This is a genomic window from Bacteroides sp. QWL-09 (assembly GCF_058683585.1).
Genome location: NZ_CM178748.1, coordinates 1,211,102 through 1,672,474, shown reverse-complemented (window position 1 = coordinate 1,672,474; position 461,373 = coordinate 1,211,102). Strand labels below are relative to the sequence as shown.

Genomic DNA, 461,373 nt, shown 5'->3' with positions numbered 1-461,373 from the left:
TCGGCTTCTGAAAGTACCGATGAGTGTCGTGAACCGTTCCGGGCGCGTTCCACAATGATCGGGCCGGATTTTCGTTGAAAGTCGGACGTGGGACGGAACTTGACTTTATTGAATGTGATCGACGGAGAACGAATCTCTTTGGGATTAGTGATCGGACGCGAGGTTAGGGAGGTGGAGAAGAAACCGATGTGTCCGAATTCAACATGATATCCTTCTTCTAAATAAAAGGTGATTTTGTCTTCAAAAGCCTTCAACATCCCTTCAAGATCGGCCGGGGTAAAGGTTGACGCTTCTGAAATCTCACGAATGATTTGTTTGTTTGAGATGGTTCCTTTCGATACCACACGTGGGAAAAGGCGTTTTTCTTTTTTCTCTCCCATTTTTGAGGGCATTTCTCTGAATTCATATTCTGCTGCCATAAGTTATGATTTAAAAATTAAACGTTGAAAAATTTCCTGATACGTTTTCTTTAAGTCTTTTTGCGGCAGGTGTAGAGAACAGGTGACTGGCACTAACCGTTGAGAAAGGCTACGGAGTTGAGCCTTCGTTCGAAGGCTCTTCGGCCCTCGAACGAAAACCCATGAGCCCTCGAACGAGGGCTGAAGAGCCCACTTTCGAGGGCTCAACAAATCGTCCCATAAAGATAATTAATTTGGCTGTGATAACCAAAAAATGTACGGATGTTTTAGGTTAATTGCAGTGTGGTTTTGAAGTGATTTATTGGGTGATCAAACTTATTTTACCTCCACTGATTTCTTTATCGTCGGTATAGAGTTCAAAGGACAACTCAGAGCGGTTATTTCCGGTACAATGGTTAGGTATTTCGACTTTAAAGGCAAGCTCTTTGTTTAAAATTCGTGCGCTTTCCGATAGAGAGAGCTTTTCACCATCGAGTTGAAGCTCTACTTTATCGACGGTTATGGTTGCTCCTGATTTTAACATGGAGAACTTGAGACCTTTAGCTTTGATCAGGTCTTTCAAAGCGACGTTTACGGTCTTTCTTGAGAACCCTTGGGTGAAGTCTGAACTGGTCCATCCTCCAATAACTGTTTCGTTGGTTCTTGAATTGATATGGATGGATTTCGCTTTATCGATAAGTTCAATGGCTCGGTCGACCCAGTCGGATGGAATGTTGACCGAACTCAGTCCTTTTTGCTCTTCGACCCATTTCCTTTCCCAAGTCGCAAAATCGAACGATTTTCCGCTACGTTTTTGTTCAAAGTAGTGTTCCCAACGCGGGAGATAATAGTCTCTAATGAGTCCTGACCAGATACGTGCGGCATAATCATCAACCGGTGGTCCCCATATGGTTACAATTCTTCGGGCATTGCGTTCGTAATAATCGGCAAGTTCTTTCGATGGATAACCTTTTTGTCGTGCGTAGTTGAGCCAAGTCGCCAGGTCTTTTACCGGGTGAGTGGCCAATAATTGATCTGCTCCTTTCATCAGTTCAATAAATTGTTCTTCTAGCTGATAAGCACGATTCTTTTCTCCATAAAGATAGGCTTCTTCGATTTGCTGAGAAAGTAGTTCTATTTTTCCGCCTAAATAGGCAACCGTCCATTCTCTGAAATCGTCTACAAATAGGGGACTTTTTTTCAGTCGATGGGCTGCTTCTGCCAATCGTTCGATGCCTTCATAGAACGCTTTATTTGCGTTAATGCTGCCTTGTCGAACCAGTCCGGGACGAAATTGCCAATTGTAACGTGGGTGGTCGATAAAGGAGCCATAAACCGATTGTTGCATTTTCTTCCAGAAATCATCCAACTCTTGCGGGTAATCGCCATATCGCGATAGGGAATAATTCTTTAACCAGGCATTTAAGTCTATTTCTTTTTGGGACCAACCTGCATCGGCAATCAACTCGTAGATGACTTCGTTATTTTCAATGCCTTCAGGAGCCATCCCATAACCTATGAGCTGACCTCTATTCTCTGATCGCAAGGCTTTTAGATAGGCGTTGGCGTAAAATGAGAGTATGCCTGTCATTCCGGATTTGCCACCCATATTGGGAATGAAACTATAGATCCAAGGTTTGTGATAATATCCTTTATAGAAGTCCCAGTTTGTCCCATTGTGCCAAAAGCACTCGTTATAGTCGACCGCTAGATCGAGTAATAGCATCTTCTCATCGGGCACACGGCTAACTAGGGCTTCTAATGTTTTGTAGTCCCAAATGTGGCGCTGATACCCAAACATCCAACCTTGCATGACCCAGACGGCCTCTTTATTGCCGTCTTTTATGGATCGGTAAACGGCATCACCATACTCAGACAATAGTTCATATCGTTTCGGGTCGTCTTTAGGCGGAAAAGGAATTTCCAACTCATTAAAACTGTCTACCAGATAATAACCGTTTTTGCCAAATTCTTTTTCCCACTCTTGAATAAACATTTTCCCTATTTCATGGAATAGTGGTTCTTTGGGCGAAAGCATCCAGTTGTGGAAAGCTCCTCCCCATGACGTTTCTATAATTTCTATTTTGGGGAAAATACGTTTCATTTCTTTCGGTACAAAACCGGCAAACCCCGGGCATATCGGTTTCATCCCGAGTGAACGCATACGGTTTAAAATTTGATGTTGTAATTTAATCTGATCTTTATGCCACTCTTTAGGCATTGGACCGTCTATCTTACTTATATTTCCCATGCGCATCCAAGGTAGATGTGCCGGTCCGACAAAATAGTTCGCTATTTCAGAGTCACTTAATCCCAATTTCTTGAAGACGCGTGCCGATATCGCTTCATTAGCCACTAAAGCTAGAGGCATATCGATACCGTGTAGTGCCATCCAATCAATTTCTTTTTCCCAACGGTTCCAATTCCAATAAGGCATTGAATAGCCATAAGTCACGACATTTAAATAGTAGTGATGTTGGTAGGGTGACACAACCTTTCTTGTTGTTCCGCTTTCCCAATTTTTAGGAAGATCACATCTGTTGCCTGTCCAACTGGAAATGCCATAACCATTCTGACGGATGAAATCATAATATCCGCGAACTAGTGCTACACTACTGCTTCCTTTAATGAGCAGTTTGTTCCCTTTTATCTCTTGTTCAAAAACATCGCATTTATCGGCTTTAGGTATGGGCTTAAAGAGTAATCTTGTTGACAATGCCGGATGATTACGTTGAACTAGTTTTTGAACTTCTCTGATGTTTATTTCTTGAGCCTGAGATAGTAGTGTGTGACTCAGAATGAAAAATGATAGTAATAAATGAATGTTTCGTTTCATGTTTTCTTAAGGTTTGTTTTTCTGATTTAAAAGAGAGGCAACTTTCATAAAAGCAAAAATAATAAGAAAAAAACAAAAGGAAGTCTTTTGTCATGAAATGCTTTGTATTATAAAAAAATCAAAGCAGTTTGCGAAAATCTCAAGATGCGGGATCGGTCTTTTCGTCGCTAGTCGGGGTACTGAAACAGTTGATGTACCAGTTTGGTGGACTATGCTCAATTTTATGTTCAAGTGCTATCGTTTTTGCTTATGGATAATTTTGTTGGTTGGATGCTGAAGAAAAATTCTGCCCAATAAACGCCGTTAAAATTCCGACACTCGCCTCTTTTTGAATAACTTTTAGGTTTATTATCGTACTGATTTACCTCAAGAAGAGTCTCATTAAAATGGGAAATCATCAGATTGTGGTGCTTGGTCCTCCAAGCGAAGTTTTGAAGGTTATTTGTATTTTTGTTACATTTGCAACTAATTTTAATATGACTTACTATAAACTTATTTTTATGAATTTAATTTTTATTGTTTTTGCTTGTTTCTTTTTACTTCGATTAATTTCATTGGGCATCTCTATTAAAAACGAAAAACGGCTGATTAGGGAGGGGGCTGTACAGCATGGCAGAAAAGTGTCTCTGTTACTCACTTTAGTTCATATCGCTTATTATTTTTCTGCGCTTTATGAGGCCTATTCTGGAGAAATCTCGTTTAATGTGTACTCGTATTGGGGCGTTGGTATTATGTTTTTTGCTTATGTCATGTTGTTTTATGTCATTTATAAACTGCGTGATGTGTGGACCGTAAAGATTTATATTGCACCGAATCATCGAATAGACCGGAGTTTTTTGTTTCGTACCATCAAACATCCCAATTATTTTTTAAATATTGTCCCTGAACTGATTGGAGTAGCATTTCTTTGTAATGCATGGTATACGTTATTGATAGGTTTCCCAATATATGTTGTCTGTTTGGGCGTTCGAATTGCTCAAGAGGAAAGAGTTATGAGCGAAATTTGATTCTTATTTTAAATATTTAATATCTTTGTAGTCGTAAGAGATATTGGGATTAAGAAATATCATTCGCCTTTTAATCTAGTGTTCTGTGAACCATGAATGATATTTGATTCTATTTTTATGCATATATGGCTTGTGATATAAATAAACTGATTACTCGTTTACACGACTTTTACGATTTTAGAGATAAAACGATCCTTTCGGTAGGTGCCGGGGGTGGACAACTCATTGAATATGCTCGATTTGCTAAGAAAATTTGGGCGATTGATGTGGATCGAGTGGCTCTTGATCATCTCAAAACACGGGTGGATGAGAAGGGATGGTTTCATAAATATGAATTGATCTATGGCGATTTTTTAGATTTTCAACAACAAGCAGATGTTGTCTTATTCGAGTTTTGTCTTCATGAAATGCCATTCCCTGCTAAGGCTGTCGAGCATGCGTTGTCATTAGCTCCGGATGTGTTAGCTTGTGATCATATGCCCAATTCAGACTGGGCGTATGCGGTTGATGAGACAGAGAAAGCAACACAAAGCTGGGACGCTTTGACTTCTTTTAGTTTTAGAAAGCAGGAAGAGTTTGATGATAGGCAGCTTTTCGACAATTATGAGGAGTTATATCATAAAGTTGCTGTACAAGGGGAACGAGCCATTGAGCGAATTCAAAGGTATAAAGATCAGAAACCAATCTCTATTTCAATGAAGTATGGATTTGTGTTGGTTTGATGCTCGTTGATTGAATGGATTGGATAGTTTGGATTTATTGATAGGTATTTAAATGATTAATAATATGGATGCTTTTAATGCGATAGGCGAAGAGTTGGATTTATATCGATTGATTTTTAAAAATGTGTCTTATTATGCTCTTTTGGTAGATTCGTCTTTTAAGGTCACTTTTACTAATTATTACGACATTAATTCTCAAATACCTAAAACCGAAACCATCGTTTTGGGAAATATTCTTCGTTGTAGGAATGCAAGTGATGCCGGTGAGTGTGGCAAACATCAAAATTGTACGAAATGTGTTGTTCGGGAAAGTGTTACTAAAGCCTTTCGTACGGAGAGTAACTTTAGTGACATCGAGACTCAAATGAAGCTTTATGATGAATTCCTAAATGTTATTGATGTGGATGTTGCGGTTAACGGTACCTTGATTTCCTGGAAAGGTGAACCGCATTTGTTGGTTTGTGTACGCGATATTACAGCTCAAAAGGCTCTACAACGTCGCTTTTTACAGAAAGAATACCTTCTTAATAAATATAAACGCGAAAATAAAGTTTATCAACGGTTCATTCATGAGTATTCTGCCAATATGGAAGATGCCTTGCAAGATATTCAGAACTGTCATCCTCATGAAGAGGAGAAAATATTGGAAGAAACGATAACAGGGTGTTCTTATTTGCCAACTATCTTAGTTGTTTCGACTGATACTTCATTTTTGCGCTTATTAAAAAACTTTATTGGACGTCAGTATGTCTTGAAAGTAGCACAAACGCTTGAAGAGGCCTTAACGTTGTATATTAACATTAAGGTAGATGCAATCCTTATTGATGCTTCTTTTAATCGAGGTGATACTCTTCTACTGATCGATGGGATTCATGGTTCCGGAGGAAAAATGCCAATTCTTAAAGTCGTTTTACCGGGTGAAACCTTTGTAGGTGATTGTGATCGGGTGTTGAATATGCCTCTGACACAACAAATGCTCGAAGAGACCTTAGAACAACTAAGAGTCTAAAGATCGTTTCCCGATCTATTTCTTAGATTGGGAAGTTTGATCGTTTTTATGCTCAGTATTTGCCTGCTTCTTCTTGCCATGCTTTTTTGTTTTTTCCCATGCAGCCTTTCGTTCAGCATATTTTTCTAGTTGCTTTTCTAAATAATTATCAGCCATTTTCTCGTTTTTTTATCGGATCACTCTGATCTGTACCACAAAGATAGTACATTTGTTGGGGAATTTGAAATCTTTTATGGTCTTGTTTTTATTGTAATAGCTTATGATGCAGCAAAAAAAACCAATGGAAATCTATCGTAAGAATATTGAAGCCGCACAAGCGGAGTGGCTTGGAGTTAAGAAGCGGATTTATCGGATTAGTTTGATACGTGTGCTTTTGTTTGGACTTGGATTGATTGGAGTCATTCACTTCTTTTCTCAAGGATGGGAAGTTGTGGTTTTAATCGGGGTGAGTACTCTTCTCCCTTTTTTAGCCTTAATGAAATGGCACAATCGGTTGTTTCATAGAAAAGAATATATTGAAAAGAAGATAGAGGTTAATCAACAGGAGTTAGAGGCTATGGAGTATCGATTCTCAGCATTCGATTCGGGAGAGGAATATGTTGATCCCAAACATGTGTACTCGTACGACTTGGACCTTTTTGGCGAAAATTCATTGTTCCAATCGATCAACCGTACATCGACGTTCTTTGGTAAACGGTGTCTGGCTTCTTGGTTTAATCATCACTTAACGGATCAAGAGGAGATTGTAAAACGGCAGCAGGGAGTTCGAGAGTTAGCTTTAGAATGGAAGTTCTGGCAGCATTTGCGAATCTTGGGATTATTGTCCAAAAGTAAAACAGATGATCAGAGCCGATTGGACTATTGGATGAAGTCAAAAATGTTGTTTCGACAGTCGCGCTTTTATAGATGGCTTCCGAATGCAATACTTGGGATTAACGTATTGATGTTGCTTCTCGTGTTACTCGGTTGGACAACATGGAGTCTGTTTGGACTCTTATGGGTTTGTTTTGTGATTTATAGTATCAACTTTTCTAAGAAGATTACTCAGTTACAGACGGTTTATCAAGATCATCTAAAGATCTTGTCTACTTATGCCGAGATGATGGCATGGATCGAGGAGAGAAAATTTAATCACGAAACTTTGCAAACGGTTCAACATAAACTTTTTGGATCTGAAGGAGTTGCTTCGGTGGCTGTTGCTCGGTTAGCCAAGTTGATGAATAGCCTTGATCAGAGAAATAATGTCTTGGTGACTGTACTATTAAATGGCTTGTCGTTTTGGGAGATGCGTCAAGTTCTTCAGATCGAGGCCTGGAAGAGTGAATATGCCGATCGGCTCATGGGATGGTTAGAGGCAATGGGTGAGATGGAGGCCTTTTGTTCACTGTCTGCTTTTGCTTTTAATCATCAGGAGTATACTTATCCGACGTTGTGCTCTGATACTTTTCGATTTCATGGGAAGGGATTAGGACATCCGCTTCTTCATCGCGATCTCTGTGTGAAGAATCCTGTAAATATGATCGGTGAGCCCTTTTTTGTGATTGTCACCGGAGCGAATATGGCGGGTAAGAGCACTTACTTACGAACGATTGGGGTGAATTATCTTCTGGCTTGTATCGGTGCACCGGTTTGTGCCGATGAATTGGAAGTGTATCCGGCTCAACTAGTGACGAGCTTACGAACGACCGACTCGTTGTGTGATCATGAATCTTATTTCTTTGCAGAGTTAAAGCGATTAAAGATGATTATCGATCGCTTGAACAGCGGGGAGAAGTTATTTATTGTCTTGGATGAAATTCTGAAAGGAACAAACTCTTTGGATAAGCAGAAGGGATCATTAGCTTTGATCAAACAGTTCGTTGCACTAAAGGCTAATGGGATTATCGCGACACACGACTTATTGTTAGGTACGTTGGCTGACATTTTCCCGGATTACATCTCAAATTATTGCTTTGAGGCAGAAATTAGAAATGAAGAATTGGTGTTTGCTTATTTGTTGAAAACAGGGATTGCTCAGAATATGAATGCGTGCTTCTTAATGAAGAAGATGGGTATCGCCGTCGTTGATGAGGAATGAACTGACAGAAGCCATTTATACCCTTCTTTTTGAATGCTGTATAAATGGCTTCTCGTTTATTGTTTTGAATCTCTTAAATTCTTATAAATGGCGTTCCGGATAAAGTTCGTTCCACCACTGTGGGCGATCTTTTAAGAATCTCTCAAACCAAGCCATAATTGAATTTTGCCACTTCACTTTCTTTTCATAATCGAGAACAAAGTGGTTTTCCCCTTCTACTGTTATAAACTCAACGGTCTTGCCTAATATTTTTAAGGCATTGAACAGTTGAATGCTTTCTCCAATGGGTACATTGGTGTCGACTGTACCGTGAAGTAATAAGAGTGGGGTGTTGATCTTATCCGCATGAAACAGTGAACCTTGTTGAGTGAATAGTTCAGGATTATTCCAAGGATAGCTGTCGGCTGCTGCTACACTATTATAGGAGTATCCCCAGAATCCTTCTCCCCAATAACTGGTCACATTGCTAATGCCGGCATGAGAGACCGCTGCAGCAAATAGATCGGTTTGGGTTTGTAGGTATTGAGTCATGAAACCGCCGTATGAAGCGCCTAAACATCCGATACGTTTGCTGTCGACAAAAGGATGGGCAGCACAAAAGGCCTTGGTACCTTCGATGATATCTTGGGCTGTACGTTTTCCCCAGGCGTTGACGTGACGTGCAGAGAATTCCTGACCAAAGCCGATAGTGCCGCTTGGCTGAATGACATAAACCACATAGTCGCGCGATGCAAACAGTTGGGCTCCATAAGGGCTCGTTATTCCACGGGAGGTTGGAGTGGTTCCGCCGTAATAATAGACGATGAGAGGATATTTCTTAGCCGGGTCAAAATTGGGAGGTAGACAGATTTTACCGGTTATGGTCGTTCCATCTGATGATTTAAAGTTCCATTCGTCGGTTTTTCCGAGTTCGATTTGACTAAGTATGGGTTGCATAGGGTCGGCTAATAAACGCGACTCTTTCTTCTTCTGGTCGTAAAGATAAGCTACGCCACAGTTGTGATCGCTTTGACCGGTATACGCTGCTACCGAAGGATTGGTTAACGACAATGAGAACTGATTGGTAATATCGGTCTTTAAGGGAAGCTTCTCAAACGATTTGCTCTTAGGAGAGTAGCGATAGATCGTTTTGCAGTCCCCATCGGTCGTGCTAAAATAGATGCATCCGTCGCCATGATTCCATTGCAAGAAGCTGACAGTTGGGTCAAAATCCTTCGTGATGGGTGTGATATGGCGAGTGGATAAATCCATGATGAACGCTTGGGTGTCGAAATCATTTGCTATAGGTTGATTACCACAGTTTTTTCCGATGCCACCAAATGCTTCAGGACTAGCAGTCAGAAGAAGTTGTTTGCCGTCTGGTGAATAGCTTGCTCCGCCTAAAAAGGGTTGATCAAAGAAGAGCGTATCGACCTTCATGGTTTCGAGGTTGATCTCAAATAGAGAAGAGACATCGAAAGGACGTACGGTAATATTTTGTTTGGAACTTCCGTAGAGTAATCGTTTCCCATCTGCAGAGATGTCTTGTAGATAGGTGTTATGGTAGCCGTAGGTTAGGCGTTCGGTTGTTCCACTATTGATGTGGTAGATGGCTAAGAAATAACGATCACGGTGACCGGGAATACGATCATCGGGGTTAACGATTCGTTTTAATGGGCCACTTTCTTTTACTCCCTCTTCTTTAGGGTAATAAATAAGGTATTGCTCGTTGGGTGACCAGGTGAAATTCTCTTCCGGAATGTTATATAGAAGAGTTTGTTCTTTCAGAGTTTCCGGATTGAGAGTCACCACATTGTGCCCGTATTCTCCTTTTACAGTGTAATAAAGAAGATCGCTTTTAGGCATCCACCGCATGTTTTCTGTCGCATTGGCAAGAATGATTTTTCCACTTTTGACCACCGATAACTCGTACTGAGTGTATGAGCGTTTAGAGGAATAGGTATGCTGATATCTGGTCAAGACATATTTTCCACTTGGAGAGATGGAAACCGAACTAACACGGTCGCCATACATCGTGTCATCAAGGGTGAATCGTTTTTTGCTTTCTAGATCAGTATAACAAGCGACTGTTTCGTAGGTCGGATCTTTTAGAAGCTGACAATTTAAAGTCGGGGCAGCTTTGTCGGCAGCCGTAGAGAGTAATTTAATGGTCACATCATAATCTTTTTCCGGATCGAGTTGAATGGCGATTTCTCTTGAGGATCCTGTTGACAAACTATCTTCTGCACTGTCTTTAACTGATTTTGAAGCGCCATCAATGAATAGTTCCCAACGTACGGGAGAGGTGATTTTTAGTTTGCCTTTTAGAAAATGTTCGGCGCGTAGGCGGGTGTGAATCACATAAAGTTGGTTTTCTTTGTCCGCCTTACTTAACTTTAAGGATCCTGCCGTGTCGGTCGTCATGATTTGGACTTGTTCGTTTGGCAAGTGGAGTACAACGGGACTTTGCAATAACGCTTTAGTGCTGTATTTCTCGCCTTTGAGATTAATACTGTCGTTCATGATAGGAGTGCGTACAGTAATAGCTTCTCGCACTTTGTACTTTGTGATCTTCTCCTGGGCATGCATCGTGACGCCAAGTGAGAGACAAAGGCCTAAAAGAAATGTAATTTTTTTCATAAATCGGATTTATTTAGTGAGTTTCTAGTAGCTTATTTTGTCGAGTATCTTATTTAAATAGGCAATAGCAACACCATAATTGGTCATTGGTATGGTTTGTGATGAAGCTTGTTTGATTCGGCTCAGTACATATTTACGATTGAACATGCAAGCCCCACAGTGAATCACTAGATCGTATTTTGATAAATCGTCAGGAAAATCGGTGCCGGCTACCAAGTCGATGGTTAGGGCTTGGCCGACCTTTTGACGAAGTAATCTTGGGAGTTTCACGCGACCGATATCTTCTTCCAGTGGAGCATGCGTACAAGCTTCTGCAATTAATACTTTCGATTGCTCGGTCAAGCGATCGATCGCTGCAGCACTCTCTACATAATAATCAATATCACCTTTATGTGCTGCAAATAGAACAGAGAAAGAGGTGAGCAGGCTTTCCGCCGGCTTTTGCTCGTACACCGTTTTAAAGACTTGCGAATCGGTGATAATCAGTTTGGGAGCTCTGGATAAGGCTTGCAAGGTCTCTTGGAGTTTATCCGTAGTACAACTCATCACCAAACATTTTTTATCGAGCAACTCTCTTAACGTTTGCACTTGAGGAAGAATCAACCGCCCTTTGGGAGCTTGTATATCTTGTGGCATGACGAGAAGTACTAAATCGCCTTCGGAAACCAATTGTCCGGTGATACTCTGTTGGTCAAAATCCTCCGGCAGTTTCTCTAGGATGGACTTCCGAATGTTTTCAATACCCATAAAAGTCTTGGCACTGATCAACAAAGGAGACAGTCCACATTCTTGTTCTATTGCAGAAGCTAATGACGCGACGTTTGGACGGTTATCGATCTTATTTAAGATTAAGATCACCGGAATGTGCTTTTTTCTTAACCGATCGATCCACTGTTTTTCTTCCGATAAGTCGACGATTCCGTCATTTAATGGGCCGTCACCACAAAGGAGTAGGGCAACATCTGTTTTCTCGATCGCTTTAAGTGTACGTTCTACCCGCATCTGTCCCAGTTCGCCTTCATCATCGAACCCCGGGGTATCAATGAATAGACAAGGCCCTATGCCATAGATTTCCATGGCTTTCAATACGGGATCGGTCGTTGTTCCCGGTGTATCGGATACGATTGACGTATCTTGTCCGGTCAGAGCGTTGACCAGAGATGATTTACCACTATTTCGTCGCCCAAGCAAGGCAATGTGTAGACGATTGGCCGAAGGTGTATTGGTTAACCCCATAGGTTTGTATTGTTCATTTAAAATCGGAAATCACGTTTACCTGTTTGAATGGCTTGTAAGTTCCTGATTGTTATTTCTTTGATTTTAGGATTAGGAATCTTCTCTAATTCCTGTTCAATCAACTTTAATCCTTTCTCTTTTGTGTCTGTCGATGCGTAATCTTCTAAATACTCCATGAGTGTCATGAGAGCATTAGGACCACAACAGTTGCCGATCTGTCCCGATTTTACTAATGCCATAAAGCGATCTCCCGTGCGACCTTCGCGATAGCAAGCAGTACAAAAGCTTGGAATATGGCCTAAGTCGACTAGCCAATTGACGATCTCATCTAAGGTACGTTTATCGCTAATGTCGAATTGTACCGATTGGTGGTCGGGTGTGCGATGTTCGGAATATCCTCCGACGCTGGTGCATGATCCCCCGCTTATTTGTGAAATACCTAGTTCGAGTACTTTCTCACGCGACTTTTGCGATTCTCTAGTTGATATAATCATTCCGGTGTAGGGCACAGCGATACGGATAACCGCTACAATACGCTGGAACATTTCATCGGGAATGGCATCTGTAAATGATTCAGCCTCAATATCGTCCGCAGGGCAGATGCGAGGAACACTGATGGTGTGCGGTCCTACTCCGAAAGCAGCTTCAAGATGCTCGGCATGCATGAGTAATCCTACGAAGTCGTAAAGATAAGTATTTAATCCGAACAAAACGCCTAATCCGACATCATCTATTCCGGCTTCCATGGCGCGATCCATAGCTTCGGTATGATAGGTGTAATTGCTTTTTGGACCTCTGGGGTGTAATTCTTCGTACTTTTCTTTATGATAAGTTTCTTGAAAGAGAATATAAGTCCCGATACCGGCTTCCTTTAGTAGACGGTAGTTTTCAACTGTTGTAGCAGCAATGTTGACATTAACTCGACGGATGGCTCCATTCTTATGCTTAAGGCTATAAATCGTCTTTATAGATTCCAAAATATAGTCGATAGGAGCGTGCTTAGGATCCTCGCCGGCCTCTAAAGCCAAACGTTTATGTCCCATATCTTGAAGAGCAATCACTTCCTGTTTGATCTCCTCTTGAGTTAACTTTTTCCGTGGAATGGTTTTGTTTTTGACATGAAACGGACAATAGGTACAACTGTTGACACAATAATTGGATAGATATAATGGGGCGAACATCACGATACGCGATCCATATAGCTTTTGTTTGATTTGTTTGGCTAGATGAAAGATCTTGTCCAACAAATCTTGGTCTTCACATTCCAATAATAAAGCAGCTTCACGATGGCTTAACCCTTTCCCTAAGGTTGCTTTCGTAATGATCTGCTCAATTAAGGTACGATTATTTTTGTGAGTCTGAACATAATCTAACGTGGCGATAATTTCGTCATGATTAATGAATTCTTCTGCTTTTGACGAGGTTGCATTATAGGTCATAACTTTGAATAGTTTAATTTAGTCTTTATAATCCCCTCTGTTGAAAGAAATCTGATAACCGATGGCATCCAATTGCTTTTGTAAGAGGGCTAATCCTTCGGCGGCTTCTGCGCCGAGTGAAGCTTTGTTGTTGTATAATGCGTATTTGTGACGTGTAGTTGTAGGCGATAAATTGGGCATTACGACATTGGCACCGGCCAATATCCCTTTAATGCGTCCATCGGGACTTAAGCTTGCTAAAGCAGTTGTAGAGGGAATTAAAGCTTTAGGGTGAATTAAGCGAAAGATGGATAAAAGAAGTAGGGTTAGCTCTAAAGACCCTGGTGGTGAAGCGGCGAACGGCGTATCTTGATGAGGTAAAAATGGACCCATACCAATCATTTGAGGTTTAAATTCCTCAATGAAACGAATGTCAGCGATTAAATGTTCGATGGTTTGTCCGGGGCTACCGACCATGATCCCTGTTCCAGTTTGAAAACCAATGGTTTTGAGGTTTCTGAGGCATTGAATACGGTTTTCTCCCGACATTTCTTTCGGGTGTAGCTGTTGGTAATGATCTAAATCGTAAGTTTCGTGCCTTAATAGATACCTATTGGCTCCTGCCTTATAGAAGCGTTCGTAAGTCTCGTATGACTTTTCTCCCAACGATAGCGTGATCGCACAGTCGGGATAGCGAATTCTGATTTCTTTAATAATCTGTTCAATCTTATCATTTGTCATTACAGGGTCTTCACCACCCTGTAATACAAATGTGCGAAAGCCGAGATCGTATCCTTGAGAACAGCAGTCTAATATGTCTTCCAAATTCAGACGGTAGCGTTTAGCTAAGGGGTTTCCTTTACGAATGCCACAGTAATAGCAGTTGTTCCGACAATAATTACTCACTTCGATAAGTCCCCGTATATAGATATTATGTCCAAACTGCTCTAAGCTAACAGATTGAGCCTGTTGATTGGCATAGTCTAACGTTTCTTTATCAAAGTTAGTGAGTAAAGTCCGATATTCTTCGTCTTTTAGATGATGTTCCCGTTTTAATTTATCGATCCATTGTTTCATAAGATTCTTTGCGCTTAATCAAGGCTTGAGCTAACTGACGACGACCTGATATGATATCATTATGCGTGCTTGGACCGGTGATGCATCCACCTTCACAAGCCATCACCTCGATGAATTGTCCTGCAGATTTTCCGGTTTTTGCACAAGCTTTTAGTAACGCAATATTCTTTTTATTGAAATCGGATAATTGGATGGCATTGATTTTCTCAGCTTCATCTTTCAAATAAGCTTTTACAGCTCCCATCACGCCTCCGGCTTGAGCAAATCCGTGAGCTTCACGTACAGAAGTATGAAGAATAGAGAATGGTTGAGCGTTCTCTAGTTCAATGTCCATACCGGAAAGTATAGAACCTAACTCTTCAAATGTCAAGATGTAATCTACGGCTTCATCGCGTTGAACTTCTCTGCGTTTGGCTACACACGGGCCAACAAAGACGATTTTAGCATCAGGATGTTTCTCTTTCGCTATTCTAGCTGTATAATACATCGGAGAACCTGTTGAAGAAACATATTTCTTCATATCCGGGATATGTTTATCCACTAATTCGATGTAAGAAGGGCAGCAAGAGGTGGTCATGAACTTTTGACCCTCTTCTAACTTCTCTAAAAGTTCTTCTGCTTCATGACTTGTCGTTGACATTGCCCCTTCGGCAACTTCGATGATATCAGTGAAGCCGATTTGTTTGAACGCACCATACACCTGCTCAATAGAGGTGTTGAACTGACCCAATATAGCGGGAGCAACGATAGCGACCATTTTTTGTCCTTTGCGAATGTTTTCTAAGACATCAAAGGTCTGGGAGATTTCAAATATCGCTCCAAACGGACAGGCATTCATACATTTTCCGCAATAGATACATTTATCTTCGTCGATATGCTCTTTCCCATTTTCGTCTTTACTGATCGCTTTTACCGGGCAAGACTCTTCACAAGGGATAGGGATATAAACAATAGCGTGGTAAGGGCAACTCTTATGACAGATACCGCAACTTACACAAGCATCATGGTCGATCATGGCTTTACCGTCGCTTTTAAAACGAATTGCATTTTTGGGGCAATTCATGAAACAACTTCTAGCGACACATCCACGACAAAGATTGGTGACTTCATAGTTGATTTGTACACACGATGAACAAGCTTCATCTATGACGCACAAAATGTTTCTCTTAATAGGTTCTATGCGATCTAAAGCTTTCCGAGCATATTCAGACAGAGGAGTTAGCTCATCAGTTTCGTCACTCATATCGAAACCTAATAAAGGGAAGGATTTATATTTCCATACTGCTCGCTCCTTATGAACACAGCAACGTCCCAAAACTTTGGAATCGCGAGGGCTTAGTTTGATGGGAAGACGATCGATTTCTTCGATTAATTGTTCTTCTTTCCAAAGACGAACTAGGTCCGCTAATAATTTGTGACGGACAATCATTATGTTATTTGTAAATGCCATATGGTTTGTTTAGGGTTATTAAGGTCTGCAAAGATAGAAATATGTTTGCAAAAACTCACTGCAAGCCTTAAAAAATCGTATATTAAATGTTTATATATAAGCTTTTGTTGTCTGTTTTTTGTTAAAAAGTCAAAGTGTTAAAAGAGTTGATCTGTTTTTAATGGTTTTGCAATATTTTTGTTGCATGTTTATGGTAGTTTTGCGATAAGAACAAAACAAAATGTCTATGAGAACTGAATTTTATTTAGAACAAAATGGTAAGTTTAATATAATTGTTATTCTTATGACTCTTATCGGAGTTTTCTTTTTGGCTGGCTTATTCTATTCGCTCATTCATTCGACTCAAATCTATTGAACGTTCCAATTGGGCATTTGAACTTTATTGTATATTAAAGGGCCAATGATATACTAGTCGGTTGAGGATGGTTAAGGAATGAACTATTTGCTAAATAGTTCTTGTTATTAGCATATATAAATAATACACTTCCTTCTTTGATAGTATCAATGATCGGTTTAGTTATCGATTGAGGAAGAGCCGGACAACCAAAACTACGTCCTAATCGTCCAATTGATTTGGCTACAGAAGGATTGGCGTATGTTGCACCATGGACTACGATGGCACGCTGTTTGGCATGATCGTTAATGCCTTTTTCCAATCCATTTAAGATTAAAGAATAGCCATTTCGTCCTTGGTATGTATTCTCGGTCAAGTAAAATCCCAATGAACTTTGATAAGATCCATCTTTATTGGAGAATGACGTGGCATAATTTTCGCCACTGTTCTTTCCATGTGATACCACAGAGGAGTAAAGTAATTCTTTCTTTTCTATATCAAACACAAAAAGCCTTTTTTCGGTCGATGGTTTTGAGAAATCAATCAGCGTTAGGATTGGTTTATGTTTTTGCTCAATGCACTTGTATCCTGCAATTGCTTTTTGGAATGCAACAAAATTAACGACACCTGCTAGATTCATCTCTTCAAATAAACATTCGCCCGATAATTCAGACAATGACGATGAAGACGGCTGTTCGCTAGATAGAGTCTTATCATGGGGTAAATGATAAGAAGGAAGGAAAATAAAAGACAGTAATATAAATTTCTTTAGCATACGATAATAAATACGTTGCAAAGATACTATTTTTATTCTAAAACGAAAATAATCGTCTCATTTACAGGAGCCCACGAGAAAATAAATTTTGCGTGGGAGGTTGCGTTTCTAACACACATGTGCGAGCGGGGAGTGGTACCTAGCGAATAACTATATTCTATGGGGGACTTATTTGGAACATTTACCGGTATGCCGTGAATATAGGCCCCGTCTGTAAAACGATTAGCGAATGGAGCATATCCTCCGGTTTCTTTCGATCCATCCTTTAAGAAAACCATTTTGATTTTTTTTTCTTGCAGGACGTACATTCCTAATGGAGTCTCTTGAGCGTATGGGGGGCGACGTCTTCCTGTAGTAGCAGGATTCATACTACGAATCATCCAACAGCCGGCTTCTTTTCTTTCCAACGTGATAATGTTTTGGTTGTTTCGGTCTATTACAATGGCTTTATTGAAGAATATACTATCAGAAATCTCCTTGACATATTTTAGGGGGATCCTCCATTTTTCACCTATATATATCGGGGTTGCAGTTACGAAATCTCCTGTCTTTTCAAAAAGCTGTGTCAAATCGCCGTCCTGTGCATACCGTTCGGGCGTGATGGTATCATCGAGTAGGTATAGAGGAATCGATTGGTAGCGTTCTGTGCCAAGAGTATCGGCGATGCGTCGATAACTATTTCTCTTGAACTTCTTGACTAGGGGAGCTTCGCCATTCCTGTTTTTGTAGTTCTGAAGTATGCCCCACTGATGAGGCTCCTGCTGTATATTTTCCAATAGAGCCAATCGCTCTTTTATCTTTTGCCATTGAAAACACCGGGTCGTGTCTTTATAAGGGTAGATGCTGTCTAATGTGTACTTATCATACAATAAATCGTGCGTTAATTGAATGTCAGATGAAAGATAAACTTTAATTCGCTCGTTGTCATTCTTCTCTTTTGTAATGGGATCTGTGGACCATTGAACCGAATCGGTGTCTGTAACCGAAGTTGATGATCTCGAAGGTGTGCTCCATTGACACGAGTGGAGAGATAAGCCAGTGAGGATTATGATTATAAAAAGGTATCTATCAATCAGTCGCATATCAATATCAGTCTTATTGAATGATGAATTTTAGCAAATATATACTTTATTAATTAGTTTAATTGCGTTTTGTTTTATAAACAGTGCAAAATTGTTGTCCTTTCTCAGTAAAATGGATGACTGACGAATTGACAGCCCTCGACTGACAAACAAACAGACTTATGCTTTGGCACAGTTTTAGTATCTACTTATCCGTCTTTGAAATCGCAAGGACGTAAAACTATATCCATTTAAGTATAATAAATTAAAAATAAAAGAAACTATGAACATTAAACCATTAGCAGACAGAGTACTTATCCTCCCTGCGCCTGCAGAAGAAAAAACAATTGGTGGTATCATCATTCCAGATACTGCGAAAGAAAAGCCTTTGAAGGGTGAAGTTGTGGCAGTTGGTCACGGCACTAAAGATGAAGAAATGGTATTGAACGTAGGAGACGCAGTTCTTTATGGTAAGTATGCCGGAACTGAACTTGAAATGGACGGTGTTAAGTATCTTATCATGCGTCAAAGCGATGTTCTTGCCGTTTTAGGATAATTCGGAATGCTTTCTTTTAATTCGTATATTTAAAATAATAGAAAAAAATAGTAAACTATGGCAAAAGAAATATTATTCAATATTGATGCTCGTGATCAGTTGAAAAAAGGTGTAGATGCTTTGGCTAATGCTGTTAAAATCACACTTGGCCCGAAAGGACGTAATGTTATTATCGAAAAGAAATTTGGTGCTCCTCACATTACTAAAGATGGTGTGACAGTAGCTAAAGAAATCGAATTAACAGATGCTTTCCAGAATACAGGTGCACAACTTGTTAAGGAAGTGGCTTCTAAAACAGGTGATGATGCTGGTGATGGAACAACAACAGCAACTGTTTTGGCGCAAGCTATTGTTGCTGAAGGTTTGAAGAACGTTACTGCAGGGGCCAGCCCAATGGATATCAAACGTGGTATTGATAAAGCTGTGGTTAAAGTTGTAGAATCGATCAAAGCTCAAGCTGAAAAAGTGGGCGACAACTACGACAAGATCGAACAAGTGGCTTCAATCTCGGCCAATAATGATCCGGTGATTGGTAAACTGATTGCAGATGCGATGCGTAAAGTATCGAAAGATGGTGTGATCACTATTGAAGAAGCTAAGGGTACTGACACAACTATCGGTGTGGTAGAAGGTATGCAGTTTGACCGTGGTTATCTATCAGCTTATTTCGTAACCAATACAGAAAAGATGGAATGTGAGATGGAGAAACCTTACATCCTGATCTACGATAAGAAAATCTCTAACTTGAAAGAATTCTTACCAATTCTTGAACCGGCTGTACAAAGCGGTCGTCCATTGTTGGTTATTGCTGAAGATGTAGATAGCGAAGCTTTAACGACTTTAGTGGTTAACCGTCTACGCTCTCAATTGAAGATTTGTGCGGTTAAAGCTCCCGGATTTGGTGACCGTCGTAAAGAGATGTTGGAAGACATCGCCATCTTGACCGGTGGTATGGTGATCAGCGAAGAGAAGGGATTGAAGTTAGAACAAGCGACTCTTGAAATGCTTGGTACTGCTGATAAGATCACCGTATCTAAAGACAATACAACAATTGTTAATGGTGCAGGTGAAAAAGCAAATATCAAAGAACGTTGCGATCAAATTAAGGCACAGATTGCTGCAACTAAATCGGACTACGATCGTGAGAAATTGCAAGAACGTTTGGCTAAATTGTCTGGTGGAGTTGCTGTACTTTATGTTGGTGCTGCATCGGAAGTTGAGATGAAAGAGAAAAAAGATCGCGTAGACGATGCTTTACGTGCCACTCGCGCAGCTATCGAAGAAGGTATTGTTCCTGGTGGTGGCGTAACTTACATTCGTGCAATCGATGCATTGGAAGGCTTACAAGGTGATAACAGCGATGAAACAACCGGTGTAGATATCATTAAACGTGCTATCGAAGAACCTCTTCGTCAGATCGTTGCTAACGCCGGTAAAGAAGGTGCAGTAGTTGTTCAGAAAGTACGTGAAGGTAAAGGCGACTTTGGATACAATGCTCGTCTTGACATCTACGAAAACTTATATGCAGCAGGTGTTGTTGATCCGGCTAAGGTGACTCGTGTTGCTTTGGAAAATGCAGCTTCTATTGCAGGTATGTTCTTAACAACAGAATGTGTTGTTGTAGAAAAGAAAGAAGATAAACCGGAAATGCCAATGGGAGCTCCAGGCATGGGCGGTATGGGTGGAATGATGTAATCAAGAACACCTCTTAAATAATATGATGAAGAAGGCATCCTTTTAGGGTGCCTTCTTTTGTAATAGATATAGCTGTAAGTCTGATCGATAGTATTGTCGCTAATATCTTGTCTTGAAAGCCCTATTCTGGCAGGTTTTGAACGCCTTTTTATGTCGTTTTGGCAGAATATATGCCATCTGTGGGATTGTTTTCTTTTGGCATACCATTTGCTTTTTTATCAGTGCTTACCTAGAATATAAACTGGAGTAAGCACCTAAATTAATAAATAGAATAATAAATAAAAATAATAATAATCATGGGAAAAATTATTGGAATTGACTTAGGAACAACAAACTCTTGTGTTTCTGTATTTGAGGGAAACGAACCGGTTGTAATTGCAAATAGCGAGGGAAAGCGTACAACACCTTCTATCGTTGCTTTTGTTGATGGTGGTGAACGTAAAGTAGGTGATCCTGCTAAACGTCAGGCGATTACAAACCCAAAACGTACTATTTTCTCTATCAAACGTTTCATGGGAGAAAATTGGGATCAAGTTCAGAAAGAAATTAACCGCGTACCTTATCAAGTGGCAAAGGGTGAGAATAACACCCCACGTGTTGATATCGACGGACGTTTATATACTCCACAAGAGATCTCTGCAATGATTCTTCAGAAAATGAAGAAAACAGCTGAAGATTATCTTGGACAAGAAGTAACAGAAGCGGTGATCACTGTTCCGGCTTACTTCTCAGATTCACAACGTCAAGCTACAAAAGAAGCCGGACAAATCGCTGGATTGGAAGTCAAACGTATCGTTAACGAACCAACAGCAGCTGCTTTGGCTTATGGTCTTGATAAGGCACACAAAGATATGAAAATTGCTGTATTCGACTTAGGTGGTGGTACATTCGATATCTCTATCCTTGAGTTCGGTGGCGGTGTATTTGAAGTACTTTCTACAAACGGTGATACTCACCTTGGTGGTGATGACTTCGACCAAGTGATTATCGATTGGTTGGTTCAAGAGTTTAAGAACGATGAGGGTGCTGATTTATCAGCTGATCCAATGGCTTTGCAACGTTTGAAAGAAGCTGCAGAAAAGGCAAAAATCGAATTGTCATCTTCTACAACAACAGAAATCAACTTGCCATATATCATGCCGGTAGGTGGTGTGCCTAAGCACTTAGTAAAAACATTGAGCCGTGCTAAATTCGAATCATTAGCTCACGGATTGATTCAAGCTTGTCTTGAACCTTGTAAGAAAGCAATGAACGATGCCGGTTTGAGTAACTCAGATATCGACGAAGTGATCTTGGTAGGTGGTTCATCACGTATCCCTTCTATTCAGAAATTGGTAGAAGACTTCTTCGGAAAAGTTCCTTCTAAGGGTGTTAATCCTGATGAGGTAGTTGCAGTAGGTGCAGCAGTTCAAGGTGCGGTGTTAACGGACGAAATTAAAGGTGTAGTCTTGTTGGATGTTACTCCATTGTCAGTAGGTATCGAAACTTTAGGTGGTGTAATGACCAAATTGATCGATGCTAATACAACAATCCCTTGCAAGAAGAGCGAAACATTCTCTACAGCAGCTGATAACCAAACAGAGGTAACCATCCACGTCTTGCAAGGCGAACGTCCGATGGCTAGCCAAAACAAATCTATTGGTCAGTTTAACTTGACAGGTATTGCTCCTGCACGTCGCGGTGTTCCTCAGATTGAAGTCGCTTTCGATATTGATGCTAATGGTATCTTGAAGGTTTCTGCTAAAGATAAGGCAACCGGAAAAGAACAAACCATCAGAATTGAAGCTTCAAGTGGTTTGAGCAAAGAAGAGATCGATCGTATGAAGGCTGAGGCTGAAGCTAATGCAGATGCTGACCAAAAAGAACGTGAGAAGATCGACAAGATGAACCAAGCAGACAGTATGATTTTCCAAACAGAAAATCAGTTGAAAGAATTGGGTGATAAACTTTCTGCAGATAAGAAAGCTCCAATCGAAAGTGCTTTGCAGAAACTTAAAGATGCTCACAAGGCTCAAGATGTAGCTGCTATTGATGCTGCAATGGCTGAGTTGAACACAGCATTCCAAGCTGCTAGTGCAGAGATGTACGCACAAAGCGGTGCACAGCCAGGTGCTCAAGCAGGTCCTGACATGAATGCCGGCCAACAAGAAAGCGCTGACAAACATGGTGATAATGTTCAAGATGCTGACTTCGAAGAAGTGAAATAAGATTGAAAATTATCAATAGGTAATAGTTTATATAATTAAAAAGAACGGGGTGTGACTCAGTGGGTTGCACTCCGTTTTTTAGTTCTGTCAGATTCTTGCTCTCTTTATGGCATTTCTTAATATTGAAGCGCTCTGTTTATTTCCATATTTTATTAACATTTCCATTCCATATCTTAAAACGTGTTATAAAACATGGTTTTTTCTTTGGAAAATTTGCGGATTTCCATAAAACCAGTACCTTTGTACTGTGTTTTTCATAGTATTAGATTTAAGGTTAACAAAGGTTGGAGTACAGCGGTACTCCTTTTTTTTTGCCCTAAACTTTCGTTTGTTACACGCTCGACGTATCTCTTCTATAGATGAGCTTTTCTCTTCCTTAAAAGAACCTCTATTCATGCATATATAATCTTGCTTCCAATCCTCTTCTTCCTCTAAGGTTGTTTTTTTGATTTTATCTGCCATCTGCCACCAAATGACTCTTAATCTGTTGAAATTTAAATATTTGTATCTGTTGCAGATCGTGTTGCAGATAGGTGCAAGATCAACGATCTGTCACCTTTTAGATGTGTCTTTTCCGACTATCATTTATGTTTTGTTTGCCTCTTTTTAGGACTAAAATTTAGGTTTTAATGCTATACTGCAAGTTTCAAAGCTTGGCAATCTAGTTTCCTCTTTTGGAAATTTATTTTCATAGGTTGCCACTTTTGTTTCGTCAGTATGAAACCGGAGGCTCCGCCGTATAAAAATTAGAAGGCTGTGTAAGTCAAACTAAGTCTTTTATTTAGCAGTTGCGCTTCCCTGTCTGAATTAAATAATCTTAGGAAGTGATACAACGTTATTCTATTTTTCAAGTGGTTAAATAAACCCATGTTTAAGGTGTTGCAGATCGTTGATCTTACACCCCATCTGCAACACGATCTGCAACAGTGACAAATGTTTAAATGTCAGTGGTTTAATAGCCGTTTGGTGACAGATGACAGATCATCTTGAAAAAATAATTATAGGAGAGGAGGCTTATAAAGTTATTGGCGTTCGATAATAATTGATAAGTATAATAAACCATTGTTTGTCTACCATTGCTTCAAACTCCCGAATCAGAATGCCAACACAGTTATTATAACAGATAGAAAAGGACAAATCATGCCATGATCATAAAAAGCCGGTTTTATTTAAGGCTCTTCTTTAATTTAACAACCTGTAATAGATCAGCTAGTTGCTCTTCTTGAGAGATTTTAAAAATCATAGGAAGCAATTTACCAATAGGTTTCGTTTGAAGAAAGTCGTTCTTAATTTTTTCATTAATGTCCAATGTGGCGATTGCTTCGATGTGCTTTTCGGTGAAATAGAATCCGATCTGGATATAACCTTTCCATGCTGAAAGCCAAAATACCGTTTTCTTTTTATGACTGACTTTACATAGCCATGATTTCCCATCATTATAAAATCGCCATTCATGGGTCAATCCATATTCCGTTTGGGTGATGGTGTTCATTAATGTGACGTAGATTGAATAAACATCGTTAAGTGCATTGTTTAATACCGTTCTAGTAGGAAAAAGAGCTTGGTCTCTTAATAATTGGACTTCCAATGATTGTCCTTCCGATAATCGATCTTTAGCCAACGGTTCTCGTTTCCCTATTGACAGATCCTTTTCAGCTGGCTTCTTTAATGAACCGTTTCTCGATGGCTGCTTACTTGTCGATTGCTCTACTGCCGACTGTTTCTTAAGCGATTGTTTTTCCAATTCTTTTATTGTTATGTGTTTTAGACTTTTAGGTTTTACAAAGATAACATTTTGATGATGAATTTGTTTTTTAATAGAGGCTGTCTGTTTCTTTATCTAGGGTGAAATAACTGTTTGATTTGACTTGATTGACTGTTTTTTTGAGTCAACTGAAAAAAAAGAGGAGAAAAGGATAGGGTATTGACTCGATGATCACTCATAGGTATAGAAACGCAAATTTTAACCCTTAAAAATATACCGATATGAAGACTCTATTATTTACTAAGACGATGCTTTGCTGGCTGATTGCATTATTGATAGGTGTTTCGCCTGTTTTTAGCCAGGATAGTGCTAGTGACAGTTTTATTACTGTTAGTGGTATTGTGAAAGATAAACGTACAAAGAAAACGTTGGAGAATGTGAACATCAATTTGCCGGGCAGTAATATTGGTACGGTGACCAATGCGGACGGTGAATTTACATTGAAAGTTAAGGCGGAACAAGCCTTTCAGCAATTGGAAGTTTCTCACATCGGCTATGCGAACCAGAAGGTGGCATTCGATCGGGAGAATATCTCTGGACTGTTGATTTGGATGGTGCCAAATGCTAATATGCTCACGGAGATCACGGTCTTCGGTAATAATCCTCGGGTCATTGTGGAGGCAGCTATCGATAAGATCGGGAAGAACTACAGTTCCAAAAGTAATATGTTGACGGGCTTCTATCGCGAGACGGTTCAGAAAAGACGTCGTTATATTAGTATTGCTGAAGCGGTTGTCGACATCTATAAGACCCCTTATAAGGATCGTGATATTACCGGTGATCGGGTTCAGATCTTGAAGGGACGTCGTTTGTTGAGTCAAAAGGCGAGTGATACATTGGCTGTTAAATTGGTGGGAGGACCGAACTTGTCGATTTATTTGGATATTGTGAAGAATCCGGAGGCTTTGTTGAGTAAGGAAGATCTTGGTAACTACGATTTCTGGATGGATGAGCCGGTTAATATTGATAATCGAGTACAGTATGTCATTGGGTTCAAACCTCGACTCATTCAGATGTATGCGCTGTTCTATGGTAAATTGTATATCGATAGAGAACGGTTGTCAATCACCCGTGGAGAGTTTAATTTGGATATGAGTAATAAGTCGAAGGCGATTGAAGCTATTCTTCAAAAGAAACCGTTCGGATTGAGATTTAAACCTCAGGAGATGTCTTTCTTGGTGACTTATAAGGAGAAAAACGGAACGACTTATCTGAATTATATCCGTAACGATATTCGCTTCAAATGTGATTGGAAGAGAAGACTTTTCTCAACCGGATATATCGTGCTCTCGGAAATGGTGGTGACCGATCGGAAAGAAGATCAGTTGACTAAGATTACCAATAAGATGTCTTTCAATCCAAAAGAATCGTTCTATGACAAGGTGACCGAATATTGGAATAAGGATTTCTGGGGTACGTACAACATTATCGAGCCTACAGAATCGTTAGAGAATGCGGTTAATAAATTGAAGAAGCAATCGCGCTAGATATCAAATAGTTTTGATTATATTTGGCTCTACGATAGAATAAGGACTGATCGATATGCTTGACGATTTCTTTTTAGTGAAGAAAATAAAAGAGGGTGATATAAAAGCTTTTGAAACCTTGTTTCGAAGATATTATTCCCCTCTTTGCTGGTATGCTGCAAGCATCACCGGAGAGCTCGTTGTGGGCGAAGAGATTGTCGAGGAATTGTTTTACGTCTTATGGAGGGATCGGGCTGAGTGGTCTGTTTTATGTTCGGTGAAGAGTTATCTATATCGTGCCGTGCGTAATGAGTCGCTTCAGTTTTGTGCTCATCAACAAGTGCGTGATCGGTATCGTGAGCAGATCTTATCGTCCGATCATGATGATGACGTCGTCGGTCCACAAGAAGAGATGGAATATCAGGAGTTACAGCAACTCATTGATACGACTTTAAAGAAGTTGCCGGATAGGAGATTGAGAATTTTTAAGATGCATCGCATGGAGGGCAAGACTTACGCGGAGATTGCGACCTTGCTTTCTTTATCAGTGAAGACCATCGAAGCGGAGATGAGTAAGGCCTTGCAAGCTTTACGTAAAGAGATTGAACATTATATTCAACCGATATGATTGATAAACAAAAATATGAGAATAGAACTGACCGGGGATGGGAACGACTTCATCATCGTTTGGTGGAGGACCGTTTGATCGAAGATCGATTGGCCAGTGAAGTTGAGATGAAGGTTACCGATCATCGACGGAAGATGATTCCCATGGTGAGTTGGAGTATTGCTGCTGTGGTGGCTATACTCTTTGGATTGGGTGTTTATACTCTATATTTCTCTCATAATGAGGTGGAAAAGATGAACTATATTACTCAACAAAACGTAGATCCTTATCAGTTGGTCGAGACGTTGCAGGATGGGTCGATCGTTTATCTGGCGAAGGCGTCGACATTGAGTTATCCGGAAACTTTTGCTGCCGATAAAAGAGAGGTTAGCCTGGTTGGAGAAGCGTATTTTGATATCACCAAAAATCAAGCTCGTCCATTTTATATCCAAACAGGACAGGTTAAGATTAAGGTCTTAGGTACAGCTTTTAATGTGAAGAGTGAGACAGCTGATGATTTTAAACTGGATGTGGAACGGGGGATTGTAAAGGTGTCGTTGGGAGGATCTTCTCAGGCGGTTTATGTGAAGGCGGGGCAGTCGGCTACGTTGATCAATAAGCGATTGTATCTGAGCCCGACAGCCGATGTCACGGTCTTCGATCATCATAAGAATAATATTCGTTTCAAGGATGAAACATTGGCTGATATTCTTCGTATCGTCAATATGAATGCTGGTGAAGGAATGATTCATCTGGATTCGGAGACGTTGACGAATCGGAAGATGACAGTTGTGTTTTCCGATATTTCGCCTCAAACGGTGGTTCCTTTACTCTGTGCAGCATTGAACTTGACGTCTAGAAGTGATGGTCATCAGTTTTATTTATCGGAATCTGTGGTTGGCGAATGAATAGGGACTGATGATTGAATTTGATCATTGGGTGTGTTGCATCGTATTGATTTGAGTGTGTTTAATTGGATTTTCTCTCGTATGATAATATTTCGTATGATCTTGTCTGGTTTAGAATGGTTTCATCGTTTGGCTCGTCGTTTGGCTTTGCCTGCTTTGATTGGCTTCCTATTGGTGACGCTGACTCCTGTTTTTGCACAAAAACAACCCTCGGATGGCTATTCGCTCGATCGTACAGTTTACTTTTCAAAAGGTAAAGCATCGGTATATGCTTTACTTGGTGAGATTACCGAACAGACGGGCTTATTGTTTATTTACGATAGTAATGCCGTATCGAACGATAAGGAGGTAAAGATCAAGAAGGGGCGCCGTTCGGTTAGAGAGGCGATTCGTGAGATTGTAGGAGGAGATGATCTGGATATACAACTCATTAATCAGCATATTCTCATTCGTCGTTCGTTGAAAACCACTCAGACTAGAAGGCAGAAAGTGGCCGTGCGTGACTCTTCTTTAACCATTTTCGGACGATTGCTCGATAAACATACGGGAGAGGCGATTCCCAATGCGACGGTTGCTATCCGACGCCAATCGGTGGGGGTGGTGACTAACCAAGAGGGCTTTTTTAAACTTTCTCTTTCCGATTCGCTTCGAAAAGAACGTCTTTATTTTTCTCACATTGGTTATATCGGACAGGAGATTGAGGCTTCATGGCTGATGGGGAAGAATAGTGTGGTGAGCTTAGAACCTAAGGTGATTCCTCTGCAAGAAGTGGTGATTCGCATGGTCAATCCCCATAAGTTGCTGCGGGAGATGCTGGAGGCTAAAGATAAGAATTATGCTCAAAAACCGACCTACTTCACCACCTTCTATCGTGAAGGCGTGCAGTTTAAGAACCGGTTGCAGAGCTTGACGGAAGGGGTCTTTAAGATTTATAAAGCCCCTACAGATGGGGGATATGCTTCCGATCAAGTTAAGCTGTTGAAGATGAAGCGTATGCTGAACAAGGACAGTCAGGATAGCTTATTGGCAAAGATTGGTGCGGGTATCGATGCGTGTTTGCAACTCGATCTTATGAAGAATCTACCGGAGTTTTTCGATCAGTCGGTGATGAGTGATTATTACACTTATTCCTCAGGTGGAGTGGCTTTTTGGGATAACCGTTGGGTAAATGTGATTCATTTTAAACCGCGTGAGAGTATTACGTACCCATTATACTGCGGCGAACTTTATATTGATTCCGAGACGAATGCCTTGGTGGAAGCGCATATTGAGATCAATCCTAAATATGTTAAGAAAATGACAAATGCATTGGTGCATGGTCAGGCGAAATATTATAAGTTTATTGCCCATAAGGTTTACTATACGCTATCGTATAAACCGTACAATGGTGTGTATTATCTTTATCATGTAAGAGGGGACTTGGTGTTTAAGACTAGACGTCGAAAGCTTTTCTCCGCTTATTCAACGTTGCATACTTGGTTTGAAATGGTGAACTGCAGGGTGGAGACCGAGAAGGTGGAACACTTTAAGCGAGTAGAGAGAATCCCTTTGAAAACGGTCCTATCGGAGGTCGAGTTTAACTATGATGCTGACTTCTGGAAAGATTTTAATGTGATTCCGTTGGAGAGCGAATGGGCAAAGTTGATAGATAGCGTCAATATGAAGATTGAAAAAACAATAGAGTAATTATAACGTGACTTTGTTTTTTCGTTGTACCTTTGCATTCCAAAATTGAATATGGAATGATGATGGAAATGCCTACAGACCCAATGATGCTATATAGTTTTGTCAACATGAAACTTCGAGATGTCTATGCCTCACTCGATGAGTTATGTGATGATCTGGATGTGGATAAGCAAAAACTAACGGCCACTTTAGAAGCGGCCGGTTTTGAATATAGTTCAGAACATAACAAGTTTTGGTGAGCCATTATCGGCAGCTTATCCCTCCCGAGTTGCTTTCTCTTATTCTTCTAGTTCGTTTTCCAGATAAGAACTTGGGGTACACCCGTAATATTTCTTGAATGCGGTACTGAAGTATTTCGCATTGGGATACCCCGTTAGATAGGCTATTTCGCCAATGGAATATTTTTGTTCGCAGATCAATCGGGCGGCTTTTTTCATTTTTAAATCGCGAATAAACTCTTGCGGATTTTGTCCGGTAAGCGATTTAATCTTTTTGTAGAACACCGAACGGCTCATGGCCATCTCTAAGGCTAAGGTGTCGATAGAAAATTCTTCGTTCGACATTTGATCTTCAATATACTCTACAATTCTCGACATGAACTTTTTATCCATCTCGCTGATGAGGTTCGACTCGTCGGTAAAGGCGGACTTATCAATATACTTTTTGCGAAAGAGGGTTCTGTTTTTCAGAATGGCTTGTATCTTGCTATCGAGCACCGATAAGTCGAATGGCTTGGTGATGTAATCATCGGCTCCGGCATTAAATCCTTCGATGATATTCTCTCGTTCGGCCAATGAGGTGAGAAGGATAACGGGGATGTGACAGGTCTCGATGTTTGTCTTTAACTCTTTGCACAATTCAAGCCCGGACATCTCGGGCATGAGGATGTCCGAAAGAACAAAATCGGGTGAGTTCTTCTTGATGCTTTCGAGTGCAAGGACTCCGTTCGGCGCTTCTGTGATGGCATAATGTTTTTGTAAATATCGGGATAGATAGTTTCTCAGTTCTTCGTTGTCCTCAACGAGCAAGAGTTTGATTTTATGTTTCTCACTCTCTTCTTGGTGGTTGACAAGGTGTAGATCGGGGATTTCTTTTTCTATGATCTCTGAACTCTGATAAGCCGATTTGTTGAGGGGGATGGTAATGTGAAAAGAGGTACCGACTCCTTCATGACTGGAGAATGAGATGTGTCCTTTGTGTAGTAGAACCATACGTTTGGTGAGGAGCAGACCGATTCCACTTCCTGTTTCATTGGAATTGGCGGCATTCTCTGCCCGATAGAAGCGGTTGAATAACTTTTTCTGCGCTTTCATAGGAATACCTATTCCGTCGTCTGTAATGGTCAGATCGAGATTGTTTTGTTGGTATGCCACTCTGACTACTATATTCCCATATTGATGGGTGTATTTAATGGCATTCGAAATGAGATTGTCTAAGATGATGGTTAGCTTTCGACGATCGAGCCATCCTTGATGTTCTTCTTCGGGTTGCTCAATCGATAACTTGATCTGTTTCTCTTTGGCTAACAACTGGAAGTTGCTGATGCAACCTTCGATAAATGTGTGGATCTGCGTCTCTTCTATTTGCAGGCTCATGGCTTCTCGTTCGATCTTTTGGAAGTCGAGCAATTGAGAAACCATATTAAGTAGCTTTTCGATGTTCTTCTTAGCCAATTTTAAGGCTAGTGATCCGTTCTCCGAGAGTTCTTCTTGTTCGATCTCGTTGAGCGGTGCTTTGATCAAGGTAAGCGGGGTACGAATATCGTGTGCAATATTGACAAAGAAGCGTATCTTCTGATCAGAGTCTTTGGCTTCTAAACGGTCTTTATAGATTCTCATGATGAAATAGCTCACCACTCCCAAGAGGATGACATAAAGTAATATGGCCCATTGGGTGGCCCAAAAAGGAGGAGCGATAACTAGATCTATTTGGCGAACGGTCGACAAATTGGGGTTGTCGGCGCGGTAGGCTTTGACGATGAAGGTGTAGGAGCCGGGAGTGATATTGGTATAGGTTGCTTTATGTTCTTTTGATGGCACCGACCATTGTTCATCGAATCCGTCTAATTTCCAGGTGTATAGGATCTGGGAATTGTTGAAGTATGAGACATTAATGAAATCGAAGGTGAACGAGTGTTGTTTGTGCGACAACTCGATTTGATCTGTCTGATCAATGGTCTGTTTTAACGGAGAATGTGGGGTGTTGGGCGTAATATTGCTGTAAAAAAGAGAGAACGATTCGAATTTCAGGTTGAACGATTCGTTCTTCTTCTCGTCGTATTTCTCTGGATTGATTTCTATCGCCCCCGAAGGTGTACCAAATAGGATATTTCCATTGTCGCGTTTGGTATAAGCCAAGAAATTGAAGGAGTTGTTGGGTAATCCGTCTATCTCATAGAAGATCTCAAATTGCGATTTGGCGCGAATAAAACAGTTTATTCCGTATTCGGTACTGATCCATAAACGCCCTAGCTGATCGAATTGAATGCCACAAACATTATTGGACGATAATCCGTCTTTGGTGGTGTAGTGTTTAATTGAACTTTGATTGATTGAATAGCGATAAATACCGTCACCTTCGGTCGAAATCCAAACGGTGTTTCTATCGTTTGGGTCTAGGCTGATGCTGTTGATGAACGGATAGGAGTGGAGAGGCTTATCGCCTTTCATTTGTTTAAGGTTCAGAAAATGGTTACCCCCGGTCTTCATGTTGAAGAAGATGAGCCCGTGATTGGTGGCTAGTAATAGTGAATCGGCGTTGTAGCGGATGATCTTATTGATCCCTTTGATGTTGTATTCTTTAAATGTTTTACTTTTAGGATTATAACAAGTCAGGTTGTTGATGATTCCGCCAAACCACATATTATGGTCTTGATCTTCAAAGATACTGTAAACATAGTTTTTCTTACGGTTAGCTAGCTCTATCGTTTCGACCTTGTTATGCACCGGATCGATACAGCTCAAGTCGCTGGCATAACCGCCGGCCCATATTTTGTTGTTACGATCTTCATAGAGACATAGAATGACGGAGTGTCCCGTATGATTTTTCTCTAGAAAGTGTTTCCAAGTGTTCGTGCTCTCATTGTACATGCTAATGCCTTTATCTGTGCCAAACCATAGGTTTCCTCGGCGGTCTTCAAGTATGGCATTAACTTGATTATTTGTGAGTCCGCTTAGACTATTTTCGGTGTAGGTGTAGACCTTGTCGACTATTTGTTTCTTATTGTAGATAAAGATCCCGGAGGTGTAGGTACAGATCCAAACATGGGTGTTATCATTCAATAGATCGTAGATGCCATTGGCTTTGATTTGGTTTAGTCCTTTTGAGGATTGCGAATATTCCCGTTGCTCTTCGACCGAAAATCGGTTGTATTCGCGTATTCCTGCTCCGTCGGTTCCTACCCATATCTTGTTATTAGTGATGGGGACTATTTTACGTATAGGGAAACCGAGATGAAATGTTGGGGATGAAACCCATTTTTGGTTCTCGGTGTTATAGATTTTTAGCCCCTCGGAGAATGTGCCTATCCATAGGTTTTTGCTTAATGGGTCAAAATATAGACTCTGAATTCGACTTTTATTGAGCGAAGTTAAACGAGGTTCTTGCTGTATGGTATAATTGCCCGACGAAGTCTGAAGTAATTTGAAAACACCTTGAGAGGTTCCAACCCACAAATTGTCTTTGTCGGTGGTGATGCAGTATATGGCATAAGTCTTCTTTAGGGGGATGTTCTTTATTGTCAGCTGAGGCGATAAGATATAAATCTTCTTAGTTGTTCCGATAAGAAGATTATTGCTGTTTGTAGCAAACAGAGCGGTAATGGTTTCCGAGGGTTCGTGATTGAATTCTTTCATCAACTTAAAACAATCGCTATTCTCATCGAAATAGTAGATGTTTTTATCACTGAAAGCGTAAATGCTTCCGGTATTATTGCTGATCAGTCCCTTAGGAAATTCATTTTCCCGGGTGTCGGTTTGTGGAAGTTCATAGAATTTAAATGAATCACCATTATAGCGTTCGATGCCCGAATGAGTGACGAACCATAGATAACCACTATTGTCTTTCGTTACGGCATAGACTTTTCGATTGCTTAAGCCATCTTTTATGGAGAGCTCCTTGAATAGAGATGCATGTATATCTTGTGAACAAAATGCGAAGCATAAGGTTACGATATAAAAAACGATAAAGTTTTTCATTGTTTCTTCATTTATATGATCGTTACAAAAATAAATAATTTCATCGATTCAAGTTCCTTTTTTATTAAGGTCTATTGGAATAAAACAAAAAAGGAACTTGTTTGGTTAGAAAACAAACCTTTTGCAGTTTCTAATGTCTTACTTTTGCATCTGTTCGTTTATAATTAACAATGACACATATACTTTAATAATCTACTATTAATGAAACAAAGTTTATTTTTATCCGGTTTAATCATGGCATCGTCGTATTCTGCTGTTCAAGCTGAAGAGGTAGGGCAGGCTAAGAATCCACGTAAGAACGTCTTGTTCATTGCCGTTGACGATTTAAAACCGCTCTTGGGCTGTTATGGCGATGGAGTAGCGGTTACGCCTAATATCGATCGTTTGGCTCAGCAAGGATCATTGTTCACTCAAGCTTATTGTCAACAGGCTGTCTCCGGGCCGAGTCGTGCGAGTTTGCTCACTGGTATGAAACCTGACCGCACTAAGGTGTGGGACTTGAAAACTCTTATTCGTGCAAATAATCCTGAGGTGGTTACTCTTCCGGAACATTTCAAAAATAATGGTTATGTGGTGGCGGGTATTGGTAAGATATACGATCCGCGTTCGGTCGATAAACAACAAGATAAACGATCTTGGTCGTTACCTTATATCAGTCAAGAAGATTATTTGAATCCGGAGTTTGGTAGACCGGTGATGGCGCATTATCAGAGTGAAACGACTAAACGTCTATATGAGACTTACCGGGAAGAAGCCCAAGCTAAGGGGTTGAAAAATCGCAAAATAGAGAATTATGTTCAGAAATTCCTAAAACCGTCGACTGAGTGTGTCGATGTGCCGGATGATGCTTATTTGGATGGGGGGACGTTAAAGGGAGCGGTTCGCTTCATTAAGGAGTATAATAGCGATAAACCCTTCTTCTTTGCGGTTGGATTTAAGAAGCCTCATTTGCCTTTTTGTGCACCGGAAAAGTATTGGAAGTTGTACGATAGAAGCAAGATGCCTTTGGCTGAATATCGTAAAAAGGCTGTCGATAGCCCGGATTTCGCCTATCATAATTCCGGAGAATTGAGGAGCTATTCCGATATTCCTCCGTTGGCAAGCTTTTCTGATATTGAAAACCTGCAAATTCCTGATGATAAAGCTCGTGAACTGATTCATGGCTATTATGCTTGTGTCTCATATGTCGATGCTTTGATTGGTGAGTTGGTCGCAACACTACAGCAAAAGGGGGTTAGCCAGAATACAATTATTGTGCTTTGGGGCGATCATGGATGGCATCTTGGTGATCATGGATTATGGAATAAACACTCGAACTTTGAGCAAGCCACTCATGTGCCTTTGTTGATCATTGATCCTTCTGCCAAACCTCAAAAAGTTGAGACTCCGGTCGGCTTTATCGATATCTATCCTACGCTGTGCGACTTAACCGGTATTGATCAGCCTGCACATCTTGAAGGACAGAGCTTGAGTCATATCATAAAAAATAAAAAAAATAGTAAAGGCATTAAACCTTATGCGGTTAGTCAGTATCCAAGAGTAAAGAAAATGGGATATTCGTTTAGAGATTCCAGATATAGATATACGGTTTGGGTGAAATGGGAGAATAAGCAAACAGATATCAAAACCGTGTATGCAGAAGAACTTTATGACTATGTGAAAGATCCCAATGAAACGGTTAATGTGGCCGGACGGACTGAATATAGTCAAGAACTAGCTCGCATGAAGGGCTATTGGAAGAACTATTGTGAGGAGAACTTTTGAAACTTAATTTTAGCATATTCATATCATGAAAAGAATGAAAACAGCGTGCGGAATGCTTGCCGCTCTAGGTACAACGGCGATTCCTTTCGCTGACACTTTTGCACAGGATGTCGATCAACCCAACGTCTTAATGATTGTGGTCGACGATTGGGGAGCGCATGACTTATCGTTTGCCGGGTCAAAGTTTTATGAAACTCATCATATTGATCAACTAACGAAAGAATCGACCACTTTCTCACAAGCTTATGTGGCCTATCCTAGAAGCGTCCCTTCGCGTTACTCTCTGATTACGGGGCGTCACTGTGCACGTCCGCAGAAAGGAGCTAAGAGCGACGACCGCAAGGTGGATGCGGAGAGCTATTGTATTGCTCAGCCTTTTAAGGCTGCTGGCTATTCTACATTCATTATTGGCAAATGGCATTTGAGTGATCAAGAGACCGGTCCGGAGGATAAGGGATTTGATATCAATATTGGAGCTGGACATGCCGGAGCTACCGGGTCGTATTTTGCGCCGTTCAATAAAAAAGGTGATAGTAATGCCGACCGATTGATCTATGGAATGGAGGATGCTGCTCCTGGTGAGTATCTTACTGATTATATGGTACGGAAGACGGTCGCTTATATTAAGCAAGATCATAAAAATCCGTTTTTTGCGGTTTGTAGTTTCTATGCGGTACATACCCCTTTGCAAGCTAAGCCCGAGATGATTAAAAAGTATCAGATTAAAAAGGAAAAGATGCGATTGAGTGATGATCCTTTGATGAAAGAAGAGGCTGGGTTTGGTAAAACACAACAAGATCACCCTGTGTATGCGGCAATGATTGAATCGGTTGACCAAGGTGTTGGTCGTATGGTAGAGGCTTTGAAAGCTAGTGGACAGTATGATAATACGGTGATTGTGATTATCTCTGATCATGGCGGCCTGTCGAATAGAGGGGAGAAATATAGGGAATTGGCAACTACTAATGCACCGTTTAGAGCTGGTAAGGGCCATCTTTATGAGGGGGGACTTCGGGTTCCATTATTGATTCATTTACCTAGACAGAAAAAAGCTGCTGTTAAAGAGGAATGTGTGGTAAGCTATGATTTACTGCCGACTTTGGCCGATTTATGTGAAGCCCCTGTTTCTAAAACGGCACAATTGGACGGGATGAGTTTAAAACCGTTATTGAAAGCTGATCGGAATAAGAGCTTTGGAACGCGCGATTTATTTTGGCACAAGGCAGCTGAACGACCCAATTCAACGGGCGATTATGTTTCGACGGCCGTTCGTTCCGGCGATTATAAATTGATCGATTTCTACCAACAAGGACGTATCGAGTTATATGATTTGAAGAATGATCCGGGTGAGACACATAACTTAAAGGATGAAAAACCGGAACTGACCACTCAACTAATGGATAAGATCAAGACTTGGCGTGAAGAGTATCAGGTTTACATGTTTGGTGATAAAATGAAAAAGAGTGAGAAAGGGAATAAGAATAAGGAAAAGATAAAAAATAAGCATAATAAATTAGAGAATGATTTTTAAAGTTTTGTTTTCGTAGCTGGTTAGAAATAGGTAAAAGGATTGAATGGATAACAAAAGGGTATGTCTGGATGATAGGCATACCTTTTTTAGTCTCAGACTGTTTTGTAAGGCATAAGGTGTTGATTGTCTTTGAAAAAACAGATATGAAACGTTAGTGAATAATATTCAAACCTTTTGGCTTTGGTTTGTTTTTATATTTGTATCAGGTTAAACTATAACGCTTTGAATATATGAAAAACTATTTTTGGATAAGATTTTTTTGTTTGTGTTACTTGACTCTGATTTCTTGCACGGACTCTGTAAATGGACAGAAGCATTCGCCTTTTACGGATGGAGAAATGCAACGTTTAATGAATTTACCCATTCGTGAGATCGTGGAGAAGTATGGTAATCATCATTTTTATATTGGTACGGCCAATCATGCAAAGCTGATTGGACAATTGTCGACTGAGATTGCTGATCGGGAATTCTCTTACATTACTCCTTCTAATGATTTTAAACAGAGTTACATTCACCCGACTTTCGATCGTTGGCGTTGGGAATATCCTGATGCATATGTTGATCATGCCACTGCGCAGCGACAAGTACTACGCATTCATGGTCCTATAAGCCCTCAATGTTCACCATGGGTCAGAGAGGATGAACGTACTCCGGAGGAGCTGAGCCGGATGTTGGATGAATATATGACAGCCCTTTGTCTGCGATACAACCAGACACCGCAAGTGCTTTGGATGGATGTGGTGAACGAAACGATCTGTCCGGAGAAGGTTAAAGGCGGTGGAGAAGGGTTTAATGATTGTGAACCTGGTGATTGGTTTTCGCCGCGTAAGGGTACTGATAAATGGGAAAATCCATGGACGATTATTGGGTTTGATGAACAGAGTGAGCTTAAAGTTCCTCTTTATATCGATCGAGCGTTTGAACTAGCCAATCAGTATGCTCCAAACTTGAAACAAATCATCAATCAACATGGGCGCTTTGAGGAGATTGTGTGGGAGAAGATGAAAAACTTAGTGAAGTATCTGCGTGAGGTGAAGCATCGGCGGGTGGATGGATTAGGTTGGCAGGCACATATTGATAGCGGATGGGAAAAAATTCCCGGAAACTTAGAGCGACTCGATGCATTCATTAAATGGTGTCATACCAATGCTTTGGAGTTTCATGTCACTGAGATGAATGTTTGGATGAAAGATCCTGCTCATCTTGATGAAGAAGCACAAGCAGATACTTTTGCTGCTGTTCTTAATGTGCTGTTGAAAAATAAGGAAAATGGAGTTGTTGGCCTAAATTTCTGGAATGTACGCGATGAAGATACAGCTAACCCGGATTGGAACGGTACTTTGTGGAGAAACGACGGCACTCCCCGAAAGGCTTATTTCCGCATTAAAAAAGAACTGATTAACGCTATTAAAATCTAATGACTATGAATCTTTTAAAAACATCGTTGTTTGCTTGTTTGTGTGCGAATGCTTGTCATGAAGCAATAGCAGCCGAGAATCATCCTAATATTATTCTGATCATGACCGATCAGCAATCATTCAATATGATTAGTGCCTATCGTCAGCTTTATGACGGGGGGTATTCACAGACCCCTAATATTGATCGCTTGGTAAAGGATGGGGTGTCGTTCACACAAACGTATTGTTCTAATCCGGTTTCGGTACCTTCACGGTTCTCATTGTTTACAGGTAAATATGGTGGAGCTTATGGCATTCGTGAGAACCGATGTCGTGGTGTTGAGGAAAGTTCTGTTCGTCCGATGCTGGAAACTAACGGCATGGGAAATGTGTTTACTAAAGGTGGGTACGAAACGGTTTATGGCGGAAAGGTGCATTTGCCTTTCTCCGGGCGTGCCGGAAATAGTAAGTTTGCTGCTCCTGCGGGTTATGGATTTCAAACGTATCTTACTAAAGATGAACGTGAGGAATTGAGTCGTGTGACGGCCGACTTTATTGCTCATCGTAAGTCGACCGATAAACCGTTACTTCTTGTTTCATCGTTTTTGAACCCACATGATATTTGTTTGGAAAGCAGTACGAATCTTTCGACGGTTATCAAGGGGGATAAAGCTGATAAGATAAAAACAGTACAGATGCTTCGTGAACGAGCGGCGACTTATGATTCCTTGCTGTTCTATCGAGATATCGTACCTGATTTGCCTTTTAACTTTGCTCAAACGGTAGGATATCCTGATACGAAACTTACGCGTAAGCGTTTCTTGGATTTTCCGGATTGGTATTGGAAAAAGTATAGGTGGACTTATGCGGAATTGGTGTCGATAGTTGATGCGCATATCGGACGGATATTGGACGCTTTGGATGCCAATCCTGAATTGAAAAAGAATACTATTGTTGTGTTTACATCCGATCATGGTGAGATGCAGGCTGCACATCATAGCGTTACAAAGAGTTTGCCGTATGAGGAGTGCCAACGCGTGCCATTGATCTTTTCCGGTAAGGGTATTCCATTGTATAAGTTTGACGACAGCTTAGTGTGCAATGGTATTGATCTAATGCCGACGTTGTGTGATCTAGCCGGTATAGAGAAACCTGCTGAATTGGATGGGGTCTCTTTGATCGATCGGATAAAAGGAAAGGATATCCCGTTGTACCGTCAGTCCGTTTTTGTAGAATCGGAGTGGTTTGTCTCTCAGATCACGGGACATTATAAATATACTCTTTTTGATAAAGATGGTGATCATGAAGTGCTGATTGATTTATCGAATGATCCCGGTGAGATGAAGAATGTATTGGAATCGTCGGGTGATGCTCAAAAACAGTTGGATTCTTTTCGTCTGGAAATGAAGAAACATATAGAGAATTATCCAACAGTTCTCGTAAAAGCTCCGAAAAAGAAGAAAAAATGAAAATGAAACCTTGAAAAACGGCTTTCAAACCTTGGTCTAAATGGACTAGGATACATTTGGGGCATCATTTTTCGATTTCTATTTTTTATTTTAAAACTAATGACTTATGAAAAGCAAATTTGTCTTTTTGTTATTTTTATCATTTATGAGTCTTTATGCTCATGCCATTAAAGTCGAAGGTACTGTTGTGGATGAGCGGAAAGAGCTTGTGATAGGTGCTACCGTCCAGCTTAAGGGGGCTAGCGGGGTCGGTACGATTACGGATTTCGACGGTAAGTTTTCGTTGAACGTTCCAAATGTTAAGGATGGAATATTGGTGGTGTCTTATGTCGGTTATAAGACTAAGCACGTACCTTTGAAAGGCCGAACAATTCTGACTATTGAGATAGAACCGGATGTTACTGAACTGGATGAGATTGTTGTGGTAGGCTACGGTAGTGTGAGAAAAAGTGATTTGACAGGATCGGTTTCATCGATTAAAACGTCTGATGAAGAGGCAGCAAGGGCGACTTCGTTCGATAAAATGCTTCAAGGTAAAGCTGCGGGTATTACTGTTTCTACGGGTAGTGCAGCTCCTGGTGGATCGGTTAATGTGCGCATCCGAGGTACGAGCTCTTTGCGTGGTAATAATTCTCCGCTTTATGTGATCGATGGTAATATTGTGAGCGGCTTAGGGGATACGATGAATCCAATGTCTGCGGGACAAGGAGGGGGTAATTCTCGTGCTGAAGAACAAAATCCACTAGCGTCTATCAGTCCGCAGGATATTGAGAGTATTGAAGTTTTAAAAGATGCTTCGGCAACCGCTATTTATGGTTCCCAAGGGGCTAATGGGGTAATATTAATTACAACTAAACGTGGAAATACAGGTAAGCCTAATGTGATGGTAAGTGCAAATACGACGTTCTCCACTCTGGCTCGTGAGATCCCAATGCTCGACTCTTATGACTATCTTGATTTTCGTAATGCTCCGGAATTTATTGGTGAAGATGGCGTGAAAATGACTATGGACGGCTATACGCCTATTAATTGGCAAAAAGCCTCTACACGTTTAGCCGTGTCACAAAACTATAGAGCGAGTGTCAGCGGCAAGAGCCAGAAAACTGTTTATTATTTAGCTGCCGGATATTCCGACCAACAAGGGGTGATCCGTAAAACTGGAGTGGACAAGTATGACTTCCGTTTTAACTTGGAGCAGGAGATTAACGACTTTATTACCTTAAAAAGTAATTCTGCGTTTGCTACTGTCAATACTTCCATGACTTCGGGTACCGATAAATTGGCCAATACACGGACTAGTATTGTTCGCCACATGATTTCGTTTAAACCACTTAAAGGAACCGGGCAAGATGAGTATACAGAGTATGATGAGGATGTCACTTCTCCTGAAGCTTGGTTTACCGATTATGATGATGATAGTGAGGAAAATACGTTTAATACAAATCTAGCTTTCGATATTAAACCTTTAAAATGGTTGACTATCCGTTTGAAGGGAGGTATGATTTATCGTCGTAAAGAACGTTCCATGTGGTTCGGAAAAATGACGTCTATTGGTGCTCAAACCAATGGTAAAGCTGGTCTTGCTGAGTTGACTAGCCGTTCATATAATACGGAAGCTCTGTTGATGTTTAATCATAAGTTCGCTAAGAAGCATAACATCAATGGAACGGTTGGTGTGGTATATGATAAGAAAAATCTGAAACAAACGAGTATGACCGGAGAAGATTTCTTTACGGGTGATCTTCGTTATGATGGCATTACTCAAGCAGCCAAACCTTATCCGTTTCTTTATATTAAAACAGGCGAGCAACTATTCTCTGTCTTGGGACGTGCTATTTATAATTATGACGAACGTTATGTGCTGACTGCAACGTTCCGTGCGGATGGATCAAGTAAGTTTGATAAAAAACATCGTTTTAGTTATTTCCCTTCTTTTGCATTGGCTTGGCGTGTTAATCAAGAGAAATGGATGAGTCAATTTGATAAGATCTCTAATTTGAAATTAAGATTAGGTTGGGGACAGGTTGGAAATCAAGCCATTGCTCCTTATCAAACGCTGCCAAGTTATAATAACGTGATTGCTGCTAAACCTGATGGAACAGGTGAACCCGGATTAGTCCCGGCACTTATTCCTAATCCTAATCTGAAATGGGAAACGTCCGAACAATACAATGTCGGTTTTGATTTAGGTTTGTTTCATCAACGATTAACTTTTACTGTTGATGCTTACATTAAGCATACTAAGGATCTTTTGCAACAAATCGCTTTGCCGAGTTCTTCCGGTTACAAAACAATGTGGATTAATAATGGTAAGATCGAGAATAAGGGACTTGAACTTTCTGTTGAAGCGATCCCATTTACCAATAAACAGTGGAATTGGACTGTAGGTGGTAATATCGCATTGGCTAAAAATACGATTAAAGAACTTGGAATGGCTCCTGCTGACTTTGGTGTCTTGAAAAATGAGAGAGGCTATTGGGGAGAGAATGTCGGTAATAATACCTACACTAAATTCCCGGGTAATGTGTTCCTCGTAGGGCGTTCTATCGGTTTGTTTATGGGATATCAGACTAATGGCATTATGCAGGAGGCAGAATATAACTCTCCGGAATACCAAGCTAATCCTCTGGTCATTAATGGAATGCCAATTGTTGCCGGGGATGTGAAATATGTAGATCAAAATGGTGATTATGTGATTGACGATAAAGATCGTGTGGTCTTAGGTAATCCTAATCCGAAGTTTACTTATGCGTTTAATACTTCTCTCTCATATAAGAATTGGACGCTTGACTTGAACTTCAATGGGGTTTATGGTAATGATATTATCAATGCTAACCTTATTGATGAAACAGATGTAAAGAATGCCAACTTAAATGTGCGCAAAGAGGCTTTCTATCAAGCTTGGACTTCGGAAAATATGAGCAATACGTATCCGCGTTTGGCATACGAACCTAAGGGCGTGTTGAGCGATCGTGTTATTGAAAAAGGCAGTTATCTCAAATTGTCTCAGATTTCATTATCGTATCTTATGAAATTTAAGAAGTCTAAAGCTATTCAATCGCTGACTTTCAATGCGACTGTAGGCAATGTCTTTACATGGACTTCTTATAGTGGGTTCGATCCTGATGTGAATACGTTTGGTAGTGATGTTGATCGTATGGGAATTGATTTAACATCTTATCCTTCTGCACGAAACTTCACTTTTGGAGTAATTGCAAATTTCTAATTTAATACGGAAAAACAAAATGAAACGAATTAAATATACATTATTATCGTTTTGCGCTTTGGCGATGACATCGTGTAGTAATTTTTTAAATGAAGAGCCTATTACTTCGGTGGCTAAAGAAGGCGTATACAATTCTTTGAGTTCTGCTAAGGCTTCTTTGGCCGGATGCTATGCTATGATGGCTGGGTATGATGGTTATGCTTTTAACTATTTTCATGTCTTGAGTACTTCTTCAGGGATGGGAGTGAGCCTTAAGACCAATGATGTAAATCTGACAACGATGAATGTGTTGCCTTCGGATGTGAATATGACGAAGATGTACGACGGACTTTATCAGACCATTAATTCGGCCAATGACATTATCGATGGTATGCAAACTAGTACAATCGAACTATCGGAACGTAATCGGATCAGTGGGGAAGCTTATTTTATTCGTGCTGTCTCTTACTTTAACCTGGTTCGTTTGTTTGGTAAAGTTTGTTTGGTTACTAAACCGGTCACTTCGTATGCCGAGGCACAAAGTCCTCGTAGTGAAGTTAGTCTAGTTTATGAAACGATTGTTAGTGATTTACAGAAAGGATACGATTTATTACCATTGCCAACTAATAAGGTAGAAGGTCACCCTCATAAATATGCTGCTCAGGCATTATTGGCAAAGGTGTATCTGACTATGGCCGGCAATGAAGAATCTTCTGAATATTGGCAAAAAGCTTATGACGCGGCGAAAGATGTGCACGATAATGGAGGATATCAATTGGTTCGTCCTTATGCTAATCTGTTTGGTAGTCCGAATAAGAATAATGCAGAATCGATCTTTGAGATTCAGTTTTCATCGGCCATCAATAGCGGACGTCTGACTGAAACCACATTTCCGGTGGGACACGATTTAATGTCGAATGTCGCTGCATTAGGTAAGACTTGGGGAAAGACAAGACCGACACAGTTGGCTTTCAATCAGTTCGATGAAGCGGATCCTCGTCGTGAGGCCTCTTTTGTGTATGGCCAATATAAGAACATTTTTGCACCTGCTAAGAATGTGATGTTATTCCCAACTAAAAAGGCGGATATCAATAAATTGAAATTGGTTTATAAACAAGCGGATTCGGAATATGCAGCTTGGAAGAAGTATTATGATCCGACCATGACTGCATCGGCTTCAAGTGCCAACTTTGTCTACTATCGTTATGCCGATTTATTATTGGTATTGGCTGAAGCTGCCAATGAAATAGGTTCGGCAGATGCAGCTGACTATTTGAATGAAGTACTCGATCGAGCGCGCGATGCAAATGGAGATGGAACGATTTCGACCGAAGAGGTTTATCCGCTTGCTGTAACTGATCTGGAGAAGGCAGATAAGGCATTGTTCCGTGAGCGTGTCTTCCGTGAACGTCTAAAAGAACTGACTGGTGAGTGTGACGAATGGTATACAATACGTCGCAGAGGAACTGAGTCTTTACGAAGAATGATGGAAGAGCATAATACTTTTGTTGGCAGTTGGTATGCTTCTCAGAATCTGAATCCTTCAAATGTGAAATTTGTTTATACTTATGAGATTACTGATGAGTCGGTACGTAAGAATTTATTGCTTCCGTTCCCAGCCGATGAAATTTCACGTAATGAACAGATTTCTCAAGATGAACAAAACTATGGTTATTAATTTATAAAAGAATTGCTTCATGTTTTTCAATAGGAAATATATCGGATTAGCACTTTCTGCCTTTGGAACAACCTCTGCTTTTGCTCAATCAGAGGAGATCACTGAAAAAAAGAATGTCTTGTTTCTGATTATTGACGATTTGCGTCCGGAACTTAACTGTTACGGTGCTGATTATATGAAAACTCCTTGTATCGACTCGTTGGCTTCGGTGGGAGTAATGTTTCAGAATGCTTATTGCAATGTCCCTGTTTCAGGGGCATCGCGGGCTTCTATCTTTTCAGGTCTGCGTCCGGGCAAAACTCGTTTTTGGGATGTTAATTCTGAAATAGATGAGGATGCACCGGACAATGTGACGTTGCCTCAGTATTTTCAGGAAAATGGTTATACAACGATCTCAAACAGTAAAGTAATTCATGGAAAAAATGATGCTGCTAAACGATCGTGGAGTAAACGATGGATGCCTAAAGGTCCATCGAAGACGTGGCGTGATTACTTGGGAGATGAGAACTTATCTGTGGAGAAAAAGAAGGGTGGTCCTACGGCTTATGAGTGTTTGGACGTTCCGGATGAGGCCTATTTTGATGGCAAAACAACTGAAAAAGCCATCAAGGATTTACGGTCGTTGAAGAAGAAAAATCAACCGTTCTTTTTGGCAGTGGGATTGTTGAAACCACATTTGCCATTCAATGCTCCGAAGCGTTATTGGGATCTTTATGATCGGAAAAATATTAGCTTGCCGGAAACTTTTAAGTTTGATCGGAAGGGATTCCCTAAAGAAGCTTTTCATGCTTATAATGAGATACGTTATTACAAAGGGATACCGACTCAAGGAGATATCTCTCCTGAGGAGGCATTAACCTTGATTCATGGGTATCGGGCTTGTGTGAGCTACACGGATGCACAAGTGGGCAAAATCATGGCAGAACTTCGGCGTTTAGAGCTTGACAAGAACACAGTTGTGGTTTTATTGGGCGATCATGGTTGGAGTTTGGGCGATCATAATCAATGGTGTAAGCATTCTAATTTTAATATCGTCAATAACGCGCCACTTATTGTCCTCGATCCGGATAATGCCAAGAAGGGTAAGGAGGAAAAGGTGGTTGAGTTTGTCGACCTCTATCCGACATTGTGCGAAGCTGTTGGTCTTCCTATTCCTCAACATACTGAAGGAGAAAGCTTCATGAAGCTTCTGCATGGAGAGGACAAGACTTGGAAAGATTGTGCAATTATCAAGTGGCACAACGGGCTGACCTATTTCGACCGTCATTATGGCTATACAGAGTGGTATGATAAGAAAGATCAATTCTTAACGAATATGCTTTTCTTGTATAACCATGATCGAATGGAGACCAAGAATGTCGCTAAACATCCTGAAAACAAAGCGTTGATTCAGAAACTGCAACAAGAACTTTTGAAACGTCGCGGAAAAGATTTTATGATTAAATAAAAGATATACAATGAACACAAATCGTATTCTTTCTTTATGCGGATGTGGCTTGGCTGCTTTATCGGCTTGGGCATCTGGCGCAAAGAAACAAGAGACTACTCGTCCGAATATTATTTTTATTCTATCGGACGACCATGCACGCACGGCTATTAGTGCATATGGTGGAATTAATGCTGAACTAGCACCTACACCGAATATTGATGCGATCGGGAACGAGGGCGCTATCATGCGTAATATGTTATGTACCAATTCAATTTCCGGACCGAGTCGGGCTTGTCTGCTTACCGGTAAATATAGTACGTCACATGGATTTTATCAGAATGAGGGCGGAATTGTATTCGATAACACCCAACAACAGTATCAGAAGATATTACGCGAGAACGGGTATACGACTGCTCTTTTCGGAAAGTGGCACTTGTTCTCTGATCCTGCTGGATTTGATTACTATAAGATTCATGCAAATGCTAGTCAGCAGGGAACGTATTGGGACCCAATTTACAGCACTAATGGTAAAAAGAAAAAAGAAAAAGGCTATGCGACTCGTCTGACTGCTGATGCGGCTTTGAACTGGATCGATCAGCAACGCGACAAGGAGAAGCCATTTTGCATGATGCTACATTTTAAAGCGCCGCATCGTCCATGGGAACCTGACTCTTGCTATCAGCATTTGTTTGATGATGTGGAATTTCCTTACCCTGCGACATTCGACGATACTTATGCCGGACGCGAGAAGACTTTAGGGGAAAATATGGCTAGTATCGAAAATCACTTGTCACGTGGCGATTTAAAACAAACGCCTCCCGAAGGTTTGACCCCTCAAGAACGGAATAAATGGCTTTGGTGGGGTGGTTCTGGAAAGAACCAATATTGGAGTCCGAACGAGACGCTGAAAGGTGAAGCGTTGAAAAAATGGAAGTTTCAAATCTACTTAAAGAACTATTTGCGTGTGATTCGTTCGGTGGACGATCAAGTGGGACGTCTAGTGAAATATTTGAAAGAGCATGATCTCTATGAGAATACGATTATCGTTTATATGGGCGATCAAGGCTTCTTCTTGGGTGAACATGGATTGTACGACAAACGCTGGATGTATGAAGAAGCACTTCAGATGCCTTGTTTGATTAGTTATCCTAAAGCGATTAAGAAGGGGCAAAACTTGAGTAAGTTAGCTTTGAATATTGATATTGCTCCTACATTATTGGATTATGCCGGCGTGAAGATTCCTAAAGATATTCAAGGTGAAAGTCTTAAACCATTATTAGCAAAGGGCGATCAGGGGGTTAAAAGCTGGCGTAAATCGGCTTATTACCAATATTTTGAATATCCAAAATGGCATAATGTACAACCGCATTATGGAGTACGTACCGATCGCTTTAAGTTGATACACTTCTATTATAATGTTGATGTGTGGGAACTTTACGACTTAAAAAATGATCCGAATGAGGTGAACAATCTTTATGGTGATCGGAAATACGAAGCGACGGTTAAGGAGTTGAAGGGTGAGATTACTCGTTTGCAGAAGAAGTATGATGATGCTCAAACGCTCACAGAGAGAAGAAAAATGACAGATAAATATATGCTTAGATACGAAGAATAAGGTTATGAATATAAGATTAAAGACTCTTCTAGCGGGTGTAGTGACCCTGCCTATGATGGCTTTCTCGGGTGGAGGAGAGGCGCATAAAGCGAATACACCTTTATATAAAGATCCGACACAATCGGTAGAAAAACGTGTGGCCGACTTGATGCAACGTATGACGCTCGAGGAGAAGGTGGCACAACTTTGTCAGTATGTTGGCCCGGGACATATTCGGGAGACTCAAGCAAAGTTTAAAGGTCAGAAGGTCGCTAAGGGTGATGATGCACATGGCTTTTATCCGGATTTAAGTATTAACGACCTTTTGGAGTTGACTAAAAAAGGAATGGTCGGTTCTTTTCTTCATGTGGTAACCCCTGAAGAGAGCAATGAACTTCAGAAGCTAGCCATGCAGAGTCGTCTGCAAATTCCCTTAATCGTAGGTATTGATGCGATTCATGGTAATGCTTTGGTGAGTGGAACGACGGTTTATCCGACACCTATTGGACAAGCTGCAAGTTTTGATACGGATTTGGTGGAGAAGATGAGTCGTGAATCAGCTCTTGAGGTTCGAGCTGCTGGTGCGCATTGGACCTTTACTCCTAATATCGACGTGGCTCGTGACGCGCGTTGGGGGCGCGTTGGCGAAACATTTGGTGAAGATCCTTATCTTGTGACTCGTATGGGAGTAGCTACGATAAAAGGGTATCAAGGTGCTGATTTCATGGGACAAGACAAGGTTATTGCTTGTGCTAAGCATTTGATCGCCGGTAGTGAACCGTCTAATGGAACCAATGCTGCACCGATGGATGTATCCGAACGTACGTTACGTGAGGTTTATTTGCCTCCGTATAAAGCAGCTGTGGAAGAAGCGAAGGTTTTTACGGTGATGGCCGCTCATAATGAATTGAATGGCATTCCTTGTCACGCCGATAAATGGATGATGACTGATATTATTCGTGATGAGTATAAGTTTAATGGTTTTATTGTGAGCGATTGGATGGATGTGGAGCGTATTTATGATTTACATCATTATGCTCCAACCATGAAGGATGCTTACTATGAAGCGGTTAATGCGGGATTGGATATGCATATGCACGGCCCTGGATTTGCGGAAGGGTTGATTGAATTGGTGAAGGAAGGACGTCTTTCTGAAGCTCAGATTGATCGAGGTTGTCGGGCAATTCTTGAAGCCAAGTTTAAATTAGGTTTGTTTGAACACCCTTATGTGGATTTAAAAAACTATAAGAAAACGGTTTTTAATGCCCAACATCGCCAGACGGCTTTGGAAGCTGCTGAGAAATCAATTGTCTTATTGAAGAACGATGGATTGTTGCCATTGGATTTATCTAAGTATAAAAACATTTTGGTAACCGGACCAAACGCTAATAATCATACGATTCTAGGTGACTGGACATTACAACAGCCGGAAGAAAATGTGGTGACTGTACTTGAAGGTCTTCAAATGGCTGCGGGTAAGGATAAAGTGAAGTTCTACGATTATGGTGACGATGTGAAACAACGTTCGCCGGAAAAGGTGAAAGCTGCGGCCGAGCTGGCTAAAAAATCAGATTTAGCGATTGTGGTAGTGGGTGAGAACCCGTTGCGTTATCAGAAAACCAAAACTTGTGGTGAAAATGTCGATCGCATGGGTCTTGATCTGTTAGGAACTCAAAGAGAGTTGATTCAAGCCATTCATCGGACAGGTGTACCAACGATTGTAGTACTCGTTGGCGGACGTCCTTTGAGTGTGAACTGGACCGCTCAAAATGTGCCGGCATTGATTCAAGCTTTCGAACCGGGATCTTTTGGAGGAACAGCTTTGGCGAATATCTTAATCGGAAAAACAAATCCTTCTGCTAAATTACCGGTTTCTATTCCTCGTCATGCCGGTCAGATTCAGATGATCTATAACCATAAGCCATCGCAGTACTTCCATCCTTATAAAGATGGAGCCATTACTCCGCTTTATCCTTTTGGTTTTGGCTTGTCTTATTCTAAATTTGTGATCGATGCTCCAACTGTTTCGAAAAATAAGATCTCTGATAAAGAGACGTTCGAAGTGCGAGTTAAGGTGATGAACCAGAGTGGTCGTGAGGGTACTGAAGTCGTTCAACTTTATATACGCGATTTATATAGTTCTGCTACCCGTCCGGTGAAAGAATTGAAAGATTTCAAACGGGTAAACTTAAAAGTTGGTGAAACTAAAGAAGTGATCTTTACGGTTACTCCGGATAAACTCGCATTTTTTAATCGAGAGATGAAATATGCGGTAGAGAAAGGAGTCTTTGAAGTCATGGTCGGATCTTCATCGGTCGATAAAGATTTAAAGAAAGTTGTAGTTGAAGTTATGTAAGTATGATGAATGTGACAAAATCTACCGTGTTTGTTACAGTGTCTTCAGCATTGGCATGTTCTTATGCCAGTGCTGATACTGTAAATAGACCTTTGCTTCAGAAACCAAATTTTCTGATTGTTGTTTGTGAAGACATTAGTCCTTATTTGGGCTGCTATGGCGATGATGTAGCGATAACGCCTAACTTAGATGCATTCTCTGATGAAAGTATTTTGCATACAAATATGTATACTTGTGTCGGTGTTTCGTCTCCAAGTCGCTACGCGTTGATTACCGGACGCTATGCTTCGACCGATGGTGCAAATTATATGAGAGCGAACTATTTCAATAAGTCGTTTGAGGTTATTCCACCTGATGGAGTGAGATGTTACACTGAACTCTTGCGTCGAGAAGGATATTACTGTACTAATAATGCCAAAACGGATTATCAGTTTAATCATCCTCAATCGGCATGGGACGAACAAGGAAATGCGGCGCATTGGAAACATACACCTGCCGATCGCCCGTTTTTGGCAACGTTTAATTTGAATGTGACACACGAATCGTTTATTTGGAAGAATACCGATAAGCCGCTGGTTGTCCATCCCGATAGCGTCCTTTTACCGCCTTATTATCCCGATAATCAAGTCGTTCGTCATGATATGGCAGTGTTGTATAGCAATATTGCAAAAATGGATCAGCAGTTTGCCCAGTTAATTCAAGAACTTGAGGCTTCTGATCGAGCGAAAAATACCATTGTCATTTTTTATTCCGATAATGGTGGTCCGTTGCCCCGCGCTAAACGTGAACTTATGGACTCAGGGACACGTGTACCTTTTATGATTCGTTTTCCTGATGGTTGGAATGCCGGAATGAAGAACGAAGCCATGAATATGTTTGTAGATATTCCTGCAACGATCTTGTCTTTAGCGCACATTAAACGCCCTTCTTATATGCATGGACAAGCAATGTATGGGGAGTATGCGGCGGAGCATGAGCGTCGATATGTGTTTGGGGCAACCGATCGATTTGACGAGCAGGTGGAAAAACGGGCTTCGATACGTTCCGATCACTATTTATACCTCTACAATTATATGCCGGAAAGTTCTATTTATAAACCGAATGCTTTTAGATTACAGATGCCCATGATGCGCAATATGGTCGAACTTTATGAGGCGGGAAAGTTGAATGCTGTGCAGAGCCGTTGGTTTGAAGCGCCTGCTGATCGGGAAGAATTATACGACTGTCGGAAGGATCCTCATCAGATTCATAACTTAGCTAATGATCCTAATTATAAAAAGGTACTTGAAGAGATGCGTTTAGCTTTTAAGAAGGAGTGGATTGAGGCTTATAATGCAGATTGGGTCTTGTTTACCGAAGATGATTTTATTCACAGAATGTGGCCCGAGAAAAAGAAGCCTCAGGCTAGTTCTCCTCGTCTGAAGGAGATTGATGGTAAAATCATGATTGTTAATGCTTGCGATCGACTTTCAATGTCTTATCAAATCAATGGGAAAGGATTGAATGGAAACCCAGCTCATTGGAGGCTTTATACTGCTCCTATTGAGCTGTTGCCTGGTGATGAGTTGACGGTGAAAGCCGAGCGCATAGGTTATGCACCTTCTTCTGTTGTACGTTTTATGAAGCGTTGATGGTGGCTTTTGCTTATCTTTAAACGAATTGAGCCTTCAACTCTATATAAAAGAGTTGAAGGCTCAATTCGTTTAATATTATTCTTGACTTATAAATGATTGACCCTTCTAATCTTAGCCTATTGAAGGGATCGTTGGTTAAAACTCGATCACTTTGTCGATTTCTAAGATTTTACAGGCCTCTCCACGTTTAAGTTTGTATTGAATTTGACGCATTTTCCCAGTTTTTTTGAAGTTGTTATCTTCTTTCTCGAAGATAGGGAATCGACGGATTAAGTTATTCTCTACCATGGCATATTCATCTTCACCTCTGTATCCGTTCAATATTGTATCGTTTTCAGCTATTGGAGTAAGGCTAACTTCGCTAAGTGATTTGCCGTTGTTTGTAGAGTATCCTACCACGGTCAAGCCATTGTTTACCGATTTTACGTAGAAAAAGAGTTCCGGTGAGTTGTCGCCATCTATATCACCAATTTCAGCACTTTTGACATCCTCTTTCAGCTCGCGAACGACTTCACGGTTATCTTTAGTTAATCCTACCGGACGAATGGTTAGTTTACCTTCTTTTTGATTGGTGAAAAACATCAATTGATCATAACCGAAAGAAGCTTTAAAAACGGTTTTGTCAATTTGAGTCTGATCTAGATCTCCGTTGATTTTTACATAAGTCCCAGCTACTGTTGCCCCTCCAGAACAGAAGTAATAAAGCTGGTTTTCGGCTTCTTGATCACGTCCTTTTATGATTAGAGAATCATTCTTAAATAGATATAAGATGCTTTTTCCTTCGTATATACTTTCTAGAGAATCTTTCCCGATTAGTTTAGCTTCTGCGTCAAAAGTGCAAGTTGGTTTCTTTTGATCTGCTCGTGATCGAATAGATATTTGTGCCGTGCTGTCGCTACTTGCATCAATACTAACGCCAACCCAATCATACCCTTCATTTCGTTGTTCATAACCGTCGCTGACATAATGTCCTGCATAAGTGGTCATATTGATGACATCTTGATCGGATGTCTTTGGAGTCGATTGACAACTAGTTAACCCTAGAATGATGGCTCCTAATAAATACGTGTTTTTTTTCATAACTGATTAATTTTATATTAAACCATGTGGTTTACATTAAACTTCTTAAGTATGCAATCTCTTCCGACCATTTATTTTCATCGGGAGTCTCTAAGATGAGAGGCATTTCTTCGAAGCGTGGATCTTTCATCAATCGTTCAAAGAAAGGACCACCGATGTAGCCCTGTCCAATGTTATCGTGACGGTCCACTCGCGTAGCAACTCCTTTTTTAGAATCATTGATATGCATGGCTCGTAGATAGTTGAAACCTACAATCTCTTCAAAGCGGTTGAATACGTAATCATACTCATTTACCAAGTCATAGCCGGCAGTGAAGGTGTGACAAGTGTCTAGACAAACTCCAACACGACTTTTATCGTCTACACGGTCAATGATGTATTTTAAATGTTCGAACTCATACCCTAGATTACTACCTTGTCCGGCTGTGTTCTCTATCACCGCTGTCACCTCGTCGGTTTCTGCTAAAGCGAGATTAATGCTTTCGGCAATGCGACTTAGACATTCGTCTGTGCTGATCTTATTGAGGTGACTGCCGGGATGAAAGTTAAGTAGCTTTAATCCAAGTTGTTCACACCGTTTCATCTCGTCAAGAAAAGCTGCGCGACTTTTTTCTAACCCTTCTTTCTCAGGATGCCCGAGGTTGATGAGGTAACTATCGTGCGGTAAGATATGCTCTGGTCGAAAGCCATAACGTGTACAGTTAGCCTTGAAGGCTTCTACATTTTTATCTGTTAACGGTTTGCTCACCCATTGACGTTGGTTTTTTGTAAATAAAGCGAAAGCGTTGGCTTCAATTTCATGGGCATTGATAGGTGCAAATTCTACGCCCCCCGAGGCACTCACGTGGGCTCCAATGTATTTCATATAATTATATTTTTTTTGATGTTTCTATGCAAATATACAATTAATCGCCTATTTTGTTCTATTTATTGGTTTGAATTGAATAAAATGGAAGAAAGAGACGATCGGAAATGCCATTTTCGTTAAAATTAGCTCTTATCAGTCTTTTTTCTCTATTGATTATATCTTTCGAAAATAAGACTGTATCTTGAAGAAAAAGCATCGTACCTTGTTGCTAAAAGTACTGCATCTCGGAACACGGACGACCGTATCTAGTGAGGATGGACACTCCTCCTAAAATAGAACCAGTCGCAAAACCTGAATAATCGGTTTTACGACTGGCAAAAGTCATATAAATAGGATGCGATTAACCTAGAACTTCCATTAGATTTCGAATGGTGGGAGGTAGTCGCTTAATGCACGTTTTACTTTTTTCCCTTTTACGCGATCGGTGATGATTGTTTTTCCGTTATCACGGCTTTCATCGTAACGTAAGGTCACCTTTTCTGCTGGATTGGAAATTTCAAATGCAGCGCAACCGATTGCCTTTAGGTTACAACGGATCATCCAACTTCCTACCATAAAGGTGTCACCATGGCGAATAATAGGCATCGACTCGCGATTATTTCCGTGGGTGTCGATGATGGTGAGGAAACGTGCGGTGAGGCATTTTTGAGTTTTTGCCGAGAAATGCCAGTGATTAGGGTATTTCACCGTCTCACCTTTGGCATTAGTCACATTTTTCCAATTGCTTGGGGCGCAGAAGAAGGTGTCGATTACACTGGTCTCTACTTTTTCCGAAGCGTATAGATGGGCGATGGATTGACCGCCGGCTTTATTTTGACCGATCACGGTTGTTTCGTCGCCTTTTGTATTGACGGTCATTGGGAGTTCGGTCGTATGAAGTAGATAACTCCAAGTCACGGGAACTTTACCCTCTAATTCATCGTAAATAACGAAAAGACCGGTACGTCCCAACTGTACGATGTGACGGCGATAGCGGTTGAGCTTATTCTCGTCCCATCCTTTTTCCGGAGTGTACTGAGTGTCGGATAATTCTCCGCGTTTTAACCATAACGGAGAGGTGATTTTACCATAGGCGTTTGAAGCATCGCCCACCATATAAGAGAGTTGTTCGCCTTCGTACCAACGGGGCATCCAACCGTATCCTTCTGTGCCGATGATCTGTGTCATTCCGTCGACTAAGATGGTGTTGTGTGCACGACTATTACGATAAGCGTACATGCAATGGTCGTCTGTGAATCCCGTACGGTGCCCACTGCTATAGAAAATTTCTTTTCCGCCATAGAAAGTGTTGAAAGCATTCTGATTGGCTAAGGCGTGTGAGGTTGATCCGTATGGACTAGATCGGAACGATAGCATGGCATTACTTTCTACATCTCCTAATTGGCTATGCATGGTGGCAACCCCTGTCTCATTGAAGATTTTTGCCATAGGGAGCTCATTGAGTTGATGTTGATCTTTCGGATAAACCTTTGTGGTGATACAACGATACCAAGTTAGGTCGCCAGACTTACCCAGAAAGCCGCTTTTTAGAATATCTGGGTCGCGCTCCATGATGGCGTTGACATACGCTGCTGCCCAAACATTACCGCATTCACGTGCTAAGGCATCGGCATAACCCACACGTACGCCGTTGGGTTGTTTTTTACTTTCGTGAGAATTTCCATGTCCCGCCGATTTAGAGAAAGGTGGTTGATGGTAGATTACGTATAAGGCATTGTTGTTATACCATGGATCCGCAAAAAAGTTGAATCCGCTAATGCGAGAATAGAATTCGGGTACTTCGATGAGCGTACGGATATTGACTTGGAAATAAGAATCTCCATTGTGCCATGCTCCGTCGGTATTGAGTCCAGGCAAGCGTGAAACCCATTCGTTGTAACAATAGTCCACCCAAGTTGAGGCTTCCGGCAATTCTCCATAAGTGGCAAAGGCTGCCATATTGAGAATACGAAATGTCATCTGCCAAACATGGTTGTCGGCAATGCGATTTTCTAGATGGTTCACATATTCATGGAAGAATTTCTTTCCGTTATCGCGAATACATCTTAAAAGGATCTTTTTCTCTCCGGGAGTTAAGAGGTCATACCAAGCGTCATAAGCTGAAGTACTCATGGACAAGATTGTCGAACGATTGAAATCGCCCGCGAAATATTTACTGTTTTTCCAAGAGAGGATCTCGATGAGACGTTTGATACCTTCGCGATAATAGGTCTCGTCTTTCGTAAGGAGATAAGCGCGTACGATGGCTTCAAGATTGGCTTCTTCACGATCGACGATCTTGCGACTTTCGCGAATTAGGGCTGAACGGTATTGTACAATGTTGGTCAGCTTAACCACTTGTGTGGTATCAATCTCTTCTGCCAAATGTTTGAGCGGACGCTTTAGGCATTTATTGGCTTTGGCAATATAGGCCAAAGCTTCTGGGTTAGTCTTATTGCCTTCGATGATGGTATTCCAACTCGTCTTATCTAACAACACACGAGGGTGAGTCGTTGGCAGTTTGTTCAAAACGTCGGTTAGTGAAGGCGGGTTGAACAACCGTTCTTTACCGGTGATGTAAAAACGATAAATGGGCGACCATTCTTCTTGACCTTCCGGAGTCACGTAGGCGTGTTGCCAGTACCATGTTCCTTTGTCGAGTTTCTGGAATGGGTTGTAGAAAGCCCATTTCCGTTCTGCTGTTAGGACTTCTTTTTTGAACTTCGGGTCGCGTGATAGGCGAACACGATAAGTGACTTCGGGTTTGAAGTCTTGTTCATCCACGCCATCGAGCACAGCACCAAGATGCGGGTATTTATCGGGCCACATCAAGCGTGGCGGGTTAACGCTCAACTGCTCGCCGTCTGCCGGAGAGGGCGTTTCGCGTACTTCATGCATCAGTGTTGATTGATTCAGACGAAGAATGCTCTTTTGAGCATATCCGTTTGAAAGGCAACTGAGTATGAGTAAAAAAAAGGGGATATAACGTTTCATGTGTATTCTTTTTCTATGAATAATTGGTGACGGAAAGTCGATTATTGACCTTTTCGGGTAAAAAGTTCTTTCAGAGGGATGACTTTGTTGTTAATTAATGGCTTGGCCCAAAAACCAATAAAGGTGATGTAGCCAACGAAGACAATAATGGAGAGCATACCAACACGCAACGAAGTTAGATCGGCAATCGCACTGACAATAAGAGGTCCTCCGGCTCCTCCAACAATGGCCGAACAGAGAATACCTGCAAATGAGCCATGATGCTGTGAGGCCGAGTTGAGTGCTAATGAGAACACGATTGAAAACATCATGGAGATGCTAAATCCAATGGTTGGGAAAGCCATTATGGAGATCGTACGGCTTCCATAAAGAGCTAAGAGTAGCAAGATAATGGTGGTGATGCCGGAGAATTGCAATAACCGTTTACTGTCGATCAGTTTTAATAGGATCATACCTACCACGCAACCGGCGGTCATCAGTCCCCAGAAATAGCTAACGACTTGTGCTCCGGTCGTTTGTGGATCTACGCCGTGGTATTTCTCCAGAAAAGTACTCATAAAGATGGAAGTACCCTGTTCGGTGCTGACATAACAGAAGATCCCTAGGAAAAACAACCAGACGTACTTCTGTTTAAAAAGCTTGAAATAAGAGTCCGCCGATCCGCTTTTCTCATCTTCTTTTAAAGTGATCTTGGGAAAGTGAGACAGAGTTACGGCAACTAGCATGATCAGCAGTAGGGCAGAGAATACCCAATAGAGAGAAACCCATGGCATCTCTTTTGGGGTTAGTCCGGCTAAAAGATCAATCAGTCCGTTTTTTCCTGCGACATAGTGATCAGCATTGAGATTCTGAATCAGGTAAGTGTAAACCAATGGACTCAGAAAAGAAGCAATGCCAAACATGAACTGTGCCAGTTCGGCTACAAAGGCGTAGTTCTCTTCACCACCGACGGTACGTTGCAGAGGGTTGAGAACGGTTTGTAACATGGCCATTCCTAATCCGATGATAAACGATGAAGTAAGCAACATCGGGTAGGTTGGAAAGTTCGCAAACAGTAAGGTGCCGATTAGAGGCATAAGAAAGCCACACCATAATACCGGTTTTTCTCCAAAACGATCGATTAGCAATCCTGCCGGTATCGACATGATGGCATAGGCTAGAAAGAAAGAAGTGGGGATAAACCCTGCCATAGCCAAATCGCTTAATTGAAAATTATGGATAATATCGGGGATGAGTGGCCCTAAGATATTGGTAATAAAAGAGATCGTAAACCAGAACGCCATAATGAGCGTTAGCATGCCTAAGTGTTTTTTCATCGTATTAGTCTTTTAGTGAGAAGATAAGGGATGCAGCACCAATACTTCCGGCTTTATTTCCCAAAGATGCAGCCATAATGTGGGTGTTGACGGCACAGTCCGGGATGGCGTAGCGTTGGGCGTTGTCGGTTATCTTTTCGATATAAAATTCTCCGGCTTCGGAGAGTCCGCCGCCGATTACTATTTTTTCGGGGCTAAAGATATTAATAAATCCGGCAATTCCATGGCCTAGGAAGTCGCAATGTTCGTTTAGGGCTTCTTGAGCGATCGGATCGTTCTCCATGTAGCGTGCAACAATGTACTCTCCATTGATTTCGGTGGAATCGTTTTGTGTCGTTGGATCGTTCGGTGTCGTTGAAGCGGCTAAACGTTGTTTGTAGCGTCGGATTAAAGCGGAAGTTGAGGCGTAATGTTCTAAACAGCCTACCGATCCGCAAGCACAGGGCTCTCCGTTGGCAATAAGTGGCACATGCCCTAGTTCCGTTCCACGGTTGGCAAATCCGTTAAAGAGTTTTCCGTCGATCACGACTGCTCCTCCGATACCGGTACCGACGGTGATAAAGACCACGTGTGTGGCTCCTTTTCCAGCACCGTATAAAGTCTCACCGAGGCCCATCAGATTGGCATCATTGCCGAGTTGGGTGGGGAGTTGGGCGATGGCTTCGATACGATCGGCTAAGAGAATGTTAGTCCAGCCAACAATATTTTCAGCACCACCAAGAACAATGCGATTAGTAGCATCGACGATCCCAGGTGTGCCGATTCCAATCCCTTCAATTGTGAAATTTTGAGTTGCGGCAAATGCTTTAACTTCTTGAATGGCGGTGAGTAGCTGACCGATTACGGCTTCGGCCGATTGATCAGCTTTCGACGGTAATTTCCCTTCAAAATGAAATACGCCTTCATCATCGATGAGTGCGTATTTCACTGAGGTACCGCCAAGATCTATTCCTATGGCGTATTTTTTTCTCATACTCTTTCTGCCCAAATTGGTGAACTCCAAGCCCATTGGCCGTCACGTTGACGGACGCGGACATAATAATAGTCGGTTTCTTTTTGCGGCTCTTTGTCTTCTAAATAGTGTTCTACCGTGAAGCAACTTTCCGGCATCGCCCGATTGAACAGAATAGCTTCGCTTAGCCAACCGATCATGAAGTGTGAACGTGATCCTTCGAGTAGTTCTCCTAGGGTGTGCTCGAACTTCTTGCCATTAAACTCGGCACTGATCTTTCCGTCTTTTGGCATTTCGACTTCCAAGATGACGGCTTGCATAGCGGCCGTTGTGGTGTTCGGGTTTTTAGAACTATAGAGGTCGAGTTCTGTTGAAGTCTGGTCGACCGATACCACACGGTTGATGTTTGTGTGGAATTCGGTTTCACCTTCTTGGGGAGAGGTGAAAGCAGCTCCGCGGAAACAAGGGGTAACGTTTACAAGTTTTCCCTTGTCGAGAGAAAGTTTACCTTGCCAATGGACGTAATGTTCTTCGCGGTTCCATCCGAAGTCGATCTTCACTTTACAACGTATGGTATCGCCTTCCGGTGCTATCGGAGTTAACGGACCACTCATACGGGCAAGAGTCTGACCGTTTTTAACGAGGTCAACATAGTCGATACAACTTTCTCCGGTGACATTTAAATAGATGCGGCGGCTGTTACCACGAACTACATCACCCATAAAGGCGTCGTTTAAGCGGAAATCGATTAAGATCTTATCGCCGGTTGCTGCACAGACGTGACGAGTACGAAGAGCCTCCCAAATGGCCTCACGACTTAATGAAGGAGCTAACACGCCGATTCGACCGTCACCATAACTTCCGGGGTAACCCGAGTGTTGGTCGGTCGACGCCATGAGTCCGAATTTATGACCTTGATCCAATCCGTATTGGATAGTACCTTCCCACTGACGAGGTCCCATATCGTGTAGATAAGGGTAATCGCCTTGATCGCTTTCGGCCAAGCCGTGGCGTGAATACATTTCGACGAATGGGGTTTGGTCGCCTTCGGTAAAGCAGTTCCAGTTGTATCCACGATAACCACCTTGATATCCCATGTGATGTGGGGTGATGAATACTTTATGTCCTTTGGCTTTCTGTTTCCAATCTTCGATAGAAGTACACTCAACGAGTGGAGCATCAAGATCATAATTCAAGGCCACATGATCGCCATGCTCCATGCTGTGCGCTTCATAACCGATGAAAGTTAAAAATTCACCTTCTTTGTTATATTCGTTGGTCATCCTCACATACTTCTCGTAACCTCCTTCGCGTAGACGTTTGAAAGCTCCCGTGTGATAGTCAATGACCCATTTCAGACGAGGATCGTTTGCTCCCGGAATATCCGGCCACATGGCATGAGGAGTCACACTTACGAAATCTAATTGTCCTTTAGCAGCTTCGAAGGCATCGCGCATATCGCCATGTCCGTAGGTGAGGTTGCAATGATTGTGAAGGTCGCCCCAATACATTTTAAGGTCCGACGCCTTAGGCATGATTTTTTTAGCCTCTTTACTTCCCGGTGTGCATGACTGAAGTAGGCTGCCTGATGCGGCCAATCCGAGGAATGACCATCCGGTATGTTTTAAGAATTTTCTTCTATCCATGGTTTATAGTGGTATTATAGTTTATTATCTATTTTTCATGAAACGGCGATCACCTTTGAATAAGACGTTGACTTTTTCATCAGGATCGGTATCTTTATAGCGTTGTTGGGTCTCTTTTAATAGCTGCATGAGTTCTTTTTGCTGATGCGCATATTCCGGTTGCCCAAAGATATTATTCATCTCTTTCGGATCGACTTTTAAATCGTACATTTCCCATTCATCAATATCGTTATAAAAATGGATGAGTTTGAACTGTTGGGTTCGGATACCGTAATGACGTTTTACGGCATGTTCGGCAGGATATTCGTAATAGTGATAATAAGCCGCTTTACGCCAGTCGCCCGGTGTCTGCCCTTCATTTTCGAGTATCGGTTTAAGTGAAGTCCCTTGAATATCGTTAGGAATAGTTACCCCGGCAAAATCGAGGAAGGTTGGTGCAAAATCGACATTCATGCTGATGGCACTGCTGATGCTTCCGGCTTTAATCGCTTTAGGATAGCGGATGATAAGTGGCATGCGTTGGCATTCTTCGTACATGAACCGTTTGTCGAACCATCCATGTTCACCCAAGAAGAAACCTTGGTCGGACGTATAGACAATGATGGTGTTATCCAACTCACCGATCTTTTCCAGATAGTTGAGTAAACGCCCGATATTTTCATCCACGGCGAGTACAGTTGCTAAATAGTCACGCATGTATTGTTGATATTTCCAGCTGATAAGCGCCTTGCCTTTGAGGTTGCCTTTTCGGTATTCTGCAATGCGTTGTGCATAAACTGAATCCCATTTATCTTGCACCTTAGCCGGCATGCGTTTGTAGACTTGATAAAGTCTATTGGTAGTATCTTTCAACATTTCCTCTCTGGTGAGAAGTTTTAAATCCCAATCGTTTCTGAGCGTGTGCTCAATCGACATATCTTGTTGATGAGCTGCTGTTCCTCGACCTTCATAATCGTCGAAGAGTGAAGCAGGCTCTGGAAAAGTGGTATTGTTGAATATACCTAGATGACGTGGAGCCGGCATCCAATTACGGTGAGGCGCTTTCTGATGATACATCATGCAGAAAGGTTTGCTTTTATCTCTTAGTTCGAGAAAATGAATGGCTTTGTCTGTGATAATATCCGTTGCATAACCATCTTCTGCAATATGTTTCCCATTTTCCCAGAAATCCGGTTGGTAGTAATCGCCTTGTTCGTGTTGTCCGCTTAGGATGCTCCAATAGTCGAATCCTTGTGGCTCGCTAATCAAGTGCCATTTACCAACAATTGCCGTTTGATACCCGGCTTGTTGTAGAAGTTTAGGAAAGGTCTGCTGATCGCCATTAAACGTACTTGCATTGTCGGTAAACCCATTTTCGTGGCTGAACTTTCCGGTAAGGATGCAAGCACGTGATGGACCGGAGAGTGCATTCACGGCATAGCAGTTGTCGAAACGTACCCCTTCATTGGCGATACGATCCATGTTGGGTGTTTGTATCAGATTGCCTCCATAGCAGGATATCGCTTGCGTGGTATGGTCGTCTGTCATCATAAAGATGATATTCGGACGTTTGGTTTCTTTAGGGGCACTACCACACGACGACAACACAACAGCAGTGGTAGCCAGAGGAATGTAAATTGCTTTAGAACGGTATTTCATAACATCTATTATACAGCAAAGTGAACGATAAACGATTCGGTCTGTTGGGTAGGGACCTCTTTCGTCTATCATTCACTTCTGATCTTATAAATTATAGTTTAATGTCTGTTTCTTGCCATCAACTTTGACTTCAACTTCTAGATGCTTGGCATCAAAAGCTTTGTTTTTGAATTTGGCTGAAAGTTGAGGCGCTTTATCCTGATCTTTAATCGGGTAGATAATGGTAATGTAACGTACAGCCTCTTCATCGTTTTTGTTGACGTTGAAGGAAACATGCATACGTTTTGCACGTTTTCTGTATTCTGTAGAGGTCCATCCTTCTTCTTTCTTCATATCCATCTGCTCCGGACCGAAGCATTGTAGTTTCAGATTACTTTCACCTTCAAATTGTGTTTGTAATGTTTTAGCTTCTTTGTCGTTCTCGATCTTGCCTTTTGGCATTTGATAGTTCAAGTTGATGGTACCTTTAGCTTCGCCATAAGCTTCGTCCACAATCACTACATAAGTGCCGTCTACGAAAAAGACTGAACGACGATGAGTTAATCCTTTATAGCCTGAGTTTTCAGTCACCAACACTTGCTGCTTTCCTTCCGGTTGCCACAATTTGGTGGTCGATTGAGTTGTTTCCAGATTCTTATAGTCGAACGTCAGTGTATTGTGTACAGCAGTCTGACGGAACCAGTTGCGTAACTGCATCACTTCTCCTTCTCCAGCATAGACATACGAGCCTGAATCAGGGAATAGGTTTTTTCCATTAAACCAGAGTTCGAAAGTGCCATTGTCCGGTTGGCAATGCCAGAATGCTTTTGGCCCGGCTTTAACGACCATCTGAAGAGCATCTGCTCCCCAAGAATTACGAAAAACAAAGAATCCTGATTGAGTGAATCCTTTTGACAAGTAATGAGGCAACGCCCCTTCTTTTCCCTCAGTTGCAAAATAAAGGATGGTTTTATTATCTGGGAATAGCTTGTGCCATTCACGATAATTTTTGATCATCTCTTTTTTGTTAGTTTGTTTGGCATCGCTGAAACAAGGATTGGTGTAGTCCGGGTAGCAGATATTCAAATAGAACATAACCATGCTCTCGATCGTATCCATGTAACTTTGTGGAAATTCCGAACGGAATCCGTTCACGTCGGCCATGCGCAAGGCTTTGCAGAAGATATTGATCGCAGCTAAATGATAATGAGGATCTAACTCAAACTGAGCCCCGTCTTTATAAACTTGTACGTTAATCTCACGATTTAAAATCTCAATACCACTTTTACGCCAAGTTTGAGCCTCCTTAAATTCCGGGAAGAAGGTTCCGGCATAGATCATGCGTTGAGCTTCGAATAAAAGGTGATTACCTTGGTCGGAATAATTTCCAAGGATATGAATGGCATGCTTATGATAGTTGACTAAAAACTCCGTTAAGAATTCTGCAGTAAAAGCAGGAGAGGGAATGAACAATTGGAATTGTAGAGTCTGATCTTGTAAACGGTTGCTGACTTCCAATGGACGCCAAGCAAAGCGTACGTTTTCTTGTGCACCTTTGATCTCGCCGTTGCTGACCATCTCATATTCTTCCTTGTTCATCTTAACCAATGGGTTTTTTTTGATCCAGTCGATGTATTGATTCACCCATTCTTTGGCATATTTCTCGTCATTAGAAAGACGGTAAGCCTTTCCCATAGGAGTGAACCATTTGTGACGATGTAATTGCCAACGAAGTTCGTTGTCTTTAACCGGCCAATATTCCCAATTGATATCTTTGCCATAGTTATAAGAAGGTTGATACCCTTTGTGTACAAAGAAGGTATGTTCTAAGCCATCATCTGCCCATTTTTGTTCTTCCTTGCTGATAGAAAGTTTCTTTAGGTTGAGGTCGGGTGTTTTAACCGTTGTGCGCGATTTATAATAGGCCAATAATGCTTTTGCTGCTTCTTGGTCTTGTCCTTGTTGATGTAAAGCCTTTACTTTCTCTAACCCTGGATAATCCAAATTGAGAAGAGAAAATACTTCACTCTTAAGTTCTTGAGCGGAGCTCATACTCGGCAAACAAATCATGACGAGTAAAAGTAGATAAGTCAATCTATGTTTCATGTTGAAAAAGATTAGAGTAGATTACAAATTTTTATAATCGAGACCTTTCAGAGCCATGTATCTCTTTAAGGCTTCCATGTAGTAATAATCGGCATAGTTCAATGGCACATCGATCTCTGAACCATTGGGTAGAGAACCTGTAGAGTGCATCAAGATGAACCCTTGGTTGGCACCAACTTTGGCTAGATAATTTTCGCTAGAAAGTGATTTCAAAATTTTCTCAGCATACGACAAGTAGGTGTCGCCTTGTTCCGACATGGTACTCAGTTCGATCAAAGCCGAAGCGGTGATGGATGCGGCCGAAGCGTCACGTGGAGTTTCCTTGCTGTTTGGTGCATCGTAATCCCACAATGGAACAGCGTCATCTGTTTTAACACGTGTCATGATCATGTTGGCAATCTTTTCAGCGAAGTGTAGGTAAGTGGTATCTTTAGTTTCCCGATAACATGCGGTATAACCATAGACAGCCCATGCTTGACCACGTGCCCATGAAGAATCATCATTCTTCCCTTGATGGGTTTGTTTACGTTCTACACTTCCGTCGTTATTGTAGCTAATGACATGATAGCAGGTATAATCCGGACGGAAATGATGTTTCATGGTTGTATTGGCATGTGTAATGGCAATCTGCTTATACTTCTCGTTACCGGTCATCTTGCTGACTGTAAATAATAAATCCAAGTTCATCATATTATCGATGATAACCGGGAAGTTCCAAGTTCCGAAGTCCCATGAACGGATACAACCGATTTGCTTATTAAAGCGTCCGCATAGGTTGTCGGCTGTTTCTGTCATCACCTTGATGATCGAGTCGTTTGGCGCTAAGCGTTCGGCATTGCCAAAACTACAATTAATCATAAACCCTAAGTCGTGTGTTCCTTTATAATAACGCACCGGATTAAGTAAATTGGTGTAAGTTGTGGCTTGTGTCTTTAATTGTTCGTCATGCGTTAACTCATAAGCAAACCATAACGATCCGGGGAAGAAACCACTGGTCCAATCGTATACTCCGCAAAGGCGACGTTGTCCCAACATCTCTGCTGAAGGACGAGCACGAAGAGAATCCTTAAAGAGAAGCGAATCTTTTTCTAGTTGTTGAGAAAGGAAAGCCATATCATAGCCTCTATGAATAGAACGGGGTAGTTTACCGGTACCGTTTACTTCCTCTGCTGTAAGTTTGAGTTGTTCTGAAGCAACGTTTAATCCTTTTTTTACCCAACCATAATCTGTTTTAGGGGCCGTTTGGCACGACGCAAAAGCGAAAGCTATGGAAGCTAATAGAACGAAATTCTTTTTCATTTTATTCATTAATTTATGCTTGTTTTTTTTCTTTGTTTTTGTTTTTACGGTTGATACAAAAGTAGGTCTTCTCTTTTAATTTAGATGGAACGAATGTTCAAAAGCCTTTATAGAAAGGTGTTGGAACTATTAGTTTTGTTGAAAAAAGTATCAAATTTGTCAATCAACTCCTTTAGAGCGGAATTTAACGATCTTTGGACTTAAAAAGACAATGTTTTACATCTCCCTCTTTTAAGAGTCAAAGTTTGCTTTTTATTTCCATAAACAATTAAAATGTTTTGATCATAGTCGCTAACAAATGTGGCTGTTTGAAGTGAACCTTCTTCCCATTTCAAGTCGACTGTCACCCCGCCTCTTGCACGCAATCCAGTCATTTGTCCTTTTTCCCATTTTGTTGGTAAGGCTGGTAATAAATGAATTTCATTTTGATGACTTTGAAGAAGCATTTCAGCTATACCTGCAGTTACTCCAAAGTTTCCATCAATTTGAAATGGCAGTGCATTTAACAAGTTTCTATAAAGTCCGCCTCTGTTCTCTCCTTTTTGGTTAGGATCAATATAAGTCATTAAGTTCACTAAAGCATCATATGCATTTTCGGCATCAAGTAAGCGCGACCACAAAGAAATTTTCCAAGCCATGCTCCAACCAGTTGTTTTATTTCCTCGTTTGGTTAAGGTAGTACGTGCTGCATCAAAAAGTAAAGGCGTATCAGGCGTGATATCACATCCTGGATATAATCCAAAAAGATGAGAAACGTGACGATGATGAGGTTCACTTTCTTGATAAGCTTTATCCCATTCTAATAATTGTCCCTTATCTCCTATTTGATAACCTTTTAATCCTTTTAGCTTAGTTTCTAGTTCAGCACAGAAACGCTGGTCTGTTTTGAGAAGTTTAGCTGCCTTGATTGTGCGATCGAATAAGTGACGAATAAGACTTAAATCCATGGTGCTACCTTCACAAACAGATGCTGGTCGATTATTAGTTAAGAAAAATGAATTCTCGGGTGAAGTACTTATAGGAGTAACCCATTCGCCTTTGGTGTTTTGAATCAGCCATTTGTTGCAGAACGTAGCAGAGCCCTTTAAGATTGGATAGTAGCGCTTAAGAAAAACTAAGTCTTTAGTGAATAAATAATGTTCCCAAATATGTTGGCATAACCATGGACCAGACATGTTCCAAAAGAACCAATAAACAAATCCATCTGATGGATACGTTTCTTGCCAGATGGAAACGTTGTGGTGAATGGCCCAACCGTCTAAATGATACATGTCTTTAGCCAATGATTCACCTCGTTTGGCTATACTATCGAGAAAGTCGAATAAGGGTTGGTGGCATTCTGAAAGATTCGTGACTTCGGCTGGCCAGTAATTCATTTCCAGATTAATATTGAGTGTATAGCCAGAATTCCATGGTGGAAGTATTTTGTCGTTCCAAAGACCTTGCAGATTGAGAGGCTGTCCGTTGCCACGTGATCCTGCAATCATTAAGTAACGGCCAAATTGAAAAAGTTGAGTAATTAATTCCTGATCTTCTTTTTCTGCGAACTTTTTTAAACGTTGATCGGTAGACATAGCGCGTTGTTCCTCGGTCGACGGTAGTCTAAACATTACACGGTTGAATAAGGCTTGATAATCTTGGATATGCTGATTCAATAGCGACTCATAAGTTTTGCTTTTATTGGCTGCGTAGGTTTTGAGGATTGATTTATGTGGATCTTTCCCATCTTTACTTGGGCTTTTATTAGGTCCGTTATAGCTGGTTTCCGCATAAATCATCAAAACAACTTCGCGGCAATTCTTGGCTTCAATTCCTTGCTGTGTTATATTAAGTTCTCCATCTAGGTGTGTAGACGATAAAGCTGCTTCAAATCGCATTCCCTTGCCGTCCATTTCATCTCCATAAATTACTTGTTTTCGACGGATTATTGTCCCTTTTTTATCAAAAAATTCAGGATGCAAATGCTCTGTTTGAGCTTCTTGGATAGAGCGGATTGTTCGCCTTTGAGCATGTGCAGGAGCCTGCCCTTTCAGTAAAAGCAAACCTTGATTGATCGAATTAGAATAGGGGTGAGGTGAAGTAAATTGAGCTTTAAAACTTATAATAGGTTGGTTTGCCATGAGCCGTATGACAATGGCTTGACTTGGATAAGAAGCAAATACTTCACGCTTGATTGCACAGCCGTTTTGGGTATAAGTTGTTGTTACTATTGCTCGTTTCAGATCTAGCGTATGTTTATAGTTACTAATTTCTTGATTGACACCGAAATCAAGTATTAAATCGCCAAAAGGTTGATAAGCTTCATTTAGGCGGCCGATCCATTCTTTTTGCATAATAGCCTCTGCTTCATCATTCTTTCCTTCACTGAGAAGTTGCTTGATGATGGGCAATTGGGCATATACTTTAATTCCTTTTCCAGTTTCCGGTTCACCGCTATATAAGGTGTTTTCGTTAAATTGGATTCTTTCTTTGTGGGGATCACCAAAAACCATAGCTCCTAATCGGCCGTTCCCTATAGGTAAAGCTTCCTCCCAGTGTTTGGCCGGAGAGCTATACCATAAAGTTAATTCTTCTTGAGCATAGAGTGAAGTTGATGTAAGGAGTAATCCCAATAATGACAATGAAACTCTATTTTTCATGTTTATTGTTTTTGTGGAGTAATAAACTATAGTTTTCACCGCGAATAGTCGAGATTTGCACCGTGGTCTCGTTACGTTGCTTATCGTAGCTAAACTTGATCGCTTGTTGTTTGCACGTTACTGTAAAATCGCCTTGAAGGGTTAGTTTTGTTTCAAAGGATCTCTCTTGATCGATCACATCCGTTTCGGTAAGTAACCCCATGTGCTTTTGTGAGGCACGACGCATATTCGGTTCACAGATTGATAATGCGTAAGTTCCTTTATTCCGCTCTTCTAACACATAAGCTAGGGGAATGTTGACCTTCTGAAGAACTAGGTTGTTGTAGATCATTTGAGCATCATACAAAGCTGCATAAATGATCTTTCTGTTTTCGTGCCGGACAATGTGCGCATGACAATCTTGTCTCACAATTGTAACCGGACCATTTTCGTTTAAAAGTTTTTCTCCTAGTGTTTTGTTTTTTTCTTTTAGAATGAAATAAGCATATTTTTCAGCTTTGGGCTGTGTACCATGTGAGAGATAGACTGTGCAATGATCTTTTTCTTTATCCACTTTTACCATACCATCTTTGACCGCATAGAGGCACGATTGATCTTCGAAGATGGAGGATGATAGTTGATCAGATTGATTGCCAAAAGATTGAAAAAGAGTTGTGACAGTAGGGTGTTCTTGGTCTGAGTTTTGAATATCTGATCCTAAACAAAGTAATCCTTCTGGCAGAATGAATACAGATTTATTCGCTCGGAAAGAGCTATCGTAAGTGATGTCGTGCAATTTAAAAGCAAACAGACCGATTTCTTCTGAGGCATGAACACCGGCAAGGAACGTTTCATCGGAAAAATTTCGATGTCCCGAATCGCTTCCTCCTTTATCTTGCAACACTTTCTCAGGCAAAACTTTGGTTGTAGCCCCCGGAATATAATTCCAATTGAATGTTTCTAAATCTGGTCTAAAGGACTTGTTTTTTTGTTTGAAATCGAAATACTCTATTTGTCCATAAGCTAAATACCGTCCTTTTAAGTTTTCAGTGTCTGACGACTCAAAGTCCCATATATAGCGACTAAATCCTTTCATATTGAACTGAAAATTTTCATCTTTCGAAATCATTACCCCTGAGTAAGGCATGAATAGGTTTCCTTTAACTTCAACCTCTTCGGCAATGGCTGTAGCCGATAACTCATTCATTAGTTCTATTTCACCTATGCTAGCTGTGTATGTTAAATTAGAGTCTACTGTTTTGATATAATTGCTTAATGTTTCTTGGTTGTAGGTTAGCAAACGTTTGAATGCTGCCGTAAGTTCCTTGTCGGGTGTTTCTGAGGAGAGAGCGACATAAGCAAAAGCCGGTAAAATTGTTTGTACGATTTCTTGATTTTTTGGAAAGCGTCCTACCGTACCTGCCGGAACATTTAATTCGGCAGAGAAGAAGCGAAACGTTAATAATCCTTGCTTTAGATGGTGCATGGTTTGTTCAGACAAAGCATAAGGGGTGCCATGAAGTAGGTAAGCTACCAATGAAGCTGCATAAAGAGCATGTGGGTAGTAAGCGCTATGGTAAGGACCACGGTGATGATAACCTGAATAATCTGGCTTTATTGTACCATAAAATCCAGGGGCGATACCTAACGCATTATCCATGTAGTTCTTATAGGCCGTAAGAGCAATCTGACGTTCTTTTTCATTGGTTAGAGATAACGCATAAATCAGTTTCGGAAGAGCCAATGCTCTGAGGTTATCGGCTACTTCACCCGTATGTGTGGGGTTTTGATAACAGACGCCAAACATCGTATACCAATTAAGCGTATTTAATTCTCGTTCAAGTTGTGTTTTCGATAACTTATCTTTAAGTAAGAAAAATGAATGAAAATAGCCTGAGCTACGAAGTTTTTCAAAACAAAGGGTGCCTAATCCGCTACCATCAGCCCAGCCTTGGTCGTAAAACCAATCGTAAATGTACCGTGCTTTGTTTAAACTCTCCTTGTTATTGTTTTTTCTGTAATCCAAAGCTAACGGCAATAGCATCTTCTCGTTTATAGTTCGGAAATACATCACTTTGTTTTGATCTATCACCTTAGGAAAAGCCATTGGGTAAAGTGCATTGCCTACGGCTATCCCATCTTTGTCATATTTGATTTTTATTTTTTTTGCTTCGCTAACTCCCTCTTTTATAAAACGATGTTCGCTATTTAGACGCATTTGTCTCCATGGATCAGTTGATACTTTGTCCGAGAATCCTAGGTACCAATTTTCTAATCGTTTACTGATAAGTTCTATTTCACTTTTCTTACCTGTAATGAGCCTATTCACTTGAGGCAAAGTTTTTCGATAGCTTAAAAAGTTTGGAATTAAACTGAAATCTTTTTGGTTGACGAAATACTGAGTATCCGACATTTTTTGCCAAGATACTTTAGGGGTAAATTCAAGTGCATCAAGGTATAATATTCCCGTTTGTTGAGTCTTAGGAAATGTTATTTCTAAAGTTTGTATTTGACTTTTGATTGGCATATTCATATCTTCCTTGAACTTAGCCCATAAACAACGCCATCCTTTGAAATTAAGCTGGAAATTAAGATGACACAGTTCTTGATGGTTGACGTCTAAGAATGCTAATCGGATAGAATCAGTTGTCAGAAGTGTATTATAGAACCATGCATTGATGCCCCCGTTAGAGCTTTGAGAGGCTTTTTCTATTCCCAATGGTTGAGAAATAGTTAGTTTGTCTCCAGCTTTCCATTGAATCTGCAAGGCTTGATGTCCAAGCTTGTATTTTGAAGATGAAATAGAAAGTATTCCTTTTTCCAAATTCCAATTTAAAGGAATTTCTGAATTTTCGAACGAATAAATTTGTGCTTGACAAGATAAAGCATACATGGAAGTCAAGCCTATGAGTAGTTTTTTTAAAAGTGGTTTCATTTAGAACATGGTTTGTTGAGGTTGAGAGGTTATCATTAAAAATCGCTCTTGAATACTTCTCTATATGTATACAAGAGCGATTTTAATGATTAAGTATTGTACTGTCTAAAATACTAGTTCCAACCAGGATTCTGTTTAATCTGAGGCATTAAGTCACATTCACGTTGTGGGATAGGCAACAATTCATGTTTGTTCTTTTTAGTGTATTCGGCAGCTGTGTAGTAAGCGCTTGAATACCAGTCAACTAATGTTTGTGCAGTAGAAATGACTGTTTCGTAATAATTACCCCAACGCATCAAATCTGTGCGACGATGCCCTTCAAAAGCTAATTCATAAGCACGTTCTTTGTGAATGGCTGTTCTGAATTCTTCTTGTGTCATGTCTGCAGATAAGTCAGAAATCGAATTGGTCATGGTGATAGGAAATCCAAATCCACGGCGGCGTACCATATTTACTGCCGTATATGCATCTTGAGTCGGCCCGTTTTGCCATTCATTCAGAGCTTCTGCATAAATTAGCAAGACCTCTGCATAACGTAAAATATACCAATTGATGTTTGATTTATCTTGATTGATTAAAATATTATTGGGCAAAACATACTTTTCGGTATCCCATTTAGCTGGTGTCATGTTTTGCCAATTCTTGCCATCTTCGTCAGGGGTCTTATTAGAAAGTGGCGTTTTGACGGTGTTGACATACTTATAATCGGCTATAGAGAGATTTCGTCGTAAATCAAGATCGCCTTTGTCCCAATCGCGGTAAAAGGTATAGACTACTCTGACGTTTCCGGCATTACGTCCCCTCAAACCGGTAATTTCATTGGCCACAACACCGTTCCATTTTCCAATACGTCCGCATGGATCTTCCGAAGCAGACCCTGTTACAGTTGGAGCATAAAAACTAACTTCGATTAAACTTTCCTTCGGATCCCAAATTGAATTACACGTATTTCTCCAGAGTTGTTCATAATTATCTAATAAGGCGTGCTTGCCAGATTCGATAAGAATTTTAGCTGTACGTGCGGCCTGTTCCCACTTGCTTGTATCTTGGATAGGATAGCCGGCCCATGTTGCATAAACCTTAGCTAGTAATCCCAATGCTGCACCACGAGAGAAACGAAAACTGTTGTCCGGACGAATGTCATCGTCTATGGCATAAGGTAAATTTTCAATGGCATATTTCAGATCCTCTTCGATGAACTGATAGACCTCTTTGGGGTCAGCTTGAGCAAAAACAGAAGGTTGTTTGTTGGAATCAGCTGTCGTTTTCATTAAAATAATATTCCCCCAATACCGTACCAATTCAAAATAATACATGGCACGTAAAGCTTTTGCTTCAGCAATGTAAATGGTTGCTTTCTTTTTATCGTTAGCACTGAAGTATTCATAGCGGGTAGCGATAGTCTCTAAAAAATCATTAGCATTATAGATGCCTTCATAAAGCGCTTTCCACGTATCCTTTACGCTTGATTCACTTGTTGTGAGCGCATTTGATGGTATCTGTCTAAAGCTATTTGTGCCGCTTGTGCATTGAGCAATATCAGTTGACAACGGGAATAACAAAGAAAGATTGTATCCATAAGTCTGATCGGTTACCATTGAACGATAAACCCCTAACAATACCGGTTCCGCTTCTTTGGCATTATTGATAAATTTCGTTTTATCAATTTGTGACTGTGCTTCTTCTTGAAGCATATCCGAGCAAGAAGTACATGCGAAACTTCCGCCCATGACTAACATTAAAATGATATATTTTTTCATTGTTCTTTCGTATTAAAATTCAATGTCTACCCCAAACGTAAAGATTCTACTTTTTGGGTAAGCTCCCCAGTCTAAGCCTGGAGTCATAGGGCTATTGCTTGACATACTAACCTCTGGATCATATCCGCTATATCCGCTTAAGCAAAAGAGATTTTGAGCAGAACCATAAACACGTATTTTGGAAATGTAGGCTTTGCGAGTAAGCTTATTAGGCAAAGTATATCCTAATGTAATGTTTTTTAAACGCAAAAATGATCCGTCTTCAATAAAACGAGAGTATAGCTCATTATTTACATATCCATTAGCTGATGGCACACGATTAGAAGCATGTGTTGGTGTCCAACGATCGGTTACCTCGCTTAACAAATTTGTGCGTTCTTTTCTACTTTGTGTCGTGTAGATACGCGTAGCATTAAAGATATCGTTGCCATATGAAAATTGGAACATGAAGTTAAAATCGAAATTGGCGTAGTTGAAGCTATTTGTGAATCCACCAAAAAAATCGGGTATAGCATTACCAATGACAGTTCGGTCTTCGGTAGTCGCCAATCCGTCTCCATTTTGATCTTTATATTTTACGACGCCAGGAGTGACATTTCCATCATTATAACGCATGTTGCGCGTCACATTAGGTTTCAACTCAAGTTTACCTGATGGAGTAGCATAAAAATCAGAACTCTGGTAGACACCATCGAATTCATAACCGTACATTAAACCTAACGAAGAGCCAACTTTTGCAATATAGTCATAATCTGGGAAGTCGCTGTTGAACCCTGTACGGGCATACATAGCATTGACACCCGATTGCAATGCTTTCAATTCATTTTTGATGAATGAAATATTCAAATCTGTTTTCCATAAAAGTTTGCGTGATTGAATATTAACAGTGCTCAATGATAATTCTAATCCTCGATTTTGAATTTTACCGACATTTTGCATCTGTGATTCAAAACCGGTTACATTAGCTAAACTTTGTGCAATTAATAAATCTTTGGTGTTTTTTATAAAATAATCGGCAGTTAAATTTACGCGGTTATTAAATAGACCTAAATCTAGACCAATATTAGTTGTTGTAGAGCCTTCCCATTTTAAATTTGAATTTTTAAGTTGCTTAGGCGTCAATACCGTTACCAGATTGTTTCCCAATCCATATTTGCTCCTGTCATATATATCCATTGACAAATAATTGGATACGCGATCATTACCAACAGTACCCCATCCTAAACGTAATTTTAAATTTGATACGGCAGTCATGTCTTTCATGAATTTTTCTTCATTAATACGCCATGCAGCAGAAAAAGCAGGGAAATATCCCCATTTGTTTTTAGCTGCAAATACGGTTGATCCATCGGCGCGAATCGTTGCCGTTACTAAGTAGCGATCTTTATAATTGTAGTTTGCTCTAGCAAAGAATGAAAGTAGTGTCTTGTCGTAAAGAGAGGTTTCTATTTTACTTGGTGTAGCTCCTAGGCCTAAGTTGTTATTACCTAAGTTGTCGAAAGGGAAATCCTTTGCTTGTCCTAATAAATATTCATCGCTATTATAACTAATTTCATGTCCCACCATCACGTCCATGGTGTGTCTTTTAATCTTCTTTTTGTATGTCAAATAGTTGAAGTTAGTCCATCGTACCGATTTTGCCATTTGGGTTTCTCCGTACGGTTTGTTTCCGTTACGATAGGCCTCTTTTGAACCGTCATTGTAGAATACATCGTTGCGTGTATTTGTTGTGCCGTATGTGCCGGCTGTTTTAAACGTTAGGTTTTTCATTAGCTCAATGGTTAGTGTACCATTGGCTGACCACATTTCGGAATTTTTCTTTTTATGCACCGATTCTGCTTGGTTTACAGGATTCACTTGTGCTAAACTTTCACTCATTTCCAATTCCAAAGGGTCAATTGCTGAGGCTAATAATTCCTCGTCAGTCATGCTTAATCCACCGGTAGGGCGGGCACTTAAAACTTGAGCAAGCACATTAAAACGTCCAGATCCACTTGAAGTTCCATTTCCCATTTGTGTAGAATTGGCATAAGTCACATTGGCATCAAGGGTAATCTTTTTAGTTATTTTCTGATTGATGCGCATTTTTGCGGTTGTTTTTTTAAACGAACTATTCTTAAAAACTCCATCTTCATCGAAGTGAGAGAAAGAAAATGCGTATTTTGTTTCTTTGCTACCTCCGGTAACTCCAAGGCTGTGGTTACTAGACCAAGTAGGCTTAAGCACTTCGTCTTGCCAATTAATACCATCTACGTTTTTGTAATCCTCGAGCGATTGATAACGGTATGGTATTCCATTTTCATCTTCTCCAGCCTTATAGTACGTATTAGCATATTTATCTGGATAAAGGTCCATTTGCAGTTTAACAAACTCGTATGGATCGAGCATGTCTAATTTTTTGGCTACTTTGCGATAGCTGGCAGAACCATTGTAACTGATGTGTGGCGCGCCACTCTTACCTGATTTAGTTGTTACTAAAACGACTCCATTTGCTGCACGCGCACCGTAGATTGCTGCTGAAGAGGCATCCTTAAGAACATCCACCGATTCAATATCGGAGTTTGATAAATAATTGATGTTATCTACTTGAAACCCATCAACAATGTAAAGTGGTGAGGCATCTCCCGTTACTGTACCAATACCGCGAATTTTTACATCAAATCCAGATCCGGGTGTACCATCTGTTTGTGTAATTTGAACACCTGAAATTTGTCCGCCTAAAGCTTCCATGACCGAACTTGACTTATAGCCTTCAATTGCTTTTGATGAAACGGATGACACTGAGCCGGTTAAATCTCCGCGTTTAATACCTGCATATCCTACTACCACGACGTCGTCAAGCATTTGTGCATCTGGTTGTAGCTGGATCACAAGTCTTTGATTATCTTTAATCTTGATATCTTGCGGTTTATAACCAATATAAGAGATTGAAATGAGTGCACCTTTAGCTACTCTAACAGTAAAGTTACCATCAAAATCGGTTACTGTACCGGTCGTACTTCCTTTTACTAAGACTGTAGCTCCGATGAGAGGCATATTCGTCTCATCATTAACGATTCCTTTTACCGTGAGCTGTTGTGCTGATACTGTTAATGTTAAGATTAAGGCCAGTAGAGTGCTAAACACTCTACTATAGCCACTTGTTCTATTTTTTAGTTGCATAGTATTCAATTATTTAGATTCAAAAGCTTCATCGAACCAGATAAAGATCGGAAAGATCTGATTCTTAGAATTACCTAGTCCACCGATATTACCATCTGTAATGAAGGTCATTTGTCCGATCATAGCCCCATTGGCCGGTATGCCATCCAATCCGATGTATTGGTTTGGATTAATTCTTAAAGCATTATTATTAGCTGCATCAACGTATCCCAATGCCATAGCTAATGTTCGACCATTAACTCCATTATTAGAGAAATAAGACATTGGATCTTTAGAACCGGTATTAATCGTTGCTGATCCGATCGTTTCATAATATTTTTTCCAAACCTGATTCATCAGTGAGTTTGTCACACTAGGTTGTCCATCCCCATGTGCGTCTGGTCCGTTAAAGTTATAGAAGTTAAACGAACGTCGATAATCAATTGCAAATTGAGTTAAATCACTCATTCCCTCAATTGTAGGTATAGCCGATGTTCCTCCTGTCTTTGGATTAACTTGAAAGACGAACGGTGAATAAAGTACTTTTATGCCAGCTACAGCTGAGGCAAAATTGAAGAATACCGGAACGGTCATGCTGACTTCAGCCGGAGTCCCTTTTCCTGTTGTTGCAGTAACCATAATTAAACCGCTATTGGCATCCTTCCAACCACTTGTGGTAAAGTTTAGTTTACCATTTGCATCGATTGTTGTTCCAGACATTTGCGCTTTTGTTTTTACACTCCATTCTACCTCTACGCCAGCTTTGATATCTGTTGTCGGTGTCAGTGACAAATTTTGCAACTCATCAGCAGAGAAGACTCTGAATTGGTTAGCATAGTTTGTTGCAGGTGTCAAACCTAAGTTATTGCCATAGCGGATATGAGTAAAGTAATAAGGATTCTCTTTTACGGTTAAAGTTAAGTTCGCTGTAGCTTCACTTTTCACATTTTTTGCTTTTACGGTAACTGTATGAGTTCCCAATGGAATGGTGTGACCTTTCACGGCCGAGATTTCCCCTGTTTGTGGATCGATAGTAATTTGTCCATTTAGGTCGTTAATCAATGAGAATGTGATAGCATCGCCAATTAATCCGCTAGTTGGAGACGTTTCAAACTTAACCGCTTGCATAGCGTCTTTAACGGTATAAGAGAAGTTTGAGATTGGCTTAATGAATGCAACAACATTTAGAGTATATGCCTTTTCAAAGTTAGTACTGCCATAGGTGTTACTAACCATAATGTCTAAATCAAACTTATCACCAATTTTTAGCGTATTGTTTGGATCGATAGATAATATGCCCGTTTTCGGATCTATTTTAATCTGGTTAGTAGCCGGAGTCATATTTTTAATTTCATAGGTCAACTCTTCTAAAGATCCTTTGACTATAGGCTGTGATGATACAAAGCCGTTGCCGATTTCCAAAGCTCCCTCTGATGGTGTATAAGTAAGGGATAATGGTTTAGAAGTAATATTAAATTCTACTGCATTTTCAAAAATACAATCCCCTGCATTAGTGGTTAATTTCAAAGAAACTTGGTGAATGCCTGGAGGTATTTCCCCTTTAAAGTTTGGATTGATTGAAATTTTACCCGATTGTGATACCGTAAAGTATTCTTTTCCTTCCTCTTGAATCACACTATAAGCCGTGATTGAAACATGGTGCCCATCGGTCGTTATTTGTGAAGTTGCTTTAGACGTTTGTACTTCTGTGTAATCAATGGTGATCACTGATGGAACGGCTTCTACTCCTTCGGGTACTGCCGGTAACATATTGACTTCAATAGCATCATTAAAAGTATAGGTTTTCCCGCCAGCCATACAGGAAATAGAGATCTTATACATTCCCACTCCTAATTCCGCACTATTGCTGATGGTGATAACGCCTGTATTTTCGTCGATAGTGAAGCTTCTAGCATCAATATCTTCGTCTTTATAAATCACTTTAGTAATCGTAAACGAACTAGGTGTTGGGCCGATATACGTTGGCGTACCTGAATTGTAGGTCATTGATGGACCAATATCGGTAACTCCCGAGTAATATAGTGCAAAATTTCTGGAATCCGTCGTCTCTGTATCCGTACAAGAGACCACTGTAAACATAAGCAACCATAAGGTAGCCCATGATAACAGGTTGTGGTTAATTCTCGTTTTCATTATGATATTGTTTTGTATTAATTCAAAGTGTAGCTAAGAGAATACTCTTTGCCGTTGATTGTTACTTTTACAGCAGTTCCGTTGGCATGGTATTCTCCGTCAGTAAAGACAGCAGAGATTGTATTAGTCGGTGTTGCACTATTCATCGGTACTAATACGGTGATAAAGCGTGCAGTTTCATCAGTCGCTTTGGTTAAGTTTACCTCATACGATTTTCGATCATTGGCTTGATCGATGTTATAAGAAACCTTCCCGGCAAATCCTGCTGTAGAGAGATTGCTGTTACTGAATGTACGACAGATCATATTATTATTATCGGCGAAAGCGGTGTGAGCACCATTTTCGTTCAAATCATACACCACTTCACTATCAGAACCTTCACACAGATGGAAGTTGAGACTTACTTTTCCTGTAGCTGTACCGATACCTTCGTCCACTATAACAAAGAAAGATTTGTCGACAAAGAAGATCGCGCGACGATGTTTTAAATCAGAATAACTCTGATTTTCTGTGACTAATACATCTGTATTACTAATGGTTTGCAACTGAAGGTATTTACCATTTCTATTAGTATCTCTGATTGGTTTATCGTTCAGTGTCATCGTATTGTGTTGTTTCGCACTCCTAAACCACTCGCGTGTGCTTCCGTTGTTATAAGTAAAACACCCTGAATCCGGGAAAAAATGACGACCATTGTGGTAAAGTGCGAATGTCCCATTATCTCCTTGATTATGCCATGCAGCAGTTGGATTATTGGTATGGATAAGCATTGTTGATGACGTTTCCCATCCATTACGAAGCACATAATAGCCCGAAGTTGTAAAAGCTTTAGTCAGGTGAGATGGTTTGATTCCTTGTTTGCCATTGTAAGCCATCCACTTCATCTGTTCATTTTCAGGAAACATTTCAACGTATTTTTTCAGATTTTTAGTGATGACACTTTTTGTCCATGAAACAGGGCGTGTATCATTGAATGCTTCTACAGAATAATCCGGATACATTAAATTCATTAATAATTCGGTTGCTTTGCGCATACTTTCAATATAAGTGGTTGGCAACAAATCTTCTTTATGATTAGCCTTGGCTAAAATAATCGCATCATAGAAAGTCGCTACTTCGCCAATGTGATAGCTTAAGTCGACTTCAAACTGCATTCCATCTTCCAGAAACTGGTTAGAAACTTCTTGTCCAAGAATATCTGTTCCATTTTTCACCCATGTTGTTGCCTCTTTAAATTCAGGGAAAAGCATAGCAGCTTTAGTCACAGAAAAAGCTTGTGCAATATAAATGTTATTACCGGCATTATAATAATGAGTTTTAATATACTCTACTTGTTCAGATAGGGAAACCAAGAATGAGGATAAGAATGAAGCTGTGAAGTTCGGTGATTGGATAAAGTAGAAAAAAACATCTGTGGCATTAGATACTCGCTCTGATACAGGCAGTGGGCCATAAATGCCGTAATGATCATATTCTTCAGATGTCGGAATTGGATTTTGTTTCATGAAATCCCCATACACTTCCATCCATGACTTGGTATAAGCCTCATTGCCGGTTGCTCTATAAGCTTTACCTTGAGCCGGAAACCATTCTAAACGATACAATTGACTGCGAAATTCTCCATCGGTATTGGGTTGGTAGCTCCAATCTATTAAACCTTCTTCATTTTTGGGGAATTGATAAGAGTCGCCGTTTGCATCTGTATAGTTTTTGATATAAAACTTATATTGCAAGGCATCATCTGCCATTTTCTGTTCGCCTGAAGGAACGCTGATATTGATCAGTGATATTAATGGATTTACCACATCTTGGCGTAAACGGTAATAGTTTAATAGAGCTTGAGAAGCTAAATAGAATTCTCCATTTTCATAGTGTGTTTTCACTTTTTCAAGTCCTGGATAATCTAGGTTGAGACACTCAAAGACCTTTAGGTCGATTGATTTGTTTTGCTCTTCAGTTCCAGTTATTGAAGAACCCTGTCCGTTAGGAGACCAGGTTAGTTCTTGATCTGAGCATCCTGCAAAACAATAGGAGCAGACCAGTAACATCAGGTAACAAAGTTTAATGTAATTCATAAGTTGCTATAAGATATTATAATAAAATGATTATTGTTTTTACAAAGATAAAGGGAATGGCATAGAACGATTATTGCTGTCGTACACACTTTGTTTAAAATGGTTCTTTTGCTGCTATTTTTGTTGAATGAAATGCCATTTTTGTTCAAAAGGCTGTTTAGGAGTGCTTTATAGTCGTTTGTTATACCTTCTGATCCCCAGTCTATTCCGACTTTCTTATAGTAGGTTTCTCGTTACATTAGAAGCTTTAGTGATGAGAGCAGATAAAAAAAAAGATCCCAGATTCTATGTTGAACAAGAATATGGAATCTTTTTATGAGAAATAGTTTTTTTATCCGTTATGATGTTTCTTGATATATTCTGTTGGCAGACAACCGAAGTATTTCTTGAAGCTCGTTGCAAAATAAGATGGCGTATTAAAGCCCACCATGGTGCTCACTTCGGCCACAGTATAACGTCCGTCCTTCAATAATTTGCAGGCTTCGTTGAACCGGATCTTACGGATAAAGTCGATGGTCGGTTCACCGGTTATGGCTTTCAATTTCAAGTGCAAGTTTGAACGACTCATGTTCATCTCGCGTGCAAACTCATCGGTTGAGAACTCCACATTATCCATATTCTTTTCGACGATACTCACTGCGCGTTTGAGTAAAGCCTCATCCATGGCATTGAAGGTGATCTTTTCCGGTTCTACCTCGAGCGATTTAGAATAGCGCTCCAACATGCGGTAACGTGTACGCAGCATGTTTTGAATCTTAGTGATCATGATCGAGAGCGAGAACGGTTTAGGGATGTAATCGTCGGCACCAACCTGCAATCCTTCCATCTGATCTTTGATGTCAGTCTTCGCCGAAAGCATGATGACCGGGATGTGGCATGTCCGGATGTTCTGCTTAACCAGCTTACAGAACTTCACTCCGTCCATCACCGGCATCATCACATCCGTAATGATTAAATCGATCTCTTGATCTTTCAATAGTTCGGCAGCTACTTCACCATTTTCGGCTTCCAACGTGTTGAACGAGCGCGACAAACCATGGCTCAGATACTGTCTGATCTCTTGATTATCTTCCACGATCAAGATCGTACCCCGTTTCTTCTCTTCGGTTACCGTGTCCGGTTCCTCTGCTTTCTCGGTATCGATGAAATACATCTCTTTCGAATTGGTCGAGTAGGCGGAAGACTCCTCTTCGGTCTGTTCGCTTGTCGCCATTTCCGACGCTTGGTAGGCCGATTCCTGTTGAGGGAGATAAACCGTAAACGAACTACCTTCACCCTCTTTGCTCTCTAGTTCGATGCGCCCATGATGAAGTTCCACTAAACGTTGCACCAACGATAAGCCGATGCCGCTACCCACATGTTCACTCTCTACCTGATAGAAGCGTTCGAAGATCTTGCCTTGCTTGTTGATCGGAATACCGATGCCGGTATCAGTGACTTGCAGCACAAGCTCTTGATTCTCCTCCTTTAAACTTACGGTAATGGTCTGACCACTCTCCGTATACTTGAAAGCATTCGATAGCAAGTTGTTGATGATCAGTTCCAGATAGTTTGCATCGAACCACATCGGTCGGTCGTTCAGTTCCGATTGTAGGGTGTAACCGATCTTTTTGTGGCGTGCCAGCTTCTCGTAGAACAAAAAGTTTTCTTCAACCAACCGGTGGGCATTATCTTGCTTCACTTTAAGTTCGAAGACTCCCAGCTCTGCACGGCGATAATCCATCAACTGGTTGACCAGATGAAGCAAACGGTTGGCATTCCGTTGGATATACTCCAACTGATTACGCGTCCAGCGATCGCTGATTCGGTTGATAATCTCTTGAAGCGGCGCCAAGATTAGAGTTAGCGGTGTGCGTAGCTCATGCGAGATATTGATAAAGAACCGCATCTTCATCTGGTTGATCTCTTCTTGATGGGCTTTATCGCGTCGTTCCATCTCCAACTCAGCCGCCATACTCTTTCTCATCCAGAAAAAGCGGAAGACGAAGATCACGAGTCCTGCAAATGCCGCTAAGAAGAGGAGCATAGCCCACCACGTCTTATACCACACCGGGAGTATCACAATCTTCAGCGCTGTAGGCTGGTTGTTCCATTTCCCATCGCTGTTGGCCGCCTTCACCAAAAAGGTATATTCGCCATGAGGTAAGTTCGAGTACGACACCGTTCGTTTGTCTGTGAGGTCATACCATTCTTTATCGTATCCCTCTAGTTTATAAGCGAACGTGTTATGCTGTCCCGAGATGTAATTAGAGACCACAAACTCCAACGAAAATGCTGTTTGCCACGATTGCAACGTGATGCTCTCCGTGGTGTTGATGTTTTGCGACAGAATGCCCGTCTCGTCATCGGGACGTACCGTCTTATTGAACAATTGCAACTTGGTGATCACCACCGGTGGGGTATAGGGATTGTCGATCAATAACTCCGGATAGAACCCGGTGATCCCATTAATACCGCCAAAAAGCATTTCACCCGCTTTCGTGCGACAGTAAGCTGCGGTATTGAACTGATTACTTTGTAACCCGTCCGTCTCGGTGAAATTACGGAACTTCCTAGTCGACGGATTGAAACAACTCAATCCTCTATTCGAACTCATCCAGAGTCGTCCGTAACTATCTTCCAAGACGCCATAGACCACATTATTGGGTAGTCCGTTCGACGTGTGATAGTGTGTGACTTGTTTGTTTTGTTCGTTAAACAGGTAGACTCCTTCACGCGTACCGATGCAAAAGATCCCTTTCGATGTCTCAAAGATACAGTTGATAAACGCTTGAGTCATCTCCGACGATGGAAGAATCTTGATCGGCTCGATGTGGTCGGTATAAACCATTAACCCGTTCTCACCACCGATCCATAAGCGCCTTTTTGAATCTCTAAAGAGCGTTGTAATCTGTCTCTGAGTAAACGGGCGACCGTTCTTCTCATGCGTTACCGTTGTAAATGTTTTGTTGCCGGGATGATACTTTACCAATCCGCTTAGCGTGCCTAGCCAGATATTACCGTCGTTCGATGGTAAGATGGCATACACATTATCGTTGAGCAGCGAACTGTTTTTCTGATTAAAATGCTCCATCCGCCCGCTTCCTCGGTGCAGGATGTTTAGTCCCCCGGCATGCGTGCCGATATAGACCAGATCGTTCTTTTCGTCGACCCATACCGCTTTAATGTTGTTCGACCCGATGCCTTGTTCGCGTTCGGCCTCTTGCAGCGTATAGTGCGTATATTTCTTCGTCGTTGTGTTATATAAGTTCAATCCCCCGTCGTTCGTTCCAATCCAGAGATTCTTGTTCCGATCTTCCACCATACAACTCACCACATTATCGTTGAGTGAGTTCTTATAGGGAATACGTCGGAAGTTCTTGAACCGGTTCTTTAACGGGTGATAATAGTTCAGTCCCCCGAAATAAGTACCCAACCACATTCCGCCTTGAGCATCCATAAAGATGCTTCTTACCGAGCGTTGCGACAAACTGCCCGATTCTACCGAGTCACTGCTGTACGATACAAACGAGTCGGTGCTTTCGTGATAGATATTCAAATCGTTGAACGTTCCGATCCACAATTGATTTTGTGCATCCAAGGCTAACGAACGGATATAATTCGAACTGATGCTTCCCCCGTTGCCTGCGGTATGACGGTAATTCTTTACCGCTCCGGTCTTAGGGTTGATCAGAAAGAGTCCTGCTCCCTCGGTGGCCACCCATAAGCGAGTTGGCGATTGCTGTAAGACTGCTTGAATCTGTTTGTTGTCGAGTGCAAGGGTGAGTTTCTCTAATTTTCGGCCGGCAATGAGGTAGCGATACAACCCCTCGTTGGTGGTTCCAATATAGATCACCCCGTCTTTACGATAAAGTGTTGAAGCAATCAGGCGACGTAAAGAGGCATCCGGAGCTTCGCTAAACGTGCCACTTGGAATATCGAAGACCAACAATCCTTCACCGGTGCTGACCAACAGACGTTCGGGCGACAATTCAGCAATGCCATTGATCTGCAAATGCTTCCCGTCTTTCGAATGGAAGTAGTTTTTAAATCGGTCTTTTCTTTCGTCGTAACACGAAAGTCCATCTCTTGTGCCAATCCACACCCGGCCTTGGCTATCGGTCTTGATCACCCGAGCAATATCATTAGCTATACTATTCGGATCGGACGTGTCGTGTTGATAGACCGTGAACGCATAACCATCGTATTTGTTTACCCCATCGTAAGTCGCAAACCACATATTCCCTTTCTTGTCTTGATCGATAGAGAATACCGTGCTTTGTGATAATCCTTCGTGAATCGAGATATATGAGAATTTAATTTGTTCGGGAGTGCTGGCCTGTAGCGTGGTGATGAACGCTCCTAAGATGAGGCAGAAGAATAATCCTTTTAATTTGCTCATTATTTATAGATCGTAAGATTAATTGAACTGCAAAGATAAGAAGAACTTTGAAATTATGATTTCAAATCAGACTCTTATTTGAAATCTGTCTTTTTTTAAATAAGGTTGACTCCTAACATGATTGATTATGAAAATTGAAGATTATTTGAAGGCCCCCACTTGGGCCCCAAAGATTCCTGAGATTTATCGCCTTCGTATGGTTGATGGTCTGTTAATTTCTGAGATTATGCAAAAAATGGAGTGCAGTCGTACGTCGATTTATCGAGCTTTAAGTATCTTTGAGTCAGACAACCCTCAAATCGCCGAAATGATGAAAAAAGAAGGCAAATCTGTAATCCCAGAAGATTACAAACGACTCTTATCAGAGATCACCAAACTAAAGAAGGAACTCGCTCAAGAGCGTCTACGTGGTGATTTCTATGCAGAGATGGTTGAATTGGGCAAAGACGTTTATGGTCTTGACTTAAAAAAAGCTGGCACCAAGTAGCCTATAGACTTCACACACGGGATGAAAAGCGTTATCGTATTCTTCCCATGTGTCGCCTACTTGGTGTAACCAAGCAAGCCTATTACAAGCATGAGAATACGCTACTCTCTACTCTTGCTCGAGAAGCCTTTGTCGTTGAGTTTATCAAAGAAATTCGAGTCAAAGATCCTGGAATTGGAGGCAGCAAACTTTGGTTGATGTATCGTACGAGGTTTGGAGAAAAGAACAGCGTGGGCTATAATCGCTTCTATGATATTATAGAACGCTATGGTTTGAAAGTCCGCAAGCGTAAGCGTCGCGTTCTTACCACAGACTCTAGGCATCATTTCCCGATTTATCCCAATCTTATCAAAGACTTCATACCGGATGCTGCTTGCCAGCTCATGGTTAGCGATATAACCTATCTGCCTCTGTGGATAAATGAGCAAGGTGAATATACCTTCTGCTATCTATCTTTGGTTACTGACTATTACAGCAAAGAAATCATCGGATATAGTGTTGGGAAAACTTTAGAGACTAAATATACGTTAGAAGCTTTAAAAATGGCTCTAAAGCATTATAGCAAAAAAGGATTTGATCATCTTGTTCATCATTCGGATCGTGGGGTACAATATGCAAGTTATGTTTATACCAACCTGTTAAAGACACACGGTATAGTTATAAGTATGACTGAAAGTGGTAATCCCAAAGATAACGCTGTGGCCGAACGCATAAATAATACCATAAAGAATGAACTGCTTAAAGGAATGGAGTTTTATACCATAAATGATTTGAAAAAAGCTTTGCATTTGGCCATAGAATTCTATAACAACGAACGCCCACATTGGAGCTTAGAAGGCATGACGCCTAAACAAGCTGCTCAATGCACAGGGGAATTAAAGAAGAAATGGACTAGTTATAGAGAAATTGCCATTAAAAGGAAGTATGCATAAAAAATAGAATAACTTTGCATGACTTCTTAATATTATCTGAGCAGAAAAGCGCAACTGCTAAATAAATGATTTACTTGACTTTTTATTATTTGATATCAGTGTAGTCAACTCATCTTATCAATAAAAAGAAAAGTAGTCAACGTGATTTATTAATAAGTTTAACTAGGGTCAACTCATCTTATCAATAAAAAAAGAAAGAGTCAACCTGAATTAAAAGTAAGTTTAATCAGAGTCAACCGACATGGTGAATAAGGCAAAAAACGGTCAACTAAAATGGTTAACTGACAATCAGACCCTTTTCGTGGTTGAGTGAAAAAGGTGTGTCTTTTTTTAATACGGTCGTTTTTGTCGTGAAGTACGGTTGTTATGACGCTGAGGTACGGTGCTTGTGGCTGCGACATACGGTCCTCATCGTTCTGAGATACGGTGCTTGTGGTTCTGAGATACGGTGCATTTTTGATCCTTCCATTTTCGTCTCATCTCTCCTAGAGGAAATATTTTGTGTTTATCACACACCTCTATCACTCTTTTGTACTTAAACAACGATGGATAAGGGATTCTGGTGTGGTGTGGGATAAATAAAAATTGGTTTTTATCCCACACTTTGTCGTTTGTCTCTCACTATGTCTCACTCATTTGGCAAATAGATTTTGTTTTACTCTCTTCTTGAACTTTTGAATTGTGATCCGATGCTTTTCGTATCGTTTGGGTAATGACTAACGATGTGATGTCGCAAAAGAATAGCGCAAAAGCATCGCACCATTTTCCTAGCGCATTGTGCTAGAAAAATGGTGCAATGTCGTAATATAATAGCGCGATGTCGTAGAAAAATGGTGCAATGTCGTATTAAAATGGTGCAATGCCGTATTGTCGTTCAGCATGCTTAGCATCAGCAAACAGGATGGCAATCAATGTCATGGCGTTTGATCTAAAATCAAAATGAACTTCGATATGTCTTCCAACAATCGTCTGGTCTAGGTTATGAGCTGATCCTTCAACTCTCCGGAGGTTTGCACGAATTGCATGTCTTGACCATGAAGAACATCAAGCTCAAGTTGTTCCGTCTTACGCTTCACCTTTACAACTTGAGCTTCCTTATTCAAGTCATTCGCTTATTCAAGTCATTCGCTTGGAAATTTAGTGTGCGAAATCGATCGATGGTACATTTTGCGAAAGGATGGATAAACCATCTCAATGTCAAATGGAGATCGGAATTAAAAATCGGTGCAATAACGAGGCCAACCGGTCGGCGAAGTGTGGGATAAAGCAAAAAGTGTGGGATGATTCTATAAAGTGTGGGATGATTGACCTTGATTGCTTATCCCACACTGGCTCAAAACCCTTTGTTGATAGACGTTTTGGAGAATTTAGTGTGGGTGGTGTGGGATAAATGAACATTTTAATCTTATGGGAGGGGGCGACTTTACGATAACTGTAAATGATCTCTTTCTAATTGGGACCATTTACAGTAGCCCCGTGGAAATGCAATCCACGACTTGCTGTTTTAGTTCCCTTTCAAATTGGGATCATTTACAGTAGAAAAATGGACAATACACATACATACTATGTTGTAGTTCCCTTTCAAATTGGGATCATTTACAGTCCACAATTCGTGGTAAGGGATCGGAGACTTGTTGTAGTTCCCTTTCAAATTGGGATCATTTACAGTACGAAGATCTGCATCGTCACGGGGAGGTCGTTGTAGTTCCCTTTCAAATTGGGATCATTTACAGTATGATCTCTGTATTTTGTTAATATTCAAATATATACATAGCTTTCTGGCTTCAAAAATACAACATTTTTTGTAACCAGAAAGCATAATCAGGTGATTTTTTTAATCCTATGCCTTATTTTTATAAGTCAATAACTGTTTAGATAGCTCGCAAAATTCTTTAGGCACTTGTTTTGTCGATATCGTTTTCTTGAAGTGTTGAATTTCTTTGGGTGTGACGCTAACGATTTCTATTTTATGATCCTCTTCATTAATCCGAAGTCGAAGAACCATACCATTTTGGTCGAAGACATTAATAATCGACTTAGTAATTGCATTTTTTAATTTACGGTCATAAGCCATCAGTTCGCGCAATCCCTCTATTAGCTCAATGATTGACTTTTCAGCGGATTTTGTAATGTAGTTATTATGGGCAATAAAATTTCTGGTCTCTTTGTAAAGCACGGATTTTTCGAGTTTACAAGGAATTCCATCCTTGTTTTTATAGTTGTAAATATTGTGAGAAACGTCTTTAAAGTCTCTATCCCATATTGATACAAAACGTGACATACGACTTAAAAGTTGAATCATCAAATTGTGCAGACGTTTCACGTGAACCATGTGGAGCTTGTTGTTTAGCCAATTGTATCGATCAATGCTTTCACACTTGTCTTGATACTCTTTACCCTCCCTCTCTATAAAAGCCTTTCTTGCTTCATCGTTCGATATTTTTAGCCATTCACAATGCAGTTGATCTCGTCTTTCGATCAATTTAGCTATTTTAGTCAGCGAGTTCTCTGCGTCTTTCTTTAAATATTTCTGGTACTTTTTGTATTCTTCTCCGGTGACCTTCCCGCTTTCTCCAACGATATTTTTCAATAACTCTAGTGTACAATATTTTCGAGTGATCTCTATTGGAGCAAAGATGATGGCACTATCTTCTCCGTTTTGCGTATAAAACTGTTTGAAGAGTTTTTCGCCTTGATCGCCGCTTATAATAAAATCTTTTAAATCAACGTTTAAACTTTCTTCTATGAGGCTCTCTTGGCTGATTCTGTCGCCCGATAGTAAGCAAAGTTCGATGATCGCAATGATGGGTTGATAGTCGAATGATGTGGATTCCTGAGTGGATTCTTGAGTGGGGTTCGATTCGCGATACTTAATCCATTCGTTGCGTAGGTCACTAAGATGATTGTTGTCGAGTAGTTTACAGAAGGTATAGAAAGCAATGTGTTCGGGATTTTCCGGTGTGATTCCGCCACAGTCGACCTTGATCTTTAAGGTCGATTCATACTCTTGGTTCGTCACCTTTTTGTCTCGTTCGTCTTGGTTGGGGCGTTTGATAAAGTCGATGGGCAACGCATCAAGATAAGTGTCGAAACCTTTGGCAAAGACGTAGTTGATAAATTGTTGAGTATAGAAATGTGTATTGTCATCTTCTTTTCCTTTCACACTTTGCTCGTTGATCACTTTAGCGTGAAGATAACCCATGTACGTTTTTACGGTTTGATCGGATTTCATCTCCTCAATACCGTTATAAGCATATTTTTGCTTCCCATTTTTTTCTTTATTCTCTTTTTCTGCGCGTTCTTTGCTATCTTTCAAAACTTGATGAACGGCTTCTCTGAAAGCTTTATCGTTTTCAACAAACCATTTGGTGAAGGTGTGAGTGTAGATGAGCTTCAAAAGGAAACGGAAAGCCGGATAAGCGGGCGACTGAGTGGTTTGTTTCTTTTTTCCTTCGGTCATGAGGTAGTGTGTCACGTTGAAGGTTGGATTTCCTTCTTGCAGACCTAGACCGGCATTGAATATGCTTTTGAATCCCGGTGCAAACGGTACTGCACTTCTACAAAGGTTAAGCGTGATCCGATCAAACAAGGTGTTAAGGTCGGCCGACTGGTAGTAATGCAAAAGATCGTTTGATCGGAATTGCTCGATAAATAGACTATCGACTGCTTTCAGTTCGTTGGACAAGGCTTGTTTAAATGGGGTGGTGCTATAACAAAGGTTTTCACTTTTTTCTTTAATTCTGTTCCAATACTCGAATTCTTTTATTTGGAAGATTGTTTCGGATGCATTGCTCTCGTAGTGAGTAATATTATTCCGGATGGCTTGCACTGATCCACGCAACGCCCAAATTGTCTTTTCATCATCGTCATACGGTAGTTGAAAGAAGTCGTAAAAGAGTTCTTTGTTAAAGTTTTTAAGCCCTTCGTTTAAACTCTTTTTTAAGTCTCGTTGTCCTAATATATCTTCTTCTTGTTCAATATCAATAATATTTCGCAAGTTGTTTGAAGCAAAGGTGCACATCTCCACTAGATTGAGCACAAAGAACTCGTTGCGTTTTATCTTTGAAAGGGTTGCGCTACTGATCTCCGATTCTTTAGAATGACGGGAGAGTTTTTCCTTTTGCAGCATCTGAGAGCGGATGGCGTTTTCTAGTTGATCGGTAATGCGCTGTCTGATGGTTTCGACTTTCAGATAGTATTGTGCTTCTTTCAGTGTGATTAATTTCTTAGTACGTTTGATAGGGAAGTAATGCTCGAAATACTTTACGACTTCCAGTTGGTAGGTCACTAGTAGAACGTCTTTTTTATTGGCTTCTCTGGTTGCCTCGTCTTTGGCTTCTCTGCCAAAAAGAGAGGATTGGTGCTTTTTGAGCGCATCTTTGACTTTAAAATTGAAACTCTTGTCGACCAGATCGACTGTGTTATCCGGATTGACTGTCTTGTTCGAATCGGCTTCTTCTCGACTGTTCTTGTCTTCGGTTCTTTGGCCTTTAGGGGTCTGACCGTTGTTGTTTTTATCTTTGTGGTGCTTGTCTTTTTGTTTCTTGTCTTCGTAAAGATAGTCGCCCGGAAGAGGCAGTGACTGTACGAGCTCTTCGATTTTAAATTGTTGGTGAAACGCCTTCAGTTCTAACTTTGAAGTGGCTTCGTATTCTTTTTCCCAAACGGCTAGAGCTTGTTTCCTTGGGCTCAGATTTTCCAGATTGTCGTTGGAGTAATCCACCACAATGCGATTGTTGGAAATTGATTTCTGAATGTTGGCTTTCTTTTGTTTAATATGAAATGTCAGCCAATCGTATATGGGGTTGAGGTCTTTGAGGTTATGATGCTCGGCGTAGGTTATTAACGTCTCCGGTAAGTTGAGAGTCTTCAAGTTATAACCACTCTTGCTGGTCTCATCTTTCACGCGATAGGTGATGGGTTGGTGAAACTTTTGCTTTAAAGCTTTGGTCAGAGTCTTTTTGTCATTATCGTTTAAGAAGAGTCTTCCAACAGTGAAGGATCTTTGGTCTAGGGCGGCTTCTATCATCGGTATGATGAGACTCCGAATCTTTTTGTACAATGTTTTGGTGAGTCGCTCTTCTATGATCTTTTTTTCTAGACTGAGTTGGAAACTATCGTTTTTCAATCGGGCGATGATACGATCGGTTTGATCTTCGGGGTGGTCGGTTGGCGTGGATAGATTATCGAGGATGAGGGTGCCTTTTTCAGCTTTTCGGTGCATGAGCACCATTTTATTTTCTTTTTTAGAAGACCCTTCGTCTTTAACGTTGACTTTTACTTTTGTGATTCTCATGGGATGATTTTTTTTTATGAAAACAATGTACAAAGCGAAAGTAATATTTTTTTCTTAAAATAGGCTATGAAAAACAGAATGCTTTCCTTTAAATTTAAAAAGACGGTTAAGTGAATTTTAAATCATTCTTAACCGTCTTTTTGTTTGGTCTACTTTTCTTTAATCAATTGTCTTTTTTTAATCGCCCCTTTTTAGTTGTTCTCTTCCGGAGCGAGTTGTATCTTTTGACTCGACTCGGAGCTTAATGAAACGATACCTAGTCCGCCATTGACATTGGTTTCGAAAATGACAGGCTCGCTAAAATCCTCTCCATAAATATCGGAATCGATCGTATTTAGGGTTTTGATATACTGATATTCCTCTTTTGAGATTCGTAAGAGTCTGATCACGGCATGATCGGTATCCATTCTTGGAATGGATATCGTTAGGGTATAGGATTTGTCCTTAAAGAATTTATTATTGAAGATGCCATAATGGTTATAGGTGGTTGATATAGCTGTTTCTTGACCGTCATTCGATTTAATCGGGTTACCATCCATCAACGCGAAGTCATTATCGATATAGGCTCCCATACGTTTCTCATAGGTGTAATAGACCTCCTGTGTATAATCCGGTTCGTCTTTCCATCTCCATCGCTGGTATTTGATATAGCGTTCGGGAATGAGTCGGTAATAATAATCTTCTCCTTGTGAATGGTCGTTTACCGTGATTTTGAGTTCATAATGAAACTTGGTATTTAAGATTGGTTTGGCATATTCTTTGGGTGAGGCTTCAATCTTTTCTATGGGAGTTTTGGGGAGTACTTTCACTTCGGCCCACGCATGCTTGTTCTGATCTTTAGTCGTCACGTCGATTTTTACGAGGTCATTGAGCTGAAAGGGACCATGAATGCGGTATCGTGCGCCGACGTTATCTTTGGTCTCTTCCGACTGGTCGACGGTCTCTTTTAAGATGTTGTTGACGTAAACTCTCACAATCGCATCGTGTGCGGCGGTAGCTCCATAGGCTCCACTGTAGCTGACGTAGACTTCATTGTTGATCGAATCGGCATTCATTAAAGCGTTAATGACTAGCTTGGATTCTTTGGTACCGAAATTAAACTCGAGTTTGTTTTCACACGAGGTTAGCACATGCATTAGGGCTACGGCAAGCGTTAGGACGAATATTATTGTTTTCTTCATGATCGTTAAAATTTATACGTGTAAGTGATGGATGGGATGCAGGGTAAAGCGGTTATCTTGTTGATATAAGGCTTTCTGACCTCTTTACCATCGATGTTTACGGTTTGATATTGTTTGAGGATGAAAGTGGGATTCATCGCGTTGTAAACATTATATATGCTGATGTTCCAAGTGCGCATGCCGTGTTTAGTCTTCTTATGAAAATTGATGCCCAGATTCAAGTAATGAGTGGCCGGTAGGCGATAGTTGCATTTCTTGGTCACGTGATTTTCTGAGGTGATAGAAGGTTGTACTTCATCCGGATAAGTCTCGTCTATCTTATGATAAGGTCTGATTACGGCAAACTCTTCCTCGGCAATGGTGGCGCATCCTCCACTATAATAAGTCCAAGACGAACAAATATCTATTTTGTTAGAGAATTTATGATTGAAGACGATGTTGATGTTGTGGCGTCTATCGTATTTATAAGGGAACCGGAGTCCTTTGTTTATTCCTTTATCGGGGAAGATCCGGTCGCTTTTCGACAGGGTATAGGCAATCCATCCGGTCGATCTGCCTGTGGTTTTTTGAGCGAGAAACTCGATGCCGTACGAACGTCCTTTGCCCATTTCTACGTTTTCTTCCCATCCGGTGGATATGCCGACGAAGTTTGAACCATCTTTATAATCGAGAACGTTGTTCATGTTCTTATAATAAGTCTCGACCGAAAATTCCCAATCTTTAAGACCTTCATAATACGCTCCAAGGCTGTATTGATTGGCACTCATCGGTTTGATATTTTTGGTGATGGGTACCCATAAGTCGGTGGGCAATGAGAGTGAAGACGAGGTGAGTAAGTGGATATATTGACAAGTACGGCTATAGGATGCCTTTAATGCAAAATCTTTAGACCACTCATATCGAGCCGAGAAGCGAGGCTGTATAGCATAATAGCTTTTCTGTTGCACGAAGAAACTAGAGAGGTTGACGCCGGCATTTAAACTGAGTTTCCGACCAATATTAAAATCATCTTCGAGGTAGGCTGAGACTTCGTGGGCGAAGATGGTGGGGTTGTCGCGAGTAGTGTACGACTCTTGATTGATTGCACCGTTGATATCTTCTTTAGAAGCATTGGTCATCACTTCCGGACGGAATTGATGATAGAGGTAGTTTGCTCCAAATCGGATGTGATGTGAAGGAAGGGGACGGTAATCGAAATCTAAGTTGTACGATAGGTCTTTGATGCCCGACTGGTATTTCGAATCGTAACGTGTTGATTGATTGTTTTGATCGTTTTTCGTACTTTCAATGTTGATATTCTTGAGGTTGAATTGGTATTTATTGTACGACACGGTGGTGTTACTAAATAGCTGATTGTTGAAGATGTAGTTCCATCGAGCTGCTGCAATGGTATTGCCCCAATAAAACGACATATTATTTAGGTCGCTGTTTTCAGGAGATATTGGTGAGCGCTCCTTTTCTTCACTACTAAACTGATCTTTGCCATGGTAGAGACTGATGAATAATCGGCTCTTGTCGGAGAAACGATGGTTGATCTTGGCATTGATATCATAAAAGTAATAAGCTATTTTTTCGTCTTTCTTCATGAACGGATTCGCTAATAGGTCGAAGTAGCTACGGCGAGCCGAAAGATTAAAAGAGGTCTTATTCTTCATGATCGGGCCTTCGATGTTTAGCTTACTGGAAAGCAATCCGATGCTGAACGAACCGTGATAGTGATTCATGTCGCCGTCGTTGGTCCGGATGTCGATGACCGATGATAATCGACCGCCGAATCGTGCCGGGAAGCTGCTCTTGAATAGGCTGACTTTTTTCACGGCTTCTGGAGTGAAGACAGAAAAGAAGCCGAAGAGGTGGTCGACGTTGTACACGGGCACTCCATCGAGCAAGATCAAGTTTTGGTCGGGACTACCTCCACGGACGTAAATACCGGCACTACCTTCTGCTCCGGCTTGTACCCCCGGCATGAGTTGCAAGGTTTTCATCACATCGGCTTCACCAAGTAGCGTTGGGGTATTCTTGATGTGCTCCATGGGGATATCCATGGCTCCCATTTGAGTTGCTTTAAGTCCGGTCTCTTGTTTGCTCGACAGGATGGTGACTTCTTGCAGTAAGGTATTACTTTTTAAGGCGAGGTTGATCGTGGTGTCTTTATGGAGTTCCAGTTGTCGATGCTCCGATTGGTATCCGATATAGGAAAACGTCAGATTCTTTTTTCCTTCGGGAATGGTGATGCTGTAAAAACCATAAGCGTTGGTGGAAGTTCCTTCTTGGTGGTTGGTCTCAAAGATGTTGGCTCCGATCAAGGTCTCTTGTGAAGTCTCATCATTGATATATCCACTGATGGTGAAACGACGGGAGGGGCGTTTGATGGCTTTTCTTTTTAAGATGATGTGTTGCCCGTTGATTTGGTAAGCAATAGGTTGGTCTTTAAAGAGGGCATCCAAAAGTTTTTCAATACTTCTTTCATGGAGTTGTCGGGTGATGGTTTTTGTGAGTTTGATCTCCTCTCCAAAGATAAAAGAATAAGAACTTTGTTGTTCTATGGCGGCTGTAATATCTTTGAGATTCGCCTGTTTTAACGTCAAGTTGTATCCTTTTGAGGAGGTGACTTGTGCTTGTAGGGATACGGTGATCAGTAAGATGAAACTCAATAAGCATAATCTGCTGATTGGTTTTTTTTGAATGAAAGTTGTGGTCATACGTTTTTGTTTAATCAATATGTTAAGGTTTAATGTCTTGTTTTAGTATTTGGCTTTGCTTTGATCCGGATCATGTTATTGTCTACCGTGTAATCAAAATAGCCGGCCGATTGTAGTAAGTCCAGTATTTCGGTCAAGGTCTCATGATGTTCAAAACGGGCCGATAGCTTATACTCCTTAAGTTTGGAGTCGCTCACTTTAATCGGAGTGTTGAATGTTTGAGAAAGTTCGTTCATGATTTCACCAATCGACGTTTCTGTGAAAATCAGTTTGTTATCTTGCCAAGCGGTTTCATCTTTAGCTTGTAGACCGAGTGAGTGACAAACTAATCCGTCGTTTTGGCTATAGGTGGCGCATTCGTTGGGTTTTAGTAGGGCTTCAACGTTCCTTTCACGGTTATACACTTTGACTGAGCCTTCGAGCAAGGTGGTTTTTGTTATTGGACTATTGGGGTAGGCATCTACATTGAAGTGGGTGCCTAATACTTGTACGTTGATCTCTTTGGTCTGTACAATAAAGGGATGTTGAGCATCTTTGGCGACTTCAAAATAGGCTTCACCTTTGAGGGTGACCATTCTCTTTTCGCCTTTAAATGATTCGGGAAAGGTGAGTGATGAATATCGGTTTAGTCGAATGAGTGTTCCGTCCGATAGGGTGACAGATTTTGTTTCTGCCAAGGTTTTAATGGTCATGATCTCCACAGAGGAGTTCACGTCATTCCAAGTTAATAGACAGATCAAAGCGATGGCTGCAGCCGATGAGAGTGTTTTGAAGAGTATTGTCCGATAAAAGGGACGGTGAGGGAGATGTGAGGCTAACTTCTTAAAACTGTTTTCGGCCGAAAAATCTCCGCTCGGAGAATGGGTGACTGAAGTGAGTTGTTCTAAAAGATGCTCTAAATCGTCTTCTTTATAGGGTGTGTTGGGCATGTCTTTATTTCCTTTTTTGTGTTCTGATCATAAAGACAGGGCGATGAGACAAATTCCCTATTCGTGAGGGTGAAAATATTTTTTTATTTTCTCTTTAAGACGTAGAGTGGCCTTCTGTACTTGTGCGTCTACGGTTTTCCGACTGATTTGATAGGTCTCTGCAACTTGTGCATAGGTCTGTTTGTCTTCTTTTATGGCTAAATAGACTGCTCTGCATTTGGTTGGAAGTTCTAGTAGGGTTTGCTCATAAAGCTTGAAGAGTTCTTCATCAAGTAGATCTTGTTCGGGAGAGTCTTGAGAAACTCCATGGTCGATAAATTCGTTGGTCAAGATCTCTTTTTCGCGCTGTTTTTTTTCTAAAAGGTTTAGAGAGGCATTTTTAATGGCTATGAAACAGTAGTTATCCCATTCCTTTATTTCATTGAGCGTTTTTCTTCGCTGCCATAGCGTTAAGAAAAAATCTAAAACGACTTCTTGAGCCCATTCGTCTTGCTTTAGATAATAATAGGCTATGCGAAAAAGACGATTATAGAAGAGGTTGTAAAGCTCTCGGAAAGCAGATTGAGAATCGTGATTTTTTATGTTGTGAATTAATCGGTTTAAGTTTTCGTCCATCAGTTTGTCGTAAATGGCGACAAAAGTAATGTTTTTTCTTTAAATTATATCAAATATAGAGGGGGAAGGAGAAAAAAGGAGTGAATGTACGTCAAGAGACTATTCCTGGACATAATGTGCATGTTATTTTGATGAAAACACCTTTTATTTGTATCTGAAAATATAAAATTAAGAATTACCTACTCTAAAAATGAAAGACATGATGAAGTATCAACTCTATGTTTTACTCTGCTTTGTTTTATTCAAAAGTCCTGTATTTGCACAGAAGATTGAAAATCTGAAAGAACTGAAACTAGAATCAAAGAACGAACTGTTTCATCGATTGGGGAAAGCCCCTCTTACACCTGCCTTTGAGTCGGAAGGTTACTGGGCTTGGGGAAGCTCTGTTGTAAAGGGGGAAGACGGAAAATACCACATGTTTGTGTCTCGTTTCCCAAAATCACTCCCTTTTCACCCGGGGTGGATGGTTGCCTCAGAGATCGTACATGCCGTATCCGATACACCGGCAGGCCCTTATCAGTTTAGTGAGGTTTCTCTTCCTGCTCGAGGGGCACAATACTGGGATGGACGATCCACGCATAATCCTCGTATTTTGAAATATAACCATAAATACTATCTGATCTATATGGGCTCTACCCATCCTTTTACAGAGCCGACTTATGACGAATTGACTTTAAGCAGTCCATGGTGTATTGTAGGCCGTTCTAATAAACGAATCGGCCTGGCGGTTGCTGATAGCCCTTATGGTCCATGGAAGCGTTTTGACGAACCCATTTTAAAAACGAAGGCCAATACTTTCTATAGTTTTCTAACGTCCAACCCTTCTCCCATCTTGCAGGAAGACGGTTCTGTACTCATGATCTTTAAAGGACGTGCTCATACTGAAAATGGAAAATATTCAAAAATGTCATTAGGTATTGCTTATGCTCCTTCTATTGAAGGTCCTTATATTGTTTTGAATAATGACCGTTCTATTTTTGAGGTCAATGGGCAAGGAGAGGCTGAAGATCCATTTTTGTGGAAAGATAAGCGAGGATATCATGCCATTTTCAAAGATCACGTTTCTAAATTTACCGGAGAAAGAGGCGGCGGCGTAATGGCGCATTCTACAGATGGAATTCATTGGACGATAGATAAGGATCCGAAAGCGTACTCACGTACAGTAGAATGGGAAGACGGAACAGTTGAGATGCAGGGGCAGTTGGAGCGTCCGTTCTTGCTGATTGAGGATGGAAAGGTAACTCATGCCTTCTTTGCTACGATGAATGGTCCCGGAGGTTTCGAGAATGCCACTAAGTCATGGAACATGGTTATCCCACTTCGATAAATTGATTGATAAAGCAAAGAGGATGTATCAAGACGATACATCCTCTTTGTCTTTTTATTGAGAGAAAGGGTTAAGCCAATGGCTCTATTTCACTCAAATTCTTTTCAATCTCATCATCGCTAAGTGAATAGTTGACGAGATCACCTGAGAGGTATTTATCGTATGAAGCCATATCGATCAAACCATGACCGGATAGGTTGAATAGGATAACCTTTTCTTCACCGCTTTCGGTGCATTTATGGGCTTCTCTGATCGCAGCAGCAATAGCGTGACACGATTCCGGAGCAGGAATGATACCCTCAACTTGTGCAAACAAGCAACCGGCTTCGAACGACTCCAACTGTTTGATGTCGACCGCTTCCATCAATCCGTCTTTTAATAATTGCGAAACAATAACTCCTGCGCCGTGGTAGCGAAGTCCCCCGGCGTGAATATTGGCTGGAGCGAAATTGTGACCTAAGGTGAACATTGGAAGGAGCGGAGTGTATCCGGCTTCATCACCAAAATCGTATTGAAACTTACCGCGAGTGAGTTTTGGACAAGAGGCTGGCTCGGCTGCAATGAAGCGAGTGGTCTTTCCTTCAAGAATGTTGTGACGCATGAAAGGAAACGAGATGCCTCCGAAGTTTGATCCACCGCCAAAACAACCAATCACCATATCAGGGTATTCACCGGTCATCTCCATTTGTTTCTCCGCTTCCAATCCGATGATGGTTTGGTGAAGGGTGACATGGCTCAATACCGATCCAAGCGTGTATTTACAGTTGGGAGTAGCTTGTGCTAGCTCGATGGCTTCTGAGATGGCTGTTCCCAATGAGCCTTGATGGTTCGGGTGAGCGGTCAGGATATCTTTCCCGGCACGTGTCGACATTGACGGTGAAGGGGTGACTTGTGCACCAAAGGTTTGCATGATGCTTCTGCGGTAAGGCTTTTGTTCGTAGCTGATTTTAACCTGATATACTGCAGCATCTAGTCCAAAGAGTTTGGCTGCATAAGACAAAGAGGCTCCCCATTGTCCTGCACCGGTTTCGGTGGTTACATTGGTTACGCCTTCTTCTTTGCAGTAGTAGGCTTGTGGAATAGCCGAGTTTAATTTATGCGATCCCATAGGACTCACACTTTCGTTCTTGAAATAAATATGTGCAGGTGTATTGAGCGCTTTTTCCAATCCATATGCACGAACGAGTGGGGTACTACGGTAATATTTGTACATCTCACGTACTTCTTCGGGAATTTCGATCCATGCATCGGTCTGGTTTAACTCTTGATGGCAGAGTTCTTTGGCAAAGATCGGATACATGTCTTCCGCTTTTAAGGGTTGTTTTGTGCCCGGATGAAGTGGAGGTAGCGGTTTATTGACCATATCGGCCTGTATGTTGTACCAGTAACGAGGTATATCTTCCTCCGACAATAGGAATCGTTTTTGTTTGTTGCTCATAATCTGTCGTTTTTGTGATTTTGGGAGCCAAATGTAGATATTATTTTTTGTATTTGACTTAAAAAACTGACAAAGAATCGGTAAAAACCATTTTTTTGATTATGTTTGTAAGGATCTATTTTTTGATGAAATGAAAACTTATCATAAATTCTTTTTATATCAGAATAAACTGTTAAGACCTTATTTACGACTGTTGCTTAATGGGGTGACAGCTCTTAGTTATCTGGCCTCTATCTTATTTATCGTTGGGATTGTTTATGAGTACGGATTCCCACTTACAGAGGTTGAACAGACTAAGATCAATACGCTCTATCACGTGGTTTGGCTTTTCTTCTTGATGGATGTGAGCACACATTTGTTGTTGGATTATCAAGAGACAAAAAAGACGTACCGACGATTTGCTTGGGTGTTGAGTTGGCTGCTCTATCTGAGTCTGGTTCCAGTCATCTTTCATCGTCCGGAGGTCGATGGAATGGTTCTGAATATCTGGGAATTTCTCAATGGTAAACTTTATCATACCGTTCTTTTATTTCTATTCTCTTTTTTAAGCTTATCGAACGGTATTGTGAGGTTATTGGGAAGGCGTACTAACCCTTCGCTAATTTTAGCCATCGGATTTTTAGTGATCATTATTGTGGGTACGGGGCTTTTGATGTTGCCTAGGTGTACGGTAAACGGTATTTCTTGGGTAAATGCGCTGTTCACTGCCACAAGTGCCGTGTGTGTCACAGGATTGGTTCCGATTGATGTCTCGACGACATTTACTACGTCAGGACTAGTGGTTGTGATTTTATTGATTCAGATTGGCGGATTGGGAGTGATGACCCTCACAAGTTTCTTTGCGATGTTCTTTATGGGAAATACGTCACTGTATAATCAGTTGGTGGTTAGGGATATGATTAGTTCCAACTCTTTGAATTCTCTTTTATCGACATTGCTTTATATCCTGGGTTTTACTTTGATTATAGAAAGTACGGGAGTTTTACTTCTTTGGTGGGATATCCATGGGACGTTGGGGATGACTTTGGAGGAGGAGATCGGACATGCTGTTTTCCATTCCATTTCGGCGTTCTGTAATGCCGGATTTTCTACCTTTTCTAATAATCTCGGGTATGCTCCTTTGATGACGGGGCATAATAGTTTTTATTTGACTATCTCGGTATTGGTTATTTTGGGTGGAATCGGTTTCCCAATATTGGTAAATTTCAAGAATATAGCTTTTATTCATTTACGTCGTCTTTGGACATTTTTAAGAACACGTCAGGTGGAACGAATCAGAGTGAGGCATTTATATAATCTGAATACCAAGATTGTTTTAATGGCGACCTTCATTTTATTGGTTTTAGGAACATTGTCTTTATTGCTTTTGGAATGGGATAAGGGCTTTGCCGGTATGAGTGTAGCCGATAAGTGGACCCAGGCTTTTTTTAATGCCGTTTGTCCGAGAACAGCCGGTTTTAGTAGTGTTAATTTGGCGACTTTCAGCATACAGTCTATTCTGATTTATATGGTTTTGATGTGGATTGGAGGAGCCGCACAGTCTACGGCCGGTGGAATCAAGGTAAATGCGTTTGCCGTGGCCTGGCTGAATTTAATGGCGGTATTACGCGGAACAGATCGCGTAGAGGCTTTCGGTCGAGAACTGTCACCCGATTCTATTCGAAGATCGAATGCAACGGTGGTGATGTCGTTGGGGATGATCTTTATCTTTATTTTTCTAATTAGTCTATTCGACCCTCAGGCTTCGCTGATGTCTATTGCATTTGAATGTTTTTCAGCTTTAGGAACGGTAGGTGCCAGCTTGGGGTTGACTCCTTTGCTTAGTGATGAGAGTAAATTGCTGATTTCAGTATTGATGTTTGTGGGCAGAGTTGGTCTAATCACTTTAATGTTGGGCATCGTTCGCCAAAAGAAGCATACGAAATATCGCTATCCAAGCGATAACATTATTATAAACTGATATTAAATAGTTTACTTATGAGATATATTGTCATAGGACTTGGTAATTATGGGCATGTCTTGGCTGAGGAACTTTCGGCTTTAGGCAATGAAGTGATCGGAGTTGATTCGGATCCGAATAAAGTGGACACCATAAAGGATAAGGTGACGACAGCGTTTGTGATTGATGCAACAGACGAACACTCATTGGATGTGTTGCCATTGGAGAATGTAGATGTGGTGATTGTGGCTATCGGTAGTAATTTTGGAGCTTCTGTTCGGGCAGTGGCTTTGCTCAAACAAAAAAAGGTTGAGCAGATTTATGCGAGAGCTATTGATTCTGTACACCGCTCTGTGCTTGAGGCTTTTGGCCTAACTCGAATTTTAACTCCTGAATATGATGCTGCTTTAAACTTAGTGCAGTTGCTCGACTTCGGAACCGCAGTGGAGGCTTTTCGTGTGGATGCGGACTATTATGTGGTGAAGTGTCCGATACCTAAACGTTTAGTCGGGTTTAAACTGAATGAGTTAGGCTTGGATAAGGAGTTTAACCTAAAGTTAATCGGTCTTATTCGGCATGAGAAGATCACGAACTGTTTGGGAATAGGAGTGATGGAAGAGCATGTGAATAATAGTTTGCCGGTGGATGAAGTTATACTTGAACATGATAGATTAGTCTGTTATGCCAGATATCGTGATTTTCAATCGTTTTGGAAGGCTTTCTGATTTGATTGATAAGAAAAATGCAGAGGCTCTTAAACCTTTTATTCCTTTTTTAGTCCTATATTCAGTTGCAACAAGATAATTCAATATTAAATTAAAACTGAAAAATGATGAAAAAGATAAGTTATTTATTCGTACTACTGATGATGGTAGGTAGTGTTGCTTTTGCACAAAAAGATCAGAAAACTCCAAGAGCAAAGAAAGTGGATCCAAAAGTTCGTGTGGAACGCATGACGGAACGCATGGCAAAAGAATACGCGCTTACAGATAAGCAAAAGGAACAACTCTTTGAAGCCAATCGGGCTTTGGTTGAAAAAATGGATCAATATCAGGTTAGTTCAAGAATGCATAAGAAAGGTGCAGGTCTTCAAGGTAAGGATTCTATTGCTGCTAAGAAACAAATGTGTTGCAAGGCAAAAAGATTGTCCAAAGAGGAACGCGTGAAAAGACGCGAGGAACTTAAAAAGGTTCATGAAGCGTATGATGCTCAATTGAAGTCGATTATGACTAAAGATCAATATGAAGCATTAACAAAGAAACAGGCGGAACGTCGAGAAGAAAACAGAAAGCGTTAAATACGTTTTTAGAGGTAATATTTGTAAATATCCCTCCCTTTTTGTTCCTTTGTTCAGTAATAATAAACAGATAATTCAATGATGAAGATACTGAATACTTTTATTGCGACACTAGTGATTGTCTTAATTAGTGCGTGCGGTGGAAAAAGTTCTGATAAGGCTGGGAATGGCGAACAGGAAATATCTCTTAAGGATAGTATTGATGCTCGCGGTGTGCAATCGATGCAGGAGTCGAAGAGTGAAATGGCAATCGAATTTAAAGGCAAGTCTTATTCTTCGATGGTATATCGTTGTCCGGATGAAAGTTTGCCTCATGTGAAGAATGATATGGGGGATACCTATATGGATAATAAGATTTCGGTGCGTCTAATGAGCGGAACAACAGAGATTTTCAATAGGACTTTTACTAAAAATGATTTTTCCGCTGTAGTCGATTCTGATTTCTTAAGCAAGTCAATTTTGGAGGGTATTGTTTTCGATAAGACTTCGCCAGACGGATTTGTCTTTGCTGCAAGTGTTTGTTATCCTCAAACGGACTTATACATGCCATTGTCCATCACAGTCACAAAAGAAGGTAAAATGACTATTCGAAAGGTGGATATGCTCGAAGATAACCTTTCTGAACAGACCTCTGAGTAAACAAATCTTGTTCGTCGAATATTATACAAATATGATAGTTTTTGAAACAAATGAAAGGCAGTCATTCGACTGCCTTTTTTATTTTCGCACTCATTATTTAACTAACATAAAACTTAATGAAAAAGAACATCTTCTTATTTTTACTTGCAACTATTGGGGGAGCTTACACCTTTGCTCAGAGTCAACCCTCTCTTGTGCCATTGAAGGAACGCGTAAATGTTCAAACGGATTCTGCTCGGGTTAATCAAATTATTGACGGACAATGGGTGGCGGTTGGAACTAAAAAGTCTCATGCTATACAACGTGATTCCCAATTAAAATTTAATGGTGTGCCTTCTTATCGATTTGAGTTGAGAGAAGACGATAACACTTTAGAGGGTTACGCTAAGGGAGAAACAAAAGGGCGTGCCGAATTTTCTTATTGTTATGCTACAGCCGAGGATTTTAAAGAAGCATCGGCCGATGTTTACGAAAAGGCTCAGATTGCTAAAACTGTTTATCATCATGGTAAGGGCTTTTGTGGTCAAGGGAGTTCACGCGATTATCAGTTTTCTATTTATATTCCTTCATCTTTAAGTCCGGAGGTATCGACTATCTTTGCACAGTGGCATGGTATGCCCGACCGGACATTAGTACAAACGCCTGACGGAGAGATCAAAAAGCTAACGATTGAGGAATTTATGAAAATCGATGAGTGTACGATCTTTAAAAAAGATATCGGTCATGAGAAGCTGATCAAGAAAGATAAAGATGGTAATTCTATAAAGGATAAAAAGGGAAACATTGTATATAAAACCGGTAAAAAGAATGGTTGGTTGGTCGAACAAGGTGGGTATCCGCCTCTTGCTTTCGGCTTTTCTAACGGATGGTTTTATATTAAGGCAAACTCTGACCGTAAATGGTTGAGCGATAAAACCGATCGTTGTAACGTTAACCCCGAAAAGGCGGAAGTAATGAAACCATTGAAGTCTGAATATAAGGCGTCGACCATTGCGTATAAATTGCCGTTTGCCGATTTTCCAAAAGATTGTTGGGTGACTTTTACGATTCATATTGATTGGACAGTTTATGGAAAAGAGGCCGAAACGATTGTGAAACCAGGGTTACTTGACGTAAAGATGGCTCATCAGTCGGGACAGAAAAAAATAGAACGTGCGATTGTTGATCGTCAACCGATTTTGATTGGTCGGAATGATGAGGATGGTTACTATTTCAAATTTGGTATTTATCGAGTAGGGAACAGTACGATACCGGTATGTTATAACTTAGCCGGCTATTCTGAGAAATAGAATGAGCTGAAATACAAGGTCTGCTGGTTGTGTGAGATATGACGATTAGTATAGAGATCATTGATTAGAGACGCCCCTTGTTGAAAAAGTATTCTACATTTGAATACCTATTCAACAAGGGGCGTTTATATACGAAATTAGGCCATTATCCTTCGATAATAGTTATTCATCTACATTTGCTGATAATCTTTAGCCAATCCTCCTTCACTTGTTTCTTTATAAAGCGAAGGTAAGTCGTGTCCGGTTTGCTTCATGACTTGTACGACTTTATCGAACGAGACCCGATGGATACCGTCAGTAAAGGTGGAATAGATATTGGCATCGAGTGCACGGGCAGCGGCGTAAGCATTGCGTTCGATACAAGGAATTTGTACCAGACCGCAAACAGGATCGCAAGTCATGCCCAAGTGATGCTCAAGTCCCATTTCTGCTGCATATTCGATCTGCGCGGGACTGCCTCCAAAGAGTTGATTGGCTGCCGCAGAAGCCATGGCACAGGCCACGCCAACTTCACCTTGACAACCGACTTCTGCTCCTGAAATAGAGGCATTATGTTTGACGATATTTCCCACTAATCCTGCAGTAGCTAAGGCTCTGAGGATGCGCACGTCACTAAAGTCTCTACTTTTCTGAAGATGATAAAGCACTGAAGGGACAACACCGCATGATCCACAAGTTGGAGCGGTAACAATCTTTCCACCGGAAGCGTTTTCTTCGCTGACGGCTAGAGCATAAGCGAATACGAGTCCACGTGATTGCATCGATTGTTTAAATCCTTTAGCTCGGATATAGTAAGTTGAAGCTTTACGACGCAGGTTGAGTGGCCCAGGCAGTACGCCTTCGGTATCTAGTCCTCTTTCGATCGCTTCTTTCATGGTTTTCCAAACCTCTTCTAGGTAGTCCCAAATATCCGAATCCTCGCACTCTTTGACATATTCCCAATAGCTTTTTCCGGTATGTTCGCACCAATCGAGTATTTCAGTCATGCTGTTCATAGCATAGACTTCCGGACTCTCATTGTCGGCACTACTACTGTTTTGCTCGGCCAAAGCTCCTCCACCAATGCTGTAAACAGTCCAGTTTTCTTTTGGGCGTTTATCTCCATTGTAGGCGCAAAAGGTCATGGCATTGGGATGGAACGGCAGAAAGACTTTAGGCTGCCATACAATCTCGGTTGGCGCAATGGGCTGTAAGATGTCTAAGATCGCTACATCGGTCATGTGTCCTTTTCCGGTAGCCGCTAAGCTTCCGTATAAGGTTACTCTAAATGAGGAGGCATCAGGATGTCTTTCGGCAAATTGTTCTGCCGCTTTTCGCGGTCCCATAGTATGACTACTCGAAGGTCCGACCCCAATTCGAAATAACTCTTTGATCGATTTCATTTTACACGTACGAAGTTTTGATTAATACCACTTTTTCCTTTTGAAATACAAATATACGATAATACCGATAACTACCATGAGTACCCACGCAAATAAATAGCCGTATTTCCATCCTAGTTCAGGCATCTGGTGGAAGTTCATTCCCCAAACGCCGGCGAGGAAAGTGAGAGGAATAAAGATGGTAGAAACCACAGTGAGACGTTTCATGATCTCATTCATTCGTAAGTCGTTGTTGGAAATATAGAGGTCGACTAATGAAGAAAGGGTTTCGCGACAGATCTCTATGGTTTGAAGAACCAACTGTAGATGGTCGTTGGTGTCGTTAAAAAAGGCTCGATTGGTTTTGTGAATCAGAGGGTTTTCAGATCTTAAAAGTCTGGTATATTGCTCTTTTAAGGGTTGAACAGCTTTTTTGATCAATAGATATTGGCGTCTGAGGTTTTGAATTTCAATGCCGATATCGTTGCGGTGGGTGATGACCAGCATTTTTTCTTCAAGATCTTCCAAGCGTTCTTCAATGCTAGTGATTGAATTGATGTAATTGCCTATGATACTATTGAATAAAACACTCATCAGATAATCGGATGTTCGGTTTCTGATTTTGAGAATGTTCTTCTTGATAGCCTCAATGATGTCGTCAAAAAAGATGGATTCGGCTTCCTGAAAGCTGAGAACGTAGTTTTCACCTAAAATTAGGCAAACTTGTTGCTGAGTGAGTTCGTCTTCTTCTTTATTAGACTGAAAGAGTTTGAGTATCAAGATGATGTGATGATCGAATTCTTCAACTTTTGTGGGGTGCTTCACATTTAAGATATCTTGAAGAGTCAGAAAATCGATCTGAAAATGGTTACAGATCTCTCGAATAGTCTCAGTGTCTTTCATTCCCTGTACTTGCAACCAGTTGATGCGATTGGGTAATAAAGAGTCTTTGATGACCGTAAATGAGGAGTCGGAGACCTCGGATAAGCTGGTTGCATCATACTGACAAAGGTGCAGATGCGTTGGGGTTTGACTATGGCCCGTATAAACCAGTTTTTCAGTTAAAAGATTATTTTTCATGCTTACAACTTCATTTAAAAAACGATTAGGAAAACAGAAAATAAGGACAATATAGCACTCGATGAAAACAAACGTACATAAAATTCTTTAAGTTTCATGACGATTGAGCCTAAATTCTTTATGACTAGGTGCGACTTGTGATTCTTAAATCAATAAATCAAAATTAATATTTTCTAAATGAAGTTGTTGCGGTTACTTGTTTGTTTTATCAACTGAGATCGACTACGGTAATGCCCGATCCACCAAATTGTACATGCTCGTCAGCGAAATGACCGACACCGGGCACTGTTTCGAGATATTGACGAATCAGACTACGCAAAATTCCTGTTCCGGTACCGTGTAAGATGCGGACACGACTCATGCCGACCAATATGGCGTCGTCTATGAAATAGGTTACGGCTTGCAGAGCTTCATCTCCTCGCATGCCTCGAACATCAATGTCTTGCTTGAAGTTTAGCTTCTTTTCGTACATCTGATCGTGTGTTTGCGTGCTGACAAAAGTACTTTTGGCCGCTTCATTGGGCTTGGGAGCCGATGAGGAACGTTCCAATCGTTCTAGCTTAACGGTTGTTTTGATGCTTCCAAAAGCAATCACGGCATTTTTTCCGTTAATGTCTAAGATCTCGCCGATACTCGTTTGCCCCTTGATGCGCACATATTCTCCAACGGTTAATGGTTGGGATTTTGTGACTGAAGAAGGTGCTGGCTTGAGGTTGTTCTTCGGCTCGTCCTTCTTATTCTTTTTACGCTCCTGTTTCTCGCGTAGTTTTTCCATCTGACGAGCGATCTTCAGCTCTTGTTGTTCTGCAGTACGTTGGTCGATTGACGATTTAAATGCTTCAAACTCTTTTCTGATCGTGCGGGTTTTTTCTTTTTCGGCTTGCGCTTCTTTGATTTCACGTATCGTGTTTTCGATCTTGGCATTCGATTCTTTGAGAAGAGCTTCAGCTTCTTCTTTGGCCTTCCGAATAATGTCTTTACGAGATTTTTGAACCTCTTCCATTTCTGTTTGATAACGGGCTAAGGTTTCTTCTAACTGTTTCTCGCGTTGGCGGATATTCTGGCGTTTGTTCTCCCAATAACGTTTGTCTCGTACAATGTCTTGTAGGTATTTATCGGCATTGATATATTCACTTCCTACGATCTCTGAAGCGTCGGCAATGACCTCTTCAGGTAAACCGATTTTGCGAGCGATCTCGACAGCAAATGAGCTCCCCGGATTTCCGATCTGTAATTGGAATAACGCTTGCATTTGGTGACGATCGTACAACATGGCACCGTTGACTACGCCTTCATGGTCTTCGGCAAAATGTTTTAGATTCTGATAGTGGGTCGTAATGACACCGAATGTTTGCTTGTCGTTGAATCGTTTTAAGACCGATTCGGCAATGGCGCCGCCAATTTGAGGTTCTGTTCCTCCTCCAAACTCGTCGATCAGGATGAGGCTCTTTTCGTTGCAGAATTTCATCATGTTCTTCATGTTAGTGAGGTGAGAAGAATATGTACTCAAATCATCTTCGATCGATTGCTCGTCGCCGATATCAATAAAGATGCTACTAAAGATGCCGGCGTGACTGCGTTCGTGCATTGGAATCAGTAATCCACATTGTAGCATATATTGTAATAGGCCGACCGTTTTGAGGCAGACTGATTTTCCACCGGCATTTGGTCCGGAGATGATAAGGATGCGTTGTTGCCGATTGAGTTCGAGGTCTAGTGGAATAACTTTTTTCCCATGTTTGGCTAACGACATTTGGAGTAAAGGATGAATAGCCATGGTCCAGTCAATCACTAGCTCTTCTTCTAATGCCGGTTTGATGCTCTTCGTTTCGATAGCAAATAAGCTCTTGGCACGGATGAAGTCAATTTCGGCTAGGAAAGCGTAGGATTGGAGAATCTCGGGAATCGATGGGCGGACGATGCTGGAGAATTCCGTGAGGATACGAATGATTTCACGTCGCTCGTCAGCTTCAAGTTCGCGGATGCGATTGTTGGCTTCGACCACTTCGGCCGGTTCGATGAAGACGGTCTTTCCACTAGCCGACTCATCGTGAACGATACCTTTGATCTTACGTTTGAGTCCCGGAGCAACGGGGATCACTAGGCGACCGTCGCGCATGGTGGGGGTGACATCTTTATCGACAAATCCTTCCGATTGAGCATTCCGTAGGATGCTATTGAGCGAACGAGAAATATTGCTCATGGTGACATTCAATTCGCGGCGGATGCGTGCCAATTCTTGTGAGGCATTATCTTTAATCTTACCATATTTGTTGAGGATGCTATCAATCTTTCCGATAAGTTGTGGAAAGACCATCACATCACCTGCTAATGTGGAAAGATTAGGGTAGGGGGATTGCCCTTCTTCGTCTTCATGATGGTGCAAGAAGCGAACAATATTGTTGATGGTTTCTAGTGATCGTCTCAGATCGAACAATTCTTGTTCGTCAAGATACATCCCTTCAATTTTGATACGCATCAACGATTGGCGTACATCAAAGAAATATTGATCGGGAAACTGATCTTCTTCTTGAATAATGCGGATAAACTCTGTAATGAGGTTTAGTTGGCTTTCTACTACGGTAAACTCGTCGGAGAAAGTCATTTCGTGTACCCGTTCTTCGCCTAACGAACTGATGCATTTGTTGACTAGTAATGTTCTAATCTGGTCGAAACCTATTTTGTGCTCAAAGTTTTGAGGATAAATCATATCTGTATTGCTTGTTACTCGGTGCAAAAATACGATTATTTACTGAAAAGGAGAAGAAGCTGTTATGAAATGGTTGCACTTGAGATAAGCGATTTAGAGAATAAAGGCTTGAATCATCAGCGAATCTTCAATGAATGGTTAAAGAATCATCAACGAATCATCAACGGATGGTTAAAGAATGGTTAGAAAATGATTTAGTGATAAACGAGATAAAAACAGTCTAAAGTTGTCGGTTTGTTATGAAAAAGCCCCGATTGATCGTTATTTGGTCTTGTTTTGTTGATTTTTTCTTGTTTTTGTTATTTGAATTTCTAACTTTGTTTTTCTCATCAAATAAATCTGTCGATGGCATCAATAGAACATTTCTTTCAACAACTGAGCACATGGCTATGGGGATGGCCAATGATTATCTTACTATTGGGTACCCATTTGTTTTTAACGATTGTCTTACGCTTTCCACAACGTAAAATACTAACGGCTATCCGTTTATCGGTTACGAAAGATAAAGGGGTTTCGGGTGATGTGAGTCAGTTTGGGGCTTTAGCCACTTCTTTAGCGGCTACTATTGGAACTGGAAATATTATTGGGGTAGCAACTGCTGTGGCCTTGGGTGGTCCGGGTGCTGTGCTCTGGTGTTGGTTAACCGGAGTTTTAGGTATTTCGACTAAATATGTTGAAGGTTTACTCGCTATAAAATATAGAGTACGTAGCTCGACTGGTGAGATGCTTGGTGGTCCGATGTATGCGTTGGATCGTGGATTAAAAATGCGTTGGTTAGGAATTTTATTTTCTATTTTTACTGCTTTAGCAGCCTTTGGAATTGGAAATACGGTTCAAGCTAATTCTATAGCGTTATTATTAACAGAGAGTTATGGCATATCTTCTTACCTGACTGGTGGGGTGATTTGCTTGATGGTGGCTCTTGTCATTCTTTTTGGGGTAAAGGGTATCGCTAGAGTTTGTGCCAAGTTAGTTCCTTTTATGGCTTTGTTCTATGTGTTAGGTTGTCTTTATATTCTATATGTGAATGCTGCTTATTTGCAAGAAACTTGTTCTTTAATTATTCATTCAGCCTTTACCCCGCAAGCTGCAGGGGGAGGATTTGTAGGAACAACACTGATGATGGCAGCTCGTTATGGTATTGCTCGTGGACTATTCTCTAATGAATCCGGCTTGGGTTCTGCGCCAATTGTGGCAGCAGCGGCACAAACCCGTAATCCTGTACGCCAAGCTTTAGTTTCTTCCACCGGAACGTTTTGGGATACCGTGGTGATTTGTGCGTTGACCGGTTTGGTATTAGTCAGTAGTATTATTGCTTATCCCGATATTGATCATACTCAAGGTGGGGCATTAACTAAAGCTGCCTTTAGTAAGATACCGGTATTTGGAACAACTATTTTATCTGTTGGTATTGTGACTTTTGCCTTTTCTACGATTCTTGGTTGGAGCTATTATGCTGAAAAGGCCGTAGAGTATTTGGGAGGGCGTCGTTGGATTAGGATCTATCGTGTCTTCTGGATTATAGCGATCTATATCGGTTCGATTATGAATCTTTCGTTAGTCTGGAATATTTCCGACACGATGAATGCTTTAATGGCTATACCTAACTTGATTTCACTGATTCTTTTATGGAAAGTGGTTGCTCGAGAAACGCGGAAATACTTATGGAATGGGCGACTTGATGAATATGACCGCTCAGAGTAGTCTGAAGAGGGGGGATTAAACGAAAATATTTTTTTTAGTGAAAAAAGTTTTCGAAATGTTTGTGAATTCCAAAAAGAGTCGTACCTTTGCATCGCTTTTAGAGAGAAGCACTTCTGAAAATGAAGTTCTGGAGAGGTGGCAGAGTGGTCGATTGCGGCGGTCTTGAAAACCGTTGTACCGCGAGGTACCCGGGGTTCGAATCCCTGTCTCTCCGCTGAAAGGTCTGGACAAAAACAGACAGTAACAGTACAAAAACCTACAAGTCAACAACTTGTAGGTTTTTTTTGTTTCCATCTGCCCGTCACAAAAGGGGGATCATACCGGATCATACGGTAATGTTCGGGTAATGTTCAGGTAATGTTCAGAAAAGTGTGTATGTTTTATTTCTTAGGCATAAATATTTCTCAAAAATATAATTATTCTGTTTTGATAAAAAGCTTTGATTCAAGAAAGTTGTAAATTGGATATTTGATAAAAACTTCGCAAAAGGTACTACATCACCCGCAATACTTCCTTTTTCGAGAGTTATCATATATTCATTCCGTTTTTTACCGGTATAAAATCATCCAGTTATATCCGCCCGATGTCAATATGGTATTTACACGACCGTTCAAATCCATATACGATAAAGACAAAGTGCCTTAATACAACTCGTACGCTTGCTTCCGATTTTTCTTTCAATAGTTCAAACAATGTTGTCACTGCTTTCTCTTTTGCTAAGGATAGGATTTATAGTCTTTTCAAGCTCAATATGTAAAAAATGTTCATTACATGAAAAAAAAACCACCGAAAGATTTGATATTCTTTGATTTTATTGCGACTTTTGTCATGCCAGAGTAATTTTATTTTAAGTTTTTGGTCGCATTAAAAGTATGGAATGTAAGTATATTTATCTCAGTAATCTTTCTGATTCGATTGGATTTTATAGTGGGTATTAATGAGGTGTACTATAGATTGATTTAAAAGTAAATATTTATGAGAAAATTTGTTGTGCTAGTTTTGTTTTTAACAACAACTGTTATGGTTGCTCAAAACAGTCCTACATTATGTGAGACAAAAATAGAAAAGAAAATATGGGAGGATATTGTAAAAGAGAACGAGGGTAATAATTTATTGGTAAAGGAAATAACTGTGACTCCTGGAAATATAAAAAAATCAATGTCATTTCAGGAAATGCAGGAAGTAACGGCTTTAAAAATAAATGGATATCTTTATCGTTCCGATTTTGATTTATCTTACTTATTCCCTAAACTTAAACATTTAAATATAAGTAATTTGAAATTTATGCAAGGGAAAGAGGTGTCTCAATACTTTTCCATTAATAATTATGTGAATAACTTAGAATCTTTAATAGTTCCTCATGTAAAAAAAGTTTGTGTAGATTTCCCATATACTACTGCAGTTTGTTATAATTCTGATATAGAAGAATTATCTGTTAATGTTCAAATATCTAAAAATCTAGATTTTAGTTTTATGAAGAATTTAAAAAAGTTCAGATTACAATCAAACTCTTGCGAATCTTTGATATTACCTGAATCTCTAAAATCGTTTGAATTTGTTTCGAACCGAGGTAATATAAAAATTATTCATGCTAAAATGAAAGAAGTCATTGATAATGAATATGGTTTTTTATCTGTGGATTTTAAGAACTGCATATTATATGTACCTAAAGGTTCTGTAGCTAATTATAGAGAAAAATTGGGATGGAGGAATTTTTATAATATTATAGAAGAATAATTATAACTTTTGAATTAAAAGTATTACAATAGCCCCCCCAAAAAAAAGTAAGCATTCGGGAGTATGTGCGAAAACTACTTTTAGGACACCATCCAATAAATTTTGTCGGATTTGCCACCTCATCTTTGTTCAAACAAATCTAGTTCCATAAATACCTATTTTTAATATATCTTACTTCATAATTCCACTGGTATTTTCCAAACACCTGCTGTTCTTGCGTTATACATACGAATAGGGCATTTAAATTTTTTCTCTATATTCTTAATATGTGCGTAGTCACTATCAGAATACACACCAATGTAAATACTACGAAGTCTGTCTGATATAGGTTGCTGCGCAGCTTTATTGATAGCATCAATAATATGGGTATCATTATCTCCAAAATTAAATCCAAATGTTATCAAAGTACCCGTTATTGAAGATAATGCGTCATAGCAAAAAGAAAGGTATCTGTTATGCACTATGTGTGTCAGTTTTTCTGTAGCATTGCCTGCGGTTACGAAAATAGGATACTCTTGCTTTTCCATTCTTGCTTTGATATTATCCAATAGGTAATCACCATCATATTCTTCCTTAATTATATCTATACCTGCATCAAATAACGGGAGCGCCCCATGTAAGTAGAATACAGATTGACTGTCTTTATGTTTTCCCCAACGGAGTTCTGAATATTCAGGTTCATAATCGCGTATAAATTCTCCATCTTCTAATGGATTTTCAACTTCTCGGCCAAAACCATCTCCAGCATTTTTGGACGTATTGCGCATTAAAACCCAATAAAGTAGCAAGTCGTAGTTTGAAGAAAAAACATATCCATCATTTGCTAAATAATCTTCTAAAAAAGCACAACAAGCAATACTTCTTTCTTCTGGTATTTTAAAAACATGCTCAGGATGCATTACCTGAACTGCATCAATCAAACTGTTTTTTAGTTTTTCGCTTGTTTGCTTAATTTCGTCAATAAAAGATTTTTCGGCTTTGAAAACTTTTGCAACATCAGCAAAAAGATCCAATTGTTGCATGATTACTTCAAAATTCTTTGTGTTAATGCTCTTGAACAGTTCTTTCAATAATTCATTTTCGGAATTTGCTATAAACGTACTTAGCGCGTTGTATGAAAATATTTTGGCATCATACGCCATACTAAACCCGTTGCCCAACAGTAAATGTTTAGTCCGTTTTTGTTTGTTGAGATATTTGATAATATCTTGGTATGTTTTCAGGCTATCTACACTCATCGTTTTATATCTTTTCCCACCATTGTACCATATCTGTGTCTCCAAATACATGTTCACTTGATCCTTTTTTGCTCTTGGCAATACCGTATGTTTTCATATCGGAACTAAGTTGTTTTGCTATTTGTGCATGTACCGTTTTGAAAGCTTCTCTACCCTTATAGAGTACAAGCATATCAATATATTCCGATTCATACTTTTTTGAGAATTTCTCAATAAAGTCGTGAGAACTAAAATCGTTTGGCAAATCTGAAATAATGTTTTTTATTTCAGATACATGTCCTTTCATAAAACTGCTGATACTCATAATGTCAATTATTTATATATAATATTTAAATGCTAATGGTGGTGCTTTTATATCTGTACTGGCAGTCAATATTTCACCAATTTTATCTGCAAACCTTAGCGTGACAGGAACACCATCTGCATAGATACAGGCGTTGTAGTTTAATTTTGTCAGAGCTAAAATATCCTTTAGAACTTGTGTTATATCAGCTTCGCCTTTATTTATCTCAATAAAAATTGGATTTGGGACTTCCATTGATAATGCGGTCTGAATTTTAGGAACATGTCCGACTGTCCATAGAAAAGCACTTTTATCATTTACAACAAATGCGTTACCTCTTAATATTGCAAAATCGCCCTCCGTTTTATAAAGTTTCAAGGGCTTTGTTTTTGTTATTGTAACACCCACAAGGTTTGTTTCCTTTGGTGTAACCTCCTTGAAGGCTTCCCATTCTTCAATATTGAATCTTGTCTTGGCATGAATGAACACTTCTTTGGGATCTTCCCCGTTTTGTTCTTTGTACGATTCTAAGGCTTGGGTAAGCAAAGCCTTTGCTTCTTTGGTTTTTAAATGAAATTCTCCCTTCTCGGGATTATACCAAGGGCCAATCTCGCCTTTAAATACAGTACCATCTCCATTGTCTAAGAACATTTGAGCCGCACAACAGGCATTTTTAGGGTTTTTGCTTTTTTCAATTTGTTTATATACCAACCCAAGATAACAGACCCCACTTCTAATATCAGATAATTTCCACGGTTTCCCTCCGGCTTTATAATAAACGGCGGTTGATACCGTCCAGGCCAAATGTCCTTCAATTTTTGTGAAATCTCTAATTGGTGCACCGAATTTATTGGTTATCTTTCGCCATGCCAAGGTACTTTCTCTGAGAATCTGAGTTGGTATGGTGTGTAATAGCAACCTCGCCTTTAATTGGTCATGAAATTGAGCATCATAATTATATACTTTCGCCTCTTGCTCCTGCGCTTTTAGCTCAACATTAAATTCTTCGAATAATGTAGGTACATATTGGAAATTCTTTGCTTTAGATTTAGAAATAAGTGCTTTTGTTTGAATTAAATCTTTTGGCAGAATAGAATTAGGACGACAATACTTATATATTTCATCTGGAACAATAACAAACCAAACATCAACTTTTCCCTCATCGTTTTTATTCGCAGCAATGATTTTGTTTATAAACAAGGTTACTAAATCATACGTCCGTTTATGCGTACTGTCATTATACATAGATTGACCAATTTCTTCATTAGTCACTTCTTTGAATACAACGCTTTTAGATTCCCATTTACATCCAAAAACAGCCTCGAAACCCGGAAACATCGGGCGAGTAACATTATTTGTATTGTAAATTGGTTTTTGGATTTGATTTAGGTACTCTTTAAAAATATCCAATCCCTCTTTTGTGGCAACAACTCCGCTTTTAATCCCATATAAAGAAGTTAAGGGACCAAAAAGACTAAGCCCATCTCTTACATCCGTACATTTCTGTCCATGCGCAAACAATACATTTGGTTCTTCTATGTAAATAAGTTCCTTCATTCTCCGGTTACCTCCATTTCTTCTTCATCAAAATTATCCAATCCATTCAAATCATCCAATTCAACTTCTTCTTCCAGATTTTTGTCATTTGGAATATTATAACTTACCTGTCCGACAAATTGTAGCGGGGTATTTGAGACATGTACTTTTTCTTCACTGCCCATCTCTAAGTAAAATGAGATGTTGTCATCCGAGAGATATTTTATGAATGCAAGCAGCCGTTTACGCCAAGCATCATTCCACCAATTTTTTCCTTGTTTTCTTCGAGCAGCATGTTGTTTACTTTTGGAATCAATTAATGTCTGTCCATCTTGCGTGAAGAAAATATGTGATGAAATCATTAATACATGATAAGGATATAACTTGGCTAAACTGGAAATCCCAAAGTGCCAATTTTTGTCCTTTTGTGTTCCTACTAATTGAACTTTTTCAAACTTGTCTTTTTCAAGTATGCCTTTTTTTATCCAATAACCCATTTTGTTTGACATTGGATATTCAGAGACTCCTTTATCTTTCATCCTTAATTCAAAAGCTTTGTTGACTAATTGAATTATTAGCCTTTGACATTCAGCATTACTAATGAATGGACTGGTATATTCTCCTGATAGGATTTGCGGGGTCGGTATTCTAATTGTTTGCTTGTTATCGTAAGTCTCCGTTTTGGGCAAATGATGCGTGAAATCATATTCCCAAGCAAAAGTACAGAGGTACTTTTTATATCGAATGGCAGGAAATGTCAATCTTCTAACATCAAAATCATTAGGTAAACGCCAATCATAGTTGTGAAACCTTAACTCGTCAGGGAAAGAGATTATAGGAAACCAATTTGAATCATAAATTTCCTCCTTTTCAATGACATGCTTATCCTGCAAGAATATTTGCTGATAGAGTAAATTGCTTTTATTGGGATCTGGATTATTTTTAGGAACATTTTGTTTTTCCAATGCATCAAGTAAATCTTGAAGTCCTTTTGCCCATGAACATTTGAAATCAATAGCATTTAATCGAACCAATTCAATATTAATGTCATCATAGGATAATTTGTTGTCAATGGCCAATGGAATAATAAACAAATCGTCCGTTAATAGTTTCTTTATTTTGGTTGCGACAGCTAATTCTTTCAAAACACCTTCACGTTGATTGGATACTTTTGATAAAACAATTAAGAATTTACATGTATTTTCTCGAATTTCTTTTTCAATACTACTCCAAAAATCTACTCCCTTTTGTAATTCCAGAATATCGCACCAAACATCATAGCCTAAACTAATAAGTTTTAAAGATAGCCATTTCGTAAAATCGTTATCGTCAGGCGTTGCGTGGCTTATAAATACTTTATTACGCATTTAATCATCTACTTTATTGTTGAAACAAGTAAATTTTTCACATCAACCTTAAGCGTTTTGGCAATCTTTACCAATGTTTCAAGAGAAGGTTGCGCTTCGTTAGTACACCAACGAGAAACAGTGGCTTCATTCTTCCTCAACGTTTCCGCCAACCACTTTCCTGTTTTATTCTGTTCTACAAGTACGATTTTTAGCCTATTATCTTTCTCATCAGTCAAATTATTGATGTGTTTTGCAAATATAATGATTTGCATTATGCAATATACCTTTAGTCCTCAATATTTTATGTAAATAAAGATTGGGAATAGAAAATGCAACTATTTCTCAAGTCTCAACAAATGTAAGAAAGCCTTATTCACTTCAATTAGCTCCAGTTCTTCTTTCGCAACCCTGAGACTTTCTACTTAGTTGGTTTGTGCTTTAGATTAATTATGCTGTTCAATAGGCTCATCAAACTTATCGGACACTCGTTCGACAAACAGAAGCAGATAGCAGAAAAAAACGAAAAACTAATATATAGCGAAAAGTAAAAATATCTACTTTGCCATTCTCTTAATATTAAAGTCATTTCTCCACTAATTTTTAGGCAAAGATACAGGAAATCACTCACAAGTAGCAAGGTCAGGCACTGCGTGTTTGCACTGGCAATCTCCACACCTGCGGGTAGTATTCCCTCTGAAAACCTTGCATGAAGTGAATGAATTTCCTGTGAACGTGAAAGCAAAAAATTAATGTTTCATTTTAAATTTTGCTTGTCATGAAAATAGATTATTTCAAGATTCCAGAAATCAAAGTGTCCTATAAGGATAATGTGAAAACAACCGAACGTTTCCAAGTTAAATGTTCTGAAGATACAGTACAAATTTTCAAGATTGCATTCGGGGAATGTATGCAACACCATGAAGAGGCCTATGTTATTTTCATGAACCGTTCTAACCGGGTATTGGGGATTTCCAATATTTCAAAATGTGGTGTGGCCAGTACATTGGTTGATATTAAAATCATTATGCAAACGGCATTGAAAGTACATGCTTCTGCAATCATCTTTTCACATAATCATCCGTCGTCCATTCTGCGACCAAGCCAGGAAGATATTCGGTTAACAAAAAAGCTAAAGGAAGCTTGTGAGCTTCTGGATATTTCTTTTCTGGATCATATCATTATGACCGAAGAAGATCATTACAGCTTTGCTAATGAAGGGCTTTTATAGCCCTTTTTTTGTCGAAATCAGATCTTATCCTGCTTCTTTTATGGTAAAACCCTCCCATAGGCAGTCATTCCACTAGGGCGGTTGATCATTTCCATTTCTATATGCAAAAGTATTTGCGGCTTCTTAACCTCTTTGAAAGTTCAAGCCCTAAAGGGTTTGATGCAAAAATCTTCCTGCTGCGCTTCGCTTGAGAGTATTTTTCCACAAAAACTTGCAAAGACTAAAGCATACACTTTCAGGTATATATGAAACGAAAACGACCGACCCGACGGAAAGACGCATATAAAAAAAGTCGGATTTACGAGAAGCAGGAAAAAAGGTTATGAAACTCAACTCTCTCACCTCAAGAATCCGCATAAACATTAAAAAATCAGAAGTCATGGGAGCAACAAGTTTAAGCGAAGCAAGAATTTATGTAGGTACATACGCAAAGTACAACGATGGCTCAATCGAGGGCAAGTGGTTTGACCTTTCCGACTTTTTGGACAAAGCCGAATTTTACGAAGCTTGTAAGAAGTTACACGCAGACGAAGAAGACCCGGAATATATGTTTCAGGACTGGGAAAATATACCGGATGAATTAATCGGCGAAAGTTGGTTGTTAGAAAATTTCTTCGACATCCGGGATGCAATGGACGATTTAAGCGAAGACGAGGAGGAGGCATTTTTAGTGTGGTGTAATCACGGTTCGCACGACCTTTCAACCGAAGATGCAAACGACCTTATTTCATCATTCAGGGACGATTTTCAAGGCAAATATAAGGATGAAGAAGATTACGCCTATGATATTGTAGAAGAGTGCTACGAACTGCCAGAGTTCGCAAAAACATACTTCGATTACGAAAAGTTTGCCCGTGACCTATTTATGGGTGATTATTGGTTTGAAGATAGTTTTGTTTTTCGGGCTTCCTGATTATTCACCGGGCGGGGACACCCGCCCACAAAACACATTACAATGAAAACAAGCAGTTTATTCAGGTTATTGTTCCGGGTGGGGTTGCTGGTTTCAGTAATTTATTTTCTGTCCACTTCGGCGGGTATATGGGCGGTATTGATAATTGCGTTTTTCGTTATCCGCTTTATCCTGCGGCTATTTGTATCTATATTGTGTAGCCTTTTGATAGCTGCGATTTTCATCGCTTTATTACTAACTTTATTATTGTAAATATATGGAATCACTAAATAAAAACGGAGTGTCCACGACCCAAGAGCTGGGACAAGAAAAATATGTAACGTTCATTGCGGGAGCGTTCAGGGGAACAGAATATTTTCAATATGATTATCGCCATACGGATGGAGAACTTTTCTCTACGGTAGCGAAAACGCTGGAAGAGTGCCGGAAACGGCGGGATGAATGGCTTGTTAAGAAATAGATAAATGGCGGACGGTAAACTTCTGCCCGCTACTTTTTCCATGAGCTGCTGCGGAAAAAAAGTAGCAAAAAGCCGAGAAATAAACCTTATTGCCTATGATAAACTTGAATTTTATTGCTCCGTAATATTAATAAATAATTATCTACATTGTAATCACCCCCTTCTCCATTTTTGATAATCGCAGAATAACTTTCCTCTGTTAGAATGGAGTAATCTATGCGTCCTTTGCATTTGTTGAAAATCTTTTTAATGAAACTCTTATTCTCAACATTTCCAATTAGATACAAAGTTTCATTTCCTGAATTGACCTTGCTAATATTGTTAATGTATACTTTTTCTCCCTGTGCAGATACTTTATATTGTTTTCCAATTATCCTTATGGCAAATTTGCAGTAAGTTCCGGTGAAATCACTAATAGAGTCTTCCCTGAATTTTCTGTTAGCATAGTTGTTTAGGTAATAAATCAACTGCTTAACTTCCTCATATATAACATTTTCATCTCTTTTTCGATTGAAAACCTTTTCTCCAAGAAATGTGAGTTCCTGTACTAAAATAGGATAGAATATTCCGGCTTTGTTAATATCATCATATATTTCGAATAAGTCTGCGATTTTATCATTGTCCATTTTTTCTTTCATGAAATCTTGAACGAATTGGTCTAGTATCTCTGATTTTTCACTTTTCAACAAATCGTAGCAGGCATAAATATCTAAAGACTCTCGTTGGTATTTTGCAATATATGACTTTGCTTTCTTTAAAAAAGCATTTGAAATAAAAACCATTGATGCGTTTACAATGTTTTTGTTCTGATTGTCGCTTTTGTGTAGTCTTATAATCAATTCGCCATCTTTGATATAGCTCTCAGGAGTTATGTTTTCGACATCAATCCATTGTATGTTAACTTTATTTACATTTAAATGTTTGACTTTTTTTGCAACCTTTTTTACGTAACTATTAATTTTCCCTTGCAAGTCATATTTGATATATGTCTTATCGAATTTATGAGTTATGTAGTTGAAAAATTTTGCTACTAAAGCAACAAGTTTCTCGAATTTTTCAGGATTTTTCAAATAATATACGAATAACCCAGCAAGAGTTATTGTAGATACAGTCCAAATTGAAATATTGAAATTTATATTCAAATTCTCAAACAAGTTAAATTTTGCGTTCATGAACATATTCAGTAAAAAGTTTTATTGCATCTGGAATATCACACACTAATTTTATATCTCCTGATTCAGGAAAGATTGAGTATAGGTTATCAAAGGTAATCGTTGTTCCTGTAAACTTACATTTGAGCCTCCCTTGATTAAGCTTTTCTAATAATCCTAATTTTTCGATAAGCAATCGTAGCTCATCATCATGTACTGTGTTTAAAGTATATTTGCTCATATTACTTCATTTTGAGAAATGATATTTTCTGCAAAAATACCCATAAAAAAACACCTGACAAAATTCTTATCAGGTGTTTTTCAACAGGTTGGCTAAAGTCGCTTACTCTTTCTGCTCTTCTTTCTCATTCTCATTATTAAAAGCAAATGTTAGCTGTACCACCTGCCCGAAGCTGTCTTCAATATATATGTCAATTTGTTGCTGGTCGGTGGAAGCGGAAGTATAGTACAGGCGGAACGTTTCGCTCGGAAGTGGGTATAAATCATTTGGAAGAAAAACCGTTTCGTCTGCCATCCGCAGCGTTCCTTTCCCATCCGGCTGGAAATACCTGATGAAATACTTTGTTTCTTGGTAATAGCCTTCCCTTTGAAGTTGAAAACGTATTTCTGCTGTTTCGCCCATCTTAATCCGTTTCTGTACGGGCATCGTTGTTACTGTGAACGGGTAAACCTGCTGAATATCCAGCTTATCATTACAAGAAAACACCAGCAGCATTGCTCCCAGCAAGTACATCCCCATTAATATGTTTCTGATTATCTTTTTCATATCGCATTAATTTATTATGAATTTAAAACCGACCCCGAACTGTGTGTGGAACTTCCCGATGGAAGAACCGAACAACCCACGTTCACGGGTATTGATTAAGAACACTACCCTGTCTGTCAGGTATGTTTCCAGTTCCAACGTAGCAGCCCCACCATAAATAAAGGCATCCTTATTTGTAAGGGTAGAGCCATCGTATAATTCCTTATCTCCCCAGTTGCTTATTTCGTATCCGGCAAGAGCTGACAGCCCGAAGGACAGGAAGAAGGTTTTCCGGCGGTCGGAAAGGAGTTTGATATAATACCCGCCTTCGCCTGTAAACTGGCTTACCGGAACGGTTACATCCTTATATTCATACTCCTTATTGAAGTATTCCGCACCGACCACTCAACGGTTTCCGTTTTTGGTATAAGTGACAAGCGCAGCACCGAAATAGTAAGCCGATTCCGGTTTACCGGGCTTCTTAAAGCCGTCTGCCATTCCGCCCGTGAGTTGGATTCCCTTTTGTCCGGGCAGGTAGCGTTGTGCGTGTGCCAGGTTAAAAGTCTGGCACAAACACACCATTACTATAACACAGATTAATTTTTTGTGTAAATTTCTTCCGTTCGGCAGAACACAAAACAAGTTTTGCTTCTGCTCTCTCTTACTCGAAATTTTCATTTTACTTGATTTTAAGTTCGTTAATCACTCTGGCGTTCACAATATCTTCGTTCTCCACACGGATGGTCTGATGTCGCCCGCCGTTCTTTTCGTAGAGTTCCACCAGCAGAATTTTATCGTCAGGAATGGTAAACTTCGGAAGAGCGTACACCGTGCGGACGGTTGATTTGCCGCCAATCTCCACTACCTCCTTGTAGCTGCGTACCGCATCTAATACCGTTTCCTGAATCGCTGTGCGCTTTGCCACTTTCTTGTCGATTATCTTAAACTTGATAAAGTCCGTATCGAAAGGCACGTTGGAACTGTTTTTGGTCTGCGTATGCACGTACAGAATCCCGTTGTAGGTATAAATCCCCTTGACAACGAACTGAATACCGAACCGTTTGCTACCCAAATGGCGAATCTTGCGGTCGTTATTATTGTAGATGCTCTGCATTATCAGTTTCACCAATAGCGGGCTTTCGTTCCCCAGTTCCCGAAAGTAGATATTCATGCGGGTGTGCGAGAAGTCGGTACAATCTTCGTTCTCCAAAAAGTCTTTCATCTCGATGTTCAGTAGCTCCGGTTCACGGGCATACTTCGCATTGAAACTGAAAAAACTACCATCTTCACAAATTACGCTGAAATTGGTTTCACCGGGAAATCCCTCTGTGGTGGCTTTCACACGGATTACGTTTTCCGCTCCATCCGCTTTTCCGGCAATAATGTGGTTACTCCCCAAATCCACATAGCGGACGGCGGAGGGGAAAATAATATGCACCGTTTTGGCAAACGTAACCTGCACGCCGTAGGGCGTTACCATTTGGCGGTACGGGAGTTTGCGGGTGATACCCTGATACAAATCGTTACCGGAGACATTGCGCACTGTGTCGTTTACCTGTGTCTGAACAGATCCACGCCCAGCATAAGGGCGAACATAACAAATAACTTTTTCATTTTAATTGGAATTTTGGTGTTTATAAATTAGTTCTGTTTTGCTTATAGCACGACTTTTTAGGCCGCTTTTAGGTGGACTTTCATTGTGCGGAATTTCTTGGAGAGATAGTTGATAAGGCTTTTCAAGTAGAGCAAATTGTTCATCTGTTGTATTTGGCGCCTTGTTTTCTTTTTCTTACAGCCTGTTTTCTAGTTTTTCGATTTTAAATTCATCGGCTTAGTTTCTTGAACAAAGGAGTGCTTTGGGGTAGTTTCATATTTAATAGAATTACCTTTCTAAGCTATGCATTTAATCCATTGATCTCTTTTTGAAGGAGATCCAAAAAAAAGGATGCGTGAGCACCGTCCATTTGCACATGATGAAATTGTAAAGATACGGTGAGTGTTGTTTTGAAGAAATGACGTTTGTATTTTCCCCAAATCAGGAATGGGTTGTTGAAAATACCACTATACATACCTACCACACCGTCTATTTCATACTGTGCAAGTGCAGAAGTCCCAATAATCATGCTTGTTATCAAATCATGGTTGATGCAACTTTCGCTTACTTGTTTTGTGAGTTGTAGATAAGAGGCATTGAATCTGGATAAATCATTTGTGAATGGTATATCGCATGAGCTAACTTCTCCTTTTTTGTTGGTTACAATCGTGTTGACTGCCATATTATCGTATTGCATCAACTTGCGTCCTACTGGTAGCAGGTAAAATTCTTCAATGTTGCTTGCTGCTTTGCCAATGCAGTAACACATAAGCATGTTGAACTTCAATCTTTTCTTTTTACTCATTCTGACTAGATGCGATACGTTTAACGTTTTGAAAAAGGTTACCATTGGCATCGGTGATTCCATCCACATTTCAAAGGCATATGCTCGTTTGGTGTCATTGGGGAGTACTTCTTTCATATTCAATATTGTTTTATTTATAAATCGATGACAAAAGTATTGGAACCGTTCGAGTTTGAATAGAACAAATGAGACATTATATTGGATTAGTGAATAGATCAGAATAAGGGTTGCACTCTTTTAGCAAGGATGTCGGCGTGTACCCACTAATTTTTTTGAACTCTCTTATAAAATGTGATTGATCGGCATAACCACTTAGATAGGCTATTTGAGTCTGAGTTATTTCATCTGAATGGTTTTGCATAAGCTCTAATGCTTTCTGGAAACGGACAATTAAAGTGTATTCTTTGGGATTTATTCCGACCAGGGAGTTGAATAATCGCTCAAATTGTTTTTTACTTAGACAAGATATAGAAGACAGCTCGGTGACAGAGGCTTTTGGGGCGAGATTTATTTTTTTTATGACGGTAGCCATCCTTTTTAGGTTTTGTTCTATTGCACTATATCTTTTAGTACGGGAAGAATGAAGCAAGTTAATCGTGATTTGTGATAGTAACCATTGCTCTATTAGTCCTATACAATATCTATTATTTTCACATTCAAATATTTGTTCAGCCAATTCGGTCAGGGATCTGTTATCGAGATTGTACCCTGAAACTTCTTGATTATAGAATAGAGAGGTTGGCACATTTAGAAACGCACTCATCGTATGGGGGTGAAATACGATCACGATCATTTCGGTGTTTCCGTTGGAGTACAAGTGTGATGAGAAATTTACTTGACCACTAATTGTTAACGTGTCTTGAGTCGTTTTTAACTCAGGAATATAAAGTGGAGATTTTTTATGAAAAATGAGTTGCGGACAACCTATGGGGAAAGTGAGGGTATTCATCGGCTGATTATTTTTGAATATCCAATAATACCTTATATACGGTTGTAGTGGCTCACAAGGTTTGTAAAATATAAATTCCTCTTGAATCATTTTACAAAGTTATAACTTTTTTAGGTGTCACATCATTCTATAAAAAAAATATAGATTTTGGAAGAGGTGCAATGATATGAGTCCTAGATTTGTTTTTACACTAGTCATTCGTCATTTTTTGTGATTATGATACACCAATTTTGTGATTGTGAAACATCACTTTATGAAACATCAGCTTACTTTGCCGTACTAAAATGATTTAATCAAAGAATTAATGAATCTCTCAAATAGTTATAGCATGATGAAAAAAATAAGTTTCTTCTGTGTATTGGTTGTATCAATCTTTGGTTTAGCCTCTTGTGGCTCTGACACCGAAGAGCCTGTGGTGAATCCTTTTGATACAACAACTGCAAGTCTTAATGATAAACGTGATAAGATCGTTGTCATAAGCGATTTGCATTTGGGTAATGATTTGTCGTACTCCGAGAATGTGAAACATTTGAAACGGTTGGAGCAATTCCTTAATGAAGTACGCTCGTCGGCTACCGTTAAAGAATTGGTTCTAGGGGGTGATATTCTTGATGAATGGTATATCCCAACGCGAACGGACACTTATGGTGGAGGCTCTCAAGCCGATTTTGTTAGAAAATCGGTGGCAGCCAATCAATCTATTTTCGATGTTTTGAATGGTATCATTAAAGATGGAAAGATTAAGCTGACTTATGTACCGGGTAATCATGATATGGGTTTCAAGCCTGAAAATATCAATATTGCTCTTCCGGGAGTAAACCAAGCCCGTGATAGTGGTGAGAAGTTTGGTGTGGGTACCTACCATCCTGATGGTTATCCACAAATAGCCATTGAACATGGTCATCGGTACGATTTCTTCTGTGCGATGACTCCGGGAGCTAATGAGAGTGAGGCACCGGGTGCAACCTTACCTCCGGGTTATTTCTTTGCTCGTATCGCTGCCAATTCGTTTACTGATCCAACAACTAAAGAAGCGGCAACTAAAGTGCCTAATGTGATAAAGAATGGGACAGGGGATGCCGAACAACAGAGCAAATTCATCTACTATACGTTGTGGAAAACGGTGATAGAGAACATTATTTATGTGAAAGATCAGTTTGACGATCCTATTATTAAGACGAATGTGGGAAATTATACAAAGACGTATTCGATTAATGATATTTTACCTCAAAACAGTGCGATAGATGGTCGTATTCAGATGAAACTATACAATGGTTTGTTTACTCAAACGAACTGGGATGCCCGCCAGAAATACAATAATGTTAATGCCATGACGGAGATTGATAAAGCTATCGTTGGTAGTCTGGAAACCACGTTTATTGATGAACAAGCCAATGTTCAGTATTTTGAAGATGAGTCGTTGGATATTCGCATTGTGGTTTTTGGGCATACGCATGAACCGATGATCAAGACTTACACGAGTTCTTCGAATGGAAAGAAATATGTTTATGTTAATTCAGGTACGTGGGAGGATCAGAAGACACGTGATAAAAATGCCGTGATTGATCAAGATGGATTAAAAATGAACTTTGTGGTGATTTATCCGATTCAATCTAATAAAGATAAATTGCAAGTTGGTCTCTATCAATATCGTTACGGAAAACACGAATTGGTGGGCAACCAAGAGGTCAACCTATAGAACCTTGGTTTTTATAATATAGATATAGCGTTTATCATTTTTGTCTTGAAAGGTTAGGGTAAGATTTTGTGATAAACTAAGAAGTCTCACCATTTTTTAATATCGTGAGACTTCTTTTGTAATGTTATTTGTGGATGTTAAGCGACTCATATTTTGTAGTCGCTTACTTCTGTTGTTGAAGTGCGTTATTTTAATCGATCGATGGCTTTTAACATTTCCGAACGTACTTTCTTATCTTTCTCGTTTTGATAGGCGATCTTTAAATCTGAAAGATAATAATGGTACATGCCCTTTCTTATGGTTAGCGTGGCTTGTAGACGGACGGCTTTATCACTGTCGAAAAGGAGACCTTGGAGCCAGCGTTTTCCATCCCATGAGAGTACTTCTTCAATCCATTGGATCGCTTCTGTTTTACTTTTTGAATCGCCGTAGAGTAATGTTTTGAAGAGTTCGTTTTCTGTTTTACGACGTTCAGCTGTCATCAAAATCTCTTTTTCAAAAAGGGTGGGGTTGATCCATTTAGAGGCAATCATGGCCGGATGATTTTTTTCTGGAGCAACAACGGTATGTACCATTTTGGCAATCATCCATTGCATACCTGGTGTGGCCTCCGGGTGTCCAACCACGGAAAATACTTTTCCTTTTTCATAGGAAGTGAGATAAAAGAATGGCCGGTTATTGGTCATGTTAGATGGTGCGTTACCTTCGACATGAACATCACTTTGCATGGTGGCTAGGCTTGCGTATTGATAAGGGGAGCTTTTTTCAGGCACGATGACCGGACCTTCGTAATACATCAAATAAAGGGTGTCTCTATTGGCCACCTCCGAAAAGATCTTTTTCCCTTCGTCGTTTAGCGTGACTTTCACGACTCCACGACCTCTATTATCGTGCTCGATATCAATAGCTTTGCCGCCACTCATCTTCAGGCAACTATAACCGGGGGTATTCGAAGTGAGGTAAGCACCGGCACAGATACCAATGAGACCACCTCCGTTCTTTACAAAGTTTTTGATACGTTTATGGTTTTCTCCACCCATATTGAGGTATTCTCGGCTTCCTCCACCACCCGGAATGATAAGAACATCAAGTGTCGTTAGTTTTCCTGAAGCTAAATCTTTGGTGGTTACAATCTGAGTCTCTAACGAGCGGTCGGTATGACAAGCCGATACGGTTTCCCACACGCAGGTCTCGGAAGCGCCGTTACCTTGAAAAACGCCGACTTGTATTTTGTTTTGAGCTATTGCTTGTATGGTACAAAGAGTGGCGATGATAAAAAGAATTCTTATTTTTTTCATAGCGATGAATTAGATGTTACTTATTTAGTCATGAATCATGTTGTCTGTTTGTGTGACTTAGATCGTAAACAGATTTTACAAAGATAGTTTATCTAAATAAAAAACAAAGGGGAAGGGGACTTTTAAATGAGTTTGGTTTTGCGTGAATCGTTCTATTGGTGACTGTCATTAATTATAAAGCTGCCAGTATTAGCCTTTTGAGCTTTATACTGACAGCTTCCCCCTAAATAATTATCGCACGACTCTAGAGTATCCTACGCCGTTGTGACCTTCAGATTTTCTATGAACTTATTGTTTTTTAAAACAGTTTTTTACCGGACGATTACTCATGATGAAATGTAAGGTCGCTCCGTCTTTAATATCATCGTAATGAATAAAAGGGGTTTGCAAACGTTTACCGTTTAGACGCACCTCTTTTAAATAAACGTGGTCATCAGACCAGTTGCTTGTAGTTACTTTTATCTCTTTTCCATTACTTAAACGAGTAGTCATTGTTTCCAAACAAGGAGAACCTATGCTATAGATATTACTGCTTGGGGCTACCGGATAAAATCCCATACAAGAGAAAATATACCAGGCTGACATTTGTCCGCAGTCATCGTTTCCACTTAAAGAGTTCGGTTCATCGCCGTAAAACCTCTTAACGATTTCTCGAATCCATTTTTGACATTTCCAAGGTTCGCCCAATTGATTGTATAAATAGGCAATATGGTGACAAGGTTCGTTGCCATGCCAATAAGCGCCGATACGGCCTTGTATGTCATGTGCGCCAGGAATATCTTGTCCCATTTCGGTAGTAAATAGTCTATCAAGTTGTTTTAATAAGAATGCTTTACCAGCGATGTCGATATAACCTTGAAAGTCATGTGGAACATACCAGCTGTATTGCATAGTGAATCCTTCTGTGATGTCACCCCAACCGTGTATTGAACCCGGGCCTTGATATGCTGTTGGGGTGAATGGTGTGCGCCAGTTGCCTTGCGAGTCACGGCCTCTCATATATTTTGTTTCAGGGTCTATCAGGTTCTTGTAACTCATAGCACGGTGCATGAAGTACTGGTAGTCGGACTCTTTGCCTAAAACTTTGGCGGCACGAGCAATGCAATAATCATCGTAAGCATATTCCAAAGTTTTAGAGACGGATTCTGCCTCTTTGTCGAAAGGAACATATCCTAATTGGGTGTATTCAGGAAGGCAATCGTAATGTTGGTTCATCGCTGTGGCTTTCATGGCTTTGAATGCGCGTTCATAATCGAATCCTTTCACGCCTTTCACGATCATGTCTGCAAGAACTGAGACAGCATGATAACCAATCATACACCAAGTTTCATTACCATAGAAGGACCAGATCGGGAGCATTTGTTCTACGCTCTTGTCGAAATGTACTAGCATCGAATTGGCAATGTCGGCATTTAATGGCTGGTTGACGAGGTTGAGTAGGGGATGAAACGCGCGATAGGTGTCCCAAAGTGAGAATACGGTATAATTGGTGAAACTATCTGCGACGCCTATATTTTTGTCTAACTCACGGTATTTTCCATCGTTATCTTGGTAAATAAACGGATGTAGTGCCGTGTGATAGACATTACTGTAAAAGGTTTGTTTAGTCTTCAGATCTCCTTTGATCTGATATTTTCCTAGTTCTTTTTCCCATAATCGGTTTGCGTCCTCTTTAACTTGATCAAAAGTCGATTCATTCACCTCCTTTAGATTCAATAAAGCTCCATCGGTACTGACTCCGGATATGGCTGTCTTGACATAAACTTCTTCACCTTTTTTTGCTTTGAAGCGGATGCATGCCATGAGTTTTTCCCCCCATGCTTCTTTATGACTTCTGAATCGTTTGGTGTTGTAAACGACCGGATTACCATTCTGAAGGATGGAGAAATCTTGTAGTTTACAAGAGAAAGTGGCTGCGAAGTAAATATGCCGTTCTGGTCCCCAGCCCTTTACTAGTTTGTATCCAACAATTGTGGAGTCATTCATTTGGCGCAGATTAGACCATGGGCAACTTTGCCATAAGGTGTGATTCAAATCAATTAGGATGAAAGCGTTATCGGTTTTTGGATAGGTAAAGCGAAAAATACCACTTCGGATAGCCGAGGTCATTTCGGCTTTCACATCATAATCCGATAGGATAACGCCATAATATCCTGGAGATGCCCATTCTTGATGATGTGAATAGCGAGAGCGATATCCCTCTTCAGGATGTTCATGAGTGCCTGGAGTTGGCTTTATGTCACCTGTTCCGGGTACGAATAAGAAGTCTCCTAAATCCGGAATCCCCGTTCCACTAAGATGGCTGAGGCTGAACCCCATGATAGTGGGTTGAGAATATTTGTAGCCCGATGCCGCATCATAAAAATGGTCATCAGTATCCGGACTGATCTGTATTCCTCCAAACGGAAGTTGAGCACCCGGATAAACATTTCCGTAGCCGTCGGTACCGACAAAGGGATTTACATAACTGGTTAGATATTCTTCTTGTGCTTCTGCTGCAAAGACAAAAGCACAAGAAAAAATAAGATTTAGTATTCTTTTCATTCTTTTATATCTCCCATGTTAACTTGATATTCGTGCCATAATTCGTCTATGCTATATTGTTGGCCTAAAGCATATTTAATGGCAGCATCGAACGACCAAGGTACGATCTCGAGTGTACTGTGATTGAACTTACGTAGGAAATTTGAATCTTTATGGTCTCTCAACCATACGAAAAAGTAACCGGCGTGTCTGTAACCATTCATATAGTTACCACCTTTAGGACGATCGGTCTCACCGTGAAACCCTCCATTGGCTATACGAACAGCATCGGCCATTCCTTCAATAAATGCCCAAAAGACTTTATTGGTACCATAAGATCCAATGCCTTGAGGCTCTAATTGATAGGCATGTGTGAGCTCGTGTAATAATACGCCACGAGTTTCGAAGAGTACGTTGCCTGCGTCTTTATCCACATAGGAATTAGCAATATGGCGTGTGCTATAAAAGATTGAAATATCACCATTTCCACCCCCTTTAGCTGATATACCATCTGAATCTTCTAAGGTGTAATGGAGTCTGTATACGGGTACAATACTATCTTTGGGACTATGATATAAGGTGTTGAGTACTGTTCGTGCTTGTTGGGTAATGTATGATTTAGGATTGGGTATTAGTTCGTGATAGATACGTGAACCTTCGCTGCTAGGAGCTTTATCTTCAAAAATGATGTCGCCAACATAATATTTTCCCCAGATGCTGTCATCCTCAATTACGATAACAGGTTTTTCTGGAGTGGTTATTTGTGGATCTACTTCTAATGATTTTGCTGTGCATGAGGATAGACCTAGATAGATGCAAGCGGTTATCAACAGTTGTCTTTTTTTCATTTTATGTTATTTTTAATTGTTTTTATTCTTTAGTCAATGAATAGGGTTTGTCATATTGGTTTAATCCACGCTTCTTATTCGGTGATGAACTCATAGTGAACTCTAACACTCCGCCATTCAATAAATCTTCATGAGTGATGTACATTTTTGAGTAAGGCTGACCGTTCAGCTTAACAGCTTTTACATAACGTTTCGAGTCGCTGACTTGTGGTGCTTTGATTTCGAGAACTTTCCCATTTGGCAGACATAGTTTGACGTAAGGCACATAGGGTGCTCCTAACACGTACTGATTTGTTCCCGGACATACAGGGTAGAATCCCATGGTTGTGAAGACATACCATGCCGACATCTGACCGCAATCGTCGTTTCCACTTAGCCCACGGATGTGATTCCGATACATTCGGTTCATGACTTCACGTGTCCAATATTGTGTTTTCCATGGTTGCGATGTCCAAGCGTATAAGTAAGGGATGTGATGGCTCGGCTCATTCCCGTGAACATATCCACCGATTAAGCAGTCGGAAGTGATATCTTCGTTATTCTTATAATACTCTTCGGCAAGATGCATAGTGAAAAGCTGATCTAGTTTGTTTCTAAACGATTTTTCACCGCCCATTAGCTTCATTAATCCAAATATGTCATGAGGAACGTGGAAAGAGAAGTTCCATGAGTTTCCCTCAATAAAGCCTTCTCCATGAGTTTGTAGGACGTCAAAATCACTCTTGAAATGTCCATCTCTATAGCGCGGACGAGCGAATCCGAGTTTCGTGTCGAAAATGTTGCGATAGCTAAGCGCACGTTTTTTGTATTTTTCAGCCGTTATGGTATCATTGGTATTGAGGGCAGTTTGATAGATGGTCCAATCATCATAAGCGTATTCTAGTGTGGTGGAGGCGGCGGTGGCGTTGGCATCTAACGGAACATACCCCAATTTGATATAATCGCTTATGCCATCATAGTAGCCTACATTCGACGTTTCGATCATTGCTTTTAAAGCTTCCTTTTTGTTGATTGGGGCTCCTTTAGTGATGGCATCAGCTAACACAGATACGGCATGATAACCACTCATGCACCAATTGTCGTTAGCCATATGACTCCAGATGGGAAGTAATTTATGAGCACTTTGCTGTTGGTGTTTGATCATCGATTTGACCATATCGGTTGCTTCTTCTGGTTTCATAAGCATCAATAAAGGATGTTCGGCTCTATAGGTATCCCAGAGTGAGAAGATGGTATAGTTCTTAAAATCTTTTGCTTGGTGGATATTCTGATCGAGTCCACGATATTGACCATCTACATCCATGTAGATGGAAGGATTAATCATCGTATGATAGTAAGAAGTATAGAATAAATCTCGTTGATCGTTGGTGCCGTTTATCTCGATAGATTCCAATTGCTTATTCCAATTTTGACTTGCTTCATGTACTAGTTGATCGAAACTTTTTGAAGTTGCTTCTGCTTGCAAATTCTTTAAAGCACCATTGGTGCTAGTTGCTGAGAACCCAACTTTAACAATCAATTCCGGATCCTTTTCTGTATCAAATTCAAAGTAAGCGACTAATTTGCGACCGGCCATTTCCGGAAAGTTTTGGTTGACATTAAACTTACGCCACCATCCTTTGTATAGAATGCGTTGATGATCTTCATAGCCATAATTCTTGATCGGTTGTGATAACGCAATGGCAAAGTAAGTATAGTTAGTTCTTGCCCAACCATTGGTGATACGATATCCGGTAATCAATGTATCGTTTTCTACTCGTATGGAAGCCCATAAAGTTTTTCCATCGTAATTATAGATCCCGTGATTTAGGTCTAGAACAATCCGCCCTTGTTGATCACTTGGAAAAGTATATTTATGGATACCCGTTCGTGGAGTGGCTGTGAGTTGCGCTTTTACATGATAGTCGTCGAGCATGACTTCATAATAACCGGGAGCCGCTTTCTCTGTATTATGCGAGAAACGGGAACGATATCCATTTTCTGGGTGGTTGGCTGTTCCTGGGTTTAGTTTTATTGGACCTGTAGTTGGCATGATGAGCACATCTCCCAGATCAGAATGTCCGGTTCCGCTCATGTGGGTGTGACTGAACCCGACAATTGTTTGGTCATGATACTGATATCCTGCACAATATTCGTAAGCCTTGGATTGGTATATCCCGTTGACATTATGCGGGATCGTATCGGTATCCGGACTTAGCTGGACGATTCCAAAGGGTACACAGGCCCCCGGAAACGTATGTCCCATACCATCGGTCCCTATAATGGGATTGACGTATTCAACTTGTGCCATAGCGATAACTGTCAACGAGACTAATGAGACTAATGAGATAAGTTTCTTATACATAACTAATCTAATGGATGATAATAATTTAGGTGTTTTCCCTCAATCCTTTTGGATAAACCGGAAAGATAGGACGCTGAAATTAGAGTAGATCGGGAATCGAAGATTAACCCGCTCCTGTTCTCTTTCTAGTTCGGGAACGGGAAATCGTCTAATTGATTCTTCTCTCTCCTAACTAACATTAATAGCCACTATTTTGTTGTTCGGCTATCACCAAGTTTCCTTGCATCTCCGATTGAGGAATGGGCTGGATACGATGGTGATCGTCTATATCTAAGGTTTTATTGATCATTGGTTTATAAATCGGTAGATCGAAACGGCGCATGTCGAAGAAACGATGTCCTTCATAGCATAACTCTCGGCGTCTCTCTAACAAAATCTCATTTAAGAGTTCCTCTTTGGTTGAGTAGGTCTGATTAACCCATCCGTTGATGCGTGACGCACGTAATTGATTGAGTAGTGTATTGCCTTCAGACAGTTTGGTTTGTGCTTTTGCTTCGGCCATGATAAGTAACATTTCTGACGAACGTAACAGCTTTTGGTTAACCAAACCGACATTTGCCGACGTACCTTTATATTTATTAACTCGCTTAACATTCACACCGTCACGATCGACACCATCGCCAATGAATAGCTGCAAACGGATATCTGTAGTAGGATAGCTGTTTATAAGTTCTGTGGATGGCTCGAACGAACTACTATTGTCTGCACTGAAGAAAACGGTTCCGATAGCTTCTTCATTGGCTAGTCGTTTGAGTTCGAAGATCACCTCAGTGTTACGGCTATCATCCCAGATAGAAGGATATTCGTCGATAGAAGCGATTGGCATTTGAGTTAAAACTTCAGAAGCATATTTATAGGCCATCTCATAATTCTTCTCGTAAAGATATACACGAGCTAATAAGGCTTTTGCTGCAGTTTGTGAAGCATACCCTGGGCTATTAGGAGTGGCTTGAGTTAACAATGGAATAGCGGTGCTCAAATCGTTTTCTATTTCGGAAAAACACTCAGAGACCGAGTTACGGCCTAAGGTCTGTAAGATCACTGGGCTTTTTGAGTAAGGAATGCCATAACTTTCTTTATTATCGAAATCCGAAAAGAAACGAAGCAGATCGAAGTAGGTATAAGCGCGAATGAATAGGGCGCTGCCGACGCAGTTGTCTTTCAGTTTACTTTCGTTTGCATTATTGGCTTTGACTCCCTCTGCACCACGAATCACACGGTTGGCCATGCTAATTACTGAATAGTAAGAAGACCAAAGCATGTTATGATCACCGGTAGCTGCACTATATGTCCATTGATAAGAATCGTCCCCGGCTCCACCGTTTTGTCCACCTTTGTATACATCGTCAGAGAGTACGGCACTAACACTGATGGTTTTTCTCAATGACATTCTAGAATAAGTTCCTGTTAATACTTGCTCTAATGTCGATACAGAACTGAATATTTCGTTTTCACCTATCTTGTCGGTTGGCTCTAAATCGGTGAAAGAACAGGATGAGGTGGATATCATTAATCCGGCTACAATTATGTTATTAATAATCTTTTTCATACGAATCATTATTGAAATTAGAAATTGATATTGATACCTAAAGTTACATTAACTGGTAATGGATAGGACATTAAGTCTATTGAGCCATTAACTTCAGGATCTTGACCTCTATAAGAAGTGAAGGTTGCTAAATTCTCTCCTTGGCAAAACATAGTCATCGACTTCACGATTTTTAGTTTGTCTAGTAGTTTTCTTGATGGTGTATAAGCCAACCTCAATGTTTTTAGTTTCAAGTAAGAACCGTCTTCAAGAAACTGTGAAGCCCATGGACTTGGATTATTTCTAGATCCGAAGCGTGGTACGGTTGTGATGTCTCCCTCTTTTCTCCACATGTTGAGCATATAAGCCGGCTTATTTCCATTAAAGTTATGATTGTCTAAGAACCAGCGGCTAGAGTTCATGATATAGAATCCAAAGGCATAGGTGAAATTGGCTGATAATTCAAGGCCTTTATAACTCAAACTTGTGTTGAATCCACCAAACCATGGAATTTCTGATGATTTGAACTTATCTACTGCCGGAGCTTCTGAAATATTCTCGGTTTTTCCTCCTTTTTGGTCGTAGAACCAAACTTCTCCCGATTGAGGATTTACGCCGGCCCATTCACTCATATACCATGTTCCTAATGGCTTACCAACTTCATAAATGACATCACCGTCAACGAATTTATTGTCTGCATTGGCCCATGTTCCCAAGTCCGTAATTTCATTTTGGTTGTATGTAATATTGGCTCCGATATTCCATTCGAAGTCTTTAGTACGTATCGGAGTTCCGCTTACTGCAAGTTCGATACCACGATTGCGAACTGAACCGGCATTAGTTTGTATGTCACCGAAACCAGAGATCTGTGAGATCTTTTTCCACATCAACAAGTCTTTGGTTGTTTTGTTATAGAAGTCGACTGTAGCATTCAAACGGTTTTTGAACATTCTTAAATCAACCCCAAGGTCGAACTGTTGTGAGGTTTCCCATTTCAAGTTCTCGTTGCCTAACTCGTTGTTGGCATATCCAGGTTTGCCATCATAGGTTACTTTGCTATAACCGTCGAATGAGCTGAAATCGGCAATGCCATCTTGATTGCCCGTTGTACCATAGCTTACACGCATTTTTAATTGATCAATTTGATCGAGGTTTTCCATGAAATTTTCATTTCTTAAATCCCAAGCAGCACCTACAGACCAGAATATGGCACCTTTGTTGCTTCCGATGAATTTTGATGATTCATCGTAGCGTAAACTTGCCGATGCACTGTATCTATTGTCGTAAGTATAGTTCCATTGAGTGAAAGTTGATAGTAAGTTACTGTGAGTTTTACCACCACCTATGCGAGGAGGATTCTTAGATGTTCCGGTTTTATCACCGATGCCGGCAGGGGTATCAGTCATGAATGGGTCTAAGTCGAACCCGATCTGATTGAATCCAGAATATACACCGTCGAACAATTCGAACCCAACTACACCAGATACAGAATGTCTTTCTCTAAATATCTTATTAAAGTTCAATGTGTTAGTGAATGTGTAACGGCGAGTGTCTGAGGTTGATTGTTGAAGATATCCTTTATTGCTTGTTGATTTTGGATGTTCACGATCAAGAGAGCTCATGCTCTTTTTTCCATAATAATCGATACCGAAATTAGTTTTGAATCGTAACCAATCAGTAAAACGTATATTCAGATAAGCCGATCCGACTAGACGAAGTAAGTCTGCATCGCGTTGGAAGTACTTATTGATAAGAGTTGGATTATCACCGTTGTACCAATTTTCTGGCGACTCATACGGATAAGCCAATAAAGCGGTAAACCAAGGATTAGTCCAACCAATGCGACCTTCACCGGTATTAGGGTCTGTAAACTTTGAATTAGAATATCCTGTGCTTGCATTGATGCCAAAATCGAAGATATTATTAATCTTATGATCTAAATTGACACGTGCTGAATAGCGTTTCATCTCAGAACCAACCAACGAACCTTCTTGATCAAGGTAAGAACCGGAAACAAAGAATTTTGTTTTTTCAGTACCTCCTGAGAGCGTAATGCTATGATCCATTGTTAGACCAGTTTGAGTCATCTCATCTATCCAATCAGTGTCAGTTGAACGTGCTGTAGCTAGGCGACTTGCTCCTGCAGTCAATTCTTGTTGCTCAGATGGCGTAATGGTGCCAGCAGTGGCTTTTTGTTCCAACCCCAAAAGACGCATCAATGGGAATGATTTTGAATAAGGATTTGCTTCTACACAGTAGCTCTGATAAAGGATATTTTCTGCTCCGGTCATCATGCGACTTTCCGGTTTGCGAAGCATTGACATGCCTATCTTTAAATTATAGCTCACTTGTGTTTTACCTTCCGATCCTTTCTTTGTGGTGATGACAATAACTCCATTGGCACCTCTTGATCCGTAGATTGCTGTTGCTGAAGCATCCTTCAAAACCTGAACATCTTGTATGTCATCATTGTTTAGCGAAGCAAATTGTGCTGCTTCAATCATTATTCCGTCTAGAATATATAAAGGAGTGTTTGATCCGTTGATTGATCCGGTACCACGAACTCTGATCTTTACATCATTACTGCCTGGTTGTCCAGATCCTGTGGAAATCATTAACCCGGCAATCTTTCCTTGTAAACGGTCTTCTAAAGCTGCCGAGGTCTGTTGTGAGATCTTATCACTTTTGATCTGATCGATGGCTCCAGTGATTTGTCCGCGCTTTACTAAATTGTATCCTACAATCACAACGTCTTGTAAACTGACAACATCTTCAAATAGGGTAACATTGATTGTGGATTTCTCATGGATGTCTACTTCCACTGTAGAATATCCAATATATGAAAAGAGTAATTTAGTGACTCCGTCAGGAACTTCAATGGTGAATCGTCCGTTTAGATCGGTGATGATTCCGGCGTTGCTTCCCTTAGCCACTACTGTAGCACCAATAATAGGTTCATGGTTTTTGTCTTGAACTAATCCTTTTATGACTTTGGAGTGTTGTTGCTTCATGCTTTTTTCTGGTAAACTTAGCAGGCTTGTTTCTCCCTTAATAGTACTTGCGTGGATTGGAAAAACAGTAGCTAATGATAAAGCAACGATGCAAGTCTTTTTTAGCATCCCTGAGGTGGACTGCAAACCTACAAAATGATTTTTCATGTGATTTTGTTTAATAAAATAAGGTTAAACTTTCTCTTTATAGGTGAATGATTTTCACTGACGCAAATTACGGACATAGAAAATTAATAGATGTTCTCAGTCATGCCAAAATGATGTCACACCTAAAAAAGTCTCTATAGAGCACAAATGGCACAATAGAGTACATTTTCTGGTCTGTTTTTAACGTATTGAATGCTAAGAGGTGAAGCTTGATGTGTTATCCCCTGAATAGATCTCTATATTAGAGCTTTGAGAATGACTATTCTTCTGTAAATCCTTTTCCTAAACAGTTCTGTTTGTAAATTTTTGGAGTTACCCCGTATCGTGATGAGAATTCTTTATAAAAATAAGAGCGACTTTGTATTCCGACTTCACTAATGACTTTTTGAACCGACCAGTCTGTTTCGGCTAATAGACGTGCCGCTTTTTCCATGCGATAGTTTTTTATGAAGTCGGTTGGTGATAGGTGAGAGATCTCTTTAAACTTTCTGTAATATTGCCGCGAACTGATGTTCATCTTCTCGGCTATGAATGATGTATTTAGATCTTCTTTGTCTAGATTGGCATCCAACACTGCCAATAACAGTTTGGCAAAGTTTGCTTGTTCGGGTGTTTCACAGATAATCGACTTTTCTTTTTGTCCTGGTAGATCGATTAGAATGGTCTCTTTCCTTTCACCTTGTCGGTTTATGGCGAGATCAATGATGTCTTTTATGAATAAAATATTATATGGCATAATTACAAATCCATCAGCCAGCTTTTGGAGCTCTTTATGCAAAAGGAATGTTGCTTTCCATTTTAGCATTGGGATGAAAGCAGTGTGGATCAGCAAACCTTTGTGGGTTTGGACATATTCCATGAATTTATCTTCTTCATTCTGATAAATCATCGTATCGGGCATAAAGATCTCCGGAGATTTCTTTTTTAGATAGCCAAAAGCCTCTTGAACGCTACGTACAGCGTAAATGTTATAGTCGCCGGAAAGAATATCTTTCAGCAACCAGACGATTTCTTCTTTATCCTCTAAAAGGAGAATGGTCTTTTTAGTCTTAGTTTCCGTTGGTAATTCTCTTTTGGGCGGTATAGGGAAGGCGATCTGTACCTTTTGTCCTTTCGCACGTGCTAATCCATTCATAACTTTCATTGCGTAGAGATAGAGCCATTTATGGAAGTAATGCATCGATTGTTGTTCGGATCTGGTCAAAGAGTGCTGGTCGGTTTGTAGCATCTTATCAGCAATGTCGTGAGGAAGCGTTAGTTCTAGAATCAAGTCTTCGATGGTTAGAGTGGCTGTGACCGTCACCTTTGTTTTGGCTGTCGCTGCTTCTGAATAGAGATAGTATAAAATATAGCCCAAAGTCTGTTTGGGTAAATAAACGTCAAGTGAATCGTCTAGGTTGATTTCCAGATCAGGTAGTCCGTCGTAGTTTCTGTAGACTAACATGTTGACAATCTCGTCGGATAGTTTTTTCAAGTTAATGGCACCATAGATAGGAATCTCTCTGGGAAGATATGTCTCAAGATTACAGTGTTCTTCCGAGATATCCTCTGATTTGAAAGCAAAGGATAAAACTGTGTCGTGAAGGATGTCTAATAGCTTGTAATATTCTGCAGGTATAGAGTCGACCTGACGCAACTGTTCACAAGTGTGACAAATCTTAGAGAGTAGACCCACGGTTTCATGGCTTTGTTGGTTTGTACTATTCATCAATGTGTTGTGCGATTCACGCAACATCAACTTCTTGATCAGTCGTTCTCTGCGATAATATCTCCGAACCATCCGGTAGGTATAGACCACGGTGAGAATGATGAATAGGCCATAACAGAGATAAGCCCATGTCGATAAATACCAGGGGGGAAGGATGTGTATCTTTAATGAGTAGGATTTATATTCGGTATCGAACACATCTTTTTTATATCTGATCTTTAAGATGTAATGTCCATGAGGCAATGTGTTGAATGTTGCTCTATTATCAGGAGTGAAAGGTGACCATTCAGTCTCTTTATGACCTTCCAACTTATAGGAATATTCAAAGTTATCTCCGTCGATAAAGTCGGGTGCGGTAAATGAAAGAGAAAAAGAGAGATGCACTCCTTTTAATGACAAGGTATTAGATGTCGCATCATAATAATTATTGAAGTTGTCGGTTTCTACCCCGATGGTTAAGTCGCGGAAATAAACGTCCGGGTGATACTCCACTTCATTCATTCGTTCTTTTTCCAAGTAAAGCAGACCGTCTATACCTCCGAAGAAGAGATTACCGGTGTAGGGGCATTTGTAGAAAGCATCATCACTAAACTCCCCGATTTGTAAACCATTATTGTAATAATAGGTATGAAAAGCATTGTTTTTAGGATTGTACTTCACAAGTCCCTTGTTGGTACTCAGCCATAGAAAGCCATTCTCGTCCTCTAATATTCCGTGAATCATGTCGTTAAGGAATCCTTGCTCTTTACCTATGCAGAAGACTTTGGGTTCTCCATTGGTGCCGAATGTCAAACGAACGAGTCCTGATACTGTACCCAAATAGAAGATGTTTTGTTTACGGTAGATGGATAGAATGTCGTTAATCGCAAATCTCTCTTTGTTCCCCAATAGATAGACTTGATGTTTTAAGGTCTGTAAGTTAAACTTGACCAAGCCCATACCTCGGCTACCTAGCCAGATTACGGAGTCTCCCTCTATCAGCATTGGGAAAAAGTCGTTGATAATCTTTTTCCCATCGTTGAAGAGATATTGTCTAGTCTTTTTTGCTCTGATTGTTCCGTTTGTTTTGTCGAGAGAAACCTGGCAAACACCGTTTCCCGATGTAGTGAGCCACAGCGTCGTGTCGTTTTGTTCATAGATTCGATGTACACGTTGTAAGAGCTTGGTGTCGCCTCTCACCGCTACAATGGCATCTTTTTGATAATCGTAATACGAGAGTCCCGGGTTTTCGGCAGACCCGATCCAGAACCCGTCCATGTAACGACTAGGCACGATTCCGAAAACTTGATACTCGGTCAGTTCTCTACGGTAATTAGGTAGACTAGTTTTTCTTCCTGGGAAATAGATTGAGATGGAGTTAAGAGGTAGCTTGGTGATGGAATGTTTCATGTAGCCTCTGACTTTGACCAAACCGTCACCTTTTGTTCCAAACCATAGATCTCCTGCTTTATCGGTATAAATGGAACGCACTTGGCGGGTGATCTTATTTTGCAGGTGGCTAAACGTTAAATGAGAGGCGATAGATTTTTTTTTCGAGTAAGCCATGACGCCCTGTCCATCTGTTCCTACCCAGATAATCTCCTGCATAGGATCTTTGTAGACGGAAAAGACCCGAATACTGCGATCTATGACACTTTCTGAGTAATGAGAAGCAGAGTCCAGTTTGATTAAACCGTTTTGTATGAAAGCGATGACAATATCGTCATAGAAGGAGATGATTCCTGTGATCTTTCCATACTTAGTGATGAGTTCCCCAACATTTCGAATGAAGATCTTGGTGTTACGTGTTAGGTCGAATAGAAATAGGTCTTTATCTTGGTCGATAAAGCTAAGGAGTCCCCCTTGATAGAAAGTATATTCAATTTTCTTATTGTGAATATTGGCTTGTACTATCTCATACGATTGCTCGCCACCATTCTTTTTTTGAGTCTGACATTTATAAATGCTTTTGTTGGTCCCTGAGAATAACCATAGGCAACCTTTGTCGTCTACAAACGATAATTCTTTATTGAAAACTTGACTCTTCTTGTTCGTTTTCTGGAAGGCAGATTTTGAGGGCTGATAGACATAAAGGTCATCCTTGTCGATGACCCATGTGTCTCCTTTGCGATTAGAATATAGTATAAAGTCGTTTTTAAAAACTTCATACGAGCTGATTACTGCTCTTTCTCTGACGGAGAAACGGTTAATGCCTGTGTTAGTTGATATCCACAAACAATCATTATCAGCGGGATTGACATGATAGATTACATTATTGAGTAATCGTTTTTCCACATTCATGTCAGTGCGATAAACATTCATACTTTTGCCGTCGTAGTTGTTCAGACCATCGTAGGTTCCAAACCACATGAAGCCTTGGTTGTCTTTATATAATGAAAGTACGGCACTATTAGATAATCCTTGGGTGTAACCGATATGTGATAGTGTGTATTCGTCTATGGCTTGAGCACATTGGGGTATGTACAAGAGTACAAGAGCGATGATTTGGATAAGGTGTCTTTTCATAAGATACGGTTGTGAATGACAAAAGTAGTTATAATTTTTTTATTTAAGTCGATTATAGGCGAATTTTGCCATTTAAGGAGAGGGGAACGTTACTGTTGTAAATCGATTTTATTGCCTCGTTTTTTTGTTGCAACAAACTCGTAAAATCACCCTGTTAGACTATAATTTATTTAGCAATAAATTGTATTTTTACATGCTGAAATTTATTCGTTTCCTATCTGTTGCCTATTCATTCCACAGTTGTGGAACGAATAGTTTTTTGTTAATGGTTTGTTTATCGATCATAAAACAAAAGTCCGTTTCTAAGAATGAAAGTGATAACTTTATAATAGAACGATGACTGCATTTTATGATTTGTACGACACTGAAATGTAGGTGAAAAACGCGAATCCTAAACAGACGCGTGCGGAGTCGGTATAGTTTAATAATACTTGTGTCTAGTTATCGAAGATGTTGAGGAGAAAAAATAATCTTGAGATAAATTTGGAACGGGCAGATAAAAACTTGTTTTATTAGGCTTTTGAAAATTAAAGTTCTATTGACCAATGGCTTGAGATGTTAAATGCTTATTTAGAGGAATATAAAGGAATTCAAGTAATGAGTATGTTACTTTGAAGAGTGTTTTGAAAAAGATTGCCATCTATGATTTGATTTTTTTATTCAATAATGGGTGGATTACTTGCAGTTTCGGTCGACGCTCGGTATTTTATGTAGGAAAACGACATTATTAAACGCGATATAATATGATATTACAGTTGCTTTTTGTGTTGACGGCCATCGTTGTCGGTGCTCGTTTAGGAGGAATAGGGCTTGGAGTGATGGGGGGACTCGGACTAGCTGTGCTGACTTTTGGCTTTGGCTTGCAACCGACGGCACCTCCTATTGATGTGATGTTGATGATCGTTGCTGTGATTTCGGCGGCTTCGTGTATGCAGGCGGCCGGAGGCTTGGATTATATGGTCAAGCAAGCTGAACGTTTGTTGCGCAAGAATCCTTCGCATGTTACGTTGCTTAGTCCGTTGGTGACTTATCTATTTACGTTTGTGGCCGGGACGGGACATGTGGCTTATTCGATCTTACCGGTGATTGCGGAAGTAGCTACCGAAACAAAGATCCGCCCCGAGCGTCCATTGGGTATTGCTGTGATTGCTTCGCAACAAGCTATTACGGCTAGTCCAATATCGGCGGCTACAGTAGCTCTCTTAGGGATGTTGAGTGGCTATCAGATTTCGCTGTTCGACATTCTTAAAATAACGATTCCAGCTACGATCATCGGCGTACTGGTGGCCGCTTTGTTCTCTATGCGTGTAGGGAAGGAGTTGGTCGATGATCCAGAGTATCAGAAGCGGTTGAGTAAAGGGTTGTTTGATGCGCCTTCTGCCAAAACCCAATTGTCGCCAGAAAAAAGTTTTTCGGCTGTACTTTCTGTGGTAGTGTTTGTGTTAGCCACGCTGTTAATTGTCTTCTTTGGATCCTTCGATGGGTTGCGACCAAGTTTCATCATTAATGGGCAATCTGTCGTCTTGGGGATGTCGTCTATCATCGAAATGGTGATGTTGTCGGCTGCAGCTATCATCTTATTGGTGACTCGAACAAATGGTGTGAAGGCTATACAAGGTTCTGTTTTTCCAGCCGGTATGCAAGCGGTTATTGCTATTTTCGGCATTGCTTGGATGGGAGATACGTTCCTTCAAGGCAATATTGCGCAGTTGACGCTTTCTATTGAGGGGGTTGTGCGTCAGATGCCATGGCTGTTTGGTATCGCTTTGTTTATCATGTCAATCTTGTTATATAGTCAGGCGGCCACTGTTCGAGCATTGATGCCTTTGGGAATTGCATTGGGTATCTCTCCTTATATTTTGATCGCTTTGTTTCCGGCAGTCAACGGTTACTTTTTTATTCCGAATTATCCAACTGTGGTGGCAGCGATCAACTTTGACCGGACGGGAACGACTAAAATTGGACGTTATGTTCTTAATCATTCGTTTATGATGCCCGGGTTGGTGTCGACTGTTGTGGCGATTGTTCTGGGGCTATTGTTCATACAACTCTTTTAAATGGCGATTGTCTAGAGAGGTCTATTTCTCGAAAATGCTCCTAATAGGAGCATTTTGTTAAAAAAGCGGTTTTCTGTAGATAAGTATTGGTCTGTTATTTTCCAAGTAAGAAACGCAGCGGAATAGCCAAGCGGTTAGCCCAGTCGATTTCCGTATGTGCTGCTCCCGGATAATAATTGGTGGTCCAATAAGGCTTTCTCCATCCTTTGTTCCAAAAGATTTCATCAATCTTGTTTTGGTAAGGTGTATACAGCGCGTCTAGTGTCTTGTTTCCGTAATCCATATAGATAGCGCAGGAATTTGCTTGAGGAAGATGTTGGTTCAAGTAGTCACAAAAAGCCGGAGCGAAAGCGTTGTCGTCGACTTGATTCATTAAAGCTGTCGTTACCATCGGACTGTGTATGGACAAACAAGCTGCTTTGCTGAATATTTGAGGATACTCACAGATGGCATAGAGGGAGATTAGTCCTCCCATGCTTGATCCCATGATGTAGGTATGTGAGGAATCGGTATATGTGGCATAGTGTTGGTCGATGAATGGTTTGAGTTCGGTAACCAGAAATTTTAGATAGTTATCGGCGTTAAACCGCTTCATCTCGAAGGTTTTTGCGAATGTCTTGAGCTTATCTTTAGAAATGTAGCTTAAGGCCTTTTGTGGAAAGTAATCGTAAAAACGATCTTCGGTAATATTCCATATACCAACAATAATGCAATCGTTGATCTCTTTTTGAGCTTGTAGTTGAGAGGTAATTTCGTCCGCTTTCCATTCTTGTTTGTTCCACGTGCTGTTGGCATCAAAAAGCATTTGTCCGTCGTGCATATAAAGTACACTGTACTTTTTGTTACTGTCGTAATTTTCAGGAAGCCAAACAGCGACATTTCTAGGTTTGATTAGTTGAGATTGAAATTGATCGTACGCAATTAATTTACCGTTCTCAACATGTTGTTGTGCGGATAGTTTGGAGCAGAATAAAAGTAATACTGCACTTAAAACTAGTGATAAATTTTTAATCATTTTGTAATATGTTTAGTGAAAATAGTCTAAGAACTGTTTAGGAAGGAAAGTCGGAGACTGTGCTTGATTCTGTTTCGTTTTTATGCTGTTTTTTTCTTAAATGTGGACCGTCCGGCAGATTGTCGATGACTCTTTTGTTGCATTCGTGTATCGAATTGAACTTTTTTACCATCGATGAATTGACTGTGGTGAAAATGGCAGCAACGAGAAGTTCTTCAAGATTTTGCTTCTCGTTATAGAAGCTACTGTCGAAGGAGATTTCTCCTTGATGGTGGAAAAGAGTTTTATTGGTCTTGGCCGATCTGATAATGTAGTCGACGTTAACGGTTACGTTGCCTGCAATAGCCGATTTGCTGTACTCGTTAATGATCGTGAATAGTATGGCATCTGTACCGAATATTTTTCTAAACTGAGAGAGGTCTTCTTGGATGAAAAGCTCGCTGTCGTATGCACTATTACTCTTGAGAAGATCGAGTGAGGTGAAAGGAGAAATGACATAATAACCTTTCTCGGCAAGTGGCATTGCTAAGGTGGTGTAGAAGATTTGTTTGAGTTCCACATTGACTGTACGGTTGATTGGAGGCATGATTAGAATGCTACCTGGATTTTCATCTTCTATGTCGTTGGCGTAATCAACGTTTGATGTGTCGCAGATCTTCGACTGGCTGTAGTTGACTGTATAGCATGAGGTCGCTAAGATCATAATGGATGATAATAATAGGATGCCTGTCTTTTTCATTCCGAGAAGTGTTTAATAAGGTAGTCCATGAAAACAGTAGATTCCGGATAATTTTTTTTCTCTCTCTTAAAGCATTCAATGCCTTTTTCTCGATAGCCTTTTTGTATTAAGAAGTAACCATATTCACAATAAGCTCCTGGAGGAACTTTTGGTGTTTTCTTGTTAATTCCGTTTATCATATATAGGTAGGTCGAGATTAATGCTTCTTCCGACTCTTTTGTCTGCTGTTTGTAGTAATTGTAAGAGGTTTTACTGTAGTCTCCCCAGTCGTATAATGTTTTGGATGCACACGATGAGAATAATATAACAAATAGGCAAGGTAAAAAAAAGGTTCTCATTCTGGTCTTTTTTTATTGATTTTCTAGGTTGTTCTAGTGTCAACAAAAATAGAGTTATTTTTTCTGATGAGATGACTTTTTTTGTTTTTTTTGAATAGAAATTGGGTTTTGGTTGATCTATGTCTGAAAAGAGAAGAAAGAACCCAGAACGGGGGATGGATTCTGTGTGGTTCTTGCTTTGCTTCTTGGATTAAATTTCGAACATACGGCTTCGGGCAATCATGCATGCTCCTATGATACCTGCTTTATCTTTTAGTTTGGAAGTGATGATTGCTGAATCTTTATTCACGAGGTTTAGAGAATATTTACGTACAGCTGTCTTTATGGGTTGGGTGATGTATTCCTCTGTTAGAGATAGGATACCTCCGATGACAACGAGCTCCGGATTAAAGAGGTTGATCAATCCGGCGATCTGTTTGCCTAACTTTTGACCGATTTCTTCAACGATCTCTATACACAACAAATCCTCTTTGTTGACGGCGGAAACGATTTCCTCTAATGTGATGGTGTTGTGACCTGAGGTTACTCGATTAGATAAGATGGAATTTTCTCCATTCTTAATCCTTTCTAAAAGAATGCGATGTAAAGCTGAGCCGGAAGCTTCGGTCTCTAGACAGCCTTTTTTCCCGCAGTGACAGATGATTTCATTATCGAAACTACTGATGTGTCCAAACTCTCCGGAGAATCCTGATTTGCCATTATAGATCTTTCCATCAATGATGATTCCTATTCCAAGTCCCCAGCTGATGTTGACAAATAGGATGTTTTTCTCACCTTTTACTCCACCACGCATATATTCTCCGTATGTCATAGCGCGAGTGTCGTTATCAATGGTTACTTTATAACCGATCTTTTCTGTTAGAATCTCTGCTAGTGGACGTTCTTCGAAATTGAATAAACTAAAGCTGTAACCGGATTCAGGGTTGACCCGCCCAGATAGATTGATGTTGATGTTTAGTATTTTGTCTTTATCAATAGATAACTTATCGACAAAGGCGGTGATCGTTTTGCATAAATCGTTTAATCCGTCTACGGAGTTTTCGAGTTTGTAAGGGGCATTCATTTTAAGTTCAACCATGTCGCCCTTGAAATTGATCAAACCGATATTCATAGAGAACCGTTTGATATCTACTCCGATGAAGTATCCGGATTCTGGGTTTAGACCATATAATATAGGATGACGTCCTCCGCCTGTTTCAAGTTTGCCATGATCGTTTATGAATCCTTCCTCACACATTTCTCCTATAAACTTAGTCACTGTCGGAATACTCAGATCTAGTTCTTTTGAAAGTTCTGGGATCGTAGAACTACCATTATATATATAATGTGTTAGTATACGCTTTTTGACGATGGCGCTTTTGGAGCCAACTTCAATTTCTTTTAAAAATTGCTGATTCATTTCTTCTGTGTTATTTTTTTATGTATGCAAATATAATTAAAAAAATATATTAATCATAGTCTTATTTGGGCTATTTTAATATGAAACTTTTTTATAATATAGTCATTTGTTATTAAACTATTTTATTATTAATAAAAATGTATTTTTTTTGTTTTTATTTTATTTATCTGATATATAATAATATATAATTATATTTTGTTATTTATTTTGATTAAAGTGATATTTTGTGATCGCTTCTTGTAGACTGATCGCTTATTATATTATATTTTTATATATTGCTTACTTAATTAAATATTTTATTAATTAATGTTTTGAAAATAAAATAATATCTTTATATTTGCGCTGTGATATTTTGTACCACTGTTATGTTAACTTTATTATGAAAAAACGATCGTTTATTTTTCTTCTAGGATTATTTAGCGTTTTAAATCTTATGTTTGGGCAAAACAAGGTCGATGTTCTTGTTGTTGGTGGTGGAGCTAGTGGAGTGTCTGCCGGTATACAATTATCTAGAATGGGGGTTGAAACATTGATTATTGAGGATACCCCTTGGTTAGGTGGTATGTTGACTTCTGCCGGAGTGAGTGCAATTGATGGAAATTATAATCTGCCTGGAGGTATTTGGGGAGAGTTTAAATCACAGTTAGCGGATTATTATGGTGGGTTAGATTCTTTGAAAACAGGCTGGGTAAGCCATGTGCTTTTCGAACCTTCTGTGGGTCATCGTCTTTTTCAAAAAATGGTTTCTAGTGAAAAGTATCTTCAATTATGGCTTAATTCAAGTGTAGAACAAATCTCAAAAAAGAATTCAGGGTGGATGGTTAAGATTAGGTATAACCATGAGACCTTGAAAACGATTCATGCCAAAATTCTAATTGATGCAACAGAATTGGGAGATGTAGCCAAACAATGTGGGGTGAAGTACGATATTGGTATGGAAAGTCGAAATCTGACTAAAGAGGATATTGCGCCGCAGAAATCTAATACCATTGTACAGGATCTGACTTATGTGGCTGTACTTAAAGATTATGGAAAAGATGTAACGATTCCTAAGCCGGAAGGATACAATCCGTCGGTATTTGCTTGTGCTTGCGCTAATCCAATGTGTATTACTCCAAAAGAACCAGATCGTGTTTGGTCAAAAGATATGATGCTAAAATATGGGCGATTGCCTAATCATAAATATATGATTAACTGGCCGATAGAAGGTAATGATTATTATGTTAATCTCATTGAAATGAATGCTGATGATCGGGAGAAAGCCTTAGAAAAGGCTAAACATCATACGCTGTGTTTTGTTTATTTCATCCAAAAAGAGTTAGGATATAATACTTTGGGATTGGCTGACGATGAATATCCAACAGCCGATAAATTGCCTTTTATCCCTTATCATCGGGAATCCCGAAGAATTCATGGATTGGTCCGATTTGATTTGAACCACTTGACTCATCCTTATGATCAGTCTGATCCATTATATCGGACTTGCATTGCTGTCGGTGATTACCCTGTGGATCATCATCATACTCGTTATCAAGGTTATGAAGAATTGCCGAACTTATATTTTCATCCTATTCCATCTTATGGTTTGCCTTTGGGTACTTTAATTCCAAAAGGTATTGAAGGACTTATTGTCGCGGAAAAATCGATCTCTGTTTCGAATATTGTGAATGGAACCACTCGATTACAACCGGTTGTGCTTCAGATCGGTCAGGCAGCAGGTGCTTTAGCGGCTATTGCTATAAAAGATCGTAAGAAGATTAGAAACGTTGAGGTTAGAAAGGTTCAGAATGCCATCTTGGACGCTAAGGGGTATTTGTTGCCTTACTTAGATGTTGCGGTAAGCGATGTTAAGTTTAAAAGTTATCAACGTATAGGATCAACAGGAATATTGAAGGGAGTAGGACGGAATGTGGAATGGTCGAATCAAACTTGGCTTAGAAGTGATACCGTTTTGATAACTAATGAGTTGGATGGACTTTTTGAAATTTATCCTACAGCTAAAAAATGGCTATATAACAAAAGAGGGCAGACGATTACAATCAGTGAGGCAAGGGATTTGGTTGCTCAAATTGCTCTTCATGAAGGAGTAAAGATGAAGAGTTCGCTGAAAGCCATCTGGGAAAAATATGAATTAAAAGATTTCGATCTTAGTCGGCCGATTTTAAGAGGTGAAATGGCGGTGTTGATTGATCATTATTTAGATCCGTTTAATCGAAAACCTATCGGCATAAAAGGACAATTCATTCAATAAGTTAATCATAAATCGACTACTAGAACTAGAAACATCAAAATAAACTATGGAAACAAATAATCGCCGTGATTTTTTAAAGAAAGTGACACTTGCGGGTGCATCGGCTATATCAGCTTCTACGCTGCTGAAGGCTGAAGAATACAACGAAGGTTTTTTTTCAATGGAGAGTAAAGAGACGATCCACAATAAATTGATTGTACCTCCTAATAATGGTTTAAAGATTACGGGTACTTTTCTAGATGAGATTTCTCACGATATTCCTCATCAAAATTGGGGAGAAAAGGAATGGGATCTGGATTTTCAACATATGAAACGGATCGGTATAGATACCGTGATCATGATTCGTTCCGGTTATCGGAAATTCATCACTTATCCTTCGAAGTATCTTTTGAATAAAGGGTGTTATATGCCTTCTGTCGATTTGGTTGATATGTATTTACGTTTGGCAGAGAAATATAATATGAAATTTTATTTTGGGTTATATGATTCCGGACGTTATTGGGATACAGGCAATTTAAGCTGGGAAATTGAAGATAATAAATATGTGATTGATGAGGTCTGGAAAATGTATGGTGAAAAGTATAAGAGCTTTGGAGGTTGGTACATCAGTGGAGAGATTAGTCGCCAGACTAAAGGAGCAATCGATGCTTTTCATGCTATGGGAAAACAATGTAAAGAGGTGTCTAATGGATTACCCACCTTTATATCTCCATGGATTGATGGAAAGAAAGCCATTATGGGAACGGATAAATTGGCCAAGGAGGATGTTGTATCGGTTCAAGAACATGAAAGAGAATGGAACGAGATTTTCGATGGAATTCATGATGTTGTAGATGCTTGTGCTTTTCAAGATGGGCATATTGATTATGATGAATTGGATGCTTTTTTCACAGTCAACAAGAAGTTGGCTGATAAATATGGCATGGAATGTTGGACAAATGCAGAGTCTTTTGATCGTGATATGCCTATCCGCTTTTTCCCTATAAAATTCGATAAACTGCGTCTGAAGTTAGAAGCAGCCAAGAGAGCCGGATATGATAAAGCGATTACATTCGAATTTTCGCATTTCATGAGTCCACAATCGGCTTATCTGCAGGCCGGACATTTGTACGATAGATATAGAGAGTATTTCCAAATAAAATAAGGTGTATGAAATCGAATTTGAATATAGGCTATCTGATTTTTCTATCGGTAGTCGCTGCTATCGGTGGCTTTTTATTTGGTTATGATACTGCTGTGATATCGGGAACGATTGCTCAGGTGACGCAGTTGTTTCAACTAGATACGTTGCAACAAGGTTGGTATGTTGGTTGTGCTTTGGTCGGGTCTATAACCGGTGTTCTTTTTGCCGGTATATTGAGTGATAAAATCGGTCGAAAACGTACGATGATTATTTCGGCTGTACTCTTTTCTATCTCGGCCATTGGTTGCGCATTAAGTGCTAATTTTGATCAATTGGTGGTCTATAGAATTATTGGTGGGGTAGGCATCGGTGTAGTATCCATCATCTCGCCTTTGTATATATCGGAAGTTGCTGTTGCCAAATATCGTGGACGTTTAGTCTCTTTGTATCAATTGGCCGTTACTGTCGGCTTTTTAGGGGCATACTTAGTCAATTTCCAATTATTGAATTTTTCTGAAAGCGGTAGTGTGCTTCATGCAACTTGGATCAACAAGATCTTTGTCTCTGAAGTTTGGCGAGGAATGCTAGGAATGGAGGCATTGCCTGCACTTTCCTTTTTAGTTATTATCTTTTTTATTCCTGAGAGTCCTCGTTGGTTGATTGTACAACATCAAGAGACTTCTGCAATGGATATCCTAAAAAGAATCTATCGATCGACGGAACGGGCGACTGATCAGCTGAATGAGACAAAATCTGTCTTATCGGTTGAAACTAAATCTGAATGGAAACTCCTCATTCAACCGGGTATATTGAAGGCTGTGATCATTGGAGTCTGTATTGCTATTTTAGGGCAGTTTATGGGCGTAAATGCCGTATTGTATTATGGTCCTTCCATTTTTGAAGAAGCCGGGTTGTCCGGAGGCGATTCGTTGTATTATCAGGTTCTTGTCGGACTTGTAAATACCTTGACTACCGTACTTGCACTAGTTATTATTGATAAAGTCGGAAGAAAGAAATTGGTCTATTATGGTGTTTCCGGTATGATTATAGCCTTGTTATTGATTGGCTGTTATTTCATTTTCGGAGAAGGCTATGGTATCTCTAGTTTGTTTTTATTGATTTTCTTCTTGTTTTACATTTTTTGCTGTGCCGTATCTATTTGCGCAGTCGTTTTTGTACTCCTTTCTGAAATGTATCCAACCCGCGTGCGTGGACTAGCTATGTCTATCGCAGGTTTTGCTTTGTGGATCGGTACCTATCTTATTGGTCAGCTTACTCCATGGATGCTCCAAAATTTAACCCCTGCCGGAACATTCTTCTTGTTTGCTGTGATGTGTGTGCCTTATATGCTTATTGTTTGGAAACTTGTTCCGGAAACGACCGGAAAGTCCTTAGAAGAGATAGAACGTTATTGGAGCGATTCGAAATAGAAAAAAATGATCTTAATTAATTTAACACAAATATGGATTTAAAAAAGTTATCAGAACAATACCGGGATGAATTATTTCAAAATGTCCTTCCCTTTTGGCTTGAAAATTCTCAAGATAAAGAGTTTGGAGGTTATTTTACTTGTTTAGATCGTCAAGGAGAAGTCTTTGATACCGATAAGTTTATATGGCTTCAAGGGCGAGAAGTTTGGATGTTCTCAATGCTTTATAATCAAGTCGAGAAGCGGAAAGAATGGCTGGATTGTGCCATTCAAGGTGGAGAATTCTTAAAAAAATATGGTCACGATGGACAATATAATTGGTATTTCTCTCTAGACCGTACAGGAAAACCTTTGGTTGAACCTTACAATATCTTTTCTTACACTTTTGCTACCATGGCTTTTGGACAGCTAAGTCTTGCGACCGGAAATCAAGAGTACGCGGAGATTGCTAAAAAGACATTTGAGATCATATTATCAAAAGTGGATAATCCCAAGGGTAAATGGAATAAAATTTATCCGGGAACGCGACAGTTGAAAAACTTTGCGTTGCCTATGATTCTTTGCAATCTAGCCTTGGAAATAGAGCACTTACTTGATGAAGATTTCTTGAAAGAAACAATGGAAGTTTGTATTCATGAGGTTATGGATGTGTTCTATCGTCCAGATTTAGGAGGTATTATCATTGAAAATGTAACTGACTCCGGTGAACTATCGGATAGTTTTGATGGACGACTGGTCAATCCGGGTCATTCTATCGAAGCAATGTGGTTTATCATGGATCTAGGAAAACGTCTGAACCGTCCGGATCTTATTGAAAAAGCTAAGGATATCACCATAAAGATGATTGAATATGGTTGGGATAAGGAGTATGGTGGAATCTACTACTTCATGGATCGTCTAGGACATCCGACTCAGCAGTTGGAATGGGACCAAAAGCTATGGTGGGTTCATATTGAAACGTTAATCTCTCTTTTGAAAGGATATCAGTTGACCGGCGATGAGAATTGTTTAGTGTGGTTTGAGAAAGTGCATGATTACGTCTGGAATCATTTTAAAGACGAACAGTATCCTGAATGGTTTGGCTATTTGAATAGACAAGGGGAGGTCTTGTTGCCTTTGAAAGGTGGTAAATGGAAAGGATGTTTCCATGTGCCAAGAGGATTATATCAATGCTGGAAAGTTTTAGAGGAAATTCAAAAGAAATGAGATATAAACTATGAAAAACGAAAGACGTAATTTTTTAAAAGGAGCTTTAGCGGCTTGCTCGTTATTAGTTGGAAATAAACTTTTCGCTTTACCGGAGCATAGCTTTTATTCTAATGAAAATGAAGGCTTATTGGAGGATAACGCTTCATTCTATACTCCTGATATAATGAAAGGGATGCCTATTAAAGCGACATTCCTAGATGAAGTAAGTTGGGATATTCCTCATCAAAACTGGGGAGTAAAAGAGTGGGACCAAGATTTCAAAGCGATGAAAAAGATGGGAATCAATACGGTGGTTTTGATTCGTGCGGGATTAGGAAAGTGGATCTCTGCTCCTTATCAATCTTTATTGAAAACAGAAGATGTCTATTATCCGCCTGTGGATTTGGTTGAGATGTTCTTGACTTTGGCCGATAAATATAAACTCAATTTTTATTTTGGAATGTACGACTCCGGCAAATATTGGCAGGAGGGATTGTTTCAGAAAGAGATTGATTTGAATATGCGATTAATTGATGAGGTTTGGGCTAAATATGGTCACCACAAATCTTTCCAAGGCTGGTATTTGTCTCAAGAAATTAGCCGAAGAACCAAAAATATGTCTAAGATTTATGCAGAGGTTGGTAAGCATGCAAAAGCAGTATCAAACAACCTGACGACTTTAATCTCTCCCTATATTCACGGTGTTAAGACAGATCAGGTTATGTCTGGCGACAAAGCTTTATCGGTGAGAGAGCACCAAGAAGAGTGGGATGAGATCTTAAGTAATGTTCAAGGTGCAGTCGATATTTTAGCTTTTCAGGATGGACAAGTCGATTACCATGAATTATATGATTATCTCGTAGTCAATAAGGCTCTTGCAGATAAATATAATATGCGTTGTTGGACTAATCTGGAATCTTTTGATCGAGATATGCCTATTCGTTTCTTACCGATTAAATGGGATAAATTATTACTTAAACTTGAGGCTGCTCGTAAAGCAGGTATGGAGAATGCCATCACTTTTGAGTTTTCTCACTTTATGAGTCCTAATTCTGCTTATTTGCAAGCTGGACATTTATACAATCGGTATTGTGAACACTTTAAAATCAAAATCTGACGGACTTTATAATTTAGGATTGAACTCTTTTGAAATCCTATAATAACATTTGTTGATATAAACTTTAAATAAAAACAGTTAAAGATTTTATTTATCAATTCATTAATCTTAAAATCAATATCTTATGACTGATTCAAAGTCGAGGCTCCTAAAGCCTCAGATAGCAAAAGTGTTTTATTTTTTGCTACTTGCATTAGTGATGTGTTCTGCCAATGGATACGCTCAAAATGCAGTGAAAGGTACAGTGATTGACGGCACTGGGCAGCCATTGCCTGGAGTGAGTGTCGTTGTGAAAGGCACAGGTAATGGGACTATCACCAATGTGGATGGACATTATCTTATTAATGCATCATCTAAAGATGTACTTAATTTTTCGTATGTTGGGATGTTACCCCAAGAAGTTAAAGTGGCTGGTCGAAGTCGAATTGATGTGACAATGAAAGATGACGTCGCTTCTTTGGATGAAGTTGTTGTTGTAGGTTATGGTACGCAAAAACGTGCAAGTATTACCGGAGCAGTGTCAACAGTCTCTGACAAAGATATTTTAAAAGCTCCAACGATGAGTGTCAGTAATATTGTTGGATCACGTGTCGCAGGTATCTCCGCGGTGCAAGCGAGTGGACAACCCGGATCGGATGACGCAGCTTTAAAAGTGCGTGGTCAAGATGGTGCAATTTATGTTATTGATGGTATTAGGAGAACGGCTGCCGATTTTAACAATATTGATCCAAATGAGATTGAATCGGTCTCTGTCCTTAAGGATGCTTCGGCGGTTGCTGTATATGGTTTGGATGCTAGTGCTGCATTTATTGTAACAACGAAAAGAGGCAAAAATGAGAAACTTACGATTTCGTATACTGGCATGACAGGTATTAGTCAAAATGCTAATCAACAAAAATGGCTTGATGGCCCGGGTTATGCTTATTGGTATAATAAAGCCCGCAATATGGATGGTGATTCTGAGGTATTCACCTCTGAAATGGTTGAGAATATGCGTAACGGAACCAATGGATGGGGTAATACAAATTGGTATGATAAAGTGTTCGGTACTGGTTTTAAGCAACATCATAATGTTTCAGCAATGGGTGGTGGTGAGAAGGTCCATTTTTTTGCTTCATTGGGTTATTACAATGAAAAGGGTAATATAGATAATTTTGATTTTGATAGATTGAATTTACGTTCGAATATTGATGCAAAATTGACTAAAAACTTAACTTTCGAATTGGGGGTGTCTGGTCGTGTTGAGACCCGTAATGCGCCACGTTATTCTGCTAATCCTAATGATTGGTTAAATGTCCCTCAGCAAATTATCCGTGCATTACCTTATGCTCCTGAAACAATGGAAAAAGATGGTAAAACTTATTTTGTATCTACTCCTACTGCATCATCACCTGTAAACCCCTTGGGCGCTATTAATGAGTCTGGATATGCTAAATCACATCGAGCATATTTTCAGTCTACATTTAGTTTAAAATATGATGCTCCTTGGTTAAAAGGCTTGAGTTTTAAGTTTCAAGGTGCTTATGATTTAACTTATAATTTCACGAAATCGTTGTCTATTCCATTTAAAGCAATGGTTATGAATTTGCCTAATGCAAATACAAAAGAACTGACTTATTATTTAGGAAATGATGCTGCAGGAAATAATATAAATCTCAGTGAATCTGGATCTAGAGCTTATGATTTTACGACTCAAACCGGTGCTTATTATGATCATAAGTTCGGGAAACATGCTGTCAATGCAATGGTTTTAATGGAGATCCGTGAGAATAAGAGCAATGCATTAAGTGCTGCTGGCTCTGGATTGGATTTTATTCAACTTGATGAATTGGGACACATCACAAATCAGACAGGAAATGGGCAAGAGAAACAACCTACTATTGGTGGATATAGCGGTCATACGCGTGTTGGTGGATTTATTGGTCGTCTGAATTATTCTTATGATGATAAATATTTGCTAGAAGCTTCTATCCGTCGTGACGGTAGTTATTTGTTCGGGGGAATGAATAAGCGCTGGGTTACATTGCCCGGTTTATCGTTAGGATGGAGAATGAATAATGAGAAGTGGTTTAATTGGTCTTGGGTTAATAATCTAAAAATTAGAGGTGGAGTTGGTAAAACCGCTTCAAGTTTAGGCCTTAGTGCTTTTCAATGGACAAATACGATGAAGATTCAAAACAATGCAGTAATCATCGGTGGGGAGAGCCAAAGTATGGTTTATGCTGATGTTTTAGGTAATCCTACATTGAAATGGGCTGAATGTATGAATTATAACTTTGGTTTTGATGCTACATTGTGGAATGGATTGCTTGGTCTTGAATTTGATTTATTTTATAAATATGAATATGATAAGATTTCAACTGTAACAGGCTCATATGCTCCTTCTATGGGAGGATACTATTACAATTCAGGCAATGTTAATAAAGTTGATTATAAAGGATTTGATTTGACTTTTACACATCATAATAGTATCCGAGATTTCTCATATGGCGCGAAACTAATTTGGTCTTATTCTTATGGTAGATGGCTAAAATATGTTGGTGATGCTGAAAATGCTCCAGATTACTTAAAAGTTACAGGAAAACAAATAGGTGCAAAAATTGGGTTTTTAGATCAAGGTTTATTTCAAAGTGAGGAAGACATTGCCAATTCTGCAACTATACAAGGATCGTCTGTTCTTCCAGGATATATTAAATATGTGGATAGAAATGGTGATGGTGTGATTTCGTATGCTCAAGATAGAGGATATGTTGGCAAGAGTTCTACTCCAAAACATTCGGGATCTTTGAATCTATTTGGAAATTGGAAAGGTTTTGATTTTGACGTGCTATTTTCTTGGGGGCTAGGACACGATATCGCGTTGACGGGTATTTATACTTCTAGCGGATCTCAAGGTGTAATGGATAATACGGCTTACACAAAACCATTCTACCATGGTGGAAACTCTCCGGAATATTTAGTAGAGAATTCTTGGACTCCTGAGAATAAAGGGGCTGAATTTCCTCGCTTATCTCTAGTTACCGTAAGTTCGAATAATGCCTATTCTTCAACTTTCTGGTATAGAAATGGAGACTATTTGCGCATGAAAACAGCTCAAATAGGGTACAACTTACCAAAGAGATTGTTAAATCCATTAGGAGTAGACGGTCTTAGAATTTACGTTGAAGGATATAATCTATTTACTCTTAGTGGATTAAGTAAGTATAATATTGATCCGGAATCCCCAGCAGTTAACAATGGATACTATCCTCAACAAAGAACATTCTCTTTAGGTGTTAAATTGTCATTTTAAAATAAAATAGTATGAAAAAAATATTATATCATTTTGTATCTGCAATAACGATCATGTTGACACTTACATCTTGTAATGATTGGCTTGATCATATAAATCAAACCGATACTGTTAGTGATGAAATTATTTGGAGAGATGAATCTAGCATTAACCTGTATATAAATGGATTTTATACTTATCTACATAAGTATGGGCAGTTTGGAGATTACCAGTTTGGTGGTAGCTTTACTGAAAGTTTAACCGAAACATTTAAATATGGTTCATATGCATTGGGGCATAAAGCTGGACATCCAAATAATTATGTGATGAATCCAGAGGCTATAACATCTGCAGGATGTTTGTATAGCGTTTGGGGTACAGCTTATGGAAATATTCGCAGAATCAATCAGTTTATGGAGCTTCAAAAAAAATACTCAGCTTTTTCTGAAGAGAAAAATGCTGTATGGGAAGCACAAGCTCGTTTTTTTAGGGCATTTGTCTATTTCCAATTAGCTAAGAGACATGGAGGGGTTATTCTATATACCGATTTGAGTGTCACCAATAATAAAGCACGGAGTAGTGCAGAAGAAACCTGGGAACTTATTGCGAGCGATTTGGACTTTGCTGCAAAGTATTTACCGGAAACGTGGAATGCTGATCATAAAAACAGAGTCACTAAAGGAGCGGCTTATGCCTTGAAATCTCGTGCTATGCTTTATGCTGGGCGTTGGCAGGACGCTTATGATGCAGCGAATAATGTGATTGCTCTTAAACAATATGGATTAACTGATAGCTATAATGATGCTTGTAAGGGCAATAATAAAGAAGCTATTTTAGAGTTTGATTATTCTAAAATGGGTCCTAACCATAACTTTGATCAATCATATGTTCCTTTTTGTGATGGCTTTGAATATGGAGCGTTAGGAACGCCAACTCAAGAGATGGTTGAATCTTATGAGAAAATGGATGGAACAAAAATGGATTGGGCACCTTGGCATACTAAGACTTCAACTCCTCCTCCTTATGATCAATTAGAGCCACGTTTTAAAGCGACAATTATTTACAAAGGTTCCACTTGGAAAGGGCGAGTGATGGATTGTAGTGTAAACGGAACAAATGGAGAATTCATGGCCTATCGTGAACAACCATATTCATATGGAAAAACGACGACTGGCTATTTTCTAAGAAAACTTTTGGATGAGAAATTGATTGATGTGAAGAGTACAAAAAGTACTCAATCATGGGTGGAAATTCGCTATGCTGAGGTCCTTTTAAATAAAGCAGAGGCCGCTTTTCGTTTAAATAAGATAGGAGAAGCTCAATCTGCAATGAATGAAGTGCGCGCACGTGTTGGAGTGAATTTACCTCCTAAATCATCCACTGGTGAAGCTTGGTTTACTGATTACAGGAATGAGCGTAAAGTCGAATTGGCTTATGAAGGACATTTATTCTGGGATATGAGACGTTGGAAATTAGCAGATACGGCTTATACTGGTTATCGCGTTCATGGAATGAAAATCACAGGCAATACTTATGAGTATATTGATTGTGATTATCAAGATCGTAAGTTCTTGAAGAAATTATATGTTCTTCCAATACCTGATGATGAATTGAAGAATAACTCTCTGATTGAACAATATGACGAATGGAAATAAAATTTAAAAAAGAGAATACAATGAAACACTATTGTTTGTCATTTATAATAATTGCAGTCACTGTTTTATTTGCAGTGGCTTGTCAAAGCCCGGAAGATTTGACTCCTTCAATTTCGCGAAACGGAATAAATAGTATTACTGCTTCTTTTCCCGATGATGATAGTGATGAGAATACTTTTGGAAGTGAAATTAATTATGATAATCACATAATAAAAGTGGTTATTCCATACAACTATCCATTAACATCCAATAATGTGATGACTATGGATAAGTTGACTAGAATGCGAGTAAAAGCTAATTTGGATGATAATGTATCATTATCACCTGCATTATTATACTTGGATCTTTCTAAAGAGAATTATGTGACTTTAACGGATCAGACCAAACAAAAGGTTGTATATAAGATCGTTGCAGAGATCCGTAAGAGTAGTGCTTGTACGATTACTAAGTATGAAATTCCATCACTTGGGATTACTGGTGTTATTGATGAGAACAATAAGAAGATATCTTTAATCAGCGTTGATAATATTGGTTCTGTTTTAGCAGACATTACTTTATCACATGGAGCGACAGTTTCACCTGATCCGTCTAAACAAGCGATGAATTATGATGAAGGATTTGCAATAACCGTTACTGCACAGAATGGTACAGACAAGGCTACGTATACGATAAAGAAAGATATTCCTGAGAAAGTAGAATTGGGTATTCGTCCTAACAGTATGAAATTGCTTTGGGCTAAAAAACTCGTAGATCTAGGTATTACAACTAAGAATATGACAACCGGTATTGCTGCTGTTGACAATTTCTTAGTAATCAATACGCGTGCTGAAAATAGTCTTTATCTTGATGCAAAAACCGGATCGATTGTTGGTAATATTGATTTAGGATCTAACAAAGGAAGTTTAGTGAACTTCTATTCTACAGCTGATGCGGGTAATAATATTCTAATTTCTAATTTGACCCCTAATGCAGGACCAACATTCAATATTTACAAGATTGCAGGTGTAAATGGTACTGTCGAACCATTCATAAGTTATAATACAACTTTAGCTTTAGGGCGCAAGATCTCTGTTGTTGGTAATATTACGACCAATGCCATTATTACTGCACCGGTATATGGTTCTGCAGGAAATTTTGCACGCTGGCAAGTTACAGATGGAAGTCTTGTTTCTCAAACTCCGACGATGGTTACAGCAGCCGGTATCTCCAATTTTGGTAATAATGCCGATATTGTTTATACTGATCCAAAGAATATCAATAGTGATTACTTTGCTGCTTATTATGGAGCACCATATAAATTCGCATGGTATGATGGAACGACAAATGCGACCAAAGTCTTTAGTGATGCTGTTAGTTCGAATTGGATTATTAATGCAGCTGATTATATTGTCTTTAATAAAAATCCATACGCATTACATAATTCTGTAAATAGCTTTACTTGGGGAAGTGATGATAGTATTTATTTGTACGATTTGAATGGCAATTCATTGACTAGTAAAATTAAAGTTTGTGATTCTGGTGTATATGGAGCAAAAGCTTTAGGTGAACAGAATGCCAACGGAACTGGCGATGTCGCATTTAAAGCTTCTGCTGATGGATACTATTTATATGTGTATTTCATGTTTACAAACGGGTATGTGGTTTGTGTACAATACGATTGTATTGATATGTAGTAATTGATGAGACATACCCTATGTCTTAGACATAGGGTATGTCTCTTTTTAAATGAAGAGGTATGAAAAAGAAAAATAAAATATTGATTTTTTGTTTATTGGGGGTGATTTCATCTATCCTTTTTTCTTGTAGCAGTCCTTCGAAAAATTATTGGGTGGATGACAATGATGATGAGGTCGTAAAGAATGCAGATAAACCTCGCTATATTTGGGTTGATGCAGCTGCTAACTTTCCTGATTTTGCGAATAGTAAAGAAAATATTGCAAGAGATTTGGCTTTAGCAAAAGATGCCGGATTTACTGATGTTGTTGTTGATGTACGTCCGACAACTGGCGATGTGTTGTTTCAAACCTCTGTGGTTGATCAAGTGAAATTCATGTATGCATGGGTTAATGGGCAATACACTAAAATAGATCGTACTGCGACTTGGGATTATCTTCAAGCTTTTATTGATGAGGGACATAAGATTGGTTTAAAGATACACGCAGGGATGAATACATTTGCGGGTGGAAATACGATTAATGGTGGTACTGGTGTTTTGTATCGTGATCAGTCTAAACAAGCATGGGCAACACAAATGAATACGACTCAAGGCATTGTTAGCGTGATGAATACAGGAGAAAGTACAAAATTCTTTAATCCGGTAAATGAAGAGGTTCAAAATTATTTGTGTCGCATAATCACCGATTTGGCTAAATATGATTTAGATGGCATCTTCCTTGATCGAGGACGATTCTTAAATTTGCAAAGTGATTTTTCGGATTATACACGTCAGAAGTTTCAACAGTATTTAGGTAATGTGACTATTTCTAACTTTCCTGAAGATATTTTACCTATAAATTCAACAGGGTTGCCTACGAGCTATCCTAAGTATTTACTTAAATGGTTAGAATTTAGAGCTAAAGTCATTCATGACTTTATGGAAAAAGCTCGTAACGCAGTGAAGTCTGTGAATTCTAAAATTAAGTTCGGCGTTTATGTTGGAGGTTGGTATTCTACATATTATGAAGTTGGTGTAAATTGGGCAAGTCCTGCGTTTGAAACCTCTTCCAAATATAAATGGGCTACCCCTGATTATAAAAAATATGGATATGCCGATATGATGGATCATATGTTGATTGGGGCTTATGCTTCACCATTAAGGGTTACTGGAACGACGGAATGGACGATGCAAGGTTTTTGTGCTTTAGCTAAAGAGAAAATAAAAGGTGATTGTAAAATCGTAGCCGGCGGACCTGATGTTGGAAATTGGGATGCTAATAATCAAGCAACTGTAGAACAAGAGAATCAAGCGATAGTAAATTCTGTAAAGGCTTGTATGGATGTGTGTGATGGATATTTCTTATTCGACATGATTCATTTAAAACTAGCAAACCAATGGCAATATGCTAAAAATGGAATTCAAATTGCAATTAAATAAACCTATGACTTTTATGGTTGACTCTAAAACTAAAGCTCGACTAATAAATAGTATCATTTTATTAATGATGCCATTTATTTATGTACAAGCTCAATGTTTAACGATAGAAGGTCGTGTGATGTGTGGTCAAGAAGGAGTGGGTAGTGTTGTGGTCACCGATGGAACTCACTTTACTCAAACAGATCAAAATGGGAATTATCAGTTGTCCGTTACAGAAAAAGCTTCATTTGTTTATTTATCAACGCCATCTGGATATTTGCCTGAAAGGAGGGACAGTCGGCCGTTGTTTTTTCAAACGATTGATCGTCGTCAAATCAAGAAATATAACTTTAGATTAGAGCGTAATTCGAAGGATGATCGAAAGCACACGGTGATGGTTCATGCTGATCCTCAGTTATACAAATCCGGTAATTTAAATGATTATCAACGTATCTTAAGCGATTGCAAACAGTTTGCTAAGGAAAATAAAAGAGAGTTGTTTGGAATTGATTGTGGAGATTTAGTTGGAGATAAACCAGAATTGTATGAATCGTATATAACTGCTGTAGATCAATTGGATATTCCTTTTTATCGAGTCATGGGGAATCATGATATGACTTTGTATGGACGTTCTCACGAAACTTCGTATACTAAGTTTGAATCGTTATTTGGTCCTTCTTATTATTCTTTTAATAAAGGGAAAGCCCATTATATTGTGTTAAATGATGTGTTTTACTTGTCGCGCGATTATTTCTATGCCGGTTATATTGATGAAAGACAATTGGCTTGGTTGGAAAAAGATTTGTCGTATGTTGATAAGGACCACCTTATTTTTGTAGCTATTCATATTCCGACTAGACTAGAAGTGGGTCAGGTTGCTTTTGAATATTCTAATGCTAATATTGCCGGGAGAGTGAGTAATGCAGAATCGTTATATCGCTTATTGAAGCCTTATCGGGCTCATATTCTCTCTGGGCATACTCATTATAATAGAAATCTAGAACATTCAGATCGTTTGTTTGAACACATTACAGCTGCTATCTGTGGAACTTGGTGGCAAGGAGATGTTTGTTTAGATGGGACTCCTCAAGGTTATGGGGTTTATGAGGTGAATGATAATGATGTGACTTGGTTTTTTAAGAGTGCCGGGCATCCGAAAGAGTACCAGTTTCGGGCCTATCCTCTTGGGTGTTATACAGAATATCCTAACGACGTGATCGTGAATGTTTGGAATTGGGATGTCAAATGGAAGGTTGAATGGCTTGAAAATGGAGTTTTAATGGGTGATTTGTCTCGGATTAATGGCCATGATTTTGCAGCTAAGAAATTATGTGCAGATAAAGAAAAATTAGAATTCAAGTGGATCACTCCGATGACGAATGAGCATATGTTTCGAGCACCGATAAAGAATCAGAAAGCTTTAATAGAGATACGGGTAACGGATCGTTTTGGTAGGGTTTATCAATCAAAAGTCAATTAATCAAAAGAATGGATGCATATGGCACGATGGTTAAGTTTTTGGATTATTTTTTGTTTCTCATTGGAATTGCAAGCTAAGGTTGTATTACCTCCCTTCTTTTCAGACGGAATGGTTTTGCAGCGAAATGAAACAGTGAAAATATGGGGTAAAGCGATTCCTAATTTTAGAATAAAGGTTCAGACATCATGGGATAAGAAAACCTATTATGTTAAAACTGATTTCGATGGGCATTGGAGTGTAAAAGTACAAACGCCGGATGCCGGTGGTCCTTACACCATCGAATTAAAAGATAAAGAAAAAACGGTGTTGAGTGATGTCTTAATTGGAGAAGTATGGCTTTGTTCCGGTCAATCGAATATGGAGATGCCTGTGAAAGGATTTCGTGGGCAACCCGTGACTGATGCTTTGTCGACGATAACTTCCGCCTGCCCTAAACGTCCAATTCGCCTTTTTACAGTTAAACGTGCTTTTAATACCATGCCACAAGATACTTTGGTGGGTTGCTGGAAACTAAATGATCCTTCTAGTGTGGGTGAATTTAGTGCTACGGCTTATTTTTTTGGAGATATGCTTGAAAAGATGCTTGATGTTCCTATCGGCTTGATTCATGCCTCTTGGAGTGCTTCTAAGATAGAAGCTTGGATGGATAGGGCAACGTTATCGGACGTTTGCGATGTAAAGCTTCCCGATATCTCTCAGAAGGAATTTGGGTGGCCGGCCGGAACTCCTACACTCTTATACAATGCGATGATACATCCATTGATTGATCTCAAAATAAAAGGAGTCATTTGGTATCAAGGAGAATCTAACAGCGATAATCCTCAATTATACTCCAAATTGTTTCCAATGTGGATCAATCAATGGCGTCGTGATTTTCGATCGCCTAATCTACCAGTCTATTATGTGCAAATAGCACCTTATCAGGCAGAAGGTAAAGATCTGATTACGCGTGCCGTTTTTAGAGAGTCACAGTTGAAGAGCATGAAAGAGATTAAGAATGTTGGAATGGCTCTAACGACAGATGCCGGTAGCGAAACGTTTATCCATTCTCCGCATAAAAAGAAGATTGGTCAACGACTTGCTTTTTGGGCATTGGCAAAAACTTATGGAATATCGGGCATTAGTTATTGTGGTCCATTATATCATTCTTGTAAGGTAAAAGCAAATAAAGTGGAACTTTCTTTTGAATTTGGTGAAGAAGGACTTACTCCTGAAAATGAAGATATAGAAGGCTTTGAAATTGCTGGTCAGGATGGTTCGTTTTATCCGGCAAAGGCTAGAATTATTAATGGTTCATCACGGGTAGAAGTTTGGAATGATTCGATTACTGCACCTACAGAAATTCGCTACTGTTTCCGCAATTATAAAGAAGGTAATTTATGTAATAATGTGGGGCTTCCTACAGCTCCTTTTCGTATTCAGTTAAAGTAAAATAAGTTATGCGACAAATTATTAAGATAGTATTGTTTAGTTTCATTATACTTTTTGTAAATGATAGTCTGTTATTGGCTCAAGAGGCAGGTCTTAAACAAAAACCTGCTTTAATGTGGTTTGATGCGGAGGCTAACTTCGAGCGATTTAGTCACCCCGATTCGATTGATTTTTATTTAAATAAAATCAAGTCATTAGGTTTTACACATGCTGTTGTGGATATTCGTCCGATAACCGGTGAGGTGTTATATGATAGTCGGTTTGCGCCTAAAATGAAAGAATGGATGGGGTATCATCGATCAGATTTTGATTATCTGGGTTATTTCATAAAGAAGGGGCACCAACTCGGTCTAAAAATTCATGCGTCTCTTAATGTTTTTGTTGGAGGACACAATTATTATGATCGTGGACAAACGTATAGCGATCATCCGGAATGGGCCTCTATGGTATATGACCCGGAAAAAGGTCTTGTCTCTATCATGACCCAAAAAAAGAAATATTCTGCGATGATTAATCCCTCTCATCAAGGTTTTCAAACCCATATAATCAATGTTTTAAAAGAAGTTTCATCTAAGTATACTGATTTAGATGGTATTATGCTTGATCGTGTACGTTATGATGGTATCGCTGCTGATTTTTCAGAACTGTCTAGAAAAAAGTTTGAAGCTTACATTGGTCAATCATTGAATCGTTTTCCTGAAGATATCTTTGAATGGGAAAGAGATGCCAATAATAAGAATTCTTTTCATGTGAAGCGTGGTGCGTATTTCTTGAAATGGATTGAGTGGCGCACTAAAGTCATTACGGATTTTATGGCCTTAGCACGTCGGGAAGTAAAGGCTATTAACCCGAATATATCCTTTGCGACTTATACTGGTGCATGGTATCCATCTTATTATGAGGTTGGCGTGAACTTTGCAAGTCGTACTTATGATCCAAGTCAAGATTTTGATTGGGCAACTAAAGAGTATAAAAAATATGGATATGCAGAGCTTCTGGATCTTTATACAACAGGTAATTATTATACAGATATAACGATTAAAGATGCTCTAAAAAATAATAAGAGTGTTTGGAATGAGACAGATAGTAAGGCTCATAAAGGAACGTGGTATTCCGTTGAAGGTTCGTGTGAGAAATTAAGATCGATCTTAAACCAAAATCAATTTATAGGAGGAGTATTAGTCGATCAGTTTTATAATAACCCGTTTAATCTCACCAAATCTATTGAGATGAATCTAAAGAAGTCGGATGGGTTAATGCTTTTTGATATTGTTCATGTGATACAGAAAAATCTATGGAAAGAGGTTGAAGCCGGTATGATAGCAGGAGGACAATTACCATCGAAGGTGACGTCCAAACCTAAAGTGATGTGGTTAGATTGTTCGGCTAATTTTGAACGATTTAGCTATCCGGATTCTATTCGTTATTATGTGGATAAATGTGCTGAGATTGGAATAACTCACTTGGTTCTTGATATTAAGGATAATAGTGGCGAAGTCTTATATCCAAGTAAATATGCCATGCAAAAGAAGAATTGGAAAGGCTTTGATCGTCCGGATTTTGATTTTATAAATACGTTTATTGAGGCAGCGCAAGCACGTTCATTGAAGATCTTTGCGGCATTGAATGTCTTTTCAGATGGGCAAGGCATTTTTAAGAGAGGGTATGTTTACGATAAACATAAAAAGTGGCAAGGCATCAACTATGTTCCAGGTAAAGGTTTGGTTCCTGTCACAGAAATTCCCAATAAGGGCAGTCTTTTTTTGAATCCGGGATTAGAGGCCGTTCAGAACTATGAGCTCAACATTATAAAGGAAGTGACTTCAAACTATTCTTTTGATGGAATAATTCTTGATCGTGCCAGATACGATTGTATTGATGCTGATTTTTCTATGGAATCTAAAAAAATGTTTGAGAAATATATCGGTCGTAAGTTGACTAGATATCCAGAAGATATTTATGAATGGCGTCCTAATGATAAAGGATCATTCGATCGAGTGGCCGGTCCGTATTACCATCAATGGATCGAATGGCGCGCTTCTGTTATTTATCATTTTATGAAGGAGGCTCGTGACATTATAAAGTCATGTAAACCTAATTGTTTATTTGGGGCCTACACCGGTGCTTGGTATCCTAGTTATTTTGAGGTTGGCGTCAATTGGGCGAGTCGCACATATGATGTCAGTAAAGACTTTACTTGGGCTACTCCAAACTACATGAATTATGGTTTTGCCGAACTTTTGGATTTCTATACAAATGGTAATTATTATTGGAATGTAACGCTAGCTGAATATCGCACTTCCAATGGCATTTATAAAAATGAAACAGACAGTCAGTTTTCTTCTGGAGAACATCTCTGTGTAGAGGGAGGATGCCAGTATTCAAAATATTTATTGAAAGGGGCAGTTCCTGTGTGCGGTGGATTGTATGTTGAAGATTATAAGCAAGATGTCACACAATTTAAGAATGCGGTCGAGATGAGTTTGAAAGCGTCTGATGGAGTGATGATTTTTGATATTGTGCATATTATACGGAATGGTTGGTGGAAAGAATTGCAAGAAGCTATAAAATCATCATCTGCATATGAAAAATAGAGCTTATTCTTTGGATGCATTCAGAGGATGCGCTATCATTTTAATGGTGCTATCGGGTACAGTGGCTTGGGGAGTGCTTCCTGGTTGGATGTATCATGCTCAGGTAGGGCCAAGATCTAATTTAATTTTTGATCCAAGTATATATGGCATCACTTGGGTTGATCTGGTTTTCCCATTTTTCCTTTTTGCCATGGGGGCTTCTTTTCCTTTTTCTATTGGGAATAAATATAGAAATGGGGTTTCAAAATTGAATCTACTGAAGGATATTTTCTTGCGAGCCATACGACTCACATTTTTTGCAATATTCATTCAACACATGTATCCTCATGTGACGTCTTCTCCGGAGACTGCTTATTCATGGTGGTTGGCCATATTAGCTTTTTTGTTAATGTTCCCAATGTTTATGAACATACCTTATCGAATGCCTAACAGCGTTAAGATCGCAATGAAAGTCGTGGCTTATGGGTTGGCTATAGCGATATTATTCAATGTGTCTTATGCAAATGGAAGAGTGTTTAGCTTATCCTATAGTAATATCATTATTCTTGTTTTAGCAAACATGGCTCTTTTTGGAGGAATCATTTATTTGTTTACCATTAAGAATAATTGGGCTCGAATAGCTGTATTGCCTCTTTTAATGGCTATATTATTAAGTAGTAACACTGAAGGATCATGGGCTGAATTTATTTTTAAGTTCTCGCCATTACCTTGGTTTTATCAGTTTAATTATTTGAAATATTTATTTATTATTATTACTGGTTCGGTTGCGGGTGAGTATTTGTATCACTGGTTACATCACCTTCCCAAAGACGAATCATCGTCTTTGGGAAGAACTTATCTTAGTGGTATTTCTCTCTTGTGTATCTCGATTATATTGGTTAATGTGTATAATCTGTATATGCGTTATTTGGTTCTTAATGTAGTTGTCACTATACTTTTACTAGGCCTCCTTTATTGGCTTTTGAAGAGAAAACACGAACATGTGATCTATTGGAGGAAAATGTTAGCATTTGGAGCTTATTTACTGTTGTTGGGACTCTGTTTTGAAGCTTTTGAAGGAGGAATACGAAAGGATCATGCTACATTTAGTTATTATTTTGTGACTTCTGGTTTGGCTTTCATTGCAATGATTGCATTCTCAATATGGTGTGACATTTATAAAGTGAATTTCCTAACAAAGCCTTTAGTTTACGCAGGGCAAAATCCAATGATTGCGTATGTTACGCCTCAATTGGTCGTTATGCCAGTTTTAAAATTGACGGGTTTATCAGCCTATTTGACTTTATTAGAAAGTAATGCTTGGTTGGGTTTCTTGCGAGGAGTTATTATTACATTGCTTACCGTACTCATTACTTTTATCTTTACTCGTTTAAAATGTTTTTGGCGTACATAAATAACCTTAAAAAAAAATAATATGAAGACAACTCGATTTAATTTTGTATTTTTATTTTTTCTTTTAGTCAGTGTTTTGTCGTCTTGTGGTGAGAAATATACAGAACACGAATGGGAATGGAATGATGAGAAGAAAGATAAGAACCCTAATGTGGTAGAGCTAGGGTGGATCCCGGAGACTTCTTTTGGAGAATTGCCAGATTATCTTAGTGTGTATAAAGCTCCTGATCTGTTAAAAGGCAAAAAAGCTGTGGCTTACATTGCTATAGCCGACATGAATAAGGCTTCCTTTTCCGTTTTGGGGGAGAGTAAAGGTTATAAAACTCCTGCTCAATTTTATGCTCAAGAATCATTACCCATTATTATGAATGCAGGCTATTTTTGGGATGGTTCATCATTAAGTTTAGTTTGTCGGGATGGTAAAGTCATTTGTCCGAATGTACAAACGGCCTCTAAAGATTGGGTCACAATATATTATCCGACCCGCGGATTCTTGGGGCTGATGAATGATGGAACTTTTCAAGTGGCATGGAGTTATACGGCTAGTGATGCAACTTACGTATATCCTATACCATCTGACAATAAGTTCGGCGATACTCCCAAACCGGTTCCTTCGTCGACTTATCCTGCTGGTGGTGGGGTGATAAATGCTCATACAGCAATTGGTGGAGGCCCTGTCTTATTGAAAAATGGTGAGATTAAAAATCATTATGATAAGGAACTTCTAGAAATCAGTGCGGCATCCAGTCAACCTCGTTCGGCTGTTGGGATAACTAATGATAAAAAGATGATCTTTTTTGTTTGTGAAGGTCGTAACATGACCCCTAGTGTTCCTGGATATACAACAGCAGAGGTCGCTGAGATTATGCAATCATTGGGATGTACTGATGCTATTAATCTTGACGGAGGTGGCTCAAGCTGTATGTTAGTCAACGGAAAAGAAACAATTAAACCTTCTGATGGAAAACAACGTTTAGTAGTTACTGCAATAGGATTGAAATAATTAATTTTTTTTATAATAATAGATTATAGTTATTACAAATAGAGATGAAAAAAATATTTTTTTGCGGAATCTTTATCCTTCTTTTTATGTCACATTATGATGTTTATGCCCAAACTAAATATTATAATGCAGATCAGTTTCTTTTATTAGGCAAGGGGGTTAGTGAAACATCTACCAGATATGAAAGATTGCCTGATTCTTTGAAATCTATCATTCGTGAGCGACTTTGGGAACTTAGTCAGAATACAGCCGGCATGAGTATTCGCTTTTCTTCTAATTCTACCACCATTTCAGCAAAGTGGGTGGCTCGTTTTAATAATTCCATGAATCATATGACGCCGACTGGGATAAAAGGACTTGATTTATATTGTTTGGAGAAAGGCAAGTGGCGTTTTGTCAATAGTGCTCGACCTACAGGCAAATCTAATCAAGCAACCATTGTTTCGAATATGTCTCCGGAGGATCGTGAATATATGCTTTACTTACCTCTTTATGATGGGATAACTTCCCTGTCGATTGGCGTCGATTCGCTCTCATCAATTTCTAAACCTAAAACAGATCCTTTTAGTAAGAAAAAACCGCTTGTCTTTTATGGGACGAGCATCTTGCAAGGAGGGTGCGCCTCCCGTCCTGGTATGGCGTCAACGAATCAAATAGGACGTCGTTTAAACCGCGAAACGATTAATTTTGGTTTTAGTGGTAATGCTTTTTTAGATTTGGAGATTGCTCATTGTATGGCTGCAATAGATGCTGATGCTTTTGTATTAGACTTTGTCCCAAACGCTTCGGTTGAGCAGATGAATGAACGTGCGGTTAATTTCTATACTATATTAAGGAATAAACATCCATACACACCTATCATATTTATTGAGGATCCTATATTTACTCATACTTATTATGATCAAAGAATAGCACGGGAGGTTCAACGTAAGAATAAGGCCATTAATAGTTTCTTTGATTCATTGAAAAAGAAGGGCGAAAAGAATATTTATATGATATCTTCTAAAAAGATGTTAGGAGATGATGCAGAGGCTACAATTGATGGTATTCATTTTACCGATCTTGGTTTCATCCGTTATGTTGATCTCATTTTGCCTTATCTTGAAAAGGTTTTAAAATAGAGTCATTAATATACAGACAAACGATATGCAGTTCAGATCTTTTTGGGAAGTATTTGAGCTGCATTTTGTTTTATGAATGGATTTATTTGGAACTTGATTACGGCGATAACTGAAATTGATTGTATCTTTGTGAATCGTGTAATCTTATATATATCAATAAACAAAATATTATGAAACAAAAAAGATTAGGTTTAGTTGCATTATTATTATTTGTAGTTGTGTCGGGGTTTGCCGCCAGGGTTGATACGATAATGGTTGAAAGTCCGTCAATGAATAAAAAAATCGAAACACTTGTTATTGTTCCCGATATGGCAATTGACCATAAACAGTCTTGTCCGGTGGTTTATTTATTACATGGTTATAGTGGTAATGCTTATTCTTGGATGAAGATTAAACCTAATTTGCCGAATATAGCCGATGAGAAAGGTCTTATTTTTGTTTGTCCTAATGCCCAAAATAGCTGGTATTGGGATAGTCCGAAGAATTCGGATTTTCGTTATGAGACCTTTGTGTCTTCTGAATTGATCACCTATATTGATCGTACGTATTCTACTATACCTAACAAAAAAGGACGTGCCATAACGGGGTTGAGTATGGGAGGACATGGTGCTCTATTTATTGGAATGCGTCACTCTGATCTATTTGCGGCTATAGGAAGTACAAGTGGTGGAGTAGATATTCGTCCTTTTCCTTTGAATTGGGAGATGGCTAAACAATTAGGCGAATATGCTGCTAATCGTAAGGTATGGGATGAACATACCGTCGTTAATCAGTTAGATCGTATCACCAATGGTGATGTGGCAATCATTGTTGATTGTGGTGAAGATGACTTTTTCTTAAATGTGAATAAAGATTTGCATCATCGTTTGGTCGGACGAAAAATTGACCATGATTTTATTCTTCGCCCTGGGACACACAATGCTGCATATTGGTCTAATTCGATTGATTATCAGATCTTGTTTTTCCGGAAAGTCTTCACTTCTGCTTTGAACAACTAGAGATTCCTGTTTCCGAAGACTGGTTTGTCTCGGAAGACTAGTCTGTTTTCGAAAACGAGTGTGTCTTAAATATAGATCTGTTAAGAAATGAACTTGCTTTGAGCAAGTAACAGACACTAGTTATCTACTCTCAGTCCGGTAGCGAAAACTGAATGCGTTTGAGAAGTTAATACTCTAAGATGATTTTCGGTTTTCGCTTCGGATGATGTTTGAGGCGGATAAGTCCCTTCTAACACTTTGATAGCAATGTTCAACAATGTTTCGTTTATATCTCCAAAAGGCAAATATTGTATGTAATTGCTCGTCTCACTTACGGGATAGGTTGGGATAACTCCACCGAGTAGCGTTCTATCGGCATCATAACTGATTTTACAAACGGCAGGGTTTATAGACCAACGAAATTCTGTATTGGTAAACTTCTCGGTACCGATGTTCTGGCCTTTCGTTGTGGCACCAATAGTGATGAGCTGAGGGACTTTCTTATTTAAGCCATTGATAATCGTTTCTGCTGCACCGGTCGTTTGATTGCTTATTATAAACAAGATGGTATTCAAGTTTAGGTTAACGGTGTTTGCCAATAACTTGCTATCGAACAATAAGGTTTTGTCTCTATCTGTATTTTTATTGTTATAGTTCAGATAAGCCATGTCTTTATTGAGGTAACTAGTCGGAGCTAGAATGGTGCTGAGTAGTTGCGCACATGATAGACTTCCGCCTTGATTTCTACGGAGGTCAACAATTAAAGTGTTGATGTTGGCCTGACTAAATGTTTTAGCAATTTCTTTTAATTCATTGTTGTACTTTTCCGGTTCTGCTGTGGTGCCTGCTGTGCAACTGTTGTACATGAGATAACCAACTTTCTTCCCATCTGCCAATGTGATCATTTGATGAGTATAAATAGGTTCTTCAATCACCGATTCGGCATTTCCTAATTCCACTCCTTCACGATCTTTTACGACCTCATAAACCGCTGCTTTTTCGGGATCGGTAGAAGCCGGGGTGACTTCTTTATAAATACCCACAGTTAGCGTTAGGGCTTCATTGCTTTGAAGTAATTGGGTTTCATATTTGCGACTGATGAAGCGGTCGTTCACTTTCATGATCCACTCTCCACGTTTTAATCCGGCCTTTGATGCCGGTGAATTTGGAACAATGTAGGTTAGCAAAGCGTTATAAACAGTGTCGTTCTTGGCGTCTCGAACTAATGAATATTCAAATCCGTATGATGGCAATGTAACTTCGATGATACTGTCGGCGAATGAGATATTATTATCTTTTTTAGAGATAACTTTAGATAGAAATTCTTTTGGAGTAAGAAATAGATTGACATTGTTGTAAGATGGCATATCTTCATACCAGAGATAATTCTTACGCATAATGCTGTCCATCCAATTGCCTAACTTAATGTCTTGTGCATATTCCGGCCAACGGTCGACCCCGCATGACATGAGGTTAAATAAAGCTCCCATCAGCAGGCTATATATCGTTATCTTTCTTAGATTAATCATTTGAGTTGTTGTTTTAATCGTTGCAAATCGTTGCAAATGTATGAAATACTTCTGTTCATTTGACACAAATGTGGTATAAAAATACCTCTTATGTGTGAGACTAGCTCTGGATGCTTACTTGTATTTTTGCATTATTAATTAATGATAGCTAAATTTTATAACTCTTAAAGAAACATGGAACAGGAAAAACTACACTTTGAAACGTTACAACTTCATGTTGGACAAGAATCTCCCGATCCGGCTACAGATGCTCGAGCCGTACCTATTTATCAAACGGCCTCGTATGTGTTCCATGATTCGGCACATGCTGCTGCACGTTTCGGACTCCAAGATCCCGGTAATATTTATGGTCGACTGACTAATTCGACGCAGGATGTTTTTGAAAAGCGAATGGCGGCTTTGGAGGGTGGAGTTGCGGCATTAGCTGTGGCTTCTGGTGCTGCGGCTATCACTTATGCCTTTCAAAATTTGGTCAGTGCCGGCGATCACATTGTGGCTGCACAGACTATTTATGGGGGAACCTACAATTTATTGGCACACACCTTGCCAACACAAGGGGTGACGACAACTTTTGTTGATCCGTCCGATTTGAGCCATTTTGAAGAAGCCGTTACAACACGTACAAAAGCCATTTTTATAGAGACATTTGGTAATCCGAATTGTAATGTGATTGATATGGCTGCGGTGGCAGCTATTGCTCACCGACACAACATCCCGTTGATTGTTGATAATACGTTTGGTACGCCTTTCTTGATTCGTCCGATAGAGCATGGAGCAGATATCGTTGTGCATTCTGCGACCAAGTTTATTGGTGGACATGGGACATCGTTGGGAGGGGTTATCATTGATTCCGGTCAGTTTGATTGGAAATCATCCGGTAAATTTCCGCAGTTCACAGAGCCGGCTGAGTGTTACCACGGATTGCGTTTTGTTGATGCTGTTGGTCCTCTGGCTTATATTATACGTATTCGTGCGGTCTTGTTGCGTGATATGGGAGCAGCTATCAGCCCATTTAATGCGTTTATGTTGCTTCAAGGAGTCGAGACCTTATCGTTGCGGGTGGAACGTCATGTGGAAAATGCATTGAAAGTGGTTGATTTCTTGAGTCGCCATCAAAAAGTGCAACGGGTGAATCACCCTTCATTATTGTCGCATCCTGATCATGAGGTGTATACTCGTTATTTCCCCAATGGCGGTGGATCGATCTTTACCTTTGAAGTTAAAGGAGGACAAGCCGAGGCACATCGCTTTATTGATCAGTTGTCGATCTTCTCTCTTTTGGCAAACGTAGCAGATGTGAAATCGCTTGTTATTCATCCGGCAACGACAACCCATTCGCAGTTGAATGATGAAGAGATGCGTCAACAAGGCATTACTCAAGCGACTGTTCGTCTATCTATTGGTACAGAACATATTGCTGATTTATTGGCAGATATTGATCAGGCTTTGAATAAAATTTAAAAGATATACCACCTTAACAGAAATCTAGTGATAAGTCTAGTTTTATAGTTTTTATATTAATGAATATTGCAGCTTTATTATCCGGAGGTGTCGACAGCTCAGTTGTCGTACACCTCCTTTGCGAACAAGGATACAAACCTTCTCTTTTTTACATAAAGATTGGGATGGATGGTGCGGAATATATGGATTGTTCTGCGGAAGAAGATATTGAATTGGCTACAGCTACGGCTCGGCGATATGGACTTTCTTTGGAGATTGTCGATTTGCATCAAGAATATTGGGACAATGTGGCGACTTATGCGATTGATAAGATCAGAAAGGGGCTGACCCCCAATCCGGATGTGATGTGTAATAAGCTGATCAAATTTGGATGCTTCGAAGAACGCGTGGGCAAGGATTTTGATTACACGGCAACCGGACATTATGCGAGAACATTGCTGGAGGATGGTCGGGTATGGCTCGGAACAGCTAAAGATCCCATCAAAGACCAGACCGACTTCTTAGCTCAGATTGATGCCTTGCAGGTCTCAAAACTCATGTTCCCTATCGGTGGATTGATGAAACATGAGGTGAGAGATTTAGCCATTAAGGCACAGTTGCCTAGTGCGCGCCGTAAGGATAGTCAGGGGATTTGTTTCTTAGGAAAGATCAACTATAATGACTTTGTTCGTCGGTTCTTGGGTGAAAAAGAAGGAGCAATCATTGAATTGGAAACCGGAAAGAAACTAGGTACTCATCGTGGCTATTGGTTTCATACCATCGGACAGAGAAAGGGACTCGGACTCAGTGGTGGTCCATGGTTTGTGATTAAAAAAGATATTGATCAGAACTTAATCTACGTTTCTAAGGGCTATGGTGTTGAAACACAGTATGGACATGAGTTTATGATGCGTGATTTTCATTTCATTACGGTCGATCCTTGGGCGGCACTTAACGAAGAGGTTGAGGTCACCTTTAAGATTAGACATACGCCGGAATTTACTAAAGGTCGGCTGTCGCGTTCCGACGACGGATATAAAATCACTTCTGTCGATAAACTGCAAGGCATTGCATCCGGACAGTTTGGAGTGATTTATGATAAAGAGAGCCGGATCTGTTTGGGAAGCGGAGAGATTACGTTTTAAATATAATATTCTGTTAGATCGATAATACCCAATCGCATAGCCTTTTTGATAGCCTCGTGGACATTGTTGACTTCCAACTTTCGGAAAATATTCTTTCGGTGGCTGTTGATGGTATGAAAACTGAGGTTCTTTTGAGCTGCGATTTCTTTGGTCGTCTTTCCCAAGCTGATTTCACGTAAGATGCTGATTTCTGATGAAGTGAGCACGTTTAGGTTATGTTGTCCTCCAGTTGGGGTAGTCGGCGATTGTTGTGGTGTAGGGGAGGCCAGAAGCAGGTTACTGACATAGTTACAGATAAATCGCTCTTTGCGTGAGAGGTGTTGTATGGCGGTCATGATTTCTTCGCGTGTGCTATTTTTCATGACGACACTAAAGGCAGTCGACTGCAATACGAGTTGCCGCAGAAAACCTAAACTTAAATCCTCCGAGAATAATAACCACATTGCTTCAGGAAAGCGATCATGAAGCAATAGTAGATCGTCTATACTTTGAAAATCGGACAACGTATAGTCTAACACGACGATTGCCTTGGGGCAGCTACGGAGCTGTTTGATCAGCTCCGCTTTATGATCTGCGGTCAGAATATTCGCACTTTCTTTCTCCTGACTGAGTAGATAAATCATACCGAGTTGTGAGATAGCTTGGTTGTCTGCGATAATATAGTCGATCATGCGTGATGGTTTTAAGTTTAAAAACAAACGGAAAGATGAATCATTAAATATCTATCCCTGTGAATTTCTTTAAAGCATATCCAATCAGGAAACTGACCCCGGCAACGCTAAAACTCAGTACAGCCATCTCTGTGAATCGGTGGCGGAAACTTTCTCCACGAGTCACGGAATAGTAGTAGTTGAATAGGGCGATGATGATCAGAGCCATGATGAGCATGATTCCTAATGCTACCAATGGGTTGTCGGCTAGGATGAATGGGGTCACTAGCGATGCAACAGTTACGATATAGGCGAATCCGGTGTAAATGGCCGCTTTTACGGGATGTTTGTCGTCCGATGCTTCTGATTTCGTGGATAGATACTCCGATGAGGCCATTGACAGTGCGGCGGCAATACCGGTGATGCTTCCTGTCAGTGCAATGAGTTTGCTATCGCTTAAAGCCAATGTAAATCCGGCTAGAGCACCGGTAAACTCAACCAAAGCATCATTCAAACCCAATACAACGGAACTCATATATTCTAATCGCTCTTCATTGATCAGACTGATCAGTTTTTTCTCATGAGCTTCTTCGTCGGCCGATAACCGTTGTAGATCAGGAATATCGGCATACTTCTTATAGTTTAGATGGGCATTTCCTTCTCCCGACTCCATTAACTTTATGGCAAAAGTATTACCGAATAATCGTGCCAAGAGATAAAACTTCATCACTCGTTTGTGATCCGGTTCAACGTCTTGTTGAGTATATTTCTTAAGGATATTATAATGTCCTTTCTCTTCGGCTGAAATTGCTCGAAGAGTCTTTTGATTTGCTTCGTCTTTCTCGATAGAAGCCAAACGTTCGTAAACGATGCTTTCTGTTATTTCGTTTCGTTGAAATCGAACAAAGTCTTTTAATTGTTCTGGAGTTAAGTTCATCTTTTTATCTGTTTTTTACAAAAATACGATATTTCTATAAATAGTGCTTAAATCTATTTTAAAAGTTTTTCTGTTTGAGCCACCAATAACGGATGAAAAGTGTTCCTGTAACGATCAGCGCAATGGATAGCCCGGTGTAGAAAAATGAAATAAAGCTATTGGGTAGTAGGTGAAATGCTCGTATGCTAATGCCAAGAGTAATCATAAATGCCATGATCAGCCAACTCTTTAAGTCGAAAAAAGAAAAAGGACAGTGCTTGTTGTCATGCTTTTGTTCAATCCGCAAAGTGTGCTTATAATAAAGCTTCTTGAAGATTAGAATAAAGAAAAATAAGAAGACGATCGTTGCTTCGCAGATTCTGAATAAAAGTTCCTCAGAGGTTCCGAACCAAGTGACGATACCGATGCGGAGGACATTTGCACCGGCAATGATCCAGACTAAACCGGCGATGATAAGTAAAGTTTCTTTTTTAACTCCGTATTTCATGAGGTTTCTTTTATATAAAGGTGGCGTTTTAATCAAACAAAGATAGATATTGTGCGTGAGCTGACAAAGCTTGTCGACACACAAATGATATAATGGTTTTCTCTAAAGAAATGTTTTCTTTAATCTTAAATTAGCAAAGAACTTTATTGATTAAGTCACTTTCTACATCAGAAAAGACAAACGGCCTTTATCCCATATTTTTCCTCATTTTATGAGGCTATTCTGTATCATGCCGTTCTTTATCCACTAACCTCAGGTTGTTAGCTGTTCTGCTTACTTCAGGAGTCGTTTTTCCTATTCCATTAAGAGTTGTTGAGGCTTCATCTGTTGAGCCCTCGAACGAGGGCTCAACAAATAGAACTTATCCATCAGTTAAAGAAGCGGTAAAATGAATTAAAGAGAGCTCAAGAAATGGTTAATGGTACGATGAAAAAAGAAAATTGACCTAGGGTTTCTCTTTAAACTTGAAGACAAAAAAATAGTCCCTCGTTGATTCTATAAAATCAACGAGGGACTGATGAGGTGAACGACCTTTGTGAGGTCAGATTCTACTTGAATCTGATATCAACTACTTAGGGCAATCAACGAGCTTATAATCCGATTTGGCATCTCCATAGATCGCGCGTTGCGGATTAATATAGATGAGTCGCCATCCACCGAAACGTGCCGGCACACAAGTGTTCGGATCTAGATTATTATATTTCATCTTCAAGGTCGACAACTTAGGTAACATTGAGAAGCTTGCCGGGAACTCTCCTGTGAATCGATTAAAGTCCATCTCTATCCAAGTGAGTTTCTGTAGAGCCGGTATGTCGGGGAACTCTCCACTGAACTGATTGGATGTGAGATACAAATGAGTCAGATTAGTCAGGCGGTTCATGCTTGCCGGTAATGGACCGGATAGCTTGTTGCGTTGGACTTTGATCTTGATGATCTCGGTTAACCAGCCAATTTCGTTTGGTAATGATCCCTCTAGGTTAAATTGCGCGAGTGATAGATCGACTACGCGAAGCTGACCATTGACATTGTCGAAGAAAACTCCCGGCCAATTACCATCAGATAACGGTAGCTCTAGTTTCCAGTTATAGGTCCAATGATCACCATTTGTGGCTTGATAAAGCGCAACTAAAGCCAAACTGTCTTTCAATCGTCCATCGGGAATGATCTTTTGTTCGATGGTGATCTGATCGCTCTTGTCGGTTTGAACCAATGATTTGATGGTGAGTTGTGCACTTCTTTCTCCTGTGGCAGCTGAGGCCTTCACGAAAATGTTTGCATCACCTTCATATTCGGTTTTTTCTATTTCCAACCATGCCGGGATATTCTCTATTTTCCATTTGCCATCACCCTTCACCGAGAAGACAAAGCGCGATTCAGCTTCGTCGAGCATGATTTTCTTATTACCTGGTGTAACAACAGTTAAATTCAAAGGCCGTCCTTGTTGCGTGACTTTTATGCTATCCTTTAAGGTTGGGAACTCTATTGATTGTACGTAAACATACATCGAGCGTTCTTCTATCGATTCATTTTTACTCACGATGAATGAACCGGCTTCCGATCCTGATCCTTTCTTCGTTAATACCGTGCTCCAGTCATCGGTCGACTTGGTAAATGCTCTCCATGCCGTTTGACTAGTGACATTGAATGCAATCTCGCTAAAGGATTCTCCCGATAGAGGTGCTTCTAGCAATTTCGATGTGAGCTTAATCTGATAACCTTCTGGTATAAAGTTAGAGGCACACTGTTGGGTGATGGTTAAGGTATCAAACTTGGTATCGCCAATGGTGTTCTGAACGACAATCTTTGCTTGACGGGTATTGCCGACGTTCTCGGGTAGTTCAAAGCGAATGGTATCGTTGAACTCTCCACTTTCTGTGGAGCAGATTAACCAATCGGTGATGCTTTTGGCTTTCCAACGGGCATTCGATTTGATGAGGGCGTATCCTTTTTGGGAATCCGGTGTAAAGAAACCGTCGTTCTCTGTTGCCGCAACGGTTTTGACAAAAGGGTCTTTCGCTCCAAACAGATACTCATTTTTCTCGTCACAAGCCACAAATAAGAAGGCTAAGCAGGCTGATATTAGTATGATTGTTTTAGATTTCATATCTTTTCGTTTTGTGATTAATTTGTTTTTTCCAAAACAAGATTTTTAAGTGCATAATAAATAGAAGTGGCATCATTTTCTCCAACAGATAGACCTACTAGTGAGCCATTCGTGAAGTAAAGCTTCTGTCCCGAGCGTTCGATCTTCAGCGGATCGATATTGGCATTACCATCGTCTTTTAGATTCATGATAAAGCCTTCGCCTTTGCCGTAATCGCCAATCTTTTGTTGCATAGGCATTGTCATATTTCCATTAGCATCGACGGTGAAATAAAGATCGTCGCCCATGGTTAATGGGAGGATCTGAGCGCCATTGATTAAGTTGAGCGTTCTCAGATAGTATTTGTTTTCGTCGACTTGATCTTGCACAATCTGAACGCCACCTGCCGCTGAAGAATATTTGGTTCCATCAATGAAGTTTTCAGCAGTGAAGGTGTATTGTCCGGCCAAGGTGAATTTTTGCACATCTTCGCTAATGATATAGACTTTGACTGCCGACTGTTGACTTTGCACATTATTATTGGCTTTGATGTTGATCGTAAATGTTTTCATTTGCTGGGTGATCTCTTCGTTATCGATGATCTTCACCTTCAATAGAGACGTGCCGCAACTATTGAAAGTTAGTTTACGATCTATCAACTCATAATCTGTTCCGGCAATTGCTTCACCATCTGTTGTGTTGATGTCCACTTCAACTGCCAAAGGTTGGTCGTCTCGATAGCCCGATAAAACAACCGGTATTTCTAAGACATCGGTATTTTCGCCCACATCAACCTTACTTTTCTGAAAGTTGACACTGAGTTGTGAATAATCTAATGGTTCTGTTTCGTTACAAGCAAATAGAAACAGTACGACCCATAAGTGATATATAATTCTTTTCATATTTGTTTTTCCTATTAGTTTGTTTTCCGATTTACATCTTCTTGTGTGTAGGGGTAAAGCGTGAAAAAGCTGCCAACGATGTCTTCTTCATCAATAACTTTCACGGTTGGGTTATTAGTCGTGGTACCTTGTGCATATAGTCCCCAGCCTTTTTCGTTGAGTAATCTGAAGAGCATAGGCAGTGCTTCTTTGGCTTTCTGCTTCGCATATTCAGTCTGATCAGGATAAGCTTCAGTAAAGGCTTGTTCAATAGAACCGGCCAATGAAATGACCCACATCCGACTAGCTGATGTTTCGAAGGTAACCGGGATGCGTACAAAGGTGGCATTGGCTCCATAAAGATCTTTGTCTGAATAACTAGGGTCGGAATCGGCATAGATCAATGTTAACTCTTGAGCATACTTAAACGGATGGCCGCCCATGTCTTTGTCTATATTCTTGGCAAAATAGATCACGTTTAGATGTTGTTCTGTTGGTGCATAAGGTGGGCGTAGATCGTCAAAGTATTTTTTGAGATTACGACCGATCGGGTCACCGGTGGCATGGTAAACTTCGATGCCTAAATATAGTTTGTCGAAGACACTAAATGGGGTGCGCTGTACGGCTGGTACTTTATCGGAATAGACGATCTGAAGATCGGCATGATTCGACTCCACAATACGGTGAGTTGATTCATCGACCGTAAAGTGTTGAATATTACCGACTCCATTTATATTTAGTGGTTTAACGAGACTGAAACCTGTTGGAGTGATGTAAAACGGTAGAGTTTCTATCTTATCATTAACAACTCCCATCGATTTATAAAGCACAACTCTCGACTCTGCATCAATTAAAAAGATGTTTTCAAGTAGATCGTTTTTATATTGCAGGCGTTGATATTTCCCTTTTGCCGGATCATAATTGATTGCTTTTCTGACTTCAGCTATTGGGGTTAAGTCCCAATCCGATTCATTGGCTTCTTCAAAGATATATGTCGATATTTCTTGAGCTTGTTTGCCTACGCCGATAGTCGACTTACCGGTGAGGTAAAGTTTGCCATCTTGATAACGATTGATGATGAATTGGGTTTCTGGACCGGCATACCTATCAACATAGCCATCGCCATCACTATCCACCACAAATTCGTTCCATGCGGAAAATTGTGAGAAAGACTCAAACACGAGTTCGGGGAACTGCGAGTAATTTAAGCGATAAGTAATAGGATCTTCAAACTTAACCCCATCTTTGTAATAATAATCAACCGGATCACATTTCATGGTGACGGTTCCGTCTGCATTGAAATCCATAAGGATTAACCATCGTCCGAGTTTGTCGCTTGTACCGAAATAGGTCTTCCAGCCATGTGGAGATTCGGTCAGTATCTTTTGATATTCGGTTTTAACTTCATTTATTCTTTCTTCCGGTGTTTTTTCAAACAAGCTGTCTACGCTGTTGTCCGAACAAGAATAACATAGTATTGCGAATAGAATATATATAATTTTTTTCATTTGATCTTTTGATTTACTTCATATTAATTTCGTTCAATCGTTGTAGAATAATATCTCTCAGGTTCGATAAATTAATCGAGAAATTATTACTGTAGTAGTCCTGTACCAAAGTCAACTTTTGTTGAATATTTGCTTTCCCTTCATTGAGAAAGGGACGCTTGCTATCGGGCAACAGATAAGTCTGGTCGAAAACGAGTGGTTCTGTCAATAAGTAAATAGAGACAATCTCTGCGAAATCTTCAAATTCGGAAGACGTACCATACGGGGTCAACATCCCTCTTTGAATAGCCATATTTTGAGAGACAGAGTCGACTTGTAGTCGAGTTGGTTTATCGATTCCATTCTTTATGAGCTCAGCTTCTGCATTAATATATATGTCATCCCAAGCTTGTCCGGTATAATTGTTTTCTGTAATTTTATTGAATCCATTAGGCATCTTATACGTTTGGTGAATGATGTGCGAGAATTCATGATGGATGGTGTGTAATTGTTGAATGACCCATGATTTATTATTTAAATCAAATAGGTTCAACTCAGTCAGCGTGATTCGTACACCCGCATCTGCATATCCGAGGGTACGTGTACCGTCGGCGTTCCGCAGTTCCGATCCTACACAGACAATTTCGGGTGGAAAATGTTTGCGAATAAAGTCGCCGCTTGCCTTAGATTCGAGGATAAATGGTTCAATCCAAAATCGACGGATCATTTCACCGGTCGGTATTAAGACTTTTCGCATAGCCGGAGCTACAACATAATTGATGTCCACATATTTATCTACCCATTTCCAGCGAACTGCACATCCATATTTGTCTTGGAAGTTTTCTTGGAAATAAGTATCGATCTCATCCGTAGAGTAATCCTTTACTTCGGGGGTATATTTAATGGCTTCATCTTTAGAACAAGCCGTAAAACTAAAAGCTAAGCAAAGAATATAGATTATATTTTTTTTCATAACAATTTTAATTGTGTGTTGTTAAATGAGCCTTTGGTTCAGTTGTGATTTCTCTCTCATTAGGTTTTAATCCTCCATAAATAATTGCCGATGGCGGAATTTGAAGGATTTTTCTGGGGTCATTAGGTTGTAAGATGTGAGTCACTCCTTGTACGTCGGTATGAGAAACACCGATCTGATGGCGACAGATATCAAACCAACGCACTCCTTCTTCTACAAACTCGCGGCGTTTCTCGTCTAGCACCATTCTTAATCGTACGTTATCTTCTGTCAGCTCGGGATAGAAGCGTTTGTAATTACTGAACAATGTGGCATAATCGACTGTCCCATCGTAAACAGTTCTGATGTATTGGTTAAATTGACTTTCGAACTGAGCTAGTTTGGTTGTTCCTTGCATCGCCCATGCTTCAAGCCGATTAAAGAAAACTTCTTCACCTCTTATGGCAACTTCTACGGTATAAGGGTATCCTGAGGAAGATGTTATTGAGGTCTTACGCATCAATTCTCGTTCGAACTTCGGTAGTAAAAAGGCTGTTCCTCCGTAGTTGTAAGAAATCGAGAAGCGGAGGTCTTTTTTTGATAAGACTAAACTTTTGTAGATTTCTTGATTAATTCTATAGCCGGCATAGGCTTTATAAGCATATAAAACGTCTTTGCGAATTAATAATAAATTCGACGGAAGTGTGGGCGCAGTGAACTTTCTAGCCATAATCTCTGATGATGTACCGGTATAGATCTGATTATAATCACGGATCATTTGTGAATTGTAATCAGTTCCTAATAGTTCTGTGGCATATTTCTCTGCATTTGCATAGTCTTTCTTGAATAAGAAGAATCGTGATGCAAAACCGAGTAATGCTGCTTTGTTGAAATGATATTTTCCGGAGTTCTTATAATATTGATCGGAAACGAGTGTAATGGCTTCTAGCAAATCTTTTTCAATAAAATTGTAGACTTCTTGAACACTACTGCGTTGATACTTTGCTAATAAGGTGACCTCTGGTTGCTCCATAATGACCACGCCTTTATCAGAAGTTGCCGTTTGTGGATCGTAACTTTTAGCAAAGGTGTTCACCAGCATGAAGTGTGCGAATGCCCTACAAGCCAATGCTTCTCCACGAATGGCTTTCTCGTAGGCCGGATTATGTTCTTTTATTTCTCCTAAAGCTAATAAGGCTTGATTAGCATGTGCAATAGCTTCATAATTAGAACTCCAATAGTAAGAAGGGGTATCTTGTCCCTCTAGCTCTACTTCCTGCCAAGTATAGGCTTGAGTGATCTCTTTCCGTTGTATGTTTTTGGGATCTGCTCCAACGTTATCACTCATCCACTCCATGAAGATGCCGCTACCACCAGGATAGGCATTGGTTACTAACTCGGCTATTTTATCGTAGCTGTCTAGTCTTAATCTATTGTCAGGTGTCTCATCCAAGAAAGAATCACATGAGGATAGAGTGATTAGAGCACCTAAAACAACAATGGCTTTTTTATATATAAATCTCATGAATTTATGATTTAAAAGGTTAGATTAACTGTAAATGTATACATTCTTGATACTGGAGAAGAAACTCCACCCGATAAATAAAATTCGGGATCGATACCATTCAACTTGCTGTCTGAATAGAGAAGCATAAGGTTGGTCGCTTGAAAAGACAAGTTGGCACTATGGATCGAAGAGCCTTTGAGCCAATTCTTAGGAATGTTATATCCTAGACTTAAATCTTTTAAACGGATGAAATCACCTTTCGCTATTCTTTCGGTACTCTTGTTATACATTTGGTAGGTCTGCATGTCTTCGATTTTATCGAAAGTACGCTTATCCAATATGGCCGGGATGTTGGTCTTTTTTTCGTCTCCCTTCATGATCCAGCGATTTTTAAGTTCTTGTGGAAATGTGGAATAGTCATCATAAGATGGATAGAACTGATCATCCAAACGGATCACATTACCATATTTATAAACTAAGCCGAACGATAATGTAAGATCTTTGTAACGAAAAGAGTTGGTTAATCCACCATAACTTTTAGGCTCCAACGGACCTTCATATTTTAAGATCTTATCAATATCTTCTCGCGATTGTAAGTCCATATTATAAACGATCTCATTATTTCTTCCGTAGAACGTTGGGATTCCCTCTTGGTCAAGTCCTGCAAAACGTATAGAAAATAGTCCTCTTTGTGGGTAGCCTAGCATGGCTGTACCGGTATTGGATATTGCTGTTGATAGTCTCGAGAAGTTGTTTAGCTTTGTGATCTCACTTTTATGGAAGTTCAGATTCAAGCTGGTCTTCCAGTCAAAATTCTTAGTGGCAATATTAACGGTACTGATAGCAAATTCAAAACCGGAAGATTTCATATTACCGATATTTCCAAGTTTGATTGATTGTCCACCGATTCCCGGAGTACTAACGTAATCGATCAAGTCGATTGATTTGCGTCGATAATGGGCGAAATCGATCATGACTCTATTATTAAAGAGTGCGGCTTCAAATCCTAGATTAAGTTCGTACATCTTTTCCCAAGTCAGATCCTCATTCTTTAGACTGACGATGTCATTATAAACTTCGTTATCTGTTGGACGTAACGTTTGTTTGGCATATATGGTTAACTCTGCACTAGTTGATGGTCCCATAATACCGTTGTATCCGTAAGAGATCTTTGGTTTCAGTAGATTGACAACTCCGGATAATCCTTTCATAAAAGGTTCATCGTGCATGTTCCAAGCCGCACTGACGTTCCAAGAGGGTAGGTATCTTGCATCTCGTGAAGTACCTAATTGGTTTGAACCATCATATCGGAATGCACCGTTGAAAATGTATTTTCCTTTATAGGAATAGGCCGAGTTGATAAAAGAAGAAATTCTTCGGTCGTGGCCTTGATAATAAGTATAATAGACCTCCCCCTGTTTGTTGAGATAATTAGTTAGGTCGGGATGAGTCACCACAACTCCTCCTCTGTCCCATAAGTATCCCCAACCATCGTTGGCTCTAGTTTGTCTTTCTACTTTATTGATTTCTAAACCGGCAAAGAAATTGACCACATGATCCAAACTTATTTTAGGGGAGTAGTCTGCTGTTGCTCTAAAATAAGTGTGTCGAAGATCAGATTCATTGGTGTTATAAAACCCGCCTTCGGGTAGGATGCTATATGGATTGGCATTAGGTAATAACGGATTCTTAAAAAGAAATCGGTTGTTGTCTATAATTGCTTGCGAATAATCAGCCCGATAAGCCTCTGCTTGATTAGAGAATTCATGTATTTTGTGCTCTCTCAATGTATTTGCTGCGCGGTATTGAAAAGATCCTTTAAGAGTTAAATCTTTTATCGGGTTATATTCTAAATCGATTTGTGTCGAAAGGTCTTTCACGGTTAAATCAACATAATTATGATTTAATTCGTGTATGATGTTGAAATCGGTAAAACTTCTTCGGAAAAACTCCAAATTACCATTAGAGTCGTATGCACGCATACTTCTACTCGTATTTAAGGCATAGTTAAATGGGTTAATGTCGAAGTCACGCTTAAATTCGCCGGTTATGGCATCGAAACTTCGGTCCTTAGTTCCCGGAACTCTTTGGTCGCGAATATTAGCTGACAATTTGACTCCTAAGTTTAATTTCTCCGAAACATTGAAATTACCACGTAATGATGCGGTATAACGGTCGACCTTATCCGAAGTTATGGCCATACCATTGTCGTTATAATAGCTTAATGAGGCGTAGAAGGTTGACTTATTTCCACCGCCGGATATGCTTAAGGAATGCTGATTGACTAAGGAATTGTGAAAGAGTGTATTAAACCAATCGGTGTTGCTGTTAGCGTAGATTGATAAGAAATCTTCATTTAGTGAACCGTCAGGTCCCCAATTGATATTCTTTTTGGTTATTTCATCAAACATTTTTCCTAGTGCTCCAAAATTTTCACTTCTGGCAACGGTTGTAATGTCTATCCATCCCTTGCGCTCTAACTCCTTATAAATTGACATTTCGTCTTTAGAGTTCATAATATTGAAGTTCGAATAGTCGGGGCGTTCTTTAATTGCTAAACTTCCGGTATAGTTGATTGACAAACGATCTTTTTTACCTTGTTTAGTGGTAATAACAATGACCCCATTCATAGCTTGTGCACCGTATAATGCCGTTGCCGATACATCCTTTAGAATCTCGAAACTGCTGATGTCTTCAGGGTTTAACCCGGCCACTCCGGAACTTAATAGGGTAGAAAGATTTCCAGAGGTTAATTCTTCCGCACTGACAGTCATTAAATCTTCTAGAACGACACCGTCAATGACCCATAAAGGCTTGTTCGTACCATTAATTGACGAGTTTCCGCGAATGGTAAGCACCGGACTTGCACCAAATGAACTGGAAACATTGCTGATCTGTACACCGGAAACTTTTCCTTGTAATGAGTTTGTTAGATCAGGATTACCTTTTAAAAGAGTTTCATTTGCGTCTACTTTTGTTGCCGATCCTGTAAACAGCTTGCGGTTTATTTTCTGATAGCCCGTAACGACCACATCACCTAAGCTTACAGCATTGTCTTTCATCGTGATGTTTAAAACCTTCTCTCCAATTTTTCGTTCTATTGTTTCCAATCCGATATAGGAGATAATCACTTTATCCTCTAAAGAGGCCTCAAGGTTGAAATTACCATCAATGTCGGTAATGGTTCCTTTGGTAGTGCCTTTAATTTTTATAGATGCTCCAATAATAGGCATATTTTGTTCGTCGACAATGGTACCCTTTATCTGAGTTTTTTCAACCTTGATTTGTTTAGGCTTTGGGGTTAATACTATCGTAAAATCTTTAATGCGATAAGTAAATTCAAACTGTGGTAGAAGCTTGTCTAAAACAGTGGTTAAAGATTCTTTGTTGCATGAGAAATTGATCGCTTTAGATCCATCGATTAAATCTTTTCGATATAGAAACGTATATTTTGTTTGTTTCTCTATGGATTTAATACAGGTCTCAAATGACGCTTTTTCTAAGTTTAGGGTAACTCTTGGAATATTCTGCTGCGATCTTATTAATTGGCTGTGACAACATAAAAATAGGATGATTGTCAAATACTTAAAAGATTCAAATACCGTTTTTTTCATATTCATGTACTACTTAATTTAAATGGGTTGAAGACATTTTTTGAGCAAAAGAAAGGGAAGGGATCTCATAGGAGATCCCTTGTTGGAGAAACGTTTTTTCATGAGAGATTTTTGTGAGTGATTTAGAAATATCCAGTAGGTCTGGCTTTAGGTTATCATTTTCGAATAATTAAGTTGTCGTCATCTTTATCGATATGTATTAATCCGCATTCTTCAATCATTTTAATAATATCATCTAAATGTTCATATTGTTTGAAGGCTCCGGTAAAGTGTATTTGTTGGAGTTGCTGATCAGTATATTGAATGTTGACATTATATAAACGACTTAAGGTGTTCATGATTTCTCTAAGCGGTTTATCTTTAAATACTATAATATCGTCTATCCATGACGTATATTCGTAAGTATCTACATTTTTTATGGTTAGTTTATCACGTTCCACTCTACATTGTTGCCCGGGGGCGAGTATGATAGATTGTTCTCCTAAGGTGTACGATATCTTTCCGCGAACTAAAGTTGTGGTTGGAATTTCATCTTGATAGCAATGCACGTTGAATGCCGTTCCTAAGACTTGGATTTTACCATTTGGCGTTTCTACGATGAAAGGATGTGCTTTATCTTCGGCAACATCAAAAAACAGTTCTCCTTTTATCGAGACTAATCTGTTTTTTTCATTGAAATGATCAGGGAACGTTATTTCAGATTCAGAATTTAGCCACACAATGGTTCCATCGCTTAGTTTCATTTTGAATCTTTTCCCTCGGAGTATCTTTAATGTGTTGTAAGCCACAGCAGTATTCGCAGTGGAGGCTTTATTGTTAGTCGTAATCGATTGATCTCCAATTTTGATTGATTCGGATGAAACGGTCAGCATTTTTTCGGTATTATGCATTGGAATTGTTTTTCCGCTTGCTGTAATAAGAACGATGTCTGCTGAGTCTGTCTTTGATGCGGGTTGTTCTACAGCACTATATGCATCTCGTGATAGTTGAGATAGGTTTTTGTCCGACGAAACATAGATGAATAATGATGATAAACAGACAAAAGCAAAAAGAACTGCTGCTGCGGCATATTTATTTTGAAGAATGTATTGAAATGGCGATCTAGAGTTCACACGATTCATAAATAGCTGATACGCTTTTTGCGACTCCATGAGATCTTTTTCAAAATCGACAGACGATAGAAAGTCTGGATGTTGATATTTCTCGAAAAGCTTTTGATGACGAGGAGACTCTTTTAGCCATTCGTCTAAAATCTTTTGCTCTTCTGCTGTTATATTACCAGAAAGGCTTTTACTTATTAAGGTTGAAATATAAACTATTCTTTGGCTATTCATACAAAATATCCTCTTGTTTTATCTAATAGACACTTTAGAGTTTCAAAAGTGGCGCATTTATTAAAAAAAAGCCATAAAAATCTTTTTTTTTGCGTGTGAATAAAATATTTGCTCTATTATTTAGATTTAATCACATAATCATTATATTTGCAAAATTCCAATAAATTAATGTAAAGTCTAATCTTGATAGTATATCTTTTAAATGAGTAATTTTGATCATAATGAACTTATCGTATCTAAAATGGCAATTGATTTTGATGATGGATTTCAGTTGCTTTTTATTACTTACTATAAGCCATTGATGCGTATTGCTGAGAAAATGATCGGTGATGAATTTGCTGAAGATATTATACAAGATACTTTTATGATGATTTGGAATGGCCGAAAAAGTTTCGACAATGTTTTTTCTTTAAAATCCTATTTATATACTACTGTACATAATAAATGCCTGAATGTCATACGTAAACATTCTCTTTTAGAAAAATATCGCGAAGAGTATCAGATGGATTTGTTTGAAGAGTATATTTTCGATGAAGATGTGATAGCACAGCTCTATCAAGCAATGGACTTACTACCAGATCATTATAAAGAAACAATGTTGAAAACATTGAACGGAGAATCGATTGCAAACATTGCATTATCTATGGACACAACAGAAGACACTATAAAAGCGTATAAACGTAGAGCAAAACAGTTACTTAAAAAAAAGCTATGTAACCAGACCTTAATTTTTTTCTTTTAAACAGTCTAATGCATAAAAACCGATTCAACTCGTTGAATCGGTTTTTGAGTTTTCTATGATAAGTGTTCCTTTTTCAAATTAGAACAAGTCGAGTTCTGCTATCGCTGCAATAGAACCATTGCCAGCCAAATGTTTAACGCTAATTTTTATATATCGAGTTGTGATCTCAGATTGGAAAAAGTGCGAACGTTTGGTCGGATCATTGATCAAATTTCCAAATTTAAAGGTTTCTTTATCCGACCAAGTTATTCCATCATTACTGACTTGTATGATTCCTTCCTCTATCATTCCGTCGGAAGATTTAGTCGATGGCGTATAAGAAAATCCTTTGATTTGTTGTATTTGTCCAAGATCTATTGAGAGTGAAGGAGCCTTATCCGTGGGTAATGAACTCCAATAAGAGTTTGTGTTAGCATCAATTGCTAAGTTTCCTTGATGTTCTTTGGGTGCGCTGCTAGTTGCCAATACCTTCCAATCCTTTTTTATCCAACCAAAAGATTCGGAGTGTATGGTCCCTTTTTTATTTTTTACTGTTGCAATTGCCTTGACTTCTCCTTTTTCAAATTTAAATGGGGCAATGTATTGTATACTGCTCTGATTTGGAGTTGTTCCGTCTGTTGTATAAAAGATCGATAAATCGGCATTTAAATTTTTGGAGATGTTTTCTCCGTGAGAATTCCAATTGAATCCCTCTTGCCGTGGAGTGATGCTAACCATTCCGTTAATATCTCGATAAAACTTTAATTGAGGGGGCTGCGACTCATAATAGTGAGCGGTTATATTGCATATGGCAGGAGTAAGTCTAGATTTGATGATTCTCAGTCTTATTTTTGATGTTTTGACTTCAGGGAATCGAAGTATCCTTTTGTACCCAATGTTTGTAGCGTGAGCAATTTCCACCCAATTATTGTTCTTCCAAATATCGATTGCATGTTCTTCTACACGTTCGCCTCTTGAGGCAATAGCCTCTTGTAGAACTAAACGGTTAAATGAAATAGGCTTAGGAGTAGAGATCACAATATTGTTTGTTTCTACAAAGGTCGTTGGATTATGATCTAGCACTTGTTTAGGACCTATGGCATTTGATAATAGATCTTTTCCATAAGTTGCTTTAATCCGATTGCCGGTTTCTTTTAATACAGCGACATCAGTAGGAGATAAACGTCCTTCACGGTTAGGAGGAATATTGAGTAGGAAAGTTGAGTTTCCTCCAACAGATCGCTCGTAAATATCAAAGACATCGTCTGCGCTTCTTACTTTCTGTAGACTATCATCTCGATAAAACCAGCCTTCACGGATGGACGTATTGGTCTCTGCTTGTTGATAATGCAAGTATTTAGCAGTGTAAAGCTTTTCACGGCTTCCTAGATCAGTCGCAGTTAGGTCACTAAAATGACTGGCTGTATCTGGATTGCACGGGTATGGAATTACGTTCCACTCAGTTTGCCTAGTCTTTCCACCTTCATTTCCACACCAACGAATGTCTTCTTTCCCAAAAATAACGGCATTTGGAGCTAATGTCCTAATGAGTTTTTTCCATGCGCTATAATTGTATTTCTGTCCACCTTTTCTTTTAGGATGGGCTCCATCAAACCAAACTTCATCAACCGGACCATATTCTGTTAGAACCTCAAACAGTTGGTTTAAGAAGTACTCGTTATAGTCGTCTACAACAAAGTTAAAGGTTGTCTTATTCTTGAAGGGTCTATTGGCAACCTTTCTAGGGATCGTTCTTAAGGTGTACGGACTTAGGTTGCCATATAATCCTTTTGGATTTTCAATTTGGTACAAATCTGCCGGCGATAGATAAATCCCTAACTTAAGATGATATTTCTTACAAGACTCGGATAATTCTTTGAGAATATCTCCTTTTCCATCCTGAAAACCAGTAGACATGATGCCATGAGTCGTATATCGGCTTTGCCACAATACAAAGCCATCATGATGCTTCACGGTTAGCATAACCATTTTCATCCCTGCAGATTTGATGGCTTCGCACCATTGGTCAGTATCTAATGCCTTTAAATTGAAAATTTTGGGATCTTCCATGCCATTTCCCCATTCCATTCGTGTAAACGTGTTCGGGCCAAAATGTATAAAAGCGATGAACTCTTTTTCAAGTGCTCTCATTTGGTTGGAAGATGGAATAACGTGGGCTGCTTTTTCAATAATTATTTCAGGATTGTCAGTAGACGAAATCTCTATCGTGTTTTTAAAGGCCATTTGTTGACTATATCCGTCAATGCAGAGTGCAGCCATAAAAACAGATAAGGACAATAGACGTGTCTTCATGTTGTTTATGTTTTAAGTTTTATTTTAGGATAACACAAATTGAGAAAAGGAGTTTTAAACTTAAGAAATATTAGATCTATAACTTAAAAAGGTTATTCTGAGTAATTTAATCGACTCAGAATAACCTTTTCTATTTTTACTTCTTGTAATTCTCTAGTCCTGTGTTTAAGAACTCGATATACTTAGATACATCTTCATTATATGCATACGATTTATTTAAAGGCTTGCCTTCATTGTCGATCAAGACATAAAATGGTTGTGCACTAGCTCCAAACTTATAGCGTTGTAAGTAACTCCATTTGTCGCCTACAGTACGTAAAGTTCGTTCTGTGCCGTTTTCTGTTATTTTAATATTTTCAGGCAGTGGTGTTTTATTGTCAACATACAAAGTGATGAGTACATAATCGTTCGTCATAATGTGACTCACTTTAGAATCTGTCCATACGGCAGCTTCCATTTTACGACAGTTTACACATCCGAATCCTGTAAAGTCGAGCATAACCGGTTTGCCATGGGTTCGTGCATATTCCATACCGGTTTCATAATCATCGAACTTAGCGTGCACTTCATTCTTGTATAGATTAAAGTCTTGGGTATTCATTGGTGGAGCGAAAGCGCTGACTGCTTTTAGTGGTGCTCCCCATAATCCAGGGATCATATATACGGCGAATGCCAAGGAGATTAATCCCATGAAGAAACGGGAAACGCTTACTTTAGTATTGTCATCATCGTGAGCAAATTTGATTTTACCTAATAGATATAATCCTAATAACCCAAAGATCACAATCCATAAAGCTAAGAACGTTTCACGATCGAGCAACCTCCAACCGTATGCCAAATCGGCAACAGAAAGGAACTTTAAGGCAAAAGCCAATTCCAAGAAGCCCAATGTCACCTTAATCACATTCATCCATCCCCCCGATTTAGGCATTGATTTCAGCCACGATGGGAAAAGAGCGAACAGCGTGAAAGGTAAGGCCAAGGCAATAGCAAATCCTAACATCCCAATAGCCGGGGCGACGACACTTCCCGTGGTCGATACCTGCACCAATAAGAAACCGATAATCGGGCCGGTACATGAGAAAGAGACCAATGACAACGTAAATGCCATGAGGAAAATACTCAATAGCCCACTCGTTGATTCTGCTTTACTGTCCACAGCATTACTCCATTTCGAAGGCAGAGTAATCTCAAATGCGCCGAAGAAAGAAGCCGCAAAGACCACTAACATTAAGAAAAACAAAATATTAAACACAGCATTGGTCGATAATGCATTTAAAGCACTTGCGCCAAAAATCAGGGTAATAGCCAATCCTAGGGTGACATAGATGACCACGATTGAGGCTCCATAGGTCCAAGCATCACGAACACCTTTTTTCTTATCTTTGCTGCGTTTGAGGAAGAAACTTACCGTCATCGGTATGATAGGCCATACACATGGGGTAAACAAAGCAAGTAGTCCGCCTAAGAATCCGGTCACAAAAATATAGATCCATGACATGTCTTTGTTGGAATGTTCTTCACCAAGAGCTTTAAGGTCGTCCACAACAGGAGCCCATAAATCGCTTGATGCCACAGCTGCTGGTGTAGCTGATACTGAATCGGCAATTATCGCTGCAGTTGAAGAAGCTGAGTCAACATTCTCTTTATTAGCATTTGCTCCATTTTGAATCTCTGAATTGGATGCTGTAGTTTTGTTCACCTTCGCTTTTCCGGAGAATGAGAATGAAACTTGAGTGGGTGGCAAACAACTTTCATCATCGCATGCTCCATATTCTAAATAGCCCTCGATAGAGTAATTCTTATCTGTGAATTTGATTTTTTGAATAAACTGAGCTTTTGATGCGAAGTATCTCACTTTCATTCCGAACATTTTGTCGAATGTGGAGATCTCTTTGCCTACAGGCTTAAGTTTTCCAACCAGTTCCACCCCGTTTTTTTTGTCGATATTAAACGTTGTAGAGGTTGGACCACCATCTCCCAAATCGGTTGAATACACATGCCATCCCTCGTCAATAGAGGCGTTGAAAGTGATTTCGGCTTCGGTATCTGATAAGGTTTTAAAATCAACTTTAAACTTAATCGGGTCTATGATTTGTGCTTGACTGACCCCTATACTTAATGATAAGATTAAAAGAAGAAGTATTTTTTTCATGGTTTTTTTATTGCGGTATTATAGTTTATAATCTACACATGATCGACTTTCTTTCACATTCGCTAATAGTTTCCCTGCAGCAACGTGATCAGGATGAACAGCATAAGCCTTTATGTCTTCTAATGAGTCAAACTCACTGTACAATGCTATGTCCCAACTCTCATTAGGGTTAGTGTTGAATCCAACTTCAATTTTCTTTATCGTAGCGATCTTTTCTGGAAGTGCTTCAATTGCGGCTTTAAACTGATTCATCGCTGTCAGTTTCTCTTCATTTGAAATCTCGTCTTTCAACTTAAATAATACAATGTGTTTAACCATAACGTTGGGTTTTTAATTATTTGTTTTATATTTGTCTTACTAAAGCATTAAAGTTTAAATGCAAAAATACTTTTTTTGATTCATATATATACTATAAACAAATGTTAATAATAGGAATAGCCGGCGGAACCGGTTCTGGAAAGACTACTGTCGTTCGGAAAATTATTGAAAGTCTCCCTGTAGGAGAAGTCGTTTTGTTACCTCAAGATTCATATTATAAAGATAGTAGTCATGTTCCTGTTGAAGAAAGGCAAAATATAAATTTTGACCATCCCGATGCGTTTGAATGGAGCCTTTTGTCTAAGCATATCATGCAGCTGAAGGAAGGTAATAGCATTGAACAGCCTACCTATTCCTATTTAACTTGCACACGTCAGCCTGAAACGATTCACATTGAACCACGAGAGGTCGTTATTGTTGAAGGTATTTTAGCTTTGTGTGATAAGAAGCTTCGTAACATGATGGATCTTAAGATCTTTGTTGATGCGGACCCAGATGAACGTCTCATTCGTGTGATCCAACGTGATGTTATCGAACGAGGACGTACGGCAGAGGCTGTGATGGAACGCTATACTCGTGTCCTTAAGCCCATGCATTTACAATTTATCGAACCGTGTAAGCGTTATGCCGATTTGATTGTTCCTGAAGGAGGGAATAACAAAATAGCGATTGATATTTTAACCATGTATATAAAGAAACATCTCCGTTAATTATGAAATACAAACTATTGCTTTTCCTTCTATCAGCCGTCTTGTTATGTTATGTCTTTGGGTGTCGTAATAAGGTTCAGTCTAAGAAGCAAATCGATAGTTATGATTTACCACAGATCAAAGATAGTGGTGAACTTGTCGTATTGACTCTTTATGGATCGACTTCCTATTTTATATATAGGGGACAGGAGATGGGCTTTCAATATGAATTGAGCCAGCAATTTGCAAAAAGTTTAGGTCTGAAACTTCGTGTTGTTGTTGCCAAGAATGTCGCTGACCTTATTCATAAGCTTCGCGTCGGTGAAGGAGATATTATTGCTTATAACCTTCCTACAACGAAAAAGTGGAAAGATAGTTTGCTTTATTGTGGCGAAGAAGTCATTACTCACCAGGTTTTAATACAACGCAATGTGAGACGTGTCAAACCTTTAAACGACGTAACCCAACTTATTGGCAAAGAGATTTATGTCAAGCCGGGGAAATTTCATGATCGTTTGGTTAATCTTAATGAAGAACTTGGAGGGGGAGTGTTAATAAGGTCTGTTGAGGGAGATAGTGTGACAACCGAGGACCTTATTCAACAAGTTGCACAAGGGAAGATTTTATATACTATTGCAGATGATGATTTGGCTAAGTTGAATAAAACGTATTATCCGAATCTTAATATCGACTTAGCTGTTAGCTTTGATCAACGTTCATCTTGGGCTGTTCGCTTAGATTGTCCAGAATTGGCTAAGGCGGTTAACGATTGGCACAGAAAGAATAGCTCATCATCTGAATATAAGGCGAGTGTCAAGCGTTATTTTGAGATCAGCAAGCAAACTTTGCATACCCCAATCTTATCTTTGAGAGAAGGTAAGATTTCTCATTTTGATAAACTGTTTAAGAAATACGCTAAAGAGATTTCTTGGGATTGGCGTTTATTGGCGTCTGTTGCCTATACCGAATCGAATTTTGATACAACAGTTATCTCTTGGGCCGGTGCTCAAGGACTTATGCAACTTATGCCTTCTACGGCTAGGGCTATGGGTATTCCTTCCGGTAAAGAACATAACCCGGAGGAGAGTATAAAAGGGGCAGTAAAGTATATTGCCGCAACCGATAAACAATTAAGAATGGTCAAGGATAAGAATGAGAGGATCAACTTTATCCTTGCGGCATATAACGCTGGATTGGGACATGTCTTTGATGCAATGGCTTTAGCCGAGAAATATGGAAAGAACAAAACCGTGTGGAGGAATCATGTTGAAAAGTTCATTTTATTAAAAAGCAACGAACAGTATTATTCTGATCCGGTCTGTAAGAATGGTTATTTTCGTGGGATTGAAACTTATAACTTTGTAAGAGACATTAATACCCGATATAAAATATATAAGGATAAGATAAAGAACTGAATTCTGTTATCTCATCCTTGTTTTTTAGTCTTTTTAAAAAGAGTTTTATTGAATCAGAGCCTTTTGATGTCTCTTAGAAGAGATCTAGTTTATGCTCTTGTGCTTCTTTCAATGGTACAATTTCTCTTTGCATCTTTTGTCCCTTTTCTCTTAAAGCATTATACTCCTGTTCCAGTTCGGCGATAAGCAAGGACTTTTGTTCCGGATTGAGTAAGCGTGCGGCAACACCGGCATTCAAAGAAGCATCTTTTAAGTGAACGACCGGAGCACTATAGACTGGAGCGATCTTCAGTGCTGTGTGCATTTTCGATGTGGTTGCTCCGCCGATGAGTAATGGAATACTTAGGTGCGCTTTCTCTAACTCGCTTGCTACATGTACCATTTCTTCAAGCGATGGCGTGATCAATCCACTCAATCCAATCATATCGACTTTCTCTTCAACAGCCCGTTGGATGATGGTTTCGGTTGGTACCATTACACCTAAGTCTATGATCTCGTAACCATTGCATCCCATGACTACCGATACAATATTTTTCCCGATGTCGTGTACATCTCCCTTAACCGTTGCCAAAAGAACTTTTCCGGCCGATGTGCTATTGCCGGTTTTCTCAGATTCGATGACCGGTTGTAGTATAGATACCGCCTTCTTCATCGTTCGAGCTGTTTTTACGACTTGAGGTAAGAACATCTTTCCCGCACCAAAAAGTTCTCCTACATGGTTCATACCATCCATTAATGGACCTTCTATGATACTAACCGCTTTGTCGTATATAGCTAAGGCTTCGCTCAAATCTTGTTCAAGATAATCGCCAATACCTTTCATTAAAGCATACTTCAACCGCTCTTCAACACTCGTATCGCGCCATGCATCATGTTTATTTGTGGAAGATAGGGGTTGCTCACTTGAAGTTGCTTTTAAGCTTTCGGCCAATTCGATCAGTCGTTCTGCAGCGTCTGGTCGACGATTAAGAACAACGTCTTCAATCTGCTCTAGTGTATCAGTCGGAATGTCGGAGTAGAGAACCGAAGTGCTTGGGTTGACAATACCCATATCCATTCCTTTGCTAATCGCATGAAACAGAAAAACGGCGTGCATGGATTCACGTATATAGTTATTGCCACGGAAGGCAAACGATAAATTGCTAACTCCTCCGCTGACATGTGCGCCTGGGAGGTTCTTTTTAATCCAATCTGTTGCTTCGATGAAATCGACGCCGTAGTTATTGTGTTCCTCAATACCTGTAGCTATGGCCAAGATATTAGGGTCGAAAATAATATCATGAGGGTTGAATTTTACTTCTTCCACCAAAATGCGATAAGCTCGTTGGCAAACCTCTATCTTGCGTGCTGCGGTGTCGGCTTGTCCTTTTTCATCAAAAGCCATGACTACAACTGCAGCACCATATCTTTTAATCTTTTTGGCATGCTCAATAAACAAAGCTTCGCCTTCTTTTAATGAGATGGAGTTAACAATAGACTTTCCTTGTAAGCATTTCAATCCGGCTTCGATCACTTCCCATTTTGACGAGTCGATCATGACAGGTACACGTGCGATTTCCGGTTCAGAAGCCACTAGGTTCAAGAAGGTTACCATCTCGCTTTGTGCATCAAGCAACCCATCATCCATGTTAATGTCAATTACCAATGCACCGTCTTCAACTTGCTGTCTGGCTATGGTCAGTGCTTCGTCATATTTTTTCTCATTAATCAAACGCAAGAACTTCCGTGAGCCTGCGACGTTACAACGTTCGCCTACATTAATAAAGTTCATTTCCGGCTTAACTTCCAAACGCTCTAAACCTGATAACCACATGGCGTTAGGGACTGATACCGGAATATGAGGTTGAGCATTTTTGATCAAATTCGGGTATTCTGCGATGTAAGCATCGGTTGTACCACAGCAGCCTCCGATAATATTCACCATGCGTTCATGAATATATTCTTTAACCTCATGTGCCATATCTTCCGGCGTTTGGTCGTATTGCCCTAAACTATTAGGCAATCCTGCATTGGGGTAGGCACTAATATAATATGGAGCTTGGAGAGCTAGTTGTTGTAAGAACGGTTTTAGCTGTCGTGCACCAAACGAGCAGTTGAGCCCGATAGAGAAGATGTTTGCATGTTGAACAGAGGCTAAAAAGGCCTCAAGAGTCTGTCCGGACAATGTTCGTCCACCAGAGTCAGATACAGTAATAGAAAGCATGATCGGTACGGTCATTCCGACTTTGTTCATGGCTTCTTCTGCTGCATATATGGCCGCTTTGGCATTCAATGTGTCAAATATCGTTTCAATCAAAAGAGCATCCACTCCCTCTTTGAGTAAAACTTCCATTTGTTGTTGATAAGCCAAGGCTAACTCGTCGAAAGTCAGTGCTCTAAATGCCGGATTGTTGACATCCGGGCTCATTGAACAGGTTTTATTGGTTGGCCCGATTGATCCTGCTACAAATCGAGGTTTATCTGGAGTTTTTAAAGAATATTCATCAGCTAGTTCGCGAGCTAATTTGACCGCAGCACGATTAATCTCGTCAACATAACTCTCAACATGATAGTCTGCCATAGATATCGTTGTAGAGCTAAATGTATTGGTTTCGATAATATCGGCACCTGCTTCCAGATATTTGCGGTGAATCGCGCTGATTACATCAGGACGCGTCAAGCAGAGCAAATCATTATTACCTTTCAGTTGTCCCGGAATATCGGAAAAACGTTTATCGCGAAAATCTTCCTCTTTAAGATTAAATTGTTGGATCATGGTGCCCATAGCACCATCGAGTATCAAAATCCGTTCTGATACTAGCTGTGTAATCGTTTTCTTCTTCATCGGCCAATCGGCTTGTAGTGCTACCTATTAAAATTATTTTTTAAACATCCGATCCATATCCCTACGATCGTCTTTCTCTTTTAAAGCTTCTCTCTTGTCATATTGCTTTTTACCTTTAGCCAAAGCGATAACCACTTTAGCCAATCCTTTTTCATTGATGAACATTCGCACCGGTACGATCGTAAATCCGGCATCTTTAGTTCCCCGTTGTAGTTTATCTATTTCTTTCTTGTTCAAGAGCAACTTTCTATCTCTTCGTGCGGTGTGGTTGTTGTATGAGCCGTAAAAGTATTCAGCAATGTGCATGTTTTTCACCCATAATTCTCCTTTAGCAAAATAACAAAAGGTATCAACAAGGCTGGCTTTACCGAGCCTGATCGATTTGATTTCAGTACCGGTGAGTACAATACCCGCTGTATAGGTGTCGATTAATTCATAATCGAATGTTGCACGTTTATTTTTTATGTTGATCGGAGCTTGTTTCATTTTGAGAGTTTAGTTTAATACAACAATGAGCTTATTGAAGACGATTTGAATAATCCAAGGGCATACCATTAATAATACCGAAGCTATTATTGTAAATCGAAGTCTATTCTTCTCTTGAATTCCCAAAAGGAGAGGTGCTCCTTCCCAAACGATATAAAAAGTATACATTTGGAGAAAATAACCGATGATACGAAAAGCCGGAAGGATACCTGTGATGATGTCGAGTGAAAAGATCACAATCATGGCATATCCGGCAAAATATCTCATTTGAATGATGTCATCATCCATACCAAGCATCTTAATGCCGATTTGATTGATGAGATAGGCTGCTAAGAAGTAGCCTCCGAATAGGGATACGGCAACCGCACAACACACGGTCATAGCGATTTGAAAACTTTGTGGACCGCCCCATCCATAGTCGAGTAAAGATCCAATGAAAACTGATAGTCCACATAAACCAATCATAGGATAAACAAAAGTCATGTATACGTTTCGTTTATCCTCTTCCAACGAAATTTCCTCCCAAGCTTTAGCAGGGGAGGAAATCAGTTTTATGGTAATTTTAAATAATTCCTTATAGTTCAATGTCTTTAGTCTGTAAATTTATAATCGTAAGTATAAGTTTCTTCAGTTGCAAGATCTAACTTATTGTTATCTCTATTTTGCATGATAACAATTGAAACCTTTGTTGGTTTTGTGTCGTTATTATTTACTCGGTAGTCTAATATTGCTCCGGATAAATCGTATGCTTTATAGTCGTATGCATCTTTTGTTCTAGTGACTGTTTCTCCTTCTGGATCAGTAATTCCATGATATAGACGAAGTTTTAATGTTCCGTTTTCGGCCGGTTGAGTAGAATCGTATACTAGAGTAAACGCATGTCTTGCTATTTCATTATTTGCTTCTTCTTGCGAATTGATATCTCTAACCTTATAACCGATAGGGACAATTAACATGTTGCTATCGAAAAAGACGCCTTTTAAGGTTCCATATCCAGTTGATGGTTCCAAAGTCACCATTGGCGCATTCTCTGTAATATCTTCCGATGAACCGATTCTAACAGGAGTTCCATCGATATATTTAGGGTCGGCGAGTAAAGTAATTTGAACTTTTTCTGTATTTTCTTTAAGTTGAGAATAATCAAATTGGTAATAAATTAACGCCATCTTTCCATTAGTCGAACTAATGGCTTTATCAGGAATCAACTTGATGCCGGCAGCATTTGTAAACGAAATAGGAATGTCATATTGATTCACTTTTACAATTTCTGATCCGGTTCTGATTGTACTCTCGTCTCCATTCAAGCAAGAAGTTAATGATACTCCCATTAAAACCACGAGAGCCACCATTAAAAATTTCATTTGTTTCATAAACATGTTTTTAAGTTTGCAAAGATAAATAATTTCATTTTATAACTAATAAATGCTGTATCTTGAGAAATACTGCACTGCTTAGTCAACTATTTTTCCAAATAAACTTAGATGATCGTCGACGTATGTGGCTATGATGGCAGTCACTTGTTCTTCCATTTCGAAAAATTCCTCTTCTAGATCGTCAAAAGCTTCATATTCTTCGTACATGGCCATGAATTCATCATCTGTCCGCTCTTTTTCTAAATCAGCTTTATAAGCATCATAGATCTCTTTGGCCTTGTAAACTAGTTTGGAGAAATCATTCGCTCCCCACGTACGCATCACTTTCGCAAAAGGATTGGCGAAGATATATCCTCCATATCCATTTTGAATGAGTTGACAAAAACCTCCAATCATTAGTTCATCTCTGAATATCTGATAGGCTAAAAGAGAATGCTGTTCGCCGGTCAGAAGAGGCATTGACTCGGCTGTCAAACTTCCTTTAATCACCTCTTTGTATTTATCTGTAAATACTTGAATGAACTCATCCATGCCTAATTTTCCGGCAGTTTGTAAATCAGAACTTTGTATCTCTATCATATATGATTTGTCAGTTTATGCCACAAAACTACAAATTTTATTTCAATAACAGATATAAATTGAAATTATCTTATCATTTGTTTGTATTCTGGGAATATCTGACTAAATGTAAAGTCTACATTGCAAAAGCTAAACTTTAGTCGTTCTATTTGTATCTTTTTCACAAAAAAGTGTTTAGGAGCCATTTGTATAACCAAATAAAACGACTAACTTTGCGACCTATTTACGAAAAACGACTACATATTTTTATTATATCACTAAAAAAGAGCTAATTATGACTTATTCACACGAAGTGGAACACATGTGTGTTGTAAAGAAGGGTCCTAACCACGGACCGGCTCCCATACCCGAAGAAGGCAAATGGGTAAAATCTAAGGAAATTGTTGACATTTCAGGTTTAACACACGGTATTGGTTGGTGTGCTCCTCAACAAGGTGCTTGTAAACTGACACTTAACGTTAAAGAGGGTGTTATTCAAGAAGCTTTGATCGAAACAATCGGTTGTTCAGGTATGACTCACTCTGCAGCTATGGCTTCTGAGATTCTTCCTGGAAAAACAATTCTTGAAGCATTAAACACGGACTTAGTTTGTGATGCTATCAATACAGCAATGCGTGAATTGTTCTTGCAAATCGTTTACGGACGTACTCAATCGGCTTTCTCTGAAGGTGGTTTGTTGATCGGTGCAGGATTGGAAGACTTAGGTAAGGGATTACGTAGCCAGGTTGGTACATTGTATGGTACTTTAGCTAAAGGTCCTCGTTACCTTGAAATGGCTGAAGGCTATATCAAAACAATTGCACTTGACAAAAACGACGAAATTTGTGGTTACGAATTCGTTCATATGGGCAAGTTCATGGATGAGATTAAGAAGGGCACAGATGCTAACGAAGCATTGAAGAAAGTGACCGGTACTTACGGTCGTTTCACTGCTGAGCAAGGTGCAGTTAAACATATTGATCCACGTCACGAATAATATAAGGAGGAACAAATAATGATTAGAGAAGTAAAATTTGAAAGCCAAGACCGTCGTATCAAACAGATTATCGCTGCGTTGAACGAAAACGGCATTAAGGACATCGAAGAAGCAAACGCTATCTGCGAATCTTATGGTCTCGATCCTTATAAGACTTGTGAAGAAACTCAACCAATCTGTTTCGAAAATGCAAAATGGGCTTACGTTGTAGGTGCTGCTATCGCATTGAAGAAAGGTTGCAAAAACGCTGCTGATGCTGCTGAAGCTATTGGTATCGGTTTGCAAGCATTTTGTATTCCGGGTTCTGTAGCTGATGACCGTAACGTAGGTATCGGTCACGGTAACCTTGCTGCTATGTTGTTGCGTGAAGAAACAAAATGTTTTGCATTCTTGGCAGGTCACGAATCATTCGCTGCTGCTGAAGGTGCAATCAAGATCGCTGCAAAAGCTGACAAAGTACGTAAAGAACCTTTGCGTTGTATCTTGAACGGTTTGGGCAAAGACGCTGCACAAATCATCTCTCGTATCAACGGATTTACTTATGTTCAGACTCAGTTTGATTACTATACTAGCGAACTTACAGTGGTTCGTGAGATCGCTTACTCTGACGGTCCTCGTGCAAAAGTAAAATGCTACGGTGCTGATGATGTTCGTGAAGGCGTAGCTATCATGTGGAAAGAAGGTGTAGACGTATCTATCACAGGTAACTCTACTAACCCAACTCGTTTCCAACATCCAGTTGCTGGTACTTACAAGAAAGAACGTGTTCTTGCAGGTAAACCTTATTTCTCAGTTGCATCAGGTGGTGGTACAGGTCGTACTCTTCATCCAGATAACATGGCTGCCGGTCCTGCTTCTTATGGTATGACTGACACTATGGGTCGTATGCACTCAGATGCTCAATTCGCTGGTTCTTCATCAGTTCCTGCTCACGTAGAAATGATGGGATTCCTAGGTATTGGTAACAACCCAATGGTAGGTTGTACAGTAGCTTGTGCGGTTGACGTAGCTCAGACTTTGGGCAAGTAATTAGAATTACTTAATCAACATAATAAATCCCTGTAGTCTTAACGATTACAGGGATTTCTTGTTTCTATAGGTCTTGATAACAGAAAAATGTTTATCTTTGGGACTTTGTTTATTCCATCTATTAAATCATTCTACTGATGAACACAACTAACTCACGACTGCAGGTTGTAGATGCCTTGCGCGGCTTTGCTATCATTGCCATTATGCTTCTTCATAATTTGGAGCATTTCGATTTCTATTTTATTCCGAAGGACAGTCCGGAATGGTTACTCTCGCTCGATAAGAGTGTTTGGGAGACCCTCTTCTTTATTTTTGCCGGGAAGTCGTACGCGATTTTTGCTTTACTTTTTGGTTTGACATACTATATACAGTCGCATAACCAAGAGAAGAAAGGGTTTGATTTCCGAGCACGATTTGCTTGGCGGTTGGTCTTGCTGCTTGGCTTTGGGGTGATCAACTCTGCTTTTTTTCAAGGAGATATTTTAGCTATTTACGCCATCCTTGGCTTTGGATTGATTCCGGTATCGAAGTTAAATGATAAAGTCGTTTTCAGCATCGCTGTTTTCTTAATGTTACAACCCTATGAGTGGATTCGATTTATTGTCGCTGCTCAGCATCCCGATATGGTCTTGACTAATCCTGCTTCTTGGGCTTATTTTGGTCGAATGGGAGAGTACATCCCTAACGATTCGCTGACCGATACCTTGATCGGAAACTTATCTAATGGGCGTTTAGCTGTGCTCAATTGGACTTGGGAGAGCGGTCGTGTTTTTCAGACACTTTCTCTTTTCATGCTAGGAATGTTGTCGGGTAGAAGAGGGGTTTTCAAAGATACAATTGTTAATCGGAAGTTTTGGAAACGACTATTGGGATATGCTACCTTATGCTTTATTCCACTCTATTGGTTTAAAACCAATATAGCCCAATGGTTTGAGAGTGAGGCTATGAAGCGACCTCTTACGACCATTGTTACTTCTTGGACAAACTTTGCTTTTATGCTCGTTCTAGTCTCGTTGTTTGTTCTTCTTTATAAAAAAGGTGTCTTTAATAAGATCTTAAGTGTTTTTGTGCCGTTGGGCTGTATGAGTTTATCGAACTATTTTATTCAGTCGATACTCGGCTCATTTATTTATTATGGTTTTGGATTAGGCCTTTATCAATATACCGGTTCTACGCTTTGTCTATTCATCGGCTTGGCTTTAGGCACTTTAGAATGGTGCTTTAGCTTTTGGTGGATGAAGCATCATAAACGCGGACCGTTGGAGACGATTTGGCATCGATTGACTTGGATTAAGTCTTCTCCACGAAGCTGATAAGAGGGAATGCGCTAGATAAAGAAATAACCGTTTAATTCCTCCTCTATAGTCTGAAAGAATCACACTATGGAGGGGGAATGGTTTGGAAGGAGCTATCTGGGAGCAATTTAGGGAGTGATACCTCCTGCTGATATGACGTTTTTTCGATAACTCCGTCCTAATGTCTGTTGGTTTAACTTAAAATGGGTTTTCTCTAGGTGTGCAACGGTGTAGGTCTTGTCTATCCTTCGTCATATAAAGAGAGATAAACACTTTTCTTGAAGGCAATGATTATATCATGTTCAAAAACAGTCCCATCACCTCTTGATACGTCTCATCCAAATTGGACAACGTCTTTTCCTTTTGGAGTGAGATGTTACATTTTTTGCAGAAATCTTTAAATAGATGCTCTGTTTGTTCGTCGCTCACTTTAATTTTTATCGGTCGAGTGCCATAGTCGGTCAAGAGCATATGAGCAAAGTCATTCAATACCTGTTGGAAATTCTCATCCGGTTTAGATGTTGGTGTTGGGAGAAGCATACTACTCTCAGAATCTATGCATAGCATTATAGGTGGAAAATAAGGCGCCTCTTCCGGATCATCGTCGCTCACAGGAGCCAGGCTATATATCAGTCGGCATTCTAACGTGCCATGAGTCGGTAGATTTTTGATTTGATGACTTAAAATATCGTTGGTAAATGATGGTGTCGAGTAAGTCTCTTTGACCAGAGCCGGCAGTTTCGTTGTACTCAACTCATACGATCCATCGGTTTTTGGAACAAGCAGCGGCACACTCTTGCCACCTTTGTTGGTCGGGTAGTTACCCTTTGGGTCGAACCCCATCTCCTCAAAACACCGCTCCTTCTTAAGGCGTTCAATGAGAAAAGTAGCTGCCCGTAGCGCCTCTGTTATAAGGAGGCCATCCAACTCTTGAGTGATGAACCACTGTGCCTTATGAGGTGCGAACCGTATGAAATCCGGCCAGCCGAAAGGACGAGGAACCTTTATTCCATGCGCTTCGGCATACGCTCGAATAACCTGCTTGATTTCAGGAGGCATCGCGTCGGCATTCATAAAATCACAATTGATACAGTCAAATTTCTGCACAGCCGATTGAGCGTTCAGAAAATCAATTTTACTCAAAGAAAGCGTGTTTAAGAAAGTGACAAACCCTTTCTCTCCGATATAAAAGCCCAAAGAGTGGTGCTCCCCTGCATTCCCCATGATAGAGCAATAGCCGGTCTCGCCTGTCGAAAGGCGCACCGCAAAAACATCCGAATCGGTCAGCTCCTCCCACGGTTTAGTGGCTCTAAACGCAAAGGCTGCCGCAAGCATTGAATCTGTTAATACCATTTTAGTGCTAATTTGTTTGTTATAATGACTTCTTTTCTCAAAAAGTAACAAAGATATTTTTTTTTTGAAAAAGACTTTTTGAATTGTTTTTTTTGATCCCTCTACAGCGGAACATTATTTGTTTTATTCAAGCTGTTCTGTGAGTGGTTTGAGCATATAGATTACGGTTCGTCCCGCTCCGTGGCGTTCGAGTAGTCCCTCTTCGATGAATGAATTTAAGTTCCTCAATGCCGGCTCTTTTTTATTTTCGGTCAGTCGGCAGTATGCTTCGCGCGTGATAAACGGGTGACTTTCCAGATACTTTTTCAGCATTTCACGAGCCTTTTCCAGTGTATATTTGTTTGGTTCCGGTCGAGTCAAAGACGTTTTGCGTTCCAATTTCATCTGGCTTCGCACCTCCCTTTTAAATGTTTTATTCACTCGGAAATTGATATTTTTCAAGTCGATGGAGTTGGCCCGTACCTCCTCCTTACTTATCACTTTAGGTCCTTCTAGTGAGAGAGAGAAATAGCCGATATCATCTAGGCTCACATTCCAGCCGTTGGCCAATAAATCTTTCAGTTCACTTTGGAACGCGTCCATGGCTCCTGCCAAGACACTTTTATTGAGGTGGCAAAACCGGCTGACATGTTCTAGGAATTCCTCCTTTTCGATGGTTCCTTTAGATACGATACGTGGGTAAAGAGGTTGTTCCTCACCCGTTTGCTGGACATCCGCTGCAGGATAAAGGTCGTAATAAAGACTCATAATTCTATTTGTTTTTAGAGTTAGATTAAGAGGCTGTTTAAATTTTTACATTTTCCTTGAATACATTTTCTTTGAATGTATTTAGATTGGCTTTATCGACCTATCTTGGCCCAAATTTAAACAAGCTCTAAGTTGTTTATGCGTTAACTAAGGTTACTGTTTTTTCTTGCAAGAGCTAAGGATCTGGCTTGCGACAGTTTAATCGTTAGCCTATAGGCATTCTTTCGTTAGCCCATAGGCAATGTTTCGTTAGACTATAGGTAATGTTTCGTTAGCCTATAGGTTAACGATTAAATAGTGCCTAACAAAAGTACTAAACATCGCGAAGAAAAACAATAGCGGCGGCGAGAAATTTTCTACGTCGATCTTTTTATGTATTGAGCCCATTTTAAAAAGTAAACGGGACGATAGATGGTTATAAAAGATCTCCCGAGTAGCTTGTATAAGTGACCTGAAAGTAATACTTTTAAGGTCTAAATCAAGGTTGTAATATATTTAAGAAGACAGACGTGTAGATACTAATTGAAAAGTGCCTTAAAAGCATTTGTAAATCCAAAAAGGAAAAATTATATTTGCAGAAATTTAAACAAAACAGAAACTATACAGGGTTTAAATTACACTCCCATTTAAATTACACTTTCATTAAATCCATAGTTCTTTCCTCTTGTTGAAAGACGATGAATTTAGTCTAAACTTAGTGATATGCAATATAGATTATATCCCCTTTTGATAAAGTGCAGTAATGACATTATCATCTTTACTATTCTATTGATGTGCATGAGTTGTCACTCTTCGTTAACCAAGAGAACAGAGGGCGAACACATCCTTTCAGATACGACTCTAATTCACATTACAGTTGATCCGGCTGGCGGAGAAGCGGTCGCTTTTGATAGCTTGATTGATAATATTTCATTTATCCGCTTAGCCACCAATGATCAGTGCCTTATTGGTGAAGTTAACCAAGTACTTTGCACGGGTAATCTTATATTCATTTTGGATACTTTTATAGCTAATTCGGTCTACTGTTTTGATAAGCAAGGACATTTTATTCGAAAAATAGGAAATATGGGCGAAGGTCCTGGAGAATATTTACGCTTGTGTAATATTGCGTTAACGGGTGATCAGAAACAAATCGTCTTATATGACTGGAGCCGTCTGCATTATTATGATTTGGAGGGTAACTTTGTAAAAGATGAGTCCCCTACATTCTATGTGAACGACATCAAGTTTATGACAAACAACTTTCTGGTAGGGTTTAACGATTCTGGCAGTAATGATACCTCTGGTCAACGTATGCTCACTGTTCATAATGAGGATCTAGAATTGATTTATAATGAGTTTCCAACTTATCACACTTCTGCTTTCCATCTTAGTCCTAACATGTATCCTTTGCGACAGTTTGGTAAAGATATCTATCTGAATAATCCATGGACTAATTCAGTTTATCTGATAAAGGAAGATAAATGTCATGAAATATACCGCTTAGATATTGTAGGCGGAGGATTCCCTGAAATAGCAGAAAATATGGATGCTGACACTTTTTCAAAAATAAAAAATACAAGAATTACTTTTGACGATTATGTCGTGCTCAAAAACCACGCTCTTTTTTATTTTCATCAAGATGGATTTACATGGTCTCCTTTTGTGGTTTATTCGCATAAAACAAAGCAGACCTATAAATGCAGTGGTGCAACTTCCAATCCATTGTTTTTTGCTCATTCTCCCGGCAACGTACCTCCGATTCGGTATAATGATGAAACTTTTTTAGTCGCTAAATCAGCTGTAAAAGTGATGGAAATGAAAGAGAGTATTTTTAATAGTCCATTAATTACTGATCCCCAATTAACTCAATTGTATGATGGCTTGACAGAGGACAGTAATCCTGTGTTATTCCTTTTACATGTAAAACCAATTTGATTGTAATCAGCAAATTTAAAGGCATCATCTTTTTGCAAAATTGAATCAACTGTTTTATTCATACTTATGAATGCTCGAATAGGGGAATTGTTGAAACAGAGTGTGAAGAGTGATGGTGTCATTAATTCGTTTTCGGATATTAAAGCTGAGTTTTCACTTTTCGATTCGATATTCTTGGGATGAGAGTTGCTGAAACTTGCAAATGAGATTGCTAGTTCGGAATTGAAGGGAAGTCAATTGGAGCTGACTCTTGAAGAAAAATCTTTTTACGATGCACTGACTAAACCGCAGGCTGTTCATGATGTGTATTCAAATGAAGAGTTGGTCGCTATGACAAAGGAGTTGGCGGATACGTTACGGAAAAATAAAACAATCGATTGGCAGAAAAAGGAGTCGGCAAGGGCCGGGATGCGTAAAATAATTAAGCGACTCCTGAAAAAATATCATTATCCACCGGAAGAGGCTGCTAGTGCTTTGGAAACGGTGATTCGTCAATGTGAACAGTGGACTGATAATGGGGATGATTATTCTTCGGTAGATGAGAAGGTGGTGGGATATGATTTTCAAGAGAGTTATTATACTGTTGCGGTGGATTCTCGCCTTAAATACGAAAAATAATCAGAGCATCGTTTTTTTTATCGTTCAGTGTCGAACATTAAAGCACCATACCCCTTCTGCGATATTATATATTTGCAACGTGATCACAAAGAAATAATTTAGTAATAAAAATTTAAAACTTAAAAGATTATGTTGAAGTATGTAGTAAAGAAAAAGGTATTTGGTTTTGATAAAACTAAAACTGAAAAATTTGTCGCTCAAAACGTGATTACCAATACGGTGAAGTTTGATGATTTATGCCATGAGATTTCGAAGGTTGGGTTGGTTCCGAGTGGAGTCGTTAAGTTTGTGCTCGATGGGTTGATTGATACGTTGAATATCAACTTGAATAAAGGGATGTCGGTGCAATTGGGTGATTTTGGATGTTTCCGCCCGGGTATTAATTGTAAATCTCAAGATAAGGCTGATTTTGTTGATTGTAAATGCATTGAACGTGTGAAGATTATTTTCACACCGGGCGCTAAATTTAGGGAAATGTTGAACGAAGCGAGTCTGGAACGACTAGGCAATGATCATAAAGATCATGCGAATGAAGCTCCCGATCCTCAGGAAAAGCCGGGAGAAGCCCCTGATCCGATAGGGTAGTGGATTAATATAAAAATCAGAAGAGTGATGATCATCGACTCTTCTGATTTTTTTTGTGTTTTATGACGCTGGATTTAGTCGTTTTTTTTAGTTTTTGTTTGTACCTTTATACCTTCATAAACCTAGACCTTTAGTTATGAATCAAAATTACATTGAAGAATCTGAATTTCGGATCAAAACTTATTCTAAGAGGGAGTTAGCTTGTCTTTATTTGCCCGAAACAACACCAAGATGTGCTATGCGGACGTTTATTCGTTGGATCAGAAAAAACAGGGCTTTGTGTGAAACGCTGAGACAGTTGGGTTGCAATGTTCGTACGCGGACGTTTACCCCGCGACAAGTGCAACTGATCGTAGAGACATTTGATGTGCCTTAATTGACACGTTTGGCTTTCACGATGAAAGCCTCTAAAAACTCTCATGAACTTAAAAATCACCTTTACCACAGATTATTGGAGTAAAGGTGATTTTTCTATATGATGTAATCGGTAAATATAAAGTAATTGTGTAATTGGTCTTTTGGCTTATTCTCAATTTCTTTTTTATACCTTATAAACACTTCGTTAGAGGTAGTATCTGTTTGTTGTACTATGCTATGACACGTAATCATGCCAATAATCTCGCGTTTGTAATCCCCGCGAGCACTTCTACTTATACTTACGCGCTCCCGCGCTCTCACGCACGCACGTGTGAATATTATATGGTGTTTGTTTTTCCGCCCCTTGACTCACCCCTCTAAAACTATGTTTTGTAACCTGTCTATTTTTCAACCCTTTATCTATTATCTTTAAAAAAACTCAGAAAAAACCTTCTGATGGATTTGTGTATTGCCGCTTAATGCTCTACTTTTGCATCCGCTTTGCAAGAGAGACAAAGCCTTTTGATTGACATTTTGTTTTGGTTCGATGGCCGAATGGGTTCTCCGGATACTTTTTTCAGTAGTTTCCCTTTGAGGTGACTTTGATTCGCTTTAAAAATTAAATTAAAAATAACTTCGAAAAGAGTTGTTGTTTTAATATTAAAGTTTGTATCTTTGCAGTCCGATTCGCTTAGGTTTTCAGCCTTTCGATTTTGAATGGTTCTTTCGCAAGAGAGTTTACTGATTTGAAGTTGAAAAAACCTGAAAGATTAACTTTAAAAAAAACTTTCCAAAACGTTTGGTGGTTTGCTTAAAGAGTTTTACCTTTGCACCCGCTTTTGAATCGAAGATTTGATCAGAAGCCACGTTCTTTGAAATATTGATAAACAATACAAGTAGTACAAGTAAAAAACAAGAACCGTCAATACTTATTATTAGGTATTATTAGATCGTCAATAAATTTTTACGGTATCCTGAACAGAGCTAAAAAGGTATTGGCTTTTATTTATATAAGAGTTAATATTCAAACAATATTATTACAATGAAGAGTTTGATCCTGGCTCAGGATGAACGCTAGCTACAGGCTTAACACATGCAAGTCGAGGGGCATCAGGGATTAGCAATAATCTGCTGGCGACCGGCGCACGGGTGAGTAACACGTATTCAACCTTCCGATAACTCGGGGATAGCCTTTCGAAAGAAAGATTAATACTCGATAGTATATTTTCTTCGCATGTTGAAAATATTAAAGAATTTCGGTTATCGATGGGAATGCGTTCCATTAGGCAGTTGGCGGGGTAACGGCCCACCAAACCTACGATGGATAGGGGTTCTGAGAGGAAGGTCCCCCACATTGGAACTGAGACACGGTCCAAACTCCTACGGGAGGCAGCAGTGAGGAATATTGGTCAATGGACGGAAGTCTGAACCAGCCAAGTAGCGTGAAGGATGACTGCCCTATGGGTTGTAAACTTCTTTTATATGGGAATAAAGTGCGCCACGTGTGGTGTTTTGTATGTACCATTATGAATAAGCATCGGCTAACTCCGTGCCAGCAGCCGCGGTAATACGGAGGATGCGAGCGTTATCCGGATTTATTGGGTTTAAAGGGAGCGTAGGTGGGCTGGTAAGTCAGCTGTGAAAGTTTGCGGCTCAACCGTAAAATTGCAGTTGATACTGTCAGTCTTGAGTACAGTAGAGGTTAGCGGAATTCGTGGTGTAGCGGTGAAATGCTTAGATATCACGAAGAACTCCAATTGCGAAGGCAGCTGACTAGACTGTTACTGACACTGATGCTCGAAAGTGTGGGTATCAAACAGGATTAGATACCCTGGTAGTCCACACAGTAAACGATGAATACTCGCTGTTTGCGATATACAGTAAGCGGCCAAGCGAAAGCGTTAAGTATTCCACCTGGGGAGTACGCCGGCAACGGTGAAACTCAAAGGAATTGACGGGGGCCCGCACAAGCGGAGGAACATGTGGTTTAATTCGATGATACGCGAGGAACCTTACCCGGGCTTAAATTGCAAATGAATATAGTTGAAAGATTATAGCCGCAAGGCATTTGTGAAGGTGCTGCATGGTTGTCGTCAGCTCGTGCCGTGAGGTGTCGGCTTAAGTGCCATAACGAGCGCAACCCTTATCTTTAGTTACTAACAGGTCATGCTGAGGACTCTAGAGAGACTGCCGTCGTAAGATGTGAGGAAGGTGGGGATGACGTCAAATCAGCACGGCCCTTACGTCCGGGGCTACACACGTGTTACAATGGGAGGTACAACAGGCAGCTACACGGCGACGTGATGCTAATCCCCAAAACCTCTCTCAGTTCGGATTGGAGTCTGCAACCCGACTCCATGAAGCTGGATTCGCTAGTAATCGCGCATCAGCCACGGCGCGGTGAATACGTTCCCGGGCCTTGTACACACCGCCCGTCAAGCCATGAAAGCCGGGGGTACCTGAAGTACGTAACCGTAAGGAGCGTCCTAGGGTAAAACTGGTAATTGGGGCTAAGTCGTAACAAGGTAGCCGTACCGGAAGGTGCGGCTGGAACACCTCCTTTCTGGAGCGATACCGTTCAAATGACGATTAATGGTTCTTGGTTTTTGTACTACTGGTACTTGTTTATTTAAGATATAGATCTTTAATAAGGATAAACAAGAGATAAAAAGAAGCCGGGCCTATTTTAGGCACGAGTGTACTGACAGTCCTATAGCTCAGTTGGTTAGAGCGCTACACTGATAATGTAGAGGTCGGCAGTTCAACTCTGCCTGGGACTACCGATGTACGAGATTTGGATGACCATCTCTTTTTTTGTTACTTCGGGGGATTAGCTCAGCTGGCTAGAGCACCTGCCTTGCACGCAGGGGGTCAACGGTTCGAATCCGTTATTCTCCACCTTTTCTTTGAGACATAAGAAAAACGATCTTTGACATGTTGTACAAAAAGTAAAAATTTAGTAAGAGCTAAAAGTATATATCAAACTTTACGCATGTTACTTTTATAGTAACAGTGAACGTTTGTAAGAAAGTAAATAAGGGCGCATGGCGGATGCCTTGGCTCTCGGAGGCGATGAAGGACGTGATAAGCTGCGATAAGCTGCGGGTAGGTGCAAATAACCTTTGATCCGCGGATTTCCGAATGGGACAACCTGATATTTTGAAGAAATATCATCCTGATTATGTCAGGAGGCTAACGCAGGGAACTGAAACATCTTAGTACCTGTAGGAAAAGAAAATAATAATGATTCCCCTAGTAGTGGCGAGCGAACGGGGAACAGCCCAAACCATCCATGTTACGGCATGTGATGGGGTTGTAGGACCACGTTGTGGAATCTGTTTAAATGAGAAGAATGATCTGGAAAGTTCAACCATAGCGCATGATAGTTGCGTATTCGAAGTTTAAAAGATCCTAGTGGTATCCTGAGTAGGGCGGGACACGTGAAATCCTGTCTGAATCTGCCGGGACCATCCGGTAAGGCTAAATACTCCCGAGAGACCGATAGCGAACCAGTACTGTGAAGGAAAGGTGAAAAGCACTTCGAATAGAAGAGTGAAATAGTCCCTGAAACCGTGCGCCTACAAGCGGTCGGAGCAGCTTTATGCTGTGACGGCGTGCCTTTTGCATAATGAACCTACGAGTTACTTTTACCGGCCAGGTTAAGGATCTTGAGATCTGCAGCCGAAGCGAAAGCGAGTCTGAATAGGGCGTATAGTCGGTAGGAGTAGACGCGAAACCAAGTGATCTACCCTTGACCAGGTTGAAGGCTAGGTAACACTAGCTGGAGGACCGAACCAATAAGCGTTGAAAAGCTTCTGGATGAGTTGAGGGTGGGGGTGAAAGGCTAATCAAACTTGGAGATAGCTCGTACTCCCCGAAATGCATTTAGGTGCAGCCTCGTGAGTTACTAATGTGAGGTAGAGCGACTGATAAGATGCGAGGGCTTCGCCGCCTATCAAGTCTTGATAAACTCCGAATGCGCATTAGTTTAATCACGGGAGTGAGGGCATGGGTGCTAAGGTCCATGTCCTAAAGGAGAAGAATCCGGACCACCAGCTAAGGTCCCCAAATATACACTAAGTTGAACTAACGAAGTCAGATTGCTAAGACAGCTAGGATGTTGGCTTGGAAGCAGCCATTCATTTAAAGAGTGCGTAACAGCTCACTAGTCGAGGAGTTTGGCGTGGATAATAATCGGGCATTAAGTGTATTACCGAAGCTGTGGGATATGTAAATATCGGTAGGGGAGCATTCCACTACGCGTTGAAGGCCAAGCGTAAGCTTGTCTGGAGCTTGTGGAAAAGCAAATGTAGGTATAAGTAACGATAAAGGGGGTGAGAAACCCCCTCGCCGAAAGACTAAGGTTTCCTGATCAACGCTAATCGGATCAGGGTTAGTCGGGTCCTAAGGCTCAGCCGACAGGTGATGCCGATGGCAGAACAGGTTAATATTCCTGTACTACCTTTAAGAGTGACGTGGGGACGGAGGAGTGACAATGCCGCGAACAGACGGATGTTCGTTAAAGGGTGTAGATGTTGATCGATACAGGCAAATCCGTATCGAGAGTCGAACCTGATAGTATGGAGCGTTCTTCGGAACAATTCAATAGCGCATGTAACCATACTCCCAAGAAAATCCGCTAAACATAATCTTTGAGGTACCCGTACCGTAAACGGACACACGTAGTTGGGTTGAATATACTCAGGCGCTTGAGTGAATCACGGTTAAGGAACTAGGCAAATTGACCCTGTAACTTCGGGATAAAGGGTCCCACAGCGATGTGGGCGCAGAGAATAGGTCCAGGCAACTGTTTAACAAAAACACAGGGCTGTGCAAAATCGAAAGATGAAGTATACAGCCTGACACCTGCCCGGTGCTGGAAGGTTAAGAGGAGATGTCATCGCAAGAGAAGCATTGAATTGAAGCCCCAGTAAACGGCGGCCGTAACTATAACGGTCCTAAGGTAGCGAAATTCCTTGTCGGGTAAGTTCCGACCTGCACGAATGGTGTAATGATCTGGACACTGTCTCAACCGTGAGCTCAGTGAAATTGTAGTATCGGTGAAGATGCCGATTACCCGCGATGGGACGAAAAGACCCCGTGAACCTTTACTATAGCTTAACATTGAATTTGGGCCATTGATGTGTAGGATAGGTCGGAGACTTTGAAGCAGGTACGCTAGTATTTGTGGAGTCGCTGTTGAAATACGACCCTTTGATTGTTTGAGTTCTAACTCGCTTTTGCGAGGACATTGTTTGGTGGGTAGTTTGACTGGGGTGGTCGCCTCCAAAAGTGTAACGGAGGCTTCTAAAGGTACCCTCAGGACGATTGGTAACCGTCCGTAGAGTGTAATGGCATAAGGGTGCTTGACTGGGAGACAGACAAGTCGATCAGGTAGGAAACTAGAGCATAGTGATCCGGTGTTTCCGCATGGAAGGGACATCGCTCAAAGGATAAAAGGTACTCCGGGGATAACAGGCTGATCCCTCCCAAGAGCTCATATCGACGGAGGGGTTTGGCACCTCGATGTCGGCTCGTCACATCCTGGGGCTGGAGAAGGTCCCAAGGGTTGGGCTGTTCGCCCATTAAAGTGGCACGCGAGCTGGGTTCAGAACGTCGTGAGACAGTTCGGTCTCTATCTATCGTGGGCGTATGAAATTTGCGTGGCTCTGACACTAGTACGAGAGGACCGTGTTGGACTGACCTCTGGTTTACCAGTTGTGCCGCCAGGTGCATCGCTGGGTATCTAAGTCGGGATCGGATAAGTGCTGAAAGCATCTAAGTACGAAGCCGGCCACAAGATTAGATTTCTTAGGGTCGTTATAGACGATGACGTTGATAGGACGCAGGTGTAAAGGTGGCAACATCAAAGCCGAGCGTTACTAATTGCCCGTGCACTTTCTTACAAACGCGCGTTGTTTGTTATATCCATTTAGCTATCCTTTTTAGGAGTCTAAATTTTTACTGTACACATGTCATAACCTTTTTTAGGTGGTTATAGCACGAGGGTTCCACCTCTTCCCATTCCGAACAGAGAAGTTAAGCCTCGTCACGCCGATGGTACTGCGTAACAGTGGGAGAGTAGGTAGCCGCCATTTTGATTGACCCTTCGATTCAGTAATGTTTCGAAGGGTCTTTTTTTGTGCCGTGCCGTACTGTTTTGTACCATGCAATACTATTTGACCTTGTCTTGTTTTACCTTGCCTTCTTATCTAATCCAATGTTGTGCCGCATTATCTCTTACCATCCCATCCCATCTTATTTCATTCCATCCCATTCCTTCGATGCCATGTCATGTTATCTCCTATCGTGCTATATCTTCTGAACCCGTCCATGAATTTGATGCAGCTTTTCTTCTTCAAACCTCGATTGATACGAACTCTTTGGAAAATTAATCAAGTGTTAATCATGCCTTTTCCCTTCTCATTAATTCTCACCATTTTAAAGTTTTCTAAATAACTCAGTTATAACCTTAAAATCAGTTTCTATAAGAGTTTTCTTTATCTCTTTTCTTTTTTTATAAATTTGAATTTTGTACTTTTGGTGCGAATCTAATCGAAAAGCACAGAAAATTAGTTTTATAAATCCTAAATATATTTGTGGATATGGAAAATAAAATTCAAGAGTTAACCGATAAAATTTATCGTGAAGGCGTTGAAAAAGGAAATGAAGAGGCAAAACGAATTATTGAAAAAGCTCAAGAAGAGGCAAAGAAAATTGTTGAGAAAGCCCAAAAAGAAGCAGAAACAATAAAGGTTAGCTCCACGAAATCCGCTGAAGAACTAACAGAGAATACTAAATCGGAACTAAAGTTATATGCTGGTCAGGCTGTTCAAGCTTTAAAATCTGAGATAGCTTCGTGCATAACTAATGCTCTCGTTTCTTCTGCGGTGAAAGATTTTGTTGATAAAAAAGATTTTTTGAACGCATTTATTGTGCAGTTGGCTTCTAAATGGAGTATTGAAGAGCCAATCGTTATTTCTACTGCTGAAGCTGAATCTTTAAAATCATATTTTGCAGCTCATGCTAAAGAATTATTAGAGAAGAGCGTGACTATTGAACAGGTAAATGGTATCAAAACATTGTTTACCGTATCACCTGCCGACGGATCTTATAAAGTAAACTTTGGTGAAGCGGAATTTATGAATTATTTTAAAGCATTTTTGCGTCCTCAATTGGTAGAAATGTTATTTTAATGGTAGGGCTTATGCGCAGTAAATATTATTACTTGATAGCAGGTCTGCCCGATTTAACTCTTGAAGATGGTAAACTTAGTTATACGGTAGCCGATTTCAAATCAGAATTGTATAACCAGTTGTCGACCTCAGATAAAAAATTAATCGATTTGTTTTATCTGAAGTTTGATAACATGAATGTATTGAATCTTCTTAAAGGGAAAGAAGAGGCTTTTGATTCTCGAGGAAACTTTACCTTGGAACTTCTGCAAGAGTGTATTGCTGACCTTAAAGAAGGGAAGAAAATAGATTCAAAGGTCCTTCCTATCTACTTGTCTACTTTTATTTTTGATGTTCTGAGTTCTGAAACAGTCGATTTTGTTGCTCTGGAAAATAAACTGATGGCGCTGTATTATGAATACGCGATGAAGTCAGATAATAAATTCCTGACAACTTGGTTTGATTTTAACTTGTCTATTAATAATATTCTTTTGGCACTTTCGGCTCGTAAGTATGAATGGGATGTGGCTTCGAATATTGTTGGTCAAACGTGGGTGTGTGATGCATTGAGAACATCGCATGCTCGTGATTTTGGACTTTCGACAGAATTGGAGTATTTCGAACAGTTAAATAGGATGAGTGAAATCACAGATTGGGTAGAACGTGAGAAGAAGATCGATCAACTTCGTTGGAGTTGGATGGATGAAGCTACGTTCTTTGACTATTTCACAATCGAACGTCTTTTCATCTTTTTGCTGAGACTTGAGATGATTGAGCGTTGGATAGCGTTGGATAAAGAAAAGGGAAATCAATATTTCAGAAGTATCATTCATTCATTGAAGAGTGAAGTGACCATTCCCGAAGAATTCAGATAAATAATTTAAAAAATAGATATGGCAACAAAAGGAACTGTCAGTGGCGTTATTGCCAATATGGTAACCCTTGTCGTTGACGGCCCGGTGGCGCAGAATGAAATCTGCTATATTACTACCGGTGGAGACAAGTTGATGGCGGAGGTAATTAAGGTTGTTGGATCGTTTGTTTACGTTCAGGTGTTTGAAAGTACACGTGGATTGAAGGTAGGAGCCACAGCCGAATTTACAGGACACATGCTTGAAGTGACTTTAGGTCCGGGTATGCTGTCAAAGAACTATGATGGGTTGCAAAACGACCTAGATAAGATGGATGGCGTTTTCTTGAAACGCGGAGATTACACTTATGCCTTGGATAAGGGAAGTGTATGGCATTTTAACCCATTGGTCGCTGTTGGTGATAGGGTTAAAGCTTCTGCATGGTTGGGACAAGTCGAAGAAAACTTCCAACCGTTGAAAATAATGGCACCTCTTGCTATGGAAGGCGAAGCTGTTGTGACGCGTATTGTAGCTGAGGGTGATTATAAGATTGAGGATGTTATAGCGGTTCTTACCGATGAGAAAGGAACTGAAATCGAAGTAACGATGATTCAGAAGTGGCCGGTTAAACGTGCCATGACTAACTATAAGCTAAAACCTCGTCCATTTAAATTATTGGAAACCGGGGTTCGTGTGATCGATACAGTGAATCCTATTGTTGAGGGTGGTACCGGATTTATTCCCGGCCCTTTCGGAACTGGTAAGACGGTGCTTCAACATGCTATTTCTAAACAAGCTGAAGCTGACATTGTGATCATCGCAGCTTGTGGTGAACGTGCCAATGAGGTTGTGGAAATCTTTACGGAATTCCCTGAATTGGTTGACCCTCATACCGGACGTAAATTGATGGAGCGTACCATTATTATTGCAAATACATCGAACATGCCGGTTGCTGCTCGTGAGGCATCGGTTTATACAGCGATGAGTATTGCTGAATTTTATCGTTCGATGGGACTTAAGGTGCTTTTGATGGCTGACTCTACTTCTCGTTGGGCGCAGGCTTTACGTGAGATGTCGAATCGTATGGAAGAGTTGCCTGGGCCTGATGCATTCCCGATGGACTTGTCTTCAATTATATCGAACTTTTATGGTCGTGCAGGGTATGTTCAGTTGAACAATGATGAAAGTGGTTCAATCACCTTTATCGGTACGGTATCACCTGCCGGTGGTAACTTGAAAGAGCCGGTGACTGAAAATACGAAGAAGGTTGCTCGCTGTTTCTATGCCTTGGAACAGGAACGTGCCGATAGAAAACGTTATCCGGCTGTGAATCCGATTGATTCTTATTCAAAATATATAGAGTATCCTGAATTTGAGGATTATATTGTAAAACGTATTAACGGAGAATGGATTGGCAAGGTAAACGAGATCAAGACACGTTTGCAACGTGGTAAAGAGATTGCCGAGCAGATTAATATCTTGGGTGACGATGGAGTACCTGTGGAATATCATGTGATTTTCTGGAAATCAGAATTAATCGACTTTGTGATTTTACAGCAGGACGCATTTGATGAGATTGATGCTGTGACGCCAATGGATCGCCAAGAAGAAATATTGAATATGGTGATCGATATTTGTCATACGGATTTTGAGTTCGATAACTTTAATGAAGTTATGGATTACTTCAAAAAGATGATCAATATCTGTAAACAGATGAACTATTCAGCTTTCCGTTCGGAACCTTATGAGAAATTCCGTGTTGATTTGACCGAATTGATTGCTAAGAGATCTGTTAAAGAGTAACTATTAACTATCAAATTAATGATATAACAATGTCAACAAAAGCTTTTCAGAAAATATATACCAAGATCACTCAGATTACTAAAGCGACTTGTTCGTTGAAGGCAACTAGTGTGGGCTATGATGAGCTGGCTACCGTTAATGGTAAACTAGCTCAGGTCGTGAAAATTGCCGGTGATGAGGTGACCTTGCAAGTTTTTGAGGGTACCGAAGGTATTCCGACTAATGCTGAGGTGGTCTTCCTTGGTAAATCGCCTACACTTAAGGTAGGTGAACAGCTTGCCGGACGTTTCTTTAATGCGTTCGGAGATCCTATTGATGGTGGCCCGGATATTGAGGGACAAGAAGTGCCTATTGGTGGTCCTTCGGTTAACCCTGTTCGACGTAAACAACCATCTGAACTTATTGCAACAGGTATCGCCGGTATTGATTTGAATAATACGTTGGTGTCCGGACAGAAGATTCCATTCTTTGCAGACCCTGACCAACCGTTTAACCAAGTCATGGCTAACGTGGCTTTACGTGCAGAAACCGATAAGATCATTCTTGGAGGTATGGGTATGACTAATGATGACTACCTTTATTTTAAGAATGTGTTCTCTAATGCCGGTGCACTCGATCGTATTATCAGTTTTGTAAATACAACAGAAAATCCTCCTGTAGAACGTTTGTTGATTCCAGATATGGCGTTGACTGCAGCTGAATATTTTGCGGTAAATAATGATGAGAAAGTATTGGTCTTGTTGACCGATATGACATCGTATGCCGATGCTTTGGCCATTGTGTCGAATCGTATGGACCAGATTCCATCGAAGGACTCTATGCCGGGATCTTTGTATTCAGATTTGGCTAAGATCTATGAGAAAGCGGTGCAATTCCCAGCCGGAGGATCAATTACGATTATCGCTGTAACGACTTTATCGGGTGGAGATATTACACACGCTATTCCTGATAATACAGGATATATCACTGAAGGACAGTTATTCTTACGTCGTGATAGTGATATTGGTAAAGTTATTGTCGACCCATTCCGTTCTCTCTCTCGTTTGAAACAATTGGTTACCGGTAAGAAGACCCGTAAAGACCATCCACAAGTGATGAATGCTGCGGTTCGTTTGTATGCCGATGCTGCCAATGCGAAGACGAAGTTGGAGAATGGTTTCGATTTGACTAATTACGATGAGCGTACTTTGGCTTTTGCTAAGGATTACTCGAATCAATTATTGGCTATCGATGTCAACTTGAACACCACAGAAATGTTGGATGTGGCTTGGGGACTGTTTGGTAAATATTTCCGTCAGGAAGAGGTAAATATCAAGAAAGAACTAGTAGACCAGTATTGGTCTGGAAAACAGAATGATTGATCGTCATAGGTCAATCATCATAGTGTATTTATCACATAATATCTTATAACAAAGTGGCAATAAAGTTTCAATATAACAAAACCTCTCTTCAGCAACTTGAAAAGCAGCTTAAGGTGCGCACGAGAACTCTACCTATCATTAAGAATAAGGAGAGTGCTCTTCGTATGGAAGTTAAGCGTTGCAAAACAGATGCTGATAGCTTGGAGGTTAGGCTTGAACAACAAATTCAAGCCTCTGAAGCCATGTTCGCTCTTTGGAATGAGTTTGATGCCTCATTGGTTAAAGTCAAAGATGTTCATTTGGGAGTGAAGAAAATAGCCGGAGTTCGGGTTCCAATACTCGAAAACGTCGATTTTGAAATACGTCCCTATAGCTTGTTTAATGCACCGAAATGGTATGCCGATGGCATTCATCTCATCTCGGAGCTTGCTCAAACGGCTATTGAACGTGAATTTATCTTGGCTAAACTAAATTTGCTTGAACATGCGCGTAAGAAAACCACGCAAAAGGTGAATTTGTTTGAGAAAGTTCAGATACCGGGGTATCAAGATGCATTACGAAAGATTAAGCGTTTCATGGAAGACGAAGAGAACTTATCTAAATCGTCTCAGAAGATCATGAAGTCTCGTCAAGAACAAAGGAAGGAGGTAGAGGCATGATTACGAAAATGAAGAAACTGACATTCCTTGTATACCATAAGGAGTATGATGAGTTTTTAAGTGCTTTGCGCAATTTGGGAGTGGTTCATGTGGTTGAAAAGCAACAAGGCGTGAGCGATAATCCTGAGTTACAAGAAAACATTCGACTAGTAGCTCGCATTGGTTCCGTGACTAAAATGTTGCAGAATTTGCTTTTGGCTCAGAAAGAGCCTACAAAGGCGAAAGAGAAGCAAGGTTCGAGTGAGCGTGGCCTTCAAGTAGTTGAAGAAGTAGATGAACTGCAAACCCAAAAAAGCAACCTTCTTCAACAATTACAGTCGCTAACTAAGGAAAAGGATGCCTTGCAGGTTTGGGGTAATTTTGAACCTGCTGATCTGGTCAAGCTCAAGAAAGCCGGTTATAGAATTCGGTTTTATACTTGCTCTGCGTCGGCTTATAAAAAAGAATGGGAAGATGAATATCAAGCGATGATCATTAATACTCTTTCTTCGAAAATATTCTTTGTCACCGTGACTAAAGAAGGAGAAACGGTTGATTGTGATGCTGAACAGATTATTCTTCCTGATACGTCTTTAGCAAAATTGGAGGAAAACTTTGAAGCGACTCAAAAGGCTATTGAAGGATGTGACGAAGCTATAAAACAATTAGCAATCGAAGAACTCCCATCTTTGAAGATGGCTTTGAAAAGTGTTCAAGATGAGGTTGAATTATCGACTGTCGTTTTAAATACTCAAACGGTCGTTGGCGATAAGTTGATGATGCTTGAGGGATGGGCTCCTATATCTTGTGTAGAAGGCATTGAGAATGCTTTGAATGAAGGTGAGGTCTATTATGAAGTGACCGATCCGGTTCCGGGTGACAATGTACCTATTCAATTGGCCAATAAAGGTTTCTTTGCTTGGTTCGAACCGATCTGTAAGCTTTATATGTTGCCGAAATACAATGAACTTGATTTGACCCCGTTTTTTGCACCATTCTTTATGGTCTTCTTTGGCCTTTGTTTGGGTGATTCAGGGTATGGCTTGTTCCTATTTGTGGCAGTGACGGCTTATCGTTTGTTTGCTAAGAAGATTAGTGCGACGATGAAACCGATTTTATCGTTGGTACAGATTTTAGCGGTATCGACTTTCTTCTGTGGTCTGTTGACGGGAACGTTCTTTGGTGCCAATATGTACGAATGGAACTTACCGTTTATGAAAGATCTGAAGGAGGCCGTCTTTATGGATAATAATGATATGTTCCAACTATCATTGATCCTCGGTGCTATACAGATCCTTTTCGGTATGATGCTGAAGGCTGCCAATCAGGCTATCCAGTTTGGGTTTAAATACGCACTTTCGACAATTGGATGGATCATCCTTTTGATTTCAATAGGAGTCGCTGCTTTAGCACCCGGATTGATGCCGATGGGAGGAACTGTTCATCTTGTGATCTTAAGTCTTTCGGGAATTTTGATCTTCTTGTTGAATAGCCCGGGCAAAAACATCTTCCTTAATATCGGAGTTGGATTATGGGATTCGTATAACATGGCTACCGGTCTGCTGGGAGATATCTTATCGTACGTTCGTCTGTTTGCTTTAGGTTTGTCGGGAGGTATCTTGGCAAGTGTATTCAACAGTTTGGCAGTAGGAATGAAGCCCGATAATGTGATCGCAGGTCCGATTGTGATGGTGTTGATCTTTGTGGTTGGCCACGGTATCAATATTTTCATGAATGTCTTAGGAGCTATGGTTCACCCGATGCGTCTGACTTTTGTGGAGTTCTTCAAGAACTCCGGTTATGAAGGAGGCGGCAAGGCTTATAAACCTTTTAAGAATTAAATAAAAAGTAAAAATTAAACAATAAAACAATAGAATAAAATTATGGAAACAAATTTGTTTATTGCCTATATGGGCGTTGCAATTATGATTGGCTTGTCTGGTATCGGAAGTACATATGGAGTAACTATCGCAGGTAATGCCGCTGTAGGTGCATTGAAGAAAAACGATGGCGCTTTCGGTAACTTCTTGGTGTTGACCGCTCTTCCTGGTACTCAGGGTCTTTATGGTTTTGCCGGTTACTTTATGTTTCAAACTATCTTTGGATTATTAACCCCGAACATCACAGCTATTCAAGCTTATGGTATCTTAGGTGCAGGTATTGCATTAGGATTGGTTGCTTTGTTCTCTGCTATTCGTCAGGGACAAGTTTGTGCTAATGGTATTGCTGCTATTGGTCAAGGACATAACGTGTTTAGTAACACTTTGATTCTTGCCGTTTTCCCGGAACTTTATGCTATCGTAGCTTTGGCAGCCACATTCTTGATTGGTAGCGCTTTGCAATAATTAGGATATTGAGTGGACTTTAATGAGTCAAACTCTTCATCGAGAATAAAAGGAGGTCTATTCAGACTTCCTTTTTTATTTCATTGAAAAACGGTTGTAACAGTGCCTTTTTGCAAACGTTTGTTTATCTTTCATCTCTTATATTTAGGTTTTAAGGTATTATTTTTAAAATAATAATGTGTATGTTTGCATGCGGCATACACAAAAAAGAGTTTTTAGACAGAATATGGTAAAAAAGATGTTGTCCCCCGATTATATTTTCGAAGCTAGCTGGGAAGTATGTCATAAAGTGGGAGGTATATATACAGTATTATCTACAAGAGCAAACACGTTACAAAAGCAGTTTCACGATAAAGCTTTTTTTATTGGTCCTGATCTTTGGCGGAATAAGACGAACCCTTTGTTCGTTGAATCTGATGAGTTGTTTGCTTCATGGAAAGCGCACGCCTCTCAACACGATGGAGTAGAGGTGCGCATTGGTCGTTGGAACATTCCGGGAAATCCTATTGTTTTCTTAGTCGATTTTCAATCATTTTATGCCCATAAGGATCATTACTATGGGGAGATGTGGAATTGTTTTCAAGTCGACTCCCTTCATGCATATGGTGATTATGACGAGTCGTCGATGTTTGCGATTGCTTGTGGAAAGGTCGTCGAGAGTTTCTATCATTATCAGTTGACGGCAAACGATAAAGTGATCTTTCAGGCTCATGAATGGATGACCGGAATGTCGGCTCTTTATCTAAAAAAGCAAGTTCCTCAGATTGCGACCATCTTTACGACTCATGCCACATCAATCGGCCGATCAATTGCCGGCAATCAAAAACCATTATATGATTATCTGTTTGCCTATAACGGGGATCAGATGGCACAAGAGCTAAACATGCAATCCAAACATTCCATTGAGAAACAAGCCGCTCATTATGTGGACTGTTTTACAACGGTGAGTGAGATTACTGCAAATGAGTGTTTGGAACTCCTTGATAAGCCTGTTGACGAGATTTTGGTTAATGGATTTGAAGATGACTTTGTACCGAAAGGTCATGCTTTCACTTTAAAGCGTAAACAAGCTCGCGAAAAGATGCTTAAAGTCGCCAATGGGCTCTTGGGAACAACACTTCAGAAGGATACGTTGATTCTGGCTACAAGTGGTCGTTATGAATTTAAGAATAAAGGTCTCGATGTGTTTTTAGACGCTTTGGGTGCTTTAAATCGAAATGCATCGCTCGATCGTTCTGTCTTGGCTTTTATCAATGTACCTGGTTGGTGCGCAGGTCCGCGTCTCGACTTACAAGAACGTTTAAATTCAAATCAAACGTTCGACACTCCTCTTGATCAGCCTTTTATGGCCCATTGTATACACCAATCCGAAAACGATCAGATCTTGAATATGATGCGTCGGGTGGGACTGCAAAACAACGCGGACGATAAGGTGAAAATTATTTTTGTCCCTTGCTATCTTAATGGTAAAGACGGTATTTTCGATGTGGAGTACTATGATCTCTTATTGGGACAGGATTTAAGCGTATACGCCTCGTACTACGAACCGTGGGGGTACACTCCATTGGAGAGCATTGCTTTTCGTGTTCCGACTATAACCACCGATTTAGCAGGGTTTGGCCGTTGGGCTCAAAGCATAGGTAAATCGGGCATTGAGAATGGGGTTGAGGTGATACACCGATCGGATACGAACTATTTTGAAGTAGTGAATGTTATTGAAGAAACTGTTATTTCTTTTTCCAAAAAGACGACTAAAGAGATTTATTCAATACGAAAGAAGGCTGCTTCTATTGCTGAAAAAGCACTTTGGAAACATTTTATTATCTATTATTATAAAGCGTATGACATCGCTCTTACTCATGCGATGAACAGACTATCAAAAGAAACAACCATTAAAAATCATAAACATTATGAAGATTAAAGTAAGTAATGTGAATACCCCCAACTGGAGGGAGATTACAGTTCAATCTCGCTTGCCGGAAGCCTTACAACATTTATCTGAAATAGCACGAAATGTGTGGTGGGGTTGGAATGCCGAAGCTATCGAACTTTTTAGTGATCTAGATCCTGAGTTATGGATGGAATGTGGGCAAAACCCTGTTTTGTTATTGGAAAGACTGAGCTACGAGAAACTAGAAGCTTTATCGGCTGACAAGACAATTGTTAAGAGAATGGATGAGGTTTATGCGATGTTCAAAGACTATATGAGCGTTAAACCAGATGCAAAACGTGCTTCTGTTGCTTATTTTAGTATGGAATATGGCTTGAATCATGTTCTAAAAATATATTCCGGAGGTTTAGGCGTTTTGGCCGGTGACTATCTGAAAGAAGCTTCTGACAGCAATGTTGATCTTTGTGCTGTTGGTTTCTTGTATCGTTATGGTTACTTTAATCAAAGTTTATCGATGGATGGCCAGCAGATTGCTAGCTATGATGCTCAGAACTTTGGACACCTACCGATTGACAGAGTACTTGATAAGGATGGTAAGCCGATGGTTATTGCTGTTCCGTATATTGATTACTATGTTTATGCTAATGTTTGGCGTATTAATGTTGGACGTATTTCGCTCTACTTGCTGGATACGGATAACGAATTAAATAGTGAATTTGACCGACCAATTACACATCAATTGTATGGTGGAGATTGGGAGAACCGTCTAAAACAAGAAATCTTGTTGGGTATTGGTGGTATTTTGACCTTGAAAGCATTAGGCATTTCAAAAGAGGTCTATCACTGTAACGAAGGACATGCCGCATTAATTAACGTGCAACGTATTTCTGACTATGTATCTAGCGGATTGACTTTCGAGCAAGCCATAGAATTGGTACGTGCATCGTCTCTTTATACTGTGCATACTCCGGTTCCTGCAGGACATGACTATTTTGATGAAGGACTATTTGGTAAATATATGGGCGGATACCCTGCACAAATGGGAATTAGTTGGGACGACTTGATGGATCTTGGACGAAATAATCCGGGTGACAAGACAGAACGTTTCTGTATGTCTGTATTTGCTTGTAACACTTCTCAAGAAGTCAACGGGGTGAGCTGGTTACATGGGAAAGTTTCTCAGGAAATGTTCTCAACGATATGGAAAGGTTATTTCCCTGAAGAAAATCATGTCGGTTATGTTACGAATGGAGTCCATTTCCCGACTTGGTGTGCTACAGAATGGAAACAGTTATACGCTAAATATTTTGGAGAAGGTTATATTAAAGATCAATCGAACGCTAAAATATGGGAATCCATTTATAATGTGCCCGATGAAGAAATCTGGAGTACACGTACAACCATGAAGAATAAGCTTGTGGATTATATCCGTAAGCAGTTCTGTGAGACTTGGCTGAAAAATCAAGGTGATCCTTCTCGTATCGTGTCGTTGATGGATAAAATCAATCCGAATGCGTTGTTGATCGGTTTTGGACGCCGTTTTGCAACTTATAAGCGTGCACATCTATTGTTTACCGATTTGGAGCGTCTATCTAAGATTGTGAACAATCCGGATTATCCTGTTCAGTTCCTATTTACAGGAAAAGCTCACCCACATGATGGTGCGGGACAAGGGTTGATCAAGAAAATCATTGAGATCTCTCGCCGTCCTGAATTCTTGGGTAAGATTATCTTCTTGGAAAACTATGACATGCAACTTGCTCGTCGCTTGATTTCCGGAGTTGATATCTGGTTGAACACGCCGACACGTCCTTTGGAAGCGTCTGGTACTTCTGGTGAAAAGGCCCTAATGAATGGTGTGGTTAATTTCTCAGTGCTTGATGGTTGGTGGTTAGAAGGCTATCGTGAAGGTGCTGGTTGGGCTTTGACCGACAAACGTACGTATAAGAACCAAGAACATCAAGATCAATTGGATGCTGCAACGATATATAGTATCCTTGAGACCGAAATATTACCTCTGTTCTACGCACGTAATAAGAAAGGATATTCTGAAGGTTGGGTGAAAGTGATCAAGAATTCGATTGCTCAGGTCGCTCCTCATTATACGATGAAACGACAATTGGACGATTACTATAGCAAGTTCTATAATAAGCAAGCTAAGCGTTTCCATTTCTTGTCGGAAGACAATAATGCTAAAGCTAAAGAGATTGCCGCTTGGAAGGAAACTGTTGTAGCTAAATGGAATGAGGTTTCAATCGTTTCTCTTGAGAAAGTTGAAGAACTCAGCAAAGGACATTTAGAGAGCGGTAAAGAATATACGGTGACTTGTGTCATTGACGAGAAAGGACTGAATGACGCCATTGGTTTGGAATTGGTAACCATTTACACGGCAGCCGATGGACAACAACATGTTTATTCTGTTGAGCCTTTCGAAGTGATTAAGAAAGAGGGTAATTTATATACCTTCCAATTGAAGTATGGCTTATCGAATGCCGGTAGCTTTAAAATGGCTTATCGTATGTATCCTAAGAATAACGATCTTCCTCACCGTCAGGACTTCTGTTATGTACGTTGGTTCGATTAAATCGATCAGGATATAGAAATAAAAAAAGATCAAGCGATATCGCTTGATCTTTTTTTATAGGTTGAGATCTGATGCTTATTTTAAAACTTCAGATAGTTTTGACAATAGTTCGTCGCCATGCAATCCGCGTGCAATAATGGTACCTTCACCATCCACTAAGATCGTATGAGGTATGCTATTTACGGCATACATTTGGGCGCCTTCATTGCCCCAACCTTTAAGGTCGGACATTTGAGGCCAAGTGATATTCAATTTCTTGATGGCATCTTCCCAATCTTTACCAGCTTGGTCAAGAGAAACACCGACAATCTCGAAGTTCTTATTCTTATACTTAGCATAGGCTTCTACCAAGCTAGGCATTTCACGGCGACAAGGACCACACCAGCTAGCCCAGAAGTCAATCAACACCACTTTACCTTTTCCTACGTAATCCGATAATTTGATATCCTTTCCAGCCGGCGTTTTCATTTGGAAATCTAGGAATTTTGTACCAACAGCTGTTTTCTTTTGCTTTTCGGTCAATTCTTTAATTTTCACGATACGCTCGTTGTTCTGATAGTTTGCAGGGACTTGTTGCAACAAAGCAGCGTTCTCGTCAGTTGTATTATTGTAGAACGATTGTTGGAACAAGAAGACTCCAACGGGATTGGTAATGTTCTTCTGAACGCCTTCTTTAATAACTTTATAATACTCTTCTTCGAGCTTATTGCCTTCTTCTTTTTTAGCTTCCTTTTGCTCTTCGGTCAAGGTGCTATCGCCCATTGATTCATAGATGGCATTCATCTTTTTGGTTATGCCATTGATCTGCTCTCTAATCTTTTGGTAAGCGTCATTGTTAGGCGTACCTGCTGCCGAGTCGTTATCTTTGCTTAAGTTAACATTGATTTTTCCGTTTTCAAGGAAGAAATCCATTAATAGATTGTCATCTTTCACTTTACAAGTGATGTAACGATTTACAACCGAATCTTGTGTTCCTTCAAAAGTAAATGTACCGTTTTCAATAATAGCCGTATCTAACTTTGTTAGTTCTCGACCGACATTTTCTTGTAAGAATACGGTATCGCCATCAGCTGCACCCTCTACTGATCCAGTTACGGTATAACCGTGTTTTGAACCGGTACAAGCTACAATACCAATTGCCGATACAGCAATTACGAGATGCGTAAATTTTTTCATGCTTTATAAGATTAGTGAATAAATATATAGCAAAGATAGAATTTTTTTTAAATGGAGCTAAAAAAAAGGACGCTATATTATCCTAACAAGTAGGATGAAATTATAGAATTATGTACCTTTGCATCCCCAAAATGTATGAATATGCAACAAAGCGGAATAAATATCATAGAAATTAATAGTGTATCAAAGTTTTTTGACGATAAAATAGCTTTAGATAATGTCTCATTAAAAGTGAGAAAGGGAGAGTTTGTCACGATTCTTGGTCCTTCGGGATGTGGGAAGACAACGTTACTTCGTTTGATTGCGGGATTTCAAACCACTTCGGAAGGATTGATACGTATTGCCGGCAATGAGATTACTCATACGCCTCCTCATAAGCGTCCGGTCAACACCGTGTTTCAGAAGTATGCTTTATTTCCCCATCTGAATGTGTACGATAATATTGCTTTTGGCTTAAAATTGAAAAAGTTACCTCGGCTGACCATTGAGAAGAAGGTTAAGGGAGCTTTGAAGATGGTGGGCATGACCGATTATGAATATCGTGACGTTGATTCTTTATCCGGTGGACAACAGCAACGAGTGGCCATTGCCAGAGCGATTGTCAACGAGCCGGAAGTTTTACTTCTTGATGAGCCTTTGGCGGCCTTGGACTTAAAAATGCGCAAAGACATGCAGATGGAGTTGAAGGAGATGCATAAGAGATTGGGCATTACGTTTGTGTATGTCACACATGATCAAGAGGAGGCTTTAACCCTGAGCGACACGATTGTGGTGATGAGTGAGGGAAAGATACAGCAGATTGGGACGCCTATTGATATTTACAATGAACCCATAAACTGCTTTGTTGCTGATTTTATTGGTGAAAGCAATATTATTAACGGAACAATGATTCATGATAAACTGGTTCGTTTCTGTGATCATGAATTTGAATGCGTGGATGAGAACTTTGGTGAGAACAGACTCGTTGATGTTGTGATTCGGCCGGAAGATGTTTATATTTTCCCGGTATCGGAAGCGGCACAATTAAAGGGAGTGGTGCAATCGTCGATCTTTAAAGGAGTTCACTATGAGATGATCGTACAGTCGAATGGTTATGAAATCCTAGTACAGGATTATCACCACTATGCAGTCGGTGAGGAAGTTGGCCTACTCATTAAGCCTTTCGATATTCATATCATGAAAAAAGAACGGCTGTGTAACTCTTTTGAAGGGAAGATCATAGATCAGAATCATGTGGAGTTCTTGGGATGCTCGTTTGAGTGTCCAAATACCGGCAAGCAAGCGGAGAGCAAGGTGACGGTTGAAGTCGATTTTGATCAAGTGATCTTGTTGGACAACGAGAAAGACGGTCAGCTGACCGGTGAAGTGAAGTTTATCCTTTATAAAGGCAACCATTATCATCTGACGGTTTTATCGGATTGGGATGAGAATGTGTTTGTCGACACCAATGATGTTTGGGATGATGGTGATCGGGTGGGAATTTCTATTCCTCCGGATGCTATCCGTATCGTAGAATTTAAAGATTGAATATAGGCGTGAATAGAAGGTTATTATTAGTGTTATCGTCGCGTAAGAGTTGGGTGATTCCTTATGCTCTTTTTTCTGTTATATTTGTGGTTATTCCTCTCGTTCTTATTGTGATCTATGCGTTCACCGACGAAGATGGATCTCTTACGCTGTACAACTTCCAAAAGTTTCTGCAACATCCGGAAGCGATTAATACATTTGTTTATTCCATTGGTGTGGCGATTATTACCACGTTGGTTTGTATTCTCTTAGGCTATCCTGCGGCTTGGATCTTAAGTCATGCACGCCTCAACCGGTCGAAGACGATGATTGTTCTGTTTATTCTTCCCATGTGGGTGAATATCTTGGTACGGACATTGGCTACTGTTGCTTTATTCGACTTCTTAAATCTCCCTTTAGGAGAGGGCGCATTGATCTTTGGCATGGTTTACAACTTCCTGCCTTTTATGATTTATCCCATCTATAACACGCTTCAGAAGATGGATCGTAGCTATATCGAAGCGGCACAAGACTTGGGGGCAAACTCTTTTCAAGTCTTCATTAAGGCCGTTTTGCCTCTTTCGATGCCCGGCGTGATGAGTGGGGTGATGATGGTGTTTATGCCTACAATCTCTACCTTTGCGATTGCAGAGTTGCTGACGATGAATAATATTAAGCTCTTCGGAACAACCATTCAAGAGAATATCAACAATAGCATGTGGAACTATGGTGCGGCGTTGTCGCTCATCATGTTACTATTGATTGTTTCGACCTCTTTATTTGGAACCGATAGTAAGGATCAATCAAACGGAGGAGGAGAATTATGGTAAAACGGATCTTAGCTCAAGCTTATCTTTGGGGATTATTGGTTCTACTTTATTCGCCTGTCATGATTATTATCTTTTATTCTTTCACCGAAGCTAAAGTATTAGGGAATTGGACGGGATTTTCGACCAAGCTATACACCTCTCTGTGGACGAATAGTGGAGGGCATCATTCGTTAATGAATGCCTTAATGAATACAATCACGATCGCTTTCCTCGCAGCAACGATCTCAACACTTCTGGGAAGTATAGCAGCAATCGGCATTTTCAACTTAAAGGCGCGAACACGCAAAGCCATGGGACTAGTGAACAGTATTCCTATTCTGAATGGGGATATCATCACCGGTATCTCTTTATTCTTGTTGTTTGTCTCTTTGGGGGTTACTCAAGGTTATGCGACGGTGGTGCTGGCTCATATCACTTTTTGTACGCCTTATGTGGTCTTGAGTGTATTGCCTCGTTTGAAACAGATGAACCCGAATATCTATGAGGCGGCACTCGACTTGGGAGCCACTCCTTATCAAGCTCTACGTAAGGTGATCATTCCGGAAATACGTCCGGGAATGATCAGCGGATTCATGTTGGCTTTGACGTTGTCGATCGACGATTTTGCCGTAACGGTTTTCACGATCGGTAATCAAGGGTTAGAAACGCTGTCGACCTATATTTATGCTGATGCACGTAAGGGAGGATTAACTCCGGAGTTGCGTCCATTGTCGGCGATCATTTTTATTGTGGTGCTTGCTCTGCTGATTGTGATTAATTATCGGGCAGGAAAAGGAAAGAAGAATTAATTGTTTTTGGAGGATTATCGTTTTGTCAATGAGAAAGTTTGGTTTGTTGTTGGTTCTTATGGGATTATTCACCGGATGCTACAATGTCGGTGAGCCTAGACAACATATTCTTAAAGTTTATAACTGGGCCGACTACATCGGTGAAGGTGTTTTGGAAGATTTTCAGGCTTATTATAAAGAGCAGACGGGTGAAGAAATACGTGTGGTGTATCAGACGTTTGATATAAATGAGATCATGCTAACGAAGATCGAGAAAGGGCATGAAGACTTCGACGTGGTATGTCCCTCGGAATATATCATTGAACGAATGTTGAAGAAGCAAATGTTGTTGCCTATCGACACGAACTTTGCGCATTCACCCAATTATCTGTGGAATGTCTCTCCTTATATTCGCCGTCAGATTGATAAACTGAGTCAAGCCGACCAGTTGTTGGCTAGTCGTTATGCTGTTTGCTACATGTGGGGTACGGCCGGCATCTTGTATAACAAAAAGTTTGTGCCAGACAATGATCCCATGTCTTGGAAATGTTTGTGGGATAAGAAATATACCGGTAAGATCTTGATGAAAGATAGTTACCGTGATGCTTATGGAACCGCTCTTATTTATGCACATGGTCAGGATTTATTAGCCGGCAAGACCTCTGTTGAGCGTCTGATGAACGACTATTCGCCTAGCGCCATGACTATCGTAGAGAAGCAGTTGAAAGCTCTCAAACCCAATATTGCAGGTTGGGAGGCCGATTTTGGAAAAGAGATGATGACCAAGAATAAAGCTTGGCTCAATATGACTTGGAGTGGTGATGCAATCTGGGCCATTGAAGAAGCTCAAGGGGTCGGGGTCGATTTAGATTATGTGGTTCCATCGGAAGGAAGTAATATCTGGTTCGATGGCTGGGTGATTCCTAAATATGCCAAGAACGTGAAGGCTGCAAGCTATTTTATCAACTTCATGTGCCGTCCGGATATCGCTTTACGTAATATGGACTTTTGCGGTTATGTGAGTTCGGTGGCTACTCCCGAAATCTTTGAAGCGAAGTTAGACACGACTTTAACTTACCGTTCTAACTTAAGTTATTTCTTTGGTCCCGGTCACGATAGTGTACCGATTAATAAGATTCAATACCCTGACGAAGCGGTTGTTGCGCGTTGTGCGATGATTCGTGATTTTGGTCATAAGACTAAAGATGTTCTTGATATTTGGTCGCGTATTAAGGGGGATAATCTAGGCGTTGGCATTACTTTGTTCATCTTTGCTGTAGTCGGGTTGATGACCGGCTGGAGTGTTTATAACCGATGGCAGAAATATAAGCGTAAGAAACAACAGCATCGTAGGAGCCGTCGTCAATCGAAAGTCAGGCGTTAGTCTTAATTAGACGGTTAACCTTGATTTGGGTGTGAAATATTTATAGAGTTGCAGACCCCACTAAGATTTGGTTTTAAACGGTCTAGTCTTTCAGAGATGAAATTTTAAAAGTATCTACGATATCAGCATCAGAAAAGTAAAAGAGTCTATCTTTTCAGCGTGAGAGAGAATCAAAACAGTCTACAAAATGGCCTACGTAAATCGGTAAAATCCACTACGTAAATGAGTAGAAATCGTTTTCTTATGTTGTGTTTTGAGTTTCATGCGGTGGACAACGGATTTTCATACGGTAGAAAACTTATTTTCATACTGACAAAACAGAAGTTTCGACGTATGATAATAAATTTTCCCAAAAGGAAACTAAAAGGGCAAGCGGTGAAACTTGGAGTCTTGCATTGAAAATAGAAAGTGTATAGGTTAATTTTGGGGGTTGATCATTTTTAAGATAAGTTGGAGACATCCTCCTCTAAAAAATAAGGCAGGCAATCTCCCTCAAGCGACTGCGCTGCTTTACAGCACCAGCAGAGTACTGGCAATTGTAAAAATCACCTCTTAATTCATGTGGACATTAAACTTTTTTTTTGGAAAATTGCTTCAAAAGTTTCTTTTATATCTTCATCTTTTACTCTATTTTTTGATTTACACAATGGTAAGTCTGTAACAGATATCTTATTATAAAGTTCTTGCTGATTGAATAAATCTATGTATTTTTTAGGAGCCTTTGGACTTATTGAATATAAAAATAGGATAATAGCATCTGTATCTAAAATAAATTCACAATAAGACTTAGCCCAGTTTGTTTTCTCTTTCTCCTTTTTTTTCTTCTTTTCGTCCTCTTCATCAAGTTTTTCTAACTTTTCTAATGTTGCAAAAACGACTTGACAATATCTTTCTATACTATTGTCAAATTGATAATATTCATTCTCGAGAAATAGACGTTTAGCTGTAATTAACACACTATCCCTTACAAGTTCGTCCAAATTGTCCTGTAGCTTGATGTATTCCAGCAAAGAATGATGAAAGGGGATATCTGACATTAAAGATTCAGTCTTGAAGTATAATTCCTCTAAAGGTAAATTATTATCGTATTTTTCACTATTGTTTTCCTTTATTCTCTTGTTAATATATTCGATAGGTTTGCGAGCTTCATCTTCTTTTTCTAAGTTGGGGTTATTTAAGGATTTATTGAAATTATTGGAAATAATAGTAAATGCCCAATCTTGTTTGATTTTGAAAGCAAACCTTGATAGAGCCTCGGAACCCGACTTTTGGAAACACTTTACGTTCTCCACTGTTTTATAATAAGTGTCCACGGCATTATTGTAGCACGTTCTTGCTTCCGCTTCTTTCATTCGGCTATTAGATTGATTAATCGCAAAAAGTACTCCTATAAAAGCTAATAAGCCCGTTATTGAACTAACTAGAGAATCTAATTTGCTCCAATTTGTTTTTGAACTAGGAATAACAAAATAAAGAATGAGCAATATTAAAATTGCTATAATGGAGATAATTATCAATATATACAACTTTGAATCTTTACATTTATCAAAAGGTTTTTTGACCACATTCCATATCATTTTCTGATGACCTTTTATTGTTTTCATATCTTTATTTGTTTTATTTTACAAATATATAAATATTTTGATTTGAATGTTTAAATGTTTGTATATTAACATATTAGTATGTAGAATATAGAGGACCAAAATGTTAATTGTCTTATTTCTTTCGAGATTTAACGAAATTTCTATTTTATGAAAACGTTCAATAATTAGGATACACGTGAAGTTGTTATCAATAGATCGGAGATAGCTCGGTTCTAAAAAAAGAACTGTCAACGCTGATTAGCTAGATCCACGTTGACAGTTACCATGTTGACAGTTACTATAAAAAGCTTACCAATTTTTCGCTATAGAGCGATATCCGTACCTTATAATCACTATAAAGCATAGGAGTGGTAGTATAAAAGAGAGATTAACAGCTGGCATTCCAAATGCCTTTTCACAGTCTATGATTGAGGCTTGAAGTGGCGGAAGTACACTTCCACCAAGTATAGCCATAATAAGTCCGGCTGCACCAAATTTGGCATCATCGCCCATGCCTTTAAGTGCAATTCCGTATATGGTTGGGAACATCAAGGACATGCAAGCCGATACGCCGACTAAACAATATATTCCCCATATATTTTCGAAGAAGATGACTCCCATGGTGAGACAAGCTCCTGCAATGGCTAAAATCATTAATAGTCTTCCCGGATTCAGGTAACGAAGGATGAAGGTGCAAATGAAGCGACTGGCGCAGAAGATGATCATGGCGATGATGTTGTATTCCTGCGAAAGAATCTCGGCACTCTTCTCGTCCATCCCTTGTCCCATGAACAAATGGGTTCCGTATTGTATAATGAAAGTCCAGCACATGATTTGTGCACCGACATAGAAGAACTGAGCAATGACGCCTTCCCGGTAACGAGGGATGAGGAAAATGCGCTTTAGGGTTTGTCCGAGGTGGATTGAGCTTGACTGACTACCGTTATTGGGCATCGGACTAAACTTGATGAGTAGGAACATGATCAAGATGATGAGGCCGATGATGAGATAGGGAGTGATCAACACCGATAGATCGGCCGATTTGATTTGCTCAAATTCGTTGGGGTCGAGTAGAGCTCTTTGAGTGGTGTCGAGAGGACTGAGCTTGGCTTGTATAAAGTTCATCGCAACATACATTCCCAATAACGACCCCATCGGATTGAACGATTGTGCCAAGTTGAGTCGACGGGTAGCCGTTTCTTCGGTTCCCATGGATAGAATATATGGATTGGCACTCGTTTCGAGAAAAGATAGGCCACAAGTTAGAATGAAATAGGCTAGTAAGAACGGATAGTAGCTTCCGGTCATCTTGGCCGGGAAAAACATAAAGGCACCTAAAGCGTAAAGACCTAGACCAACTAATATGCCGGCTTTATAGGAATATTTTCTGATAAAGATTGCGGCAGGAAAAGCCATCGCAAAGTATCCTCCGTAAAAGGCGACTTGAACTAATGCGCCATCGGTTGCACTCATTCGAAAAATCTTAGAGAAAGCTTTGACCATTGGATTGGTGATGTCGTTTGCAAATCCCCATAATGCGAAACAGGACGTTACAAGGATGAATGGATAGAGAAAGCTAACTCCATTTTTACTTAGGATAGATGTATTGTTGTGTTTCATCTTTATTTAAGGTATTGACGTGGTTAATTGGATTAATGGTGTGGGTTCATAGATTTTTGTGATGGTTCAGAGAGGGTTTTACTCTTTCTGAGGATAATAGATTTCAGGATCGACCGTTCGCATCACAATCTGTCGGAGCTCCATCAGGTTTTGTATTTCTCCATTGGTCATGGCTTGCGTCAGAATGTTCCCCATTGCTGTGGCTTCAACCGGACCCGCATACACCGGAAGGTCTAGTGCATTGGCTGTTAGCTGATTGAGAAGTTTGTTCTGCGACCCCCCACCTATAATGTTGAGTTGTTTGACCGGGAAGGGGAGGCAGTTATTCATTTGTGCTACCGCTTGGCGGTATTTAGCTGCGAGAGATTGTAGAACACATTTCACAAGCTCGGCTTTGTTTTGAGGAGTTGTTTCGTGGTGAATGCGACAATACTCTTCAATGGCCTGTTCCATGCTTTCGGGTCGTACAAATAATGGATCATCCACATTAATCAGACTCTTTATAGTGGCTTTTTCTGCTTCTGCAAGAAGGAGATCGTACGCTTGTTCTTCGCCTCGAGCTTTCCATTCGGCCATGAGTTGTTGCAGAATCCATAATCCGGTAATGTTCTGAAGGAAATCGATGGTTCCTTCTATACCGCCTTCGTTGGTGAATTCAGCCTCTTGAGCGTCTTGGGTTAGAATCGGGTAGTCGATTTCGGTACCAAGTAGCGACCAAGTACCGGAGCTAAGGAATGCCGTTTGACTGTTCACCGATGGTATGGCCGCAATGGCACTCCCCGTATCGTGTGAGGCAACGGCTATCACATTGATCTCTTCCGTTCCAATTTCTTGAGCGATCTCTTTTAATAGTTTACCGCGGATCGTTCCCGGATAGACTATTTCACCAAACAACTGTTTCGGTAAACCTAAGGTGTCGATGATTTCTTCCGACCAAGTGCGTTGTTGTGCGTTTAATAACCCTGAAGTGGTTGCGATTGTATATTCATTGTTCGCTACGCCCGTTAAGAAGTAACTGAATAGATCGGGCATGAAAAGTAGTCGTCGTGCCATACTCAATTCTTTGCTTTTAGCAGCTTTGAGACTGTAAAGTTGAAAAATGGTATTGATGGGCATGATTTGAGTACCGGTGATGGAGTAATATGTTTTAGGATCGATGTATTGAAAGACTTGATCGGGCACACCGTTGGTACGCTCGTCGCGGTAACAGACCGGATTGCCAAGTAAGTTGCCTTCTTGGTCAATCAGCCCGAAATCGACTCCCCAAGTGTCTATTCCAATGCTATTGATCTTATATCCTTTGTTTACTGCCATTTTTAATCCCTGTTTCATCTCGTGAAAGAGGCTTAGGAAGTCCCAGTAGAGATGCTTCCCTAATCGCACTTGGCGATTAGGAAAACGATGGATCTCTTCGAGTATCAGCCTCCCTTGTTCGATGTAACCGGCGATAATACGCCCACTACCTCCTCCAAAGTCGGCTGCTATATAAACGTGTTTGTTGTCTTTTGTAGTCATCATCAATGGCTTTTTTTGCCTAAGATATAGGTTTCTAAGTCGTCAATTTCTTGTTCACTTAAGACGGAGTAATCTCCACCCGACTGTACAATTATTCTACAAGCCATTTCAAAGAAGGTGGCTCGTTCGAAGACTTGATTGAAGTCTGTTCCGCAGACCACTTGCCCATGATTGGTTAGCAACACCGAGTTGTGGTTGGCCATGGCTGCTACGACTGCATTCGCCAGTTCCGGAGAACCTGGTCGGAAGTATGGGATGATTGGAATTTCCGATCCCACGTGGCAAGGTATCTCAGCGGTGACATTGAAATTGGTCGGTTTGTTTTTCATGCAGGAGATTGCTGTGGCGTATTCTGACTGAAAATGCAAAACGACATTCACGTCTTGACGTTCACGCAGGATTCCAAGATGAAAAGTGCTTTCCATCGACGGCTTAACTCCATTCTGAGGGAGACCGTTAGCAATGTTGCAGATGGAGACTTTCTCCTTCGAGAGGGTTGGTACCCATGAACCGGTTCCTGAGATGAGTGCTTCTTCACCTATTCTCCATGAGAGATTACCGCTACTGCATAGCATTAACTTCTCGTTGCCATAGCGGTGAGCTTGTGCGATAAACTCTTCTATTTGTTGTTCTGTAATCATCGTTCTTGGTTTTATTTGTACATCGGACCATAAGTGTGGCATGCTCTGTAATCTGCCCCTTCTTTATCCATACCGAAGGCATTCCATGCAGCTGGGCGGAAAATGTGATCTTCCTCAACATTGTGCATGCATACCGGAATGCGTAACATCGACGCTAAAGTGATTAGGTCGAGCCCGATATGGCCATAGCTGATAGCTCCATGATTGGCTCCCCAATTGTTCATCACTGAATAAACATCTTTAAATGCCGGTTTATTGCATAAGCGAGGCACAAACCAAGTGGTTGGCCAAGTGCGGTCGGTACGTTCGTCAAGACTCTGGTGTATGTCTGAATCGAGTTCGACAGTCCATCCTTCGGCTATTTGTAAGACCGGTCCCAAGCCTTTAACCAAGTTCAATCGTGACATGGTCACAGGCATTCCGCCTTTAGAGAGGAAGTTCGATGAGAAGCCACCGCCACGGAAATAATCTCTGTTGGCCGGATACCATTTTGTTGCTTCTAGGCAAGCTTTTACTTCTTCTTCAGTCACCTCCCAAGAAGGTTTCATGGTTGGATTTCCATCTTTATCGGTTTGACAACCTGTTCCGTCGAGTGTTGTTGCTCCGGAGTTGATGAGGTGTATGATTCCGTTGGCGGCCAATCCGGTTAGTTCTTTTCCGGTTACCCGTTTCACTGCTTCAGGGCTCCAATAGGTACGAACATCCGAGAAGATCTGAGCGCGATTGGTCAATAGATGTCCGAAGAGCATCGCTACCCCGTTGCAGGCATCATTCTCTGTAGCAAGAACGTAAGCTTCACGAATGCCATTCCAGTCGAATGAAGTGTTCAACAAGGCTTCAGAATAGTCGCCATTCGGATAAAAGTCGGTCCATTGGCGTTGTCCTTGGAAGCCTGCGGCAATAGCATTGTGTCCTAAAGCTTCTTCTTTGAAGCCTAATGCTTTTAGTTTGGGGTTGCCGACCATCAAGTCGCGCATAATCATGGTCATCTTAACAATGAATTCCCAGTCTTTATCTTTTTCTTCGCGTGATTTGGCTTTCTCAGCGACATTAAAATCTTGGCCTTCATTCACCTTGCAGTGAGCTGTGGTCCAAGCCATCGCTTTTTCAAATTCCTCATGATCGTAGATCCCTTCTTCCATGCGACGGATAATCTCAGTAAGGTCGACCGACTCGGTACGTATCCCAAGATATTCTTGGAAGAAATCAGGATTGACGATTGAACCGGCAATTCCCATCGAAACACTACCCATCGATAAGTATGATTTTCCTCTCATGGTTGCTACGGCTTGAGCCGAACGGGCAAAACGGAGTATCTTTTCGGCAACATCTTCCGGGATGGAATTGTCATTCAGATCTTGTACGTCACGTCCGTAAATACCAAATGCGGGCAGACCTTTCTGTGCATGACCTGCAAGCACAGCAGCTAAATAAACTGCTCCGGGGCGTTCGGTGCCGTTAAATCCCCAAACGGCTTTAGGGTAGTAGGGGTGCATATCCATCGTTTCTGCACCATAGCACCAACAAGAGGTTACGGTAATGGACGATCCAACGCCTTCTCTCTCGAACTTCTCGGCACAGGCAGCACTTTCGGCTACACGTCCGATAGTGGTGTCGGAGATGACGCATTCCACAGGACTTCCATCCCCATTTTTAAGGTTTTCTGAGATGAGTCGAGCTACAGCCTGAGCTAATCCCATCGTCTTTTCTTCAAGGCTTTCACGTACGCCTCCTTGACGAGCGTCAATGGTTGGGCGAATACCTATTTTTGGATACTTTTTCATGTTGTTTTTCATTTATGTTGGTTGTTAAATGCTATACTGATCTATGCTGATATTTATTGAATACTTAAATGGAATGTCGTAATATTATTTTTGTCTCTAGGTTGATCTTTATCGATTGATTTTCTTGAACGAACTTGGCCGCGTTATTTCCCATCATTTCCCAATCGATGCTAAGAGCCGTAATCCCGTTATCGATGACTTCGTATGAGGGAATATCGTTGTAGGCGATGAGTCCGAAATCTTTTCCGCATTTGAGTTGGTTGAGGCGTCCGCCTTTGATCACTCTGACCACATCTTGTTGCTTTATAGCCATATAGACTTCTCCTTTTTTTATGTCTAGGTTATCGACATCATGGATGACTTCAAAATCATAATGCTGATCTTGACAGAATTGGATAAAGAAGTTCTGGCTGCTTTGAGGATGTTTCAATCGATCTGGAAACAAGAGATTCAGTTTCTTATATTTCTTAAGCCTTTGATTGAGTTGTAAAAGCGCATTGTAGAATCCTTGGTCAAAGTCCTGACAGATATAGGAATAAGTCGCTTTGTCGAACTTCCCAAAATCTAATAAAAGCATTCGAGCAGGATTTATTTTATTCAATGCTGTAGAGAATTTCTCATTATCGAAATTCATGATGATATATTTGTTGTACTTTCCAATGGATTCACGGATAATGGTATTGAATAGTCTTTCGTTGTATTGATGAAAGAGCAAATCAACTTTATAGGTAATGGGAAGATTCCTAATGAAGCTGTTGTAAAGAACCTCTTTGAATGGAGAATATTCGTCAAGCAAGAGCAACACTTGGGTGAGCTTATTCGTTACATAATATCCTTTTCCCGGAGTTGAATCGATCAATCCTCGCTCACGTAGATTGATAAATGCTTTAAATACGGTATCTCGTGATACGTTATAGTTTTTACTGAGCTCATTAATGGAAGGTAACGGATCACCATCGAGATATTGCTTCATCGATATGGCCTGACTAATCATGTCGGCTAACTGTTGGACCTTTGTCGTCTGTTGTTTGAATTTAATGCTCATGCCATTTTGCTTTTCAATGATAGTTAGCGGTTAACTGTGCTGAACTAGTCTGATGCAAAGGAATGGAATTTATTTGTAATGAGAGATATTGAACTTAATGTTTTAAAACATAAATGAACGATAAATGAGCGTAAACTCTTTGAACGAACTCGTATTTATAATATAAGGTATAGCTTTATAGAAAATGGAATTGTTGATGTTTTATTTTGTTTTTGGATGGAATAGATTATATATTTGTGTCATCACTCAATTTTATAAATCCTAAATCCTATGATGATTCAGATTCTTTTAAATACACCTCTTTTTAGAGGAATTTCAGCAGAGGTGCTTCAGGCCGATTTTAATGAGGTAACGATTCACGAGAAGAGTTATCGCAAAGGAGAGATTTTGGCTCATCAAGGCGATTTATGTAATCGGTTGATTATCGTTTTAAAGGGGAGTGTCAGAGGCGAGATGATTGATTACTCCGGACGGCTCATCAAGGTTGAAGATATTGTAGCCCCTCGTGCATTGGCTCCTTTGTTTCTTTTTGGCGAACAAAATAGATTCCCTGTAGAGGTTACGGCCAATGAATCGACAGAGGTTATTGAGATTCCTAAAGCCCATGTGTTGGCTCTCTTTCGTAAGAATGAGAAATTTCTGGAAAACTATATGACCATTTCAGCCAACTATGCACGTACGCTTTCCGATAAACTCTTTTTTATGTCTTTTAAGTCTATTCGTCAGAAATTAGCGTCTTACTTCCTTCGTCTTTCCAAACAACAGCAGCAGCCGACTGTTGTGGTCGATCGTTCGCAACAGGAACTCAGTGATTATTTTGGAGTATCTCGTCCGTCGTTGGCTCGTGAACTATCTCGTATGCAAGAAGATGGTTTGATTGAAGTCGATCGTAAACAGATTACTCTATTGCGAAAGGATGACTTGGTACGGCTTATTCAATAATTGATTGAGGCTAACTGCTCCTTTTCTGTTTAATCCTGTTTTATCGACTGATTCAAATTGCAACCTTATGTCTTTGATCTCAGTTTTGGCTTTTTGCTGATTTGATTGAGCAAAGTTTTGTCTGTCTAAAGAGTTGTTCCGAAAAACACAATAATCTTTTTATTTGATTCCGAGATGCTTAATGGATGCCGACTGTTTTTGTGGTTTTGCAGATAGGGATTCGTTTATCTTTGTTCCTGTTAATTTAATTGTAAGACTATGAACAAAGTTAGTACTCAAAAGAGCTCTTTCCTTTTTAAGAAACGGTCTCTTGTTTTTGTTTCCTTCCTTGCTATGGTTGTGGGCACAACGCAAGTTGTTGGTGCCACCGAGAATGCGGGGTCGCATGTAAACAGTGATTTGTCTGTTACTCAGCAAAACATTCTACTCAAAGGTGTAATAAAAGGTAGTGGTGGCGAACCGATTATCGGTGCCAACGTTGTTGTTAAAGGTACCTCAAATGGTACTATAACCGACCTGGACGGCAAGTTTACTCTGAATGTGCCTTCAAATGCCACACTCGAAGTCTCGTACATTGGTTACATCACTCAAGAAGTTGCTGTCGGTAAAAGAAGCACGCTCGTTGTGAACTTGGTTGAAGACACAAAATCGCTTGACGAAGTGGTGGTGGTTGGCTACTCTGTGCAAAAAAAGGTGAATCTAACAGGTTCTGTTTCCGCGGTTTCAAGTGAGAAGTTGGAAGCGCGCCCTGTAACGACGGCTTCTACAGCTTTGCAGGGATTACTTCCGGGAGTCACGGTGATTCAAAATAGTGGTCAGCCCGGTAAGGATAATTCAAGTATTCGTGTGCGAGGCATCGGTACACTTAATGATTCCAATCCGATGTATGTGGTCGATGGTATGGTGGTGTCGACCATAAACGATCTTGATCCCAATGACATTGCTAATATTTCAGTTTTGAAAGATGCGGCGTCATGTGCGATTTATGGTTCACGTGCTGCAAATGGTGTGATTTTGATTACCACTAAGAAAGGAGGCAACAAAAGCACAACGGTGAAGTATGACGGCTATTTTGGTATGCAAACTCCAACGGCGCAACAGAACTATTTGTCATCGGCCGAATATGCCACGTTATATAATCAAGCTTTAATCAATGAAGGAAAGCAAGCGGCGTATACCGATGATCAAATTCAAAAGTTTCGTGATGGGAGCGATCCGGATAATTATCCTAACACCGATTGGCTGGGGCTCATCTTTAAAGATAATGCCTTTCAGCAAAGTCATCGTGTGGAAGTTAGCGGTGGCAGTGAAAAATCTGCTTTCATGATTTCTTTAGGTTATCTTGATCAAAAAGGATTGATCGCTCACTCGGGCTTTAAGCGTTATAACGCAAGAGCGAATGTGAATACTCAATTCAAGAAATGGTCGTTTGGCATGAACTTGTCGTATGTGTTTGGTGATACACAAGAACCTTCCAATCCTTATACCGGCGATATGTATCAGATTCTGAGACAAGCGAATCGTATTGCGCCGTTTATCACCAATCAATATTCCAATGGTTATTACGGCTACACGAATGATGGTAATCCTAAAGAATGGCTCGATAACGGTAGTGTCAGAAATGAAAAGTATCATACCTTCCGTGGCGTTGGTCATGTCGGGCTCGATTTATTCGAAGGATTTAAGATCCAAGAGATTTTATCGTACGAATATAAAGGCTCGTCGGATGAGAAATTTATAAAAGACAGCCAATACTACAATTGGAAGACCGGCGATAAAACCTTATATCAAGGTCCGAATAGTCAAACGGATATTCGTTACTCTACGATGACGGTTAACCTGCAAACCCTTATGACTTACAATCGTACCTTTGGCAAGCATACGGTTGGGGCTATTGCCGGATATTCTCAAGAATATTATCGTCGTGATTGGACGAAAGGGTATCGTAAGAATTTCCTCAGTAATGATTTGCACGAACTGAATGCCGGATCGGCAGATGGTCAACAAGCTACGGGTGATGCGGAAGAATATGCTTTACAGTCTTATTTCGGACGGTTGACTTATGATTTTGACAATCGTTATTTATTTGAGGCGAATGTTCGTCGTGATGGTACTTCTAGAATAGCAAAAGATGGACGTTGGGGAACTTTCCCTTCTTTTTCGGGAGCATGGCGTGTGATTAATGAGTCGTTTATGGAGCGGTTTAAGCCGGTCTTGTCTGATTTGAAAGTGCGTGCCGGCTGGGGATTGCTCGGTAATCAGAATATTACAAGATCGGATGGTAGTATCAATAACTATCCTTATCAGTCGCTTTTGGCTCAGAGAAACTATTCGTTTGACGGGAAGGTGGTATTGGGAGTTGCTCCGGTTGATGGTTTTAACCCGAATCTAAAATGGGAAACATCCGAGTCTACTAATATTGGTTTGGATATGGGATTCTTCAATAACCAGTTGACGGTGTCGGCCGATGCTTATTGGAGAACAACCAAGGATATTCTTTTGGTGATGCCGGTGAGTGCTCTTTATGGGTTGAATGCTCCTCCCCAGAATGTGGGTAAGGTCATTAATAAGGGACTTGAATTGCAAGTGGGTTATAAATATAAAAAAGGAGATTTTGGCTTTAACTCTCTTGCAAACCTTTCATACAACCGCAATGAAATCTCTGATTTAGGTAATGGGGGAGCTCGTATTTGGAAGGATGATGGATTTACTTTCAAACAAGACGGCTATCCGATCAATGCATTTGGCGGCTATGAATGTGTGGGTATTTTTACCGATCAAAAAGATTTGGATAATAGTGCCGTTGTGAACCGTAGTAGAGCCGGTTTGGGGGATTTGAAGTATAAAGACCAAAATAACGATGGTAAGATTGACTCCGAAGATCGTGTCTATTTGGGTAGTTTTGCACCTAAGTTTGTCTACGGTTTAACTCTTGACTTTAGCTGGAAAGATTTTGATTTAAGCATGCAGTTTAATGGAGCTGCCGGCGTAAAAGGATATGTTAAAAATGAGATGGTTGGCCGTTTAAATGGAAACACTTCCAAACCAACCGATATGTTTAAAGACTCGTGGGATGCGACAACCAATCCGAATGGTAGTTTCCCTCGTCCGCTCTCTTCTTGGTATCAGAACGATTCAGAAGCGACTCCTTCTTCTTTCTGGATTATCGATGCTTCTTATCTCCGTATGAAAAATATCCAATTGGGTTATACCTTGCCACAAAATATCTGTAAACTGTTGACGGTTTCTAAAATCCGTGTTTACTATAGCGGGCAAAACTTGTTGACGTTAACCGGTTTCTCTAAAGGATTCGATCCTGAAGCACCGGCGGGAGCACGTGCTTATTATCCGCAAGTGAAGGTGAATACCATTGGATTAAGTGTAACTTTTTAAAACTGAAGAATTATGAAAAAATATAGTATATGGGGCATCATCCTTTTATTGGCAACGTCGTGTACCGATTTCTTGGATCGTTTTCCTTTGGGAACGGAGTCGAATGATACGTTTTGGGGTACGGAAGCTCAGGCCAATGCCGCTTTAAATGGGTGTTACAACGATTGGTATAGCATGGAGAATATTATTTATTTTGACTGTGCATCCGATAATGCCTATAATCCATATCCTTGGGAGGGCTGGCAGGTTGCTGCTTCCGGAGCAGCTACATCTGGTGATTCCGGAAGAGACTTTTTTAGTTATACGTCTATTGCCCGTTGCAATGCGTTTATTGCAAATATTGATCGCGTGACTTCAATGAGTGAGGCTAAACGGAATCAAATGAAAGCGGAAGCTCGATTTTTAAGAGCGTTCGATTATTTTATGAAGGTAACGTTGTATGGTGGCGTGCCGTTGGTTACTGAACCAGCTGACATGAATGCTAGTAAAGCTCGCAATACCAAAGAAGAAGTTGCCAATTTTGTGATTGCTGAATTGAAAGAGATTGCTCCTCTATTGGCCGGAACGGGTAAAGGGCAAGCTTCTACCGGTGCGGCTTATGCTTTGAAAGCTCGTATGGAACTATTTGTCGGAAAATATGCTGATGCTGCTGCTTCTTGTCAGGAGGTGATGAAGTTAGGGTATTCGCTGATGCCTGATTACAAAAGCATTTTCTTGCCTGAAAATGAGAATAATGCTGAAGTTATTCTTAATGTTGAATATGAAGAGAGTAGTTACACTAATACGATTCTGGGCGTCATGCCTCCAAGTTCAAGTGGTGGATGGTCGTCGATTGATCCGACTCAAGCTTTGGTTGATAATTATGAATGTGTCGATGGTAAGCCGATCTCTGAATCAACTTTATACAACCCTAAAGATCCTTACAAAAACAGAGACCCTCGGTTAGCAGCAACCATCGTTTATCCGGGTGCATTGTACAATGGAGCTTATTTAAATTCTATTGATCAGGCGGATCCGACAGGCGATTATTATGCACCATACGGACGGTCGAAAACCGGATATTATCCTCGTAAATATGTCGATAATAAAGGACTATATGCCGATATTTGGAAGTCGGGGATGAATGGCATTGTGATTCGCTATGCCGAAACGTTATTGACTTATGCTGAAGCTAAGATCGAACTGAATCAACTTGAGCAGTCGGTTTATGATGCGATTAATTTAGTGCGGTTAAGAGCGGGATTGCCGGAAGTGGATCAAACGGTTTATAACAATCAGACTAAGATGCGTGAGTTGATCCGTCGTGAAAGACGTTCGGAATTAGCCATGGAGGGTATCCGTTGGTTTGATGTTTGTCGCTGGGCTATTGGCGAACAAGTGATGAAGGGTAAAGTCTATGGGGCACTGTTGGGTACTGTGAATCCGACGACTGGTGATTTAGCTTTGACGGATACTCGCATTGAGGTCGAGACTCGTGAGTTTAATGCCAATAAACACTATCTGTGGGCTATCCCTCAGAAATATATTGATGCAACACCGGCTATAAAACAAAACCCCAATTACTAATGAGTGAATGATAATCCTAGTTTATAGGTGATTTTTATAGGGCAACATAAAATTAGACTATATTTGTTTGATCAAATAAGCTAAGTTTATGTTGCCTTGTTGTTGATCTAATTTTGATTAAATAGAGTATCATGATGATTAAAAGAAACATTTTATGGTCTTTATCTCTTATCGGAGGTACCTTTCTATCTGCACAAAATAAACCCAATGTTTTAGTGATCCTATTGGATGATGCCGGATATTCTAGTTTTGGTTTTAATGGTGCTAAAGATATTCAGTCGCCTTGTATTGATGATTTGGCTAAGGAGGGTGTTGTTTGTACTGATGCACACGTTATGGGTTCGGTCAGTGCGCCTTCGAGAGCTTCTTTGATAACCGGACGTTATGGTCAACGTTTTGGATTTGAATGCAACTTGGATGCACCGGATGCCGGTGTTCCTCATGATGAAGAAACGTTGGGGGACGTGTTTCAAGCTTCAGGCTATCGTACTGCTGCTTTGGGTAAATGGCATTTAGGAAATTTGCCATCCATGCATCCCAATGCTCAAGGATTTGACTACTTTTATGGTTTTATTGCCGGATCGCGTTCTTATTTCTATCGCCCATTAGCCGATGATGCACCAACTTCCCTTCAGAAGATAGAGGAAAACGGGAAAGCATCACCTTTTACAGGATACTTGACAGATGTTTTAACGGATAGAGCCATACAGTATATCGATCAAGACAAGAGTCGTCCTTTTATGATGTATTTGGCTTATAATGCGATTCATACTCCACTGGAGGCTACAGAAGCAGATTTGGCTCGTTTTGCGGGACATAAACGTCAAAAGATAGCGGCTATGACTTATGCTGTCGACCGTGCCGTTGGCCGATTGGTCGATTATTTAAAGCGTGAATCGTTATTTGAAAATACCTTGATCTTCTTTTTAACGGACAATGGTGGAGCAATCAATAATCTATCGTCTAATCTTCCATATAAGGGATTTAAGGGGAATAAGTTCGAAGGTGGACATCGCGTTCCTTTCTTTGTTGTTTGGGGCGATCGGTTAAAAATGGCACCTAGATCATTTGATGGACTCACCTCTTCTTTAGATATTATGGCAACTTCGGTAGCTGCAGCCGGCATTTCTAAAGATCGTTTACTAAAACCGATTGATGGGGTAGATTTAATGCCTTATCTGACGCATTCTAAAAAAGGAAACCCTCACGAAATTCTATTTTGGAGAAAGATGGGAGCTTCGGCCATTCGCACTCCTTTATATAAACGCATTGAAGTTGAAGGTCTTGGGAAAGTCTTATATGATATGCGGAAGGATCCTTACGAAACGTGTAACCTCATCTTTAAGAAAAGCAAGGTCGATCGGACTTTGGTCAAACAATATAAGGAGTGGGAGAAGCAGATGATTCCCCGCAAATGGGACGATGGGGGCGAATGGCCTCAAGTGACCGATACGATCCATTTTGATCTGATGAACAATAGAGCTCCAAGAAAGTTATTCCCGTAACATCATGCTGTTTATTGACTTCTGTCCTGATTCTTCTTTGGTTAAAAGGATGCTAAGGCATACCTTTTGATTAGAAATCAGGTAGAGAGCGGTACGTCGTCGGTTTACACTCTCTACACGAGACTAAATGAACGCTGTTTATTCCATACCTCCCACACTGAAACGATCAGAAGTCTTTATCCATAAGCTTTTGAATGAAGTGTGGGAGTTTCTTTAAAGAGTGTCCCACGCTAAGTCTGGATGATCTCACCTGACCTTATACTCAAAACGATTTTCCCGGCACCATAAGTTCTGTATGACGACGCTTCTTGATCTAACCACTCAATGCGGCTTATGGATGGTGCAGTTCCATTAATTATTTTTCAAGTCCGATTAGTCAGTCGCTTTACGCGATTAACTGCTAACTAAAGCCCATTTCTTGAGCCCTCGAAGCAAGGCTCTTCAGCCTTCGAACGTGGGCTCTTCAGCCCTCGAATGAAAACCCATGAGCCCTCGTTCGAGGGCTCAACAAATCAAACTTAAAGATCGTTTAATGGAATAGGAGGGGGACCTTAATGACAGAAGCATAGTTTTTAATGACACTGAGCGATTCAATTGAAGCATAGTATGACGCAATATTAAGCGTGTAAAAAGAGATCGACGCAACTTGAGCGAAAGGTCTAAAGATAGCTTCTGTTGAAAGAAGATCAAAGACTCTTTTGAGGGATGCGGTCTGGTTATATCTCAGCTAATATTGTTTTATGAGTGAGTGGTAGAGTAAGGTTGTTCCGAAAAGTGCAAATCCGTTATAATATTGTGCCTATTTGTGTGTTTTAAAAGAACTTTTTAGTGATTCTTTTGAGTTTCCTTTTTTCTAATTTTGTGCTATAAACAATTTAATATCGAAAACATGGCGAATAGACAACGATTTTACAAGGCATTCATAGTGTTAATCTTGATTTTGATGCATACAACGGCTTATGCTCAAGGGAAAGGCAGTCTTGTTGCTTATGATGATTGTGGAAGTACTTCTCATCAGCCGTTTCTAGTAGAGGGTCAGAGTTATATGTTTAGTTCAACCGATCGAACTTTGCCTTCTGAAGTTCTGTCTTGCGCTTATGGTACACGACTTATTTATGCTTTTGATAACATGGATATCCATGCTGATTATGACATGGAGGTCTCATTCTATTCCGATCAAGAGCGAGTGATTAGCATTCAGGCGGATGGCAATGTGGTTTGTCCCCCAATAAAACTGAAGACTAACCAGATGAAGAAAACGGTGATTACTTTGCCTCGTAAGTCGTATGCTTATGGTCAATTGGTCTTAATTATCGAAGCGCTTGAGGGCCCAAATGCAGTCGTTTCTGAAATCAAACTATTCTCCTCTAACCCTAAACAGTTGACCCCATTTGATGGCGATAAGAAAGATGCTCTTAAAGCGATGAAGACCTATGTCATCAATCGCCATGTAGAGGTTGAACCTCAACTTCCTATTTATACGCCCATACCGCAGCAGGTTAAAGACGTTTACGAACCTTCAATGACTCTTAGCACCAATTGGATGTTCTCACCCGATGATCATTCTGATGATTGGCAGCCGATCAACGTACCAGGTGAATGGGCCATGCAGGGTTTTAAGGTCGATTCGGCTCAATGGGCCCGTTATAAAACCTCTTTTTCTGTTCCGAATTCGTGGTTGTCTAACCGTGTGAAGCTACGTTTTGATGGTGTACACAGTGAGTATCATGTTTATGTGAATGATCGTGAGGTTGGGTATCATTTGGGAGGCATGACTCCTTATGAAATGGATATCACTGACAATTTAAAGCCGAATGAAAATGTGTTGTCTTTAAAGGTGCGTAGCGAATCGTTAGCCGATATGCTAGGGAGTTTGACACAATATGCGGCTCATCAGTTAGGAGGCATTACGCGTAAAGTCAGATTGTTTACGGTACCCGATTTGCATCTTACGGATTTGAGAGTGGTGACCGATTTGGATGAGGCTTATCGCGATGCTCAATTGAAGGTCTTTTTAAAGATACAGAACTCCTCTCGAGTAGATTACACGAAGGCTTCGGTTCGCGTGATGTTAGAAGGATATCATGTCTATGCGACTCAACCTCTTCCACTCATTAAAGCCGGCGAGACTTGGCAAGGATGGGTTGAGATGAAAGTCGATCAACCTCGCTTGTGGGACAATGAGCATCCTAATTTATATACCCTGACGACTCGTCTTTATCTGAATGATACCTTAGCCGAAAGTGTCGATAAAAAGATTGGTTTCCGTGAAGTTGAAGTCAGAGGGAATGAACTGATCGTTAACGGAAAAGCGGTTAAGCTACATGGCGTTTGTCGTCACGAGGTTCATCCGTTGATGGGTAGAACCTTATCGCCCGAACTTTGGAAAAAAGATGTGGAGCTTTATCGTAACGGTAACTGTAACTTTATTCGTACTTCACATTATCCACCGGCTGAAGAGTTTATCGAATTATGTGATGAGATGGGACTATTTGTCGAAGTCGAATCGCCTGTTTGCTGGATTGGTCATCATGCCAATGAGAATTGGAAGAAGCTGAATTATAGAGATCCATCGTATTATGCTTATGTGTTACAGGCGAACATGGAAACGATTCATTTTTATCGTAACCATCCGTCTATCTTATTCTGGTCTATGGCCAATGAATCGTATTGGAATAAAGAGTTTGCTCAAGTTGGAGAGTATATGAAACAGGCGGATACCACTCGTCCTTACGCGTTCCATGATCAAGCTTATGGTGGATTTAATAATCAAGGTAGTGATGCGCCGATCGCTAATATTCATTATCCTGGTCCCGATGGTTATAAGGTTGCCGCTGAAAGCAAACGGCCGATGACGTATGGTGAGTTTTGTCATTTGAACGTTTATAATCGCAGTGAACTGGTTACTGATCCCGGGGTGCGAAGTGACTGGGCTTTAGCCTTAGCTCCAACATGGGAGAATATGTATAAGACTAAAGGAGTACTTGGTGGATCTATTTGGTCCGGGATTGATGATATTTTTCAACTACCTGACGGGAATGCCGTCGGTTATGGCGCATGGGGAATTATTGATGGTTGGAGACGCCCTAAACCTGAATATTGGGATATGAAGAAGACTTACAGTCCGGTAAAGGTGTTGACGAAGACATTAGATCAGGTTTCCGAATGGACTATTGATGTGGAGAATCGTTATCAGTTTATGGATTTGGCCGAATTAAAAGTACGTTGGACGTTCGGTGAAGAGAGTGGTTATGCTTCTTTATCTGCTCAGCCTGGTCAGACCGGTACGATGAAGATTAAAGCGGATCAGCCTCAAACCGCTCATGCCTTATCACTCCACTTTATTGATCCTCGTGGCTTCGAGGTGGATACTTACGTAATTCCTGTAGGAGAACAGTTGGCCAATAAAGTGGAAAGTATGGCGAAGATTAAAACTAAACTTTTTAGTCGTAAAACAGCGTTTAAAATCACCGGAAAGGGATTTGAGTGTCTGATCAGCAAATCTAACGGACAAGTTCTTTCTTTAAAGAAGGAAGGACAAGAGGTGGTCACCGGCGGACCTTGGTTGATGGCTCTCCCGCTTACGGGGGGAGGGTGTTATCCTAATCATAATGCACATACCCCTGCCTTTAATGAGGTTTGTAGTGAATGGCAAGTCGAAAAGATCACAGCGAATCAAGTGGATACGGATGTTGTTGTAACGGTTGTTGGCTCATATCAAGAATTTAAAGGAGAGTATTCATTGATCATCAATGCAAATGGTGAACTAAGCGTCGATTACAAGTTTGAAGCTCTGGCTGATGTTGATCCTCGTCAGTGGGGATTGGTGTTCGAAGCGCCTCTTTCTTATGATCAATTATTCTGGAGACGTAATGGACTGTGGAGTGTTTATCCCGATGATCATATCGGACGTACATCAGGAGAGGCTTTATTGAAGTATAATTTAGTGCCTGATTCTGTTTCTTCCCGTACGGCTCCCACTTGGGCGTGGAGTTATGACGCCAATGAATTAGGTAGTAATGATTTCCGCTCAACACGTAAGAATATCTGGTTTGCCGGGTTAAAGAGTGCGACTGCCAATCGTGAACTGATCATCATTTCCAATGGAAAGCAACATTGGAGATCGTGGAAAGAGGGTAATCACATCCATTTCTTAGTGGCGGATTTTGTTTCACCGGGAAATGAAATGTTTTTGGGAAGCTATTATTCAAAATATCGTCGACCGATTAAAAAGGGAGATGTGATAAAGGGATCTATTAAAATGAGGACGAAATGATGGAAGAAGCGAATAATAAATTATTTGATAAGTTGAACAGCATTGTTCAAAATTTAAAAGGACAACGACTGGCCGATGTGTTTCGATTCATCTCGTTTGTGCCTACGGAGAAGTATTTTGAACATCAGCATCATCGCATTGAAATCAATTATGTAAAGAAAGGGAGTTGCATCATTCAATTGCAAAATGAAAGTATCAGCTTTAAGGAAGATGATTTGATGATTATCTGCCCTGATGTGATACACTCTTTTCAGGCAGGTAATGATGGGTGTACTTTGATGCAACTCGAATTTTTGCCGGAAGTCTTTGATGATTTTACGAGTGTGTTGGCTGTGGGTGAGTCCGACTTGTTTACTCCCCTGAGTTTATTCTCTGCCACAAATAGTGTGATCAAAATTGTCAATAATGTGAGAATCATGAGGGCTATTCAACGTATTGTAACGGAGCTAAACACAAAGAAAGCCTATTACGATTACTTGGTGTTGATGTATTATGCCGAATTGTTGATTCTGATTTATCGGCACATGGATGAGGCTTATCTGCCTATTGGATCTAACCCTGCGATGACGAAAGCGATTCGGTTTATTCGCGAGAATTTTAAGAAAGAAATTTCAATAACACAGGTTGCTGATGAAGCTCAGATCAGTGAACGTTACTTACGCAAGATTTTTGCTGAACATTTAAACTTAGCCCCCATAGAGTATCTGAATCAAATAAGAATTAATCATGCCATTGAACTTTTGAGAATCAGTGAATTGAGTATAAAGGAGATCTGTTACGAATCTGGATTCCAGTCTCCTCAATACTTTTCACGCATCTTTAAAAAGCAAGTTGGCGTGAATCCTCGAAAAATAAATCATAAATAGTATTCATATAAAATGAAAGAATGGAGTAGTGATAGCGAGCTTTTTGCGCTTGCTCATAAGGAGTTGTATACCGCTGTAGTGGGTGATATTATGGATAAGATGCAGTATACGCATCAGTTTTTACCCCCTTGTATTCGTCCGTTGCGCGATGATATGTTCTTAATCGGGCGTGCGATGACGGTTCTGGAGGCTGACGTGATTGAGAATCAGGGAAATGTTGGAAACAATCCGTTGCTTCAACGTTCCTTTGGGTTGATGTTGGAGGCTCTGGACGATTTGAAAGAGAATGAGGTTTATATTTGCTCGGGATCGTCACCCAATTACGCCTTATGGGGCGAGTTGATGAGTGCACGGGCTATTCAATGCAAAGCTGCCGGAGCAGTTGTTAATGGTTATTCTAGAGATACGAATGGTATTCTTGATCTTGATTTTCCTTGTTTCTCTTATGGCCCCTATGCTCAAGACCAAGCCCCTCGGGGAAAAGTGATTGACTTTAGAGTGCCGATTGAGATTGAAAAAGTCCGTGTAAATTGCGGTGATGTCATCATTGGCGACATTGATGGGGTCTGTGTGGTTCCACAAGAGATCGAAGAAGAGGTTTTTACTCGTGCTCTTGAGAAAGCACGCGGCGAACGTATGGTTCTCAAAAAGATCAAAGAGGGAATGAAGGCTCGTGAAGCTTTCGATAAGTATGGAATTATGTAGTTCTTTGAATAGAAACGATTTTGATAAGAATAAAATAAGATAGTATTATGAAAATTACAGATGTTAAAGTGTGGCTGGTTCAAGGCGTTAAATATAATTGGACTTTATTAAAGATTTATACGGATGAAGGTTATACCGGTGTGGGTGAGGCAACGAACTGGCCGGGTAGCCCGGTTATCTATGAGGCTGCTAAACATATTGGTCAGCGCATTATTGGGTTGGACCCGATGAAGACCGATTTTATCTGGACGAAGTTATATCGCGACTTAAACTGGATTGGTCCGTATGGGGCTAGCATGTGTGCAATCAGTGGCATTGATATGGCGTTGCTTGATTTGAAAGGAAAAGTCTTGGGAGTGCCATGTTACGAATTATTGGGTGGCGCTTACCGCAAAGATATCTTATTGTACGCCAACTATTGGTTTACCGGTGGTGGTCATAACGAACAAGACTATGCTGACCAAGCGCGTAAGGTGATGGATGCCGGGTTTACCGGATTAAAATTCGATCCGTTTGCTCATACGAACTATTTTTATGGCGAGGATTTGGCTTCAAACTTGACGTTGAGTGCGAAACAACAAGATTTGGCCTTTAATGTATCGAAAGCGGTGCGTGATGCTGTTGGGCCTGAGGTTGATATTATGATTGAGACGCATGCGATGTTGAACTATCGTATTGCGGTTAAGATGGCGGAACGTTTGGCCAAACTCGATATAACCTGGTATGAGGAACCTGCCGGTCCGGAAAGTGCACAGACACTTCGGGCGATGCGCGAACGTATTCCTTCGGATGTGGCTATTTGTGTTGGCGAACGTCACTATACGCGTTATGGTATCCGACCTATTCTTGAAAAGCATGTTTGTGATGTGATCATGCCGGATATTACCCGTTGTGGTGGTCCTTCAGAAATGAAACGGATGGCGACTATGGCCGAAGCTTACAATGTATTGATTGCTCCGCATAATCCGAATGGTCCGTTGTCGACTTTAGCTTCTTCACATGTTTGTGCGGCTATACCGAACTTCTTCCGTCAAGAGTTTATGTTTAATGATGTCGCATGGCGTGATACAGTGATCGATCATCCGATTGCTGAGATGGTGTACGATGGCATGTTACATTTGTCCGATCGTCCGGGCTTGGGTGTCGATTTGGTTGAAGAGGAAATGGAGGCTCATCCGGGAATTACAGAAAATGCTCCTGATAACTTTTATATTTAGTAGAGCATGAGTTTTAATATTGATTTTAGTGATAAAGTTGTTCTGATCACAGGGGTCTCGTCTGGTATTGGATTGGGAGTTGCCCGTTCTTTTGCGCATGCGGGAGCAATTGTGGTTGGATGCTCAAGAAAACCTTGTGGTGATCAGACTGTCGATCGTTTCAAAGAAACGGTCGAGTTGGCAGGCGGAAAAGCTCATTATGTACAGGTTGATGTGACTAATCCGAGCGATTTAGTGCATTATATTGATGAGACAGTAGCCCGGTTTGGACGAATAGATGTGGTGGTGTCGAATGCAGGAGTGAATGTGTTCGAAGGAGCAGAAGGATGTAGCGAAGAGAAATGGCAATATAACCTCGATCTCAATTTAGCGTCTCATTGGCGATTGGCTAAGGCGGCTAAACCTTATTTGGAGGCGAGTGATCATGGGGTGGTGTTGCTGATGACCTCAAACCATGCTTATAGCTCAATCCCCGGGTGTTTTCCTTATAATGTGACAAAAACTGCTATTACAGGATTGGTACGAAGTTTGACCATCGAATGGGGACCTAAAATACGTACGGTAGGGGTTGCTCCGGGATTTATTGATACTCCCGGAAATGATTCTTGGTTTAATTCATTCCCCGATCCGGAGGCAGAGCGCCAGCGTACGATTGACTTGCATCCTGTTAAGAAGATCGGAACGGTCGATGAAGTGGGCGACCTTTGTGTTTATCTAGCATCACCTACGGCTTCGTTTATTAGTGGAACAACGATCTTGATGGATGGTGGACGGTCTGCTTTGATGCAAGACGATTAACTTAATACTTTTACCATGACTGCACAACTATTTTATAACGACAAGAACATGACTGGTGAGGGAGCAATATGGCTTCCTGATTTATCTCTTTTTTTATGGGTCGATATCGAGGGAAGAACACTTCATGAGTACAACACTATAACCAAGACTTTTCAGCATCATGTGTTTAATGCAATGCTTTCGTCTATCGTTCCGTTTGCAGGGGATGTCGTGTTGCTTTTTCTTCAAGATCGAATTTTAAAGTTTCATTTTTCTACCGGTGAAGAAGAGCTTTTGCTCAATCTGCCTTTTCCTTCTAACCAGCGTCCTAATGATGCGAAGGCTTCTCCCGATGGACGTTTGTTTATGGGGGTTATGCAACTATCCGACTATGAGAATAATGGTGCGTTATATCGTATAGATGGTGACTTGACTCTTCATCGGGTGGTCGACCGACAATCCATTCCTAACGGTATCGTTTGGGATCCGGCATTGGACGTTATGTATTATGTCGATTCATTGAGAAGATGTATTGAACGTTATGGCTATGATCCTGAAACTGGTGAGCTCGATTATCAAGGCGTGGCTGTTCAGGTGCCCGAGGCTTTCGGTGTGCCTGATGGTATGACAATCGATAGTGAAGGCAACTTATGGGTGGCTCATTGGGGAGGATTCGGCGTGTATGTTTGGAATCCAACAAACGGAGAATTGATTCATAAAGTGGAAGTTCCCGTTCCTAATGTGGCTTCTTGCACCTTTGGTAAGGATGGGGTGCTGTATATCACCACTGCTCGTGCCGGATTGAATGAAGCTGAATTGGAACAGTATCCATTAAGTGGAAGTCTATTTACTTGCCAAACAACGGTGCGTGCGGGACAGAATCATTATTCTTTTAAGCGAAAGGAGGAACAAGTATGAGTTTATCGTTTTGGGATTTATTGATTTTTGTGGTTTATTGTTGTCTTGTTCTTTTTATTGGTCTGTTTGTATCTCGAAAGAAAAGCGGACAGATTGAAAGTGCCGATAACTATTTTCTAGCAGGTAGAGGGTTGTCTTGGTGGGCCATTGGAGCTTCCATCATTGCATCGAACATCTCTGCGGAACAGTTTGTCGGAATGAGCGGTTCCGGATATGCGATTGGATTGGCCATGGCGACTTATGAATGGATTGCGGCTTTGGGGTTGATTATTGTCGCCAAATGGTTTATGCCTATTTTCTTAAAACGTCAGATTATGACGATGCCGCAGTTCCTTGAGGTGAGGTTCGATAAACGTGTCAAAACAGTTATGGCCGTTTTCTGGCTCTTGGTTTTCATCTTTATCAACCTGACTTCCATTCTTTACTTAGGTGCGTTGACCATTCAGAATATTGTTGGAGTTCCATTGATTTATGGGGTGCTTGGCTTGGCTTTGTTTGCTGTGGCTTATTCCATTAAAGGCGGGCTCAAAGCTGTCGCGCTTACCGATGTGATTCAAGTGGTTTTCTTGGTTTTAGGGGGACTCTTCACGACGGTTATCGCACTGAATTTGTTGGGCGAAGGACAAGGCTTTTTACAAGGCTGTACCAATCTTTACGAGCGGGCGTCAGATAAGTTTCACCTAATACTCGATCCTTCTCATCCTGGATATGCCGATTTGCCTGGTATTTCTGTGATTGTTGGCGGATTGTGGGTGGCTAATCTTTACTATTGGGGATGTAATCAATATATTATCCAACGAGCATTGGCGGCAAAAAGTATTTCTGAGGCTCAACGCGGTATGGCTTTTGCCGGCATTGTGAAGTTGTTTATACCTCTTCTGGTGGTTATCCCTGGGATTGCTGCTTTTGCTCTTGATGCACCTTTAGCCAAATCGGATGCTGCCTATCCCTGGTTGGTTAGTACATTGTTGCCGGTTGGTATTAAGGGGTTGGCTTTTGCTGCATTGACAGCGGCTATTGTTAGTTCATTAGCTTCTATAATGAATAGCATTTCTACAATTTTCACAATGGATATTTATAAAGGGTATGTAGCTCCTCAAGCCGATAATCACAGATTAGTGAAGGTTGGTAAGGCGACTAACCTTATTGCGATGGGGATTGGCGTGGTTATTTCTCCTTTCTTGTCCGGATTGGATCAAGCTTTTCAATACATTCAGGAGTTTACAGGATTCGTCAGTCCGGGAGCATTAAGTATTTTCCTTGCCGGATTCTTCTATAAACGAGCAACAGCCAATGGCGCTTTAGCAGCAGCTTTAGGATCGTTTGTTTTCTCTACTGTTTTAAAACTGATGATGCCTGGCTTACCTTGGATGGATCGTATGGGAATTGTCTTTTTGCTTTGTTGCGGGTTGATTGTGCTTATGGGGAAAGTTAACCCCAAAGGGACTGAATCTGAAGCAATGCTTAGTCGGTCACTGTTTAAAACCGACCGTGTCTTTAATGTGATGGCCGTCGTGATAATGTTGGTCCTTATATTCTTTTATACTTTGTGGTGGTAACTAAAATCAATAACAATGAATAGAAAATCTAAGATTTTTTTGCTCCTTTTTGTTCTCTTTCTTGCTGCATACGATGCTTATGCTCAAGTATCGGTGTTTGTGAAACCCGATAAGGTCGCGGGGGTGCAACGTCAACAGTTTTCCTTGAGTGGCTCATGGCAATTCCAATTTACTCCCAAGGGAACGTGGTATACCGTTAAGGTGCCCGGGGAATTAGCAATGCAAGGGTTCGGCATCGAACATGATAAGCCTTATCTCTATCGACGTGAATTTGTTTTGCCAAGCGACTTTAAAGGAAAGAATACGATCATTCGTTTTGATGGGGTCTATTCGTATGCTCGTTTGTTTGTAAACGGTCAGTTTGTGCGTGATCACTTTGGAGGATTTACGCGTTGGGAAGCCGATATTACTTCGTTTGTTCAGACAGGACGGAAAAATGAAATCCGCCTTGAGGTAACTGATCGGAAGGATGATATTTCGTATGCTTCGGGTTATGCTCATCATCCTATTGGAGGCATTTTGCGAGAAGTCTCAATTTATGCTTTACCACAAACTAGGCTTACGGATCTGAAGATTGAAACACATCTTGACTCGACTTATACCGATGCTAAGCTTCGTTTGTCGATGGAGGCTTCTGCTACTGCTCAAATAAAATATCAATTGATTGATCCTTCCGGGAAATCAGTGACGCTACAGAATGCAACTCTATCGTTGGGTATTGGAGCAAATAATCATGAGTTTGCGATTTCTCATCCGATGAAGTGGGACGCTGAACATCCAAATCTGTATACACTCTTGGTGGATGTTGATCCGGGTACTGATCGTCATTACAGTTTCGCCAAGAAGATTGGGTTCCGTGAGATTAAGGTTATAGGGAATCGAATGTTGGTGAATGGCTCACCGGTTAAACTTCGTGGAGCTTGTCGCCACGATATTCACCCGACTTTAGGACGGTCGACTAATCGTGAGTTAGATAGTTTAGATGTGGCTTTATTCAAACGGTCAAACATGAATTTTGTTCGTACCTCTCATTATCCTCCTGCAGAAGATTTTATGAATTTTTGTGATGAGATGGGCATTTATGTGGAATGCGAAACAGCTGTTTGCTTTGTGAGTACTTATCGCCAGAAGAATTATGCTCCGGGAACGAGCCAAAGTGATGAAGCGTTTGCTTCGCATTATATGAGTCAGATGCAAGAGATGGTGAAGACTTTTGCAAATCATAGTTCGGTACTTTTCTGGTCGATTGGCAATGAGAGTACTTATGGCACTAATTTTCAATCGACTTACGACTGGACGAAGGGATGGGATCGGACTCGTCCCGTTATTTTTAGTTATCCGGGAACAGTTCCTAAAGATAAAGTTTGCTATGACTTGCTAAGTTTCCATTATCCTGGAGTTGATGGAAATATGGAGCAGTTTGGACCGTCAACTCGAGGTTTCCAAACCGCAAAATATCCGAGTATCTTTGACGAGTGGGCTCACGTGCCATGCTATACGTATACCACGCTACAAGATGACCCAAATATTCGGGAGTTTTGGGGAGCATCGCTCGATAAGATGTGGAGTCATTTGTTCGATGCTACCGGTGGACTTGGCGGTGCGATTTGGGGATATATAGATGAAACATTTATGATTCCCGATTTGAAAGAGGGTACTCCGTATTGGATTCAATTTGCTCGTACTTCCAAACCCAAGGAGTTTGAGGGAAAATGTGTGGGTTATGGCGAATGGGGCATTGTTGATGTGTGGCGTCGTGAAAAGCCGGAATTCTGGGGAACAAAGAAAGCCTATTCTCCGATTCGGGTGCTACAAACAACATTCTCGTCGTTTACTTCTGATGCTCCACTTTATGTACCGGTTTACAATCGCTTTGATCATACAAGCTTGAATGAGGTGACAATGAAACTTCATTATAAGGGTCAAGTACAGAGTATGCGTTTGCCATCCATCCTTCCTCATCAGAAAGGTGCTTTAATCATCCCTGCCAATGATTGGAAATCTGGCGATACAGTCCTACTCGAGTTTTTTAATACTCAAGGAGAACTGATCGATGCTGAACAGCTGACCTTAGGAGCAGAGGCTCACAAATTGCCTATGAATCTGTCGAAAGAAGAGTTAGCTGTGATCGATAATCCTGATTATTTGACGATTCGAGGAGCGACTTTCGAGATTCCGTTTAACAAAGCGACCGGTCTCATCGAGAAGGCTACATCCCACGGTAAGGTGGTGATCGATAAAGGTCCGTTTATTAATCTTGATCTGAACTTCAATCACAACACCGGACCCGAAGTGCGTGAAAAAGCACGCAACTTTATTTTGGACGACCAAACTTGGAATAAACAATCGTTGACTTGGAAAAAGATGGGATCAACCGTTCAAGTTCGTTTAGTTGGTACTTATCGCAATATAACCGTCACATACAACATTAAAATAGAATCGACAGGACAATGCTCTTTCTCTTTCCAAACCGTAGGTGAGCCTAATGGCTGGTTACGCGAATCCGGAGCGAAGTTTTATCTTCCGAAAGAGATGAGCGGGCTCTCATGGAAGCGTAAAGGGTATTGGAGTTATTATCCGGCTTATAGTTTTGCGGGCAATGAAGGGCAAACCTCTTTGTATAATGCTCATGCAGTTGCTTATGGTGCTGATCCAAAACAGAGTTGGGGAGAGGATACTCGTAATTATTATTATTTTGCCGATAAGGGAGCTATTTGCGATCGTCCGCTTACCAATAGGGCCAAAGGAATGAAAGAAAACGTTTGGCAGTATACGGTTGCTCGTGATCAAAAGGCTGCAATTAAGGTTATCTCTGCAGATGCTTCTCTAGGTTGTAGATTGAATAAGATGGCCGATGAACGTTTGTTGCTATATGTCAATACACGCTGGGATTATCCTGAGATTGGTTGGGGAGATTATTGTAAGACACTAGATGCGTCTCCAAACTATGGACACATCACCTTGCAGTTCTAAATCCGGTTATTCATTATAACTAAATGATACCGATTTAAAAGCCTAATTCGGCAAATGACTTAAAAATGGTCCTTTATTTGAGCATGCTTTATTAATGATGTATGCCCAAATAAGGGACTATTTAGCTTTTGAATTACGGTTTATATTCCTATTTTTGTGCATCCTAATTAATCTAACTAACAAACGAACAATGAGAAGACTTTTTTTATTATGTACCTTGGCTGTAGGGCTTGTGATGAATCTAACGGCTTATGGGGCTACTGATTCCAACAAAATATCGAAATTAAAGAAAGCCAAAAGTGTGGTAATCACTTATCAGTCGTCGAGTGATGGAAAGGTGTATCCCGGAAAATTACTGATGACGATTTGTGGGCAGGAGGTGCTTATTGCATCGGCTGAAGAGAATCAGACAGAGAGTCGCGGCTTACAAGAGAAGAGCTTTGTCGACTATGGGGCGATGAAGAGTTATAGCCGTACGGAACTTCCTAATGGGGAGGTGATCGCAATGGCGAACGATTTTAAATTTAATACGGGGCTGACTGTTGTCGGTGAGGAGACCATTCTCGGTTTAAAATGTACGGTCGTGCAGACGATGATCAATTCGAATACGATCAAAGTTTGGTATACAAAGGAGTTGCCTTTTATGGGAACACCAAGAGCGAGTGTCGGTGTGCCCGATGGATTGGTCTTGAAGATCACTTATAACGGCAATCGTGCGTTGACGGCTTCGCTCATCGAACCTTCAAAGAAGATGGTGAAGTTATTACCGGAATCATGGGGGAAAGTGATGGATGCGGCCCATTATCGCTTTGCCATTAATAATAGTGGAGTAGAAACAATTCCGGTGTTTACCGATGGACGAATTCATTTCACCGGAGAAAAGATGCCTGAGACGCTTGAGGCCGATAAGGTCTACAACGTTGGAGGAGGTACGGTTATCTTGAAGAAGGTCACTCTTCCAAAGAATGTTGATGGAAAAGCCATCTTTGCTGAATTGATTCAATGCTCGGATGGTGATGCATACGATCGCACCGGGTCCGTTTTTGTGGTTCCAACCGATAAACCTTTGTCGTATCTTGATGCCATGCGTGCTCTGAAATCGGTACCGGCTTTTGTGTCGAATGGCGTGGAATATCCGGCTTTGATCTCAACACCCGATTATAGCACTCCGGTTGAGTTGATGCGTTTCTTTACCTCTTTCGGTGTCGGCAAGTTCAATCATATTAAGGTACCCGGACAACAATGGGCCGACTCGGTGATTTATAAAACAGACGTGACGGCTTTGGCTTCACTCTTAACCGGTGAGGTATGGATTGGTGCATATATCGGCAACTGGGATAAGAACGGACATAAGGTGAACTTGCGATTGAAGTATTATCCTGATGGCAGAGGAGAGCGTGAATTGAAAGTGATGCCGTTGTTTAATACGGTGAATTATATGGAACAGGCGGGACAACCTTATCCGACGTTCATGGATAAAGACTCATTGCGGGTGACTTTCACTCTCAAAGAGGCGGTGAAAGAAGCTAAATTGTTTTATCTGACCACCGGTCATGGAGGTTGGGATAATGGCGATGAGTTTAATCCCAAACTGAATACGATTTATATGGATGGTGCGAAAGTGATCTCGTTCATTCCTTGGAGAGATGATTGTGGTACTTATCGCAACTGGAATCCGGCATCGGGCAACTTTAGTAACGGACAGAGTTCATCGGACTTGAGCCGCTCGAATTGGTGTCCGGGTACGGTTACTAATCCGGATTACATCTATCTGGGCGATTTGGAAGCCGGTGAGCATACGCTATCGGTGAAGATTCCTCTAGGTCCTAGAGAAGGGGGTAGCTTTAGCTACTGGTGCATCTCCGGGGCATTACTCTATAAGTAAATTATACGAATCCTTTATCCGCCAAACTTCGTTAACCGAGGTTTGGCGGTGTAATATCTGAATCTATGTTGAACATGAAACGTTTCTATGCTTTGTGGTTGGTGGTGGTTTGTGCTACGGTTGAGATTGTAGCTTGCACCACAGCAGTTATTTCCGGACGCTATACGCCCGATGGTAAACCGATGTTGTGGAAAGTACGCGACACGGAGAGTTTGAACAATAAGATGATGTATATTGACTCGGGTCGATATGCTTTCATTGGGTTGGTCAATACGGAAGATACCGGTGGCAGTCAGGTTTGGGCCGGAAGTAATGAGGTGGGCTTCGCCATCATGAATAGTGCGTCGTTCAACGTGAACGTCAATGACTCGTCAGCTTTAAAAGATCAGGAAGGTTTCTTTATGAAGAAGGCGTTGGCAACGTGTGCAACGTTGGCCGATTTTGAGGCGCTTCTCCAACAAACCTCTAAACCGATGGGGCTGGCTGCTCACTTTGGGGTGATCGATGGTGAAGGTGGAGCCGCGTTTTATGAGGTGAACAACCGTACCTTTACAAAGTTTGATGCTAACGACCAACAGACGGCACCTTGTGGCTATGTGTTGCGTACGAACTTCTCGTTTACCGGTGAAAAGGATAAAGGATTGGGCTATTGTCGTTTTCAGACAGCACAAGACTTGTTGATGCAGGGGTATATGACCAATCGCTTATCTCCTGCCACATTCTTGCAAGAGTACAGCCGTTGTTTCAAACATGCTTTCCTCAATTGTGATTATCGTATGACTTTTGAGAAGGGAGCAAATGGTGAGATGCCTTTTATCAATGTCAGCGATCTGATTACGCGCCACGACACCTCATCGGCCATTGTGATTGAAGGCGTTAAGGCGTCCGAGTCGAAAGATATGAGTACCATCTGGGTACAGGTTGGTTTCCCGGAGACGTGTGTCAGCTTTCCGTTGTGGGTGCGTGCGGGCAAAGTGTTACCGAAGATGTTGACACCCGATAAGGAGAATCGGGTGCCACTTTCCGATTGGGCTATGGCGTGGAAGTCGCGTTGTTTTCCGATGAAAACAGTTGAGCAGTATCGTTATCTGAACTTGTCGTTGTTGGTGAATGCCGAAAAGACTGGTTTCTTACAACGGATCGAACAGCTAGAGAATGGACTGTTCGATGAACTGTCGACGCGACGTCAGGCATGGGCACAGCGTACACCTACGGTAGCCGAACTTCAAGAGGTTTATCGATTTTGGAGTCAACGGGTAGAGGCGTTTTATCTTCACCCGTAAATCATGATCTGAGCTCTTTCTTTGCTTTTTAGATCTCCTTAGGTCTCTGGGCCTTTGGCTTTTATGATATTGACCATACTGATCCTCTGAGTTTCTTGGAGGATCTTTTTCATTTGCTCCTTCTTCTCTTTCTCCTTCTCTATCTTTTTCTCTTCTTCCTTCCTCTTCTTTCCCTTTATGATCTCTTCTTTCTGACTATTTTCCCAAATCTTTTCTAGGGTTGTAACATAAGTTACAGAATTGGGGTGAACTAACAGCGTACTTTTGTGTTGTTATTAGAAAACAATCATTTAAAAATACGTAGAAATTATGAGTATGTTCTGTTATCAATGTCAAGAAACAGCCATGGGAACCGGTTGTATTTTAAAAGGTGTATGTGGCAAAACGTCGGATGTATCGAACTTGCAAGATCTTCTACTTTTTGTAGTAAGAGGCTTGGCGGTCTATAATAAAGAGTTACGTCAACAAGGAAAGTCGTCCGAACGGGTGGATCAGTTCATTTATAACTCGTTGTTTACGACGATTACAAATGCCAATTTTGACAAAGCGGATATTATTGCTAAGATTAAAGACGGACTCTCGTTGAAGCGGGAGTTGGCTCAGCAAGTGACGCTGACGAATGCACCGGATGAATGCACTTGGGATGGATCGGAAGAGGAATTTGAGACCAAGGCCACTCACGTGGGAGTGTTGCGTACGGCGAACGAGGATATCCGATCGTTGAAAGAACTTGTGCATTATGGTCTGAAGGGAATTGCGGCTTATGCTGAACACGCTCATAATCTAGGTTTCAAATCGGATGAGGTGTTTGCGTTTATGCAGCATGCGTTGACTGAGTTGACACGTGACGATATTTCTGCTGATGAGTTGGTGGCACTAACGCTTGAGACCGGTCGTTTCGGGGTGCAAGTGATGGCACTTCTCGACCAAGCTAACACCGCAACTTTCGGTCAGCCGGAAATCTCTCAAGTGAGCCTTGGGGTTGGTACACGTCCGGGAATCTTAGTCAGTGGACACGATTTGCGCGATTTGGAAGAATTGCTCCAACAGTCGGAAGGTAAGGGAATCGACATTTATACGCATAGTGAAATGTTACCGGCTCACTACTATCCGAAATTGAAGAAATATTCTCATTTGGTTGGTAATTACGGTAATGCTTGGTGGAAGCAAAAAGAGGAATTCGAAAGCTTCAACGGACCGGTATTATTTACGAGCAACTGTATTGTTCCACCTCGTCAGAATGCAACTTATCTCGATCGTATCTATGTGACGGGAGCTTGTGGACTAGAGGGTGCACATTACATTCCTGAACGCGTGAACGATGAACCGAAAGATTTCTCGGCATTGATAGCCCATGCTCAGAAGTGTCCGGCTCCGACGGGTATTGAAGAGGGTAGCTTGGTCGGTGGTTTTGCCCACGGTCAGGTGTTGGCTCTTGCCGATAAGGTCGTCGATGCGGTGAAGAGTGGAGCGATCCGTAAGTTCTTCGTGATGGCTGGTTGCGACGGTCGTATGAAGAGTCGCGATTATTATACTGAGTTTGCTCGTCGCTTACCTCAAGACACCGTGATCTTGACGGCCGGATGTGCGAAGTATCGCTATAACAAATTGCCTTTAGGCGATATTAACGGTATCCCTCGCGTACTCGATGCGGGACAATGTAACGATAGTTATTCATTGGCGGTGATTGCCTTGAAGTTGAAAGAGGTGTTTGGTTTGGACGACGTGAACGACTTGCCAATCGTTTATAATATTGCTTGGTACGAACAAAAAGCGGTCATTGTCCTTTTGGCGTTGTTGTCGCTTGGAGTAAAGCATATTCACTTGGGACCTACACTTCCGGGATTCTTATCGCCTAATGTAGCTAAGGTCTTGGTTGAGAACTTTGGTATTGGCGGTATCAGTACGGTTGATGAGGATTTAGTGAAATTCCTCGCTTAATCAAAGATACGTTCCTCCGACAAAATAGGAGGAGTTTCAAAATGTGATTGATAAATGGTCGGTCTGCTTCGAGGGAAGTGGACCGACTTTTTTCGTTTAGTGAAGGGGGAGAAGGCTTGTGTCTACGATATGAGAACGTGATCAGGGGGGGTAAAAATAAAATAGGTCTGCTGCGATGTGCAACAGGCCTATTATTTTTTTGAAGATATACAACTGCTTATTATTCAGCAGCAGCTTCAGTAGCTTCAGCAGCTGGAGCTTCTTCAGTTGCTTCTTCTGCAGGTGCTTCCGCAGCAGCAGCTTCAGCAGCCTCAGCAGCTTTCTTTTCAGCAAGTGCTTTAGCTTTTGTTTCGTTTACCTTCTTTTCTGCTTCTAAGCGAGCTTTAGCGTCTGCTTTTGCAGCTTCTTCTTGTTTTGCTTTGAATGCATCCAAACCTGATTGTTTGTTGTTCTTCCAAGCTTCGAATTTAGCTTCAGCTTCTGCTTCACCAAATGCACCCTTAGTCACACCACCTAACAAGTGTTTTTTCATGTAAATACCTTCGCGAGAAAGGATGGTACGTACAGTGTCTGTTGGTTGTGCACCTTTAAGTACCCATGATAATGCAGTTTCAAAATTCAAATCTACTGTAGCAGGATTGGTGTTTGGGTTGTATGTACCAATCTTCTCAATAAATTTACCATCACGTGGTGCTCTGCTGTCTGCAATAACAATTGAATAAAACGCGTAACTTTTACGTCCGTGTCTTTGCAATCTGATTTTAGTTGCCATTGTTTAAATAATATTTAATTAATGATTTGAATTATATGCTATTAACTCGTAATAGCGGGCGCAAATATACGGCTTTTATTTCGACCGACAAGTATTTTCTTCTTCTTTTTCGTGATTTTGCTATCGATAGGCTGTTTTCAAGTTCCACCTATTGATAATAAATGGTCAATAGTATGGCAATTTTTTGTCAATAGGTGGAACTTGAAGTGTCTTACGGTCGGGAATTTATTTTCTACCTAGGAAACTGTTTTTTCGACCGTAGGAAGTTTCGTGGGTGCTGTGGTGAATCTTTTTTGTTCCGTCTTTTACTGATTGCGGTAGACGGTTTTAGTCTTTAGGAATATCGTCTAGGGTAACGGAACAGAATCGCTAATATGGCGAAGAACCCCATCATAAACGGATAGTAAAGATAGCCGATGATGCTGATCGGAGAGATGTTGGCCAATCCCGCTGCAATGAGCATTTGTGCACCGTAAGGGATCAAACCTTGTGTGAGACACGAGAAGGTGTCGAGAATACTGGCGGTCTTCCGACGGTCGAGGTGGAACTTTTCGGCAATGTCTTTAGCGATGGGACCGGTGGTGATAATAGCGATGGTGTTATTGGCCGTACAGAGGTTGGCAATGCTCACTAGAGCAGCGATTGAGAACTCTGCCCCACGTTTACCGTTGACGTGGCGGGTCAGCTTTTGAATGATGAAATTGATGCCTCCGTTGTATCGAATGAGTTCGAGCATTCCTCCGGCCAATAAGGTAATGATGATCAGTTCTCCCATATCGGTGATGCCTTTTCCCATTGCACCGAACCAATCGAACAGACCCAAGCTACCCGTGCTCAGACCGATAATCGCGCTAGTAATGATACCCGTGGTTAACACTAAAACGACATTCAATCCGGCGATGGCTGTTCCCAAGACGATGAGATAGGGGATGACTTTGAGCCATTCGATCTCTTCAACGCTGTGCGGCGTATTGATCGATAAGCCATAGATGGTATAGATCACGGCCACGATAATGGCAGCCGGGACAACAATCATGGAGTTGATCTTGAATTTATCACGCATGACGCACCCTTGGGTTTTAGTCGAGGCAATAGTGGTGTCGGAGATAAAAGAGAGGTTGTCTCCGAAGAACGAACCGCCAATGACCACAGCTACCATAAAGGGAAGAGCAATATCGGTCTTTTCGGCCAATCCGATGGCTACGGGGGTGAGGGCAACGATGGTGCCGACACTGGTACCGATGGATAGTGAGATGAAACAGGCGGCTATGAATATTCCCGGCAATAGCAGATTATCGGGGAGGATATGCAGGGTGAGGTTGACGGTGGCATCTATCGCGCCCATGGCTTTGGCACTTTGTGCGAAGGCTCCGGCTAGGATGAAGATCCAGATCATCAGTATGATGTTTTTATTTGCTGCTCCGGAGGAGAAAAGTTGCAGGCGATGTTCCAAATCGATGCCGCGGGTTATGGCTAGAGCATAACCGGAAGAGATTAAAAAAGCCACGGTGATGGGAACTTTATAGAAGTCGTTGATGAGTAAAGAGGTGACGAGGTATAAACAGAGGAATACCACTAATGGGCTGAGTGCCCACCAACTTGATTTTTCGGTGTTTGATTGCATGAAACGTTATGTTTTTGATTTTGAGCGTACAAAGATAATTAAAATACTCATTCGATTTGAACCTTTTGAGTGGTCTTCAAATCGATGAGTATTGAATGTGGGTCGCTTTTTCTAATGTTGCGATTATAGCGAGTGTTTGCTTTGTTGAGCGTTTTTACAACGATCGAATGATTCGTCTTAAAAGTTCTGGTAATAGTCGATCGTTTCTGCTGTGAGTAAGTCGATCGGCATATAGTTAATACAGGTGACTTCCTTTTTGAAAACGAGGTGATCGCATAACGATTTGATCCCGTTGAATCCTTGTAGTTCCGGCTGCTGTGCGATTAAGAACGAGATTTGCTTATGCTTTAGGCAAGTCACATTACGTTCGAGCAAGTCGTATCCGATAAGGTTGAACTCTTTATGCGGATTGCTCTTGGCTAAATGTTCTCCAATAATGTAGGCTTTGGAGTTAAAGGTGATTCCATTCTTAATGTTCGGGTGACGGTCGAAGAACTGTTGAAGCATTTCTTCATCTTGATTACAAGGGTCGGCGAGCAGATCGAGGTCGTATATCTTGCAATTCGGGTGGTGCTCCTCCATATATTGACGGAAGCCTATCTCACGGCTTTCTTGCTGATTAGAACCAATGATGCCTTCGTGAATCTTGCGGAAGATCACAATTTCTTGTTCCGGTCCGGCCAATAACATCAACATTCGTGCGGCGAAATATCCACTCTGGTGAGAGTGTTGTCCATAGAACGCCAAAGGCGGAACTTCTGTGATATACGAGTCGATGTAGATGAATGGGATATTGACAGCAGTCAGAGCATTTACAAATTCAAGGGTATGTTCTTTGATGGTGGGAGCCAGCATCACGCCGTCGGGTTGACGCTCGATAAGAGGTTGAGCGGTATTGCTGAAACTCTGATAGTCGTACGGGTCGTAATAGCTGATCTCTACGGTAATATTAAAATCGGAATAGGTTGTAACCGCATTATGAATCCCTTTTTCTACTGCCGTCCAATATTCGCCTTCAAGGTGTTGAGGAAGGAGACAGATAAAGGTGTATCTTTTGTTCGATGCTAAAGCACTGGCGTACATGTTCGGTTGGTAATCGAGTTGTTTTAGGATCTCTTCTACGCGTTTTTTACTGGCTTCCGAAACCCCGCTACGGCCGTGAAGAACTCGGTCGACTGTTCCTACTGAGACATTGGCCAATCGAGCGATGTCTTTGATTCTGATGCGTTCAGGCAATTGATTCATACCACGAGTTATATTGCTATTATAAGATAAATGTGCGGCTTCCATTAATGGGGTAATGTGCTCGCACACAATAATAATATTATTATTTTATCTACAAATATATGACAATTTTTGTAATTATGAAAAATGTTGTATCTTTGTGCCCGCACACGGTTTTCGTGTGCGAATATAATATATCGTTTTATTTCTCAGTATTGCAGCTATTTATCGCTGTTTTTTAATAAAATGATAATTTGAAAGTTTATTTATTAATTACTTAGTTTATAAGAATAAGATTATGGGAAAGAAAGTCGTTACGTTAGGCGAAATCATGCTTAGATTATCTACTCCGGGCAATACACGTTTTGTACAATCAGATTGTTTTGATGTGGTGTATGGTGGCGGAGAGGCAAATGTGGCCGTAAGTTGTGCCAACTATGGACACGAAGCTTATTTTGTAACGAAGTTGCCTAAACATGAGATTGGACAATCGGCTGTTAATGCTTTACGTAAGTATGGGGTTAATACAAACTTTATCGCTCGTGGGGGTGACCGTGTAGGTATTTATTATCTAGAGACCGGTGCTTCTATGCGTCCGAGTAAAGTGATTTACGACCGTGCTCATTCGGCTATTGCTGAAGCTACAGCTGCTGATTTTGATTTTGATGCGATCATGGAAGGAGCCGATTGGTTCCACTGGTCAGGTATCACTCCGGCTATCTCTGATCAAGCAGCCGAATTGACTCGATTGGCTTGTGAGGCTGCTAAGCGTCATGGGGTAACGGTTTCTGTCGATTTGAACTTCCGTAAGAAGCTATGGACTAAGGAAAAAGCACAGTCTGTAATGAAACCTTTAATGCAGTTTGTCGATGTATGTATTGGTAATGAAGAAGATGCTGAGTTGTGTCTAGGCTTTAAGCCGGATGCTGATGTTGAGGCTGGTCATACCGACGCTGAAGGTTATAAAGGAATCTTCAAACAGATGCGTGAGGCATTTGGATTTAAATATGTGATTTCTACACTTCGTGAGTCGTTCTCTGCTACGCACAACGGTTGGAAAGCGATGATTTATAACGGTGAAGAGTTTTATAGCTCTAAACGTTATGATATCGATCCGATTATTGACCGTGTGGGTGGCGGAGACTCTTTCTCCGGAGGTATCATCCATGGTTTGCTGACTAAACCAAACCAAGGTGAGGCTTTGGAATTTGCTGTGGCTGCTTCTGCACTTAAGCATACGGTCAACGGTGACTTTAACCTCGTTTCTGTAGAAGAAGTAGAAGCTTTAGCTGGTGGCGACGCTAATGGTCGTGTTCAGCGCTAATCATTATTGAAATATGGGCAACGGGGTGCTCTCTTTTAGGGCGACCGGTTGTTTCAACCGATTGTTTGACTTAATATAAAAGAAATATGGCTAAATTCGATAAGATAGCTGTGTTGAGTAAAATGGGCTCAACAGGTATGGTGCCGGTGTTCTACCATAAAGATGCCGAAGTTGCTAAGAAAGTTATGAAAGCTTGCTATGAAGGTGGCGTACGTGCTTTTGAATTTACAAATCGTGGAGACTTCGCTCAAGAAGTGTTTGCTGAGATCGTGAAATATGCCAATAAGGAGTGTCCTGAGATGGCTATCGGTATCGGTTCGATTGTAGATCCGGCAACTGCAGCTTTGTATTTGCAACTTGGAGCAAACTTTGTGGTTGGTCCATTGTTCAATCCTGAAATCGCTAAGATTTGTAATCGTCGTTTGGTGGCTTATACACCGGGATGTGGTTCTGTCTCTGAAGTGGGATTTGCGCAAGAAGTGGGATGTGATTTATGTAAAGTGTTCCCTGGCGATGTTTATGGACCGAACTTCGTTAAAGGATTGGTTGCTCCTATGCCTTGGTCGAAGTTGATGGTTACCGGAGGAGTTGAGCCAACAAAAGAGAATTTAACCGCTTGGATCAAAGCTGGTGTTTTCTGTGTGGGAATGGGTTCTAAACTTTTTCCTAAAGATAAGGTTGATGCAGAAGATTGGACGTATGTCTCTGCTAAATGCCAAGAGGCTCTCGGCTATATTGCTGAAGCTCGAAAATAAAAAAATGGCGATAGTCCATGTAAATGTCTTGGTTAACGCATTTCGCAGGACTATCGCCGGAATAAATATGCCTCACTTATAGGGTTAGTTAGTTTGATTTAGAGGCATATTTCATTTTGTTTAGAGGTGTTTAAAGGGGATAAGCTATCGAAATATAATTTCGATAGCTTATTTTTTTATAGAGTTGAGTTTATGTTAGTTCTTAACCAACTTTTTCAATAGACGAGTCGCACTGAACGATTGTTGTTGGAAGATAAAGATAGGTAAAGCTACTCCGACTACTAACGCGAAAAGGATAAAGATCGTGGTGCTACCGTTATGACAAAAATCGACGAGGTATTTTAATGAAGCCGAATCGTCTTTGGTCTGCATGAATTGGGTTAAGGCTAGGATGCTTTTATAGGCAAACATTCCCGGGATCATGGGTAATAACGATGGGAAAGAGAAGACTTCTGCGGGGCAGTGAATCTTTTTGGCAAAAGGGATTGCCAACAATCCGATAGCTAGAGCCGCAAAGAAAGACGCTGTTGCAATGTCGACAATAAACATGTCGGTATGTAGTAAGAAATAACGTAATCCGTGACCGACTGCAGCTAAAAAAGCTGAGATTAGGATCGCTTTTCTAGGTGGATTGGAGATGATGGCAAATCCAATGGCTGCAACGGCGGCAAAAGCACCGTCGAGTATAATTTCAATAAAAAAAGAAGAACTGATCATAACGCGCTGACTCCTGTAATTAAAAGGGTTATAGAAAGGCCTATCGAGATACTAATGATGAGCAGACAGGCATTAATGAATCTTGATGTACCGGCTAATACGTGTCCGTCGATCACGTCCATGATGGAGTTGATGAGAGGAACGCCCGGGATGAGGTAGAGTACGCTTGTACCCAAAGCCATGTCTGGAGTGGTTCCCCAATGCATCACGTATCCCATGCTTCCGATCATTGAAGCTACAAAAGCTGAGATGATAAACACGGCTAAATGATTCCAATGGTGTTCCATTAATAAGGTGCGAATATAGAAACCGGCGATGGTTGCTACAAACACAATGCCCATTGAGGTTAGATCGCCTTGGAACAAACGGCAGAAAGAAGCATTGGCAAAAGCAACCAATATTAGGACTAACCATTTGCTTTCGCGAGGTTTGCTGACAATCGCGTGATAGCGGCTCTTGATCTCTTCTAACGATAAGCGTTCGTCGTAAGCTTCCCAACTTAAGGTACTCAACTTTGAGTTGATCGTGAAATTGAGCCCCATAGGTTTGATTTTGTTTACTGTGCTGTAAGAATGTGAATTATCGGCATCGCGTAGGGTCATGATAATCGTCTTTTGGAAAATGGTCATGTCACAATAGAACCCGAAAGATTCTGCGATTCGCGATGTGTTACGCACGATTCTTGATGTTTGAACACCTACCGCCATAAGGCATGTGGAGTATTCCGATAGAAATTTTGATAATTCTTTTAACTCTTGATGAATATTCATACAATCTTATTAATGATGTCTGTTTAGTAGAACTGTAATTATCATTTTGTAAGGATTGTATCTATCTCGATAGACACAATATGTGTTTCGCGCACAGTAAAGGAGTAAGGAGTAAAAGGAATTTCAAAAAACTGTGGCAAAGGTAAACAAAATTATGATAGGGTTGAAGGGAATAGTTCTCTTTTTTTTCATCGTCTTATTGTCTTTTTTGCTTTTCTTTTGCCTTTTGTTGATTTACCTAAAAGTAGGTATGGTGCATTCCATCTTTTTAATTTATCTTTGTTCCAGACAAATGCTAAAGGCTTTAACAATCGCTCTCGTCGATTTAACTAGCTATAAAATAAAACCTTGTTATTATGGTAAAAAACGATACACATTCTCATCACCACTCTCATCACCACTCTCATTTTGCTGTGAATCCTTCTGTGAACCGTGCGTTTATAGTCGGTATTATTCTTAACGTTGTATTTGTGGGGATAGAGTTCGGGGTTGGTCTGTTTTATAATTCATTAGGTTTGATTTCCGATGCCGGACATAATCTAGGTGACGTGACTAGTTTGATTCTGGCTTTATTGGCGGTGCAGCTGACTAAGATTAGTCCGAGCAATCGATATACTTACGGTTATAAGAAGAGTACGGTGCTTGTTTCGCTACTCAATGCCATCATCTTGTTAGTGGCTGTCGGCTTTATTGTGGTCGAGAGTATTGAGAAGTTCTCTCATCCGGCTCCGATTGAGGGAGGAGCTATCATGTGGACGGCAGGGATTGGTGTCGTGATCAATGCATTCACGGCTTTCTTGTTTTTGAAGGATAAAGATAAAAATCTTAATGTTAAAGGGGCATATTTACACATGGCGGCTGATGCCTTGGTTTCTGTCGGAGTGGTTCTGTCCGGAGCTTTGATTCTATTTACCGGGTGGGTGATTATTGATGCGATTATCGGATTGATCATTGCTGCGGTTATTGTGGTGTCGACTTGGGGACTTCTTCGTGATAGCCTGCGTTTGTCGCTTGACGGTGTACCGATGACTATTGATAATGATGCTGTGCGACAAGTCGTGTTGGCCGATCCGGATGTGGTGGATTGTCACCATTTGCACATCTGGGCGTTGAGCACAACAGATATTGCTTTGACTGTACATGTGGTTCTTAGAGAGATGTCCCGTATGGAGGAGATCAAATCTCAGATTAAAGCAAACTTGGTTCATCTGGGTATTGGACATGCCACATTGGAGTTTGAACATGAAAGCTGTATGTGCGATCAAGAACATCGCTATATCTAAATCTTAACACGTTTAAATCGTTTAGGTTGTCTGGGTCTTTTCTTAAATACCTATTAAAGGGGATTGCCGGATAAGGAAAATGTTCGTATCTTTGCGCCAGAAAAAGAAAAATAGTGAAACGATTGTTATTGAATAGCTTTAGGTATTTTTTCCTTGTACTTTTTGTATCGTACTTGGCGAACATATCGCTTTTTACCCACGTCCACATTGTAGACGGGGTAACAATTGTACACTCGCATCCTTTTAATAAGGGGAACTCACATACGCATAAGACCATTGAGTTCTTTACCATTTATTCTTTATCGCATTTTACTTCCGATGGTTTACCGGTTAATCTGGGTTTGGCGTTCTTCGCTTTACTTTTATTGACCCTTGCTTTAGGGCAGCGATTGGGTGGTCCTATCTGTTCGTTACATGAAACGTCTTCTCTTCGGGGACCCCCGATGGCTTAATCTTTCCGTTTTTTATTCTTTTCTTTTGCTTAGTCGCAATGGGGTTCTGTGAGCTTTATTGTGCCTCTTATCTTGTATTTAAAATTTTTAGAAACTATTTTTATGAAGAAATATATATTGACTTTCTTCAGCTTGTTTTGCGTCCTTGCTGTGGCTATGGGCGGGCAAACTGAATATCCGGAATATCCTGAGTTGAAAAAATCTGATGCTAATATCATTGGTCACATCCTAGATAAAAATACAAAGGAACACTTATCTTACATCTCGGTTTCTTTAAAGGGAACAACTATCGGAACGGTAACCGATGTGACCGGTCATTATTTTTTAAAGAATCTTCCTGAAGGACCTTTCACACTTCAAGTTAGCGCAGTGGGTTATAAGACAGTTTCTAAACCAGTCGTCTTGAAGAAGGGAAAAACATTGGAGATCGATTTTGAGATCGAAGAAGATGCGATCGCCCTCGATGGAGTTGTGGTTTCGGCCAATCGTAACGAAACGACGCGCCGTCTCGCGCCAACCTTAGTGAATGTGGTCGATCTGAAACTTTTTGAACGTACAAATTCTGTAAATCTAGCTCAGGGGTTGAACTTTCAGCCCGGCGTTCGAGTGGAGTCTAACTGTCAGAACTGTGGTTTCCAGCAGGTGCGCATCAACGGACTTGAAGGACCTTATACTCAAATCTTATTAGATTCACGTCCAATCTTCAGCTCTCTATCGGGGGTTTATGGAATTGAACAAATTCCGGCAAGCATGATCGAACGTGTAGAGGTGATGCGCGGAGGCGGTTCGGCCTTGTTTGGCTCTTCTGCAATTGCCGGGACGATTAATATCATTACTAAAGAGCCGAGTCGTAATTCCGGTATGCTTTCTCATACGATAACCGGAATCGGCGACGGTAAGGCATTCGATAATAGTACGTCTTTAAATGCCTCGTTGGTTACCGATGATCAGAAGGCTGGCTTATATATCTTCGGACAGAGTCGTCATCGTGCAGCTTATGATCACGATGGGGATAGCTTTTCTGAATTACCGGTTATCCACGGACAAACCGTTGGTTTTCGTTCTTATCTCAAGACGAGTCCTTACTCTAAGTTGACTTTTGAATATCATCACATGCAAGAATATCGTCGTGGTGGGGATTCGCTAAATTTACCTCCTCATCAGGCCAATATTGCAGAGGAAATCAAACACTCGATCAATGGTGGTGGGTTGAAGTTCGACTATTTCTCACCAAACGAAAAACATCGTTGGAGTGTTTTTGCTTCAGCACAACATATCAATCGTGATAGTTACTATGGTGGGGGACAAGATTTGAACGCGTATGGAAAGACAACCGATTTGACTTGGATGGCCGGATCTCAATATGTCTTTAACTTCTCGAAACTTCTTTTCATGCCTTCGGAATTTACAACAGGGGTGGAGTTCACTCAAGATAAACTAGAAGATAACATGTGGGGATATCGTCGTTTCATTAATCAGACGGTTCATATTTCTAGCGCTTTCTTGCAGAACGAATGGAAGAATGAACATTGGGGCTTCCTTGTAGGAGGGCGTTTCGATAAGCATAACCTGATTGATCACGTGATCTTCAGTCCCCGTGCTAATTTACGCTATAACCCAACAAAAGACATTAATCTCCGTTTAAGTTATTCCTCCGGATTCCGTGCCCCACAAGCTTTCGATGAAGATTTGCATGTTGAGAATGTCGGTGGAAATGTAGCAATGGTTAAATTGGCCGATGATCTGACAGAAGAGAAATCGCAGAGTTTGAGCGCTTCGGTCGACTTCTACCATCGTTTTGGAGCTTGGCAGATGAATTTGCTGGCTGAAGGGTTTTATACAAAATTGAAGGATGTGTTTTTCTTGACCGATGGTGAGATTGTCGATGGAATTTTAACGCGTATACGTTCTAATAAGCCTGGCGCTAAAGTGATGGGTATTAATCTTGAAGGAAAGTTGGCTTACTTGTCGCTCTTGCAATTTCAGGCAGGGATGACGATTCAACGTAGCCGTTACGATGTGCCGTTGGAATGGAATAGTGAAGCTCCAGCGGTGAAGAAGATGATGCGGACACCTGATGCGTATGGCTATTTTACAGCGACTTATACGCCTATTAAACCGTTGAGTATTACGTTGTCGGGTACCTATACCGGTTCGATGTTAGTGAACCATGAAGCCGGATACATTGACAAGCCTACAACCATCAATACTGAGGACTTTTTTGACATGGGATTGAAATTGGCTTATGATTTCAAACTCTATAAATCGATGAAGCTTCAATTGAATGGTGGGGTTCAAAACTTATTTAATGCATTCCAAAATGACTTTGACAAAGGAAAAGATCGTGATTCCGGCTATATGTATGGACCGTCTCTTCCGCGTAGTTTCTTTGCAGGATTGAAAATAAGTTATTAAATTTGTTCTTGAAATCAGATTTTAAATCGTATAAAAATATATTCTGTATTTTTATACGATTTTTCTATATCCTGAACTCTATTTGCGTGAATGTGTTAATGGAATAGGTCTTTTTAAGGAAATTTATTGTTTTTATAGCTCACGCAGTTTAGTGATTTGGCTCATTTGATTGTATTATATATAAAGAATATCAAAAGATAAAAGTTAGCCTTATGTTTAAAAAAGTATTTTTAGTTTTACAGCTGGTTTGGGTGGCTTGTTCATCTCTAGCGCAAGAGTCTTCTAATCATACGCTTTCGGTTATACCGACCCCTAAAGCAATGGTTGTTAAGACAGGAGAGTTTCGCTTAGATAATAAAGTGAACATTGTTGTTTCTAATCGCTCATTATTACCTGCTGCACAATTCCTTCAAGAGGTTCTTCCTCAATCGGTTCAATCCTCTGTTGCTTATACCAAACGAAAAGGTGACATTTCGCTTCATATCGTACGATCGTTGAAAACTCCCGGTAGCTATCGGTTGAATTCCTCGTCGAAAGAGATTAAGATTGAAGCAGCCGATTATTCAGGTGTTATCTCCGCCATCTCTACGTTGCGTCAATTGCTCAATGTGGGTGTAGGGGGAGAGTCTATCTGTACTGTTCCGGCGGTTGCCATAGAAGATGCACCTCGTTTTGAGTGGAGAGGTCTGATGCTCGATGCTTCTCGTCATTTCTGGAAGCCGAATGAAGTCAAACGTGTCATCGATCTGATGGCATTATATAAATTGAATAAGTTTCATTGGCACCTGACCGACGATCAAGGTTGGCGTATTGAAATCAAGAAATACCCTTTGCTAACAGAAAAGGGTGCTTGGAGAAAATTCAATAAACACGATCTGGGATGCATCGACTTGGCTCAGAAAACTGATAATCCCGATTATCTGATTCCAGATGATAAGTTGAGAATAGAGAACGGTGATACGCTTTATGGCGGATACTATACTCAAGAAGAGATTAAAGAAATTGTGGCTTATGCCGGTCAACGCGGCATTGAAGTGATTCCGGAGATCGATATGCCGGGACATTTTCTTGCAGCGATCAATGAGTATCCGGAACTGACGTGCGATGGTATGCTTGGGTGGGGACAAACCTTTTCTTCTCCCATTTGCCCGGGTAAAGATTCTAGTTTAGAGTTTTGCCGTAATATTTTTAAAGAGGTCTTCGAACTTTTCCCTTCTCGCTATGTCCATTTAGGTGGTGATGAGGTTGAAAAGAAAAACTGGGAGAAATGTGCGCTTTGTCAGAAGCGTATCAAAGACGAAAAATTGGAGTCGGTAGAACGTCTTCAAGCTTGGTTTGTTTGTCAGATGGAACAGTTCTTCCTCTCTCAGGGGAAACGTCTCATTGGTTGGGATGAAGTGGTTGGTGACGGATTGTCGAGTGCGTCGACTATCATGTGGTGGAGAAGTTGGTCGCCTAATGCTGTGCCAGATGCCACAAAAATGGGAATGGAAGCCATCTGTAGCCCGAATTTCTGCATGTACTTCGATTACCAACAAGACGAAAATTCTGTAAAGAAAGTCTTAGAATACGAGCCGTATACTGATAAGTTAACTCCTGAGCAATGTCGATTAATCAGAGGTGTGCAAGCTAATCTTTGGACTGAGTGGGTGCCTTCGATGAAGCGTGTCGAGTATATGATCATGCCTCGTATGTTAGCGTTGAGTGAAGTTGCATGGACTGCACCCGATCAGAAACCGACTATTCGTGAGTTTTACACGAAACTTGTACCGGAGTTTAAACGTTTAGATAAGATGCAAGTCAACTACCGTGTGCCCGATTTGGAAGGATTTTATCGTGTCAATGCTTTTGTCGATCATTACGATCTAAATATAAAATGTGCGCTTCCTAATGCTATCATTCGCTATACAACGGATGGGTCAATGCCTACCAGGACATCGCCATTGTATACTGGACAATTGCGCCTGAAACAGACCACTGATGTGACGTTCCGTACGTTCCGTCCGGATGGATCGGCTAGCGATGTGACCAAAGCTTCTTTTGTGAAATCGGATTACGCTCCGGGTGTGATGATTTGTTCTCCTTTGAAGAGAGGGCTTAATGTAGCTTGGCACGATTTTAAAGGAACTCGTTGTGAAGAGATCGATAAGGCTCCGTTAAAAGGTCATTATCAAGTCGATCAAGTTTCCATTCCTGACGGAGTCAAGGGAAATATCGGACTAGTCCTTAAGGGCTTTATTCAGATACCGGAAGATGGCATTTACACTTTTGTCCTCACCTCCGATGACGGTAGTACGATGACAGTAGACGGTTCGTTGTTGATTGATAATGATGGGAACCACTCTCCTAAAGAGCTTATTGCTCAGAGAGCATTGAAGAAAGGTTCTCATCCGGTAGAGATCCGTTATTTCGATCGTAACGGTGGTATGTTAAAGTTAGAATGGATCAACAGTCAGGGTCAACGTGAAGAGTGTTCTAAAGAGTGGTTTATGTGTGCGGATTAAAAACGTATTGAATCAAAAAAATCTATAGGTATATTAGATATTCTCATTTCCAATTTTTCAAAAAGGCGGATAAGGTATTGCACTTATCCGCCTTTCTATAAGTTCTTATCGGCTGGTTCGTCGATAATTTTCGAGAGAATTAGTCTTTCTTTTTAGGTTTCTGCTCGAAGATGTTGAAAAATAGTCCTCCTATGGCAGCACCCCATATCGAACTGTTAATCGGAGAAGAAGTGATCATACAATTTCCGCCGTTACATCCAACAAACTTCCAATACAAGTATCCTCCAATAGCTCCTAATACGATCCCAATAAGGGTCATCTTGTTTTTGCTAATTAATTTCTTTATCATTTTACGACTACAGTTTAAAAACGTTGAATTCTTCTTTTCCTAATAAATGATTGAGCGTTTGAAAGTGTTCATCTACTCTATGAGAATGCCTTTCACTAGCCACCGTCTTCAATATTTATGAGGGTTGGAATCGTTGAAGCGAATGCGGGGATCTTTATACAGCCACAGCGATGGAGATATTTCGTTTTTTATGGCAATACCTCAGACATTGTTGACGAATGTCATATCCTAACATGGCACCGAGAATGAAGTCTTCTTCTGCCGATAGTTCATTCAGTGGACGGTCGATGAGATGGCGTATGGTCTCTATACATTCCGGCTTACCGAAGAATAAGTTGATCTTATTCGTCCCAACCTCTTGAATCATATACTCAATATTTTGATTCTTCAGCCGTTTTAAGGCGAAAGTCTTGTGTTCTTTGTTCATGGTATAAAGAACCATGTGACGAATCCCTTTTTTAAATTCGTAGATGTGGTTGAGGAAAATGCGGATTTCTCCGGGAACGGTCTGTTTTACAATCATAAGTTTGTTGTCTGTTTGGTTCATGGTTCAATGAGTCGGTCGTCTCGTCAGGCAATACATTGATTGATGCCGATCATTGTTCTTCTCTTTTTCAATTTGTTTTGCAAAAGTAGGACATACAAATGGCTCTGCAAATCCCCATAGATAGTGGTATTGATAGGTTGGCAATCCCTATATGTAGGTATGGAGTGGAGTGATCGATCGGTTCACTCCCATCATGTAGGTAGAATATACCTATAAAAGGCTATTGTTTCCTTCCGAAATAATGACTTATTTTGTACTGATAAAAAAAACAGAATTATGGACAGGTTACAAAAGTATAAAGAGAGTGATCGGATGATCGATCTCATCAGTGATAATTACTCTTTATTACAAGTGATGAGTCGTTTTGGATTATCGCTTGGGTTTGGAGATAAAACGGTGCAAGAAGTTTGTGAGATGAATAAAGTCGATTGTCGTACTTTTTTGTTGGTCGTAAACTTTGTGGCCGAAGGATTCTCTCGTTTAGATAGTAGTGAGGAGATTTCAATACCTGCTTTGGTCGACTACCTACGTCAGGCCCATTTTTACTTCTTGGAATTTTCTCTTCCGGCCATTCGGCGCAAACTGATCGAAGCAATCGACTGTTCGCAAGACGACATTTCGTTTTTGATCATCAAGTTCTTCGATGAGTATATGCGAGAAGTACGTAAACATATGGATTATGAAGAGAAAACAGTATTTAAATATGTCGATGCTTTACTACAAGGAAAAACATTGGCGAATTATAAGATCTCGACATTCTCGAAACATCATGATCAAGTGGGAGAGAAGTTGACTGAATTGAAGAAAATCATTATTAAATATTGTCCGGCAAAGGCGAATACCAATTTGCTGAATGCTGCATTGTTCGATATTTACGCTTGTGAAGAAGGGTTAGAGTCGCATTGCAAGGTCGAAGACTATCTGTTTGTTCCAGCAATATTAAAATTGGAAAGGAGAATCAAGGGTAATGAGAAAGAATGAACTAATTCGTGTAGCTGTAGCCGAATCGTCTGTGGTGATCCGCACGGGGATGGCTCTAGTGCTAAAACGGTTGCCTTCACTGCGGGTTCAGCCCATAGAGTTGGCGTCGGTTGAAGCCCTTAACGATTGTATGCGCACCCAAGATCTGGATATGTTGATTGTCAGTCCCACTTTTGGTGAATATTTCGATTTGTTGCGTTTTAGAGAAAAGTTTGGGATGCAAAAAGGAGTGAAGATAGTAGCTTTGGTCAGTTCATTTGTCGATACCTCGTTGTTGAATAAGTTCGACGACCGGCTTTCTATCTTTGATAGTATAGAAACCATCACCACGAAACTCTCGGCTTTGCTCAATACCGCTGAAGAAGAAGATGAAGATGAAGGTCAGGAAACACTCAGCTACCGTGAAAGAGAAATTGTGGTCTGTGTGGTCAAAGGAATGACTAATAAAGAGATTGCCGATCAGCTGTTTTTATCGATCCATACGGTGATCACGCACCGTCGTAATATTAGTCGTAAGTTGCAGATACACAGTGCTTCTGGTCTAACTATTTATGCCATTGTGAATAAGCTTGTTTCACTTGATGAAGTGAAAGATTTATAACTTTAAAAGAATGTTATAAAGTATGAAAGCGTTTGCGCACACAAAAAAAAAGTTGTACCTTTGCATTGCAGTTGGGAAATTGCAGCATAATTTATGAAAGAAACAACTTTTTGGTATTAGAATGATAAGGTAATTTTTTAAGATTAAGATTGTTAAAATAGGATAGTTTTTTAGTTATAAGGTAAAATTTAATTCATGGGTATCAGTTCTTTTGGGTAAAAAGAATTTTAGTTTTCAGGAAAATAACAAAAAGAGTTTTTTAAAGAAAAGTCAATTCGACTTTTCTGCTGTCAAAGCGGGTAATTTCAATATTGAATGATTACTCGTTTTTTTATTTTATCTCCTCTCTGATAAGTCACCGTTTTCAGATTCAAAGTCTTTTTTAAATTCTCACATCATCTCGCTTGGTTTGTTCAAGACCATTTGTTGCACAAAATTCTGTTGAATTAATGATATTTAACCTCGTATAGAATGGGAAAGATGGGTTTTAAAGTGTATTTTTGTTATCTAAATAACAGATCATTATGACTACAAAAATTGCTTTTATAACCGGCGCCAGTAGTGGTATCGGCGAAGGATGTGCCAGAAAATTTGCTGCTAACGGCTGGCATCTGATTCTGAATGCTCGTAATAAAGAAAAGCTGAATGCGCTGAAGACCGAGTTAGAATCTCATTTTAACATTGAGGTCTGCTTACTTCCATTCGATGTTCAGAATCGTTCGGAAGCGATTGATGCAATCGGTTCTTTATCTGAAAAATGGAGAAAGATCGATTTGTTAATCAATAATGCCGGATTGGTGATCGGATTGGACAAAGAGTTTGAAGGCAGTCTCGACGAGTGGGATATTATGATCAATACCAATATTAAGGGGCTGTTGACCATGACACGTCTCATCGTGCCAGAGATGGTTAAACGTGGATCGGGGCATATCATCAATATCGGATCAATAGCCGGCGATGCTGCCTATCCTGGCGGAAGTGTTTACTGCGCAACTAAAGCTGCAGTTAAAGCCTTAAGTGATGGGTTGCGTATCGACTTGGTTGATACTCCTTTACGTGTATCGAATATCAAACCGGGAATGGTGGAAACCAATTTCTCTGTGGTGCGTTATCGAGGAGACAAAGAGGCGGCCGATCGTTTTTATAAAGGCATTCGCCCTTTGTCGGGCGAAGATATTGCGGAAACGATTTACTATGTTGCATCTGTTCCTGAGCATATTCAAATTGCAGAGGTGCTACTTATGCCGACTAATCAGGCAACCGGCACAATTAGCTATAAAAAGCCCCAAGAGTAATGTTTTTGCTCGTTCTATTTTGTCGATTGATAAAAAATATCTTATTTTGTCATTTTATTGCCGAGATAGGCTAGAGTATAAAAATGAAATATTAATTTAATAATGTATAGATTATGAAAAATTCAGTTGTATTAGGGATGAGTTTTTGTATGGTTTTGTTCTTTTCTGCTTGTAAATCAAGCGAAAGCGCTTATAAAAAAGCTTATGAGAAAGCTAAACAACAAGAATTGGCACAACCTCAGGTTGAAACTCCTGTTGAGGTGACTCCTGTTGTTGTTCCTGCAGAAACTAAAAGAACAACAAGCGTAGCTAGTGGTGTTCGTCAAGAGAAAGTGACTGTTGTATCTGGTACCGACGGACTAAAAGATTATAGTGTCGTTGCAGGTAGCTTTGGTGTGAAAGCTAATGCTGAAGGTTTAAAAGAATGGTTGGATAATAAAGGATATAATGCAACGATTGCTTTCAATGCAGAAAAAGCAATGTATCGCGTTATCGTAAGTTCATTTGCTGATAGAGATTCGGCAGAGAGATCTCGTGATGAATTTAAAGCCAAATTCCCTAGTCGTTCAGACTTCCAGGGTGCGTGGTTGTTATATAGAATATATTAATTTCTTTTTGGTAATATATCCGAAGGGTTTCTTTCGGATAAAAAGGCAGTAGCTGGGAAGCTACTGCCTTTTTTGAATAATCATTAAAAAAGAATAGGAACATTAAGTTTTGATGCCTTATGAATAGTTATAAGATGATTGGTATGGCTGCTGTTTTACTTCTGACCAATGGGGGGAAGTCTTTTGGACAGCATCGGGCAGAACCGATACCCTTTGGGGATATGGATCAATGGGTCGATCGACAGATCAAAGAGTCTAGCGTCATCGGGGGAAAGGTCAAACACGTCTTTGAGATTGCCCCGAGTATGTTGATTAAAGGAGATAGTCCTTATTCTAACATGGGAGGATCACCGTGGGCCACATCGAATGTGATGGCTAAGGTTGCCGGGATTACTAAAACAAACACTTCTGTGTTTCCTGAAAAGAGAGGTGACGGCTATTGTGCACGTTTAGATACCCGTATGGAGAGTGTCAAAGTTCTTGGTTTGGTTAACATCACGGTCTTGGCGGCAGGATCAGTCTTTACCGGATCGATGCACGAGCCGATCAAGAGCACTAAAAATCCACAGAAATTGTTGCAGACTGGTATTGCGTTTACGAAGAAACCGATTGCTCTGCAGTTCGATTATAAAGCCAATGTTGCTGAAGTAGAGAATCGCGTCCGTGCCACTGGCTTTAGTAAGATAACCAGTATACCCGGGAAAGATTATCCTACGGTGGTTCTCTTTCTACAGAAGCGTTGGGAAGATGCAGCAGGTAATATCTATGCCAAGCGGGTAGGGACGTTGGTTCATTATTTCTATCATTCTACCGATTGGAAGGACAATTCGTCGTTTGAGATCATGTATGGAGACATTAGGGATAGAGCCGAATACAAGCCTCACATGATGCGTCTTAATGTGACGGAGAATTATACCGTAAACAGTAAAGGAGAAAGCGTACCTATCCATGAAGTCGATTGGGCGAATGGTGATGAGTATCCGACCCATCTTTATGTACAGTTTAGTTCGAGTCATGGAGGAGCTTACATCGGTGCTCCGGGAAACTCTTTATGGGTGGATAACGTTAAGCTACTCTATTGATCGATCCGATCAGCTCTGATCCACTTTGCTTGATTAAAATCGTATGATTTAATACAACGTGCCGGGTTACCTCCATAAACGGAGTAATCCGGTATGTTTTTAGTCACAATACTGCCTGCAGCAACAATAACATGCTTTCCGATGGTTACTCCGGGGAGTATGACTGAGTTTGCACCAATCCAAACATCATCTTCAATACGAATCGGTCGTGTAGAAACTCCTTGCTCGTCTATCCGTCGGTCGACTTCACTAAACACATGGTTCAGTCCGCTGACCGTGACGTTTTGAGCCAGATTGACATGATTACCGATCGAGACCGGTCCAATAATTGTATTGTTTAACCCGATTCGTGTGTGATCGCCTATGATCAAATCGCCCACAGCATTGTTTAAGCACGAAAAATCCTCTACAACCGAATAACATCCTAGTGAAAAACGGTTGAATGGAGGCAAGTCCTTCCGTACACTGCGGTAAATAACCGATCCCTTTCCGCGTTTGATATAGACAAATGCGAATAGACGGATCCACCAATTCGGTCGGGTCTTCACCGGGTGCATGATGAAACGGTGCAACCATTTTTTGAGTAGCGGATTGCTCTGAGCTTTTTGTTTCAGTCGATCGATCATTGCCATCAGATTCCGGAGTGTTATAGATTAAACATCTTCTTTTTGAATGAAAGCCGTGAACGTTTTAAAGATGATCTTCAGATCTAATCCAAAGGTAAACGTTTTGGCATACTTTATATCGAGCTGTTTGCGTTCTTCGGCCGATAACTTACCCGATTGCCCTCTTTTCTCAACCTGCCAGAGGCCTGTTAGCCCTGCCGGAGCGATAAAGCGGTCGATATGTTCATCGTTAGTCAGCAGTTCCGCTTCATAGAGTGGTAATGGTCGGTTGCCTACCACAGACATATCTCCTTTTAGGATGTTGAACAACTGAGGTAACTCATCGATGCTATACTTTCTAATGATATGGCCAATTTTTGTGATGCGTGGGTCGTTCTCCAGCTTTACAAAAGCATTTTTCTTCTCTTGCGATTTCTGACTGATGTACTCTTGTTCGGAGATGACAAAGTCGTCTGAGATTAAAATCACTTCTTCTTCATGGCTCGGTGTTAATTCAGAAGACTCCTCGACTGATTCTTCAACAGTTTCACCCTGGTTTTCGCAGCTATATTGATTCAGAGCATTCAACTCTTTCAAATGCTTATCGGCATCGGTATACATTGATCTGAACTTCAAGAAATCGAAAATATCGTAATTGCTTCCCACTCGTTTTGATTTATAGATGATCTGTCCCTTGCTCTCTAGGCGAATAGCCAGAGCTGTAGCCAGCAGTAAAGGAGAAAGTACGATTACAGCCATCCCGGCGAATAAAATATCGAATGTCCTTTTCCAGAGCGGCATAACAAAGGTCTGTTGCCTGTTCTGATATTTTTTGCGAAGGTCCTTCATCTTCTGCTCTTTCCTTGCTCTGAGATAGTTGAAGAGCGTAATGAACGATTCCTCAGTGGCGAAGAAAGAGATGGTATTGTTGATTCCCGCTCTCAAATATTCTCTGCTCTCCTGACTTGTTAGCGAGTCGATGATGAGAATAGAATATATTCCGGGATATCGGCTTTTGATGAATTGTATTTTTTCTTTGTCTACTTCTATATTGGTTTGTTCGAAGAGCAACGCAACATCATACTTTTCTCGAATTCCTTCAAGGAGTTTGCTTGCCTTTTCCGGAGTTGGAACCGCATAAAAGACGCCTTGCGAAAATTCAGAGAAGCGCTTAATGGTTTGTTGATGCCTCCCAATATAAATAAGATATTCCATGCACGTCTCTTCGGTTAGTCAATAATCTTTCTGATGCGAACCTTAAGTTCTAGCGGATTAAATGGTTTTAAGATATAATCCTCAGCTCCCTCTTCTAATAAGCGAATGCGTTCTGAAGTGCTCTCTTCGCTCGATAGCATCACTATAGGAATCATTTTGAAAAGCTCGTTTTTCTTCATATATCTAAGGAACTCATCACCGGTCATTAATGGCATTCTGATATCCGAGATGATCAAATCCGGGATGTTACCCTCGTTTAACCATTCGATGGCTTTGATGGGGTTCTCTAAATAAGTAAAGTCGTAATCCGTTCCTAAGTAGATGCCTGCTATTTTGCCTATAGTCGATTTATCGTCGATCAGTAGTATTTTCTTTTTCATAAAATTAGAAAGCTTTTGTTATGCTCAAGATTAATATCTCTAATATATAATACGCAAATATATATATAATATAATTTTTTTTAAACTTTTATATAAAAAAAGAACCGGAAACTCTTTCAAATTTCCGGCTCTTATTATTCTTTAGCATTTTAGTAGACCTTATCGCTATCGTATACTTTATACCATTGGAGCTCTGTTGTCCCCCCCGATAATACCCAATCGGCGAATTTGCTGTAAGCCGTGATGATTGGAGTATATTCTTGTGGCCACTTCCAGAGTGCACTCTCGTTGGAGAGATATTCATCTTGTGCAATCAAGAATCCCCAAGGCAAGTTGTCTTCACTCGTATAGTAACCTCTAGACGATTTATCGTTGTTGTTGTTGAAGAAGACTGTTGAAGCAAGATTTGTTGGTTTATAGCCACTCAAGTGAATCTCCTTTCTGTTCTTGTTCACCTGTCCGTCGGTTATGATAAAGAGATTAAAGTTATTTCTTATGGTCAGCTCTCTCAATGCTTTGTTCTTAAACGAGATGTTTACCGTAAACTCTTGTGTTGAGCCGGATAGTCCTTGTTTGATTGTATTAATCTGCGTTACATTGTTCGATAACATGCGGTGAGCGCTATAGAATAGAGGAATAACCGCGTACTGCTGATTATATTCAATATAGCCACTTTGGTTAAAGTGATTCATCCCTAATGCGGAGTAGCTGTAATTGTTGGTTACACTCTTGATAGCAGCTGGCGAGATATCATCGAGTTGAAGGGCCAACGATAAGTTCTTAGTGGCTCCTACGGCCATCACCTTACAGGTAAACGATAAATTATCAACATAATAATATCCACCCATTTTCTTCTTCTGTAGGCGCATATTACCAATTCGTACCACCAAGTCGTTCATATCATAATCACCATACAACGGCCATTGATCTTCAAAAGCATAGGTGTAGCTATACCAATTGTTAATTTCCAGATCGCCCGGATCTTGTGGGTCTGTTCCGCCAATAGGGGTGTTTACTTCACCTGAGCAAGTTGTGATGATCAAGTTAGAACCATTGTATGAAGTCATCATAGCTCCATTGGCTAATGTATAAGGCGACCACCAAATTGTTCCCGATGGGTGGGTGTCGGCTTCTATCATTAATGCACCGCTATAAAGAATGTTTGCCGAGAAGTCGATCGACGGTGATTTGATCAAAGAACGAGTCCCGTTAGTATAGTTCAAGAAGGTTGTATTCGAACCTAATAACATCTCCTGAGTAGCTTTTAGCATTGAGCCACTTAATAGGTAGACTGTATTTCCATTCAACTCAATTACTTTTGCAATGATGGCAGAGGTGTTTAATTCTAAATATCCGCCTTCATAACGGAATCTCTCGCTAACCTCAATATGACAGTTGTTGACGAATTGGTTACCCCAAGTGCTGTCAATATTCTTAGCATAAATCAATCCGTCGTTATAAAGCAACGCTCCTCCGACGTTCAATGTTCCGCTGATACTCATGTAGGCCTTTTCGCCGTTATAGAAAACACCCGGATTGTTCGACGTATCGCCCAATATTAACCGACCGAGGTTAATCACCCTATTATTATTCGACAATTGCAATGTGCCGATCTCTGCCTCTCCACCATTCATCACCTCTAGCGACGAATTGTTGACCAAGTGGAGGTTATTGGCTTTAATTTTCCCGCCGGATAACACGATGATCTGAAGTCCATTTTCTACTTTGAAGGAATCGAAGTTCCATTCTCCCGTTATAAACAATTTGGAACTTGTTGTACCGTTGTGTGTAAAAGTACCGGTGTATGAGTTGGAAATGGTGTATGAACTATAGCTTTGTATGACTGTTGATGACGTAATCTCTTCGGCCGACCAAGGAATATCGCTAGTCGTATATTGATTGTAAGCCGGACGGTTGGCAATGACGCGAGTGGTTGCTTTTCTCAATTGAGGTTGAGTTGTTGCGTTCACATGGGCAAAGTTATAATAGATCAAGTCCGAGGTATTACCTTCTATGTTGACCGACGCTACTGATTTGCGTCCCCTAGGATCAGTTTGCTCAATATAGACTAAAGTTGTTCCCTTTAAGAAGTTAACATCTGTCTCATATGGTTCTCCTTTTTTGGCCACACCTACAGCCAATTGGTTGGCGCCCTCGTTCAACGGATTCCGATCGTAGAAACTTACGGTGTAGTCGTATGCACCGTCGAACTCATCATTGACATCCACTCTTATTTTAATCGATGAAACAGTTTGCCCGTTAAATCCTTCCGGAGCTGTAATCTCTAAAGGGTTAGGTGTTTTATAAGTCGGGTCATAAAAATTCTTTTCTTCGTTTATACAACTGTGTACAACTAACGATAAACAAATTACGAAGAAAACTATAACAAAATTACTTTTCTTTAAGGTCATATGGCTATTTCTTAATCATTTAAAGGATTTAATTCGAAGATTGAACGGTGTAGACTCAATCTATTATTATTTCAAGGACAAAGATAGGCTTATTACTTTTATTCTATATTATAAATCATTGAAAATGATAACATTAATTAATATTTTTGCCTTTTTTAACAATTTGATTGCTTTTTCCACTCATTCAAAAGGGATGGTTATAAACCACTTTTCTCCCATACTTAATATAATTGGTTCGACTTCTTTTTTGTTCAAATGTTTGTGATTGTTTTTCATTATTTCTTTTAATTAGAATGAATCAATATTCGCCATTTATTCAGTGGTCTACAAAGGTCTATTTAAAATATTATATGTACGGTAAGGTAGACCTTACCGTACATGCTTTTTTTTGTTTATTTCTTTGTAAGTGTAACAAATCAAGGGAGTTAACTCTATGAAAGTTTTTAAAAAATGAGAGACTTTAATGGTGAAAACATTTGATTTTAATTTTCGAGAGAGCGTGATATGCCTCTCGATGACAAGCTCTAATTGTCGTTAGCCAATGAGGGCATGAAAGGTTTAGGGAGTATGCTCTTGAGATTGCAGAACCTTTAAGTGCTTTGGGCTCTTCGACCATTCTCTAAAATTCTTGGTGACTACTTCTAACTCTATGACTACTTCCAACTCTACTAATGGTTCTAACTCTTCTGCTGTTGTTGGTTTCAAATCTTGTTCTGTTCGATACTCGTCTTTCACTTTGGGCTCTTTGACTTCTTTCTCCGAAGGTTTAGGTTCTTCCGGCACGCCTGGAAAGGTTAACCGAACTGTTAATGGGAATGTTAATCAGACTGTTAATTAGAGTGTTAATTGGATCGAACATTGAAGTAGAAAGGCGCTGAAAGACAGACGTTTGTCCTCCCGCGTACGCGCGCGCTTTAGTAACAGTAGTATCTCTTTATATAAAGAGAGAGAGAAAGAGAAAAAGAAAGCATAAAGAAAAGCAAGCAACGTTTTCCGATTCTAGTTCCCGGGAATCGATGCTCGATGAGATCTTTTCTTCGGATAGTGACCAACAAATGATGGCGGCACATTCGGGATTGAACGACCGGTTTCTTAAAGAGCGGGTGCTCATAGCGGAGGTCTTTAACGGCACGTGCGATTGCATTGGCGATGATAATAGGGGGATGGATAAAGAGAGTCGATTCGAATGATGAGCGATTTGAACAGAGAGGAGTGGGGAATACGAAATTATGCTGGGAGGATAATGATTTACCCTGCGTGAGTAATTCAGTGTCCTGCGTGGATAATGTGATATCCTGCGTGAATAATGTGATATCCTACGTGAATAAATGGTTAGGCTACAAGACGATTTTCAATATGAGCTATCTGGTCTTACGATATTTCGTTTCAAACATTCTGCTTTTTGGGGTAATTGGTTCAACTGCATATCTTATGAGCTTTTTTTTGAGCCATTTTGAAAAGTTTTTTAATCTCTTCTTGATGGTCAAGTGAACCTATAATTTTATTGAATGTCTAAATGAATATGATTTGTCAATCTAGCTTTTGTATGCGCGATAAACAAGCTTTTTTTGCGTGAAGGGTGGTAGAAAAACAATCATTTCGAGCAATAAAGTCATAGCCCTGATATATAGGGCCTAGAACTTTAGCTCAACGATCTGCTGACGGTCAAGAATTTTTAGTGATCTCACCGGCTAGTGAGGAGTTCATCTTGTTTCTGATCTCTTTCAAGGAATATTTGTGTCCTAGAAGGAACATAAGTTTGGTTATGGCACATTCGGGGGTACTGTCGTATCCACTGATGACTCCCGCTTCCAAGAGGTGGATACCGGTTTCATAGCGTTCCATTTCTACGATACCGGAAGCACATTGGGTGATATTTACAATGATGATACCTCTTGATGTGGCTTCTTTAAGTAGATTGATGAACCATTCTTTCTGTGGAGCATTACCCGACCCGAAAGTTCTTAGAACAACGGCCTTTAGATTAGGAGCATTCAAAATGGCTCTGACGCTACTTTCTTGTATGCCGGGGAATAAGGTGAGCATCAAGACGTTCGTGTCGAACAGATAATGAGGCTTCAACGGTAGATCGGGAATAGACTTCCGAATGAGGTTCGGTTCGTATTTAATGTGTATACCAATACGAGCAAGCGGTGGATAGTTGTTCGATCGGAAGGCATTGAAATGTTCGGCATTGATTTTTGTGGTTCGGTTACCTCGCATCAAGTGGTTCTGGAAGAAGATGCAAACTTCCGGAACGATGGCTGTACCGTCGGGATTCTTGGCGGCTGCAATCTCAATTGAGGTGATGAGGTTTTCCTTTCCGTCGGTTCGCAAGATACCAATCGGTAGCTGTGATCCGGTTAGAATGACCGGTTTGCTCAGATTTTCCAGCATGAAGCTGAGAGCTGAAGCGGTGTAGGCCATAGTATCTGTACCATGCAGAATGACAAATCCGTCGTAATAGTCGTAGTTGTAATTGATGATCTTGACTATTTTAGCCCAAAGAGCGGGTTCCATATCAGAAGAGTCGATCGGCGGGTCGAACTGATAGGAAGATATTCGGTAATTAAATCGTTTAAGTTCAGGGACGTGTTTTAATAAATGGTCGAAATTGAAATTTTCTAGAGCCCCTGTTTCTGGGTTGGCTATCATTCCGATAGTTCCGCCGGTGTATATTAACAAAACTGAAGGTGTTCTTACTCTCATATTTTGATTTTTCCGTTTATTTGCTGACAAAGATACATATTTATAATCAAAATTCGCTTTAAATTGATAAATTACTTCAAATTCTTCTTATAAACTTTTATTTTGTATATTTTCTGCATTTTTAATCTTTTAGATTGAAAGAGCACCTTCGTCGTTTCTGGAGTGAGTTTAAATCGATATTTCAACTCGTGGACTATTGAACTTGATCGGTTTGACTAGTCGTTGCTGTGTAGCCGATTTGTTGTTTGAGTCGAGTGATAGCTATTGCCGGATCTTTTTCTTGCTCAAGCAGGGCAACAAACGAACTGCCGATGATGGCTCCCGAAGAGTAGGTGCAAGCAGCGGTGTAGGTTTCTGGGTTAGAGATGCCAAAGCCAATCAAACAAGGGTTCTTCAACTTTAGGCTTTTGATGGTGCTGAAGTAGTGAAGTTGCTCGGGGCTAAAGCTATTGCGTGCACCGGTGGTTGCTGCTGCCGAGACCATATAAATGAAACTGTCGGTTGCCGCATCGATTTGTCGCACACGTTCTTCCGAGGTTTCAGGAGTGATGAGCATGATGAGTTTGACATCGTAAGCATCGGCGATCTTCTTGTAGAGATTTTGGTACTCGTGGAAAGGAAGATCGGGAATGATCACCCCATCAATACCACATGTGGCACATTGCTGACAGAAAGCTTCGAATCCGTATTGAACGATTGGATTGAGATAGCCCATTAGAACGAGAGGAATACGAACGGACGGTCGGATTTCTTTGAGTTGTTCGAATAAAGTTCTAACGCTCATACCATTTCTCAAAGCTTGGTTTGAGGCGGTTTGGATGACCGGCCCATCGGCCATCGGATCGCTAAACGGAATGCCGATCTCAATGAGGTCAACGCCTTGCTGTTCGAGGGTTTGGATGACGTCGACTGTACCTTCGAGGGTGGGGGTGCCGGCACAGAAGTAAATGGATAGGATAGAGTGGTTGCTGTCTTGGAAAAGGGATGGTATTCTGTTCATGATGGATTCTTTTTAGATGTTTTTTATTGGATTAATAGGACTGATTGTTTTAGTCTGACTGATTATCACTAATTATTGTTCTGTCTCATTTATAAGAGTGAGGCCTGTTGTGACAGTTGGGTGAGGAAGTGCTCAAGGGCAGGGACCTCTTTTTCTCCCGGAGCGGATTCGAACCGGCTGTTTAGATCATATCCCGCAAGTCGGGGATGGTCGAACTGTTGGAGGTCGCGTGCACTCTCCGGATGGAGTCCTCCGCTTAGGAAAAAGGGGGTCTTTCCTTGATAGGCTTGAAGAAGATCCCAATTGAACGAACGACCTGAACCACCACGTTGATCGCATGGGGTGTCGAACAGGAAGTAGTCGCATGTGCCTTCGTAGGCCGATGTTCGGGCAAGATCGTCGGCACAAGCTGCGGAAAAGGCTTTGATGACCGTTATGGGACGGGAATGAAAGACTTGGCAGATCTCTGGTGATTCGTCTCCGTGAAGTTGAATGCCTTGAAGTTGGAAGGCTTCAATTTGACGCTCGATCACCTCCGGAGTCTCGTTGACAAACACCCCAATGCGTTGTGCATGGGTGGGAAGATAATCGGGCCGTTGGGCGACAAAGCGGGGCGAACGTGGGACGAAGATGAAGCCCATCAGGTCGATACCAAGGGCTTCGACTTCTCGGATGTTCTCGGCTTGACGCATCCCGCAGACTTTGATGAGCTTATTTCCGATCATAGGTCTGAGGCTTTAATTTGGGCTATGAATTGTTGTAAGGCAACACCGGGATCGGCTTGACGCATGAAGTGTTCGCCCATCAAGAAGCCATGGTAGCCGACTTGACGGAGCTTGATTAGCGTTTCTGCTTCCGACAGTCCACTCTCGGAGACCAGAATGGCGTCTTTCGGTAGAAGTTCTACTAGGCGGAACGACTGGTCGACGTCGGTATGAAAACTGCCGAGGTGGCGGTTGTTGACTCCGATCATATCCACGTGGGGGGTGATATAATCGATTTCTTTTTCGTCGTGTAGCTCGAGAAGAACTTCCAATTCGAGTTCATGAGCTTTTTGAGCCAATTGGGCGCAGCTTTTTTTGTCGAGTGCAGAAGCAATCAACAGGATGGCATCGGCACCGATGATTTTCGATTGGTAGAGTTGGTACTCATCGATGATGAAGTCCTTTCGAAGAATGGGGAGGTCGACGAGGTCGCGTGCTCTACGAATATCGCTTAGGCTGCCTCCGAAAAAAGAAGGATCGGTTAAGATCGAACAGGCGGCAGCACCGGCTCTCTCGTAAGCGGGTACGATGATTTGCGGATCTGCAGTTTCGTTGATCCATCCCTTCGAGGGTGAACGACGTTTAAATTCGGCAATGATGCCGGTGGGCGACTGCCGCAGGGCTTCTTTCATCGAGCGGCGGATAGGGGTGACGTCTAGGCTTTCTTCAAGCTGTTCGGTCGACAGGACGGATTGTTGTTGCTTAATCTCCTTGATTTTTTCCTGAATGATGTCTGATAGAATATCTTTCATAAGCGATGATGAATAGAGTTCGGTAAAACTATGAGTTGAGTTCGATGAACTGTTTTAAGACTTGAAGGGCTTTTCCGCTATCGAGCGATTCGGTTGCGATGGCCAGACACTCTTCGATGTTCTTTTCGGGTTGCTTGACTTGAATGGCAAAGGCGGCGTTGATGAGGGCGACTTCGCGTTGAGCTTGTGTACTGCAACCTTTTAGGATATTGTCGAAGATACGAGCGGCTTCTTCCGGAGTATTTCCGCCTATTAGATCGTTCTCGTGATAGCGTCCTAATCCTAAGCTTTCGGGGGAATAGATCTTCTCTTCACGACTAGTTACCACTTTGAAATTGTCGGTCAGCGAGATTTCGTCGTAACCGTCTAAGCTATGCACAATGGCAAAGTGGGTGTCGACCGCTTGATAGGTATAGGTATAAAGCCGGAATAACGAGAGGTTGTATACCCCTAATAATTGGTACTTGGGGATGATGGGGTTGACCAACGGACCAAGGATGTTGAAGAAGGTGCGTACGGCAAGTGCCTTTCTGATGGGGGCAACTTGTTTGAGAGCGGGGTTGAACAGTGGCGCGTGGAGGTAGGCCATGTGGCACCCTTCCAGGCTACGCTTTAGGCGTTGGGTATCGGCGGTGAAGGTGACCCCGTGCTGCTCGATCACATTGCTGGCTCCACTGATAGAGGTTGCACCGTAGTTACCGTGCTTTACGACGTTATATCCTGCGCCGGCTACAATGAAGCTAGTTACGGTGGAGATGTTGAAGGTATTCTTTCCGTCACCTCCTGTGCCTACAATATCGATCGCATCGTAAGCATCGAGGTCGACCGGTGTACGCATTTCGAGAAGGGCTTCACGAAAGCCACAGATTTCTTCGATGGTAATGTTACGCATCAGAAAAACAGTGGTTAGTGAAGCGATCTGTACCTCGTTGTAGACCCCGCCGGCAATGTCGTGCATGAGCTGCCGGGCTTCTTCGCGGCTTAAAGATTGATGTTCAAAAAGGCGGTATAATAATTCTTTCATACGTTTATTATAGGTTGAGGAAGTTGGAAATAATCTGTTCTCCCGTTGGGGTTAGAACCGATTCGGGATGAAACTGAATGCCGTAAACGGGATAATGTTTATGCCGTAAAGCCATGATGAGCCTTTCATCGCTTTCTGCGGTGACTTCGAGGCTATCAGGAAAATCGATCTTGTCGACCACCCAAGAGTGGTAACGTCCTACGGCGATGCGAGGGGCGAGTCCTTTGAATACGTCTTCGTGGCTAAGGATGCTGATCTCGCTCTGAATGCCATGGTAGACGTTGTCGAGGTTGGTGAGATGTGCACCAAAAGCTTCGCCGATGGCTTGGTGACCCAAGCAGACGCCTAAGATGGGTTTGGTCGGAGCATAACGTTTAATGAGGGGAAGAAGCAGCCCGGCTTCTTCGGGAATGCCCGGCCCGGGGGAGAGGATGATTTTGTCGTACGACTCCACGAGATCTAGATCGATCTGGTCGTTACGAACCACATCAATCGTTGAGAAGCCTAGCTTTCTGACTACATGCACCAAATTGTAGGTGAAAGAGTCGTAATTGTCTAACAGTAAGATTTTCATCGTTTCTTTATTTTTTTAATTGGGCGGCAAGGTCGATAGCCGATTTTAACGCTCCTAATTTATTGTTTACTTCTTGCAATTCATTTTCTTCATGACTAGCGGAAACGATACCTCCGCCAGCTTGGAACCAAAGTTCGTTATTTCTGCTGACAAATGTACGAATTGTTATGGCTTGATTTAAATTTCCGTTGAATCCAATGACGCCAATGCATCCTCCATATGCTCCACGGTTGTGTGGCTCGATCTCGCTAATGAGCTGCATGGCCCTGATTTTTGGGGCTCCGCTGAGTGTGCCTGCCGGAAAGGTGTCGATAAAGGTTTTGATTCGATCGGCTCCTTCGGGAAGGGTACCTTTGACACGGCTCACGAGATGGATAACGTGACTGTAATATTGCGGTTCTTTATAGAAGTCGACATGAACGTCGGTGCAATGGCGGGAGAGATCGTTTCTGGCCAAGTCTACGAGCATGACGTGCTCGGCGTTCTCTTTCGGGTCGTTGAGTAGAGCTTCGGCCAACTCTTTGTCTTTCACCGTGTCGCCTGTACGACGTGTTGTTCCGGCGATCGGGTCGATATAGGCTTCGTTGTTTTCGATCTTGCAATGAGTCTCTGGCGATGAGCCGAAGATGCGAAAGCCACCAAAATCGAAATAGAAGAGGTACGGCGAGGGGTTGATGCTCCGAAGAGCACGATAGACGTTGAAATCATCACCCATAAAGGGTTGGATGAAACGTCTGGAGAGCACAATCTGGAAAACATCGCCTCGCATGCAGTGAGCGATTCCTTTACGGATATTGGCTTTGTGCTCTTCGTCAGATATGGGGCTACTGATCGGACCGGTCAGCTTGAAATCGTATAACGCAAATTTCTTATCTTCGAGAAGGCGAATGAGTTCGTCTAATCCACTGGACTCCCCGTCTTTTAAAAGCTCCACTAGTGTCAACTCGTTACGGAAATGGTTGAATACGATGACGTATTTGTAGAGTAGATAATAGATGTCCGGAGCGTCGTTCTCGGCTTGGTGGCTTTCTTTGATGGGGATATTCTCAAAATAGCGTACGGCATTGAAAGTGGTGTATCCGTAGAGTCCGCAAACGGATTGGTGGTTCCCTTCGATCTGGAAGTTAGCCATGAATTGATTCATGGCTTTCTCAGGAGTGAAGGTTGCACTGAGGGGTTCGCAGTAGCGTTGGTTGTCGGGGTAGGTGGTGCTCACCAAACCGCTGTTGACCGAAATTTCAGCTAGAGGACAGATCGCAATGTACGAGAAGGCATTCTCGGCCGAGTGGTAATCGGAACTTTCCATCAGCACGGATTGTGGGTAGCGATCGCGCAATTTGAGATAAAGGCTGACTGGGGTATGTAGATCGCCCAAGATCTGCCGAGAGTTTGTGGTGTAGTGATAGGTTCTCATTGTGACGTTTGGGTTTATTGGTTAAAGGAAAGATAAGTTTCGATGTCTTTATCACCGCGTCCGGAGACGGTTAGAACAACGATCTCATCGGGCTTGAAGGTCAGCTGACGAAGTACGCCTAAAGCATGAGAAGATTCTAATGCCGGGATGATTCCTTCTAAGCGAGTCAACTCGTAGGCGGCTTCGATAGCTTCATCGTCGTTGACCGGTAATACGGTGGCTCGTTTCTGTGCAGCCAGATGAGCATGCATCGGTCCGATGCCGGGATAATCGAGTCCGGCTGAGATGGAATAAGGCTCTTCGATTTGTCCATCTTCGTTCTGGATCACGAAGGTACGTGAGCCGTGGATGATGCCAATCTTACCTAATTGGATGGTTGCGGCAGTCATTCCACTGTCGACCCCTTTTCCGCCGGCTTCGGCTAAAGTGATCTTAACCCGTTTGTCGTTGATGTAGTGGTAGATCGTTCCGGCAGCGTTGCTTCCTCCACCGATGCAAGCGATGAGGTGATCGGGGTAGTTGCGTCCTTCTTTTTCGAGTAGCTGTTTGCCAATCTCTTCACTGATGACCGATTGTAGGCGAGCGACCATATCGGGATAGGGATGAGGACCAACGGTCGACCCAATCAGATAATAGGTGTCTTCGGGATGACAGCACCAGTCGCGTATGGCTTCGTTGGTCGCATCTTTCAGGGTCATATTGCCTGAGGTTACCGGGATAACTGTTGCACCGAGCATCTTCATCTTTTCCACATTGATCTGCTGACGTTCGACGTCGGTTTTTCCCATGTAAACGATGCATTGCATATTGGTTAGGGCGCAAACCGTTGCAGTCGCTACACCATGTTGGCCGGCACCGGTCTCGGCAATGATCCGTTTCTTGCCTAAGCGTCTGGCTAATAGGATTTGTCCAATGGTGTTGTTGATCTTATGGGCACCGGTGTGGTTTAGATCTTCGCGTTTGAGATAGAGCTTGCAGCCGTACTTCTCGGATAATCGTTTGGCGAAATACAGAGGAGATGGGCGACCAACATAATCGCGTAGCAGTTGATCGAATTCTTTTTTGAAGGATTCACTTTCAATGATTCCCAGATAGCTGTTTCTTAAATCGTCAACGCATTTATGTAGGATCTCAGGGATATAAGCCCCGCCAAATTCGCCGTAATAGCCGTTCTTGTCAATTGAATAAGGTGTGTTCATTTTTTGATTTATATTTTGATTTGTTTTTTTTAAAAGGGTCTGGTTTAGTGGGGTGAGCTCGATGATGGGCATAAAAAAAGCCCTGTCGCAGGTTGCGACAGGGCTCTAATTTATGTTCTATTATTTAGTTGGTATATACATACGAGCGCTGCTCCCTTACGACTGTCGGAGTTGTAATAGGCGCCACCACCAATATGTATTTACTAACATTAATCTCATTGCTTGTTGTTTTATTGAATCGGTTGCAAATATAAATGCATTGTTTGAGAAAACAAAACAATTTGCTGTTTTTTATTCTTTTTCAGAAAAATAGCTTAGACGTAAGTCTCTAAAAGTTTAACCGAACCTTCCGTTGGATTGATCGTTATATCTTGCACTGTTGCAGGGAATAACAAGGTCTCTCCAGCTTTCATCAGAAGCTCGTTGCCCTCATTGTCTCTGATGGTACATGACCCCTCAAGGCAAATGAAGATGACAAAAGAATCCAATTCGGAATAATCACACGTGATCTCCTCAGTCATGTCGTAAAGGGTTGTAGTGAAATAGGGACAGGCAACTAGTTCAACCGGTTCGTTTTCAACCGGTTCGTATGCTGTTCTATAGTCATCTAGAACTTCATAGTTGATGGCTTCGCGCGCTAAGTCGGTATGCAATTCACGGGTGTTTCCGTTTGCATCTTTGCGGTTGAAGTCGTAAATACGATAAGTGATATTCGAAGTCTGCTGTATTTCGGCAATAAAAGCTCCGGCTCCAATACTGTGTACTCGTCCCGCCGGTAAAAAGAAAACATCACCGGAATGGATATTATATTCTTGTAAGACGTCTGTTATCGTATTGTCACGCACACGTTCCTTGTATTCTTTTGAAGTGATCTCTTCTGAGAATCCTGAACGTAACTTGGCACCGTTATCTGCTCCGACGACATACCACATTTCCGTTTTTCCAAATGAATTGTGGCGTTTCTTTGCTAACTCATCCGAAGGGTGAACTTGAATAGATAGGTCTTGCTTCGCGTCGATAAATTTAATCAGTAAAGGAAACTTGTTTCCAAAACGAGCGTAGTTTGCCTCGCCAACGAGTTCTTCACGATATCTTCTGATCATGTCTGTCAGAGTCAAACCTTTATCCGGTCCGTTGGCAACGATAGACTCGTCTTCTTCAACGCCAGAGATTTCCCAACTTTCTCCAACTCCTCTTAAGTCGGAATTTAAATGTTTAAATGGAACAATTTTGTCGCCACCCCAAAGGGTTTGCTTTAGGATAGGTTCGAATTTTAATGGATACATTTTGTTTTTGGTTATAAATCTAGATTAATTCTACAAAATAGGTGTTTTAAACAGGGAACAAACATACAAAAAAAACAAAATTTACACAAAAAAACAATGACCTAAATAATTCTTTTTGTGCAAGTCATGTTGTTTGAATGTAAAATGATAATTTTTAATCTTCAATGGTCCCTGATTACATTTGCCTAAAATTATTTGTCAGTCAGAAAGATTTTATCTTTATTTGCATGAAATTTAAATAAGTACAAACATGAATAACACATATTTTGTTGAAAATAATCTTTCTAAACTTAAACGGGAAGATTTCCAAAAAACGATCAATGGACATCCCATCGATTTATATTTGTTGAGAAATAGTAAAGGAATGGAGGTTGCTGTAACAAACTACGGATGTGCCATTCTTTCCATTATGGTTCCGGATCAATCGGGTGATTATGCGAACGTGGTTTTAGGACACGACAGCATCGATCACGTGATAAATAGTCCAGAACCTTTTTTAAATACCATTATCGGACGATACGGTAACCGTATTGCTAAAGGCAAATTTACGTTGTACGGTGAAGAGCATGAGTTGGCTATTAATAATGGACCAAACTCTCTTCATGGTGGACCGACTGGTTTTCACGCTCGTGTATGGGAAGCTACTCAGATTGATGCTCAGACCATTCAGTTTCATTATATTTCGAAAGACTATGAAGAAGGATTTCCCGGCAATTTAGAAGTCGATATGGTTTATCGCCTTGAAGAAGAGGAAAATGCTTTGGTTATAGAATATAGAGCGACAACCGATAAGGCCACGCCGGTTAACTTGACCAATCATGCCTTTTTCAATCTTGCCGGTATCGCTTCTCCGAGTCCGGTTATTACGGACAATGTTTTAACGATCAACGCGGATTTTTATACTCCGATCGATGAGGTTTCGATACCGACAGGTGAGATCGCGAAGGTGGCAGGAACACCAATGGATTTCTCTACTCCTCATACGATAGGCGAGCGCATCAATGATCAAGATCAACAGCTCGTTTTTGGTGCAGGATACGACCATTGTTATGTGCTCAACAAACAGGAGATCGGATCGCTCGATTTGGCGGCGACTTGTAAAGATCCTAAAAGCGGTCGTACGTTGGAGGTTTATACCACAGAATCGGGATTGCAACTTTACACCGGTAATTGGCTTAGCGGCTTTGAAGGTGCCCACGGCGCTACATTCCCGGCTAGAAGTGCTGTCTGCTTTGAAGCACAATGTTTTCCTGATACGCCGAATAAGGCGCATTTCCCTTCGGCTACGTTATTGCCGGGTGATGAATACCAACAGGTGACAATTTATAAATTCGGTGTGGAGCAATAAAAGAAAAAACTAAATAACTATTATAAACTAACAATTATCAAAAAAACAACCATGACACAACAAAAAAAGAATTATGCATTGCCTATTGCGATGATGTTTGCGCTTTTTGCCATGATATCTTTTGTAACAGGACTAACTAACCCATTGGGGCTTATTGTAAAAGAACAGTTTCAAGCTGCTAACTGGATGACTCAGTTGGGTAACGCGGCTAACTTTATTGCTTATGCTTTTATGGGACTTCCGGCAGGTCTTATGCTGAAGAAAATTGGATATAAGAAGACTGCTTTGACTGCTGTTGCCGTAGGGCTTATTGGTGTAAGTATTCAAATACTTTCAGGACAAATGAATTATCAACCAGGCGAACTGACTGTTTTCTGGGTGTATTTGACTGGAGCTTTTGTTTCTGGTTTCTCAATGTGTATGTTGAATGCTGTAGTTAACCCATTGCTTAACACTCTTGGTGGTGGCGGTAAGAGAGGTAACCAATTAATCCAATTTGGTGGTTCATTAAACTCTATTTCGGCAACAATCGTTCCGGTATTAGGTGGTTACTTAATCGGTACCATTAGTCAAGATACACGCATCAGCGATGCTAACCCTGCTTTGTTTATTGCCATGGGTATCTTTGCTTTGGTTTTTGTAGTATTGGCTACAATGCAGATTCCTGAACCTCACAAAGAAAGTGCAAATGGACACAAGGTTAAAGATACACACAGTCCAATGTCGTTCCGTCACTTTGTATTAGGAACTATTGCGATCTTTGTATATGTAGGCGTTGAAGTGGGTATTCCTAACTTTATTAACTTGTTCTTGACAACATCGACTGATGCTGCAGGTGCTAAAGGGTTTGGCATGGATACTGCAATGGCGGGATCAATTGTCGGTACTTATTGGTTCTTGATGATGGTCGGACGTTTATTTGGTGGTGCATTAGGTGCTAAATTTACAAGTAAAGCTCAGTTGACATTCGTATGTACTTTGGCTATGGTCTTCCTTCTAATTGGTATGTTTGCTCCAACAACATCAACAATTGCAATGCCTGTATTTAAAGGTGGAGCTAATATCGGATTCGGTATGGCAACTGTACCTATGGGTATCATGTTCTTCGTGCTTTGTGGTTTTTGTACTTCGATTATGTGGGGTGGCATTTTCAACTTAGCAGTAGAAGGATTAGGTAAATATACTGCAATGGCTTCAGGTATCTTTATGGTAATGGTTTGCGGTGGAGGTATCCTTCCTCTTATTCAAGGTGCTGTTGCCGATCTTACTAATAGCTATATGGCAAGTTACTGGGTAATCTTCGCTGGAGTAACTTATATGTTATACTACGCTTTGGTAGGCTGCAAGAATGTGAATAAAGATATTCCAGTAGAGTAAACACAAATATAAACCTTTCTAATATTTTATATCATGGACATAGAACACGTAAGAAGTCGTTTTATTAAACACTTTGACGGAACTACCGGATATGTATATGCTTCACCCGGTCGTATTAACTTAATTGGCGAACACACCGATTATAATGGGGGATTTGTTTTTCCCGGAGCTGTAGATAAAGGAATGGTCGCAGAGATCAAACCGAATGGTACAGATAAAGTCAGAGCTTATTCTATCGATTTGAAAGATTATGTAGAATTTGGCTTAAATGAAGAAGATGCACCACATGCTAGCTGGGCTAGATATATCTTCGGTGTATGCCGCGAGATGATTAAACGTGGTGTTGAGGTTAAGGGATTCAATACTGCTTTCTCAGGTGATGTGCCTTTGGGAGCCGGAATGTCTTCTTCTGCTGCTTTGGAAAGTACTTATGCTTTTGCTATTAATGAACTTTTTGGTGAGAACAAAATCGATAAGTTCGAATTGGCAAAAGTGGGACAGGCTACTGAACACAACTATTGTGGGGTGAAATGTGGCATCATGGACCAATTTGCTTCTGTCTTCGGAAAAGCCGGACACCTTATCCGTTTGGATTGTCGTTCGTTAGAATACCAATATTTCCCATTCCACCCAAAAGGTTATCGTTTGGTATTGTTGGATTCTGTGGTTAAACACGAATTGGCTTCTTCGGCTTACAATAAACGTCGTCAGAGCTGCGAGAATGTGGTTGCGGCTATTCAGAAAAAACATGCAAATGTTGAATTCTTGAGAGACTGTACGATGGAGATGCTTCAAGAGGTGAAAGCAGAAGTGAGTGAAGAGGATTTCATGCGTGCAGAGTACGTAATTGAAGAAATTCAACGAGTGCTTGATGTATGTGAAGCTTTGGAAAAAGATGACTACGAAACTGTTGGTCAGAAAATGTATGAGACGCACCATGGTATGAGCAAATTATATGAAGTGAGCTGTGAAGAACTCGATTTCTTGAACGATTGTGCGAAAGAATTTGGGGTAACCGGTTCACGTGTGATGGGCGGTGGCTTTGGTGGCTGTACGATAAACTTAGTTAAAGAGGAACTTTATGCTGATTTTGTAGAGAAAACTCAAGAAGCTTTCAAAGCGAAATTTGGAATGAGTCCGAAAGTTTATGACGTGGTCATTGGCGACGGTTCTAGAAGACTTGTATAATAGATCGTTAAATATATCTATTTGTAGAGGGTGTCCTTTTAAAGGATACCCTCTTTCTTTTAATATTGAAATCTAATAGAGGGTTGATTGTTTATTCTAAAGGTTTGATTTACTGGTATAAGATGCTCTATACATAATATTAAACATCAAAAAGATATCAACATACGATTGTCCATTAACCATAAAAGCCTTATCTTTGCACAAGCAAATGTATTTGCTACCATAATGTATAAATATGACTTACCATAAGAGACTATTTAAAACCAAAAGAAATGAACGATAGCAAACTAATGAACCGTGCTGCAGACAACATTCGCATCCTTGCAGCCTCAATGGTTGAAAAAGCAAACTCGGGACATCCGGGGGGTGCCATGGGTGGAGCAGACTTTATTAATGTGCTCTTTTCAGAGTTTTTAATACACGATCCGAAAAACCCGGCTTGGGAAGGACGCGATCGCTTTTTCCTTGATCCCGGACACATGTCTCCAATGTTGTATTCTACATTGGCATTAACCGGTAAATTCACGATCGAAGAACTTAAAGAGTTCCGTCAATGGGGAAGCCCTACACCGGGACATCCTGAAGTAGACGTGATGCGCGGTATTGAAAATACATCTGGTCCATTGGGACAGGGGCATACTTTCTCTGTGGGAGCCGCTATCGCTGCGAAGTTTCTAAAAGCACGCTTTGGCGAGGTAATGAACCAAACCATTTACGCATATATTTCCGATGGTGGTATCCAAGAGGAAATTTCACAAGGTGCAGGCCGAATGGCTGGAACTTTAGGGTTGGATAACTTGATCATGTTCTATGATTCTAATGATATTCAACTTTCGACAGAGACGACTGAGGTGACGACTGAAAATGTGGCCATGAAGTATGAAGCATGGGGATGGAAGGTAATCACTATTGACGGTAACAATCCGGATGAAATTCGTGCTGCTCTTGTTGAGGCTAAAGCTGAAATGGAACGACCAACCTTGATTATTGGTAAAACAATCATGGGTAAAGGAGCTCGTAAAGCTGATGGTAGTAGCTATGAAGCGAACTGCGGTACTCATGGGGCACCATTGGGTGGCGATGCTTACGTAAATACCATCAAGAACTTGAATGGTGATCCGACTAATCCGTTTGTGATCTTCCCGGAAGTCGCTGAGTTATATGCTAAGCGTGAAGCTGAACTTGCAGAAATTATAAAGGAACGTTATGCTGCTAAAGCAGAATGGGCTAAGGCAAATCCACAATTAGCTGAGAAATTGCAATTGTTCTTCTCTGGAAAAGCACCTCAAGTCAATTGGGAAGCTATCGCTCAGAAAGCGAATGTTGCAACGCGTGTTGCTTCGGCAACCGTACTTGGCGCTTTAGCTGAACAAGTGGAAAACATGATTGTGTCTTCGGCAGACTTGTCTAATTCTGATAAGACCGATGGCTTCTTGAAAAAGACTCATGCTTTCAAACGTGGTGATTTTAGTGGTGCATTTTTACAAGCGGGTGTTTCTGAGTTAACGATGGCTTGCGTTTGTATCGGTATGTCTTTACATGGTGGCGTTCTTGCTGCATGTGGTACTTTTTTCGTGTTCTCTGATTATATGAAACCGGCTATTCGTATGGCTGCGTTGATGGAGCAACCGGTGAAATTTATCTGGACGCATGACGCTTTCCGTGTAGGAGAGGATGGACCGACTCACGAACCGGTTGAGCAAGAAGCTCAAATCCGTTTGATGGAGAAACTGAAAAATCATAAGGGAGCGAACTCCATGCTTGTACTTCGTCCGGCAGATGCAGAAGAGACAACTGTGGCTTGGAAATTGGCGATGGAAAATATGAGCACTCCTACTGGATTGATCTTGTCACGTCAGAACGTTAATAACTTACCTCAAGATACAACTTATCAAGAAGCGGCTAAGGGCGCTTATGTCATCGCAGAGTCTGATGAAAATCCTGATGTAATCTTGGTGGCTTCCGGTTCGGAAGTGGCAACCTTGGTTAGCGGTGCTACTCTTTTACGCCAAGAAGGTGTTAAGGTGCGTATTGTTTCGGTGCCCTCTGAAGGATTGTTCCGCAGTCAGCCGAAAGCATACCAAGAGGCTATCTTGCCGGCAAATGCGAAGATCTTCGGATTGACAGCCGGACTACCGGTTAACCTTGAAGGTTTGGTCGGAGCGAACGGGAAAGTTTTCGGATTGGAATCTTTTGGTTTCTCTGCACCTTATACGGTGCTTGACGAGAAACTTGGTTTCACTGCTGAGAATGTATACAAACAAGTAAAAGAAATGTTATCATGAAAAAGACTATAGGCTTATGTTCTGATCATGCTGGATATGAACTTAAAGAGTTCGTTCGCCAGTGGTTGGATGCTAAAGGTTATGCTTATCAAGATTTTGGGACTTATTCAACTGAGAGTGTTGACTATCCGGATTTTGCTCATCAACTTGCTAATGCGGTTGAAGCAGGCACTTGTTATCCGGGAGTTGCCATTTGTGGAAGTGGAAATGGAATCAATATGACCTTGAACAAACATCAAGGCATACGTGCTGCATTGTGTTGGAATCCGGAGATTGCCACATTAGCACGCTTGCATAATGATGCCAATGTATTGGTTATGCCGGGACGTTTTATCAGCAATGAAGAAGCTGATGTGATTCTGTCGAACTTCTTTGCAACAGAGTTTGAAGGCGGTCGTCATCAGAAACGTATTGATAAGATTCCGGTAAAATAAGCGTCTGGGGATGAAGTTCCTGATGACTTTAAAATTATAAGTTCACCCGTGTTACATTTCATTTGTAGCACGGGTGATTTGTTTAAGTGGCTACCGACCTATTGTTTGTAATAGAGTTGCTCTGAGTTGAATGTGTTATTGTTTGTGGAGGTTGCTCTCTCAAAATGATAGTCTTTTATATTCTTGGCTTACAACTTTTTATTGGTTTAGATCTGTTGGTTGTCTTTTGTTTTTTAGCTAGGTCTCTGAGCGAAAATTACCAGTTGTGTTAAATTGAAAGTTTGGCCTATTTTTTACCCTCGGTGTATGTGCTTTATTCGACGTTTGCTCTGTGTGAAGCTATCAAAATGTTAGCAAAAAACTGTTTTAAAACATTTATTAACTAAAAAATAGAATAAAAGTCACTTTTTTCAAAGCCTAACAATCTTTTTATCAAAATAAAGTTTATCTTTGTCTCATAGAATCCTAAAAAAAACAAAGATGGATCAACTAAAAGAATTGCAAGATCTCATCTCTCGAGGAGAGGTCACTTCCGCTTTAGAACAATTGGATCGAATGATACAAGAAGATCCTACGAATAAGGATGAATTGTACTACATAAGAGGAAACGCTTTCCGCAAAAAAGGAGATTGGCAACAAGCTTTAAATAACTACCAATCGGCCATCGATATTAATCCTCAGAGTCCGGCTGTTCAAGCTCGGGCTATAATCATCGATATTTTAAACTTCTATCATAAAGACATGTTTAATCATTAAACGTAATAAGATAAAGAAATTATGGCAAAAATTAAGGGAGCAATAGTGGTTGACACAGAACGTTGCAAAGGTTGTAACCTTTGTGTTGTGGCGTGTCCACTTGATGTGATTGCTTTAGCTAAAGAGGTCAACATCAAAGGGTATAATTATGCCCAACCCGTGAAAGAAGACACTTGTAATGGATGTAGCTCATGTGCTACGGTATGTCCTGACGGATGTATTACCGTTTATAAAGTGAAAGTAGAATAACATTATGTATCGCCGAAAATCATGTAAGATTGGTCGTACCAACCGAAGCATTGACACATAGGCTCACAATTCAATCATCGAATTATTATGTCAGAAGAAGTTGTATTAATGAAAGGAAACGAAGCCATCGCACATGCAGCCATTCGCTATGGTGTTGATGGGTATTTCGGCTATCCTATTACTCCTCAATCAGAGGTTTTAGAAACTTTGGCAGAACAACGGCCTTGGGAAACTACAGGAATGGTAGTACTTCAGGCAGAAAGTGAAGTTGCTGCTATTAATATGGTATATGGTGGCGCAGGAAGCGGCAAAAAAGTAATGACCTCATCATCTAGCCCTGGGGTTAGCTTGAAACAAGAAGGTATATCATACCTTGCTGGTGCTGAACTTCCTTGTCTCGTGGTTAATGTCATGCGAGGTGGTCCTGGATTAGGTACCATACAACCTAGTCAAGCCGATTACTTTCAAACAGTAAAAGGTGGAGGTCATGGCGACTATAAGTTGATTGCTCTTGCTCCTGCATCTGTTCAGGAAATGGCCGACTTTGTTGGACTTGGATTTGAACTTGCATTTAAATATCGCAATCCGGCTATTATTTTGGCGGACGGTGTTATCGGACAGATGATGGAAAAAGTTGTTTTGCCGGCAGTGACGCCTCGTCGTACTAACGAAGAGATTATTGCAGAATGTCCATGGGCAACGACAGGAAGAACTAACGGTCGGAAGCCGAATGTGATTACTTCTTTGGAATTACGTTCGGAAGAAATGGAAAAAAATAATATCCGTTTCCAAGCGAAATATCGTTTGATAGAAGAAAACGAAGTTCGTTTTGAGACAATCGATTGTGATGATGCTGATTATTTGATCGTGGCATTCGGATCAATGGCACGTATTGGGCAGAAAGCCATGGAATTGGCTCGTAAAGAAGGCATTAAGATTGGTCTTTTGCGTCCGATTACGTTGTGGCCTTTCCCAACTGATGCTATTGCTTCTTATGCAGGCAAGGTTAAGGGTATGTTGGTGACTGAGTTGAATGCCGGACAAATGGTTGAAGATGTTCGTCTTGCAGTAAATGGTAAGGTCAAAGTTGAACATTTTGGACGTTTAGGCGGAATCGTTCCGGACCCTGAAGAAATAGTCGCTGCTTTAAAAGAGAAGTTGATTTGATCTATTTCAATATCTTTACTAGAAAAGAATAATTACTCAATAATTTATAAAAACAAAGATGAATCCCGATAAAATAAGAAACATACTAAACATTTTATTCATGATATTGGCTGTGGCATCTATCATTGTCTACTTCGTTGCCAAAGATGATTTTAAATTGTTCATTTATGTATGCGGAACTGCCATATTTGTTAAGATCATGGAGTTTTTTATACGATTCACCAACAGATAAGGAGAATAAATTATGACTAGAGACGAAATAATTAAGCCCGAAAACTTGGTTTATAAAAAACCAACATTGATGAATGACGTTCCGATGCACTACTGCCCGGGATGTAGTCACGGGGTTGTCCATAAACTCGTTGCCGAGGTTATCGAAGAGATGGGTTTACAGAACAAGGCTGTCGGAATATCCCCTGTAGGATGTGCAGTCTTTATTTACAATTATATTGATATTGATTGGCAAGAAGCTGCTCACGGACGTGCGCCGGCTTTAGCTAGTGCCATCAAGCGGTTATGGCCGGAAAACTTGGTCTTCACTTATCAAGGTGATGGAGACTTAGCTTGTATTGGAACTGCAGAAACCATTCATGCTTTAAATAGAGGTGAAAATATTACCATTATATTTATCAATAATGCTATTTATGGTATGACTGGTGGACAGATGGCTCCAACAACTTTGGTGGGAATGAAAACGGCAACTTGTCCATACGGCCGCGATGTAAACCTTCACGGATATCCTTTGAAGATTACTGAAGTTGCTGCTCAATTGGAAGGTACGGCTTATGTCACCAGACAATCGGTTCAATCGGTTCCTGCCATACGAAAAGCTAAAAAGGCTATTCGTAAAGCTTTTGAGAACTCCATGAGTGGTAAAGGCTCTAACTTGGTTGAAATTGTTTCAACTTGTAACTCGGGTTGGAAAATGTCACCGGAAAAAGCAAATAAATGGATGGAAGAACATATGTTCCCATTCTATCCTCTTGGTGATTTGAAAGACAAAGAATAACGCTAAATATCAACAATATAATGAAAGAAGAAATTATTATAGCAGGATTCGGTGGTCAAGGTGTGCTGTCTATGGGAAAGATTTTAGCTTATTCCGGACTGATGGAAGGCAAAGAGGTGACTTGGATGCCTGCTTACGGACCGGAACAACGTGGTGGTACAGCGAATGTGACTGTTATTGTGAGTGATGATAAAATCTCATCTCCGATTTTGAGTACTTACGACGCTGCTATCATACTAAACCAGCCATCACTCGAGAAATTCGAGAGCCGCGTGAAACCTGCTGGAATATTGATTTATGACGGATATGGTATTATCAACCCTCCGACACGAAAAGATATTAAGGTTTATCAGATTAATGCGATGGACGCAGCTAATGAGATGAATAATGCTAAGGCTTTTAACATGATTGTGTTAGGTGGATTGCTGAAATTACATCCTGTTGTTAGTCTAGAAAGCGTGATCAAGGGTCTTAAAAAGACACTTCCTGAACGCCATCACCATCTTATTCCGATGAATGAAGAAGCCATTAAGAAAGGTATGGAACTTATAAAAGAAGTTCGCTAAATAACCGATTAGAAATATCGGTTTGAAAAATGACAATTGGTATTTTGATTTTTATTACAATAAATTTAACACTAAGCGACATTTATTGTAAGGAGTCAATTATCAGTTGTCATTTTTTCATTTATCTTTGCACTTAATTATGAAACGACTTCTATTAATACCATTACTAATCTTCATAGGGAGCTTAAACATTGTTCGAGCTCAATTAAATCCTGTACGACAAGATGTTAATCAATTTGGACGCGACCAATTTGGTAATCAGATTGATCCTAATACACGCCCTGAAAATCTTGATAGTACTCAAACAGAAGTGCAAAGTTTGCCTCCAAAGCTATTTATGTGGAGACTTAATGAGACGTTAGGGCATCGAACGATTGTTCCTGCTGATACATTATATCATCATTTTCAGAATACAAATTTTACGGAAGGAGTGTCCGGTTTTACTTCTCACTTGGGTAACCTTGGCTCACCTCAGATGTCGCATATCTTTTTTAATAGAGAGAGATTTGCACCGACGATCTTTTTAGAATCTTTTTCTGACTTTTTTGTTTCTCCCAATAGATTCAATTTTACTAATAGTAATGTGCCATACACTAACCTGACTTATCATAAGGCGGGCAATAAGTTGAATGGAGAAGAACGGTTTAAATCTTATTTTTCGGTAAATGCGAATAAAAGACTCGCTTTTGGATTTAACATCGACTATTTGTATGGCAGAGGATTCTACAATCACCAAAATACGGCTTATTTCAATGCCATGATTTTCGGAAGCTATATTGGAGATAAATATCAGCTACAAGCGATCTATAGCAACAATTTCCTGAAGACCAATGAAAATGGTGGAATAACTGACGATCGTTATATTACTTCGCCGGAGGAAATGTCCGGGAATAAGAAAGAATATGAACCACAAAATATTCCAACGGTACTGAATGCTTCGACGAATCGGAACCGGAATTTTTATGTTTATCTCAATCAGCGATATAATTTAGGCTTTAAGAGAGAAGTGGCTCAGTTACCTAATGACACGACTCCTCCTAAGAAAGAGTTTGTTCCGGTAACGAGTTTTATTCATACTCTTAAACTAGAGCGCTCTCGACATCGCTTTAACTCGGGGGATAAGATCGAGGGTTACTATGCGAATACCTACATCGATCCCGAAACAGTAGCAGTCGGGGACTCAACAACTTATTTTAGTGTGAAGAATGTATTGGGAATCTCTTTGCTCGAAGGTTTTAATAAGTATGCAAAAGCCGGATTGACCGCTTTTGTTTCTCATAAGATCAATCAATATTCTCTGATGAGCCTGACTGAACGAGCTAGTAAATATACTGAGAACGAAATTTATTTGGGTGGAGAATTATCTAAGCGCGAAGGACATTTCTTGCATTATTCTGCTATCGGAGAATTTGGAGTAGCCGGGAAGGCTATTGGTCAGTTTGATGTAAAAGGGGATGCCGACTTAAATTTCCATTTATGGAATGATACCGTACATCTAGTTGCTCGTGGTGAAGTCTCTAACAAAATTGCTCCGTTCTATATGCGACATTATCATTCTAAGCATTTTTGGTGGGATGATGAGATGGGTAAGGAATTTCGTACTCGCGTAGAGGGAGAGTTGAGCGTCGATCGTTGGAAGACTCTTTTGAAATGCGGAGTTGAAAATATAAAGAACTACACTTATTTTGATCAGACTGCAACTCCGAAACAATATGGAGGTAACTTACAAGTCTTATCGGCTACAATCAAACAGGATTTTAAACTTGGCATTCTTCATCTAGATAATGAAGCGATTTGGCAGAAAGTGAGCAATGCTGCAGTTCTTCCATTGCCCGATCTGTCTTTATATCACAATTTATATCTTCAATTTAAAGTTTCAAAGAAAGTGCTTAGTGTGCAATTGGGAGCAGATGTTCGTTATTTCACCTCTTATTATGCACCTAATTATATGCCTGCCACACAACAGTTTTATCTTCAATCGGACGATAAAATTAAAATCGGAGGATATCCTGTTGTTAATCTATACGCCAATCTGCATTTAAAACGTACCCGTTTTTATGTTATGATGTATCACGTTAATCAAGGTATGGGAAAGAAAAACTATTTCATGGCTCCGCATTATCCGATTAACCCCTCTGTCTTTAAATTTGGCCTATCTTGGAATTTGTATGATTAAAAAGGGAATGAGAATCGATCGCTATCGGTTACTTCTTAAGTACATCGCTCTATTTATCGTTTTATTTGGATGTATTTGGTTTATTAACACGTCTAAATCTGAGTCAACTTCAGAACCGCGTGACTTTTCGGAGATAAAAGAAGAGGGCGTTTTGCGTGTGGCTATAGAGTATAATGACATGTCGTATGCTATTTCCGGAGACTCTGTTTCCGGACTTGACTATGAGCTGATCAAGGAGTTTGCTAGGGATCAGAACTTAAAGCTTCAAGTTCTGCCTTTAATGAGCTTTTCTGAAAGAGTCAAGCAGATTGATCATGGAAAGTGTGATGTTATTGCTAGCACTATTGTGAAGACGAAGGGCTTGAAAGATTTGCTACTGCTGACCGATCCGATTGTATTGAGTCGACAGGTTCTTATTCAGCGAACCACTGCTCAAGAAACGTACAAGCCAGTCACGACTTCTTTGGATCTGGCAAAGAAAACTATTTTTATCATCAAAGATTCTCCGGCTGTTTTACGAATACGAAACCTCGAAGAGGAAATAGGGGATACGATTTATGTCGAGGAACTAGAGAAATATGGGCAGGAGCAATTGATCAGTCTTGTAGCTAATGGTGATATTGATTATGCGGTGTGTGATGAGAATATTGCTAAAAATGTGATAGATTCTTTTCCTAATGTTGAAACAAAAGCGATTGTTGGTTTTACTCAGTTATATTCATGGGGAGTGAGTAAACAATCTCCTATATTATTGGAAACTCTAAATAAATGGATTAAGGAGTCTCGTCATAAAAAAGAGGTTATTGACTTGTTCAAGAAATATAACTATAAAAGATAAGGAGGGAGATGAAAATTGTTCTTTGTCTGATTTCATCTGTTCTTATTTATTCTTGATGCAAGTTTAGATTCAGCAACAATTTTATTTAAATACTGTCTTTTATGAGTGTCGTCTTATGAGAATAAACGGCTCTTTTAAAGCATGTGAACCTTTTTGTACCATCCGGGAGCGATCTTGCCTAAAAAAACTATTTGTATTGGAATGGTCAATGCGTCTTCTCGTTTTTTATTGCTAATCAGTTGTTTATAGGCTTTATTTCTTTCTGTAAGCATTCTTCTATCAATATCTTAATTCTAAAAAGGGATGTTTTTTATTCTATTTAATTTGCATTAAATTATAAAAAGTATATATTTGTATCCATTACAGATTAACCTTTAGAGTATGAAACACAGATTAATCGCGATATGGAATTTTTATTTCGAAGGATTCCGAGAGATGACATTAGGGCGTACGTTATGGCTTATCATTTTAATCAAGCTTTTTGTCATGTTCTTTATTCTAAAGCTATTCTTTTTCCCAAATTTTTTGAAAGATCATCCAACAGCGGCCGATAAATCGGAATATGTTGGTAATGAGCTCATTCAAAGAGCACTTTCTGATACGACTCAGATTTCTAACAATTAAATTATTATAATGCATGATTGAGAGTATTGATACTTCACTGATTGACTGGTCGAGAGCTCAGTTTGCGATGACAGCAATGTATCATTGGATCTTCGTCCCCTTAACCCTTGGATTGGCTGTCGTTATGGGAATAATGGAAACATTGTATTACAAAACCGGAAACGAGTTTTGGAAGCGTACCGCTAAGTTTTGGATGAAACTTTTTGGTATCAACTTCGCCATAGGGGTAGCTACCGGTCTGATTCTTGAATTTGAATTCGGAACGAATTGGAGTAATTATTCATGGTTTGTTGGGGATATTTTTGGAGCTCCACTTGCTATTGAGGGTATCCTTGCCTTCTTTATGGAAGCCACTTTTATTGCAGTCATGTTCTTTGGCTGGGAAAAAGTGAGTAAACGTTTTCATTTAGTCTCGACTTGGCTCACCGGATTGGGAGCAACGATTTCGGCTTGGTGGATTCTAGTTGCTAATGCATGGATGCAGCATCCGGTTGGCATGGAGTTTAATCCGGACACTCATCGGAATGAGATGGTCGACTTCTGGGCGGTGGCAACTTCTCCGGTCGCTGTGAATAAATTCTTTCACACTGTGATATCGAGCTGGGTGCTTGGAGCCATATTCGTTGTGGGCGTGAGCGCTTGGTATTTATTAAAGAAACGTGAAAAAGATTTTGCATTGGCTAGCATAAAGATTGGAGCTTCTTTCGGTCTGTTTGCAGCTTTGTTGACGGCTTGGACCGGTGATGGGTCGGCTTATCAGGTCGCACAAACGCAACCGATGAAGTTGGCCGCAATAGAAGGACTTTATGACGGTTCAGAAAACGTCGGACTAGTTGGCTTTGGGGTGTTAAACTCCGATAAGCAAACGTATAACGATGGTGAAGATCCCTTCTTATTCAAATGGCAAATCCCGGGTTTGCTCTCTTTCTTGGCCGAAAGAAATACAGAAGCGTATGTGCCCGGTATCAAAAATATCATTGATGGAGGCTATATGTTGAAAGATGGCTCGGTAGCCCTTCCTGCAGCAGAGAAGATTGCTCGTGGAAAATTGGCAATTACCGCTTTGGCCAATTATAGTCAAGCTAAAAAGGAGAAGGATGAGGTAAAAGCGACGTCTGCTTACCGAACGTTGAAAGAAAACATTGATTATTTTGGGTATGGCTATATAAAAGATGTCAATACCTTGGTGCCTAATGTACCATTGAACTTCTATGCTTTCCGTATCATGGTCATGCTCGGCGTGTATTTTATCTTCTTTTTCATCATCATTTTATTCTTTGCTTACAAGAAAGATTTAAGTCGAACTCGCTTCTTGCTTTGGCTCTCTTTGCTGACTATCCCTTTAGCTTATATCAGTAGTCAGGCGGGATGGGTCGTTGCAGAGTGTGGTCGCCAACCATGGGCCATACGCGATATGTTGCCTACTTGTGCTGCAGTGTCCAGGCTAGATGTTGGCTCGGTGCAGACCACCTTCTTTATCTTCTTGTTTTTATTTACGGTGATGTTAATAGCCGAAGTTAGTATTATGGTCCGCGCCATCAAGAGAGGCCCCGAACCCCCTTTGTCTAATCCTTAATACCCTACTATTATGTATACTTTTCTTCAGCACTATTGGTGGTTTGTCGTTTCCTTACTTGGAGCTATTTTAGTATTCCTATTATTTGTTCAAGGCGGTAACTCTCTACTCTTTTCCTTGGGCAAGACAGATAAAGAGCGTAAAATGCTGGTTAATTCGACCGGTCGTAAGTGGGAGTTTACGTTTACCACACTAGTGACTTTTGGCGGAGCTTTCTTCGCTTCTTTCCCACTATTTTACAGTACGAGTTTTGGTGGAGCCTATTGGTTGTGGATGATCATTCTATTCAGCTTTGTTCTTCAGGCAGTGAGCTATGAGTTTCAGAGTAAGGCCGGCAATATTTTAGGTAAAAAGACGTATCAAACGTTTTTAGTGATTAATGGGGTGGTTGGTCCATTGCTTTTAGGTGGTGCCGTTGCAACCTTCTTCACCGGATCCGACTTTTATATTGATAAATCAAACCTCACGAACCTAGCTATGCCGGTCATTAGTCATTGGGGAAATGGATGGCATGGATTAGAAGCACTGACTAACATTTGGAACGTTGTCTTAGGCGTGGCGGTCTTTTTATTGGCTCGTATTTTAGGGATGCTTTATTTTGTGAACAATATAGACGATCGGGATTTAATCTCTAGAATTCGGCGATCTTTAATCCCTCATTCCGCTCTATTCTTAGTGTTCTTTTTGAGTTTCCTTGTTCGGATATTGCTTGCCGATGGTTTTGCGGTGAATCCGGATACGTTGGAAATCTATCTGGAACCGTATAAATACGCTTTAAACTTCTTGGAGATGCCGATCGTTTTAGTGGTCTTCTTACTCGGAGTTGTCTTGGTGCTTTGGGGAATTGGTCGTACGATCTGGAGCAAGACTTACGATAAAGGTATTTGGTTTACGGGCATTGGTACGGTGCTAACTGTTTTGGCTTTGTTCCTAGTTGCCGGATATCATAACACCGCTTACTATCCGTCGTCGGCTGACCTGCAGAGCTCGTTAACCCTAGCCAATAGTTGTTCGAGTGAATTCACGCTCGAAACCATGAGTTATGTTTCGATTCTAGTCCCATTTGTTCTCGCTTATATCTTTTATGCTTGGAGAAGCATCGATAAGAAGAAAATCACAGACGAGGAGATGAGCAGTAGTGGACATGCTTATTAATCCGTGAAAATAAAGGCTGCCTAACGCATGAGTTTTAGGCAGCCTTTATTCTTATCGGTAAGCGACTCCCAATAACTCGCTTGCCAACATCTGCTATAAATCAACATAAGATTGGAAGATCCGATCTTGTGTTAACCGCTTGGTCTATGCCATAAATCATTCCTCTAGTTTCATTAATTATTCTTTTCGTTTGATTCTTTATTTTTCTTGTTTAATAAATCATTTCTCTTGTTTAGTTAATTATTTTTCTTGTTTTATTATTGGTTATTTAAACTCTATTTGTTGTTGTTTGAAGGGCATTTGTTGAGCCCTCGAACGAGGGCCGAAGAGCCCACGTTCGAGGGCTCATGGGTTTTCGTTCGAGGGCTGAAGAGCCCTCGAAGCAAGGCTCAACAAATGGAACTTACTTAGCAAGTGATTTTACTTCAATAGGTATTAAAACTGATGTCGAATTTGGTAATGATAACGTCCGACAGAAAACGGACTTACGCTTGTTGTTTGTTTTGCGATGCTATGATGTTTGTCTTTCGAAGTTTGTCTTTTGGTGATGCGATGCTATGATGTTTCTTGCGATAGTATGATGTTTGTTTTGCGATGGTATAAAGGGTGCGTCGATAAAATAAAAAAAAGCTACCCAAACCGATTGTGGTTAGATAGCCTTTTTGTTTCTCAATACGATGAGCCCTCTGAGATGAATGGCCGATCTTTATGTCTTTATGTCTTTATTCCTTTATTTATTTAGCAACGTTATTTTCCGGCTTTCCTGCAATGAATGTTTTGATGTTGCTTAAAATAATGTTCATCAATCGTTCGCGAGCTTCTTTAGTTGCCCAAGCAATATGAGGAGTAATGAAGCAATTCTTGGCTGTAAGTAGGGGATTATCTTCTTTGGGAGGCTCGGTCGACAAGACATCCACACCGGCAGCGTAAATGGTGCCTTGGTTTAGAGCATCCGCCAAATCTTGTTCATTGATCAGTCCCCCTCGTCCCGTATTAATCAGGACGGCCGTTGGTTTCATGAGAGCTAGTCGTTTGGCATTGACCAACTCTTTGGTCGTATCGGTTAGCGGGCAATGCAAACTGATAATGTCGCATTCGGCAAATAGCTCATCCAGCTCTTTCTTCTTGATTTCAGGAGGGAGCTGAAAAGGCGATTTCGAGGTATATGCAAAGACTTGCATGCCAAATCCGATAGAGACTCTGGCCGTAGTATAACCAATATGCCCCAAACCGACCAATCCGATCTTTTTGTCCCGTAACTCCATAAGCGGAGTGTCCCAGAAACAGAAATCGTTACTCTTGCTCCAATCGCCTTGACGTACTTTGTTGGAGTAGTGGTCTACACGTTGCGTGATGTTTAGGATATGCGCAAAAACCATTTGAGCAACAGAAGCGGTGCTATAAGCCGGAATGTTGGTTACAACAATCCCGCGTTCTTTGGCTGCTTTTATATCGACTATATTATATCCGGTAGCCATGACACCGATATATTTTAAACCAGGTAGGGCGGCAATATGGTCGGCTGTGATGACCACCTTATTGACTAAAATAACCTCTGCCTCCGAAGCTCGTTCTATCACTTTTTCAGTAGGAGTGCGATCGTAAATCGTACATTCTCCTAATGTTTCGATCTTATCCCAGGACAGATCACCGGGATTGGCGGCATAACCGTCTAATACAACAATTTTCATAAGCTTTTTATTTAATAAATCTTTTTATACTCCATTGATACTCTTTTTATAGTCCATTGATCTAGAGACAATCTCTTGGCAGATCTTACTTCTTTGTTCGATACCGATCGCCCCACAATCGCTGCATTCTCTCTTCATGCTTGCTTTCAGCAGGATTGCTCTGAGGATGCCAAATTTGTGTTTCTTTAAGCTCGTCGGGTAGGTATTGCTGTTGCACAAAGTTCCCTTCATAGCTATGAGCATACTTGTAATCTTGTCCGTATCCCAACTGTTTCATTAACTTGGTGGGAGCATTACGAAGATGCAAGGGTATGGGGAGGTTACCGGTTTGCCGTACCAATTCGAGCGCTTCATTGATGGCCATGTAGGCTGAGTTGCTTTTGGGACTCGTTGCCAGGTATATGGTTGCCTCTGCCAAAGGAATACGTCCCTCCGGCCAGCCGACTTTCATAATCACATCAAAACATGTGTTGGCGATGAGTAGGGCATTGGGATTCGCTAAACCGATGTCTTCGGCGGCCGAGATCACCAATCGGCGTGCAATGAATGCCGGATCTTCACCACCTTCGATCATCCGGGCTAACCAATATATCGCTCCGTCGGGGTCGCTGCCACGAATCGATTTGATAAATGCGGAGACAATGTCATAATGCATTTCTCCTTCTTTATCGTAGGCCATCGGATTTTCCTGCAAGCGATCGGTGACAATTTTGTCATTGATCACGACAGGATCTTGACTTTCTGAACTGACAATGAGTTCGAGTATGTTGAGCAACTTGCGGGCATCTCCTCCCGAAAAACGTAAGATCGCCGTGGTTTCTTGAAGCTCTATTTTTCGTTCTTTAAGAATGAAATCGGTAGTGATGGCTCGTTGAAGTAGTGCCAATAAATCTTCTTGTTCGAGCGATTTAAGGACGTATAGCTGACAACGGGATAGAAGGGGGCGGATCACTTCAAATGAGGGATTCTCGGTCGTCGCCCCGATTAACGTGATGGTGCCTTGTTCAACAGCTCCTAAGAGTGAATCCTGTTGTGACTTGCTGAATCGATGAATTTCGTCAATAAAAAGGATCGGGTTCGCTTGAGAAAAGAAACGGTTGCTCTTGGCTCGTTCAATCACTTCACGGACGTCTTTTACTCCGGACGTAACGGCACTTAAGGTGTAAAATGGCGTCTCCAGTTTATTGGCTATAATCTGGGCCAAGGTGGTTTTGCCCACTCCCGGAGGACCCCAAAGGATAAAAGAGGAGATTCGTCCGCTGTCGATCATCCGACGGAGAACCGCATTCGGGCCAATGAGGTGTTGTTGGCCGATATATTCATCTAATGTTTTGGGGCGTAAACGCTCTGCTAATGGTTGTATCATTTAAAAAATCATTAATATCATAAACCGAATCCCGCTTTTATTAATGCCGGGGTTGTTACGGTAAGTAAAACGGTGTACATATTCAACGTGTAGGAGTTTGAATATGTTGTATATTCCAACACTTCCCTCAATATAAGGTACTTTAGGGTCCATCGCGAAACTCGTGTATTGACCATCTCTTGTTGGGAAACGGAATAAATCGGAGTTCTGACTGACGAATGGATTGTTTTTGTCGGTCAGGCTTCCCCATAGCGCTCGGACGCGGAACATTTCACGCCATTTGAGTTTCTTTAATAAGGGAATTCGATTAAAGAGTTTTCCGTTCATGTCGTACGACAAAGACAGAGAGGCAAATCGGTCGTTAAGAAACTCCATATTATTAATCAGACAGAATGTTTCTCGCTGAGTGATATAGGACAGGTTGGCCTCCGGCAAGATGAGCAAAGGGAAAGGTACGGTATTCCATTCGGCACCGGCCTTCAGGCTACAATCGATCTTACCCCAAGAGGAGGGAAGCCAAAATCGTTTCCAAAGGCTTGCTTCTGTACGGTTGAAGTTATATTCTCCACCGAGTACTCCCTTAAAGCCCATGGTATGAGATAGCGTGAATATTGGCGCATCTAATGATACCGGGACACGTCGTTGTTTGGAGTTGACAAATGATTCTCCGGGGGCATAACGGAGGGTCAGGTTAGCCTCTGTTGTCGTGATGTCGTGTACTTTTTCCGAGGAGTTGGTCTTGATGTATTCCAACTTTCCTGCCGGTTCGTCGTTGCGGCGGCGCAACATGGCCTTCACGCCCAAACCTTCCGGATTCTCAAGTTCGTAGGTAATGGTCGCATCTCGGATATACGACATTTGGTCGACTGTGGTGGTCTTGAAGGCGAGGAAAACGTTATCTTTATCGGTGAACAGAAATTTATCCATGGGCGACATGACATCGTAGCTATAGCTAGCCGATAAGTTGTGCTTCGGAAATTCCCAGACCACGTAATCGCGTTTATTGAAGCAATGGGTCACTTCTGCTTTATATTTCCACTTTTTGTCTTTCAATCCATAGGCTGTGTATCCGCTAAAGAACCAGTTCGGATTGAGATGAGCGGTCGACATTCCACTTAAACGGAAACGGGTACCATCAATATAGTTGCTCGAGATCATGGTGTTGATCGGGCCAATATCGAATTTGCTCTTGGTGTTTTTACTTCCTGTCTCAACGAAGTTCTCAATCAAAGCTTTTGCGCCAAAGATGATGTATTTGAATCCCGGGATCTCTTCAAGACGTTTGATGAATAGCCCCATAGAACTTTCCTTCTTGGTTAGAGGGACCTGACGTACGTTGGCCCAGTATTCGTCGCTTTTGGAAAGCATGTCGGCTTGTTTGATGACGTTTCCTCGAAGACGAAACAGTCTTGGCTCAATAGGCGTAAATTGGTAATGGCTGTATTTGGTGGTCCGTTCAACTTGTATGCCGCTATTCCCATTTGAGTTCCAAGAGAGATCCACCGTCATGTCGTCGTCAGAAAGAACCCAATTCCCATTTGGCAATTGTTCGTAGTCTTGTGTGATATCCATGTTATTCACGAAGTTCACGCCGGTCTTCTTGGGCAAACTCATGGTGCATCGTTTAACGGCATAGGTCGAATCTTTCAAAACATAGAGATGTCCTGTAAATCCAAAGTCTTGTGAGTTTTGTGGAACAAAAGTCAGGTGCACGCATTCATCTTTTTCGACCTTGATGGTGTCCATCAAATAAAATTTGTAGAACGAAATGGCATCGTTGCCAATCGGGCTGACAAACCGACGTTGTAAGAGGCGTATGTTGTTGTCATAAATATTAATCTCTGAGAACACATCCTTCAGAACAGTCCCAAGCATATCGCCTGTCGAAAAGAACTCGTCAATGCCATTTGAATTTAAGCCTTGAATAATGGCTTTCTTGCTTTCCGGGTTTTTGCGATAGATGATTTGTGATGCTGTTTCTTGTACAGATATGGGAAGAATCAGCTTGTTTGTTTTCTCGGAAACTTCTACTTGATCGCGTAAGAACGAGTATTTCTTATAGATGCCTTTCTCTAGTTTCTCGGGAGTCAGATCATTGATCGACATTTTCATCTTCTCGTATTTATCGTATTGATAAAAGTCGTTTTCTTCAAGTTTCTGAGCTTTCTTATTCTCGATAACCTTACGCATGAAATCGACTGCCGGATTGTTTTTACGAGAATATTTTTCCCTCTTGGGCTTGACTACTACCTCGCTCAACATCACATTGTCTAATGTCAACTGCACGTTTAACTCTTTGGTGTTTGAGGCGATTTTAACCGTTTTTGTTTGGTAGCCAATTGCGGAGAAGGTTATTTCGTTCCATCCTCTTTTAGACTCTAGCTTGTATTCTCCTTTGATGTTGGAAACCGTACCTATGCCTTTTTGAGGATAAAATACAGAAACATACATTAAGGGTTCATTGGTAGACGAATCAGTGATGGTTCCCTTGATCTGTGCCGAAATATGGGGAGCTATGATCGATAATAAAAAAAGTAAGACGATCTTATTATATTGCTGGTTCATAATGGTCTGTAAAATAAGGAATACAAAGTTAATAAAATTGTTGTTAGTTGCGATCATTATAACTTTTTTTACTATTCCTTGTGTTTAATGTAGAATAAGAAGAGACTTACTTTGAGCTTATTGGCTTTAGGCTAACATTGAATGAGATATAAAGGAAGATTTGGGTATGGTGTATAACAGAAAACGGTATTAAGAGTCATTTCTTAATACCGTTTTTGTGTGAACGATTGAGGTTTTATCTTAACTCTCAGTCAGAATTTGTATAATTCGTTCAGCCGTTCTTCCGTCCCAACGTTCAGGAAGTTGGCCTTGTTTCCATTCACCTTTTAGTAAACTCTCCATTTTCTCAGAAAGTTTTAGCGAATCTTCGCCTACGAGTTCGTTGGTTCCGATGCGATAGGTCTCAGGATGTTCTGCATAAGAGTTTAATGTGATACATGGAATGCCTAAGAATGTTGCTTCTTCAGCAACATTACCTGAGTCGGTTATAATGGCTTTGGCGTGATTAATCAGATATCCAAAGAACAAATAACTTTGAGGAGGCATAATATGCAAATTAGGCATTGGAAGATTTAGCGATTTAATGGCATCGCTGACATAAGTGTGTAATGGGGCGACAATTGGTACTCCATTCGACTTATCTATCAATGTCTTTATCAGTTTCTTAAGATTCTTCTTGTCGTTCAAAACAACCCGGCGATTAAGGGTTAAAAGAATGTATTCTTTTTCTTTTAGTCCTAGAATATTAAACCAGATCGGCTTTAATAACCGATTACGGTTGTATCGGATAGAATCTATTAAGATATTCCCAACGTAATAAATGTTTTTTTCTTCTGTTCCGGTCTGATTAAGATTACGATTGGCAATCATTCCGGCTGTGAATAGATAATCGGATAGTCCATCTGTGATCATACGGTTGACCTCCTTAGGCATCGTCATATCGAAAGAACGTGTACCTGCTACTAGATGCGCCACTTTAATCCCTAGTTTTTTGGCTACAATGGCACAACTCATCGTTGCTGTTAAATCATCTACGACGATCACAATATGTGCCGGATTTTCAGTAAGCTCTTGTTCAAAAGCAATCATAATACCTGCAGCTAACCTTGTTGAATTGCCACCTTCTATTCCTAAATAGCCATCAGGCTCTCTCATATCAAGGTCGGCAAATAGAGACGCGTCTAAACTGGTATCCTCTTTTTTTCCCGTATAGATGAGTCGGTAAGAGATACTTTTACCTTGCATCCGTGCGGCTTCAATTGCACGCATGATCGGAGCAATTTTCATAAAATTGGGGCGAGCCCCGGCAACAATCGTAATTTTCATATGCTTTCTAACAATTTTCACGAAACAAAAGTACACTTTCTTATTGAAATTATTTGTTACTTTGCAAACAAAAAAATACGATATGCCGACATTTGTTCAGATACTTGATTTTATTGGTACGTTTGCATTTGCCATTAGTGGAATTCGCTTAGCTTCTGCTAAACAGTTTGATTGGTTTGGAGCTTACGTTGTAGGTCTCGCAACGGCTATTGGGGGTGGAACGATTCGTGATGTTTTACTTGATGTTACTCCTGCATGGATGGTTAGCCCGATCTATCTGGTTTGTACAGGTTTAGCTTTGTTCTGGGTCATTTTATTTGGGAAATATCTTATTCATCTACATAATACTTTTTTCCTTTTCGATACGATTGGCTTGGCTTTGTTTACTGTTGTCGGTGTTGGGAAAAGCTTGGCGCTGGGGTATCCTTTTTGGGTGGCGATCATCATGGGTAGTGTCACAGGAGCAGCAGGTGGTGTGATTCGTGATGTTTTCATCAACGAAATTCCTCTGATTTTCCGGCAAGAGATTTACGCAATGGCCTGCGTCTTGGGGGGTATTGCTTATTGGTTGTGCGATCTGGTAGGTTTGGGATCTTATGTCTGTCAGATTGTGGGCGGATCAATCGTTTTTTTGGCCCGCGTTCTTGCAGTTAAGTACCATATTCGCTTACCTATATTAAAAGGGAATTAGAAGATCTATTTATTCTTTTCTAGTGAAAGGTCACCGTGGAACGTAATAGGTTGTCTATTCCGCATATTAACGTTGACTGTAGCCGAACCATTTGAGAAGATTGTTAAGGTGAAATTAAACGAATCTTCGGTGGTTTCAGCCGAGAACTGAATCAAATGTTTTCCCTTTTTATTCAAATGCTCTGAATAATTACTTATTGAGGTTTGAAAGATTAATCCACTGCCTCCTCCATATGGTATAGAATAAGCTCTCCCGTAATAGGGTAAATAGGAATAGATCGAATCGTTTTTAATCTCAACACTGTAAGGAGAAGTTAGCTGAACAAGTTTGCCACTCATTGGTATGGCTGTTTCGACGTTGATCTTATATTCTTTAGATTGTATCAATTCTTGCACAGTCTTAGCCTTCATCGCGGCTTTATCTTTCTTTGCATTCTGAGCAAACATTGGTACTAAACAGATCGAAAAAACAGTGAATAATAACGTTATTCTGCTTAATAGTTTCATGGCTTAACTTTTTATGATTTTACTAACTATAACAGTCCAATCGTGATGTATTCTTTGTAATCCTTATTTTTTTAACTATTTTTATTTCAATATCATATTACCGTAAAGTTTCTTGTGACGAAATGTTATAAAAACGATGCTTTTTACGATTGCTGACTTTTTATCGTTTTCTTCTATTTAACTGACAATATGATATATAACATATCTTTTTTGATAAAAATTTTCTTTGTTTTTTGTCTTTATGTCAAATAAACCAGTATATTTGCGTTTACAGAAGTTAAAATAAAAAAGAAAATATTTATCAAATTGCGGTCATGAAGAAAGAAATAAAGTTTAGTCTCCTTTATAGAGATATGTTTCAATCATCCGGAAAATATCAGCCTCGTATTGATCAATTAGTACGGATCGCACCAGTAATTGTCGAAATGGGTTGTTTTGCTCGTGTCGAAACCAATGGTGGGGCTTTTGAACAAGTAAACCTTTTGTATGGCGAAAATCCGAACAAGGCAGTAAGGGCTTTTACAAAATTCTTCAATGATGCCGGCATTCAGACACATATGCTGGATAGAGGCTTGAATGGCTTGAGAATGTATCCTGTACCAGCTGATGTTCGTCGACTCATGTACAAGGTTAAACATGCGCAAGGTGTAGATATTACTCGTATTTTTTGCGGATTGAATGAAGTACGTAATATCATTCCTTCTATTCATTATGCTCTTGAAGCCGGTATGATTCCTCAAGCAACGCTTTGTATTACTTTCTCTCCCGTACATACGGTGGAGTATTACACCGCTATTGCCGACAAGTTAATTGAGGCTGGGGCTACTGAAATCTGTTTAAAAGATATGGCAGGAATTGGTCGTCCGGCAATGCTGGGACGATTGACCAAAAATATTAAGACCAAACATCCTGAAGTGATTGTGCAATACCATGGGCATAGTGGACCTGGGCTATCAATGGCTTCTATCTTGGAGGTTTGTGAAAATGGAGCTGATATTATTGATGTGGCTATGGAACCATTGTCTTGGGGAAAAATTCATCCGGACGTGATTTCTGTTCAGGCCATGTTGAAAGATGCCGGATTCCAAGTTCCGGAAATTAATATGAAAGCTTATATGAAAGCGCGTGCTTTGACGCAAGAATTTATAGATGATTTCTTAGGATTCTTTATGGATCCGACCAACAAACATACATCTTCTTTGCTTTTGAAGTGTGGACTTCCCGGAGGTATGATGGGGTCAATGATGGCTGATTTGAAAGGCGTACATTCCGGTATTAATTTGATCTTAAAAGGTAAAAATGAACCGGAATTAAGTATTGACGATTTATTGGTGATGCTTTTTGATGAAGTTGAATATGTTTGGCCTAAACTCGGATATCCTCCATTGGTGACTCCATTTAGTCAATACGTTAAAAATGTAGCCTTAATGAACCTGCTTGCTCAGGTTAGAGGGGAAGAGCGTTGGACGATGATTGATAATCATACTTGGGATATGATCATAGGTAAAAGTGGACGATTGCCTGGCCCTCTTGCACCGGAAATTGTTAAATTGGCCGAGGAAAAGGGACTCACCTTTACCGATGAGGATCCTCAACAGAACTATCCGGACCAATTGGATGAATACCGCAAGGAGATGACAGAAAATGGTTGGGATTTTGGACCGGACGATGAGGAATTGTTTGAGTTGGCGATGCATGATAGACAATATCGTGATTATAAGTCTGGAGTTGCAAAGAAACGTTTCCAAGAAGAACTACAACGGGCAAAAGATGCTGAGCTTGTTAAACAAGGATTCTCTGACGAGGATGTTAAGAATATGAAGCGTTCTAAAGCTGAACCTATTATGGCAATGGAGAAAGGACGCATCATTTGGGAGATCGATGTTGAATCTCCATCAATGGCTCCTGAAGTAGGACGTAAATACCAACCGGATGATGTGTTCTGTTATATCGCTACGCCTTGGAATACATACGATAAGGTGTTTGCAAACTTTAAAGGACGTATTATAGAAATTGCAACTAAACAGGGAGGACTTGTTAATAAAGGCGATGTCTTAGCTTATATTGAAAGAGTAGATAGTTAGCATAATTTAAAGTGATAGTTAGTAAGAGAGAGAGACGGTGACCAGACTGTAGAAATACAGGATGATCACCGTTTTCTCTTATTCTTAATGCAAATACTGCTTTCTTTCTTTCTTCTCTCTTAAATCTAACCATTTCTTGTGTTTAATTCCAAAGGGAAATGGCTTTTCTTTTTAGTGAAAGGTTATGATCGGTCTAACTGCACACGAAAAGAAGACTCTTATGGATTCTTCTTTCCTTTGTCAGCAGGGAATTGTGGAACTAACCTCATTAGTCGTAGGATTTGCTGTTGACGTTTTTGCATATATTTCGATGGATGTCCCGAATCGAAACGAATCGGATTGGGGAGGGAAGCAGCAATCAAGGCACATTGTTGTCGATTGAGCTTCTGAGCCGTCGTTCCAAACTTGTATTTGGCCGTAGCTTCTGCCCCGTATATACCTTTCCCCATCTCGATAGAGTTCAGATAAACTTCCATGATGCGTTCCTTTGACCAACAAAGTTCAATCATAAAGGTGAAATAAACCTCAAATCCTTTTCTGACCCATGAAGACTGCGGCCATAGAAAAACGTTCTTCGCCGTTTGCTGACTGATTGTACTAGCACCACGTTTCCGCTTGCGTTTTTCGTTTTCTTTAATAGCTTTCTTTATTTCAACGAAATCAAATCCATTGTGAGTTGCAAAACGATTATCTTCGGAAGCTATCACAGCCATCGCTAAATGCGGAGATATTTTCTCAGAAGAAACCCACGTGTGTTTCCACGTAGGCGTATCTCCTGAAAATAATTGTTGCGTGTATCGAATAACCATTAATGGTGTTGCATATACCGGGATGAACCGGTATGCAAGCACAGTCAAGGTAGATGATACAAAAAAGAAGATGATGATATTGCGTATGATACGTAATATCTTACTTACCGGCTTCTGCATTTTTGATCATTTGTTCGCTAGCGTACATGTAAACTTCTACACGACGATTTTGCTCTGCTGTTTCTGATTCATTATATTCGGCGTAACCGACTCCTTTAACTTCTTTAAACTGAGAAGGATTTACTCCACATCTTTGCAAATATTGTTGTACTTCGAAGGCGCGATTAGTTGAAACCTTTTGGTTAGCTTCGAAAGAACCAACTTTGTCTGTATGACCGATAACGGCAATGTCAATGGTTGGGTCAGTTTTTAGGATATTAGCAAATTCAGCTAAAGATGTTTTCGAATTGTCGCTTAGTTTCGAAGAGTTGAAAGGGAATAGAATACCTGAACTGAAAGTTACTTTAACCGCTTTTAGCCCGTTGTTATCAGTTATCTGTTCTACTTGAGCACCTTCTATCTTAGCTGCTTCGGCAGCTTTCTTATCCATTTTTCGTCCGATAAGTACACCGGCGCCTCCTCCGACAGCAGTACCAATCGCTGCACCAATCGCTGCACCTTTGCCATTTCCGGCGATACCACCGATGATTGCACCTAAAGCAGCTCCTGTTCCAGCTCCTATGGCGCCACCTTTTGCTGTGTTATTCATACTTGCACAGCCACTAAACACCAATGTTACACTTAAAAGAAGTGCCATAAATTTTACTTTTTTCATAATTAGTTGTTTTAATTAATGTTCTTATTTGTGAGGTTTATACACAAAAATAGAGTTTTGTTTCTATATATAAAGACTAGATAAACATTTTTGTTTTCAATAAGACCTCTTTTTATTATTGAGTCAAGGTGTTGGATTTTTCTATTTTGCTTAAACCTAGATAGTTTTTCTTTGTGATCATAAACCATGTTAACAATGTTAGGCCTTTTAAAATGGTGGTTAAACAAACGGCCCACCATATACCTTCTACGCCCAAGCCCATTTGAACGAAGATAATAGCCAAAGGTATTCGCATATAGTTTAGTACAATACTGGTTATTGCTGGTGGAACAGTGCGCCCCATGCCATAAAAAATACCTTGCATGGTTATTTCAAGCATCATAAACATCTGAGAATAGCCATCAATGCGCAAGAATGTTCCTCCTGCCTCGTAGGCTATAGGTTCCGGAACGAATATCGAAAAGACTTCATTGCCGAAGAATACGAAAAGAATGGTACATAAGCTACCAAATATTCCGGTCATCAAAAGGGTGGTATGCCAAGCCTTGAGTACCCGGCTGATTTTATTAGCAGCGTAGTTCTGGGCAATAAATGCGCTTAGTCCGGTAGCAAATCCTTGCGATGTGTTCCAAGTGATGGCTTCAATTTGCCCTCCGGTCGTAAAAGTCATGAGTCCGATATGTCCGCCTTGTTCTGATGCTGTTCTGCAAAGAAACATATTAACAAAAGCAAAAAGCGTATTAAGTGTTGCCACCGGAACACCTAGTTTTAAGATGCGTTTAGTGTAATGTGACTTAAACTTTGTAAAGAAAGGAAATCGTCCCAATAGAACATCTCTGTACCGGAGTTGATAAACAAAGAGTATAAAGACGGTTGCCTCAGAGATCCATGTGGCGTAAGCAGCTCCGTTAGTACCTAGTCCTAATAGAAAAATAAATATGGGGTCTAATATAATGTTTAGAACAAGACCGGCGCCGCTAATGTAGAAAGGGGTTTTACTCCTTCCGGAAGCATTGTATATTCCAGTAAATGAGGCTGAAAGAAAGACGAATGGTAGCCCTGTTGAAATGATTTTTAGGTAGTTAACCGAGTTATGAGCAATAGTGGGTTCCAACTCATAAATAGCAATGATCGGCTTGGATAAAATAAAGAGTAAGCCGCCAAGAACTATGGAAATTATAAGCGCCATAGTTATATTATGAGAAGCAAATCTGCGTGCTGCTTCTTGATCTTTCGCACCGATCGACTGACCTACGCTAACCTCTGAGCCAACTTTGTTCAGCAAAGAAATAGAACTAGACATCCACATTAATAAGCCAACTGCTCCAACTGCTGCAACGGCTTCACTGCCCAACCTCCCTAACCATGCCATATCCGTTAGGTTATATGCCATTTGTATAAAAGAGGTTGCCATGATGGGCAACGCCAAATTGAATAATTGTTTGTTGATCGGTCCTTGTGTAAGATTCTTTATTCCTTGCATGTTTCTTAAATCAAAATAGTTCGCAAAGATAACTAAAAACGCGATTAGAAGATGCATCCCTTTTTAATTCTTTTCTGACATCACAGTCAAGTGGCATTATGAACGTTGTTCTGTTTTATGAAATCATAATAAGAATAGGTCGATTAGGGTAAATTAGGAATATTCCGTTCAAAAATAGGTCTTTTCCTCTCCATAATCTGATAGTTCTATTTTTGTTTACAAAAACTTGTAAAAAGTTGTTTTTATTGAAATCTGTACTTATTTTTGTATCGTAAATAAATCGATATACCTAAACTTTTCATCCTTATTGATTTAGGTGATGAATTTGTTGATATAATAATTCTTATTTATTAATTATTAAAAAGTTACAATTATGAAAAAAGGTTTTTTGTTTATGTGCTTAGCACTCTTTTCTGTCGTATCATTTGCTCAGATTTCTAGTTGGAATATCAAGGCTGGTATGAATATTAGTAATTTTGGTGGTGATCTTGATATGAATGCAAAGGTTGGCTTGAAGTTCGGAGGTGGATTTGATTATGCCGTGAATCAAACATTTTCAATACAGCCCTCATTATTCTTCTCAACTAAAGGAGCTAAAGAAGGTTCCGTAACTGCTAATCTAGCTTATTTAGAATTACCAGTAATGGCTGCTGCTCATTTTAATGTTGCTGATGACAAAAACATAGTTTTGAGCGCTGGTCCTTATTTGGCCTATGGTATTGGAGGTAAAACTAGCATTGAAGAGGATGGCGTAACAGGCAGTGTCGATTCTTTTGGAGATAATCGTTTTAAACGATTTGATGCTGGTTTGGGACTTGGAGTTGCTCTTGAACTCAATAAATTTATTATTGGCCTTGAAGGTCAACTGGGATTGACTAATATTGTTGATGGTGGAAATACTAAGAATCAAAACTTCTCAATCGTGTTGGGTTATAAGTTCTAATTAAGAAAACGACCTTTCTTGAAAATACTGCTATCTGTTGAAAAACAGAAGGGCAGAACGAATCATAGCGAAATAGACCTCAAAAGTCTTTTTCGCTATGTGTTTTTAAGCCGGTTTTTATATAAGAAGAGCGGCCTCATTTTTCACAGAGACCGCTCTTCTTATCTTTTTATCACTAAGTGTTCGTTGTGTATTCTTTATTATTCGGCTAATCTTTTAAGCTCTTTAAAATGATCGACCACGGCAAGATAATTATTATCATTATACGGATCGAATCGTCCCCACAAGTCGCCTAATACGGCAGCGCCCCCAAATCCGAAATCTTTGATCTCAAGCAGATTGTCAGCATTGATACCGCCTAAAGCGATGACTTTTGAATCGATGATTTTTTCTTTCTGAGCTTGTCGCAACTCTTCCGGGGTATGCATTGAATAATGGTTGACTTTAGATATGCTGTCGTATATTGGACTCAAAAAGACATAATCATAAAAATGTTTTTTGCTTTTAACTTCCTCTGTTGTATGGCACGAGCAACTGATATGTCCTTCGTAGTCATGTGGCTCATTAGGATTGCGTACATTGAGATGAATTCCTCGTAAGTTGAATTCTTCTTTTAGATAGAAATGTTCGTGCGTAACAATGCGGGAATGAAATTTTTGTGGGATTAATGTAAGTAGGCGCTCAGCAAACATCGAAGACGTCTCCGGCTTGCGAAGATGCAGTATTTCCAAACCTTCCTCGAAGAGAGCGGTGATGATCTTGTCCTCTTCTACAAAAAAGGTTGGGGTTGTAATGACAATAAGTTTCATTTCTTATAGGGTTATGTCTAGCAAAGTTACTAATACCTCTTGTGAAAGACTAAACTTTACTGTGAAAAAATGTTAGTATTAACAAACTCTTTCTCTTTTATCGAGGGATGGGAATCTTTTTTAGCTTTTTTATTTTTTTTGTAGTCTGTCTAAGGGTTGCTTGTACGGCTGGAGTATAACAGTCGGTTTGCAGATATTCGAGATATTCGGCTAGCTCGTTCATTAAATCAGTCTTGTTGAGGCACATTTGGTAAGCTAGCTTGATACAAATGGCGATGACGGCCGGTGGTTGACCGGCATTAGATAGGGTGTCTAGGCAAAAATTAAACAATGGAGTAGAGAACAAGTTCTTATGGGATGATGCCAATAATATATTTAGAGCCAAACGCTTTGTTCCATCGTGGTTGCTCTTTAGTATAAATTCGACAATTTCCGATTCTTTGTCGATAAATAGAGTGTGGTGACGTCTGGCTAGTGTATCGCAAACCCACCATGCATGCCAAGATATACGCTTATTCTGGTGTTTAGTCAATTCATATAAGCCATCTAGTTTTTCAGGATGAGACTCAACTTCAAAGGCAACTTGTTCAACCTCTAATTTTCCTATGGTGTTCGATAGGATGATTTCGATATTCATGTGTGACTTTATTTTGTAAGATACCAACGTTGTGATATGGATAAAATACAAATGTACACAAAAAAACAGATGACGTCAAAATAGATCTTTTATGTAGGCATAATTAAGGCCATCTCGTTGTTTTGAGATGGCCTTAGTTAATTTATAAAGTTAAAGGTCTTTATAGTCGTTGTTCAACGACATCCCAGTCGATGATTTCCCATAATTTATTGATATGGTCTGCTCGCTTATTTTGATAGTCGAGGTAGTAAGCATGTTCCCATACGTCGAAACCGATAAGTGGTTTTAGTCCGTGACGAAGGGGATTGCTTCCGTTGGCTTCTTTGGTAATTTGTAGTTTACCATTTGAATCGACCGATAGCCATGCCCATCCGGAGCCAAACAAACCGACTGATGCAGCATCTAATTCTTTTTGCAGATTTTCTAAACTGCCAAAGTCGCGTTCTATAGCTTCTGCCAACTTTCCGGTAGGTGCTTTCTTACTCGGATTAGGGGCGAACTGCAGAAAGTACAGGTTGTGGTTAAGTACCTGACCCGCATTGTTGAAAATCGCTCCGTCGGGAGCAGACTTAACAATCTCTTCTACACTTTTTCCTTCAAATTCGGTTCCGGGAACAAGATTATTCAAGTTGTTGACATATGCTTGAAGGTGTTTGCCATGATGGAACTCTATGGTTTGCTGACTGATAATGGGTTCTAATGCATTAGCAGCATACGGTAGTTTAACTAATTGATAATTCATAGTTGTTATTTGATTTTGATGATCGACTCTTGCGGCTTCTTTCTCTTTATTATCTGCTTTAAGCATGGGCGAGAAAAGCGTAATTGCCGTAAAAGCCAATATAAATGGTTTTAAAATAGTGGTGCGCATTGAAGTCTTTTTTTTAGTTTAAATAAACTCTAATGGTGTATTTGTGAGTTGCACTTCAAAGCATTCTGTTCTCGATGGTGTTCCAATCCACCAGATCCCAAAGGCGTGCAATATGATCTGCTCGGCGGTTTTGGAAATCGAGATAATAAGCATGTTCCCAAACGTCGAATCCGAGTAATGGAGTCAAACCGTGACGTAATGGTATGCTACCGTTAGCTTCCTTAGTGATGTGCAGTTTGCCATTTGAATCGGCCGATAGCCAGGCCCATCCTGAGCCGAACAATCCGACTGATGCGGCATTTAATTCTTTTTGTAGATTTTCCAAACTACCAAAGTCGCGTACGATTGCTTCAGCGAGTTTACCTGTCGGTGCCTTTTTAGTCGGATGAGGCGTGAATTGAAGGAAATATAACGTGTGGTTGAGTACTTGACCGGCATTGTTAAAGATTGCACCATCCGGAGCAGTCTTTACAATCTCCTCAACAGTCTTTCCTTCGAACTCGCTACCCGGGACCAAGTTGTTTAAGTTATTGACGTACGCTTGAAGATGTTTTCCGTAATGAAATTCAATCGTTTGTTTACTGATGATAGGCTCTAATGCGTCGTTCGCATAAGGTAGTTTTACTATTTCGTAGCTCATAATTTTAACTTTTAAAATTGAATAAATTGTGATGTATTCTTATAACAAACGTTTTTTGAAATATGTTCATTTTTGTGGCTCCGACCCATTAGAGGGAATTGAGCTTTATTAAATTTGCCTTTCTCTGTTTTCGTAATGATCGGCATTTGTAATGATTGGGAATGGCCTTACGCATGGGCCGATGGAAAAATACATCCAAAAAGATGAATCTTTGCGGTGAATGTTCTATTTTTGCCGATAGATGCGTGCTGCATCTCATAGAGTTTTATTCTCTGTGTTACGATTTTCAGGATATGATCATGAATACAAACTATATAAACGAACTTAACGAAGGTCAGCGTGCGGCGGTGGTCTATAATGAAGGTCCTTCATTGGTGATTGCCGGAGCCGGTTCGGGCAAAACGCGCGTGCTAACCTATAAGATAGCTTATCTGATGGAAAACGGGTATGAGCCGTGGAACATCTTAGCGTTGACTTTTACGAATAAGGCCGCTCGAGAGATGAAAGAACGTATTGCTCGACAGGTTGGTCCGGAACGTGCACGTTATTTATGGATGGGCACCTTTCATTCCATTTTCTCTCGTATCTTGCGTGCAGAAGCTCAATGTTTGGGCTTCACCTCTAATTTTACAATTTACGATTCGGCAGATAGTAAAAGTTTGTTGCGCTCCATCATTCGAGAGTTAGGGCTCGATGAGAAAACCTATAAGCCGGGAGTGGTGCAAGCGCAAATCTCAAAAGCAAAGAATCATCTGGTCACTCCCTCGCGGTATGCGGTGAATCGTGAGGCCATGGAGGCTGATCGAGCGAACCGAATGGAGCTGATTCATGAGATCTATCGTTATTATTGGGATCGTTGTCGTCAAGCGAATGCGATGGATTTTGATGATCTATTGTTTTATACTTATGTCTTATTTCGTGATCATCCGGAGGTATTGAGTCGTTATGCGGATCAGTTTCGCTATATCTTAGTGGATGAGTATCAAGATACCAACTTCGCTCAGCATAGCATTGTGCTTCAACTCTCGCAAGTGAATCGCCGGGTTTGTGTGGTGGGGGATGATGCCCAGAGTATCTATTCGTTTCGTGGAGCTGATATCGAGAATATCCTTTACTTTACAAAGATCTTTCCGGAGGCGAAACTCTTTAAGCTAGAACAGAATTATCGGTCGACTCAGACCATCGTTTGTGCAGCTAATAGTCTGATTCGTAAAAATCAGAATCAGATTCGGAAAGAGGTCTTTTCTGAGAAAGATCGGGGAGAACCATTAGGCGTGATTCAGGCTTATAGTGATGTTGAAGAAGGACAAATTGTGGTGAATAAGATTGCGGAATTACGTAAACAGTCGTCGTATAGTTATGCTGATTTTGCGATTCTTTATCGTACGAATGCCCAGAGTCGTATCTTTGAGGAAGCATTGCGTAAGCGTAATATGCCTTATCGGATTTATGGTGGACTGTCGTTTTATCAACGGAAAGAAATCAAAGATGTGATCGCTTATTTTCGTCTGATTGTCAACCCCGATGATGAAGAGGCCTTTAAACGTATTATCAATTATCCGGTTCGTGGGATTGGTGACACCACTTTGAAAAAGATTGTGGGTGCTGCGATGGCGAATGGCGTGAGCTTGTGGTCGGTGGTGTGCGAGCCGCTGACTTATGGACTTGAGGTGAATAAGGGAACGCAAACTAAGCTCCAGGGATTTCGCGAACTGATAGAGAGTTTTATGGCAAGCCATGCCGAAAAAGACGCTTATGAGGTCGGCTCGGAGGTCATTCGGGCTTCAGGGATCATCAATGAGGTCTGTCAAGACAATTCGCCCGAGAATCTGAGTCGTAAGGAAAACATTGAAGAGTTGATGAATGGGTTGAACGACTTTTGTGAATTGCGTCGTGAAGAGGATAATGATAAGGTTTCGTTGACCGATTTCCTCTCTGAGATTGCTTTGTTGAGCGATCAAGATACCGATCAGACGGAAGATGATCAGAAGGTCACCTTGATGACCATTCATGCGGCCAAAGGGTTGGAGTTTAAGAATGTGTTCGTGGTCGGTCTGGAGGAAAATCTATTTCCAAGTTCCATGGGAGGTGATTCTTTACGAGCGCTTGAAGAGGAACGTCGATTATTCTATGTTGCCATCACTCGTGCTGAGGATCATTGCTTTTTGTCGTATGCCAAAACTCGATATCGGTATGGGAAAATGGAGTTTGGTACCCCTAGTCGTTTCTTGCGTGATATTGATAGCAGTTATTTAACGGTACCTAATGAGGAACTTTTGGGACGATCGGTCAGTGAACATGCCGGACGTTTTCGTCGTGAAATAGAAGGTGGATTTAGTCGAACGGCCGACCGTGATCAACCGAAGGAAGCCTTGATCGCTCCGACGCTACCTAAGAAATTAAGAAAGTTGAATCCGGCCGCTGAGGGGACTAGAGTTGCGCCTCCTGCCGGTATAACGAACAGCTTTGGGGTCGCTGTTGGGCAAATGATCGAACATGAACGTTTCGGTGTGGGTGAAGTGATTGCGGTGGAAGGTCTGAATGAAAATGCCAAGGCGACCATTCGTTTTAGGAATGTTGGCGAAAAACAGTTATTACTTCGTTTTGCCCGTTTTAAGGTCATTGGCGATTAAAGGGCGATTAAAGGGTGATTAAAGGGCGATTGATTGGTGATTAGAGGGCGATTAAAAAGTGTTTGAGCTTTAAAAGATCATTCTTTAAAACTCAAACTTCTGTCTCGTGTTTTAAATTCTGGTGTAGAGCCGGTGAAATCGGCTAATTGAAAATTTGTTTTCAAAAAACAGACTTACAAGAGATGCGGTGCTCGTCGTCGTGAGATGCGATCGTTGAGCTCGTGAGGTACGGTGCTCATTGCCATGGAGTACGGTGCTTATTCTTGTGGAGTACGGTCGTTGAGCTCGTGAGATGCGGTGCTCATTCTTCTGGCGTACGGTACTTTTGAACACGAGGTATAATGATGAAATTTGAATGGGTTATTTTTTTTCAACTCAATAAAAGAAGAACCAAATTAACCAACGCATTGAGGTTTGGGCAATTAAAAGTCGAACTATTTTGTGCGATTAAACAAATGTTTTTGTAAATTTGCACCCTTAAAAATGAGACTTTCTCAAAAAAGAATAGATAAAATCGAATATTAGATAAAATCGAAAAAACAAAAATATAACAATGGCTAAGAAATTTACAGAGTATTCACAATTTGACCTTTCTCAGGTCAATAAAGATGTGCTGAAGAAATGGGATGACAACCATGTTTTCGCCAAGAGTATGACAGAACGTGAAGGGTGCCCTTCGTTTGTGTTTTTCGAAGGTCCTCCTTCGGCAAACGGAATGCCGGGAATTCACCATGTAATGGCACGCTCCATTAAGGATATCTTCTGCAGATACAAAACGATGAAGGGATATCAGGTGAAACGTAAGGCCGGATGGGATACACACGGATTGCCTGTTGAACTTGGAGTAGAGAAAGCTTTGGGAATTACCAAAGAGGATATTGGAAAATCTATTTCTGTAGCCGAATATAATGCCGCTTGTCGTAAAGACGTGATGAAGTTTACCAAAGAATGGGAAGACTTGACTCATAAGATGGGGTATTGGGTGGATATGAAAGATCCCTATATCACTTACGATAATCGCTATATTGAAACGTTATGGTGGTTGCTCAAGCAATTATACAAGAAAGGCCTCCTTTACAAAGGTTATACCATTCAACCGTATTCTCCTGCTGCCGGAACCGGATTGAGCTCACATGAATTGAACCAACCGGGTTGTTATCGCGATGTAAAGGATACAACAGTCGTTGCTCAGTTTAAGATGAAGAATCCAAAGGCGGAGATGATGACTTGGGGAACCCCTTATTTCATTGCTTGGACCACTACACCATGGACTTTGCCTTCAAATACGGCTTTGTGTGTGGGACCGAAGATTGACTATGTCGCTGTACAATCCTATAATGCTTATACCGGTGAACCAATCACGGTGGTTTTAGCTAAAGCGTTGTTGAATACACACTTTAATCCGAAAGCGGCCGAATTGGCTCTTGAAGAGTATAAACCGGGTGATAAGTTGATTCCATTTAAGGTGGTTGCCGAATATAAAGGGACTGACCTTGTCGGAATGGAATATGAACAACTCATGCCATGGGTGAATCCGGGTGAGGGTGCATTCCGCGTTATTCCGGGAGATTATGTGACGACTGAAGATGGTACGGGTATTGTCCATATCGCTCCAACTTTTGGTGCTGATGATGCTCAGGTGGCTAAAGCTGCCGGTGTACCACCGTTACAATTGATCAATACGAAGGGAGAACTTCGTCCGATGGTCGATCTAACGGGTAAATTTTACGCTATTGATGAGTTAGATGAGGCGTTTGTACAAGAGCGTGTAAACGTTGAATTATATAAAGAGTTTGCCGGTCGTTTTGTGAAGAATGCATACGATCCGCAGTTGACCGATCAAGATGAATCGCTTGACGTGAGCATCTGTATGATGATGAAGGCGGCTAATTTGGCTTTCAAGATCGAGAAACATGTCCACAATTATCCTCATTGCTGGCGTACGGACAAACCGGTGCTTTATTATCCGTTGGATAGCTGGTTCATTCGTTCTACGGCTTGTAAGGAACGTATGATGGAGTTGAATCAATCGATCAATTGGAAACCGGAATCTACCGGAACGGGTCGTTTTGGTAAATGGTTGGAAAACTTGAACGATTGGAACTTGAGCCGTTCGCGTTACTGGGGTACGCCGTTACCTATTTGGCGTACTGAAGATAACAGCGAGGAGATCTGCATCGAATCGGTTGAAGAATTATATCATGAGATCGAAAAGGCGGTAGCTGCAGGCTTGATGTCTTCTAACCCATACAAAGAGAATGGATTTGTACCGGGCGACTATGCTGCCGATAATTACGATAAGATCGATTTGCATCGTCCGTATGTGGATGATATCGTTTTGGTTTCTAAAGAAGGTAAACCGATGAAGCGTGAGACGGACTTGATTGATGTTTGGTTCGACTCGGGTGCGATGCCATATGCACAGATTCACTATCCGTTTGAGAATAAGGAGTTGTTGGATGGACGTGAGGTGTATCCGGCTGACTTTATTGCTGAAGGGGTGGATCAAACCCGTGGTTGGTTCTTTACACTTCATGCCATTGCAACTATGGTGTTCGATAGCGTGTCGTATAAGGCGGTGATCTCTAATGGTCTTGTGCTCGATAAGAATGGTAATAAGATGTCTAAGCGTTTGGGAAATGCGGTGGATCCATTTACGACGATCGAGAAATACGGATCTGACCCGTTGCGTTGGTATATGATTACCAACTCTTCGCCTTGGGATAACTTGAAGTTTGATGTTGAAGGTATAGAAGAGGTTCGCCGTAAGTTCTTCGGTACCTTATATAATACGTATTCGTTCTTTGTTCTTTATGCCAATGTAGACGGATTTGATTATAAAGAGGCTGATGTGCCAATGAATGATCGTCCTGAGATTGACCGTTGGGTGCTTTCTGTACTGAACTCGTTGGTGAAAGAAGTCGACGTTTGTTATAATGAGTATGAGCCGACTAAGGCTGGTCGTTTGATTTCTGATTTTGTGAATGATAACTTATCGAACTGGTTTGTGCGTTTGAATCGTAAACGTTTCTGGGGTGGTGAGTTTACTCAAGATAAACTGTCGGCTTATCAGACGCTATATACTTGCTTGGAGACGGTGGCTAAATTGATGGCGCCTATCGCTCCGTTCTATGCCGATCGTTTATACTCTGATCTGATCGCAGTTACCGGTCGTGATTCTGTGGTATCGGTGCACTTGGCTAAATTCCCTGAGTGTCATGAGGCTCTTATTGATGCAAACCTTGAGGCTCGTATGAAGATGGCTCAAGACGTGACATCCATGGTACTTGCTTTGCGTCGTAAGGTGAACATTAAAGTACGTCAACCGCTACAGTGTATTATGATTCCTGTGGTTAGTGACGAACAGAAGTCGCATGTAGAGGCTGTTCGCGCATTGATTGAAAATGAGGTGAATGTGAAAGAGATTCGTTTCGTTGACGGTGCTGCCGGAGTCTTGGTGAAGAAAGTAAAATGTGATTTTAAGAAGCTCGGTCCGAAGTTTGGTAAACAAATGAAGGCGGTTGCGGCTGCTGTGGCTGAACTGTCTCAAGAGGCTATTGCAGAACTTGAAAAGAATGGCTCTTATCCGCTCAATCTTGATGGCGTTGAAGCTGTTGTTGAGGCTTCGGATGTTGAGATTTTCAGTGAGGATATTCCGGGATGGTTGGTTGCCAATGAAGGTAAGCTGACTGTAGCTTTGGAGGTGACGATCACCGAAGAACTTCGTCGTGAAGGTATCGCCCGTGAATTGGTGAATCGCATTCAAAATATTCGTAAGTCTAGCGGATTTGAAATTACCGATAAAATCAAGATTGAGTTGTCAAAAAATCCTCAAACAGATGATGCGGTAATTGAAAATAAAGAGTATATTTGTAACCAAGTTCTCGCTTTATCCGATGGATTCGACTTAGTTGATGAAGTGGTCGACGGTGTGGAACTTAGCTTTGATGATTTTTCATTATTCGTCAAGGTGATTAAAGCATAAATTTAATACACTTTTTAAACACCTAAGGTTATGGGAGAGAAGACTAGATATTCAGACGAGGAATTAGAAGAGTTCCGCGCCATTATTATGGAGAAACTAGAAGTTGCTCAGCGTAATTACGATCAATTGAAGAGAAGTTTGATGGGATTGGATAGTAATAATACCGATGACACATCGCCAACTTATAAAACTCTTGAAGACAGTGCTTATGCTCTTTCAAAGGAAGAAACGACTCAATTGGCTCAACGTCAGTTGAAGTTTATTCAGGGTTTACAAGCTGCACTTGTACGAATTGAAAATAAAACGTATGGCATTTGTCGTGAAACCGGCAAATTGATTCCAGCCGAACGCTTACGTGCTGTGCCTCATGCGACATTGAGCATTGAAGCAAAGAACGGTGGTAAAAGGTAAATGAATTTTAATACTGTAAAGACATGAAGATGTAAAGCTCCGCATTCCGGTGTTTTACATCTTTATGTCTTTGTTTTTATAACGATTATTACACATGAAAAAGCTACTGACTAAGGGAAATATTGCTTTACTTGTTATTTTTTCGGTTCTGATCATTGACCAGCTTATTAAAGTTTGGATTAAGACGCATATGTATTGGCATGAAAGTATTCATGTGACCGATTGGTTCTATATCTATTTTACCGAGAATAACGGTATGGCTTTTGGTATGGAGATTTTTGGAAAATTGTTCTTGACCTTATTCCGTATTGTTGCAGTCGTACTGATTGGACGTTATTTATACAAGATTGTCAAGAGACAACTAAAAACGGGTTACATCGTATGTATTTCTCTGATCCTTACGGGAGCTTTAGGAAATATTATTGATAGCGTGTTCTATGGAGTCATCTTCAATGAGAGTACTCATTCTCAAATCGCTAGCTTTATGCCTGGAGGTGGCGGGTATTCAACATGGTTTTATGGTAAGGTGGTCGATATGTTCTATTTCCCTATCATTGAAACCAACTGGCCTTCATGGATGCCGATTATCGGGGGAGATCATTTCGTCTTCTTTAGTCCGATCTTCAATTTTGCCGATGCTGCGATTAGCTGCGGTATCATTGCTCTACTTTTGTTTTATAGCAAATATTTAAATGAATCTTGTCACTTTGTTGATAAAAAGAGTAAGTAAATGGTGAAAGTACGTTCTCGATTCCCGATAGTTTTTGTAAGCTTGTTGCTTCTGTCCTTAGTCTCTTGTGAGGTGAAGCGTCCTGATAATATCATTCCGGAATCGAAGATAGAGGATTTTTTATACGATTATCACTTGGCGAAAGCTATGGGTGATAACTTGTCGTATGAAGATAATTATAAAAAAGCTGTATATCTGAATGCGGTGTTTAAAGAACATGGAATTACGCAAGCTCAGTTTGATTCTTCAATGGTCTGGTATACCCGTAATACATTGGTGTTGACGAAAATTTATGAGCGTTTATCTAAACGGATGAAAGCGGAGCAGGATGAGATCAATCATCTTGTGGCCATGCGGCATAAGCGACCTCTTGTGACTGAGCCTGGCGATAGTATTGATGTTTGGGGAGCTCAGCGTTTTATTCGTCTGACGGCTTCTGAGCTTAATAATAGTTATACGTTTACAATTCCAACCGATACGAACTTTAAAGATCGTGATACTTTGGTGTGGACGGCGAATTATCGTTTTATCGATCCTGTGATTGATACCACTCGTCGTGCAATTATTAATATGCAGTTTGTTTTCCAGAATGATAGTGTGGTGACTCGTACGGAACAGATTGCTAAATCTGGGGAACGAACGATTAAGTTATATGCCGATTCATTGGGGTCAATAAAAGAATTGCGTGGTTTTATTTTCCTATCTAAAAGGCATAAAACGACCGGATCTCTTTTAGTTAATGATATTCGTTTGGTTCGTTATCATTGTAACGATTCGCTTTCAAGTGCTCGTGATTCGTTTAAAACGACTACGGTAAAGAAAGATTCTATCAGAAAAACGTCGGATTCAATTCGTCCCAACGTTAAACCGATTGGCAATCAACAGCGGGTGGCCCCGGGCGAACTCAATCGTAATCGTACCGTGATTCAAACGGATAAGAGTCCTGAACAAGTTGCCACTGAGCGACGTATCGAAAATCAACGTCTGGAGCGTCAGCGCTCACAGCGCAACCGACAACAGCGGGTTGTTCAACCGACGAGACGGTAGATCGAAGATTGTGATGAAGAATTTTGCAGCGCATTATATCTATATTCCTGATAGAGGTTTTTTTAAACAATCAGGTGTGTCGGTTGATGACATAGGGAGGGTTGCTGCCGTTTTTGCTTTGGATGATGAAGTGGAATCGGTTGAATGGCACCCTGGTGTGATCGTTATATTACCTGCAAGTCCTAATATAAATAATGATGAAACCCTCATAGCGGTGGTTTCATCATTATTTACCCATCAAAAAGCGGTTTTCTCTCATCTCACCGACTCTAATAAGGAGATGGTCGATCGTTTGATCTTAAACGACCAGACGATGGTTGCTTATCTGTTTTTTCCTTTTGATTTTACTTCAATGAAGCTTGACGGCGAAACTCGGCACAGACAACTGCGGTAGCTATAGCTACATTTAGTGATTCTGAAGTGGCCCGCTCTTGTGGATAATTGGGGATATATAATTTATGGTTGACCCATTCTTCTATTTCTTTACTAATTCCATTTCCCTCGTTTCCCATGATGATGATTCCATGATTTGGGAGGGGTTGGTTATAGATGTTTTCTCCTTCTAAGAAAGTTCCAAAGATTGGTGTTTCACCTAGGGTTTTGATGAAGTCGGTCAAGTGGGTATAATGTACCTTTACGCGTGCTATGGCTCCCATTGTGGCTTGTATGGCTTTGGGATTATAAACGTCTACTGTATTTGAGGAGCAAATAATGTTCTCTATGCCAAACCAATCGGCTAAACGAATAATTGTGCCTAAGTTGCCCGGATCTTGAATGTCATCTAATGCAATCGTTAGTTTCTGGGAAATGGCTTCCGCGTTTAGAGTATGTTGTGGTTGCTCAAAGAGAGCAAGTACGTGTTGCGGTGTTTTTAAAAGGCTAGCTCGTGATAATTCATCGGGAGTGGCCTCGATAATCTCATCGGCTCGTAGGTTAGGGTTGTCTTTTATCCATTGAGGCGTCGCAGCGATCAGGCGACAATGGAAATAGGGTAGAAGGTCTCCTATTAATTTGGGGCCTTCTGCTAAAAAAATACCTTCTTCTTTGCGACTCTTTTTTTGTTCTAATGAACGAATATACTTTATCTTATTTTTACTTAATGCCATTATCCTCTTTCTTATATTTAGGACAAAGCTATAAAGAATTCTTGATAATTTGCTTGTTTTACCGAGGTTTCTTGTCGCTGGGTTCTCTGAGAGTTGATGTTTCACATTCATTCAAGGCAACGGGTGGCCTTGATCTTTTAGGAAATAGCCTTGGAGTTGTTAATTTAATCTTATAGTTTTTTTTAGCAAGAAATAAGAATTATCTTTGTGTTTTGAAACTATTAAGGCGATTAGATTAACCGTATATATGAAGAAAAGACTTCTTTATTTTTTTACTGTCACAGTCTTACTCTCTCTCTTCTCTTGTTCCGCAACTAAATATGTTCCGGAAGGTTCTTATTTATTGGATGATGTCCGGATTGAGACGGACAATAAAAATGTAAAGCCCTCATCTTTGATGATTTATCTTCGGCAGAATCCGAATGCTAAATGGTTTAGTCTTTTTAAAACTCAATTATACATTTACAACCTTTCTGGGCGCGACTCTACTCGTTGGATCAATAGAACGCTTCGCCGCATGGGGGATGAGCCTGTGATTTACGATTTGAATGAATCTCAACGTTCTCAACAGGAAATTGCTAAGGCTGTTCGAAATATGGGATATATGGGAGCGACGGTTTCTGTTTCTGAGCAAAAGAAAAGAAAGAAAATTAAACTGTGCTATTCGGTAAAAGCAGGCGATCCATATATCGTTCGTCGTGTCAAACGCATAGTCGATGATGAGAATATCGCACAAATTTTGAAAGCAGATTCGGCTGCCAGCTTATTGAAAGATGGTATGATTTTTGATGTTAATGTGTTGGATGCTGAGCGGCAACGGGTTTCTGACCAATTGTTGCAGATGGGATATTATAAGTTTAATAAGGATTATATGACTTATATTGCTGATACGGTGCGACAGACTAAATTAGTCGATTTGACTTTGCATCTTCAGGGGTATAAGGCATTCGCAGCCGATACGGCAAAACCTCATAAGCAATATACGATTGATCAGATTAGTTTTATAACCGACTATGAGGTTCTTAAATCATCGGCGTTAGCTGGTATTGAGGTGAATGATTCGATTCACTATAAGTCATATCCTATTTATTACAATGAGAAATTGTATTTACGTCCTAAAGTGCTAACCGATAATTTGCGTTTTTCGGTTGGCGATTTATATAAGGCTCGGGATGTGCAGCGTACTTACTCTAACTTTGGGCGTTTGTCTGCGTTGAAATATACTAATATTCGTTTTTTCGAATCTCAGAAGGATTCAAATGCATTAAGCTGTTATGTGCTGCTGACTAAAAGTAAGCATAAGTCGATTGCTTTTGAAGTGGAAGGAACAAACTCTGCAGGTGATTTAGGTGCTGCGGCATCGGTCTCTTTCCAAAATAGGAACTTATTCAAGGGGTCTGAGACTTTTATGATTAAGTTTCGTGGGGCTTATGAGGCCATATCCGGATTACAAGCCGGTTATGGAAACAATAATTATACGGAGTATGCTGTGGAGTCTAGTATTAATTTCCCTAATTTCTTGTTTCCTTTCTTATCTTCGGACTATAGGCGGAATATCCGTGCGACAACGGAATTGGGTTTGCAGTATAATTACCAATTGCGCCCGGAGTTTTCTAGAACGATGGCTTCAGCTTCGTTGAGTTATAAATGGTCTCAGCGCCAACGTATTCATCATCGTGTCGATCTTATGGATATTGGCTTTTTATATTTGCCATGGATCTCTGATAAATTTGAAGAGGACTACATTAATAAAGGCCAGAATTCCATCTTCCAATATAACTATCGGAATCGTCTCATTATACGTATGGGGTATAATTATAATTATAATAGTCGCGGGACGAACCTTGTTAATAATACGTTGACCTCCAATTCTTATTCGATAAGATTTAATATTGAGTCTGCCGGTAATCTGATGTATCTTTTTTCGAAAGCTATACGGATGCATAAGAATAGTGATGGAGAGTATGCTATCCTGGGAATTCCTTATGCTCAGTATGTGAAAGGGGAATTTGACTTTGCGAAGAATATACGGATAGATCATCGTAATTCGTTTGCTTTTCATTTTGGAGTTGGGGTAGCTGTTCCTTATGGAAATGCCAAGACGATCCCTTTTGAGAAACAATACTTTTCCGGTGGAGCTAATAGTGTAAGGGGGTGGACCGTTCGTGGTCTAGGACCCGGAATTTTCCCCGGTGATGGTATTCAGCTGAATCAATCGGGTGATATCAAATTTGATGCGAGCATTGAATACCGGAGTCGTTTGTTTTGGAAATTTCAAGGAGCCGCTTTTATTGATGCCGGTAATATTTGGACCATTCGTAGTTACGAGAATCAACCAGGTGGCGTTTTTAAGTTTAATACGTTTTATAAACAGATTGCTATGGCATACGGGTTGGGATTGCGGTTAGACTTGGATTTCTTTATTCTACGGTTTGATGGAGGTATGAAAGCTGTTAATCCACTTTATGAAAGCGGTCGCGATCGATATCCCATCTTTCATCCTAATCTTAAGAGAGATTTTGCTTTTCACTTTGCAGTAGGTTATCCTTTTTAATGCGGTGGTCTGAGGGTTTTTCTGCTTGAAACAACCCTCTTTGTTGGTAAAGCTTCGCCTTGATTGATGCAATGCTCTTCATTTTTTTTAAGCATTATACGTGGCTTATTCTGTGATCGAATAATAAAATAGGAGGAAAATAAATTTTATTTTCCTCCTATTTTATTTCTGAGTTCTATGCAAACTCTTAAAGAAGCTTTGATTAACTTTTAGCGAGCGGCAAATAGAATGCCATTCGATGTGATTTGTCTTGCTGCCATTATGCCTTGAGCATCTAACGTCACGGTCATTTCTTTTTGGTTTGGCAAATATAGATTTGCTGTACCATCATTGTTCATTTTTAGAAGCTTAGTGCTCTCGCCATTTGAAACGACATTCCAAGTATTGTCTTCTTGTTGATAAATAAGTTCTATTGATTGCTTTTCACCAATTTTAGTAATTGAATATCCGTTTTCAAGAGTGGTAACTAAATAATCTCCACTTTCTCCTTTAACCTTCTTTACATCTCCAATATTCGCCATAGGGTTGGATCCGCTCCAGAATTCGATAGAATTTATAACTAATACGTCGGCAAGATAGGCGACTTCATATACTGGAACAATGTGCAATGCTAAAAAAACCAACTCATTTACAAACTTGTCACTAATGTTTTGATTCCATGTCTTTAAATGGTTGAATAAGCCAAACGAACCGATGCAAGAGCTGAATAACAAACTGCCCGAAAGTAAGCTGACTAATACAAGTGTTGATGTTTTCTTTTTCATTTTTGATGTTTTTTATTAATGTAAATAGTTACTCTATTCATTGAGTTATTTTAGAAAAGAGTTTTTTAAACATATAAAGTTGTCGGTAAAAGTAATAGATAATTTTTATAAATATTTTGTATTAATATTGTTTAACTCCATTCTTGAACCTCTTTTTTTGATCGTTTTTCTTCTCTTTTGACATGTTTTCTATCCTTTTTGTGTGGTATGAAAAATGCTTTTATTACATGCTGATGCTGTTTAGCTTTGTTCATAGTGATGTACTCTTTTGATAATGAACTGATATTATACTATTTCGGTATTGTGTTATTATGAAATATGTTAACATGGATTGGCGCTTTGTTTTGCTATTTTAACATTTTTGTTATTTTTTGAGTTAGTATTTGTTTGTTAAATATCGTTTATTTAAATGCCTATATTTTGACTTATGATTATGTTTTTTGCATAAATAATGCTAAAATTGTTTTGTAAGGGGTAAGTTTTGTTATTTATTCATCTTTTTTGAAAAAATTAAAAAGCGTTAAATTGTTTTCTTTTCTATTAATAAAACGTTTTGTGTTATTTATATATTATATATATTTGCCTCCGTAAAAAGAGAGAAGGAAGCATAAACTCCTTCTTTATATAAATGCTTTTATTAAGTAACTTAAAATCATTATTATGCTAAAACGTTTTAAGTCTGTAAGTATGCTGCTATTCCTTATGAGTTCATCTACAGGAATGGCTTACGCAGTTTCTGATTTCGGCATGGCCGATGTCCAAATCACACAGCAAAAGGGGTCTTGTACCGGTGTTGTGAAAGATGCTAATGGAGAAACTGTTATCGGTGCTTCCGTAGTAGTCAAAGGAACGACAAACGGAACTATTACAGGAATGGATGGGGATTTTTCTTTGAGCAATGTTAAACCCGGCTCAATTATTCAAGTTTCTTTTGTTGGTTATGTGACTCAAGAAGTTAAATGGACTGGAGCATCTTTAAACATTGTTTTAAAGGATGATGCTCAAGCACTAGACGAGGTTGTAGTTACAGCTCTTGGTGTGAAACGCCAAACTAAAGCATTAGGATATGCTGTAACTGAGATTAAAGGTGATGATCTTAACACAAATCTGGTGAACCCTGTATCTGCTTTGCAAGGAAAGGTTGCCGGTGTTGATATTTCATCGGGTGATGGTGGATTGTTTGGCTCTTCGAAGATTTTGATTCGTGGAGCTTCTACTTTAGGTAACAACAACCAGCCAATTTACGTTATTGATGGTGTGATACTTGATAATGCTGTAAAAGTGGGTGATGCTGATTGGAGTACAAATGACACCGACTGGGGTAATGAGTTGAAGAACCTTAATCCTGATGATTTTGCTTCTGTATCTGTCTTGAAAGGGGCTGCAGCTACAGCTTTGTATGGATCAAGAGGATTGAATGGTGCAATCGTTATTACAACAAAAAGTGGTAAAGGGAAAAAAGGTCTTGGTATCGACGTATCTCAAACCTTTGGTGTAGATCATGTTTATGGTGGACCAGATTTCCAAAATGAACGTGGTAGAGGATACATGTCTGGCTTTAACAACTATAAGTCTTCAAACAATGCTCAGGACACCAACTCTTTCTACTTAAATCAAAATGGAGAGCGCTCTTTAACATCGGGAGGTATTTACTCTTATGGGCCAAAGTTTGATGGACAAGATATTGAATATTATGATTATTCAATAGTACCTTATTCACCATATAAAAACAACTTTGTTGATGCCTTTGACAATGGGTTTAATACCAATACGAATGTTTCTGTAAAAGGAGGTAATGAAATAACTTCATTTTATGGATCTATCTCGTACAAACATGCCGAAGGAAATACTCCAAACAACAGTTTTGAACGCTTGTCTTTATTGACTAAGATTTCTCATAAAATTACTAAGGACGTTGAAGTTGAAGCTGCTTTTAGTTTTGCTAATTCAAATCCTAAGCAAGGTGGTTTTACGAACTTTGGAGAGAACTTTATCGATGGAACATGGGATAGAATGTATGATAGCCGTTATTGGAGAACGCGCTATAAAGGAACTCACGGTGGGTTAGCTTCTTCTGATTATGGTGATGAATACGGACTTGCTCCAGGTCGTAGCGTTTGGTGGAGTGTATTTGAAACCTCATATACTCAAAAGGAAACCATGGTACGTCCTTCTTTAAAATTAACAGCCGATTTAACTAAATGGTTGAAATTTACTGTAGAGGGTAACTATAATTACTTCTACAAAAGAAATGAAGGAAAAGCACTTGGTAGCGGATACGCTAACGAAGGCGGTTCTTATAGTATGGGACTTTATACGAAAGAACAAACAAATTTAAATGCTAACTTTTTAGTAAACAAGACTTTTGGTGATTTTAGTTTAAATGGATTCTTGCGCGGAGAGTATTATAATAATTTCGAAAAGGCAATGTCTGAAAGTACTAATGGAGGTCTTGTTGTTCCTGGTCAGTATTTTATTGCTAACTCTAAGAAAACGCCAAATTATTCAGGTGTGATTGCTGGTGAAAAGAGAATCTTATCTGTTGCCGGACAAGTCGGAATGAGTTGGAAGGATCAATTATTCTTAGATGTAACAGGCCGTAATGACTGGTCTTCATCTTTGGTTTATGCTGATGGACACGGTAATTATTCTTATTTTTATCCTTCAATCTCTGGATCATGGTTGATTCATGAAACTTTTAGAGATGAACTTCCTTCGTGGATCAGCTTCGCTAAAGTACGTGCTTCATGGGCGCAAGTAGGTAACGATACCAATTCTTACCTTGTAAATTCAAGCTATAATTTGTATACTTCTACAACGAATAATGGTGATACTTATTCATTGGATATTCCTACGACTTCTTATGATAATAATCTTAAACCAGAACGTAAAAACTCTTGGGAAGTTGGATTGGACTGGAGATTTTTTATGAATCGTTTGGGCGTTGACTTTACTTACTACAAGGAAAATACCAAAGATCAGATCATGAAAATTGATATACCTAATGTTTCGGGACTCTCTTCTCAATATGTAAACGCTGGTAATATTCAAAACGAAGGTCTTGAATTGGCTTTGAATGCCACTCCTATTAAAACGAAAGATTGGACTTGGGATTTAAATTTCACTTATACAAAGAATACGTCAAAAATTATAAGTTTACATCCAGATGTTACTAATTTCATCAATTTGACAGGTATGTCTAATTATGGTAACTTCCGTATTGCTTCTGTAGCTGAAGTTGGTGGTGAATATGGTACATTACGTTCCGATGCTACTCCTATTTATGACGAAAAGACAGGGCTTCCTGTTTTAGAATTAGCTTCTTACAATGGTCGCCATACAGTATACTACACTCGTTCTGGAGTTGAAAAAGGAGTTGGTTCTATTCAACCTGACTTCTTGGGAAGTGTGAGCACGTCTCTTAGATATAAGAACTGGACATTGCGTATCGCTACTGATATGAGATTTGGTGGTATGGTTGCTATTTATGGTTCACACTACGGTACATCATATGGCTATCTTAAGAATTCATTGAAGGGTACTAGTGCTGAACACGGTGGTATGACCTATACTTCTATCTGGGATGGTTTAACTTATGACGATGGTATTATCCCTGAAGCATTAATGCCAGGTGGTAAAACAATTAATACTCCAACTGGAACTTATACGATAGCCGCAGATGGTGAAACTTATCGCTCTTTATATGAAAGAGGTATTGTTGATCCTCAACATGCTTCTTCTTGGAACTATTGGAATAACTCTTGGGGACGTGCCTCTGTTATGAAAAACAATGATTGGTTCCATGAGTTAAATTACATCGCTCTTCGCGAGGTCACTTTAAATTATAGTGTACCTAATTCTATTGCAAGTAAAATAGGGGCTTCAAAATTGAGTTTATCGGTAACAGGAAGAAATTTGGGCTATTTATTAAATTCTTTGCCGAACAACTTTAATCCGGAATCTCTTCGCGGAACTCAAGCATCGCAATTTATGATCCGTTCTGTAAGTCCGTATACTGCAAGTTATACTTTTACTATCAATGCTTCATTCTAATCTAATAAAAATGAATTATATGAAATTAAATAAATCGGTGTTAGCTGCTTTGATTTTAGGGGGACTTTCCTTAAGTAGTTGCCGTGACGAATTTGCTACTTTAAATCAGGATAAATCGGCTGTTGTAACTCCTAATATCAGTTATTTGTTTGCAGAGGCTGTAAATAAATTTGAGCCTCAAGGTTATTTGGAGTATTTCTATAATGCACCAATGATGTATTCTTGGTCGGGAATGGGCATTTCTTCGGGAGGTGCTTCAGAGTCTATTTTGACTTTAACGGCTACAGGTGATAAAGGTTCTCAATATCTCAAGACTCTTCGTGTTGTTCGTGAGATGGAGGATATCATGAATAAACCATCTTATAAAGCAGAGGATAAGGCTATTAATATGCCTTATGTAGCGGCAACAAAAATACTAACAATTTACTTAGGCCTTTTTGATTCAGATTTATATGGTGATATTCCATATCTTGAGGCTTGTAAAAAGAAATTTGGTGGTGAAGTTACTGCTCCTTACGATCCTCTTGAACAGTTATACGATCTTTGGATAACTGATCTCAATGAAGCAATTACCGTTTTTACAACGGCTAATGCACGTATGATTAGTTCGCAAGATGTTGTATATGGAGGAAAAGTTGATAAATGGGCAAAATTTGCTAACTCTTTAAAACTTCGTATCGCTGTTCGATTGTTAAATCAAAACGCAACTAAAGCTAAGGCAATAGCCTCTGATGTGGAAAATGCGACATGTGGTTACCTCAATTCTATTGAAGATGATGTCTTGTTTAATAAAATGCTGACCACAACAAATGACGGAAGAAATGATTATATTTATCATTGGAGTAACGGATTCTCTGGATGTGCCGGTAGTCAGACCGTTGTTGATTTGATGATCAAAAACTTCGACCCTCGTGTTAGATTCTTTTATAAGAAGAATAACTGGAACTCAAAAGTTATTCAAGGATTTTATGATGCAGGTAAGAGTATCCCGGATTTTATAGAAAAGAATGTAGTTTATACTGTTGGAACTGATGGTAAAAAGCATTTTGAAAAATGGGGTGGCCTTGGAGAACCATGGGTACGTTACTATGGTATGACAGAAGATTGGATGGCTAGTAACGATGCTACAGGAAAACATAAATGGTATTTCCCATCAAGCTATCCAAATGCAGCATCTGAATTGACTTTGTACGACAAAGATGGTAAAAACCCTAAACAATATACCGTTTTCTCTACTTTAAATCAAATGATGTTAATTGGTAGAACATATACTGCTGCAGCTCAAGTAGAGAGTTCAACATTACCTGGTGATGCTTATACGTTCAAGACCAATGATCGTCCTTGGTATGGAATGTATTTAAGTTCTGCGGAGGTTAACCTTTATTTGGCAGAGTTTGCAATGTTGTCTGGTCGTGAAACTGATGCTAGTAACTTCTATAAAAAAGCTTTAAGATTATCTGTTCAAGAATATGATAAATTGGCTAAATTGAATCAAGTTGCTTACTATAGTAATGTAGCTGGTTGTTTTGGCTATGATTCTAATGAAGGAGCTATTGACTTGAAGGATGGTGAGATCGACGCTATGCTTAATGGAGCAGAATACGACTTTACCGGTACTGCAAGCCAAAAATTAGAGAAAATCTATTTGCAACAAATGTTACACTTTACTCTTTATCCAAATGAGCAGTATGTAACAGCACGTCGTTCTGGATACCCAAGCTTTAACTCAACAATCTTACCACGTAAGCAATATGCTGAAGTTCCGGCTGCAAAAATTCCTCGTCGTTTCCCAACAGGAACTGTTACCGATACAGATAAGATGGGACCTCTCAAAATTGAAGCTTTCAAACGTCAAGGTTTGACTCCGACAGCTGATGGACTATATAATCAAGTTTTGCATGATGAACGTCTATGGGCTGACAAAAATGCTCCAGAGTGGGGTGCTGGTAAGTAAAATCTAAGAATGATCTGACCCTAGGTTAGGTATATTTATGAATAAATAATTAGAGAGTCTGGCATTTGCTAGACTCTCTTTTTTTCAGATTCTGCTTATAGAATCGTATTAAAGACGATTTTCTTATTAAATATAGTTATGAAAATTGATTCTTTAAATTATATTTTTAATTTTTGTAAAAGCAAAAGTTCTGTGTTTGTTTAATCTCATATATATGATCTTTCGCATGGGATTTTAAATGATTTGTTTTATTATATATTACTCTTAAACTATTAACTATCTAATTTATATCATGAAGAAAATTAAAACGATTATTTTGATGTTGTGCTTCTCAATATGGCCTTTATTAAGTTTTGGTCAGGAAGTGCAAGGGTTTGTGCACGAACGATCGGATGGCTATGAGTGGCCTACTGATGAAGGTGTGCTCCAGAAGTTAGATCAGTGGCAAGACTTGAAGTTTGGCGTATTGTTCCATTGGGGACTTTATTCTGTTCCCGGTATTGTGGAGTCATGGTCTATTTGTTCGGAGGATGTCGATTGGATCTCTCGTAAGAAGAACCTTTCTTATGAAGCGTATAAGAAGTGGTATTTCGGATTGAAAGATTCGTTGAATCCTACCGCTTTTAATCCTGAAAAATGGGCCGATATCATGAAAGATGGCGGAATGAAATATATGATCTTTACGACGAAGCATCATGATGGCTTTTGTATGTTCGATTCGAAATACACCGATTTTTCCATTGCCCGTCATGCTTTCCGTAACGATTCACGTAAGGATGTCGCTCGTCACGTCTTTGAGGCATTTAGACAGAAAGACTTCATGATTGGTTGTTATTTCTCTAAGCCGGATTGGCATTACGAGTATTACTGGAATCCTTATTTTGCAACTCCTAATCGGAATGTCAATTATAAGATTGAGCGTCATCCCGATTGGTGGAAGAACTATCAAGACTTCACCGCTAATCAGATCAATGAGCTGATGTCGAATTATGGACACTTTGATATCCTTTGGCTCGATGGTGGTTGGGTCGCTGCTCCGAAACAAGATATTAAGATTGATGATATTGTAGCTAAAGCGCGTCAGAATCAACCGGGATTGATTGTAGTCGATCGTAGTATTCGCGGTAAGAACGAGAATTATCAAACCCCAGAGCGTGGTATTCCTGAGACGCAATTGAGTCATCCTTGGGAAAGCTGTATCACGTTGAGTAATGACTGGGGATGGGTACCCAATGCACCTTTTAAATCGCCTACGAAAGTGATTAATATGCTCACTGAGATTACGGCAAAAGGAGGAGCTCTTTTGTTGGGAGTTGGTCCGACACCTCAAGGCATCATCGAAGAAGGCGTGAGCCAGAGACTTCATGTCATCGGTGAGTGGTTACGTCACAATGGCCGTGCAATCTACAACACTCGAATTACGCCTAATTATCATGATGGTCAGGTTTGGTTTACTGCCGATAAGAATCAGAAGACGCTTTATGCCATTTACGCTTTGGCAGAGAATGAAAACTTACCTCAAACCATTGAGTGGACCGGAAATATTCCTAGCGGTCGCATGACTCTTCTGAAAGGGAACAAGCGGGTTTCTTATCGTGTTAAAGGGGATAAAGTGATCGTGCGATTGCCCAAGAACTTGAAGAATGAACCGTTAGCTTTTAGTTTTAATCTTAAGAAATGATGCAGATACAAATGCATAAAATGATGTAAATACAAAGGCATAAAATGATGCAGATAAAGAAAAAGACTTTAGGACTTGCCTTATTAGGCGTTTGTACGCTGACCTCGGTACATGCTCAGCAAAAACTATATAAACAACCTAAAGCACCAATTGAAAGTCGTATCTCCGATCTATTAAGTCAGATGACTATAGAAGAGAAAGTCGGTCAACTTTGTTGCCCGCTTGGTTGGGAGATGTACACGAAGACGAACAAAGGAGTTGTGCCTTCCGAACTTTATAAGGAGCGCATGAAAAAGAGGCCTTTGGGATCGTTCTGGGCCGTTTTGCGTGCCGATCCTTGGACGCAAAAAACCTTGGAAACCGGATTAAATCCGGAGCTGTCGGCTAAAGCATTGAATGCTCTACAGAAATATGCGGTCGAAGAAACGCGTTTAGGTATTCCTGTTCTATTTGCCGAAGAATGTCCCCACGGACACATGGCCATTGGTACGACTGTATTTCCGACCTCTTTGGGACAAGCGGCCACTTGGAATGAAAACTTGATGTATCGAGTGGGAGAGACCATTGCTTTGGAAGCTCGCCTACAAGGAGCAAATATTGGCTATGGTCCGGTACTCGATATTGCCCGTGAACCGAGATGGTCGCGCATGGAAGAAACCTTCGGAGAAGATCCGGTGTTAACGTCCAAGTTAGGTGTTTCTTTCATGAAAGGCATGCAAGGCGATTCTTCTCATGATGGTCAGCACCTGTTTTCGACCCTAAAACACTTCACAGCCTATGGTATTCCGGAAGGCGGACATAATGGCGAACGAGCCAATGTAGGCACTCATCAACTGTTTTCCGATTACTTGGCACCATTTAAAAAGGCGATCGAAGAAGGAGCTTCTACAATCATGACCTCCTATAACTCCATCGACGGAGTACCCTGTACCTCGAATAAGTTCCTGATTGATTCTATTGCCCGTAAGCGTTGGGGCTTCAAAGGTTTCTTTTATTCCGATTTAGGAAGTGTGGAAGGCATCTCGCAGGCTCATCATGTGGCCGAGAGTGTGAAAGAAGGGGCTTCTTTAGCCTTGAAAGCCGGTGTCGATATGGATTTAGGTGGAAATGCCTATGGCCAGAACCTGATTCAGGCTCTCAATGAGGGACTGATCACGATGGCCGATTTGGATAGAGCGGTCACCCATGTCTTGCGTTTGAAGTTTCAAATGGGACTCTTTGAGAATCCTTATGTTTCACCCGAACAAGCCAAAAAAATCGTCCGTCAGCCTGCTCATCGTGAGCTCGCTCGAGAGGTTGCTCGTGAGAGTGTGGTCTTATTGAAGAATGACGGTACATTACCGTTGAGTAAAACCCTTGGAAGTCTTGCCGTGATTGGACCGAATGCTGATATGATGTATAATCAGTTGGGCGATTACACCGCGCCTCAAGAACGTCGTGAGATTGTGACGGTGCTCGATGGTATCCGTCAGGCGGTATCGAAATCGACTATCGTACGATATGTCAAAGGTTGTGCCATTCGTGACACGACAACAAGCCGTATTTCGGAAGCCGTGGAAGCTGCCCGCCTATCGGATGCAGTGGTTTTAGTAGTTGGAGGGTCGAGTGCTCGCGATTTTAAGACCAAATATATCAATACGGGAGCAGCGACTGTCTCTACCGAGGCTAATCAGATCTTGTCGGATATGGATTGTGGCGAAGGATACGATCGAAAAACGCTTCACTTGCTTGGTGATCAAGAAAAATTGATGCAAGCCCTAGTGGCGACCGGTAAGCCGTTGGTGGTGGTCTATATTCAAGGGCGTCCGTTGAACATGAACTTAGCTTCCGAAAAGGCGAGTGCTTTGTTGAATGCCTGGTATCCCGGCGAACAAGGTGGTGCTGCCATTGCCGATGTTCTATTTGGCGATTATAATCCCGCCGGTCGTCTACCGGTTTCTGTACCCCGTAGTGTCGGACAATTGCCGCTTTACTATTCGCAAGGTCAGCAACGTGCTTATGTTGAAGGAGAAGGGACGCCATTATACGCCTTTGGCTACGGACTGAGTTATACCTCATTTGCTTATAGCAATTTGACCATCAGTCGCCCGACTCGAGGCGCAGGCTTGCAAATCGTCTCTTGCACGGTGACCAATACCGGTCAGCGGGATGGAGATGAAGTGGTGCAGTTATACCTTCGTGATGTCGTCGCTTCAGTCTCTACACCCCCTATTCAATTGAAAGCGTTTCGTCGTCTTTCGCTAAAGAAAGGAGAGAGCCGAACGGTCACTTTCACACTTGGTCGTGAGGAATTAGGTTTATACGATGCATCGTTGAATTGGGTGGTCGAGCCCGGAGAGTTTAAGGTGATGATCGGTTCAGCCTCGAACGATATTCGATTGGAAGGTCGTTTTCGTTTATAGGCCACCTTATTCTAAAAAGCGCCGTGTAGCCCACTGCTACAGTCTAATACAATTATAGCCTAATGCAATAGATCTAAAGGAAAAAAGACCTCTTAAAGGCCTTTAAAAAGAATGAACCCTAAAAGTCAGACCAAGAACTTTTAGGGTTCACCTTTTCTAGGCGGTTAACTCCGCTTTAAAACCTGATCTCGCGTGATGTGACTTAACGCCAGTTCTATCGATTCCAAAAGTGATTTTGTATGGCCTCCACAAACCCATCGAACGAGCTAAAATCTTTTCCAACGACATCCACTTTCAATCCTGCAAGTTTGGCGCAATGAGCGGTATAAGGTCCGAAACAGGCAATAGAAATACTCTTGGGGAGGGTTAGAGGAGGTTGATGAGCGTTCAGTATCTTCAGCAGACTATAAATCTCCGATCCACTACTGAAAGCAATACAGTCGATTAGTTTTTCATGAATCAATGTCGCTAAACTCTTATTTTCTTTTGGAGAGATGGTGTACGCTCGGATGGGATCGACGATGAGTCCGAGATCCGATAAAGCCTTTAGTAACTGTGGAACGATTGGAGGTTCTTCTATCTCCATCACTTCAGGAACAAGCACGGCTATTCGTTTTCCCATACGATCCGGATGAGTGGCCAAGGTCTGTACAATTCCCATAGGACTGGGCTCTTCAGGGATGAATGCCGGGTCTACGTGCAATTGTTGGTGCATATAATCAATATCTTTTCCAACCGCACAATAACCCGTAGTCTCTGAAAGTCTGAGATGTGGATGGGCCGATAACGCCTCTTTCATCGAGTCTATAGCCTTCCGACTAGCAAACAGCATATAATCGTACTGATCGATCTGATTCATCAAGTGGAGCATTGAAGGATGATCGACGGCAGTAGCGCTGATTATTGTCGGAATACTAATGGTCTGAATGACTTCGGTATGACGACTATTCAGATGCTCTAAGGATTCTTTAAATCGTATCGCGTAGTTCTCCGGCGCTGTGATGAGTATGGTAATGTTTTTCATGATTCTACGATTATAACTCCAAGGACAAGTTTACCCCTTGTTTGATTCGATCGGCCATGCCAATACCATCTCGGATATTACCTCCGAGAAGAAGTCCCGGGTAATCCTTCTGAATGTTTTGGATGGCCTCTAATCGCCGACCGGAGTTGGCTTCATATTGCGGAATAGCTCTTTCGTGACGGAAGATTCGAATGAAGTCCGGTCGCTTCTTGGGGTGATATTTAAGTAAGTCGGTCATTCCCTCTTCAATGAGTGACCGGATCTCTTCATCGCTCATTTTTACGATTTCCGGATGGCGTACTCCACCTAAGAAGCAAGCATGAAGGGCACCACCCTCAGGCGCCCGATCGGTAAAGCAAGCCGAAGGGAACAGAATGCCGAGTAGCTTTTTCTGTTCACAAGAGGGGATCAATCCCCCAAAAGCCGGATAATCGATTCCATCGGTCGACCGGAAGCCAACAGCCACTTGTACCACCGGGGCATAGTGTAGATTGCTGATGTGTTGCATCTCTTCTTTCGGGACGAAAGGTAATAGATCGGGTAGGGCATACGCGCCGACCGTGGTGATCACCTTTTGACACCGAATCGTGTGCATGACTCCATCCGTAGCGTTATAGCTAACCTTCCAACCCTTTTCGTCGGGAGAAACAATGATTTGCTGAGCATTGAGCGTGATGCGCTCGTCGCCAATCCGGTGAGCTAACGCCTGTACCAACGATTCCAATCCCCCCTTCATCGAAAAGACCTTTTTGGTGGCTCGTTTGTCCCGTTCGCTCTTGGGAGCTTTAGCTTTAGCCAGAGCCCCTTTGATGAAACTACCATGCACTTGTTCCAGTTGATAAAGTTTGGGTAGGGCATAACGGGTGACTAGCTTTAGTGGGTCACCGGCATAGACTCCCGATAAAAATGGATCGACAGCATAGTTTAAATAAGATTTTCCTAAGCGGCGGCGAGCTAATGCTCCGACACTCTCATTCGGGTCGGTTCCTTTAGCACGAAAAGGTTCGCCTAAGATGCGAAACTTATCATACCAACTGAACAGTGGAGTTGTGACTGCCCCCATTAAACCGGCAGGTAAAGCATGAAACCGATGGCCTTTCCAGATCAGTCTTTTCTTCGAACTCTCACGAGCGGTCTCCAACAGACAATCCGGGTCTAAAGCTTCGAACAATTCGGCCACTTCCGGATGGGAAATCACTCCGGTGTTAGGGCCGCTCTCGAACGTAAAACCTTGTTCGTGAAAGGAATGTATTTGTCCCCCTGTTCGGTGGCTACATTCCACAACCTCTACATCTTTATGACGTTCTAGAGCATAGAATGCTGTGGTTAATCCCGTCAGTCCCCCGCCGATCACCACCACTTCACGTTGGCGTACCTCAGGCGTTTGTTGATCATTCCTCTCTATTTTCATTTCTATATCCGTTTTCATCTTCATGTCTATTCCCATCCCCGTTTCTATATCTATCCCCATCTCTCTATCTCTATCTTTTCTTTTGATTTCTTGACTTCTTTTTCTCTTAACTTCTTAACTTCTTGATCTTTTGATTTCTTATTTTATCTCTTATCTATATTGGTTTTGAAAACGTCTTCGCCGAATTTAGCATTAGCTTATCGAGCGAAGCGGCCACATTCCGGACAAACGGTGATCCGGATTCAGTCATCTGTATCTTCTCATCGCTATAAGTGATCAGTCCGTCGGCGGCAAACTGTTTCAATTTCTGTTGGTCGAATGCGGTGGCTGCCTGCAACGTTGCGCGATCGGTATTCATCCGTTGCGCAATTTCGTCCCAATGAATCACATAATTACACATTAAACTCTCAATGACCTCACGTGTCAGCTGTTCTTCAGAGTTTAGCGTGTAGCCTTTTACGACCGGCAAGTGTCCCGATTCTACCGTCTCTATATAACTTTCAATATCTTTTGTATTCTGAGTATAAGCGGTGTGTAGCTGACTGATTCCTGTGACGCCGAAGGCATAGACCTGAGCAGTGGTTCGTCGCGTACAATACCCTTGGAAGTTGCGATGCAGCTGTTTGGTATCGAGTGCCAGACTCAGTTCGTCGTTTGGTCGTACAAAATGATCCATGCCGATGGAGCGATAACCCGCTTCGTGCAAGAGCCGTGAGGCTTCAGTGAACAGGGCACTTTTGAGCTCGCCGGTCGGTAATCCCGCTTTCTCTAAGATCGACTGACGTTTGTTGACCCAAGGTACATGCGCATAGCTAAAGGTGACCAAACGGTCGGGAGATAAGCGAATGGCCTTCTTAATACTTTCGGCAAAGCTCTCTACCGTTTGCAAAGGTAAGCCATACAGAAAGTCCATATTGATGCTTGCGCCACTCTCGCGGAGGATAGTAAAGATCGTTTCCAAAGGTAACAACGACGGTCGTCGGTTGACCGTTTTAAGAACGGCTTCATTAAAATCTTGCACCCCGAGACTGTAACGGTTAAAGCCCGACTGAGTCAGCTCTTGCCAATCGTTCTCATTAAGATACCCCGGGTGACACTCAATGGCGATCTCCGGTCGTTCGATCGTGGTGAACCCCTCAAGCAGATGAGCATTCAGTTCCTTCAGCTGACTGATGGGAAGAGCTGTCGGACTCCCTCCGCCATAGTGAATCTGAGCCACCTGACGCTCCCGATTGAGTAATGGAAGGAGAAGATCGATCTCCCGATGCAAGGCTTCCACATAACGGTCCACCACCTCCGACTTCATCATCGGATAAGAGTTGCATCCGCAGTAGTGACAAAGGTGACGACAGAACGGAATGTGAATATAGAACGAGATGCGGTGATCGATAGCATCGTTCGATTCGATAATGGCTTGACGATAAGCCTCTTCGGTGTAAGAAGCGAAGTAGTTAGCCGGTGGGTAACTGGTGTATCGTGGCACCGGCACATTATATTTTTCTATTAAATTAGCATTCATGAGAAGATATGATTATGGTTTCCTTTTTTCGGAAGAAAACGAGAATATAAACCACTGAAAGGGCAGCTAGCGAAGCTTCGAAGATAAAGAGTCCGTTGTAGCCTAAATGATCGGCTATAGCACCACTGACCACCGCCATGACTAATCCGCTGAGATGCGTTAAAACCGTTTGTATGGTAAAGTCGGTTCCTTCTTTCCCCGGTCGTACGGCATCCATCGCTGTGGTATAGACCACGATGGTAGCCATACCGTAGCTGCTCCACAATAAGACAATACCGAGATAAAGTTCCCAGCGACTAGGGGTCTCATAAGAGAGTACGATAAAGTAGAGGGCGGTGAGTAGGATATAAACCGAGAACCATAACCGAGCCCGTTCGCGACCAATCCGGCGAACGATAAAACCGGCAATGAAAGAGGTGATAAAGGCTGCTGCCGTACCGATCACCCCACTCATGATTCCAATCTCCTTCATCGAATACCCTAAGTCGACCAGATACGGACGAAGCACCGATAGTGTGCCGATGATGCTCGAATAATAAAGTACTAAGAAGCCGATCTGTTTCCAGATGCTCTTTCGAGTAAAGAACCAGATAAAATCACTCCAACGAGCGCGTTGACTTTCTTTTTTCGGGGTAATGATAATCTTTTTATTGAATAGTAGCGGAATCATCGCCATGATGACGAATAAGCTTAATCCCGGAACGACCGTGCTCCATCCATAGTGCTGAAGAGCTAAGAGCAATAAGCCGCTACCGATGAGCGCACCGCCAAAGCTTCCCATCGACTGCATACTGTTGATCAAGCTCTTGTCCTCACGCTTAAAGGAGAGAACGGCTAGCGCATCTGTGGCGATGTCTTGTGTGGCCGATGCACTTAAGGCTAAGATCACCAATCCGAGGATGAGGTAGAAATGATCGCCAATATTGAAAAAGCCGGTCGATAAGACCAGTAGGGCATAAGTGATCTCAAAAAAGATGATACACCGCTTATAGCCGTTGTAGGTATTGCAATAGCGGTCGACCATTGGCGACCATAGAAATTTCAAAATCCAAGGCAACTTGATGATTTGCAACAAGGCGATGGCCGATAGCGAGTAATTCTCCTGTCGCATCACCACTTGGATGGAGGTGGAGAAAAAACTCATCGGGATGGCCTGAGCAATATAAAGGAAAAAGAACGTGCCTAAATTAAAAGTTTGGTCTGATTTGAGGACATTAATGTGTTGTGTGATACGATGAATCATGTTTGTTTAAAAATTATAAATCACTGATGTTCCGATAGCGAAGGGTTTACCCTTTTGCGCATAAGCGCTCGAAGTTACGAAATAATAACTTAAGAAATCGGTATTTGTCAAATTTTTACTCCATAGTTCCAAACTGATTCGTCCAATATCGGCTGTCATCTTCATATTCAATAGCGCATAGAACGTTTGTTTAGCTTTGTTATCTTCATTCCAGTAGATCGATCCCGTTCCGGTGAGGTTACTGCTAATCGTCAGACGGTCAATTGCGTGAAACAAGTCGTAAAACGAGTAGTCCACATTGGCCGATAACGTATGACGGGGAACCATAGGCAGCACATTGCCGGAATAGTCCACTTCGTCGTTTTTCTTGTAATCCAAGAATGTAGCATGCGTGTATCCATAGTTCAATGACAGACGCAAATTCTTATTCGGGCGTGCCATCATCGAGAATTCCATTCCCTTGCTCACGGAGTGTCCGGCATTTCGTTGGATATTTCCCACTCCCGGAACAATCTGAGCAATCTGTTGGTCGCGCCAGTCAATATAGAACAGACAAAGATCAACGGTCAGCCGTTCATTCAGTAGAGAGAGTTTTGTGCCGAGTTCGTAATTCCAGTTATATTCAGGTTTAAAGGTCCGCTCGTCCTCTTTCTGGAAGCTCGTATTAAACCCACCGGCTTTATAACCTCTGGCCACTGATCCATAGATGAGATGTTTCTCCGGGAAAAGATACTGCAAGGTGAATTTCGGCGTGAATTGCTTGAACGACAAGCGACTATCGAAAGAGCTTTTCAGTTCGCCATTTCCTTCCGTCTGGAGTGGTTTTTGATAAGCCTCGTAATGATCTTTAGCGTGCTCATAATCGTAACGCAAACCGATGCTGGCTGTCAGCCCCTTCCAGAAATTATAGCTCGATTGATGGTAGAGTGCCAATCCTGTAATGGGAATATCGTAAAATTTCGGAGTACTATACGCTTTACTGATGTATTGTGTCTCGAGCTGGTTGTTGGTTTCCTGTCGGAATCCAAAGACTCCGGTTACCCATTGGTAGCGACTTTCCGTAGTCGATTTAAAAGTCAGCTCCTGACTGTACATCCGTTGGTTCATGCGTAGGATCACATAATACAAATCTTTTGTTGTAAAATCCTGGTCAATCCCCTGGCGATCGGTGAGCTGTTGAAACGACGTTTGACTGTTTAAGCTAAATCCCTTTCCTTGATATTGAGCATTGAGTCCGGTGGTGAACAACCCTCTTCGATACGAACTATAACGGTTGTAGTTTACCGATGAAGTGGCGCCTGTACTCTCGTCGTAGACGCCATAAGGATATCCCCCTTGCGTAGAATAGTTAAACGAGGTGTTCCATTTCCAAGTCCACCGTTCGCTAGGTTTCCAAACCAATCCTAAGCGTCCGACCCCTTCATTCATCCGATCGGCTTTCTCGTCCAAAAAGAGATTATTGAAAAAACCATCATGATGGTGATACCGTCCGCTGACTGCCAATCCGAATTTATCCGATAGCTTGCGGTAATCGGAGAGTTGGACACTGATATCGTTTCGACTGCCATATCCCACCTTCAGTCGTGTGTTCTGGTAATCGAGTGGCGAATGGGTATAAATATTAATGATCCCTCCAATGGCATTACGTCCGTATAAAGTCCCTTGCGGGCCACGTAAGACTTCAATATTGCTGATGTCCGATAAGTCGATGTCGAATGCCGATTTCTCAAAGTGTGGCACACCATCGACATAAAAACCGACCGATGGAGCATTAATCTTCGACCCGATGCCACGAATATAGATGGGCGAATTTTGTTTCGACCCGTAATCGGGCATATAGAAGTTAGGGAGTAAAGCGCTCAGATCTTTAACGCTGACAATCTCATGATTCTTCAAGAAGCGACTGTTGAGGTTCGATACCGAAAGAGCTTCCAGTCGATTATCCCGCTGTTTGAATCCGGTTACGGTGATTTCTTCCAGTTTAATCTGTTTAGTCGAGAGGGTATCCGGATTGTGGTCGGGAGTTGCCGGAGAAAGAGCCGGAGAAAGAGCCGGTGAGAAAAATGGGATTAAGCAGAGTAGTTTGATCATAATGGGTCTCTTTAATAAATGTGGCGCAAAATTAGAACAAATTCGGAGCATACCCAATCCTCATTTATTAGGATTTTGCCCGGTGGGTGATTTAAAGGCAAGAGATGAGGACCTCTTTGGGTTGAAGCTGGTGGATTTAGATCTGACGATCTCATTTCCTGATTTTCTGAAGACAAAAATCAATAGAAAGATTTTCGTTCGCTTTTTATGAGCTCTCTGTTTGCTTTTTATGAGCTTTCTGTTTGCTTTTTGTTAGATTAAATCTTATTTTTGTGTCTCACTATTTTTATTTCCGTGTCTCACTATTATTTCGAATCTTATGCGAACATTACTATACCTTTGTTTAGTCTTTGTCTGTTGTGCTTCTTGCATGAATTCCGAACATCGACGATTGTCCAATCTGATGCGAGAGTGGACCGGGAAGACCGTTTATCTGCCGGCCGATTCCGTGTTTGAATCTTTCGAAGGTGATTCTGTGCGCACGTATAGCATTAAGCGTACCGACTATACGGTGGTGACTTATTTGGATCGTCTGTGTTGCTCGACGAACGATTTGCCTTTGCAATCTTGGAAAGCATTCATTGATGAGCTTCGTTCGTTCTCGAATGGAAGAGTGACTTGCCTGTTTTTCTTTCATCCCGAGAGACGGGAAGCCCTTGTGGAGCAGTTGAAGGTGCATCAGTTTAATTTCCCGGTTTGTATTGATGAGGAGGATCTGCTCAATAAACTCAACCATTTTCCCGATGAATCTCCTTTCCGTACCTTTTTATTAGATCGTGATCGAAAGATTGTGGCTTTAGGAAATCCTATTGATGATCCATCGGTTCAGAAGCGTTATCTTCAAATTATTGCCGGGGAGAAATCTGCATTATAGCCTTTGAATAATAAAAATAACTGATAGTTTACTGGTATTTCGTTTCTAATTTGTATTACTTTTGTGAGTTCATTATTGGGCAGTGTTATTGATGCTGTTGAATAACAATTTGTGAGTAAAAATTTGTACACCGAATTTATTTAAGAATATAACTAATGAAACACATTACTTTCCTAAAAAAAAGCATTATAGATTCTTTTGGGATTAAAAGAGCACTTTTGATGCTCTCGCTTGTGGGAGGATTGCCCGTCTTTTCTTTTCAAGTATCAGCCGACCAGCAAGATACGATTCCGCTAACTAAAAAGAGTTCAATGGTTACTTTACATCCATCGGACTTTTCTACAGTAAAAGATTATCATTTGATGAATACTTTGGCGGGTAAAGTTCCGGGGTTGGATATTTATACGAACTCCAATGGGGTCGGGGCTGCTCCTTATGTACGGATTAGAGGGGCAAATGCCTTAACCTTTGGTTCTACACCGCTGTACATTGTCGATGGCATGCCAATGTTTAGTACTCCTAGTCGTTCTTACGCCGATCCTTATCTTTATCAGATGTATGATGGCCTGTCCGGTGTTAATTTAGAAGATATCGAATCGGTTTCGGTGGTGAAGGGATTTGACCCTTCGCAGGTCTTCAACAGCCTTTCGGCCAATGGAGCTATCTTGATTCAAACCAAACGCGGTCACGTTGGTAAGTTGAGGGTTAATTATGTTCATTCGACCATGTACAACTCTCCGTGTATATGCTACCTAAATTTCAACAGTCGTATGGTCCGGTCAGTCCCACTGATGCGGTTAGTTGGGGAGAGAAGCTGACAACGCGCTCGGCTTACGATCCGACCGATTTTTTCCAAACGGGATTTACTGCTATGAATACGTTGAGTGTTTCGGGGGGTAATCGATATAATCAAACGTATGCTTCATTAGGAATGGCTAACGGTCAGAACTTACTGCCGAAGGATGAGATCGATCGTTATAATTTTATGGTAAGAAATACTTCTAATCTTTTTGATGGGCGACTTCAAATTGATTTATCGGGACATTATATGAAGATAAAGGAAAAAGGCTCTTCTCGTAATCTGATTCCTAGTCTTTATCTTTTTCCTCGTGGCGAAAAACTCAATGAAACCAAGATCGGATCACAATATGTCACAGATTATGCAACGACCGATCTTCAAACGGGTTTACCTATGGATGTTTGGTTTCAAAATTATAGAACGATGAATATTCATAATCCTTATTGGTTGATCAATCGCTGTCTTGATGAGAATAATAAAAAACGTTATATGTTGAGTGGATCGTTGATGCTTAAGGTTACAGATTGGATGACGTTAACAGCAAGATCGAGATTTGATCGGGTGGATATGACTGATGAACAAAATGAAAGCGTTAATTATCCATATTATGGATTGCATCGTTATCTTGACAATAAATATACTTTGACGTTTCATCAATTGGCTTTAAATTTTGAGAAGAAATTTAAGCGTTTTGCATTATTCGGGCAGTTGGATTTTTCTTCTTTCACGCATCAATATATTTTCGATGATGTAAAATACAATTTTGATAATCCAAGAAAAATGGTTGAAAGTTATTCACAACAAACCAATCGAATAAGAAACATCTCATCAATGCTTAATGTTGAATATGATAATTGGTTTTTGTTATCGATGAAAAAAAGCTGGGATATTCCGGCAGTCGACCATCTTCTTTTTGAATCTGATAGTAAATTATCCTCAACGGGTATTTCAGCGTCATTTATGCTTTCGGACGTTTTTCATTTAAAATCATCGGTCCTCTCTTCTTTGAGTCTAAATGCCGTTTATAGCGAACAGTGTAATTATCCGGAAATGTCTTATTTTGTTCATCCTACAACCTCTTCATTGAATAAAAAAAAGTTGTATGAATTAAGCATTAATGGGAAACTCTTTGATGATAAAGTTGAGTTTGCACTGACCGGATATAAGACAATAACTGATCTTAACGAATGGCTGTCTTCTAAAGACAATTCTTACTTATACTCTTATCAGTTGCAGAATAAAGGCCTTGAGGCTTTCATTAACTATCGTCAAAATATTGGGAAGGATCTTTGGCAATCGAGTCTCAGCTTCTCTTTAAATCGATCGTTGGTTGAAGCTTCTCAAAATCTTGGCGCCGAATATGGCTTTTCTTCGTTGAAGGATGGCGAAGAGTGGGGCACTTTATATGGCTACGATTATGTCAGAGATGAATCGGGGCAAATCAAAGTTTTCCCTGATCACACGTTGCATCGCTCAGAAGAGCCGGTGAAATTGGGTAATATTAATCCTAAATGGCAACTAGGTTGGTCGAATACCTATTCGTGGAAACGTTTTACTTTTGGCTTAATGCTTAGAGCACGTTTCGGAGGGATCTGTTTGTCGAGAACAGAAGCCAATTTAGATTTGTATGGCGTTTCCGAAAGGAGCGGAGAGGCTCGTGATAATGGTGGCGTTTGGGTTAGTGGACAACAAATTGATGCGCAAAACTACTTTACGTTGGGATCCTCCATTGAGACGAACTATGTGTACAGCGCAACGAATGTGCGCTTGGGAGAACTCTCTGTGGCCTACGATCTTCCTATAGAGAACTGGGTGAAGTTTGTTAAAGGCCTTCGTCTCTCTTTTACCGGTAGAAATCTCTTGATGCTTTATTGTAAAGCCCCTTTCGATCCGGAACTGACTGATTCAGCACAAGGAAATTCCCTTTCGATAGATCGTTATATGCAACCTTCTTTGCGTAGTCTCGGCTTTACGATCAATGCTCGATTCTAATTATAAGGCTAATTCAATGGCGTCATTTTGATTCAATGCTATCTTAATTCTATTTCGAATCTCATTTTATATCATATGACCAGAGTCTAATTTTGATTTAATTTTAATCCAAATTAAATCAAAATTAGACTCTGGTTGTTAAAGGGGTAATCATTGTACTTCACGAGTAAAAGGACCGTATGTTAGGAAAATAACGACCGTACTTCAGCGGCGCGAGGACCGCACCTCAGCGGCATAACGACCGTACTTCAGAAACGCAACGACCGTAGGTCATTTTAGAGATCTATTTGTTGTGTTTTTTTTATAATACAAATTTTGTTAAATGAAATGTTATATAATGTTTATTTTTCTCTTCTGTCATCTCCTGTATTCATCGTATCTTCTTCTGAAAAGGATGATTCTTTTTACAATTGTCTGGATTTATTTAAAACAAAAACAGAGTATTTGCCTTGAATAAAAGTGTTCAAAGGTGATTCTTGTTTTATTGTTGTCTTTTTTCTTTGTATACTCGTCTAGTCTTATTCCTAAAACAACGTAACCATTTAACGTTTGTTTCACATTACTCAAAATAGGCAAAAAGAGGGAGTACAATTCCTTAAAATTTACCGTATATTTGTGTAACGATTGCACCGCAAATCACGCGATTACAACCACAACTGAAATAGCCTTAGATGGAGGGTGAAACGACTTTTGATAGAGGTTGGCCTTGTTTGAATAGAACCTGAGGTCATCTTGATAGAGATCGAAAAACTTTAAATAGAGTAGTCGTTTTGAATAGAAATGAAAAGGCTCTTAACCAAAATCTAAAGTCTAAAATTTGAAATCTAAAATCTGAAATGAAAAAACGAGGTTTGACGCTTGCTGAAGACTTGGGGTTGACGAATGAGTCGCTATTAAAATTGATCGACAACGAAGGTGTGATTGGTTATGGAGCCTACTCGATGTTGAAAAAACTCCTCCGACGACAAGAGGATTATCGTTTTCCGTTGGAACTACTTTCTTCCGTGGCACGCCAAGTCGGTGTCCGTGTCAATTTCTTGGTGAATATTATTAAAAATTATGGCTTGTTTGTGGTCGACGGAACAGAGTTTTTTTCGCCGGAAGTGACCGATTTTATGCTTCGGTTGAAGATGGAAAAGCTACCAAATAAAGAAAATATATTACAGATAGACGATAGGAGAAAAAAGTCGCAAAATAAGTCGAATGAGTTAAAAAATGTAAAAAATGAAGTTAAAGAAACGCGTAACTCGCTGAATGATAGCGATGAATTTTCTACATACGCGTGCGCAAAGATTAATAATATATCTCTATATAAGATTAGAGAGAGAGAAAAAGAAAAAACAGCAAAGAGTCCTGGCGGAACTCCCCAAATTGAAAGGGCCGCTATTCCGAATTCTCAACAAACTAAAGATGAGCGGAAAAAGACTTTGCCGAGCGATGTTAAAGAGCCTAAGACGTCTATTGCTCGATCTCCTATCGCTCGACCCCCTATCAATTGCCTTTGCGTCGGTCAACCTTCTATTGATGAGTCTTCTGTTGACCAATCTTTTATTGACCAATCTTCTATTGACGACCATTCTGTGGGGCAAACTTGTGCTAGCCAACCCCATGGTAATCAGTCTTGTGCTAATCGGTCTTGTGTTAGCCAATCCCATGCTAATCGGTCTTGTGCTAGCCAATCTCATGGTAATCAATCCCATGGTAATCAGTCTTGTGCGCACAAATCTTGTGATTCACGGCCCCCTACCAATCAGTCTCATGATGGCCATGCTTGTTATTTACGACCCTCTGTAGGTAATTCTTGTGCTTTATTGCATCCTGCCGAGCAACTCTACCGCAGGCCAGTTTTTGATCATCGATTGCTTGTTAATCAATTTTTCGGCGATCAATCTCCGGGCGGTCAATCTCCCGAAGAACGATTTTTTTCTAACTTGGTCTTAAATGAGCGGTTTGCCGGTGAACGATTTTTTGATGATCGGTCTTGTTGTACCATCGTTCATGTGATCGCTCATGCAATCATTCACGAGACCGCTTATGCGACAATGCTAAGCCATTATTGGGGAAATGTTAGCCATTATTCAGGTGATACTAGTCGTCATTCGGGTGGTGTTAGTCCTTATTCGGGTTGTGCGACCGTTCGTGGAGCTCCTAATCCTCCTCCGGGGCGTTCTTATACTCGTTTCGGCTGTCCCTTTAGTTAGTTCGGTCGATATTCTAGTCTCTGAGGTTGCGTTTTAGTGCTTCTAATGGTTTCTTTGGCATCTTTGTTTGCGCTTCTAGTTTCTCTGCCGCTACGAAGTTGTGGAGTGTAAGAGTAAGATATTTAGGTACTTTGGTATCCATAAAAAAGCTGATAATATAACTAAGAGATTAAATGAAAGACATTCTCATTTTTCCAAGTTTGATTGCGATGATGATTTGAATATCTGGATTGGATCATTTGCTTGTTCTAAAGATCAAGATAATGTGCATAATATTGAAGATGTTGAAACTTTATTTATTTCAACCTATTCTGGTGAACTTGAACTTACAGAAAATATAATTAAAACTAAAAATCCTCCCTCAGAGTCTATATGTGTGATAAATCGGTGGTATAATAGGGCAGAATCAGAATTGATCTACAGAAAGAACGATACAGCATTTATTGATGACGTAATTTTTTATGAAAAAGAATATAAGAAAGTATTGGTATCAAAATTGAAAAAGAAAATTGCATATTAAAAAAGGGTAAAGGTGCTATAGTTTATACAATTGATTGGATCGTGTCGTCAATTTGTTGGATTAACCTTCATCCTTTAATTACAATCCCATCTTCATTAACCCAATAATTAATAATTTCGAAATCTTTTATTGGTGTAAATTCTCTTATAACTTTTTTGATTATGGTGTCGTTTGTATGAGCGATAGCATATTTTTCTGTAGCCTTTGTTTTCGCTTATTGGCCTGAAGAATTGATATATGGCTTTTCTAAAATGAGTCGTAATTTGAGAGTTATTAAAGACTAGTTTCGTAGCCTTTTTATAATCTGGATGTGCACTTTTAAATTCAATATAGATATTCTCGTAATTCTCTTTTTTTTCTATAATATTGGGCCTTTCGTTTCCCCATAGTAGGATTGGATTATATAACTTTCATCGATCAATATTTCTCGAGTATTTTTATTATTTCGTCTTCTATTAGATATTTTTGATTTATTTATAATGAATTTTATGCTTTTAAATCTTCAATTTTAATAAAAGAAAGATTTTTTCTGATGTTAGCGCGAATAAGAGCTTCTTTCATATTATATTTTTCGTTATTATTATGCCAGCTTATAGACCACTTGGTTTCTGTTTTTACTTTTTGAGCCAAATAAGTATAATATGGTAAATCTATATTATTAAGAGAATGACCTAAAATAATTACTTCATTGATATGCTTCAAGGAGCTGAAAAAAATACTATTTTTTTCAATGATAGCTTTGGTGTTTTTGTAGAATGTATGAAGGATGATTTTCGATGCGTTTTCAGCATCGGTATATAGAGTGCGGGTAGGCTCTCCGTATTCATCAAAGTCCGGCTCTGGATTGAGTTTCTTATTATGCCCGAATATAAGGTCGCTATCACTTTCTACTGAACCATGAATATAAAAAATGTTATTTGTCGATATTCCGTATAATTGTGGTAGGGTGTTTGTATAATTAAAAGACAAAAACAAGGCATTTTTATCTAGATTTAGCGGAATATCAATATTCTTAGGTATATTGACTTCAAACAACCAATCCCTAAAAGCTCTGCGTATATTTCTATCATATTCTTCTAATTGAGATCGAAGATCGTCCTCTAAGCCATAAGTATCACTTGGCTTAAAATTCTCTTCCATGGGGTTGGTATTATTATTGTTGATTAAAAATGATCTATAGTCGAAAGTCCCTAAATCTCGTTCAAACTGGCACCATAGGTTGTTTGTATCTGTTTCCATATAAAAATAATCTTTTAGGAAATCACATACTTCAGGATCATTTGTGTTTATGTAGTCATGAAAATCAGAATAAGATGTTCTCATTCCGTGATAAAGGTCAAATCCATTGCCGATGATGTATAGTCTATTAATCATTTTTTTATGTTATAAAGTTAAGTTTTTAGTTCAACTTAATGTTTAAGTAAATTTTATAAGTTCATCTTATCAATGTTCCATATTTTACTCTATGTTCTCGTACTTTTGTTTTTTAATATTGCAAATATATGCTTTCTTTGTAAAAAAAATGCTTTTTTGTTAGATTTGTAGATGACTAAAAATAATATTATGACAACACTTGCTAGTATTCTTAAAAAACAAACAGTACGAATAGATAATCATGACAGTGGAAGTGGCAGGCCTTTTAAATGGGGTACTAGTGTTCATCTTCATAAAATCATGAACGAAAAAAAGTATAAAGGAGCGGAATTTACTTTACCATTGGATTCTACAAATGGAAAAATAAATGATATCAGGGGAAACAGTAGTTCTATCAAAACTGAGATTAGAAAAGCGTTTAAAGATGAATCGGTGCGAAACAAATTTATTAAAAGTTTTGGAGACGCACTTGAAAAGATTTCTATTGCGAGTAAATTTGACGATCGTAAACGTACTCAAATGCTCGCTGATAGTAGTCGGAATTTGATAGCACTGTTTGGAATGGATTTTGAATCAAAAAAAGATTGGTTTAGAAGTCATCAACTATTTATGTCTATGTTTTCAAGTCCATCAGAAGATTCTATTTACTTTGAGCAAAACATAGAAAAAGGGACAATAACAATGTCTGATAATGATAAGTATATCGAATTATTTGATGATATTCTAAAAGACTATCAAAATGAAGATGATATGGGGGGGTAGCATATTGAAAACCATAAAAAGCGGTATATTGATAATGTTTTTCTCACTAAAAAAGCACCTACATTTAACTGTAAGTGCTTGATTATCAATGCGAGCGGTAAGCGAGGCTCGAACTCGTGACCCTCAGCTTGGGAAGCTGATGCTCTACCAACTGAGCTACTACCGCATGTGTTGTTGGGTCTTCCTTTAACAACGTTACAAATATAAGACTTATTTGATTACGTTGTTCTTCGGTTGGGTGTTTTTTGTAAAAAAATATAAGGGTGCGTACCTCAACGGTGCACACCCTTTTCTGTTTGAAATATAATCTATTTTGTGTCTGGATAAATTAATATGAGCGAGCGAAGATGACGCGGCAAGCCGAAGGTTTGCCTGTAACCATACATTTACCTGGTTCTTTGTCGCCTTCAACAAACGACTCGAACGGGATACAACGAATGGTTGCTTTAGTCTCTTCCTTAATCTTTTCTTCTGTTTCGGTTGTACCGTCCCAATGAGCCAAGATAAATCCACCTTCTTCGATCTTTTCTTTGAATTCTTCGTAGCTGTCTACTGCAGTGATGTGAGCGTTACGATGATTCAATGCTTTAGTATAGATGTTGTTTTGGATCTCTTCAAGTAAGTTTTGAACATATTCTTCGATGCCATCGCAAGTAACGGTCTCTTTTTGTAGCGTATCGCGGCGCATCACCTCCATGGTGTTGTTCTCTAAGTCGCGACCACCCATGACTAAACGAACCGGAACACCCTTTAATTCGTAATCGGCAAATTTGAATCCGGGACGCTTGTTGTCGGCATTGTCGTATTTAACCGAGATGCCCATTGCTTTCAGATTCTTCACGATGCCGTCGATCTTTGCATTAATTTGCTGGAGTTGTTCGTCGTTCTTGTAGATCGGAACAATAACCACTTGGATAGGAGCGAGGTGTGGAGGAAGAACCAAACCGTTGTCGTCGGAATGAGTCATGATTAATGCACCCATTAGACGAGTAGATACGCCCCATGAGGTTGCCCAAACATATTCCATCTTGTTTTCTTTGTTCACAAACTGTACGTCGAATGCTTTGGCGAAGTTTTGTCCAAGGAAGTGTGACGTACCACTTTGCAACGCTTTTCCATCTTGCATCATGGCTTCAATGGTGTAGGTGTCGAGTGCACCCGCAAAACGTTCGTTGGCCGACTTAACACCTTTGATTACCGGAACAGCCATGTATTTTTCTGCAAACTCAGAGTAGACGTTCAACATCTTGATGGCTTCTTCTTCTGCTTCTTCACGAGTGGCATGGGCGGTATGACCTTCTTGCCAGAGGAACTCTGCTGTACGAAGGAACAAACGGGTACGCATCTCCCAACGGAAAACGTTTGCCCATTGGTTGCAAAGGATAGGAAGGTCGCGGTACGACTGGATCCAGTTTTTATAGGTGTTCCAAATAATGGTTTCTGAAGTTGGGCGGATGATGAGTTCTTCTTCGAGTTTTGCTGCCGGGTCGACAACAACGCCTGAACCATCTTCTGCATTTTTCAAACGGTAATGAGTCACGACCGCACATTCTTTAGCAAAGCCTTCAACGTGTTCTGCTTCACGGCTTAAGAACGATTTTGGGATAAGAAGTGGAAAGTAAGCATTGACGTGTCCTGTTTCTTTAAACATTGTATCTAAGAAATGTTGCATCTTTTCCCAGATGGCGTATCCGTAAGGTTTGATTACCATACATCCACGTACGGCAGACTGTTCTGCCAAGTCTGCTTTTACCACCAAATCATTGTACCATTGCGAGTAGTTGTCGCTGCGTTTGGTGAGGTCTTTCAATTCTTTTGCCATTATATTATTGTTTTTATAGATTGCAATTAGCCAAATAGGTTGCAAAAATACGAAAAAGCTTTGAACTCTGTCCATAGTTCATGCAATATTTTGAGGAATACTAAGGACGATAGGTTGGCTTTATCCGATTGGAAACTCTTTTACATTTGTTTTTTTATAGATAAACATTTGTTTGATAGGTTTGTTATTTATAGTAAATATGATACTTTTGTTGGGGTAGCACTATTGGTTTTGATACTGTATTCTTTTGAATGATGAGCTTTTGCTTTTTACGGTTGTTGGGATGATGCTTCGTCTGATGTCTGTTTTTAGAAAAGTGTAAGTCTGTTATTACGTTTGATAACCAGATGGTTGTTGCTCCTCTTATGATCATTTATTGATTTTATTTTTAAGTATTTATTTAATAAAACGAAAAAATATGGTAACGCGCTATTTTTTATTTATTCCATTTTTATGCTTGATTTTTTTGCTGCAAGCTTGTAGCAATAATGATCCGGCGTGTAGTTCGACAACAAAAGTCTCTTTTTATATCACTGATGCACCCAAAAGCAAAGATGTGAAATTCTTACATTTAGATGTTCAATCGGTAGACTATTCGGTTTCGGGCGATGAAAAATGGGTGAATCTGGATATTCAACCTAAACAAATTGAATTGTTACAGTTTAATAACGGTAAGGATTCGTTGCTGTCGAATGTTAATTTGAATGAAGGGGAGAAAATCAGTCAGATCAGATTGGTGTTAGGGGATAATAGTACGATCACCTTGTCGGATGGTACGACTCAAAGCATTAAAATTCCTAGTGGACAAACGTCTGGGTTTAAAATCAATGTTCAATCGAATGTTGAGGTGACTAGTGGATATAAAGTGGTGATCGATTTCGATGCCCAACGGTCTATTGTGGCGAAAGGAAACGGCAGCTATTCTTTAAAACCGGTTATTCGAGCTTATATTGAGGCTAACTCTTCGTTTGTTGAGGGCTATTTGACTCCGGATAAACAACAAACTAAAGTTTTCACGGTCAACTCTGCAGGGGATACGATCTCAACCGTTTCGGATACGTTGAATAACAATTACTTTAGACTTCATGGCTTGTTCAGCGGGGCTTATAAGCTTGAAGTTCAGAACTTGGAGGATGGACGTATTGCAACATTACAAGAGGTGGTTAATGTGGTTGGAGGAACGAATGTTTCTTTAGGTAGCTTGGCTATCCCGGCTTATCCTGAAACTGCGCCGAACAATGAACAATAGATCATGAGTCATAAATAGCTGATAACGGTATGGGCAATTAACATAAACGATCGCTATATCTTACTGATGAAGGTGAATTAAGGAATCTAAATGGGATTCTTTAATTCACCTTTTTTTTATCTGCAATTGTGTTATTTATAAAAAAGAGTATCTTTGTGGCGTTTTGTTCCATGTGCCTCTTAAGCATAGGATTAAAAGGGAACGAAGTGTGAATCTTCGACGGTCCCGCCGCTGTAAACTCCTTTAATAGAAGTTGTTTCATTTCTGTTGCCACTGTTCGCTTGTTCGAATGGGAAGGCTGAAGCAACCGGAGAATAGTCAGAAGACCTGCAAAACAAAGCCTCCATCTAGCTTTCGAGGATAAAGCCGGAGAATGATGACTTTCCTTCTAACTCTATCAAGCGTTTTAAGTGGTCATGATCTCTTTCGACTTTCAATCGTTTCGATTGGTTTTATCCTTTTGTGTCTTGGGTGGCGTTTTGAAACTTATCTTGGATAAGATGGGTTTGTTGTGATGAGGATTATGATAGCTTTATAATTGAAATGAAAGATTGGGTTATGATTAAAAACAGGCGACTAGTAGCCGGGATTTTTATCTTGTTGAGTTATGGTTCGGTTGGGGCACAACGTGTCGATACAACCACTGTTCAGCACATTGATGAAGTGACGGTTAAGGCAGTTCGTATGCCTAAGCAGGTGATGGCACCGGTTCCTGTTCAGGCTTTTTCGGCCGATCATATCGAACAGCTTGGTTTGCAGAACATGGCGGATGCCGTTCGTCGCTTTTCCGGAACAACGGTACGTGATTATGGTGGCATCGGGGGACTGAAAACGGTTTCTGTACGAAGCTTGGGTGCTTATCATACCGGAGTAGCTTATGATCAGGTGGCTGTGAGCAATTGTCAGGCAGGGCAGATTGATATCGGTCGATTCTCCTTAGATAATGTAGGGATGGTTTCATTGGCGGTTGGTCAAAATGATAACTTGTTGCAGTCGGCAAGGTTGTATGCTTCGGGAGCGGTGTTGAGCATCTTGTCTGTTCGCCCGGATCCTAGTGAGGCAAAGAAATTTGGTTTTAAGGGACAGGTACGTGTGGGGTCCTTCGGACAAGTGAATCCTTATGTGCGGTTCACACAAAAGGTTGGGCAGCGTACTCTCCTTGCAGTGGATGGCGATTGGATGCGTGCCGATGGAATGTATCCTTTTACGTTGAAGAATGGGGCACTGGTCACTAAAGAGAAACGTGAGAACTCTGATATTACAGCGTGGCACACGGAGGCTAACCTTTATCACACGTTTAAGGCTCAGGCCAAACTGAATGTAAAGGCTTATTATTATAACTCGGAACGAGGGTTACCGAATAGTGTTGTGTATTATACTAGTGGTCGGAACGAACGTCTCTGGGATGAGAATTTTCTTTTGCAGGCGCATTATGAGAAGGTCTTTAATTCACGTTGGAAGATGCAGGCGCAAGCGAAATATGACTATTCGTGGAATAAATACGCGGACTTTAATGTGCAATATGAGAATGGGAAACAGATCGATGTTAACCGACAGAATGAATATTATGGATCGTCTACGTTGCTTTATCAGCCTTTGAAGGAGTTAAGCGTCTCTTTGGCACAAGATGTGGCTTATAATACGTTGGATAAAAACTCTAATATGCCGAATGAGATTAATCCGAGGCGGTGGACTTCTCTGACTGCACTTAATGCTCAGTTGGCATTCGAGCGGGTTACAGTGGTTGGCGGCTTATTGAATACATTCATTTCCAATAAAATACCGGATGGCCAGAAGGTCACTCAAAAATGCCTGACGCCTTCGGTATCGGTTTCTTATCGCCCTTTTCATACGGAATATTTAAATATTCGCGGATTGTATAAACAGAGCTATCGGGTGCCGGCTTTCAATGACCTTTATTATGAACGGTTGGGGAATACCGGCTTGCGTCCGGAAAAGGCAACGGAATATAATTTAGGTCTTGGATGGAGCCGCTCGTTGGGGCGATGGGCGGACTATCTCTCTATTAATGTGGATTTCTTTCACAATGATGTTAAGGATAAGATTGTGGCTTTTCCGCAAATTCCTGTTTCAAAAATGGTGAATTATGGACGGGTCAGTGTGGATGGTGTCGATCTGAATGCTAGCCTTAAGTCACGTTTGTCCGATCATTGGGCGATGGTGGTGAGTGGTGGCTATACGTTCCAGAAAGCCATCAATGTGACGAACAAGGAGGATAAAAACTACAAGGATCAGATTCCTTATACGCCAAAGCATTCCGGCAATGGTAGTGTGACGGCTGAAACGCCTTATGGCATTCTAACTTATTCTTTTATGGCAGTCGGAGAGCGCTATGTCCTGGCTCAAAATCTGCCGGAAAATAGGGTAGATGGTTATTTTGAGCAGAACCTGTCGTATTCGAATAAGTTTAAAATTGGCGCTGTTCGCTTGGGAGCGCAATTCGACTTGGTTAATCTGTTCAATATTCAATATGATGTGATTAAGTTCTATCCGATGCCAGGAAGGCAGTTTAGGCTGACTTTCAAGGTGGAATTATAAAACCCGATGGCTAAGATCGAACGATCGTTATAATCGAATACATCGAATACATCAAATACATCGAATACATCGAATAAATAAAATCGTGAGTCGAATAATAGAATTATAAATATCAATTAATTTAAATAAGTGTATGAGAAAGAAGAATTTGTTTTTTAGTTTACTTGGTTTGTTAACTCTCTTAATGAGTTTTACTTCTTGTAGCAATGAGGATGATAGTTGGAATGATATAGGTTCGGTAGTTGAATTGCCTCGAACAAGAGCTTTTGTTTTGAATTCAGGCTCTTATAATGGTAACAATTCTGGTTTGGCTTTTTATGCGCCAAATAAGAATGCTGATTTTATTAGCAACATTTACCTCAAACAGAATAAAAAGGAACTTGGTGATACCGGACAATCAATGATTGAAGAGGATGGCTATATGTATATATTGGCCTATGGCTCTAAACGATTGGTTAAACTAAATTCTGCGGGAGTGGAAATCGGAAGTTTATCGTTCTCGAACTTGGATGGTGGACCTCGTGATTTGGTTTATGTGGATGGTAAGCTTTATGTCACCCTTTATAGTGGAAAAGTGGCTCGCATCAATACTGAGACTCTTGTTCTTGAGGATTATGTTGCTGTGGGACTGGCACCTGAAAACATTGTAACAGTGAACGGTAAGCTTTATGTGGCTATCTGTGGCTGGACTAGTGATCATAAAATTTATGATAAGAAAGTGGTAGAAGTTGATATTAATACTTTTAAAGTGAGCAAAGAGATTGAAGTGACTGTCAATCCTAATCAGTTGAAGGTGCTTAATGGAAATCTGTTCTTGATTTCATGGGGTAACTGGGGGGATATTGGCTATGATTTACAAAAGATCGACCTTAAGAATAAGACGTATGCGGTCACTCATCTTGGTGTGGCGACTAAGATGACGGCTTATGGCAAATCGCTTTATCTGGTGAACTCGGTGACCGATTGGGTGGCTAAAAAGACGGTTAATACGTTCTTTAGCTATGATGATTCAACCGGTAAGATCATTGATTCTTCTTTCTTGAAGAATGCACCGGAGAAATTGGCTTCAGAGAGTGTGTATATGATGGAGGTGAATCCGAATAATGGAGAGATTTATATTGGGGTTTCTAACTATCAAGCAAATGGTGATATTTATCGTTTCGATGCTTCCGGTCAGTTTATTGAGAAATTCGATTGTGGAGGATTGAATCCGATGGATATGGCTTTCTTTAATTAATCGGTGAGATGAAACAAAACCATTTTTTGGTCCTACTCTGCATGGGGCTTATCGTTCTTTCTTCCTCTTGTGGAGGAGGAAAGACGAAACAGTCGACTCATGCGGGAGAGGCGTTGGAGATGCGTTATGCTCAAAGACTCTCTATCGAGGACTGTGGAAATTATACGAAAGTGGAGGTGCAGAATCCGTGGGATACCGCGAAGATTCTGCAAACTTATTTGTTGGTCGATCGGGAGCAAGCATTGCCCGGCGATTTGCCTAAGGGAGTGGTGGTGCGTACTCCATTGACGAAGAGCGTGATTTATTCGGCTGTGCATTGCAGCTTGATGGATGAGCTTGGTGTTTTTAACGCCATAGCCGGAGTGTGCGACTTGAACTATATCAATTTGGATAAGGTGCAACAGGCTGCTCGTGAGGGTAAATTGCTTAATCTGGGGGATGGACTAGCGCCGGATATTGAGCGGATGATTGATTTGATGCCTGATGCGATTCTGCTTTCGCCGTTTGAGAATAGCGGCGGTCATGGGCGGGTCGAACAGTTGGGAGTGCCGATCATTGAATGTGCCGACTACATGGAGACCTCTCCTTTGGGACGGGCCGAATGGATGCGTTTCTATGGACGTTTGTACGGAGTTGGCGAACGGGCGGATTCGTTATTCGCTACCATTGAAAAGTCGTACCTCGAGCTGAAAGCGTTGGCGACTAAGGTCGATCATCGTCCCACAGTGATCAGCGAACTGAAGAGCGGATCGGCTTGGTATGTGCCGGGTGGACAGAGTTGGATCAGCGTGTTCTATCGCGATGCAGGAGCTGAGTACCTTTTCAAGGAGGACTCGCATAGCGGTTCGGTACCTCTGTCGTTTGAAACGGTGTTCGATAAAGGACAGTTTGCCGATTTTTGGTTGATTAAGTATAATCAATCGATCGATAAGACCTATGCTGAACTTCAACGTGAATATGCACCTTATGCCGGATTCAAAGCGTTTAAAACGCGTGCCATCTATGGATGCAACACGAATACTGTGGGATACTATGAAGAGGTTCCCTATCATCCGGATCTGTTTCTACGCGATCTGATTAAAATTTTTCATCCGTCACTTCTCCCTACGTATAATTCGCGCTTTTTTACTAATTTAGCCGATTGAAACGTAGAATAATAAAATAATGACAACGATCATTCCTTCTGCAAAGGGACTAAAGTATGGGGTAGTGTTGGGATTAGCCCTCTTTATTCTCTTTGCATTTAATTTAGTTTTTGGATCTGTCGACATTCCTCTTCCTATAGTTGGTGATATCCTTTTAGGTCACCCGGTAGAGAAAGAGAGTTGGCGATTTATTATTTTAGAATCGCGGTTGCCTCAAGCGTTGACCGCTTTGTTTTGTGGGGCAGCACTGGCGGTGAGTGGATTGATGCTTCAAACGGCGTTTAATAATCCCTTGGCCGGTCCTTCTATCTTAGGAATCAATACCGGTGCGAGTTTGGGGGTCGCCTTGGTGATGCTACTCTTTGGCGGAACCATTACGGTCGGGACGCTGACTTTCTCGGGTTTTCTATCTGTGATCATTGGGGCTTTCGTCGGGGCCATGGCTGTTTTAGGATTGATCTTATTCTTTTCCGGTCTGCTGAAGAGTAATATTATGGTGCTGATTATCGGAATCATGATTGGTTATGTCACTTCATCGGCTATCTCACTACTGAACTTTTTTGCTACAGCCGAAGGGGTGCATTCGTATATGATCTGGGGAATGGGTAACTTTGGTGGAGTCTCTAATCAACAATTGCCTTTTTTTATTGGCTCGGTGGTTGTGGGGTTGTTTCTCTCCATCTTGCTGATTAAGCCTTTGAATGCCTTGCTGCTGGGTACGCGTTATGCCGAGAATCTCGGAATTAATATCTATCGGGTGCGGAACTTATTGTTGCTGACGGTGGGCTTGCTGACAGCTGTGACGACGGCTTTTTGTGGACCGATTGCTTTTATTGGTTTGGCGGTTCCACACATGGCACGTTTGATGCTGGGGACTTCAAATCATAACTCTTTATTGCCGGTTACTCTACTGATGGGAAGTGTGATCGCTTTGCTCTGTAACCTGATCTGTATCTTGCCGGGTGAGAGTGGGGTCATCCCATTAAATGCGGTGACTCCTTTTATCGGAGCACCGGTGATTATTTATGTGATCGTTAATCAACGTAAGATTCAATATTTCAATTAAAAAAATGACGGAACAAGAGATACTTACAGCTCAGAACTTATCCATTGGCTATTCTTTAGGCGGAGGGCGACATAAGGTGGTTCATCGTGATCTGACTTGTGATCTGAAATGTGGTGAACTGGTTTGTTTGCTTGGCCCTAATGGAGCCGGGAAATCGACTCTCTTACGAACGTTATCTTCTTCACAATTGCCATTAGGCGGTCAGTTGCTCGTGAATGGGAAGGAGCTCCGACAGATCGATGAGCGGGAACGTAGTCGGCTGATTGGCGTGGTACTCACCGACAAGACTCAAACCGGGGGATTGACAGTTTATGAATTGGTTGCTTTAGGACGCCAACCGCACACGGGCTTTTTCGGGCGACTGCAAGCTAAAGATAAAACGATGATCGTTGAGGCGATGGAGGCTGTTGGTATTGCTCACAAAGCCAAAAACTATATGGCGGAGTTGTCGGATGGTGAGCGACAAAAAGCGATGATCGCTAAGGCTCTGGTACAAGAGTGTCCGCTGATCTTATTGGATGAACCGACTGCTTTTTTGGATGTGGTGAGTCGTATCGAGATCATGACGTTGTTGCATACCATTGCTCATGATCAGAAGAAGGCCATACTTTTGTCGACTCATGATATCGAACAGGCTTTGGTGATGGCCGACCGGTTGTGGTTGCTCTCTCGTCAGCAGGGGTTGATGGTAGGGGTGACTGAAGACGTGATTTTAAGCGGAAAGATGGATACGTTGTTTGGACGGGAGGATATCTTGTTTGATCATGACCACGGGGTGTATTATCCTCGAGTGAGTTGGGATAAACAGGTTGCTGTGGAGGCGAACGATCCGACCTTGTTTCATTGGGCAGTGAACGCTTTGAATCGGAAGGGTTATGCTTGTTTTACACCTGATGATCGCCGTTCTGAAGGATGTGCGGTGTTGAAGGTACAATCGGCTAAGCACTTGGCTTTTCTGGAAAAAGATGGAGTCCTTCGCTCCTTTACTTCATTTGAGGAGTTCTTGACGAACCTATAAACCAGATCTTACCGGCTTGTCAATCCCTATCCGCCTATAAAGAAAATCGCTATGATCTTCCTCAAAGAAGATCAAAGCGATTTTAGTCGATCGGGTGCGGTTTAACTCCCCTTACTTGCCTTCTGAATCTGCGGTTTGGGTTTTTGAATCGGAGTTCTCGTCCCCAAGCCCCATCTCAATGGCATATTTACTTTTCTTATCGTAGTCTTTTAACTTCTCTTCGCTAGCTGTTTCCACTTTTAGCTTCTCTTTCGGAATCCCACAAGTCGTCATCAGATAATTATAGAACATCCGGTTGCGTTCGCTGATGAGTTGATGGAGTAATTCTCTCGTGGAATCGATCGGATATAAACGGTCTAATTTATCTTTTTCGGTTAATGGAGTGGCCGATTGAAGATCCGCTCTCTTAGCAAACAACGTATCGATATAGGCGATGAATGCAGGTTCTTTATCTTTTATGGAGTAAACCTCTTCTGCCGTTACGGTATTGTTGTTCTCGAGTGGTTGTAGACTTTTGATATAGCTTTCTTTTGCCAAATAGAGCTTAAGCTCTTCGATAGCTTCCTCTTGGTCGAGGTATTGAGTGAGCGAGAGCGACATTTCCGGTTTCTTCTTATAGATCTCGGCCAGATCGTTCATCATACTGTATTGCTCTGCAGTAATCTCTTTTTGTAAAGGTTCTATCGCAATGGATTCCATTTGATCGGGGTTTAACCCGAAGGAGTTGGCTAGAAAGCGTATGGGGGAGACGGCAACTTTGACGATGAGATTGCCAATCGTCTTAAAGATGATTTTCTTATAAGAGAACTCCGGATTGTTGAGGTCCCCTTTGACCGGAATGTCAAACTGAATCTTGTCATCTTTATCCTTTAGGATGTAAACACCGAGTCGCAAAGGGACATTGCTGTAGGGAGCATCTATACCTTTATGCTTTTTGCTGACACTCATTTTATAAACATCAATGGTGTTGCTGCTGTTTATGAAATTGTTTTGAATCAGATATTTGGTTGTAAAATTCATGTTTCCTTTCGTAATATCGTGCGCCGTATACTCATAACAATAAGGACTGAATGTTTCCAGGTTGATGTTATGAAACTCAGCTCTTAGCTTTTGATGGCTCAGTTGGTTGAGGTTCCCTTCCCATTCGATGTTTGCTTTTCCACCACGAGGGAAAAGAGCAGCGAGCTGAATGCGATTGCTCTGGTTGATGTTGAAGTGCTCGGAGCGGAAACTTAGATCCGATAGAGCTAAACGGAACGGTTGCTTAATGGTCTGATCGGTATACGACAAGTGGGATTCTGAGATCTTTAAATGTTCGACCGTCATGGTCGGATTAGGCGTTGGTACGTCCGATTCAACAGCTTTTACCGGCTCCGGTTTGAAGAGAGCATTGACATTGTCACCGTTTGGACGAAGAATATAAGTCAGATTCATTCCTTTAGCGCTGATTGAATCGAACTGGTAAGTTGCACTTGGCAAATGGATCTTATGAATTCCAATATGGGTCTTTTTAATAGAGACAACTTCTTCATTGGAGGCATTGGTCAGGAGAAAATCGTGTGCATCCGCTTTACCGGTTATGCTGAAATCGAGAATGTGATTGGTATTTCCTTTAATCGTAATCTGACCGTTAACGGAGCCTTCTAGTTGTCCGATATTAAAGCTTTCCTTCAAATAAGGTTTGATCATTCCGATCGGAAGGTTTCGCCCTTTCAAATCCCATAAGTATTCATTATTAGCCATATTCATGGTAAACTTATTTTCTAGAATAGCATCTTTGCCGATTTTAAGATGAATACCCACATCGGTGTTGCCTGTTTCGAAAGCTAACCGCGGAATCGTAATGGCTAGATCGTTCAACTGTATGGTATGATTGAGTAGCTTATCCGTATAAGTCAAGACTCCATCATGAATAAGAATGTGATTGATCGTGATAGACTTTGGAAAGTCGGATGGCGATTTAACCGCTGTGGAATCGGGTTTAGGAAGCAAATCGTCAAAGTTGAATGTTGATCCTTTCTGTATGATTTCAGTATAAGGACGTACGACTTTAAGCTTTTCGATTTCAATTCGCTTTCCCAACAAGGCACTTAAGGTGATATCAGTTGAGAACGAATCGATTGAGGCGAATAATGTTTGGTCGTCTTTTTCGTACATCCTGATCGAATCAATCTCAAGAACGCCCGTAAAGATGTTTATTCGGAGATCTTTCAGTCGGATTTGTCGCCCGATAAGTTCTTTACTATGTTTTTCGATATAACTTTTAGCAAAGGGTGAAATGCCGATGGCTACAACGGCTACTACTAAGACCAGAAAGATTAAAATTCCGGCCGTGATTTTTGTTTTCTTATGCTTCATCATCTTTTCGACGTAATAACGGTTTCTGTTTTTAATGTATAGTAAACACCCTATTTAAAAAGAATGTTTGCTATCATCGGGAGTAAAACATATTGTTTACAAAGTTATCATTGTTTTTTGGGGTTCGAAAATGAAATGAAGGAAAAGTCTGCTTTGTTATGATTTTATGGGAAATTTTAAATCGAAGGTTGGAAATTCCCGGTTGGTAATTGGACTTGGAATAAAACGGGAACAAAAGGAGTTATGCTTTTGTTTCTATTTCGGCTTCACAAGGATAAAAACACCAGAATGTAGAACCTTCTCCGTAAACCGATTCTACACCGATTTTTCCATGACACTGTTCCATTATGGCTTTACAAATCGACATACCTAATCCGGTTCCTTGTGTGAATTCATTGATCTTATAGAAGCGTTCAAAGATTTTTTCTTGGTGTTCTTTCTCGATCCCGATTCCTGTATCTTTGACATAGATATATAATCCGTTGTCTTCGTAACGATAGCCCATTTCAATATAACCTTGAACGGTAAATTTATTAGCATTAATAACGAAGTTGGTTATGACTTGGGATAAGCGATGCTTGTCTCCTTTTATAATGCAATGTTTATACGGATTAATCGCGATGAGTGGAACATCGGCGTTTTTTACCTCTTGGCGCAGAGTCTGTTCTAGATATTTAAAGGTTTCTGAGAAATCGAACTCTTGCGATTCCGTTTCGATGATGCCAGACTCGATTTTGGATAGATCGAGGATGTCGTTTATGATCGATAGGAGAAGGTTGGAGTTTGTTGTGATCAGTTTTGAATATTCCTCTTTGGTTTCACTATTCTCTTCTTGGGTGATTAACTGTGAGAATCCGACAATCGCATTTAATGGCGTACGGATTTCATGGCTCATATTAGCCAGAAAGAGCGATTTTAGGCGATCAGAATGTTCTACCTTCTCTTTCTCTTTTATCAGTGAGGCTTCTGAAGCTCTCAACTTTGCTGTGGCCATTGCGATGTTACGTCGTTGTAGGATGATAAAAACAAACGTGATGAAGAGTCCTAGAGTGATAAACCCTAGTAAATAGATTAAATCTTTATGCTTCTGGAAATATCTTTTTTCTCCGAACCATTTATCTGATATCAGTTCTAATGATCCGTTTTCTTTGACGACAAAAAACGCTTTGTCTAGTTTGAGTAATAGTTTTGGGTCGTCTAAGTGCACAACAATGGCATGCTCAAATGGAGGGAGATCGGCCGGTATTGAACGAAAAGTGTTGGCTTTATGCTCTTTCTTAATATAATATTGGGCAACTTTTCTATCACACATAAGGGCATCGCCCTTACCTGCCAGTAGCATTTGTAGTCCCTGTGATAAGTTGGGGGCGGTAATGATCTGATCGGTGAAGTCAATTTGATCCAGATATTGGCAGGATAGATAGTTTTTAATACAAATAATGCGTTTGCCTTCTAGATCTTGATGGGTCATAAAGCGACTGGAACTTAAAGTGATAAAGTCGTAATAGACGTAAGTCATAGCAAAGTTAAACGCATATTTAGCCGCTCTTTCTTCAGAATAGTTGAGTCCGATGATGGCATCGACTTTTTTCTTTTCAAAATCACTTAAGACGGTATCCCATTGGGCGAGTTCAATGGTATAATCCAAACCCGCTGCTTCAAAAATGGCTTTGGCTACGTCAATGCTATATCCAACAATCTCTCCATCTTCATTGAGGTACGAATAGGGAGGGTAGTTTAAGTCCCCGATTGCTTTTATGGTTGGTTTGTTTTGAGCATAAGTGGGAATGGAAAGCAATAAGCAGATCATGAAAAGTACTCGTTTGAGTGTTTCCCTTTTATATTCCCCGATGCCTAATTGAGCCCAAAAACTCTGGCAATGAAGATTAATCTTATGCTGTTTTATGGTGAATTCTGGCATGTGGAATCTTATTAAAAATTTATAATGATAGCAAAAATACGTATATGACTTGATATATGCAATAGATGGCTGTAAAAGAGTGATAAAAACGATCGACTATCTTGATGATCTGTTTCGCCTTTATGTTGTCGCTATTTTATTTGTAGATATATCCGGTCCGTTGGTACGCGGCTGTTTGTGCTGTCAGTCTCTTGTATGTCTCTAGTTATGAGTTTGTTGGTGGCCTATGTTAATGAGCGTCTATATGAGTTATAGTTGTGTGACGTTTATATATTTGAAGATGAGAAGAGGCGGTTGCTTAAACAAAGGCTTTTTTGAGTCGGTTAATTCATCGAATTTGTGTATTTTTGGGCTTTATATAATCCCTTTAGAGTATTTAATATGAAGAAAAGCACGATTTTACTATCTATGATGGCTGCAGCCCCTTTAGTTGTAAGTGCGGCTAAAAAGCAAAAGACAAACATTATTTTTATTCTCGCTGACGACTTGGGGTATGGCGATTTATCCGGATTAAATCCCGGTAGCAAAATTAATACGCCTCATCTCGATCGAATGATGGAAGAAGGAGTCAACTTCACTGACGCACATTCACCTTCCTCTGTGAGTACACCAACACGCTATGGTATTCTTACCGGCCGATATTGTTGGCGTTCTTCTCTAAAATCGGATGTCTTATTTGGATATGACAAGCCTTTCATGACGGACCATCAAAGCACGATTCCTTCGGTGTTGCGTTCCGTGAATTATCATACGGCCGGTATCGGCAAATGGCATTTGGGATGGATCTGGAATAATGTGGATGCAGGACATGACAAGGTTGATTTCTCTAAGCCAATAGAAAAGGGCCCTACGACCAGAGGGTTCGATTATTTCTATGGTATATCGGGATCTTTAGATATGGATCCTTATGTTTATGTCGAGAATGACTTGCCCACCTCATTACCTAATCGTCAGACTGAAAATACGGGGCTGGGATTTTGGCGTAAAGGGCCTACTGGTAGTGACTTTGATCATGAAGATTGTTTGCCGAACTTTACCCGTCGCGTGCAAAGCTATATCACAGAGAATGCTCAGAAGGAAAATCCGTTCTTTCTCTATTTTGCACTACCGGCTCCCCATACTCCCATCTTACCGGTTAAGGCTTTTCAAGGAAAATCGGGGTTGAGCCCATACGGCGACTTCGTAATGATGGTTGACTGGGTGGTTGGAGAAATCATACAAACCGTTAAAGAGGCCGGGATAGATGACGAAACCTTGATCGTGTTTACTTCCGATAATGGATGTAGCCTAGGGGCCGACATTAAAGGATTGCAAGCTAGAGGACATTATCCGAGCTATATTTATAGAGGACAAAAGGCCGACTTATTCGATGGAGGACATCGCATTCCGTGTATTGTTCGATGGCCGGGCAAAGCGAAGCCTCATGTGGTGACGCAACCTATTTGCCTAACCGATTTCTTTGCTACGTTTGCTGATATTGCCGGCTACGATATGAAAGCATCCGACGGAGTGGATAGTTATAGCTTAGTGCCTTTGTTGAAAAAGAAACAGGTGAGTCGGCCGATTCGTGAAACGGTGGTTCACCATTCCATTAATGGCGAGTTCAGCATCCGGAAGGGGAACTGGAAATTATTACTTTCTCCAAGTTCAGGCGGTTGGAGTGCTCCTTTGCCAAACGACAAAAAAGCGTTAGAGTTTTTACCTCCAATACAACTTTACAACATGGCTGTCGACCCTAGCGAAAGAGTGAATGTTGCCGCTCATTATCCGGAGGTTGTCGCTGAATTGAAGGAACTGATGGCGGGTTATATTCGCAATGGAAGAAGTACCCCCGGAAAGAAGCAAGAGAACGACCCTTGCAAGGAATGGAAACAAATTAAATGGATGGAGAACCTATAAAGAATCGGTAATATGAGAAATGAAAAAAAGATGATGACCTTGTCTCTTCTTGCTTTATCTGCGACAGTATATGGAAATGGAGCAGGAGATCAGGCGGATGTTAAAGAGCCGACCAAGAAGATGAATGTCATTTATATTATGTCGGATGATCATTCCTATCAGACCATTAGTGCTTATTGCAATAAATTTGTTCAAACGCCCAATATTGATCGCTTGGCGAATGAGGGGGTGAGATTCACCAATAGTTTTGTGGCTAATTCGATTAGCGGACCTAGCCGGGCTTGCATGCTCACCGGTAAACATAGTCACGCTAATGGCTTTACTGATAATTCGCAAGTCTTTGATGGGACTCAGACCACTTTACCGAAGCTTTTGCATCAAGCCGGATATCAGACGGCAATCGTTGGGAAATGGCACTTAGGCTCTGCGCCGATAGGGTTCGATTATTCTGAAATCTTAATCGGGCAAGGCATTTATTATAATGCTCCTTTTATAAAGAATGGCGAGAAGGTACAGTCGAAAGGTTACGTGACGAATGTGATCACGGATAAAGCGATCGACTGGTTGGATCATGGACGAGAAAAAGATAAACCGTTTTGCTTGTTGTTACATCACAAAGCGCCTCATCGTACATGGATGCCGGACTTGCAAGACTTAGACCTTTATAATGATCGGACGTTTGAACTGCCGGAGAACTTTTATGATGATTATAAGAACCGTCAAGCTGCCGCGGGACAGGAGATGAGCATCATGAAAGATATGGATCTGATTTACGATCTTAAACTGGCAGATAAGGAGAACGAGATTCACTCCGGTCGGTTGGAGCAAGTCGGGCGTAGGATGTATGATAGCATGACGCCTGAAGAAAAGGCGATCTGGGACAAGCATTATGATGAGGTGATCCGAAAATTCAAAGAGGAACATCCCACCGGTAAGGCTTTAGCCGAATGGAAATATCAGCAATATATGCGCGACTATTTGAGAGTCATTCGTTCGGTCGACCGTAATATCGGACGTTTATTGAGCTATTTGGAGAAAAATAATCTGTTAGAAAACACCATGATTGTGTACACTTCCGATCAAGGCTTTTATATGGGAGAACACGGATGGTTCGATAAACGTTTCATGTATGAAGAATCGTTCCGTACCCCATTGTTGATCCGCTATCCCGGTGGAAAGAAGGGGGATATTCCTGAAATGGTTCAGAATATTGATTATGCGCCGACCATCCTTGAGATTGCAGGTCTCGGTACGCCTAAGGAGATGCATGGGGTTTCATTCTTACCCTTGTTGAAAGGTGAGCAACCCAAAAACTGGAGAAAGTCACTCTATTATCATTTTTATGAGTATCCGGCAGAACATGCGGTGAAACGTCATTATGGCGTTCGAACGGAACGTTACAAACTGATTCACTTTTACAATGACATCAATGTGTGGGAACTCTATGATCTAAAGAATGATCCTCATGAAATGAATAATATTTATGGTCGACCGGGTACTGAGAAGATCGTTAAATCCTTAAAGAAGGAATTGGTGAAACTCCAAAAACAGTATCATGACGACGCGGCATTAAAGCTGAATTAAGAAACGATTAAGACGATAAGATAGGAGGGGGTATCAAAACAAGAGTTTTGATTCCCCCTCTTCGTCTTTAGGCCTAGTTCTTGAAAAGCGTTCCAAGTCACCCCCCCTCCATTGGGCGTTGTTGTTTCTTTCGATTTGATCTTATCCTATTTTATTCTATCTTATTCTATCTTATTCTATCCTATCTTATCGGCTTGTTCCCTCATGATATCCCGTTTCTCAACCGATGTTGATGTGGCTAACTTTGGTTGTCCGATTTTCTTGGAGTGTTTTTTTACAATTAGAAAGGTGCTGATTCATTCATTCAAAGGCTGATTCCCTTTTTTAAAAGCCAAAACGAACTGTTTTAAAGGCTACTGTTTTAGTTCCCTTGTTAGGAAATTTATTTCCAAACGTTGGCACTTTAGTTTCGTCAGTATGAAAATAATTTTCCCACCGTATGCAACTCTTGTGTCCGCCGTATGCAACTGCTTTGTCTACGTATGCAACTGAAACGCGACCGATGAATGACCTGTTTCTGAGAGCAGTTGACGATTGGGGTGGACTATCTTTTTGTCTTATTCATCAGGTCGGTTGACGCTGTTTAAACTTATTTTTCTTCTCTCTCATCAGATAAAAAAGGGAATAATTCTCCTTTTTTGCCCATTGGGAATGGTCATGACATAGCCATAAGGACAATCCATTACAGAAGCGAAACGGTTCTCTTTTTCTCTTTAAACGAATGGCTTGTTGAGGCAAATTGCTTGTTTTGATCTAAAAACGGTTGTGAACTGACTCTTTTACATTACCTTTGTGACCTGTTTTGCTCCATGCAGAACAGATGGTTCAGCAATAATCAGATTTTAAATCAATAACTTTTTTCAAACATGAAAAGTAGTAAACAACAGTACAGAGAACGAAATCGTCGTTATTTAAAAACGAATAGAGAGAACCCTGAGGTGATTGCATTACCGAGTGGTGTGCAATATCGTGTTATTAAGCAAGGGGAGGGGAAAAGAGCTATTTTTACTTCTTTAGTTCATGTCTATTATAAAGGTCAGTTTGTCGATGGAACAGTTTTTGAGAGTAACCTAGACGAGCCGTTACCTGCACTTTTCCGGGTGTTCGATGTGATTGAAGGTTGGAAAGAGGTCCTTCAACAGATGACTGAGGGTTCGGAATATGAAGTGGTTATTCCTTATGAGTTGGGTTATGGAAAACGAAGCAATGGTAATATCCCCGGATATTCGACCTTGATTTTCCACATTCAATTGATGAAAGTCGAATAAGAACGTTTACGATGGCATAATACGAATAAGCAGTCATGATAAAAAATAACTATCCGCTCGATTATTTCGTTCAATATGAAGAGCGTTTGAAGCAAATCTTATTAGAGCAAGCCACTCAAGCCGGTTGGTTGAAAGGCCAATGGCTAGAAGCTGAAGAGCTCGATCTGAAATGGAAAGAGATGGCTCCCGAATACATGGCCGATGCCGTTCCTGAGATTACTCATTATCCCATGGTTTCTATCGCATGGGCGGGTTATCTGGGAGTCGCTTTGGCGCATTTGTGGGATACCGATTGGGACCGTTGTTCGCAACAGCAGGAACTTTATGCTGCGTTGCGCAATCCGCGCGGATTCGATGCTATGGACGAATACATCATCGAAGAGATTCTGAACTTATCTCTTGAAAGTCCCGAATACAAAAAGATGGAGGCAGCGTTACAAAGTCTATCGGAAAGTGCCTTGACTTTAATTCGCAGAGAACAGATTAACCCTCAGACGACTGATGCTTTTCATATCTATTCGCATACGGTTAAGGTGATGTATAAGTTGGGGGTTGCCATTGAAATGCGCCGATTGGGGTATAGCTACACAAAGACTAAGCTCTGATCCTGAATCTCTAAGATTTATTCGCAATAAAAATACATAGATCACTCAGTGGACAATTTGTTCGCTTCTTTAGGACAAAAGATGCTCTTGTTCCGGATAGTTATCTTTATTTTTGTTGCGAATAAATTTTATAACTATGAATACTCAAAAGCTCTTTTTACTATCTGTTCTCTTTTTACTCTTTTCGAGTACTAATCTGAGCTCAGCATCCTTGGCTCGATTCTCAACAGCCGGATTCTACGAACTTCCTAACACCGGCAGAAAAGCCTATTCGATGAACCTTGCTTGGCGTTTTATGAAAGGTGAGGTTAAGGGAACTCCTTATGCTTCCGATTTTGATGATTCTCAATGGGAGGTGGTATCTGCTCCTCATGGGTTGGAATATCTACCCACCGAGGCAAGCGGTTGCATCAACTATCAAGGGATAGCTTGGTATCGTAAGCATTTTACCTTAAATAAGGAAATGCAAGGAAAGCAGTTGTTCCTCCATTTTGAGGGGATCATGGGAAAATCGGAGATCTATCTGAATGGAGAACTCGTGAAGAAACACTATGGTGGTTATTTACCTATAATCATTGATATCACTAAGAGGTGTTCTTGGGCTCATGAGAATGTGATCGCTATCAAAGCGGACAATAGCAATGATCCTGATTATCCGGTTGGAAAACCTCAGAACCTTTTAGATTTTACGTATTTCGGAGGCTTGTACCGTGACTGTTGGCTGATTGCTCATAATGACGTTTATATCACTAATTCTAATTATGAGAATGAGGTTGCCGGTGGAGGTCTTTTCGTCTCTTATTCTGATGTGACCGAGAAAAAGGCAATGGTTCATTTGAAAGCCCATGTCCGTAACCAATCGGAACAATCGAAGCGGGTTACAGTGACCTTCGAATTGCGAAAGAACGATGGAGAGTTGGTAAAATCTTTGTCAAAGCGAATTTCTATTAAACGGGGAAAGGCTGAGTATGCTGCCGGTCAGTTGGAGGTGAATGCCCCTTCTTTATGGAGCCCGGACTCACCATATCTATATCATTTGGATGTCTTTGTAAAAGATGCTCAAGGGAAAGTGATCGATGGCTATCGTCGACGCATAGGGATTCGAAGCATCGAATTTAAACAGACAGAGGGGTTATGGATCAACGGTAAGCCTTATCCGGAGAAGTTGATGGGCACCAATAGACATCAAGACTTTGCTGTTTTGGGCAATGCCATGCCAAATTCGATGCAGTGGCGTGATGCTAAAAAACTAAGAGATGCGGGACTTAAAGTGATTCGGACTCATTATGTTATTGATCCGGCCTTCATGGATGCTTGTGATGAACTGGGACTTTTTGCTTTGGTTGAGGTACCGGGCTGGCAGTTCTGGAACGATAAGCCTATCTTTTCTGAACGATTATATTCGGATATTCGCAACATGGTACGTCTGCATCGTAATCATGCTTCCTTGTTCTTCTGGGAGCCTATCCTAAATGAGACACACTATCCGGTTGAATTTGCCAAACGAGCATTGGAGATCTGTGGAGAAGAATACCCTTATCCTTATAGCGTTGCGGCTTGCGATCATGGAGCAGCCGGTGACGAGTATTATTCGTTATTATTGCGACCGATTGAATCTAAGCTTCGATCGGACAAGACCTATTTCATTCGAGAATGGGGTGATAATGTGGATGACTGGAATGCACAGAACTCAGATAGTCGGGTCTCTCTTGAATGGGGAGAAGTTCCGATGTTACTTCAGGCTGAACATTATGCCAATCCTCCTTATAAGACGTTGTGTTATGAGAGCATCTGCAATAAGCCGAGTCAAATTGTCGGAGCTTGCTTTTGGCATTCGTTCGATCATCAGAGAGGCTATCATGCCGATCCTTTTTATGGTGGAATCATGGATGCCTTCCGTCAGCCCAAGACTTCGTATTACATGTTCATGTCGCAACGCTCACCTCAGAAGAGTGATCTTATTGCTGAGAATGGACCTATGATTTATATTGCCCATGAGTTGACTCCATTTTCACCTCAAGAGGTTACCGTCTACTCTAACTGTGATGAGGTTCGGTTAACGGTCTTTAAAAATGGAAAAACCTATTCTTATACGAAAGATCCTCATCATAAAGGCATGCCTTCACCGATCATCACTTTTGCCGATGCTTTTCATTTCATGGATTGGAAAGCTATGGCTAGAGCAGGAAAGCAAGATGAGGCTTATCTGTTGGCGGAAGGACTTGTGAACGGGAAAGTTGTTGCTACTCATCAACGTTTTCCATCGGGTCAGGTCGATCATATTGTGTTGCGGTTGGATAATGACGGGATTGATCTTAAAGCGGATGGATCGGATATGGTTACTGTGGTAGCGGAAATTGTCGATAAACGGGGAACGGTGAAGCGCTTGAACAATTCTGTGTTACATTTCGAGATTGAGGGCGAGGGACGATTGATCGGCGATGAATCGATCGGAGCAAATCCTCGTCGAGTTTCTTGGGGAGCAGCTCCCGTATTGGTACAGTCGACCGTGAAGCCCGGAAAGATCAAGGTTCGTGCTTCGATGTATCATGCCGGCTTAGCTCGCCCGATCGAGGGCGTGCTTGAGTTTGAAAGCGTATCGAACGATCAACGAGAGTTGTTCTCATTGAACGAGTTGTCGCAGATAAACAAGATTAATCCTAAACATCAGACGAATGCCGGGAAGACGGATCTAGAACGAGAGAATGAACGGCTGAAGAAAGAGATCAACCGACTGAAGGTACGGGAGGTTGAAAAGCAACAGACGGTTTTCGGAGTCGGTATAAACGATTAATTTTTTTTACTATACAATTGTCCCTTTACAAAGAATACGACATTCTTTGTAAAGGGATTTTTTTTATCCGTTACAGATTCGTTCGTTATACCTCTTATAACGGTCTATCCCTTCTTTTTGAATTGTTTCTGTAACTATACTCTTCTTGTGTGCGGTAACGTTTCCCTGGTATTTGAATGATATGTGCTACTATTACGTATGATTTGTCCTATAGACACATTGTTCTCTTTCATACTTTTGCTTTGTAAATAGTTTGATTTCTATTGTACATTTTTATTATTAATAATATCTAATAAATTTATGAAAACAGACAAGTGGCAATTATGGCCTCTCTCAAGAAGAGTGCTGTTAAGTTCATCACTGATGGTGTTTCTTTCAGGAGGAGCTTGGACATTCTCTTACGCTTCTGACGTTCCCGGAATTCCTTCGGGTGTTATCTCATCTACTGTTCAGCAAAACAAAAAAATTAAAGGAAAAGTTGTCGATCTGAAAGGTGAGGCCATCATTGGGGCAAACATTCTTGTAAAAGGAAGCACTATTGGCACAATAACCGATCTTGATGGAAACTTTGTGCTTGATGTTCCTTCTAATGCAATTCTTCAAGTGACTTACATTGGTTTCCTTCCGCAAGAGATCGATGCGACCGGAAAGACTAACTTTTCGATTAAGTTGAAGGAGGATAGCAAGCAACTCGATGAAGTTGTAGTCGTGGGCTACGGTACTCAGAAAAAAGTTAACTTAACGGGATCTGTAGCTGCTGTTGATGTGGATAAGATGTCGGAGAGTCGTCCTATAAACAATCTCTCTACAGCGCTTGCCGGAATGGTGGCAGGAGTTAAAATCACGAGCGGTAGCAATGCACCGGGTGCTGATGGCGCTTCCATCCAGGTTCGTGGACAAGGTACCTTAAATAACTCTGCTCCTTTAGTTATTATCGATGGTGTAGAAGGATCATTAAGTAGCTTGAGTCCGAATGATGTTGAAACCATGTCAGTATTGAAAGATGCATCGTCGGCAGCAATCTATGGTTCTCGTGCAGCCAATGGTGTTATCTTGATTACGACTAAAAAAGGAAAAGAGGGTAAAATCCGTTTGGATTATAACGGATACTTCTCTATTGAACGGCCGACTAAGATTTTGGAACCGGTTAGTGATTATGCTTCTTACATGGAGTTGGTTAATGAGGCATACACAAACTCCGGTAAGGGAGTGGCATTTAAAGATAATGACGGAAATGGCATTCCGGATGCTTCTGAATTGTGGAGACAGCATCCAAATGAACCTTTGTTGTATCCTAATTCGAACGCTTATGAGGTCTTGTTTGGTAACACAGCTATTGCTCAGCAGCATACGCTTTCTTTAAGTGGTGGTACCGACAAATTGAGACATTATTCTTCGTTTACTTATTTGGAGAATCCTGGAGTTGTTGAAAACACAAACTACAACAGATATAGCTTAAGAAGTAGCGTTGAAGCTAAAGTAAACGACTGGATAACTTTGGGTTCGAATATCACCGGTTATTATGCTTCACGTAACATTAATGCTTCTTCACTTGGAGACGTGTTCAATTACGCTAAGCAGACGACTCCGGGAATGGTTCATCGTCACCCGGATGGACGCTACGGCTATCCACACAACCCGGAGGATATTTCTCAGAATAATGTATTGACTCGATTGAATGAATTAGATGGTGAGAATCTATCTAGAAATTTCCGTTCGAGCTTTAACATGGTTTTATCTCCTCTAAAGGGACTTTCGTTTACGGGGAGCTATACTTATGACTATTATGATAACGAGGTTTGGAGTAAACCGGTATTTATCGACCGTTGGAACTTCCTGACAGACACGATGATGAAAAGCGGACAAGGTAGAACGAGCATCAGTAATTCTACAACTCGTAATACACGTCACTTCATGGATGGGGTGTTGCGCTATAACAATAAGTTTATTAAAGATAAGCTAGATCTTGCTGTCATGTTGGGTGGAAGCCAAGAACAATACGAGTCTCGCAGTAATAGTGCTTATAAATACGATTTACTAGATCCTAGCTTAGATGTTATTAATGGCGCTATTGGTGACGCTAGTGCGAGCGGTTCTCGTGCCGGATGGGCGATGCGTTCATTCTTTGGACGCCTTAATTTAGGTTGGGATAATAAATATATGGTAGAGTTCAATCTTCGTGCCGATGCTTCATCTCGATTTGCTGCAGATAAACGTTGGGGATACTTCCCTTCAGGTTCATTTGGCTGGCGTCTTGATCAAGAGGAATTCATGAAAGAGATAAAATGGGTCGATGCTTTAAAATTGAGAGCTTCATACGGTGCATTAGGAAACAACTCGATCGGCAATTATGATGCGGTATCTACTTACTCTAAATCGAATTATATCTTGGGTAATGGCGTCAATATGGGATTGGCACAAACGGCTATCTCTAATAGCTCGTTGACTTGGGAAAGTACTTATGTCGCTAATGTTGGTCTTGATTTTGGTTTCTTGAGAAATAGATTAACAGGTTCTCTTGATCTGTTTAATAAACGTACAGCGAACATCTTAATTAACCTACCTGCTCCTGGAGTACATGGAAATGCTTCTATTCCTAAAATGAATAGTGCTGAGGTGGTAAACAAAGGTGCTGAGTTGACACTTGGTTGGAAAGATCAGATTGGCAATGTTTCTTATTGGATGAATGGAAACTTTACGTATGTGACTAATGAGGTTACCAAGTTCAAAGGTGGTGAACGTTCATACGACGGTGACCGGTTTATTCAAGAAGGATATAGCATAAATATCTTGTACTTGCGTCCAACAGATGGTATTGTTCAAGATCAAAACGACTTGAAGAAGGTTCAAGCGATGTTGGATGCCGAAGCCGCTAGAGCTGAGGCTGAAGGGCGTGCTCCAAGAAAAGTCTATTCGGCAGGTACTCCAAAATTGGGTGATGTGTTGTATGTCGATTCTAATGGTGACGGTCTTGTGGATTATGACGATAGAGTGACTTACGGCAGCGGTTCGGCAGCTCCTGTGACTTATGGTTTTAGTGCCGGATTGAGCTGGAAAGGTGTTGACTTCTCATTTATGCTTCAAGGGGTAGAAGGAGCGAAATCGGTTTATAACGGATTGGAATATACTACCCGTATCGAGAGTGGTTATATGATTGCTAAAGATATTGCTGAGGGAAGATGGTATCCGGGTCGTTTAGACGAGAATGGTAACATTACCAGCAAAGCGCGTTTCCCTCGCTTAACTGCCATTACAGAAAGAAAGAATACCGATTCAAGTGATTTCTGGTTAGTATCACAAGATTATTTGAGAGTGAAGAATATCCAAGTAGGATATACTTTCCCTGCGAAGTGGACTAAAACAGTGAAATTAGAAAAGCTTAGAGTTTATTGCAGTTTGGAGAACTTCTTTACGGTGACTGATTATCCGGGACTTGATCCTGAATCTGGTTGGGGATATCCGGCGATGAAACAAGCCTCGTTTGGTGTTAATTTAAGCTTTTAATTTTAAATGAAATACAGTATGAAAACATACAGCAAATTAATAATAGGTTCTTTATTGATGTCCTCAATGTTGACATCATGTTATGATCTGGATTTATATCCACATGACAAGATCAGTACCGAAACGTTTTGGAAAACAGAGACTCATGCCAAACAGGGGCTGATGGGAGTTTATAATTGTATGAAAACGAAGAGTTCTAGTGGTCCGAGTGTGGCATTGTTTGGTCAGTACTATATGTTGGATGCTTTATCGGATATTGCCATATGTAATGACTATTCAACGCTTTGTGGGGGAGCATCGACTAACCGTACAGGAGCCTATCTTGAGAAATGGAAAAATTTGTACGATGGTATTGCTAAGGCGAATCATGCGATCCAAAACATTCCGAATATCGAAGCAACAGATGACGCTAAGAATGGGTATCTTGCTGAAGCTCGTTTTATGCGTGCATTGTTCTATGCTCATTTAGTGGACTTCTATGGTGATGTGCCTATCTATGACGAGAGCTGGATCTTGTCTGAAACATTCGATAAGATGCTCAACCCTCGTTCTTCTAAAGAAGAAGTGAATGCTTTCATCATTAAAGATCTTGATTTTGCTGAGCAACATTTGCCTTATTCATGGAGCAAAGAAAACTATGGAAGAGCAACTAAAGCTGCTGCTGTAGCTTTGCGTGGTAAAGTCAACTTGTATGCCGAGAAATGGGAAGAAGCGAAAACGGATTTCCAAGATTTAGTGGATAACAAGGATAAATATGGTTGTGGCTTATGCGATGATTATGCTTCGATGTTTAAACCGGATACCGACGAAAATAAAGAGATGATTTTCTTTATCTCTAATTCCGGAGGAGTGGGTGATGCTAATGACGGATTGTGTATGGCTTTCTATTTAGGAACTCGTAGTACATATGGATCTGGTTGGGCTAGCTTGACGCTTGATCCGGGCTTTATCGACTCGTATGAAATGAAAGACGGTCGTAAGTTTGATTGGAACACTTATCTCCCGGGTTACACTCAGATGAGCTCGAAGGAAAAACTACAACTGTTTAGCTGTAAGCACGACAGTAAAGGGGTGGTTACAGAATATCCTGAGAAACTTGAAACAATTAAGGCTGTTTATGCCGACAGAGACCCACGTTTGATGCAGACTTGTATCACTCCGTATTCTTATTACTCGGGATGGAATAAGAATGCTCCTAAAATGATGCAATGTGTATACTTCTCGGATGCTGTAACTAAAGCAGATAACGGATATATTGAAGAAGGTAATTTCAAATGGTATTGGTTCAGAAAGTTTGTTCCGGAAAGCGATTGCGGGGGACAAATCACCAATCGTACGAATACGCCTATCAATTTCCCATTGATTCGTTATGCTGATGTTCTATTGATGCTTTCTGAGTGTTACAATGAATTAGGCAAGGTCGATGAAGCGGTGAAATATCTGAATGAAGTGCGTTCTCGTCCGTCAACAAACATGCCATTGATTAATAATGGAGATGCTTGGATGGAAGCTCGTACTAAAGAGCAAGTTCGTGAACGCTTGATTCATGAGAGAGCAGTTGAGTTTGCCGGTGAAGGATTGAGATATAGTGACATCAGACGTTGGAAGATTGCGGAAACGGCTTGTAACCGTGTTGCAACCGATATATTCGGTGATAAGCGTTATGAGTACAACTTCTCTAAAGATCGTGATTACTTGTGGCCGATACCGGGAGTAGAGATCGAAATGAATGAAAAGCTTCTACCTAATAACCCGAATTGGTAACGAGTTATAATGTTGTAATCAACAACTTGACTTTCGACTGATTGATACAGAAAGCCCCTTTGAATCTTTTCAAAGGGGCTTTGCTTTTTCTTATGGCTAATCGATCTTTTTTAAGGTGAAACCATCGAGATCGGGCGTCCAATGGTATGGGCTTCCCATGCGTATGACGTTATTGCCGGGCTTTAGACGTACGGATACTGTGATGGAGGATAGAGGGTCGGTCGTGCTGCTGTCCAGATCTTCCAGGTTTGCTATCTTCTCATTGTTAACCGTAATTTCAAGTTTTCGGTATTTTCCCGGTACATATTGGATGGTCATGGCATATCGACCACCTTGTTCGCTGTAGACTTCTTTCCATTCGGCGTAGTTCTCTTTTCTTCCCCCGATGAAGCTGACTTTCATCCCTCCGGAAGCTTCTTTCATTGGAGCATATGCCACTGCTTTGCTTCTCTTTCCTAAATCGTCGAAGCATGGCAGGTAAGCCCATTCGGCTTCGTAACGAGAGGGCTCTAGTCGTTGCTCGGCTTCTAATTTTAAGATCAGTACGCTATGTGGGGCGACTTCTCGGTTTAAGACGTTCGTAATTTGGGGTAGGTCTTCTTGCTTAACGAGATCACGGACGTTGATTGTTCCGCCGAGTTCTAGTCGTTCCATGGGGACTGAGAAGTGACAAACCGTATCCGACGGATTATATAGAGCTATGGCACGCTGTTTGCCTCGTTTCTGTTGGATGTCTTTCACTAAGACATAGCCGTCGTTATCGTGCATCGCTACATAGGCTTGAAGGCCTAAAGGATCTTGATTGAGTGCGATGAGTTCCTTGTTTTTTAGTAATTTCAACGAGGATTCGGGGATAGTGGTTAAGTCGCAACCAATTAATAAAGGGGAGCTCATGATGCACCACATGCCGAAATGTACTTCTTCTTCCTCTTTGCTGAGGCCTCGACCAATCTCCAGCATATCCATGTCGTTGTAGTGCCCGTCTCCGGCATATGCCGACAGATAAAGGTTTTTATCGATGATGTATTTGATGGAATTCCACTGGGGACGAATATCGGCACTGATCCGCCACGAACGAGCGATGGACTTGGCCCATGTTCCCGGAAAAGCCCATCGGCAGATATTGATCGAGACTTGACCGCAACCTAAACGGTCAATAGCTTCCCGAATCTCGGAGTAACGTTTTTGTTCGTCTAAGTTTAACTCTTGTCCTGCGCCACAATAATCTATTTTGATAAAGTCGAATCCCCATGTTTTGAAGAATAGCTTGGCGTCTTGAGTCTCGTGTCCATATAGTCCTACTCCGATTCCATTTTTATCATTATCCCATATCGAACCACAAGTATTGCTTCCGGCATCCGAGTAGATACCGGCTTTTAAACCGAGTGCATGGATATAGCCGGCCACAACTTTCATTCCGTTTGGAAAGCGTGTGGGGTGGGGATGCATCAAACCTTTCTCATCTCGCCAACCGAAAAAGCCATCGTCGACATTGATATAAGAGTAGCCTGCTGCTTTCAATCCTCTGTTGACCATGGCGTCTGCTTGTTGCTTGATTAATGTTTCGTTGATATTGATCCGGTAGGTGTTCCAAGAGCTCCACCCCATGATAGGAGGAGTCATCTTTGTGGACTGATTCCCGGCTAATACGTTGAGAGATAAACAAGTGGTTAGGAAAAGTAAACTGATTTTTTTCATGATTAGAATCGAATGGTTTTATATTTGTGTATACAAAAGTAATGTTTTTTTTGTATACTTGTATTTGTTGCTTAAAATGATGTGTATGATGCAGATGAAATCTTTCGAAGTTTGTTCTTCATTCTTGAAGCCTTACGTTAAGCCTTACTTTGTTTTAGAGTTTAGTGGGGAGGATGAACGACTGTCCGGCGAAATGAAGGTTCCTCCGGTAGGATACCCTGTATTGCAGCAGAAGATGTTGACTAGTAGACGACTGCTTTTCTTATTGTATTAAAAAACAATAATTAGTTGCATTCTATACTTGTAATCTCTATATTTGATTCTCTTAGGTATAAGAAAATCAATCAATAAGGTATTAATCTATAAAAAAACGAAACGAGAATGAAAAATTACAAAGTAGAAGCCGGGATGTTGGCTATTTCTTTAGTCCTGATGGGAATGTTTATCTGGAAGGGCTTTGATCGCATGGCTGAAGGTAACCGTACGGTTAGTGTGAAAGGGTTGGCCGAGATGGAAGTGCCTGCCGATAAAGTGACTTGGCCATTAATGTATAAGAGCTTAGGTAATAATCTCAACACGATTTATAATGACATCAAACAGTCGAATGCCACGATTGTGAACTTTCTTAAGAGCAAAGGGCTTGAAGAGAAAGAGATCAGCATTAATGCTCCAGAGATCATCGATATGCAGGCTGAGCGTTATAGTAGCAATCAAGCCTCTCCTTATCGGTATAATGTGACTGAAGTGATTACGGTTACTTCTAACAAGGTCGATGTAGTGCGTGGCATTATCAATGAACAAGCTGAACTTTTGAGACATGGTGTAGCTATTACCTCGGGTGATTATAATTATCGGGTGAGTTACGAATATACCGGATTGAATCAGATCAAGCCGAAAATGATTGAGGAAGCAACGAAGAATGCCCGCAGTGCGGCAGAAAAGTTTGCTAAAGACTCCGAGAGTAGTTTAGGGGTGATCATTAGAGCTAATCAAGGACAGTTTACTATTGAGGATCGCGACGGTAATACCCCTTATATTAAAAAGGTAAGAGTGGTAAGCACCATCGATTATTCGTTGGAAAACTAAGAGACTCTTTTTTTGTTATTTCATGATTGGTCCGTTAGTTCTTAGGTTTATGCCTAAGGATTAGCGGACTTCTCTTTTGGGGAAAGAGAGGGCTTTTTAATTGCCACTCTTAACTTTGCAACTAGGTTGCATTCCTTATACGCTATCTTTGTGTCAAAAAGATAGATATGGGAACAACTAAGACTTGCCGGTGCGGCACAGCTTGCACTATACAAACTTCAGCCTCTTCTGCTCCTTCTAGCGTGTTGGGCGATTATTGGCGGATATTCCTTTCATTGACATTGCTTATTGGGGGAGTGATTCTTAATGCAATGGATTTTTCCTTCTTTCGTGAGGATAGTCTGAAACTTGTTTGGTACTCATTGGCCTATCTTCCCGTTGGCCTACCAGTGATGAGATCTGCTTGGCAAGCGATCTTGCGTAAGGATTACTTCAGTGAGTTTACACTTATGTCGGTAGCGACCTTGGGAGCCTTTTATATCGGTGAGTATCCTGAAGGAGTCGCCGTAATGCTTTTCTATGCTGTTGGAGAACTGTTCCAGGATAAAGCGGTAGATAAAGCTAAACGTCATATTAGTGCTTTGCTTGATGTTCGTCCCGAACGGACTATGGTGGTTAGAAACGAACAGCTCTTGTCGATACATCCTAAAACTGTTGAAGTGGGCGAAACGATTGAGATCAAAACAGGTGAACGCGTCCCGTTGGATGGTGAGTTGCTCAATGAGCGTGCGGTCTTCAATACATCAGCGCTGACGGGTGAGAGTCTACCAAGAACGATTCGTCAGGGAGAAGAGGTGCTTGCCGGTATGATTGTGACTGATAGAGTGATCCGGATTAGAGTGGTCAAGCCGTTCGATAAAAGTGCACTTTCCCGTATTCTCGAACTTGTTGAGCGTGCTGCCGAGCGGAAGGCACCGGCTGAACTTCTCATTCGTAAGTTTGCCCGTATCTATACCCCTGTGATGATCGGTCTGGCACTGTTGATCGTCTTATTGCCATGGATCTATGCATTAGTGACCCCTTCGTTTACTTATCTCTTCAACGATTGGCTTTATCGGGCGTTGATTTTTCTAGTCATCTCTTGTCCCTGTGCGTTGGTTGTGAGTATTCCTCTAGGTTATTTTGGAGGGATTGGAGCTGCTTCACGATTGGGTATTCTTTTTAAAGGAGGCAACTATCTCGATGCTATCGCCAAAGTGAACACGGTAGTGTTCGATAAAACGGGCACACTCACTAAAGGTGACTTTGAAGTTAACGATTGTCGTCCGACCTCTGTTCTTTCTGAGGAACGACTGGTTGCTTTGATTGCATCGGTGGAGCGCAATAGTACGCATCCCATTGCTAAAGCCATTACTCGTTATGCTGCTCACCGAGAGATAGAACAGCTCCCTGTGAGTGATATTACCGAAGTTGCCGGACATGGATTGACTGCTACTTTTGAAGGCAAATCCATCTTAGTGGGCAATGCTCGTCTACTTTCTAACCATGGTATTTCTTACCCTAAAGAATTAATGTCTATAATCGATACTGTCGTGGTTTGTGCTTTCGATTCTGTTTACGTTGGCTCTCTTTCTCTCTCAGATAGCTTAAAAGAAGATGCAAAGAGAGCAATTTCTGATCTTCGTGAGCTTTCGGTTAAAAATATTCAGGTTTTATCGGGTGATAAACAAAAAATTGTTACTAAATTTGCCAAATACCTTAATATTAGTAAGGCGTACGGCGATTTGTTACCCGATGGAAAAGTGGCGCATATCGAAACTCTGCGTCAAAATCCGGCGAACCACATTGCTTTTATCGGTGATGGTATCAATGATGCACCGGTGTTGGCTTTAAGTCATATTGGTATTGCCATGGGCGGATTAGGAAGTGATGCTGCGATTGAAACCGCTGATGTGGTGATACAAACTGATCAGCCGTCGAAGGTAGCCACGGCCATTAGAGTGGGGCGACAGACTCATCGGGTGATCAAGCAAAATATTGCTTTAGCCTTTGGGGTTAAGCTTTTCGTCTTGCTTCTTGGAGCGGGTGGAGTAGCCACTCTTTGGGAAGCGGTTTTTGCTGATGTTGGGGTAGCCTTAATTGCGATATTGAATGCCATGAGCATACAAAAGCGAATGAAGTTAACGAGATACTATGGATAAAAAAGCAAATGTGGAACGTTTAAATCGCAGAGGAATAAGGTCCACTGCGATCAGGATACTCGTTCTGAAGAGTATGTTAAAAGTCGACCGCGCCGTGTCGTTGCTTGATCTGGAAAATCTATTAGACACAGTCGATAAGTCAACCTTATTTCGCACGATCAATCTATTTGCCTCTCATCGATTGATTCATAGCATCGATGACGGTTCCGGCTCGCTGAAATATGCGGTGTGTAGCGATGATTGCCTATGTGAGGTTGACGACTTACATGCCCATTTCTATTGTGAAGCTTGTCAGAAAACCTTTTGCCTGATCAATACACCCATTCCTACCGTGACACTTCCCGATGGCTTTACATTGGAAAGTGCCAATTATGTGCTTAAAGGTCTTTGTCCCGCTTGTGCGCAGAAAGAACGGAAAAGACGAAACTAGTCTTTTGAGGTTTTGAGTTTCATCTCCAGCTTCTTGAATCTTGGTTTGAGTGTCAACGGTATGATTGCTTTGTGAAAGGGCTTGATGAAAAAGAAATAGCATCTCCCCAAGCGATTGTGGAACTTCACCACAGTGGTTACCTTTATTGTCTTATGTTGCTCCTCTTGTTGAGTCAGTAGTGAAACCCTAAAGTCTAAATGCCGATCATTTTCTCCTAACACCAGTTCGTTCTGAGCCTTGTCGAAAACTTTAAATATACCAGCTCTTGAACCGATCTTCCAAAGCTCTATTTCATTCTGATCGTCAGAGGTATTAACTGTTTTAAGATTAAAAAGCGAGGCTATTCTATCTCTTAAACGAAATAAATAATCGATCCATTTGGGCCCTTTCTCAATAAATAACTCACCCACTTGAACCACATTTATTTGATTCTGTGGGTCAATAAGGGTATATTCATACTGATCGATATAATCATAACTAGCGCTATCGGCATAGAGCAAAGACTCTTTTATTAATTCCATTTCTGGGTGTATATTCATACTTCATTAAGTTAGGTTAAATTTCATCTTAGATAAATTCTGTTATCGTCCGATCTGCAAGGCAAATCCTAGATTGAAAAACGTGATGTTGTTTTTAAACCAGCTATGATTTACTCCATCATCGTAATCATCGGGATTGAAAAGCCGTGCATCCGGATTAGCCACCCAGTCGGCCGTTAGTACGTCGATTTTGAATACTCCTGAGAATCCTTGTGTGATACGGAACTCGTAGCCTAAACCAAATGAAATACCGCAATAGTCTTTTCTGAAGACTTCTCCGATTTGATCTCTTCGTTCGTAAAGTCGCTCTTGGTAGTTCATATAACCGATGCCGGCCGATAAGTATAGACTTCGATTGCCTTCATCCATTAAAAAGCGTATGATGCAGGTTGGCCGTACAAAATGGACATGCATCTTATCGGGTAGGCGAGTCGCATTAAGATAATCGTACTGCAATCCAAGTCCGAAGAAGGGAGCTAGATAATATCGCCCTTCGGCTGCTAGATTATAGCCTGCGCGATTGCCGTTTATGTTGAAGAAATCGTTACGGTTTGCTTCTACACAAGGCAACATTAGTCCTCCTCCGAATAAAACGCTATGGTGAGTGGGTAATCCATCTCGGATGCTTTCTCTTCGCTGATCCGGGAGCTGTGCATTTAAGGGAAGTCCTTTTAAGTAAAGGAGTAAGAATGCGATCCAATAGGCTTTTCTCATGTGGTTGGTTTAGGTTTTGTTGTTTACAAATATAGATCTAATTTTATCAAATATTATTATGTGATTTCTATTTTTTTTGTTCTACATTTTTCTTAAGGTGTGTCTTTGGTCGATCGAAATTAGAGCAAGGACTTTAGAGCGATTTTAATCTTGAATAGAAAAGAACCTAGTTTAAATAAGCTAACCTTGATAATAAAAAAGTTTTATCCAAATGTTATTGAGGTTGTCTTTTATGATCTTAGTAAAATCCCAGATTGAGAGGGGAGGCGTGAGATTATTTGATTAAGTGAGGGGTGAGTTTTGCACTAAACTTTCTTATATTCAAAAGGCCAAACATCTTTCAATAAATTCGAATTGAATCTGTTGAGAGTTGTTTGGCCTTTTGGGGTAATCTGAAGTAATGTCTTCAGCTTTTATTTCTTTAGGAAGCATGTTTTAAGCACGATGCCACTTCCATCGATTTTGCAATCGACTTCTTCCGGGTTTTCGGTTAAACGTATGCTCTTAACTTTAGTTCCTCTTTTTATAACCATGGAAGAACCTTTTACCTTTAAGTCTTTAATTACAGTTACGGAATCGCCGTCGGCTAATTCAGCTCCGTTGCTGTCGCGTGGGACATCGGGAGTTGCTTCTTCTGTCGTTGTCTTTTCGGCGTTAAACTCGTGAGAACAGTCGGGGCATACGTAAAGAGATCCGTCAAAATAAGTGTTTTCACCCTGGCAATTCGGACAGTTTGGAATTTCGTTCATCTGTTTCTATTTTTGATTTATTATAATGATTTTTTTATGGATAAGGATAATAAAAAAAAAGAAGAGGCAGCTTTTGGTTGTCTGTTCTTTTTCAGTGATCCGCCTGGGATTCTCCTAAAGGAGTTACCACGCTGATATTTAAAGTTTGATATTTTTAGCTTCAAGCATATCCCATGATTTATCCCACTAATTTGCTGCGTGCTTTTGCGGTAGTTTGCTCATGGAGAATACTGAGGACAAAGATAGTATCTTTTTCATTATTGCCCAATAGAATAATATATTAATTAGTTCCGACTCTCATAAATAGCAAATAATGTATTGATTTTACGTTGTATATAATAACACTATTTTATTTTTTCATCATCAAAATATATTTTATAAAAATGTTTATTTTTAATTTCATCAAAACCTTGTTCTATTAGGGGGAATTTTTTATCAATAACAATCTTTACACTATCATCTAGTATAATCGTTTTAGTCATTGATTTGCGCACTTTTTTTAATGAATTAGAAGGAATTTCAAAATTATTCATAATTTTGACTCCTGTATTATCTTCATATGTTTTTTTGAAATTATCAAAATTCTGTTCAAGTTGCTTGTCTTTTAACAAATTGGCTTTAAAATCATTAATTGATAACTCGCTATTAGATGCCATGTATTTTTCAGCTTTATGCAATAATTCAGCACATTCTGCATTCGTTAATGATGTGTTGCTTTCTGCTGTATGTAAAACAAATTCCTTATATATTTTAGAAAATTCTTCTGTCTGAAAATATGTATCTTCAATACGTTCAACATGGAGAAAACTATTAGTCCAATAATGCGCATCATTATTTTTAGTATTATTGGATACTAAAACCGTATATCCATCACTATCATTTACATCTAAAATAAGGCATCCTTTATCTACTTTTTTTAAAGAAATTCCCTTGTTGGAAGTGATATCGAATGAGCTAGTAGTATCTTTTACTGTTAAGAACGTTGATTTTTCTTCTGTTTTTAGTAATGCAACAGCTTTAACTATTTTATTATTCCAGCTAAATTTATCCAGCAGAACTATGTAAAAATCACCTTTCTTAATTGATGGGTGAGTTGATCTTTCATATAGAAGTCTCGCTAAATCAATAGAGCTCTGATAAAATGAATCTGGAAAATTAAAAATATTACTGATAGTGTCTTTGGCTAAATTAGAAGGTAATGAGTCTTCAATAGTAAAACGGTATATTTCGTTGTCAGAAAATGAGTTTGTAATTAGTCTTACTAGATCTTGCTCTATATTTTTATATGCAATCAAACATTCAGAGAATTTTATGCCTTCACCAAGTAGAAAATTTCCCACTCGATGTATTATTAAACTAGAGATTGAAATATTAGAAGAAATCATATTTTTATTGTTCAATTACATAATTTGGTATTAATCCATCATTATTAAAGAAAGTGGCAACGGTATGAAAACAATCTAGTTCATCATTTCCTTCCCAAAAAGTGGGATCAGTATGTTCTATCATAAATATTTGAAATTTCTCTTTTCTATCTTCAGTTGCCCATTTAACAAAATTATTCATTATATAATATATCTCATAAAGTTTTTGCCTATCAGAATCATCTTTTGATGTATTATCTGTAAACAAGTAAGGTTTACTGGGTTGATCAATAAATAGGAATGCAGGAATAAGGCTATCGTTTCTCATTAAACTAAATTTTTGTAATCCTAGAAAGTAGGCAATATGTAGAAACATATAATTAGATTGACTGCCTATGGTTTCTTTTGGAAAAATAGTTTGAGGTTCTTTTATTTTTAGCACATATCTTTCAATATCAAAATCTACAATATAATTATTGTATTCCCCCATTGTTTTAAATTGATCGTATATATACTGTATATCCTTTTCTAATTCTAATTTCAAGTTGTTGAGTAGAATTTCAATACTAGGTATTTGTGATGTACGTTCTAATTCTGATGTATATTGTTGTAAGATACCTTCTGATGAAAATGGTTCAGGCAATTCTTTTTTTGCATATTCCAAATCTGATTCTATTTTTCCTGCAAGTTTAAATATGTCTGAGAATTTTGCATACTCGTTTTTGACCTGAGATCTACTTTTTATTTCAGTCTCTATTTCTTTAATCTTTTTTTGTAAAACATTAATTCTGTTGTAAACATCATTGCTTGGCTTTTGAGGTATGTTAATTGCTGCTTTTATCTTCTTTAAAGATTCCTGAAGAGCGTCTATGAAGCGTATCGTTTCAATGGATTGAATTAATTCTTCTTTGTTTTCATATAAATATTCAATAGGTTCTAAAGAATCGGTTGATTGTTTAAGGTTTTGTATGTATGTATTGTATTCTTCTATACACTTAGTGCAATCATCAATTTCTTTTTTAACTCTCCAACGCTCTTTTTCAAGTGCTTCTCGCTCTCGAATTATCTTTGAATTGTCAGCAAGCATACTAAAGCGTTTTGATATCGTGCCTAAAATATCGAAAATGTAGTCATTAGTTAATGTGGAAACTTCCGTTTCAGGAGATTCTAATAGTCCATTTTGGAGTGCATTTATGTATATCTTTTCAAGTTTATTTCTATATTCTTTTTGCTTGGCTATAATGTTATTTTTTTGTCTCAACATTCGCTTTATTTCAGCTTTCAAAAAAAGCCCTCTTTTAGTCGCTTGGATATACATTGAATTTAGCCCCAAAGCAAAAGGGAATGAATCTTTTATTGAAATTGTATCTTGGAAATAGGACGTATCATAAAATTGCTCTTCAATAGTTATGATATTTTCTGTAATTATACAATATGGAAGAAAGCTCCTGAAACTAATTTGTCTCTTATCTTTGATTCTTTGTTTGCTCAAATTTAGAATATCTTCTGTAATTCCCCATTTTTTATTTAATGTGTTGAGTAAATCTCCTAATTCTATATTAGCTATAGGCATATTATTGGTGAGAGCATTTCCTTGAACAAAATATAATTCAGGAGATATAACTCCATTTTTAGGAGCTTTTCTTGCTATAGAATAGTATTTATCATCCTTGAAAAAGCATATTCCATACCATGATACATTCTCATTTATAATCGTTTCAACCAGCTTGGAATAAGGAGCTAATAAACAATAATCTATAATGGATAGAAAACTTGTTTTCCCTTTAGTTGCCGTCCCTGTTATAACGTTTATCTTATTAGGTTCTAAAAAATAACTTTTAGGTTCAAAATTTCCATTGAACCACAGTTTGATTTCTTTTATGTAAAAATTCATAATCTAATTCTTAATAGTTCATATAATTTTTCCGTAGAATACTTATCTATTAAAGATAAAAATAATGGTATGATATGGTTGATTTTATTCAATCTATCACTTAATTTAGAAATATCACTATTAATAATGAAATTCTTTTCATTTGAGTAAACTATTCCGTCTTTATACGATCCAATATTAGAATCAACAATTATTTTTAGGCTATTAATCACTACTGGTAGTAACCCATAATAATAGCGATTACACTCCAATTGATATTTAGCTGTTTGTTTGAAAAAGCATTTAAGAGATACACTTTTTTCTTCATTTAACACATCTATTAGTTGATCATTTAAAAGTACGGAAACAACAACCGTTATACGCGATATTTCAATTACTCTCGTCTGTTTTAATATTTGAGCAATCACAAGAGAAACAATGGCTTCATTATTATATATGTAAAAAAAACTATTCATATTTATTATTTATAAAGTTTTTCCCAAAAGAAATGCCATCCAATTACAGGTGGTTTATTTGCTAGAGTATAGAAGAAACCATTACTCAATATAGTATCTAAATTTTGTTTCCTGTAAAATATGTCTTTATTCCTAACTTTCGATAAACAGCCGAAAGCTAGAGGAATAATCTCTTCTTCTTGAAGCTCATAAAATGGGGCTTTCCTTAATTTTACATGGAGTGAATGATATACTTCCTGAAAGGAATTATCCCAATGCCGAATAGCATTTGCTTTCATTATTTTATAGTCTTCAGGTAATAATAATCGATTCCAATCTAGCATATGATTGTCCCATGCAAGTTTGCAATGGTGTGCTTTTATAATATCCATATCACTATTAATTGCATAAATATCGTTAAGTTGTCGAATATAAATCTCTTTTTTTAAGAGTTCGAAGTCCAATGATGTTTCTATAGGAATATCTCTGATTGGTAGATTTTCTCTATCGTACGCTTCTTCAAAACAATTTCTATATTTTTGATTAAAATCGTCATGTGATAAGGAGAAATTTATATTGCCTTTTAAAGCTGAAAATTTATCTTCAAAAATCGAAGAAATAAGTAATTTATATACTTTTTCTAAAGATGATGGATTAAATCTGCAAATCAATTCCAATTCCTTCTTTATCTTAGATATTATATTATCATTACCAGTTTCATAGACTATACTCTTTAGTATTCTAGTCAATTTACTTTTATTAAATGACTTGATGTTATTTATGTGTTTTTGTATATCTTCATCATTGGTTTGGCCTGAAAGTTTCTCTAACTCATTTATGACGTCATTAATTGATATTTTATTTTCTTTTAAATCATCTAGAGTGTTAATTATCGATCTTGTTCCTATATTTTTATTAGTAAATAGAACATATGAAATAGAGTCCAATTCTTGTACTGTTTTTTTTGATGCTTTAACCCAGTCAATCCAATTAGAAAGAGTTTTCCAAAGATCAGAATCTAGACTTGTAAGATTAATAGGATTTCCATCTGCTCTTTTTAGAATAGTATGCTTTACTTGTATTAACTTTATGTGACCAGTAGAAGATTCAATGTGTACATCATCTTTCGTTTCGTACCCCACTACTTCTCCTTTTTTTAATTTGAGCAATTGGTATACGAATGAATAAAATTGATAGCTAAAGGCAGCATCACCACCAGCAGCAGAATGTTTCTTTTCAAAATTACTCAATTCATCCATAGTGTAAATTTTGAAGGTTTATTTTTTAGTTACACAACTAGATATTAATAATAGCGATAATAATATCAAATTGGCGGTTGATCCTTATTTTCTATTAAGTGAATATATTGTTTTTATCATAATCAGATATATTCTCTATTTTACAACTCCACCTGATTGGATATCATTTATTCAGCACAACTACAAAGATAACTTTTTTTTCAGAAAGACGTGTGTGTTAAGAGAATAAGTATTATCAATTCTATTTACAGGAACTAAAGCATTTGCTGAATTGGAGAATTAATTCAACATTTCGAGAAAATATGTACAACTGATATACTTTTAGATTGATAAAAACTCATAGTCTATGTCTTTTCTTTCGTTTTCGTTTTAGTTTGGGTGTCGGATCCTGGGAAATTGGTGTTTGTGAAGAATCTCCACCAAATGCAATTAGTGAATCAGGTGTTTGATCGTTTTCCTGATTGAAAGATCGATTAACAGAAGCCTTACTTTCTCCTTTGATAGTAATATTGATATCGCTGTTACAAGCCTGATGACCTTCTTCTCTGTTTTCAGGATTGATAGAAAACAAGTTTTTTTGATTGTCATTCTGATTGATTTCTGTTTTTCTTTCATGTGATTGATATTCTTTCTCTTGTAAGCTAAAATGATTGGATAAAGTGTCGTTCATCATTGTGTTGCAATAATCGAATGATTCCGTTAGTTCTCGATTGTAATTGAACAGTTTATCAAATCCTTGTTCTACTCGCCGGAATAGGTTTACTCGCTCAAAGCCACCTTTGATTACTCCGTTCTTGGTGCTTTTGTGGTTGGTAAGCGGTGATAGTTTCTTTTTGTTGAATTGGTCTTTCCGGCTGACAATCAGATGGCAGTGCATATTCAGTTCGTTATCTGAACGGCTACGTTTAAAATGAATCTTACCGTAAAACTTTATATCCGAGGCGGATAGCTCTTTATTGAAGTTCTTGGCATATTCAGGGATAAATACTTCACGAATATAGCGTTTCATGGCTTCGGCTTGCTCTTGCTCTGTATTACCCATTGCTCGGAGTTCGTTTTCCGATGGGCTGACATGGATAGCGTAAAACTTAGCATCTGTATTCAGGAGTTGCCCGATATTAGTATCTATATCTTTTACGACCTTTGATTTATAGATGTTATCCTCTGTCAGATTGAAAAAGCCTTCGGTATAAATACCTTTCTCCATTCTTTCTAAATCTTCATGTTCCATATAATTAGCGAGTTGTCGGCAACTCCCGGCATTATTATATGTTCCGTTCGATGGTGGGGCAAAATCTATGTGCATAATCCTATGTATTTATCAGATTGATGATTTCTGTTTTAGGCTCTCTTTCCGTTTGCTATCCATCACACCGCAGGCGGACAATTCCGAATAGAATTGTATCAGTTGGAACAGCTTCTTATAGTCCCGTTGATGTATTTGGAATAGTGCATTAAGTTGTTTTCCCTGTTGGTTGATTACATCAGCGTGCTTGCCAAACTGCTCACTTACTTTTTGTAGTACGGCTGTTTGCTTCTCCCGATTGGATTCCAGTTGAGAGAGTATGAGAGTTTCCAAAGTTTTACCGATAGCATCGAAACGCAAAGCAATAGAATTTGTTGTTCGTATCATGGGATTCAGTTGTTCTTCCTCATAGTGGCGGATGAAACGGATAATATCATCCTGTCTCTTATTTATTTTCGCCAGTTCCGATTTTACGGATTCAGGTGCTTCGGAAGGATTGATATGTGCCTTATCAATATATCCAAACGCCAACTTTACAACTTCACTCTTTTTCAGTGAATAGAGTTTGCATATCTTCTCTATTAAAGCCGCCGTTTCCTTGTCTATGGAAATGGTAGTGAATATCGTTTTTCGACTGTTATTTGGCATGGTAATTACTTTTTTATAGAAATATAGATAGATAAATTCCTGATAATAAGCATTTGAAAGAAAGTACTTATTACAGGTGTCATTACAGCGTGTTCTTGTAACATGCTAAAGCCGAAGGCTTTGCCCCGCAGGGCAAGAGGGAAGAACAGGACTTGTCCAGTTCCCTCTTGCTCGATTTAGCGAAACGGGCTAAACCAATAGGTGAGGCAGTTTCTGCTAAATGGGGAGCGATAGTTCTTCATCAGGCGGTAATATTACCCACCTTGGTTTGCCTCAGTTTGCTTATCGAGTTGGTTTTCCTTTTTGAACCGTTCGTATGTCTTACAGTCGGCATTTTCTTGAATAAATACCCGAATATCAGCAGCACGATAATAGGTTTTATGACTTATCATAAAGTAAGAAAGTTTACCACTTACCCGATAGCGTTGCAGGGTTCGAAAAGATACTTTCAGCAGGAAAGCTAAACCCTGATTATTCAATATCTTGTCGTTAGGATCTAATATTTAGTCGGTATTAATAAGAGATTTTAGGTCTTGTCCGATTTCTATAAGTTGTTATGTACCAATGCGTTTTACCACTCTTTTAGATAGGAACAATCTACTTATTATTTCCATAATTTCAATAAGATAGGTTTCGTCTGTAAGGTAGGATAGCGTTTTAAAAAGTGTGTAAATCCCAATATTTCTTAGATTTGTATTGTAACCTAAAATGAAAGAGAAATGGAATTTACACAAGAACAAATGTCTGAAATTATTTCTTCACTTACAAATGGTAAAGAAGGATTTCAGGAATTAATCCGTTTAGGGATGGAATCATTAATGAAATCAGAGCGTAAGATTTATAATTCTCAGACTGATGATGTGAGTAATGGCTATCGTGATCGTCGAGTATGATATAAAAGAAAGAGGAGTTAGTGAGATTAATTTATTTGTATGCGATGGCTTATCTAGTATTGAAAATTCTATCGCACATGCATTTCCTGGTGCAGATATCCAATTGTGCACGGTGCATTTAAAGAGGAATATATTGGGGAAAATTAAACCTCGAGATAAAAAAATAATTGCGGCTGAAATGCAGATATTATTTAGGCCGGATCAAGATTTGGCCACCCCTGAAAGCTCACATAAACAATTTCTAGATTTTATAGATAAATGGGTGAAGAGTTACCCCATGCTTAAAAGGTATAAACATGAAAGGTACAAATTCTATTTCACTTATTTCAAATATGAGAGAGAAATAAGAGGTATGATATATACAACCAATTGGATTGAACGACTCAATAAGGATTTTAAAAGAGTGCTGAAAATGCGTGGTGCGATGCCAAACTATGATTCTGTGATATTATTGCTTGGCAATGTGGCTATGAATAAAGATGTATTTAAATATCCAATTTACAACTTTCTTGAATCAAAGCTTTTTATCAAAACAGAATAATTATATTTTTGAGAAATATTTATGCCTAAGAAATAAAACATACACACTTTTCTGAACATTACCAATTGAACCGGTATGATCCGTTGTAAGGTTATACGCAGGTCACGGCTTAATGTCGTACCAACAAAAAGAGGCTCGGAGATAAATCTCTAAGCCTCTTCTCTTTAGTGATCCGCCTGGGGCTCGAACCCAGGACCCCAACATTAAAAGTGTTGTGCTCTACCTGCTGAGCTAGCGAATCAATCCTTAGTGCTAATCGGTTATTTCCTGATTGCGGGTGCAAAGGTACAACTATTTTTTAATACTCCAAATCTTTTCTAAGTTTTTTCTTATCTTTGTACCATTATCAACAATATACATTATCTATTATATATATGGCTGACGATAAAAAAATAATTTTCTCAATGGTGGGAGTGAGCAAAGCTTTCCAACCGAATAAAAATGTGTTGAAAGATATTTATCTTTCGTTTTTCTATGGCGCAAAAATCGGTATTATCGGTCTGAATGGTTCCGGTAAATCGACATTGCTTAAAATCATTGCGGGATTGGAAAAATCTTATCAGGGTGAAGTGGTCTTCTCGCCCGGATATTCCGTGGGTTATTTAGCTCAGGAACCGCATCTGGATAATTCAAAAACAGTAAAAGAGGTGGTCATGGAAGGAGTACAGCCTATCGTGGATGCCTTGACTGAATATGAAGAAATTAATCAGAAGTTTGGCTTGCCCGAATATTATGAGGATCAAGATAAGATGGATGGCTTGTTTGCCCGTCAAGCTGAGTTGCAGGATATTATTGATGCAACGGATGCTTGGAACTTGGATAGCAAACTAGACCGTGCTATGGATGCCTTGCGTTGTCCGCCTGAAGATCAGATTGTAGAGCATCTATCTGGTGGTGAACGCCGTCGTGTGGCTCTTTGCCGTCTGTTGCTTCAAAAACCGGACATATTGTTGCTCGATGAGCCGACCAACCACCTTGATGCGGAATCGATCGATTGGTTGGAGCAGCACTTGCAGCAATACGAGGGTACGGTGATTGCTGTAACGCACGACCGTTACTTCTTGGATCACGTAGCCGGATGGATTCTTGAACTTGACCGTGGTGAGGGTATTCCTTGGAAGGGGAATTATACGTCATGGCTGGAACAAAAGACTAAACGTATGGAGATGGAAGAGAAAACGGCAAGTAAACGTCGTAAGACTCTGGAACGTGAGTTGGATTGGGTACGTATGGCTCCTAAGGCTCGTCAGGCTAAAGGTAAGGCGCGTTTGAACTCGTATGATAAGTTACTGAATGAGGATGTGAAGGAGAAGGAAGAGAAATTAGAGATCTTTATTCCGAATGGTCCTCGCTTGGGTAATAAGGTGATTGAAGCGAAGCATGTGGCTAAGGCTTACGGCGATAAGTTGCTGTTTGATGATCTGAACTTTGTGTTACCTCCTAATGGTATCGTTGGAGTGATTGGTCCGAATGGTGCCGGTAAAACAACTCTTTTCCGTTTGATCATGGGATTGGAAACGGTTGATAAGGGTGAGTTTGAAGTCGGTGAAACCGTAAAGGTGGCTTATGTCGATCAACAACATAAGGATATCGATGCGAATAAGAGTGTTTATCAAGTGATCTCTGGCGGTAATGATTTACTTCGTATGGGTGGACGTGATATTAATGCACGTGCTTATTTATCGCGTTTCAACTTTTCCGGATCTGATCAAGAGAAACTTTGTGGTGTACTTTCGGGTGGTGAGCGTAATCGCTTACATTTGGCTATGGCCTTGAAAGAGGAGGGTAATGTCCTATTGCTCGATGAGCCGACCAATGATATTGACGTGAATACATTGCGTGCATTGGAAGAAGGTTTAGATGATTTTGCGGGATGTGCAGTAGTGATCTCGCACGACCGTTGGTTCCTTGACCGTATCTGTACGCATATCTTAGCCTTTGAAGGTGATTCGAATGTATTCTACTTTGAGGGATCGTACTCGGAATATGAAGAGAATAAGATGAAGCGCATGGGTAATGAAGAACCTAAGCGCGTTCGTTACAGAAAATTGATGGAAGATTAAAGATTTTGATGAAGTCTATTTTGATAAATTTAACATCTCTTCTTTTTGGGTTTGTTAAAACAGAATGATGCTTTATTAGAGGTTTGATTAACCTTCTATCGTAATATAAAGCTCCGTGTTTAAGGCACGGAGCTTTATGCTTTTATGCATTTTATGCTTGTAAACATGTTTGTTTGTTTTTGTCATATGAATGTAATATTGTTCTAAATAATATTAATTATATTTGCTTTCACTTTATAAAAGTTAAATCTATATTCAATTAATTAATTTACATTATGCTTAAACAAATGCGATCTTTATGGCTTGTAGCAATCCTTCTTATTGTTGCTACAACGATCCGCGCTCAGGTTACGACTGCCAGTATGAGTGGTAAGGTGACTGATGGACAGAATGAATCGATTATTGGTGCAACGGTAATGGCGGTCCATGAACCGTCTGGTACCCGTTATGGTTCTGTAACCAATGCTAATGGACGCTTCTCGCTTCAAGGGATGCGTACAGGAGGGCCTTATAGAATAGAGGTTTCTTACATTGGATATCAAACTTCTGTTTATAAGGAAATAACTTTGAGACTTGGAGAAAACTATTCTTTGAATATACAAATGAAGGAATCTTCTGAAGTTTTAGATGAGGTGATTGTAACTGCACAGAAAACAGTTGAAAAGATGGGTACAATTACTAATGTTAGTGAAAGACAGCTGACTACTTTGCCAACAATTAGTCGTAGCATTACTGATTTTACAAAGTTGTCACCATATGCTGGAGGAAGTAATTCATTTGCAGGACGTGATGGACGTTATAATACAATAACCGTAGATGGTGCAGCATTAAATAACAACTTTGGGTTGAGCAGTAAAAATATGCCTGGTGGAGATGCTCAACCAATATCTTTGGACGCCATTGAAGAAATCAGTGTTAATGTTTCTCCTTATAGCGTTACCTATTCTAATTTTACAGGAGCTTCTATTAATGCTGTGACAAAGAGTGGAACCAATGATGTTAAAGGATCTATTTATACTTATCAAAAACCTAAGAATTTTATTGGAAAGTCGATCAATGGAGTTGATATATCTAATGTAAGCACTTATCGATCAAGTATGTATGGATTTACTTTAGGAGCACCTATTATTAAAAATAAGTTATTCTTCTTTGTAAATGCTGAGATGGAGAATAGCAATAGCCCTGGTATTTTATGGACCCCAAATCCTAATAAAGATGCTTCAGGTGATAACAGTAATTTTATCTCTAGAACTTGGATTCAAGACCTAAAAACAATTAGTGATTTTGTTAAGAAAACATATAATTATGATCCAGGTAGTTATGACAAATTTGATGACTTTGAGAGTAAAAACTGGAAATTAATGGCTCGCTTAGATTGGAATATAAATAAAAAACACAAATTCTCTTTGCGCTTTAACACAGTTAAGTCTGAAAACGATCAAAGTATTAGTTCGACATCGTCTGTTATAACTAAAACAAATTCAAATAGATATGGAGTTGATGCTTTCACTTTTGGTAATTCGAATTATAAGTTCAAGAACATTGTGACATCAATATCTGGAGAATTGAATAGTAATTTTTCTACTTCAATACAGAATAAATTACTAGCAACATATACGCATATTCGTGATACTCGTGTTGAGCTTGGTAGCCCATTTCCTATGATTGATATTTACAAAGACAAGAAGCAATATATGACATTGGGAACAGAGTTGTTTACTCCGTTCAATGATGTTGAAAATAATGTGTTTAATGTGACTAACAATTTAATGATTAGCAAAAATAATCATTTGATTACATTAGGTGCCTCTTTTGATCGACAATATTTTAAGAATTCTTATCTAAGAGCACCTTATGGATACTATAGATATGATTCTATGGATGACTTTATGACTGGTAAATCTCCAGCATTATATGGTATCACTTATGGTTACAATGGTGAACAAGCGCCAGGTGCTGAATTAACCTTTGGTATGTTAGGCTTCTATGCGCAAGATGAAATTTCATTTACTCCAAACTTTAAGTTGACTTATGGAGCTCGCATTGATATGCCAATTTATTTCGATAAACTGAAAGCAAATCCGGTATTAGAGAAAGAATCATTCAATGGAACTCATGTTGATGTTTCTAAATGGCCTAAAACTCGTCTTATGTTCGCTCCTCGTTTAGGGTTTAACTGGGATGTTAAGGGCGATCGTTCGATTGTATTAAATGGAGGTACTGGTATATTTACTGGATTATTACCTTTTGTTTGGTTTACTAATCAACCGACTGATGCTGGATATTTACAAAATAAAGTTGAGTTTACCAGAGGTAATGATCTTCCTGCGGATTTTAAATTTAATCCCAATTACCAAGAGACTCTAACTCAATATCCGAATTTGTTCCCATCTGTTTCTGGAGAAAATGTGCCAGGTTCTGTTTCTTATGTAGATCCTAATTTTAAAATGCCTCAAGTTTGGCGTAGTAATTTGAATGCAGATATTCAGTTACCTTACGGCTTTATGATGTCTTTAGGTGCAATGTATACTCGTGATGTGTATAATATTGTGCAAGTAAATAGAAATGAAGCTACTCCTAGTGGTGCTTATAATGAACAGCCTGAGCGAATATATTGGTTGAAGAATAAGTATTATGCTAATCCAAATACAAAAACAGTGATTGAACTTACTAATGGAGATAAAAAAGGTTATCAATATTCTTTCAATGCTGTATTGACTAAGAAATTTGAATTTGGATTCACGGGATCTTTTGGATATACCTATACTATGGCTAAAGATTTAACAGCTAATCCTGGTTCTTCTGCATCATCTGTTTGGCAAAATAATGTAGCGGTAAATTCGTTAAATGATCCGGGTATGTCTTATTCTTTATTCTCGACTCCTCATCGTTTCATTGCGAATGCATCGTATGAGATTGCTTATTCCAATATGAAAACAACAATATCTATGTTTTATACAGGATATCAACAAGGGCGTTTCTCATATACGTATTATAATGATATGAATGGAGATGGAAATTATTCTGATTTAATTTATGTACCTGCATCAAAGGATGAAATGACATTTGTAGACATTAAGGACAAAACAGGTGCTGTGACATATTCTGCTGCTGATCAGGCTGACGATTTTTGGAATTATGTTAATAATGATTCTTATCTAAAGGGAAGAAAAGGAAAATATGTTGAGCGTTCAGCTTCTTTGGAGCCTTGGATTCATCGTTTTGATATGAAAGTAGCCCAAGATTTCTTTGCTAATATTGCTGGTCGTAAATATGGTATCCAAATAAGTTTAGATATGCTTAATATTGGTAATTTATTGAACTCAAAATGGGGAGCTTATCGTTCTTGTGGTTTACAAAGTTATGATAACGTACGTTTAATCAAGACTTCAAGTTCTATTGGACAGCCTCTAACTTATCAGATGAATGCTTCATCTAGAGAAACATTCCTTAAAAATTCTAAGTGGGATTATAGCGCGTCAACTGGTAGTGCATGGCAAATGCAGTTGGGTGTTAAAATTACGTTCTAAGAATTGCATTAGAGATTTATTATTATAAAATACTCCCTCATTTTATTTTGCAATAACGATAAAGCAAAATAAAATGAGGGAGATTTTTATAACCCTAATCTCATAATCACTGGATTATGACTGCTATAATCTAGTTCTGGAGAGTAATAGTCTATGCCTTGAAACTCGTTGGAATGAAAAATATAATCTATGCGAAGAAGTTTTTTGAAATGACGATAAGTATACATGTAGCCAACACCGGCAGTCTTAAATCCATCGTTAAGATCACCTTTCATGGTGTGATACACGTAAGATGATGGAGTGGAGTTGAAGTCCCCACAGACTAAAGTCGGGTAAGGAGATTTTTCGATTAGTTCCTTCATCGTTTGAGCTTGTCTGGCTCGTCTTTTATAATTTTCACCTAAATCGTCTTTTAATTTAAAGGTTGCATCAAGCAGGCCAAGAAGATCTTTTTCATGAAGAGCCGTTGAGAAGTGACCTCTATTTTGGCTAACTTCTGTGGTCTGGAGGTGGTTGTTGAATAGACGGATGGTTTGATTGTTCACTTGAATATCGCACCATAAACTACAGTTTAGTGTATTGGGATAAGTGACTAGTGTTGCAGTCTTTTGGTCAATGGGGTATTTGCTAAATACAGCAGTTTGGAGTATTGGATTGAATTTGTCGTGGGGAATATAGCTGTATGGCCAATCCTTCATTAAATGTTTGACGCTATCGGCTGTGAATTCTTTATTAATCAAGAACTCTTGAAAACAAATGATATCTACATGTTGCGCTTTAAGAAAGTGTGCGATTTCTTTATAAGATTGTTCTATAGGCTGATGTCTTAGGTCGTCAATATTATAGGTCGCTAAAGTGAGTTTCTGGACGTTAGACGTAGGAGTTTTGGTGAATAATCTCACTTGATAAGCAGAAGAGAGGTTGTGATAGTTGAGCAAAAGAATAAGCAATGGAATAAATATCCATTTCTCTTTTTTTATAGCCCAATAAATAGCAAACAAAATATTAATAAAAAGGAGTAACGGCGTTATTAAACCTAAGAAAGCAATGATGCTTAAAAAGGTTGGGGGGATGTAACATGATAAGGTTGCAAGAAGAGTTAATGCTGCTAATATAATAGTTAAACGTATATTCATATAACTTTGAACTTAATAAGTTTTAATTATGCAAAAATACGTAAATATATTATTTAGCCTCTATTGAAACAGTTTTTTTGCGATTAATGTGAGAGGTTACGTGAACTTAACCACCGGTCGACAATGTCGTTTAGCTGATTTTGTGAAAACGGTTTAGCAATAAAATCGTTGCAACCTGCACTTAAAGCCGTCTTTTTTTCATTGTCGTAGGCATAAGCGCTCTGGGCAATGATAGGTAATTCGTTGGTTAATTCACGAATAATCTTTGTTGCATCCAAGCCATCTAGGTTGGGCATCTTGATGTCCATTAATATAAGATCCGGTTTGAATTCCTCGTACATGGTTACCGCCTCTATACCATCATGTGCGTGTAATAATTGGTAATTTGTACCTAAGAATTTATTAATGAGGTCGTAGTTGTTCTGAATATCTTCTACAATAAGAATTGTTTGTTTTCTTTTATTTATTTTTGGTTTTACAGTAAGGTTGTTATATGTATCTTGGTTAATGCTATTCTGTGCCTTATTGACTGAGAATACCTTTGTTCTCTTAGGTTTCTCAGTGGGGAGTGCAAAGGTAAACTGGCTGCCTATGCCCGGTTCTGATTTCACTGATATGTGACCTCCGAGTCGTTCGACAATCGTTTTGCAAATCGACAAACCTAAACCGGTACCTTGAGCAAAGGTATTCATCTTTGCAAATCGCTCGAAAACTCGATCTATTTTATTGGCTTCTATGCCAAGACCTGTATCTCGTACATAGAAGATCACAAAATCGTCGTTCTTATAGTACCCAAAACGTATGCTGCCCTCTACGGTAAATTTAAAGGCGTTACCGATCAAGTTGGACATGACTTGGAAGATTCGGTTCTTGTCCGTATTTAAGATTACGTCATCCGGAGAAGGCTCGTATATAAGTTTTACATTTTCCGGTGTACGGAAGATATGGGCATTGTAAATCTCTTTAAAGAGGTTGTCTAGAGCTACAGGTTCTATCGTGAACTCTACGATTCCTGATTCTATCTTAGATAGATCGAGTATCTCGTTGATTAAGTTCAGCAAACGCTCATTATTTGCCTCCACAATATCGTAAAACTCTTTACGCTCATCCATGCTATTGCTTTCTGCAATTAATCTCGAAAATCCGACGATCGCATTTAGTGGAGTGCGAATCTCATGACTCATATTGGCTAAGAAAGCTGATTTCAGTTTGTCGGAACTTTCGGCTTTTTCTTTAGCCGATTGTAGCTCTCGCTTCATTAATTCGAGCTCTGTGATATTCCATTCGATGCTAATGATAAGCGAGGGCATGATACCGTTACCTTTAGCTAAAATCTTGCGTTTGTCAAATACATAAATATTATCGTCGTGATCTCTAATCTCGATAGTAAAATGTTTACTTTGTCCCGTAGCCAAGATATCTTGGTCCTCCTTACGTTTTCTTTGCGCAATGGTGATGGGGTAGTAATCGAAGTCGTTTTTACCACGAGAATCTTTGTCCGGAAGTTCATGGTTATAGAGGTACGATTCTTTGTTTCTAAGGACGTATTGGAAATCGTTATCCGCATCTTTAACGATAATTCCGGCTGGTAAATTATCGATGATGGTGTTCATAATCTGGTTGAGCCGCTCAATCTGCGATTCGTTGCGAAGCCTCTCCGAAATATCGTGTGCAAAGACCCAATACAATGGCTCATCATGGTCGTCGATAATATGGTATAGGTCGACTTCGAAAGCTAGAATATCTTTGCGGTGCGTCAGTGGATTGCGAATAATCATCTTTACCCCTTCATCTGTTACAGCTCTATCACAAAAACTTTCCCATTTGTTCAAAGAAGCTATAGATGGGATAATCTCGTATATCTTTAATTGATCAATATTGGGAAATTGACTTAAATCGTGATATTCTAGAAAACTGGAATTGGCAAAGACTAGCGTTCCGTCTCTTCTTGCTGCAAAAATGCTTTCTTTTACTTTATTTATTATATTAGTTAAAGCATCAACATCATTACGCTTTTCTTGAAGGTCTGTAATATTCTGAACGTATGATTTTATATTGAAGCTTCCATCATCTAATTTTTCGCGCAGATAGATCTGATGAAGTAGATAAAATACTTTATTATCGAATTTAATTCGATATTGTATGCTATCGGTAGCATATTCGATTTGGCATCGTTTATACCAATCTATAAAGCATTGTTTGTCGTCCTCAACAATCAGTTCGATGTAATTCTTAAGTGAAAGTTGAGTGACTCGTTCGGCATAGGGCTTACCGATATAGCCTTTATATTCTATGGCGTCCTTATAGGTGTTATAATTCCACTGACCAATTTGAGCAATTTTCTGAATGTCTTTAAAGGCTTGTTCAGAACAAGGAGGTGTTTCTTCGTTATGAGGCCTCTTTTCAATATGATGATATTGGCAGAGTAGCATATTGTCGTAGGGGTGAACCGTACACTCGAAGCTATAAATATCTTTTTCTATAGGAATCTGATAAGACAAACTGGCTTTCTGCTGTTTGCTGAGTACTTTATTAAAAGTTTTTTGAATACTTTTTGCTGTATCTAATGGGAGAAGTTCGAAAATATTTTTGTTGAGTAATTCCTTTTTTTGAAGAAACCACAAATTACTGTTAGAAATTACATCAACACAAACACCTTCTTTATTGATCAATAGAAGAGTTTCGGCTATCTTATGTAGAATCTTTTCTGTATTTCTGCTATCATGCAACAAACTGTTCATGTTTTAAAGGTTTAGAATCCAAGCCTAACTAATCGCAAAGATAATCAAAAATAGTAAAAATGAAAATAAATCATATATTTCGTTTTGATTTTTCCCAAGTACCTTTTCCTTTTGATTTTCTCAAATAGCCTATGCCTCTCAGAACGTTAGCATTCATAAATAGAAAATAGTATGGGACAAAGAGTATTTTATTCTTTATCTTTTTTGTTGATAAATAATAACCGCCAAAGGCCATCAGGTAGAATATCAATTGCAATAGAAGGATGGTGCCGAAAAGTTTAATATTGGTCGGCATCAGTATAATGTTTAATGGGATCAATGTTAATAAAAAGAAAGGTGTAATAGACCAGCGTAGAACGCGATGAGAAATGTACTGAAAGCTGAGAATTCCATATTTGAATGGATTTAGAAGGGATTTTAGACGAATAATAGATTGTATTCCGCCTGCAGCAATACGTACTTTGCGTTTTTGTTCCTCATGCATATCTGTTGACCCGGATTCAATGGCATAGGCTGTACGACAATAGGCAATGGAGTAACCTCTCATTGCAATACGCATAGAGAGCACAAAGTCGTCTAGCAATGTATCTTTTTCCATTTCCTCGAATAGCTCTAAACGTATGGCAAATAGCTCACCGGCAGCTCCTACGGCAGAGTATAGTCTTGAGTCAAGCGCTTTGAGTGTAGATTCATATTTCCAATACAAGCCTTCTCCACCGGATGCAGCATTACTTTTTTCTTGTGATGAAATTCTTTTCTCTCCTGCGACACAGCCAACATGTGGGTTCTGGAATGCTTTAACAATCTCCGATATGGATGCTTTGTTTAACATGGTATTTGCATCGGTAAAAACGACTAATGGGGTATCGATCAATCTAACACCTCGATTCATTGCGACGGTTTTTCCTTGCCGCTCCGGTTGGAAGTATACTGTTGTTTGATCTTTCCACTTAGTTGCCAAACGTAGGTTTGTTCCATCTGTTGTCCCGTCTGTTACCCATACGATGTGTAGCTTCTCATGTGGGTAGTCTAGCTCTAGGCTATTCTTCATTTTTTCATCCACAACATCCTCTTCGTTATATGCAGTAATAAATAGGGTAACATCGGGCCAATTATTTTGACTTGTAGGAAGTAAGGCTTCTTTCGGTTTAATGAATAGCTCTTTAACTTTGACCATCAGATAGAGTAGGATACCGTACCCAATATAGGTATAGAAGACTATAAAAAGAGCAATCCCAAAAAGTATTTCAATAGAGGACATAGGCGGTGATTTTATTTTTTTATGCGATTGAGTAATTCTAATTTTCGAGTTGATTCTTTGAGTTGATTGACGAAATAAAGAGCATCTGTTTTGTTTGAAGTGTTAGATCGATCTTTCTCAAATTTTTCTACAAAATGTTCTGCATGCTCGACTAGATACTTTCGACAGTCAATATTTACCATTATCCCATCTTCGAAATTGCCAGATGAAAGTCCTTTAACAAGGTCATTTGAGGTCAGTTCTTTTATATCTTCCTGCTTGATTCCACGAAGGTTCACCGTTATAGATGGGAAATAAAAGTGTTCTCCTCCTTTTAGGTCAATGACGAGCTTGATCGTGTTTTCGTCGATTTGTTCTAAATGAAGAGTGCTGTGTATGCGATAGTAATTGTATTCGTAATACTCTTCTTGAGAAGGAAACCAAACTGAATCATCTCCATCTTTCCCGTAGGTGTCGTTTAACCAACTTAAAAAGTTAATCCATGAGGTGTCGCTGCTGTGTATACCAACATAAATAGCTTTTCGCTCTTCTTTCGGTAGCTTTAGCTCGTTTGCTATTAACGCTTCGATGTCGATGGGGTTATCTCTAAAAAAACGTTCAATAACTATTTTAAATAGATCATTTTTAACTTTAAAAGGGTATAATTTAATTGCATCTTTTTGTGCAGTTAATGTTTCAATATCACTCAACGATTGTGCCGCATGAATATATTCTTTATTTCCATCAGGTTCTGCAATCATCTTACAGAATCTGTCTTGGAGTTTGTCTGTTGTTAGTTGTTGTGATCTTTCCAAGTGCTCTGCGATGTCATTTGCTACTGTTTGATCTTTTATATTAACGTTGTGGAAAGCAATGGCGTTACCATAGTTTAATAATTCTTTGATATTTCCCCAGACTAATCCGGCCTTTTTATAAAACCGGTATAAATTTTTAGTGTATCCTTTTTTGATAGATGTTTTTACATTCATAAAATCCCACTCTGGAGCAATTGTCGTTGTGAAATGGAAACGTACTTCTTGCCCTGTTCCATTGGTGCTCCCCAATGTCTTGTTCAGGTAATAGATATTTGGTGGGAGGTCGCTTGCTGATAGATGAGCAACGTCATAGAAAAAATCTTTTGATAATGGTTTCCCATTAATTGCAGCCCAAGTATAGCAAAATGCTGAGTGACTGCAGTCATCTTGTGTAAGCATGAATAACCAGCTTTTATTGTGCTTTAGTGATGGCATTTGGACTTTTAGTGTTTGAATGTTTGTTGGCACTTTAGTTTTAATAATTAATTCAAGCCGACCTGTATTTGTTTCGTCTTTGAATGAATAAAAGAAGGCCGGCTCACTGATAACTTCTTTGTTGGCTTTGGTCTCATCGTATAGATTTATTTTATCAATACACGATGAAAGTATAAAGGTTAATAATAGATTGCTAATTATATAGAGACTTCTCATGTTTGCATTTATTTTATTTTATTTTATTTTCAGGATGGTCTTTATACTCATTGGTTTTTATGAAAAAATGATTTATATTCTTTAGTGATCGTTTAGCCCGTTTTTTGAAACTGTTAAATAATGTGCCATCTGTGTTTAGTGTCCCACAGCTTGTCATAACTCTGGCTTTTCTGGTTTTTATGAAAACTATATTGCCATGTTTTTTCATGTTTAGAGCTAAAAAACCGTCTTCCCCTCGAAGAATGTCTGTTCGAAATCCAAATAGTCGACCGACCTCTGTTTTGAAACTAAAACACATGCCTCTTACACAAAGCTCTGGTCGATTTATTGATAATATGTTTAGATAAATATCTCTTATGAATTCATATAATCGGAGTTGCCTTCTGGAATGTTCATGATCTGGGATGAAACTCCACAGTCCATATACAGCTACCACATTGCGTTTCATTAATGTTTTGATATGGGTGTTAATGTAATGTGGTGGATATATCGTATCGGCGTCTATGCATAAATAATATTTACCTTTTGCATGGTTTAATCCGCATTGGCGTGCATAGCCTGGTCCTTTTTGAGTTTCATTGTAATAGGGTATTTGGAGTTGCTTTAAAAGTTCTTCTGTCTGATCGCTTGAGTTATTGTTGACGACTAATAATTCGATAGGAAAGTCTAACGAATTATTGGCCAATGACCATAGGCAACTTAATATTCGTTTTTCTTCATTGTGTGCGATTAAGACAATAGAAGCTAGTGGTTCGTTTGATTGTTTTTCTTTAATCAAAGTCGATATTTTTGTTATCGTGTCGGGCGATAACTCTTTTAAATTTTTATTGTATACCTCAAGGTAAATGCGGTGCCAATTCATTTTTTATGTCCTTTTATTAGTGTTTTAAACAATGTATCCCATTTTTTCATTATTGATTCTTGCTGATATTTTTGGATATTTTTTTGGCCTTTTTTCCCCATTCGTTGTCTAATTTCCGGGTATTCTATTAAATCAATGATTTTATCGGAAAGTTCATTGATATTATTGTTTTCTACTAAATATCCGGTTTCGTTATTGACGATGATTTCTGAAGGTCCATTGGGGCAATTGAATGAGATACAAGGTAGTTCGCAAGCCATTGCTTCAATGAGTACTAAGCCAAAACCTTCGAATCTGGAGCTCATAACATAAATATCGGCAGATTTATATTTTTCAATAATTTGAGTTGTTGGTTGTAAAAAAGAAACATTTTCGCATAAGCCTAACTTGTCTCGCAATTGTAGAAGTTTTGTTTTCTCTTTTCCTTCACCATATATTTCTAGTTTCCAGTCGGGGTGTGTTGAATGTACTTTTTCCCAGGCTCTTAGGAGCAAATCATATCCTTTCTGTTCTACTAATCGTCCTACTGATATGACTGTTTTTGTTTCTTTTTTTTGGTGTGTTATTCCTTCGTATTCCGGACTAAGCATGTTGGGAATGACTGAGGTTGAGGTTACCACAGTCGACCAACTTTTTGCTTCTTCTTGGGATAATGTGATGAATGCGTTTACGTTGTTTATGTATCGATAAATTTTCTTGTTTTTAAGCTGAAAGATAATGTTTTTAAGAGGATTTTGAGAGATTGGCTTTTCTATGCTCATTCGTGCACTATGATTCTCTATAATGGTTACAACCTTTCCTTTTACTTTGCTTAGAGCCTTCATGGTTGAGTATTCACAACTGGCTCCAATCATTACATCTGCATGAACTGATTGTATTAGCCTTTTGATTTCTGTTATAAATTTATTTTCCATGTAGTAATGGATAATTAAACGTTTAACAATGTTACACTCGTATTCTTTGTAGAAGAGTATATTTAGATCAATGTGCTTAACCTTGGGCGATAATGGGAAAATAATCGGGTGCTTCCCTTGTTCATATGTTATGATATAAACGTTGTATCCGCATTTTTCGGCTAAATAATTTGCTTTATCGATAAAGACTTTCTCAACGCCTCCAAAAACAGCGAGCGATCGGTAAATATAAACAATAGTCATCTTCTCTTTATTTTGATATTACGGATTGAAATAATTGTTCCCATTGTTTTGCAATAAACTGCATCTTAAAACGTTGAGCTGTGGAATGTGCATTTAATGATATACTCTTCCTTAATTCAACGTCTTCAATGAGCAATGAAATGTTTTTAGCTAATTCTTCGTGATCTCCATTTTTAACAAGAAGACCATTATACTTGTTTTTTATCATATCTCTTGGGCCACACGGACAAGCAAATGCTACCGGGGCTAATCCGTATATCATTGCTTCTCCCAGGACTAGCGGTAATCCTTCATAGCGTGAAGATAAAACGAATATAGAACTTTCAAGATATTTTTCGGAAATATTCGATGTCGTTGGACATAGAATGCAATTTTTTGTTAGTTGTAGTTCTTCAATTTGTTTACTCAAACGCTCTTTTAAATGGCCTTCTCCATAAATACTGAGAGTCCAATCGGGATGTTTCTCTGAAACGATTTTCCAGGCAGATATTAATAAGTCAAATCCTTTTTGAGGGGTATAGCGTCCAATAGCTATGACTTTCTGACTGGATTGCTCGGATACTTTCTCTTCAATCGGTGTTGAAATGGGATTCGGGATGATTTTAATATTTGATAATTCAGGAAAATCTTTTGCACTTTCTTCTGTTAACAAAACAACCTTTTCGAGTTTTGACAGATTAGAGATGAATTTTCTTGACCAATATTTTTTTATCCAATAAACGAGCTTGTTCTTCTGGTTAATAGCTTCAGCTCCATATTCGTATCTGGTTACATGAAACTCACCTATTTTAATGCTCCCATCCGTTATTTGTGTTAGGAAGTTTATTTCTCGTCTTAGGGTTGAAATGGTTATATCTGGCTTTAATCTTATAAGAAGTTTTGAGAGTCGTCTCTTAAATAAATAGTATCGAAACGGATATTTAATGATTTTTAGTAAACGTGGTTGATTATAGGGAATATCAAACGGAACGTTTATGTCTATATGTTTGACTTTATTTGATAAAGGAAAATAGGGCATAGACTCTCCTTGCTCAGAAGTAATGATGGTCACTTCGTAGTCTTTGTAGTTCTCTGCAAAATAATTAGCTTTGAATGTTACAATACGTTCAATTCCTCCCGGGGTCGATAAGGATGGCAAATAATAAACTATTTTCATATAGCTTTTATATTATGCGATTAATAATTTGTCTTTGATATTCTTCACCGGCATCTTCTACTTCTTTGCCATTGGCCGATTCGTTGACATACTTTCGTTGGAGCTTAACTTTTCGTTTAGCTCTCATGCGCCACCATTCATACTCTATATCTACATGACCAATATCGATAGCTTGATATCCGGCCCGTGCCAGATCGTAAGCTAATACAGTTGCCGTTGGTCCTAAGGCGATGAGAAACAGGGATTCTTTGTTGATTTGAAGGGCTTCATTTAAAATCTCAGCATACTTATCAAATGCATCGCGTGGAGGACATAGAATGCGTCGAATGCTTTTGGCATTATCGAATAAATCATTTCCTACACCCAACCTGCTCTTTTCACCTTCGATGAATACGATATCTCGATGGTCCCATATTGCTTTCATTTTTTTAAACCACTTTTCGCATTGATCTTTTGACAAAAAGTCCATATAGGGTCTGGTCACAAACGTATTATAATACAATCTTTGTGGGTCTAGAAGTTGTTGCCAATAGGACTCGTAGAGAAAAAAATGGGTGCGCCAAAAGCGACGAGCCTTTCGGTTATATCGATAAAGGTCGTAGAAGGTATCGGAGACGCATACCACATGATGGTCTTGATGGCTCTGAAAAACCTCCTTTAGTCGTTCGGCCAATAAAACGTTGCCGGTCTGAAAGCCAATCTCTTTTTTAGGATTGGTCAATAGCATCTCACCATCACCAAAACGGCTGACCGAGCATCTTGTGTTGACAATATAATCGATAGTTTCATCAATAGTTGCCACATGTGGTGTGATCTTGTGCTTCTTCCGTAAAAGGATCGACCAGAAATTATACCATTCGACGGTTAGTCCATATTTAAGTTTATACTTTAGGGTGTTAAGTATATTGTTTATAGCCATAAGTCTAGATCGTTTCGTTAATTACTCGTTGCATTTGTACTTTCCATGAAAGAGTTTGTTCAATGCTTTGCCTGATCTCTAAAGGTGTTTGTTTAACTTCTTGATAAAAAAGAATCAAACGTTCAATATCTATAGGAGTTTCATCTGCCGCTATCTTTAAAATATAGGGCTGATGATCAAAGTCTTCGTCATTCTCTGAGTAAATAAACGGAATGCCTCGAGCTGCATATTCTCTATTCTTTAAAGTTTTGATATTATAGATTCCACTCCGGTGTCTGGCTAGGCTACCAATGCCAAGGTCTGACAAGCTGAAAATATCATCTAGCTCCTTGCCGTATAAACCGCTGTGGAAAATAACATATTGTTCCAAATGATGCTCTTTAACGAGTTGTTTATAATAATCGACGGTTTCCGGGACTCCAAATCCGACAATATGAAAATAGAGAAGATAGGGGAACTTACTTTTATTCTTATAATAAAGGGCTAATCCTTTAATGACTCTGTCGAACCCATGCCAAGGATGTATGGTTGCTACTCCAATGAGGTGCAGTTCTTTTGACGTATCGTTCTTCTTTGACTTAACAGGAAGTTCGTCAAAATCAATACCGTTTGAAATTTGAATTGTCGGTCGGTTAAAAATCTTAGTATGGTTAGAGAACGTGACGATCTTATCAATCGATTTGGCTAATGTCGTTCTAAAGCATTTGTCAATAAAAAGAATGCGTTGGTAGGGTAATGGCATACCCTTGTATTCTTGGTCGTATGGATAAGTCGGTATTTCCATCACAATTTGACTTTGGCATTTCTTCAGTTGTTTTATGAAGCGGATGGTAAACGGATTGGCATTGTGCGCATAACGAATATAGATGAACTGTATTTGCTGCTTCCGTACATAGTCAACTATCGTCTGAAAATTTGTTCGTTTTCTGATTTTTCCCATAAAACCTGATCCATAATCTTCTAAGATCTGATCATCGATCATACGGTATTTATGTCCGTCTTTATCATCGAGCCAACACGTCTGTACATCAACTCCGCATTGTTTTAATGCTTTGATCTGATATCGTATCTTTTTGCTGATTCCATTGGACTCCTCAAAACCGTGAAAAATGAGAAATAAAGCTTTTAGTGCCATGTGATTTGATCTATAAAACAATGAGTCTTAGTTTTTTTTGATTACTTTCTTCAGCTTGAGTAGAATGTTATATTCATTAGTCAGCTGAATGTATGTTCCTAATATAGTCATAAAAATGATCCCTTTTACTATCAAACTGAGAAAAATATTGGAAGAGCTCGTTAGATAATAGACCGGAATTAAAAAGCCTGCAATACTCAGACTCAGCACAAAGGGAGAGATTAACTCCCGGAGTAGATATTGAGCCTTTCGATGAAAGGTTACGACGTACATTTGGTAATAACATTGGATAAAATTGATGCTGAATGCTATAACGATGGCCCAAGCTACGGCTACCAGAGTTTGAAAGACAAAGATACCGACCAACATTGCACTGACATTCAAAATCGACGAAAATAATCCGCAGATAAATAAGCTCTTGGTGTCTCCTGCCGCTTGAAAAATAGAGCCGGATGACGATAGAACGATTTGGGTACCTACCGATAGAGCTAAAACTTTAAAGACAGGAACTGAAGCTAGCCATTGATTGCCGAATACGATCAAGGTGATTTCTTTTGCTGTAAAGAAAAGAAAGACGCTTAAGGGGAATCCGATGAATGCCAATAGACGTATGATGCGTTCATACGAACTAGCTAGCTTTTCTTTGTCGGATTGATAATCGCTTAAGACCGGATGCATGACAGGCGTAATAACTTGTGTGATATTCTGTAAGGGGAGCATCATAAGTCGGTAAGATTTCTCATAATAACCCAACTGTGCGAGACTCATGTACTTTCCTATAAGTAGTTTGTCGAGATTGCGACTGAAGTAATTGATCATATTAAAGAGGAACTGATAAGCCGAATAAGAGAAAATCCGCTTTATCGTTGTCCAGCCTAAAGTCCATTTTAATCGCTGTGGGTAATAGCGTATGGATATGATAAAGAGAAGAATGCTCGATAGTATCGGATTAATGATCAGTGCATAAAGTCCGGCTCCCATAAATGCAGCGATGATGGCTGCTGTTCCTCCGAGAAATTGTATGCTTAAACTTCTGATGGCAAGAAAACGGAATTCTTTGTTTTTATAGAATAAGGCATTGGGAACAATATTGGCAGAGGCAAAAAATAAGTTGATGCTAAGAAACTGACACAATTGTCGTAAGATGACACTATCATAATAGTGGCCTATTGGCCAAGAAGCCATAAAGAATAAGATCGAGAGTAAGATTCCTGTCCATATGGTGAAGGAAAAGATATCAGATAGTTCTTTTGTGGATAGATCTTTGTGTTGAATGATGGCAGGTGATAGTCCCATATCTGTGAATATTCCGAAGAAAGCAATGATCACAGTGGCTATCGCTACTATTCCGAAATCATCCGGTGATAGTAGACGAGCTAAGATTCCGGCTACGACAAGAGAAACGATGATTCCGCTATATTTAGCTAGTGCGGTATAAAAGACGCCTGAGAAGAGTTGTTTTTGTACAGAATTTGTCATCCGGATTATTTATTAGAATGAGGTAAATATTTCTTGATAAGTAAAACAACTAATGTACGGCATTGTATATATCGTTTATATTTGAAAAGGACGATCAAAAATAAGTTGAGTCGTTCTTTGATAGGTAGTGTATGGCCTTGCCATACCACAGAGTCTAACATTTGATTGAGATGTGTATCGATGGCTTTTTGCTCCTCCAAACTTTTGTCTTTTTTGAAGATGAGAAGTTCTTGTGTCACTTTAAGATAACTTGATACATTCTTCCATTTAAAAGTTGAAGTCATGATCGACTGATTTCTAATTCGACGTTTGAAGAAAACTTCTTCGATTCCCATCGTTCTATGGGAAAGCACATAAAGTTGTGCTGTAAAAAGTTGATCTTCATGTAAAATATGAGGATAGAACTGTAATTGATACTTATCTAAGAACTCTTTGTTAATACAATTAAGGCAGACGGAGGAGGTGAAAGATCTATTTTGTAGCTGCTTCTGGTAGGCTTCTAGTCCGGAATATATCCTTTGAGTTAGTCCTTGGGCGTGTTTATAAGTTAAAACGAGTGATCTATTGATAGGGTCATCTTGAAAGGTCTCTGCATCAAAAAATACAAAATCTAGATTATTCGCTTCGCATGTGTGATAACAAACCTCTAGAGCTTTCTCTTCTAGCAAATCATCGCTATCCATGAAATAGATATATTTCCCCTGAGCTTTGAGCAAACCATTATTCCTTGAAATCGATAGTCCTTGATTCTCTTGAGAGAATACTTTGATTCTTGAGTCTTTTGCTTGAATCTGGTTTATGATATTTAAGGAGAGATCGGTCGACCCATCATTGATCACAATGATTTCAATCTCTTGAAGTGTTTGATTACAGATACATTGCAGAGTCTTTTTGATATATTTCTCTGTATTGTATACGGGAATAATTACACTTACTTTTATCATTTGGCCTATCATTGTGTTAAATAGCTACATCTATGATTCAAATATATAATAAAAAAATAATAAATTTTAGAAAAACTGTTTTTATTACAGAATAATCTACTGAAACGACGATATACAAATGGTTTCATTGCATTCCTTAGTGAGTTTGTTAGGCAATGCTTAATCGTTCGCCTATAGGCGAACGAAAGAAACACCATAGGCGGACGAAAGTTTGCCTATAGGCTAACGAAAGAATACGTATAGGCAAACGAATAAGTCATCGCATCTGAATGGTTTAGCTCTTCCGGTGGAGAAGGTTAGTTTATGCAATGTAGAAGTTTAGTTCCTGTAATCGGATAGACAAACTCTTCAGAATGATTTTCGATGGATCGTTATAAGATTAGTTTCGATGCTCGGTATGAATAAATTTTTTATTAACCCCTTTCAATTTGAATACATTTATAAATGTAATGACGATCAATAGAGGCAATCGAACAATCGACTTGAGCATCTTGTAGTTTCTTAACGATTTGGGTAATACCATGACGAATACGGCGACTTGCACGATTGAGATGAACCACCATTTGATGGATAAAACAGCCAAATGCGGGACGTATAATCCGATGATTGTTGTCAATAGAGTAAAAAACAGCAGTGCTCCAATTTGTATCAGTCTTGGAGGGAGCATCCATTGTATGATTTTGTCGATATAACTGAAGTTTCGTTCTTTAATGGCTTGCCCCAAATAGGGTAGGTTTTGACTTAAAGAGGCGTATTGAGCTGCAATCCAACGACGACGCTGTTGGGTAATGGCTTGCCGGCCTTGAGTCTTTTCATCTAAAATGTTAACCCATGAGACATAATCTATCTTTATTTTTTCTTTTAATAATAAGGCTTCTAATTCTTTGTCTTCTCCGGCCGTATGAAGTGAGGTCACATGCTTTTTGAACCAGGAAAAGTCGAAAGACATACCCGAACCGATCAGTCCGCAAGATAGTCCTGCGGCAACGTGTCCGCTTCTAAAAATAGAATTATTGATTTCCTCGCTGGCAGCATCCAACCTCGCAATATCTGTGTTTAAGTTTTTGGCCATGCGATGGGCCTGTATGGCGCGGGAACCGTTGCTGTACATCTTGTTGAGTTCTTGTAGAAAATGAGGGTCGGCCATATTATCTGCATCCATGATCACTGCTAGATCATAGTCTACTGTTAATGATTCCGACATTGCCAAGGAGAGGGCTTTTGCCTTGGTACTGTCTTTGTAATTGGCAACAAGGACTCTGGCTCCAAGTTCTCGAAGGGTTTGGCAGGTAGATTCAGTCATGCCATCGGCTACGACAACAACCGTGTAAGCTTCTTTAGGGTACTCTTGATTAAAGAAGGAAGTGACGGATGATATGATGATTTGATCGGCTTTGTAAGCCGGAAAGATCACGTAGAATTTATGTCGCTTATTTGTTGGTGATGGTAGATTAGGGGCATAACGTTTGGCATAAATCCCGAATATGACAAAGTATAATACACAAGCACTGAGTATGGTAAATAAAATAATGTCGAGTGATAAATATAAATTCATTCGTAATATAGCTTTATGGTTTATTTACTGTTTGTTCATTCTGTAGAAATCGTATCCTCCTTTAATTGTGGCTTTTAGAATAGCCCATTTTTGCTTGAATATCGCAAAAAAGACCGCTTTGGGGAGGGCGATGAGGTATTGATAACTAATAGATAAGAACCGATTAGATGAAGGTAATTGTCTGTAAGCGAGCAGTAATCGATTACGAGTCATGTAGTAAGCTTGTAATGGACTAGATTGGCCGGTGCTTTGACTTTCTTTATGAAAGATGGTTTGGCAGGGATCATACCATAACTCATATCCGGCTTTTTGCATCGAAATCGACCAATCTAATTCTTCGTAATACAGAAAATAAATCTCAGGCATTAGCCCGACGCGATCAATGGCTTCCTTCTTTAATAGCATGGCTGCGCCGTGAAGATAGGGAGTGGAATGGGCGGTATCATAATTGCCATTATCCAAACAATTATATCCAATGGTTTCGTTGCGCAGAGTAATTGGGGTTAGAGGAGTGAACCCGGCATATTGAACCGAGTAAGGTGGAACTGCAAATCTAATTTTTGGAGAGACTCCACCTATGACTGGGTTTTGCTCCAAACGGTCTATTAACTCTGTTAGGTGATCTTCTTTTATTAAGGTATCATTATTAATAATAAATAGATAATCTCCTTTTGCTTGTGTTATTCCGAGATTATTACCTCCTGAAAATCCTCTATTTTCATTGCTCCTTATGGTTACGACAAAAGGATACTTGGAGTGTATCTCTTTGGCTTCATCGCTTTTTGAAGCGTTGTCTATGACAATAATTTCGTAGGATACCGATTTAACGGCATCGTTTATAGATTGGATGAGGGCGCAAGTGTCCGATAATCCATTGTAGGTTATCGTGATAAACGATACTTTTGGTTTAAAACTCATGATAGGGGTAGCTTTTCTGATTCCGATAGAGACTTTCTGGTTAACTCTTTGTCGATATATAGACCTGCAAAGCAAAGGGCAAATCCGGTATATATGGTGATTCCATTAGGATATTGCATAATGTCATTGGCGTAAGCAACGACAAAAAAGCCGGCATTCATCGATATCCATGCTGTGAGCAGACCTCGAAGACGTTTGTTGTGGATGCGAAACATGATAATCCATGAGCACCAAGCAAAAAGAACGCCGTGTACTCCGAGATATAATAGTAAACCGATAATTCCGGTTTCCACCCAAACGCTAACGAGCCAAGAATCGGGAGGGTATGGCATGCGCTCCTTAGGATAAAATCGTTCTCCTTTCGATAAACCGAGTCCATATCCTATTGGCTTTCTAACCATCAGCTCTTTCATGCGTTCTCGATTAGCGACCCGTAGTTGATAAGAGGCATCTTCTGTTGGGTTAAAGGCTGTACGCATACGACGAATCTGATCATTACCCTCGCCAATTGTGGTAAACTTAAAAAAGACAAAGACTAGGGCGACGGCAATAAGTCCAAGGGTGAATGCGGTCTTATTCCGGATCAGAATAATGTATAAGGACATTCCGATCATTGGTAATGGGATGGCACTTCTGGTTCCGGAGATCAGCATGCTATAGATGGCTGCCAAGAGGACAAAGAAAAAATAGATTTTTAAGAGGTTGTTTTTGACGTAGAAAAGAGATATTCCAAAGCACGTTGCTGCCATAGCCATGTGTACCCCATAGTTCGCTGCGTCGGTAAAACAAGAGAAGTATCGAACCCCAGTGCTTAGAATATGTGTTTTTGCACCTCCTAACTCATATAAGAAGTACATCTCGCGAGCATTAAAACCATAATTTTTTTGCCAATAACCTTTTACTGTGCCAACGATCACAAATAAAGACCAGATAAATAATAACCATTCAATACCTTTTGTACTTCGTATGGCTATGGGTACTAGGATAGCACATAATAATGGGTAGACTAGATATTGGGTAATGGCTATATTCCAGGCTTCCATCACGTTGTTGGGATTGGCTATTTCTAATATGCAAAAGACGCCATATATCATGAAGACGTAAGTCATTAGATTTTGACTTTGAGAAAAATCTATAGGACGATAGATATTGTGTATAATGAAGAGTATAAAAATGGACAGAGTTAGAATTAGTGTGCTGACGCCTAGTTTTAAATCCATAAACATAGTGGCTGCCATTAAAACAAATTGGATGGCATAAAGTACGTAGAAGCTTGATCTTGTGTTTTGTAATATAATTACGATAGCTAAGATCGAGAGCGGAAGGAGTCCTATCACTATAGTTGATGTGATGCTTCCTTTAGTAATTAGAAAAAAATACAAACAAATGGACAGAAAGAGTAAAAGCTGCATGAGCCCTTGCGTTTTGACATACAGATGCAGCTTTCCTTTTAGAAGTCTATACCATTCTTTGCTTGATCCAATCATTTGTTTTTAGCACTTTTTTTTGAAGGTCTTATGTTGAAAGACATTTTTTCGGTTAATGCCAATTGTGATATTTTATAGAAAATGCGTCTTCTAAGAGTATATGGAGGAAGCATTCCTGTGAATCGTTCTACAACAGTTGATGTTGAATGGTTTAAGTAGATATAGAGAGGGGTGTCTCCAATCTGTGATTTTAGTTTTTCCAACAAAATATGATCTGTATCTTTCCAGCCAACGATTGCAGAAACAATTAGCAAGTTTAAATTTGCTTCATGGAGTAATGCATTTGGAATATTCGTCCGATTTAGAGTAGGATGCTCTACTATAAGGATGTCTTCATCTCCTTTCTGGTATAAATCGTTTAGACTTGTAGCCAATGAGTAGTCTCTTGAATTTGGATTAAAATCTTTATCCCAAGATAAATGTCGAACCTTAAGCCCTTTTTCCTGCCATATCGTTTCAAGTAAAACCGCCAAATGACTCTTGCCGGTTTCTTCGCTTGTACTTAGCAAATTAATGATGTATGGCAGGTCTGGATTGTGGTTGGTGAAAAAGCGTAGAACACTTATGCTTAGGAAATTTGCTGCAATCAGTTTTCGTTCTTTATTAACTTGTGCGTTTAAAGAAAGTACAGAGTTGGGATAAGCCCCAAGAACTTTGCATCCCGTTAGTCTGAATGTTCTAATCGGGTCGCGTAATGTTCTATCAAAGAGTTCGATGAGCAATAGAAATCCTAATATGAATACGAAACTTCCTAAGAAAGAAGCTAACACTAGTTTCTTTCTAGAACTTTGTTCGGTACTAATAGGGTACGCCGGTTCATTAAGAACCCGTAGACTCGCTGATGTCATTTCTAGGTTTTTACGACGAATAAGAGCTTCATTATAACTTTGCAGAATGGTTAAATAGTTCCGTTCTGTGAAGTTGATAACTCTTTCCTTCCGTTTTATTGTTGAGCCGACAGGAGCATAAAAGGCATATTTATCATTAAGTTCTAAACGACTTTCTCTAATGATCTCTAATTCCGCTTTGGCTTTTTCGAAAAGAAGAGTCTGATCTAACCATTGCTCTAAGATTGACTTTTTGGTCATTCCTTCTTTTGTATATTGCTGAGCAATATAATTGTTCGATATAGTAGATAGTTCTTTTCTGGCTTTTTCTAACCGATTTTTATACTGTTGTAGAGAGTTTTGTCCTTCAGTCTGGTCTGAATTGATGGTCTCAAGTTCTGTGATTTTTCCTGTTAGAGAGGAAGCTTCTTTGAGCTTATCGATCAACCGAACATTGTTTAAGGCTTGTTTGGTATTGCTGTCCATTTGCCTCTCTAGTTCTTGAAGCATGGCTTTTGAACTATTATAGGCAAAAAGAACATCTTGTTCTCGTAATTCGTATTCTTTATTTATTGAAGCAATTTCTTTGGTTTCGTCGACGTAGTTTATAATTCGTTTTTCGACATTATATTCGGTCAGATCATCTTCATTTTCGCGTAGCTCTTTCCCTATTCGTTCAAGCTCACTTTTAAAGTAGGCAATGACTTTGTCAGTTTCTCCATAACGAATCGTCTTATACTCATTAACAAATTCCCGGGTTAAGAACTCAATGGTGAAGTATGCTACACCTGGATCTGACGACTCATAGCTGATATCTAGCAAATCACTATTCCCTTTGCGAAAGACATTGATATTTCTTAAAGCATTGTAACTGAAGAATGGGTGATTATAATAGAATAACCCATACACATAATTGGTCTTGTCGGGTTGAGTGTATTCAATTAAATTTTTTATTGTTTTTTCTTCACTGCTTTTATCTATTAAAGATAAGATATGCTTTCCATCCGGGCTATTCTTAACATGGTTGTAAACCATATTGTAAGAAGAGGAAGTGATATGATTGACGTTGTTTTTTGGATCACCGTAGATCAGAATATGAGCAAATAGCCGATACGAAACCCTTTTTAGGGTACTTTCGGCTTTTATAATATTGATAAGGTTGTCCATCGCATTTTGGGTTTCACTCCAATCCATCTTAGAACCATTATCTTCAATCGTGTATCCGGAAACAATTCCGGTATAAAGAGTGGCTTGTACGCGATAATTTCCTCTCATGTTTCGCGTCATATAGATGACTGTGAAAGTCACAATGAAGGTGCCTAGGATCAACCACCAGATTGACTTGTATAAAAAGCGAAAAAGATACCGAACATATTCCATAATAAAACGAATTTATTTTCGTAAAATAGAAGTGTTACTGACTACTTCTAATATCATTAAATCTCTGGTCAACTGAAATTTGGTGTTTTCAAACCGCTCTAACGCTAATGAATATCTCTCTTTTTCTGATGATAATTCACTGGATTGAATGTTGCCGTTAGCAAAATCCTTCTCGGCTATTTCGTATTGTACTTTAGCTAAAACGAGACTTTCTACTCTTAATTTTAGAACATTGAGTTGAGAGGTCGCTGATGCATAGAGGCTGATAATTTCTTTTTTTATTTCCTCAAACTTGACTTCTTTTTCTAATTCGGCAACTTTTGTGTTAAACTTTTGTCTCTTTACTTTACCGCCCAAGTCAAATAGCTGATCTAATGGGATCATAACGGCTCCTCCAATGGTATATCCATTTTGTGCTTGAGTCGAATAGCTCAGATAGGGAGGAATAGAGACGTCGGTATAAGTCGACTCATTTCCGAACATGCCGTATTGATAGCTTCCCCGAATGCTGAAAAAGCTCAGAAAAGATCTTTTTTCTTTGGTTAAGAGTTTGCGTTCGATTTGTTCCTTAACCTGAGAAAGTTGATAATTTGGAGTGCTTTTGGCATTCTCAAACAATAAACTTAGTGGAGGAAGAGTTATGTTTGTATACTCTTCAGTACTTAATGAAGAGTAATCGCTGACTTCTTGAGCAATTCCTTTTTGAGTAAAAATCATCAGGAACAGCAGAATGTAAAAATAGAGGATTCTCATATTTAATTCAAAAAAGAGTGTTTATAACCTTGCAAATATAAATAATAATTTCATAATACTGTGTAGAAATTTGTGCTTTCACTCGTGCTTAAATCATATTTATCAATTTTCTATGGTGTTTGGTCTGTTTAATGCTCTTTAGTTATGGGCTTTTAGTAAATGTTTTTGTACTTTATCTTTTTTGAAAAATATTTTTTTTGAAAAAAGAATCGTGTTTTGTTTGTATATATCAAGTATGGTGAGTTAATTTACAGTTGAATTATAGCTTTTTAAATGTATTAATATATTTTTTATCTTTTATGAATAAACAAATTTTATCGTTTTTTGTTCTTTCTGCTGCTTTTTCCTCTTTGCAAGGACAAACGAATAGCGGCGGAATCAGTGAGGTTATGCTCAAAGAAATAGAGCAAAGTTATCATGAAATGCCTGCGGATAAAGCTTTGAGAAATGCTATTGGTAATAATGATATTCGCAAATTGGCTTTAAATCAGGATAACCTGAAGGAGATGGATACTTATTTTTCTGTTCGAGTAAAATCGAAAGGTATCTCTAATCAGAAGTCCTCGGGACGCTGTTGGCTTTTTACGGGATTGAATGTGATGCGTTCGAAAGCTATTGCTAAATATAATCTTGGAGATTTTGAATTTTCCCAAAATTATAGCTTCTTTTATGACCAATTAGAAAAGGCAAATTTGTTTTTGCAAGGCGTAATTGATACCGGCAAAAAACCGATGGATGATAAAATGGTTGATTGGTTGTTTCATAACCCTCTTAGTGACGGAGGTACGTTTACCGGAGTAGCTGATATTGTAAGTAAATATGGATTGGTTCCTAAAGGAGTTATGCCGGAAACTTATAGTAGTGACAATACTTCTAGAATGGCCGATTTGTTAAAACAGAAACTTCGTGAGCAAGGTCTTCAACTTCGTTTAATGATTAAGCAAGGAGATAAAGCGACTGTTGTTGAGAAAACCAAAGTAAAGATGCTTGGAGAAATCTACAGGATGTTGGTTTTGAACTTGGGTGTTCCTCCGACTCAATTCTCTTGGACGCGTTATAACTCAGCAGGTAAAGCGGTTGATACGATGGAATATACACCTCTTACTTTTATGGAGAAATATGGTGATGTGAATCTTCTTCAGAATTATGTGATGTTGATGAATGATCCAAGTCGTGAATATTACAAATCGTATGAAATTGACTATGATCGTCATCGTTATGATGGGAAAAACTGGACATATGTCAACTTGCCGATTGAAGATATTAAAGCGATGGCTATTTCTTCTTTAAAAGATAGCACGATGATGTATTTTTCGTGTGATGTGGGCAAATATTTGAATTCAGAACGAGGTTTATTGGACGTGAATAACTATGATTATTCTTCTTTGATGGGCGTTGATTTTGGTATGGATAAGAAACAAAGAATCCAAAGTTTTGCAAGTGGATCTAGTCATGCCATGACCTTAATGGCTGTAGACATTGATAAGAATAACAAGCCGACTAAATGGATGGTGGAAAATAGCTGGGGGGCTTCTTCCGGTTACAAAGGACATCTGATTATGACCGATAATTGGTTTAATGAGTATATGTTCCGACTTGTTGTTGAGAAAAAATATGCGACAGAAAAAGTCCTTGAGATCCTTAAACAAAAGCCGATTCGTCTTCCTGCTTGGGACCCGATGTTTGCTGGAGAACAATAATAAACCGGAAAGTGTTTAAACAAATTTATTTCGTCTAGAGATAACGTTGTTTTTAACTCGCAATATTTAGAATGTGTTCGTGCACGAGAGTAATTACGGAAAAAACTCCGTAATTACTCTCGTTTTTCGTTTTTAATCCATTATTATTTATTACTTTTGCGGGAAAATTTTTGAAACTATTATTTTATATAACATGGCAAATGTAATTAAGTTACGTAAAGGCCTCGACATAAAGCTCAAGGGAGCAGCTGCCGAAGAATATGCTAATGTGAAGGAATCTGGATTCTATTCATTGGTTCCGGACGATTTTACAGGCATTACTCCAAAGGTTGTGGTTAAAGAGCAGGAATATGTTATGGCTGGTGGACCCTTGTTCGTTGACAAGTATCACCCTGAATTAAAATTTGTTTCGCCCGTAAGTGGAGTTGTGACGAGTGTCGAACGTGGCGCTCGCCGTAAAGTTCTCAATATTGTGGTTGAAGCAGCTTCTGAGCAAGATTATCAGGATTTTGGTAAGAAGAAGGTGTCAGAGATGACGGATGAAACGGTTAAATCTGCATTGTTAGAAGCAGGCTTGTTCGCATTCATCAAACAACGTCCGTATGACATTATCGCTGATCCTACGATTAAACCGAAAGCTATTTTTATTTCAGCTTTTGACTCTAATCCGTTAGCTCCTAGTTTTGAATTTGCTCTTAAAGGAGAAGAACACAATTTCCAAGTTGGGTTAGATGCGTTGGCTAAGATCGCTAAGACTTACTTGAGCATCAATGTTAACCAGAAAGCAACGGCTTTGACTCAGGCTAAAAATGTTGTTGTTACAGCATTTGATGGTCCGAATCCTGCTGGAAATGTTGGCGTTCAGATTAACCATATAGATCCGATTGTAAAAGGAGAAACAGTGTGGACAATCGATCCTCAAGCTGTTATTTTTATCGGACGTTTGTTTGAGACCGGGCATGTTGACTTTACACGTATTGTTGCTGTTACGGGCTCTGAGATTTTAAAACCGTCTTATTGCAAACTTAAAGTAGGCGCATTGCTTACCAATGTTTTTGCCGGAAATGTAACTAAGGATAAACATTTGCGCTATATCAGCGGTAATGTGTTGACTGGTAAGCAAGTTTCTGAAAATGGCTTTTTGGGAGCTTTTCATAGCCAACTGACCGTTATCCCTGAAGGAAATGACGTTAATGAACTTTTCGGATGGATCATGCCACGATTCAACCAATTTAGTGTTAACCGATCTTATTTTAGTTGGTTAATCGGCAAGAAGAACTACGCAGTAGATGCTCGTGTGAAGGGTGGTGAACGCCATATGATTATGTCTGGTGAATATGATGATGTATTCCCTATGGATATTTTACCTGAATTCTTGTTAAAAGCAATTATTGCTGGTGACATTGACAGAATGGAAGCACTTGGTATCTACGAGGTTGCACCTGAAGATTTTGCTCTTTGTGAATTTGTTTGCTCATCAAAAGTGGAAATTCAACATATTGTTCGTGTAGGATTGGATATGTTGCGTGCTGAGATGTGCTAATAAAAGAGCCGTTTTTAAGAATATAAATAGTAATATTATAAATAATTTAATGAAAGCGTTAAGAAATTATCTCGATAAGATAAAACCTAACTTTGAAGAAGGAGGGAAATTCCACGCATTTCGTTCGGTTTTTGACGGTTTTGAAACATTTTTGTTTGTCCCGAATGCAACTGCGAAATCTGGAACGCATATTCATGACTCGATTGACAGTAAGCGTATTATGTCAATTGTAGTTATTGCATTAATACCGGCATTGTTGTTTGGTATGTATAATGTAGGTTATCAACATTTCACTCATACCTTGGGAGCGCAAGGTAGTTTTGTTGAAATGTTCGCTTATGGATTTTTAGCTGTGCTACCAAAAATCATTGTATCGTATGTTGTTGGTCTTGGTATTGAGTTTGTTGTAGCTCAATGGAAGAAAGAAGAAATACAAGAAGGATTTTTGGTTTCAGGTATGTTGATCCCAATGATTGTTCCGGTAGATTGCCCATTGTGGATTTTAGCTGTGGCTACTGCCTTTGCTGTAATTTTTGCGAAGGAAGTGTTCGGTGGAACTGGTATGAACATCTTTAACGTTGCTCTTATTACACGTGCTTTCCTATTCTTTGCTTATCCGGCAAAAATGTCGGGTGATGCCGTTTGGGTATCCGGTGAAAGTGTATTGGGGTTAGGTAAAAGTGTAGATGGATTAACTGCGGCAACTTCATTAGGTATTGCTTCTACTGCTGTTGATCCGAATGGTTTCCCTGCTTTTTCATGGGATATGGTTACTGGGTTAATACCTGGATCTATTGGTGAAACAAGCGTTATTGCGATTATGATCGGTGCGGTTATCTTATTGTGGACGGGTATCGCTAGTTGGAAAACGATGGGTTCGGTTTTCGTGGGTGGTGCTTTTATGGCATTTGTATTCAACACAGTAGGACCTGATACTGCAATGGCTAATATGCCTTGGTATGAACATCTGGTTCTTGGAGGTTTCTGTTTTGGTGCCGTATTCATGGCAACAGACCCTGTGACTTCTGCTCGTACAGAAAAAGGTAAATATATCTTCGGATTTTTAATTGGTGTTATGGCGATTGTTATTCGCGTATTAAACCCAGGATATCCTGAAGGTATGATGCTTGCTATCTTGTTGATGAATATTTTCGCACCGCTGATCGACTATGTTATTGTACAAAACAATATCAAACGTCGTGTGAAACGTGCTATTAAATCTAATAATTAAAACCGGAGATCAAACGATGAATACTAATAGTAATGTTTATACGATCATTTATGCTTCGGTAATGGTTATTGTCGTTGCATTCGCTTTGGCATTTACTTCTGCTGCATTAAAACCGGCTCAGAAGAAGAATGTGGAGCTTGATAAAATGAAACAGATTCTTCATGCATTGAACGTAGATACTAAAGGTCAGAATGCAGAAGAGGTTTATCATAAATATGTAAAGGCCGATCAGGTGTTGAATGCTAATGGTGAAGTTGTTGCTGAAAATGGTGGATTTAAAATAGAAATGGCCACAGAAATGGGTAAATCTGTTGCAGAACGCCAATTGCCGTTGTATGTTTGTGAGGTTGACGGACAAACTAAATATGTTGTTCCTTTGAGCGGTGCCGGACTATGGGGACCGATCTGGGGTTATGTTGGTTTGAATGATGACAAAGATACTGTGTTTGGTGTATATTTCTCTCATGCCGGTGAGACTCCGGGACTTGGTGCTGAAATTACGACACAATCTTTCCAGGGACAATTTGCCGGAAAGAAGGTCATGAAAGATGGACAAATCGCATTGGCCGTAGAGAAATTTGGAAAAGTAACAGATCCTGCGTATCAAGTTGACGGAATCTCAGGTGGTACAATTACATCTAAAGGTGTAGATGCCATGATTAAGAGCTGTCTGACTTCATACGATAAATTTCTAACAAATAAATAAGGAGGAAAATTAGAATATGAGCCAATTATTTTCTAAAAAGAATAAAGATGTGTTTTTCTCTCCGCTGAGCATGAATAATCCGGTAACCGTTCAGGTACTTGGCATTTGCTCGGCTTTGGCTGTAACATCTAAATTGGAACCGGCCATTGTTATGGGATTATCGGTGACTGTTATTACAGCGTTTTCTAATGTTGTTATTTCATTTTTGCGTAAAACGATTCCTAATAGAATTCGTATTATTGTGCAATTGGTGGTGGTTGCTGCGTTAGTGACAATTGTAAGTGAACTTCTGAAAGCTTTTGCTTATGATGTTAGTGTGCAGCTTTCTGTATATGTTGGTTTGATTATTACAAACTGTATTTTGATGGGGCGTCTTGAAGCTTTTGCTATGGCCAATGGTCCATGGGAATCTTTTTTGGATGGAGTAGGCAATGGATTAGGATATGCTAAGATCCTTGTTATTGTGGCTTTCTTCCGTGAACTTTTGGGTTCGGGAACTCTATTGAATTTCCGTGTTATTCCTGAGGTTGTTTACAATGCAGGGTATATCAATAACGGTATGATGTTGATGCCTCCTATGGCCTTAATCATTTGTGCTTGTATTATTTGGTATCAGCGTGCGAAACAAAAAGAATTGCAGGAAAAATAAGTATTAATCATTAAAGAATGATGAGAGTTGTAGACTTTGTCTATCATTCAAAAACCAATAATATATGGAACAATTATTAAGTTTATTTGTCCGCTCTATATTTGTAGACAATATGATATTTGCATTTTTTCTCGGCATGTGTTCGTACCTTGCCGTTTCGAAGAATGTAAAAACTGCTGTAGGATTGGGTATTGCGGTAACTTTTGTGTTGGTTGTTACAGTACCTGTCAATTACCTGCTTCAAACACAAGTATTAGGTCCTAATGCGATAGTTGAGGGAGTCGATCTCAGCTTCTTGAGTTTTATCTTGTTTATTGCGGTTATTGCAGCTATGGTTCAGCTTGTAGAAATGATCGTTGAACGTTTTAGTCCTTCATTGTATGCTTCATTGGGTATCTTCTTGCCTTTAATCGCAGTGAACTGTGCGATCATGGGAGCTTCATTGTTTATGCAACAGAGAATAACGATGGATGGCGCTAATCCGCAGGCTATTACTAGTGTTGGTGGGGCATTTGCTTATGCATTAGGTTCGGGTATTGGATGGTTGTTGGCTATTGTTGGCCTAGCTGCTATTCGTGAAAAAATGGCTTACTCTGATGTACCTGCTCCATTGCGTGGGCTTGGTATTACGTTTATTACGGTAGGACTTATGGCTATTGCCTTTATGTGTTTCTCTGGATTGAAGTTATAACTAAGTAAAAAAGAAAAAACAATGACGTCTTTAATTTTAGCGAGCATAGGGATTTTCCTTGGAGTGATCATATTGCTCGTCATCATATTACTCGTTGCGAAGAATTATCTTTCTCCTTCTGGCGAGGTCAAAATTATAATGAACGGTGAGAAAGAACTGACAACTGAACCGGGAAGTACATTATTAAATACGTTGTCTGAAAACGGTGTGTTTTTATCATCTGCTTGTGGTGGTAAGGGCTCTTGTGGGCAATGCCGTTGTCAGGTGACTGAGGGCGGGGGTGAGATTCTTCCAACGGAAACGGTTCATTTTTCACGTAAACAACAAGCCGATCATTGGAGATTGGGTTGCCAGGTGAAAGTTAAACAGGATATGTCGGTTAAAATCGACGAGTCTATCCTTGGCGTGAAAGAGTGGGAGTGTGAAGTGATTAGTAATAAGAACGTAGCTACCTTTATCAAAGAGTTTATTGTGGCTCTTCCTAAAGGTGAACATATGGATTTTATTCCAGGTTCATATGCACAAATCAAGATTCCTAAATTCTCTATGGATTATGACAAGGATATCGATAAGTCTCTTATTGGTGATGACTATTTGCCTGCATGGAAGAACTTTGGGTTATTCGGCTTGAAATGTAAGAATGATGAGCCAACCATTCGTGCTTATTCTATGGCAAACTACCCTGCAGAAGGAGACCGTATCATGTTGACTGTTCGTATTGCAACTCCTCCTTTTAAACCAAGACCTCAAGTCGGATTCCAAGATGTAATGCCTGGTATTGCTTCTTCGTATATTTTCACTTTGAAACCTGGTGATAAGGTAATCATGAGTGGTCCTTATGGCGACTTCCATCCGCTCTTTGATTCAAATCGTGAAATGATGTGGATTGGTGGTGGTGCCGGTATGGCTCCATTACGTGCGCAAATTATGCATTTGACTAAGACTTTGAAGACCACTGATCGTAAGATGTCTTATTTCTATGGTGCACGTGCATTGAATGAGGTTTTCTATTTAGAAGATTTCCTTCAGATTGAAAAAGACTTCCCTAACTTTAGTTTCCATTTAGCACTCGACCGTCCGGATCCTGCTGCTGATCAAGCTGGAGTGAAATATACAGCAGGTTTTGTTCATCAAGTGATTCATGATACTTATTTGAAAGATCATGAAGCTCCTGAAGATATTGAATACTACATGTGTGGTCCTGGTCCGATGAGTAAAGCTGTTGAAAATATGCTTGACTCTTTAGGTGTACCACCTCAAAATTTGATGTTCGACAATTTCGGCTAATATTGCCTTAAATTTATAGTTTTAATTAAATCCCTTGTACCTTATCCTCTTTTTTGTAATAGGAAGGATAAGAACAAGGGATTTTTTGTATTTTTGTTTTTATGATAGATAAATCTAAACTTATACCGTCTGTTCTTCTTAATTTGAAAATTGAGAAGTTAAACCGGATGCAACAAGCCACTTTAGACCAGATTGATAATATTGAGGACCTCATATTGTTATCGCCAACCGGTTCAGGAAAGACATTGGCTTATCTACTTCCTTTATTGGGATTATTGAAGGGTGAAGATAAAACCACGCAAGCGCTCATATTGGTGCCTTCACGTGAACTTGCTCTGCAGATTGAAACTGTTTTCAAACAGATGAATGTGTCATGGCACATGTGTTGTTGCTATGGAGGACATTCTGTAGCTGAAGAGAAAAGAAGTATACTCGGTACTCGTCCGGAAATTATTGTAGGTACACCGGGACGTGTCCTTGATCATTTGCGTAGGGGAGTGATCCTAACCGACGAGATTCAGACGTTGATCATTGATGAATTTGATAAATCTTTAGAATTTGGATTCCATGAAGAAATGTCGGATATCATTAAGATGCTTCCGTCGTTAAAGAAGCGTATGCTAATTTCTGCTACCGATACTCCGGAGATACCCTTATTTACGGGAGTGAAGAACCCAGTAAAACTGAATTTTATAGATGATACAGCGGAAGAGAATGATGATCGTTTGAAACAAATGCAGGTTATTTCTCCGTTGAAAGATAAACTAGAGACCTTATATGCTCTTTTATGTACTCTTGGATCTCAATCGAGTATTGTCTTTTGTAATCACCGAGAGTCCGTTGATCGGGTTTGTAAGCTATTGGGCGAAAAGAAAATGGAGGTTGGACGATTTCATGGAGGGATGGAACAGGTTGACCGAGAGAAAGCCTTATATAAATTCCGTAATAAGAGTTGTAATGTCTTAATATCTACTGATTTGGCAGCAAGGGGATTAGATATTCCTGAGGTCGAACACATTATTCATTATCATTTACCTTTAACGGAGGAAGCCTTTATTCATCGTAATGGACGTACGGCCCGTTGGGATGCTACAGGAACATCTTATATTATTCTTTATTCGGAGGAACCGAGTCCTAGTTATTTGTCTCAGCCATTAGAAACTTTTCATCTGCCTAGTGACCTACTTAAACCTTCAAAACCGATTTGGCAAACTTTGTATATTGGTAAAGGTAAAAAGGATAAATTGAGTAAGGGAGATATTGCCGGTTTCTTTTATAAGAAAGGGCGGCTCACTCATGAGGATATTGGATCCATTGATATTAAGGAGCATTATTCTTTTGTTGCAGTTAAACGTTCAAAAGTTAAACAGCTTCTTGCATTAATCCATGATGAGAAAATAAAAAATATGAAGACAATTATCGAAATCGCTTATTAATCACTTGGATATTTCATTTTGATAACGTTTGGGTTTATATGCGTAGCGTATATTGTTAACGGTTTTATTATAAATGTTAATTATTAACTAAACGTTGTCATTTTGATAGTTTTGAGTATTTCTCAATCGTTTGTCTCTTCTCTTTAATGTGCCATTATTATATTATAAAACAGTAAAGAAAAATTCTAAATTTATAAATATTCGTTTTTTTATCTTTTTACTTTCAAATCTTAAGCAAATTTCATTTGTCAAGTTTATTTTTGCGTTTTAACATATTTCTTGTTAGATGTGTATAACAAATCATACCATATATCTTTAGTAATAGAATAAAAAGAAAGATTATTCGTTGTTAGGGTTATAATTTTATAGAGAAACATTTGTTGTAAAAATATAAATTAGTAAATTCGCCAAATCGAAGAGATACTAATTAAGAAAAATGTTAAACCAAAACAAACTTCAAATGAAAAAGCATAATTTCAGTGCAGGACCTTCCATACTTCCTCGTGAGGTAATAGAGGAAACAGCAAAAGCTGTTTTAGATTTCAATAATTCTGGTCTATCTTTAATGGAGGTTAGTCATCGTGGTAAGGATTTTCAAGCAGTAGTAGACGAAGCGGTTGCTTTGTTCAAAGAAATACTTGGCATACCTGAAGGCTATTCAGTGATCTTCCTTGGTGGAGGAGCAAGTCTGGAGTTTTGTATGATTCCATATAACTTCCTTGAGAAAAAAGCAGCTTATCTGAATACTGGAACATGGGCTAAGAAAGCTCTTAAAGAAGCTAAGGGCTTTGGCGAAGCTGTTGAAGTTGCGTCATCTGCTGAATCAAATTTCTCTTTTATTCCTAAAAATTACAATGTTCCTGCTGATGCTGATTATTTTCACATCACCACTAACAATACCATTTTTGGAACAGAGATCAAGACTGATGTAGAATGTGAAGTTCCGGTGATTGCCGATATGTCATCTGATATTTTCTCACGTCCTATAGATGTTTCTAAATATATCTGTATTTATGGTGGTGCACAAAAAAATTTAGCTCCAGCCGGAGTCACTTTTGTCATTGTTAAAGATGATGCATTAGGTAAGGTGACTCGTCGTATCCCAACAATGCTTGATTATAGAACACATGCCGAGAATGGTTCGATGTTTAATACTCCTCCTGTACTTCCTATTTATTCGGCGATGTTGACATTGCGTTGGATTAAAGCTCAAGGTGGTGTGAAAGAAATGGAACGTCGTGCGATCGAAAAATCAGATCTATTGTATGGCGAAATTGATAGAAACAAACTATTCGTGGGCACTGCTGCTGAAGAAGATCGTTCACGCATGAATATCTGTTTTGTTATGGCACCTGAATATAAAGAACTTGAAGCTGAGTTCTTGAAATATGCTACTGAAAGAGGTATGGTCGGTATTAAAGGACACCGTTCTGTTGGTGGATTCCGTGCTTCTTGCTATAATGCAATGCCAAAAGAAAGCGTACAAGCTTTGGTTGATTGTATGCGTGAATTTGAGAAATTACATTGATTCATCAATTAACAATAATGACATGGTAAGATAAAAGTTGTTTTTTCTTACCATGTTATTAATAATGTCTAATCTTTAATTATTTAATAAGCGATGAAAGTACTTGTTGCTACAGAAAAACCTTTTGCAAAGGTTGCAGTAGACGGCATTCGTAAAGAAACCGAAGCTGCTGGATATGAATTAATCTTGCTAGAGAAATATACTGAAAAAGCTCAATTGCTTGATGCGGTGAAGAATGTAGACGCTATTATTATTCGTAGCGATATCATAGATAATGAGGTGTTCGAAGCTGCTTCAAACTTGAAAATAGTGGTACGTGCCGGTGCTGGTTATGATAATGTTGATTTGGCTTCTGCTACAGCTCATCAGGTTTGTGTGATGAATACGCCTGGACAAAACTCGAATGCTGTTGCTGAGTTGGCTTTAGGTATGATGGTATACGGGGTACGAAATCTTTATAACGGAACTTCAGGTACTGAATTGATGGGTAAGAAGCTCGGTATTCATGCTTATGGAAATGTTGGCCATAATGTGGCTCGTATTGCTAAAGGCTTTGGAATGCACCTTTATGCTTTTGATCCGTTCTGTCCTAAAGAGGTGATTGAAAAGGATGGTTTAACTCCGGTTGATAGTGTTGAAGCACTTTATAAGACTTGTGACATCGTTTCTTTGCATATCCCTGCAACTCCAGAGACAAAAGGCTCTATTAATTACGATCTATTGAACTTAATGCCAAAAGGTGGTATGTTAGTCAATACCGCTCGTAAGGAAGTCATCAATGAAGCTGATTTGATTCGATTAATGCAAGATCGGGCTGACTTTAAATATCTGACGGATATTATGCCTGTGTCTCACTCGGAATTTACAACTCACTTCCCAGGACGTTATTTTGCAACACCAAAGAAAATGGGTGCACAAACTGCTGAAGCGAATATTAATGCAGGTATTGCTGCTGCTCGGCAGATCGTTGGCTTCTTGAAAGATGGCTGCGAGAAGTTCCGTGTAAACAAATAAGAGACTCTCTTATTGAAAAATCAAATACTTTAAATTCTAGAAAAACACAATATTATTATGGCTGTTATAAAACCATTTAAAGGCATTCGCCCACCGAAGAACTTGGTTGAAGAGGTCGCTTCTCGTCCTTATGACGTTTTGAACTCAGAAGAAGCTCGTTCTGAAGCGATGGGTAATGAAAAATCTCTTTATCATATTATTAAGCCTGAGATCGACTTCCCGGTTGGTACAGACGAACATGATGAAAAGGTCTATGTTAAGGCTGCTGAGAATTTTCAAATGTTCCAAGATAAAGGTTGGTTAGTGCAAGATCAAAAG

328 protein-coding genes, 5 tRNA genes, 3 rRNA genes, 8 pseudogenes and 1 riboswitch (2 of these 345 only partly in view) are annotated in these 461,373 nt (G+C 40.1%); of the genes and pseudogenes, 180 read left to right on the top strand and 164 right to left on the bottom strand.

All coding sequences use genetic code 11. The features are described 5' to 3' along the window. Both AC4PG5_RS06510 and AC4PG5_RS06505 read right to left on the bottom strand, forming a co-directional pair. On the bottom strand, nucleotides 1–419 hold the 5' portion of the coding sequence (locus tag AC4PG5_RS06510; RefSeq protein WP_492030604.1) for an HU family DNA-binding protein. 196 nt of this gene lie to the left of the window's left edge; the window shows 419 of its 615 coding nt (coding positions 1–419); its start codon is at nucleotides 417–419; its stop codon lies off the left edge, out of view. A gap of 298 nt (nucleotides 420–717) precedes the next feature. Continuing rightward, a complete protein-coding gene (locus tag AC4PG5_RS06505) occupies nucleotides 718–3,234 on the bottom strand; it encodes an alpha-N-acetylglucosaminidase (RefSeq protein WP_492030603.1) in 2,517 nt (838 codons plus the stop codon). A gap of 500 nt (nucleotides 3,235–3,734) precedes the next feature. On the opposite strand from AC4PG5_RS06505, the gene AC4PG5_RS06500 reads away from it, so the two are divergent. The 3 genes from AC4PG5_RS06500 to AC4PG5_RS06490 all read left to right on the top strand — a co-directional run bounded on the left by AC4PG5_RS06500 (nucleotide 3,735) and on the right by AC4PG5_RS06490 (nucleotide 5,972). After that, complete coding sequence (locus AC4PG5_RS06500) at nucleotides 3,735–4,241, top strand: isoprenylcysteine carboxyl methyltransferase family protein (RefSeq protein ID WP_492030602.1); 507 nt, start codon at nucleotides 3,735–3,737, stop codon at nucleotides 4,239–4,241. 125 nt (nucleotides 4,242–4,366) lie between these two features. Beyond that, nucleotides 4,367–4,963, top strand: a complete 597-nt coding sequence (locus tag AC4PG5_RS06495) for a class I SAM-dependent methyltransferase (RefSeq protein ID WP_492030601.1) — start codon at nucleotides 4,367–4,369, stop codon at nucleotides 4,961–4,963. 64 nt (nucleotides 4,964–5,027) lie between these two features. Next, nucleotides 5,028–5,972, top strand: a complete 945-nt coding sequence (locus AC4PG5_RS06490; protein WP_492030600.1) for a response regulator — start codon at nucleotides 5,028–5,030, stop codon at nucleotides 5,970–5,972. Between the two features lie 15 nt (nucleotides 5,973–5,987). Here AC4PG5_RS06490 and AC4PG5_RS06485 read toward each other — a convergent pair whose 3' ends face one another. Further along, the gene (locus tag AC4PG5_RS06485; protein WP_492030599.1) at nucleotides 5,988–6,128 is read right to left on the bottom strand and encodes a hypothetical protein; all 141 of its coding nucleotides are present in this window, start codon (nucleotides 6,126–6,128) and stop codon (nucleotides 5,988–5,990) included. A gap of 103 nt (nucleotides 6,129–6,231) precedes the next feature. On the opposite strand from AC4PG5_RS06485, the gene AC4PG5_RS06480 reads away from it, so the two are divergent. Continuing rightward, complete coding sequence (locus AC4PG5_RS06480; RefSeq protein WP_492030598.1) at nucleotides 6,232–8,049, top strand: MutS family DNA mismatch repair protein; 1,818 nt, start codon at nucleotides 6,232–6,234, stop codon at nucleotides 8,047–8,049. An 81-nt stretch (nucleotides 8,050–8,130) separates the two neighbouring features. Here AC4PG5_RS06480 and AC4PG5_RS06475 read toward each other — a convergent pair whose 3' ends face one another. Genes AC4PG5_RS06475 through AC4PG5_RS06455 form a run of 5 tightly spaced genes read right to left on the bottom strand, consistent with a single transcriptional unit; the run spans nucleotide 8,131 to nucleotide 15,849 of the window. After that, nucleotides 8,131–10,668 (bottom strand): alpha/beta hydrolase family protein, encoded by a 2,538-nt coding sequence (locus tag AC4PG5_RS06475; protein WP_492030597.1) that lies wholly within the window; start codon nucleotides 10,666–10,668, stop codon nucleotides 8,131–8,133. Between the two features lie 24 nt (nucleotides 10,669–10,692). Continuing rightward, nucleotides 10,693–11,904, bottom strand: coding sequence for a [FeFe] hydrogenase H-cluster maturation GTPase HydF (gene hydF, locus AC4PG5_RS06470; RefSeq protein WP_492030596.1), 1,212 nt, complete (start codon nucleotides 11,902–11,904; stop codon nucleotides 10,693–10,695). A 17-nt stretch (nucleotides 11,905–11,921) separates the two neighbouring features. Next, nucleotides 11,922–13,343, bottom strand: coding sequence for a [FeFe] hydrogenase H-cluster radical SAM maturase HydG (gene hydG / locus AC4PG5_RS06465; protein WP_492030595.1), 1,422 nt, complete (start codon nucleotides 13,341–13,343; stop codon nucleotides 11,922–11,924). Between the two features lie 18 nt (nucleotides 13,344–13,361). After that, complete coding sequence (gene hydE / locus AC4PG5_RS06460) at nucleotides 13,362–14,399, bottom strand: [FeFe] hydrogenase H-cluster radical SAM maturase HydE (RefSeq protein WP_492030594.1); 1,038 nt, start codon at nucleotides 14,397–14,399, stop codon at nucleotides 13,362–13,364. Next, nucleotides 14,380–15,849: a monomeric [FeFe] hydrogenase gene (locus tag AC4PG5_RS06455; protein WP_492030593.1), complete on the bottom strand. Its 1,470-nt coding sequence runs from the start codon at nucleotides 15,847–15,849 to the stop codon at nucleotides 14,380–14,382. Before AC4PG5_RS06455 ends, hydE begins: the two co-directional genes overlap by 20 nt. A gap of 226 nt (nucleotides 15,850–16,075) precedes the next feature. Here AC4PG5_RS06455 and AC4PG5_RS06450 point away from each other — a divergent pair, with 226 nt between their 5' ends. Beyond that, on the top strand, nucleotides 16,076–16,204 hold the full coding sequence (locus tag AC4PG5_RS06450) for a hypothetical protein (RefSeq protein ID WP_492030592.1): 129 nt from the start codon (nucleotides 16,076–16,078) through the stop codon (nucleotides 16,202–16,204). 34 nt (nucleotides 16,205–16,238) lie between these two features. Here the strand turns inward: AC4PG5_RS06450 and AC4PG5_RS06445 are convergent, their stop codons facing one another. Both AC4PG5_RS06445 and AC4PG5_RS06440 read right to left on the bottom strand, forming a co-directional pair. After that, a complete protein-coding gene (locus AC4PG5_RS06445; RefSeq protein WP_492030591.1) occupies nucleotides 16,239–16,958 on the bottom strand; it encodes a murein L,D-transpeptidase catalytic domain family protein in 720 nt (239 codons plus the stop codon). A gap of 32 nt (nucleotides 16,959–16,990) precedes the next feature. Then, nucleotides 16,991–18,040, bottom strand: coding sequence for a L,D-transpeptidase (locus AC4PG5_RS06440; protein ID WP_492030590.1), 1,050 nt, complete (start codon nucleotides 18,038–18,040; stop codon nucleotides 16,991–16,993). Between the two features lie 262 nt (nucleotides 18,041–18,302). On the opposite strand from AC4PG5_RS06440, the gene AC4PG5_RS06435 reads away from it, so the two are divergent. The 3 genes from AC4PG5_RS06435 (at nucleotide 18,303) to dnaK (ending at nucleotide 22,477) form a co-directional block, all read left to right on the top strand. Beyond that, entirely contained in the window at nucleotides 18,303–18,575 is a 273-nt protein-coding gene (locus tag AC4PG5_RS06435) for a co-chaperone GroES (protein WP_492030589.1), read from the top strand. 57 nt (nucleotides 18,576–18,632) lie between these two features. Beyond that, a complete protein-coding gene (groL, locus tag AC4PG5_RS06430) occupies nucleotides 18,633–20,270 on the top strand; it encodes a chaperonin GroEL (protein ID WP_492030588.1) in 1,638 nt (545 codons plus the stop codon). Between the two features lie 296 nt (nucleotides 20,271–20,566). Beyond that, nucleotides 20,567–22,477 (top strand): molecular chaperone DnaK, encoded by a 1,911-nt coding sequence (dnaK, locus tag AC4PG5_RS06425; protein ID WP_492030587.1) that lies wholly within the window; start codon nucleotides 20,567–20,569, stop codon nucleotides 22,475–22,477. Nucleotides 22,478–22,660: 183 nt separating this feature from the next. Here dnaK and AC4PG5_RS06420 read toward each other — a convergent pair whose 3' ends face one another. Continuing rightward, entirely contained in the window at nucleotides 22,661–22,939 is a 279-nt protein-coding gene (locus AC4PG5_RS06420) for a hypothetical protein (RefSeq protein WP_492030586.1), read from the bottom strand. A gap of 703 nt (nucleotides 22,940–23,642) precedes the next feature. Then, complete coding sequence (locus tag AC4PG5_RS06415) at nucleotides 23,643–24,221, bottom strand: DUF3788 family protein (protein WP_492030585.1); 579 nt, start codon at nucleotides 24,219–24,221, stop codon at nucleotides 23,643–23,645. Between the two features lie 242 nt (nucleotides 24,222–24,463). Here AC4PG5_RS06415 and AC4PG5_RS06410 point away from each other — a divergent pair, with 242 nt between their 5' ends. The 5 genes from AC4PG5_RS06410 (at nucleotide 24,464) to AC4PG5_RS06390 (ending at nucleotide 29,148) form a co-directional block, all read left to right on the top strand. After that, nucleotides 24,464–25,729: a carboxypeptidase-like regulatory domain-containing protein gene (locus AC4PG5_RS06410; protein ID WP_492030584.1), complete on the top strand. Its 1,266-nt coding sequence runs from the start codon at nucleotides 24,464–24,466 to the stop codon at nucleotides 25,727–25,729. A gap of 55 nt (nucleotides 25,730–25,784) precedes the next feature. Next, the gene (locus AC4PG5_RS06405; protein WP_492030583.1) at nucleotides 25,785–26,336 is read left to right on the top strand and encodes an RNA polymerase sigma-70 factor; all 552 of its coding nucleotides are present in this window, start codon (nucleotides 25,785–25,787) and stop codon (nucleotides 26,334–26,336) included. Continuing rightward, nucleotides 26,333–27,223, top strand: coding sequence for a FecR family protein (locus AC4PG5_RS06400; protein ID WP_492030582.1), 891 nt, complete (start codon nucleotides 26,333–26,335; stop codon nucleotides 27,221–27,223). Before AC4PG5_RS06405 ends, AC4PG5_RS06400 begins: the two co-directional genes overlap by 4 nt. Before the next feature lie 81 nt (nucleotides 27,224–27,304). Continuing rightward, nucleotides 27,305–28,909: a carboxypeptidase-like regulatory domain-containing protein gene (locus AC4PG5_RS06395; RefSeq protein ID WP_492030581.1), complete on the top strand. Its 1,605-nt coding sequence runs from the start codon at nucleotides 27,305–27,307 to the stop codon at nucleotides 28,907–28,909. A gap of 62 nt (nucleotides 28,910–28,971) precedes the next feature. Next, nucleotides 28,972–29,148: a DUF4250 domain-containing protein gene (locus tag AC4PG5_RS06390; RefSeq protein WP_492030702.1), complete on the top strand. Its 177-nt coding sequence runs from the start codon at nucleotides 28,972–28,974 to the stop codon at nucleotides 29,146–29,148. Between the two features lie 39 nt (nucleotides 29,149–29,187). Here AC4PG5_RS06390 and AC4PG5_RS06385 read toward each other — a convergent pair whose 3' ends face one another. After that, complete coding sequence (locus tag AC4PG5_RS06385) at nucleotides 29,188–33,105, bottom strand: hybrid sensor histidine kinase/response regulator transcription factor (protein WP_492030580.1); 3,918 nt, start codon at nucleotides 33,103–33,105, stop codon at nucleotides 29,188–29,190. A 201-nt stretch (nucleotides 33,106–33,306) separates the two neighbouring features. Here AC4PG5_RS06385 and AC4PG5_RS06380 point away from each other — a divergent pair, with 201 nt between their 5' ends. The 10 genes from AC4PG5_RS06380 (at nucleotide 33,307) to AC4PG5_RS06335 (ending at nucleotide 51,159) form a co-directional block, all read left to right on the top strand. Continuing rightward, on the top strand, nucleotides 33,307–34,869 hold the full coding sequence (locus tag AC4PG5_RS06380; RefSeq protein WP_492030579.1) for a sulfatase: 1,563 nt from the start codon (nucleotides 33,307–33,309) through the stop codon (nucleotides 34,867–34,869). Between the two features lie 25 nt (nucleotides 34,870–34,894). After that, nucleotides 34,895–36,400: a sulfatase gene (locus AC4PG5_RS06375; protein ID WP_492030578.1), complete on the top strand. Its 1,506-nt coding sequence runs from the start codon at nucleotides 34,895–34,897 to the stop codon at nucleotides 36,398–36,400. Nucleotides 36,401–36,630: 230 nt separating this feature from the next. Next, entirely contained in the window at nucleotides 36,631–37,818 is a 1,188-nt protein-coding gene (locus tag AC4PG5_RS06370; RefSeq protein ID WP_492030577.1) for an endo-1,4-beta-xylanase, read from the top strand. Between the two features lie 5 nt (nucleotides 37,819–37,823). Continuing rightward, nucleotides 37,824–39,266 carry a sulfatase family protein gene (locus tag AC4PG5_RS06365; RefSeq protein WP_492030576.1) on the top strand — a complete coding sequence of 481 codons (1,443 nt, stop codon included), beginning with the start codon at nucleotides 37,824–37,826 and terminating at the stop codon, nucleotides 39,264–39,266. Between the two features lie 106 nt (nucleotides 39,267–39,372). Further along, nucleotides 39,373–42,492: a SusC/RagA family TonB-linked outer membrane protein gene (locus tag AC4PG5_RS06360; RefSeq protein ID WP_492030575.1), complete on the top strand. Its 3,120-nt coding sequence runs from the start codon at nucleotides 39,373–39,375 to the stop codon at nucleotides 42,490–42,492. A 19-nt stretch (nucleotides 42,493–42,511) separates the two neighbouring features. Continuing rightward, complete coding sequence (locus tag AC4PG5_RS06355) at nucleotides 42,512–44,149, top strand: RagB/SusD family nutrient uptake outer membrane protein (RefSeq protein ID WP_492030574.1); 1,638 nt, start codon at nucleotides 42,512–42,514, stop codon at nucleotides 44,147–44,149. A gap of 19 nt (nucleotides 44,150–44,168) precedes the next feature. After that, nucleotides 44,169–45,596: a sulfatase gene (locus AC4PG5_RS06350; protein ID WP_492030573.1), complete on the top strand. Its 1,428-nt coding sequence runs from the start codon at nucleotides 44,169–44,171 to the stop codon at nucleotides 45,594–45,596. Between the two features lie 10 nt (nucleotides 45,597–45,606). Beyond that, entirely contained in the window at nucleotides 45,607–47,193 is a 1,587-nt protein-coding gene (locus AC4PG5_RS06345) for a sulfatase family protein (protein WP_492030572.1), read from the top strand. A 4-nt stretch (nucleotides 47,194–47,197) separates the two neighbouring features. Next, nucleotides 47,198–49,528 (top strand): glycoside hydrolase family 3 N-terminal domain-containing protein, encoded by a 2,331-nt coding sequence (locus AC4PG5_RS06340; RefSeq protein WP_492030571.1) that lies wholly within the window; start codon nucleotides 47,198–47,200, stop codon nucleotides 49,526–49,528. Nucleotides 49,529–49,530: 2 nt separating this feature from the next. After that, the gene (locus AC4PG5_RS06335; protein WP_492030570.1) at nucleotides 49,531–51,159 is read left to right on the top strand and encodes a sulfatase family protein; all 1,629 of its coding nucleotides are present in this window, start codon (nucleotides 49,531–49,533) and stop codon (nucleotides 51,157–51,159) included. 138 nt (nucleotides 51,160–51,297) lie between these two features. Here the strand turns inward: AC4PG5_RS06335 and AC4PG5_RS06330 are convergent, their stop codons facing one another. The 16 genes from AC4PG5_RS06330 to AC4PG5_RS06255 all read right to left on the bottom strand — a co-directional run bounded on the left by AC4PG5_RS06330 (nucleotide 51,298) and on the right by AC4PG5_RS06255 (nucleotide 84,083). After that, a complete protein-coding gene (locus AC4PG5_RS06330) occupies nucleotides 51,298–52,242 on the bottom strand; it encodes a hypothetical protein (RefSeq protein WP_492030569.1) in 945 nt (314 codons plus the stop codon). A 31-nt stretch (nucleotides 52,243–52,273) separates the two neighbouring features. Continuing rightward, a complete protein-coding gene (gene nfo / locus AC4PG5_RS06325; protein WP_492030568.1) occupies nucleotides 52,274–53,107 on the bottom strand; it encodes a deoxyribonuclease IV in 834 nt (277 codons plus the stop codon). 360 nt (nucleotides 53,108–53,467) lie between these two features. Next, a complete protein-coding gene (locus tag AC4PG5_RS06320) occupies nucleotides 53,468–56,083 on the bottom strand; it encodes a DUF4962 domain-containing protein (protein ID WP_492030567.1) in 2,616 nt (871 codons plus the stop codon). Between the two features lie 41 nt (nucleotides 56,084–56,124). Then, on the bottom strand, nucleotides 56,125–57,399 hold the full coding sequence (locus tag AC4PG5_RS06315; RefSeq protein ID WP_492030566.1) for a sugar MFS transporter: 1,275 nt from the start codon (nucleotides 57,397–57,399) through the stop codon (nucleotides 56,125–56,127). A 4-nt stretch (nucleotides 57,400–57,403) separates the two neighbouring features. Next, nucleotides 57,404–58,372 carry an ROK family protein gene (locus tag AC4PG5_RS06310; RefSeq protein WP_492030565.1) on the bottom strand — a complete coding sequence of 323 codons (969 nt, stop codon included), beginning with the start codon at nucleotides 58,370–58,372 and terminating at the stop codon, nucleotides 57,404–57,406. Next, a complete protein-coding gene (locus AC4PG5_RS06305; protein WP_492030564.1) occupies nucleotides 58,369–59,997 on the bottom strand; it encodes a CehA/McbA family metallohydrolase domain-containing protein in 1,629 nt (542 codons plus the stop codon). The genes AC4PG5_RS06310 and AC4PG5_RS06305 overlap by 4 nt, the downstream gene beginning before the upstream one ends. Before the next feature lie 24 nt (nucleotides 59,998–60,021). Beyond that, the gene (locus AC4PG5_RS06300) at nucleotides 60,022–61,635 is read right to left on the bottom strand and encodes a sulfatase family protein (RefSeq protein WP_492030701.1); all 1,614 of its coding nucleotides are present in this window, start codon (nucleotides 61,633–61,635) and stop codon (nucleotides 60,022–60,024) included. Between the two features lie 84 nt (nucleotides 61,636–61,719). Then, nucleotides 61,720–63,720 (bottom strand): heparin-sulfate lyase HepC, encoded by a 2,001-nt coding sequence (hepC, locus tag AC4PG5_RS06295; RefSeq protein ID WP_492030563.1) that lies wholly within the window; start codon nucleotides 63,718–63,720, stop codon nucleotides 61,720–61,722. A gap of 21 nt (nucleotides 63,721–63,741) precedes the next feature. Beyond that, nucleotides 63,742–65,028, bottom strand: a complete 1,287-nt coding sequence (locus AC4PG5_RS06290) for a DUF4995 domain-containing protein (protein ID WP_492030562.1) — start codon at nucleotides 65,026–65,028, stop codon at nucleotides 63,742–63,744. Nucleotides 65,029–65,219: 191 nt separating this feature from the next. Continuing rightward, the gene (locus tag AC4PG5_RS06285) at nucleotides 65,220–67,658 is read right to left on the bottom strand and encodes a glycoside hydrolase family 95 protein (RefSeq protein ID WP_492030561.1); all 2,439 of its coding nucleotides are present in this window, start codon (nucleotides 67,656–67,658) and stop codon (nucleotides 65,220–65,222) included. Further along, the gene (locus tag AC4PG5_RS06280) at nucleotides 67,648–70,572 is read right to left on the bottom strand and encodes a chondroitinase family polysaccharide lyase (RefSeq protein WP_492030560.1); all 2,925 of its coding nucleotides are present in this window, start codon (nucleotides 70,570–70,572) and stop codon (nucleotides 67,648–67,650) included. Before AC4PG5_RS06280 ends, AC4PG5_RS06285 begins: the two co-directional genes overlap by 11 nt. Nucleotides 70,573–70,685: 113 nt before the next feature. Then, nucleotides 70,686–72,332, bottom strand: coding sequence for a RagB/SusD family nutrient uptake outer membrane protein (locus AC4PG5_RS06275; RefSeq protein ID WP_492030559.1), 1,647 nt, complete (start codon nucleotides 72,330–72,332; stop codon nucleotides 70,686–70,688). Between the two features lie 12 nt (nucleotides 72,333–72,344). Then, on the bottom strand, nucleotides 72,345–75,494 hold the full coding sequence (locus AC4PG5_RS06270) for a SusC/RagA family TonB-linked outer membrane protein (RefSeq protein WP_492030558.1): 3,150 nt from the start codon (nucleotides 75,492–75,494) through the stop codon (nucleotides 72,345–72,347). A gap of 9 nt (nucleotides 75,495–75,503) precedes the next feature. After that, complete coding sequence (locus AC4PG5_RS06265; RefSeq protein ID WP_492030557.1) at nucleotides 75,504–77,627, bottom strand: surface glycan-binding family protein; 2,124 nt, start codon at nucleotides 77,625–77,627, stop codon at nucleotides 75,504–75,506. Between the two features lie 17 nt (nucleotides 77,628–77,644). Continuing rightward, complete coding sequence (gene hepC / locus AC4PG5_RS06260) at nucleotides 77,645–79,702, bottom strand: heparin-sulfate lyase HepC (RefSeq protein WP_492030556.1); 2,058 nt, start codon at nucleotides 79,700–79,702, stop codon at nucleotides 77,645–77,647. 331 nt (nucleotides 79,703–80,033) lie between these two features. Next, nucleotides 80,034–84,083 (bottom strand): hybrid sensor histidine kinase/response regulator transcription factor, encoded by a 4,050-nt coding sequence (locus AC4PG5_RS06255; RefSeq protein ID WP_492030555.1) that lies wholly within the window; start codon nucleotides 84,081–84,083, stop codon nucleotides 80,034–80,036. 127 nt (nucleotides 84,084–84,210) lie between these two features. Here AC4PG5_RS06255 and AC4PG5_RS06250 point away from each other — a divergent pair, with 127 nt between their 5' ends. The 3 genes from AC4PG5_RS06250 to AC4PG5_RS06240 all read left to right on the top strand — a co-directional run bounded on the left by AC4PG5_RS06250 (nucleotide 84,211) and on the right by AC4PG5_RS06240 (nucleotide 86,767). Further along, nucleotides 84,211–84,570, top strand: coding sequence for a hypothetical protein (locus tag AC4PG5_RS06250; protein WP_492028355.1), 360 nt, complete (start codon nucleotides 84,211–84,213; stop codon nucleotides 84,568–84,570). Between the two features lie 47 nt (nucleotides 84,571–84,617). Further along, complete coding sequence (locus AC4PG5_RS06245) at nucleotides 84,618–85,502, top strand: IS3 family transposase (protein ID WP_492028354.1); 885 nt, start codon at nucleotides 84,618–84,620, stop codon at nucleotides 85,500–85,502. A gap of 1,034 nt (nucleotides 85,503–86,536) precedes the next feature. Next, entirely contained in the window at nucleotides 86,537–86,767 is a 231-nt protein-coding gene (locus AC4PG5_RS06240) for a hypothetical protein (RefSeq protein WP_492030554.1), read from the top strand. Between the two features lie 575 nt (nucleotides 86,768–87,342). Here the strand turns inward: AC4PG5_RS06240 and cas13a are convergent. The 5 genes from cas13a to AC4PG5_RS06215 form a co-directional block, all read right to left on the bottom strand. Further along, on the bottom strand, nucleotides 87,343–90,798 hold the full coding sequence (cas13a, locus tag AC4PG5_RS06235; RefSeq protein WP_492030553.1) for a type VI-A CRISPR-associated RNA-guided ribonuclease Cas13a: 3,456 nt from the start codon (nucleotides 90,796–90,798) through the stop codon (nucleotides 87,343–87,345). Nucleotides 90,799–90,989: 191 nt separating this feature from the next. Further along, entirely contained in the window at nucleotides 90,990–91,979 is a 990-nt protein-coding gene (locus AC4PG5_RS06230) for a DUF4249 domain-containing protein (RefSeq protein ID WP_492030552.1), read from the bottom strand. Between the two features lie 5 nt (nucleotides 91,980–91,984). After that, the gene (locus AC4PG5_RS06225) at nucleotides 91,985–94,681 is read right to left on the bottom strand and encodes a TonB-dependent receptor domain-containing protein (RefSeq protein ID WP_492030551.1); all 2,697 of its coding nucleotides are present in this window, start codon (nucleotides 94,679–94,681) and stop codon (nucleotides 91,985–91,987) included. Nucleotides 94,682–94,710: 29 nt separating this feature from the next. Continuing rightward, nucleotides 94,711–95,610: a FecR family protein gene (locus AC4PG5_RS06220; RefSeq protein ID WP_492030550.1), complete on the bottom strand. Its 900-nt coding sequence runs from the start codon at nucleotides 95,608–95,610 to the stop codon at nucleotides 94,711–94,713. A 57-nt stretch (nucleotides 95,611–95,667) separates the two neighbouring features. Then, the gene (locus AC4PG5_RS06215) at nucleotides 95,668–96,228 is read right to left on the bottom strand and encodes an RNA polymerase sigma-70 factor (protein ID WP_492030700.1); all 561 of its coding nucleotides are present in this window, start codon (nucleotides 96,226–96,228) and stop codon (nucleotides 95,668–95,670) included. 196 nt (nucleotides 96,229–96,424) lie between these two features. Here AC4PG5_RS06215 and AC4PG5_RS06210 point away from each other — a divergent pair, with 196 nt between their 5' ends. After that, nucleotides 96,425–97,552 (top strand): glycoside hydrolase family protein, encoded by a 1,128-nt coding sequence (locus AC4PG5_RS06210; protein WP_492030549.1) that lies wholly within the window; start codon nucleotides 96,425–96,427, stop codon nucleotides 97,550–97,552. 70 nt (nucleotides 97,553–97,622) lie between these two features. Here AC4PG5_RS06210 and AC4PG5_RS06205 read toward each other — a convergent pair whose 3' ends face one another. Continuing rightward, nucleotides 97,623–98,990 carry a TrpB-like pyridoxal phosphate-dependent enzyme gene (locus tag AC4PG5_RS06205; protein ID WP_492030548.1) on the bottom strand — a complete coding sequence of 456 codons (1,368 nt, stop codon included), beginning with the start codon at nucleotides 98,988–98,990 and terminating at the stop codon, nucleotides 97,623–97,625. A 130-nt stretch (nucleotides 98,991–99,120) separates the two neighbouring features. On the opposite strand from AC4PG5_RS06205, the gene AC4PG5_RS06200 reads away from it, so the two are divergent. From AC4PG5_RS06200 to AC4PG5_RS06180, 5 genes are all read left to right on the top strand, one after another. Continuing rightward, nucleotides 99,121–100,950, top strand: coding sequence for a TrkH family potassium uptake protein (locus tag AC4PG5_RS06200; RefSeq protein WP_492030547.1), 1,830 nt, complete (start codon nucleotides 99,121–99,123; stop codon nucleotides 100,948–100,950). A gap of 17 nt (nucleotides 100,951–100,967) precedes the next feature. Next, nucleotides 100,968–101,654 carry a potassium channel family protein gene (locus AC4PG5_RS06195; RefSeq protein ID WP_492030546.1) on the top strand — a complete coding sequence of 229 codons (687 nt, stop codon included), beginning with the start codon at nucleotides 100,968–100,970 and terminating at the stop codon, nucleotides 101,652–101,654. A 104-nt stretch (nucleotides 101,655–101,758) separates the two neighbouring features. After that, nucleotides 101,759–102,226 (top strand): DUF4890 domain-containing protein, encoded by a 468-nt coding sequence (locus AC4PG5_RS06190; RefSeq protein WP_492030545.1) that lies wholly within the window; start codon nucleotides 101,759–101,761, stop codon nucleotides 102,224–102,226. A gap of 78 nt (nucleotides 102,227–102,304) precedes the next feature. Further along, entirely contained in the window at nucleotides 102,305–102,865 is a 561-nt protein-coding gene (locus AC4PG5_RS06185; protein ID WP_492030544.1) for a DUF4738 domain-containing protein, read from the top strand. A 116-nt stretch (nucleotides 102,866–102,981) separates the two neighbouring features. Beyond that, nucleotides 102,982–104,154, top strand: coding sequence for a heparin lyase I family protein (locus AC4PG5_RS06180; protein ID WP_492030543.1), 1,173 nt, complete (start codon nucleotides 102,982–102,984; stop codon nucleotides 104,152–104,154). 170 nt (nucleotides 104,155–104,324) lie between these two features. Here the strand turns inward: AC4PG5_RS06180 and AC4PG5_RS06175 are convergent, their stop codons facing one another. The 3 genes from AC4PG5_RS06175 to AC4PG5_RS06165 form a co-directional block, all read right to left on the bottom strand. After that, the gene (locus AC4PG5_RS06175; RefSeq protein ID WP_492030542.1) at nucleotides 104,325–105,536 is read right to left on the bottom strand and encodes an L-serine ammonia-lyase; all 1,212 of its coding nucleotides are present in this window, start codon (nucleotides 105,534–105,536) and stop codon (nucleotides 104,325–104,327) included. Between the two features lie 21 nt (nucleotides 105,537–105,557). Beyond that, on the bottom strand, nucleotides 105,558–106,595 hold the full coding sequence (gene corA, locus AC4PG5_RS06170; protein ID WP_492030541.1) for a magnesium/cobalt transporter CorA: 1,038 nt from the start codon (nucleotides 106,593–106,595) through the stop codon (nucleotides 105,558–105,560). A gap of 208 nt (nucleotides 106,596–106,803) precedes the next feature. Further along, a complete protein-coding gene (locus AC4PG5_RS06165) occupies nucleotides 106,804–109,305 on the bottom strand; it encodes an endonuclease MutS2 (protein WP_492030540.1) in 2,502 nt (833 codons plus the stop codon). Between the two features lie 345 nt (nucleotides 109,306–109,650). Between AC4PG5_RS06165 and AC4PG5_RS06160 the strand changes: the two genes are divergently transcribed. From AC4PG5_RS06160 to AC4PG5_RS06150, 3 genes are all read left to right on the top strand, one after another. Continuing rightward, on the top strand, nucleotides 109,651–111,009 hold the full coding sequence (locus AC4PG5_RS06160; protein WP_492030539.1) for an alanine/glycine:cation symporter family protein: 1,359 nt from the start codon (nucleotides 109,651–109,653) through the stop codon (nucleotides 111,007–111,009). 129 nt (nucleotides 111,010–111,138) lie between these two features. After that, nucleotides 111,139–111,223, top strand: a tRNA-Ser gene (locus tag AC4PG5_RS06155). Nucleotides 111,224–111,984: 761 nt separating this feature from the next. After that, the gene (locus AC4PG5_RS06150) at nucleotides 111,985–112,746 is read left to right on the top strand and encodes a hypothetical protein (RefSeq protein WP_492030538.1); all 762 of its coding nucleotides are present in this window, start codon (nucleotides 111,985–111,987) and stop codon (nucleotides 112,744–112,746) included. 176 nt (nucleotides 112,747–112,922) lie between these two features. Here the strand turns inward: AC4PG5_RS06150 and AC4PG5_RS06145 are convergent, their stop codons facing one another. Genes AC4PG5_RS06145 through AC4PG5_RS06125 form a run of 5 tightly spaced genes read right to left on the bottom strand, consistent with a single transcriptional unit; the run spans nucleotide 112,923 to nucleotide 117,424 of the window. Further along, on the bottom strand, nucleotides 112,923–113,984 hold the full coding sequence (locus tag AC4PG5_RS06145; RefSeq protein WP_492030537.1) for a DUF4917 family protein: 1,062 nt from the start codon (nucleotides 113,982–113,984) through the stop codon (nucleotides 112,923–112,925). A 4-nt stretch (nucleotides 113,985–113,988) separates the two neighbouring features. Beyond that, nucleotides 113,989–114,288 (bottom strand): hypothetical protein, encoded by a 300-nt coding sequence (locus AC4PG5_RS06140; RefSeq protein ID WP_492030536.1) that lies wholly within the window; start codon nucleotides 114,286–114,288, stop codon nucleotides 113,989–113,991. A 12-nt stretch (nucleotides 114,289–114,300) separates the two neighbouring features. Continuing rightward, complete coding sequence (locus AC4PG5_RS06135) at nucleotides 114,301–115,824, bottom strand: argonaute/piwi family protein (RefSeq protein WP_492030535.1); 1,524 nt, start codon at nucleotides 115,822–115,824, stop codon at nucleotides 114,301–114,303. Continuing rightward, nucleotides 115,821–117,170, bottom strand: a complete 1,350-nt coding sequence (locus AC4PG5_RS06130; protein WP_492030534.1) for a toll/interleukin-1 receptor domain-containing protein — start codon at nucleotides 117,168–117,170, stop codon at nucleotides 115,821–115,823. Before AC4PG5_RS06130 ends, AC4PG5_RS06135 begins: the two co-directional genes overlap by 4 nt. A gap of 8 nt (nucleotides 117,171–117,178) precedes the next feature. Then, nucleotides 117,179–117,424 (bottom strand): helix-turn-helix transcriptional regulator, encoded by a 246-nt coding sequence (locus tag AC4PG5_RS06125; RefSeq protein ID WP_492030533.1) that lies wholly within the window; start codon nucleotides 117,422–117,424, stop codon nucleotides 117,179–117,181. A 503-nt stretch (nucleotides 117,425–117,927) separates the two neighbouring features. On the opposite strand from AC4PG5_RS06125, the gene AC4PG5_RS06120 reads away from it, so the two are divergent. The 3 genes from AC4PG5_RS06120 to AC4PG5_RS06110 all read left to right on the top strand — a co-directional run bounded on the left by AC4PG5_RS06120 (nucleotide 117,928) and on the right by AC4PG5_RS06110 (nucleotide 119,753). Continuing rightward, the gene (locus AC4PG5_RS06120) at nucleotides 117,928–118,380 is read left to right on the top strand and encodes a JAB domain-containing protein (protein ID WP_492030532.1); all 453 of its coding nucleotides are present in this window, start codon (nucleotides 117,928–117,930) and stop codon (nucleotides 118,378–118,380) included. Between the two features lie 379 nt (nucleotides 118,381–118,759). Beyond that, nucleotides 118,760–119,293: an antirestriction protein ArdA gene (locus tag AC4PG5_RS06115; protein WP_492030531.1), complete on the top strand. Its 534-nt coding sequence runs from the start codon at nucleotides 118,760–118,762 to the stop codon at nucleotides 119,291–119,293. 256 nt (nucleotides 119,294–119,549) lie between these two features. Beyond that, a complete protein-coding gene (locus tag AC4PG5_RS06110) occupies nucleotides 119,550–119,753 on the top strand; it encodes a DUF3873 domain-containing protein (RefSeq protein WP_492030530.1) in 204 nt (67 codons plus the stop codon). An 86-nt stretch (nucleotides 119,754–119,839) separates the two neighbouring features. Here the strand turns inward: AC4PG5_RS06110 and AC4PG5_RS06105 are convergent, their stop codons facing one another. From AC4PG5_RS06105 to AC4PG5_RS06075, 7 genes and pseudogenes are all read right to left on the bottom strand, one after another. Continuing rightward, nucleotides 119,840–120,925, bottom strand: a complete 1,086-nt coding sequence (locus AC4PG5_RS06105) for a hypothetical protein (protein ID WP_492030529.1) — start codon at nucleotides 120,923–120,925, stop codon at nucleotides 119,840–119,842. Then, nucleotides 120,909–121,145, bottom strand: coding sequence for a hypothetical protein (locus AC4PG5_RS06100; RefSeq protein ID WP_492030528.1), 237 nt, complete (start codon nucleotides 121,143–121,145; stop codon nucleotides 120,909–120,911). Before AC4PG5_RS06100 ends, AC4PG5_RS06105 begins: the two co-directional genes overlap by 17 nt. 102 nt (nucleotides 121,146–121,247) lie before the next feature. Further along, a complete protein-coding gene (locus AC4PG5_RS06095; RefSeq protein WP_492030527.1) occupies nucleotides 121,248–121,691 on the bottom strand; it encodes a DUF3872 domain-containing protein in 444 nt (147 codons plus the stop codon). A 6-nt stretch (nucleotides 121,692–121,697) separates the two neighbouring features. Beyond that, nucleotides 121,698–122,252: pseudogene (locus tag AC4PG5_RS06090) on the bottom strand (conjugal transfer protein TraO). Between the two features lie 97 nt (nucleotides 122,253–122,349). Continuing rightward, nucleotides 122,350–123,284 (bottom strand): annotated as a pseudogene (gene traN / locus AC4PG5_RS06085) (conjugative transposon protein TraN). 281 nt (nucleotides 123,285–123,565) lie between these two features. Then, the gene (locus AC4PG5_RS06080) at nucleotides 123,566–124,186 is read right to left on the bottom strand and encodes a CatA-like O-acetyltransferase, family 2 (protein WP_492030526.1); all 621 of its coding nucleotides are present in this window, start codon (nucleotides 124,184–124,186) and stop codon (nucleotides 123,566–123,568) included. A gap of 76 nt (nucleotides 124,187–124,262) precedes the next feature. After that, a complete protein-coding gene (locus tag AC4PG5_RS06075) occupies nucleotides 124,263–125,108 on the bottom strand; it encodes a DUF6597 domain-containing transcriptional factor (protein ID WP_492030525.1) in 846 nt (281 codons plus the stop codon). 238 nt (nucleotides 125,109–125,346) lie between these two features. On the opposite strand from AC4PG5_RS06075, the gene AC4PG5_RS06070 reads away from it, so the two are divergent. Beyond that, nucleotides 125,347–126,717, top strand: coding sequence for a metallophosphoesterase (locus AC4PG5_RS06070; RefSeq protein WP_492030524.1), 1,371 nt, complete (start codon nucleotides 125,347–125,349; stop codon nucleotides 126,715–126,717). A 185-nt stretch (nucleotides 126,718–126,902) separates the two neighbouring features. Here AC4PG5_RS06070 and AC4PG5_RS06065 read toward each other — a convergent pair whose 3' ends face one another. The 7 genes from AC4PG5_RS06065 to AC4PG5_RS06035 all read right to left on the bottom strand — a co-directional run bounded on the left by AC4PG5_RS06065 (nucleotide 126,903) and on the right by AC4PG5_RS06035 (nucleotide 142,629). Next, a complete protein-coding gene (locus tag AC4PG5_RS06065; RefSeq protein ID WP_492030523.1) occupies nucleotides 126,903–128,015 on the bottom strand; it encodes a BPL-N domain-containing protein in 1,113 nt (370 codons plus the stop codon). Between the two features lie 288 nt (nucleotides 128,016–128,303). Beyond that, entirely contained in the window at nucleotides 128,304–130,559 is a 2,256-nt protein-coding gene (locus AC4PG5_RS06060; protein ID WP_492030522.1) for a GH92 family glycosyl hydrolase, read from the bottom strand. Further along, nucleotides 130,556–131,386, bottom strand: a complete 831-nt coding sequence (locus AC4PG5_RS06055; RefSeq protein ID WP_492030521.1) for a basic secretory protein-like protein — start codon at nucleotides 131,384–131,386, stop codon at nucleotides 130,556–130,558. Before AC4PG5_RS06055 ends, AC4PG5_RS06060 begins: the two co-directional genes overlap by 4 nt. Before the next feature lie 22 nt (nucleotides 131,387–131,408). After that, nucleotides 131,409–133,730, bottom strand: coding sequence for a GH92 family glycosyl hydrolase (locus AC4PG5_RS06050; protein WP_492030520.1), 2,322 nt, complete (start codon nucleotides 133,728–133,730; stop codon nucleotides 131,409–131,411). Between the two features lie 178 nt (nucleotides 133,731–133,908). Beyond that, nucleotides 133,909–135,279: a RagB/SusD family nutrient uptake outer membrane protein gene (locus AC4PG5_RS06045; RefSeq protein ID WP_492030519.1), complete on the bottom strand. Its 1,371-nt coding sequence runs from the start codon at nucleotides 135,277–135,279 to the stop codon at nucleotides 133,909–133,911. 17 nt (nucleotides 135,280–135,296) lie between these two features. Continuing rightward, a complete protein-coding gene (locus AC4PG5_RS06040; RefSeq protein ID WP_492030518.1) occupies nucleotides 135,297–138,416 on the bottom strand; it encodes a SusC/RagA family TonB-linked outer membrane protein in 3,120 nt (1,039 codons plus the stop codon). Nucleotides 138,417–138,675: 259 nt separating this feature from the next. Further along, a complete protein-coding gene (locus AC4PG5_RS06035) occupies nucleotides 138,676–142,629 on the bottom strand; it encodes a helix-turn-helix domain-containing protein (RefSeq protein WP_492030517.1) in 3,954 nt (1,317 codons plus the stop codon). A 743-nt stretch (nucleotides 142,630–143,372) separates the two neighbouring features. Between AC4PG5_RS06035 and AC4PG5_RS06030 the strand changes: the two genes are divergently transcribed. Continuing rightward, nucleotides 143,373–144,686 carry an anaerobic C4-dicarboxylate transporter family protein gene (locus AC4PG5_RS06030; protein WP_492030516.1) on the top strand — a complete coding sequence of 438 codons (1,314 nt, stop codon included), beginning with the start codon at nucleotides 143,373–143,375 and terminating at the stop codon, nucleotides 144,684–144,686. 94 nt (nucleotides 144,687–144,780) lie between these two features. Here the strand turns inward: AC4PG5_RS06030 and AC4PG5_RS06025 are convergent, their stop codons facing one another. From AC4PG5_RS06025 to AC4PG5_RS06010, 4 genes are all read right to left on the bottom strand, one after another. Next, nucleotides 144,781–145,701, bottom strand: a complete 921-nt coding sequence (locus AC4PG5_RS06025) for an alpha/beta hydrolase (protein WP_492030515.1) — start codon at nucleotides 145,699–145,701, stop codon at nucleotides 144,781–144,783. A 37-nt stretch (nucleotides 145,702–145,738) separates the two neighbouring features. Continuing rightward, a complete protein-coding gene (locus tag AC4PG5_RS06020; protein ID WP_492030514.1) occupies nucleotides 145,739–146,440 on the bottom strand; it encodes a GNA1162 family protein in 702 nt (233 codons plus the stop codon). Beyond that, nucleotides 146,437–146,778, bottom strand: a complete 342-nt coding sequence (locus tag AC4PG5_RS06015; protein WP_492030513.1) for a DUF4810 domain-containing protein — start codon at nucleotides 146,776–146,778, stop codon at nucleotides 146,437–146,439. The genes AC4PG5_RS06020 and AC4PG5_RS06015 overlap by 4 nt, the downstream gene beginning before the upstream one ends. Before the next feature lie 190 nt (nucleotides 146,779–146,968). Then, the gene (locus tag AC4PG5_RS06010; protein ID WP_492030512.1) at nucleotides 146,969–148,177 is read right to left on the bottom strand and encodes an ROK family transcriptional regulator; all 1,209 of its coding nucleotides are present in this window, start codon (nucleotides 148,175–148,177) and stop codon (nucleotides 146,969–146,971) included. Nucleotides 148,178–148,610: 433 nt separating this feature from the next. Between AC4PG5_RS06010 and AC4PG5_RS06005 the strand changes: the two genes are divergently transcribed. The 16 genes from AC4PG5_RS06005 (at nucleotide 148,611) to AC4PG5_RS05930 (ending at nucleotide 173,303) form a co-directional block, all read left to right on the top strand. Further along, nucleotides 148,611–150,428 (top strand): FAD-dependent oxidoreductase, encoded by a 1,818-nt coding sequence (locus AC4PG5_RS06005; RefSeq protein WP_492030511.1) that lies wholly within the window; start codon nucleotides 148,611–148,613, stop codon nucleotides 150,426–150,428. 46 nt (nucleotides 150,429–150,474) lie between these two features. Continuing rightward, on the top strand, nucleotides 150,475–151,572 hold the full coding sequence (locus tag AC4PG5_RS06000; RefSeq protein ID WP_492030510.1) for a DUF4434 domain-containing protein: 1,098 nt from the start codon (nucleotides 150,475–150,477) through the stop codon (nucleotides 151,570–151,572). 5 nt (nucleotides 151,573–151,577) lie between these two features. Further along, nucleotides 151,578–152,981, top strand: a complete 1,404-nt coding sequence (locus tag AC4PG5_RS05995; protein ID WP_492030509.1) for a sugar porter family MFS transporter — start codon at nucleotides 151,578–151,580, stop codon at nucleotides 152,979–152,981. Nucleotides 152,982–153,013: 32 nt separating this feature from the next. Further along, nucleotides 153,014–154,186 carry a n-acyl-d-glucosamine 2-epimerase gene (locus tag AC4PG5_RS05990; protein ID WP_492030508.1) on the top strand — a complete coding sequence of 391 codons (1,173 nt, stop codon included), beginning with the start codon at nucleotides 153,014–153,016 and terminating at the stop codon, nucleotides 154,184–154,186. 10 nt (nucleotides 154,187–154,196) lie between these two features. Then, nucleotides 154,197–155,285 carry a DUF4434 domain-containing protein gene (locus tag AC4PG5_RS05985; protein WP_492030507.1) on the top strand — a complete coding sequence of 363 codons (1,089 nt, stop codon included), beginning with the start codon at nucleotides 154,197–154,199 and terminating at the stop codon, nucleotides 155,283–155,285. A gap of 199 nt (nucleotides 155,286–155,484) precedes the next feature. Then, nucleotides 155,485–158,577, top strand: a complete 3,093-nt coding sequence (locus AC4PG5_RS05980) for a SusC/RagA family TonB-linked outer membrane protein (protein ID WP_492030699.1) — start codon at nucleotides 155,485–155,487, stop codon at nucleotides 158,575–158,577. 11 nt (nucleotides 158,578–158,588) lie between these two features. Then, nucleotides 158,589–160,211 (top strand): RagB/SusD family nutrient uptake outer membrane protein, encoded by a 1,623-nt coding sequence (locus AC4PG5_RS05975; RefSeq protein WP_492030506.1) that lies wholly within the window; start codon nucleotides 158,589–158,591, stop codon nucleotides 160,209–160,211. Then, nucleotides 160,202–161,884, top strand: coding sequence for a DUF5018 family protein (locus AC4PG5_RS05970; RefSeq protein WP_492030505.1), 1,683 nt, complete (start codon nucleotides 160,202–160,204; stop codon nucleotides 161,882–161,884). The genes AC4PG5_RS05975 and AC4PG5_RS05970 overlap by 10 nt, the downstream gene beginning before the upstream one ends. A 62-nt stretch (nucleotides 161,885–161,946) precedes the next feature. Further along, nucleotides 161,947–163,305 (top strand): alpha amylase family protein, encoded by a 1,359-nt coding sequence (locus tag AC4PG5_RS05965; protein WP_492030504.1) that lies wholly within the window; start codon nucleotides 161,947–161,949, stop codon nucleotides 163,303–163,305. Between the two features lie 64 nt (nucleotides 163,306–163,369). After that, nucleotides 163,370–164,764, top strand: coding sequence for a calcineurin-like phosphoesterase C-terminal domain-containing protein (locus tag AC4PG5_RS05960; protein WP_492030503.1), 1,395 nt, complete (start codon nucleotides 163,370–163,372; stop codon nucleotides 164,762–164,764). An 18-nt stretch (nucleotides 164,765–164,782) separates the two neighbouring features. Further along, the gene (locus AC4PG5_RS05955; RefSeq protein WP_492030502.1) at nucleotides 164,783–166,195 is read left to right on the top strand and encodes a sialate O-acetylesterase; all 1,413 of its coding nucleotides are present in this window, start codon (nucleotides 164,783–164,785) and stop codon (nucleotides 166,193–166,195) included. An 8-nt stretch (nucleotides 166,196–166,203) separates the two neighbouring features. Next, nucleotides 166,204–168,789: an alpha amylase family protein gene (locus AC4PG5_RS05950; protein WP_492030501.1), complete on the top strand. Its 2,586-nt coding sequence runs from the start codon at nucleotides 166,204–166,206 to the stop codon at nucleotides 168,787–168,789. Continuing rightward, entirely contained in the window at nucleotides 168,779–170,182 is a 1,404-nt protein-coding gene (locus tag AC4PG5_RS05945; RefSeq protein WP_492030500.1) for a DUF5009 domain-containing protein, read from the top strand. Before AC4PG5_RS05950 ends, AC4PG5_RS05945 begins: the two co-directional genes overlap by 11 nt. A 21-nt stretch (nucleotides 170,183–170,203) precedes the next feature. After that, nucleotides 170,204–171,184, top strand: a complete 981-nt coding sequence (locus AC4PG5_RS05940) for a phosphodiester glycosidase family protein (protein WP_492030499.1) — start codon at nucleotides 170,204–170,206, stop codon at nucleotides 171,182–171,184. A 44-nt stretch (nucleotides 171,185–171,228) separates the two neighbouring features. Beyond that, a complete protein-coding gene (locus AC4PG5_RS05935; protein ID WP_492030498.1) occupies nucleotides 171,229–172,305 on the top strand; it encodes an SGNH/GDSL hydrolase family protein in 1,077 nt (358 codons plus the stop codon). Between the two features lie 170 nt (nucleotides 172,306–172,475). Continuing rightward, nucleotides 172,476–173,303, top strand: coding sequence for an alpha/beta hydrolase (locus AC4PG5_RS05930; RefSeq protein ID WP_492030497.1), 828 nt, complete (start codon nucleotides 172,476–172,478; stop codon nucleotides 173,301–173,303). A gap of 116 nt (nucleotides 173,304–173,419) precedes the next feature. Here AC4PG5_RS05930 and AC4PG5_RS05925 read toward each other — a convergent pair whose 3' ends face one another. Next, nucleotides 173,420–174,811, bottom strand: coding sequence for a S41 family peptidase (locus AC4PG5_RS05925; protein ID WP_492030496.1), 1,392 nt, complete (start codon nucleotides 174,809–174,811; stop codon nucleotides 173,420–173,422). Nucleotides 174,812–174,985: 174 nt separating this feature from the next. Between AC4PG5_RS05925 and AC4PG5_RS05920 the strand changes: the two genes are divergently transcribed. Next, nucleotides 174,986–176,272 carry an O-acetylhomoserine aminocarboxypropyltransferase/cysteine synthase family protein gene (locus AC4PG5_RS05920; protein WP_492030495.1) on the top strand — a complete coding sequence of 429 codons (1,287 nt, stop codon included), beginning with the start codon at nucleotides 174,986–174,988 and terminating at the stop codon, nucleotides 176,270–176,272. Nucleotides 176,273–176,331: 59 nt separating this feature from the next. After that, nucleotides 176,332–177,396, top strand: a complete 1,065-nt coding sequence (mnmA, locus tag AC4PG5_RS05915; RefSeq protein ID WP_492030494.1) for a tRNA 2-thiouridine(34) synthase MnmA — start codon at nucleotides 176,332–176,334, stop codon at nucleotides 177,394–177,396. Here mnmA and AC4PG5_RS05910 read toward each other — a convergent pair. The 10 genes from AC4PG5_RS05910 to AC4PG5_RS05865 form a co-directional block, all read right to left on the bottom strand. After that, complete coding sequence (locus tag AC4PG5_RS05910) at nucleotides 177,393–178,067, bottom strand: LuxR C-terminal-related transcriptional regulator (protein ID WP_492030493.1); 675 nt, start codon at nucleotides 178,065–178,067, stop codon at nucleotides 177,393–177,395. The two genes, mnmA and AC4PG5_RS05910, sit on opposite strands and share 4 nt — an antisense overlap. A 43-nt stretch (nucleotides 178,068–178,110) precedes the next feature. Then, nucleotides 178,111–178,983: a VIT1/CCC1 transporter family protein gene (locus AC4PG5_RS05905; protein ID WP_492030492.1), complete on the bottom strand. Its 873-nt coding sequence runs from the start codon at nucleotides 178,981–178,983 to the stop codon at nucleotides 178,111–178,113. Nucleotides 178,984–179,041: 58 nt separating this feature from the next. Then, the gene (locus AC4PG5_RS05900) at nucleotides 179,042–179,470 is read right to left on the bottom strand and encodes a hypothetical protein (RefSeq protein WP_492030491.1); all 429 of its coding nucleotides are present in this window, start codon (nucleotides 179,468–179,470) and stop codon (nucleotides 179,042–179,044) included. Between the two features lie 568 nt (nucleotides 179,471–180,038). After that, the gene (locus AC4PG5_RS05895) at nucleotides 180,039–181,574 is read right to left on the bottom strand and encodes a BACON domain-containing protein (protein ID WP_492030490.1); all 1,536 of its coding nucleotides are present in this window, start codon (nucleotides 181,572–181,574) and stop codon (nucleotides 180,039–180,041) included. 17 nt (nucleotides 181,575–181,591) lie between these two features. Continuing rightward, nucleotides 181,592–182,455 carry a Calx-beta domain-containing protein gene (locus AC4PG5_RS05890; RefSeq protein ID WP_492030489.1) on the bottom strand — a complete coding sequence of 288 codons (864 nt, stop codon included), beginning with the start codon at nucleotides 182,453–182,455 and terminating at the stop codon, nucleotides 181,592–181,594. A 14-nt stretch (nucleotides 182,456–182,469) separates the two neighbouring features. Beyond that, entirely contained in the window at nucleotides 182,470–183,942 is a 1,473-nt protein-coding gene (locus AC4PG5_RS05885) for a DUF4302 domain-containing protein (protein ID WP_492030488.1), read from the bottom strand. Nucleotides 183,943–183,955: 13 nt separating this feature from the next. After that, nucleotides 183,956–184,894 carry a substrate import-associated zinc metallohydrolase lipoprotein gene (locus AC4PG5_RS05880; RefSeq protein ID WP_492030487.1) on the bottom strand — a complete coding sequence of 313 codons (939 nt, stop codon included), beginning with the start codon at nucleotides 184,892–184,894 and terminating at the stop codon, nucleotides 183,956–183,958. Nucleotides 184,895–184,901: 7 nt separating this feature from the next. After that, nucleotides 184,902–186,398, bottom strand: coding sequence for a RagB/SusD family nutrient uptake outer membrane protein (locus tag AC4PG5_RS05875; protein ID WP_492030486.1), 1,497 nt, complete (start codon nucleotides 186,396–186,398; stop codon nucleotides 184,902–184,904). Between the two features lie 11 nt (nucleotides 186,399–186,409). Next, a complete protein-coding gene (locus tag AC4PG5_RS05870) occupies nucleotides 186,410–190,000 on the bottom strand; it encodes a SusC/RagA family TonB-linked outer membrane protein (RefSeq protein WP_492030485.1) in 3,591 nt (1,196 codons plus the stop codon). A 149-nt stretch (nucleotides 190,001–190,149) separates the two neighbouring features. Continuing rightward, nucleotides 190,150–191,328: a FecR family protein gene (locus AC4PG5_RS05865; RefSeq protein WP_492030484.1), complete on the bottom strand. Its 1,179-nt coding sequence runs from the start codon at nucleotides 191,326–191,328 to the stop codon at nucleotides 190,150–190,152. A gap of 202 nt (nucleotides 191,329–191,530) precedes the next feature. On the opposite strand from AC4PG5_RS05865, the gene AC4PG5_RS05860 reads away from it, so the two are divergent. After that, the gene (locus AC4PG5_RS05860) at nucleotides 191,531–192,070 is read left to right on the top strand and encodes an RNA polymerase sigma factor (RefSeq protein ID WP_492030483.1); all 540 of its coding nucleotides are present in this window, start codon (nucleotides 191,531–191,533) and stop codon (nucleotides 192,068–192,070) included. Nucleotides 192,071–192,148: 78 nt separating this feature from the next. Here AC4PG5_RS05860 and AC4PG5_RS05855 read toward each other — a convergent pair whose 3' ends face one another. The 3 genes from AC4PG5_RS05855 to AC4PG5_RS05845 all read right to left on the bottom strand — a co-directional run bounded on the left by AC4PG5_RS05855 (nucleotide 192,149) and on the right by AC4PG5_RS05845 (nucleotide 196,835). Next, the gene (locus tag AC4PG5_RS05855; protein ID WP_492030482.1) at nucleotides 192,149–194,362 is read right to left on the bottom strand and encodes an alpha-L-fucosidase; all 2,214 of its coding nucleotides are present in this window, start codon (nucleotides 194,360–194,362) and stop codon (nucleotides 192,149–192,151) included. A 136-nt stretch (nucleotides 194,363–194,498) separates the two neighbouring features. Continuing rightward, nucleotides 194,499–196,517 carry a protein-disulfide reductase DsbD family protein gene (locus AC4PG5_RS05850; RefSeq protein WP_492030481.1) on the bottom strand — a complete coding sequence of 673 codons (2,019 nt, stop codon included), beginning with the start codon at nucleotides 196,515–196,517 and terminating at the stop codon, nucleotides 194,499–194,501. A gap of 18 nt (nucleotides 196,518–196,535) precedes the next feature. After that, a complete protein-coding gene (locus tag AC4PG5_RS05845) occupies nucleotides 196,536–196,835 on the bottom strand; it encodes a Dabb family protein (protein ID WP_492030480.1) in 300 nt (99 codons plus the stop codon). A 101-nt stretch (nucleotides 196,836–196,936) separates the two neighbouring features. Between AC4PG5_RS05845 and udk the strand changes: the two genes are divergently transcribed. Further along, the gene (gene udk, locus AC4PG5_RS05840; protein WP_492030479.1) at nucleotides 196,937–197,545 is read left to right on the top strand and encodes a uridine kinase; all 609 of its coding nucleotides are present in this window, start codon (nucleotides 196,937–196,939) and stop codon (nucleotides 197,543–197,545) included. Nucleotides 197,546–197,547: 2 nt separating this feature from the next. Then, the gene (locus AC4PG5_RS05835) at nucleotides 197,548–198,939 is read left to right on the top strand and encodes an MltF family protein (protein WP_492030478.1); all 1,392 of its coding nucleotides are present in this window, start codon (nucleotides 197,548–197,550) and stop codon (nucleotides 198,937–198,939) included. Nucleotides 198,940–199,012: 73 nt separating this feature from the next. Here AC4PG5_RS05835 and metH read toward each other — a convergent pair whose 3' ends face one another. The 5 genes from metH to AC4PG5_RS05810 form a co-directional block, all read right to left on the bottom strand. Next, nucleotides 199,013–201,763, bottom strand: coding sequence for a methionine synthase (gene metH, locus AC4PG5_RS05830; protein WP_492030477.1), 2,751 nt, complete (start codon nucleotides 201,761–201,763; stop codon nucleotides 199,013–199,015). 33 nt (nucleotides 201,764–201,796) lie between these two features. Then, nucleotides 201,797–202,249 carry an SsrA-binding protein gene (smpB, locus tag AC4PG5_RS05825; protein WP_492030476.1) on the bottom strand — a complete coding sequence of 151 codons (453 nt, stop codon included), beginning with the start codon at nucleotides 202,247–202,249 and terminating at the stop codon, nucleotides 201,797–201,799. Between the two features lie 9 nt (nucleotides 202,250–202,258). Further along, entirely contained in the window at nucleotides 202,259–202,804 is a 546-nt protein-coding gene (locus tag AC4PG5_RS05820; RefSeq protein ID WP_492030698.1) for a Yip1 family protein, read from the bottom strand. A 35-nt stretch (nucleotides 202,805–202,839) separates the two neighbouring features. After that, nucleotides 202,840–203,619, bottom strand: a complete 780-nt coding sequence (locus AC4PG5_RS05815; protein ID WP_492030475.1) for a hypothetical protein — start codon at nucleotides 203,617–203,619, stop codon at nucleotides 202,840–202,842. An 81-nt stretch (nucleotides 203,620–203,700) separates the two neighbouring features. Then, nucleotides 203,701–204,201 carry a DMP19 family protein gene (locus tag AC4PG5_RS05810; RefSeq protein WP_492030474.1) on the bottom strand — a complete coding sequence of 167 codons (501 nt, stop codon included), beginning with the start codon at nucleotides 204,199–204,201 and terminating at the stop codon, nucleotides 203,701–203,703. Between the two features lie 274 nt (nucleotides 204,202–204,475). Here AC4PG5_RS05810 and AC4PG5_RS05805 point away from each other — a divergent pair, with 274 nt between their 5' ends. From AC4PG5_RS05805 to AC4PG5_RS05795, 3 genes are all read left to right on the top strand, one after another. Beyond that, the gene (locus AC4PG5_RS05805) at nucleotides 204,476–205,177 is read left to right on the top strand and encodes an iron-sulfur cluster assembly scaffold protein (RefSeq protein ID WP_492030473.1); all 702 of its coding nucleotides are present in this window, start codon (nucleotides 204,476–204,478) and stop codon (nucleotides 205,175–205,177) included. A gap of 18 nt (nucleotides 205,178–205,195) precedes the next feature. Further along, complete coding sequence (locus AC4PG5_RS05800) at nucleotides 205,196–206,206, top strand: GGGtGRT protein (protein WP_492030472.1); 1,011 nt, start codon at nucleotides 205,196–205,198, stop codon at nucleotides 206,204–206,206. A gap of 137 nt (nucleotides 206,207–206,343) precedes the next feature. Beyond that, nucleotides 206,344–207,519, top strand: a complete 1,176-nt coding sequence (locus tag AC4PG5_RS05795) for a DUF418 domain-containing protein (protein ID WP_492030471.1) — start codon at nucleotides 206,344–206,346, stop codon at nucleotides 207,517–207,519. A gap of 273 nt (nucleotides 207,520–207,792) precedes the next feature. On the opposite strand, the gene AC4PG5_RS05790 is transcribed toward AC4PG5_RS05795, so the two are convergent. Together AC4PG5_RS05790 and AC4PG5_RS05785 are read right to left on the bottom strand one after the other, a co-directional pair. Beyond that, a complete protein-coding gene (locus tag AC4PG5_RS05790) occupies nucleotides 207,793–208,854 on the bottom strand; it encodes a DUF7309 domain-containing protein (protein WP_492030470.1) in 1,062 nt (353 codons plus the stop codon). 123 nt (nucleotides 208,855–208,977) lie between these two features. Further along, nucleotides 208,978–209,601, bottom strand: a complete 624-nt coding sequence (locus AC4PG5_RS05785; RefSeq protein WP_492030469.1) for an HU family DNA-binding protein — start codon at nucleotides 209,599–209,601, stop codon at nucleotides 208,978–208,980. Between the two features lie 702 nt (nucleotides 209,602–210,303). On the opposite strand from AC4PG5_RS05785, the gene AC4PG5_RS05780 reads away from it, so the two are divergent. The 18 genes and pseudogenes from AC4PG5_RS05780 to AC4PG5_RS05695 all read left to right on the top strand — a co-directional run bounded on the left by AC4PG5_RS05780 (nucleotide 210,304) and on the right by AC4PG5_RS05695 (nucleotide 231,726). Beyond that, nucleotides 210,304–211,518: a DUF4934 domain-containing protein gene (locus AC4PG5_RS05780; RefSeq protein WP_492030468.1), complete on the top strand. Its 1,215-nt coding sequence runs from the start codon at nucleotides 210,304–210,306 to the stop codon at nucleotides 211,516–211,518. A 66-nt stretch (nucleotides 211,519–211,584) separates the two neighbouring features. Further along, a pseudogene (locus AC4PG5_RS05775) lies at nucleotides 211,585–212,136 on the top strand (type I restriction enzyme endonuclease domain-containing protein); the annotation flags it as partial. 126 nt (nucleotides 212,137–212,262) lie between these two features. Next, entirely contained in the window at nucleotides 212,263–212,721 is a 459-nt protein-coding gene (locus tag AC4PG5_RS05770; RefSeq protein WP_492030697.1) for an HU family DNA-binding protein, read from the top strand. 136 nt (nucleotides 212,722–212,857) lie between these two features. After that, nucleotides 212,858–213,097: a DUF4248 domain-containing protein gene (locus AC4PG5_RS05765; RefSeq protein WP_492030467.1), complete on the top strand. Its 240-nt coding sequence runs from the start codon at nucleotides 212,858–212,860 to the stop codon at nucleotides 213,095–213,097. 1,020 nt (nucleotides 213,098–214,117) lie between these two features. Continuing rightward, nucleotides 214,118–215,641 (top strand): 16S ribosomal RNA (locus AC4PG5_RS05760). Between the two features lie 143 nt (nucleotides 215,642–215,784). Then, nucleotides 215,785–215,858: transfer RNA gene (locus AC4PG5_RS05755), tRNA-Ile, on the top strand. A 44-nt stretch (nucleotides 215,859–215,902) separates the two neighbouring features. Then, nucleotides 215,903–215,976 (top strand) — tRNA-Ala (locus AC4PG5_RS05750). Nucleotides 215,977–216,102: 126 nt separating this feature from the next. Continuing rightward, a 23S ribosomal RNA gene (locus AC4PG5_RS05745) occupies nucleotides 216,103–218,984 on the top strand. Nucleotides 218,985–219,065: 81 nt separating this feature from the next. Beyond that, nucleotides 219,066–219,176: ribosomal RNA gene (gene rrf, locus AC4PG5_RS05740) — 5S ribosomal RNA — on the top strand. Together the 16S, 23S and 5S rRNA genes with 2 tRNA genes alongside form the textbook arrangement of a ribosomal RNA operon. Nucleotides 219,177–219,683: 507 nt before the next feature. Beyond that, complete coding sequence (locus AC4PG5_RS05735) at nucleotides 219,684–220,274, top strand: V-type ATP synthase subunit E family protein (RefSeq protein ID WP_492030466.1); 591 nt, start codon at nucleotides 219,684–219,686, stop codon at nucleotides 220,272–220,274. A gap of 11 nt (nucleotides 220,275–220,285) precedes the next feature. Further along, on the top strand, nucleotides 220,286–221,128 hold the full coding sequence (locus AC4PG5_RS05730) for a DUF2764 family protein (RefSeq protein WP_492030465.1): 843 nt from the start codon (nucleotides 220,286–220,288) through the stop codon (nucleotides 221,126–221,128). Nucleotides 221,129–221,146: 18 nt separating this feature from the next. Further along, nucleotides 221,147–222,907 carry a V-type ATP synthase subunit A gene (locus AC4PG5_RS05725; protein ID WP_492030464.1) on the top strand — a complete coding sequence of 587 codons (1,761 nt, stop codon included), beginning with the start codon at nucleotides 221,147–221,149 and terminating at the stop codon, nucleotides 222,905–222,907. A gap of 29 nt (nucleotides 222,908–222,936) precedes the next feature. Next, complete coding sequence (locus AC4PG5_RS05720; RefSeq protein ID WP_492030463.1) at nucleotides 222,937–224,268, top strand: V-type ATP synthase subunit B; 1,332 nt, start codon at nucleotides 222,937–222,939, stop codon at nucleotides 224,266–224,268. A gap of 53 nt (nucleotides 224,269–224,321) precedes the next feature. Next, nucleotides 224,322–224,927: a V-type ATP synthase subunit D gene (locus AC4PG5_RS05715; RefSeq protein WP_492030462.1), complete on the top strand. Its 606-nt coding sequence runs from the start codon at nucleotides 224,322–224,324 to the stop codon at nucleotides 224,925–224,927. After that, entirely contained in the window at nucleotides 224,924–226,747 is a 1,824-nt protein-coding gene (locus tag AC4PG5_RS05710) for a V-type ATP synthase subunit I (protein ID WP_492030461.1), read from the top strand. The genes AC4PG5_RS05715 and AC4PG5_RS05710 overlap by 4 nt, the downstream gene beginning before the upstream one ends. A 42-nt stretch (nucleotides 226,748–226,789) precedes the next feature. Further along, nucleotides 226,790–227,251, top strand: a complete 462-nt coding sequence (locus AC4PG5_RS05705) for a V-type ATP synthase subunit K (protein WP_492030460.1) — start codon at nucleotides 226,790–226,792, stop codon at nucleotides 227,249–227,251. A gap of 226 nt (nucleotides 227,252–227,477) precedes the next feature. Next, nucleotides 227,478–229,172 carry a glycogen/starch synthase gene (locus tag AC4PG5_RS05700; protein ID WP_492030459.1) on the top strand — a complete coding sequence of 565 codons (1,695 nt, stop codon included), beginning with the start codon at nucleotides 227,478–227,480 and terminating at the stop codon, nucleotides 229,170–229,172. Further along, nucleotides 229,162–231,726, top strand: a complete 2,565-nt coding sequence (locus AC4PG5_RS05695) for a glycosyltransferase family 1 protein (protein WP_492030458.1) — start codon at nucleotides 229,162–229,164, stop codon at nucleotides 231,724–231,726. Before AC4PG5_RS05700 ends, AC4PG5_RS05695 begins: the two co-directional genes overlap by 11 nt. Nucleotides 231,727–231,801: 75 nt before the next feature. Here AC4PG5_RS05695 and AC4PG5_RS05690 read toward each other — a convergent pair whose 3' ends face one another. Continuing rightward, nucleotides 231,802–232,902 (bottom strand): redoxin domain-containing protein, encoded by a 1,101-nt coding sequence (locus AC4PG5_RS05690; protein WP_492030457.1) that lies wholly within the window; start codon nucleotides 232,900–232,902, stop codon nucleotides 231,802–231,804. A gap of 135 nt (nucleotides 232,903–233,037) precedes the next feature. Between AC4PG5_RS05690 and AC4PG5_RS05685 the strand changes: the two genes are divergently transcribed. The 4 genes from AC4PG5_RS05685 to AC4PG5_RS05670 are packed head-to-tail and all read left to right on the top strand — an operon-like array spanning nucleotide 233,038 to nucleotide 237,389. Then, nucleotides 233,038–234,429 (top strand): polyamine ABC transporter ATP-binding protein, encoded by a 1,392-nt coding sequence (locus AC4PG5_RS05685; protein ID WP_492030456.1) that lies wholly within the window; start codon nucleotides 233,038–233,040, stop codon nucleotides 234,427–234,429. An 8-nt stretch (nucleotides 234,430–234,437) separates the two neighbouring features. Beyond that, the gene (locus AC4PG5_RS05680; protein WP_492030455.1) at nucleotides 234,438–235,238 is read left to right on the top strand and encodes an ABC transporter permease; all 801 of its coding nucleotides are present in this window, start codon (nucleotides 234,438–234,440) and stop codon (nucleotides 235,236–235,238) included. Further along, nucleotides 235,232–236,026 carry an ABC transporter permease gene (locus tag AC4PG5_RS05675; RefSeq protein WP_492030454.1) on the top strand — a complete coding sequence of 265 codons (795 nt, stop codon included), beginning with the start codon at nucleotides 235,232–235,234 and terminating at the stop codon, nucleotides 236,024–236,026. Before AC4PG5_RS05680 ends, AC4PG5_RS05675 begins: the two co-directional genes overlap by 7 nt. A 28-nt stretch (nucleotides 236,027–236,054) precedes the next feature. Further along, the gene (locus tag AC4PG5_RS05670) at nucleotides 236,055–237,389 is read left to right on the top strand and encodes an ABC transporter substrate-binding protein (protein WP_492030453.1); all 1,335 of its coding nucleotides are present in this window, start codon (nucleotides 236,055–236,057) and stop codon (nucleotides 237,387–237,389) included. 557 nt (nucleotides 237,390–237,946) lie between these two features. On the opposite strand, the gene AC4PG5_RS05665 is transcribed toward AC4PG5_RS05670, so the two are convergent. The 6 genes from AC4PG5_RS05665 to AC4PG5_RS05640 form a co-directional block, all read right to left on the bottom strand. Next, a complete protein-coding gene (locus AC4PG5_RS05665; protein WP_492030452.1) occupies nucleotides 237,947–238,993 on the bottom strand; it encodes a hypothetical protein in 1,047 nt (348 codons plus the stop codon). Between the two features lie 288 nt (nucleotides 238,994–239,281). Beyond that, the gene (fucP, locus tag AC4PG5_RS05660) at nucleotides 239,282–240,592 is read right to left on the bottom strand and encodes an L-fucose:H+ symporter permease (protein ID WP_492030451.1); all 1,311 of its coding nucleotides are present in this window, start codon (nucleotides 240,590–240,592) and stop codon (nucleotides 239,282–239,284) included. A gap of 78 nt (nucleotides 240,593–240,670) precedes the next feature. Next, nucleotides 240,671–242,107 carry a rhamnulokinase gene (locus tag AC4PG5_RS05655; RefSeq protein WP_492030696.1) on the bottom strand — a complete coding sequence of 479 codons (1,437 nt, stop codon included), beginning with the start codon at nucleotides 242,105–242,107 and terminating at the stop codon, nucleotides 240,671–240,673. 2 nt (nucleotides 242,108–242,109) lie between these two features. Next, complete coding sequence (locus tag AC4PG5_RS05650) at nucleotides 242,110–242,748, bottom strand: class II aldolase/adducin family protein (RefSeq protein ID WP_492030450.1); 639 nt, start codon at nucleotides 242,746–242,748, stop codon at nucleotides 242,110–242,112. Nucleotides 242,749–242,759: 11 nt separating this feature from the next. Next, nucleotides 242,760–244,532: an L-fucose isomerase gene (fucI, locus tag AC4PG5_RS05645; protein WP_492030449.1), complete on the bottom strand. Its 1,773-nt coding sequence runs from the start codon at nucleotides 244,530–244,532 to the stop codon at nucleotides 242,760–242,762. A 64-nt stretch (nucleotides 244,533–244,596) separates the two neighbouring features. Then, nucleotides 244,597–245,577, bottom strand: coding sequence for a winged helix-turn-helix domain-containing protein (locus AC4PG5_RS05640; RefSeq protein ID WP_492030448.1), 981 nt, complete (start codon nucleotides 245,575–245,577; stop codon nucleotides 244,597–244,599). A 273-nt stretch (nucleotides 245,578–245,850) separates the two neighbouring features. Here AC4PG5_RS05640 and AC4PG5_RS05635 point away from each other — a divergent pair, with 273 nt between their 5' ends. The 15 genes from AC4PG5_RS05635 to hcp all read left to right on the top strand — a co-directional run bounded on the left by AC4PG5_RS05635 (nucleotide 245,851) and on the right by hcp (nucleotide 271,383). Next, nucleotides 245,851–246,519 (top strand): Crp/Fnr family transcriptional regulator, encoded by a 669-nt coding sequence (locus AC4PG5_RS05635; protein ID WP_492030695.1) that lies wholly within the window; start codon nucleotides 245,851–245,853, stop codon nucleotides 246,517–246,519. Nucleotides 246,520–246,777: 258 nt separating this feature from the next. Next, the gene (locus AC4PG5_RS05630) at nucleotides 246,778–249,912 is read left to right on the top strand and encodes a SusC/RagA family TonB-linked outer membrane protein (RefSeq protein ID WP_492030447.1); all 3,135 of its coding nucleotides are present in this window, start codon (nucleotides 246,778–246,780) and stop codon (nucleotides 249,910–249,912) included. Nucleotides 249,913–249,924: 12 nt separating this feature from the next. Then, nucleotides 249,925–251,478, top strand: coding sequence for a RagB/SusD family nutrient uptake outer membrane protein (locus AC4PG5_RS05625; RefSeq protein WP_492030446.1), 1,554 nt, complete (start codon nucleotides 249,925–249,927; stop codon nucleotides 251,476–251,478). Nucleotides 251,479–251,609: 131 nt separating this feature from the next. After that, nucleotides 251,610–252,983 (top strand): sulfatase-like hydrolase/transferase, encoded by a 1,374-nt coding sequence (locus tag AC4PG5_RS05620; RefSeq protein WP_492030445.1) that lies wholly within the window; start codon nucleotides 251,610–251,612, stop codon nucleotides 252,981–252,983. Between the two features lie 943 nt (nucleotides 252,984–253,926). Next, nucleotides 253,927–257,259: a glycoside hydrolase family 2 protein gene (locus AC4PG5_RS05615; protein WP_492030444.1), complete on the top strand. Its 3,333-nt coding sequence runs from the start codon at nucleotides 253,927–253,929 to the stop codon at nucleotides 257,257–257,259. Continuing rightward, a complete protein-coding gene (locus AC4PG5_RS05610) occupies nucleotides 257,256–258,125 on the top strand; it encodes a helix-turn-helix domain-containing protein (RefSeq protein WP_492030443.1) in 870 nt (289 codons plus the stop codon). Before AC4PG5_RS05615 ends, AC4PG5_RS05610 begins: the two co-directional genes overlap by 4 nt. A 12-nt stretch (nucleotides 258,126–258,137) precedes the next feature. Further along, a complete protein-coding gene (locus tag AC4PG5_RS05605; RefSeq protein WP_492030442.1) occupies nucleotides 258,138–258,830 on the top strand; it encodes an RraA family protein in 693 nt (230 codons plus the stop codon). 47 nt (nucleotides 258,831–258,877) lie between these two features. Next, the gene (locus AC4PG5_RS05600; RefSeq protein WP_492030441.1) at nucleotides 258,878–260,047 is read left to right on the top strand and encodes a mandelate racemase/muconate lactonizing enzyme family protein; all 1,170 of its coding nucleotides are present in this window, start codon (nucleotides 258,878–258,880) and stop codon (nucleotides 260,045–260,047) included. 6 nt (nucleotides 260,048–260,053) lie between these two features. Continuing rightward, entirely contained in the window at nucleotides 260,054–260,845 is a 792-nt protein-coding gene (locus AC4PG5_RS05595; RefSeq protein ID WP_492030440.1) for an SDR family NAD(P)-dependent oxidoreductase, read from the top strand. A gap of 15 nt (nucleotides 260,846–260,860) precedes the next feature. Further along, nucleotides 260,861–261,742 (top strand): SMP-30/gluconolactonase/LRE family protein, encoded by an 882-nt coding sequence (locus AC4PG5_RS05590; protein ID WP_492030439.1) that lies wholly within the window; start codon nucleotides 260,861–260,863, stop codon nucleotides 261,740–261,742. Then, complete coding sequence (locus AC4PG5_RS05585) at nucleotides 261,739–263,301, top strand: sodium/sugar symporter (RefSeq protein WP_492030438.1); 1,563 nt, start codon at nucleotides 261,739–261,741, stop codon at nucleotides 263,299–263,301. The genes AC4PG5_RS05590 and AC4PG5_RS05585 overlap by 4 nt, the downstream gene beginning before the upstream one ends. Before the next feature lie 15 nt (nucleotides 263,302–263,316). Next, nucleotides 263,317–266,274, top strand: a complete 2,958-nt coding sequence (locus tag AC4PG5_RS05580) for a glycoside hydrolase family 2 protein (protein WP_492030437.1) — start codon at nucleotides 263,317–263,319, stop codon at nucleotides 266,272–266,274. A gap of 190 nt (nucleotides 266,275–266,464) precedes the next feature. Then, nucleotides 266,465–268,159, top strand: coding sequence for a peptide-N-glycosidase F-related protein (locus AC4PG5_RS05575; RefSeq protein WP_492030436.1), 1,695 nt, complete (start codon nucleotides 266,465–266,467; stop codon nucleotides 268,157–268,159). A gap of 65 nt (nucleotides 268,160–268,224) precedes the next feature. Further along, a complete protein-coding gene (locus AC4PG5_RS05570) occupies nucleotides 268,225–269,442 on the top strand; it encodes a hypothetical protein (protein WP_492030435.1) in 1,218 nt (405 codons plus the stop codon). Nucleotides 269,443–269,751: 309 nt separating this feature from the next. After that, complete coding sequence (gene hcp / locus AC4PG5_RS05565) at nucleotides 269,752–271,383, top strand: hydroxylamine reductase (protein ID WP_492030434.1); 1,632 nt, start codon at nucleotides 269,752–269,754, stop codon at nucleotides 271,381–271,383. Between the two features lie 220 nt (nucleotides 271,384–271,603). Here the strand turns inward: hcp and AC4PG5_RS05560 are convergent, their stop codons facing one another. The 3 genes from AC4PG5_RS05560 to AC4PG5_RS05550 all read right to left on the bottom strand — a co-directional run bounded on the left by AC4PG5_RS05560 (nucleotide 271,604) and on the right by AC4PG5_RS05550 (nucleotide 275,024). Then, complete coding sequence (locus AC4PG5_RS05560; protein WP_492030433.1) at nucleotides 271,604–272,155, bottom strand: 30S ribosomal protein S16; 552 nt, start codon at nucleotides 272,153–272,155, stop codon at nucleotides 271,604–271,606. Between the two features lie 334 nt (nucleotides 272,156–272,489). Next, a complete protein-coding gene (locus AC4PG5_RS05555) occupies nucleotides 272,490–273,779 on the bottom strand; it encodes a Na+/H+ antiporter NhaC family protein (RefSeq protein ID WP_492030432.1) in 1,290 nt (429 codons plus the stop codon). 177 nt (nucleotides 273,780–273,956) lie between these two features. Then, nucleotides 273,957–275,024 (bottom strand): LacI family DNA-binding transcriptional regulator, encoded by a 1,068-nt coding sequence (locus AC4PG5_RS05550; RefSeq protein ID WP_492030694.1) that lies wholly within the window; start codon nucleotides 275,022–275,024, stop codon nucleotides 273,957–273,959. A 277-nt stretch (nucleotides 275,025–275,301) separates the two neighbouring features. Between AC4PG5_RS05550 and AC4PG5_RS05545 the strand changes: the two genes are divergently transcribed. Next, nucleotides 275,302–276,327, top strand: a complete 1,026-nt coding sequence (locus tag AC4PG5_RS05545) for a PfkB family carbohydrate kinase (protein WP_492030431.1) — start codon at nucleotides 275,302–275,304, stop codon at nucleotides 276,325–276,327. Between the two features lie 86 nt (nucleotides 276,328–276,413). Next, nucleotides 276,414–277,082 (top strand): bifunctional 4-hydroxy-2-oxoglutarate aldolase/2-dehydro-3-deoxy-phosphogluconate aldolase, encoded by a 669-nt coding sequence (locus tag AC4PG5_RS05540; protein ID WP_492030430.1) that lies wholly within the window; start codon nucleotides 276,414–276,416, stop codon nucleotides 277,080–277,082. A gap of 195 nt (nucleotides 277,083–277,277) precedes the next feature. Here AC4PG5_RS05540 and AC4PG5_RS05535 read toward each other — a convergent pair whose 3' ends face one another. Then, nucleotides 277,278–277,799, bottom strand: coding sequence for a threonine/serine exporter family protein (locus AC4PG5_RS05535; RefSeq protein WP_492030429.1), 522 nt, complete (start codon nucleotides 277,797–277,799; stop codon nucleotides 277,278–277,280). After that, nucleotides 277,796–278,569: a threonine/serine exporter family protein gene (locus AC4PG5_RS05530; protein ID WP_492030428.1), complete on the bottom strand. Its 774-nt coding sequence runs from the start codon at nucleotides 278,567–278,569 to the stop codon at nucleotides 277,796–277,798. The genes AC4PG5_RS05535 and AC4PG5_RS05530 overlap by 4 nt, the downstream gene beginning before the upstream one ends. Nucleotides 278,570–278,925: 356 nt before the next feature. On the opposite strand from AC4PG5_RS05530, the gene AC4PG5_RS05525 reads away from it, so the two are divergent. The 4 genes from AC4PG5_RS05525 (at nucleotide 278,926) to AC4PG5_RS05510 (ending at nucleotide 285,223) form a co-directional block, all read left to right on the top strand. Beyond that, nucleotides 278,926–279,852: a cation diffusion facilitator family transporter gene (locus tag AC4PG5_RS05525; RefSeq protein ID WP_492030427.1), complete on the top strand. Its 927-nt coding sequence runs from the start codon at nucleotides 278,926–278,928 to the stop codon at nucleotides 279,850–279,852. A 113-nt stretch (nucleotides 279,853–279,965) separates the two neighbouring features. Continuing rightward, the gene (locus AC4PG5_RS05520) at nucleotides 279,966–280,304 is read left to right on the top strand and encodes a DUF8478 family putative metalloprotein (RefSeq protein WP_492030426.1); all 339 of its coding nucleotides are present in this window, start codon (nucleotides 279,966–279,968) and stop codon (nucleotides 280,302–280,304) included. 102 nt (nucleotides 280,305–280,406) lie between these two features. Continuing rightward, nucleotides 280,407–282,719 carry a TonB-dependent receptor gene (locus tag AC4PG5_RS05515; protein ID WP_492030425.1) on the top strand — a complete coding sequence of 771 codons (2,313 nt, stop codon included), beginning with the start codon at nucleotides 280,407–280,409 and terminating at the stop codon, nucleotides 282,717–282,719. A 212-nt stretch (nucleotides 282,720–282,931) separates the two neighbouring features. Beyond that, nucleotides 282,932–285,223, top strand: a complete 2,292-nt coding sequence (locus tag AC4PG5_RS05510; protein WP_492030424.1) for a family 20 glycosylhydrolase — start codon at nucleotides 282,932–282,934, stop codon at nucleotides 285,221–285,223. Between the two features lie 139 nt (nucleotides 285,224–285,362). Here AC4PG5_RS05510 and AC4PG5_RS05505 read toward each other — a convergent pair whose 3' ends face one another. Both AC4PG5_RS05505 and AC4PG5_RS05500 read right to left on the bottom strand, forming a co-directional pair. Further along, complete coding sequence (locus AC4PG5_RS05505; RefSeq protein ID WP_492030423.1) at nucleotides 285,363–285,572, bottom strand: hypothetical protein; 210 nt, start codon at nucleotides 285,570–285,572, stop codon at nucleotides 285,363–285,365. A gap of 154 nt (nucleotides 285,573–285,726) precedes the next feature. Continuing rightward, a complete protein-coding gene (locus AC4PG5_RS05500) occupies nucleotides 285,727–286,095 on the bottom strand; it encodes a DUF2023 family protein (RefSeq protein WP_492030422.1) in 369 nt (122 codons plus the stop codon). A 300-nt stretch (nucleotides 286,096–286,395) separates the two neighbouring features. Between AC4PG5_RS05500 and AC4PG5_RS05495 the strand changes: the two genes are divergently transcribed. The 5 genes from AC4PG5_RS05495 to AC4PG5_RS05475 all read left to right on the top strand — a co-directional run bounded on the left by AC4PG5_RS05495 (nucleotide 286,396) and on the right by AC4PG5_RS05475 (nucleotide 290,686). Continuing rightward, on the top strand, nucleotides 286,396–287,100 hold the full coding sequence (locus AC4PG5_RS05495) for a hemerythrin domain-containing protein (RefSeq protein WP_492030421.1): 705 nt from the start codon (nucleotides 286,396–286,398) through the stop codon (nucleotides 287,098–287,100). Further along, on the top strand, nucleotides 287,087–287,701 hold the full coding sequence (locus tag AC4PG5_RS05490; RefSeq protein ID WP_492030420.1) for a response regulator transcription factor: 615 nt from the start codon (nucleotides 287,087–287,089) through the stop codon (nucleotides 287,699–287,701). The genes AC4PG5_RS05495 and AC4PG5_RS05490 overlap by 14 nt, the downstream gene beginning before the upstream one ends. Before the next feature lie 524 nt (nucleotides 287,702–288,225). Continuing rightward, nucleotides 288,226–288,996 carry an SDR family NAD(P)-dependent oxidoreductase gene (locus tag AC4PG5_RS05485; protein WP_492030419.1) on the top strand — a complete coding sequence of 257 codons (771 nt, stop codon included), beginning with the start codon at nucleotides 288,226–288,228 and terminating at the stop codon, nucleotides 288,994–288,996. Between the two features lie 113 nt (nucleotides 288,997–289,109). Beyond that, entirely contained in the window at nucleotides 289,110–289,604 is a 495-nt protein-coding gene (locus tag AC4PG5_RS05480; RefSeq protein WP_492030418.1) for an SPOR domain-containing protein, read from the top strand. A 134-nt stretch (nucleotides 289,605–289,738) separates the two neighbouring features. Further along, the gene (locus AC4PG5_RS05475; RefSeq protein ID WP_492030693.1) at nucleotides 289,739–290,686 is read left to right on the top strand and encodes a PCMD domain-containing protein; all 948 of its coding nucleotides are present in this window, start codon (nucleotides 289,739–289,741) and stop codon (nucleotides 290,684–290,686) included. On the opposite strand, the gene AC4PG5_RS05470 is transcribed toward AC4PG5_RS05475, so the two are convergent. From AC4PG5_RS05470 to AC4PG5_RS05450, 5 genes are all read right to left on the bottom strand, one after another. After that, the gene (locus AC4PG5_RS05470; RefSeq protein ID WP_492030692.1) at nucleotides 290,680–291,312 is read right to left on the bottom strand and encodes an acyltransferase; all 633 of its coding nucleotides are present in this window, start codon (nucleotides 291,310–291,312) and stop codon (nucleotides 290,680–290,682) included. The genes AC4PG5_RS05475 and AC4PG5_RS05470 overlap by 7 nt on opposite strands. 27 nt (nucleotides 291,313–291,339) lie before the next feature. Continuing rightward, complete coding sequence (locus AC4PG5_RS05465) at nucleotides 291,340–292,506, bottom strand: sugar transferase (RefSeq protein WP_492030417.1); 1,167 nt, start codon at nucleotides 292,504–292,506, stop codon at nucleotides 291,340–291,342. A 14-nt stretch (nucleotides 292,507–292,520) separates the two neighbouring features. Continuing rightward, the gene (locus tag AC4PG5_RS05460; RefSeq protein ID WP_492030416.1) at nucleotides 292,521–292,886 is read right to left on the bottom strand and encodes a response regulator; all 366 of its coding nucleotides are present in this window, start codon (nucleotides 292,884–292,886) and stop codon (nucleotides 292,521–292,523) included. Between the two features lie 149 nt (nucleotides 292,887–293,035). Next, the gene (locus tag AC4PG5_RS05455; protein WP_492030415.1) at nucleotides 293,036–295,297 is read right to left on the bottom strand and encodes an LruC domain-containing protein; all 2,262 of its coding nucleotides are present in this window, start codon (nucleotides 295,295–295,297) and stop codon (nucleotides 293,036–293,038) included. 558 nt (nucleotides 295,298–295,855) lie between these two features. Then, nucleotides 295,856–296,080, bottom strand: a complete 225-nt coding sequence (locus AC4PG5_RS05450; RefSeq protein ID WP_492030414.1) for a hypothetical protein — start codon at nucleotides 296,078–296,080, stop codon at nucleotides 295,856–295,858. A gap of 233 nt (nucleotides 296,081–296,313) precedes the next feature. On the opposite strand from AC4PG5_RS05450, the gene AC4PG5_RS05445 reads away from it, so the two are divergent. Next, entirely contained in the window at nucleotides 296,314–296,487 is a 174-nt protein-coding gene (locus tag AC4PG5_RS05445; RefSeq protein WP_492030413.1) for a hypothetical protein, read from the top strand. A 475-nt stretch (nucleotides 296,488–296,962) separates the two neighbouring features. Here the strand turns inward: AC4PG5_RS05445 and AC4PG5_RS05440 are convergent, their stop codons facing one another. The 9 genes from AC4PG5_RS05440 to AC4PG5_RS05400 all read right to left on the bottom strand — a co-directional run bounded on the left by AC4PG5_RS05440 (nucleotide 296,963) and on the right by AC4PG5_RS05400 (nucleotide 306,019). After that, nucleotides 296,963–298,006 (bottom strand): asparaginase, encoded by a 1,044-nt coding sequence (locus tag AC4PG5_RS05440; RefSeq protein ID WP_492030412.1) that lies wholly within the window; start codon nucleotides 298,004–298,006, stop codon nucleotides 296,963–296,965. 193 nt (nucleotides 298,007–298,199) lie between these two features. Continuing rightward, nucleotides 298,200–299,006: a tryptophan synthase subunit alpha gene (gene trpA, locus AC4PG5_RS05435; RefSeq protein WP_492030411.1), complete on the bottom strand. Its 807-nt coding sequence runs from the start codon at nucleotides 299,004–299,006 to the stop codon at nucleotides 298,200–298,202. An 89-nt stretch (nucleotides 299,007–299,095) separates the two neighbouring features. Further along, nucleotides 299,096–299,731 carry a phosphoribosylanthranilate isomerase gene (locus AC4PG5_RS05430; protein ID WP_492030410.1) on the bottom strand — a complete coding sequence of 212 codons (636 nt, stop codon included), beginning with the start codon at nucleotides 299,729–299,731 and terminating at the stop codon, nucleotides 299,096–299,098. Continuing rightward, nucleotides 299,728–300,522: an indole-3-glycerol phosphate synthase TrpC gene (trpC, locus tag AC4PG5_RS05425; protein WP_492030409.1), complete on the bottom strand. Its 795-nt coding sequence runs from the start codon at nucleotides 300,520–300,522 to the stop codon at nucleotides 299,728–299,730. The genes AC4PG5_RS05430 and trpC overlap by 4 nt, the downstream gene beginning before the upstream one ends. A gap of 28 nt (nucleotides 300,523–300,550) precedes the next feature. Continuing rightward, entirely contained in the window at nucleotides 300,551–301,546 is a 996-nt protein-coding gene (trpD, locus tag AC4PG5_RS05420) for an anthranilate phosphoribosyltransferase (RefSeq protein WP_492030408.1), read from the bottom strand. Between the two features lie 7 nt (nucleotides 301,547–301,553). After that, nucleotides 301,554–302,120: an anthranilate synthase component II gene (locus tag AC4PG5_RS05415; protein ID WP_492030407.1), complete on the bottom strand. Its 567-nt coding sequence runs from the start codon at nucleotides 302,118–302,120 to the stop codon at nucleotides 301,554–301,556. A gap of 7 nt (nucleotides 302,121–302,127) precedes the next feature. Next, the gene (locus AC4PG5_RS05410; RefSeq protein WP_492030406.1) at nucleotides 302,128–303,534 is read right to left on the bottom strand and encodes an anthranilate synthase component I family protein; all 1,407 of its coding nucleotides are present in this window, start codon (nucleotides 303,532–303,534) and stop codon (nucleotides 302,128–302,130) included. Nucleotides 303,535–303,548: 14 nt separating this feature from the next. Further along, nucleotides 303,549–304,733: a tryptophan synthase subunit beta gene (trpB, locus tag AC4PG5_RS05405; RefSeq protein WP_492030405.1), complete on the bottom strand. Its 1,185-nt coding sequence runs from the start codon at nucleotides 304,731–304,733 to the stop codon at nucleotides 303,549–303,551. 314 nt (nucleotides 304,734–305,047) lie between these two features. Continuing rightward, nucleotides 305,048–306,019, bottom strand: coding sequence for a type I phosphomannose isomerase catalytic subunit (locus tag AC4PG5_RS05400; RefSeq protein WP_492030404.1), 972 nt, complete (start codon nucleotides 306,017–306,019; stop codon nucleotides 305,048–305,050). Nucleotides 306,020–306,269: 250 nt separating this feature from the next. Here AC4PG5_RS05400 and AC4PG5_RS05395 point away from each other — a divergent pair, with 250 nt between their 5' ends. The 15 genes from AC4PG5_RS05395 (at nucleotide 306,270) to AC4PG5_RS05325 (ending at nucleotide 322,767) form a co-directional block, all read left to right on the top strand. Beyond that, entirely contained in the window at nucleotides 306,270–307,367 is a 1,098-nt protein-coding gene (locus tag AC4PG5_RS05395) for an aldose epimerase family protein (protein ID WP_492030403.1), read from the top strand. 51 nt (nucleotides 307,368–307,418) lie between these two features. Then, the gene (locus tag AC4PG5_RS05390) at nucleotides 307,419–308,744 is read left to right on the top strand and encodes an MFS transporter (RefSeq protein WP_492030402.1); all 1,326 of its coding nucleotides are present in this window, start codon (nucleotides 307,419–307,421) and stop codon (nucleotides 308,742–308,744) included. Nucleotides 308,745–308,777: 33 nt separating this feature from the next. Continuing rightward, on the top strand, nucleotides 308,778–309,932 hold the full coding sequence (gene galK / locus AC4PG5_RS05385) for a galactokinase (protein WP_492030401.1): 1,155 nt from the start codon (nucleotides 308,778–308,780) through the stop codon (nucleotides 309,930–309,932). A gap of 272 nt (nucleotides 309,933–310,204) precedes the next feature. Beyond that, on the top strand, nucleotides 310,205–312,217 hold the full coding sequence (locus tag AC4PG5_RS05380; RefSeq protein ID WP_492030400.1) for a transketolase family protein: 2,013 nt from the start codon (nucleotides 310,205–310,207) through the stop codon (nucleotides 312,215–312,217). Then, nucleotides 312,214–312,651, top strand: a complete 438-nt coding sequence (gene rpiB, locus AC4PG5_RS05375) for a ribose 5-phosphate isomerase B (RefSeq protein ID WP_492030399.1) — start codon at nucleotides 312,214–312,216, stop codon at nucleotides 312,649–312,651. Before AC4PG5_RS05380 ends, rpiB begins: the two co-directional genes overlap by 4 nt. A 480-nt stretch (nucleotides 312,652–313,131) precedes the next feature. Next, the gene (locus AC4PG5_RS05370) at nucleotides 313,132–313,407 is read left to right on the top strand and encodes a tetratricopeptide repeat protein (RefSeq protein ID WP_492030398.1); all 276 of its coding nucleotides are present in this window, start codon (nucleotides 313,132–313,134) and stop codon (nucleotides 313,405–313,407) included. Between the two features lie 21 nt (nucleotides 313,408–313,428). Then, nucleotides 313,429–313,656 (top strand): 4Fe-4S dicluster domain-containing protein, encoded by a 228-nt coding sequence (locus AC4PG5_RS05365; RefSeq protein WP_492030397.1) that lies wholly within the window; start codon nucleotides 313,429–313,431, stop codon nucleotides 313,654–313,656. A gap of 87 nt (nucleotides 313,657–313,743) precedes the next feature. After that, nucleotides 313,744–314,823 (top strand): 3-methyl-2-oxobutanoate dehydrogenase subunit VorB, encoded by a 1,080-nt coding sequence (locus AC4PG5_RS05360; protein WP_492030396.1) that lies wholly within the window; start codon nucleotides 313,744–313,746, stop codon nucleotides 314,821–314,823. A gap of 244 nt (nucleotides 314,824–315,067) precedes the next feature. Beyond that, nucleotides 315,068–315,832 carry a thiamine pyrophosphate-dependent enzyme gene (locus AC4PG5_RS05355; protein WP_492030395.1) on the top strand — a complete coding sequence of 255 codons (765 nt, stop codon included), beginning with the start codon at nucleotides 315,068–315,070 and terminating at the stop codon, nucleotides 315,830–315,832. A gap of 20 nt (nucleotides 315,833–315,852) precedes the next feature. Continuing rightward, the gene (locus AC4PG5_RS05350) at nucleotides 315,853–316,398 is read left to right on the top strand and encodes a 2-oxoacid:ferredoxin oxidoreductase subunit gamma family protein (RefSeq protein WP_492030394.1); all 546 of its coding nucleotides are present in this window, start codon (nucleotides 315,853–315,855) and stop codon (nucleotides 316,396–316,398) included. A gap of 139 nt (nucleotides 316,399–316,537) precedes the next feature. After that, a complete protein-coding gene (locus AC4PG5_RS05345; RefSeq protein WP_492030393.1) occupies nucleotides 316,538–318,574 on the top strand; it encodes a putative porin in 2,037 nt (678 codons plus the stop codon). A gap of 7 nt (nucleotides 318,575–318,581) precedes the next feature. Further along, on the top strand, nucleotides 318,582–319,412 hold the full coding sequence (locus tag AC4PG5_RS05340) for a transporter substrate-binding domain-containing protein (protein WP_492030392.1): 831 nt from the start codon (nucleotides 318,582–318,584) through the stop codon (nucleotides 319,410–319,412). A 381-nt stretch (nucleotides 319,413–319,793) separates the two neighbouring features. Further along, nucleotides 319,794–320,036, top strand: coding sequence for a DUF4492 domain-containing protein (locus AC4PG5_RS05335; RefSeq protein WP_492030391.1), 243 nt, complete (start codon nucleotides 319,794–319,796; stop codon nucleotides 320,034–320,036). A 13-nt stretch (nucleotides 320,037–320,049) separates the two neighbouring features. Then, nucleotides 320,050–321,612: a cytochrome ubiquinol oxidase subunit I gene (locus tag AC4PG5_RS05330; protein ID WP_492030390.1), complete on the top strand. Its 1,563-nt coding sequence runs from the start codon at nucleotides 320,050–320,052 to the stop codon at nucleotides 321,610–321,612. Between the two features lie 12 nt (nucleotides 321,613–321,624). Then, the gene (locus tag AC4PG5_RS05325) at nucleotides 321,625–322,767 is read left to right on the top strand and encodes a cytochrome d ubiquinol oxidase subunit II (RefSeq protein ID WP_492030389.1); all 1,143 of its coding nucleotides are present in this window, start codon (nucleotides 321,625–321,627) and stop codon (nucleotides 322,765–322,767) included. 734 nt (nucleotides 322,768–323,501) lie between these two features. Here AC4PG5_RS05325 and AC4PG5_RS05320 read toward each other — a convergent pair. The 4 genes from AC4PG5_RS05320 to wecB all read right to left on the bottom strand — a co-directional run bounded on the left by AC4PG5_RS05320 (nucleotide 323,502) and on the right by wecB (nucleotide 329,715). After that, nucleotides 323,502–324,458, bottom strand: coding sequence for a D-2-hydroxyacid dehydrogenase (locus AC4PG5_RS05320; protein ID WP_492030388.1), 957 nt, complete (start codon nucleotides 324,456–324,458; stop codon nucleotides 323,502–323,504). A gap of 85 nt (nucleotides 324,459–324,543) precedes the next feature. Then, nucleotides 324,544–325,821, bottom strand: coding sequence for a replication-associated recombination protein A (locus AC4PG5_RS05315; RefSeq protein WP_492030691.1), 1,278 nt, complete (start codon nucleotides 325,819–325,821; stop codon nucleotides 324,544–324,546). A gap of 3 nt (nucleotides 325,822–325,824) precedes the next feature. Continuing rightward, nucleotides 325,825–328,389: a DUF5686 and carboxypeptidase-like regulatory domain-containing protein gene (locus AC4PG5_RS05310; RefSeq protein WP_492030690.1), complete on the bottom strand. Its 2,565-nt coding sequence runs from the start codon at nucleotides 328,387–328,389 to the stop codon at nucleotides 325,825–325,827. Between the two features lie 240 nt (nucleotides 328,390–328,629). Continuing rightward, on the bottom strand, nucleotides 328,630–329,715 hold the full coding sequence (wecB, locus tag AC4PG5_RS05305) for a non-hydrolyzing UDP-N-acetylglucosamine 2-epimerase (RefSeq protein WP_492030387.1): 1,086 nt from the start codon (nucleotides 329,713–329,715) through the stop codon (nucleotides 328,630–328,632). A gap of 82 nt (nucleotides 329,716–329,797) precedes the next feature. Here wecB and AC4PG5_RS05300 point away from each other — a divergent pair, with 82 nt between their 5' ends. Beyond that, nucleotides 329,798–330,406 carry a trimeric intracellular cation channel family protein gene (locus AC4PG5_RS05300; protein ID WP_492030386.1) on the top strand — a complete coding sequence of 203 codons (609 nt, stop codon included), beginning with the start codon at nucleotides 329,798–329,800 and terminating at the stop codon, nucleotides 330,404–330,406. A 5-nt stretch (nucleotides 330,407–330,411) separates the two neighbouring features. Here AC4PG5_RS05300 and AC4PG5_RS05295 read toward each other — a convergent pair whose 3' ends face one another. Beyond that, on the bottom strand, nucleotides 330,412–330,912 hold the full coding sequence (locus AC4PG5_RS05295) for a DUF4251 domain-containing protein (protein WP_492030385.1): 501 nt from the start codon (nucleotides 330,910–330,912) through the stop codon (nucleotides 330,412–330,414). Between the two features lie 314 nt (nucleotides 330,913–331,226). On the opposite strand from AC4PG5_RS05295, the gene AC4PG5_RS05290 reads away from it, so the two are divergent. Beyond that, entirely contained in the window at nucleotides 331,227–332,996 is a 1,770-nt protein-coding gene (locus tag AC4PG5_RS05290; RefSeq protein ID WP_492030384.1) for a hydroxymethylglutaryl-CoA lyase-like TIM-barrel protein, read from the top strand. A gap of 218 nt (nucleotides 332,997–333,214) precedes the next feature. On the opposite strand, the gene mtgA is transcribed toward AC4PG5_RS05290, so the two are convergent. The 3 genes from mtgA to AC4PG5_RS05275 form a co-directional block, all read right to left on the bottom strand. Beyond that, nucleotides 333,215–333,925 carry a monofunctional biosynthetic peptidoglycan transglycosylase gene (gene mtgA, locus AC4PG5_RS05285; protein ID WP_492030383.1) on the bottom strand — a complete coding sequence of 237 codons (711 nt, stop codon included), beginning with the start codon at nucleotides 333,923–333,925 and terminating at the stop codon, nucleotides 333,215–333,217. After that, entirely contained in the window at nucleotides 333,906–334,580 is a 675-nt protein-coding gene (locus tag AC4PG5_RS05280) for an OmpA family protein (RefSeq protein WP_492030382.1), read from the bottom strand. Before AC4PG5_RS05280 ends, mtgA begins: the two co-directional genes overlap by 20 nt. Before the next feature lie 115 nt (nucleotides 334,581–334,695). Beyond that, a complete protein-coding gene (locus tag AC4PG5_RS05275; protein ID WP_492030381.1) occupies nucleotides 334,696–336,063 on the bottom strand; it encodes an MATE family efflux transporter in 1,368 nt (455 codons plus the stop codon). Between the two features lie 373 nt (nucleotides 336,064–336,436). Here AC4PG5_RS05275 and AC4PG5_RS05270 point away from each other — a divergent pair, with 373 nt between their 5' ends. After that, on the top strand, nucleotides 336,437–337,006 hold the full coding sequence (locus AC4PG5_RS05270; RefSeq protein ID WP_492030380.1) for a porin family protein: 570 nt from the start codon (nucleotides 336,437–336,439) through the stop codon (nucleotides 337,004–337,006). Nucleotides 337,007–337,206: 200 nt separating this feature from the next. Here the strand turns inward: AC4PG5_RS05270 and AC4PG5_RS05265 are convergent, their stop codons facing one another. The 4 genes from AC4PG5_RS05265 to AC4PG5_RS05250 form a co-directional block, all read right to left on the bottom strand. After that, nucleotides 337,207–337,815 carry a thiamine phosphate synthase gene (locus AC4PG5_RS05265; RefSeq protein WP_492030379.1) on the bottom strand — a complete coding sequence of 203 codons (609 nt, stop codon included), beginning with the start codon at nucleotides 337,813–337,815 and terminating at the stop codon, nucleotides 337,207–337,209. A 97-nt stretch (nucleotides 337,816–337,912) separates the two neighbouring features. Continuing rightward, nucleotides 337,913–338,452, bottom strand: a complete 540-nt coding sequence (locus AC4PG5_RS05260) for a HEAT-like fold family protein (RefSeq protein WP_492030378.1) — start codon at nucleotides 338,450–338,452, stop codon at nucleotides 337,913–337,915. 160 nt (nucleotides 338,453–338,612) lie between these two features. Beyond that, nucleotides 338,613–339,194, bottom strand: a complete 582-nt coding sequence (locus AC4PG5_RS05255; protein ID WP_492030689.1) for a superoxide dismutase — start codon at nucleotides 339,192–339,194, stop codon at nucleotides 338,613–338,615. Nucleotides 339,195–339,378: 184 nt separating this feature from the next. Next, entirely contained in the window at nucleotides 339,379–339,963 is a 585-nt protein-coding gene (locus AC4PG5_RS05250; RefSeq protein ID WP_492030377.1) for a superoxide dismutase, read from the bottom strand. A 299-nt stretch (nucleotides 339,964–340,262) separates the two neighbouring features. Between AC4PG5_RS05250 and AC4PG5_RS05245 the strand changes: the two genes are divergently transcribed. The 6 genes from AC4PG5_RS05245 (at nucleotide 340,263) to AC4PG5_RS05220 (ending at nucleotide 349,163) form a co-directional block, all read left to right on the top strand. Further along, on the top strand, nucleotides 340,263–342,596 hold the full coding sequence (locus tag AC4PG5_RS05245; protein ID WP_492030376.1) for an ATP-dependent helicase: 2,334 nt from the start codon (nucleotides 340,263–340,265) through the stop codon (nucleotides 342,594–342,596). A 553-nt stretch (nucleotides 342,597–343,149) separates the two neighbouring features. Then, the gene (ileS, locus tag AC4PG5_RS05240) at nucleotides 343,150–346,581 is read left to right on the top strand and encodes an isoleucine--tRNA ligase (protein ID WP_492030375.1); all 3,432 of its coding nucleotides are present in this window, start codon (nucleotides 343,150–343,152) and stop codon (nucleotides 346,579–346,581) included. A 30-nt stretch (nucleotides 346,582–346,611) separates the two neighbouring features. Continuing rightward, nucleotides 346,612–346,992 (top strand): TraR/DksA family transcriptional regulator, encoded by a 381-nt coding sequence (locus AC4PG5_RS05235; protein ID WP_492030374.1) that lies wholly within the window; start codon nucleotides 346,612–346,614, stop codon nucleotides 346,990–346,992. Nucleotides 346,993–347,086: 94 nt separating this feature from the next. Next, complete coding sequence (locus AC4PG5_RS05230; protein ID WP_492030373.1) at nucleotides 347,087–347,722, top strand: lipoprotein signal peptidase; 636 nt, start codon at nucleotides 347,087–347,089, stop codon at nucleotides 347,720–347,722. Continuing rightward, nucleotides 347,723–348,769 carry a DUF4296 domain-containing protein gene (locus tag AC4PG5_RS05225; protein WP_492030372.1) on the top strand — a complete coding sequence of 349 codons (1,047 nt, stop codon included), beginning with the start codon at nucleotides 347,723–347,725 and terminating at the stop codon, nucleotides 348,767–348,769. It abuts the gene before it with no gap. 13 nt (nucleotides 348,770–348,782) lie between these two features. Then, the gene (locus AC4PG5_RS05220) at nucleotides 348,783–349,163 is read left to right on the top strand and encodes a hypothetical protein (RefSeq protein WP_492030371.1); all 381 of its coding nucleotides are present in this window, start codon (nucleotides 348,783–348,785) and stop codon (nucleotides 349,161–349,163) included. Here AC4PG5_RS05220 and AC4PG5_RS05215 read toward each other — a convergent pair. Then, on the bottom strand, nucleotides 349,114–349,878 hold the full coding sequence (locus AC4PG5_RS05215; RefSeq protein WP_492030688.1) for a TrmH family RNA methyltransferase: 765 nt from the start codon (nucleotides 349,876–349,878) through the stop codon (nucleotides 349,114–349,116). The genes AC4PG5_RS05220 and AC4PG5_RS05215 overlap by 50 nt on opposite strands. A gap of 244 nt (nucleotides 349,879–350,122) precedes the next feature. Here AC4PG5_RS05215 and tamL point away from each other — a divergent pair, with 244 nt between their 5' ends. After that, nucleotides 350,123–352,429 carry a translocation and assembly module lipoprotein TamL gene (gene tamL / locus AC4PG5_RS05210; RefSeq protein WP_492030370.1) on the top strand — a complete coding sequence of 769 codons (2,307 nt, stop codon included), beginning with the start codon at nucleotides 350,123–350,125 and terminating at the stop codon, nucleotides 352,427–352,429. A 209-nt stretch (nucleotides 352,430–352,638) separates the two neighbouring features. On the opposite strand, the gene AC4PG5_RS05205 is transcribed toward tamL, so the two are convergent. Both AC4PG5_RS05205 and AC4PG5_RS05200 read right to left on the bottom strand, forming a co-directional pair. Then, nucleotides 352,639–353,193, bottom strand: a complete 555-nt coding sequence (locus AC4PG5_RS05205) for a DUF3332 domain-containing protein (protein ID WP_492030369.1) — start codon at nucleotides 353,191–353,193, stop codon at nucleotides 352,639–352,641. 131 nt (nucleotides 353,194–353,324) lie between these two features. Next, nucleotides 353,325–353,447, bottom strand: coding sequence for a hypothetical protein (locus AC4PG5_RS05200; protein WP_492030368.1), 123 nt, complete (start codon nucleotides 353,445–353,447; stop codon nucleotides 353,325–353,327). Nucleotides 353,448–353,853: 406 nt separating this feature from the next. Between AC4PG5_RS05200 and AC4PG5_RS05195 the strand changes: the two genes are divergently transcribed. The 4 genes from AC4PG5_RS05195 to AC4PG5_RS05180 all read left to right on the top strand — a co-directional run bounded on the left by AC4PG5_RS05195 (nucleotide 353,854) and on the right by AC4PG5_RS05180 (nucleotide 363,283). Next, nucleotides 353,854–357,246, top strand: coding sequence for a SusC/RagA family TonB-linked outer membrane protein (locus AC4PG5_RS05195; RefSeq protein ID WP_492030367.1), 3,393 nt, complete (start codon nucleotides 353,854–353,856; stop codon nucleotides 357,244–357,246). Nucleotides 357,247–357,265: 19 nt separating this feature from the next. Further along, on the top strand, nucleotides 357,266–359,200 hold the full coding sequence (locus AC4PG5_RS05190) for a SusD/RagB family nutrient-binding outer membrane lipoprotein (RefSeq protein ID WP_492030366.1): 1,935 nt from the start codon (nucleotides 357,266–357,268) through the stop codon (nucleotides 359,198–359,200). A gap of 292 nt (nucleotides 359,201–359,492) precedes the next feature. After that, nucleotides 359,493–360,881: an alpha-L-fucosidase gene (locus tag AC4PG5_RS05185; RefSeq protein ID WP_492030365.1), complete on the top strand. Its 1,389-nt coding sequence runs from the start codon at nucleotides 359,493–359,495 to the stop codon at nucleotides 360,879–360,881. A 47-nt stretch (nucleotides 360,882–360,928) separates the two neighbouring features. Further along, nucleotides 360,929–363,283: a glycoside hydrolase family 3 N-terminal domain-containing protein gene (locus AC4PG5_RS05180; protein ID WP_492030687.1), complete on the top strand. Its 2,355-nt coding sequence runs from the start codon at nucleotides 360,929–360,931 to the stop codon at nucleotides 363,281–363,283. A 214-nt stretch (nucleotides 363,284–363,497) separates the two neighbouring features. On the opposite strand, the gene AC4PG5_RS05175 is transcribed toward AC4PG5_RS05180, so the two are convergent. From AC4PG5_RS05175 to AC4PG5_RS05155, 5 genes are all read right to left on the bottom strand, one after another. Further along, a complete protein-coding gene (locus tag AC4PG5_RS05175) occupies nucleotides 363,498–364,307 on the bottom strand; it encodes a uroporphyrinogen-III synthase (protein WP_492030364.1) in 810 nt (269 codons plus the stop codon). A gap of 10 nt (nucleotides 364,308–364,317) precedes the next feature. Further along, nucleotides 364,318–365,718 (bottom strand): protoporphyrinogen oxidase, encoded by a 1,401-nt coding sequence (gene hemG, locus AC4PG5_RS05170; protein ID WP_492030686.1) that lies wholly within the window; start codon nucleotides 365,716–365,718, stop codon nucleotides 364,318–364,320. A gap of 154 nt (nucleotides 365,719–365,872) precedes the next feature. Next, nucleotides 365,873–367,237, bottom strand: coding sequence for an oxygen-independent coproporphyrinogen III oxidase (gene hemN / locus AC4PG5_RS05165; protein WP_492030363.1), 1,365 nt, complete (start codon nucleotides 367,235–367,237; stop codon nucleotides 365,873–365,875). Then, nucleotides 367,227–368,480: an MFS transporter gene (locus tag AC4PG5_RS05160; protein ID WP_492030362.1), complete on the bottom strand. Its 1,254-nt coding sequence runs from the start codon at nucleotides 368,478–368,480 to the stop codon at nucleotides 367,227–367,229. The genes hemN and AC4PG5_RS05160 overlap by 11 nt, the downstream gene beginning before the upstream one ends. 6 nt (nucleotides 368,481–368,486) lie before the next feature. Beyond that, nucleotides 368,487–370,571 carry a TonB-dependent receptor gene (locus AC4PG5_RS05155; protein ID WP_492030361.1) on the bottom strand — a complete coding sequence of 695 codons (2,085 nt, stop codon included), beginning with the start codon at nucleotides 370,569–370,571 and terminating at the stop codon, nucleotides 368,487–368,489. 319 nt (nucleotides 370,572–370,890) lie between these two features. Here AC4PG5_RS05155 and AC4PG5_RS05150 point away from each other — a divergent pair, with 319 nt between their 5' ends. The 5 genes from AC4PG5_RS05150 (at nucleotide 370,891) to AC4PG5_RS05130 (ending at nucleotide 376,957) form a co-directional block, all read left to right on the top strand. After that, a complete protein-coding gene (locus tag AC4PG5_RS05150) occupies nucleotides 370,891–371,445 on the top strand; it encodes a thioredoxin domain-containing protein (RefSeq protein ID WP_492030360.1) in 555 nt (184 codons plus the stop codon). Nucleotides 371,446–371,600: 155 nt separating this feature from the next. Then, nucleotides 371,601–372,263: a TonB-dependent receptor plug domain-containing protein gene (locus tag AC4PG5_RS05145; protein ID WP_492030359.1), complete on the top strand. Its 663-nt coding sequence runs from the start codon at nucleotides 371,601–371,603 to the stop codon at nucleotides 372,261–372,263. Next, complete coding sequence (locus tag AC4PG5_RS05140; RefSeq protein ID WP_492030358.1) at nucleotides 372,191–374,236, top strand: SusC/RagA family TonB-linked outer membrane protein; 2,046 nt, start codon at nucleotides 372,191–372,193, stop codon at nucleotides 374,234–374,236. Before AC4PG5_RS05145 ends, AC4PG5_RS05140 begins: the two co-directional genes overlap by 73 nt. A gap of 836 nt (nucleotides 374,237–375,072) precedes the next feature. Next, the gene (locus AC4PG5_RS05135; RefSeq protein ID WP_492030357.1) at nucleotides 375,073–376,437 is read left to right on the top strand and encodes a hypothetical protein; all 1,365 of its coding nucleotides are present in this window, start codon (nucleotides 375,073–375,075) and stop codon (nucleotides 376,435–376,437) included. Nucleotides 376,438–376,537: 100 nt separating this feature from the next. Beyond that, on the top strand, nucleotides 376,538–376,957 hold the full coding sequence (locus AC4PG5_RS05130) for a hypothetical protein (protein ID WP_492030356.1): 420 nt from the start codon (nucleotides 376,538–376,540) through the stop codon (nucleotides 376,955–376,957). Nucleotides 376,958–377,443: 486 nt separating this feature from the next. Here AC4PG5_RS05130 and AC4PG5_RS05125 read toward each other — a convergent pair whose 3' ends face one another. Beyond that, the gene (locus AC4PG5_RS05125) at nucleotides 377,444–378,331 is read right to left on the bottom strand and encodes a bacteriophage abortive infection AbiH family protein (protein WP_492030355.1); all 888 of its coding nucleotides are present in this window, start codon (nucleotides 378,329–378,331) and stop codon (nucleotides 377,444–377,446) included. A 189-nt stretch (nucleotides 378,332–378,520) separates the two neighbouring features. Between AC4PG5_RS05125 and AC4PG5_RS05120 the strand changes: the two genes are divergently transcribed. Further along, the gene (locus tag AC4PG5_RS05120) at nucleotides 378,521–379,093 is read left to right on the top strand and encodes a hypothetical protein (RefSeq protein ID WP_492030354.1); all 573 of its coding nucleotides are present in this window, start codon (nucleotides 378,521–378,523) and stop codon (nucleotides 379,091–379,093) included. 93 nt (nucleotides 379,094–379,186) lie between these two features. On the opposite strand, the gene AC4PG5_RS05115 is transcribed toward AC4PG5_RS05120, so the two are convergent. After that, a tRNA-Gly gene (locus AC4PG5_RS05115) sits at nucleotides 379,187–379,259 on the bottom strand. 162 nt (nucleotides 379,260–379,421) lie between these two features. Continuing rightward, on the bottom strand, nucleotides 379,422–380,915 hold the full coding sequence (gene proS / locus AC4PG5_RS05110) for a proline--tRNA ligase (RefSeq protein ID WP_492030353.1): 1,494 nt from the start codon (nucleotides 380,913–380,915) through the stop codon (nucleotides 379,422–379,424). Between the two features lie 418 nt (nucleotides 380,916–381,333). On the opposite strand from proS, the gene AC4PG5_RS05105 reads away from it, so the two are divergent. The 6 genes from AC4PG5_RS05105 (at nucleotide 381,334) to AC4PG5_RS05080 (ending at nucleotide 389,189) form a co-directional block, all read left to right on the top strand. Beyond that, nucleotides 381,334–382,164, top strand: coding sequence for a DUF4382 domain-containing protein (locus AC4PG5_RS05105; protein WP_492030352.1), 831 nt, complete (start codon nucleotides 381,334–381,336; stop codon nucleotides 382,162–382,164). A gap of 146 nt (nucleotides 382,165–382,310) precedes the next feature. Continuing rightward, nucleotides 382,311–382,513, top strand: a riboswitch (cobalamin riboswitch). Between the two features lie 194 nt (nucleotides 382,514–382,707). Then, the gene (locus AC4PG5_RS05100; protein ID WP_492030351.1) at nucleotides 382,708–384,723 is read left to right on the top strand and encodes a TonB-dependent receptor plug domain-containing protein; all 2,016 of its coding nucleotides are present in this window, start codon (nucleotides 382,708–382,710) and stop codon (nucleotides 384,721–384,723) included. Nucleotides 384,724–384,856: 133 nt separating this feature from the next. Further along, a complete protein-coding gene (locus AC4PG5_RS05095) occupies nucleotides 384,857–385,960 on the top strand; it encodes a YncE family protein (RefSeq protein WP_492030350.1) in 1,104 nt (367 codons plus the stop codon). An 8-nt stretch (nucleotides 385,961–385,968) separates the two neighbouring features. Then, nucleotides 385,969–387,105 carry an ABC transporter substrate-binding protein gene (locus tag AC4PG5_RS05090; protein WP_492030349.1) on the top strand — a complete coding sequence of 379 codons (1,137 nt, stop codon included), beginning with the start codon at nucleotides 385,969–385,971 and terminating at the stop codon, nucleotides 387,103–387,105. Between the two features lie 19 nt (nucleotides 387,106–387,124). Beyond that, a complete protein-coding gene (locus AC4PG5_RS05085; RefSeq protein ID WP_492030348.1) occupies nucleotides 387,125–388,171 on the top strand; it encodes an iron chelate uptake ABC transporter family permease subunit in 1,047 nt (348 codons plus the stop codon). Between the two features lie 4 nt (nucleotides 388,172–388,175). After that, nucleotides 388,176–389,189 carry an ABC transporter ATP-binding protein gene (locus AC4PG5_RS05080; protein WP_492030347.1) on the top strand — a complete coding sequence of 338 codons (1,014 nt, stop codon included), beginning with the start codon at nucleotides 388,176–388,178 and terminating at the stop codon, nucleotides 389,187–389,189. A gap of 111 nt (nucleotides 389,190–389,300) precedes the next feature. Here the strand turns inward: AC4PG5_RS05080 and AC4PG5_RS05075 are convergent, their stop codons facing one another. Both AC4PG5_RS05075 and AC4PG5_RS05070 read right to left on the bottom strand, forming a co-directional pair. Continuing rightward, nucleotides 389,301–391,550, bottom strand: coding sequence for a DUF748 domain-containing protein (locus tag AC4PG5_RS05075; protein WP_492030346.1), 2,250 nt, complete (start codon nucleotides 391,548–391,550; stop codon nucleotides 389,301–389,303). Nucleotides 391,551–391,788: 238 nt separating this feature from the next. Continuing rightward, entirely contained in the window at nucleotides 391,789–393,468 is a 1,680-nt protein-coding gene (locus AC4PG5_RS05070) for a transporter substrate-binding domain-containing protein (RefSeq protein WP_492030345.1), read from the bottom strand. Between the two features lie 381 nt (nucleotides 393,469–393,849). Here AC4PG5_RS05070 and AC4PG5_RS05065 point away from each other — a divergent pair, with 381 nt between their 5' ends. The 7 genes from AC4PG5_RS05065 (at nucleotide 393,850) to AC4PG5_RS05035 (ending at nucleotide 406,886) form a co-directional block, all read left to right on the top strand. After that, nucleotides 393,850–395,367, top strand: a complete 1,518-nt coding sequence (locus AC4PG5_RS05065) for a sulfatase family protein (RefSeq protein WP_492030344.1) — start codon at nucleotides 393,850–393,852, stop codon at nucleotides 395,365–395,367. Nucleotides 395,368–395,379: 12 nt separating this feature from the next. Then, nucleotides 395,380–396,951 (top strand): sulfatase family protein, encoded by a 1,572-nt coding sequence (locus tag AC4PG5_RS05060; protein ID WP_492030343.1) that lies wholly within the window; start codon nucleotides 395,380–395,382, stop codon nucleotides 396,949–396,951. A gap of 866 nt (nucleotides 396,952–397,817) precedes the next feature. Beyond that, nucleotides 397,818–398,219, top strand: coding sequence for a BamJ family beta-barrel-assembly machinery protein (gene bamJ / locus AC4PG5_RS05055; protein WP_492030342.1), 402 nt, complete (start codon nucleotides 397,818–397,820; stop codon nucleotides 398,217–398,219). A gap of 35 nt (nucleotides 398,220–398,254) precedes the next feature. Further along, nucleotides 398,255–398,824, top strand: coding sequence for a hypothetical protein (locus tag AC4PG5_RS05050; RefSeq protein ID WP_492030341.1), 570 nt, complete (start codon nucleotides 398,255–398,257; stop codon nucleotides 398,822–398,824). A gap of 136 nt (nucleotides 398,825–398,960) precedes the next feature. Further along, on the top strand, nucleotides 398,961–401,618 hold the full coding sequence (locus AC4PG5_RS05045) for a glycoside hydrolase family 2 TIM barrel-domain containing protein (protein WP_492030340.1): 2,658 nt from the start codon (nucleotides 398,961–398,963) through the stop codon (nucleotides 401,616–401,618). A 300-nt stretch (nucleotides 401,619–401,918) separates the two neighbouring features. Further along, nucleotides 401,919–405,122 carry a SusC/RagA family TonB-linked outer membrane protein gene (locus AC4PG5_RS05040; protein WP_492030339.1) on the top strand — a complete coding sequence of 1,068 codons (3,204 nt, stop codon included), beginning with the start codon at nucleotides 401,919–401,921 and terminating at the stop codon, nucleotides 405,120–405,122. An 18-nt stretch (nucleotides 405,123–405,140) separates the two neighbouring features. Continuing rightward, nucleotides 405,141–406,886 carry a RagB/SusD family nutrient uptake outer membrane protein gene (locus AC4PG5_RS05035; RefSeq protein ID WP_492030338.1) on the top strand — a complete coding sequence of 582 codons (1,746 nt, stop codon included), beginning with the start codon at nucleotides 405,141–405,143 and terminating at the stop codon, nucleotides 406,884–406,886. A gap of 96 nt (nucleotides 406,887–406,982) precedes the next feature. On the opposite strand, the gene AC4PG5_RS05030 is transcribed toward AC4PG5_RS05035, so the two are convergent. Beyond that, nucleotides 406,983–408,584: an alpha-galactosidase D gene (locus tag AC4PG5_RS05030; RefSeq protein ID WP_492030337.1), complete on the bottom strand. Its 1,602-nt coding sequence runs from the start codon at nucleotides 408,582–408,584 to the stop codon at nucleotides 406,983–406,985. A gap of 85 nt (nucleotides 408,585–408,669) precedes the next feature. Between AC4PG5_RS05030 and AC4PG5_RS05025 the strand changes: the two genes are divergently transcribed. From AC4PG5_RS05025 to AC4PG5_RS05010, 4 genes are all read left to right on the top strand, one after another. Continuing rightward, nucleotides 408,670–408,858 carry a hypothetical protein gene (locus AC4PG5_RS05025; protein ID WP_492030336.1) on the top strand — a complete coding sequence of 63 codons (189 nt, stop codon included), beginning with the start codon at nucleotides 408,670–408,672 and terminating at the stop codon, nucleotides 408,856–408,858. 107 nt (nucleotides 408,859–408,965) lie between these two features. After that, nucleotides 408,966–409,670: an SIMPL domain-containing protein gene (locus tag AC4PG5_RS05020; RefSeq protein WP_492030335.1), complete on the top strand. Its 705-nt coding sequence runs from the start codon at nucleotides 408,966–408,968 to the stop codon at nucleotides 409,668–409,670. A 167-nt stretch (nucleotides 409,671–409,837) separates the two neighbouring features. Next, nucleotides 409,838–411,811, top strand: coding sequence for a heavy metal translocating P-type ATPase (locus AC4PG5_RS05015; RefSeq protein WP_492030334.1), 1,974 nt, complete (start codon nucleotides 409,838–409,840; stop codon nucleotides 411,809–411,811). Next, on the top strand, nucleotides 411,804–412,241 hold the full coding sequence (locus AC4PG5_RS05010; protein ID WP_492030333.1) for a Fur family transcriptional regulator: 438 nt from the start codon (nucleotides 411,804–411,806) through the stop codon (nucleotides 412,239–412,241). The genes AC4PG5_RS05015 and AC4PG5_RS05010 overlap by 8 nt, the downstream gene beginning before the upstream one ends. Here the strand turns inward: AC4PG5_RS05010 and AC4PG5_RS05005 are convergent. The 11 genes and pseudogenes from AC4PG5_RS05005 to AC4PG5_RS04955 all read right to left on the bottom strand — a co-directional run. After that, on the bottom strand, nucleotides 412,238–412,780 hold the full coding sequence (locus tag AC4PG5_RS05005) for a DUF2867 domain-containing protein (RefSeq protein ID WP_492030332.1): 543 nt from the start codon (nucleotides 412,778–412,780) through the stop codon (nucleotides 412,238–412,240). The genes AC4PG5_RS05010 and AC4PG5_RS05005 overlap by 4 nt on opposite strands. Before the next feature lie 42 nt (nucleotides 412,781–412,822). Further along, on the bottom strand, nucleotides 412,823–413,494 hold the full coding sequence (locus AC4PG5_RS05000) for a hypothetical protein (protein WP_492030331.1): 672 nt from the start codon (nucleotides 413,492–413,494) through the stop codon (nucleotides 412,823–412,825). A gap of 413 nt (nucleotides 413,495–413,907) precedes the next feature. Further along, complete coding sequence (locus tag AC4PG5_RS04995; protein ID WP_492030330.1) at nucleotides 413,908–414,243, bottom strand: zinc ribbon domain-containing protein YjdM; 336 nt, start codon at nucleotides 414,241–414,243, stop codon at nucleotides 413,908–413,910. 344 nt (nucleotides 414,244–414,587) lie between these two features. Next, the gene (locus AC4PG5_RS04990; RefSeq protein ID WP_492030329.1) at nucleotides 414,588–415,628 is read right to left on the bottom strand and encodes a nucleoid-associated protein; all 1,041 of its coding nucleotides are present in this window, start codon (nucleotides 415,626–415,628) and stop codon (nucleotides 414,588–414,590) included. A 4-nt stretch (nucleotides 415,629–415,632) separates the two neighbouring features. Next, nucleotides 415,633–417,501 (bottom strand): DUF3732 domain-containing protein, encoded by a 1,869-nt coding sequence (locus AC4PG5_RS04985; protein WP_492030328.1) that lies wholly within the window; start codon nucleotides 417,499–417,501, stop codon nucleotides 415,633–415,635. Then, nucleotides 417,498–417,956: a hypothetical protein gene (locus AC4PG5_RS04980; RefSeq protein ID WP_233484828.1), complete on the bottom strand. Its 459-nt coding sequence runs from the start codon at nucleotides 417,954–417,956 to the stop codon at nucleotides 417,498–417,500. The genes AC4PG5_RS04985 and AC4PG5_RS04980 overlap by 4 nt, the downstream gene beginning before the upstream one ends. A 5-nt stretch (nucleotides 417,957–417,961) precedes the next feature. Further along, on the bottom strand, nucleotides 417,962–419,194 hold the full coding sequence (locus AC4PG5_RS04975) for a hypothetical protein (protein ID WP_492030327.1): 1,233 nt from the start codon (nucleotides 419,192–419,194) through the stop codon (nucleotides 417,962–417,964). A 337-nt stretch (nucleotides 419,195–419,531) separates the two neighbouring features. Then, entirely contained in the window at nucleotides 419,532–420,500 is a 969-nt protein-coding gene (locus AC4PG5_RS04970; protein ID WP_492030326.1) for a DUF5712 family protein, read from the bottom strand. A 4-nt stretch (nucleotides 420,501–420,504) separates the two neighbouring features. Next, a pseudogene (locus AC4PG5_RS04965) lies at nucleotides 420,505–421,088 on the bottom strand (BfmA/BtgA family mobilization protein). A gap of 254 nt (nucleotides 421,089–421,342) precedes the next feature. Then, nucleotides 421,343–421,636 (bottom strand): annotated as a pseudogene (locus AC4PG5_RS04960) (helix-turn-helix domain-containing protein). Nucleotides 421,637–421,645: 9 nt separating this feature from the next. Further along, nucleotides 421,646–421,735 (bottom strand): annotated as a pseudogene (locus AC4PG5_RS04955) (RteC domain-containing protein); the annotation flags it as partial. Nucleotides 421,736–421,807: 72 nt separating this feature from the next. Here AC4PG5_RS04955 and AC4PG5_RS04950 point away from each other — a divergent pair. After that, the gene (locus tag AC4PG5_RS04950; RefSeq protein ID WP_492030325.1) at nucleotides 421,808–421,981 is read left to right on the top strand and encodes a hypothetical protein; all 174 of its coding nucleotides are present in this window, start codon (nucleotides 421,808–421,810) and stop codon (nucleotides 421,979–421,981) included. A gap of 1 nt (nucleotide 421,982) precedes the next feature. Next, nucleotides 421,983–422,522, top strand: a pseudogene (locus AC4PG5_RS04945) (transposase); the annotation flags it as partial. Between the two features lie 168 nt (nucleotides 422,523–422,690). On the opposite strand, the gene AC4PG5_RS04940 reads toward AC4PG5_RS04945, so the two are convergent. After that, a tRNA-Lys gene (locus tag AC4PG5_RS04940) sits at nucleotides 422,691–422,763 on the bottom strand. A gap of 133 nt (nucleotides 422,764–422,896) precedes the next feature. Here AC4PG5_RS04940 and ettA point away from each other — a divergent pair. Together ettA and AC4PG5_RS04930 are read left to right on the top strand one after the other, a co-directional pair. Next, nucleotides 422,897–424,585, top strand: coding sequence for an energy-dependent translational throttle protein EttA (ettA, locus tag AC4PG5_RS04935; protein ID WP_492030324.1), 1,689 nt, complete (start codon nucleotides 422,897–422,899; stop codon nucleotides 424,583–424,585). A gap of 275 nt (nucleotides 424,586–424,860) precedes the next feature. Further along, entirely contained in the window at nucleotides 424,861–428,115 is a 3,255-nt protein-coding gene (locus tag AC4PG5_RS04930) for a TonB-dependent receptor (protein WP_492030323.1), read from the top strand. Between the two features lie 86 nt (nucleotides 428,116–428,201). On the opposite strand, the gene AC4PG5_RS04925 is transcribed toward AC4PG5_RS04930, so the two are convergent. The 16 genes from AC4PG5_RS04925 to AC4PG5_RS04850 form a co-directional block, all read right to left on the bottom strand. After that, nucleotides 428,202–429,251, bottom strand: a complete 1,050-nt coding sequence (locus AC4PG5_RS04925) for an endonuclease/exonuclease/phosphatase family protein (RefSeq protein ID WP_492030322.1) — start codon at nucleotides 429,249–429,251, stop codon at nucleotides 428,202–428,204. 83 nt (nucleotides 429,252–429,334) lie between these two features. Then, nucleotides 429,335–431,992, bottom strand: a complete 2,658-nt coding sequence (locus AC4PG5_RS04920) for an ATP-binding response regulator (protein WP_492030321.1) — start codon at nucleotides 431,990–431,992, stop codon at nucleotides 429,335–429,337. A 70-nt stretch (nucleotides 431,993–432,062) separates the two neighbouring features. Next, nucleotides 432,063–433,253: a glycosyltransferase family 2 protein gene (locus tag AC4PG5_RS04915; protein ID WP_492030320.1), complete on the bottom strand. Its 1,191-nt coding sequence runs from the start codon at nucleotides 433,251–433,253 to the stop codon at nucleotides 432,063–432,065. An 11-nt stretch (nucleotides 433,254–433,264) separates the two neighbouring features. Then, complete coding sequence (locus AC4PG5_RS04910; RefSeq protein ID WP_492030319.1) at nucleotides 433,265–434,698, bottom strand: hypothetical protein; 1,434 nt, start codon at nucleotides 434,696–434,698, stop codon at nucleotides 433,265–433,267. Between the two features lie 13 nt (nucleotides 434,699–434,711). Then, a complete protein-coding gene (locus tag AC4PG5_RS04905) occupies nucleotides 434,712–435,560 on the bottom strand; it encodes a glycosyltransferase family 2 protein (protein WP_492030318.1) in 849 nt (282 codons plus the stop codon). Continuing rightward, complete coding sequence (locus tag AC4PG5_RS04900) at nucleotides 435,557–436,717, bottom strand: glycosyltransferase family 4 protein (RefSeq protein WP_492030317.1); 1,161 nt, start codon at nucleotides 436,715–436,717, stop codon at nucleotides 435,557–435,559. The genes AC4PG5_RS04905 and AC4PG5_RS04900 overlap by 4 nt, the downstream gene beginning before the upstream one ends. Before the next feature lie 7 nt (nucleotides 436,718–436,724). Continuing rightward, nucleotides 436,725–437,873 (bottom strand): glycosyltransferase family 4 protein, encoded by a 1,149-nt coding sequence (locus AC4PG5_RS04895; RefSeq protein WP_492030316.1) that lies wholly within the window; start codon nucleotides 437,871–437,873, stop codon nucleotides 436,725–436,727. A gap of 7 nt (nucleotides 437,874–437,880) precedes the next feature. Beyond that, nucleotides 437,881–438,792, bottom strand: a complete 912-nt coding sequence (locus tag AC4PG5_RS04890; RefSeq protein WP_492030315.1) for an SP_1767 family glycosyltransferase — start codon at nucleotides 438,790–438,792, stop codon at nucleotides 437,881–437,883. 4 nt (nucleotides 438,793–438,796) lie between these two features. Then, nucleotides 438,797–439,927 (bottom strand): glycosyltransferase family protein, encoded by a 1,131-nt coding sequence (locus tag AC4PG5_RS04885; protein WP_492030314.1) that lies wholly within the window; start codon nucleotides 439,925–439,927, stop codon nucleotides 438,797–438,799. Between the two features lie 27 nt (nucleotides 439,928–439,954). Then, nucleotides 439,955–441,406 (bottom strand): lipopolysaccharide biosynthesis protein, encoded by a 1,452-nt coding sequence (locus AC4PG5_RS04880; RefSeq protein ID WP_492030313.1) that lies wholly within the window; start codon nucleotides 441,404–441,406, stop codon nucleotides 439,955–439,957. A gap of 5 nt (nucleotides 441,407–441,411) precedes the next feature. After that, nucleotides 441,412–442,350, bottom strand: coding sequence for a glycosyltransferase (locus AC4PG5_RS04875; RefSeq protein WP_492030312.1), 939 nt, complete (start codon nucleotides 442,348–442,350; stop codon nucleotides 441,412–441,414). Between the two features lie 379 nt (nucleotides 442,351–442,729). After that, nucleotides 442,730–443,905 (bottom strand): glycosyltransferase family 2 protein, encoded by a 1,176-nt coding sequence (locus AC4PG5_RS04870; RefSeq protein ID WP_492030311.1) that lies wholly within the window; start codon nucleotides 443,903–443,905, stop codon nucleotides 442,730–442,732. A 24-nt stretch (nucleotides 443,906–443,929) separates the two neighbouring features. Further along, entirely contained in the window at nucleotides 443,930–444,823 is an 894-nt protein-coding gene (locus AC4PG5_RS04865; RefSeq protein ID WP_492030310.1) for a glycosyltransferase family 2 protein, read from the bottom strand. Continuing rightward, nucleotides 444,820–446,061, bottom strand: coding sequence for an O-antigen ligase family protein (locus AC4PG5_RS04860; protein WP_492030685.1), 1,242 nt, complete (start codon nucleotides 446,059–446,061; stop codon nucleotides 444,820–444,822). Before AC4PG5_RS04860 ends, AC4PG5_RS04865 begins: the two co-directional genes overlap by 4 nt. Before the next feature lie 245 nt (nucleotides 446,062–446,306). Further along, nucleotides 446,307–448,517, bottom strand: coding sequence for a GumC family protein (locus AC4PG5_RS04855; protein WP_492030309.1), 2,211 nt, complete (start codon nucleotides 448,515–448,517; stop codon nucleotides 446,307–446,309). A gap of 12 nt (nucleotides 448,518–448,529) precedes the next feature. Then, complete coding sequence (locus tag AC4PG5_RS04850) at nucleotides 448,530–449,270, bottom strand: TolC family protein (protein ID WP_492030308.1); 741 nt, start codon at nucleotides 449,268–449,270, stop codon at nucleotides 448,530–448,532. A 299-nt stretch (nucleotides 449,271–449,569) separates the two neighbouring features. Between AC4PG5_RS04850 and AC4PG5_RS04845 the strand changes: the two genes are divergently transcribed. The 11 genes and pseudogenes from AC4PG5_RS04845 to AC4PG5_RS04795 all read left to right on the top strand — a co-directional run. After that, nucleotides 449,570–450,970 (top strand): C1 family peptidase, encoded by a 1,401-nt coding sequence (locus AC4PG5_RS04845; RefSeq protein WP_492030307.1) that lies wholly within the window; start codon nucleotides 449,570–449,572, stop codon nucleotides 450,968–450,970. Between the two features lie 73 nt (nucleotides 450,971–451,043). Next, nucleotides 451,044–452,513: pseudogene (locus AC4PG5_RS04840) on the top strand (Na(+)-translocating NADH-quinone reductase subunit A). Between the two features lie 49 nt (nucleotides 452,514–452,562). Continuing rightward, nucleotides 452,563–453,744, top strand: coding sequence for an NADH:ubiquinone reductase (Na(+)-transporting) subunit B (locus AC4PG5_RS04835; protein WP_492030306.1), 1,182 nt, complete (start codon nucleotides 452,563–452,565; stop codon nucleotides 453,742–453,744). A 16-nt stretch (nucleotides 453,745–453,760) separates the two neighbouring features. Continuing rightward, nucleotides 453,761–454,450: an NADH:ubiquinone reductase (Na(+)-transporting) subunit C gene (gene nqrC, locus AC4PG5_RS04830; RefSeq protein ID WP_492030305.1), complete on the top strand. Its 690-nt coding sequence runs from the start codon at nucleotides 453,761–453,763 to the stop codon at nucleotides 454,448–454,450. Between the two features lie 16 nt (nucleotides 454,451–454,466). Continuing rightward, nucleotides 454,467–455,099 (top strand): NADH:ubiquinone reductase (Na(+)-transporting) subunit D, encoded by a 633-nt coding sequence (locus AC4PG5_RS04825; RefSeq protein ID WP_492030304.1) that lies wholly within the window; start codon nucleotides 454,467–454,469, stop codon nucleotides 455,097–455,099. Nucleotides 455,100–455,163: 64 nt separating this feature from the next. Then, nucleotides 455,164–455,790: an NADH:ubiquinone reductase (Na(+)-transporting) subunit E gene (gene nqrE / locus AC4PG5_RS04820; protein WP_492030303.1), complete on the top strand. Its 627-nt coding sequence runs from the start codon at nucleotides 455,164–455,166 to the stop codon at nucleotides 455,788–455,790. A gap of 21 nt (nucleotides 455,791–455,811) precedes the next feature. Then, nucleotides 455,812–457,077: an NADH:ubiquinone reductase (Na(+)-transporting) subunit F gene (gene nqrF, locus AC4PG5_RS04815; RefSeq protein WP_492030302.1), complete on the top strand. Its 1,266-nt coding sequence runs from the start codon at nucleotides 455,812–455,814 to the stop codon at nucleotides 457,075–457,077. A gap of 101 nt (nucleotides 457,078–457,178) precedes the next feature. Then, a complete protein-coding gene (locus AC4PG5_RS04810; RefSeq protein WP_492030301.1) occupies nucleotides 457,179–458,513 on the top strand; it encodes a DEAD/DEAH box helicase in 1,335 nt (444 codons plus the stop codon). 460 nt (nucleotides 458,514–458,973) lie between these two features. Further along, complete coding sequence (gene serC, locus AC4PG5_RS04805; RefSeq protein WP_492030300.1) at nucleotides 458,974–460,041, top strand: 3-phosphoserine/phosphohydroxythreonine transaminase; 1,068 nt, start codon at nucleotides 458,974–458,976, stop codon at nucleotides 460,039–460,041. Nucleotides 460,042–460,134: 93 nt separating this feature from the next. Continuing rightward, nucleotides 460,135–461,055 (top strand): NAD(P)-dependent oxidoreductase, encoded by a 921-nt coding sequence (locus AC4PG5_RS04800; protein ID WP_492030299.1) that lies wholly within the window; start codon nucleotides 460,135–460,137, stop codon nucleotides 461,053–461,055. 57 nt (nucleotides 461,056–461,112) lie between these two features. Next, nucleotides 461,113–461,373, top strand: partial view of a DUF1015 domain-containing protein gene (locus tag AC4PG5_RS04795; RefSeq protein WP_492030298.1) — the start only. It continues 987 nt past the right edge of the window; the window shows 261 of its 1,248 coding nt (coding positions 1–261); its start codon is at nucleotides 461,113–461,115; its stop codon lies off the right edge, out of view.

Excerpts from the sequence above, each read along its gene's own strand:
- AC4PG5_RS06505 (WP_492030603.1), bottom strand. The coding sequence starts at position 3,234 with ATGAAACGAAACATTCATTTATTACTATCATTTTTCATTCTGAGTCAC.
- AC4PG5_RS06500 (WP_492030602.1), top strand. The coding sequence starts at position 3,735 with ATGAATTTAATTTTTATTGTTTTTGCTTGTTTCTTTTTACTTCGATTA.
- AC4PG5_RS06495 (WP_492030601.1), top strand. The coding sequence starts at position 4,367 with ATGGCTTGTGATATAAATAAACTGATTACTCGTTTACACGACTTTTAC.
- AC4PG5_RS06490 (WP_492030600.1), top strand. The coding sequence starts at position 5,028 with ATGGATGCTTTTAATGCGATAGGCGAAGAGTTGGATTTATATCGATTG.
- AC4PG5_RS06485 (WP_492030599.1), bottom strand. The coding sequence starts at position 6,128 with ATGGCTGATAATTATTTAGAAAAGCAACTAGAAAAATATGCTGAACGA.
- AC4PG5_RS06480 (WP_492030598.1), top strand. The coding sequence starts at position 6,232 with ATGATGCAGCAAAAAAAACCAATGGAAATCTATCGTAAGAATATTGAA.
- AC4PG5_RS06475 (WP_492030597.1), bottom strand. The coding sequence starts at position 10,668 with ATGAAAAAAATTACATTTCTTTTAGGCCTTTGTCTCTCACTTGGCGTC.
- hydF (WP_492030596.1), bottom strand. The coding sequence starts at position 11,904 with ATGGGGTTAACCAATACACCTTCGGCCAATCGTCTACACATTGCCTTG.
- hydG (WP_492030595.1), bottom strand. The coding sequence starts at position 13,343 with ATGACCTATAATGCAACCTCGTCAAAAGCAGAAGAATTCATTAATCAT.
- hydE (WP_492030594.1), bottom strand. The coding sequence starts at position 14,399 with ATGAAACAATGGATCGATAAATTAAAACGGGAACATCATCTAAAAGAC.
- AC4PG5_RS06455 (WP_492030593.1), bottom strand. The coding sequence starts at position 15,849 with ATGGCATTTACAAATAACATAATGATTGTCCGTCACAAATTATTAGCG.
- AC4PG5_RS06450 (WP_492030592.1), top strand. The coding sequence starts at position 16,076 with ATGAGAACTGAATTTTATTTAGAACAAAATGGTAAGTTTAATATAATT.
- AC4PG5_RS06445 (WP_492030591.1), bottom strand. The coding sequence starts at position 16,958 with ATGCTAAAGAAATTTATATTACTGTCTTTTATTTTCCTTCCTTCTTAT.
- AC4PG5_RS06440 (WP_492030590.1), bottom strand. The coding sequence starts at position 18,040 with ATGCGACTGATTGATAGATACCTTTTTATAATCATAATCCTCACTGGC.
- AC4PG5_RS06435 (WP_492030589.1), top strand. The coding sequence starts at position 18,303 with ATGAACATTAAACCATTAGCAGACAGAGTACTTATCCTCCCTGCGCCT.
- groL (WP_492030588.1), top strand. The coding sequence starts at position 18,633 with ATGGCAAAAGAAATATTATTCAATATTGATGCTCGTGATCAGTTGAAA.
- dnaK (WP_492030587.1), top strand. The coding sequence starts at position 20,567 with ATGGGAAAAATTATTGGAATTGACTTAGGAACAACAAACTCTTGTGTT.
- AC4PG5_RS06420 (WP_492030586.1), bottom strand. The coding sequence starts at position 22,939 with ATGGCAGATAAAATCAAAAAAACAACCTTAGAGGAAGAAGAGGATTGG.
- AC4PG5_RS06410 (WP_492030584.1), top strand. The coding sequence starts at position 24,464 with ATGAAGACTCTATTATTTACTAAGACGATGCTTTGCTGGCTGATTGCA.
- AC4PG5_RS06405 (WP_492030583.1), top strand. The coding sequence starts at position 25,785 with ATGCTTGACGATTTCTTTTTAGTGAAGAAAATAAAAGAGGGTGATATA.
- AC4PG5_RS06400 (WP_492030582.1), top strand. The coding sequence starts at position 26,333 with ATGATTGATAAACAAAAATATGAGAATAGAACTGACCGGGGATGGGAA.
- AC4PG5_RS06395 (WP_492030581.1), top strand. The coding sequence starts at position 27,305 with ATGATAATATTTCGTATGATCTTGTCTGGTTTAGAATGGTTTCATCGT.
- AC4PG5_RS06390 (WP_492030702.1), top strand. The coding sequence starts at position 28,972 with ATGGAAATGCCTACAGACCCAATGATGCTATATAGTTTTGTCAACATG.
- AC4PG5_RS06385 (WP_492030580.1), bottom strand. The coding sequence starts at position 33,105 with ATGAAAAACTTTATCGTTTTTTATATCGTAACCTTATGCTTCGCATTT.
- AC4PG5_RS06380 (WP_492030579.1), top strand. The coding sequence starts at position 33,307 with ATGAAACAAAGTTTATTTTTATCCGGTTTAATCATGGCATCGTCGTAT.
- AC4PG5_RS06375 (WP_492030578.1), top strand. The coding sequence starts at position 34,895 with ATGAAAAGAATGAAAACAGCGTGCGGAATGCTTGCCGCTCTAGGTACA.
- AC4PG5_RS06370 (WP_492030577.1), top strand. The coding sequence starts at position 36,631 with ATGAAAAACTATTTTTGGATAAGATTTTTTTGTTTGTGTTACTTGACT.
- AC4PG5_RS06365 (WP_492030576.1), top strand. The coding sequence starts at position 37,824 with ATGAATCTTTTAAAAACATCGTTGTTTGCTTGTTTGTGTGCGAATGCT.
- AC4PG5_RS06360 (WP_492030575.1), top strand. The coding sequence starts at position 39,373 with ATGAAAAGCAAATTTGTCTTTTTGTTATTTTTATCATTTATGAGTCTT.
- AC4PG5_RS06355 (WP_492030574.1), top strand. The coding sequence starts at position 42,512 with ATGAAACGAATTAAATATACATTATTATCGTTTTGCGCTTTGGCGATG.
- AC4PG5_RS06350 (WP_492030573.1), top strand. The coding sequence starts at position 44,169 with ATGTTTTTCAATAGGAAATATATCGGATTAGCACTTTCTGCCTTTGGA.
- AC4PG5_RS06345 (WP_492030572.1), top strand. The coding sequence starts at position 45,607 with ATGAACACAAATCGTATTCTTTCTTTATGCGGATGTGGCTTGGCTGCT.
- AC4PG5_RS06340 (WP_492030571.1), top strand. The coding sequence starts at position 47,198 with ATGAATATAAGATTAAAGACTCTTCTAGCGGGTGTAGTGACCCTGCCT.
- AC4PG5_RS06335 (WP_492030570.1), top strand. The coding sequence starts at position 49,531 with ATGATGAATGTGACAAAATCTACCGTGTTTGTTACAGTGTCTTCAGCA.
- AC4PG5_RS06330 (WP_492030569.1), bottom strand. The coding sequence starts at position 52,242 with ATGAAAAAAAACACGTATTTATTAGGAGCCATCATTCTAGGGTTAACT.
- nfo (WP_492030568.1), bottom strand. The coding sequence starts at position 53,107 with ATGAAATACATTGGAGCCCACGTGAGTGCCTCGGGGGGCGTAGAATTT.
- AC4PG5_RS06320 (WP_492030567.1), bottom strand. The coding sequence starts at position 56,083 with ATGAAACGTTATATCCCCTTTTTTTTACTCATACTCAGTTGCCTTTCA.
- AC4PG5_RS06315 (WP_492030566.1), bottom strand. The coding sequence starts at position 57,399 with ATGAAAAAACACTTAGGCATGCTAACGCTCATTATGGCGTTCTGGTTT.
- AC4PG5_RS06310 (WP_492030565.1), bottom strand. The coding sequence starts at position 58,372 with ATGAGAAAAAAATACGCCATAGGAATAGATCTTGGCGGTACCTCAGTG.
- AC4PG5_RS06305 (WP_492030564.1), bottom strand. The coding sequence starts at position 59,997 with ATGGATAGAAGAAAATTCTTAAAACATACCGGATGGTCATTCCTCGGA.
- AC4PG5_RS06300 (WP_492030701.1), bottom strand. The coding sequence starts at position 61,635 with ATGAAATACCGTTCTAAAGCAATTTACATTCCTCTGGCTACCACTGCT.
- hepC (WP_492030563.1), bottom strand. The coding sequence starts at position 63,720 with ATGAAACATAGATTGACTTATCTACTTTTACTCGTCATGATTTGTTTG.
- AC4PG5_RS06290 (WP_492030562.1), bottom strand. The coding sequence starts at position 65,028 with ATGAATAAAATGAAAAAGAATTTCGTTCTATTAGCTTCCATAGCTTTC.
- AC4PG5_RS06285 (WP_492030561.1), bottom strand. The coding sequence starts at position 67,658 with ATGAAAAATAGAGTTTCATTGTCATTATTGGGATTACTCCTTACATCA.
- AC4PG5_RS06280 (WP_492030560.1), bottom strand. The coding sequence starts at position 70,572 with ATGAAACCACTTTTAAAAAAACTACTCATAGGCTTGACTTCCATGTAT.
- AC4PG5_RS06275 (WP_492030559.1), bottom strand. The coding sequence starts at position 72,332 with ATGAAAAAATATATCATTTTAATGTTAGTCATGGGCGGAAGTTTCGCA.
- AC4PG5_RS06270 (WP_492030558.1), bottom strand. The coding sequence starts at position 75,494 with ATGCAACTAAAAAATAGAACAAGTGGCTATAGTAGAGTGTTTAGCACT.
- AC4PG5_RS06265 (WP_492030557.1), bottom strand. The coding sequence starts at position 77,627 with ATGAAAACGAGAATTAACCACAACCTGTTATCATGGGCTACCTTATGG.
- hepC (WP_492030556.1), bottom strand. The coding sequence starts at position 79,702 with ATGAATTACATTAAACTTTGTTACCTGATGTTACTGGTCTGCTCCTAT.
- AC4PG5_RS06255 (WP_492030555.1), bottom strand. The coding sequence starts at position 84,083 with ATGAGCAAATTAAAAGGATTATTCTTCTGCCTCATCTTAGGAGCGTTC.
- AC4PG5_RS06250 (WP_492028355.1), top strand. The coding sequence starts at position 84,211 with ATGAAAATTGAAGATTATTTGAAGGCCCCCACTTGGGCCCCAAAGATT.
- AC4PG5_RS06245 (WP_492028354.1), top strand. The coding sequence starts at position 84,618 with ATGTGTCGCCTACTTGGTGTAACCAAGCAAGCCTATTACAAGCATGAG.
- AC4PG5_RS06240 (WP_492030554.1), top strand. The coding sequence starts at position 86,537 with ATGAAGAACATCAAGCTCAAGTTGTTCCGTCTTACGCTTCACCTTTAC.
- cas13a (WP_492030553.1), bottom strand. The coding sequence starts at position 90,798 with ATGAGAATCACAAAAGTAAAAGTCAACGTTAAAGACGAAGGGTCTTCT.
- AC4PG5_RS06230 (WP_492030552.1), bottom strand. The coding sequence starts at position 91,979 with ATGAAGAAAACAATAATATTCGTCCTAACGCTTGCCGTAGCCCTAATG.
- AC4PG5_RS06225 (WP_492030551.1), bottom strand. The coding sequence starts at position 94,681 with ATGACCACAACTTTCATTCAAAAAAAACCAATCAGCAGATTATGCTTA.
- AC4PG5_RS06220 (WP_492030550.1), bottom strand. The coding sequence starts at position 95,610 with ATGCCCAACACACCCTATAAAGAAGACGATTTAGAGCATCTTTTAGAA.
- AC4PG5_RS06210 (WP_492030549.1), top strand. The coding sequence starts at position 96,425 with ATGATGAAGTATCAACTCTATGTTTTACTCTGCTTTGTTTTATTCAAA.
- AC4PG5_RS06205 (WP_492030548.1), bottom strand. The coding sequence starts at position 98,990 with ATGAGCAACAAACAAAAACGATTCCTATTGTCGGAGGAAGATATACCT.
- AC4PG5_RS06200 (WP_492030547.1), top strand. The coding sequence starts at position 99,121 with ATGAAAACTTATCATAAATTCTTTTTATATCAGAATAAACTGTTAAGA.
- AC4PG5_RS06195 (WP_492030546.1), top strand. The coding sequence starts at position 100,968 with ATGAGATATATTGTCATAGGACTTGGTAATTATGGGCATGTCTTGGCT.
- AC4PG5_RS06190 (WP_492030545.1), top strand. The coding sequence starts at position 101,759 with ATGATGAAAAAGATAAGTTATTTATTCGTACTACTGATGATGGTAGGT.
- AC4PG5_RS06185 (WP_492030544.1), top strand. The coding sequence starts at position 102,305 with ATGATGAAGATACTGAATACTTTTATTGCGACACTAGTGATTGTCTTA.
- AC4PG5_RS06180 (WP_492030543.1), top strand. The coding sequence starts at position 102,982 with ATGAAAAAGAACATCTTCTTATTTTTACTTGCAACTATTGGGGGAGCT.
- AC4PG5_RS06175 (WP_492030542.1), bottom strand. The coding sequence starts at position 105,536 with ATGAAATCGATCAAAGAGTTATTTCGAATTGGGGTCGGACCTTCGAGT.
- corA (WP_492030541.1), bottom strand. The coding sequence starts at position 106,595 with ATGAAAAATAATCTTTTAACTGAAAAACTGGTTTATACGGGCCATAGT.
- AC4PG5_RS06165 (WP_492030540.1), bottom strand. The coding sequence starts at position 109,305 with ATGATTTATCCTCAAAACTTTGAGCACAAAATAGGTTTCGACCAGATT.
- AC4PG5_RS06160 (WP_492030539.1), top strand. The coding sequence starts at position 109,651 with ATGGCATCAATAGAACATTTCTTTCAACAACTGAGCACATGGCTATGG.
- AC4PG5_RS06150 (WP_492030538.1), top strand. The coding sequence starts at position 111,985 with ATGAGAAAATTTGTTGTGCTAGTTTTGTTTTTAACAACAACTGTTATG.
- AC4PG5_RS06145 (WP_492030537.1), bottom strand. The coding sequence starts at position 113,984 with ATGAGTGTAGATAGCCTGAAAACATACCAAGATATTATCAAATATCTC.
- AC4PG5_RS06140 (WP_492030536.1), bottom strand. The coding sequence starts at position 114,288 with ATGAGTATCAGCAGTTTTATGAAAGGACATGTATCTGAAATAAAAAAC.
- AC4PG5_RS06135 (WP_492030535.1), bottom strand. The coding sequence starts at position 115,824 with ATGAAGGAACTTATTTACATAGAAGAACCAAATGTATTGTTTGCGCAT.
- AC4PG5_RS06130 (WP_492030534.1), bottom strand. The coding sequence starts at position 117,170 with ATGCGTAATAAAGTATTTATAAGCCACGCAACGCCTGACGATAACGAT.
- AC4PG5_RS06125 (WP_492030533.1), bottom strand. The coding sequence starts at position 117,424 with ATGCAAATCATTATATTTGCAAAACACATCAATAATTTGACTGATGAG.
- AC4PG5_RS06120 (WP_492030532.1), top strand. The coding sequence starts at position 117,928 with ATGAAAATAGATTATTTCAAGATTCCAGAAATCAAAGTGTCCTATAAG.
- AC4PG5_RS06115 (WP_492030531.1), top strand. The coding sequence starts at position 118,760 with ATGGGAGCAACAAGTTTAAGCGAAGCAAGAATTTATGTAGGTACATAC.
- AC4PG5_RS06110 (WP_492030530.1), top strand. The coding sequence starts at position 119,550 with ATGGAATCACTAAATAAAAACGGAGTGTCCACGACCCAAGAGCTGGGA.
- AC4PG5_RS06105 (WP_492030529.1), bottom strand. The coding sequence starts at position 120,925 with ATGAACGCAAAATTTAACTTGTTTGAGAATTTGAATATAAATTTCAAT.
- AC4PG5_RS06100 (WP_492030528.1), bottom strand. The coding sequence starts at position 121,145 with ATGAGCAAATATACTTTAAACACAGTACATGATGATGAGCTACGATTG.
- AC4PG5_RS06095 (WP_492030527.1), bottom strand. The coding sequence starts at position 121,691 with ATGAAAAAGATAATCAGAAACATATTAATGGGGATGTACTTGCTGGGA.
- AC4PG5_RS06080 (WP_492030526.1), bottom strand. The coding sequence starts at position 124,186 with ATGAAAGAAGTACTCCCCAATGACACCAAACGAGCATATGCCTTTGAA.
- AC4PG5_RS06075 (WP_492030525.1), bottom strand. The coding sequence starts at position 125,108 with ATGATTCAAGAGGAATTTATATTTTACAAACCTTGTGAGCCACTACAA.
- AC4PG5_RS06070 (WP_492030524.1), top strand. The coding sequence starts at position 125,347 with ATGATGAAAAAAATAAGTTTCTTCTGTGTATTGGTTGTATCAATCTTT.
- AC4PG5_RS06065 (WP_492030523.1), bottom strand. The coding sequence starts at position 128,015 with ATGAAAAAAATAAGAATTCTTTTTATCATCGCCACTCTTTGTACCATA.
- AC4PG5_RS06060 (WP_492030522.1), bottom strand. The coding sequence starts at position 130,559 with ATGAAAAGAATACTAAATCTTATTTTTTCTTGTGCTTTTGTCTTTGCA.
- AC4PG5_RS06055 (WP_492030521.1), bottom strand. The coding sequence starts at position 131,386 with ATGAAAAAAAGACAACTGTTGATAACCGCTTGCATCTATCTAGGTCTA.
- AC4PG5_RS06050 (WP_492030520.1), bottom strand. The coding sequence starts at position 133,730 with ATGTATAAGAAACTTATCTCATTAGTCTCATTAGTCTCGTTGACAGTT.
- AC4PG5_RS06045 (WP_492030519.1), bottom strand. The coding sequence starts at position 135,279 with ATGAAAAAGATTATTAATAACATAATTGTAGCCGGATTAATGATATCC.
- AC4PG5_RS06040 (WP_492030518.1), bottom strand. The coding sequence starts at position 138,416 with ATGAAAAATCATTTTGTAGGTTTGCAGTCCACCTCAGGGATGCTAAAA.
- AC4PG5_RS06035 (WP_492030517.1), bottom strand. The coding sequence starts at position 142,629 with ATGAAAAGACACCTTATCCAAATCATCGCTCTTGTACTCTTGTACATA.
- AC4PG5_RS06030 (WP_492030516.1), top strand. The coding sequence starts at position 143,373 with ATGATATTACAGTTGCTTTTTGTGTTGACGGCCATCGTTGTCGGTGCT.
- AC4PG5_RS06025 (WP_492030515.1), bottom strand. The coding sequence starts at position 145,701 with ATGATTAAAAATTTATCACTAGTTTTAAGTGCAGTATTACTTTTATTC.
- AC4PG5_RS06020 (WP_492030514.1), bottom strand. The coding sequence starts at position 146,440 with ATGAAAAAGACAGGCATCCTATTATTATCATCCATTATGATCTTAGCG.
- AC4PG5_RS06015 (WP_492030513.1), bottom strand. The coding sequence starts at position 146,778 with ATGAGAACCTTTTTTTTACCTTGCCTATTTGTTATATTATTCTCATCG.
- AC4PG5_RS06010 (WP_492030512.1), bottom strand. The coding sequence starts at position 148,177 with ATGAATCAGCAATTTTTAAAAGAAATTGAAGTTGGCTCCAAAAGCGCC.
- AC4PG5_RS06005 (WP_492030511.1), top strand. The coding sequence starts at position 148,611 with ATGTTTGGGCAAAACAAGGTCGATGTTCTTGTTGTTGGTGGTGGAGCT.
- AC4PG5_RS06000 (WP_492030510.1), top strand. The coding sequence starts at position 150,475 with ATGGAAACAAATAATCGCCGTGATTTTTTAAAGAAAGTGACACTTGCG.
- AC4PG5_RS05995 (WP_492030509.1), top strand. The coding sequence starts at position 151,578 with ATGAAATCGAATTTGAATATAGGCTATCTGATTTTTCTATCGGTAGTC.
- AC4PG5_RS05990 (WP_492030508.1), top strand. The coding sequence starts at position 153,014 with ATGGATTTAAAAAAGTTATCAGAACAATACCGGGATGAATTATTTCAA.
- AC4PG5_RS05985 (WP_492030507.1), top strand. The coding sequence starts at position 154,197 with ATGAAAAACGAAAGACGTAATTTTTTAAAAGGAGCTTTAGCGGCTTGC.
- AC4PG5_RS05980 (WP_492030699.1), top strand. The coding sequence starts at position 155,485 with ATGTGTTCTGCCAATGGATACGCTCAAAATGCAGTGAAAGGTACAGTG.
- AC4PG5_RS05975 (WP_492030506.1), top strand. The coding sequence starts at position 158,589 with ATGAAAAAAATATTATATCATTTTGTATCTGCAATAACGATCATGTTG.
- AC4PG5_RS05970 (WP_492030505.1), top strand. The coding sequence starts at position 160,202 with ATGGAAATAAAATTTAAAAAAGAGAATACAATGAAACACTATTGTTTG.
- AC4PG5_RS05965 (WP_492030504.1), top strand. The coding sequence starts at position 161,947 with ATGAAAAAGAAAAATAAAATATTGATTTTTTGTTTATTGGGGGTGATT.
- AC4PG5_RS05960 (WP_492030503.1), top strand. The coding sequence starts at position 163,370 with ATGATGCCATTTATTTATGTACAAGCTCAATGTTTAACGATAGAAGGT.
- AC4PG5_RS05955 (WP_492030502.1), top strand. The coding sequence starts at position 164,783 with ATGGCACGATGGTTAAGTTTTTGGATTATTTTTTGTTTCTCATTGGAA.
- AC4PG5_RS05950 (WP_492030501.1), top strand. The coding sequence starts at position 166,204 with ATGCGACAAATTATTAAGATAGTATTGTTTAGTTTCATTATACTTTTT.
- AC4PG5_RS05945 (WP_492030500.1), top strand. The coding sequence starts at position 168,779 with ATGAAAAATAGAGCTTATTCTTTGGATGCATTCAGAGGATGCGCTATC.
- AC4PG5_RS05940 (WP_492030499.1), top strand. The coding sequence starts at position 170,204 with ATGAAGACAACTCGATTTAATTTTGTATTTTTATTTTTTCTTTTAGTC.
- AC4PG5_RS05935 (WP_492030498.1), top strand. The coding sequence starts at position 171,229 with ATGAAAAAAATATTTTTTTGCGGAATCTTTATCCTTCTTTTTATGTCA.
- AC4PG5_RS05930 (WP_492030497.1), top strand. The coding sequence starts at position 172,476 with ATGAAACAAAAAAGATTAGGTTTAGTTGCATTATTATTATTTGTAGTT.
- AC4PG5_RS05925 (WP_492030496.1), bottom strand. The coding sequence starts at position 174,811 with ATGATTAATCTAAGAAAGATAACGATATATAGCCTGCTGATGGGAGCT.
- AC4PG5_RS05920 (WP_492030495.1), top strand. The coding sequence starts at position 174,986 with ATGGAACAGGAAAAACTACACTTTGAAACGTTACAACTTCATGTTGGA.
- mnmA (WP_492030494.1), top strand. The coding sequence starts at position 176,332 with ATGAATATTGCAGCTTTATTATCCGGAGGTGTCGACAGCTCAGTTGTC.
- AC4PG5_RS05910 (WP_492030493.1), bottom strand. The coding sequence starts at position 178,067 with ATGATCGACTATATTATCGCAGACAACCAAGCTATCTCACAACTCGGT.
- AC4PG5_RS05905 (WP_492030492.1), bottom strand. The coding sequence starts at position 178,983 with ATGAACTTAACTCCAGAACAATTAAAAGACTTTGTTCGATTTCAACGA.
- AC4PG5_RS05900 (WP_492030491.1), bottom strand. The coding sequence starts at position 179,470 with ATGAAATACGGAGTTAAAAAAGAAACTTTACTTATCATCGCCGGTTTA.
- AC4PG5_RS05895 (WP_492030490.1), bottom strand. The coding sequence starts at position 181,574 with ATGAAATCTAAAACAATCATACTAATATCAGCCTGCTTAGCCTTCTTA.
- AC4PG5_RS05890 (WP_492030489.1), bottom strand. The coding sequence starts at position 182,455 with ATGAAAAGAATTATATATCACTTATGGGTCGTACTGTTTCTATTTGCT.
- AC4PG5_RS05885 (WP_492030488.1), bottom strand. The coding sequence starts at position 183,942 with ATGAAAAAAATTATATATATTCTATTCGCAATACTATGTTATTCTTGT.
- AC4PG5_RS05880 (WP_492030487.1), bottom strand. The coding sequence starts at position 184,894 with ATGAAAAAAAATATAATCTATATTCTTTGCTTAGCTTTTAGTTTTACG.
- AC4PG5_RS05875 (WP_492030486.1), bottom strand. The coding sequence starts at position 186,398 with ATGAGATTTATATATAAAAAAGCCATTGTTGTTTTAGGTGCTCTAATC.
- AC4PG5_RS05870 (WP_492030485.1), bottom strand. The coding sequence starts at position 190,000 with ATGAATATGAAAAAAACGGTATTTGAATCTTTTAAGTATTTGACAATC.
- AC4PG5_RS05865 (WP_492030484.1), bottom strand. The coding sequence starts at position 191,328 with ATGAATAGCCAAAGAATAGTTTATATTTCAACCTTAATAAGTAAAAGC.
- AC4PG5_RS05860 (WP_492030483.1), top strand. The coding sequence starts at position 191,531 with ATGAGTAATTTTGATCATAATGAACTTATCGTATCTAAAATGGCAATT.
- AC4PG5_RS05855 (WP_492030482.1), bottom strand. The coding sequence starts at position 194,362 with ATGAAGACACGTCTATTGTCCTTATCTGTTTTTATGGCTGCACTCTGC.
- AC4PG5_RS05850 (WP_492030481.1), bottom strand. The coding sequence starts at position 196,517 with ATGAAAAAAATACTTCTTCTTTTAATCTTATCATTAAGTATAGGGGTC.
- AC4PG5_RS05845 (WP_492030480.1), bottom strand. The coding sequence starts at position 196,835 with ATGGTTAAACACATTGTATTATTTAAGTTGAAAGACGAGATTTCAAAT.
- udk (WP_492030479.1), top strand. The coding sequence starts at position 196,937 with ATGTTAATAATAGGAATAGCCGGCGGAACCGGTTCTGGAAAGACTACT.
- AC4PG5_RS05835 (WP_492030478.1), top strand. The coding sequence starts at position 197,548 with ATGAAATACAAACTATTGCTTTTCCTTCTATCAGCCGTCTTGTTATGT.
- metH (WP_492030477.1), bottom strand. The coding sequence starts at position 201,763 with ATGAAGAAGAAAACGATTACACAGCTAGTATCAGAACGGATTTTGATA.
- smpB (WP_492030476.1), bottom strand. The coding sequence starts at position 202,249 with ATGAAACAAGCTCCGATCAACATAAAAAATAAACGTGCAACATTCGAT.
- AC4PG5_RS05815 (WP_492030475.1), bottom strand. The coding sequence starts at position 203,619 with ATGAAACAAATGAAATTTTTAATGGTGGCTCTCGTGGTTTTAATGGGA.
- AC4PG5_RS05810 (WP_492030474.1), bottom strand. The coding sequence starts at position 204,201 with ATGATAGAGATACAAAGTTCTGATTTACAAACTGCCGGAAAATTAGGC.
- AC4PG5_RS05805 (WP_492030473.1), top strand. The coding sequence starts at position 204,476 with ATGACTTATTCACACGAAGTGGAACACATGTGTGTTGTAAAGAAGGGT.
- AC4PG5_RS05800 (WP_492030472.1), top strand. The coding sequence starts at position 205,196 with ATGATTAGAGAAGTAAAATTTGAAAGCCAAGACCGTCGTATCAAACAG.
- AC4PG5_RS05795 (WP_492030471.1), top strand. The coding sequence starts at position 206,344 with ATGAACACAACTAACTCACGACTGCAGGTTGTAGATGCCTTGCGCGGC.
- AC4PG5_RS05790 (WP_492030470.1), bottom strand. The coding sequence starts at position 208,854 with ATGGTATTAACAGATTCAATGCTTGCGGCAGCCTTTGCGTTTAGAGCC.
- AC4PG5_RS05785 (WP_492030469.1), bottom strand. The coding sequence starts at position 209,601 with ATGAGTCTTTATTACGACCTTTATCCTGCAGCGGATGTCCAGCAAACG.
- AC4PG5_RS05780 (WP_492030468.1), top strand. The coding sequence starts at position 210,304 with ATGCAATATAGATTATATCCCCTTTTGATAAAGTGCAGTAATGACATT.
- AC4PG5_RS05765 (WP_492030467.1), top strand. The coding sequence starts at position 212,858 with ATGAATCAAAATTACATTGAAGAATCTGAATTTCGGATCAAAACTTAT.
- AC4PG5_RS05735 (WP_492030466.1), top strand. The coding sequence starts at position 219,684 with ATGGAAAATAAAATTCAAGAGTTAACCGATAAAATTTATCGTGAAGGC.
- AC4PG5_RS05730 (WP_492030465.1), top strand. The coding sequence starts at position 220,286 with ATGCGCAGTAAATATTATTACTTGATAGCAGGTCTGCCCGATTTAACT.
- AC4PG5_RS05725 (WP_492030464.1), top strand. The coding sequence starts at position 221,147 with ATGGCAACAAAAGGAACTGTCAGTGGCGTTATTGCCAATATGGTAACC.
- AC4PG5_RS05720 (WP_492030463.1), top strand. The coding sequence starts at position 222,937 with ATGTCAACAAAAGCTTTTCAGAAAATATATACCAAGATCACTCAGATT.
- AC4PG5_RS05710 (WP_492030461.1), top strand. The coding sequence starts at position 224,924 with ATGATTACGAAAATGAAGAAACTGACATTCCTTGTATACCATAAGGAG.
- AC4PG5_RS05705 (WP_492030460.1), top strand. The coding sequence starts at position 226,790 with ATGGAAACAAATTTGTTTATTGCCTATATGGGCGTTGCAATTATGATT.
- AC4PG5_RS05700 (WP_492030459.1), top strand. The coding sequence starts at position 227,478 with ATGGTAAAAAAGATGTTGTCCCCCGATTATATTTTCGAAGCTAGCTGG.
- AC4PG5_RS05695 (WP_492030458.1), top strand. The coding sequence starts at position 229,162 with ATGAAGATTAAAGTAAGTAATGTGAATACCCCCAACTGGAGGGAGATT.
- AC4PG5_RS05690 (WP_492030457.1), bottom strand. The coding sequence starts at position 232,902 with ATGAAAAAATTTACGCATCTCGTAATTGCTGTATCGGCAATTGGTATT.
- AC4PG5_RS05685 (WP_492030456.1), top strand. The coding sequence starts at position 233,038 with ATGAATATGCAACAAAGCGGAATAAATATCATAGAAATTAATAGTGTA.
- AC4PG5_RS05675 (WP_492030454.1), top strand. The coding sequence starts at position 235,232 with ATGGTAAAACGGATCTTAGCTCAAGCTTATCTTTGGGGATTATTGGTT.
- AC4PG5_RS05670 (WP_492030453.1), top strand. The coding sequence starts at position 236,055 with ATGAGAAAGTTTGGTTTGTTGTTGGTTCTTATGGGATTATTCACCGGA.
- AC4PG5_RS05665 (WP_492030452.1), bottom strand. The coding sequence starts at position 238,993 with ATGAAAACAATAAAAGGTCATCAGAAAATGATATGGAATGTGGTCAAA.
- fucP (WP_492030451.1), bottom strand. The coding sequence starts at position 240,592 with ATGAAACACAACAATACATCTATCCTAAGTAAAAATGGAGTTAGCTTT.
- AC4PG5_RS05655 (WP_492030696.1), bottom strand. The coding sequence starts at position 242,107 with ATGACTACAAAAGACAACAAACACGTTTATATAGCAGCCGACTTTGGA.
- AC4PG5_RS05650 (WP_492030450.1), bottom strand. The coding sequence starts at position 242,748 with ATGATTACAGAACAACAAATAGAAGAGTTTATCGCACAAGCTCACCGC.
- fucI (WP_492030449.1), bottom strand. The coding sequence starts at position 244,532 with ATGAAAAAGTATCCAAAAATAGGTATTCGCCCAACCATTGACGCTCGT.
- AC4PG5_RS05640 (WP_492030448.1), bottom strand. The coding sequence starts at position 245,577 with ATGAGCATTAAATTCAAACAACAGACGACAAAGGTCCAACAGTTAGCC.
- AC4PG5_RS05635 (WP_492030695.1), top strand. The coding sequence starts at position 245,851 with ATGATTCAGATTCTTTTAAATACACCTCTTTTTAGAGGAATTTCAGCA.
- AC4PG5_RS05630 (WP_492030447.1), top strand. The coding sequence starts at position 246,778 with ATGAACAAAGTTAGTACTCAAAAGAGCTCTTTCCTTTTTAAGAAACGG.
- AC4PG5_RS05625 (WP_492030446.1), top strand. The coding sequence starts at position 249,925 with ATGAAAAAATATAGTATATGGGGCATCATCCTTTTATTGGCAACGTCG.
- AC4PG5_RS05620 (WP_492030445.1), top strand. The coding sequence starts at position 251,610 with ATGATGATTAAAAGAAACATTTTATGGTCTTTATCTCTTATCGGAGGT.
- AC4PG5_RS05615 (WP_492030444.1), top strand. The coding sequence starts at position 253,927 with ATGCATACAACGGCTTATGCTCAAGGGAAAGGCAGTCTTGTTGCTTAT.
- AC4PG5_RS05610 (WP_492030443.1), top strand. The coding sequence starts at position 257,256 with ATGATGGAAGAAGCGAATAATAAATTATTTGATAAGTTGAACAGCATT.
- AC4PG5_RS05605 (WP_492030442.1), top strand. The coding sequence starts at position 258,138 with ATGAAAGAATGGAGTAGTGATAGCGAGCTTTTTGCGCTTGCTCATAAG.
- AC4PG5_RS05600 (WP_492030441.1), top strand. The coding sequence starts at position 258,878 with ATGAAAATTACAGATGTTAAAGTGTGGCTGGTTCAAGGCGTTAAATAT.
- AC4PG5_RS05595 (WP_492030440.1), top strand. The coding sequence starts at position 260,054 with ATGAGTTTTAATATTGATTTTAGTGATAAAGTTGTTCTGATCACAGGG.
- AC4PG5_RS05590 (WP_492030439.1), top strand. The coding sequence starts at position 260,861 with ATGACTGCACAACTATTTTATAACGACAAGAACATGACTGGTGAGGGA.
- AC4PG5_RS05585 (WP_492030438.1), top strand. The coding sequence starts at position 261,739 with ATGAGTTTATCGTTTTGGGATTTATTGATTTTTGTGGTTTATTGTTGT.
- AC4PG5_RS05580 (WP_492030437.1), top strand. The coding sequence starts at position 263,317 with ATGAATAGAAAATCTAAGATTTTTTTGCTCCTTTTTGTTCTCTTTCTT.
- AC4PG5_RS05575 (WP_492030436.1), top strand. The coding sequence starts at position 266,465 with ATGAGAAGACTTTTTTTATTATGTACCTTGGCTGTAGGGCTTGTGATG.
- AC4PG5_RS05570 (WP_492030435.1), top strand. The coding sequence starts at position 268,225 with ATGTTGAACATGAAACGTTTCTATGCTTTGTGGTTGGTGGTGGTTTGT.
- hcp (WP_492030434.1), top strand. The coding sequence starts at position 269,752 with ATGAGTATGTTCTGTTATCAATGTCAAGAAACAGCCATGGGAACCGGT.
- AC4PG5_RS05560 (WP_492030433.1), bottom strand. The coding sequence starts at position 272,155 with ATGGCAACTAAAATCAGATTGCAAAGACACGGACGTAAAAGTTACGCG.
- AC4PG5_RS05555 (WP_492030432.1), bottom strand. The coding sequence starts at position 273,779 with ATGCAATCAAACACCGAAAAATCAAGTTGGTGGGCACTCAGCCCATTA.
- AC4PG5_RS05550 (WP_492030694.1), bottom strand. The coding sequence starts at position 275,024 with ATGAATCAATTGCCTGAACGCATCAGAATCAAAGACATCGCTCGATTG.
- AC4PG5_RS05545 (WP_492030431.1), top strand. The coding sequence starts at position 275,302 with ATGGGAAAGAAAGTCGTTACGTTAGGCGAAATCATGCTTAGATTATCT.
- AC4PG5_RS05540 (WP_492030430.1), top strand. The coding sequence starts at position 276,414 with ATGGCTAAATTCGATAAGATAGCTGTGTTGAGTAAAATGGGCTCAACA.
- AC4PG5_RS05535 (WP_492030429.1), bottom strand. The coding sequence starts at position 277,799 with ATGATCAGTTCTTCTTTTTTTATTGAAATTATACTCGACGGTGCTTTT.
- AC4PG5_RS05530 (WP_492030428.1), bottom strand. The coding sequence starts at position 278,569 with ATGAATATTCATCAAGAGTTAAAAGAATTATCAAAATTTCTATCGGAA.
- AC4PG5_RS05525 (WP_492030427.1), top strand. The coding sequence starts at position 278,926 with ATGGTAAAAAACGATACACATTCTCATCACCACTCTCATCACCACTCT.
- AC4PG5_RS05515 (WP_492030425.1), top strand. The coding sequence starts at position 280,407 with ATGAAGAAATATATATTGACTTTCTTCAGCTTGTTTTGCGTCCTTGCT.
- AC4PG5_RS05510 (WP_492030424.1), top strand. The coding sequence starts at position 282,932 with ATGTTTAAAAAAGTATTTTTAGTTTTACAGCTGGTTTGGGTGGCTTGT.
- AC4PG5_RS05505 (WP_492030423.1), bottom strand. The coding sequence starts at position 285,572 with ATGATAAAGAAATTAATTAGCAAAAACAAGATGACCCTTATTGGGATC.
- AC4PG5_RS05500 (WP_492030422.1), bottom strand. The coding sequence starts at position 286,095 with ATGATTGTAAAACAGACCGTTCCCGGAGAAATCCGCATTTTCCTCAAC.
- AC4PG5_RS05495 (WP_492030421.1), top strand. The coding sequence starts at position 286,396 with ATGGACAGGTTACAAAAGTATAAAGAGAGTGATCGGATGATCGATCTC.
- AC4PG5_RS05490 (WP_492030420.1), top strand. The coding sequence starts at position 287,087 with ATGAGAAAGAATGAACTAATTCGTGTAGCTGTAGCCGAATCGTCTGTG.
- AC4PG5_RS05485 (WP_492030419.1), top strand. The coding sequence starts at position 288,226 with ATGACTACAAAAATTGCTTTTATAACCGGCGCCAGTAGTGGTATCGGC.
- AC4PG5_RS05480 (WP_492030418.1), top strand. The coding sequence starts at position 289,110 with ATGAAAAATTCAGTTGTATTAGGGATGAGTTTTTGTATGGTTTTGTTC.
- AC4PG5_RS05475 (WP_492030693.1), top strand. The coding sequence starts at position 289,739 with ATGATTGGTATGGCTGCTGTTTTACTTCTGACCAATGGGGGGAAGTCT.
- AC4PG5_RS05470 (WP_492030692.1), bottom strand. The coding sequence starts at position 291,312 with ATGATCGATCGACTGAAACAAAAAGCTCAGAGCAATCCGCTACTCAAA.
- AC4PG5_RS05465 (WP_492030417.1), bottom strand. The coding sequence starts at position 292,506 with ATGGAATATCTTATTTATATTGGGAGGCATCAACAAACCATTAAGCGC.
- AC4PG5_RS05460 (WP_492030416.1), bottom strand. The coding sequence starts at position 292,886 with ATGAAAAAGAAAATACTACTGATCGACGATAAATCGACTATAGGCAAA.
- AC4PG5_RS05455 (WP_492030415.1), bottom strand. The coding sequence starts at position 295,297 with ATGACCTTAAAGAAAAGTAATTTTGTTATAGTTTTCTTCGTAATTTGT.
- AC4PG5_RS05445 (WP_492030413.1), top strand. The coding sequence starts at position 296,314 with ATGCTCGATGAGATCTTTTCTTCGGATAGTGACCAACAAATGATGGCG.
- AC4PG5_RS05440 (WP_492030412.1), bottom strand. The coding sequence starts at position 298,006 with ATGAGAGTAAGAACACCTTCAGTTTTGTTAATATACACCGGCGGAACT.
- trpA (WP_492030411.1), bottom strand. The coding sequence starts at position 299,006 with ATGAACAGAATACCATCCCTTTTCCAAGACAGCAACCACTCTATCCTA.
- AC4PG5_RS05430 (WP_492030410.1), bottom strand. The coding sequence starts at position 299,731 with ATGATCGGAAATAAGCTCATCAAAGTCTGCGGGATGCGTCAAGCCGAG.
- trpC (WP_492030409.1), bottom strand. The coding sequence starts at position 300,522 with ATGAAAGATATTCTATCAGACATCATTCAGGAAAAAATCAAGGAGATT.
- trpD (WP_492030408.1), bottom strand. The coding sequence starts at position 301,546 with ATGAAAGAATTATTATACCGCCTTTTTGAACATCAATCTTTAAGCCGC.
- AC4PG5_RS05415 (WP_492030407.1), bottom strand. The coding sequence starts at position 302,120 with ATGAAAATCTTACTGTTAGACAATTACGACTCTTTCACCTACAATTTG.
- AC4PG5_RS05410 (WP_492030406.1), bottom strand. The coding sequence starts at position 303,534 with ATGAGAACCTATCACTACACCACAAACTCTCGGCAGATCTTGGGCGAT.
- trpB (WP_492030405.1), bottom strand. The coding sequence starts at position 304,733 with ATGAACACACCTTATTCAATTGACAAGAACGGCTATTACGGCGAATTT.
- AC4PG5_RS05400 (WP_492030404.1), bottom strand. The coding sequence starts at position 306,019 with ATGTATCCATTAAAATTCGAACCTATCCTAAAGCAAACCCTTTGGGGT.
- AC4PG5_RS05395 (WP_492030403.1), top strand. The coding sequence starts at position 306,270 with ATGAATAACACATATTTTGTTGAAAATAATCTTTCTAAACTTAAACGG.
- AC4PG5_RS05390 (WP_492030402.1), top strand. The coding sequence starts at position 307,419 with ATGACACAACAAAAAAAGAATTATGCATTGCCTATTGCGATGATGTTT.
- galK (WP_492030401.1), top strand. The coding sequence starts at position 308,778 with ATGGACATAGAACACGTAAGAAGTCGTTTTATTAAACACTTTGACGGA.
- AC4PG5_RS05380 (WP_492030400.1), top strand. The coding sequence starts at position 310,205 with ATGAACGATAGCAAACTAATGAACCGTGCTGCAGACAACATTCGCATC.
- rpiB (WP_492030399.1), top strand. The coding sequence starts at position 312,214 with ATGAAAAAGACTATAGGCTTATGTTCTGATCATGCTGGATATGAACTT.
- AC4PG5_RS05370 (WP_492030398.1), top strand. The coding sequence starts at position 313,132 with ATGGATCAACTAAAAGAATTGCAAGATCTCATCTCTCGAGGAGAGGTC.
- AC4PG5_RS05365 (WP_492030397.1), top strand. The coding sequence starts at position 313,429 with ATGGCAAAAATTAAGGGAGCAATAGTGGTTGACACAGAACGTTGCAAA.
- AC4PG5_RS05360 (WP_492030396.1), top strand. The coding sequence starts at position 313,744 with ATGTCAGAAGAAGTTGTATTAATGAAAGGAAACGAAGCCATCGCACAT.
- AC4PG5_RS05355 (WP_492030395.1), top strand. The coding sequence starts at position 315,068 with ATGACTAGAGACGAAATAATTAAGCCCGAAAACTTGGTTTATAAAAAA.
- AC4PG5_RS05350 (WP_492030394.1), top strand. The coding sequence starts at position 315,853 with ATGAAAGAAGAAATTATTATAGCAGGATTCGGTGGTCAAGGTGTGCTG.
- AC4PG5_RS05345 (WP_492030393.1), top strand. The coding sequence starts at position 316,538 with ATGAAACGACTTCTATTAATACCATTACTAATCTTCATAGGGAGCTTA.
- AC4PG5_RS05340 (WP_492030392.1), top strand. The coding sequence starts at position 318,582 with ATGAGAATCGATCGCTATCGGTTACTTCTTAAGTACATCGCTCTATTT.
- AC4PG5_RS05335 (WP_492030391.1), top strand. The coding sequence starts at position 319,794 with ATGAAACACAGATTAATCGCGATATGGAATTTTTATTTCGAAGGATTC.
- AC4PG5_RS05330 (WP_492030390.1), top strand. The coding sequence starts at position 320,050 with ATGATTGAGAGTATTGATACTTCACTGATTGACTGGTCGAGAGCTCAG.
- AC4PG5_RS05325 (WP_492030389.1), top strand. The coding sequence starts at position 321,625 with ATGTATACTTTTCTTCAGCACTATTGGTGGTTTGTCGTTTCCTTACTT.
- AC4PG5_RS05320 (WP_492030388.1), bottom strand. The coding sequence starts at position 324,458 with ATGAAAATTGTTGTATTAGACGGTTATGCCGCCAATCCCGGTGATCTG.
- AC4PG5_RS05310 (WP_492030690.1), bottom strand. The coding sequence starts at position 328,389 with ATGAACCAGCAATATAATAAGATCGTCTTACTTTTTTTATTATCGATC.
- wecB (WP_492030387.1), bottom strand. The coding sequence starts at position 329,715 with ATGAAAATTACGATTGTTGCCGGGGCTCGCCCCAATTTTATGAAAATT.
- AC4PG5_RS05300 (WP_492030386.1), top strand. The coding sequence starts at position 329,798 with ATGCCGACATTTGTTCAGATACTTGATTTTATTGGTACGTTTGCATTT.
- AC4PG5_RS05295 (WP_492030385.1), bottom strand. The coding sequence starts at position 330,912 with ATGAAACTATTAAGCAGAATAACGTTATTATTCACTGTTTTTTCGATC.
- AC4PG5_RS05290 (WP_492030384.1), top strand. The coding sequence starts at position 331,227 with ATGAAGAAAGAAATAAAGTTTAGTCTCCTTTATAGAGATATGTTTCAA.
- mtgA (WP_492030383.1), bottom strand. The coding sequence starts at position 333,925 with ATGCAGAAGCCGGTAAGTAAGATATTACGTATCATACGCAATATCATC.
- AC4PG5_RS05280 (WP_492030382.1), bottom strand. The coding sequence starts at position 334,580 with ATGAAAAAAGTAAAATTTATGGCACTTCTTTTAAGTGTAACATTGGTG.
- AC4PG5_RS05275 (WP_492030381.1), bottom strand. The coding sequence starts at position 336,063 with ATGCAAGGAATAAAGAATCTTACACAAGGACCGATCAACAAACAATTA.
- AC4PG5_RS05270 (WP_492030380.1), top strand. The coding sequence starts at position 336,437 with ATGAAAAAAGGTTTTTTGTTTATGTGCTTAGCACTCTTTTCTGTCGTA.
- AC4PG5_RS05265 (WP_492030379.1), bottom strand. The coding sequence starts at position 337,815 with ATGAAACTTATTGTCATTACAACCCCAACCTTTTTTGTAGAAGAGGAC.
- AC4PG5_RS05260 (WP_492030378.1), bottom strand. The coding sequence starts at position 338,452 with ATGAATATCGAAATCATCCTATCGAACACCATAGGAAAATTAGAGGTT.
- AC4PG5_RS05255 (WP_492030689.1), bottom strand. The coding sequence starts at position 339,194 with ATGAATTATCAATTAGTTAAACTACCGTATGCTGCTAATGCATTAGAA.
- AC4PG5_RS05250 (WP_492030377.1), bottom strand. The coding sequence starts at position 339,963 with ATGAGCTACGAAATAGTAAAACTACCTTATGCGAACGACGCATTAGAG.
- AC4PG5_RS05245 (WP_492030376.1), top strand. The coding sequence starts at position 340,263 with ATGAATACAAACTATATAAACGAACTTAACGAAGGTCAGCGTGCGGCG.
- ileS (WP_492030375.1), top strand. The coding sequence starts at position 343,150 with ATGGCTAAGAAATTTACAGAGTATTCACAATTTGACCTTTCTCAGGTC.
- AC4PG5_RS05235 (WP_492030374.1), top strand. The coding sequence starts at position 346,612 with ATGGGAGAGAAGACTAGATATTCAGACGAGGAATTAGAAGAGTTCCGC.
- AC4PG5_RS05230 (WP_492030373.1), top strand. The coding sequence starts at position 347,087 with ATGAAAAAGCTACTGACTAAGGGAAATATTGCTTTACTTGTTATTTTT.
- AC4PG5_RS05225 (WP_492030372.1), top strand. The coding sequence starts at position 347,723 with ATGGTGAAAGTACGTTCTCGATTCCCGATAGTTTTTGTAAGCTTGTTG.
- AC4PG5_RS05220 (WP_492030371.1), top strand. The coding sequence starts at position 348,783 with ATGAAGAATTTTGCAGCGCATTATATCTATATTCCTGATAGAGGTTTT.
- tamL (WP_492030370.1), top strand. The coding sequence starts at position 350,123 with ATGAAGAAAAGACTTCTTTATTTTTTTACTGTCACAGTCTTACTCTCT.
- AC4PG5_RS05205 (WP_492030369.1), bottom strand. The coding sequence starts at position 353,193 with ATGAAAAAGAAAACATCAACACTTGTATTAGTCAGCTTACTTTCGGGC.
- AC4PG5_RS05200 (WP_492030368.1), bottom strand. The coding sequence starts at position 353,447 with ATGAACAAAGCTAAACAGCATCAGCATGTAATAAAAGCATTTTTCATA.
- AC4PG5_RS05195 (WP_492030367.1), top strand. The coding sequence starts at position 353,854 with ATGCTAAAACGTTTTAAGTCTGTAAGTATGCTGCTATTCCTTATGAGT.
- AC4PG5_RS05190 (WP_492030366.1), top strand. The coding sequence starts at position 357,266 with ATGAAATTAAATAAATCGGTGTTAGCTGCTTTGATTTTAGGGGGACTT.
- AC4PG5_RS05185 (WP_492030365.1), top strand. The coding sequence starts at position 359,493 with ATGAAGAAAATTAAAACGATTATTTTGATGTTGTGCTTCTCAATATGG.
- AC4PG5_RS05180 (WP_492030687.1), top strand. The coding sequence starts at position 360,929 with ATGCAGATAAAGAAAAAGACTTTAGGACTTGCCTTATTAGGCGTTTGT.
- AC4PG5_RS05175 (WP_492030364.1), bottom strand. The coding sequence starts at position 364,307 with ATGAAAAACATTACCATACTCATCACAGCGCCGGAGAACTACGCGATA.
- hemG (WP_492030686.1), bottom strand. The coding sequence starts at position 365,718 with ATGAAAATAGAGAGGAATGATCAACAAACGCCTGAGGTACGCCAACGT.
- hemN (WP_492030363.1), bottom strand. The coding sequence starts at position 367,237 with ATGAATGCTAATTTAATAGAAAAATATAATGTGCCGGTGCCACGATAC.
- AC4PG5_RS05160 (WP_492030362.1), bottom strand. The coding sequence starts at position 368,480 with ATGATTCATCGTATCACACAACACATTAATGTCCTCAAATCAGACCAA.
- AC4PG5_RS05155 (WP_492030361.1), bottom strand. The coding sequence starts at position 370,571 with ATGATCAAACTACTCTGCTTAATCCCATTTTTCTCACCGGCTCTTTCT.
- AC4PG5_RS05150 (WP_492030360.1), top strand. The coding sequence starts at position 370,891 with ATGCGAACATTACTATACCTTTGTTTAGTCTTTGTCTGTTGTGCTTCT.
- AC4PG5_RS05145 (WP_492030359.1), top strand. The coding sequence starts at position 371,601 with ATGAAACACATTACTTTCCTAAAAAAAAGCATTATAGATTCTTTTGGG.
- AC4PG5_RS05140 (WP_492030358.1), top strand. The coding sequence starts at position 372,191 with ATGCTACCTAAATTTCAACAGTCGTATGGTCCGGTCAGTCCCACTGAT.
- AC4PG5_RS05135 (WP_492030357.1), top strand. The coding sequence starts at position 375,073 with ATGAAAAAACGAGGTTTGACGCTTGCTGAAGACTTGGGGTTGACGAAT.
- AC4PG5_RS05125 (WP_492030355.1), bottom strand. The coding sequence starts at position 378,331 with ATGATTAATAGACTATACATCATCGGCAATGGATTTGACCTTTATCAC.
- AC4PG5_RS05120 (WP_492030354.1), top strand. The coding sequence starts at position 378,521 with ATGACAACACTTGCTAGTATTCTTAAAAAACAAACAGTACGAATAGAT.
- proS (WP_492030353.1), bottom strand. The coding sequence starts at position 380,915 with ATGGCAAAAGAATTGAAAGACCTCACCAAACGCAGCGACAACTACTCG.
- AC4PG5_RS05105 (WP_492030352.1), top strand. The coding sequence starts at position 381,334 with ATGGTAACGCGCTATTTTTTATTTATTCCATTTTTATGCTTGATTTTT.
- AC4PG5_RS05100 (WP_492030351.1), top strand. The coding sequence starts at position 382,708 with ATGAAAGATTGGGTTATGATTAAAAACAGGCGACTAGTAGCCGGGATT.
- AC4PG5_RS05095 (WP_492030350.1), top strand. The coding sequence starts at position 384,857 with ATGAGAAAGAAGAATTTGTTTTTTAGTTTACTTGGTTTGTTAACTCTC.
- AC4PG5_RS05090 (WP_492030349.1), top strand. The coding sequence starts at position 385,969 with ATGAAACAAAACCATTTTTTGGTCCTACTCTGCATGGGGCTTATCGTT.
- AC4PG5_RS05085 (WP_492030348.1), top strand. The coding sequence starts at position 387,125 with ATGACAACGATCATTCCTTCTGCAAAGGGACTAAAGTATGGGGTAGTG.
- AC4PG5_RS05080 (WP_492030347.1), top strand. The coding sequence starts at position 388,176 with ATGACGGAACAAGAGATACTTACAGCTCAGAACTTATCCATTGGCTAT.
- AC4PG5_RS05075 (WP_492030346.1), bottom strand. The coding sequence starts at position 391,550 with ATGATGAAGCATAAGAAAACAAAAATCACGGCCGGAATTTTAATCTTT.
- AC4PG5_RS05070 (WP_492030345.1), bottom strand. The coding sequence starts at position 393,468 with ATGCCAGAATTCACCATAAAACAGCATAAGATTAATCTTCATTGCCAG.
- AC4PG5_RS05065 (WP_492030344.1), top strand. The coding sequence starts at position 393,850 with ATGAAGAAAAGCACGATTTTACTATCTATGATGGCTGCAGCCCCTTTA.
- AC4PG5_RS05060 (WP_492030343.1), top strand. The coding sequence starts at position 395,380 with ATGAGAAATGAAAAAAAGATGATGACCTTGTCTCTTCTTGCTTTATCT.
- bamJ (WP_492030342.1), top strand. The coding sequence starts at position 397,818 with ATGAAAAGTAGTAAACAACAGTACAGAGAACGAAATCGTCGTTATTTA.
- AC4PG5_RS05050 (WP_492030341.1), top strand. The coding sequence starts at position 398,255 with ATGATAAAAAATAACTATCCGCTCGATTATTTCGTTCAATATGAAGAG.
- AC4PG5_RS05045 (WP_492030340.1), top strand. The coding sequence starts at position 398,961 with ATGAATACTCAAAAGCTCTTTTTACTATCTGTTCTCTTTTTACTCTTT.
- AC4PG5_RS05040 (WP_492030339.1), top strand. The coding sequence starts at position 401,919 with ATGAAAACAGACAAGTGGCAATTATGGCCTCTCTCAAGAAGAGTGCTG.
- AC4PG5_RS05035 (WP_492030338.1), top strand. The coding sequence starts at position 405,141 with ATGAAAACATACAGCAAATTAATAATAGGTTCTTTATTGATGTCCTCA.
- AC4PG5_RS05030 (WP_492030337.1), bottom strand. The coding sequence starts at position 408,584 with ATGAAAAAAATCAGTTTACTTTTCCTAACCACTTGTTTATCTCTCAAC.
- AC4PG5_RS05025 (WP_492030336.1), top strand. The coding sequence starts at position 408,670 with ATGATGCAGATGAAATCTTTCGAAGTTTGTTCTTCATTCTTGAAGCCT.
- AC4PG5_RS05020 (WP_492030335.1), top strand. The coding sequence starts at position 408,966 with ATGAAAAATTACAAAGTAGAAGCCGGGATGTTGGCTATTTCTTTAGTC.
- AC4PG5_RS05015 (WP_492030334.1), top strand. The coding sequence starts at position 409,838 with ATGGGAACAACTAAGACTTGCCGGTGCGGCACAGCTTGCACTATACAA.
- AC4PG5_RS05010 (WP_492030333.1), top strand. The coding sequence starts at position 411,804 with ATGGATAAAAAAGCAAATGTGGAACGTTTAAATCGCAGAGGAATAAGG.
- AC4PG5_RS05005 (WP_492030332.1), bottom strand. The coding sequence starts at position 412,780 with ATGAATATACACCCAGAAATGGAATTAATAAAAGAGTCTTTGCTCTAT.
- AC4PG5_RS05000 (WP_492030331.1), bottom strand. The coding sequence starts at position 413,494 with ATGAGAAAAGCCTATTGGATCGCATTCTTACTCCTTTACTTAAAAGGA.
- AC4PG5_RS04995 (WP_492030330.1), bottom strand. The coding sequence starts at position 414,243 with ATGAACGAAATTCCAAACTGTCCGAATTGCCAGGGTGAAAACACTTAT.
- AC4PG5_RS04990 (WP_492030329.1), bottom strand. The coding sequence starts at position 415,628 with ATGATTTCTTCTAATATTTCAATCTCTAGTTTAATAATACATCGAGTG.
- AC4PG5_RS04985 (WP_492030328.1), bottom strand. The coding sequence starts at position 417,501 with ATGAATTTTTACATAAAAGAAATCAAACTGTGGTTCAATGGAAATTTT.
- AC4PG5_RS04980 (WP_233484828.1), bottom strand. The coding sequence starts at position 417,956 with ATGAATAGTTTTTTTTACATATATAATAATGAAGCCATTGTTTCTCTT.
- AC4PG5_RS04975 (WP_492030327.1), bottom strand. The coding sequence starts at position 419,194 with ATGGATGAATTGAGTAATTTTGAAAAGAAACATTCTGCTGCTGGTGGT.
- AC4PG5_RS04970 (WP_492030326.1), bottom strand. The coding sequence starts at position 420,500 with ATGCACATAGATTTTGCCCCACCATCGAACGGAACATATAATAATGCC.
- AC4PG5_RS04950 (WP_492030325.1), top strand. The coding sequence starts at position 421,808 with ATGGAATTTACACAAGAACAAATGTCTGAAATTATTTCTTCACTTACA.
- ettA (WP_492030324.1), top strand. The coding sequence starts at position 422,897 with ATGGCTGACGATAAAAAAATAATTTTCTCAATGGTGGGAGTGAGCAAA.
- AC4PG5_RS04930 (WP_492030323.1), top strand. The coding sequence starts at position 424,861 with ATGCTTAAACAAATGCGATCTTTATGGCTTGTAGCAATCCTTCTTATT.
- AC4PG5_RS04925 (WP_492030322.1), bottom strand. The coding sequence starts at position 429,251 with ATGAATATACGTTTAACTATTATATTAGCAGCATTAACTCTTCTTGCA.
- AC4PG5_RS04920 (WP_492030321.1), bottom strand. The coding sequence starts at position 431,992 with ATGAACAGTTTGTTGCATGATAGCAGAAATACAGAAAAGATTCTACAT.
- AC4PG5_RS04915 (WP_492030320.1), bottom strand. The coding sequence starts at position 433,253 with ATGTCCTCTATTGAAATACTTTTTGGGATTGCTCTTTTTATAGTCTTC.
- AC4PG5_RS04910 (WP_492030319.1), bottom strand. The coding sequence starts at position 434,698 with ATGAGAAGTCTCTATATAATTAGCAATCTATTATTAACCTTTATACTT.
- AC4PG5_RS04905 (WP_492030318.1), bottom strand. The coding sequence starts at position 435,560 with ATGAATTGGCACCGCATTTACCTTGAGGTATACAATAAAAATTTAAAA.
- AC4PG5_RS04900 (WP_492030317.1), bottom strand. The coding sequence starts at position 436,717 with ATGACTATTGTTTATATTTACCGATCGCTCGCTGTTTTTGGAGGCGTT.
- AC4PG5_RS04895 (WP_492030316.1), bottom strand. The coding sequence starts at position 437,873 with ATGAAAATAGTTTATTATTTGCCATCCTTATCGACCCCGGGAGGAATT.
- AC4PG5_RS04890 (WP_492030315.1), bottom strand. The coding sequence starts at position 438,792 with ATGGCTATAAACAATATACTTAACACCCTAAAGTATAAACTTAAATAT.
- AC4PG5_RS04885 (WP_492030314.1), bottom strand. The coding sequence starts at position 439,927 with ATGGCACTAAAAGCTTTATTTCTCATTTTTCACGGTTTTGAGGAGTCC.
- AC4PG5_RS04880 (WP_492030313.1), bottom strand. The coding sequence starts at position 441,406 with ATGACAAATTCTGTACAAAAACAACTCTTCTCAGGCGTCTTTTATACC.
- AC4PG5_RS04875 (WP_492030312.1), bottom strand. The coding sequence starts at position 442,350 with ATGATAAAAGTAAGTGTAATTATTCCCGTATACAATACAGAGAAATAT.
- AC4PG5_RS04870 (WP_492030311.1), bottom strand. The coding sequence starts at position 443,905 with ATGAATTTATATTTATCACTCGACATTATTTTATTTACCATACTCAGT.
- AC4PG5_RS04865 (WP_492030310.1), bottom strand. The coding sequence starts at position 444,823 with ATGAGTTTTAAACCAAAAGTATCGTTTATCACGATAACCTACAATGGA.
- AC4PG5_RS04860 (WP_492030685.1), bottom strand. The coding sequence starts at position 446,061 with ATGGCAGCCACTATGTTTATGGATTTAAAACTAGGCGTCAGCACACTA.
- AC4PG5_RS04855 (WP_492030309.1), bottom strand. The coding sequence starts at position 448,517 with ATGGAATATGTTCGGTATCTTTTTCGCTTTTTATACAAGTCAATCTGG.
- AC4PG5_RS04850 (WP_492030308.1), bottom strand. The coding sequence starts at position 449,270 with ATGAGAATCCTCTATTTTTACATTCTGCTGTTCCTGATGATTTTTACT.
- AC4PG5_RS04845 (WP_492030307.1), top strand. The coding sequence starts at position 449,570 with ATGAATAAACAAATTTTATCGTTTTTTGTTCTTTCTGCTGCTTTTTCC.
- AC4PG5_RS04835 (WP_492030306.1), top strand. The coding sequence starts at position 452,563 with ATGAAAGCGTTAAGAAATTATCTCGATAAGATAAAACCTAACTTTGAA.
- nqrC (WP_492030305.1), top strand. The coding sequence starts at position 453,761 with ATGAATACTAATAGTAATGTTTATACGATCATTTATGCTTCGGTAATG.
- AC4PG5_RS04825 (WP_492030304.1), top strand. The coding sequence starts at position 454,467 with ATGAGCCAATTATTTTCTAAAAAGAATAAAGATGTGTTTTTCTCTCCG.
- nqrE (WP_492030303.1), top strand. The coding sequence starts at position 455,164 with ATGGAACAATTATTAAGTTTATTTGTCCGCTCTATATTTGTAGACAAT.
- nqrF (WP_492030302.1), top strand. The coding sequence starts at position 455,812 with ATGACGTCTTTAATTTTAGCGAGCATAGGGATTTTCCTTGGAGTGATC.
- AC4PG5_RS04810 (WP_492030301.1), top strand. The coding sequence starts at position 457,179 with ATGATAGATAAATCTAAACTTATACCGTCTGTTCTTCTTAATTTGAAA.
- serC (WP_492030300.1), top strand. The coding sequence starts at position 458,974 with ATGAAAAAGCATAATTTCAGTGCAGGACCTTCCATACTTCCTCGTGAG.
- AC4PG5_RS04800 (WP_492030299.1), top strand. The coding sequence starts at position 460,135 with ATGAAAGTACTTGTTGCTACAGAAAAACCTTTTGCAAAGGTTGCAGTA.